The following is a 444,040-nucleotide window of genomic DNA, read 5'->3' on the forward strand; positions in this document are numbered from 1 at the left end:
CGTCGGCGGGCTCGCCGACCGCCGTGTGTGTGTTTTCGGTCGGACGAGCGGAGTGGGATGAGAGGTCTCGAGGATCCGGCCCCGCGATGGCGTCGTACACGCGAAACACCGTCGACACCGACGACGCCAGCGGGCCGACGTGGTCCAGCGAGGGCGCGAGGTCGCCGAACCCGAACCGGGGGACGGTCCGGTGGGTCGGCTTGAGCCCGACGACGCCGCAGTAGGACGCGGGGATCCGGACGCTGCCGCCCGTGTCGCTCCCCAGCGCCGCGTCGACAAGGTCGGCGGCGACGGCCGCCCCGCTCCCGCTCGAGGACCCGCCGGGGACCCCGTCCTCGGTCGCCGGGTTGCGGGTCGGTCCGTGCGCACAGGTCTCCCCGGTCGTCGTTAGCGCGAACTCGTCCATGTTGGTGGTGCCGAGGAGCCGCGCGCCCGCCGTCTCGAGTCGCTCGACGACGGTCGCGTCGTACTGCGGGACGAAGTCGACGCCGGCCGACCCGCACGTCATCGGCACCCCCGCAACGGCCATGTTGTCTTTCACGGCCACACGAAGCCCCGACAGCGGTCCGTCCGCGCCGCGCTCGTGCCCGCCGTGGTCCTCCACCCGGTAGCGGAAGGCGTTGTATTCGTCGTCGCCCGGTACGTACTCGCGGGGATCGCGTTCGTCCGTCGACGGCTCGAACGCGGCCGCCATCGCGGCGGCGTCGGTCGCGTCGGCGGCGTACCGTTCGACATCGCTCGGATCGAGCGCGACGCCGAGTCGGTCGGCTGCGGTTTCGACGTGGTGTTCGTCAGCCATGCGGTGTGTGGACATGCGGGTCATCAGATATGACTGTTCCCTCGACGGCGGGCGATGTCCGCGAGGCGAACGCATACAACCCAGCCCCCATACCCACGGGTATGACCGACGACAACGCGCCGGCGGGCACGCGCGTCGGCGTCGACGTGGGCGGCACGTTCACGGACCTCGTGACGGTCCGCGACGGCCGGATCCGCGTCGACAAGACGCCGTCGACCCCCGACGCACCCGACGAGGGCGTCGTGACGGGCCTGCGCGGGCTCGACGCGCCCCTCGCCGAGGTCGACTTCCTCGGCCACGGAACGACCGTCGCGACCAACGCCGTGCTGGAGGGCGAGTGGGCCGACACTGCGCTCCTCACGACCGAGGGGTTCCGCGACGCCGTCGAGATCGGCCGTCAGACCCGTCCCGACATCTACGATTTCGAGGCGACCAAGCCCGATCCGGTGGTCCTCCGCGACCGCCGGTTCGAGGTCCCCGAACGGGTGGACGAGCGCGGCGAGGTGCTCCGTGAACTGGATGAGGACGCGGTTCGGGACCTCGCCGCCGACCTCCGCGAGTCCGGGATCGACAGCGTCGCCGTCTCGCTTTTGTTCTCCTTCGAGCATCCCGCCCACGAGCGTCGTGTCCGGGAGATCCTCCGCGAGGAGGGCGTCGACGCCACCGTCTCCCTCTCGTCGGACGTGCTCCCGGAGATCCGCGAGTACGAGCGCACCCTGACGACCGCGATGAACGCCGCGCTCAAGCCCGTGATGGACGCGTATCTCGGCGCGCTCGCCGACGCCGTCGGCGACCTCGGGATCGACGCCCCCCTGCGCGTGATGGGGTCGAACGGCGGGCTGATGGCCGCCGAGGCGTCCCGCGAGCGTCCCGTCAACACCCTGCTGTCGGGGCCGGCGGCGGGCGTCCGCGGCGCAACCCACGTCGCCGGCCGGCGCGGCGTCGACGACCTGATCACGATGGACATGGGCGGCACCTCCTGTGACGTGAGCCTCGTGCGCGACGGCGACCCGCTCGTGACGACCGACACCGAGGTGGGCGAGTACCCCGTCTCGGTCCCGACCGTCGACATCCACACCGTCGGCGCCGGCGGCGGCTCCGTCGGCTACATCGACACGGGCGGCGCCCTCCGCGTCGGCCCGCGGTCGGCGGGCGCCCAGCCCGGCCCGGTCTGCTACAACCGCGGGGGGACCGAGCCGACCGTCACCGACGCCCACCTCGTGCTCGGCCGGATCGACCCATCGGGCTTTCTCCCGGACGCGGTCTCTCGCGACGACGACCGCGTCCGCGACGCCTTCGCCCGGCTGGCGGAGACCGTCGCCGGCGACCCCGACGCGACCGAGGCCGCCGCCCGCGGCCTGCTCGACGTGGCGAACGCGAACATGCGCCGCGCGCTCCGCGTCGTCAGCGTCGAGCGCGGCTACGACCCCCGCGAGTTCGCCCTCGTCGCGTTCGGCGGGGCCGGCCCCCTCCACGCGACCGCGCTGGCCGACGCCCTCGACGTTCCCGAGGTGATCGTCCCGCGGGCCGCCGGCGTCCTCTCCGCGCTTGGGCTGCTCATCAGCGACGTGGTGTACGACTACTCCACCTCGATGGTGCGCCGCTGGGACGACGTCGACCCGGCAACCCTCCGCGACGCCTACGAGTCGTTCGAGGCCGAGGGACGGACGGAACTCCGGGAGGCCGGCCGCGCGGACGACGCGATGGCCTTCGAGCGCACGCTCGACCTGCGGTACGCCGGGCAGTCGTTCGACCTTTCGGTGCCGGTCGAGGGCGACCTCGACGGCGACGAACTCGCGGCCGTCGAGGAGCGATTCCACGCGGCCCACGAGCGCCGGTACGGGCACGCCTCCCCCGAGGAACCGGTGGAACTCGTGACCGTTAGACTCCGGGCGAGGGGTCTCGTCGAGCCGCCGGAGTTGGCCGTCGAGGAGCGAACCGGCGACCCCGCGGACGCCGTGCGGGAGACCCGGCGCGTGGGCTTTGCGGACGGCGACCGCGACACGCCGGTGTACGACCGGTCGCTGCTCCCGACGGACGCAGCGTTCGACGGACCCGCGGTGGTCGAGGGAACGGAGAGCACCGTCGTCGTTCACCCGGGCCAGCGCGCCCGCGTCGACGGCGATGCCAATTTGGTCGTCGAGACCGGGGGTGACGGGGAATGAGCGCCGGCGACTCCGCGTCCGCGGTCGATTCGGTCACCCTCGAAGTGATCCGCAACGGCTGCGAGGCGGTCGCCGAGGAGATGAACGCGACGCTCGTGCGGACGGGCTACTCCCCGAACATCAAGGAGCGGCGGGACTGCTCGACGGCGCTGTTCGACGCCGCCGGCGAGATGATCGCGCAGGCGGAGACGATGCCGGTCCACCTCGGCGCGATGCCGTACTCCGTCGCCGCGGCGGTCGAGGCGTTCCCCCCGGACTCGCTGGATCCCGGCGACTCGGTCCTCCTGAACGACCCGTTCCGGGGCGGCGCACACCTCCCGGACCTGACGCTCGTCACCCCGATACACGATGACGCCGGCGACGAGGTGATCGCCTTCGCCGCGAACCGCGCGCACCACGCCGACATCGGCGGTTCGACCGCCGGGTCGGTCGCGGCCGACTCGACCGAGATCTATCAGGAGGGACTGCGCATCCCGCCGGTGAAGTTCGAGCGGGGCACCGGCGCGGTCGCCGAGGACGGCACGCCCGAAGGGGAGGTGCGCGAGGACGTGTTGTCGATGATCCTCGCGAACGTCCGCACGCCCGAGGAGCGCCGCGGCGACCTCCGCGCGCAGGTCGCGGCGAACGCCACCGGCCGGCGACGCTTCCGCGACCTCGCGGCGGAGCACGGAGAAACCCTCGCGCCCGCCCTGGAGGCGATCAAAGACTACTCGGAGCGACGAATGCGCGCCGAACTCGCGGACCTGCCCGACGGCACCTACGAGTTCGCCGACGCGCTCGACGACGACGGCCGCGGCAACGAGGACCTCGCGGTCGAGGTGGCACTGACGGTCGACGGCGACGGGGTGACCGTCGACTTCACGGGCACCGCCGACCAGACCGAGGGGCCGATCAACGCCGTGCTCGCGGTGACCGCGTCGGCGACGTACTACGCCGTGCGGTGCGTGACTGACCCGGACATCCCGCCCAACCACGGCTGCTATCGCCCGATCGAGGTCGTCGCGCCCGAGGGAACCATCGTGAATCCCCGACCGCCGGCGGCGGTCGTCGGCGGGAACCTGGAGACGAGCCAGCGCGTCACGGACGCCGTGCTCGGCGCACTCGCGAAGGCGGCCCCCGAGGCCGTCGCCGCCGCGGGACAGGGGACGATGAACAACGTCACGCTCGGCGGCACCGACCCGCGGGGCGACGGCGACTCGCCGTACGCGTTCTACGAGACGCAGGGCGGCGGCTTCGGCGGCCGCGCGAGCGGCGACGGCATGGACGGCGTCCACGTCCACATGAGCAACACGCTGAACACGCCCGCGGAGGTCCTCGAGACCGCCTACCCGCTCCGGATCGAACGGTACGAACTCCGCCCGGACTCCGGGGGCGCGGGAGAGCACCGCGGCGGGCTGGGTCTCCGGCGGGACATCCGCGTGCGCGGGCACACGGCGCGGCTCAGCCTGCTGGCCGAGCGCCACGAGTCGCGGCCGTACGGGCTCGCGGGCGGCGGCGAGGGAGCCAACGGCGCGGCGTACCTCGTCGATGACGCCGGCGACGAACTGGAGAAACTGCCCGCCAAGCACACCCGCGACCTCCCGGACGGCTCGGTCGTCAGCGTCCGTACCCCCGGCGGCGGCGGCTACGGTGACCCGGCCGACCGCTCCGACGAGGCCGTCGAGCGGGACCTGCGACTCGGGAAGCTGACGCCCGGTGCGGCGCGCGAGGAGTACGGCTACGAGGCTGCCCCCGACGCGACTGACGGCGACGGCGACTGACCCCCTGCGACTCCGGCGAGAGGCAGGCCGGAGGGTCTGTCGGGGTCACTGCCGTCGAGTACCTCCCGTGACGGGAGGAACGGCCGCTCGTGTCATTCGTCCGTCTCGTCGGACAGATTGAGTTCCGCGAACAGCCGTGCGGTAACGATCTGTTCGACCATCTCGAGCAACTGTGCGTCGTCGGACGTGTAGTCGGCAAAGATACCGAGCGGAACCTCGCCGCCCGCGACGTCGTGGTGACCGCCGCCGCTCCCGACGTCGTCGAACGCCCCGTTCAGTATCTCGCCGACGTTCACTCGCGCGTCCGGAGACCGAGCGCTGAAGTGGATCGCGTCGTCGACGAGTCCGAACACGATGGCGGTCTGAACGCCCTCCAATCGCACGAGATAGTCGACCGCCTGGGGGAGCGCATCCCGTTCGGTCGTCCGCCCGACATGAGAGATGAGCACCGCCGCGTTCGTCCGTCGATTGTCGATGGCGGTCGAGATCGCGTCGAGGGTCCCTCCGGAAACAGACGGCGTCGATAGCGTCCGGAGCAGTTCCTGATCCGCGTACTCGTGCAGGTACCCTGCCGCATCGTACTCGTCGTGGGTCGCTCCGCGGAGGAAGTCGAGGGTATCCGAACGGATGGCGAACAGCAGTGCTGTCGCGAGATCCGTATCCATCTCTATCTCGAGGGCGCGCACGTACTCCGTCAGGATCGTCGCAGCCGCCCCCAGTTCCTCACGGTGATCGACGAACCGAGCGTCGACGTCCTCGGCAGGATGATGGTCGATCACGATATCAACGGCCGTGTCCGGGGGAACCGTGTTGTTCTCGCCCGGGAGCGAATGATCGACGAACGCGAGCAGCGAGTCCGGTTGGCGGTTCTGGACGGTCGCGGATTCGAACGGGTGGAGGTCGAGATCGAGGAGATTGACGAACGCCCGGTTCTGTTGGTGTGAGATGTCGCCGCTGTAGAGGATCCGCCGCTCGTCGATGCCAGCCGCGGCCGCGATCCGGCCCAACGCGAGCGCGCTCGCGAGACAGTCCGGATCGGGGTTGTTGTGACAGACGATGTTGATATCGCTGCTCTCCTCGAGAAGTTCATACAGTCGTTGTGGCTGGTTCATTCTCACATGTACGACCTCCAGACGGTTACAACACGGGTATCTCGGGCCAGGCGTTCGTCTGTCGGCTACACGAGAGGCTTTTCGGCGGTCTGCAGGACACGGGCTGTGGATGCGGCTCGCGGGTCCGAAGATCCAGCACGGAGTGACCGGGGTTCTGACAGTCGATTCGCTCACCGGCCGACCACACGGGCCGCACCGACACGGCCGAACCGGACTACCGCGGCACGAAGGGTTTAGCCGGCGCCCCCACACGACACGGACATGCTCGAGGCAGGCGACGACGCTCCCGAGGTAACCGCACCGATGGCGACGCCGGAGGCCGCACGGGAGACCGACCGCGGCTCGTACACCGGCGACGACGTGAGCGAGTTCTCGTTGACCGAGGCCCTGGAGGACGGCCCGGTCGTCCTCGCGTTCTACCCCGGCGTCTACTCGCGCACCTGCACGCGGGAGCTGTGTGAACTGCGGGACTGGAAGGCGGACCTCGCGGCGGTGGACGCGCCGCTGTACGGCGTCAGCGTCGACTCGCCGTGGTCGCTGCTGGCGTTCATCGACGAGTACGACCTCCAGTACCCGCTCGTGTCGGGGTTCAACAACGACGTGATCGCGGACTTCGGGGTTCGCCGCGGGGGGCGAAGCGCCCCGGACGACGCGAGCGGGGAGGGACCCGACCCGCGAGAACGCGAGGACTCGATCATGCGGGGTATCGCGAACCGCGCGGTGTTCGTCGTCGCGCCCGACGGCACCGTGGCGTACACCTGGACGGCGACGGAGCCGCTGACGTTCCCCGACACCGACGAGGTGGAGGCGGCGGTGGCTGAGGCCGCCGCGGTGGAGTAGGACCCCGCTTCCACGGACACGCGGGATTCGGCCGGAACGTTTGTACGACGGGCCGCCGTCGCGCGTGACGATGCCCTCCACCACGCACGCCTCCGGAAGCCTCGCCAGACAGACCGGGTTCGCGCTCGCGGCCGCCCTCGTCGCCGCGGTCGTCGCCACCGCGCCGGGACTGGTCCCGACGGTCGTCGGGATCACGGCGGACACCGTCTGGCTCGTTTCGGCGGCGGGAGCCGTCTCGACGCTCGTCGCGGTCGTGATCGCCGGCGTGGCCGGCGCGGCCGCGGGGATGCCCGAGGCGTCGGAGGCGGCGCTCGCGCGCACCACGGCGGTCTTCGCCGTCGTCTCCGTCGTGGCATTCTCGGCTGCGACCGTGCTGTTCGGCCTGTTCGTCCCGGGCGGAAGCGTCGGTCCGCCGCTGGTCGCGGTTGCGGGCGTCGCCGAGCGGACGGTCCCGTTCGTCGCCGGCGGCGTCGCGGGCGCCGCGCTCTCGCTCGCCCGTGGCGCAAGCTACTCGGCGACCGACCCGAACTGACGGACATGACCATCGAACCGGAGGAGGCCCTCCCGACCGAGGGGCTCGTCTGCGTCGTCGGCGCCGGCGGCAAGAAGACGACCCTGTACACGCTGGCGAACAGCCTCGACCGCGCGGTCGTCACCGCGACGGTCCGCATCCCGATATTCGACGACCACGTCGCGCGAGTCGGCGTCACGGGGGACCCGGTCGACGCGCCGGCGGAGGCGAAGGCGGGCGACTTCCCGCTCGGCCTCGTCCCCGAGCGCGAGCGCGACGACCGCTATCTCGGCTACGATACCGCCGTCGTCGACGACCTCGCGGCCGCCCACGACGGGCCGGTGCTCGTGAAGGCCGACGGCGCGCGCATGCGCGAACTCAAGGCCCCCAGCGACCGCGAACCGCAGATCCCCGCGAGCGCCGACGCCGTGGTCCCGATCGCCTCCGCGCACGTCGTCGGCGAGCCGCTGACCGACGAGCACGTTCACCGCCCCGAGCGAGTCGCGGCGGTCGCGGGGATCGACGAGGGCGAGGCGATCACCGCCGGTACGGTCGGTCGCGTCCTCGCGTCCCCCGCGGGTGGGCTGAAGGACGTACCTCCCGGAGCCGAGACGGTCGCGCTCGTCAACAAGGTGGACGACGCCGACGACGAGGCCGTCGCGCGCGAGGTCGCCCGCGCGGCGTTCGACGCGGACGACGCGGGGCGGCTCGACCGCGTGGTGCTCGCGGCGCTCGGCGAGGGGCGGGTGGTCGACGTGCTCGACGCGTAGCTATCGCGGGGCCAACGCCTCGGCGGCCGCCTCGAACTCCTCGCGGGTGTTGAGGTTCTCGAAGCTCCGCTCGTCGACGCCGAGGGCGTCGAGCTCGTCGGCGCCGACCTCCGCGTACTCGAGGTCGAAGAGGGGCGCGACGATCTTGCGGTCGCCCCGCGCCAGCGCGGCGTCGCAGGCGTCGGCCATCGCCCCGGCGCGGTAGGCCGCGTGGGTCGTCTGGAACCACTCGTCGTCGACCCGGGGGACGACGGCGTCGAGGCCGCCGCCGTCGATCCGGTCGAACAGCGCGTCGACGAGCGCGGGGTCGACGAACGGCATGTCGCAGGCGACGACGAACGCGGGGGCGTCCGCGCCGGCGGCGTGGTCCACGTCGTCGCCTCCGCCGCCCGCGCCGTCGTCGGCCGCCCACCCCTCGACCCCCCGGAGCACCGTCCGGATGCCCGCCATCGGCCCCTCGTCGGGGTCGGGGTCCTCGGCGTAGCGGACGGGGTTCGAGTACCCGACCATCGCGTTCTCGATGTCCGCCCGCTGGTCGGCGCGGCAGTTGACGACCAGGCGGTCGGTCGCGTCGGCGAGTCGGTCGGCGACGCGGCGGATCATGGGGACACCCGCGAGGTCGGCGACGGCCTTGTCGCGGTCGCCGAAGCGGGTCGAGCGCCCGCCGGCGACGACGGCAGCGTACCGTGGCATACCCGAAGACGGGTCACGGCGAGTGAAAACGCCTGCGGGCGTGACAGCCAAGCCAGCGCGGCTCGCCCCCTGGCAAACCCTTATCGGCGTCGACTGTTTCCACGGTGACGATGACACGGACCCGGGTGCTCCGCGTCGACCTCTCGGCCGGGACAGCCACGTTCGAGACGGTCCCGGAGGAGTGGCGGCGCCGCTATCTCGGCGGCAAGGGGCTCGGCGCCCGGTACCTGTACGACGAGCTGTCGCCCGGGGCCGACCCGCGCGGTCCCGAGAACCTCCTCGGGTTCATGCTCGGCCCGCTGTCGGGCGCGCTCCCCGGCGAGTCGCGCTACGCCGCGGTGACGAAGTCGCCGCTGACGGGGGCGTTCCTCGACTCCTACTCCGGAGGGACGTTCCCGGACCGGCTGGCGGGGTCGCTGCCGGACTGTCTCGGCGTGCTCGTGACGGGCGCGGCCGACGAGCGGACGGCGCTGGTCGTCGGCGACGGGGACCCCCGACTCGAAGCCGCTGGCGACCTCGCGGGCGCCGACACCGTCGAGACGGCGGAGGCGTACCCCGACGCGGCGGTCGCGTGCGTCGGACCGGCCGGCGAGCGGGAGGTCGCGTACGCGACGATCGCTTCCGACGCCGGCGACCACCACGCCGGCCGCGGCGGCGCGGGCGCGGTGCTGGGCGCGAAGAACCTCAAGGCGGTCGTCGCGCGCGGCGACCCGCCGGACGTGCCCGACGAGCTCGCGGCGCTGCGCGAGACGTACGCCGACGCGTTCGCCGCCGACGACGCCGGCAAGTGGCAGACGGCGGGGGAGACGCTGGAGTCGATCGACTTCGCCGCCGAGGTGGGAGTGTTGCCCGCGAACGGCTGGCGCGACACCGCCAACGAGGTCGACGGCATCGGGATCGAGGCGGCCGCGGCGGCCGCGGTCGGACGCGAGCATCCCGAGGACGACGTTCCCGGCGGCTTCCGCGTCGAGACAGACGACGGCGAGACGGTCCCCCGCGGGGCGGCGCCGATGACGCTCGGCGCCGGGTTGGGGATGGACGACTTCGACGCGGTCGCGGCGCTGGGTGAGGCGTGTGACCGCCTCGGCGTCGACGTGATCACCGCCGGCAACGCCGTCGCGTGGGCGGTGCGCGCCGGCGAGGTCGACTTCGAGTTCGGCGACGAGGACGGCGCGCGCGAACTGATCGAACGGATCGCCCGCCGCGCCGACGGCGACGACCTCGCGGACGCGCTCGCGGAGGGCGTCGACGCCGCCGCCGAGCGCTACGGCGGCGACGAGTACGTGCCGACGGTGAAGTCGATGGAACTGCCCGCCTACGACCCCCGCGGCGCGATCGGGATGGCGCTGGCGTACGCGACCGCCGACCGCGGCGGCTGTCACCGCCGCGCCCGACCCATCGAGGAGGAGGTGTTCCGCGAGGACTGGGACACCGCCCGCCGCGTCGAGGCGGTCGTCGGCGCACAGAACGCCCGCGCGGTGTTGTGGAGCCTCGTCGTCGACGACTTCGCCGGCGAGACGCTGTGGGACGACCTGGGCGCCGAGTGGCTCGACGCGCTCGGGGTTCCGCACGACGACCTCCGTCGCGTCGGCGACCGCGTGTGGACGCTCGTGCGGTTGTTCAACGCCCGCGAGGGGTTCGACCGCGACGCCGACGTCCTCCCGCCGCAGTTCGCCGAGCCGCTCCCGGCCGGCGAGGCGCCCGCGGCCGGCCGCGCCGTCGACGGCGAGGCGTTCGAGCGGCTGCTCGACGCCTACTACGCCGCCCGCGGGTGGGACGACCGGGGGCTCCCGACGGCCGAGCGCTGTCGCGCGCTGGAGCTCCCGACCGACGCGCCCGATCGACGCACCGACCGCCCGCGAGCCGAGGACTGACACCCAGCGATGCCAGACAAGATCGACCTCGACGAACTCGACGTACAGCCCGACGACGACGAGCGACCCAACCGTGGCGACTGGTTCTGGGGCGACGACGCCGGCAGCGAGCCGTCCGGGGGAGCCGACGCGGCCGCGATCGACGACGACGGGACCGCGACTCCCGGCGACGAAACCGCGGCCGCCGGTGACGGAGCCGCGACCGACGACACCGGCTCCGCCGACGACGCCGCCGGTTCCGGTCCCGACGACGGCGCCGACACGGCGGGCTCGACCGACGGCTGGCGCTCGGGGGCCGCCCGCGCGGACGAACTGGGCGCGAACGAGCCGGAGCCGCCGGCGTACGACGACGATCTGGGCGCGGATCTGGAGTCGGCGACGCCGCGGGTGCCGCACGCGGACGACGACAAGCCCGTCGGCATCCCTCGGGAGTCCGGCGGCGGCGGCGGCGTCTCGGCCGACGCGCGCGACGAGGAGACGCAGCAACAGCCCGAGGCGACGGGTCCCCACGGCGAGACGAAAAGCGACATGACGATGGCGCTGTCGTACCGGGCGGTCCGGTCGCTGTCGAGCCTCCACGCCGCGCTCGCGGACGCCGAGACGTGGACCGACTACGTCGGCATCGTCGGCGACGTGGACGCCCACGTGATCAACAAGTACCAGCGCGACAACCGGCTGGACTTGGACTTCTTCAACGGCACCGGCACCGGCCCGAGCGAGCGCCTCGAGGAGGTCGGCCCGACCTCGATGTTCTACGCCGACCGGATGGTGCTGGTCGGCGTCGAGTCGGCGGGCGAGCGCGTGTGGGCCGAGCGCGCCGGCTGGGAGTTCGTCCCGCTGGCGGAGGCCGCCGAGGCGTCGGGATGGGCGCTCGACGGAAGCGAGGACGAGCGCAGCGAGTCCGCGACGCGAGCGGGGGATGAAACGACCCGCGAGCAGGGCGACGTGGATCGTGACGAGGACGCCATCCCGGACGACGGCGACGCGACCTGAGCGGCGTGACCTGTCGCGTCTTCCGGCTCCACGATCGGAGGTACACTTTTTGCGATCCCCGTATCACGGTGTTGCCATGGGACTTCGAACCGCCGTCTCACAGAGCTGGCTGCTGACCGCGATGGCCACCGGGATCGGGCTGTGGTGCGCGTACATCGCCGTTCGGACGTTCGCCACGATCGAGAACCTCTGGGCGTTCTCCGGCTCGTACGTCGGGACGAACCCGGTCGGCGGGCTCGCCGGCGTCGCGGTGCTCGCGGGTATCGTGGCGCTGTTGTTGATCTACATGGGCGAGCTCGGCGAGTCCGACCCCGCGCCGCGGGCGTGGCCGCCCGAGGAGTAAGCCGCGACATGATCGCCGCCGGCCTCGATCGATCGAGGGACAAGGCTAACACGACGGATTCCGTTCGTTCGTTCATGCAGTACGAGTGCGTCGACTGCGGCACGATGACGCGCGTCGGCTCCCCCGAGGAGGACGTCCGCCGGGAGTGCCCGGTGTGTGAAACGGTGACGCTGTGGGAGCCGGCGTTCGAGGGGCAGGGGGTGTCGTTCTGATGGCCGTCTCCTTCGAGCCCAGCGACCGGCTCGTCGAGGCCGCCGACGAGTGGGCCGAGCAGCGCATGATGGAGGACGAGCGGGCGCTGGAGGTGAAGGTCGAACAGGCGCTGTTGGAGATCGAACACCTCGTCTCCGGCGGCACGGAGGTCACCTTCGAACTCGAGGAGGGCGGCGAGCGCGTCCGGTTCTCCCCGAGCGACGACCTCGAGACGTTCCTCGAGCGGCAGGCGGCCGAGTCCGGGCTGTCGGCCGAGCGTCTGCTGCGGCTACACGTCGACCTGTTCGCGAACGTGTTCCTCGAGGAGGACGCCGAGCGGCCGCCGAACGCGCCGCCGACGGAGTAGCGCACCCGCCGTCATCCGCTCTCGTATCGAGCACCGAACACGCCGAACGCGCGACCGCACGGACAGTTTCGCCGGTTCCCGATCGGTGAGAACGACCCCGCCCCGGTTTTTTACGTCGCTCCGTAGGCCGACGTAGGTGAAGATAGATGGCGGCTACCACAACCGAAACCGGAACGATCGATCAACGCGACCAGATCGGAATCGGGACGAAAGCGCTCGTCGCCGTGCTCCTCGCCGCGGGAGTCGTCGGGCACGCCGCGCTCGGTATCGCCGCGCTCACGTTCTTCACGGGAGTGCTCCCTGCGGTGCTGTGAGGCCGGTCGGCGCGTGACCGGTCGGGGGCTTCGCGTGTCGACGCGTCGGCGCGGCGATGCGCCGCGGCGGGACAACAGCTAAGTTCTCGGATCCTGATCTCGGGTGCATGGCCACGGAGGACACCGGCTGGCGACCGAAGGGCGCACTGGAGGAGTACAAGGGACACGAGGTGTGGGAGTACGAGAGCGGCCCGCACGAGGAGAACCGCCGGGAGAGCGAGGGCGAAGTCGAGATCGACGACGCCGCCGCGGCCGCCGACGAGTAACCGACGCCGTCGGCCGTCGTCGTCGCGCGGCTCTCGCGATGATCGCTGCGGGTTCGGCTATCGACTCCCCCTCTCAAGTGATCGTGAGCGGGAACGCTCGCTTCTCCCGCGGCGGAACGACGAAGTTGGCCCGTGACTGGGTGCTGATGAACTCGAGGATGCCGTTGTTCTCGCGGTCGGTGATGTCCGGGTGGTCGTCACGGAGGTACCAGCCGTTCATCGACTTCCGCGTCCGCCGGAAGTGTGCGAGTTCCCGCTGATAGCTGAGGAAGTGGACGCCGGTCCGACCGTGATCGACGGTGTTGAAGTCCCGACGGAGTACGACCGGTTCGCCGTCTCGACGGACGCGCGCGACCTTCTCGTGATGGCCGACGCTGCCGTGGTCGCGGGCGTGTTCGCGCACCGCGTCGGCGAACGGCACGTCCGTCCCGAGGTCCGCCACGTCCTCGGGGGTGAACTCGGGCGAGAACATCTTCCCGACCCGGCTCCCCTCGTCGACGGAGAACCACTCCGGGAGGTCGAACGTGATGTGCGAGAGGTGGGCGGTGGTGCCGCCCGCCAGCGGACCGTCCCCGATGGCGACGCGGTCCTCGCCGGCCTGCGATCCCTTCCGACCCGAGAAGAACCCCGAGAACATCGGCGCGTCGGCCTCCAGCCCCTCCACGTCGACGTGCTCCGCGGGCAGCCCCTCGCCGAGGAAGCCCGTCCGGCGGTCGCGGCGGCGAAACACGCCGCCGAGGGTGTGTTCGACCGGCTCGCCGTTCAGCTCGTCGCGCGAGCCGAACAGCGCGCTCTCGGCGGCCGGGAGATGCGACTGCACGTCCGACTCCAGCACGAGCATCGCGTCGAACCGCTGGAGCTCCTCGTCGTCGGTGCGGGTGAGCACCTCGGGGTGCTCGATGGGGACGCGTCCGAGCGCGTCGTTGTCGTCGAAGTACCGCGACCCCCACGCGAGGGTGTGAAACAGCCCGTCGGGCGCCCAGCCGTACGCCGTCTCCACGGTCCGGAGCGCGCGCTCGACGGTCTCTGCGGCCTCCTCGGAGGGGTCGCGCTTCAGGTCCAACAGGAGGATCCGTCGGTGACGGGCCTGGAGCTCGTTGCCGTCGGCGTCGCGCCGGAGCACGTCGTTCTGTGCGAACTGTCTGCTCGGAACCGGGTGCGGGTTGGCGTCGAGCGGGAGCCCGGGCGGCGCGCCGGTCGTGCAGCCGGCGACGCCGATCCCGGCCGCGACCGCGAGCTTCCCCAGCATGCTCCGTCGTGACGGCATTCTACGACGTGTCACGGCTCACACGGCCAAAAGCGTTCGGTCGCCGCGGATCCGACGGACCGGGGCGACGCGTCGGCGACCGTCGACCCCGACACAAACGCTATGCGTCCGCGGACCGAGCGATCCCGTGTTATGGGCGGAACACACGCGAACCTCCCGCTCGCGCTCGGTCCCGCGTTCGTCGTGCTCGGCGTCGGCGTGCTCGTCCTCGCGTTGGCGACGTACGACGCGTACCGATCGTACGACGCGGCGGACGCCGTCGACGGCGCGTCCGCGGAGGCCGGCGGCGCGCCGGGGGGCGTCAACGACGCCTCGGGGGGCGGCGTCGATGAGTAGTCCGACCGCGCCCGCCGAGGGCGGCGCGGGTCCGGGAGAGGTCGCCGACGGCGCCGGCGACGACGGGGGCCGACTCGCCGGCGCGCTGTACTGGGTACGGGCCGGCGCGTACACGCTCGCGTCGCTGCTCGCGCTCTCGTTGCTCATGGTGGGCACCGTGGCCGTCATCGCGGAGGTCAAGGGTACCTGGCACTGGGCGATCCACCTCGAGTCGACGATCAGCTACATGGGCATCCTGATGGGGGGGCTGCTCGCGCTGCTGGTTCCGCTCCTCCTCGTCTCGCTGACCGCGCGGGTGGTGTACGATGTCTGACCGGCTCTTCGGGCTGTCCGACCGGCTCTCCGGCGCGTGGCTCGCGCGGGCGTTCGCGGCGCTGTCGGTGCTCGGACTCGTCCTCTCGGTTGCGGGTGTCGCGGCGATGGCGATCGCCGCCGAATCGATCGGCCGGAAGACGTGGGGCGCGTACTTCGCGATGGAGCAGGCGATGGCGATCGGCACCCCCGTCGCCGTCGCCTTCGCGGGGCTGTCGGTGCTGGGCGGGTTCGCGGTCGTGTACACGACGGACGCGTCGACCGCGGGATCGACGACGCGCCCGTCGGACGACTGAGTCGGCGCTGGCGCACCACCGGAGAAACGGGAACCGCGTCGCGAGTCGGCCTCGCCCGCCCTCACGTCATCTGCGCGACGATCTCGTCCTCGAACTCGACGAGACCGGCCAGGATCTCCGCGGCCGCGAGGAACAGCGGTTCGTCCGTCTCCTCCCGGATGTCGGCGACGGCGTCGTCGACCCACGTCATGAGGTGGTTGTCGAGGAACACGCGCTCGTAGCCGAACGTCTCGTCTCGCCCCTCGCGCTGTTTGGTGACGAGCCACCGGAGGAACGCCAGCTCGACGGCGACGAAGTCGTTCTCCTCGGGGTACTCCTCGGGCGGCGTCCACCCGGCGGCGTCGTAGCTGGCCTCGACCTCCGCGAGCCCCTCGCCGATGAACTCCGTGTCCTCGCGGTAGTTCGTCTCGTGCAGCAGGACCGGCGGGCGCGGGCCGACGAACACCTCGGTGTACTTCCGGCGGAGCTCGGTGTGGAGCTCCTCGACGTCGTCGCTCTCGTGGGCGTCGACGAACGCCCGCACGTGCTCGAAGCCGGCGTCGAGGTGGTCGTTGACGTTGTCTTCCGGGGTGCGCATGTCGCCCGAGAGGAGATGCGAGAGGAACTCCTCGGTCGGCGCGTCGTGGAACACCTCGATACAGAAGTCGATCAGTTCGATCCGGGCGTCGTAGACGGCGAGTTCGTCGGTGCTCATGGTGTCTGTGTGGGTGGGAAGTGGGCGGTCGGATCTTAACCGTTGTCGAACAGTAACTGCGCGCGGCAGTCGCCGCAGTACTCGAAGACGCTGTGGTCGGCGTCGGGCGCGATCCCCTCGACGAGCCCCCCGACCTCCGACTGGATGTGCTCGGCGGAGGCCGCCGAGGTGAACGGGTCGCCGCAGCTGACGCATTCGAGCATCTCGCCGTCGTGGACGGTCTCCCAGCGCGGGTCGTCGTCGGCGACGGCGCCCTCGCCGGCGGTCCGGTTCTCGGGCAGCCGCGAGAGGTCCAGCCCTTGCTCCATCGTGATCGCGGTCTCGGGACAGCCCTCCTCGCAGAGCTCGCAGTTGACGCAGTCCTCGTGGTTGAACTGGAGGGTCCCGTCGTTCGTCCGACGGATGGCGTCGGTCGGGCACAGCGTCGAACACGTCGGCGTGAGGTTGCAGGCGTCGTTCACGGACATCACGCCGAAGTCCTTCAGTCCGCGGATCACCTCGCGCTCGGGCTCGGCGAACTCGAGGAGTCGCCGCACCGACTCGAGCGTCCAGTCGTGGCTGTTGAACGCGGGGTTGGGCTTGTCCTCGCGGACGACGCCCGTCGCGCGGTGCTCGCCCTCGGGGACGGGCGTCGGGTCCAGCGTCAGTTCGGTGAACCGGCCGATCTCCTCGGCGAACGCGGCGGGTTCGCGTGGGTCGGGCGCGAAGAACCCGACGCGCTCGCCCAGCCCGAGATCGCTCGTCGCGCGGTTGAGGCGGTCGACGAGGTCGGCCTTCGGGTCCGGGCCCGAGTGGAGGCAGTCGCCTCCGCAGCCGACGATGGCGACGCCGGCGGCGCCGGCCGCGAGCGCATGCATGACGTGCCCCTCGCCGACGGTGTCGGTGCAGTTCACCGCCACCGGAAGCACCGGCGGATAGGTGATGTCCTCGCCGGCGGCCGCGCGGCGGCCGTACTCGTCGAGCGCCGCGGCGGCGCGCTCGTCGCAGGTGAACGCGATCACGGGCGTCTCGATGCCGCCGTCGCCGCCGGTGAACGGCCAGATGCCGCCCTCGTCGGTCTCGCGGCTGAGCAGCGCCTCGACCTCGCGGGCGATCCGCTCGTTCGACGGCTCCCGCAGCGACGTCGCGCCCGTCGGGCACGACGAGGTGCACGCGCCGCAGTTCTCGCAGGCGGTCAGGTCGAACTCCACCTCGTCGACGGCGGGGCGATCGACGGCGTCGTGCGGGCAGGCGTCGACGCAGGCGGTACAGCCCTGCTGGCCGGACTCGCCCGCGGCACAGACGTCCATCTCCAGATCGAGGTACTTCGGCTTCTCGACCCCGCCCAACAGCGACTCCACGGCGGCGATCGTTCCGGCATCGACCGGGCCGGTGTAGTAGCCGATCCGACCGGCCCGCGCGGTCGACGTGCCCGCCGGGTCGACGACCTGATCGGCGCCGACGGTTCGCGTGACGCCCGAGAGATCGATCGCGTCAGTGGGACAGCAGTCGGTCCACTCGCCCTCCGGGGCGTCCGGGTGGATGTCGACGGGGCGTCGCGTCACCATGCCGTCGGGACCCTCCTTCACGCACTTCATACAGGAGATACAGTCGTCGGTGACGCGGGCCTCCACCCGCACCTCGAACTCGCCGAATCCTCCCTCGACGGCGACGAGCCGGCCGCGCTCGACGCTCACCTCCGAGAGATCCGCGTCGGAATCGGCGTACTCCGCGCCGTCCGCGAGCAGCGTCACGTCGGCGGTGTCGGCGAGCGCGGCCGCGGTCTCGGCGTCGCCGACGACGAGGACCTCCTCGCCGGCCTCCCGGGAGACGGTGCGCGTGGCGGCCTCGTACTCGATGCCGGTGCGTCGTGCGTTGATCAGTCGCGCGGTCTTGTCCGTGGCGTCGTCGCGCTCGTGGACCCAGCCGGCCCGCTCGCGGTGGTCGACGTAGGCGGCCGCGTCCGGGTGGAGCCCGTTGCGCTCGACGAGGTCGTCGAACTTCGCCTTGCAGCCGTCGTCGCAGGCGCCCACGATCAGCTGGTCGAGGTCGTACTCGTCGATCAGTCCGTCGACGGCGGGGAGCGCGTCCCGGCACAGCTGCTCGGAGGACGCGACCACGTCGACGTCGCGGACTCCGTCGCGGACCGACTCCAGATCCACGTCGCACGTTCCCCCGCACGAACAGACGAATGCCCCGACGTTCATCGTCGGAGTCAACGGAGTGGCGCGTATATAGCTTGCGCCGCGAAACCGCGGGATGGCGTCATCCCGGGTGATCTTTCCGGTAGTTTTAGGGCTGCCAAAATAATTCCGTAACGATCGTGGCGAACATTAATAGGGGATGATTACATGAACCGGTACGATAGCATCTCAATCAGTGGTGGATGTCAACAAAGAACAATGAGCACGGAACCGGTCTCACTGGACCTAGACAGACGGTCGTTCATGAAGGCGAGCGCGTTGGCCGGCGCGGTCGCCCTCGGTGGCGGCGGCGCCGGACAGGCGCTGGCGCAAAGCGACGAGGGAGAAGAGGACGGAACGGACACAGATCACAACGAGCTGACGAAGACGATCTGTAACTACTGCTCGGTCGGCTGCGGCTTCCACGGCGAGAAGAAGGGCGACGCGTTCGTCGGAATGGAGCCCTGGGAGGACCACCCGATCAACAACGGGTCGCTCTGCTCGAAGGGCGCCGGCATCTACGAGACGGAGCACTCCGAGAAGCGGCTGAAGTCGCCGATGCGGAAGGTCGACGGCGGCTGGGAGAAGCTCTCGTGGGACGAGGCGTACTCCACGGTCGCCGACGAGCTGACCCGGATCAAAGACGAGTACGGGGCCGACAGCACGATGTGGCTCGGGAGCGCGCACCACTCCAACGAGGAGTCGTACGCGTTCCGGAAGCTCGCGTCGCTGTGGGGCACGAACAACGTCGACCACCAGGCGCGCATCTGCCACTCGACGACGGTCGCCGGCCTCGCGAACACGTGGGGCTACGGGGCGATGACGAACTCGATCAACGATTATCGGAACTTCGATATGAACCTGATAATCGGGCAGAACCCCGCCGAGGCCCACCCGATCGCGATGCAGCACATCCTCGAAGGGCAAAAGCGCGGCGGGGACATCGTCGTCGTCGAGCCGCGGTTCACGAAGACCGCGGCCCACGCCGACTACTTCTACCGCCTGCGTCCCGGCACGGACGTGGCCCTCATGATGGGGGTCATCAAGCAGCTCCGCGACCGCGACGAGCTGGACGACGAGATGCTCGAGGGGCGCGTGCAGGCGTGGCCGGACGTCGAGAACGACCTCGACGACTACGACCTCGAGACGGTGTCGGACATCACGTGGCTGTCGACCGACGAGATCGAGGAGCTGACGGATCTCGTCGTCGAGAACAAGCCGAAGATGCAGATCGAGTGGGCGATGGGTGGAACCCAGCACAACAACGGGACCCAGAACATCCGCTCGTACGCGATGCTCTCGCTGGGCGCCGGCGCGGCGGCCCAGTCCGGCGGCGGCCTGCAGGTCATGCGCGGGCACGCGAACGTCCAAGGGGCGACCGACCTCGCGGTCGCGAGCCACATCCTGCCGGGCTACTACTCCGTCGGCTCGCCCGGCTCGTGGCAGTACTGGTGTGACGTCTGGTCGCGCACGCCACAGACCTCGGGCACCATCGAGTTCGAGGACCTGTACGAGGAGTACGGGACGATGCCGGCCGACAAGTACGTCCGGCAGTCCACGAACACCGAGAACGCCGACGACATCGACGAGTCGTTCCCGGCGGAGCACTCGATGATGTTCCAGAAGGGCCTGACGGTGGCCCGCTGGTTCGACGCCGCGCTCCCGAAGGAGGAGCGGCTCAACGAGACGCCGATCTACCAGCCGAACCAGCTGAAGGCGGCGATCGTGTGGGGCCACTCGCTGAACTCCATCTCGGAGATGGAGAAACAGCGGAAGGCGATCGAGAACCTCGACCTGCTGGTCGTGGTGGACGTGTTCCCGTCGGTGGCGTCGGTGCTGGCCGACGTGGACCAGTCGGACACGGAGGTCGTCCTGCTCGCGGCCTCCAGCCAGTACGAGCACTACCGCTCGCTGACGAACTCCCACCGCGCGACCCAGTGGTCCGAGCCGGTTCGCTCGCCGGGTCACAACTCGCGCCCCGACCTGCGGATCATGCAGGAACTCGCCGGTCACCTCGGCATGGGCGAGCACTTCGACTGGGGCTCGGGTGTGGACCTGTACAACGGGAAGTCGACGTACGAGTCCGTCATCCGGGAGTTCAACCTCGGCATGCGGACCATCGGGTACTGCCAGGACCCCGAGCGCCTCCAGCAGCACCTGGAGTACGACTACGCCTTCTCCACTGAGGACGCGAAGGCGCACGCGCCCGGCACGCCCGTCGACGGCGAGTACTGGATGCTCCCGTGGCCGTGCTGGGGCGAGGGGCACCCGGGGACGCCGATCCTCTGGAACGACGACATGGACCCCAACGACGGGGGTCAGGACTTCCGCGCCCGCTGGGGCACGCAGGCGCCCACGCCCGGCGAGTGGGACGAGATGGCGACCGACGAGCCGTACCCGATGCAGGAGACGGTCGACCAGATGGGCGAGGAGGCGGGGCTGAACCTGCTGCGTGACTCCTACGAGCCCGACTGGCACGACAGCGAGGTCGAGGGCGTCCCGCAGTACCCCGGCTTCGCGACGACGATGCCGGACGACCCCTCGAACGCGGACGCGCTGACGATCCCGTACGAGTACGCGCTCGACCCGGACAGTTCGGTAGCGGACGCGGCCGAGGCGATGAACGAGACGTACGACTGGGCCGACTACGACACGGACTTCTACGGCCAGTTCGACAACCCGCAGCCGGACGCGCCGACCGGGCGCGGCCGCGCCCGCGGCGTCGTCTGGAGCTTCCTCGACACGACGCCGGTCCACCGCGAGCCGATCGAGAGCCCGCGGCCGGACCTGGTGGAGCAGTGGCCGTCGAACGGGCAACAGCGGAACTTCTACCGGCTCGATCAGAACAACTCGACGGTCCAGGAGGACTCCATGCAGCGGCTCACCGACGCCGGCGCCTTCGAGGAGCAGTCGGGCGACGCCGAGTGGACGATCCTCACGAGCGGCCGCCAGGTCGAACACCAGGGCGGCGGCTCGGAGACGCGCTCGAACAAACACACCGCCGACCTCCAGCCGCACATGTACGTGGAGATCAACCCGGACATGGCCGAACGGCTGGGTGTCGACGGCGGCGATCTCGTGGTCGCGTCGACGACCGACCGCGGGTCGATCCTCGTGAAGGCGCGCGTCACCCACCGCCCGAACGACAGCGAGACGTTCTTCCCGTTCCACTGGGGCGGGATGTTCAAAGGCGAGTCGCTGGAGGACCGCTACCCCGAGGGGACGGTGCCGTACGCCATCGGGGAGCCGGTGAACGCGATCACCTCCCGCGGCTACGACGTGGAGACGCAGATGCAGGAGACGAAGGCGTCGATGGTCCGGCTCCAGCCGGCGACGCCATCGGTGGTCGAGGAGCTGTCGATGCGGCCCGTCGAGGAGGACGGGCTCTCGGAGAACGTCGTCGACATCGAGTCGTACGAGTTCCCGCAGGACCGCGACGGCTTCGGCCGGCAGAAGGACTTCGACGTCCGCGACAGCAGCACGGTTCAGTGATTCCCAATGGCAACTAACGAAACCAGCAAGCAGGTGATGAGTCAGGGGGTGATGAGCACCGGCGACGGGGCTCGGATCTTCCCGGACGTCGAAGCCTGCATCGACTGCGGCGGGTGCGTCGTCGCGTGCAAACGCACGTGGGACGTGCCCAGAGACGAACAGCGAATCAGCATCTCGACGATGCTGGAGGGCCAGCCCGCCGAGCCGATGGAGCGGTACAACACCAACAGCGGCGGCGCGCTCGGGCAGGAGGGTGCTTCGCCGGGCGAGACGGCGATCCCGATGCAGTGTTACCACTGCGAGGAGGCGCCGTGCGTCTCGGTGTGCCCGACGGACTCGTTGATCAAGAAGGACGACGGGTTCGTCGACGTGCGCGACAACCTCTGTGTGGGCTGTCAGTACTGCCTGTCCGCGTGCCCGTTCGGGGCGCCGCAGTTCCCCGGCTCCGACGATGGCACCGCGCGGCTGTTCGGCAACGGCGGCACGATGGACAAGTGTACGATGTGCGAGGAGCGCCAGGACGTGGGCAAGGGGCCCGCCTGCGCCGAGGAGTGCGCGACCGACGCGCTGCTCGTGGGCGACGCCGAGGAGATCTCGAACGAGCTCGACCGGCGCGGCTCCGACTCGTTCTTCAACGGCGTCGCCATGGAGATCATCTTCGGCGAGGACGCCGACGAGTTCGAGGGGAGCAACGCATGAGCTACCGAGAGCACCTTCCGGAGACCAAGGGGTACCCGCGGACGGCGATCGCGATCAACGCGGTCGTCGCGCTCGCGGTGACGGCGCTGATCCTGTGGTGGGCCGCGGACTTCGCGGTGTTCTACGAGGAACTGTTCCGTATCCAGCCCGTCGCCGAGGGCGCCAACGCCGGCGTCGGCTCCGACTGGACCTCGGGTAACCAGGTCGCGTGGCTCGATTTCCTGATCGCGATCACGCACGCGGCTGACGTGATCATGGGCGTGTTCATCCTGTTCATGGTGTTCCTTCACTGGGGCGCGTTCCGTCGGCTCGCCGGCCGGATGCGCCAGCCCGGCGACTCGGGCTCCAGCGCCGTCGCCGCCGACGGCGGGCGCGTGGCCGACGAGGTCGCGACCGACGACGAGGCCGCGACGGGCGACGACACCGTCGCGACCGACGGAGGTGAGAGCCGATGACGCAGCTCGATCACGGGAAGTTCAGCAGGATGACGACCACGTTCCACACGCTGTTGGCGCTGGACGTGTTCGTGCTGTTCTTCTCGGGGTACAGCCTCATGTTCAACGACGAACTGTGGTGGATGGTCGGGCTCATGGGCGGCGCCTCCGGCGTCTCAGCCGTCCACCGCATCGCCGGCGGCGGGCTGCTCGCGCTCATCGTCTTCTGGATGCTGATGATGGTGACGACCGACACCGGCCGCGGCAACTTCCGGGAGATCCTGCCGTCGAAGGGCGACTTCGACGCGTTCATCCAGGACGTGCAGTTCCTCCTGGGGAACGCCGACGAGCGCCACCAGAACGCCCGCCAGTTCGCGGGCGGCACGGCCGACGAGATCCCGCTGCTCACCTACATCGGCAAGGGCGTCGTGTTCATCTTCGCGATCGAGCTGGCGCTGCTGACGGTCTCGGGGATCCTCATCTGGTCGAAGACGGGCGTGATGGACATCATGGCGACGAAGACCGCCGCCGCTGCGTTCGTCACGTTCCACGGCCTGCTGGGCGTCATCATGCTGATGGGCGTCATGTTCCACATCTTCGAGCACGGCTTCCACCCGGCGCTGTACCCGGTGGAGGTGAAGGCGTTCATTCCGAAGTCGATGATCCCCGAGGATCACGACGACGACACCGAGGGAACGGGTATCGAGCGGCTCGAACTCTCCCCGTCCTGGAACATGGCGTCGACGATCGTCGGCGCGATGACGGTGATCGGCATCGTGTCGGTCCTGCTCGGCAGCCTGTTCGACGAGGGGTACCCCGTCCCCCGCGAGCTCGCGATCGGGGGGGGGCCGGCCGACATCCTGCTGACCGTCGGTATCAACATGGGCGTGTTCGTGCTGCTGCTCGGGCTCGTCCTCCAGATGTACGGCAACCTGCTGCGCGTCCGCTGGCAGAAGCAGCTGGAGCAGGAGGCCTCGGAGCCGGCGACCGCCACCGACGGCGGGCACGTCGAATCCGACGACTGAGGCGGGCATCGGCCCGCACCGCACGGACTCTCCCTCTCTTCTCCTCCGACGGCGAGAACCGACCGAGTGCTCACGCCCCGGTCGTCGCGTCCGCTCCCGAAGGCGACGGGCGCGACGCTCGCGGACGAGGAGTACCGGCTCAGAAAGCGGGACGTGTCGATGGACCGAACGACCGATCGAGAACGCTCAACGCGGACGACGGGCGATCCGGTCAGGCCTCGACGCCGAGGCGCAGCGCCTCCTCGCTCAGATCGACCGTCACGTCGTTGCTCGTGTGGGTGTTGATCTGCTCGACGTTTCGTGTGAGCACCTCCAGGATGTCCTTCGGCTCGGGGTACACGAGCATGTTCCCGTCGTCGTCCTCCATCACGAGCTGGGTGTCCGACAGCTGGATCTGGTTCCCCTCGATGCTGGCGACGACCGCCGGCAGCGCCTGGGCGGCGCCGCTGTCGCCCTCTGTGACCTTCGTGATGTAGATGCTGTCCAGTCCGATGAGGTCCTTGTACTCGCGAACGGTCTCGGCGCACTCGACCATGTCCTTCGAGACCTCGGTTTTCGACGGGTTCCCGTGCTCGCCGGCGAGACAGTGCTTGCAGACGCGCAGCTCCATTCGCATACCCCGGCGTCGGCGGCCCGTCCGGATATATATTCGCCCCGCGGCACCGGCGTGGACGCCCTGAAGACGGGTCGTTGACCCCGGAACGGCCCGTCTCGGCACGGGCTTTTATTAGGTGCCGGGGCGAGCCGCGAATTATGGTTTCGACACTCCTGAATACGGTGTACAGCGTCGTGGTGCTCGTCGTGGCGCTCGCCGGACTGGCGATCGTTTTGCGCATCGGCGGCACCGGCGGCGAAGGGTCGACGCGCATGGAATTGACCGCGGTGGCGGTAGCGCTGTTCGTCATCGGGCTCGTCGCCAGCACCTTGGGGTACATCTGATCTCGCCGGCGGTAGCGACGCGACCGGGAGGATAGCGATGCTCCGAAACCCTCACGAGTGCGACCGCTGCGGGACGACGGTACGGCCAGGCGACGAGTACGCCGCCGTCGACGGGATCGCTCCCGACGGGGAGATCCGTGTGCTGTTGTGCGTGTCGTGTACGGCTGCCCTGTCGCGGTTCCTCGACGGGGAGTGATCGGATCTGCGGCCGGAATCGCCGGACGGACCGGGTCCGCCCGACGGAAGTCTTTACTCGCGCCCGCCGAATCCGGAGGCATGGACGTGGACCTCGACCTCGGTATCCCGCGCGGCGTGCTCGAATCGCTCCCCGACGACGACGGCGCCGCCGAGCAGGACATCCGACGCGCCGTCGCGGGCTACCGACAGGCGCTGGAGGACGGCTTCGCGGACGCCGCAGACGAGTCCGAGGCGGCTCAGGTCGCGGTCGACTTCCTGGAGTACGCCGAGGAGCGCGCGGAGATCTACGACGAGTTCGTGCCGGAGCTGCGCGCGTGGGGGCAGTCGCCCATCTACGCCATCGCGTGGCGCGACCTCTACATCGAGCTGGCGGCGCAGGTGTACGAGGTCGACTGGCTCGCCGAGCGTATCGACCGGGAACGGAACTATCGGCTCGTGGACGACGGGATCCGGTTCGGGAAGGACTAGGCCTCGGTTTCGTCGGTGGAGACATCCGCGGTGCGGTTACTGCGGCATCGACCGCGACGAGGACCGCGAAAGTCCCCGGCCCCTTTCAGTCCCGCCCGTGGCTCGGACGGGCGATCGTCGCGGCCGGACTGACCCGTGTGCGACTTACGGCTCACTGGGTTCGCCGTTCGTATCGAGGCCTCGTTACGCTCGGCCTCGCGCGCCGCGGTCAGTCGGGAAAACGTGAGGCGAGTCAGTCGTCGGCCGTCGCCGTCTCTCCCGCCCGCTCCGCGCGCTCGCGTTCGCTCAGGAGCGGCGTCCCGTCGGCCTTCGGGCCGAGCCTCGGGCCGAAGGGGGGGCCGTCGTCGGGATCGATCCGGCGGCGCTCGCGGTAGTCGGTCGAGCGCTCGACGGGAACTCGACCTACCGAGGTGATCAACTCGACGTAGTCGTCGAAGCTGCGGAACTCGCCGTAGGAGCCGCCCGCGCGTTTGGTGATCTCCTCGGAGAGGATGGTGCCCATGAAGTCGTTCGCGCCACACGAGAGCGTCTTCAGCGCCTTCCCGTCGCCGTACTTCACCCACGAGGTCTGGATGTTCTCGACGTTGTCGAGGAACAGTCTGGAGACCGCGATCAGGAGTTCGTCCTCGGCGTCGGTGGCGCCCCCGTCGACGACCCCGTGCTCGTACAGCGGCGTGCGCTCGTGGACGAACGAGAGCGGGACGAACTCCGTGATGCCGCCGGTGCGGTCCTGCAGGTCGCGCACCCGCTTCAGGTGCATCGCGCGGTGCATCTCGTTGTCGACGTGGCCGTACATGATGGTCGCGGTGGTGTCGAGGCCGGCGGCCATCGCGCCCTCCATCGCGTCGATCCACCCCCGGGTGTCGATCTTCCCGGGGCAGATCACGTCCCTGACCTCGTCGACGAGGATCTCCGCGGCCGTCCCGGGCGCCGAGTCGAGCCCCGCCTCGGCGAGTTCACGGTACACCCGCTCGTAGTCCCAGTCGGTGCCGCGGCGGGCGTGGTACGCCTCCTCGGGCGTCATCGAGTGGAGGTGGACGCCGTCGACGCTCATCGCCTCCAGCTGCTCGACGTAGGTGCCCGGATCGGTCGCGTACGTCTCCGGCGGCTTGTAGTTCGCCGCGCTCGCGGCGTCGTCGATCCCGCGGAGGATCTCGTGGTGTTCGTCGTTCAGCGCGAACGCCGGGTGCAGTCCGGAGACGGACGTGACCTCGTAGACGCCGCGCTCGACGGCCGCCCGGACCGCCGCTCGCGACTCCGCCGGCGTCTTCGTGAACCCCGCGTGCTCGCCGTCGTGGTCGGCCTCGAACTGGTGGGCGGTGTCCTTGAAGTTGCAGAACAGACAGCCCGTGTTGCAGGCGGTTGTGACGTTGTTGTTGAGGTTCGCGACGAACGTCACCTCGTCGCCGACGACCTCGGCGCGCCGGCGGTCGGCCGCCTCCAGCACCGCCTCCTTGCGTTCCCGGTCGATACCCGTCGTGTCGCTGCCGGTCGTGAGCAGTTCGACCGCGTCGTCGACCGTCAGCCGGGTCCCGTCGCGCGCCGTCGCCAGCGCGTTCTCGAACGACTGGTCGGTCTCGGGGACGTGCTCGAACCCGAGGTCGTCGGGGTCGAGGTCGGCCGCTGACGGTCGCGTCATCGTGGTACCGGTGTCGGTACGGCGTGAAAAACGGGGCGGTCGCGGCCACCGTCGCCTCACTTCCGGACGTGCTCCAGTATCTGGAGGAACCGGAACGCCAGTTCGTTCCGCTGTGCGTACGTTGAGGCCGCCGCCGCCCGCAGCTCGTCGACGCGGTCGGCGTACCCCTCGTTGACGACCAATTCGAGTTCGGCGTCCGTCCGCGCGTCGAAGTCGGTCGCGACCTCCCGGAGGGTCGCCTCGGACGCCGGCGGAACGTTCGGGCTCCAGAACTGGAACCGGTGCGTCTCGGCGGGTCCGAACACGCGGTCGACGTACCGCTGCGCGCGCTCGAACTTCCTCGCCACCCGCTCGCCGTTCTCCGCGGCGGTGCCGTAGCCGAGGCCGCGGAGGTGGGTCGCGACCTCGCAGGTGATGACCTCCCGGTCGCCGCTCGGTTGGATGCCGATCACGTCGACCTCCGTCTGTTCGCCCTCCAGCGGGGAGTGTTGTCCGTACGCGACGACCTCGCACTCCTCGATGAGTTTGAGGTAGGCGCCGACCAGCATCTCGCCCGCCCTCGGTTGCGTCGCCATGTGCGGGCTCTCTCGGCGCCCCGAGTAAACGTAGCGGGGAGCCACACGGCAGTCGATCCGGTGTGGGACCCGTCGCACCGACGCGTTGATGACCGCGCGGGTACGCGAGTGAGACAATGACACGGGAGAGAGCGACGGACGGGCCGCCGGATCACCTCCGCCACGGCGTCGGCTTCCTCGCGGACCTCGAACTCGCGGGCGAGGTCAGCCTCGGCGACGCCGACCGCGACGAGCACGCGACCGACTACGCCACCGACGATGCCGACGCGGTTCGCCCCGACGCGGTCGTGTACCCGGAGTCGACCGCGGACGTGTCGGCCGTCGTCGCCGCCGCGGACGAGCGCGGCGTCCCCGTGACGGCGTACGCGGCCGGAACCGGACTGGAGGACGGTGCGGCGCCGCTCCATGCGGGCATCAGCCTGGACGTGACCCGAATGGACGCGGTCCACGAGATCCGTCCGGACGACCTCCAGGTCGACGTGGGTCCGGGCGCCATCGGCGCCGACGTGGACGAGGCGGTCGCGGCGCACGGCCTGTTCTTCCCGCCGCTTCCCTCCTCGGGCGACATCTCCACGGTCGGCGGCATGATCGCCACCGACGCCTCCGGCATGCGGACGGTCAAGTACGGCGAGGTGGCGGACTGGGTGCTCGAACTGGAGGTCGTCCTCGCGGACGGGTCCGTCACGACCGTGGGCTCGACGGCCGCGAAGTCGTCCTCCGGGTACAACCTGAAGGAACTGATCGTCGGCAGCGAGGGGACCCTCGGGATCGTCACGCGCGCGACGCTCGAACTCGCGGGCAGACCCGAGCAGATCAGGGGCGGCCGGGCCACCTTCCCGACGCTCGACGACGCGACCGCCGCCATCTCCGACGCCGTCACCGCCGGCGTCGACGTGGCGAAGATCGAGCTGTTCGACGCCGAGACGGCGATGCTCGCGAACGACTACAGCGACGCGAACCTCCCCGAGCGCCCGATGGTCTTCGTGGAGTTCCACGCGAACCACGGGATCGACGAGGAGATCGACTTCTGTCGGGCCGTCTTCGAGGCCCACGGCGTCGAGGAGTTCGAGATGGCCGGCGGCGAGCGAATGGAGGCGTTGTGGCAGGCGCGCAAGGACATCACCTACGCGGCGGAGGCGTACGACCCCGACCGCGAGATGGGCCAACCGGGCGACGTGACCGTCCCGATCGGCTCGTATCCGGAGATGATCCGGGCGGTGAAAGACGTCGCCGACGAGTACGACCTGTTCGTTCCGTGCTTCGGCCACGCCGGCGACGGCAATCTCCACTACTTCGTCCTGCAGAACCCGGACGACCCGGACGAGGTCGCGCGCGCGGAGGCCGCCTACGGCGAGTTGGTCGAGCGCGCGCTGGAGCTGGGCGGTACCGCCACCGGCGAACACGGCATCGGCGCGGGCAAACGGAAGTACCTGGAACGGGAACACGACGCCGCCGCGGTCGGGGCAATGCGGGCGGTCAAGGGGGCGCTCGACCCGAACGGGACGCTCAACCCCGGCAAGGTCGTGCCGGACGAGTAGCGGCCGCAGCCGACCCACGAACGTGGATACCTGAGGACTTGATCCCGTCGAGATACGCACGAGAGTGGAAGGATTCTTGCCCCCCGCGTGCGCGCCACCGACCATGACGAGCGTCAAGGAGTTCGTCGTCGAGCGCGAGCCGACCGCCGACGACCTCGGCGCCGGCCGGTTCGCCTTCACCGACGACTACTCTGTCTTCGATTGGGGGAAGATGCCCGACCCGATCCCGGGGAAGGGGGCGTCCCTGTGCACGATGGGCGCGGACAACTTCGAGCTGCTGGAGGAGGCGGGCGTTCCGACCCACTACCGCGGGGTCGGCCCGGACGCCGAGCCGCTGTCGGCCCTCGAGGAACCGCCCCGCGAACTCGCCATCGAGCTGGCGACGGTGCCGGATCTCCCCTTCGTCGACGGCGCGTACGACTACGACGCGTTTCACGGGGAAGCCCGCGAGGCCGCCGGCTCCGTCGTTCCCCTCGAGATCGTCTTCCGCAACACCGTTCCCGTCGGTTCCAGCCTCCGATCGCGTGCGGCCCCGAGCGACGTGGGCCTCGATCTCGAGGACTGGCCGGCCGAGGTCGTCGAGCTTCCGGAGCCGGTCGTGGAGTTCTCCACGAAGTACGAGGAGCAGGACCGCTATCTCGACGCCGACGAGGCCGACCGGATCGCCGGCGCGGCGTCGCTGTCGGAGCTGAAGTCGGTCGCCCGCGAGGTGAACGACTTGGTCACCGAGCGCGCCGCCGAAGCCGGGTTCGTCCACGAGGACGGCAAGATCGAGTGCGTGTACGCCGACGGCGAGGTGCGCGTCGCCGACGTGGTCGGCACGTTCGACGAGAACCGTTTCGCGTACGACGGTCAGGAGGTGTCCAAGGAGGTCGTCCGCCAGCACTACAAACGGATCGCGCCGGAGTGGGTCGATGCCGTGAGCGACGCGAAAGCGCGCGCGGGCGAGGAGGGCGTCGCCGACTGGCGGCCGCTGTGTGCGGTCGAACCCCCGGCGCTCGATCCGGACGTGATCGAGCGCGTCGCGGACATGTACGCCGCGGGGACGAACGCGTACACCGGCACGGACTGGTTCGACGCGCCGGCCGTCGGCGACGCTGTCGACGCCGTCCGCGACCTCTGAGCGGTCGACCGGGTTGGCGGTGTCGGCGGTCGACCCGGGCTCTCTCACGAGGCGGGCAGCGGATCGGGCAACGAGGCGAGCAGGTCGGTCGTGTAGTACAGCAGCAGCGCCAGCGCGACGAGCGCCACGAGCAACAGAAACAGCGTCAGAGCGGCGTCGACGGTCCCCGACGCACCGGTACGCTCCGACATGAGTGTCCGGGTGAACGGGTCGGGGCCGCTAAACAGTGCCGGCGGCCGCTCTCAGTCCGGTCCCGCCGCGACGCCGCCCAGATCGTAGGCGTCCGGGTCGACGCCCTCGCGGAAGTGGGTGCGGCCGCGCCGGACGACGACGGCGTCGTCGAGGTGTGCCCGGAGGCCGGCGACGAGCGCCTCGGCCTCCAGCGGCTGGCCACGCTTTTTCAGATCCGCCGGGCCGTCGTCGGGGGCGACGGAGAACGCCCGTTGGGCGATGATCGGTCCCTGGTCGAGATCGGTCGTCACGTAGTGGGCGGTGGCGCCGTGGACGCGCGCGCCGCCCTCGACGGCCTGCCGGTACGCCTCCGCGCCGGGGTACGACGGCAGTAGCGACGGGTGGACGTTGAGGATCCGCCCCTCGTAGCGGAAGACGATCTCCGGCGAGAGGATGCGCATGAACCGCGCGAGCACCAGACAGTCGACGTCGTACTCGTCGAGCACGCGCAGGAGTTCGCGCTCGTCGTGGGAGCCGCCGTCGTCGCCCACGTCGACGAACGGCACGTCGTACTCGTCGGCGAGCGACCGGAGCGTGTCGTGGTTGCCGATCATCACCGGCACCTCCGCGTCGAGGGTGCCGTCCTCGCACGCCTCGAGCACGGCGCGCGGGGCGTGGTCCTCCTTCGTCACGAGCAGCGCAGCCTTGCGCGCCGCGCCGGCGTCCGCGAGACGCACCCGGATGTCGACCCCGAGTTCGGCTCCGAGGTCCCGCAGGTCCTCCTCCAGCGTCGCGGGCTTACACACCATTCCGTCGGTGTCGGCGTGCAGGCGCATCCGAAAGACGTCGTCGCGGACGTCCTGGTCCAGATCCTCGATGTTGCATCCCCGCTCGAACAAAAGCGAGGTGACGCGGGCGACCAATCCCGTCGCGTCGTCCCCGACAACGACGATCTCGGTGTCCCAGCGTCTCGGATTCGGGCGGTCGGCCGCGGTCATACCGACCGGTTGCCCTCCGGCGAGTAAACACGTGTCGCTCCGCGCGACGACCGCCGTACACGAACGTGGATATCGAATCCGTCCCGAAACGGATTTTGCGCATGAACTCGCAGAGTCGAACGATGACCGGCTACACCGCCACGGTGACGGTCCGCCTGAAGCACGGCGTGCTCGACCCGGAGGCTGAGACGACACAGCGGGCGCTCGAACGGCTCGACTTCGAGCTGGCGGACCTGCGCTCGGCCGACCGCTTCGAGATCGACCTGGACGCCGCCGACGCCGACGAGGCGGGCGAGCGCGCCGGCGAGATGGCCGACCGGCTGCTCGCGAACCCGACCATCCACGACTACGAGGTGGCGGTCGAGGAACGCGAATGACGGTCTCGGTGATCCAGTTCGGCGGCTCGAACTGCGATCGCGACGCCGTCCGCGCGCTCGCGCACCTCGGCGTCGACGCCGAGCGCGTCTGGCACGCGGACGGCCTTCCGGACGACGCCGACGGGATCGTCGTCCCCGGCGGCTTCTCGTACGGCGACTACCTCCGCGCCGGCGCGATGGCCGCCCGGCAGCCGATCATGGCGGACGTCCGCGACGCGGCCGAGTCTGGAACGCCCGTGCTCGGCGTCTGCAACGGCGCCCAGATCGGCTGTGAGGCCGGGCTCACCGACGGCGCGTTCACGACGAACCGCTCGGCGCGCTTCCAGTGTGAGCACGTCCACCTGCGCGTCGAGCGCGCGGACACCCCCTGGACCGCGGCCTACGACGAGGGCGACGTGATCGAGGTGCCGATCGCCCACGGCGAGGGCCGCTTCGAGATCCGGCAGGACCGTCTCGAGACGCTGGAGGCGGAGGACCGGGTCCTCTTCCGCTACTGCGACGCCGACGGGACCGTCACCGACGAGGCGAACCCGAACGGGTCGACCGCCAACGTCGCGGGCCTGCTCGGCGCCCGCGAGACCGTCGCGGTGATGATGCCCCACCCCGAGCGCGCGACCCTCCCCGACGTGGGCGGGACGGACGGGCAGGGTGTCCTCCGCGCGTTCGCTGAGTAGCCGACTGCGGCGCCGTGGCCGACCGCGGTAAGCCGGTCGTACTTCCGGAAGAACCGCCCGGAGACGACGGGTTAGTTACCCGTGGACTGCGGGCTGAGATGACCGGTGTCAGTAACTGCTTACCCACGCTGATAGCCGTATAACAATCCGGATGCGGGCCGGATGTTCGGCCGTGAATGACGACCGACGATCCCTCCTCCGTCGGCTCGCCGTCCTTTCGGCGGGCGTCGGTCTCGCGGGCTGCGGGTCGGTGACCGACCCCGGGCCGCGCGAGGACGGTACACCGACCCCGACTCCGACCGGAGAGTCGACCCGAACGACCGAGCGATCGACGCCCGGACAGCTCGCCAACGAATGGGGGTTCGACGACGTGGTCGACCTCGTCGATGCGGGCGCGGACCCGACGGGAGAGACGCCGATCGACGACGTGTTCGAGGGCGCCATCGGGGATGAGACGCTCCTGTATCTCCCGCCGGGCACGTACCGCCTCGAGGGATCGGTCGCGGCCGACGACGCCTCGCGGATCGGCCTCGTGGGCGACGGCGCGACGGTCGTTCCGCCGGACGGCAACGACGACGTGCTGTTCGGGTTCGGCTGGTCCGAGCCGATAGACGCGGCGTTCTGCCGGGGCCTCACCTTCGATTTCACCGCCGAGAACACCGGCGGGCGCCCGCTGCTCGCGCGTGCGAACGACGCCGTCCTCGTCGAGGACGTCACGGTCCGGGGAGAGGCAGACGTCGAACAGGACCTCGTTCGCGTCGACGTGACCGGGTCGGGCGGTTCGGGGATGGTCAGGCGGCTCTCCCTCCCCGACGGTGCGCCGGGTGACACCAAGGTGACGGGCTGTGAGGTCGGCGACAGCAACCGCGGCGACGTGTCGTTCGTCGACTGCCGGATCGACGGCTTCCCCGACAACGGCCTGTACGCGAACCCGCCGGAGGGAAGCGTCCACGTGATCGGCGGCCGCTACCGGAACAACGGCATCGCGGGCGTTCGCGTCGAGGTCGCCGACGATGCGATCGTCCGCGGCGTCCACGTCCGCTGTGACGACGCCACCGGGGCCGGCGAGAACATGCGGGGGATCCGCCTGCGCGCGGGCCACTCGGTGCTCGTCGAGGACTGCGTCGTCGAGATGTTGGATGTCACCTCCAGCGACGGCGGGATCACGTTCGCCTCCGAGCTGGGCGGGGGGACGGTGCGGAACTGCCTGATCCGCGTCGACGCCGACGACGTGAACGGGATCCGCATCAAGCGCGCCGCCGGCGCCGAGAGTCAGCGCGGGCCGTTCGTCTGCGACTCCATCACCATCACCGGCGACGCCAGCGGCGGCGGCGCCATTCAGGCGTCGGACCGGACGGGGCTGTCCTTCCGCGAGATGTGTATCCACCAGCCCGGTGCCGACCGGGACGGACTGCACGCAGACTACGTCGACGGGGAGTTCGTCGACTCGCGAGTGTCCGTGACGGGCGACGCGTTCGTCCTCACCGAGTCGCGGATCGAGCGGCGGAACGTGACGGTGGCGGACGGCACGGTGGACGACGACGGCGACGGCAGCTCGTGTGGGGCCGTCGACGTCGGCAGCGACGAGTCGATCGACGCCTGAGCTGCGGACGTCCGATACGGCGACCCGTCCGCTTACTGCGGCCGCCCGGCCGCGACGGACTCGCCGCCGGCGCGGTGCCGATCGAGCGGTCCGACGACCGTCCCGCATCCCGGGCACACCGGATAGCCGAGGCCGTCGTACTCGATCCCGAACGACGGCGCCGATGCCCCGCAGTCGTCGCAGGTGAATATCGCTCGGTCGACTATCTCCATGTTCGTGTCATACGGTGTCAATATACATAACTGTATGCCAGACGTCTGACGGCGACGGAAACGGTCCCCGACTCGCTTAGGACGCCGACATTCGGGGATCTTCGACTCGCGAGCCGATCGGTGCCGTGGCTCGACAGTCCGTGCGGTCGAGGTCCTCGACCCGACGGGGTCGGATCCGGACTCAGCGCGCCAGCGGCTGATCGAACCCGGTTTCCTCCTCCAACACCAGCTCCCAGGTGCGCTCACAGTCGCAGGCCACCTGATCGAACACCGACGGGTCCTGCCGGAGGTCGAAGTCCTTGATCGCCGTCTGGACGCGGTCGTCACACTCGCCGCAGTTGTGGGGACCGCGGTCGGAGCCGGCACCGACCGGGTCCGAGACGACGATCGCGTCGGCGTCGGCGGTGCGCTCCAGCACGGCGGCGACCGACCACAGCCACGGCGGCCGGTAGCCGCCGCGGAAGTGGAGCTCGTCGACCATCGTGTACCGCTGGACGTTGCAGGGGTTCATCGAGACGGTGTGGCAGTTGTCGACCGCGGCACAGCGCTCGACCGAGGAGACCATATCGTCGAGGGCCTCCGACTCCGCGAGGAACGGCGGCTTCATCAGGAGGTACGCCTTCACGCCGGCGCCGGCGTCCGCGGCCTCCGCGCAGGCGTCCTCGAAGTCCGAGAAGGCGAAGTACTTGTTCACGCAGTCGTGGCGGACGCGGTCGGTTGCGGTCTCGAGCCCGACCGCCACGTCGGTTTCGAGGCCGTGGTCGGTGAACTCCGAGAGCTTCTCCGCGGAGACGAAGTCGGGGAGCGACTCGACGACAATGCGCTCGCGGTCGGCGAACGTCTCGGCGACGGCCCGGCGGCTCTCGGCCGGCACCTCGCGCTCGTCGAGGAACGAGCCGGAGGTGTAGATCTTGATCAGCTCCGCGGGCTCGTCCGCGTTCTCCGCCTCGTGCTCCAGACACACGTCGATCTGGTCCATCAGCGCCTCGTGGGAGACGCTACCGCCCTCGACGGACTCGGCGACGTAGCCGCACATCGTACAGCCGCCGGCGCGGGCCCACCGACAGCCGCCGGTGTTGAGGATGATCGTGAGGCTGCTCTTGACGCCGTCGGGGGTGTTGTCCTCGTCGAGCCACACGCGGGTGGGCTCGTGGGCGTCGTACGTCTCGTCGCGCTCGGCGCGGATGTCGCGCATGACCGCGTTGTGGGCGTCCATCCCGCGGTCTCGCTCGTAGACCTCGGGGCTCGGCTGGCTCATTGTCCGATGTGGGCGGCAGCCGCGGAAAACCGCTTCGCTCACGTGTCGTCGTCGTATCCCCGGGCGCCAGCTCCGTCACGTCCCGCGGCGCGATCGGTACGTCTCGCGCCACCACCACACTACAACGCCGACTGCGGCGCCGACCGCGTTCGCGACGGCGTCCAATGTCGACGGGTCGCGCCCGGGGACGGCACCCTGCACGACCTCGACGCCCGCGCCGATCGCTGTCGCCGTCGCGGCGACGCCGACGAGCGCGACGATGGACGGGTCGGTTCCGTCGGGTCGGAGATCGTTCCCGTCGCGCCGAAACCGCGCCGGGAGCGTTCGCCTCAGGGTGTACGCGACGGCGGCGTAGCCGACTCCGTGGAGCAGTTTATCGGTCCCCGACGGCAGCGGCACCATGTCGACCGTGGACGCCCGATCGGCGGTCGTCGACATCGGCACGAGCGACGAGGTAACGACGAGAGCCGTCACCGCGGCAAATATGGCGAACCGCCGAACGCGGGGGTCCATCGATCGGATCCGGCGACTGCACGGCAAAAAACCTCACATCTCGACGTGGACGGCGATCGGTTGACGTAATCAACTATGGTTACTCCGGTGTGGCAACGGCTAACAGAATCCAGTCCCATATAACTAACGTAGATTAACCATGACAGACCTCGGTGGCTTTCAGGACCACGTCGCACACGTGGACCTCTCGGCGGGCGACGTATCGTACGCGGGTATCGACGATGAGGACGCGAAGAAGTATATCGGCGCGCGCGGCCTCGGTGTGAAGTACGTCTTCGAGGCGGGACCGGACGTGGATCCGCTGGGGCCGGACAACCGGCTGGCGTTCATGAACGGTCCGCTCACGGGGACCCAGACCGTCATGAGCGGCCGGATCGCGGTCGTCACGAAATCCCCGCTGACGGGCACCGTCACCGACAGCCACCACGGCGGCTGGTCGGGCGCGCGACTGAAGTGGTCCGGCTTCGACGGCCTCGTCTTCGACGGCGCCAGCGACGACCCGGTGTACGCCGTCGTCGAGGACGGCGAGGTCGAACTGCGCGACGCCTCCCACGTGGCGGGTGAGGGCGTCCACGACACCATCGACACCCTCGGCGAGGAGGTCGACGGCACCGTCGGCCGCAACGTCTCGGTGATGGCGATCGGTCCCGGCGGCGAGAACGGCGTCAAGTACGCCTGCATCATCAACGAGGACGACCGCGCGTCCGGTCGCGGCGGCACCGGCGCGGTGATGGGTTCGAAGAACCTCAAGGCGGTCGTCGTCAAATCGGGCACCAAGATGCCCAAGCCGGAGAAGCCCGACGTGTTCCAGGAGGGGTATCAGCAGGCGATGCAGGTCATCCAGGAGTCCGACGTGACCGCGCCCAACGAGGGCGGCCTCTCGTTGTACGGCACGAACGTCCTGATGAACGCGGGCGAGGAGATGGACGGCCTCCCGACGAAAAACGGGAAGTACACGTCCACGGCCGCGATGCGCGACGCCGAGGGCGCCGACATCGACGCCGAGCGCGTCTCCGGAGAGAACGTCCGCGAGAACATCCTCGTCGACGAGCCGACGTGTCACTCCTGCCCGGTCGCCTGCAAGAAGGAAGTCGAGGTCTCGGTGATGCACAAAGGCGAGGAGCTGAACGTCCGCACCGAGTCCTACGAGTACGAGTCGGCGTACGCGCTGGGCCCCAACTCCGCACACACCGAGCGCGACGAGATCGCGGTCATGATCGAGCGGTGCAACGACATGGGCGTCGACACCATCGAGATGGGCAACATGATGGCCATGGCGATGGAGATGTCCGAGGAGGGCAAGCTCGACGACCTCGACGAGCAGCTCGACTGGGGCGACACCGAGCGGATGATCGACCTCATCGACGAGGTCGCCCACCGCGACGGCGAACTCCCCGACGCGCTCGCCGAGGGCGCCAACGGCCTCGCAGAGCGCTTCGACGCCCACGACAACTCGCTGGCGGTCAAGGGGCAGACGATCCCGGCGTACGACCCGCGCTGTATGAAGGGTATGGGCATCGCGTACGCGACCTCCAACCGGGGGGCGTGCCACCTGCGCGCGTACACGCCCTCGGCGGAGATCCTCGGCATCCCGCAGAAGGTCGACCCCTACGAGCACGAGGGGAAAGGCGAGCTGACGGTCACCTTCCAGGACCTGCACGCCATCTCGGACTCGTTCGACATCTGCAAGTTCAACGCCTTCGCCGAGGGGATCGAGGAGTACGTCATGCAGTACAACGGCATGACTGGCCGCGACGTGACCGAGGACGACCTGTTCGAGGCGGGCGAGCGGATCTACACGCTCGAGCGCTACTACAACAATCTCAACGGCTTCGACGGCGCGGACGACTCGCTGCCCGCGCGGTTCCTCGAGGGCGGTATCGCCGGCCAGGGTGCCTCCGAGGGCGAGTACTGCGAGCTGCCGGAGATGAAAGCGGAGTACTACGAGGTCCGCGGCTGGGTCGACGGCGTCGTCCCCGACGAGAAGCTCGACGAGCTCGGTATCGACATCGGGCCGGGCACGGGCGTTTCCGCGGGCGACTCGGGCGTCGCGCCCGCTGACGACTAGGAACCGCTTTTCGGATGAGGGTTTCCTCGGCCGCCTTCGGCGGCCTGCGGGAACCCTCATTGAAAACCCGTTCATGACAAAACTTCCGCTCGCTCGGGCCTGACGGCCCTCGCTCGCGGTCCAAGGTCCTGATGACCAGTGGACCCACGGCTTCGTCGCTCGGCGGTCTCGTGATTCCACCGCCCCGATTTATCACCTCCCCGTGAGGATCGCGGTCCGTGTCCAGCGAGTCCCCGCCCACCCTCCGAGAGTCGCTGAGTTCTCGACCCGGGATCGCAGTCGTCGTCCTGTTCGTCCTCGTCAGCCTCTACGCCGTCCTGATACAGGCGCAGATCCTCGCGATCGTGTACCTGCTCTCGGTCGCGTTTCTGCTGTGGCTGCTGTACCGCTTCGTCCGCGCACACGAGCGTATCGCGGTCGCGCAGGAGCGCCGCGCCGCGGTCGCAGCGGGCGACCGCGCGGGAGACGAGGATCGGTCGGCTGCCGACGGCGTCGACCGCCCAGGCTCAGGCGTCGCCGAAGCGGGCGATCAGCCAGACGGTGAGCACGACCGCGAGGAGTGAGACGCCGGCGACCGCGAGGAACGCCGCCCGGCGGCCGGCCGTCTCGATGAGGTAGCCGAACGCCGGCGGCGCGACGGCGTTGCCGAGCATGACGCCGATCGTGGTGATCGCGAAGCTCGTCCCCGTCGCGCCCGACGGCGAGAGCGCGTCGGTCAGCTTCGAGCGCGCCGGCCCGGCGATCGAGCGCGCGCCGCCGACGAGGAGGACGAGCCCGACGGCCGCCAGCGGGCCGACCGTCCCGAGCGCGAACACGCCCACGAGAACGCCGACGGTCGCGAAGCTGGCGATCATCACCGGCCCGGCGTTGACGCGGTCCGAGAGGTCGCCGCCGACGAAGACGGCGACCGCGCCGACGAGATACGAGCCCGTGAGCGCGAGGTTTGCCCGCGACAGCGACAGCTCGTAGCCGTCCTGCAGGAAGACGACGACGTAGCTGGTGAACCCCCAGCTCGAGGTGGAGCTGACCAGCGCCAGCAGCGCCAGCGCGAGCACGCCCGGCGCGGCCGCGAGCTCCCGGAGGTACGCTCGCGTGCGCGCGACCCACGAGCCGCGCGAGCGGGAGCGAGAGCCGCCCGGATCCGCGCCGTCCCCGTCGCCGTCGTCGGTCACGTTCGGCGCGGTGACCGTGTCGCCGACGCGGGTCTCGAACAGCCACGTGACGGCGAGGGCGTACGCGAGGCCGACGGCGCCGATGAGGCCGACGCCGATCCGCCAGGAGTAGCCCGCCGAGACGACGCCCGCGATGAGCACGGGCGGGGTCGCGAAGCCGAGCGACCCGCCGAAGCCGTAGAGGCTGTACGCCCGGCCCATCAGGTCCTCGGGCGTCGAATCGGAGATGAGCGGGTAGTGGGCCGGGTGGTGGCCGGCGACGCCGATGCCGATGACCGCCTGCGCGACGAGCAGCCACTCGTAGGTGGGCGCGACGGCGGCGCCGAGCACCCCGAGCGCGCCGAGCACCGACGAGAGTCCGAGCGCGATCGTTCGGTCGTAGCGGTCCGCGAGCCGGCCGAACGGGAGCTGAAACGCGGTGTTGGTCGCGCCCTGCACGCCGAGGGCGACGCCCAGCGCCGCCAGCCCGACGGTGAACTCTCCCGACAGCACCGCGAGGATCGGCGGGAACAACACGAGGTACGCGTGGTTGAGGTACTGCGAGGCGGAGACGGCGCCGACGACCACCCACGTCTCGCGGGGCGTCCGTCGCGCGGCCGCCAGCAGCGACTCGGTCATCGGCGGGCGTTCCGCCGGGAGGGAGGTGTACGCGCGGCCTCCGGCAATCGCCGCCGTCTCCGACCCGGCCCGGTCGCGGGACGGGAGGTCACAGCAGGAAGCGCGCGACGTGAAGGCCGACCATTCCGGCGGCGACCGTCCAGAGCACGTCCTCCGTCCGCCAGGCGGCGGCGACCGCCGCGGCGCCGCCGAGCAGTTCCGGCGTCAGCGCCGCCTCGACGGTCGCGCTCGCGGGCGCGAAGTCCGGCGCGACGAGCGCCGCCAACACCGCGGCGGGGACGTACACGAGCGCGCGCTCCAGCCACGGGGGGACCTCGTCGACGCGCCCGAACAGGTGGATGAACGACAGCCGGATCGCGAACGTCGCCAGCCCGCCGGCGACGATCACCGCCCAGATCGACAGCGGCCCGTAGCTGGTCGCCATCAGTGTCCCTCCGCGGGATCGGAATCGGTCACGTCTCCGCCCCCGCTCCCGCCGCCGGCGCTCCCGAGCCGCGATTCATCGAGCGCGATCCCGGTGGCGACGCCGACGACGGCGCCGACGATCAGCCCGGCGTTGAACGGGAGCCCGGCGCCCAGCACCGCGACCACGCCGGCGACGACGGCGGCCCCGAGGCTCGGCACGTCCGAGACCGCGGGGACCAGCAGCGCGAGAAACACGAGCGGGACCGCGAAGCCGAGGCGCCAGCTGTCGGGGACGGCGGCGCCGAAGACGACCCCGACGACGGTCCCCGCCTGCCAGACGATCCACAGGGTGAGCGCGACGCCGAGGTAGTAGTACGGGCGCCGGGTCGTCGTCTCGCGGTCGCGATCGCCCGCGTAGCGGGCCAGCGACAGTGCGTACGCCTGGTCGGTGAGGACGTACGCGCAGCCGGCGCGCACGCGTGCCGACAGCTCGCGGAAGTACGGCGCGATCGACGCGGAGTACATCAACATTCGGAGGTTCACGACGACGACGGTGAGCACGACGACGCCGAGGGCGGCGTCGCGCCCGAGCAGATCGATGGCGGCGAGCTGGGAGGCGCCGGCGAAGACGACGACCGAGAGGCCGACCGTCTGCAGCGGGGTGAGTCCCGCCTCGATGCCGGCGACGCCGGCGACGAGCGCGAACGGCACGATCCCGAGCAACAGCGGGAGCGTGTCGCGGATCCCGTCGCGCAGGTCGGGGGGAACGCGGCTGTCCATGTGTGTGCGGCGGCGCGCGCACTCAAGGGGTCACCGGTCTCGGCAGCGGAAGCGGGAGACGGCTCGCGGTTGCGGATGGCTGACCTCCCGGGGACGGGGACAGGGGACCGCCGCTGGCGGACGGCTACCCCCCGATGACGACCGCTTCTCGAAGCTCCACCGCCGACTCGAACTCCTGCCGTCGTCGCCGTTTCGTCCCGAGTCGCAGGAGGTGCTGCTCGTGGGCCCGTCGGAGCGCGTCGGCCTCGCGGCGGTTCACGCCGAGTTCGTCGGCGACCTCGCTCCAGTGACCGTCGGGAACGAGATACGTTGCGGCGCCGGTGTCGTCGGCCTCGTCGACGCACTCGTAGCTCCGATCGTACTCCTCGCGTCGCGTCCGGAGGTGCTCGTCGGCGACCCGGAGCAGTTCCGGGAGGCGCCCGGCGCCGACGCTGGCCGTCGCCGCCGCGATCAGGAGCGCGTTGGGATCGATCGGATGTCCAACCGCTCGTGTGTCCGGGTCGTACGACGGATCGGCCGGGTCGTCGGTTCCGTCTCCGTGTTCGTCGCCTTGGGGGTCGGTGTCGCCGAGGCGGTCCCGGTCTCCACCGCCGCCGTCGCGACCGGCCATCACCCGCCGGCGCGCATCGCCTTCTGTCCGAAGCGATCGACCAGGTCGTCGAGCACTGCGGGGTCGCCCTCGAAGGTGACAGTCACCTCCGTGATCGTGATCGCGGCGACCGGCGTGATCTTCTCGGCCCGGACGGACGCCCGCCAGCCGTCGCCTTCGACCTCGCGAACCTCCTCGTCGGGGCCGTCGGCCTCGCCGCCGAGGTGCCGGAGATACCGAACGGCGAGGCGCCGCGAGATGCCGCGGTACGCCTCGACTCTGGTCTCGGTCCCGTCACCGTCCGTTGCGGCGGCACCGGCGTCGCTGCCGGTGCTGTCGTCGCCGCCGTCGGCCCGCGCGCCGGAACCGACTGGATCGTCGCCGGCGCGGTCGCAGTCGACGGCGCCGCCCGCGACCGGCGGGAACACGGCGACGGTGTCCCCGTCGGAGACCGCGGTTTCGACGCCGTCCATGTGGAGGACCTCGCGGCCGTTCAGCAGGACGTTGATCTGAGGCTTGAGGTCCCCGTCCTCCAGTAGGTTGCCCGCGAGCCCGTCGTACTCGGATTCGAGCGCGGTGAGCACGTCCCCGACGGTGCTCGCGTCCGGAAACGACCGGTCGACGATCTTCGAGCCGACCGCCTCCCGAAAGGTAGCGAAGAACTTCAGCGTGAGCTCCATGCGGACACGTGGGTGGAGACGAACAAAAAGCTACGCGGGTGTGCGCGGTCGAACGCAGTGAGACCGCGACAGCGAGCGGGGAGGAACGACCCGCGAGCACGTGCGAGGCCGAGCGGATCGAGGCCTCGAAGCGAACGGGGAGGAACGACCCGCGAGCACGTGCGCGGTCGACGGAAGGGAAACGGCGAGCACGGCGCGGCCGACACGAAAACCGGTATCGGTATCCCTCCGGTGAACCGATACCGCCGTATGACCGACACCATCGACCGGGACCTCTACGAGCGGACGAAGGCGCTGTTGGAGCCGGGTGACATCGACCTCCTCGGACTGGTCGTCCACACGTCGCTGGGCGGCCAGGAGGACCTGGAGATGCAGGAGCTCACCGTCGATCTCAACGAGGTCATCGCCGAGCACGCCGGCAAGGGCGAGTCGTACATCCACGCCGGAAACGAGGACACGGACTTCTCCTCGAACCAGTTCCAGGGGCTCACCCTCGAGGACGAGGAGTTCGTCTGGGAGTGTCAGCAGCTGCTTCGCGAGGGGACGTTCGACCTCGTCTTCTACTACGAGGCGGGCGTCGACCAGGAAGCGCTCGGCGAGGACGTGCGCGCGCTCGACGGCGTCACCGACGTGACGCTCGTTCCCTGAGTGGACCTGCGGTCCGGTACCGGGTCACACGAACGCGACGCTTATCCTCGCGGCGTCCCGAGCGCAGGTATGGACCAAGTCGGGACGGACGCCGACCTCTCGACGCTCGAACGCGCCGTCGTCAACGCCTTCCAGGGCGGCTTCCCGGTGACCGAGCGTCCGTGGGAGCCGGCCGCGGCGGCGCTCTCGGAGCGCGGCGTCGACGTCGACGCCGACGAACTGCTCGCGACCGTCCACGAACTGGACGAGCGCGGCGTGCTCTCGCGGTTCGGCGCGCTCGTGAACGCCGAGGCGATCGGGGGAACCGCGACGCTCGTGGCGATGCACGCGCCCGAGGAGCGCTACGACGAGGTGGCCGAGACGGTCAACGGCTTCCGCGAGGTGGCGCACAACTACGAGCGCGAGCACCCGCATCTCAACATGTGGTTCGTCGTCAGCGTAGCCAGCGAGGACGAGGTCGAGCGCGTGCTCGCGGACATCGAGGACGCCACCGGCCAGGAGACGTACAACCTCCCGAAACGGGAGGAGTTCCACGTCGGCGCGAAGTTCCTGCTCGACGGGCCCGTGAACGACGGGGACCTCGACCTGTCACACCTCGGCCCCGCGGTCGAGCCCTCCGAGGAGCGCGGGATCACCGCCCGCGAACGCGACCTCGTCGTCGAGGTGCAGGGCGGCCTGCCGATCACCGAGACGCCCTATGCGGCCGTGGCCGAGGCGATCGACCAGCCCGTCGAGTGGGTGATCGAGACGATCAAGCGCTTCAACGAGGAGGGAAAGGTGCGCCGCGTCGGCGTCATCCCGAACCACTACGCGCTCGGCTACTCCGAGAACGGGATGACCGTCTGGGACGTGCCCGACGAACTGCTCTCGGAGGTCGGCCCCGCCGTCGCGTCGCTGGGGTTCGTCACCCACTGCTATCACCGCCCGCGCCACGAGGGCGTGTGGCCGTACAACTTCTTCGCGATGACCCACGGCCGCGACGAGGCCGAGTCCGAGCGCCGCATCGAGCAGGTGCGCGAGACGATGGCGGAGTTCTGGGACGTCGACGACGACGAGTGGGACTCGCTGTTCTCGACGCAAATCTTGAAGAAGACGGGCATCCGGCTGGACGAGCGCGCCGACGCCCAGGTGCGAAGCGAGGACGGCGAGCCCACGGACGCGTGATCGCGATCGAAACGCGGTCGCAGTCCACCGGCACGTGCTCACGGTCTCTCGGAACGCTCCCTCGCCCCACGTCGGGGGAACGACGAGCGCGGCCGACGGCTCGCCCCGAACGGGTTCGCCCGCGGTCCACGGATCGCGATTCGGGGGGCGAAGTTTATATAGATCGGAGCAAACCGCCGGACGATGCGGAGGCAGACCCGTGATCCCGCTGCTACACGACTTCGGGGGGGAGACCGTGCTCGTCGTCGGCGGCGGGCCGGTGGGCGCTCGCAAGGCCCGCTCGTTCGCCCGAGAGGCGAGGACGGTCGTCGTCAGCCCCGCGTTTGCCGACCGCGACTTCGGCGACGCGGAGATGGTTCGCGCGTCGCCGGCGGCCGAGGAGGTGGCCGACTGGGTCGACCGCGTCTCCCCGGCGCTGGTCGTCGCGGCGACGAACGACGACGCGGTGAACGAGGCGGCCGAGCGCGCCGCCCGCGAGGCGGGCGCGCTCGTGAACCGGGCGGACCGCTCGGGCGGGCGCGACGCCGGCAGCGTCGTCGTTCCGGCGACGGTCCGCGACGGCTCGGTCGTCGCCGCCGTCGCGACCGGCGGCGCCGCGCCCGCGCTCTCGAAGGAGCTACGTCGCCGGCTCGAGTCGGAGATCGAGGGGGCGGGACCGATGGCCGACCTGCTGGCGGAGATCAGGGCCGACCTCAAGGCGGCCGACGTCCCGCCGACCGACCGACGGGAGGCGGTTCGCGCGGTGGTCGGGTCGTCGGCAGTTTGGAAGGCTTTACAAGAGGGACTCTCCAACGCCCGGCAGGAAGCGGACCGAGTCATGGAGGCGACCAATGATTGACACCGGCGTCATCGCGGGCGTGAGCGTCAGCCACACGAACGCGTCCGTCGAGGAGATCGAGTCCGCCCAGACGGCGGACGCCGCGACGCTCGTGTCGGACCTGCTCGCGCGCGAGGGAATCGAGGAGGCGTTCGTCATCCAGACGTGCAACCGGGCGGAGGCGTACGTCGCCGCCGACGACGCCGCGGTCGCGCGGGCGGCGGTGGAGGCGCTCGCTCCCGACGTTCGCGAGGGCGCCATCGTTTACCTCGACCACGAGGCCAGCCTGCGACACCTCATGCGTGTCGCGGCGGGGCTGGAGTCGCTCGTGCTCGGCGAGGACCAGATCCTCGGCCAACTGCACGACGCCGCCGAGGCCGCCCGCCGAGTCGGCGGACTGTCGGGCGGCGTGCTCGACGACGCGCTCTCGAAGGCACAGCAGGTCGGCAAACGCGCACGCGCCGAGACGGCGATCAACGAGGGGTCGCTGTCGCTCGGGTCGGCAGCCGTCGAACTCGCCGCCCGGGAGATCGATCTCGCCGACGCCTCGGGCCTGGTCGTCGGCGCCGGCGAGATGGGCCTGCTCTCGGCGCGGGCGCTGGACGCCTCGCCGGTCTCGCGGATCGTCGTCGCCAATCGGACGCTCCGGACCGCCGAGCACGTCGCGTCCGACCTCGACACCGACTCGACGGCGATCGAACTCGACGATCTGCCGGCGGCAGCCGCGTGCGCGGACGTCGTCATCGCGGCGACCGGCGCGGACGAGCCTACTGTCCGCGACGGCACGGTCGCCGACGCGGGCGAGACGCTGTGTATCGACCTCGGGCAGCCCCGCGACGTCGTCCCGGACGCCGGCGACGACCGCGTCGCCGTCCGCGACATCGACGACCTCGAGACCGTCACCGACGAGGCGCGCGAGCGGCGCGCCGCCGCCGCGACGGCCGTCGAGGAGCTGATCGACGCGGAGTTCGATCGGCTCCTCGAGGAGTTCAAGCGAAAGCGCGCCGACGACGCCGTCTCCGCGATGTACGAGTCGGCCGAGCGGACGAAACAGCGCGAGCTGCGCGAGGCGATGGCGAAGCTGGAGGCCCACGGCGAACTCACCGACGACCAGCGCGAGGCCGTCGCCGGCCTCGCGGACGCCCTCGTCGGACAGCTCCTCGCGGCGCCGACGAAGAGCCTCCGCGAGGCGGCCGCCGAGGACGACTGGGCCACGATCCACACGGCGATGCAGCTGTTCGACCCCGAGTTCGACGGACCGCCGTCGACGCCCGAGAGCGCACGATCGCCCGACGGCAGCGCGGACATCCCCGACGGAGTGCTCGAACAGCGCTCAGAGGACTGAGCCGCGGTCGTTCGGTTTCCCACGAACGCCGAGAGAAAATTTCGCTCCCGTGTTCCCTAGGGGAAACTGTGATGTGCGATGCCGTCACACGTAGGTGTATGCAAGGAGCGAGTCACGGTGTCGGTCGGCTGTCGACCGAACCGGTCGAACTGGGCGTCGAGTCGGTGTGCCGGGCCACGGCGTGCGGACAACCGGACGTCGCCGCCGCGATCGCCGTCCTGGGGCTGACGGCGATGCTCGCCGTCGTCGCGGGGACGGTGCTTACGCGGCTCGACGGCGCACGCGAGGCGCTCGCGCGGGAGGCGACTCGCACGCGCGCCGAGCGGGACGCGTTCGAGCGGTTCCGGCGCCGCGTCGCGAACCTTGAGTCGAGCGAACGCGCCGCCCCGACGCCGACCGGCGGGGGAACGAACGTCCTGACGGTGCCGTCCGGAGGGACCGCCGTCGACGGCGGCGGGCTGGCTGACGCCCGTCGGGCCTACCGCGAGACCGTCATGGCGACGACCCACTACGAGGAGGAGTACGACGAGACGCTCGCGACGAACGTCGCCGAGGAGTTCTCCGCGCCGGTCGCGAGCGCGCTCGCCGAGGAGGGCGGGACGCTGACCCCGTCGCTGCGGACGACCCTCGCGAGCGGCGCCCGGCGGGCGAGCGAGGAACGCACGGACCTGCTCTCGAAGCTGGAGGCCGAGCGGTCGTCGATCGAGGCGGCCGAGTCGACGCTCGCGCCCGCGGTCGATGCGAGCGAGAGCGTCGCCGACCGCGAGCTGTCGCGCGCGGCCTACACTGACTTGATCGCGGAGTACGAGCGCCTCGAGTGGTACGAGGGACGTGTCGAGTCGCTGCTGTCCGACCGGCAGACTCGAATCCACGACGAGGAGGGCGACCGAAGCAACTGGTTCGACTACCTCTACAGCTCGTTATCCTCACCGTATCCGGTGCTGTCGGCGGGCGCGAGCACGCTCTCGTCGATCGACGACGCGAAGTCCGCGCTGGCGTCGGCCGCGTGCAACCGCTGACGCGTCCCGGACGCATCCCGGACGCGTCTCGACCCGCTCCGTCTGACCGCTTCTGTCCGAGCGCCCGTCCCGTTCTCACGGGTCGACCCGCCGAGATACGCTTTTGCCCCGGGGGTCCGTTCGTGTTCGCGTGAGCGACGTACTCGAGACCGACGAGATCGCGGCGGAACTGCCCGACGGCTGGCATCACGACGCCGACACCGACGAGATCGCCCGTACCTTCGAGTTCGACTCGTATCTCGAGGGCGTCGGCTTCGCGGCCGGCGCGGGCGGCCTCGCGGAGGAGGCGTTCCATCACCCGTCGATGACGGTCGAGTGGCGCGAGGTCGAGGTCCGGCTCACTACCCACGACGCCGGCGGCGTCACCGGGAAGGACATCGACCTGGCACAGCGACTGAACGAACTCGCGGAGTGACCGGGGGAGGCGATGGACGCATCGTATGTGTTCCGCGTTCGGTTCACCCTCTCGCCGCGGCGCGCGCGGATCGACCCGGACGTCTTCGAGACGGTGCTTCGGATCCCCGCGCCGCGGCCGGGCGAGGAGGGGTGGCTGCTGTTTCGCGACGCGCTGTGGCGCGGCGAGGCGAACGACGAGGAGCACGTCCGCACGCTGTGTGCCGACCGGCTCCCCGCGGGAGTCGAGGTGGTGTCCGCCACGTTCGCGGAGTTCGAGACCGACGAGGCGTATCTCGACGCGCTCCGGGACGCCGTCGGCGACGACCTCGCGGCGTTTCGCGCCGACTCGGTCCGCGAGGCGTTGCACAAGTACCTCGGCTCGTCGATCCGAGTGGACTCGCCTGGGGGTGCGGAGACCGGACGGCCGACCGACGAGTCGGCGGGTTCAACCGCGGACGGTTGGTAAGCGATGACAAACCCGACTGTTACTGACCGTTAGGGTACGAAGATATAACAGCGGGAACGACCTACTCCAGACTCCTTCGATGGTCCCCAACACGTACGACTTCTGGCTGTTCGACCTCGACGGCACGCTCGTCGACGCGGAGTGGTCGTACACCCGCGAGGTGTTCGACCGGGTCGGATCCCGCATCGGCTACGACTTTTCCGACCGGCAGTCGGAAGTGCTGTGGCACGGGCTCTCGGGTGCGCGCGACCCGCTGCTTCGGGAGTGGGGGCTCGACCCGACCGAGTTCTGGCCGGCGTTCCACGCCGTCGAGGACCCCGAGGCGCGGGCCGAGGCCTCGTACCTCCACGACGACGCCGCGCGGCTGCTCGACGACATCCACGGGCAGGACGTTCCGGTGGGGCTCGTCACCCACTGCGCGGAGTTCCTCGCGCGACCGGTCACCGATCGCCTCGACCTGACCGCCCGCTTCGACACGTTCCTCTCGTGTTCCGACGAGACGGGGTGGAAGCCCGCCCCCGACCCGCTCCACATCGCGATGGACGACATCGGCGTCGACCCGACGAGCCAGCGGGGCGTCTACCTCGGAGACGGCGACAGCGACGTGGGCGCCGCGTGGAACGCGGGCCTCGACGCCGTCCACGTCGAGCGCCACGGGCACGACCGGCGCGGCCGCTGCGTCCGGGCGGATCACCGCGTGTGGAGCTTCGACGACCTCCCGCGGACCGGCACGGCCGGCAGCGCGTGGGGGTCGGGGGCCGCTCGCGCGGACGGCTCCGGCTTCGACGGCGACGCGCTCGACTGACCGGCTGCGTCGCCGGAGTCCCGGTCAGTCGCCCGCGCTCGTCTCGGGACTCGCGTTCTCCGCGGCGTCGATCCGCTCTCCGCGCAGTAGCCGCGCGGCGATGGAGAACGTCTGCTCGCGAGAGCGGCGCGTCGGGTAGTGGGCGGCCATGTAGCGCGCGGCGGCGACGAGACAGTCGCGGCGGTCGTCCGGATCGTCCCGGGCATCGAACTGTCGACACGCCGCCTCGTACGCCTGAAACGTGTGGAAGTTCGTGTCCTCGACCAGCAGCGCGTTCCCCAGTTCCGCCTTCAGCCGGTCGGGGTCGCCGCCGGCGGCGAGGAAGTCCGCGACCGCGTCGCCCGCCTGTTGCACCTTCCCCTGCTGCTCGAACGCCGCACGGAGCGACTCCAGCGCCGCGTCCGGATCCGCGTCGGGATCGCCCGTCGCCGCCGGCGCCGGCGGCGTGTTGAGGAACCGGTCGAGATAGACGTTCGCGGCGGCGTCGAACACGCCGCGGTACAGCGCCGTCGCGTCGGTTCGTTCGGCCGCGCGGTGGACCGCGTTCGCGAAGGTGAACGTGTGATGGACCGTGTTCCAGTCGTCGAACTCGTTGCTCGTGGCGAACAGCGCGACGCGCTCGGCGGCCGCGAACGACACCGCGCTCGCGAGCTGTTCGACGGTCGCGCCGTCCCGGATCGCCCCCTCCAGCGCGTCGAACACCGTCTCGGGGTCGGCGGCGTGCAGGCGCTCGGTGAAGTCGTCCGGCTCGGTCCACGTCTCCCCCTCGCCGGCGGCGACGAGGTCGTCGAGGCGAGCGAACGTGTCCTCGCACATCGCCGCGAGGTCGTCCGGCTGCCGCCACGACGAGGTCTCCTCGGCGCGGTCGGCGGTCGCGAGCCCGCGCACGAGCGAGGCGAGCACCTCGGCGGTCCGTTCCTCGTCGTCCCAGCCGACGAGATCGAGGGCCTCGGTCGCCTTGTTCACGTAGTCGAAGGTGTGACCCGTGTCCAGGTAGCGGTGGTCCGTCGCCGCGGTGACGAGCAGCTCGGTCAGCGCCTCGCGGCCGTAGCCGGCGGCGACGGCGGTACGCAGCACGCGCTCGGCGCCGTCGGCGTCGCGCACCTCGACGTTCTCTCGGAACCACGACAGCAGGCGCTCGAACGGTACGTCCGTGGCGGCGAACGCCTCCTGATCGAACTTCGGCGCCTCGCCGTCGCAGTCGCCGGCGACCTCCGTGAGCCCCTGATACAGCGCCCGTTTCCGGTCCTGCTCATCGAGATCGGGGAGACGGTTCGCCAGCGCCGTGAGGATCGTGAGCCCGGTACTCCAGCCCTCGGCGCGGTTGCGGACGCCGAACGTGACGCCGCGTTCCACGACCTCCGCGGGGCTGACCCCGCTGTCGAGCAGCGCGACCGCCGACTTCGCGAGCACGAGCCGGAGGTTCTGCTCGAGGCCGTCGTCGAGGCGGCCGCGCCAGTGGCGCTCCGGTGGTTCCGTACGTCGAGGCTCCGGGGAGACGTACACCGTCCCCTCCCGGATCTCGGTCGGGTACGTGTCCACGTCGTCGGCCCACGGATCGAACGTGTCGCCGCAGGAGAGCTCGAACCGGGCGTGGTGCCAGTGGCACGTGAGCACGCCCTCGTCGACGCTCCCCTCCGTCAGCGGAAAGCCCATATGCGGACAGCGGTTGTTTACCGCCCGAACCTCGCCCTCGTGGTGGAACACCGCGATCGGCGTCCCGTCGACGGCGGTCAGCGCGCGACCCTCCTCGCGCAGGTCCGCGAGGTCGACCGCCTCGTGGAACTCGCCGTGGCTCGTGTCATCGACTGCCATACTCGGCGGGACGACACGAGCGGGGAAGTAGCTTCTCGGAAGCCGAGTTCTGTAAGAACGTGGAGATTTCGGTGCGCTCGATCTCGCGTTTTTCGTGGGCGGCTCGCCCACAAGCTCGCCGTTCACGAGACCGCCGGTCTCGTGAGCGCACAAATCGCCGCGCGATTTGTGAACGCCGTCCCTCCGAGGCCTCCCTTCGCGGAACTCGCTTCGCTCGTTCTGCGTGCTCTCGTTCGCTCCCCCCGGTCGCTCACGAGAACTTCGGTCGGCCTCGCGTTAGTCGGCGGTGGCCGGGGTCCGCGACCCGTTGCCCGCCATCTCGAGCACGTCGTCGAAGAAGCTCAGCGAGTCGTGCGGGCCGGGGTTCGCCTCGGGGTGGTACTGCCGGGTGACGACGGCGCACTCGGTGCTTTTGAGCCCCTCGGCGGTATCGTCGTTGACGTTCACCTGCGTCACCTCCAGGTCGCCGGGGTCGGCGACCGAGTACCCGTGGTTCTGGGTCGTCATGACGACCCGTCCCGTCTCCAGATCGCGCACGGGCTGGTTGACGCCGTGGTGACCGAACGCCATCTTCTCGGTGTCGCCGCCGAACGCGCGGGCGACGATCTGCTGGCCGAGACAGATGCCCGCCAGCGGGATCTCGCCGGCGAACTCCTCGACGAGCGCCTGCGCCGACTCGAAGTTCGCGGGGTCGCCCGGGCCGTTCGAGACGAACAGCACGTCCGGGTCCACCTCGGCGACCGTCTCGGCGTCCACGTCGTACGGCAACACGTGTACGTCGGCGCCGCGCTCGGCCAGCGAGGAGGAGATGGAGCCCTTCATGCCGCAGTCGACGAGCGCCACGTCGTACTCGCCGCCGCCCTCGACGGTGTACGCCTCGTCCGTCGACACCTGCTTGCCGATGTCGAGGTGGTCGGACATCTCGACGCACTGCGCCAGTTCCTCCTTCGCGGCCTCCGGAGACGCGTCCGGCCCGGCGGCGATGCCGCAGGCCATCGCGCCCTCCTCGCGCACGCTCGTGACGATGTCGCGGGTGTCGAGGTGGTCGACCGCGGGGACGCCCTCCGACTCGAGCCACTCGGCCACGTCGTCGGTGAACTCGCGGGCGATCGCGGCGTTCGGGTGGACGCGGTCGGACTCGAACCGCTCGTCTCGGACGCCGTAATTGCCGATCAACGGGTAGGAGAACGTCAGAACCTGCTCCTCGTAGGAGGGATCCGTGAGCGACTCCTCGTACCCGGTGTACGCGGTCGTAAAGACCAACTCACCACGTGTCCGGCCCGGCGCGCGGGCGCGTGCCTCGAAGACACGGCCGTCGGCCAGGGCGACGTAGGCGTCCGCCATTACGAGATACACAGCGTCGGGCGGAATATAAGTGCGTCGTTCGAAGATACGTTACGAAGTTCGTAATATCTTTGGCGGGCCTCGGCCAAGGGCGTGCATGGACGACCTGGACCGGCGCATCCTCAACCTCCTTCGACGGGACGCCCGAACGCCGTACACCGAGATCGCCGATGAGGTCGGCACCAGCGAGGGGACGGTGCGCAACCGCGTCGACCGGATGACCAGCGACGGCGTGATCGAGCGGTTCACCGTCACCACGCGCACGGGGAACGTGAAGGCGATGGTGGAGATCTCCGTCGACATGAACGTCAACACGAGCGCCGTCTCCGAGCGCCTCGCCGACTGGGAGGAGGTCGACTTCGTGTGGCAGGTGTCGGGACAGGAGGACATCGTGCTCATCGTCGACTGCGTCGACACCCGCGCGGTCAACGAACTCATCACGCGCGCCCGCGAACTGGACGAGATCGAGGGGACGAAGACGCGGCTCATTCTCGACGAACGGCTCGGCTAGGTCGTCGCCGGAAGCGAACCGGTCGCGGTCGACCGAAGCGGTCATGGTCCACCCTGACGCACAACGCGCTATGAGCACGGAGGACGCCGGCGCGAGCGACACCGCGGCGACCGCGAGCGAGGACTCGGAACACGAGAACGCCCTCCAGGACGTGATCGCCGTCGACAGCGACGACAACCCGCAGGGCGCGGTGAACCGACTGGACGCCCACACCGGCGACGGTATCCGCCACCGCGCGTTCACCTGTCTCGTCTTCGACTCCCAAGGCCGCCTTCTGCTGGGCCAACGCGCGCCCGGCAAGCGCCTGTGGGGCACCTACTGGGACGGCACGGTCGCTTCCCACCCCGTCGAGGGACAGACACAGAGGGAAGCCACCCGCCAGCGGCTGGAGGAGGAGCTCGGCATCACCCCGGACCAGTACGGCGACGTGACGCTCACCGACCGCTTCGAGTACAAGCGCTACTTCGAGAACGCGGGGCTGGAGTGGGAGGTCTGTGCCGTGCTGAAGGTCACGCTGGAGGAGGACGCGCTGAACCCCGACGAAGAGGAGATCGCGGGCCTGCTGTGGGTCGACTACGAGCACTTCCACGAGCACCCCGAGTGGTACCGCCAACTGCGCCTGTGCCCGTGGTTCGAGATCGCCATGCGGCGCGATTTCGAGTAGCGCCACGAACCGACCCCATGCCCGTCGATCGCCTCCTGTTGCCGGCCGCCGTTCGCGACGCGCTCCACGAGCGCCGGGCGGCGGGCGCCCCCGCGGAAGTGTGCGGCGTGCTCGTCGGCGACCGCGCGGGCAGCGCGGACAGCGGGGGCGACACGGACGGCACGGGCGACGGAATCGAAGTAACGGACGCGGCCGATCGCGTCGCCGAGGCGGTCCCCGTCGCCAACGTCGCCGCCGACGTCGAGCGTCGTTACGAACTCGACCCCGCGGAGACCGTCGCCGCCGTCGAGGACGCCGAGGACCGCGGCCGCGACGTGATCGGCTTCTATCACAGTCACCCGCGCGGTCCGGCCGAACCCTCCGAAACCGACCGCGACCGCGCGACGTGGACCGGCTACGTCTACGCGATCGTCGCGCCCGAAGGGATCGTCGCGTCCCGCTGGACCGGCGAGTCGTTCCGGCCGCTCCGGGTCGAAACGCCGTAATGCCCCCGCCGTCAACGTCGGGTATGACCGACAGCGACGCCGACGCGGGCGGCGCGGGCACGCCCGCTCCCGGCGAGGAGTCCTCGGTGGAGCCGGATCTCTACGACGACCTCTCGGGACAGGCCGCGCTCGTCACGGGCGCCAACCGCGGCATCGGCGCCGCGATCGCGAGCGACCTCGCCGCGTTGGGGGCGACCGTCTACGCGGGCGTGCGCAGCGTCACCCACGACCTCCCCGACGAGTACGAGCGCGTGACTCTCGACGTGAGCCAGGAGGGCGACATCCAGGACGCGCTCAACCGGATCGGCGAGGACGAGGACGGGCTCGACGTCCTCGTCAACAACGCCGGCGTCGGCCATTTCGGCGCGGCGCTGCACGAGGAGCGGAGCCACCACGTCGACCACTCCATCTCGGTGAACCTCCGCGGGCCGATGCTGCTGTGCAAGTACGCGATCCCGCCGATGCTGAACACGGCGACGCCGCGGATCGTCAACGTCTCCTCGGGGATGGGCGCGCTCGGCGAGGAGCAGTCGGGCGGGTCGCCCGCCTACCGCGTGACGAAGACGGGCCTCAACGGGCTCACGAAGTACCTCCACGGCGAGTACGCAGACGAGGGCCTGATCGCCAACTCGGTGTGCCCCGGCTGGGTCCACACCGAGATGGGCGGCGAGGAGGCGCCGCGGACGCCCGCCGAGGGGGCGGAAACGCCGACGTGGCTCGCGCGGTTCCGCGACGGTCCGGGCGGGCGGTTCTGGCGCGACCGCGAGATCATCGACTGGTGACGGCAGGGAACCGACCGGTGTTCACGCGTTCCTCGCCGGCGTCGTGGCGGCTCACAGCGGGAGGAGGTCGCGGAACTCCCTGATATCCTCGTCCATGACGCCGTAGGCGGTGACGCGGCGGCCGTTGTGCGAGAAGACGGCGTACCGCGGGCTGCGAACGCCGACGATCCGCTCGGTCGGGATCGAGACGTAGTCGTAGCCGTCGGTGCCGGCCTGGTCGAATCCGACGACCCACGGCCAGTCTTCGATGACGAACGCCGCCGAGAGCACCACCGGCTCGCCGTCCTCGTAGTACACCTTCGCGACCGAGGCATCGTCGGCGATCGGCGCGTCGGCGTCCCCCGCGCCGTCCTCGCCGAGCGTCGCCGGCGCGGCCTCGTCGTTGTTCCCGTCGCCCTCGGGTCGGCTGTCACCGTCGTGAGTCGGCGTCTCGTCCCGGCGTCGTGTCTCGTCGTGGGTCGGTGCCTCCGCGTCGTCAGTCATGATCTCCCGTTCGTCGTGACGGCACATAATCACGTAGTGAGCCGTGTTCGCTCGTCACAGCGGCGGACCCGATCTCGGCCGGCTCCGGCACTATCAAACCGTTTATACCGGTCCGACGGGAATCGCGAGGTATGCCGAGAGAGCAGAAGCAGGTCCGCGAACTGCAAGAGGGGAGCTACGTGATGATGGACGACTCCCCCTGCAAGATCAACGCCTACAGCACCGCCAAGCCCGGGAAGCACGGCAGCGCGAAGGCCCGTATCGAGGGCAAGGGCGTGTTCGATGACAGGAAACGCTCGCTCTCCCAGCCCGTCGACGCGAAGGTCTGGGTCCCGATCATCCAGCGCAAGCAGGGACAGGTCGTCTCCATCTCCGGCGACGACGCGCAGGTCATGGATCTGGACACCTACGAGACGTTCACGATGCGCGTCCCCGAGGACGAGGACTTCACGCCCGACCAGAACATCGAGTACCTCGAGTACGAGGGACAGCGGAAAGTCGTCGGATAGTTCCATGCGGTTCCCCGGCGCGGTCGTCGATCGCGACGAGGCGGCGTACGTCCTCACGGGCTCCCCCCTCGACGCGACGACGACGTTCCAGCCGGGGACTCGCTTCGGGCCCGATCGGGTCCGAAAGTTCGCTTCGACCTACGACGACTACGACCGACGGACGGACTCGTTCTTCTCCGATCTCCGCGTCCACGACGCGGGCGACGTGCCCGCGTGGGACGCGCTCGACGAATACCTCGATCACCTGAGCGCCGAGCTGCGCGCGGCGGTCATCGACGACGCCGTTCCCCTCCTCGTGGGGGGCGAGCACACCGTCACGTGGGCGGGCGTTCGCGCGAGCGACCCCGACGTGCTCGTCACCGTCGACGCGCACCTCGACCTCCGCGACGCATACGACGGCAACCCGCTGAATCACGCGTGCGTGGTCCGTCGATGCATCGACGGGTACTCGGGTGACGGCGCGGACGGCGCGGACGAGGCGGATGGCGCGGACGCCGCCGCCGACACCGGCGTCGACGACCTCCCGACGGTCGACGAGGTCGTGGTCCTCGGCGCCCGCACCGGCTCTCCCGAGGAGTGGGAGCGTGCCGAGGCGTCCGACGTGACCGTCGTCGCGCCCGAGGACGTGGCCGACTGGACGCGCGAGTTCGACGGGTTCGGCGGCCGCGACGCGTACCTCTCGGTCGACATCGACGGCGCTGACCCCGGCTTCGCGCCCGGTACCGGGACGATGGAGCCGTTCGGGCTCTCCCCGCGGGAGATGCGCGACGCGGTTCGTGCGGTCGCGCCCCACTCCGTCGGCGTCGACGCGGTGGAGGTGAACGACCGCGACGACGGACAGGCGGCGGCACTGGCCGGGAAACTGCTGCGGGAGGCGGTGTACTCCCACGCCGACGCGAACTGAACTCTCCCGCGCTCGGGACCGGTTCGCGTCGCCGGCGCGGTGACCGGTCCGCGTCGCCGACGCGGTGGCTACAAACGTCCGCCGGTCGAACGCCACTCCATGCAGCGATCGGAGTTCGTCGACCGACTCGACGCGAAGCTGGACACCGACGCGTACGCCGACCTCGACGCCTCCCCCAACGGCCTGCAGGTCGGGGGCGACGCGGGCGAGGTCGAGACCGTCGCGTTCGCGGTCGACGCCGTCGAGGCGACCGCCGAGGCCGCCGTGGATCTCGGCGCCGACGCGCTCGTGACCCACCACGGGATGATCTGGGGCGGCCTCGATCGCGTGACGGGTCGGGAGTACGACCGCATCGAACCGCTCGTCGCGAACGACGTGGCGCTGTACGTCTCGCATCTCCCGCTCGACGGCCAGCAGGAACTCGGCAACGCCGCCGGCGTCGCGGACGTGCTCGGCCTCGTCGGCCGCGAGCCGTTCGGCGAGATCGGACCGGAGCACGTCGGCCAGCGCGGCGTCGCGCCCGACGGCTACACGGCCGATGAACTCGCGGCGACGCTGGAGGCGGAGTTGGACCACGGCGGCGAGGGCGTACAGGCGCTCGCGTTCGGCCCCGACGAGATCGAGTCAGTCGGGATCGTCACCGGCAGCGGGAGCGACTGGCTGCGCGAGGCCGAGGAGCTGGGGCTGGACGCGCTCGTCACCGGCGAGGGGAAGGGGAAGGCGTACCACGAGGCGCGCGAGGCGGGCGTCTCCGTGTTCCTCGCGGGCCACTACGCGACCGAGACGTTCGGCGTTCGCGCGCTGCAGTCGCTCGCGGACGACTGGGGGCTGGAGACACGCTACATCGACCACCCGACCGGGCTGTGACGGACCCACGTCCGCGGATCGGCGTTCGTTTCGATCCTGATACTTAGGCCCCTGGGTTTATCAGTAGATCGCCGCGCTCGGTACGGTATGGATTTCACGAGTGCCTGGCGCGCGCTCGTTCCGGACTGGCTTCGACAGCGGTACGCGGCCAAGCTGACGTTCGCCCTGCTGGCGGTCGTCGTGCTCACGGTCGCGTTCGGCGTCGTCGTCCACGTCCAGACGGACACGCAACTGCGACAGGACGTCAACGCGGAACTGTCCTCGACCGCGGAGGTGCGCGCCGACACCCTCGACACCTGGCTCGCCGGTGTACAGAAGCAGACCGTCATGACCTCGCGGCACCCCGCCGTCGCTTCGGGCGACGTCGACCGCGTCGACGACCACCTCGCGGAGCTACAGGCGGCCGACGCCCTCCCGGAGGACGTCGCCGCCGTCCACTACTACGACACCGGCGAGAAGCAGATCGTCACCTCGACCGCCGACCCGATGATCGGGGTGAGCCCGGCCGAGCAGGGGGCCCCGTTCGCCGAGAACCCGCCGGAGTTCTCCGGCTCCGACGACACGCACGTGACCGACCCCTTCGAGGTACCGGTCGTCGATCACCCGGTCGTGGCGGTCGTCTCGCCCGTCCCCGGGGTCGAGGACCGCGCGCTCATCTACATGATCGACATCGAGTCGCGGGCCGCGGCGCTCTCGGACGGCTCCGACACCGAGACGCTCGTGGTCGACGGTGACGGCGAGTTCGTCGCCCACCCCGACACGGCACGGATCACCGACGCGTTCGACGCCGCCGGCTCGGTCGACGGCGGCGACGGCGTCACACAGCGCGAGGGCCGGGTGATGGCGTCGGCGTCGCTGTCGAGGACCGAATGGACCGTCGTGACGCGGACGCCGGCGGCGAGCGCGTACGCGCTCGGCGACAGCGTCACCTCCAGCATCCTCGGACTGATCCTGCTCACGGTCGTCGGCCTCGCGGTCGTCGGCGTCACCGTCGGCTCGAACACGGTCATCTCGTTGCGCCGGCTCGCCGACCGCGCCGACGCGATGGCCGCCGGCGACCTCGACGTGGAGATGCGGAGCCGTCGCGACGACGAACTCGGGACGGTTGTTCGGTCGTTCGATACGATGCGTGGGTCCCTCGGTGACACGATCGACGAGGCCGAGGCGGCCCGCGCCGACGCCGAGGCCGCACGGTCGCGGGCGCAGTCGAGCGCCGAGCGCCTGGAGTCGACCGCCGACGAGTACGGCGACGTGATGCGAGCGGTCGCGGACGGCGACCTCTCCCGCCGGATCGACACCGACGTCGACAGCGACGCGATGCGGGCGGTCGGGAACGCGTTCAACGGGATGGTCGCGGAGATCGAGGCGACGCTCGTCGACGTGAAGCGGTTCTCGGGACACGTCGTCGCCGCCGCCGACGCGGCAGAGGAGAACACGGAGGAGGCGCGAACCGCGAGCGCGGCCGTCGCCGAGTCGGTGGCCGAGATCTCGGCGGGCGCCGACGACCAGACCGACCACCTCCACGACGTCGAAGACGAGATGTCACAGCTGGCGGGCTCCGCCGAGGAGGTCGCCGCCACCGTCGAGCGGGTCGCGGACACCGCAAGCAGCGCGGCGGAGGCGGGCGCGGACGGGCAGGCCGTCGCCGAGGAGGCGCTCGACGAGATGGACGCCGTGCGCGAGCGCACCGCCGATACGATGGCGGAACTGGAGACGCTCGACGACGAGGTGGGCGAGATCGGCGAGATCGCCGAGGTGATCGCCGATATCGCCGAACAGACGAACATGCTCGCGCTCAACGCCTCCATCGAGGCGGCCCGGACCGGCGCCGCCGGCGACGGCTTTGGGGTCGTCGCCGACGAGGTGAAGGCGCTCGCCGAGGAGACGAAGGAGTCGGCAGAGGCGGTCGAGTCGCGCATCGACCGGGTACAGTCTCGAACCGACGCGACGGTCGAGGGGATGCGGGAGACGGGCGAGCGCGTCCGCGCCGGCGTCGAGACGGTCGAGGGGGCGATCGAGTCGCTCTCGACGGTCGCGAGCCACGTCGAGGGGATCGACGACGAGCTCTCGGGGATCGAGCGAGCCACCGACGAGCAGGCCGACGCGGTCGACTCGGCCGTCGGCATGGTCGAGGAGGTGGCGACCATCGGCGATCAGACCACCGCGGAGGCCGAGCGTGCGGCCGCGGCGACCGACGAACAGACCGACGCGCTGGCCGACGTCGACGGAGCGGCGACGGACCTGGCGACCCGGGCCAGACGGCTCCGGAGCCTGCTCGACGAGTTCGAGGTGGACGCCGACGAGCGGATCGAACCCGAGCGACCTGCCGCGGCTCCAACGGGGGCGGACGACTGATGCTCGCGTTCACCGTCGGACTCTGGCTGTCGCTCGGCTTCGCCGGGATGGCGCTGAGCACGCTTCCGCCCCTGTGGCAGCTCGTCGCCGACCCCGACAATAGGGTGCACTACCTCACCCTCGTGGGGATCACCGGCATCGCGGCGGTCGCGTACCTCGGAATGGCCCTCGGCGTCGGGACCGTCACGGTCGACGGACGGCCGCTGTACGTGCTCCGGTACGCCGACTGGCTCGTGACGACGCTGCTGCTCGTCGGCTACCTCTGGCTGCTGACGAACGCGGGCCGACGAGCGCTGGGTCGACTGCTCGCGCTCGATGCGGCGGTCATCGTCCTGGGGGTCGCGTCGGTCGTCCTCCCCACGCCGGTGCGGTTCCTCGCGTTCGCGGCCGGCGCCGCGGCGTTCCTGGCGCTCGCGCGAGAACTGGTCGTCCGACTGCCCCGACTGGCGGCCTTCGACGACGACCGCCACGGGGCGACCTTCGAGAAGCTCCGCAACGTCACGGTCGTCCTCTGGACGATGTACCCCGTCGTCTGGCTGCTCGGGCCGGCCGGGATCGGGCTGCTCCAGCCGTCGACGGAGGTGCTCGTGTTCGTCTACCTCGACGTGGTCGCGAAGGGCGGCTTCGTCGTGATGGCGGTCAACGGGCTCGCGGCCGTCGGGGACGGCGAGACCGCGGCGGGGTCCGACCCGGTCGCCGCGGACTGACAGAGCCGGCTGCGGTCCCGGCGACCACGGCCACGAACCACGCGGTTCAAACGCCCCGCGGCCGCACGCCCGACAATGAGCGACGAGGACCACGACGGACGCGACGCCGGAGACGATACGGAGGGAATCGACGCCGGCGACGGCGGCCACCACCCGCCCGAGCGCGAGGCGTTCGACCACGACCCGCTGGGACACGCGCGGGTCCGCGGCGGCATGACCGTCGGCGAGTTGGTCGAGCAGTACGGTCACGCCGGCATCGGTGCCGAGTCGGTCCATGAGTCCGCAGACGTGCTCTCGGAGATGTGGGCCGACGACGACTGCACCGTCTTCGTCTCGCTGGCGGGCGCGATGGTCCCCACCGGGATGCGCCGCATCGTCGCCGATCTCATCCGCGACGGCTACGTCGACGCGCTCGTGACGACGGGGGCGAACCTCACCCACGACGCGATCGAGGCCATCGGCGGAAAGCACCACCACGGAGACGCCGGCCCGCCGAGGCGGACCGGCGGCTCCTACTCACACTCGCCGTCCGGCTCGCGTGACCACGGCGAGGAGCGGCAGGAGGGCAAGAGTCTCCGCGAGCACGACGAGCAGCTTCGCGACGAGGAGGTCGACCGGATCTACAACGTCTATCTCCCGCAGGAGCACTTCGCGGAGTTCGAGGCGCACCTCCGCGAGGAGGTGTTCCCGCCGCTGGCCGAGCGCGACGGCGCCGTCTCGATCGCCGAGTTGACCGCCGAGTTGGGCCGCGCGAACGCCGCCGTGAACGAACGCGAGGGCGTCGACGAGGGCCCCGGGGTCGCCGCCGCCGCGCACGAGCACGACGTGCCGATCTACTGCCCCGCCGTGCAGGACTCGGTGCTCGGGCTGCAGGCGTGGATGTACAGCCAGACCTCCGGCCTGACGCTCGACGCGCTGGCTGACATGACGCCGCTGACGGACCAGGCGTTCGAGGCCGACAACGCCGGCTGCCTGCTGATCGGCGGCGGCGTGCCGAAGAACTTCACGCTCCAGACGATGCTCGTCACCCCGCGTGCGTACGACTACGCGGTGCAGATCACGATGGACCCGGAGGCGACCGGCGGGCTCTCCGGGGCGACGCTGGAGGAGGCGCGCTCGTGGGGGAAACTGGAGACGGACGCGGAGAACGCGTCCGTCTACGGCGACGCGACGGTGTTTCTCCCGCTGCTCGTCGCGGCGGCGCGCGAGCGGGTCGAGGTCGAGTAGGACTGGTAGCCGCTACCCGTCGATCCGTTCCTCTCGTACGTGTCGTTCGAGTTCCGCTGCGGAGTCGAACCCCCTGCCACAGTCGTGGCAGAAGACGCGGTCGGAGCCGGTGAGACTCATGTGTATAGCTCGCATACCTCGGGGACGTTCTTGAAAGCGACGGCTCGTGACAACCGTTGCCACGTCAGGTTCGAACGTTGACATCGACAGCGGTCCCGTTCGGGTCCCCGATCGGTCAGGAGTGTCGCGGCGCGCGGTCGTCGGCGTAGCGGGGCCACGGCAGCCGCGACAGGCCGTCGACGACGCCCTCCGGAAGCGCCCTGCGGAGCCCGGCGACGAACGGCCCGGGGTCGTCGAGCGTGAGGTAGTCGAAGTGTGGCTCGCGGACGATCGAGGCGCCGATCTCCCGGAGAGTTCCGGGGACGGAGGGTCGCTCGACGTGTGGCGAGTCCTCCGTCAGGACGCTCATGAGGTAGCCGAACTCGCCGTAGAGCATGTGGGTTCCGACGCCGACGTCGTAGCCGTCGTCGATCGCGTCCGCCCGTCCGGTCGCCGCCAGCCAGCAGTGCCAGGGGAAGTCGGCGCCCGCATGGACCGTCGACGGGAGCGACTGCCACATCCGCGGGTTGATCTCGGTCAGGACGTACTCGCCGGTCGTGGCGTCGCGCATATACTCGATACACGCGAGTCCGTGCCAGTCGAGTTCCTCCAGTAGCGCCCTCCCGACACGTTCCAGCTCCGGGTCGGAGATCGACCGACGGTAGACGCCGCCGCCGCCGGTGTAGGAGTTCCCGCGGATCTGGCGGTGTTGGAACGTCGCGAGGGGGTCGCCGTGGTCGTACAGCCCGGCGAACATGAACTCCCCGTCGGTGTGGACGAACTCCTGCACGATGGGGTCGTGCCCCATCGAGGCACGGATCTCCGACACGTCGGGGGTCTCGCCGCGGCCGACGTGGTGGATGTCCTTCACGACGTCCACGTCAGCCGGCCCCAGTTTGTCGAGGGACATACCCGTGAGGACGTTGTACCGCGATTTGATCAGCAGATCGGGGCTCCAGTCGTCGACATCGGAGAGGCGCCGGGTCTCGGGCACCGGGACGCCGGCCGCCTCCGCGGCCGCCGCGAGCTGGAGGCGGTCGAAGACGCGCTCCAACTGCGGCATCGACGGAACGACCAGTGAGACGTGCTCGGCGAACGACGCCTCGTACCGCGACAGCAGGTACGTGTCCTCCGGCCGGACCGGGATGATCGTCCGCACGTCCTCGCGTTCGGCCAGCGCCATGAGCGCGTCCCGATACGTCAGCAGGTCCGCTCGCGGTGGCGGGAGCGTGACCGACTCGTCGCAGTAGCGCGACGCGGCCGCCGGGACGTCCGGCTTCTCCGATGCGACGATCGTGCCCACTCCCTGCCGTGCGAGCGACCGGACGCACGCACACGTCGCTCCGTCGTACCCTGTCGGGATCAGCGCGCGCTCGCGCCTCTCGTTCGCGGAGTCCATTCGTTCCGCTACGTTGGGCGGTATCCGCGATTAGTATGTGGCGCTGATCCCCGAGTACGGTGCTGATAACCGGCCGATCGCCCGCATCATCGGTTGACACGCCGGCGTCGGACCCGGTGTCGACTACGGCAGCGTCGACGATACGGTCCGGTCGGACTCGATCGTGTGAGCGTCGGGGCCGCGGGGCGTCGCAGCAGGTTCCGTCTCCGGTGCGGGACGGACGCTCACGTCGTGGACGAGCGCCGGGCCGGTCCGCCGCTCACGCTCCTGTTCGCGGTCGCCCGTCGACTCGCTTGTGTCCGACCCGGTGGCATTCGAGTTGTTCACGTCCGACTCCTGAACCACGTAGCGCTGGCCGACCATCGGATCCAGGAGGCTGTCGACGGGAGCCCGGTCGTCGCGCAGGACGGGCACGTCGTCCGTCGGCGGCGCGGCGGCGTACGTCCGGATCTCCGCGTCGAGGTCGATGCCGATGTCGCGCCGCTCGTTGCGTGCGAGCAGCCGTTCCTCCGAGATCCGACTGTCGTTCTTCGTGGCGACCAGTTCGATGTTCTGGACGACGCCGCCGCCGGTGGTCGGGAAGCTGTACACCTGCGGGAACACCCGCGACATGGTCCGGTACTCCGCGCGGTAGAACTTCGAGGCCGGGCCGCTGGCCGCCGAAATGAGGTTCGCGAAGAGGATCCCGTCCTCGTCGAGTCGACTGCTCGCCAGCGACATGAACTCCCGCGTCGTCAGCTCGAACGGTACCTTGTCCTTCTGATAGGCGTCGAGGACGATCAGGTCGTACGTGTGGTTCGTCTCCCGGAGGAACTGGCGGCCACCCTCGTTGTGGATGTTCAGCCGCTCGGATTCCTCGACGCGGAAGTACTCCTTCGACGCCGCGATCACCGCGGGGTCGATCTCGGCGACGTCGACGGTCACGTCGTCGTACTCGTGGACGAACCGCTTCGGGCCGGTGAACCCGCCGCCGCCGATGAACAGCACGCGGTCGATCTCGTCGGGGTCGTTGGCGAAGAGATACGGGAGATGGAAGTAGCGCGTGTACTCGAACACGTGTCGGTTCGGTTCGTTCAGATCCATCGCGCTGTGCCGCTGGCCACCGAGATAGAGGGTTCGGGTGTCGCCGAGGTCGACGACCCGGAGGCTCTGGTACGGCGTCTGCGTCTCGTGGACGACCTGCCCCTCGACTGTGTAGCCCGCCGCCCCGGTCGCGGCCGACGCGACGAGCAGCAGCGCGACGAAGCCGGTGACGGTCGCGCGCTCGCGGTCGATCGGCCGACTGATCGCGACTGCCGCCGCGATCGAGAGCGCCCCGAACGTCAACGCGATCTGGTCGATCCCGAGCGACGGGATCAGGAGGTAGGTGGTCGCGAACGCCCCGACGATGCTGCCGACGGTGCCGAGCATGTACACGTGTCCCGACGCCTCGCCCAGCCCCTCTTTCGCGGACAGCTCGGCGGCGTACGGGCTGACGTAGCCGAGAAGGTACGTCGGCGGTCCGAACAGCAGCGTCACCGCCGGTAGCGACGCGACCCGGCTCGGGAGGGGAAACCCCGACGTGGCGCGTAGGAGCACGTCGCCGACGAGGATCAGCCCCGCGACGTAGGCGGCCGTCAGCAGGAACACGCGGGCCATCCGGCCGTTCGTCGCGCGTTCTGCGGCCTGCTTGCCGCCGCGGTGGTAGCCGTAGCTGAGCGCCGCGAGGAACACGCCGATGATGGTTCCCCAGGTGTAGATGCTGCTACCGAACTGCGGGGCGATCATCCGCCCGGCGAGGATCTCCAGGCCCATACTCGCGACCCCGGAGACGAACACGGCGATCTCCGGCCTGCTCAGTCGGAGGGCGTCGAGGCGGCGGGTCGTACCCATTATCGGTGCCACGGGTCCGAGCGTCATAACTGTTCGACGGGCTGGTGTCCCACCGGGTCCGGCCTCCCGGTCGGCAGGAGAAACGCACTTGCGTCGCGGCGAGGAAGGGGCGAGTGGCCGATGACGAGGCGACCGCTCCGAGCCCGGGTGGCTCCGGCGCGACGACGAGCCCTATGAGTGCCGAGGCCAGCGTTCTATCCATACATTCGCGAGGAGAAGTGCACGAACGTCAGAGAATCGCGTCGAGTGCCGAACCGCTGGTCGACTCGGGCGGTGACGGAGCGCTACACCCGGCTATTCCCGCTCCCGCGCCGACCGTTAGCAGTCCGAACGAAGTGACGACTGAACCACTGATCCATCGATCTGATAAAACACCTCTTGGTACAAAAATGATAGACTGGCGCTGTTGAAAACTGCGCAGTCGATACGAACGGCCTGCGGAGTGCAAAGGATGTAGTCAACACGGCATCGACGAAGTCACGAGTCCCGGTCGTGGAGACGTGGCTGGGGACAGCGGATCTGTTGCGCGTGCAAGGGTACAATACGAAGATGGCAGGGGTTGGTGTCGCGAGTAGAGACTCGTCTGTAGACGACTCAGTCGGCGTTGCGACGTTGCTTACTGACTTCGTAGAGCCAGCCGCGGTCAAGAAGTCGATCAACGACGTGTACTGCATCCCCGTGTCTCTCGACTTGCTCAGCTCTTGATAGAAGGGCCGCATGTGTCTCAGCGCGAGTCGTGATCTAGCGGGCGTGCATACCTCATGCTACGGCTGAAGACTTCGTGGTAGCCCTCACTACGTTCACGGCAGTGACCTCGAACCTTGCACCACCGCTCGGGCCGTTCGTCGCTGAAGTTTCCCAGCCGTGTGCCACGGCAATGCGTCTGACGATGGCCAGTCCGAGTCCAGTCCCATCCTCGCTGGTGGTATATCCCGACTCGAAGATCGAGTCCCGATCGTCGTCCGGGAGGCCCTGTCCAGTGTCTTCGACGAAGAACCCGTCGTCGAGATCTCCGACAGTCACACGCAGTTCGGGGTCGTCGCCCGCATCGCCGGTCGCGGACTGCCCGTCCGCAGTGCCGTGTTCGACTGCGTTCCGAAAGAGGTTCTCTATGAGCTGTTGGACGCGATGAGGGTCGCCCTCGATGGACAGCTCTGTCTCCACTGAGAGTTCCGCTCCGGCCGTCTCGACCTGTTTCCATGCGGCCTCGCTGACAGACCCGAGCGACACCGTCTGGGTTTCTCCAACTGCTTCGCCCTGACGCGCCAGCGCGAGCATGTCGTCGATGAGTCGCTCCATCCGTTCCAAGGCGTTGATTGCCGTATCCAGGTGGTCGCTATCACGCTCGGCACGCTCAAGTTCAACTCGGCCGGACGCCACAGTCAGCGGATTCCGCAGGTCGTGAGAGACAACGCTCGCGAACTCGTCAAGTCGCTCGTTCTGGCGCTCGAGTTCCGCCTCGTATTCTTTTCGAGCGGTGATGTCCTTGTTTATGCCGATGAAGTGCTCTATCTCACCACCGTCGTCGAAAACCGGGGCGATTGTCTGGTCGATGTGGTACGTCGTCCCGTCGCGATGCTCGTTGACGAGTTCGCCGTGCCAGACATCGCCGGCACGAATCGTTGACCACATCTCCTCGTAGAACGCCTCGTCCTGAACGCCCGAACGGAGGATTCCGGGATTGGCTCCCAGTGCTTGCTCCCTGTCGTACCCTGTCTGGGTCGCGAATTCGCCGTTGACGTACTCAATGGTCCCGTCGGGGTCGGTCAGACAGATGCTGTGCCCGGCGTGTTCAACCACCTCTCGGAACACGCGCAATTCGTTCCGTCGGCGCTGATTCTTTGCGTCGTACCACCCGATAACGAAACCGCCGAGTCCGCCCGCAGTCGCGAAGTTCAAGATGACAAAGTGGAGGTGCAAGAGGTTCGCGCCCTTGAGAAGTTGATACGCGACCATCGCACCGGCGACGACGGTCATGCCCACCGTCCCAAGAACGAACCAGATCGCGGCACGCCGTACCTCGGGCGCGGAGAGCCCACATCTCAAGCACCAGTAGCCCGCCACAGCGATAGCTACTGCGAGAGTGAGTGGGAAGGCCGCACCGGTGAGGAGGGTCAGCAGTCCCATCCCTCCGGCGACGTCCGCAACAAAGTGCGGGACGTGAAACACGGCAAACAGCACGCCAACGCTGCTGATAACGGCAGCATACAGTAGTCGCTGTCCGTCGTTCGTCCCCTGTTGCCCCTGTATCGGTATCTTGGTGCAAGAAGAGCGTACGGACATGTGTTCGGTCACTTCGTCTGTAACCGTAGCGACGCCATTACTAAAGGACGACAAGCAAAGTAGCCGGAGTAGCAGAACAGCCGAATAATTATATACTCGCTCTGGGGCGCCCACTACTATTGGTACGTCTACGACTGTTACAACTCCCGAGACAGACGAACTGTGTGCGTACTGTGACTCCCGTATTTTCGACCACGACCCGATCTGTTCCGTGGTTGTGACGACGACTGTGGCTCACCCGAATACTCCTGTAATTATACGTTTCTCGGGTACATCGAAGAAAACAGCCTGACACCGGGTACTGCGTGTCCTTGGCACCCGATGAACCTGATCACTGAAGCAGCGCCCGTATCCTTCATGATGGGTGTTTTCGCCAGAGCTGTGTCTTGCGACGTACCCATATTCTCTTTCCAACCAATCATCTAACGACACCTCTTCGCATCTCCACATCAACACAATAATTATCAATTTTTTATAATTAGCACTGACCGCAGCTTCCGCGAGTGCCGGGGCCAGCGTTCTATCGATAACCCTTTTTCGACGGCGCCGTCCAAGTTCCGGACCCGCCTGACGTCGAGGGTGTCGAGACAGACACGCCGAGGGACATGGCCGATAGGGGTGATGTCCGCTACAGTCGGCAGTACATTAGAAAGCGTTGTCGAGTGGTTCCAGATCACGCCAGCATCTCGGAACCCGTCTCTACCGACCGTCACGACCATCCACAGAACTATATCAATGTGATAAGTTAAATAACATGATGTCTACAACGAACACAGTGGCGTCCGAAGTCGACCAGCGGAGGTCTGCCCGGGACACGCAACTCCGACTATGGAATGCCGTCATGGCTGTCCTGCACTTTCTACAGGGAGTGGCGATGGTCGTCCTGGCCGACCAGGTTCTGTGGCCGATCACACGTACCAGATACGGCTTCAACCCCGAAACCGAGACAATCTTCCCGGAAGCAGTTTCCTTCATCGACGCGAATCTCCCGCTGCTCGTAGCGGGCTTCCTCTTCGTTTCCGCCCTCGCCCACACCGCTATCGCGACCGTGTTGTACGAACGGTACGTCGAGTATCTCGACAGGGGAATGAACCCCTACCGCTGGTACGAGTACGCCGTGAGTGCCTCGCTGATGATCGTCGTCATCGCCATGCTGGCCGGCATCTGGGACCTGGGGACGCTCGTAGGGCTGTTCGGACTCGTCGCCGTGATGAACCTCACTGGATTGCTGATGGAGCGACGCAACGAGTCGATCGACGAAACCGACTGGACGCCGTACTGGGTCGGTGTCGTCGCCGGTCTCGTGCCCTGGATCGTCATCGCGATCACGTTCGTCGGCACGGTGACCGCTAGCGGCGGGGAGTTTCCCGAGTTCGTCATCTACATCTACATCTCGATTTTCGTCTTCTTCAACCTCTTCGCGCTAAACATGGCCCTACAGTACCGGGAGGTATCACGGTGGAAAGACTACCTTTTCGGCGAGAAAACGTACGTCCTGCTGAGTCTGGTTGCCAAATCCCTGTTGGCCTGGCAGGTGTACTTCGGGACGCTGAACTCCCCGATCTGAACGAATTCGAGAGGCCCACCAGACTCAGTCACGATGGATCGATCGTGAGTCGTGCGTGCCGAGGCCAGCGTTCTACCCCTACCGTCGCGGGGGAAAACGGAACGAACGTCACAGAACCGCGTCTACTTATTTGAGACAGTGGCAGTGGACTCCGATCTATTACTCTCTCGTTAGGGGTCCTCGTTGGATTCGTGATCGCCCGCTTCAGTATCTCACGTAAGGCTCACCTGCGGAGTGCCCACCGCGCGAACTACACGATGAGCGGAAAACTGGAACAAAATAGCGGTTTCAACCCCGATACGGCCAATTCGATCGACTAAACAGCACTTATATATCCCCTATTCCGCTATTCTAACAAGTTGATGGGTAGAAGACGGATCCTTCTGGCAGGCTGTGTACTCCCACAGGAAACGAACAGTATATTCGGAAACCACTCTCTGGACGTAATCACACGACGGGAGTATGATGAGGAGGAGGCGGCACTTGAATCTGCCCGAATCGACTGTGCACTCGTTCGTGATACCTCCACCGATGACGGCCGTTCTACACTTGCGACAGTCGTAGAGGCTGAGCCAGAAGTCCCCGTTATTCTCTGTGTCGAAGACGGCTCTCCACGGAATACTGAATCGCTCCCGGACAACGTCGTTGATTATGTTCGCAAAGAGGAACTCGAAACGAGTCCCGAACTCGTTGCTCGGCGGATCAAGACTGCCGCCGGCACAGGCGAACGAAGCGTGGAAACTGCGCTGTCAGAGCAAATCGAGACGCAGGTCACGCTCGCCGAGGCCACGTTCACGGATGTCTCTGATGTCATGGCCGATGTCCGCCGTGACGTCGAGGCGAAAATCGAACAAGTCCTCGAGATCGGCTGTCAGCAGTTCGGCTACCCCCTTGGATTTGTCACTCGAGTCGACTCGGACAGTCAGGAAGTCATCGCGGCGGTGGGCGACCACGAGATCATCCAGTCAGGGACGACGGATACACTGAGCAACACGTATTGCCGACGGACGATCGAGGCCGACGAGCCGGTCGTTATCGACGATCCGTCCGAGGAAGGACCTGAAGAGGATCCGGCATTCGATCGGTTCGGGCTGCAGTGCTGCATCGGTGCGGAAATCGCCTTTGATGACGAGGTGTATGGCACGCTCTGTTTCGCCGACAATCGTCCGCAAGACCGTCTCATTGGAGAACTCCAGCAATCCATTGTCAAGACTATTGCACGTTGGATCGGCTACGAACTCGAACGCCGCCAACACGAAGCAGAACTGGAACGCCAACAACAGAACCTCAGACGGTTCAAGCAAGCTGCCGAGAACGCTGGCCATGCCGTCTATATCACCGACACAGACGGCACTATCGAGTACGTGAACCCAGCCTTTGAGGAAATCACCGGTTACGATCGCGAGGACGCGCTCGGGGAGAACCCTCGGATTCTCAAGTCCGGTGTGCACGACGAGAGCTATTACGATGCACTCTGGACGACGATACTCGCCGGGGACGTCTGGGAAGAAGAGATAATCAACAACCGGGCGGATGGCGAGCAGTATACGGGATTCCAGACGATCGCCCCCGTGTTCGACGACAGCGGAGAGATCGAGCGGTTCGTTGCAATCCAGAGCGACCTCTCAGTACAAAAACAGCGGGAACGCGAGTTCAGGAGCTTCAAACAAGCCATCGAGTCTTCGGGCCACTCGATCGTTATCACCGATACGAACGGGGTGATCGAATACGTCAATCCCGCATTCGAGGAGATCACGGGGTACTCGAGAGACGAGGCTATCGGAGCGACTCCACGAGTTCTCAAATCGGGTGAGCACGACGAAGCGTTCTACGCCGACCTCTGGTCGACGATTCTCAACGGGGACGTTTGGGAGGCCGAACTCGTCAACGAACGGGCCGACGGCGAACGGTTCGTCGTCGATCAAACGATCGCACCGGTGTTCGATGACGACGGTGATATCGAACGGTTCGTGGCGGTCAACCGCGACATCACCGAGCGAAAAGCGTACGAACAAACGCTGGAACAACAACGGGACAACCTCGAAGTGCTCAATCAAGCCGTTCGCCACGATATTCGCAACGATCTACAGCTCGTGTTGGCCTATGCGGAGGCGGTCCAGTCTCACGTCGAGGAAGACGGCGAGGAGTACATCGAACAGGTACTTGAAGCAGCCCGTGACGCAGTCGATATCACAACGACGGCGCGAGACGTAACTGAGATGATGATCCAGTCTGATGCGGAGTGTCGTCCGATCGGGCTCCGCCCCGTTCTGGAACGAGAACTCGAGGATATCGCTGCGAACCACGATCACGCACTTGTTCAAATCGACGGCTCCGTTCCGGCAGTCGAGGTACTCGCCGATGAGATGTTGGAGTCCGTGTTCCGGAACGTACTCACGAACGCGGTTCAGCACAACGACAAAGAAGTCCCTGAAGTGACCGTCTCAGCGACCAGAGACGACGAAACTGTGGTGATCCGTGTCGCCGACAACGGTCCCGGAATCTCCGACGCTCGCAAGAGTGCGATCTTTGACCAGGGTGAAATGGGTCTCGATAGCGAGGGGACGGGACTTGGACTCTATCTCGTCGAAACACTCGTCGCACGCTACGGCGGTGATGTCCAGGTCGAGGACAACGATCCTGAAGGCACTGTGTTCGTCGTTCGGCTCCAGATCTCTCAGTGAACTACCTCGTCCTACTCGTCGATTCGGGTCGACGAGCATCGGTGTTCGCTGTGCGCTGCTTCGATCGACGAGAAGCACCCAAAGTGCAGGGCCTTGGACTTCGATGAGGCTGCTGTCTCCGGGGGCATCCTGCCGACGGCTGGGGAGGCAGCGCCCCCGTCAGTTCCGGACTCACTCCCCGGGCCACTCGTCGGCCGAGAGCGGTTCGCCCGAGAGGAACGCCTCGATCCCTTCGTTGGCGTCCGCAGTCGTACAGAGTCCGGCGAACTGCTCGTTGGAGTACTCCAGCGCCTCGTGGTAGGGCATGTCCTCCATCTCGTAGTACGCCTGCTTCCCCATCTGCACGGCCGCGGGACTCTTCGAGGCCATGGTTTCCGCGAGTTCGACGGCGCCGTCGACGTGGTCGCCCTCGGGGGTGACTCGGTTGATGACCCCCCACTCCAGGGCGGTCTCCGCGTCGATCAGTTCACCGGTGAGCACCATCTCCAGACATCGCTTGCGCGTGAGCGTCTTCATCAGCGGGACCGACGGTCCCATGCAGAACAGTCCGACCTTCGGCGCGGTCGCCCCGAACATCGTCCCCTCGGCGGCAACGGCGAGGTCACACGCCGCCACCAGCCCCAGCCCGTTCGCGGCCGCGTGGCCGTGTGCCGCGGCGACGACGGGCGTGTGCATCTCCGTGAGCGTGTGAAACGGGTCCTCCATCCGTGCGACCCACTCCTCGTACTCGGCTTTCGTGTCGTAGTCGCCGTGCTCGGAGACGTCGATGCCCGCGGAGAACGCGTCGCCCGCACCGTCGATGACGACCGCCCGCACGTCGTCGCGCTCGTCGAGTTCGTGCAGCGCGTCGTCGAGGTCGACAGCCAACCCGGTGCTGAACGTGTTCATCGCCTCCGGGCGATCAAGAGTGATACGACCGACATAGCCGTCGTGGCCGACGTCGACAGTGTCGTACGCTCCGCCCTCGAGTGGATCGGTCTCTGATCCCATGGGTGGCGATCCGTGAGCGACACCATAGTAGTTCGCTCCCGCCGTCCCGCGTCGCCGTGAGCCCCCGAACCGCGGGCTTACGGGCCACGTTCCCGAGGCCGAAGCGGTGTGCTGTGAATGCACGTGACGGGAACAAGCGGTACATACGGGGCGGTGCCTCCGAACTCCGAGGATCGCCGCCTCGTTGTGATGATCGGGCGCCGGATTCCCACGTGACCGACGATACGTGGCCAAATGGCCACTGCACCGAACCATCGCTGAATGCTTGTCGGGAACGAGTTCGGTTCGGAACACGGATACGGAACCCTTATACGATCGACGGGTATTCGTTCAGTTGCAATGGCAAACGGTACGGTCGATTTCTTCAACGACACTGGCGGCTACGGTTTCATCGCGACTGAGGACTCCGACGACGACGTGTTCTTCCACATGGAGGATGTCGGCGGCGAGGATCTGACGGAAGGAACCGAGATCGAGTTCGACATCGAACAGGCCCCCAAGGGCCCGCGCGCGACGAACGTCGTCCGCGCATAACTCCGGATCACACCGTCGCCCGACGGCGACAGCACCGTGATTCCGTTTCTTCACCGACGCAACTGATCGACAGCGACGCTCCCGTTCCGGCGAGATATCGGAAAACGGGGCGTCCGAGAGCGACCGATCCGCGGCGTTCGACCCGCGCCGCGGTCACGCTCGGTCGTCCCGACGTGAGGCGCCGAGCGCCGCGAACGGCTCGTGACTTACGCCGGCGATTCGGTCTCGGTCGCCGACGCCCCCGTCTCGGTTTCGTTCGCCGACTCCGTGTCCTCCGGCAGCTCGGTGCTCATCGGCGTCTCGGTTTCGTTCGCGGGCATCTCGGTTTCGTTGCCGCCGTCAGCGTCGCTCGGGAGCGTCACCGACGTGGTCGCGTCCTCCGCGAGCGAGAGCTGGAAGCCCGGTCCGCTGGCGTTCTCCGCGTCGAGATACCCGACCGCGTACGCGGTGTACGCCGAGCCGTTCTCTAGCGACACGTCGACGGTGGTGACCACGCTTCCGTTGTTGTCCGCGGTCGCCTCGCGGATCTCGAGCGTGTACTCGCCCGCGGGAACCGTCATGTAGTCGGACACGCCGGCGTAGGAGACGTTGTCGGCGATGACCGTGTCAGTTCCTTCGACGGTGACGTCGACGGTCGGCGCGTCCGGCGAGAAGTGCGCGACGGCGACGGCCGCTTCACCCTCCGCGGGCTGGAGCGCGTCGTCGCGGATGAACAGCGGCGCGAACGACTGGCTCGCGTTCTCGCTCACCTCGCCGCTGGCGGCGATCGTCGTCACCGACCGCGGCTCGACGCTGACGTTCGCGTCGTACACGACGTCGCCGGAGTCGGCGGCGGTGATCGTCAGCCTGTGCTCCCCGGCGGCGACCTCGAGGTAGTCGGACGCCTCGCCGAGCTCGACGCCGCTCAGGATCGTCTCGTTATCGAGCGCGACGTCGACGGCGGGCGCGTCGGCCGACGCGTGGACGACGCGGAGGTACGAGGTCTCCTGCGTCGACGGCCCGTCGGTCGCTTGTTGCATGGCTGCCGGTGCCGCCCCGGCCAGCCCGCCGAGGGCCGCCCCGCTGACGACCACGCTCCCGGCGAGGATCATCACGAACGCTACCGCGAGTGTCTTGATTGGTGGATCGCGCATCGCGTTCGGATGCCACGTCTGCATGGTGGTTTGTTATGGACCGACCGCACGAGGAGGCTGTCTCGACAGGATTCGCGGTCGGCGCGTAGCGTCGTCGTACGCTCGCTGGTGGAACAGCCGGACCGCGGTCGACGGAACCGCCGACGGCCGCGGGTACGTTCGTCGTTCGTGTCGGTACGGTCGCCGTTCGCACGGAGATGAATCGGTTCGGCGCTCGGCGCCGGCGTCGACCCCGTCGGGCCGCCGGGCCGGTGCTCCCGGGATCAGGCGGATCCTTCGGTGCCCGTTCCGGTGTCGGTTCCGCTCTCCGTTCCGTTCTCCGCCTCGTCTGGCGTCCCGGTCCCCGTCGCGGCGGCGCCGGCGTCGACCGTGAGCAGTAGCTCGAACGGGATGTCGGCCGCCTCACCGTCCGGAGTGAGATACCCGGTCGCGAACGCCGACGACACCGTCCCGCCGGCCAGCGAGACGTCGACGGTCGCGACGGGTCCGGAGTCGCCCGGCGTGACGGTGGCTGTGGATCCTGTCCCGGTGCTCGCGGCCGTGCCGGTCGCGGTACCGTTCTCGGTGCCCGTCGCAGTGCCGTTCTCGGTCCCCGCCTCGGTACCGGTCTCGGTCCCCGCCTCGGCTTCCTCGGCGGCGGCGATCTCGAGGGAGTACGATCCCGCGGGTACCTCCGCGTAGTCGCTGGCTTCGCCGAACGCGACGCCCTCGAAGAGCGTGTCCCCGTCCGCAACGCCGACGGTGACCGGCGGCGCGTCCGGCGAGGCGTGCACCACGCGCACCGCGGCGGTGTCGTCGGCGGGCGGCTCGACCCGGTCCTCCAGCGAGGTCACCGAGAACTCCCGGTTCTGGCCGGACACCTCCCCGAAGGCGCCCACGGTGACCGCGCCGTTGTCGAACTGGATCTCCTCCTCGAACACCGCCTCGTCCTCGCCGGCGGCGGTCACGGTCACCGCGTACGTGCTCGGCTCCAGGACGTAGTAGTCGCTCACCGTCCCGAAGGTGACGTCCGTGAGTATCTCCGTGCCGCCGACGGACACGTCGACGTTCGGCGCGTCCGGCGCGAGGTGCGCGATGCGGGTGACCGCCATGCCGTCGGCGACTGCGGCCGCCGGTTCGTCGGTCGTTTCCGGCGGTTCCGGTGTTCCGGTCATCCCTTCGGTCTCGGCCTCCGTTTCCCCCGGCGTCCCCTCGTCGGTCACCGCCTCGACCGTGCCGACCGGTTCGTCGGTCGCGTTGGTGCTGTTGTTCGTCGCCCCGCCACAGCCGGCGAGGCCGACGCCGACCGCCGCGCCGAGCGCCGCTGTGAGTTGTCGTCGTGATAGCGTTCGTCGGGTCATGCAAGTCTCCCCGTCCGAGAGCTGTCGCTTTGTTATGCGTCGGCGGGACGATCACACGGACAGGTTACGTCGGAGCGGAGACGGCCGACTGTACCGATCGAACGGTCCCGACCTCGGCAACTCGGCCGCGCCGTGCGTAGGGTCGGCCAATCGAGGCCGTGGTGTGTAAGTCGCCCGTACGTCCGATCGAGGGCGAGCCTACCCGGTCGTGATGACCTCGACCACGTCGCGATGGTCGAGGACGGTGTCGGCGCCCACCTGCCTGCCGCTCCGACAGTCGATCCCGTGGAGGAAGCCGTCGCCGATGTCCGAGTGCAGCGTGTACGCGAAGTCCTCGGCGGTGGCGTAGCCGGGGAGCACGAAACAGTCCCGGAACGGGCCCTTGCTCCAGGTGCCGCTCGCGCTCCCGGGGAAGACGGCCTTCGCGTCGAGCTCGTCGAACAGCGCCGCCTCGATCACCGACTGGACACCCGTGCCGCCGTACTCGGTCACGAACTCGCGGATGGTCTCCAGCCCCTGCGCCTGCTCGTCGCTCACGTCGCCGACGATCTCGAAGTCCGCGTCGCCCTGGGTGTAGTCGACGACGCCGGCCCTGTCCGCCTTTTTCAGCGATCCCTCGGCGTGAGCGCTGGCGGGAACGACGGTGAGGTGCTCGTACTCGGGATCGGTCGTGATCTCGTCGTAGTTCTCGCGGGCCGCCGGCGTGTCCATCTTGTTCGCCGCGATCACCATCGGCTTCGTGCGCTTGCGGATCTCCCGGGCGAGGTCGAAGCGGTCCCCGTCGTCCCACGTCTCGGGGTCCAGTTCCAGATCCAGCGAGAGGACGACCTGCTTGATCTCGTCTTTGTTCGTGCGGAACGCGCTCAGCTGCTCGGCGAGGACTTCCTCGAGACCGACCTCGTCGCCGGGGTTCGGTCCCTGATACATCGACTCGAACTTCTCGATGCCCTTCTCCAGGATGTCGAGGTACCACTGGTCGAGTTCGTTCTCGAGGAAGTCGATGTCCTCGCGTGGATCGTGGCCCTCGGTGGGCTCGCCCTCGATGTCCGTCTCGCCGGAGAAGTCGACGACGTGGACGAGCACGTCCGCCTCGTTCAGATCCGAGAGGAACTGGTTGCCGAGGCCGTTCCCCTCGTGTGCGCCCGGGATGAGTCCGGCCACGTCGACCAGCTTGACGGGGACGAACCGGGTGTCGTCGCGACAGAAGCCGTGGTTGGGCTCGCACGTCTCCTTGAACTCGGGAGCCGGACAGTCGACGCCGACGTACGCCTCGCCGACGCTGGGGTCGATCGTCGTGAAGGGATATGCGCCCTCGGGTACGTCGTTCATCGTCGCGGCGTTGAAGAAGCTCGATTTCCCGACGGACGGCTTCCCGACGAGACCGATCGTGTAGCTCATTACCTCCGCTGGGCCGTCGCGACTGAAACGCGTTTCTACCGCACGGTTCCTGTGTCGTCCGTTCACACGGGTCCCGGACGGGACCGCTTCGACTGGAACCGACGATCCGGACGGCCGGTCGCTCCGCCGCCGCCCCGTTGCTGTCGCCCGATCACGCGGGACCCACGGTAGGAACTCTCTCGGAAGCCCTATACGTGAAACTGCCCTCCTTTACCTATGAACTACGCCGACGCGCTCGACAGAGCCTACGACGAGTTGCCGGACACGCCCGCCGACGCGGGCGAGCGCCTCCAGGTTCCCGACCCCGAGGGACAGACCGACGGGGCGTTCACCCGCCTGACGAACCTCTCGGACATCGCCGACGCGCTCTCGCGCGACGCCGAGCACCTCCACAGCGCCATCCAGCGCCAGCTCGGGACCAACGGGCAGTTCGAGGACGGCGTCGCCCGGTACAACGGCTCGTTCTCCATCGCCGACTTCGACGCCGCCATCGACGAGTACGTCGCCGAGTTCGTCACCTGCTCGGAGTGCGGGCTCCCCGACACCGTCCTCAAGACCGAGGACGGCGTCCGGATGCTGCGCTGTCAGGCGTGCGGGGCGTTCCGCCCGGTTCAGAAGCGCTCGTCGGCCGCCAGCCAGCGCTCGCAGGCCCCCGACATCGAGGAGGGCAAGACGTACGAGCTGGAGATCACCGGCACCGGCCGCAAGGGCGACGGCGTCGCGGAAAAAGGGGAGTTCACCATCTTCGTCTCCGGCGCGCAGGAGGGCCAGACGGTTCAGGCGTACGTCCACAACATCTCGGGCAACCTCGCGTTCGCCCGCCCGACGTAAGCGACGCCCCACGGACGCCACCGATGGCGCCGTCCCCGGCGCGTCGTCGGCTCGGTTCTCGCGTTCTTCGCGGTTCGGTCCGTCGCGGCGGTTTCAGCGCTGACAGCCGGGGCGCAACCTACTTTCCTCGCGGCGACGCCCCCGCGATATGGCGCGCCTCGACGTCTCCGACGGCTTCGACGTACACGACTATCGGAGCAAGCTGAAGCTCATTCGACAGGACGCCGGATCCATGTCGCTGACGAACCGCGAGGGACTCGGCTGTCCCGCCTGCGGCGACCCGTTCGAGCGGCTGTTCGTCAGCGACGACGAGACGGTGACGTTCGCCTCGGCGCCGGACGGCCCCATCTGTCTCGCTCGCACCGACGACCGGCTGCTCGTCATGACGCACTGAGGGCTCTCCCTCATGACGACCTGAGCCGCCGTGGCCGCCCGCGGCGACGCCCCCGCACCCTCGCTCCCTCACACCACCCGGTTTCGCATCCCCTCCGGGTCGCCCTCGGCGAGGCGTCGGTGATTCTCCACGATGATCTCGGTCCACCGCTCGGCCTTGTGCGGGGTGCTCCCGGCCATGTGCGGCGTCACGACGACGTTCGAGAGGTCCCACAGCCGTGAGTCGGCCGGCAGCGGCTCCTCCTCGAACACGTCGAGGGCGGCGCCGCGGATCAGGTGCGAGCGTAGCGCCCCGACGAGCGCCTCCTGATTGCAGACCTCGCCGCGGGCGACGTTGACGAGCACGCCCTCGTCGCCGAGGAGGCGCAGCTCGTCGCCGCCGATCAGCCCCTCGGTCTCGTCGGTGAGCGGACACGCGAGCACGAGGTAGTCGGCGGCCAGACACATCTCGTGGAGGGCGTCGGGCGACCGCGGTTCGTCGACCACGTCGGGCATCGAGTCGAGGTCGCGCTTCACGCCCCACACGTCCATCCCGAACGCGCTCGCGAGTTCGGCCACACGGGTACCGATGGCGCCGACGCCGACGATCCCGATGGTCCTGCCGCGCAACTCGCCGCCCTCGCGGCGCTCCCAGCGCGAGTCGGCCTGCTGGCGCGCGAGCGCGTGGAGGCCGCGCTCGAAGCTCAGCAGGTAGCCGAGCACCTGTTCGCCGATCGGTTCGGCGTGGACGCCCGCGGAGTTCGTGAGCGCGATCCCGCTGTCGGCGAGTTCGTCGACCGGGAGGTAGTCGACGCCCGAAGAGAGCGCCTGCACCCACCGCAGGGAGTCGGCGCGGTCGAGCAGGTTCTCGGGGAGTCGACCGACGACGACCCCGTCGGCGTCGGCGGCGTGCTCGTCGGTCTCGGCGGGCGTCGCCGCGGCGACGACGCGGTCGGCCGGGATCCCGGCGTCGACGAGGCGGTCGCGGAGGTCGGCGCCGCGGTCGGGGCCGACGGTGTGGGCAAGCAGGAGCGTCGGCGAGTCGATGGACTCGTCGGTCATATCGACCGCCTCTCCCGGTCGCGAGAAAAGGTCCGCGGTGACGTCCGCCTACTCCTCGGGCTCGAAGTCGAGCGCGACGGAGTTGATACAGAAGCGCTCGCCCGTCGGCTCCGGTCCGTCCTGGAAGACGTGGCCCAAGTGGCCGTCGCAGGTGGCGCACTTCACCTCGACGCGGGACATCCCGTGGCGGGTGTCGTCCTCCAGCGTCACCCGCTCCTCGTCGGCGGCGTAGAAGCTGGGCCACCCGCAGCCGGAGTCGTACTTCGTCTCGGACTCGAAGATCACGGTGCCACAGCCCGCGCACTTGTAGACGCCGTCGTCGTTCCGGTCGACGTGCTCGCCGGAGAAGCGCGCCTCCGTGCCGCGCTCGCGGAGGATCTCGTACTCCTCCTCGGTGAGTCGCTCGCGCCACTCCTCGTCGCTGTCGGGGACTTCCTCGGGCTCGGGGGTCGCGTCGGCTGAGTCGCTCATACCGGAGGAAGGGCGTCGAGACCCATGAACCCACGGTCGACTACTCCGGGAACAGCTCCTCCTCGCGCTCGATCCCGTCGATCCGCTCGTGGTCCTCGGCATCGAGGTCGAGATCCGTCGCCGCGAGGTTCGCGCGCAGGTGACGCTCGCTCGATGCCTTCGGGATCGTGACGACGCCCTCCTTGTGAGTGAGCCAGGCGATGCTCACCGCTTCCGGCGTCGCGTCGTGTTTCTCGGCGACCGCGCGCACCGCCTCGATCTCCCGGACGCGACCGCCGGCGAGCGGCGAGTACGCGACCAGCGGGTAGCCGTGATCGACCGCGTGCTCGCGGAGCGCGGGACGCCAAAACAGGGGGTGATACTCGGTCTGGTGGGCCGCGAGCGGGGCGTCGAGCAGGTCGATCGCCGCGTCGAGATCGTCGCGTTCGAAGTTCGAGACGCCGACGTGGCCGACGCGACCGTCGTCGACCAGTTCGTCGAACGCCGCCAGCGTGCCGGCGGCTTCGTACCCACCTCTCGGTCGGTGAACGTACAGGAGGTCCACCGCGTCGAGGCCGAGCCGGTCCAGACTGACCTCCGTCGAGGGACGAACGTTCTCGGGCGCGAGGCGGTCGATCCACGTCTTCGTCGCGACGGTCACGTCCTCGCGGGCGACGACGCCCGCCTCGACGGCCGCGGCGAGCCCTGCGCCGACGGTCGATTCGTTCTCGTACACCTGTGCGGTGTCGAGATGCCGGTACCCCACGTCGAGCGCCGTCCGGACCGCGGCGGCGCCCTCGTCGCCGTCGAGGCCCATCGTCCCGAGGCCGACGGGCGGGAGATCGAGATCCGTGTTCACACGCGACGATCGAGGGGCGGCGGGAAAGCGCCGACGGTTAGGGGAAGGCGTCGACGATCAGGTACAGATCGCCTGGAGGTCCGCGAGCCCGTCGATGTCGTACGTCGGTGTCACCGAGAGGGTCCAATCCTTGCGGTGTGGGCGACGGATGAACGCCGAGTCGATGCCGGCGTTGTCGGCCGCCTCGATGTCGGACTCGTTGTCGCCGACGAACAGCGCCGTCTCGGCGTCCAGATCCGCGAGCGCGCGGTCGATGTAGTGGCTGTTGGGCTTCTTGCGCCGGAGGCTCTCGACGGTCGGCTCGCGACCGTAGGCGGTGTCGAAGAGGTCGGCGACCCCGAAGTGATCGAGCAGGAACTCCACCGTCTCGTGTTGGTTCGAGGAGACGATGCCCATCGGCGTCGAGAGGTCACGTAACACGTCGATGTCGTCGTACAGGCGCTTGTTGCCCTCGCGGACCTCGCGCCGCTGGGCCTCGAACGCCGTCCGGTCGCGCATCGCCCAGAACTCCCGCGGCGTGAGGTCGTAGGTGTCGCACACCTCCTCGACCTGCCCGGGCGAGACGCCGACGACCATCGACTCGACGTGTTCGGGGTCGGGATCGGCCACCGAGAGCGCCTCGAATGCGTCCCAGGCGGCCTCGTGGAGCACGTCGTAGTGGGTGCGCCCCACGAGCACCCCGTCGTTGTCGAAGACGATCGCGTCGTACATGGCGGTACTGGCGCGCCATCCCGCATAAGGGTTTCACCCGGTGGCCGGACGCGGATCCGACGAGTTCATCGCTCGTCGAACCGGGTACCGACGCTCGCCGACCCGGTCGTTCCCCGACCGCCCGCAAGCGATACGGAGCCGGCGTCCCTGAACACAGTGATGGCACATCTCGGCATCGTCGGCGCCGGCCTCGCGGGCGCCGGCGCGGCGTACGCGCTTCGGTCGACCGATCACGACGTGACGATCCTGGAGAAGTCCCGCGGCGTCGGCGGACGGGCGGCGACGCGGCGGCGCGACGGCTGTCGGTACGACCACGGCGCCAACTACGTGAAACTCCCCGACGAACGAACTGGCGACCTGATCCGCGATCTCGGGGAGGACGGCCTCGTCGACATCGAGGAGCCGGTGTGGACGTTCGGCGCCGACGGCGAGATCACCCCCGGCGACGGCGACGACGAGCACAAGTACATCTGGGAGACGGGGATCACCCAGTTCGCCAAGCGGCTGCTCGCCGAGACCGACACCGAGGTGCGCAAGACGACGCGCGCGGAGTCGATCGTCCGGGACGGGGGCGCCGCCGGGCGCGACGGGGGCGGCGGCTCGGACGGGACTGTCGAGACGGACGGCGATGCCGGGAGCACCTGGACGGTCACGGACACCGACGGCGACGATCACGGCCCGTTCGACGCGCTGTTGCTCACCCCGCCGGCCCCCCAGACCGCCGACCTGCTCGCGGCGACGGAGTGGTCGGACGACGGCGGCACGCTGGCGGACCTGCACGCGGCCGTCGCGGCGACCGAGTTCCGCACGGTGCGGACGCTCGTGTTGCACTACCCGTTCGAACTCGACGTGCCGTGGTACGGGCTCGTCGACGTGGACAAGGCCCACGATGTCGGCTGGCTCTCGCGCGAGGAGTGTAAGCGCGGGCACGTCCCCGACGGCGAGGGCCTGCTGATCGTACAGATGAGCCCGGAGTGGTCGAGCGAGCACTACGACGACCCGCTCGAGGAGGCGGCCGACGCGGCAGCGGCGCTCGCGGCCGATCTCGTCGGCGACGACCGGCTCACGGAGCCGGATTGGGTCGACGATCAGGGCTGGCGCTACGCGCTCCCGAACGAGGAACTCGACGGCGACGGCGCCGCCGAGGCGGTCGCCGCCGCCGAGGACGCGGGGTTGTTCCTCGCCGGCGACTGGGTCGCCGGCCGCGGCCGCGTCGCCGAGGCGCTGTGGAACGGGGTCGGCGCCGGCGAGTCGATCGCCGAGCGACTGTAAGGAGCTCCGGCCTGTGTCGATCGCGGGCCACCCGCTATCGAGGACAGCGTCCGTATTGTCCGCTGTCGAAACCGACACGTCGTCGTCGGCCGAATCGCGATCAGAGACCCGATGTCGGACGACGCCACTCCCGAGCGTTCGGATCGTGACCCCTCCGTCACGGTCGAGTCCGGTGCACGCCTGCACTTCGGCTTCGCTAACCTCTCGCTGGCGCACGAGCGGCTCTACGGCGCTGTCGGCGTCGCCCTCGACGCGCCCCGTGTGCGGCTGCGCGTCGCGCCCGCCGACGCCGTCGAGACGGACCACGATGCCGTCCGCGGCTACGCCGAACGGGCGTGCGACCTCCTCTGCGTCGACGGCGCCCGTGTCGCCGTCGAGGCGGAGCTCCCGCGTCACATGGGGCTGGGAAGCGGAACCCAGCTCGCGCTCGCGACGCTCGCAGGCGTCGCCGGAGCGCACGGGCGCGACCCGGCGGTGCGCGAACGCGCGCCCGCGCTTGGACGGGGCGGTCGCTCGGGGGTGGGCGTCGCGACGTTCGAGGACGGCGGCTTCGTCCTCGACGCCGGTCACCCGACCGGTCGGTTCACCACCGACCGTCCCGCCGACGGCGACTGGCACGTTCCCGCGGTCGCGGCGCGTCACCGGGTGCCCGACGACTGGCGCTTCCTCCTCGTCGTCCCCGACGCCGACCCCGGCCGCGCCGGCGACGCCGAGGACTCCGCCATCCGACGCGCGGTCGAGGACGCCGACCCCGCCGTCGCCGACCGCGTCGCCGGCGCGATCCAGCGCCGCCTGCTCCCCGCGATCGCGGAGGGATCGGCCGAGCGCTTCGGCGCCGCCGTCGAGGAGATCGGCCGACTCAACGGCGCGTGGTTCGCCGACGAGCAGGGCGGCGTCTACCGCCCGCCGGTGGGCGACATCGTGGCCGAGGTGGGCGACGACCCGGCCGTCTACGGCGCCGGCCAGTCTTCCTGGGGCCCGGCTGTCTACGGCGTCACCGACGCCGACCGCGCCGACGCCGCACACGAGGCCGGGGTCGACGCGCTCGCAGCTGCCGGCGTCGACGGGGACGTTCGGGTCGTGGGGCCGCGGAATCGCGGCGCCGGGCTCGGCGCCGAGCGGCACAACGCCTAAGCGCGCGCCCGAGCGAGAGGAGGCATGGACCGGATCCCGTTCGGCGTCGCCCAGCTCGACTCGGTGCTGGGCGGCGGCGCCCCCGAGGGCAGCGTCGTGCTCATCGCCGGGGAGTCCGGCGCCGGCGCCCGGGAGTTCATCTACACGAGCGCCGCGATGAACGCGCTCTCCCGTGTCGACGAGGAGACGTTCGACCTCTACTACGGCGACCTCGACGACGCGGCGACGGTTCCGCCGGAGGTCCACTACCTCTCGTTCACCACCGACGCCGACTACCTCGAGCGCGAACTGCGCTACACGATGGCCGACGAGATCGTCGACGCCGCCGTCGACGGGATCGACTTCGTCGACCTCTCGCCGGAGTACTTCCAGCTGTCGTCCATCCCCCGCGAGTGGTACATGGGCGCCACCAGCACCATCCACGATCTGGGGAGGGGGGCCGGCAACCGCGACGGCGTCCTCTCGGCGTTCGGCGAGTACCTGACGGACAACGCCGCCGACAGCCTCGTCGTGATCGACTCGATCACCGACCTCATCGGCGCCTCCGGCGGCGAGGTCGAGTGGGAGGACGTGTCGATGCTCGTTCGCGGGCTCGCGAAGGCGGTCCACTCGTGGGGCGGGCTGCTGCTCGCGCTCGTCAACACCGACACGATCACCGACCGACAGCTCGGCCAGCTCGTCGACGGCAGCAGCGGGACGCTTCAGTTCAGCTGGGAGTCCGGCGGCTCGAAGCGCGCGCGGACGATGGTCGTCCGGGAGTTCCGGGGCGTGCTCTCCCAACTCGAATCGGAGAACATCGTCCGGTTCGAGACGGAGATCCACGACGGCGGGCTCGACATCAGCGACGTGCGGAAGATCCGCTGATCGGAACCGGACTCTGCACGGCGGCCATCCCCGAAACTCGAGAGTCCTGACCCGGTACCACCCGCGATAGCCGGGCCGGTACTATTTAGCTACACACTGACTACATGGTGGTAGATGGATGGAGAGCAGATCGAGGAGCTGCCGGAGGTCCTCCGCGACTGGGTGGCGGCCCGCGCCGAGGAGACGGGCCGATCGCGCGAGGATGTGCTGGCTCGGGCGGTCACGCTCGCGCGGCTGCTCGACGAGCACGGCGACGACCTGCCGGACCCGGCCTCTGTCGGTTCGGAGGCGACCGATCGCGAGGATATCGCCGCCCGGGTCGCCGACCTGAACGCCCGCGTCGACGAACTGGACGGGGAGCTCGACGAGAAGATCGAGGACGTCCGCCAGCGGGTGGTTCAGGTCAAACGCGAGACCGACGCGAAGGCCGACGCCGACCACGATCACCCGACGATCCGCGAGGCGGCCGAGTCGGTCGAGGACCTGACCGCGGACGTCGACGCGCTTCGCGCGGACCTCTCCGAGCTGGAGGAGACGTTCGAAACCGGGTTCGCGAACTACGAGGAGGTGCTGGAGTACCTCACGGACACCGCCGACGAACACGACGAGAAGCTCTCCCGGGTCGCGGCCGTACTCTCCGACGTCCGATCCCGCGTCTCGACGCTCGAATCCCGCGAGGCGCGCCGGCTCGCGGCCGCCGACCTCAAGCGGGAGGCCAACCGACTCGGGATCGCGACGGCCGACTGCGACGGCTGCGGCGGGACGGTTCGGCTCGGGCTGTTGCCGAGCCCGGAGTGCCCCCACTGCGGGAGCACGTTCGAGACGGTCGAGCCCAGCTCGGGCTTCTTCGGGTCGCCGTCGCTCACGGTCGGCTCGCGTCCCGCGCTGGAAGGCGAAACGATCGACGAACGGGAGTCGCAGGCGATCTTCGAGGAGGAGTAGATGGCCGACGATCCCGACGCCGACGGCGACGCTTCCGACGGGACGGACGCCGACACGGCTGAGTCGCCGCGCGTGCGGAATCCGTTCTCCCGGACCGACACGACGGACGACGATCGGGACTTGGCCGACGGCCGCGAGGCGGGCGACGCAAGCGAGATGGCCGACGTGGGCGACGCGGACGACGAGGCCGCCGACCGTCCCGGCGACGCCCCGCTGGGCGATCTCGCCGGGCGTGTCGGCGAGCGCGTCCGGGATCGCGACATGCGCGACGACCACGACCCGTTCGAGGAGGTCGACGTCGGCGACATCGACACCGATAAACTGTGGGAATCGCTCGGCGCCGGGGAGGCCGACCCGTCGGAGGCGGACGGCATCGGACAGTACGACCCGCCCGAGGCCGCGGCCCGGCGCGTCGAGGAGCCCGAATCACGCGATACCCGTTCCGAACACGTGATCGACAAGCGGGAGTACTGCCAGCGCTGTCCGTACCTCTCGGCGCCGCCGGACGTGGCGTGCGGCCACGAGGACACCGACATCCTCGAGGTGGTCGACGCCCAGCGCTTCCGCGTCCGCGGGTGCCCGATCGTAACCGCCGACGGCAAGCCGAACTTCGCCGCCGGCGACGACCCGAACTCGGACACTGCGGCGGCCGGGACGGCAGTGTCGACTGAAACGGCCGAGGCTCCCGAGCCGACCGGGTCCCCCGCGGATTCGTCGACCGACGACGCGTAAGCCATACCGGTGCGGACCGGGTACGATCGGCCATGCAGTTTTGCGACGAGTGCGGTTCGATGATGCGCACCGATGACGGCGTGATGGTGTGTTCCGGCTGCGGCGCCACCGCCGACCGCGACGAGGAGCGCGCCGCCGAGTTCGTCTCCACCGAGGCCCAGACTCACGACGACGTGATCGAAACCGAGGAGGGCGCGAACTTCGAGGGGAAGCCCACCTCCGACGACGTGATCTGCGACGAGTGCGGCCACACCGTCGCGTGGTACACGATCAAACAGACCGGCGCCGCCGACGAGCCGCCGACGCGCTTCTTCAAGTGCACGGAGTGCGGCTACCGCTGGCGGGAGTACAACTGACGACGGGCTTTTGTCGCCGTCGTGAGAGAGCCGGATACATCGGATATGGCTCTCCGCGGTCGTCGTCAACGTCGCCGTCGGCTACCCTGAGGGCGATGTCGCCCCCGACACGGACGGGTCACAGCGTGTCGAGTAGCCACTCTCCCACGGCGTCGCCCACCTTCCCCGCCTGTCCGACGAAGAAGTGGTCGGCGGAGAACTCCCGGAGGTCGATGTCGAGTTCCCGCGCGCGCTCGACCACCGGTTCCCAGTCGGCGGTGTCGTCGCGGGTCGCGTACACCACCTGCGCGGGACAGTCGATGTCGTCCATCGCCGCCACGGCGTCGAGGTCGGACGCGAGCCGTGCGGTCGGCGCCAGCGCCGAGACGGCGTCGGCGTCGCCCTCCGCTCCGACCAGAAGCGCCAGACACCCGCCGAAGCTGAATCCGAACAGGCCGACGCGGCCGTAGCGCTCGCGCGCCCACGCGACAGCGTTGCGCGCGTCGGCGCGCTCGCCGTACCCCTCGTCCCAGTCGCCGTAGTCGAAGCGGAGGCAGTCGACGCCGCCGGCGGTCAGGACCGCCGAGACCGCCCGGAGGCGCTCGTCGCCGCGGTGGCCGCGGTGCTGCGGGTGGGGCGGGCACGCGACGACGCAGGCGTCGGCCCGGGCGTGGCTGGGATCCCCCGTATCGCCCGCGCGGTCGAGCGAGCCCCGAACGTCGCGGCCGCCGGGAACGAGTACGTCGGTCACGCGGTCGACTCCGGTCGCTCGGCTGAAAACGGTAGCGGGTGGACTGCTCGCGCGGGTGAGATTTATACGGCCAGTTCACTTACTTCGGGCCATGGGAATCCTCTCTCGCGCCTCCTACGTCGTCCGCTCGAAGCTCAACTCGATCCTCAACCGGGCGGAGGACCCCTCGGAGTCGCTCGACTACAGCTACGAGCAGATGCGCGACGAGCTTCAGGACGTGAAACAGGGCATCGCGGACCTCACCACCCAGAAGAAGCGCCTGGAGATCCAGAAGCGCCGGCTGGAGGAGAACGTCGAAAAGCACAACGAACAGGCGCGGGAGGCGGTCCAGCAGGACCGCGACGACCTCGCGCGCAAGGCGCTGGAGAAGAAGAAGTCGAAGATGACCCAGATCGAGGACCTGGAGACGCAGATCGCCGAGCTCCAGAACACCCAGGACCAACTCGTCGACAAGAAGGACGAGCTCCAGGGGCGCATCGAGGAGTTCCGTACGAAGAAGGAGACGATGAAGGCGCGCTACGAGGCCGCGGAGGCCTCGACCCGCGTCTCGGAGGCGATGTCGGGCGTCGGCGACGAGATGGGCGACGTGGCTCGCTCGATCGAGCGGGCCGAGGAGCGTACCGAGGAGATGGAGGCGCGCTCGCAGGCGATGGACGAACTGCAGGACACCGGCGCGTTCGACGACGCGCTCTCCGACGAGGACGAGATCGATCGGGAGCTCAGCTCCGGCCGCACGGACCGCGAGGTCGACGCCGAACTGGAGACGCTGCGGGCGGAAATGGGGAAGGGCTCGGCCGACGACGGCGGCGACGTCGACGCCGACGCGGCCGACGCCGCGACGGAGTCCGACGACCTCGTCGACGAGGAGGTCGAAGCCGAGCTGGAGGAGCTCCAACAGGAGGACGACGCCGACGCCTCGAATTGACATCCTCCCCGCGCTGACGGGCGAGGCGTTCTCGTTGAACTTCCGTCCCGACGGTCGTTCCCCCGCCGCACCTTCGTTCTAGCCCCGTTCTCGCCGTTCACTCCAGCCGGCGTCGACACGCTGTCCATGGCTCCGTTCATCCTCCGGGAAGGGACGAGTGTCGGAGGTCGAGCGGGACGACTGAGCCGCCGACGCGGGCGGCCCGGCACCGACAGACGAAAGTCACCCCGGGCGGAAGGGCCGGTATGAGCGATCTCGACGCGGAGGTACAGACAGCCAGCGACGTCGGCGGCGACGGGCCGCCGGTGGAGGAGAAGCCGTACAAGATAATTTTCGAGGCTAACGCCTGTTTCGGCGCGGGCAAGTGCGCGGAGGTCGCGGACAACTGGGAGATGGACATCACCAGCGGCATGGCGAAGCCGAAGTCGTACTACGTCGGCGACGACGAACTCGAGGAGAACCTTCGCGCGGCGGCGGTGTGTCCCGCGAAGAAGGACGTCGGCTGTATCCACGTCGTCGACCGCCGCACCGACGAGGAACTGGCGCCGGATCCGCACGGCGACGGAACGCTGAGCGTCGACTGGTGAGGACGCTCAGTCGTTCAGGCTGACGGTTTCCTGCCCGGCCAGTCGCGGGTTGATCCCGGAGACTGTGTGGGGACGGAAGCCCTCGACGGTGTCCCGAACGCCGAAGCTGTTCTTGAGGTTGTACGCGGGCAGGTGAGCCCGGTCCTCCAGTATCGTCGTCGTCGCCTCGGTGTACAGCCGCTTGCGTTCCTCACGGTCGGCCGACTGCCGGGCTTGCGTCAGCTTGTCGGCGACCTCCTCGTTGCGGTAGTAACAGCCGTTGGTCTCGCTTTCCACCTCGGGGTGGAACATGTAGTAGAGGTAGCCGTCGGGGTCGAACTCGTCGACCCAGCCGAGCGTGTACATGTTGTAGTCGTCCTCGTTACCGGTGGCGTACTTGTCGAGGAACGCCCCCCAGTCCAGCCGCTGGACCTCGACGTTGCTCCAGCCGGCCTCCTGAAGGCCGTTACCGACCGAGATGCCGATCTGTTCGCGCTTGTCGTCCGGCGGGACGATGATCTTCCAGGAGTAATCTTTGGAGACGCCGGCCTCCTCCAACAGCTGTGCGGCCATGTCGACGTCCTTGTCGTGGGAGATATCCGCCCAGTCGTCGGTCGGGAACTCCCAGGCGTCGGTGACCGTCTCGGGCATCGGCGCGGTCAGGCGCGTGCCAGCCGGCTCGATGTAGTTCTGGACGGCCTGGTCCATCGAGACCGCGTAGTCGATCGCCTCTCGGACCTTCGGGTCCGAGGTGGGGCCCTCGTTGCAGTTGAACGCGAGGTAGTAGTAGCCCAGTCCCTGCCGTTCTGCCACGGAGGAGCCCTCCTGGCTCTTCACGGTCGAGTACAGCTTCGGCGGCACCGTCTGGACGATGTCGAACTCGCCGTTCTTCAGCGTCGTGACCCGCGTCGTCGGCTCCTCGACGGGGCTGAAGACCGCGCCCTCGAGGCTCGGCGCGTCCCCGTGGTACTCCTCCCAGCGCTCCATGACGACCTCGTCGCCCTCGGTGGCCGACTCCAGCGTGAACGGTCCGGAGCCGACGGGGTCCCGGTTGAACGACTCCTTATTCTCCTCGCGGTACGCCTTCGGCACCGGCGCCCACGCGAGCTTGTGGCGGAACGGCCCGAAGGGGAACTTCAGGTCGAACTGGACCGTCCGGTCGTCGACGACGGTGATGGAGTCGATCATCGTGAACTCCGACCCGTTGTTGGTCTCCTCGCGTCCCGGCGCGAGGAAGGAGTACTTCACGTCCTCGGCGGTGATCGGCTCGCCGTTGTGGAACGCGATATCCTCGCGGAGTTCGACGACGTACCGCGTCGCGTCGTCGTTGACTTCCGGCTCGCCGGCGGCGAGCTGCGGAACGAGCTCGGTCCCCTCGCCGTACGTGTAGAGGTTGTCGAAGACCTGTCCGACGACCTGCAGCGAGGGAACGTCGTTGGCCTTCAGCGGGTCGAAGTCCAGCGGCGACTTCGTCTGCGCGAAGTTGAGCGTCCCGCCGGCGGTCGTCGCGGTGGTCGATTCACCGTCGCTCGTCTCGCCCGTGTCCGTTTCGGACTCGTCGCCTCCCGACCCGCCAGTGCAGCCGGCGAGGCCGACCGCGCTCGCGGTGCCGGCGCCGGCGAGGACTCGGCGTCGTGTGATCGCGTCCAGCGTTTCGTCTGTGTTGTCGCTCACGACGACAAGAGCGTCTCTGAACACGTATTTATCCATCGTTTGACGAAAATGTGACTTCTACTTTGGAAGTGGCTGTAACGTCTCTCGGGCGACCGAAATCCACTTCCACCGCCCGGCGAAACGACGACTCGCGCGAGGGTGGCTGAGCTTGGCCAAAGGCGGCGGACTTAAGATCCGCTCCCTCAGGGGTTCGAGGGTTCAAATCCCTTCCCTCGCATGAGTGGGGCCGAAGGCCCCCGAACCGTTCCGGAAGGGTTTGAAGTAGACCGGTCGCGCGCAGCGCAGCGAGCACGTCCGGACGTGGTTCAAATCCCTTCCCTCGCAGTCGCGAGAAGCACAGCGACGAGTGACGAGAATGGGTCCGTGACGGCCGTCGCAAGCCCGTCCGTCTCGCCGGCCGTCGGTTCGGCGTCCGTGTCGAACTGGCGGTGTAGCACGTCCGGATCCCCCTCGGCTCTCCTCTCTTCTTCCAGCGACCGCGGAACGACCCCAAGCGGTTTCCGTTTCTAATGAGATATAATTACCATGATCCCGGCGGACAGGCTGTCGCGTCCGGACGCGATCCTCGCGGTCATCGGCGTGAGTCTGTTCACGGCCGTACTCGCGACGACCGCGTTCGGCGTGCCGTTTCGGGTGACAGCGCTCGCGGCTTCGGTGGTCGGCGGCCTCGCCATCGCCGACGGCGTGTTCCGCGATCCGCCGACCGACGGGTGACTACCTGCACTGACGGTCGCGGTGGTGAGCCGACAGCCCTCGAGCGCGACACCGGTTCGCAGTCACACAGCGGCCGCTCGAAGGTGTGAAACGTGGGAGGAACGCGCGCCGGTGAAAAGAGCGGCGCGCGTTCCGCCCTGAATTGGTCCCCGCTGACGCTTCGGCCCTCCAGACGAAGCGTCACCTGGGTCAAGCAGGTGCGAGTACTTAACCATGTTGGCGACGGCTGTACCGTCCCTAACCGAAAGCGGTGAGCGTGCGGCGCGTACGCCCCAGCGCCGACGGCCTCGATCGTTTCTCCCAGCGTACGATCCAATTCAGCTCACTGCCGTGCGGGATGTGACGGGGCGAGCCGTGACCCGCCGCCGAGGAGTCGTTCGCGGAGGGTCTCTCCCGCCGTCGGCTCCGCGAGGAGATCTCGCGCGCGCAGCTCCGGCACGAGGAGATCGACCACGTCGTCGAGGCTCCCGGTGCGAAGCACCTCCTTCACGTTGAACCCGTCGACGCCCACCTCCTCGTGCCAGTACTGCAGTTCGTCGGTCACCTGTTCGGGCGTGCCGACCACGACCGGGGAAGTGGTTCCGAGGCCGGAGAACTGCGCGACCTCGCGGACGGTCCACTCCCGATCCGGGTCGGACTTGGTAAAGGCGTTCATCGTCCCCTGGATCGCGTCGGTCTCGATGTGCTCGATCCGCTGATCCGGATCGAGCTCGGAGAGGTCCATGTCGAGGAAGCCCGACAACAGCGCGAGCGTCGCCTCCACGTCGACGGTCTCCAGCAGGCGCTCGTACTTCGCTTCGGCGGCCTCCTCCGTCTCGGCGACGACCGGCACGACCCCCGGGAAGAACGCGAGGTCGTCGGGATCCCTGCCGAGGTCGGCGGCCCGCTCGCGCAGGTCGTCCATGTACTCACGGACGCCGTGCTCGGTGGGCTGCGAGCAGAACACCGCCTCGGCGTTGGCGGCGGCGAAGTCGCGTCCGCGGTCGGAGGAGCCCGCTTGGAAGATCACCGGCGAACGCTGCGGCGACGGCTCGCAGCCGTGCGGGCCGGGCACGTCGAAGAACTCTCCCTCGTGGTCGATCTCGTGGACCTTCGCCGGGTCGCTGAAGACGCCCGACTCCCGGTCGCGGACGACGGCGTCGTCCTCCCACGAGTCCTCCCATAGCGCGTAGCAGACGTTCATGAACTCGTCGGCGCGGTCGTACCGTGTCCCCTTGTCCATGCGCTCGTCGAGGCCGAGGTTCGCCGCCGCCGACTCCAGATACGAGGTGACGACGTTGAACGCGACGCGGCCGTCGGTGAGGTGATCGAGCGTGGAGAACTCCCGCGCGAGCTGGTACGGGTGGGTGTAGGTGGTCGACTTCGTGACCGCGAACCCGAGCGAGTCGGTCACCTCGGCCATCGCGGGCACGAGGTAGCCGGGGTCGTTCGAGGGGGTCTGGACGGCGTGCTCGATGGCCGTCTCGCGGTCGCCGCCGTACACGTCGTAGATGCCGCGCACGTCGGCGAAGAAGACTGCCGCGAAGCCGCCCCGTTCGGCGGTTCTCGCTACGTCGGTCCAGTACTCCCTGTCTTTGTACTCGCCGGAGCGGTCCGCCGGGTGGGTCCACGACCCGGGGGAGACGTGCTCCACGGAGTTCATCGTGAAGAGGTTGAGATGGATGCCGTCGCTCATTGATCTGCGTGTGTGGTCGTGGGGTGGTAAACGGGGTGGAGTCGGCCGAGTGTGCCTGTATTCGGATCGTTCAGTGGTGGTGGGGGTCTGGTCGTTGTTGTTGTGGGTGTGGTATAGCGGATGGTCCAGCAGTGGATACGACCGCGAAAGCACCCTTTCAGTCCCGCCCACCGCAACCGCGACCTCACCCTCCCCAGCCGACTCACTCAGGCTTCGGAAGACTCGCTTCGCTCGTCTTCCGTGTTCTCGTTCGCTCCGCTCACGAGAACTTCGCCCTCGTTCGTCCCTCGCACGCGTCCGGCGGACACGGAGGTCCGCCGGCGCGCGCCACCACGTTTCGCGCGCACCGGGCAAACGATCCCGATGCTCAGTCTGTCCGACCGCAGGTGGGACTGAAAGGGGCCGGGCGGCTGCGGGAAGGCGCGGCGGGCGCACCGACCGCAGCCGCTCGAGGGATTTCGCGGCCGCCACCACGCCTGTGGCCGCCGCTGTCCCGTTCTCTGCGAGGGATACGACGCATCCACAGAATCCGGCCGATCCGACCGCGTGGGTCCGATTTATCACCCGCGGTCGCACATCTGCGTTCATGTACGACCGCGTCGCTGTCCTCGCTCACGAGAAGTTTCCGGACCGCTCGAAGACCGCCAACGGGATCATCCGCTACGCCGACTACGAGGTCGCCGGGGTCCTCGACCGCGACCGCGCCGGCGAGCACGTCGCCGATCACCTGCCGGACGTGCCCGATGCACCGATCGTCGAGTCGTTCGCCGACGTGCCCGGCGACGTGGACGCGCTGATCGTCGGAATCGCGCCCATCGGCGGCGGCTTCGACGAGTCGTGGCGTCCGGACGTGCGCGCGGCCATCGAGGCCGGCTGCGACGTGATATCGGGCCTTCACTACTTCCTCAACGACGACGACGAGTTCGCCGAACTCGCGGCCGAACACGGCGTCGACCTCCGGGACGTCCGGAGGCCCCACGACGACCTCACCGTCGCAGGGGGACGCTCTGACGAGGTGAGCGCGGACGTGGTCCTGACCGTCGGGACCGACTGCTCGGTCGGCAAGATGACCGCGACGATGGAGATCGTCGAGGCCGCCCGCGAGGCCGGGATCGACGCCTGTGCGATCCCGACCGGCCAGACCGGGATCATGATCGAGGGGTGGGGCAACCCCGTCGATCGCGTCGTCTCGGACTTCACCGCCGGCGCCGTCGAGGAGATGATCCTCGAGAAGGGCGACGAGCACGACTTGCTCGTCGTCGAGGGCCAGGGAAGCATCGTCCACCCCGCCTACTCGGCGGTCACCTGCGGCATCCTCCACGGCGCGATGGCCGACGAACTGGTTCTGTGTCACGCCGCCGGGCGCGAGGCGATCCACGGCTACGAGGACACTGCACTCCCGCCGATCGAGGAGTACGTCGACCTCTACGAGTCGCTTTCGGCGCCCGTCCACGAAAGCGAGGTCGTCGCCGGCGCGCTCAACACCGCCGACCTCGCGGACGATACCGCCGCCCGGGACGCGGTCGACGAGTTCGCCGACGCGATCGACGCGCCCGCGACGGACCTCATCCGGTTCGGCGCCGAGGCGGTCGTGGAGGCGATCCGATGACGTCGTCCCCCTCGCTCTCTGCCTCCTTCGAGCGCGTCTCGCTCCCGCTGGAACACGACTTCACCATCTCCCGGGGGACCACCACCGCAGCCGAGAACGTGCTCGTCCGCATCGAGGACGAGGATGGCATGATCGGCGTCGGCGCGGCCGCCCCCTCGGCCCACTACGGCGAGACCGCGGACACGGTCGTCGCGGTGCTGCCGGACCTGCTCGCCGAGGTCGAGACCGTCGGCGACCCCCACGCCATCGCGGAGATCGAGGAGCGCATGGAGGCGGTCGTCGCCGACAACCCCGCCGCCAGGTGTGCGGTGAGCATCGCGCTCCACGATCTGGCGGCGAAACGGCTCGGCGCTCCACTGTACCGTCTGTGGGGGCTGAACTCGGCGGACACGCCGGACACGTCCTACACCATCGGGATCGACGACACCGACGTGATGCGCGAGAAGACGGCGACCGCCGTCGAGACGGGCCACTCGACGCTCAAGCTAAAACTCGGCACCGACCGCGACCGCGAAGTCGTGGAGGCGGTCCGTGAGGAGGCGCCCGACGCGACCCTCCGCGTCGACGCCAACGAGGCGTGGACGCCCCGCGAGACCGCCCGCAAGAGCGAGTGGCTCGCGGATCTGGGCGTCGAGTTCATCGAGCAGCCGATCCCCGCGAGCGACCCGGCGGGGCTGAAGGACGCCTTCGAGCGCTCGGTCCTCCCGATCGCCGCGGATGAGTCGTGCGTCACGCTCGCGGACATCCCGCAGATCGCGGACCGGTGCGACATCGCGAACCTGAAGCTGATGAAATGTGGCGGCCTGCTGGAGGCCAAACGGATGATCCACGCGGCCCGTGCGCACGGGCTCGAAGTCATGCTCGGCTGCATGGTCGAGTCGAACGCCGCCATCGCCGCCGGCTGTCACCTCGGGCCGTTGCTCGACTACGCCGACCTCGACGGGAGTCTGTTGCTCGCGGACGGCGCGGACCCGTTCGATGGCGTGCCGATGCCGGAGGGGCGGATCGATCTGGCGGCGGTCGACCGGCCCGGGACGGGTGCGGTCGAATGAGTGAGCGCCCGACGGGAGCGAAGCGAGAGCGAGCGATCGAACTGACTGGCTCCGTGTAGCGCAGTCGCGTGCCGGCCGAAGGCTGATACTATTTGCTGGGAGACTTCCCGTATGACCGACCCGCGGCGGGAGAACCGCCGGTTGTGGGACGAGTGGAGCGACACCTTCCAGTCGTACTGGAACGCGAACGCCGCCGAGGGGGAGTTGCCGCCCGCGCCGTCGCCGTTCGACACCGACCGGCCGGGCGGGATGCGTCCCGACCCGCTCGATTCGGTCGAGGAAACGGACTACGTCGAACTCGGTTGTGGCGGCGGCCAAGGGAGCGTCGGCACCGCCCGACTCGGCGCCGACACGGTCGTTGGTGTCGACTTCTCCCGCGAGCAACTCCGGCACGCCCGGCGCCTGCGCGACTTCTACGGCGTCGACGCCCGGTTCGTGCAGGGCGACGTGACCGACCTCCCGCTGCCGGACGACGCCTTCGATCTGGCCTCCTCGGAGGCGGCGTTCCAGATGGTGCCGGACCTCGACCGGGCGCTCGCCGAGGTCCGTCGCGTCCTCCGCGACGGCGGCGTGTTCGTGCTCGGCCTCCCGCATCCGCTGTACGAGGCGCTCGACGCGGAGTCGCGGACGCTGGAGGGGAACTACCTCGACCCCGGGCCGCGCGAGGTCACGGTCGACGAGGGGTACGAGTCGACGCTGGTCGTGTTCGACCGCACGGTCGCCGACGTGTACAACGCGCTCCGCGACGCCGGGTTCGAGGTCACACGGATGCTGGAACACGTGAACGACCCGGTCGCGGACACCGATCCCGCGGAGAGCGACCGCCCCGACGTGCTGTGGGAAGTGCCGCGCAGCGTGCGGTTCCGGGCGGTCGCACGCTGACCCGCACGGCCACCGTCGCCGTGGCCGTGAGAGATAGCGGCTATGAGGGCCCTCGAAACCTACGCCCCGTCGCCGACCAGTTCCTCGTACTGCGCGCCGGTCTGCTTCAGCGTCGCCGTCGAGTAGAGCCGCTCGTGGTCGAACGGGAGGTGGTCGGCGGCGAGTTCGTCGATCTTGGCGTCGACGGCGTCGGCCTCGCGGCCGTGGACCATGGTGAAGAGGTTGTACTCCCAGTCCCGCTCGGGCCGGCGCGGCCGATGGTAACACAGCGTCACGTACGGGAGTTCGCCCACGGACTCCCCCAGTTCGTCCAGCCGGTCGTCCGGCACGTTCCACACGACCATGCAGTTGTTCCGGAAGCCGGTGACGATATGGTTGACGACGCAGCCGACGCGCTTGATGCAGCCGTCCGCCAGCAGGCGCTCGATCGCCGCGAGCACGTCCGACACGTCGGCGTCGACCGCCTCCGCCACGGCGCGGTACGGCGTCGCCGACAGCGGGAACCCGTCCTGGATCTCGACGAGCAGTGCCCGGTCCAACTCCGAGAGGTCGCCGGTCGCGTTCTCGGAGATCCGGGTCGCCCCGGCGTCCGTCGACTCCAGCGATTCTCTCGCGAACGCGTCGTCGTTCCAGACGGGAAACTCCAGGTCGATGTAGTAGTCCGTCAGCATCGGGAGGTTCAGCACCTCGCGGCCGGTTCGATCCTCGATCTCCGCGAGGATCCGGTCGCGCGTCTCCCGGCTGGCGGCGGTGACGACGAACCACTGGTTCCACTCGTGGTCGCGGCGGTAGTTGTGGTTCACCTGGCGGTAGCCGTTGATCGTCTCCGCGACCTCCTCGAAGCGGTCCTCGGGCGCCGAGACGGCCGCCAGCGTCGACGAGCCGATCACCGGCGGGTTGAGCACCGCGCCGAACCGCCGGAACACGCCGCGCTCGCGGAGCCGTTTCACCCGATCGAGCGCCTCCTCTTCGTCGATCCCGAGTTCCTCGCCGACGATCCGGAACGGCCGCTCGGCGACGGGGAAGCCGCTCTGGTAGTCGTCGATCAGTCGCGCGTCGACGTCGTCGAGACCGGCGCGCCAGTCGTCGGCCGGGTCCGCCTCCGCGCCATCGCCCTCGGCGCCACTCATTGGCCGTCGTAGGGACCGGCGGCACCTACCGGTTTCGCTCGCGGCCGTCCCGTGCGGCCTTCGAGCAACCGGGTGGTTTTTGCGCCGAACGCCCGTGTGTTCGGACATGGCGAAGGCGACCACCGAGGAGGACGAGACGTTCGGCGAGTGGCCGCTCAAGCGGCTCATGACCGAGGTCTGTGGCTCCGGCCCGAAGTCGGCCGACGACATGACCCGCGCGCAGGCGACCGAGGCCATGCGCCGGATCTTCGCGGGCGAACCCGACCACACGACGCTGGGGGCTTTCTGGCTGGCGAACCGCTGGAAGCGCAACAACCCCGAGGAACTGGCCGCGTACGTCGACGAGATGTGCTCGCGCGTCGAGTACGTCGAACCCGACGCCGACCCCGTCGACTGCGGCGCAAACTACGACGGGAAAGGCGAGACGGCGATCCTCGGCGCCGCCGCGGGCATCGTGGCCGCCGGCGCCGGCACGCCCGTGGTGGTCCACTCGGGCGACCGTGTGCCCACCCAGAAGCAGGACGCCTACAAGCACGTCCTCGACGAACTCGGCGTTCGGACGGCGATCGACCTCGCGGAGTCCGCCGAGATGGTCGACGAGACCGGGTTCGGGTTCTACTATCAGCCGGCGTTCAACCCCGCGATCGACGACCTGTGGGAGCGCCGCGACATGATGGGCGTCCGGTCGTTCGTCAACACGATCGAGACGCTCGCCAACCCCGCGGGCGCCTCGACGCACCTCGGCTCCTTTTACCACCTCGCGTTCGCGAAGAAGGTGGTCGACACCTTCGCCGAGAGCGAGTTCCACGACCTCGACCGCGTCATCATGTTCCAGGGGATGGAGGGGTACGACGACATCCGCCCCGGCTACACCAAAGTGGCTGAATGGAACGCAGGGAGCGATGCCACCGGCGAAGACGGGAGCGAGAGCGACTCGTTCACCGACTACGAGATCGAGACGCCCGAGTACGGCATGGACTTCGAGGAGGCGGACCTGGAGGTCGACGACGTCGCCGTCGACTCGGCAGCGCTCACCGAGGAGGTCGTCACGGGCGAGCGCGACGATCACTGGCGCGACGCGGTCGCGCTCAACGCGGCGTTCCGGATCTACGCGCGCGACGACGTCGACAGCATCGAGGAGGGGCTGGAGGCGGCCCGGGCCGCCATCGACGACGGTTCCGCGGCGGCGGTGCTCGACGATATCCGCGCGTTCTGAGGCGCGCGGTTGCGCGAGCGAAGCGAGCGCAACCGCGGAAGAACGGCGGAGCGGTCTTCGTGCCGCTCCGCCCACGAACAGTGTGCGGTCGAGCGAGCGAAGCGAGCGCAACCGCGGAAGAACGGCGGAGCGGTCTTCGTGCCGCTCCGCCCACGAACAGTGCGGTCGAGCGAGCGAAACCGCCCGCCGCCGAGCGTCGCTCATCGGTTCTCACGGCTGAGACGCGGCGGGACACGCTTTTGTACCGCGCCCGCACCCGTCCACGCAGTATGGCGGTGGGACCGGCGAGCCTGTACCAGCTGTTTTTCCTCGCGGCCAGCGCCGTGGTCGTCCTGCTCGCGCTCTCGACGTACGTCCTCGGACGGCTGATCGGCCACGACCGTGCGCTCGGTGCGATGCTCGCGCTCGTCGCCGTCTTCACCGGCGTCGGCGCGGGCTTCGGCCTGCCGCCGGAGGCAGCCACGCTCCCGCTCGCGCTCGGGTTCGCGTTCCTGTACGTCCCGGTGGGCGTCGGCGGTCTGCTCGCGAAGGGAGCCTCCGTGGCGTCGTGGCGGGAGGTGTGTCGCCTCCTCATCGGCGGCTGGATGGCCGCGCTCGTCGTCGCGCTCGTCACCCAGGCCGCCGGCGCGTCGCTGCCGGCGCTCATCGGCTGGACGCCCGGGGTGCTGGGCGTGGAGTGGTACGTCGGCTTCCTCGGCTACATGACGCTGCTCGGCGTCGCCGCCGGCGGCTTCACGCTCGTTCTGTTGAAGCGGGGGGACGGCGAGGCGTCGGGCGTCGCCGTCGGCGGGTGAGAACTCCGACCGCCGGCCACGCCTCACTCGATCTCCCGCTCCTCGTCGTCGAGCCTGATGGCGATGCCGACGAGCGTCTGGCCCGCGGTGACGGTCGCCTCGCGGGCGACCGAGTAGACGACGCCCGAGCGGTCGGCGGTCGCCTCCTGCAACACCTCGTAGGTCGTCGGGTCGTACACCTCGCCGACGTACTTCCCCTCGACGACCTCGTCGCCGACGGCGAGGTCGGCGGCCGCGCGGAACAGCCCGGACGCGTCCGCGGTCACCCGCCCGAGGTGGTTGCGTGCGCGGGTACCGTCCCACGCCGGACCGTCCTCCCCTCCGTCGGATCGGTCCGACGAGCCTCGACTCGCTTCGCTCGCCTCCGCGTCGTCGAGGACGCCGGCGTGGCGGAGCGCGCGCTTCGTGCCGTCGACGCCGGTCTCGATCGCGTCGTCGACGAGCTCCTTGTTGTGCGCGAGTTCGGGGGTAATGCTCGGGATCCCCTCCCGCGTCGCGGCGACGCGGAGCTTCCCCCCGAAGTTTCGGCTCGCCCACTCCTCGTCGGCGTCCTCGCCTGCGGTCTCCGCGAGCAGGAGATCCGTGCCGAACGCCTCCGCGAGGGCACGACACTCCGCATCGCCCCGGAGGTACACCGTGTGGGTGAGCATGTCTCGGCTCCCAGTGTGCAGGTCGACGATGAAGTCGGCGTCGCCGGCATACGCCCACAGCGTCGCGGCCATGCGTTCGTGGAGGCTGCCGTCGGGATCGCCGGGCCAACAGCGGTTCATGTTCGGGTTCACCGAGTCGTACGCCTCCGGCGTGGTGTAGGAGACGGTGTCGAACGTGAGCGGGTCCGCGACCGGAACGACGTGGACGGCCCCCGAGAGGTCGGCGTCGACGAGTTCGTCGTGGAGCCGGCGACACACCGCGGCGCCGTTGATCTCGCGGCCGTGCTGGGCCGCCTGCACGTAGACGGTCGGGGCGTCGTCGCCGGGCTCGTCCTCGGGTGCGTACGTGTGGACGGTCGTTTCGATGGCGACGCCCGAGGGGAGGCGCGCGAGCGTGACGCGCTCGGCTTCGTGGTCGGCCATGGCGGGACTTCCGCGGCCGGCGGCTTGTAGCTGTGGCTCGCCGGCCCGTGAACGCCGATCGAACGGCGATCCGTCGAACGGACGCCGATCCGACCGCCGACGCCGAAGTCGAACGACTTTCCCCCCTCGGCGGTTTGAGAGGTAGTATGAGCGACGACCTGCCGCACGTCACGCTGCACACGAACCACGGCGACATCGAGATCGAACTGTACGCCGACCGCGCGCCCCGGACGGTCGAGAACTTCCTCAACCTCGCGGAGCACGACCCCGCCGCCGGCGAGGAGCCGGCCGTCGGGACGACGACGTGGGAGGACCCCGAGTCGGGCGAGATCCGCGGCGACTCGCTGTTCGAGGGCGTCGTCTTCCACCGGATCATCTCCGACTTCATGATCCAGGGCGGCGACCCGACCGGCACGGGCCGCGGCGGCCCCGGCTACGAGTTCGACGACGAGTTCCACGACGACCTCACCCACGACGGCCCCGGCGTTCTCTCGATGGCCAATTCGGGCCCGAACACGAACGGCTCGCAGTTCTTCATCACGCTGGCGGCCCAGCCCCACCTCGACGGCAAGCACGCCGTCTTCGGCGAGGTCGTCGACGGGATGGACGTGGTCGAGGAGATCGGCTCGCTGCCGACCGGGCGCAACGACGAGCCCCGCGAGGACGTGACGATCGAGGGCGTCACGATCGACCGGTAGGACGGCCCCGACCACGCGACTCACTTCGCGGCGACGAACCGCTCGTACACCTGCGGATACTCCTTGAGTTTCATCCGACCGATCAGCGCGTAGCAGTAGGCGTCGACGCGGTCGCGCCAGATCGGCCGCTCGTAGCTTCCCGAAAAACCGACCTCTGCCACGTCGATGTCCTCGCCGGCCCGTTCGGTCAGGATCGACAGCAACGGTGAGGGAGACTCCCCGACGACGCGTCGGAACCGCTTCATCGCCGCGCGCTTCTCGCGGACGACGTGGCCCGAGTCGAACGACCGGGGGCCGCCGGGGTCCATTACGAGCGCGTCGACCGCGCGGTCGTGGGCGCGCCGCTGTGCGAGCGCCTGTCCGGCCGCGACGGCGTTCACAAGACCGAGGTCCTCGTCCCAGTCGGCGACGAGGTAGTCGGCGTCGTAACACCACATCGCGAGCTTCCAGCGGGCGGTGTAGTACGGACCGGGCCCGTGTTCGTCCTCGATCGCTTCGATCTCCGCGCGCAGATCACCCCGGCTCGGGAACTCGTCGATCGCCGCGCGGAACCGCCCGTCGAGCCGCTCGATCCGGTCCGCCCAGGAGGTACCGTCGCCGCCGTCGTCGCCGACGAGCGCCTCCAGCCGATCGCGGTAGTGTTTGGCGTCGCGGACGCGCTGGGCGGCCTGCCGGTTGCCGGCGTGGATCGACCCGATATCGCGGGCGTCGTACGCCCGGTCGCGGTCCGGATCGCGCTCGTGGGCGTCCAGCCGAACGAGCCGGATCCGCCGCTCGATCTCGTGGTACCAGCCGAGGTCGCGGCCGGGGTCGACGACGCGATACCCGTCGATCCCGTCGAGGAGCCGCTCCGCGCGCTCGCGGATCGACTCGCCGCGCTCGGCGAGGTGTTCGGGGTCGCCGCCGGGCCGGTCGAGTCGGTGGAGCGCGATACCGACCTCCTCGGCCGCGAACTGCATCCCGCCGGTGGCGTAGAACGTCGCCTCGCGGTACTCGTCCGCTCGGAGCGACTCGCGGGCGCTCTCCAGCCAGCCGCCGGCGCCGCCGAACCGCTCGTCGGTGTCCAGTTCGTCCCACAGGTCGCGGCCGCGCTCGACCTCGGCGGCCAGTCGCTCGACGGCGTCGCGGGCGTGCGCCTCGCTCACCGGCGGGTGCCAGCGGTGGTCGGTCGGGTCCGGCAGCCACTTCGACGCCTGGTCGGTCACGGGATCGGGCAGGGCGGTCGGCTCGATCGCACCGACGCCGACGGTGGCGCCGGCGAGCGCGACGCCGGTGCCCGCGAGGAGGGCGCGTCTGCTCGGAGAGGGGAGGTCGGGGACCATACCGCGTAGTGCCCACCGTCAGCTGAAAGGTTTTGTCGTGTCGGACGCGCTCGGCCTACACGCCGCGCAGGAAGTTCTCGATCACGTCGTGGCCGACCGCAGTCAGCACCGACTCCGGGTGGAACTGCACCGCCTCGATCGGATGCTCGCGGTGGCGCACACCCATCACCAGCTCCTCGCCCTCGTGGTCGGTCGTCGCCGTCACGACGAAGCAATCGGGCACCTCGGTGGCGATCAGCGAGTGGTAGCGACCCGCCCGGAAGCCCTGCTCCAGGCCGGCGAACACGCCCTCGCCGTCGTGATCGATGGGGAACGCCTTCCCGTGGATCGGCTCGGGCGCGTGGCCGACGGCGCCGCCGTACTCGTAAACGGCCGCTTCCAGGCCGAGGCAGACGCCGAGGGTGGGAACCTCGGGAGACAGTTCCCGGAGCACGGCCATCGTCACACCCACGTCGCGGTCGTTCTTCGGGTGGCCCGGTCCCGGCGAGATGAGGAGCGCGTCGGGGTCGGTGTCGCGCACTTCCGCAAGCGTCGCGGCGTTCTTCAGCACCGTGATGTCCGGCGACTCGCCGTCGATCCGGAGGTCCGAGACGTACTCCACGAGGTTGTACGTGAACGAGTCGTAGTTGTCGACGACGGTGACGTTCACCTCTCCACCTCCGGCGTATCGGGGGTGTCCGAGTCGTCCGGGCCACCCGGGTCGTCCGGGCCGGCCGAGTCGTCCGTGGTGGCCTCCGTGTCGATCCGTATCCGGTCGACGGCGTCGAGCACGCCCGCCATCTTCTGTTCGGTCTCCTCGTACTCGCTGGCGGGGTCGGAGTCGGCGACGACGCCGGCGCCGGCGCGGACGGTGAGCGAATCCGTGTCGCCGTGTTCCACCGTCGCCGTCCGGATCACGATGGCGAAGTCGGCGTCGTCGGTCCACGAGTAGTAGCCGACGCCGCCGCCGTACACGCCCCGCGGCTCCAGTTCCAGATCGTCGATGAGCTCCATCGCGCGCACCTTCGGCGCGCCCGTCAGCGTGCCCGCGGGGAACGTCGCCCGCGTCGCGTCGAAGGCGTCCGCGTCGCTCGCGAGCGTGCCGGTCACGGTCGACTCGATGTGCTGGACGTGGCTGTACTTCAGGACGTTCATGAACTCCTCGACGCGGACGCTCCCGGCCTCGCTCACCCGGCGCACGTCGTTGCGCGCCAGGTCGACGAGCATGGTGTGCTCGGCGCGTTCCTTCCCGTCCGCGAGCAGTTCGCCCGCGAGCCGTCGGTCCTCGACGGGCGAGCCGCCCCGGCGGATCGTGCCCGCGATCGGGTTGGAGACGACGCGGTCGCCGTCGACGGAGACGAGCGTCTCCGGGGAGGCGCCGATCACCGAGCGGTCGCCGTGGCGCAGCAGGTACATGTACGGCGAGGGGTTCACCGCCCGAAGCGACGCGTACAGGCCGAGGTCGTCGACCTCGCCCTCCAGCGTCCGCGTCCGGGAGACGACGCCCTGGTACACCTCGCCGTCGAGGACGGCCTCCTTCGTCCCGCTGACGGCGTCCTCGTACTCCTCGCGCGGACCGGCGGTCTCGCGGTCGACGCGGACGCCGTCCGCCTCGGGCGGGTCGGCGTCGCGCAGCGTCGCCGCCACGTCGGCGGCCTCGGCGGCGAGACGGTCGTACACCGCGCCGGCGTCGTCGTCGGGACCGACGATCGGAGTGAACACCAGCGAGACGCTCCCCTCGCGGTCGTCGAACGCGAGCGTCCGCGTCGTGAGCACGAACTCCGCGTCCGGTACCACGGGGTCGGGGCGGTCGACGCCGACCTCCGCCAGCCACAGGTCGTACACCGCGTCGTACGCGAGAAAGCCCACGAGTCCTCCGTCGAGCGTCTGCCGGTCGTTGTCGGGGAACCCCACGCGTTCCACGTCCGGGAGGGCCGCGCGCACGCGGTCGACGGCGTCGCCGGCGTCGGGACCGCAAACGTCGACGTAGTCGGCGGCCGGCCCCAACCGCTCCAGGTCGGTTCCGTCCGGGCCGACCGCGATCACCGCCTCGGGGTCGTAGCCGACGAACGAGTAGCGCGCGTGGCGATCGGCGGTGCCGTCGGCGCCGCGGTCGCTTCTCGTGTCCGAGCCGTGACTTCGGGTGGCGCCGCGGCCGCGCGAGCTCGGCGCGAACGCGCCGTCGGGGTCGCTGGAGGCGACCTTCTCGGCGCTCTCCAGCAGGAACGAGTGGTCCGACCGGTCCGCGAGCGCGGCGTACGCGGTCAGCGGCTCCACGTCGGTATCCAGTTCGGCGGTCGCGTGGACCACGCACGGCCCGTCGACGCCGTCGACGAGGTCGACGAACGCATCGCGCGAGCGCGAGAGCGGGGAGCCGCCGCGCTCGCGGGTCGCTCCACCGTCTCGCGGGTCGCCCTGCTCACGCGTCGCGTCGCGCCCCGTTCGCGTCGAGGGCTCACTCCGTTCGCCCTCGCGAGTCACTCGTACACCTCCTCGGCCTCGCCGAGCGCGCGCCCGGCGTTGCGGACGAACCGGGAGACCGCGGCGTGGTCCTTCGCTCCGGGGGAACGCTCGACGCCGCTGGCAACGTCGACGGCGAACGGCTCGACCGTCGCGGCCGCGTCGGCGACGTTCTCGGGGGTGAGCCCTCCCGCGAGCACGACCGGGGAGACGAGTTCGCGGCGCAGTTCCGCGGCCGCCTCCCAGTCGCCCGTCTCCCCGGTGCCGCCGCCGCCGTCGTCGCCGGTGGAGTCGACAAGCAGCGCGTCGGCGGCCTCGTCCAGTTCCCGCGCCCGTTCGGGCTCGTCGTAGTCGACGACTGGGGTCACCTTCGCCTCGGTTTCGGCGCGGATGTAGCCGATCTCGTCGGGCGAGAACTCCCCGTGGAGCTGGACCACGTCCGGCGTCACCGTGCGAACCGCGTCGACGGCGTCCTCGGGCGTCTCGGGCATCGTCACGAGCACCGTCGTGAGGAACGGCGGCGCCGTCGAGGTCAGCTCCGCCGCCTGCGCGAGGTCGACCTCGCGGGGCGTGTCGACGGACACCTCCGAGATGACGCCGACCGCGTCGGCGCCGGCGTCGGCGACCGCGCGGAGGTCGGCGCCGTTGGTCACGCCGCAGATCTTCACGCGGACCATCAGCTCCGCAGCGCCTCGAAGGTCTCGGCGGCGTCGCCCTCGTCGATCGCGTTCGCGGCGACGGCGACGCCCTCCTCGATCGACTCGGCGAGGCCGGCGACGTAGATCGCGGCGCCCGCGTTCGCGAGGATCACGTCGCGCTTCGGGCCGGTCACGTCGCCGCGGACGATCCCCGTCAGGTCCTCGGCGTTCTTCTCGGGCGTGCCGCCGGCGATGTCGGCCACGGGAGCGCGGTCGAGGCCGAGGTCGTCGGGGGTGAGGGTGAACTCGGTGACCTCGTCGCCGTCGACCTCGGCGACCGTCGTCGGCCCGTGGAGGGCGATCTCGTCCATGCCGTCGCCGTGGACGACGAGCGCGCGCTCGACGTCCATGTGGGTGAGCGACTCGGCGATCACGGGCACGAGGTCGTCACTGTAGACGCCGAGCACCTGCGCGTCCGCGCCCGCCGGGTTCGTCAGCGGTCCGAGGACGTTGAATATCGTGCGCATTCCCAGTTCCTTGCGGGGACCGATGACCGCCTTCATCGCGGGGTGGAACACCGTCGCGAGCATGAAGCCGATCCCGTCGCGCTCGATGGCCGCCTCGACGGCCGGCGGCTCGGCGTCGACCTCGACGCCCGCCACCTCCAGCACGTCCGCGGAGCCCGACGACGACGACACCGAGTAGTTGCCGTGTTTGGCGACGGTGACGCCCGCGCCGGCGGCGACGATCGCCGACGTGGTCGAGACGTTGATCGTGTCGTGGTCGTCGCCGCCGGTGCCGCAGGTGTCGACGAGCGGCTCCCGGTCGGGGTCGATCGTCCGGGCGGCCTCGCGCATCCCCTGCGCGAACCCGGCGATCTCCGCCTCCGTCTCGCCTTTCGCGCGAAGCGCCGCCAGCAACGCGCCGATCTGCGCCTCGGTCGCTCCCTCGAACACCGCCGTCGACGCCGCACGCGCCTCCTCGACGGTCAGGTCTCCCCCCTCGGTCACGCGTTCGATGTGGTCCTGTATACTCATTGTATATCACCGGTGTCGGTGTTGGTCGTACGATGTACGAAAGTGTGCATCGCAATAAGGCTGTCGCGGGCGACGCTGCCGGGGGACCGACGTGGCGGTCGCTCTCTGCCGTGGTGCTCCGGGGAGCGTCGGGGCGTCGGCGCCGCGGCCGCGCTACTCGTCGGCGTCCGGTCGGTCCGTCGGAAGGGTCTCGACCTCGCCGGCCAGTCTGGCGGCGTCGGCGGCGACGACCTCGTAGTCGACGCCCGCCTCGTCGGCGACGGTGCGGAGGTGTGACGCCAGCAGCGTCAGCGTCTCCAGGCCCGCCCGGTCGCCCTCGCTACGGCGGGCGGCCGTCGAGTTCACCTGATCGCCGCGGACCACGCCGACGTGGATCGCGGTGATATCGTCGCCGTCGGCGTCGTCGAGCAGCGCCCGCGCCCCGGTCAGCTCCCGCTCGAACGCGGAGTCACCGTTCGTCACGTCTCCCGTGTGCGGACCGTCCGTCGTCGCGTCGCTCCCGTCGTCGCGGTCGGTCGGCTCGTCGCTGTCCTCGCTCACGACTGTCGAGTCGGGGAGCGGACCGAAAAACCGTCGGGTGTACCCGGCGGCATGAGCTGCGGTCACGAACGCGGATCGAGGACCGTCGATTCGAGGAGGAGCCGCCGGCAGCTATCCGTCCGGCCGCGGGCGCGCGGTGAACAGCGTCGGGACGATGCTGAACGGCTCGTAGACGGACTGGTGACACGGACAGTACACCTCGTTGGCCGCGTTGAACTTCGCGCCGCCCTCCGCCTTGAAGCCGGGGACGCAACAGAAGTGCGTACACTTGTTGAGCCAGGCCATCACGCCCTGGGAGGTCGACGCCTGAAGCCACGTCTGCACGTCGTCCGTGACCGTGTACGGCTCGTCCTGGTCGGGGGCCTGCGCCTCGCCGTTGGCGGCGAGCTCCTCGATGACCGGCGAACGGAGGACGTTCACCGGGATCGTGTCCTCGGTGTCCTGCGAGCGCCAGTTCCCGGTCCCGGGCTTGCCGAGGCCGTCGACGCCGACACCGTTGCCCCACGTCTCGTAGTCCTCGAACATGTCGACGTTCATGGCCGTGCCCGCATCGAACTCGTTCTGCCACTCGAAGCCGGGCGAACCGCCGATGTAGAACACGTTGTCCGACTCGTAGTTCGGCTGGATGCCCTCGTAGGTCTCGACCCCGCAGAACTGGTACCACTCCGAGGAGTACGTCTTGCCGCCGAGTTCCATCTCGGCGACGTCGATGGTTCGCCCCTGCACCGTCTGCTGGGACACCTCCGGCCAGACCCCCTTGATCGTCCCGTCGTTTTGGATCTCGACGGGGACCTGCGGCATGCCGCGCGGCGCCGGCCCCGCGGTGTTCTCGATCGCCATCGCCTGGGTAGTACCCCCACCAGCCCCCGGGGAGGTAGTGAGGCTGTTGACGGCAGCCGACCCGGTGGCCCCGACGCCCGCGAGGGCCGCTCCGCCAACGACGCCCTTGACGAACCGGCGACGGCCGGACTCGCCGGGGTACTTGTCGTCGTCTGCGCTCATGACGTTCCCTCGGTAGCCACCACGCAAAAGCCTGACGAAAGGGTAAATCCGGCCGTCTTCCGTCGATTCTCGTCGCACGTCGCTGGAAGCGGTCACCCCCGTCGACTCGCCGCAACCCCGCAACCGCGGCCACGCTCCGACACTGACGGGTACGGACCACTCGGGAGCGCTCCATACCGATCATAGCGAGGTTCTTGCCCCGGCGGATGCACCGACTCGACGGCGACCGCGTCGCGCCGACTCGGGTCGCCGGTTCCGTGTCCACACTCCTCCGGGCGAGACAGCCACCCGGGGGGCCTTCGAATCGCTCGCCGTCAAGCGAAGCGTCGGCCGAGTCGACTCCAGTGATTTACTCGATCGTGAAGGAAACTCTCGCAATATTACCCCTATCGGGAGGGTTGTTCCGTCTCCCCGTCCATGTGAGTGTATGTCATTCGATGCGCGGGATGTCGGTCGCGACATCCGCGAGCTGGCCGCGCTGCTCGGCGAGGTGCTCGAGCGGCAGACGTCGAGGGACGCGTTCGACGCCGTCGAGGAGGTTCGCCGCGCCTCGATCGACTACCGCCGCGGCGCCGCGCCGTCGCGTGGTCCGGTCCGCGAGCGGCTCTCCGGGTTGGACCCGGAGACGACACGCACCGTCGCACGGGCGTACGCGGCGTACTTCGAACTGGTCAACGTCGCCGAGGAGCGCGAGCGGGTCCGCGCGATCCGCCGGGGCCGCGCGGAGGGCGACCTGGGCGACGGGCTCGACCGCACCGCCGAGGCACTCGCCGACGTCGACGCCGACACCGCCCAACAGGTACTGGAGGACGTCCGCGTCGTGCCGACGTTCACCGCCCACCCGACGGAGGCGCGCCGCAAGACGGTCAAGGCGAAGCTCCGCCGGGTCGCGGAGATCCTTCGCGACCTGGACGAGCGGCGCCTCACGGACGCCGAGCTCGACCAACACGATCGCGATCTGGAGTCGGAGGTCGAGACCTTGTGGTCGACGCGACAGGTCCGCCCGCGGCGACCCACGCCGACCGACGAGGCGCGCGACGTGCGCTGGTACCTGGAGAACACCCTGTTCGACGTGGCCGCCGAGGCCGAGGCCGCGCTGACCGACCGCGTGGTCGAGGCGCACCCGGATCTGGACGCGAGCGACACGGCCGACGCGGCGGGTACCCTCGACTTCCGGTCGTGGGCGGGCTCCGACCGCGACGGCAACCCCTTCGTCACGCCGGAGGTGACGAGCGAGACGCTGGAGGCGCAGCGCGAGGCCGTACTCGACCGCTACGTCGACGCCTTGACCGACGTGCGGGGCGCGCTCAGCCACGAGGGCGAGCGGCTCGATCACATCGACGAGTTCGAGGCGCGCGTCGCCGCCGACCGCGAGGCGGTGCCGGTGGTCGCCGGCGACGCCGACGAGCGGTACCCCGAGGAGCCGTACCGCCGCGCGGTGACGGCGATCCGTGCCCGCGTCGAGCGGGTCGACGATCTTCGCCCCGGCGGCTACGACGACCCCGACGAGCTCGTCGCCTCGCTGCGGGCGCTCGCGGCCGACCTCCGCGCGAACGGCCACGGGACGACCGCCGCAGAGCGGGTGGACCCGCTGGTACGACGCGTCGAGACGTTCGGTTTCTCGCTTGCGGCGCTGGACCTGCGCGATCACCGCGAGAACCACACCGAGGCGGTCGCGGACGTGCTCGCGCGCGAGGGCCTCGAGTACGAGGCGATGGACGAGGACGAGCGCGTCGCCGTCCTCACGGAGTCGGTCGTCGACGACTCCATCGGCAGTCTCGACGCCACCGACGAGCTCTCGGAGACGAGCGAGCGAGTCTGCCGCCGGTTCCGCGCGCTGGCCGACTGGCACCGCGAGTACGGCGAGGAGGCGATCGACGCCTACTGCATCTCGATGACCGAGGAGCCGTCGCACGTCCTCGAAGTGCTGTACCTCGCCGACCTGTCGGGGGTCGTCGATCTCCCGGACCACTGCGGGCTCGACGTGGTGCCGCTGCTGGAGACGGCGTCGGCGCTGGCGAACGCCCGGGACATCTTCGACACGCTCGTGCACAACGACGCATACGGCGCGGCGCTCGACGTTCGCGGCAACCTCCAGGAGGTGATGCTCGGCTACTCCGACTCCAACAAGGAGAACGGCCCGCTGGCGGCCGCGTGGGACCTCCACCGGAACGCCCGCCGCCTCGCGGAGGTCGCCGACGATCTGGGCGTCGAGCTTCGCCTGTTCCACGGCCGCGGCGGCTCCATCTCTCGCGGCGGCGGCCCGATGAACGAGGCGATGCTCGCGCTGCCGCCCGAGACGGCGACCGGCGAGATCAAGTTCACCGAGCAGGGCGAGGCGATCGCCGAGAAGTTCGCCAACCCCCGCGTCGCCGAGCGCGAACTGGAACAGATGCTCGACGCGCAGGTCCGTGCCCGCCTCCGGGCGCTTCAGGGGAACGCACAGGCGGTCCACGAGGAATGGGAGGCGGCGATGGACGCCGCCGGCGAGGGCGCCCGCGAGGCGTATCAGGACCTGCTTGAGACCGACGGCTTCGTCGAGTTCTTCGAGACGGCGACGCCGATCACCGTCATCGAGGACCTCAACATGGGCTCGCGGCCGGCCTCCCGGTCGGGCGAGCGCACCGTCGAGGACCTGCGCGCGATCCCGTGGGTGTTCTCGTGGACCCAGAGCCGCGCCATCCTCCCCGGCTGGTTCTCGTCGGCCTCGGGGCTGGACGCGTATCTGGACGCCGGCGGCGACATCGACACGCTCCGGGAGATGTACGAGGAGTGGCCGTTCTTCCGGACGACGATCGACCACATCGCGCTGTCGCTGGCGCGCACGGAGCTGGAGATCGCCGCCGAGTACGCCGACCTCGCGCCCGAGCACCTCCGCGAGGAGTTCTTCCCGCGGATCGAAGACGAGTACGAGCGCGCGGTCGAACTGGTCCGGGAGATAACCGGCCACGACGAGTTGGTCCGTCGCGAGTGGCTCTCCGAGAGTCTCCAGCGTCGCAACCCCTACGTCGACCCGCTGAATCTCCTGCAGGTGGACCTGCTCTCGCGGACCCACCTGACCGAGGCCGAGGAACGCACGCTGCGACTCACGGTGAAAGGCATCGCGGCCGGGATGAAGAACACGGGGTAGGGGAAGCACCGACTGCGGATGTCGGCAGGGGTGGATCGACGGAGGACGGTCGTATCAACCGCTCAGGCGTCGACCTGGTTCCAGGGCGCCTCCTCGAAGTCGACGATGCGGTGCTCCTCGTCGAGGTCGTCGATGGTCGCGACCTCCTCCTCGGTCAGCTCCAGTTCCGTCGCCGCGAGGTTGTCGCGGATGTGGTCCTCGCCGGTCGCCTTCGGGATGGCCGCGAGCTCGTCGTGGGCGAGCAGCCACGCGATCGACACCTGCGCGGGCGTGGCGTCGTGGGCCTCGGCGATCTCGACGATCCCGTCGATCTCGGCGACCTGATTGCGCGCGATAGGACAGTAGGCGACGAGCCAGTGGCCGTCCTCGCGGGCGTACTCGCGGAGTTCGTCCTGCTGGAGCATCGGGTGGCACTCGACCTGGTGAGCGAAGATGTCCACGTCGAGGTGCTCGCGCGCCTCGTCCAGTTGGTCGGGGCGGAAGTTCGAGAGACCGACGCGGTCGACGGTGCCCTCGGCGACGAGGTCGTTCAGCGCGCGGGCCGTCTCGGGGGCGTCGTAGCTGTTGATCGGCCAGTGGACGTACAGCAGGTCGATGGAGTCGACGCCGAGGCGCGCGGCGGACTCGTGGGCGGTGTCGTAGGCGTCGTCGTAGCTCAGGTTGTCCGTCGTGAGCTTCGTGGCGACGAACAGCTCCTCGGGGTCGCGGCCGGCGGCCTCGATCCCCGCTCGGACGAGCGCCTCGTTCTGGTAGCCCTGCGCGGTGTCGATCGCGTCGTAGCCCGCCTCGACGGCGGTCGCGACGCTCTCGACGCACTGCGGGCCGGTGAGCTGGTACGTTCCGAGACCGAACCGCTGGAAGTCGGACATATCCGACAGTTCGGACCGGCGTCCCTCAAGGCGTCGGTGGCGGCACGCGCCGCCGGCTCGCGGGCGGCGGACCGCGCCTCCATCCTGACCCGCCGATGTTCGACCGCCGAGGATCGGGGCCGCTCGGAATGTGGTCCGACTTAATGGTTCGTGCTAACGCTTAACATGATAGGCGGACGCGTAGCTGATGTACCGCATGTTCGAACGGTTCTCACACGGCTACTACCTGGGCGAACTGTACGTGCAGCCCAGCGGAAGCGACGGCGCGGCGGCGATCAAACGGGCGGATCACGAGCACGTGAACGAACAGCTGTACGGCGACGAGGAGGGGATCACCCGACTCGATAACCCGCTCGTGATGAAGGTCGGGACCACGCACTTCCCGGTCGTCGGGGACGAGGACGTCCCCTCCGGAACGCTCGCGCTGCCCGAGGACGCGGTGCCGGAGGACCTCGAGTTCCGGCTGCCGGGCCGCAGCGAGGTGTTCCTCGCCAACGCCGAGCGCGCCCGCGACCTGATCCGGTTCACCGGCTGGGAGGGCGACACCGGCGACCCCGCGGAGTACGCCTGAGCGCTAACGCCTGAGCGGCGAGTCGCGCGCAGCGGCGGCGTCCGGCGAGGATGCAGCAACGCTCCTCGTCACCAGCGTCGCCGGCCGATCCCCGCACCGTTTTTGCCCCGGAGTGCGCCGTCTCGCGTATGATCGATCGACTCCTCGGCAGGAGGCGCCTGAAGGAGCGCATCGCCGAGTTGGAGGGGGAGCGCGACGACGCGGTCGCGCGCATGGAGGCCGAGGAGCGGCGCCGCGGCGAGGCCGCACGCAAGCGGCAGGCGGCCGAGAAGCGCGTCAACGAGCTGGAGACGCGGGTGACGGAGCTGGAGGACCGGCTGGAGCGCGCGGCCGCGGAGGACGCCGAGCGGTCCGTCGACTTCCGCCGCGTCGAGACGCTTCGCCCCGGCCGCCGCGACGAGGTGCTCTCGCGGCTTCGAAGCCTCGAAACCGAGCCGGAGGGCGCGCTCTCGGCGTTCGTCGCCGACGACGGCGACGTGCCCGACCCGGTCGCGGCGGCGCTCGGCGACCGCGCGTCGCTCGTGCGCCGGGCCGCGCCGACGCTCGTGTACGCGGACGACGCGGGGGTGGTATCGTGCGCGCTCGCGCCGGCGCTCGACCCCGAGCCGTTCTGCGAGTGGACGGACGGCTTCCGTGTCGATGACGCGTGGTTCCGCCCGACGGGACGGTTCGCGTTCGGGCTCGTCCGCTCGGACACGTTCGGGCTCGGGGTGTACGAGGGCGACGAGCGCGTCGACCTGCGGACGGTCCGGACGGACGTGATGGACGAGCACGACAAGGGTGGCTTCTCGCAGGCGCGCTACGAGCGGCTCCGCGAGGAGCAGATCGACGAGCACCTCGACGAGTGTCGGGAGGCGCTTGCGGAACTGCCCGCGGATCTGGATCGGGTGGTGTTGGTGGGCGATCGCGGCGTGGTGAACCGGCTGGAGGGGAACGCCGACCGGACGGCGTCGAGCGACGCGACCGGGAAGCCGGAGGCGGCGCTGGAGGAGGCGTTCGCGGAGTTCTGGACGGTTCGGCTGCGGCTGATCTGAGTCGGGCAGATCGGTCGGGTTCGTGGTCGGTGCCGTCGTAGTCGGATCGGAGACGGGGTTCCTGACTGACGTGGAGACCGCCGCGGAAGCCCCTGCGGACGTTCTGATCTCGCCGACTCAACAGGAACAGTAGTACTCTCGATCGGTGAACTCCCCGGTGAGGTACTTCACCGCGGGCGCCGGGTCGCTCGGGCGGTACAGCCCGGTCGTCAGCTCCCCCTCGCGCTCGAACTCGCCGGAGAACAGGCTCGCCCAGTCGTCGTCGGAGAGCACGTCCCAGAACGCCTCGTCGGTGAGGCACCGCTGTATGTAGTCCGGGAGGTACGTCCAGCGCGCGTCCTGCGGGCCGTCGACCGCCGTCTCGGCCTCGTACTCCGCGTCGTCGACGGCGTCGGCGTAGGCGGCCATCGGGAGGTTCGCCCCGGCGGCGACGGGCATGGAGATCCACTTCCACGGCCGCGTGTTCACGTCGAGCAGCACGTACTCCTCGCGGTCGGCGTCGTACACGAACTCCGACTCGCTGATGCCGTGGTACCCCGTCTCCTCCAGCACCGCGAGGGCGTGCTCGCGGACGGCGGGCTCCTCGATACGCTCGACCAGACAGGAGGTCCCGAACGCGGGGAACCGGACGGCGGCGTTGCCGACGACCGCGACCGGGTCGCGGTCGGCGGACTCCGGCGGCATGTAGCTCGCGAGCGAGGTGTCCCGCCCCACCTCGACGTTCACCTTCTCCTGCGCGAGCACCGTCGCGTCGTACTCTTCGGCCTCGGCGACCACGTCCGCGAACTCCCCGCGGTCGGCCACCTCGATGACGTTGGTTCCGAACGCCTCCTCGAACTTCCGCTTGTGCGCGGGCTTGACGACGAACGGGAACGAGAGCGCCTCGATGACCGCCTCAACTCCGTGCTCGCCCACCTCGTACGTCTCGGGGTACGGCACCCCGAGGTCCTCACACAGCGCGTAGAGGTTCGCCTTGTCGAGCACACGCTCGACGCCCGCGAGATCCGAGAACGGCAGGCGGACGCCCGCGGGCTCCGTCTCGGCGAACCCGCGAACCCACTCGTCCATGCAGGCGAACGCGACCGGGTCGTGATCGAGGGCGTCGGCGACCCGCTCGACGTCCGCGCGGAAGCCGTCGGCGTCGTCCAGCGGGTAGGTGACCTGCCCGGCGTGGTCCACCGCCTCGGAGGGCGGCGCGAGTCCGGTGTCGGTGCGATCCAGCGCGATCACGGGCACGTCGTGTGCCGAGAGCGCGCGGGCGACGCTCACCCCGGTGATGTGCGCGTTGGCAACCAGCGCCGGCGGGCGGTCGAAGTCGGCGTCCGCCAGCGCCGCGACGAGCGCGTCGGTGTCGTGAACGGTGTCGGCCATGCGCGGCCGTTCGAGCGAGCAGGCTAAAGGCCCCCGTTCGGCGGCGTCGACTGCCGGCGCCGGCGACGGTCCGTCGGTTCCACCGTCGTTCGGACGCGGCGACGCCGGTCCGGTGTCGCGAGCGCGCCGCTTATCCGAGCGCCGACCCTCCGAACGGGCATGAGCGACACCGACGACGGGTCCCCGGCCGACGGCGACTCCGGAGGCGACGCCGATATCGACGACGACGGCACTGACGACCCCGCCCTCTCCCGACGCGTCCGACGCGCCGCCCGCGATCACGACGCCGTCGACGACGACGGCCCGGACGGCACGCTCGCGGTCACCTCCACGCCGTTCGACGCCGTGCTCGCCGTCGCCGAGGCCGACGACGGCCGCGTCGAGTTCGACGTGACCGTCTCCGTGCCGACTCTCTCGGCCGTCGCCGAGGACGAGGTCGCCGACGTGGTCGAGGACGGCTGGCTCGACACCTTCGAGCGCCGGATCGTGTCCGTCGGCGACGTGACCGCCGCCGGCCACGATCTCGATCCGGCCGTCGAGCGCGACGGCGACGAGGTGACGGTTACGGAGTCGATCCGGGACGTGAACGAGCGCCGCGGCCTGAACGACGCGGTCGCGATCGTCGACTTCGTCGAGGGGACGTACGTCCAAGGCGTGATACCGGGGTACGAGTACGGCGAGCCCGTGACGGGGCTCATCAGCAGCGCGCGTGCGGCCGGCGGCGACGAGGGCGACGGCGTGTTCTGAGGCGGTTCGGAAACGTTCTGCCGGTCCGGTTCCCGACCGTCACCCCATCGCGATGTACGTCTGTGTGGTCTCTACACCGGAGATCCCTTGGATCCCATCGGCGGCGACGAGCTTCACGTCGGCCGGCTCGTCCACGTCGACCTTGACGACGAAGTCCATGTCGCCGGCGACGATGTGCGCCTCGGCGACGCCGTCGAGATCGAGGATGGACTCGCGGATGCGGTCGGCGTCGCCGGAGGCGGCCTTCACCATCACGTACGCGACGACCATTCAGGCACCACCCCCCGCGCTCGCGGCCGAGGCGAGCGTCTCGCCGGCGTCGTCGCCGACCAACAGCCTCCGCACGTCGTCGAGCACGTCGAAGTCCGCGAGGACGGCGACGCGGTCACCCGTCTCCAGCGAGTTGTCAGGCAGCGGGATCCCCATCGGCTCGTCGCGTTTGCCGAACGCCAGCAGCCGCGCGTTCGCGGGCAACTCGACCTCCGAGAGCGTGTATCCGCGCATCGGCGACTCCTCGGGGATCGTGAACAGCAGCACTTGGAGGTGTTCGGCGATGTCGGCGATCGCCTGGATGTTGCCGCCCAGCAACGCGTTCTTCGCGCCGATGGCGCCCAGCCGCTCGGGGTAGATGATCTCGTCGACCTCGTCGGCGTACTTCCGGTAGATCTCCTCGCGGTAGTCCTCGTCGATACGCATCACGGTGCGGCAGCCGTGGTGCTTCGCGATCATGCACGCCGCGAAGTTCGCGTTCAGGTCGCTCGTCAGCGCTCCGACGGCGTCCGCACGCTCGACGGCCGCCTTCGCCAGCACGTCCTCGCGCGAGCCGTCGCCCTCGACGACGCTGAAGCCGCCGGCGCGGGCTCGGTCCGCCCGATCGGCGTCGCGCTCGACGACCGTCACGTCGTGGCCCTCCTCGTGGAGCACCCGCGCCGTGCGCAGACCGACGCGGCCCCCTCCGATGACAATGAAACGCATGTGCTATCAATTACCACGGGGCAATATAACGCTACCTCCGGATCGCAGGAACGCTTTTTACTGTGGTACATGTTCACACACTATGGTTCACGCGTTCGTGATGGTGAAGGTGAGCGGGGACGCGGACACGTCGGCCGTCGCCGACGCGATCTCCGGGGTCGAGACCGTGACGGAGGCGCACGTCGTCGCGGGCGACTTCGACGTGGTCGCGGAGGTCGACGCGCCCGACATGTACACCGTGCTCGACACCGTCGCCGACGCGGTCCGCGGCGTCGACGGTGTCATCGACACGCGGACGTACGTGTCGATGACGGAGTGAGCGGCCGAACCTGGAGGAACCGAGCGGGCGTGGGCTATCGATCCAGCTCGTACGTCTCGGGGTGCTCGTCGGCGACCGCGCGGGCAGCCTCGCGCTGTCGACGCACGTCCGCGGGGAGATCCTCGGACAGCGAGTCGAACATGTCCTCCGGCTCCGGTCGCGGCACCGACTCGGCGGTCTCGACGGCCTCGCCGAGTTCGTCGTTCGCCGCGTCGGTGACTTCCTCGAGGAAGCCGTCGTCGACGATCCCCTGCTCGCGGCACCACTCGGCGAACCGGTCGAGCGGGTCGCGCACGCGCCACGCCGGCAGGTCCGGGTCGCCGTCGCGGTACTGGCTCGGGTCGTCGGCGGTGGTGTGGGCGCCCCGTCGGTAGGTGAGCGCCTCCACGAGCACCGGGTCGCCGTCGCGGGCGCGCTCCAGCGCGTTCTCGACGACCGCCCGCGTGGCGAGCGGGTCGTTGCCGTCGACCCGGACGCCCTCGATGCCGTAGGCGTCGGCCTTGACCGCGATCGACTCGCTGGCGGTCTGCCGCTCGCGGGGCAGCGAGATGGCCCAACCGTTGTTCTCACAGAAGAAGACGGTCGGGGCGTCGAACACGCCCGCGAAGTTCAGCCCCTCGTGGAAGTCGCCCTCCGAGGTCGCGCCGTCGCCGAAGCAGACCAGACTCGCCCAGTCCTCGTCCGCGTAGGTCGCCGCCATCCCCGCGCCGGCGGCGTGCGGGATCTGGCTGGCGATGGGTACCGCCTGCGGGAAGACGGGGACGTCGTGGTCGGAGTGGTACTCGGGGAAGCCGCGCCGAAACAGCAGGATGTCGCTCATCGGGACGCCGCGGGCTATCTGGAGGGCGTTCGACCGGTAGGTGGGGAACAGGTGATCCTCGGGCGCCATCGCGTGGGCGGCGCCGACCTGCGCGGCCTCCTGGCCCTCGAACGGCGGGTAGCCGCTCATCCACCCGCGCCGCTGGAGGGCGAGCGCGCGCTCGTCGAACCGGCGGGTGCGGACGATGTCGCGCAGTGCCGCGCGGGCGTCCTCGGCGTCGAAGCGGGTTTCGTCGAGGTCGCGCGTCCCGACGATCCGCGTCACGTCGTCGCTCATGGCTCCACTTGTCGCGGCATCCGGCATAAATTGCGGCGGGACGGCGGCGTCTCGACCGCCAGGCGGCGACTCGCCGCCCCCGACAGGCCAAAGAGCGCCCGACCCCTAAGCGGGGTATGGTCTCTGCGCTCGCGCTCGTGCTCACCGTCGTCGCGCTCGCGGTGAACACGCTCGTCGTCGCGGTGCTCTCGCGCTTCTTCCGGATCCGGCTGAAGACGCAGTGGGGGTGGGTGACGTACACGATGCTCGTCTCGCCGGTCGTCCTGGTCGTGCTCGGACTCGTACAGGGGTCGGTGATCCCGCCCCTGTTCGAGGGCGCTGCGGGGCTGTTCCTCGCGGTCTTCGTGGGGGTTCCGCTCGCGCTCGGCTTCACGATCGATCTGCTGTACGTTCCGCCGCCCGAGGAGTACGACCTCCCGGCGGCGGAGTAGCCGCCCGCTCTCCCCGCTCTCTCGCCGTTCCGGACTCGGCTCAGGGGGCGCTCTCGGTTTCCGCTTCCGTCTCCCCGTCCGCGCCCGCGTCGAGGGCTTCGTCGACCCACGCCGGCGGCCTCGCGTCGGTGTCGCCGGTCGTCACGCGGAAGCGCTCGACGACGGTCGCGGTGACCGAGTCGGTCCCGGTTCCGTACGTCGCGGTGTAGCGGAGCTCGTACCCGCGGACGATCCCGGCCTCGGTGACGTACGCCGTGGCGCTGAAGTTCTCAACCCGGACCCCGCTCCGGTTGAGCCGTTCGTGTTCGGCGGCGAGCACGAACAGTCGCTCGCCGGCGACGGCGACCGTGCCGGTGGGTCGAACGTCCGTTCCGTCGAACGCGGCGAGCACCTGTTCCTCCCCGCTGTCGTCGGTGTTGGCGATCGTCGGCGGCTCGCCCGGAACTCCCCGATAGCTGACCGCGCCGTCGTCGTCGACCGTTCGCAGCGCCGTGACGCTCCCGTTCGTCCAGAACGCGAACGCCCGGATCGGCGGCCCGTTCGCTCCCGGCAGGCTTCCGTTTCGGACGTAGTCGCCTCCGAGTCGGCCGCCCGCCTGCTCGATGACGCTGTGGCGCGTCGACAGCGTCGTCCCGTTGGCCGCGACGACGGTCCGCCGGAACCGGACGGTCGAGTTCACGTCACGGAGCGCCCGGTCGTGACTCGCTGCGAGCGTCGGTACGTCGACGGCGTCGGTCGCGACGCCGGGCGGGTAGCCCGGCTCGGGCGTCGGCGTCGGCGACGCGGTCGGCGTGGTCGCGAGCGCGGGATTCACCGTCCGGCCGCCGTCGCCGCCGCCCCCGGCGCCGCAGCCGGCGAGGAGGACGGCGAACGCGAGCGCGAGCGTGAGGACGGGGCGTCGCATACCTCCTACACGGGGCCGCGGCGAATAAGTGCCGACGGTGCCGGCGATCGGACCGGACCCGGGATCGAGGACGGTCCCCGATCAGCGCTCGGGTTGGTCGCCGTGTGCTTCGACGAGTCGCTCGACGGTGTCCTCGACGGCGTCGAGCACTTCCTCGGGCGAGCGGTCGGCGTCGACGCGGACGAACCGCTCGGGCTCGGCGTCGATCAGCCGCTCGTAGTTCGACTGCACCTCCGCGAGAAACGAGGCGCGCTCGTACTTGTCTGTCGCGCCGGCGCGCGCGGCCGCCGTCTCCGGGTCGACGTCTAGGTAGATCGTCGCGTCCGGCTCGCGCGTGAACGCGCCGTGGATGCCGCGGATGTATTCGAGCGGACGCTGGAGGTCGGAGTCGGCCAGAGTGGCGGCCTGGTAGGCGTACCGCGAGTCGGTGTAGCGGTCGGAGACCACCAGATCGCCGTCGGAAAGCGCCGGGCGAACCACCCGCGAGAGGTGGTCCGCGTGGTCGGCGATGTAGAGGAACAGCTCGGCCAGCGGGTCGGCGTCGTCTCCGTCGATCGACCGGTAGACGGCGTCGCCGTACCACGAGTCGGTCGGCTCGCGAGTGAACGTGGCGTCGGGGTGGACGTGGCGGAGGGCCTCCCAGGCGGTGGTCTTCCCGCTCCCGTCGAGCCCTTCGAGCGTGAGGAGCATCTGTTGATCCGTGGTGCTCGCGCCGGGGGCTTACCGCTTGCGTGTCGCGTGTCCCAGTCGGAGAGCCATCCGACGGCTCACACGAGGAACGTCGTCACGAAGAGGAACACTCCGACGGCGAGTGCCGCGATCAGGGCCAGCCGCCAAGCGAAGCTGAGGACGATCCGCCCGACGAACAGGACGACCAGGAAGCCGACCAGCGCGAGGAAGACCGTTCCGAGCGTCGAATCGAGCGGTCCGGGCAGCTGGAGCAGTGCGGCAGCGGCGGCGAACGCGAGGGTGTTCACGACGGTCACGGTTCCGCCTACTCATCCGACCGTGGTATCCCTTTCCCCACGTGTCAGACGATCCTCCCACCTCCGAGCGACGAACCGAACGGTCGACGCCGGACTGCCGTCGCGCCGACTCTCGCTCACGAAGACACGACCGTGCACGGACACGATCGTGCCCGTTTGCGCCGTCCCCCGGTTCCCGCTCCGCTCCGATCGTTGATCACTTTCACTCCGCTCTGAACATCCTTATACCGCCGCTCGCACAACGTTCATACGGACCCGATCGACCGGGCTCAGGCTCATATCGATAAGCCACGCCTACATCAAGCTCGTTTGAATTAGTACAAGCCTATCGGAATCCGCGCCGTTTATGAGCGTGGGTCCGGTACCGAACGTCCGTCCGAACCCACAATGCAACGCCACGCTATCCACACCGAACTCTGTCGATCTGTCGGCGAAAAGCGGGGGGTGCGCGACGAATGAGTCGCGCCGACCTCGACGCCGACGAGCTCGAACTGCCGATCAAACGAACCGAGGGGGACACGCTGCAAGCGCGGCTCACGTCCAACGCCTACGACAACATCCTTCCCGCCCGCTACCTTCGCAAGGACGCGGACGGGAACCCCGACGAGACGCAGGAGGAGCTGTTCGAGCGCGTCGGTCACAACGTCGCGCTCGCGGAGGCCGTCTTCGGGGCCGACGAGCCCGTCACGGTCACGCCCGACCAGATCAAGCCCGATCACCCGCGCCGCGACGAGCTCGCCGAGGAAGTATTCGGTGCCGGGGTCACGGCCGACGACGAGGACGCCGAGACCGAGCTGACCGTCTACAACGTCAACAAGTTCGCCTACGAGACGGTCGTCCCCGAGCTTCCCGAGGACGTCCGCCAGCACGTCGAGGAGACGGCCGACGAGTTCCAGGAGCTGATGGAGCGGCTCTCGTTCATGCCGAACTCGCCGACGCTGATGAACGCCGGCGACGAGCTCCAGCAGCTGTCGGCCTGCTTCGTCGACTCCCCCGCCGACGACATCGACGACATCCATCAGACGGCCAAGGAGGCCGCGCAGGTGTTCCAGTCCGGCGGCGGGATGGGGTACGCGTTCTGGAAGCTCCGGCCGTACGGCGACTCGGTCGGCTCGACCGGCGGCATCGCCTCCGGGCCGATCACGTTCATGCGGACGTTCGACCAGATGTGTGAGACGATCGCGCAGGGCGGCGCGCGCCGCGGCGCCCAGATGGGCGTCATGCGCGTCTCGCACCCCGACGTGATCCAGTTCCTCCACGCGAAGAACAAGGACGTGAGCCTCGCGAACACGCTCCGGCTCAACGACCCCGACGACTTCACGCACACGTCGTTCGCGGACGCGCTGGAGGAGGCCCGCGAGCTCATCGACGACGACGGGAAGGTGCCCAAGCACCTCCGCAACGCCGTCGAGGGGCACCTCTCGAACTTCAACATCTCCGTCGGCGTCACCGACGACTTCATGGACGCGCTCGACGCCGGCGAGGAGTTCACGTTCACCAACCCCCGCACGGAGGAGCCCCACGTCGCCACCCCCGAGACGAAGGAGCTGTACGACATGTTCGGCCTCGGGGAGTACGTCGAGGTCGGCGAGGTGCTGTCGGTGCCCGCCGCCGAGATCTGGGACCAGATCGTCGAGGGCGCCCACGAGAACGGCGAGCCGGGCGTCGTCTACCTCGAACGGATCAACAAGCTCCACAGCTTCGACGTGGAAGAAAATCCCGAGCATAGAATACTTGCAACAAACCCCTGCGGCGAGCAGCCGCTCGAGGAGTACGAGGCCTGTAACCTCGGCCATATCAACCTCTCCACGCTCGCGGATCTCGACGCGCCCGACTGGCGGGTCTGGCGCGAGGAGCACGCCGACGAGTACGACAGCGAGGAGGCCGCCGTCGAGGCGTTCCTCGAGGACGCCATCGACTGGGCGGAGTTCGACTACCGCATCGAGATGGGGACGCGCTTCCTCGAGAACGTCGTCACCATGTCGGACTTCCCGGTCCCGAAGATCGAGGAGAAGGTCCGCGACATGCGCAAGATCGGCCTCGGCGTCATGGGGCTCGCGCAGCTGTACATCCAGCTGGGCGTCCGCTACGGCTCCGAAACGGGCAACCTGATCGCCGAGGAGCTGATGACCCACATCAACCACGGGTCGAAGGCCGCCAGCCACGACCTCGCCGAGGAGCGCGGCAGCTTCAACGACTGGGACGAGTCGAAGTACGCCGACCCCGTCCGCTACGCCGACTGGTTCGAGCAGTACGTCGGCGAGGACCCCGAGGACTGGGCAGACGGCTACCCGATCCGGAACCACAACACGACGACGATCGCGCCGACCGGCACCACCTCGATGGTGGGCAACACGACCGGCGGCTGCGAGCCCATCTACAACGTCGCCTACTACAAGAACGTCTCCGACGACGTGCAGGGCGACGAGATGCTCGTCGAGTTCGACGACTACTTCCTGCGCACGCTGGAGGCGAACGACATCGACGTCGACGCCGTGAAGGCGGAGGCACAAGAGCAGATGGCGACCAACGAGTTCGACGGCGTCGACGGGCTGGAGACGGTGCCGGACGCCATCGGCGAGCTGTTCGTCGTCACGGGCGACCTCACCGCGAAGGACCACGCGGGCGTGCAGGTCGCCTGCCAGACGGGCGTCGACTCGGCCATCTCGAAGACGGTCAACGCGCCCAACGACTCCACGCTCGAGGACGCCCAGGAGGTCTTCGAGTACATCTACGAGCACGGCGGCAAGGGTGTCACCTACTACCGCGACGGCACCCGCTCGAAGCAGGTGCTCACCACGCGCGCCGACAACGCCGAGTTCGCCGACGAGAGCGAGGCCGCGGAGGCGCTCGTCGCCCAGATCTCCGAGGTGTTCGGCGGCATCGAGGGGTTCCTCGAGAACGAGGACGTACAGGCCGCGCTCGACGAGGAGGTCGCGGACCTGCTTGAGTCGGCCGACGAGCGGACGGTCAACATCGACTACACCGAGAAACGCGCCCGACCGGACTCGCTGCGCGGGGTCACTCAGCTCGTCGAGACCGGCTACGGGAAGATGTACATCACCATCAACGAGGACCCCGAGTCGGGCGAGCCGTTCGAGGTGTTCGCCAACATCGGCCACTCCGGCGGCTTCACCAACTCCTTCACGGAGTCGCTGGCGAAGGTCATCTCGACGGCGTTGCGCTCGGGGGTCGACCCGCGCGAGATCGTCGACGAGCTGCAGGGGACCCGCTCGCCGAAGATCGCCTGGGACAAGGGCGAGCAGATCCAATCGATCCCGGACGCGATCGGCACGGCGATGCGCCGCTACCTCGACGACGAGATCGAGAAGCGCTACCCCGAGCAGACGAGCCTCGACGAGGTCGGCGCGGGCGCCGACGTGACCGCCCCCGAGTCGGACGGCGGGACGGCCGTCGAGAGCGGGGTCTCCGACCCCGGGGAGCCCGTCGACGCGGGCGCGCCCGGACCGGAGGACGCCGGCGACGTCGGGGAGGCCACGGACGCCGTGGACGAACTCATCGCCAACGGCGAGTCGCCGGAGTGTCCCGACTGCGGGAGCATGACGCTGTACTACTCCGAGGGCTGCAAAACCTGCGAGAGTTGCGGCTGGTCCGAGTGCTGAGCGAATACTGAGCGAATGCGAAGCCGGGACTGAGCCCCGACCGCTTCGATTCTCTTTCGCGCGCTACTGGAGACCGAGCAACTGCTACCCTCGCCCGGCGCGTACCGATCGGGCATGGCCACCGTGGAATCGAACGGCGTCGAGACGCACTACGAGCGCCGCGGCGACGGTCCGCCCGTCGTGTTCGTCCACGGCGCGATCGTCGACCACACCCAGTGGGTGCCGCAACTCGACGCGTTCGCGGACGAGTACACCGTCGTCGCCTACGACGTACGGGGCCACGGCCCGACGGGCGGCTCCGATCGGGAAACATACACCGTCGACCCGTTCGCGGAAGATCCGGCGGCGCTGGTCGACGCGCTCGATCTCGATCGTCCCGTCGTCTGCGGGCTGTCGATGGGCGGGTGCATCGCGATGAGGTACGCGGCGCGGTACCCCGACGGGCTCTCGGGGCTCGTGCTCGCGGACACGTTCGGTCCCGCGCCGCTCACGCTCGGGGAGCGCCTCCAGCGGGAGGCGTTGCGGCTGACGGTCCCGTCCGTCCGCGTTTTCGGCTCCCCTCGCGTCGAGCGGGCGACGGTGTGGATCCTGGGGCGGCTCTCGGACGAGAACGTCGCCGGCGACTACGATCGAACCGAGGCGATCCGCGAGACGGGACCGCCGATGTCGACCGCGGAGTTCGCGAAGGTGATCCGCGCGCTGGCGTCGTTCGACCGGGTGCACGTCGACCTCGCGACGATCGCGGCGCCGACGCTCGTGTTGCGCGGCGAGCACGACGCGGCGTTTGTCCGCCGGCAGTCGTCGGCGCTCGGGGCGCTGATTCCCGACGCCGACGTTCCGGAGGGCCCGGCGCGGGAGACGCGTCGACCCTCGACGAGGCCACGTTCGTCACCGCCGCGATCCGCCGCCTTCTGGAGCGTGTCGGCACGACGAACTCCGAGACTCGGTCCGAAACTCCGGGCCCGGCGAGCGGCGTCGGCGACGCGTGAGCACGACCGGCCCGTGGGCGGCCGGCACGCATCCGCACACGTTCGTGACCGGCGGGACGTCCGGACGGGGGCCGACCCGCTCAGGCGGTCGGCTCCGCCGCCGCTGGAGCCGACTCCGTTTCCGCAAGCGGGAGGGTTACGGTGACGATCGTTCCGCCCCCGTCTCGGTCGGTCGCGTCGACGGAGCCGCCCGAGATCGTCGTTATCCGATTGATCAGCCACAGACCGAGTCCGTTCGCGTTCTCCAGCGACGGTTCGGTGCCGACGAGCACCGCCCGATCGTCCGCCGGGATCCCGGGGCCTTCGTCTTCGATCCGGAGCTCGACCGTCGAGGTCGCCGGGTCGGCGTCGAGCCGCACGGCGAGCCGGGGCCGATCGTCGTCCGCGTGCTCGATCGCGTTCTCGATCAGGTTGTCGACCACCGAGGGGAACACCGCGACCGCGGAGACGGCGATCGCGTCGTCCGGAAGCGACGTCTCGAGTCGCACCTCGGGCTGTTCGGCGCGGACCTGCTCACAGCGCTCGCGGACCACGGTCGTCAGATCGAACCGCTTGAACTCGGGGCTGCCGTCGGCGAGCGTCTCGGCGAGCGCGGCCTGTTCGACCACCGAGAGCATCCCGTCGGTTCGCTTCGCCAGCACGTCCAGCGCCTCGCGCGCCGCGTCCGACCTCGAATCGGACAGCTCCTCCTCGAGGAGCGTCAGATAGCCGTCGATCACCGAGATATCGTTCCGGAGATCGTGTCGCAGTACGCGGTTGAGCACTTCCGCGCGGCGTTCGGCTGCCAGCCGCTCGGTGACGTCTCTGAACACGAGGACCGTCGCGTCCGTCCGGTCGAGCGACCCGACGGACACCTCGAAGGTCCGCGGGCGAGCCGTCGGTTCCCGGTCGTTCCGGCGCCGGCCGTCCGTCGCTCGGTCGGCGGCCGATCCCTGCCGACCGTTCTCTTCCCGTTGCTCCCCGTCGCCTTGTGCCGATTCGACCGTCGCGGTGACGGTGGTTGTCCCCGAGGACTGCCGCGTCCGGATCGATTCGACCAGCGCCGGCTGATCGTGAAACGTCTCGTCGATCGGTCGACCGATCGGGTCGTCCTCCTCGAACAGTCGGGTCGCCGCCTCGTTGGTCGCCCGGATCGCTTCGTCCCCGTCGACGACCACGACGGGGTCCGAGAGATGGGTGACGATGTGATCCTGTGCGACCGCGATCGAGTCGAGAAGCCGATACCGGGTGATCGCGACGCCGGTAATGACCGTCGTCACCGCGAACATCGCCGGCGTGAAGTCGATCCGCGGACCCCCGCCGGTGAGAACGACGACGCTCACGACACCGGCGATCATCGGCAGCAGCCCGGCCCCGAACACCGCGAGCCGACGCGACCGTACGATCCCGGTCGAGCGCCGGACGCTGCGAGCGAGCCGCCAGAGGACGTATATGTCCACCGCGAACGACCACAGGAGGAACGCCCTGAACCCGACCCCCGGCGTCACCGTCGACCGGACGACCTCGCCCGTCGTCAGGGCAACGTCGGTGTAGATCAGCTCGTGGGCCGGGTTCGAGATCGCGAGTACGGCGAACGCCAGCGGGACGCCCGAGATGAACGGGATACGCCGGCGCGTGAGCCAGTGATCGTCGCCGGCGACCGCGAACGCGAAGATCGGCCACGACGCCCCGACGACACCCGTTCCCAGCCAGAGGAGGTCGTTGTACGCGAGGATCGCGGGAAGCGTCGACGCTCGCAGCTGGAGCGCGTACGCCCAGGCCCATGTCGTGGCTCCCACCGCCACTCCGAGAAAGCCGACGACCTCGGGGCCACCGAGCGTCACCGACCGTCGCCACAGCACGAACAGGAGCACCCCGACGGACGCGGCACCCCCGAGTATCAACAGCGGGACGATGTAGGTGATGACTGTCATGTGGGCTGGATCCGCCGTACTGCTCGCCCGCGGTTGTCCGCCGAAACGGATCCACCGCGGGCGCGGTCGCGAAGGCTATTCGTCCCTTCGACGAATCGGATTTAAAAATTGCGTCCTCGCTCGCGCCCGCCGCACGATCGAGGGCGTTCCACCGTGCTGTCCGGCACCACGGCGACGACGCGGTTCGATCACGTTCGGGGCCGACAGCAACATCTGTTCGTGTGCGGCAGTTTATCAGCGCGCGCGCCGACCACGACGTATGAGCAAGCAGGAGCCGCCACGGTCGGACCGCGACAGCGACGGGGCCGACGACGACGCGACGGCGGACGCGGACGGGTTCGCCGGCGAAAAGGACGAGTCCCTTCGGAGCCGCGAGGTGACGGCCGGCGCAGAGCGCGCCCCGCACCGCGCGATGTTCCGCGCGATGGGGTACGACGACCAGGACCTCTCTTCCCCGATGGTCGGCATCCCGAACCCCGCCGCCGACATCACGCCGTGCAACGTCCACCTCGACGACGTGGCCGACGCCGCCCGCGAGGGGATCGAGGGCGCCGAGGGGATGCCTATCGAGTTCGGGACGGTCACCATCTCCGACGCCATCTCGATGGGGACCGAGGGGATGAAAGCCAGCCTCGTCTCCCGGGAGGTCATCGCCGACTCCGTCGAGTTGGTCTCCTTCGGCGAGCGGATGGACGCGCTCGTCACCGTCGCGGGCTGTGACAAGAACCTTCCCGGCATGCTGATGGCGTCGATCCGGACGGATCTCCCCTCTGTGTTCCTGTACGGCGGGTCGATCAAGCCGGGCGAGCACCAGGGCCGCGACGTGACCGTCCAGAACGTCTTCGAGGGCGTCGGCACGTACGCCGAGGGCGACATGAGCGCCGACGAACTGGACGAGATGGAGCGTCACGCCTGCCCCGGCGCGGGCTCGTGTGGCGGGATGTTCACCGCGAACACGATGGCGAGCATCTCGGAGGCGCTGGGGATGGCGCCGCTGGGCTCGGCGTCGCCGATGGCCGAGTCCGAGGAGCGGTACGACACCGCCCGACGCGCGGGCGAACTCGCCCTGGAGTGTGTCGAGCAGGACCGCCGTCCCTCGGACATCATCTCGAAGGAGTCGTTCGAGAACGCCATCGCGGTGCAGGTGGCGATGGGCGGGTCGACGAACGCCGTGCTCCACCTGCTCGCGCTCGCGGCCGAGGCCGACGTCGAGTTGGACATCACGGAGTTCGACGAGATCTCCCGGCGCACCCCGAAGATCGCGAACCTCCAGCCCGGCGGCACTCGCGTCATGCAGGACCTCGACGAGATCGGCGGCGTTCCGGTCGTGATCCGCCGTCTGATCGAGGGGGGCTACATGCACGGGGACGCGATGACCGTGACGGGTCGGACGATGGCCGAGGAGATCGCGCACCTCGAATCCGAGGGACACCTCCCCGCGGACGACGACATCGAGGCCGACTTCCTCTACACCGTCGACGAGCCGTACAGCGAGGAGGGCGCGATCAAGGTCCTGACGGGGAACCTCGCGCCCGACGGCGCGGTCCTGAAGGTCACCGGCGACGACGCGTTCCACCACGAGGGCCCCGCCCGCGTGTTCGAGGCCGAGGAGGACGCCATGGCGTACGTCCAGTCCGGCGAGATCGAGTCCGGCGACGTGATCGTCATCCGCAACGAGGGGCCCCGCGGCGGCCCCGGGATGCGCGAGATGCTCGGCGTCACCGCCGCCGTCGTCGGCGCGGGCCACGAGGACGACGTGGCGCTCCTGACGGACGGCCGCTTCTCGGGCGCGACGCGCGGGCCGATGGTCGGCCACGTCGCCCCCGAGGCCGTCGAGGGCGGCCCGATCGGCCTCGTCGAGGACGGCGACACGGTGACGGTGGACATCCCGAATCGGGACCTCTCGGTCGACGTGAGCGACGAGGAACTGGCCGCCCGCGCCGACGCATACGAGGCGCCGGAGCCGCAGTACGCCGGCGGCGTGTTCGCGAAGTTCGCCCGCGACTTCGGCAGCGCCGCCAACGGCGCCGTCACGAATCCGAAGGCGAAGCGGGACTGATCCGGCGGCTCCGCTCGACGATTCGGCAGGTCCGGTCGGCGTCAGAGGACACCGATATCAGCACCGTTCGCGCAACGCCCAAGTACCGCGCCAGCGACACACCCGCGGCATGAGGGACGGCGGCGACCGAACGAGCGACGACGGGTCAGGCAGCGACCGCGTCTCGAATCGGGACCTGTCGGCACGGTTCGAGGCGAACCGAGAGCACTGGGAGCGGATGGTCGAGCCGGTGTCGGTCGCCGACGGCACGGCCGAGATCGAGGCGTTCCTCGACGGCGAGTCGGCGCTGCTTCCGGTCCAGCGCCGGGAGGTGGGCGACGTGACCGGCGACAGCCTGCTGGATCTGCAGTGCTCGATCGGCACCCGGACGCTTTCGTGGGCACGGGCGGGAGCGACGGTGACCGGCGTAGACATCTCCGGCGAGAGCGTCCGGGTGGCCCGCGAACTCGCGGCGGCGGCCGGCCTCACGGACGACGCGACGTTCGTCCGCGCGAACGTGTACGACCTCCCCGGGGCAATTCCCGAGGCGCCCGACGGCGGGTACGACACCGTCGTCAGCAACTTCGGCGTGCTCTGTTGGCTCCCCGACCTCGACCGGTGGGCCGAGGTCGTCGCCGAGTCGCTGACGCCGGGCGGGACGTTCCATCTCGCGGAACATCACCCGATCGCGACCGCCCTCTCGGACGATCTGGGAGACGGCGCCGCTGCCGGCGATATCTCCGTGGAACACCCGTACTTCTCGACGGACGAACCGGTGGCCGACGGCGACACCCACAAGTGGACCCACGGACTGGGGGAGATCCTGACAGCGCTCGTCGGCGCCGGGATCGACCTCCAGCACGTGCATGAACACTCGTTCTCGCCGATCCGACGGTCCGAGGCGATGGTCGAGGACGACGAGGGCAGCTGGCGCTTCGAGGGTCACGACCTCCCGCTGCTCGTGACGGTGACGGGGACCCGCCGGGAGCCGGCCGTCGGCGAGTGAGCCGCCCGTGACCGCTCCGGCGAACGGTCCGGTCGGGAGTGACGCCGCTACAGCCGTTCGGTCCCAGTCCCCAACTCCGCCGCCTCGTCGCCGTCCTCCCGGGGGTGCAACGTCTCGTGGATGCCGAGCACCAGCGCCGGCACGACGATCATGAATACGTGCTCCTCGATCGGGATCCCGACGAGTTCGACCCCGGTCCGCATCGGGATCGAGAACACGCCCACCTCCAGCGTGTACCAGTCCCAGACGTACGCGACGGGGTACAGCGCCGCGACCGTCCGGCCGGCGCGCCACAGCGCGTCCCGCCCCCGACGGACCAGCAGCGCGAGCGCGGCGGCGCCGAAGACGGCCTCCGTCGCGAGGTAGGTGTACGAACCGAGCACGGTGATGTCCGGGAGCGGGGCGCCCGCCAGCGGGCGGAAGAAGACGGCGACCAGCAGGCCCGCGAGGAAGAGATACGCGCCGCGAACGAGCAACATCGTCGCCGTCTCCGGATCACGGCGGACGGCGACGGCGGCGACGGCGCCGAACGCGAGGCTCGCGACGGGCGCGCTCGGCGGCAGTACCCCCGTGATCGTCAGCGGGACGACCGCGAACAGGCCGACCGCGAGCGCCGCGATCGCGAGGCCCTGGGCGCGCGACGGCCCCAGTGCCACGGCGACGGTCTGCTTGCCGATCGAGCGGTCGTAGCCGTAGTCCTGGGCGTCGTCGATCACCTTCACGCCCGCGAGCGTGACGACGAGCACCCCCGCCACCGCGAGCGGTGGACCCGTGAGCGTCCCGGTCTGGGCCGCGTAGCCGCCCAGCAGGCACAGCCCGACGCCGACGGGATAGCCCAGCGTCGTCGTGACGGGGTTGGTGTCGAACTGGGGGGCGTGGAGGTAGCCGATCGCCCACGTCGGCGCGGCGACCGCGACCGCGAGGGGCGCGGCCGTCGGCTCCGCGAGGACGGCCACGCCGGCGAGACACGCGAGGAAGCCGAGGGTCGACCCCGCGAGGCCGAGGCGGCAGCCGCGTTCCGTCATCGGGTGATCGTCGTCCTCGCCGCGGCGATGGAAGTCCACGTAGCCGTCCTTCACGTGGGCGGTGTAAACAGCGAAGAAGGCTGTGCCGGCGTGGACGAGCGCTAACCGCGGGTCGAACGCGCCCGCCAGCGCCGCGCCGAACAGCGCCGTCGCCACCGGCGGGAGCATGAACACGGGGTGGACCTGCGAGGCGTACGCTCGCGCGACGGCCGCCGGACCGCGCCCGTGGCGGGCGATGGCCATATGTCGTGATCGTGTGTGAATCGCATAAACTGACCGGATGGACCGTCCCGTCCGACGGGGTCGGGGAGTCAGTCGTTCCGGTACCCGTCGTGCTCGGTGTTCTTCCGGACCGAGCGTTGGACCAGTCCCATCCTCTGATGACTCCGTCTCCGGCGTCCTCCTCGAACTTCAAGAGGTGCGTGCCGAAGGACACGTCGGAGCTAGGTCGGGGCTGCTACCACTCGATGACCGGGCATCCGCCGACGACTGATCACGACCCTTCCGCGTCTCCGCCGGATCGGTTTACGGCTGGATCCCGGGTTACACGTTCCAGGACGGCGCTTGAGATCGGTACTACGCCCCCAGAGAGAAGCAACGCCGACCCCGATGGAGGGGATGATCGCGGCCGGGTTCGACAGTCCAGTCGTGTGGCGTCGGACGCCCGGCGGGTTCAGATCGATTCCGAAACTTGCGCCACCCCGTACTCCGCGGTGGTCGACTGTTCGGCCCTCACCGCTCCGTCGACGAGGATCTGAACGGTCAGTTCGCCCGACCCGCCGCCGTCTCTCTTCTGCGCGTTCCCGGACACGATCGATGCCGAGTTATCTACGGGTAGGTGGCTATCGCCGACGCCGGAGATGCTACGTTGTCCGCCTTCGGTTCCGAGGGAGCCCGACCACTCGCCACCGTAGAGAACCCTGAACGAAACGTACTGACGGGGCTTTTCGCCGAACTCCTGAAAGGAAGTTTCCGTCCCGTCGACGAAGTACGTGAGCGAGAAATAGCCGTTCTGGATCTCGTTTACGGCCAGTCGACTCAGGTCGTCACCGTCGTAGAGCTCGAGCGTCACCTCCGTACGGTCCCCACCGGGGATCGACACGTCGGCCGAGTCCTCGAGATCTCCGTAGATACCATCGACTCCGATGAGGAGGTTGACGCTGACGGTGAACTCCACCGCCTCTTCGGCCGTGTTCTCGATCGTCAGCGTCGACTGAGTGACGCTGTCGACGGTCTCCACATCGTTGTTTACGAACTCGACCGCATCCGCGGCGTTCGATCCGTTGTCGGCCCCGTTCGAGGCAGATGAGCCGTTACCCGTGCACCCGGCGAGCGCGACCGCCGCGGAGGTACCGATCCCGGCCAAAAACGACCGTCGAGTCCCGAATTCGTCGTCTTTCTTCATTTTAACTATCGGATGTATTCTCCGCCGGTATGTATACCTCTCGTCCGGACCGTCCCCCGTCGATCGGGGGTTCGACGCGAACCCGCGGGGTCGCACGAGCACGATCGCCGACCCCACGAACGTCGGTGACGGTCGCCGGCGACAGGTAGTATATATAACAAACCCTATGAAGCTCCATTCGCTTGATTCGCCAGTTACACGCCTTCTATGCCGAACCTCAACCGATATTCCGAAGAGTTGGCGGCTTCGTACCGTGCCGCTCACGAACAGGGCGATCTCGGGGACGAGGCCTTTTACCTCGATCTCGCGATGAACGCGAACGGCCGAGTGTTGGAGGCCGCATGTGGAACCGGCCGGCTCTATCTCCGCATGCTACGCAATGGAGTCGATGCGGACGGCTTCGATGCGTCCCGTCCGATGCTCGAACTCCTCCGGTCAAAAGCGACCGATAGCGGTGTAACTCCGACAGTCTGGCAGGCAGACCTTCGAACGGTTGGTGCGTCGGCCGAATACGACCTCCTCATTGTTCCGTACAATTCGTTTTGCAATCTGACGGGAGTTGACGACCAACTTTCAGCACTCGATGCGTTGTACGCGGCGTTGAATCCCGGTGGGCGGCTTGTCTTCGACATCTACGTTCCTCGTTACGATGTCATCGCTGAGTCGTTCGATGAGTGGCACTCGCACCGAACGTTCGAGCATAACGGTAGAGAACTAAGTAGTCGAACTCGGACTACTATCGACAGCCAGATAGACCAAACGTATCGATCTGAACACGAAATCCGGGAGTCGGACGGCAACGAAGTAGCCCGGGAGGAATTCGTCATGGCGCACCTCCCACGACAGCAAGTGGAGCTGTTGATTCGTCAGTCGCTGTTCGAACGGTGGTCCGTACATGGTGGGTTCAGCGAAAGGCCACTCGAAGACGGGGATAGCGTCCAATGCTGGAGTCTTTGGAAACAAGCCTAACCGCTCGAGAGTGGCTGGGACGGAGTTTGACAGCCACGCGCCCGTTATTACGCGGGGTCGGGTGAGGAGAACCGGTGTCCGACAGAACCTCCGGAGATACAGTGGCAATCCCACCTAGCAGAGAGTCCTCCCAACCCTACAGTGAAACTACTACCTCGTCAATTCCCTATTACACCCTCAACTAGTGACTCGTCATCGATATCGAAGACATCGAACAAAGAATTTTTGACATTAGTAGAGCAAGCAGGTGTGATGCCCTCCAGACGACACGTTCTGACAGGGTTCGGAGTGCCCGGTGCTACCGGGTTGGCCGGTTGTTCTTCGGCACACGTTGAGACACCAGGACCCTCAGTACCCGGGAAACCGACGGTTAGAAACCACCCGCAGCGCCCCCAGGTCGTTCCCGTCCGGCTGTTACAGAACAGCGATCCGGTGTACCAGCAGACGAAACAGGCTACACTCGCAGTAGACGGGCAGCTCGACGGTGCCGTTTTTGAAGCCTATCCATCCGAACCGGGCAGAAATGTCTTGATGGCGGGCTTGAACGGGCAGACACGATCGGTGTGGGACCAGTTCGACTTCGCCGAGTACGATACTCCCTGTCTGGGGACCAGTAACGCCATCGAGGACATCACCCCTGGTGACCGGACAGATGTCACGATATGGAAGACGAGCAACCCTCGGCTCTGTCGCGACACGTCGGAACGCGCTACTAAAGAGGGCCAAAACAGGTAACCGATAGCATGGCGACGAAAGCACTCTGGACGAACGCTGCAGGCCTTCTGATTAGTCTCATCGGTACGGTATTACTGTTCGTACATGTAACCAGCAGATACAATTCGGGGATTCAGGACCTCGGATCGATAGCGGTCGGCTACCTCGGGTTGATTCTTCTGGGGATATCGGTATCGATCACGGGGGTCGCACTGCTGCTAAATGGCTGATACCGGACCGATCGTTGTCCGGTTGGACTCGACCGTGGTAGCGGAGACCGCCGGACGTTCTGTCGGGGCCTGAATCGCCCGAACGGCTTCTCGTTCCTCAGGAAGGCGTTCGAAGTATCAGTGCAGATCTGCTTGGATAAGCGAGTACGCACTCATCGCGTCGATTTCGGTGTTCAGTGAACTGGTGAGATCGTCCATCACGTTCCTTCACCTTCCGATAGTAAATTGAACCTATACAGTCGGGTATACTGGCTCGCTACTGGCGTCAACTACCGATACTCGGAAGGCGACAGCGTGAGAAGTGGGACCGCCGAGATTCGAACTCAGGTCCTACGGACCCCATCCGCAGAGGATACCACTACCCTACGGTCCCGCACTCGGGTAAAAACGAGCACCGGGGTTAAGCGCTTCGTTTCATTGGGGCCACGTCGTCGTGCGATCACACGGCATGGACTCGGCGGTGCTCACTGGTCCGCGCCCTCTTGACCTCTCGGCACAACCAGCTCCCCGTCGTCGCGGACGGCCATGCTCGCCACCGGGGTCCCCTCGTAGACGGCCAAGCCCTCGGCCCGACCGATCAGGTAGCCGTCGTGCTCGCTTTCGACAGTGGTCACCGTTTCGCCGTGCGGGGTCACCACGTCGGCGACGGCGTCCCCCGCCTCCACGGTTTCGCCGACTGCGACGCGGTGACGCAGCAGGCCCGCCTCCTCGACACGCGGGCCGACGAACCGCCGCACGGGGTACTCGACGGGCGGGTCCGGGGCGCCGACTCCCGCCTCCGTGATCCCCGCCGGCGGCGAGTCGAGCAGTCCGAACTCGACCGCGGCGGCGGCGATACCGGCGACGCCAGCCGCGCGGGCGTCCTCCTCCACGACGCTGTGGCCGCCCAACTCGGCGGTGACCGCGGGGATCCCGGCGGTGTTGAGCGCGGCGCCGGCGGTCGAGCGTTGGAGGGACTGTCCGACGTACTCCTCGGCGGGGTACTCGGTAAGGACCGGAAGCCCGAGGGCCGTCGCGAGGCGGTCGAGATCCTCCGCCAGCCCTTCCGCTTCCGCCTCGGTCCGCTTTTCGCCGTACAGCACCCGGTCGCGGATGGTGAACGGCATCGACCCGATCTGCGCGGTGTGGCAGTCGACGAGTAGGTCCGCGGAGTCGGTCAACGCCTCGAACAGCCGGGTGTCGATGCGCTCTTGCGTCTCGGGCGGGCGCGACCCCTCGCGCTCGGTGTCCGGGAAGTAGCGGTTCGGATCGTCGCCGCCGTAGTAGGAGGTGCGCTCGGTGCGCCGCACGCCGGCCGGGTTGACGACGGGGACGACGACGACCGCACCCGCGATGCCCTCCGCTCCGACCGCATCGGCGAACGTCGCGGCCGCGTCCTGCGCGACTGCGACGCCGGTGGCCTCGTCGCCGTGGACGCCGCCCGTCACCCAGAGCACGGGGCCGTCGTCGGCGCCGTTGATCACGGTGACGGGGAGTCGTTCGCTTCCGCCGGTCGGGAGGTCGGTCGCGTGGAGCCAGCCGTCCGCGCGCTCGCCGGGAGCGGCGCTCGCGGAGCCGACATCGAGGATGTCGCTCATGTTCGTGTCTGGCTCCCCCGGGCGAAAAATCCCCGAGCACCGGCAGTCGATGCGCCCGTCCGCGTCCCGTCTGCTGACGGGGGCAGCAGATGACCGTCCCGCTCAGACCAGCACGCGTTCCAACTCGACGACCTCCCCGGACTCCGCGTCCGGGTCGCCGACGAGCGTCCCGAGACACACCGCCGAGCAGTTCGGCGTGTAGCACGCGAGCAAGTCGCCCTCTTCGGGTTCGCCCGCGGCGACCTCGCCGGTCGCGATCACGCCGGGTGCGTACACCGGCGCGCCGTTGGCGATCTCGTGGGCCGCCGACTCGGCGACCGTGAGCGACGGAAGCCCGGTCAGCGCCTCCTCGGCCGGACGAAGAGCCTCGCGCAACAGCGACTCGTCCGGCTCCCCGTCGATGGTGTCGTCTCCCTCTGCGAAGGCGAGGCCGTCGACGAGGTCGTGCAGGGTGTGGAGGTCGCGGTCGTCGAACGGGTCGGTCGCGGTGCGTCGGAGGTGGCCCATGTGGCCGCCGGTGCCGAGCGCGAGCCCGATGTCGTGACACAGCTTTCGGATGTACGTCCCCGACTCACAGCGAATCCTGAGCAGGACCTGCCGGTCCGTGCGGTCGAGCACGTCGAGGTCGTACACCTCGCGAGTGCGGAGTTTCCGCTTGACGGCGGACTTACGCGGCGGTTTCTGGTACACCTCGCCCTCGAACTCGCCGACGACGCGGTCGAGATCGGTCGGGGGCCTGCCGTGGAGTTCCAGCACGGCGACGTACTCCTTGGCGCCCTCGAGAAACACCTGCGCCATCCGGGTCGCGTCGCCGGTCAGGGTCGGCAGACAGCCGGTCACCTTCGGGTCGAGCGTCCCCGAGTGGGCCGCGCGGTCGACGCCCAGGATATCGCGGACCCATCCGGCGACCTGGTGGGCCGACGGCCCCGCGGGCTTGTCGAGGTTGACGACGCCGAAGCCGGCGAGGTCGTCGACTGATCGCTCCTCGGGGGCCGGGCGCATGGTCAGAAGTCGTAGTCGACGCCCTCGACGGGGATCTTCCCCTCGTCGGTGTCGGGGTCGTACGAATCGATGGCGGTCGTGAGCATTCCGAGCATCCCTTCCGGCGACCAGCGGGCGGTGTTGTACACCAGGTCGTAGATGCTCAGGTCGTCGATGTGGATGTTGTAGTACTCGCGGTAGCGCTTCGCCTCGCTGCTCTCGCGGCGACGCGTCTCCTCGATCACCCGATCCAGCGGTTTCTCCTCCCGGTCGACGATCCGCTCACAGCGGACGTCGAGCGGCGCGTCGAGCCAGATCCGGAGATCCGCATGATCGCCCGCGAGCCACCCCGCGAGGCGCGATTCCAGCAGCACGTCGTCCCGTTCGACGGCGACATCGCGCAGGCGACGGTCGAGGTCGCGGTCGATCTGGTCGTCCTCCTCGGCGAGCTCGTTGAACTCGACGGGCGTCATGTCACGCTCTGCGGCGAGGTCGCGGAAGATGTCGCCGCCGGAGACGTGTTCGAGGTCGAACGCCTCCGCGAGCGCGGCGGCGGTGGTGCTCTTCCCGCTGCCCGGCGGGCCGGAGACCGTTAGCAACATAACGACACTCGGCCCGTCGCGGTCAAAAAGGCGTCCATGTCTCCTGCGGTGTGTGGCGCGCTCGCGTGGCTCTCCCGTACCCGTGGATCGCCCGCGATCGTGGCGCCCCCGCGACCGGAGCTCCTGCGCTTGCTCGGCGTCCCGGGGGACGTTCGGCCGGCCTCCTCAGCCGTCGAGCACCCTCCCGGGCGTCACCGGTTCGGCGTCCGAACGGGCCCGATCGAAGCGCTCGCGAGCCCAGTCCACGGCTCCCGGGTCGTCGTTGACCGCCACGCCGCCGACGCCGGTGTCGGTGTAGACGACGACCCCGGCCTCGTCGTCGCGGTCGTCGTGGGCGGCGACCCACACGCCGAACGCGATCTCCACGGGCGCACAGAAGAACTCGACCGTCCCTGCGCGGAGCTCGGCGGCGAACTGCTCCCGCCGCTGTTCGATCAGATGCTCCAACACCGCGGGGGTGACGACCATCTCCGGCACCGCGCCGCCGGCGGTCGCCTCCGCGTCGAACGTGTCGAGGTGGCCCGACAGCGCGGCCGGCGCGACGCCGTACACCGCGTCGGCAGCGCGGACCGACTCGAACAGCCGCTCGACGACGCCGTCGGGGAGGGCGGGATCCGGCCGACTCACGGACGCTTCGGCGAGAAACCGCGCATCGAGTTCGGTGTCGTCGGGGAGCGCCTCGAACAGCGGCCCGCCCCGCTTGAGGCCGTCGAGGCGCGTGCGATAGCGGTCGCGCTCGGACAGCGCCCGCGCGCCGACGGCGGTCGCGCGCACCCCGCCGTCGGCGCGTTCCGCGAGCCCCGCGTCGACCAGTTCGCGCACGCCGCGATCGAGCGTCGTCCGCGGCACGCCGAGCTCGTCGACGAGCCGCCGTTTCTGGACGGGGCCGTCGCACAGCGCCGCGAGGACGTCGCGGCGCTTCGCGAGCACGCTCGCGACCTCCGTCGCGTCAGCGGTCGTCATTCGTCGGGGCAACGGACGGGCGGCTGTTGTGTGTTCCGCTTATCGGACCGTTCACCGGACAGTGGGAAGACCACCGGGCGGTGAAGCAATATTGGGTGCTCCAGTACCGTGTACTGCCCCGAATCTCGGGCTCCGACTGCTCGGCCCTCCACGCCGCGACGGCAGAGCGGCTCCCCTTCCCGCCGTCACCGATGTCTTCTGCTCTGTCGTCACCGGGCCCTCCCGCTCCGCCGTGTTCCGAGACGCTCGTTCGGTCGCGAGGCTCCGCTCACGGCTCACTACGTTCGCCGTTCGCGTCGAGGCCTCTCGTCACTCACGGGTCGCTGTGCTCCCCGTTCGCCTCGCGGTCTCCCTCCGGTCGACCGCGCAGCGCTCGGCCTCGCTACTCGCGTCTCGCTGTTATGTGGGCGGAGCGGCACGGAGACCGCTCCGCCGTGTTCCGAGACGCTCGTTCGGTCGCGAGCCCCGCTCACGGCTCACTACGTTCGCCGTTCGCGTCGAGGCCTCTCGTCACTCACGGGTCGCTGTGCTCCCCGTTCGCCTCGCGGTCTCCCTCCGGTCGACCGCGCAGCGCTCGGCCTCGCTACTCGCGGCTCGCTGTTATGTGGGCGGAGCGGCACGGCGACCGCTCCGCCGTGTTCCGAGACGCTCGTTCGGTCGCGAGGCTCCCTCACTCGCGTCTCGCGAGCCCCGCGAGATGGCCCGCCTCCTCCACGATGATCTCCTCGCTCCCGAGCCGCGCGGCGTTCTCGCTCCCGGGGAGACAGAACACCGGGACGCCGCCGGCGACCCCGGCGGTCGCGCGCGTCCCGACGACCATCGTTCCGATCTCGTCGTGGCTCATCGACCGGAACAGCTCCCCGAACCCCGGGAGCTCCTTGTCGAGCAACGGCGCGACCGCCTCGACGGTCACGTCGTCCGGGGTGACGCCCGTGCCGCCGGTCGTCACGACGCAGTCCACGTCGCCGCGGTCGACGAAGCGGTCGACGGTCCCCTGCACGCTGTCGAAGTCGTCGCCGACGATCTCGCGGACGACCACCTCGTCGCCCGCCGACTCGACGGCCGATTCGATGGCGTCGCCGGCGACGTCGTCCTCGTACTCCCGCGACGAGGACACCGTGAGGACCGCGTACCCGAGCTGGTCGACGTCGTGGGCGTGGTGCTCGTGGTCGTCGTGCGCGTGGGCCCCTCCGCTCTCGTGGCCGTCGCCGTGGCCGCCGTGTTCGTCGTGCTGGCCGTCGCCGTGGCCGCCGTGTTCGTCGTGCTGGCCGTCGCCGTGGTTATGGCCGTGATCGTGAGCCCGCTCGTGATCGTGGCTGTCACTCATGGCGACGCCTACCGGCCGCGAGCGCTTCAACCCCGGGCCCGCGGGTTACTCGCCGGTGACGGCGTCGGCGACGAGTCGAACCCCGACGGCAAGGCCCCCGAGTGCGAGGGCGACGAGCCCGCCCACGAGAAGCCCGACGCCGACGACCCACACTGCGACGGAGACCGTCCCCGAGGTGAGAAACGCGATGCCGAACATGAGAGCGACACCGAACACCCCGGCGGCGGCCCCCCCGGCGACGAGCCGGTACGTGCTCGACCGGTCGGCGAGAGGGCCCACGCGGAGCCGGCCGCCGCCAGCCGGGAGTCCGTAGCCGACGACGGTGACGACGCCGGCGACGGCGGTCCCGAGCAGCGCGAACGCGAACGCGAAGCCCGACGGGACGCCGTCTCCCGTCTCGGGCGGCGGCGGGAGGTCGAAGACGAACGCCGCGACGGCGACGAATCCGGCGAGACCGACGGCGACGACTCCGGCGCGGAGGGCGGCGAAGAGGCGGGACCGATCCATTGGCGACGCTCGATGGGGCTCAAGGATGGGCTTTGTGGTGGCAGCCCTACGTCGCGTCGTCCCCGTCCGGGTCGAACAAGTCCTCGATCCGGCACTCGAAGAACGCCGCGAGCGTGAACGCCAACTCCAGCGACGGGTCATAGCGCCCGCGCTCGATGCTGTTGATCGTCTGGCGGGTGACGCCGACCTCCTCGGCTAACCCCGCCTGACTCAGTCCCCGGTCCTCGCGACGGGCGCGCACGTCGTTGTTCATCGTGTCCTGCTGATCCACCCGTATGCGACCGCGAACACGACGAACAGCCCGACGTAGCCGTACAACACGCCGCCGACGAACGGCGGCGCATCGTAGATCCCGAGGGCGTCCAACGTTCGCGCGCCGGAGGCGCCGAGCACGAGGACGACCGCGGCCACGACCAGCGTGACGGTGCTCGCACGGCGCTCCAGTTCGGCGTCGCGTTCGTCGAACAGCGTCACGGGGCTGAACTGCCACACCGTGAGGAAGCCGACGATCCCGACCCAGTAGGCTGCCTCGGCCGCGACGGGGTACGAGAGGAGCCTGAGCGCGACGTTCGCGACCACGCCGACGCCGACCGAACTGAACAGCAGCCGTCGGTAGCGCCGACGGGTGGAGACGGTCGGCGTCTCGCCGGATCCGCCTCCGGATCTGAGATCCGTCTCGGTCATCGGTGCGTACCCGCCGGTGTCGCGTCGAACCGTTCTCCCGTCGATCCCATCCGCCGAGTGGATATCGTGTCGGACATCGTGTGACTCCGCGAGCTGTAAAGCTCGCTTTACAGTAAAGGAACCTTTACACATCGAGTTATACTTATCGGCCAACCGACCCGTTCCGGCTCGCCGATGGGGAAGGGTTTACTCCCCCCGCGTGGCAGGTGGGAACACGCATGAAGGCAGTCCAGTTCTCGGAGCACGGCGACCGCGACGTGATCGAGTACGGCGACTTCCCGGATCCCGAACCCGCTCGGGAGGAAGTGATAATCGATGTGAAAGCGGGCGCGCTCAACCACCTCGACATCTGGACCCGAAAGGGACTCCCTGGGATCGACCTGGAGATGCCGCATATCCCCGGATCCGACGCGGCGGGCGTCGTCACCGAGATCGGCGAGGGCGTCACCCGCTTCGAGGAGGGCGACCACGTCGCCGTCTCTGCGGGCGTCTCCTGCGGGGAGTGTGAGTTCTGCCGTCACGGCGAGGAGTCGCAGTGTGTCCGCTTTTCGATCATCGGCGAGCATCAACGCGGCGTCCACTCGGAACTGGCGGCCGTCCCACAGGACAACCTCGTCCCCGTCCCCGAGCACGTCGACTGGGAGGTCGCCGGCTCCTCCTCGCTCGTGTTTCAGACGGCCTGGCGGATGCTGCTGTCGCAGGGAGAACTCGCGCCCGGCGAGAAGATCCTCGTCCACGGCGCCTCCGGCGGTGTCGGCCACGCGGCGGTCCAGATCGCCGACTACGTCGGCGCGGAGGTGTACGCGACCGCCTCCACCGAGGAGAAGCTGGGGTACGCCGAGGAGTTGGGCGCCGAGCACGTCATCAACTACGAGGAGGACGACTTCGCGAGCGAGATCCGCGACCTGACGGGGCGCCGCGGCGTCGACATGGTCGTCGACCACATCGGCGCGGCGACGTGGCACGACTCGCTGAAGAGCCTCGCGAAGGGCGGCCGGATCGTCACCTGCGGCGCGACCACCGGCGGCCGACCCGAGACGGACATCAACCGCATCTTCTGGAACCAGCTGAAGGTGATCGGCTCGACGATGGCGACGCCGGGCGAGGTCGACGACGTGCTCGAACTCGTCTGGGACGGCACCTTCGAGCCGCGGATCCGTGAGACGCTCCCCATGAGCGAGGCCGCGCGCGCACACGAGATGATCGAAAACCGAGAGGGCTTTGGCAAGGTGGTGGTTAGACCCGACAGTGAGCTCTGAGGGTTCGAACGCGGGCGACCGCCGCGTCGTCACCACCGGCGACGGGTACGAACGCGTCGACGACGAGTCGGACGCCCCAACCGGCGCCGACGCTCCCGCCGATGCCGACACGGACGCGGATGGCCTCGGACGCGCCGGCTGGGTGCTCGTTGCCGTCGTCGTTATCGCGTTCCTCGTCGTCCCCGGGATCATCTACCTTCGCCCGACAGCGCCGGGGGAGCTCGGCTTCCGCTTCCTCGCGGCGATGCTCGTGCTCCCGTTCTTCCCGGCGGTGCTGCTGGGCGTGACCGCGGTGTGGAGCCTCGCCGCCGGCGGGGAGTGAGCGGCGGCTCACGGCCGCCTCCGGCCGGTACGTTTTGGCTCGCCGAGCGCATACGGATACCCGACATGACAACCTCGCTCAGCGCGGCCACCGACCCGGAGACGCTGCCGTCGAATGTCCCGGGCGAGTCGACGTTCGTCGATGCGAACGACCGGACGTTCCACGTCGTCGAGGCCGGTCCCGAGGACGGCGAACTGGTTCTGCTGCTCCACGGCTTCCCCGAGTTCTGGTACGGCTGGCGCGATCAGATCCGGCCGCTCGTCAACGAGGGGTACCGGGTCGTCGTCCCCGACCAGCGTGGCTACAACCGCAGCGAGCGTCCCGGTCGCGTCCGCGACTACCGGATCGAGGCGCTCTCGGCCGACGTGACCGGGCTGATCGACGCGTACGACCGCGAGACGGCCGCGGTCGTCGGCCACGACTGGGGCGGCATCGTCGGCTGGTGGACGGCGCTGCACTCCCCCGAGCGGCTGTCGTCGTTCGTCGCCGTCAACGCGCCCCACCCGACCGTGATCCGGCGGACGCTGTCCGGGGACCCGGTCCAGCTGTTCCGGTCGAGCTACGCGCTGTTCTTTCAGCTCCCGACGGTGCCGGAAGCGCTGACGCGGGCGGCGAACTGGCGCCTCCCGGTGCGGATGCTGCGCGAGTCGTCGATGCCGGGCACGTTCTCGACGCGGGACTTCGACCGCTACCGTGCGGCCTGGCGACGCGAGGGCGCGTTCACCGCGATGCTGAACTGGTATCGGGCGGCCGCCCGGCGACGATCCACCCCCGAGACCGACGAGGTCACGGTTCCCACCCGCCTGGTCTGGGGGGTTCACGATCAGTTCCTCAAACACCGCATGGCGTACGACTCCGTCGAGTACTGCGCCGACGGTCGGATCACGAACGTCCACGAGGCGACTCACTGGGTCCAACACGAACAGCCGGTGAAAGTCGCCGACGCGATCGTCGCGGAACTCTCCTGAACGGGACGCGGCCGACCGGACGGCGGGCGGGGCGACTACTCCGTCCGTTCGTCGTCGACGCCGATCGCGACGCCGCCGTCGTCGTCCCAGTCGCGGCGGTCGCGGGCCGTGTCGCCGCGATGGCTCCTCTCCGCCGTATCGCCGCCGACGTCCCCGCCGCCGGCCTGACTCACCGCGCCGGGCATCATCGCGCCGGCGGCGCCCGATCCGTCGTCACCGCCCTCCGCGGACTGGCGTTCCCGCATGCTCTGCCGGGTGAACTGTGGCTGGGCCTTGATCCCGCCCTTCTCCTTCGTGAACGAGCGGTACAGGAAGAACACCATCGGCAGCGTGGCCACGACGATCCCGATCGAGAGGTACACGTCGAGCGTGCTCGACCCGAACGAGTAGATGATCGCCGCCGAGAGCCCGCCGACCGCGGTGAGCACGGAGTAAGCGATCCGCTTGGCGAGCCGATCGAGGACGTGGTTGCCGTCCTCCAGGGTGACGTTGACCGCGAGGTCCTCGCGCTGGACGGTGTCGAGTACGTCGTCGAGCTTCGGCGGGACCGTGAACAGCGCGCGCGCGGTGTCGCGCGTCTGTGTCGCTGCATCGCCCGCGAGCCGGCGGGCCGTGTCCTCCAGGTACCCCTCCTCCGAGAGGTACTCGGTCGCGACCTCGATGAAGTCGAAGTTCGGGTCGAGGGTGACGCAGACCCCCTCGACGACCGTCGCCACCCGGAGGACGAGCGCCATGTTCTGGGGGAGCCGCAGCGGGAAGTCGTAGATCGTCGACTCCACCTGCTCGATCACCTGCTGGACGCGGTACTGCTCGATGTCCTCGCCGCGAACGTCGGCGATGGCCAGTTCCATCACGTCGGCCATCACCTGTCGGTCCGCCTCCGGCGACAGCGTTCCCATCTCGACGAGCGAGTCGAGGATGCCGTCGATGTCCTGGTTCGCGACGGCGATGTAGAAGTCGATGATCTTCTCCTGGATGAACGGGTCGACGCGACCCGACATCCCGAAGTCGTAGAAGATGATCTGTCCCTCCGGAGTGACCGAGAGGTTGCCCGGGTGGGGGTCCGCATGGAAGACGCCGTCCTCGGCGATCATCTGGAGGTAGGCGCGCTGGAGGGTCGTCGCCAGCTCGGTGCGGTCGACTCCCATCGCGTCGAGCTCGGCGGTGTCGGAGATCTTCGTGCCGGGCAGGTACTCCATCGTGAGCACGCGCGGTCCCGACGCGGCGGCGACGGGCTCGGGGATCACGAGCCGATCGCTGTCCTCGAAGTTCGCCCGGATCTCCCGGAGCACGCGCTGCTCGCGCGTGTAGTTCATCTCTTGGTGGATCGTCTTGTCGAACTCCTCGGCGAGGTTGTCCAGCGAGAACGCCTGCCCCTGGCCGACGAACCGCGAGAGGAGCGGCACCGACCACTTGATGATGCGGAGGTCGGCCTCCACCAGCTCCTCGATCCCGGGCCGGCGGACCTTCACCGCGACCTCCTGTCCGTCGTAGGTGGCGACGTACACCTGCCCGAGGCTGGCGCCCGAGATGGGCTCGGTGTCGAACTCGTCGAACACCTCCTCGACGGGACCGAGTTCGTCCTCGATGACGAGCCGCGATTCCGACCACGGCGCCGGCGGCACGTCGTCCTGCAGCGAGGACAGCACCTCGATGTACGACGCCGGGAGCACGTCCGGCCGGGTCGAGAGGATCTGTCCGAGCTTGATGAACGTCGGCCCGAGCGTGAGGAGCGTGTCCAGCAGCACCTCCGCCCGCCGAAGCCGCATCTCGCGGGTCACCGTCCGGGACCCGCCGACGACGATGAACCGCTTCCGGTCGCGAAGGATCGCCCAGATCAGCGGCAGGAACCGATAGACGACGAGGGGGAACCGTCGGTACGCGCGCAGTGAAACCAGCGTCACCACCCAGGTTACGCGTCCGCGTCCGTGACGGTGATCTCGTGTTCGGGGGCGGCGGCCCGCTTGGGGAGCCGAACCGAGAGCACGCCCCGCTCCATCTCCGCCTCGCTCCCCTCGTGGGTCGCATCCGGGGGCAGCGGGATCTCGGCGTCGAGGAACAGCGGGCGGTCCTCCTCGACGTAGCTGAACTCGCGATCGGGCGCCTTCTCGCGCCGGGCCTCGAGGGCGAGCCGACCCCGCTCGACGCTCACGTCCGTGGTCTCCGCGCCGGCACCGGGCAGGTCGATCACGAGGAGATACGCGTCGTCACTCTCCAACAGGTCGGCGAACACCGGCTCGGGGAGGTCCCGAAGCGCCTCGCGTAGTTTCGACATGGTCGAGCCAAGGGGCGGCGAGTCGAAAAATGCCGCGGTGACGGCGGGGGCTGTGCATGTGTGTCTCTCCCGTGGTGTTTTTATGTGTGCGCCCGGTTCGCTCGGACATGACCGAGGGAACCGATGACGCCGAGCGCGAGTCGCCGGCGGCCGCCGCCGCGGCGGCGGGGGTCGGGGCTCGCGTCGAGCCGAACGCGGCGGTCGTGTCGCTCGACGCCCGGGTCCCGCCGGACGCCCGCGAGGAGACGCCCGTGACGTTCCGTCCGGTGGCGACCGCCCGGGCGGTGGGGAGCCGGATCGTGCGTGCGCTCGCTCGTCGCGGCGGTCGGTCGCGGCACGGTCGCGGGAACTGATCACGACGCACCCATGGACTGATCCCGACGCGCCGAGAGTGGGTTCGTCGACCGTGGGGCGGGTCCCCGACTGGCGGCCTTTTTACTCCGGACGCGTAAGGGGTGGGTATGAGTCACGACCGCACACGCGCCGGGTTCAAGGATCGGACCCGGGTCGTCGACGCTCGCGAGCGTCTCCTCGCGGCGGCCACCCCACACGGCCGGACGGAGACGGTGTCGCTGACGGCCGCCGACGGGCGAGCCGTCGCCGACGAGACGACGGCGCCGACGCCGGTACCGGGGTACGACCGCGCCGCGATGGACGGGTGGGCCGTCCGCGCTGCGGACACGTTCGGCGCCGCCGCGCGCTCGCCGTCGGTGCTGTTCGCCGAGGAGGGAGCCGTCGGCCCGGAGGAAGCGGTCCGGGTCCACACGGGAAGCGAACTCCCGCCGGGCGCGGACGCGGTGGTCAAGATCGAGCAGGTCACCGAGGTGGGCGACGAGGTCGAGGTGTTCGACGCCGTCGCCGAGGGCGAGAACGTCGGCCCGACGGGGGAGGACGTCGCCGAGGGACAGACGCTGTACGAGCCGCCGCATCGCCTCCGGCCGTCGGATCTCGGCCTCCTGAAGTCCGTCGGCATCGACGAGGTCGAGGTCGCCGAGCGCCCCTGCGTCTCGGTGATCCCGACCGGGGAGGAGCTGGTGCAGGCCGACCCCGACCCCGGCGAGGTGATCGAGACGAACGGGCTCACCGTCTCCCGGCTCGTCGAGCGCTGGGGCGGCGACGCCACCTATCGCGACATCGTCACCGACGACGAGGACGCGCTCCGCGAGGCGGTCGAGCGCGACCTCGACCACGATGTGGTCGTCACGACCGGCGGCTCCTCCGTCGGCGAGCGGGACCTGATCCCCGAGGTGATCGACGAGATCGGCGAGGTGCTGGTCCACGGCGTCGCCCTCAAGCCGGGGCACCCCGTCGCGCTCGGGGCCGTCGAGGAGACGCCGGTGATCATGCTGCCGGGCTATCCGGTCGCGTGCATCGTCAACGCCGTGCAGTTCCTCCGTCCCGTGATCCGCGAGATCGGCTCGCTCCCGCACGACCCGCACCCGACGCGTCGGGCGACGCTGACCCGGAAGGTCTCCTCCGAGCCCGGCGTGCGGACGTTCGCGCGGGTGAAACTGGACCCGGCGACGGACGAGGACGGGGCCGCCGGCGACGCGGACGGCGGGGACAGCCCCACCGTCGAGGCGACGCCGACGCGCGCGTCCGGGTCGGGGATGCTCTCGTCGGTCGCGCTCGCCGACGGCTGGGTCGTCGTCCCCGAGTCCCGCGAGGGGCTCGACGCCGGCGAGACTGTCGACGTGGAGCTGTGGGAGGTGACCGAATGAGCGACCGACGGGAGTTCCGCGACCTCGCGGAGCCCGCGGAGGCCCACGAGGCCATCGCCTCGCTGGATCTGGCGCCCGAGCCCGAGACCGTCCCGCTTCGCGAGGCACGCGGCCGCGTGCTCGCCGAGCGGATCGACGCCGAGTTGGACGTGCCGGGGTTCGACCGCGCGTCGATGGACGGCTACGCGGTCCGCGCGCGCGACACGTTCGGCGCCGACGAGGTCGACCCCGCGACGCTGGAGCTGGTGGGCGCGGTTCACGCCGGCGCCGAGCCCGACGTAACCGTCGAGCCGGGCACCTGCGCGGAGATCTCCACGGGCGCCGTGATGCCCGACGGCGCCGACGCGGTCGTGATGGTCGAACGGACCAGCGAGGTGGTCGACGAGGACGGCGACGTGGACGCCGTCGAGATCCGTACCTCCGTCGCCCCGGGCGACCACGTCATGTTCGCGGGCGCCGACATCGCGGCCGGCGGCCGGGCGCTCGGTCCGGGGACGGAGATCACGCCCCGCGAGATCGGCCTGCTGTCGGCGCTGGGGGTCGACGAGGTGCCCGTCCGCGGGACGCCGACGGTCGGGATCGTCTCTACCGGCGACGAACTCGTTCGCCCCGGCGGCGACTTACACAGCGAGCGCGGGCAGATCTACGACGTGAACAGCTACACGATCGCCGCCGGGGTCGAGGAGGCCGGCGGCGAGGCCGTGCTGTACCCCCATGCGGGCGACGACTACGACGAGATGGAGCGCCTGCTCGTCGAGGCCAGCGAGGAGTGCGACCTGGTGCTGTCGTCGGGCTCGACCTCGGCCTCCGCGGTCGACGTGATCTACCGGGTGATCGAGGAGCGCGGCGACCTCCTGCTCCACGGCGTCTCGGTCAAGCCCGGCAAGCCGATGCTCGTCGGGCGACTGACGGACTCCGCGTACGTCGGCCTCCCGGGCTATCCAGTCTCCGCGCTGACCATCTTCCGAACGTTCGTCGCCCCCGCGGTGCGCGAGGCCGCCGGGAAGCCGGAGCCGCGGACCGCAACCGTGACCGGCCGGATGGCCGTCGAGGAGCGCTACTCCGAGGGACGGATGCGGCTCATGCCGGCCGGACTCGTGGAGAGCGGGCCGACAGGCCCGGCCGGAGCCGGTGGAACCGGCGGACCCGGCGACGCCGAGACCCTCGTCTACCCCGTCGACAAGGGCTCGGGCGCGACGACGAGCCTCGTCGAGGCCGACGGCGTCGTCGTCGTCGACCCCGACACCGAGTACCTCGCGGCGGGCGAGTCCGTCGAGGTGCAGCTGTTCTCGCCCGACGTGCGCGCGCCGACGCTGTTCGCCGTCGGCGAGGACGACCCCGCGCTCTCCCGACTGCTCGACCGCGTCGACCGCCCGCGACACCTCGCGCTCGGCTCGCGGGAGGGGCTGCGTCGCCTCCGCGACGGCGTCCCCGACGCCGCGGTCGTCGCGGGCGAGCCCGGCCGCGAGCCGGTCGCCGCGCCGGACCCGACCGCCGACGACGAGCCGGTCCCGGCCGAGATGATCGGCGAGTGGACGCGCGAGTGGGGGCTGATCGTGCCCGCCGGCAACCCGGACGACGTGACGGGGCTGGCCGACCTGGTGGACCGGGACCTCCGATTCGTGAACCGGGACTCGAACGCGGGCTTGCGGACGACCCTCGCGAACGCGCTGGCGGAGCTGGCCGACGAGCGCGGAACGACCCGCCGGGAGGTGACCGAGGCGATCGAAGGCTTCGACAGGGCCGTTCGATCCCACGAGTCGCCCGCGCGGCGCGTGCTCGCGGGCGACGCGGACGCGGGGCTGGGGCTGCGAGCGACGGCCGAACGGCTCGAAACGGGCTTCGTCCAGCTCGGAACCGAGCCGGTCCGGGTCCACGCGAACCCCGCACGCGTCGACAAGCCCGGCGTGGCGCGGCTGCGCGAGGCGATCGCCGACGGCGACGACGTGTTCGACGCGCTCGCCGGCTACGAGCGGTAAGTGAGGTAGGGGAACGACTGGAGTCGACGACTGAAGACGACGACTGAAGACGACGACCGGAGCCGACCGCCGCGCTACGGCGTCGGCGCGGCCTTCTGGAGGGCGGTCTCGGCGATGTTGCCGCCGTAGTCGGCCGAGCGGGACACAGAGTCGACGATGAGCCCGAGCAGCTGTGCCCGGGCGGGGTCCAGCTCGCGCAGGAGTTCGTCGATCTCGCGTGCCCGCTGGTCGACACCGAGCACGGCGCCGCGAGCCTCGTTCGCCAGCTCGGTCGCCTCGGCGCTGTCGCCGGCGAACAGCGCCTCCATCGCGCGGTCGACGACCTCGCGCGCGTCCTCATCGAGCGCCAGGAGCGCCTCGTTGAACTCCGCCGGGAGCACCTCGTCGACGCCGTTCTCCGGCGCGGGAACCTCGCCGCCCACGGCGTCGGCCGCCTCGCTCCCCAGCAGCTCCAGGGTGAGGTGGGCGATCTTCGTCGCGTGGTCGGCGACGCGCTCGAGCTGGCGCGCGCTGGAGTGGTAGTCGAAGCACACCTCCCGCGAGAGGCCGATGTCCTCGGCGGCCTTCGGGGTCCGAAGCGTCGACCGGAAGATACGTGAGACCACCATGTACAGGCGGTCGACGTCGTCGTCGCGCTGGATCACGTCCATCGCCATGTCCTCGTCGCCGGTTGTGAGCGCGTCCACCGCGTCCTCCAGCATGGAGACGGCGATGAGCCGCATCCGCGTCACCGCGTTGTGGATCGACAGCTCCGAGGAGTCGAGTAGATCCCGGATGACGACGCGGTCGCGGGTCTCCTCCAGTACCTCCAGCCCGACGAGGCTCTGGACGGAGTCGCGGATGGTGCGTCGCTGGTCGTTGGTGATCCGGGGCGCCTCCAGCGCGATGATGTCGAACCCGGAGACGTACATCGTCATCACCGCACGCGTGAGCTGGTCCCCCTCCAGTTCGCCGATGTCGAGCGTCCCCTCGGTACGCCCCTCCTCGCTCACCGGGGTGAGAAACAGGGAGTCGCCCTCCGGGTGGAACTCGACCTCGGTGCCCGCGCTCACGCCGTTGTCCGTCGCCCATTCTTTCGGAATGGACACGGTGTACGTCGACCCGCCGGTCACCTGCACCTTCCGTGTCTCGACCATCGTGGGAGCGTGCGTCCGTCCGCGAATTAAATCCACCGGTGTTCTATATATTGGTCGGGGTTCCGCATCCACTGGCGTCCGAACCCTCCGGCTATGGAACGTCGATCCGAAAACTCGGTAGAGTACTGAATAGCTATTAAACCGCCTTAGACGGCAAATACCCGTTATATGGAGTTTCTGCAAGCGGAATCCGAACACCGGCCGATACACACACGTTCTCACAGTATATCTATATATTTCTCATAGTAGGGTACTTACGTATCTCGCGGCTCCGATCGAGTGATGACGGATCACTCCGAATCCGCGACGCGGCGTGCCTTCATGACTGCTGCGGGAACGGCGGGCGTCCTCGGGCTGGCCGGTTGCACGAGCAACCCCGACTCGGGGGGATCCAGCGGCGATTCCGACGGCTCGGACCAGCTCTCGGGCGACATCGACATCGCGGGGTCCTCGACGGTGTTCCCGCTGGCGACGGCGATCGCCGAGACGTTCCAGCAGGACCACTCCGAGGTCGACATCAACGTCCAGTCGACGGGCTCGGGCGGCGGGTTCGCGAACTTCTTCTGTCCCGGCGAGACGGACTTCAACAACGCCTCCCGGCCGATCCAGCCCGAGGAGGAGGAGGCGTGTGCCGACAACGACATCGTTCCGGTCGAGCTGACGGTCGCGACGGACGCGCTGACGGTCATCGTGAACAACGAGGCCGACTTCATCGACTCGATGACCGTCGAGGAGCTCCGGACGCTGTGGTCCGCCGAGACGCAGCCCGAGACGTGGAGCGACGTCAACTCCGACTGGCCCGACGAGGAGATCGAACTGTTCGGTCCCTCCGACGCCTCGGGGACGTACGACTACTTCATCGAGGCGGTCATCGGGGAGGAGGGTCCGGGCCACCGTCAGGACTACTCCGCCACCGAGCAGGACCGGACGATCATTCAGGGTGTGCAGGGCTCGCAGTACGCCGTCGGCTACCTCGGATTCGCCTACTACAGCGCGAACACCGACGCGGTGAAGGCGGTCGCCATCGACGACGGCGACGGGCCCGTCGAGCCGTCGCTCGAAACCGCGCGGACCGGCGAGTACACCCCGCTGTCGCGCCCGCTGTTCACCTACCCGAAGCGGTCGGCGCTGGCGGAGGACCACATCGCCGAGTTCGCCCGGTACTTCGTCGAGAACACGACCAACGAGGAACTCGTCGCAGAGGACGTCGGCTACGTTCCGCTGACAGACGAGCAGCAGGCCGAGCAGTTGGAGACGCTGGAGGCCGCGATCGAGGAAGCGAACGCCTAGACCTGTCACCGAGGCCACGGACGGCCGAACGGAGAAATTTTTCACTACCCCACACAACCACCAACTGAATGAGCACCGACGACATCACGGAGGACCTTACCCGGGACACACAGAACGCCCCTGCGGAGCTGTTGACGCGGTCGTTCTTCTTCGTGTGTGCGGTGCTCTCGATCGTTACCACGGTGAGCATCGTCGTCCTCCTCGTCACCGAGGCGGCCAAGTTCTTCACGCTCACCGCGCCGTTGCTGGGCGTCCAGGGACCGACGGCCTCCGTCGTCGACTTCCTCACCGGGACGACCTGGGAGATCGGGAACCGGCAGTTCGGCGTGCTCGCGCTCGTCTCGGCGACGCTGATGATCACCATCGGCTCGGCGATCATCGCGCTCCCGCTGGGCGTCGCGACGGCCATCTACCTCAGCGAGTACGCCGCCGAGCGCCACCGCGCGTTCCTGAAGCCGGCGCTGGAGGTGCTCGCCGGCATCCCGACGGTCGTCTACGGCTTCTTCGCGCTCATCTACATCACCCCCGCGATCCAGACGGTGCTCCCGGGGACGGGGACGTTCAATCTCCTCTCGGCCAGCATCGTCGTCGGCATCATGATCATCCCGATGGTCGCGTCGATCAGCGAGGACGCGATGTCGGCGGTCCCCGACGAACTCCGGCAAGCGGGGTACGGGATGGGCGCGACGAAGTTCGACGTGTCGACCGGCATCGTCGTTCCGGCGGCGTTGTCGGGTATCTTCTCGTCGTTCATCCTCGCGCTCTCGCGGGCCATCGGCGAGACGATGGCCGTCACCATCGCCGCCGGGTCGCAGGCGCAGTTCCTGAATCCGATCGATCCGACGGCGTATCAGGAGGGAGCGCTCCCGATGACCGCGGCGATGGTCCAACTGTTGTTGGGCGACATCACCGGCGGCGGACTCGCGTACCGGAGCCTCTTCGCCATCGGGCTGACGCTGTTCGTCATCACGCTCGTCATGAACGTCATCAGCGACCTGATCGCACAGCGGTACCGCGAGGAGTACTGAGATGGCCACCGACACACGCGGCGGCGACATCGAGAGTTTCGGAACCGTAAACAAGACCGTCGGGGCCGTTTTCAACTACGTCCTGCTGGCGGCGACGCTGTTCGGGATCGTCGTGCTCGGCGCCCTGCTGGTGTACGTCGCCAACGACGCCATCCGGCCGCTCACCGCCGACCCAGGCTGGCACCTCACGTTCCTCCTCACGCTCGTGCTCCCGACGCTCGGCGTCGGCGCGTACCTCTACCGACGCGACACGGACGCGCTCCGCTTCGGGGCCATGACGGTCGGAATGACCGTCGTGACGCTCATGTTCGCCGGCGGCGTCGGGATGATCTTCGTCGACATCCTCTCGCCGTTCGCCTTCCTCGCGTACGCGGTCGCGCTGGCGCTGCCGTTCGCCCTCGTGCTCGCGCTGCAACGGCGGGCACGGCGGATCCCGTTCCTCTCCCGGGTGGGCGCGACGACGCTCGCGTTCTACGTCTCGCTGTTCGGCCTCCCGGGCCCCGTCGGCGCGGTCGCGGGGCTCCCCACGATCGTGCCCGGAGTGCCCGCGTTGGTTCAGTCGCTCCCGACGATCCCGCTGGGCTGGATGTCCCTCACCGCGACACTCGGACTCGGCGTCGCCGCCCTCGTCGGCGTGTACGCCGCCCGGGTTCGCGACCCGCGTGCCGGACTGTTCGCGGGGGCCGGCGCGCTGGCTGCCATCGGTGCAAGCGGCGCGATCGGTCCCGCGGTGGGCGTCACACCCGTTCCCGCCGTGGTGCTCGCGTCGATCGCGGGCGTCCCGATGGTCGCGTACGCGGCCGGAACCGTGGCCGCTCAGCCCCGCCACCGGATCGGCCTGCTCGTCCCCGCGGTCGTCATCGGCGGCGCCCTCGTCGGCGAGGTCGCCGTCGGCGCCCTCGGGTTCGCCGGACCGCAGTCGTGGGTCGACTGGCAGTTCCTCACGAGCGCGCACAGTCGAAACGCCATCGACGCCGGACTGTATCCCGCGATCGGTGGGTCCATCCTGCTGATGGTCACGGTCGCGCTCCTGTCGTTCCCGCTCGGCGTCGGCGCGGCGGTGTATCTCGAGGAGTACGCCCCCGACAACCGACTCACGCGGATCATCGACGTGAACATCTCGAACCTCGCCGGCGTGCCATCGGTCGTGTACGGACTGCTCGGACTGGGTGTGTTCGTCACGTACCTCGGGCGATCGACGGGAACCGTTCTCATCGGCGGCGCGACGCTCGCGCTGCTCATCCTCCCGATCGTCATCATCTCCTCGCGGGAGGCGATCCGGAGCGTCCCCAACGAGATGCGGCAGGCGTCCTACGGGATGGGAGCGACGAAGTGGCAGACCGTCCGGCGCGTCGTGCTCCCGCGGGCGTTCCCGGGGATCCTCACCGGGACGATCCTCGCGCTCGGCCGGGCGATCGGCGAGACGGCCCCGCTCATCATGATCGGGGCGCCGAGCGTCCTGTTCTCGCTGCCCACCGGCTTCACCTCGAAGGTGAGCGCCATGCCGCTACAGGTGTTCGCGTGGTCGAGCCTGTTCGCGAGCGAGGACTTCTACACGAAGGCCGTCCCCGCGGGCGTCGTGGTGCTCGTGAGCGTCCTGCTGGCGATGAACTCCATCGCGATCGTCCTGCGAAACAAGTATCAGAGTGAGCAGTAATCCACAATCATGACTGACGGACACGGACCGGCGGACGACGGAATCGAGCCCGACGGCGGCGAAACGACCGCAAGTGACCCGTCGACGGAGATGTCGATCACGACGGACGTCAGCGAGAGCGTGAGTGACAACAACCACGCGCGGGCGGCGGAAACGCTCGTTGAGGCGCGGAACGTGAGCGTCTACTACAACGACGATCGCGCGCTCAACGATATCACGATGGAGATCCCCGAAAAGCGAGTCACCGCGATGATCGGGCCCTCCGGCTGTGGCAAGTCGACGTTCCTCCGGTGCATCAACCGGATGAACGACATGATCGACGCCGCCAGAGTCGAGGGCGACCTCTTCCTGCGGGGGAAAAACGTCTACGACGACGATGTGGACCCGGTCGCCCTCCGGCGTCGCGTCGGGATGGTGTTCCAGAAGCCCAACCCGTTCCCCAAGTCGATCTACGACAACGTCGCCTACGGCCTGGAGATCCAGAACAAGGAGGGCGACTACGACCAGATCGTCGAGGAGTCGCTCAAGCGCGCGGCGCTGTGGGACGAGGTGAACGACCAACTCGACGAATCCGGACTGGATCTCTCGGGCGGCCAACAGCAGCGACTCTGTATCGCACGGGCCATCGCGCCCGACCCGGAGGTCATCCTGATGGACGAGCCGGCCTCGGCGCTGGACCCGGTGGCGACCTCGAAGATCGAGGACCTCATCGACGACCTCGCCGAGGAGTACACGGTCGTCATCGTCACCCACAACATGCAGCAGGCGGCCCGTATCTCCGACAAGACGGCGGTGTTCCTCACCGGCGGCGAGCTGGTCGAGTTCGACGACACCGACAAGATCTTCGAGAACCCCGACTCCCAGCGTGTCGAGGACTACATCACCGGCAAGTTCGGGTAACGCCGTCCGGGTCGGTTCCCCGGCCGGCTGCGGTCCGGTGTCTGTTCTCCGTCGTCCGTTCCCCACTTCTATCACACTGTTCTCCGACCGTCACGCCGTTCAGCGATCGCTATCGACGGCTCGCGCTCCGATCTCGACGTCGCCGTCGTCTTCGAGGCGGACGACGAGCGGCCCGCGGGCGGGGCAGCGCGCGAGCGACCGCCGGACCGGCTCTCTCCCGTTGCCGCGGGTCGCCGTGACGGTGAACGCCCCCGCGGGCGGGACTGTCGTCTGTACCCGAACAGTCGCGTTCGCGGCCGGGTAGACGGTCCGGTCGAGCACTCGCTCCCCGTCGGCGTCGACGGCCACGCCGACGGTGGCGTCGGAGTCAGTCGGGTTCTCGACGAGCACGTCGCGGACCAGGAGGTCACACACCAGTCGGGGGCCTCCGCCGAGCAGACAGTACAGCGGACCGTCCTCGACCGGACGCCACCCGCGGCGGTCGTCGCCCGCGTCCGTCTCGACGGAGACGGAGATCCGGTCCTGTGGCACCGACAACGGAACCGGGATGCGCGACCCGGACGGCACGCGGAGGTCAACGCCCGCGGCGCCGTCGCCGTCCGAGGCGGTGATCCGAAGGCGCCCGCCGTCGGTTGGCGCGTCGACGACGAGCACGGCGGCGGCGGTTCCGCTCGCGGACGCCACGAGCCCGCCGGTCGCCCCCTCGACGAACGACGGCGCCGCCGACTGCGGGTAGACGTCGCGGACGCTCACGCCGCCGTCGAGGTCGATCCCCAGGTCGTCGCCGCCGGGCCCGGGCGCCCAGTCGATCGTCCGCCGGCGGTTGTCGGCCGTCCGAACCGACACGGTGTACGGGCGCGCGGCACCCAGCACGTCCGGGAGGACGGTTCGACCGGCCGGGGGAACACGGACCGTCCGTGCGAGCACGTCCGTTTCGCCCTCCGTGACCTGAAGCGTGATCCACTCGGACCTGACGAGCCGGTTCGAGACGACCACCGAGCGGGGGCGGTCGAGCGCATCGGCGTCGCCGGCGCCGTAGGCGGTCGGCTCGGGCGTCGGGGTCGGCGAGGTCGTCGGCGTCGCCCGCAACGCGGGGTTGACCGTCCGGCCGCCGGTATCGCTCCCCGCGGACGAACAGCCGGCCAGCGCCGCGGCACCCGCGATCAGGAGATATCGGCGGTACACGGCGATCGTAAGTGCGACGCCGGCATAACGTCGGCGGCGACGGGGCGGAACGGATTCCGGATGGCGGGGTCGTGCTCGGGACCGCTCGGAACCGCTCTGGAGCGCTGCGGTGAGCTCTATACACGAACCAGCCCACGAACACAAACCCTTACGACCTGCGCCGAGGGACTCGTGAGTATGGCACGGAAACAGTATCAGGAACGCCTCGAGGAGCTCCGCGAGGACGTGCTCTACATGAGCGAGATCGTCGCCGAGCGTCTTCGCATGGGGATGGACGCTCTCGATACGAAAGACGAGGAGCTCGCTCAGCGGGTCATCGATGAGGACGCGGAAGTGAACCAGCTGTACCTCGAACTTGAGCAGGACTGCGTCGATCTCCTCGCGCTCCAGCAGCCGGTCGCGGGCGACCTGCGGTTCATCGCGGCGACGTTCAAGATCATTACGGACCTCGAGCGCATCGGCGACCTCGCGACCAACCTCGGCGAGTACAGCCTCCAGGCCGAGCGCGACGTGTTCCCCGACGTGGACGCCCAGCGCATCGGCGAGGCGACCCTGGAGATGCTCGACGACGCCATGACCGCCTACGCCGAGGAAGACGTCGACGCCTGCTACGAGGTCGCCGAGGCCGACGACGACGTGGACCGACTGTGCGAGGACGCGAGCGCCGCGGTCATGCGGGAACTCCTCGAACGGGAGGGCGTCACCGAGCAGGACATCGACGACATGATGGCGGACGTCTCCCGGCTCCTGCTCACGATCCGCGACCTCGAACGCGTCGGCGACCACGCGGTCAACATCGCCGCCCGGACGCTGTACATGGTCGAGAACGACGACGAGCTCATCTACTGACCGACCTCTTTTGCGGGGGGCATGTCCTCGCGGGCGGCTTCGCCGCCCGCTGCGGGAACCCGAGACGAAAAGAAGTTTTTTATTGGAAGCCGACCCGCCCGCCGCGGTCGGTGCGGAGGCTGTCGGTGCCGCCGCCCTTGAACTGCTCTTCGATGTCGGCGTAGTAGCTCATGATCTCGTCGGAGATCGTCGGTCGGACAGTCTCCATCGCCTGCTCGAAGTGGCGCATGTTCACCTCCTCGGCGTCGTCGTCCTCGCGGAGCGCCTGGATGGCCGCCTCGCGGCCGACCGACTCCAGATCGGATCCGACGTAGCCCTCGGTGCGCTCGGCGAGTTCGCGCAGGCTCACGTCGGCGCTCAGGGGCGTGTCGTCGGTGTGGATCTTGAGGATCTGCTCGCGGCCCTCCTCGTCGGGCTGGCCGATCATCACGAGGCGGTCGAACCGCCCCGAGCGGATGAGCGCCGGGTCGATCATATCGGGCCGGTTCGTCGCGCCGATCACCATCACGTTCTCCATCTCCTCGAGGCCGTCGAGTTCGGTCAGGAGCTGGTTGACGACGCGCTCGGAGACGTTGTTCCCCATGTCCTGGCCCCTGCTGGGTGCCAGCGAGTCGAGCTCGTCGAAGAAGACGATCGTCGGGGCCACCTGCCGGGCCTTACGGAACGTCTGGCGGATCGCCTTCTCGGATTCGCCGACCCACTTCGAGAGCAGCTGCGGCCCCCGCACCGAGATGAAGTTCGCGTTCGTCTCGTTGGCGACGGCCTTCGCCATCAGCGTCTTCCCGGTGCCGGGCGGGCCGTACAGGAGCACCCCCTTCGGGGCCTCGACACCCATCCGCTCGAACTTCTCGGGCGTCCGCAGCGGCCACTCGACCGCCTCCTTCACCTGCTGTTGGGCCTCGTCCAGGCCGCCGACGTCCTCCCACGTGACCTTCGGGAGTTCGACGAGCACCTCCCGCATCGCCGAGGGCTCAACCTCGGAAAGCGCGCCCTGGAAGTCGTCGCGCTTGACGATCATCCGGTCGATGAGGCTCGGCGGGATGTCCTCCTCGTCGAGGTCGATCTCCGGGAGGTAGCGCCGCAGGGCCTTCATCGCCGCCTCCTTCGTGAGGTTCTCGATGTCGGCGCCGACGAAGCCGTGGGTCTCGTCGGCCAGGCGGTCGAGGCCGACGTCGTCCGACAGCGGCATGCCGCGGGTGTGGATCTGGAGGATCTCCTTGCGGCCGACCTCGTCGGGGACGCCGATCTCGATCTCGCGGTCGAAGCGACCGGGGCGGCGAAGGGCGGGGTCGACGCTGTCGACGCGGTTCGTCGCGGCGATGACGATCACCTGTCCGCGCGTCTCCAGTCCGTCCATCATCGTGAGGAGCTGGGCGACGACGCGGCGCTCGACCTCGCCGGTCACGTCCTCGCGTTTGGGCGCGATGGAGTCCAGCTCGTCGATGAAGATGATGCTGGGACTCTCGTCTTTCGCGTCCTCGAAGATCTCCCGGAGCTGTTGTTCGGACTCTCCGTAGTACTTGGAGATGATCTCGGGGCCGGCGATGGAGAAGAAGCTCGCGGAGGTCTCGTTGGCGACGGCCTTCGCCAGCAGCGTCTTCCCGGTGCCGGGCGGGCCGTGCAGGAGGACACCCTGCGGCGGCTCGATCCCCAGCTTCTTGAATATCTGGGGGTGTTTCATCGGCAGTTCGACCATTTCGCGGACGCGCTGGATCTCCGACTGGAGGCCGCCGATGTCCTCGTAGGTGATGCCGCCGCCGGTCTTCTCGAACCCCGAGATCGGCTCCTCGCGGAGTTCGACCTCGGTGTCCTCGGTGATGAGACAGACGCCCTCGGGCTCGGTGTCGACGGCGATGAGCGGGATCGCCTGTCCCGGCGAGCGCATGAACGGGTGGTTCGTGGAGGACATCACGGGGACGATGTCGCGCTCGACGACCGGGCGCTTGAGGATCTGGCGTTTCACCATGCCGGCGGCGTCGGAGCCGAACTGCACCGACGCCTCCTCGGGCGGCGCGAGCGTCAGTTTCTCGGCCTTCTTCGCCTCGGCCTTCCGGATCGTGACGCGTTCGCCGATGCCGACGTCGGCGTTCTGGCGCGTGAACCCGTCGATGCGGACGGTGTCGGTGTTCCAGTCCTGCCGGTCGGCGCGCCACACCTTCGCGGCGGTGGTTTCCGCCCCCTCGATCTCGATGATGTCGCCCGGAGAGAGCTTCAGGTGCAGCAGGGTGTCCGGGTCGAGGCGGGCGATCCCCCGGCCGGAGTCGTTCGGGTACGCCTTCGCGACTTCGAGTTGGACTTCATTCATGATGGGGTTGACCGATGTTCGTTCGAGACACGTCCGTTCGGACGGCTGTTAAGCGCTCCGTTGCTCGCCGTGGCGCCGGAACGTGGGAATTCCGAGCTGGCGTCGGGGACGCAAGACGTGCTAATCTATCGCACGATACGGGGCCCGGCCTGAAAACACCACCGCCGATGGCGACCGAATCGGGGGCGCGATCGGCGGGACGACCGCGGTGCCCACGGCGCCGTGGCGGTAGCGACTTCACGCCGCGGGGCGATCGGTCGACCATGCAAACCATCGCCTTCGACGGGCGGATGGGCGCCGCCGGCGACATGATCCTCGGCGCGCTCGTCGCCGCCGGGGCCGACCCGGACGTGTTGGCGCCCGTGGAAGACGCACTGCCGGTCCGCTACGAGTTCGGAGCGACCGAACGAAACGGTATCGCGAGCACCCGCGCTCGGGTCCGCCACCTCGGCAACGACGACGATCACGACGGCGGAGCTGACAACGGCCACGATAACGATCATCGCGACCATAGCCACGACGGCGACGACCACGACCACGGCCACGACCACGATCACAACGCGGAGGGGCACGGTCCCCAGCGCACGTACGCCGGGGTCGTCGAGGTCGTCGAGGGGATGGACCTCCCGGGGCAGGTCCGGACGGACGCGCTCGCGACGTTCGAGATCCTCGGGGAGGCCGAGTCGTCGGTCCACGGCACGGATCTGGAGGGGACACACTTCCACGAGGTCGGCGCAGACGACGCCATCGCGGACGTGGTCGGCGCGTGCCTGCTGTTCGACGACCTCGACGCCGACCGCGTCGTGACGACCCCGCTTTCGACGGGCGGCGGCGAGGTCGACTTCAGCCACGGCGTCTACCCGGTTCCGGTGCCCGCAGTCGTCGAGATCGCCGAGCGCGCCGACTGGTCGCTGCGCGGCGGCCCCGTCGATGCCGAGTTGCTCACGCCGACGGGCGCGGCGATCCTCGCACGCTTCGCGGAGGGCGTCGAGCGACTCCCCTCGCTTCGAGTCGAGGCGTCGGGGTACGGCGCCGGCGGGTGGACGTTCCCCGACCGGCCGAACGTCCTCCGAGCGGTCGTCGGCGAGGCCGAGCGCGGCGGACTCGTCCGCGACGACGTGGCAGTGCTGGAGACGAACCTCGACGACGCGTCGCCGGAGGTGCTCGGGGGCCTGCAGGAGACGCTCGCCGACGCCGGCGCCCGCGACGTGTCGATCCTTCCGGCGACGATGAAGAAGTCGCGCCCCGGCCACCTCGTGAAGGTGATCTGCCGGCCCGGGGACGCCGACCGCGTCGCCCGCCGCCTCGCCGAGGAGACCGGCACGCTCGGCGTTCGCGAGGGCGGGGCGAACCACCGGTGGGTCGCCGACCGGCGCTTCGAGACGGCCGCCGTCGCGCTCGGCGATGACGGCGTCGCCTACGAGATCCCGGTGAAGGTCGCCAGCGACGCCGACGGAGAGGTGTACGACGTGAGCGCCGAGTACGACGACGCCGCGGCGGCGGCGCGCGAGGCCGGCGTCCCGGTGCGCGAGGCGCTCCGGCGTGCGGAGGCGAACGTGGGCGAGCGACTGGGCAACGACGCGACGGAGGCGACGGACGCGACGGAGGCCCGCTCGACCGACGACACCACGGAGCGATGAGCGACGGGAGCCGCTACACGTGCGACGACTGCGGGACGGGGTTCCGGACGTCCGAGGCGACGCGAACCCGGACGATGGGCGGTCTCGACCCCGACGCGTGGCAGACGCTATGCTGCCCTGCGTGTGGCGTGCGGGTGAAGACTGTCTTCGTCGGTCTGGACTGAGTCGCTACCCCTTCAGCTCCGCCCGTCGGCGGTCGGGCGTCGCCCGGTACGGTGACGGGCGGGCGTCTCGCTGTTCGCTGCCAGTCAGCCGTCGCGCTGTTCGGCGATGGCCTCCGCGATCGTCAACTCGCCGCGGGCGACCTCGCGAGCCAACTCCTCGCCCACGGTGAGATCGCCCGCCGATCGGTCGCGCGACTCGTTTTTGATCCGCTGGATCTCCCCGGCTGTCGGCTCGACCGCGCGCGTGTCGACCGGCTCCCCTTCCATGCGGGCGATGTTGACCGCGGCGAGCACGTCGGCCATCCCCTTCCCGCCGGCGCCACGGCCGAGCGTCGGCGTCGTTCCGGACTCGTCGACGAGTTCGACGGGGATTTCGGCCAGTTCGTTCACGATCCGTGCGCTCCGAAGGCGGTCACCATCGCCCACGCGGACCAGCGGATCCGGCTCGTCGTCGACTTCCGCGAGGACGGTGTCGACGGCGTCGCTCAGCGGGACGTGGTACGCGGCGACCACGGTCCCGCCCGACAGCACCGCGATCCCCGGCCGCTCGCCCGGGTCGACGCCGACGACGGTCCGGCCGTCGCCCCCGCGGAGCCCGCCGAGGGCCTCCTCGACGCCCTCGCGGACGCTGTCGGCGGTCGTAGTGACGTGTTCGACCGGCTCGTCGCCGACGCTCAGGCCGTCGTGTGGCGCCGAGATGACGACCGTCGCGCGTTCGGGCAGGTCGGCGTCGGGCTCGCGGGTGGTGAACGTCGCGCCGCGCTCGCGGAGCTCGGCGACTGCGGCGTGATACAGGGCGAAATCCTCGGTGACGACTACGATCACTCGCTCCCCCGTACGGCGTTCGAGGGCTTGACACTGACGTTGATGGGTTGACGACGGCGCCGCCGGTTCGGTGTCTCCGCTGTCGACCACCGCGACTGATTCTCCCCTGTGATACCTGCGGGGCCACTGTTAACCATGGGATCAGAAAGGTCGAACCAGTATGACTAGCGGTTCCGAGCGTTCGATAGGTGCACGCCTGGTTCCGGACGTGATACGTCGCGGGATCGTTCGCAAGTTCGCGACGGTGTTGTTCGTGTTGATCCTCGCGACCGGAGGCGTCGGCGCGTACGCCGTCTCTTCGACGACTGCGGACCTTCAGGAGAACGTCAGGAACGACCTGACGACGGTGACTGCGTCGCAGGCTGACGGGCTCTCCGAGTGGTTGAGCGAGCGGAGCACGGCCGTGCGGATGATCTCCGAGTACCAGGACGTGCGCGAGGGGAACACCGCGGCGCTCCGACCGGTGTTCACCACGGAGCTTCGGGCCCTCCCGAACGACGTCCACTCGATCCACTACGTCGACACGGAGGAGGAGACCGTGCTCGCGTCCAGCGACTCGGAGATCGAGGGCGCGTCGCTCGCGGAGGCGTCGCTGGCGTGGGCGCCGGCCGTGATCCCAGCCTCCGCGGACCGGACGGCCACGTCCTCCGTGTACCGAACGAACGACGGGCCGATGATCGGGTTCGTCAGCGCGGTCCCCTCCGCGCCCGATCGCGCGGTGGTGCTCGTCGCCGACACTCGGACGATCGGCGAGGGATTGTCCACGCCCGTCGAGGGCGGGTTCGTCCGCGTCGTCGACCGCAACGGCATCGTGGTGATGGCGGACGACTCCGACGCGATCAGCCAGTCGTACCTCGGCGCCACCGGCGACTCGTTCCAGTACGCGCTCGACGGCAACGACGTCGTCACCGAGGACGCCGCGGTCGAGGACGCGCTGAACCGCGACCTCGTCGTCTCGTACGCCCGCGTCCCGGGTACGTCGTGGGTGATGGCCGTGCACGTCCCGGCCGACGGGGCGTACGCGGTCGCCGACGGGGTCCGACAGAACATTCTCCTGCTTGTCGCCACCGCCCTCGCCGGGTTCGTGGTCGCGGGCGTGCTCATCGCCAAGCCGACCGGCGACGCGCTCGACGACCTCAGCGACCGCGCCAGAGCGCTGGGGGCTGGCGATCTCGACGTGTCCGTTTCGACGAGCCGGGTCGACGAGATCGGCACGCTGTACGGCTCCTTCGGCGACATGCGCGACGACCTGTCCGATCGGATCGAGCAGGCGCGAACGGAACGCGAACGGGCGGCCGACGCGAAGGCGGAGGCGGAGGCGCTGGCCGAGTCCCTGGAGCGCCGCGCGAGCGAGTACGGCGACGCGATGGCGCGGTGTGCCGACGGCGACCTCACGGTCAGGCTCGACGAGGACGCGGACAACGATGCGCTCGAGGAGATCGCCCGCGCGTTCAACCGGATGGTCGACGATCTCGAGGACACCGTCGGCACGGTTCGCGCGTTCGCCGACGAGACCGACGACCGCGCCGTGGCCGTCGCGGCCGGCGCCGACCAGATCGAGGACGCGAGCGCCTCGGTCAGCCGCGCGATGACCGACGTCGCCGACGCCAGCGACGAGCAGGCCGAGCGGCTGGACGAGGTCCGCGGCGAGATGAGCGGCCTCTCGGCGACCGTCGAGGAGATCGCCGCGACCGCCGCCGACGTGTCCTCGCTGTCGGCGGAGGCCGCCGACAGCGCCGACGAGGCGGGCGACGCTGCGGAGGACGCGCTCGAGGCGTTCACCGCGGTCGCGGATCGAACCGATCGGACCGCCGACGAGGTGGACCGCGTCGCCGACGAGATGGACGAGATCACCGAGGTGGTCGACCTGATCGACGGGATCGCCGAGCAGACCAACCTCCTCGCGCTCAACGCGTCGATCGAGGCCGCCAGGGCCGGCGAGGAGGGCGACGGCTTCGCGGTCGTCGCCGACGAGGTGAAGGCGCTCGCCGAGGAGACGAGCGACGCGACCGACGAGATCGCCGCCCGGATCGAGACGCTGCGGGAGGCGTCGACGGCGGCCGCCGACGACATGGCGGCGACCGAGGAGGTCGTCGACGACGGCGTCGAGGTCGTCGAGGAGGCGCTCGACGCCGTGGAGACGGTCGGCGAACGGATCGACGACGCGAACGACGGCGTCGAGTCGATCGACGCGGCCACCGACGACCAGGCGGCGACCACCGAGGAGGTCGTGACGATGGCCGAGGAGGTGGCGGAGATCGGCGAGCGCACCAGCACCGACGTCGACAGCGCCGCCGCGTCGGCCGAGGAACAGACGGCCGCCGTCGCCGAGGTGAGCGAGTCCGCCGAGACGCTCTCCGACCGTGTCGAGGAGCTCCGCGAGGTCGTCGCCCGCTTCGACGTCTCCGACGACGCGAACGCCGGAGCCGTCTCCCAGGCCGCCGACGACGTTGGGGTCGCCGTCGAGATCGGCGACGACGACGCGGGCGACTCCGACGTCGCGATGGCGGACGGCGACGGCTTCGAGTACGTCGCCGACCGGCGCGGCTCCCCCGGCGACGACTGACCGCGGTCCGCCCCGCACTCGGGAGGTTTTTGCGTGGTGACGACCCACGACTGTCCGTGTCCGAGTTCCTCACGACCGGCAGTGACGCCGTCGACGACCTCCTGGGCGGCGGCATCGAGCGCGGCGTCGTCACCCAGCTGTACGGCCCGCCGGCGTCGGGGAAGACGAACCTCACGCTGACGGCGGCCGTCGAGGTCGCCGCCGCCGGCGGCTCGGTTCTCTACATCGACACCGAGGACCTCTCGATGACCCGCTTTCGCGACATCGCACAGGCACGCTCCGACGAGCCGGTCGAGCAGGTCGCCGGCAGGCTGGTCGTGAGCGAGGCGATGAGCTTCGCGGAGCAGGGGGAAGCGGTGAAGGACGCCTCGGAACTGGCCGACGGCGTCGACCTGATCGTCCTCGACTCCGCGACCGGGTTCTACCGGCTGGAGCGCACGGAGGACTCCCGCGGCGGCGAGTCCGTGCGGGAGGTCGCGCGCCACGTCACCCACCTGCTGTCGCTGGCGCGCAAGCACGACCTCGCGGTAGTGATCACGAACCAGGTGTTCACCGACCCCGACGCCGATCGTGACCGTCCACTGGGCGGTAACACCCTCGAACACTGGACGGGCGTCGTTCTCCGGCTGGAGCGCTTCCGCGGCGGCAACCGTCGGGCGACGCTGGAGAAACACCGCTCGCAGCCGGCGGGCGAGTCGGCACGCTTCCGGATAACCGACACCGGCGTCGAGGACGCCGACGAACGGTAGCGGGCGGGGACCGGGACGGACGACGGCGAGCCGAACGACGCTTCGTCGCCGCGGACGGCCGCGAGGAGCCGTGAGGTTCGATTCGAGCGATTCAAGTAGCCGCACGGGGTTTCATCTGCCATGAAAGACCAGAGCGGACGCAGGAAGCGGAAGCGGACCGGCGGCCGGCGACGCCCCTCCAGTAACAAGAAGCGACACGAACTCGGCCGCGAACCCGCCGAGACGACGGTCGGCGAGCCCCGGTTCCGCGTCATCGACTCGCGCGGAACGAACGAGAAGATCCGCGCGCTCTCGACGGACGTCGCGCAGGTCGCCACCGGCGACGAGACCGTCGAGGCCGAGATCGAGAACGTCGAGGAGAACCCCTCGAACGTGAACTACGTCCGCCGGAACATCATCACGAAGGGCGCCGTCATCGCCACCAGCGAGGGCGAGGCGCGCGTCACCTCCCGACCGGGCCAGACGGGCCAGGTCAACGCCGTTCTCGTCGAGTAACGTCGCCGACGCCGTTTTTCGGCAGTCCCTGTTTCGGGAGCGACCGCGCCCCTCAGCGGTATCGAGACCGACGTACATGCTGTCAACTAGGGCGACTTGCTGCACCTGACGCTGCCGAGGACACCGGCTACGGTCGCGAACAGCGGACGCGTTTTTCGACCGTTCAGCCGCTGCCGGGGAGCGGACAGAGGCTCGCGGTGAACGCGACTACCTCGTCGGTCTCGTTTCGCGCGCCGTGTACGCCGCCGCGCTCGTGGAGCACGACTCCCGGCGCGGCGACCGCCTCCGCCTCGTCGTCGCGGACGACCGTTACCTCGCCGTCGAGGACGTGGAAGACGTTCGTGCTGTCGGCGTGCTCGTGGGGGTCCAGTTCGGCGCCGGGGCCGAGCGCGAACAGTTTCACGAGCACGTCGTCGGCGACGACGAGCTCGGCGGTCTCGACGGCTCCGTCGCCGGGGTCGAGGTCGTCGAGCGCGTCCGCGAGGAGATCGAGTGCCATGTGGTGTCGTTTCGTTCGGACAGTAAAAGCGATCTGGAGCGCATAGTGGCGAAGCGCTCCGGGCGACGCCGCGCTCGCGAGGAGCCGTCTCGTTCGACGGCGTCGCGGCGTCGCCGCGGATCGGCGATCCGACCGCGGTCGACCCGGCGGGGTCGACCGTGGTCGTCGACCGTCCCGTCGTGCCTCTCTCACCCCTGGTCCGGGGGTACGGGGACCCCCAGTCGCGTGTGTCAGTCGTGCCGGCGCGTGGCCGGCGAGTTCCCAATCGCGCCTTGGCCGGTCCCCGAAGGAACCCCCCGTCAGCGCGGTCGTCGTTCGGAACGCGCTCGCCGCAGAGCGCGTCGGTCGAGCGCCGATTACTGCAGCGTGCTCTGAAACTCCCGCTTATCGGTCGTTGCCGTTCCCGTTGCCGTTGTTGCCGCGGGCATCGTCGTCATCGTCCTCGTCGTCTTCCTCCTCGTCGTCCTCATCGTCCTCGTCTTCCTCTTCGTCGTCATCGTCGTCGTTCGGCCCGACGTCCTCGGGCGGACCGCGGCGGTCGTCGTCGTCGGTCTCGTTCTCGTCATCGTCGTCGTTCGGCCCGACGTCCTCGGGCGGACCGCGGCGGTCGTCGTCGGTCTCGTTCTCGTCGTCACCGTCGGGACCGACGTCCGCGGGCGGACCGCGCTCGCCGTCGGGGCCGTTTCCGGCGGCAGCGCTGACTGCCTCGCCGAGCGTGCTGGCGTTCGTCTCGCCGCTCAGGAACGCGTTGACGGCCGAGAGCACGTCCTTCGCGTTGTCGGAGGCGTCGGCGGGCAGGCCGATCGCGGGGCCGCGCCGATCGGTTTCGTTCTCGTCGGTTTCGTTCTCGTCAGTCTCGTTTTCCTCCTCCTCGTCGGTCTCGGCCTCGAACTCGGCCTCCGCGACGGTCACGGAGCCGTTCTCGAACGCGAGCACGATCTCGCCGGAGACGTTCTCCCCGGTCACGTCGAGCTCGACCTCCTCGGTGTCGGAGGCGTTCACGTCGAACGCGACCGCGCCGTCCGCGTCGGTGGTGCCGACGAGCGTGTCGTTGCGAAGCATCGACAGCCCCTCGACGCCGCTCCCGTTCGCGGTCACGGCGAGCGTCACCGTCCCGTTGTCGTACGCGGCGTCAGTCTCGTACTCGTCGACGGACGCGTCGGTCGCGGCGACCGTCGCCCCCGTTCCGGTACTCGTCGCGGCCGCGCCCACACCGGCGCCCACGAGGAGCGTCGCCAGGGCGACCGCGAGCAGCTTCTTTGCGTTCATCACGACTGTCGCCTGTCGCCCCACGGTAAAGAAGGGAGTAAACGGCGAACTCGGATTCTCGGGTTTGAAGCGCTGTAAAGTCGAATTAAGCCCGATTAACCGACGGTGGCGGTGTGGCCTCGACGCCGCCGACGGGATCGACCGATGGAGGGGGATCTGTCAGTTGCGGCGGTTCGCGCGCGTCGATCAACCAGTGACTGGCGGGCGACCGGTATCCGGGCTCACGCGCCGGCGACGAGTTCGTCGGCGACGACCGCCGCCGAGAGCAGCTCCGGGTCGACCGCCAGATCGGCCTGTCCCTTGGCGAACTCCGGCAGCGACTCGGCCGCGTAGACGACCGCCCGTACGTCGGGGTTGCGGTCCTTCGCGACGGCGATCCCCGTCGCCTCCGCGGTGTCGGTGAGGACGAACAGCGCCGCGTCGTCGATGCCGGCGTCGTCGAGGGTGCCGCCGGTGACGGGGCCGTCGATACGCGAAACCGTCACGTCGAGCGACTCGAGTTCGGCGCCGAGGGCCTCCGGATCGGGACCAGCGACGACGGCGGAGAGATCGGTCATTGTCGGTTCGAGTCGGCTGGACGGGATAAGCTTCGTGTCTCGTCGATCGGCGGCGGTGTGTTCGGCGGCGGTGTGTTCGACGGCGGTGTTTCGAGCGACGCCCCAGCGGAGGCGGTCGAGAACGCGGCGTACTGAATCAGCGAGCGGGGCTGGAACGGGGGTCGGCTACTCGTACTCGATCGTCGCCGGCGGCTTGTGCGTCACGTCGTACACGACGCGCGCCACGTCGTCGTTCTCGCCGGTGATCCGCGACTGGATCCGCTGGAGCGTCTCCCACGGGAGGTTCTGCGCCCGCGCGGTCATGCCGTCGCGCGACTCCACCGAGCGCACGGAGACGACCCAGCCGTGGACGCGGTTGTCGCCCTTCACGCCCGTCGCCTTGCCGATGACGGCGGCGAACGCCTGCCAGGGATCGTGTTCCGCGACCTCCTCCTCGACGACGTGGTTCGCGTCGCGGGCCACAGCCAGCTTCTCCTCGGTGATCTCGCCGATGATGCGGACGGCGAGGCCGGGGCCGGGGAACGGCATCCGCTCGGAGATGACGGCCTCCAGGTCGAGCGCGCGGGCGACCTCGCGGACCTCGTCCTTGTACAGGTCGCGCACCGGCTCGACGATGCCCTCGAAGTCGACCACGTCGGGCAGGCCGCCGACGTTGTGGTGGGACTTGATGTTCCCCTCGCTCTCGATACGGTCGGGGTAGATCGTCCCCTGCACGAGGTACTCGGCGTCCGTCTCGATCGCCTCGCGCTCGAACTCCCGGATGAACTGCTCGCCGATGACGTGGCGCTTCTCCTCGGGGTCGGTGACGCCCGCGAGCGCGTCGAGGAAGCGGCCCTGCGCCTCCACGACCTCCAGCGAGTCCATGAACGCGAACGTCTCGCGGATCTGGTCGGTCTCCCCCTTGCGCATCAGCCCGGTGTCGACGTACACCGGCGTGAGCTGATCGCCGATCGCGCGGTACGCCAGCGCCGCCGCGACCGACGAGTCGACGCCGCCCGAGAGGGCGATGATCGCGTTCGCGTCGCCCACGGCCTCGGTGATCTCGGTCGTCGCCTCGTCGATGAACTCCTCGACGTTCACCATCAGGCGGTCACCTCCTCGTCGACGACGGCGTCGCGGTCGTCCGTCGATCCCTCCCCCTGCGGGTTCGTCTCGTCGAGCACCGCATCGAGCAGGCCGACGAACGGCGGCGACGCGCGGTCCGGGCGCGAGCGGAACTCGGGGTGGAACTGTGTCCCGACGAAGTACGGGTGGTCGTCGCGTTCGAGGATCTCCATACGCGGTCCGGCGTGCCCCGAGAACACGAGTCCGTCGGTCTCCAGTTCGTCGATGTAGTTCGGGTTCACCTCGTAGCGGTGGCGGTGACGCTCCGTACAGGAGTCGTCGCCGTAGATCCGCTCGGCGAGCGTGTCCGGCTCGATCTCGGTCTCGTGGGCGCCCAGCCGCATCGTGCCGCCCATGTCCTCCTCGTCGTGCTGGTCGGGAAGCAGGTCGATGACGGGGTACGGCGTCTCGGGCTCGAACTCCGCGGAGTCGGCGTCGTCCCAGTCGAGGACGTTGCGCGCGTGCTCGACGACGGCCATCTGGAAGCCGAGACACAGGCCCAGGAAGGGAACGTCGTGCTCGCGGGCGTAGCGGACGGCCTCCACCTTCCCGTCGGTGCCGCGGGAGCCGAAGCCGCCGGGGACGACGACGCCGTCGGCCGACTCCAACCGGTCGCGGTGGGCGCCGTCTGCCTCGTCGGCGGCGACCCAGACGACGTTCACGTCGACGCCGTGCTCCAAGCCGGCGTGTTTGAGCGCCTCGTGGACGCTCATGTACGCGTCCTCCAGGTCGTACTTGCCGACGAGGGCGATGTCGACCTCGCCTGTGCGCTCGCGCGTGACGAGGTCGCGCCAGGTGTTCTCGCGTTCGGCCTCGGGGAGCGCCTCCTCGACGAGTTCCAGCCGCTCCATCACGTGCTCGTCGAGACCCTCCTCCTCGACGGTGAGCGGGACGTGGTACACGTCGTCCACGTCGGGGTTCGAGAAGACGGCCTCGGTGGGCACGTCACAGAAGAGCGCGATCTTCTCTTTCGTCTCGGGGGCGAGTTCGTCGTCACAGCGGCCCACCAGGATGTCCGGCTGGAGGCCGATCGAGCGCAGTTCCTTCACGGAGTGTTGCGTCGGCTTCGTCTTCTGCTCGCCGTTCTTCGAGTACGGGACGAGCGTGACGTGGGTGAAGAGGATGTCCTCGTCGTCCTCCTCGTGGGCGAACTGCCGAAGCGCTTCGAGGTAGGGCATCCCCTCGATGTCGCCGACGGTGCCGCCGATCTCGACGAGACACACGTCGCTCCCCTCGGCTGCCTCGCGGATGCGGCGCTTGATGTCGTCGGTGACGTGCGGGATGACCTGTACCGTCTTCCCCAGGTAGTCGCCGGCGCGCTCCTTCTCGATGACGTGCTGGTACGTCTTCCCCGTCGTGACGTTGTGGTCGGAGGTCATGTCGACGCCGAGGAACCGCTCGTAGTTCCCCAAGTCGAGATCGACCTCGCCGCCGTCCTTGAGGACGTACACCTCGCCGTGCTGGTACGGGTTCATCGTCCCCGCGTCGACGTTGAGGTACGGGTCGATCTTGACGGCGGTCACGTCGAAGCCGGCGTTGGCCAGCAGCCGCCCCGTCGAGGCGGCGGTGATCCCCTTCCCCAGGCCGGACATCACCCCGCCCGTGACGAAAATGAACTTGCGACCCAGCGAGGGGTCGTACCCCGTCTGTTCAGTCGGCATACTGTGGGTGCGGCAGGCCCGTGGAAAACCGTTTCGGAGCCGCCGTTCTCCGTCCACGTTGTGACTCGTCCGTCCCCGAGAGGACGGCGTTCGCGACCGCACCTTTAGGTTGGTTCCGCCCCTGTGTCGGTGTATGCGTGTAGTCGTCGCCGGCGCAACCGGCTTCATCGGGACGCACCTCTGTACGGAACTCGACCAGCGCGGGCACGACGTCGTGGGGATCGCTCGCGACCCGACCGGCGCGGGACTCCCGGACGGGGTCGTCATCAAAGCCGGCGACGTTACCGACCGCGACTCCCTCGCGGGCGCCGTCGAGGGCGCCGACGCGGTCGTAAACCTCGTCGCGCTGTCGCCGCTGTTCAAGCCCGACGGCGGCGACGAGCTGCACGAACGGATTCACCTCCGGGGGACGGAGAACCTCCTCGCCGTCGCCGAGGACGCCGGCGTCGATCGGTTCGTCCAGATGTCCGCGCTCGGTGCGGACCCGGAGGGAACGACTCACTACATCCGCGCGAAGGGACACGCGGAGGAGGCCGTCCGTGAAAGCGAGATCGAACACGTGATCGCTCGCCCGTCGGTCGTCTTCGGCGATGGCGGCGAGTTCGTCTACTTCACGAAGCGACTGAAGGAGATCTTCGCGCCCGGCGTTCCGGTGTACCCGCTCCCCGGCGGCGGCCGGAACCGCTTCCAGCCGATCTGGGTGGGCGATCTCGTTCCGATGCTCGCCGACGCCGTCGCCGACGCCGACCACGCCGACCGGACGTACGAGTTCGGCGGCCCGGACGTACTCACGCTCCGAGCGATCTCCGAGATGGTGTTCGAAGCGGAGGGGCGGTCGATCACCGTCGTCCCGCTCCCGATGGGGCTGGCGAAGGTCGGACTCTCCGTGCTGGGGTCGGTTGGCTTCCCCATGGGACGCGATCAGTACCGGTCGCTGCAGTTGGACAACGTCGTCTCCGAGAACGACGTCGGCGCGTTCGGCGTCGCCGAGGCCGACCTGAAGTCGTTTGACGAGTACCTGCGAGGCGCGACACCCACGGACGAGACCGACGCGACCGCCACCGCCTGATCGGTTCGACCCCCGTCGGCGCTCCGCGCGCGAGACACTTCGACGGTCGTTATCGACTGCGCTCAGCGGTCGTTTTCGACTGGGTTCGGCCGAAACTGTTGCCAGTGGCGGCCGTCCGGCCGACCCGTCTCCGCTCGGCTCCGTCCGACCGGAATAAATAACTGTGTCATACGACAGTCCCGTTTGCAGATTTATCACTATTTTTATAACTCTGCGATCGTACTCCAGTACTGCGATATTCGGTCGAACGAGCCTCGCTCGGACTCTCGACAGTGATAGGCCCATCAGAAGGCTTATAACCGTACTCTCTCTGAATCAGGCTTAATGAGGAGGGGAGACGTATGAAACTGGCACTCATCGGATTCGGTCAGGCGGGGGGTAAGATCGTGGACAAGTTCGTCCAATACGACCAGCGCACGGGCAGCGACATCGTGCGGGCGGCGGTCGCGGTCAACACGGCCAAGGCGGACCTCATGGGGCTCGAGGAGATCCCGAAAGACCAGCGGGTACTTATCGGGCAGTCTCGCGTCAAGGGCCACGGCGTCGGCGCGGACAACGAGCTCGGCGCGGAGATCGCCGAGGAGGACATCGACGAGGTGCAGGGGGCCATCGACTCGATTCCGGTCCACGAGGTCGACGCGTTCCTCGTCATCGCCGGGCTCGGCGGCGGCACCGGGTCCGGGGGCGCGCCCGTGCTCTCGAAGCACCTGAAGCGGATCTACACCGAACCCGTCTACGGGCTGGGCGTGCTGCCCGGCTCCGACGAGGGAGGAATCTACACGCTCAACGCCGCGCGTTCGTTCCAGACGTTCGTCCGCGAGGTTGACAACCTCATGGTGTTCGACAACGACGCGTGGCGCAAGACCGGGGAGTCAGTCTCCGGCGGCTACGACGAGATCAACGAAGAGATCGTCAAACGGTTCGGCATCCTCTTCGGCGCCGGTGAGATCGACCAGGGGCAGGAGGTCGCCGAGTCCGTCGTCGACTCCTCGGAGATCATCAATACGCTCTCGGGCGGCGGCGTCTCGACGGTCGGCTACGCCAGCGAGGAGGTCGACGAGACGGCCGGCGGCGGCGGGCTGTTGTCGCGGCTCACCGGCGACGCGGGCGAGGAGGACCTCGACACCGCCCACACGACCAACCGGATCACCTCGCTCGTACGCAAGGCGGCGCTGGGACGCCTCACGCTCCCGTGTGAGATCGAGGGCACCGAGCGCGCGCTGCTCGTCATGGCCGGTCCGCCCCAGCATCTCAACCGCAAGGGGATAGAGCGCGGTCGCAAGTGGCTCGAAGAGCAGACCGGCTCGATGGAGGTCCGCGGCGGCGACTACCCCGTCAGCGGCTCCGGGTTCGTCGCGAGCGTGATCCTGCTGTCGGGCGTCACGAACGTCCCGCGGATCAAGGAGCTCCAGCAGGTCGCCATCGAGGCCCAGGACAACATCGACGACATCCAGCAGGAGAGCCAGGACAACCTCGACACCCTCATCAGCGATGACGAGGACGAACTTGAGTCGCTGTTCTGAGCTCACTGCGGTCCTCGCGGTTCTCGCCCTCGTGTTCGCGGCGGCGGCGCCCGCGGCGGCGGTGTCCGTCCAGGAGACCGACGTGCCCGAGGGCGGCGAGGTGGACTCGCAGGTGACGGCGACGGTGACGCTGACGCAGCTGTACGACACCTACGAGACGTGGCAGCTCGCCGGCCGGACGGGGCTACAGGACGTCACCTGGACGGTGACGCTCCTGAACCAGGCCGGCAACCAGGTGCGCCAGGAGTCGTACGACGGGCAGAACTTCTCCGGCGCGACCGTCGACATCGGGGAGGGGACCGCCGAGGTCCGCGTCCGGGTGACCGGAACCGTCCCCGCGGTCGAGGCGTACAGCTACGACCCCCAGCAGTCGTTCACGCTGCTCGCGCTCGATCAGACCCGGGAGGGCGGCACCTCGAACGAGCTGGCGAACCAGTCGGCGACCCACTACACGAGCGACAGTCGTGAGGCGCGCGAGGCGATGGAGTCGGCCCGGACGGCGATCGACGCCGCCGGCAACCCCGACGCCGCCGAGGAGTCGTTCGCCAGCGCGGTCGACGCCTACGAGGCCGGCAACTTCGACAACGCGATCACGCTGGCCGAGCGCGCCGAAACCGAGGCGAACCAGTCCGAGAGCAGCCAGCAGCGCACCCAGCTGATCCTGTACGGCGTCGCCGGACTGGTCGTGCTCGGCGTCCTCGCCGGCGGCGTCGTGCTGTTCCTGCGGAGCCGCGGGGACGGCTACGACAAGCTCGGCTGACGCCGCTCGACCGCTTTTCCCCGTGCCCGACATCGTCGACGCGCTCGTTCCGTTCTCTCCCGATCGCCCGAAGACCCGGCTCTCGGACACGCTCGATCCCGAGGAGCGACGCGCGTTCGCCGAGGCCATGCTGTCGGACGTGCTCGCGGCGCTCGACGGGGCGGGCTTTGTGCCGCGGCTGCTCACAACCGAGGCCACCGGCCGCGACGTGCCCGAGACGGTCGACGACCGGCCGCTCACCGAGGCGGTGAACGCCGCGCTCGACGCGCACGTCCCCGGCCCCGATTCGCCGCTGGCGGTCGTGATGGCGGATCTGGCGCTGGCGACGCCGCGGGCGATCGCGCGCCTGGGCGTCGACGGCGAGCGTGGTGGCGGCGGCACTGCTGACAGCGCCGGCGACGGTACCGGTGTCAGCAACGCCGACGCCGACGCCGGCGCCGCCGACGTGGCGATCGCGCCGGGTCGCGGCGGCGGAACGAACGCGCTGCTCGTTCGCCACCCCGAGTTCCGCGTCGACTACCACGGCGCCTCCTACCTCGATCACCTGCGTGTGGCTCGCGATATCGACGCGAGCGTCCGCGAGGTAGACTCCCGACGGCTGGCGACCGATATCGACGAGCGCGCGGATCTGACGGAGGTGCTGCTCGCGGGCGACGGCGCCGCCCGCGACTGGCTCGTGGATGCCGGGTTCAGACTGGACGCCGGCGGCGGGCGGGTGTCGGTCGAACGAATGCCGAAATAGGGTTGCCGCCCGGGACGAGATCGTTTCCGGTCCGTCGCTACTCGCCCGCGTGTTCGAGGCTCGCCACCAGCTCCGTCGCGGCGGCGAGTTCGTCCTCGTTGACGCCGTGGCCCATCCCCTCGTAGATGCGCTCGTCCACGTCCGCACCCAACCCGGAGAGCACCTCGGTCGTCTCCGTCACGCGCTCCAACGGGATGTGGGGGTCCACGTCCGAGCAGCCGAGGAAAACCGGCGTGCCGTCGAGGTCGCCGTCGTACTCGCGGGGCGTCCCCTCGGGGCCGATCAGCCCGCCGGAGAAGCCGACGAGGCCGCCGTACCGGCGGGCGTTGCGCGCGACCCACTCCGAGGAGAGGCACGCGCCCTGCGAGAAGCCGAGCAGGAGCACGCGCTCGTGGCCGACGGCGTCGGCGGCGGCGTCGACGACGCTGCCGACGAACCCGAGCGCGGAGTCGAGGTGTGGCTGGTTCGTGGGCATCTCCTCCATGAACGAGTTGGGGTACCAGGTGTTGCGGCTGGCGGACGGGGCGAGGTAGGCGACCGAGTCGGTGTCGAACTCGCCGGCCATCCCGAGGATGCTGCGGGCGGTCGCGCCGCGGCCGTGGACCATCACGACCGCCGCCGTCGCCTCGCCCAAGTCGGCGCCGGCGTGGCGAACGGGCTGGCCGCCGTGGGGGCCGTCGACCCCGCTGGTGTCGATGTCGGTCATCGCTCGTTCACTCGCCCGCGTGCGGGGTATCGGTTGTGGTGGCGGATCCGGGTCGTCGCCGCGGCGGTCCTCCTTTCCCGTCCGGTCCCCGCCACCCTCGCCACGACCGACTCGTTTTTGCCCCTCGGTCGGCGACCTCACGGTGTGTTCCCCGGGGCCGAGGAGTACGGCATCGAGATCGCGGTCGCCGACCGCGAGGTCGAGCGGCTGTTGTCGGTCACGCCCGACGACGTCGACGCGGCGCCGGAACTCACGTTCGCCCGGAACGTGTTCGTCCCGCTGACGACCGCCTGCCGGTACACCTGCACGTACTGCACCTACTACGACGTGCCCGGCGAGGCGAGCCTGCTGTCGCCCGAGGAGGTGCGCGAGCGGTGCCGCGTCGGCGCCGACGCCGGCTGTACGGAGGCGCTGTTCACCTTCGGCGACAAGCCGGACGACCGCTACACCGGGATCCACGACCAGTTGGCGGAGTGGGGATACGACTCGATCGTCGCGTACCACGAGCGCGCCTGCGAGATCGCCCTCGAGGAGGGGCTGCTCCCGCACTCGAACCCCGGCGATCTCACGGAGGCCGAGTTCCGCCGCCTCCGCGACGTGAACGCCTCGATGGGCGTGATGCTGGAGACGACCGCCGACGTGGACGCCCACGCCGGGGGCAGGCGGAAGACGCCCGGCCAGCGGCTGAACACGATCCGCGCCGCGGGGGAGGCGCGCGTCCCCTTCACGACGGGCATCCTCGTCGGCATCGGCGAGGAGTGGCGCGATCGGGCCGAGTCGCTGCTGGCGATCCGCGCGCTTCACGAGCGATACGACCACGTGCAGGAGGTGATCGTCCAGCCCGTGACGCCCAACGAGCGCTCCGACTTCGAGGGCCCCTCGAGAGCGACGATGCGGCGGGTGACGGCGATGGCGCGCGCCGCGTTGCCGCCGGAGGTGTCGGTGCAGTCGCCGCCGAACCTCGCGCCCGTCGGTGACCTGCTCGACTGCGGCGTCGACGATCTGGGCGGCGTCTCGCCCGTGACGGACGACTACATCAACCCGGAGTACGCGTGGCCCGCCCTCGACGAACTCCGCCAGATCGCCGACTCGGGCGGCGTCCCGCTGCACGAACGCCTCCCGACCCACGAGCGCTTCCTGCCCGAGGAGCACCGGCGCGCCGGCTTCGACGGCGACCCCGCGCCGGGACGCTGGCTCCACGGCCGGATCCCCGCGGCGCTCGGCGACGAGAGCCTCCACGGGGAGCGCTTCCGCGGCGTCGCCCGACGCGATGCGCCGCTGTCGGTGTGAGCCGCACGCGGGAGCGACGTCGCGTCGGTCCGGGTCGTCGACGGGACCCGTGTGAAGTCGGCCACGCGATCCGTGCGAGCGCCGCCGACGCCAGCAGATTCTTCACCCGTCCGACCCTGCCGGAATTCGTACATGTACGGCGTGACATCGACGGTCACCGGACTCGCGCTGCAGATCGACACCGGGGCGGTCGTCGCCCGACTGGGCGGTTACGCGACGAACGTGATCGGCTTCGTCCTCGGGTTCGTGCTCACCTATCTCCTCGGCAAGCTGATCCTGATGCCGCTCGCCCACCGGGTGTTGAACCGTCGCGGCTTCGACCGCACCGTGCTCAGCCTCGCGGACAGCGTGCTGGCCGCGCTGGTGGTGGTGCTCGCGATCTCGATCGGGTTCATGGCCGCCGGCTTCCCGCGGTTCCTCACCGCGGTGGCGACGCTGGGCGGCGCGCTCGCGCTGGCGATCGGCTTCGCAGCACAGGACCTCATCGGCAACTTCGTCGCGGGCGTGTTCATCATCAAGGACAAGCCCTTCGAGGTGGGCGACTGGATCGAGTGGAGCGACAACGCGGGCCGCGTCGAGGACATCGACCTGCGCGTCTCCAGGGTGCGCACCTTCGACAACGAACGCGTCACCGTCCCGAACGGCGAACTCGCGAACAACGCGATCACCAACCCCGTCGCCTACGACACGCTGCGTCAGAAGTTCGTCTTCGGCATCGGCTACGACGACGACATCGACCACGCGACCGACTGCATCCTCGAGGAGGCCGAGGGCGTCGACGGCATCCTCGACGACCCCGCCCCCTCGGTGCGCGTCACCGAGCTCGGCGACTCGGCGGTCGGCCTCCAGAGCCGCTTCTGGATCGACGAGCCCGACCGCGGCGACTTCGTGCGCGTCCGCTCGGCGTACGTGCAGGCGGTGAAGGAGCGCTTCGACGCGGAGGGGATCGACATGCCGTACGTCCACCGCCAGCTCACCGGCGAGGTGGAGGTGCTGGAGTCCGTCGCCGGCGACGCGGTCGAAGCCGTCGACACGCCGGCGGCGACGGACGGCGAGGGCGACGGGGACTGACGCCGCGCGTCGGTCGAGCGTCGTCCGTGCGTCGTCCCGGTCCTCGTAAGACACATATCCTTTGGCCGACACACTTCGGCTAGTGACCCTGCGCTCGCGCCTCGAAACGCTGTTCGACAACACCTACGAGCGCGTGCTGCGCCGAGAGATCGGCGACGGGCCGGACCACGTCGCGATCATCCAGGACGGGAACCGCCGGTATGCCCGCAGTCGCGGCGACGACGCGCCCGACGGCCACCGCGCGGGCGCCGACACCACAGAGCGGGTGCTCGACTGGTGTGCGGATCTCGGCGTCGAGGAGCTCACGCTGTACGCCTTCTCGACGGAGAACTTCGACCGGCCCGAGGAGGAGCTGGACCCGCTGTTCGACCTGCTGGAGGACAAGCTCCGGGAGTTCGCCGACGCCGACCGCGTCCACGAACAGGGCGTGTGTATCCGCGCGCTCGGCGACGTGGAGCGGCTTCCCGAACGCGTCCGCGACGCCGTCGAGTACGCCGAGGCGCGCACCGCCGGCTACGACGACTTCACGCTGAACATCGCGCTGGCGTACGGCGGCCGCAACGAACTGCTCGGGGCGGTCCGGGCGGTCGCCCGCGACGTGGCCGACGGCGACCTCGCCGCCGCCGACGTGGGCGTCGCCGAGGTGGAGTCGCGGCTGTACCGCCGGCCCGTCCGCGACGTGGACCTCATCATCAGGACCGGCGGCGACGAGCGCACCTCGAACTTCCTGCCGTGGCACGCCAACGGCAACGAGGCGGCGGCGTACTTCTGCTCGCCGTACTGGCCGGAGTTCTCGAAGGTCGACTTCCTGCGCTCCATCCGCACCTACGAGGCGCGCGAGGAGTCGTGGCGCCGCACCCGAGCGAAACGGGCCGCCGCGCTCGTGCGGTCGCTCGCGGAGGTCGAACTCGGCGAGGCGAGGGCTGTCGCCGCCCGCCTGCGCGACCGACTCCCGGGCGACGCGACCGACGAGGAACTGAACGAGGCGCTGGAGAGCGGCGCCGCGGGCGAGACGGCCGACTGACCGGGGCCCGGCAAAGCGTCGACGGTCCCTCCCCGGCTCCCTCCGATCGCGACGAGGTCGGGCCGACGATCTGTTACGTTCCGAACCGTCGCTGGCGGTTCTGGTAGTCCAGCACCGCCCGGAGGTAGTCCCGTTTCCGGAAGTCCCGCCAGTTCACGTCGGTGAAGTACAGTTCCGAGTACACCGACTGCCAGATGAGGAAGTCCGAGAGCCGCTCTGCGCCCGTCTTGATCACCAGATCCGGCTCCTCGGGGAAGATCAGGCGGTCCTCGATGTCGGCCTCCGCGACCTCGTCGGGGTCGATATCGCCGGCCTCGACGGCCGCGGCGATATCGCGGACGGCGTCGACGAACTCGCGTTTCCCGCCGAGGCCGATGTTCACCCGGATCGGCGCGTCCGCGCGGGCGGTGTCCTCGGGCGTCCGAACCGCGATCGAACGGGGAGCGTCGACGTCCGCCAGTTCGCGAGCGAGGGTGTCGACGACCGCCTCGTCGAGCACCGAGACGGAGACTGTGACGCGCTCGGCGCCGTACTCGAACGTCCAGCCGAGAAACGACTCCAGCGTGTCGTAGGCCCCCTGTTCGAGCAGGTCGCGTTCGGTGATGACGAGGGCGACGTGGGCGGGCGGGTCGCCGGGGTTGCGGCGGTGGCGCACGCCGAGGTACGCGTCGTAGAGTCCCACTGCTTGTTCGGGAATCCGACGGGCGCCCGAAAGCGTTACCGCTCTCGTCGCCGCCGCGCCGCCGTCCCGGGACCGCGAGCCGCCGTCCCGGGACCGTTAAGTGTGCGTCGGGGGTACCCTCGGCCGTGAGACACCGACTCCGGCGCGCGGGGGCGTTCGCCGTCGTCGCCTCGGCGGTGTTGGCCGCGCCGGCGCTGGGGCCGGCCGCCGCCGCGCCGTTCGCCGCCGTCGCCGTCCTCGCGGCGTTCGTCGTCGACGAGGGTCGGTTCTTCGAGCTGTTCGCCCGCCCGGGCGACTACGAGGACCGCCGACTCAACGGGCTCGCGGGGTTCGCGCTCGCGGCGACCGCCCTCGGCGTGTTGACCGCGCTCCCGCAGTCGCCGATGCCGGTCACCGTGTACGCCGCGAGCGTGCTCTCGCTGACGTACGGCGTCCTCGGGCGCGAGTTCGTCCGCGAGTCCACCGGCGACGAGTTCGCCACGACGACCGCGTTCACGGTCGCGGCGTTCGCGGCCGCGACGCTCGGCCAGGCAGCCGTCGCCGTCGCCGCCGACTCGTTCGCGGTCGCGGCGCTCCCGACGTACGTGTTCCTCGCGGCGACCGCCGCGCTCGTGGCCGCACTCCTCCGCTCGGTGCTGTTCCCCCGCGACGATCCGATCGTTGTCGTGTCGGTCGGGTTCCTCCTGTGGCTGCTGTCGGCGCTCGTTGCCGCCGGCGGGGTCGTCGTCACGCCGACGCTCGTTGCCGCCGGCCTCACGCTCACCGTCGGGCTCGGCGTCGTCTCGTACGTGCTCGAGACCGCGTCGGTCTCGGGAATGTTGACGGGCGTACTGTTGGGCTTCGCGACCGTCGTGCTCGGCGGGATCGGCTGGTTCGTCGTGCTCATCTCGTTTTTCGCCATCGGCGGACTCGCCGCGAAGTTCCGGTTCGAGGAGAAGAACGCTCGCGGCGTCGCCGAGGGCAACGACGGCGCTCGCGGCGCCGGCAACGTCCTCGGCAACGCCGGGGTCGCGCTGTGCTCGGTGGTCGCGTTCGCGGCCGCGAGGGCGGTCGTGCCGGACACCACCCTCCCGACGCTGATCGCGTTCGCGTTCGCCGGCTCGGTCGCGGCTGCGATGGCCGACACGCTCTCCTCGGAGTTCGGCGGGCTGTTCGACGCGCCGCGGCTGGTGACGACGCTGCGGCCGGTCGACCCCGGCACCGACGGGGCGATCACCTGGCAGGGGGAGGTCGCGGGCGTCGCCGGCGCCGGGGCGGTCGGCGGGCTGGCGGCGCTGGCGATGCCGCTGGGCGGCTCTGCGACGACGGACGGCCTCGCGGGCTTGGCGGCCGCCGGCGTACCGCTCGCGGTTCCCGTGGCCGCCGCCGTCACCGGCGCGGGGTTCGTCGGCATGACGGTCGACAGCCTGCTGGGCGCGACCGTCGAGGGCGACCGGATCGGCAATCAGGGGGTGAACACGCTCGCGACGCTGTCGGGCGCGCTCGCGGCCGTCGTGCTCGCGGTCGTCGCCGGCGCTGCGCCGGTTCCGTCGCCGGCGACGCTCGGGGCGCTCGCGGACGCGCTCGCGTCGGTCGCGGCGATCGTCGTTCACGTACCGCCGGTCCTGCCGACGTGACGATCCGACGGGGGCGACCGGCCGACGAGCCGGCCGTTCGAAGGCTCCAGCGGCTGCTTCACGAGCCGAGCACGACGCTGTGCTCGCACGGCCTGCGGACCGGGGAGGCCCTCGTCGATGAGACGGCCGAGGGCGTCGTCGTCGGCTACCTGCTCCCGGTCGCCGGCGACGGCGTCCACGTCGCCGAGCTCGTCGTCCACCCCGACTACAGGCGGGAGGGGCGGGCGACCCGGCTCCTCCAGCGGCTTCTCGCCCGCGTCGACGGCCGCGTCACCCTCCTCGTCGCCGCCGACAACGACGGCGCGAGGCGCCTGTACGAGTCGCTCGAGTTTCGCCCGACTGCGCGGCGTCCCGGCTTCTACGACGACGGGACGGACGCGATACTGCTGGCTCGCGAGCCTCGGAGCACCGGAGCCACGGATCAGACCGACGACGAGCGGTAGTGTCGGTACGCCGGTCCCGCGAGGAGGAGGAGGCCGCCGAGCGCCGCCGCGCCGATCAACCACGGGTCGAGCACGCCGTCGAGGCCCACCTCGGCGACGCGCCCGGCGGAGGCGCCCGCGACGGTGCCGGCGACGGCCCACGGGAGTTCCCCGATCGCGCTCCCGAGGACGAACGGACCGGCGCGGACGCCCGCGAGGCCGGCGGCGACGGAGACGGCGTCGGAGGGGAACGGGAGCAGCCGGGAGGCGGCGACCGAGCGGGTCCCCCCCGCGACGGAGACGGCGCGCTCGCCGGCGCCGACGGCGCGGTCGAGGAGGTCGTTGACGGCCGTCGAGATCCGGTCGGCGCCGGCGAGCGCGCCGCCCGCGCCGCGCCCGCGACGGGCGAACAGGTACGGCGGGATCGAGGTCAGTACCATCGCGCCCAGCGACAGGGGGATCGCCGACAGCCCGAAGCCGTAGCCGGCGACGACCGCCAACAGCGTCACCGGCCACGCGACCAGCGGACGAACGACCGCCAGTGCGACGAGCACCGCGAGAAGCCTCCACGGATCGGCGGTGACCCACGCGAGGCGGTCGAGCACGGCGTTCGGGGAGCCGACCGCGACCGCGACCACCACCGCGCCGGCGACGAGGCCGCCGACGAGCGCGCGACGGTTCACGGCCGCATTGGGGTCGTCACGCGAATAAGGACCGCGGTCGCGGGTCGGTCGACTGACGGACGCCGTAGTTGTGTCCCCGGGTTCCCCGTTTCGGGATACCGTGTCGAGTTCCGGACAGTCGGGACGCTTAACAGCGCCCGCGACGAATCGGGGTCGACGTGACACCGGGCGACGACGCGCCGGCGCGAACCCGCGAGGGGACTGTCGCGCTCGGGGTGGAGCTGCTGGAACATCTCGAGGACGACGAGCTTCCGCTCCCCGAGCTGATCGACCGGCTTGAGACCGTGACGACGAGCCCGGCGGTCACTCGCGACGTGCTCGAGGAGGCCGAGCGCCGCGGGGTCATCGACCGCGAGGACGCGATCGTTCGCGTCCACGGGTCGGGGTTCGTCCGGTTCGACTCGCAGGTCGTCCGTCGGGAGGGGGACTTCTCGTGTCGCCGCTGCGGTGCGACGATCACGACCGGTCACTTCGTCCGGCTCGACGCCGGCGAACTCGGGCCGTTCGGCTCCTCGTGTGTTCGGAAGGTGACCGGCCGGGACTCGTGACGGTCCGGGGAGGAGAGCGGGGGAGACGCCGACGTCAGCGACCGCGCCGCAGCTCTTCGATCAGCTGCTCGATCAGCTCGGTCTGGCGTTCGAGCTGTTCGCCCTGCCGCTCGACGAGCGCTCGGAGGGCAGCCACCTCCTCGGCAACGTCGTCGGTGGGCTCGGCGGGCTCGAAGCCGGTGTCGCCGAAGCCCTCGCCGTCGTCGGCGCCGACCGCTCGCTCGTCCGCTTCGCCCGGGTCGGCCGCTCCGTGCAGTTCCGTCGCGGCCGTTGTCCCTGCGGCGCCGGCTGTCCCCGAGGGCGCGCTCATTCCGGTGTCCGTGGCCGTGTCTCCGCGTACTGCGTCGGCCGCGCCCGGCTCCTCGTCGTCGACGAGGGGCTCGTTGCGGGTGCCGGCGTCGGTGTCGACGGCCGCGGGATCGGTCGACAGCGGGTCGGGGCCGCCGCCGAAGTCCGTCCGGTCGACCGGATCGTCGGCGTCGTCCTCGCCGGCGGCGGCCGCCGAGAGCGCGCGGAACTCCTCGAAGGAGCCGACGTCGTAGTGGGCCAACAGCGCGTTCGTCAGCACCTCCTTGATCGCCCGGGCGCTGTCGCTGGGCGCCTTGAACCGCTCTTGGCGCCCGTCGGCGGTGAGCACGAGCGTGGTGGCGACGCTCCCCTCCTCGAACGTGAGATCGGCCACGTCGTCGTAGTGGAACTCCTCGTAGTCGTCGTCCCAGACGGCCGCGCCGATGTGCTTGACTATCCGGGCTGACGTGACCACGAGGGTGAGCTCGGAGAAGCGGAAGGTGCGCTCGACGGTCTCGCCGGCCTCGGTGATCCCGGCCGCCGAGAGGACGCCCGCGAGCACGGGGTGGAGGACCTCGTCGAGGGAGCCGCGCGGCACCGAGAAGCTGCGGTCGCCGTCGAGGCCGTACTTGAGGGTGAACTTCGCCTTCCGACGCGACTCGGAGACGGCGACGCGCTCGGCGTCGTGAGGTAGCTCCTCGATGGACTCGTCGGAGAGCAGCCCGTCCGCGCGGTAGATCAGCGTGCGGGTCGGGGTGACGAACAGCTCGTCGTCCCCGCCGAGGTGGACGCGGGCGACGGGGTCCTCCTCGCCCAGTTCCCCCCGAACCAGTTCCGGCAAACTCATACCAGCGTTTCGCCCGCCCCACGGCTTAAACCCGGCGGGTACGCCGGTCCCGATTCGCGGGCGGTACACGGCGGGAGGACGCCGCGCCGGTCGAAACACCCCGACGGAACGACGGCTCGCGGTGTGTTCCGGTGTGTCGCACCGGTTCGCGATGGGAAGCTTCAAGAGTGCGACCGCCCGACGACAACGTGAGCCGGGGTGGCTTAGCTGGACATAGCGCCGCACTCATAGGGTTTCGAGATTCGGTGCGGAACGCCTTGGAAGCCTCCGCCCCAACGGGGCCCGCCGAGCCTCGTACCTGGGCCATGCGGAGATCGTGGGTTCGGAGCCCACCCCCGGCATACGTTTCGCCTTTTGAGGACATACTGTTCTTCGTCCACGAACGCGGTCGTCCGATGAACTCGGCCCGTCGGAACCGCGTTCTCTCGCTGCCGTTCGGCGTGCCGCTGGCGGTCGGGGGCGTCGTCGCTGTCGGGGCGGCGCTTCCGGCGCTCGCCCCCGTGCTCGCCGTCCCGTCGGCCTTCGCGGGTGGGGTCCGAAGCGTGCTCCATCGAGAACTGCCGTGACCGATCCGGCCTGGCCGGACTAGTCGGCCGACTGCTCCTCGTCCGCCGAGAGGTGCTCCCACACCTCCGCACAGCCGCAGCCGGCATCGAGGTCGTCGAGATGGGAAGTGTCGACTTCGTCGTCGTCGTATCGACCGTCGGTCGTCTGTTCTGCCATCACTACCGTACACACCCCGTACTCGCATAAGCCGCGCCGCAGAGTCAAGCGTGACCGACGCTCCCCGGTCGAGGACGGCGTTGCCGCTATCCCGAACGCCGGGATCGAAGCGATCCAGCCAGCGGCCGGCGATCCGCGACTACGTCGGCGTCACCGGAACCGTCGGCCGTTGCGCGCGGCGACGGGGGTATGTCCGCGGGTCGCCTCGCTCGGATATGAGCGTCGCCATCAGGGTGCTCGACGACGGCGCGTGGGTCTCGGTGGACGACGAGCGTCGCGTCGGCGTCAGCGAACCGTGGCGCGTCGGCGGCGACGCGTGCGCCTGCGAGTGCGCCGACTACGTCGTCGAGGGGTTCACCGATGTCGGCGCGGACGGCCGGACGGTAACGGCCGACGTGTACGGGCAGTGTATCCGGTGTGGACAGGCCGCAAGCGTCCTGGGGGTCCCGGTCGGGCGGATCGTCGACGGCGAGTTCCGTCCCGTCGCAGGGGAGGCGATCCGCCTCCCGCGAGGCGGGCTCGGAGCGCCGCAATCGTTGCCGGTTCCCGGCAGCGTCGGGGAGGATTGACGCGGAGGCGCGGGTTAGGTACGTGGGGGCACTGTGTTCGCCCACGAATGCCCACGGACGTCGAGAACTGGAAATCGGAGGTGTACGGCAACGAGATCAGGGAGCACCTGCTGGCGTTCGCCGAGGAGGGGTGGGAGTCGATCCCGGCGGACGAACACGACGCCTGGTTCGAGCGCTTCAAATGGTGGGGGCTGTACCACCAGCGGAACGGCCAGGAGAGCTACTTCATGATGCGGATCGGGACACCCAACGGCGTGCTGAAGCCGGGGCAAGTCGAGGTCGTCGCCGACATCGCCGACGAGTACGCCCGCGGCCCCGCCGAGAACCCCGAGTTCGGCGACGCGTACGTCGACTGGACGACCCGCCAGTCGATCCAGCTCCACTGGATCCGGCTGGAGGACATCCCCGAGATCTTCGAGAAGCTGGAGGCCAACGGCCTGTCGACCCAGCAGGCGTGCGGCGACTCCTGGCGTAACATCGTGGGCTGCCCCGTCGCCGGCAAGGACTCCAACGAGTTCGTCGACGCGCTGCCCGTCGCGCTGGACCTCAACGAGACGTTCAAGGGTGACGACGACCACGCGAACCTCCCGCGTAAGTGGAAGGTGAGCGTCACCGGCTGCGAGGAGGGCTGCGGGCAGGGCGACATCAACGACCTCGCGTTCGAGCCGGCCGAGAAGCAGGGACAGAAGGGGTTCAACGTCCGCGTCGGCGGCGGCCTCTCGCGCAACGAGCCGCGGCTCGCTCGCGACATCGACGTGTTCGTCCCGCCGGAGGACGTCGACGCCGTCGCCGGCGGCCTCTCGGCGCTGTTCGACGACCACGGCGACCGCGAGGACCGCTACAACGCTCGGATGAAGTTCCTCACCGACGAGTGGGGGACCGAGAAGATCCGGCGCGTCCTCCAAGAGGACTACGTCGACTTCGGGCTCCAGCACGCCGGCCAGGACCTCCGCGACGAGTACACGTACAACTCCGGGCGCAACGACGCCGGCCACCACGACCACGTCGGCGTCCACGAGCAGAACGACGGCGACTACTACGTCGGCCTGAACGTCCTCGTCGGGCGGATGGGCGCCGACGACACCCGCGAACTCGCCCGGATCGCCGACGAGTACGGCTCCGGCGAGGTGCGCGTCACCCAGCGCCAGAACGTCATCGTCACCGACGTGCCCGAGGCGGACCTCGACGACCTGCTCGCGGAGGACCTGCTCGACACCTACGAGCCGGACCCGCACACGTTCATGCGCGGCTCCATCGCCTGCACGGGCACGGAGTTCTGCTCGCTGTCGATCGTCGAGACGAAGAACCGGCAGGTGCGGTACGCCCGCTGGCTCACGGACAACGTCGAGGTGCCCGACGGCGTCGACGACTTCCACATCCACCTGTCGGGCTGTACGGCCTCCTGTGCGCAGCCGCAGATCGCCGACATCAGCCTGCGCGGGATGAAGACGCGCAAGGACGGCGAGGCGGTCGAGGCGCTCGACATCGGCCTCGGCGGCGGCCTCGGCGCCGAGCCGCGCTTCGCGGAGTGGGTCGAGCAGCGCGTGCCCGCCGACGAGGTACCCGGCGCTATCGGGAACCTGCTCGCGAACTTCGAGGAGCGTCGCGAGGAGCGCGTTGTCCCGGAGGGACAACGAAAAGGAGACGGCGAAGCCGTCGAGTACGAGTCCTTCCGCGACTTCGTCGAGCGCACCGACGAGGAGACGCTCGCCGAGCTGGTCGAGCCGGAGGAGACCTCCTACGAGGACCCGTACATGCACAACACGAAGCTGACGTGGTACCCGTACGCCGACGAGGACGACATGGACGCCTCGCCCGCGCCGGCGCGGGCGGACGGAACGCCCATCACCTCCGACGACTGAAGGCGGGTATGCCCGACCGGCTCATCCGCGTCAACGCCTACACGACCTTCGAACTGCTCGACGGCTTCGCCCGCGGGCACGACTTCGAGGAGGACGCAGTCGCCGTGTTGAACGTCACGGCGCCCCGCGAGAACCCCGAGGAGGTGACGCTCGAACTCGAACTCGACAACACCGGACTGGAGGCGCTCCCGCCCCACGCCGAGGGCGTCACCCTCTCCGCGGCGGACGCACGCGAACTCGCCGGCGAACTGGAGAAATACGCCGCCCGCGTCGAGGCCGCGAACGGAGAGAACTGATCGAGGACTGTCCGGGGCCACCGGCGACTCTCCCGCGGGCGACCGCCCCGTTCTCACCGCCGAGAGTCGGGGAGGAATCCTTTTGTAGCGTCCAGATGGAGCCGGACTCATGTGGGTACGGGAGCGGGACGCCGTCGACTATCTGGGGATCGCCGCCGTGACGGTCCTCGCGTGGATCCACTTCCCGTACCGATTCTTCGTGTACACGCAGCTCCACTACGCGGCGTGGTGGCTCCAGCGGTGGATCGACCAGTCGCCCACCGAAGTCGTCGGGATCGCCGTGATCGTCTCCGCGGTGGCCGGCGGCGCCCTGCTCGCCGGCATCGTTCGATCCGCCTCGGCGTAGCGACCGACGGCGTAGCGGCAGTCGAACGGGGGTTGTGCGGGCTTGATGTCCCGTCGGCGAGGAGCGGTTCGTATGACCGACGACCCCGGCGTCGCGGGACTGCGTTCGACCCTCCGCGAGAACCCCGCCGGCCACTGGCTGTCGACCCCCTCGCCAGGGATCGCCGAACAGCTCGCGCTCACCGACGCCGACTTCGTCGTGATCGACACCGAGCACGCGCCGACGGACACCGAGTCCGTGGAGGCGGCCGTCCGCGCGGTCGACGCCGCGAACGCCCACGGCGAGGGGAGCCGGGGCGAGCGCGAGACGGGGGCCGTGGTCCGAGTCGCGTGGAACGATCACGTCCGGATCAAGCGCGTGCTCGACACCGGCGCCGCCGGCGTGATGGCGCCACAGGTGAACACAGTCCAGCAGGCGGAGGCGTTCGTCGAGGCTGCGCGCTATCCGCCCGAGGGTCGCCGCGGCGTCGCGGGGACGCGCGCCTCGGGGTACGGCCGCGACCTCGACGACTACTACGACCGCGCGAACGACCGCATCGCCACGATCGCCCAGATCGAAACCGAAACCGCGGTCGAGAACGCCGCCGACATCGCCGCCGTCGACGGCCTCGACGCGCTGCTCGTCGGTCCGGCCGACCTCTCCGCGGATCTGGGCGTCTTCGGGGAGTACGAGTCCGACCGGTTCCTCGGGGCCGTCGAGGCGGTACTCGCGGACAGCGAGGTGCCGGTCGGCACGCTCGCGACTTCGTCCGCGGAGATCGATCACTGGGCGTCCGTGGGGTACGACTACCAGATCGTCGGCGTCGACGCCGGGTACGTCGCCGCCGGCGCCGAGGCGGCGCTGGAGCGGTACGCCGCCGCCGAGGAGGAGTGAGTCCGGCGGGAGCTCAGACCGCGCGGCCGGGCTCGCTCGTGCCGACCAGGTACGTCCCGTACGTGAGCAGTGCCGCCGCCGGGACCAGCGCCCAACTCGCGAGCGACCCGGACTGCGGGGCCAGGCTCGGGAAGAACAGCACGGTGCCGACGAGCATGAGGACCGCGCCGAGGATGACCGGTTTCTGCATGAGCGTCCATGGCATCTCGCCCGTACTAAGGGTTACTTTTCTCGCGGTCGCGACCAGGGAGACGACGATCGGACCGGCACCGACGGTCGAGCGAGCGGTCACTCGAGCGCCGGATCGCGCTCGCCCGCCGGGACCGCGACCTCGAGCCAGTTGTCGGTCGGCGGCAGCGGGCAGGCGAACGCGTCCGCGAACGCGCAGAAGGGCGTGTACGCGAGGTTGAAATCCAGCGTCACCTCGTCGATCTCGCCGAGGTCGCCGTCGGGGTGGAGGTCCATGTACCGGCCGCCGTCGTACGTCTGCTGGCCGGTCGTCTTGTCGCGGAACGGGAGAAACAGCGCCGCCGAGCCTTCAGCCCGCAGCGCCGCCAGCGACGCCTCGACCTCGCCGCCGCCGGCGGCCGGGAGCGTGAACGACAGCGTCGCGACGCGGTGGAACCGCTCTGCGGTGCCGTTGCGGACCGTCAGCTCAATGGTCTCGGGATCGTCGTGCACCTCGACGGCCGCCCGCACGCGGAAGGCGGGGTCGGGATCGAAGTAGTCGAGGCCGTCGAAGTCGTCGCGCAGCGCAGGGTCGAGCGGCGACTGCGGGTCGCTCGCGAGGAACTCGTCTTTCTCGTCGCGCATCTCGCGGAGGCGCGCGAGCCACTCGTCGTCGCCGGCTCCGGCGTCGGTGTCGTCAGCGTGGCCGTCGGCGTCGTCGGTCATACCCGGGATTCGGTGCCGCGAGGGTTCAATCCCGCGTTCCGTCCCCTCGGACACGGTCCGGCGCTCCCGCTGGGGCGGGCAACGGGCACACGCCGGCCGAAAGATCGGTGGCGTTCGACGGGCGAGGCGGCTTACCGGCGGGCCAACAGCGCCGCGCCGACGAGCGCGACGAGGGCGGCGAGGGCCGTGAAGCCGGGGCCGCTCGTCTCGGTGGCCGAGTCGGTCGCGGTCGCGCCGCCGTCGTCGCTCGTGGTGGCGGCGTCAGCCTCGGTGGTCGACGCCGTCGCGGTGGCCGTCTCGGTCGCAGTCTCGGTCGTACGCGTGAACTCCTCGCTCGCGACGTACGCTGTGTCGGCGATGGCCTGGCCGTTCTCGTTCGTGTACGCGAGGTCGGCGGAGGCGTTGAACGACTCCGGGCCCTCGTTGCGGTGGGCCTGAGCCACGACGACCTGGCTTCGCGAGAGCGCCGGGGAGATCGAGACGGTGACGTTCTCGTGCGTGCCGGCCTCCAGGTACGCGGAGTTGCCGACGAGACCGCCCGAGGAGTTGTAGACGGCGACGAAGCCGCCCTCGGGGAGCGTCACCTCGGAGACGGTGACCTCCTCGACGCCGACCTGGTCGTCGAAGGTGACGTCGGCGGAGGCGTTCGCGGTCTGTGCGGTCGCGGTGCCGGCGGCGAGGCCGCCCGCGAGGGCGACGGCGCCGACCAGCACGGAGAGCAGTACGAGTGCGGGGAGTGTAGATCGTGCGTTCATCTGTAGCAGGAACTCGCGGCGTTCGTGACGCCGGAGCTACCTCGCGATTCACGGTTCGCAGGAAAGAGTCCGTCGCTCCCGGACGTGAAAAGTTGGCATACGGCGTGGGGATCGGTGGCGATACCCGGGACGGACCCGGGCCGGATACGGGAGGCGATCGCGGATCGATCGGGGGACGGTCGAATCCTCGCGGAGGAACTGTCGCCGCTTCAACGACCTGCCGAGCCGTGCGGTGCGCCGGGCTTTTGCCGACCGGCGACCGCGGGTGGACCGTGCTCATCTGCTACGCCTGCGGGCGCGCCGCGGCGTCGGGCCAGCGGTGCCCCGACTGCGGCGAGCCGCTATGGTTCGACACCGACCCGGCGGGATTCGACTGGCCCGACCGCGACGGCGTCCGGGCGTTCGCCGACCTCCTCCCGGTCGAAGCGCCCGACTCTGGGCTCGCGGCCGCTGCGGGGTCGACGCCGTTGATTCGAGCGTCCGGCCTCGACGTCGAGGGCGTCCGCGTCCACGTGAAACTGGAGGGGACCAACCCGACCGGCTCGTTCAAGGACCGCGGGAGCGCGGTCGGCGTCGCGGCGGCGGTCTCCGGGGACGCCGGAACGGCGGGCGTCGCCGGAGGCGAACGTGGAGGCGAGGCCGAGGCGCCGACCGCAGTCGGCACCGTCTCGCACGGCAACATGGCCGCCTCGATGGCCGCCCACGCCGCGAGCGCCGGCGTCGACTGCGTCGTGCTCGTCCCCGCCGACATCTCCGACTCCCGGCTCGACCGGATCGCGGCGTACGGCCCGCGGATCGTCCGCGTCGACGGCGACTACGGCCGGCTCTACTACGACGCGCTCGACCTCGGACCCGAGGCGGGGATCGCGTTCGTCAACTCCGACTCGCCGCTTCGCGTCGCCGGCCAGAAGACGACGACGCTGGAGGTCCTGCGGGCGTTCGCCGCCGCCGAGGCCGAGGAGGGCGGGGAGGTCGGGACGGTCGGGGAAGAGGGGACCTCCGAGGCGGCGTCCTCGCCGGCGACGCCCGACGCGGTCGTCATGCCGGTCAGCAGCGGCGGCCACGCCAGCGCCGCGTGGAAAGCCGTCTGCGAGGCGACCGCGGCCGGACTCATCGACGACCCGCCGCGGCTCTACTTCGTACAGGCGGCGGCCTGTGCCCCCGTCGCAGACGCGTTCGCGCGCGGCGACGACGCGGTGACGCGCCTGGAGGCGGACGAGGTGGGTGAGACGGTCGCGTACTCGATCGCCAACCCGGATCCGCCGAGCGGCACCCGAGCTCTGAGGGCCGCCCGGGACACCGACGGCGCGGTCCTCGCCGTCGACGACGACGCGATCCGGACGGCGCGGCGCGACCTCGCGGCCGCCGGAATGCGGATCGAGGCCGCGTCGGCGACGACGCTGGCGGGACTCCGTCGGCTCCGCGAGCGCGGCGCGGTGGACGCGGGCGAACACGTCGTCCTCGTCGCCACCGGCGTCGGCTACGGGGAAACTGATCACGGGGACGGCGACACCGGAGCGGCGGACACCGAGACCGTGACCCGGGGGGGACTGGCGGCCGCGCTCGGCGTCGAATCGACCGACGGCTGAAAAACGGAGAACCGAGGCGTCTACAGGAAGTCCTCGATGTGGTCTGCGACCTCGTTGGGCGTGTCGCCGACCGGGACGCCCGCGTCGTTGAGCGCGCCGATCTTCGACTCGGCGGTGCCGGTGCCGGAGCCGGAGACGATGGCGCCGGCGTGGCCCATGCGCTTGCCCGGCGGGGCGGTGCGCCCGGCGATGAAGCCGGCGACGGGCGTGTCCATGTTCTGAGCGATGTACCTGGCGGCCTGCTCCTCGTCCTCGCCGCCGATCTCGCCGCACATGACGACGGCCTTCGTGTCCTTGTCGGCCTCGAACGCCTCCAGCGCGTCGACGAAGGAGGTCCCGATGATCGGGTCGCCGCCGATGCCGATGGCGGTCGTTTGCCCGATGCCGCGCTCGGTCAGGTTCGAGACGACCTGATACGTCAGGGTCCCCGATCGGGAGACGAGCCCCACGTCGCCCGACTCGAAGATGTTGCCCGGGAGGATGCCCAGCTTCGCCTCGCCGGGGGTGATGATCCCCGGACAGTTCGGCCCGATGAGACGGGTGTCGACCTCCGAGAGGCGCTTGTTCACCTTCGCCATGTCCTGGGTCGGGATCCCCTCGGTGATGGCGACCACGAGGTCCAGATCGGTGTCGAGCGCCTCGAAGACGGCGTCGCCGGCGAACGCCGGCGGGACGAACACGACGGAGGCGTCGGCGTCCTCGGCGTCGACGGCCTCGTCGACGGTGTCGTAGACGGGGACGCCGGCGACCTCCTGACCGCCCTTCCCGGGCACCGCGCCCGCGACGACGTTCGTGCCGTACTCCAGCATCTGTTCGGTGTGGAACTTGCCTTCCCCGCCCGTGATGCCCTGCACCACGACACGGGTGTCGTCGTCGACGAAAATGCTCACGCGGACCACCTCGTGGACCGCGTGCGTTCACGAGTAGTGAGCGAGCGAACCGTGTGAGCGAGCGAACTTCTCGGGTAAGTCATTGGGTCACCTCCTCCGCGTTCTCGACCGCACGTTGCACAGCGTCCTCGAGGGTGCCCTCGACCTGTACGAGGTCCTCGTTGAGGATCTCCATTCCCTCCTCGGCGTTCGTGCCGGCGAGCCGGACGACCACCTTCTTGGGGATCTCGTCGAACTGCTCCAGGGCCTCGTTGATCCCCTTGGCGACCTCGTCGCCGCGGGTGATCCCGCCGAAGATGTTGAACACGACGCTGTCGACGTTCTCGTCGGAGAACACCATGTCCAGCGCCTGCGTGACGCGCTCGGCCTTGGCGCCGCCGCCGATGTCGAGGAAGTTGGCGGGCTCGCCGCCGTAGTAGTCCACGAGGTCCAGCGTCGTCATCACGAGGCCCGCACCGTTGCCGATGATGCCGACGTTGCCCGACAGGCGGACGTAGTCGAAGCCGTACTCGTTGGCTTTCGCCTCCAGCTCGTCGCCGGCGGCCTCGTCCTCCATCTCCGCCAGCTCGGGCTGACGGAACAGCGCGTCCTCGTCGATGTTCATGACCGCGTCCGCGGCGACGACCTCGCGGTCGGCCGTGATCATCACGGGGTTGATCTCGATCTCGGAGGCGTCACTCGACTCGTACAGGTCGTAGAGGGTCCCCAGGATCGACGCCACGTCCATCGCGACGTCGCTCGGGATGCCGGCCCCGAAGACGACCTTGCGGGCCTGGTACGGGTGCAGACCGAACGCGGGGTCGATATGCTCGCGGGCGATCTTCTCGGGCGTCTCCTCGGCGACCGACTCGATGTCGACGCCGCCCTCGGTCGACACCATCGCGACGGGCTCGCCCTTCCCGCGGTCCATCGTGATGCCGACGTACAGCTCGTTCTCGAAGTCGACGCCGGCCTCGACGAGGACAGTGTCGACGGTGTAGCCCTTGAGGTCCATTCCCAGGATGGACTCGGCGGCCTCGCGCGCCTCCTCGGCGCTCGTGGCGATCTCTATGCCGCCAGCCTTGCCACGTCCGCCGACGTGGACCTGCGCTTTGATCGCCGCCGGGTAGCCGATCTCGTCGACCGCGTCCATCACTTCCTCGACGGTGGACGCGAGCCGCGAGTCCGGGGTCGGGATCCCGGCGTCGGCGAAGACCTGCTTCGCCTGGTATTCGTGAAGTTTCATGCGTGTTGATAGCAGCCACTCGGGGGGTTAAATCCCGCCGATTCCGGTCGCGCTCGCGCCGCCGGTGGGGAGCGCGCCCGACGGTTCACGCCCGCTGCACGAGTCCTTGCCCGACCCCGGCCAGGAGAAGGCCGACGACGGCGACGACGCCCGACCACAGCACCGACGGGCGGAGGAGGATGTCGTTGCAGCCGTCGGTGTACGTCAGCGTCGGCGGCCACGCCCGCACCCCGGTGACGGCGAACTCGACGAGCCGTCGCGGGCCGGGACAGAACACCTCGGTCGCCGCGGCGACGGGGCCGACCGTCACGAGCAACACCGTACAGACGAGCAGCCCGGCGCCGAACAGCGTCGCGCCGGCGTGCCGGATGAACATATCCGATGGCTACCGCGGCGGACACTTTCACTCCACCGGTCGCCGGCGGCGGTGATCGTGTCGGGACGATCGGTGCGGTTCCGCCGCCGCCCGGAGTTAAGTCACCTCGGGGGGAGAGATCGACCATGCGAGCGGTCCGCTTCCACGAACACGGTGGCGAATCGGTGCTCCAGGTGGACGACGTCGACCGGCCCGAGCCGGCGCCCGACGAGGTGCTCGTCGAGGTCGCCGCCGCGGGCGTCAACCCCGTGGACACGTACTTCCGCGAGGGGTCGTACGAGCCGTACGGCTTGCCCGCGATCCCCGGCGTCGACGCCGCCGGAACGGCCGCCGCGGTCGGCGAGGCCGTCGAGGGGATCGCCGAGGGGGACAAGGTGTTCGCGACCGGCCTGTCGGGGGCGATGCCGGGCGGCTACGCCGAGTTCGTCGCCGTCCCCGACGACCGCGTCGCGGCGCTCCCCGACGACGCCGATCTCGTCGCCGCCGGCGCGGCCGGGGTCGCCGCCGTCACGGCCTGGCGAGCGCTCGTCCAGCACGCCACCCTCCGACCGGCCGAGACGGTGTTGATCCACGGCGGCTCCGGCGGCGTCGGCCACGCCGCCGTGCAGGTCGCCGCCGCAACCGGCGCCCACGTGATCGCCACCGCGGCCGAGGGGTACCACGACAGGGTGGCGGCGCTCGGCGCCGACGCGGTGCTCGACTACAACCGCGACGACCTCGCGGAGGCGGTCGTCGACGCCGCCGAGGGCGACGGCGTCGACGTGATTCTCGACCATCGGCTCGACGAGTACCTCGGCCTCGACGCCGAGGTCGCAACACAGGGGTGTCGCGTCGTCGGGATCGGCGAGAACGACCCCGCGATCGGGTTCCCGGAGTCGGCGGCGGCCCGGGGCAAGGACCTGAACCTCCAGCTCATGTCGATGTTCAACACGCCGAGCCTCGCGGACGCGCTCGACGACCTCGCCTCCCTGTGGGGCGAGGACATCACGATCGAGGTGGCCCACAGCTACGACCTGGAGGGTGCCGCGGAGGCTCAGCGGGCGGTGATGGAGGACAGCTTCCTCGGGAAGCTGGTCATCGAGCCCTGACGGGGTCGGTTCGATCGGCGCGGACGACGACGGGGAACCGCGGAGGGGACGGATCGGCGGGGACCGGCCGGAAGCGGGGAACGGTCCGGGCGAGTGGGGGTCGGTGCCGCCTCAGTTCTTCTTCGCGCGGACGTCCTTGCCGCGCCGGACCATGTCCTCGCAGTGGGGACACGCGCGGGGCCGGGTGATCTCCTCCGGTTCGAACACCTTCACGTATCGCTCGGTCACGAACGATTCGCAGTTCTGGCAGGTGGGCATACAACTCCGGCGGGGCACCTCGAATAAACGAATTACGGTCGACGGCTTCCGGGTCACGCGGTATCACGTTCCGGATCCGGCGCTAGTCGGCCGCTTGCTCGTCGCTTCGCCCCGTGTTCACGGCCAGCGGGTCGGCGGTCGACGACGCGGTGACCAACCGCAGGAACTGTCCCGCGTTGGTGAGGAGTTTGTTCTCGGCCTTCCGGAGGTGCTCCTCGTACGTCGAACGGGCGACGGCGGTCATGTCGGCGAGGTCCCGCAGGGAGGTCTTCCGGGGCTGCTCGTAGTAGCCGCTCTCCAGCGCCAGCCGCAGCGCCGCCAACTGGCGCTCGGTCACGTCCTCGAACAGTCGATCGACCGGCGCGAGCATGCTGTGGGGGATCTCCTGCTCGGCGATCGACGTCTTCGAGAGGACCTCGATGTCGCGGTCGGCCTCGAGATCGCGCAGCAGCGCGCGAACGTCGCCCTCGTCGAACGCGATCACGGTGTAGTGCTCCCAGCCCTGTCGGTGGACTGTCGGCGGCTGGTACAGACAGTTGTGCGACTCGAAGCGTTCGACGATCGAGTCCTCCAGCGAGCAGAGACACGACTGCGTGACGACGTGGAGTCCGGTCTCGTCGACCGACTCGTGGAGGACCGTCCCGATCGCGTCGATCTCCGCGAGCAACTCGTCGCTGGGGTCCCCCGGCGCGGTGATCTCGATCACCTGGCAGTCGCTCAGGTACCACTCGCGGATCGTCAGATCCGGATGACGCTCGGAGATCTCCCGGTACGGACACTCGTGTCTGACCCGGAAGGAGGCCTCGTACAGGCTCATACCCCGATATCCGAACCGGGCCGAAATAACACTGCCGGCCATGTCCGGCAGTCCCTATATGCCAATACGCCCTGTACGAACGAGCACCCATGCAGGAGATCTCGCCAGACCGACTCGGCGAACGACTTCAGAACGACGACGACGACGTGTTCGTCCTCGACATCCGCCACGAGACCGAGTTCGACGACTGGCACGTTCCGGACAGCACTACCGTCGACGTGTACGACGAACTCACCACCGACCCCGAGACGGCGATGAAGGCGCTCGAAGCCGTCCCGGAGGACCGGGATATCGTGACTGTCTGTGCGGCGGGCATCGTCGCGGACACCGCGACCGACGTCCTCCGGGGGATGGGCCGCGACGCGAAGACGCTCGCCGACGGAATGAGCGGCTGGAGCCGGGTTCACCGACGTTCACCCGTCGACGTCGACCTCGATGCCACGCTGGTGCAGGTTGCGCGGCCGGGCAAGGGCTGTCTCTCGCACGTCCTCGTCTCCGACGGCGACGCCGCCGTCTTCGATCCCTCGCACTACCTCGACGAGTACGAGGCGGTGCTCGACGAGCACGACGCCGATCTCGTCGGCGTGTTCGACACCCACGCCCACGCCGACCACGTCTCCGGGGGCGCCGACCTGGCGGCCGAGCACGACGTTCCCTACTACCTCCACGGGAAGGACGCGCTCGCGATCGACGCGACGCCGCTCGCGGACGGACGGGTCGTCGAGGTCGGCGACGTCGACGTCGAGGCGATCCACACCCCCGGTCACAGCGAGGGGAGCGTCTCCTTCGACGTCGGCGGCGCGGCGCTGTTGACGGGCGACACGCTGTTCCACGAGAGTGTCGGACGCGTGGAACTCGGCGTCGAGGCCGGTATCGAGGACTCCGACGTGGAATCCAACGCCGCGACCCTGTACGAGAGCCTTCGGCGACTGCTCGACCGGCCCGCCGAGGCGCTGGTGTTGCCGTCGCACGATCCGGGCTCGCCGGAGCCTCCGGTGACCGCGACGCTCGCCGAGGTGCGCGAGCGGAACGAGGACCTCTCGCGCGACCGCGACGAGTTCGTCCGGGAACTCGCTTCGGATATCCCGGACCACCCGCCGAACTTCGAGCGCGTCAAGCGGACGAACGTCGGGCAGGAGTCCGTCCCCGACGCCGAGCTGTCCGAACTCGAACTGGGTCCCAACAACTGCGCGGCCGAGTGACCCATGAGTACGGCAACCGAACTCAAACAGGGGATCCGCGAACACCTCGGGCAGTTCTCGCTGCACGTTCTGCTCGTGTTCGCGACCGGACTGACCATCGGGTCCGAGCGCACCGTCGTCCCCGCGCTGGGGGAGGACGTCCTCGGCGTCGAGTCGTTCCTCGTTATCGGCTCGTTCGTCGTCTCGTTCGGGATCGTGAAGTCGATCCTCAACCTCTATGCGGGCAAATGGGGCGAGGAGTACGGCCGCAAACCCGTGCTCGTCGCCGGATGGGTGACGGCGCTTCCCCTGCCGATCATCCTCATCTTCGCCCCGAGCTGGGGGTGGATCACCGTCGGAAACGTCTTGCTGGGTATCAACCAAGCGTTGACCTGGAGCATGGCGATCAACGCGAAGATCGACCTCGCCGGTCCCGACCAGCGCGGCCTCGCGGTCGGTATCGACGAGTCGTTCGGATACACCGGCGTGGCCGTCGGTGCCTGGATCACGGGCGTCATCGCCAGCCGGTGGAGCCTCCGGCCGGAGCCGTTCTACTTCCTCGCCGTCGTCGTGGTGTTGGCGTTCCTCGTCTCGATCTTCCTGATCAAGGAGACCGTCCAGTACGCGCAGGCCGAGGGGGACGACGACGACCACGACGCGAACCTCCCGTTCGATGAGGTGCTGAAGCGGGCAACCTACGGCGATCGGACGCTGTTCGCGGCGGCGCAGGCCGGCCACGTCGAGAACTTCGTCGACACGCTGTTCTGGATCGCGGTCCCGCTGTACCTGCTGAGCCAGGGGCTCGATATCGCAGCGGTCGGGGCCGTGGTCGGCATCCACAGCGCGATGTACTTCCTCCAGATCGGAACCGGCGGGCTCGCGGACCGGATCGGCCGACGGCCGCCGGTTATCGCCGGGATGTTCTTGGCAGGCGCGGGCGTGCTCGGGATGGTACTGGTCGACGGCTACCTCCCGTGGGCCGCCTTCGCTGGCGTGTCCGGGATCGGGATGGCGCTGCTGTACCCGAACCTGATGACGGTCCCCAGCGACGCGGCACACCCGACGTGGCGCTCGGCGGGGATGGGCGTCTACCGGATGTGGCGCGACTCCGGATACGCCGTGGGCGCGATCCTGATCGGGCTCTCGATGGAGTTCGTGAACGCCGAGGCCGCGTTCTACATGACCGCCGGCCTGATGTTCGTCTCCGGCGCGATGGTGTTCCTCTGGATGGAGGAGACCCACCCCGAGTTCGGCACGCACGAGCCGCCCGCGCCGGCGACGGAGGCGGAGTCTCCGGGACGGGCCGCCTCCGACGACTGACCGGCGGCCCATGTCCGTGCCGACGGCCGTACTCCTTTCTGCGGTACCGTCGTGCTACCGACGAAGCCGAACAGCGGTTCCGTCCTCGCCGTCCGTCACCTCGACGAGGCCGTCGTCCGCGAGGTCGCCCACCAATCCGCGGAGCCAGTCCTCGCTGCCCTCGCCGTCACCGTCGGGGCTGTAATCCACGCGGATCCGCGGGCCGAGTTCGCCGAGCATCAACTCGTCGTGGTTCCCGAGCGCGCGCACGACCTTGCCACGGAACTGCCGCCTGCTCCCCTCGAAGCTCGGCTGTTCGGGTACGTCCGGCGCGGTGAAATTCCCCGTCTCGTAGGCCCGACACCAGCGACGCCACGGGCAGCCCGCCTCGTCGCAGCGGGGGGACTGCCCGCAGGCGACCCCGCCCAGTTCCATGATCGCGTTGTTCCAGACGCGCGATTCGCCGTCGGGCATGAGGTCGACGGCGGACTCGGCGAATTCGGCGTCGTCGTCGGGAACGCCGAACGCGCGGTGGAGCACCCGCTTCACGTTCGTGTCGACGACCGCGTCGCCGTTGTTGAACGCGAAGGAGGCGACCGCGTTGGCGGTGTACGGGCCGACGCCCATCAGCTCCTGTAGCTCGTCGGGGTCGGTCGGGAACTCGCCGTCGGCTTCGGCGGTATCACTGCCTCCCGGAGGTCGGTCCGCGGGACCGACCTCCCCCTCGGTCACCTGTGTGGCGGCCTCGTGGAGGTACTTCGCGCGGTTGTTGTAGCCGAGCGAGTGGTCCGACCAGAAGGAGACGACCTCCCCGCGCTCGGCGGCCGCGAGGTCGGCCACCTCGGGCCAGCGGTCGAGGAAGTCGGCGTACGCCTCCTCGACCCGGGAGAGCTGCGTCTGCTGGCTCATCACCTCCGAGACGAGGATCCGGTAGGGGTCGTCGGTGCGCCGCCACGGGAACTGGCGGTGGTCGTCCTCGTACCACGCGATCAGGGCCTCCCGCACCGCGTCGCGGTCGTCGGGGAGGTGTGCGCTCATTACCGGATCGGGGGACCGCGAGCGAAAAGCGCTGACGGTCCCGGGTCGGCGACCGAAACGAGGGAACCGAGCCAGAGCGCAACGGGTTTCCGCCCGCCGCGAGACCGATCGAGCATGGGACTCGACGATCTCGACGACGCGATCACCGCGGAGTACGGCGACCTCGACGACGAGATCGCCGTCGAACTGGACCGCGAGACGAAACACGAGCTGTCGCTGTTGGCGGCGGCGCTGGGGACCGACCGCAACGAACTGGTCCGACGAGGGATCCACGCGCTGTTCCGGCGGACGCTCGACACCGGCGACCTGGACTTCCACCTCCGGCAGGCGTTCGACGTGACGTACGACGAGTACCTCTCGGGGATGACGTACGACGAGATGACCGGGGGCGCCAGCGGCGGGGGCGGCGGCTACCCCGAGCGAAGCGACGAGCGCCGGTACCAGCAGTAGGATCGAACGACGAGGGAGAGCGAACGGGGCCGGAGTGGCGATATCCGTCAGTTCACGTCGACTGCGGCCTCGATCAGCAGTTTCGCTCCCAGCTCGATCTCTCGCTCGGTCACGTCCAGCGGCGGGAGGAACCGGATCACGTTCGACCCGCACGCGAGCGTGAGCAGGCCGCGGCGTAGCGCCGCCTCCTGCACGGCGTCGCGGAGGTCCGGGGATTCGAACTCGACGGCGAGCATCAGCCCCTTCCCGCGCACGTCGGTCACGCCGTCGAGGGCGGCGTCGCGGACGGTCTCCTTGAACTGCTCGCCGCGGACGGTCGCGTTGTCGAGCAGGTCGTACTCGTCGATGGCACGCAGCGTGAACACGCCCTGCGCCGCGGCGACGATATCGCCAGCGCCCCACGTCGAGGAGAGCCGAGATCGCTCGTCGGGAAAGCTGTCCTCGTTGGCGATGGTGGCGCCGACGCGCATTCCCTTCGCGCCGGTGATCACGTCCGGCTCGATCGGGTAGTGGTCCGAGCCCCACAGCTCGCCGGTGCGGCCCATCCCCGACTGGATCTCGTCGGCGATCAGCGGGATGTCGTGCTCGGCGGCGAGATCGGCGACCTCCTCCATGAACGGCTCCGAGGGGAAGCGGTAGCCGCCCTCGCCCTGGATCGGCTCCATGACGATGTAGGAGGTCTCCTCGGGGTTGACGTGGCCCGTTTTCGGGTCGAGTTTCTCCCGTAGCAGCGAGGTGTCGCCGTCGTCGACGAAGAAGCCACACGAGCACGTCTCGGGCGAACACGCGCGGTCATCGCAGTACGGTACGTCGTGGACGCCGGGCACCTCGGGGAACCGCTTGCGATACACGGACTTCGAGCGATTGAGCGAGAGGGCCCCGAGCGTCCGCCCGTGGAACGCGCCGTCGAAGGTGACGCCGTACTTCCCGCCGCCGGAGTCGTCGTAGCAGATCTTGATCGCGTTCTCGACGGCCTCGGCGCCGGAGTTCGAGAGGAAGACGGTGTCGAGGTCGTAGTGACCCGTGCGGTCGACGAGCTCGTGCATCAGGTCCGCGGGGCCTGGAAGCGCCGACTCGCCCGGGTCCGAGCCGTCGGAGACGTAGAAGTCCTGCCCGGCGATCTTCGTCGGGTCGACCATGTCGAACTCGGCCATCCGGTCCATGATCTTCGGGTTGTTGTAGCCGAGCGGCGCGGCGGCGACGTGGGAGGTGAAATCCAGCAGGACGTTGCCGTCGACGTCGGTGCAGAACGGTCCCTCCGCGTCCTCGGTGATGTCCCACACGAAGTCGTACACGTACGTCGTCGTCGCGGCGACATCGCGGTGATACTCGGCCCATTCGCGGGCGCGAGCGCCCGGCATCTCGGTGACGCTCACCTCGGCCGTGTCTCGGTCCATGCGTGTGGATGCGAACGGTCGATTATAAAATAGTGGTCCACTCGATGCTGGTTCGAATATTCGCCTCGGATCTTGACTCCGACTTCAATCGGATACCGTGGTGGGCCGGCGGATTCGCCGGCTATCGATCACGCGGGCGCGGCGAGTTTGCGGTATGGTGAGTCGGCGGCGACACGGTGCGTCGGCTGTGTCGGTCGTCGTTCACACAATGGTGGTCGCTCACGCGATCGTCGTCGCGAGCGCGACGACCCCACCCCCGGCGACGATCGCGAGGCTGTAGGCGGCCACGCGGCGCACGAACGCCCGGGGACCGGCGAACGCCAGCCCCGCCTTCACCGCGACGCTGGAGACGGTCGCGAGCAGGACGGCGACGGTCGCTGCGTCGGCGCCGACGGTGCCGCCGCGGTACAACAGGACGGCCGAGGTGGTCGCGCCGGCGGAGGACACCAGCCCCGAGAGGGCCGCCGACGCGTACAGTCCGGCGGTACCGAAGCGAGCCTGTGCCAGGCTGCTGACCGCGAGGATGACGAGGAACGCCGCGCCGAACGCCAGCGCGTTGCGCAGCGAGAACGGCGACTCGAGTCTGAGGTCGACCCGCGTGCGCCAGTCGGCCGTCGCCGCCGCCACGGCGACGGCGCCGAGCGCGAGCGCGCCCAGCGGCGCGGCGACGCCGACGAGGACCGGCAGATCGCCGCCGACGGTGAACGCGATGGCGATCGCGAGGTTACGCAGGGCCATCGCCGCGTCCGCCAACAGGACCCCGGCGACGGCGTACGAGACCGACTCCGCCCGGTCGGTCGCGTGATCGAGCATCGTCCCGACGACGGCCGTCGAGGACGCGAGCCCGCCGAGAAAGCCGGTGACTGCGATGCCGCGGCCGCCGTACGTCCGTACCAGCGCGTAGTTCACGATGCCGATCCCGGCGACGGTGACGACCATGAGCCACGCGACGCGCGGCTCCAGCGGAATACCGAACACCACCCGCTCGCCCGCCGGCAACACCGGGTAGACGACGAACGCGAGGACGGCGAACTCGGTCATCGAGCGAAGCTCCGGGCGCGAGAGGTCGCCCGCGAACGAGTGTAACTCCCGTTTCAACACCAACAGCGCGGCCGACACGACCGCGACTGTCACTCCCTCCACGACGGCGCCGACGGCGACGAGCGCCCCGACTCCGTACGCCGCCAGCAACGAGACGGAGGTCGTCAGCGACAGCGAGCCGTCGGCGTCGGCCCGAAGCCCGCGGACCGCCAGCAACACCCCCTGCACGATGACGAGCACGCCGCCGACCGCGAGGAGCGCGCCACCCACCTCTGTCTCGATCGCCAGGTACGTGAACACCGCGGCGACGAGGCTGGTCAGCGAGAACGTCCGGATCCCCGCGGACCGCTCGGACCACTCGCGCTCCAACCCGAGGAACAGCCCCAGCGCCGCCGCCAATGCCAGCCGTGCGACCGGCAGCGACAGCGGATCGCCGACGATCTCGGCGCCCGTCGCGGTCATGGGCTCAATATTACTCTATAGTGGTATATACTTTTTCGGGCGGCGTCCGCGAACGCGGGGTCGTCCCGCGACACGTTTTTGTCGGCGGACTGAGGGGGCTGGATATGGCGCTCTCCGATGTCGACTGGTCGCGGACGGCGTGGTGGGGCGTCGGTGCGGTGTTGGCCGCGGCGCTCACGTTCGTCGTCCACTCGTTCGTCGGCACGTTCGTCTTCGGGGTGTTCATCTACTACGCGACGCGCCCGGTTTACAACCGGATCCGCAGGCGGATCCCACAGCCGAGCGTCGCCGCCGCGGTCGCCATCTTCGCGATGGTGCTCCCGGCGCTGCTGCTTGCGGGGTACGCCCTGCTCATCGTCGCCAATCAGATCCGGGAGCTCGACATCGCCGGGAACGGGTATCTCGATCAGCTCCCGTTCACGCAGGAGACCCTCGACGTGCTGACCGACCCGTCGCAGGTCGCGGCGCTCGACTGGCAGCAGTACGTCACGCTCGACACCGTCGGCGGCGCCCTGAACTCGGTGGCGCAGGCGGCCGACACCGTCGCGTTCGTCGGCATCGGCGCGATCCACTTGTTCGTCATGCTCGCGGTCGCGTTCTACCTCCTCCGCGACGGCGGACGGCTCGGCCGCTATCTCGTTCGATTCACGGACCAGGCGGGGATCGTCGACGCCTACGGCCTCGCGGTCGACCGCGACCTGAAGTCGATCTTCTTCGGGAACATCCTCAACGCGATCGTCACCGGCACGATCGGGGTGATCGTCTACTCGGTCCTCAACGTGTTCGCCCCCGACGGGGGGGCGGTCCCGGCGGCCGCGCTGGTCGGACTGATCGCGGGCGTCGCGAGCCTGATCCCGATCGTCGGGATGAAGCTGGTGTACGTCCCGGTCGCGGCGTTCATGACGGTTCGGGCGGTGGCGAACGACGTCACCGGTGGACTGGCGTTCGTGCTCGTGTTCGCGCTCGCCTCGCTGATCGTCGTTGACACCATCCCCGATCTCGTGTTGCGACCGTACGTCTCCGGGCGCTCGTTGCACGTCGGGGCGGTGATGATCGCGTACACGCTCGGTCCGCTGCTGTTCGGCTGGTACGGGATCTTCCTCATGCCGGTCCTCCTCGTGTTGGTCGTGCACTTCTTCCGGATCGTCCTGCCGGAACTGCTCTCCGGGGAGCCGTTGCGCCCGTACGCGGTCGACCCGACGTATCTCACGGCCGAAGGGCCGTCGATCCCCTCCCCGGATCCGGATGCAGCCCCCGCCGAGGGTGGCGGTGGAGACGCGGTCGCCTCTCCGGGCGAACAGCCGACGGAAGACAAAGCTGGGGAGGGGTGACCGACCTCCGATCGGGTCACTCCAGGTCGACGTAGCGTTGCTCCCATTCGCTGCGGGCCTCGATCTCCCGACGTCCGCGGCGCGTGAGCGTGTAGTAGTTGGTTCGCTGGTCGCGTTGGCCCTTCTCGACGAGCCCCTTCTCCACGAGTGTGTCGAGGTTCGGGTACAGGCGCCCGTGATGGATCTCCTTTTCGTAGTAGTCCTCGAGCTCCGCTTTGATCGCCAGCCCGTGCGGCTCGTCTTGCCCGGCTATCACGTACAGCAGGTCGCGCTGAAACCCCGTCAGATCGTACATGGGTTATGTCTAAAAAACTGTTATTCTCCGACCAAATAAACGTATCGCCGATCGAAAACGCCGTTGTAAGCTATGACGCGGCAGCTTCCGTGGTCGACGGACTCGTCCGGTACTGTAGATGAAACGGTACTTCGCTGCTCCTATCACGAACGGTGACTGTTCGATAGCGGGGGGCGGTCGTCGTGAGCCGATCGCGATCGCGGCAGGTCGCCGCCGCCTCGACCGGGATCGTGTTCGATCCCGCCGTCGTTTCGGCCGACTGCTTTTTGTCCGCGCTCGACGAACAGTCCGGTATGCCGGAAAAAGTGCTGTTCGAATCCGAGATCCGTCAGGACCGCGCCGAGATCGCCGCCCACCTTCGGGATGTCGCCACGAGGCTCGAGGCGGACGGCGAGCTCACGCTCGCGGACGGCGACGAACCGGTCACGATGTCCGTGCCCGCGAGCGCGACGTTCGAGGTGAAGGCCGAACGCGAGACCGGCTCCGGGCCGGACGAGCTGAGCGTCGAGTTCGAGATCGAGTGGGCCGACGGCGACGACCAGGACGCCGTCGGCTCGGGGTTATCTATCGAATGACGGACCCGGTCGAGCAGCCGACACGGCGGTCGCTCGCGGCGTCGGTTCCGAGAACGAACGGGGGCACGCGGCGGAAACACCCGCGCGTGCCGCCCGGATCGGTCCCCGCTGACGCTTCGGCCCTCCAGTCGAAGCGTCACCGATCGATATTCGGGGGATAGCGATAAAACTACCGGGGAGATCGAGCGCTCACATGTGCTCCTCCTCGAGCGCCCAGCCCAGAGCACGCTTGTAGTGCGTGAACAACTGCCTGACGCCCTCGTGGCGCATCTCCTCGGAGTCCAACTGCTCGGCGAGATACTCGTACTGCTCTCTGATCTCCGCCTCGTCGCGCATGGTCGACCGTACGGCCACCGGTGACTTGAACGCCGGGGCGGCGCGGTCGGCGGCTGTGACGATCTATCGCAGGTGAGGAATGGCGTACCGCGCGGTCAACCGCGCTGAACCGGTAGCTGTTTCGGAGAAACCGGCAGAACGTTCGATCGCGGTGGGGAAATCCGTTGATTACGCGCCGAGGCCGGTCGGCGCGGTCAGCGAGGCGCTCCCGCCGTCCGAACCGGTCTGGCTGTCGACGAACTCGTCGTAGGTTCCCTGCTCGACGACGACGACGGTGAAGTACATGTTGGAGTGAGCGACGCCGCAGTACTCCGTGCAGTAGCCCTGGTAGACGCCCGTCTCCTGTGCCACCGTCTTGAGCGTGTTCGTCTGTCCGGGGATGGCGTCCTGCTTCAGCCCGAGTTCGGGCACGCTAAAGCCGTGGATCACGTCGTCGGAGGTCGAACTGAAGTACAGATCCTGTCCCGCTGGGACGACTATCACCGGCCCCTCTATCCCCTCGGCTTGCGGGACCACCGACGTGTCGATGTCGCTCGCCGTCAGCTCGCTGATGTTCGATGTCTGGTAGTTCATCCGCCAGTTCCACTGGTAGGCGACGGTTTCGACGTGCACGTCGCCCTCGGCGGGCTCGATCTCCTCGGCACCGGTGTAGGTCACGTCGGGGTTCGCCAGCACGCCGTAGGAGGCGACGCCGACGAACAGGAGGATGATCGCGGTCGCGACCGTCCATGTGACCTCGAGACGTCGGTTCTCCCGGGTCGGCTCCGGCTCGTCGTTGTCCTTGAACTTCAGGACGGTGTACACGAGAATGACCTCGACGAGCAACGTGATCGGGACCGCGACGTACAACAGATCGGTGTTCAGGCCGTTGATCAGCTCCGCCGTCGTCGACGGCTGTGCCGCGACCGGCGTCGCGAACAGCGCCGACCCGACGAGCCCGACCAACAGGCTCCCCAGTCGCGTACGCGTCATTACAACCGTGGTTGGCGCAGGCCACCTAAATACCTACTGTTGTCGCGCGAAACACCGGATGGCGGGAGTGTACGCTGTGACCGGTGCGAACATCTTTCCCCCCTGAAAGCACCATCGACGCCGCTGTTCGGGGCCGAATCGAACGTGAAAAGCGCGGGGTTGATATGCGGCGGGTCGCAAGGTCCGACAGTGATATCGAAGCGGTTCCCGCCGCTGCTCGCGGCCAGCGCGATGGGCGTGTACCTGCTGCTCGTAGTGGGTGCAACGACGGCCGTCACCGATGCCGCCACGGCGTGTACGGCGTGGCCGGCGTGCGGGGACGGGTTCGCCCTTCCGACAGCCGACGCCGGCTGGATCGCGCTCGGACACCGACTGGTGGCGTTCGCCGTCGGACTGCTCGTCCTCGCGACGGCCGTCGCGGCCTGGCGGGTTCGTCCGAGTCGCCGGGTCGCTGGGGCGCTCGCGTTGTCGTTCCTTCTGTATCCAGCCCAGTCGCTACTGGGTGCGTACGTCGCGACCGGCGGCCGCGAGACGCTCGCGGTTGTCGCGGGCGTTCCGGTGACGCTGTCGGCGATACATCTCGTGGGGGGACTGGCCGTGTTCTTCGGGCTGCTCGCCGCGCTCGCGTGGGAACTGGAGGCTCGAACGGGCGATCCCGACGACGAACCCGCGGTCGCGTCCGGCGGTCCGGAGCCGGCGGCCGAGCCGGTTAGCTCCGGGGGGCGCCCGCCGATCCCCTCCTGGCGTGCGGACCCTGTCCGCCGCGCCCGGCTCACGGCCGCGGCGTACTTCCGGCTGATGAAGCCGCGGCTGATGTGGCTGCTGTGTCTCGTCGCCAGCGCCGCGATGGCCCTGGCCGGCGGCCCCGGGCTCTCGGTGCCCGTCGTCGCCGCGACGCTCGCGGGCGGGGCCCTCTCCATCGGCGCCTCCGGCACGTTCAATCACGTGTTCGAGCGCGACATCGACCGACGGATGCAGCGCACGAGCGACCGGCCGCTGGCGGTCGATCTGGTGTCGGTGCGCAACGCGACCGCGTTCGGGCTGCTGCTCACCGTCCTCTCCGTCGGCCTGTTCGCGTGGGTGAACGTGCTCGCGGCCGTCCTCGGGTTCGTCGCGATCGTGTTCTACTCGGTCGTGTACACGCTCATGTTGAAGCCGAACACGGTCCAGAACACCGTCATCGGCGGCGCCGCCGGCGCGCTCCCCGCGCTCATCGGCTGGGCCGCCGTCACCGGGGAGATCGGCCTCGGCGGGCTCGCGCTCGCGGCGCTCATCTTCCTGTGGACGCCGGCACACTTCTACAACCTCGCGCTCGCGTACAAGGACGACTACGAGCGCGGCGGCTTCCCGATGATGCCCGTCGTGCGCGGCGAGACGGCGACGCGGCGCCACATCGTCTGGTACTTCGGCGCGACGTTGGCGGTCGCCGCCGGGATGGTCAGCCTCGGTCGGTTGGACTGGGTGTACGCGCTCGCCGGCGTCGTCGGCGGCGCCGTGTTCCTGTGGACGATCGTCCGCCTCCACTACGAGCGCGACGAGTCCGCGGCGTTTCGGGCGTTCCACGCGTCGAACGCCTACCTCGGAGTCGTCCTGCTGGCGGTCGTCGTCGACGCGCTCGCGCTGTAACTCCCGAGCACGCACATGAGCACCCGACGCCTTTCGATCGCCGGCATCGATCTGTCCGTCGGCCGTCGCGATCTACTGGTCGCGGCGCTGGTGGTCAACGTCGAGCTCGCGGCCGTCGTCGCGTACTTCGCGTTCACGTCCGCCAGCCTCGCGTCACCCGCGTTCACGCTGTACGGGCTGACCTGGGTCAACCTCGCGCTCGTCGTGTTCGCGCGCTACCGTCCGTCTGCGGGTACTACCCGGACACGCCGTCGCGCGCTCGTCGTCGCCGTCGGCTACATACTCCTCTTGGCCGTCTTCGGCGGCGTCGTCGGGGTCGCGCCGCCGCGGACGACGCCGGGCGTGGAGGTGGCGTTGCTTCCGCCCGGATGGGGGCCCGCGCTTATCGTCAACGTCGGCGTCGCCGCCGCGGTGCTCATGCCCGCGAAGGTGCTCGGCTACGGCGCGCTGGCGTACCTCCTGTATGGCACCGTCGTCGACGCCGCGAGCGCGGGGGTGGCGGGCGTGCTCGGGCTGTTCTCGTGCGTCTCCTGCTCGCTGCCGATCCTCGCCGGTGCGGCCACCGCGGTCGTCGGCGGCGGGGGGTTCGTCGTCGCGGCCGTCGGCGGGATCGGCTACGGTCCCTCGACGCTCGTGTTCGTCGTCACGGTCGCGCTGCTGTGGTGGCGACCCGGGTTCGACCTGCTTCGGTAGCTCGAACGCACGACACCGCACAAATAACTCTACACCATTACCTCCCGCTCGGATGCAACCGCTAGTGATTATGTCGCGCCGGTCCGTGTGCCGAACATGGCGCGTCTCTCCCGCTTGCGATCGCCGCTCCAGCACAGAAAACGCGCGATCGCCAAGACACTGTGTTATCGGGCGCTGATGGTCGTTATCACGGTGATCGTGGCGTGGGCCGTCGTCGGCGACGTGAGCGACGCGGTGAACATCGGGCTCGTCGCGAACGTGGTGAAGACGGCGACGTACTACACCTACGAGCGCGTGTGGGACCAGATCGCGTGGGGGATCGCCGACAGGACGTGACGGTCGGATGGATCGCCCTCTCGGTCGCCGAAGGGTGGCGCTCGTCGTCGGACTTACGGAAGTGCGAGGAGAAAGCCTCGCCCTTCAGGGCGGGGATGAATTCGACAACTCCTACGCAATCACCGTTCGATGGCAGGGCCGGATATTCCACGCTCGAATCCACACATTCAAGTAATTCTTCCTACATAGGTTACGTATGGCGAAACGGGTCGTCACACGCACCTACACTGCTTCCATACAGAACCAGAAACAGGTGTCCGACGACCTCGATTCGCTCGGGTTCTCAGCCTCGAAACTCTGGAACGTCGGACGATGGGTTTGTGACCGCGTGTGGTCAGAGATCGGTCACATTCCCGGTCACAACGAGCTCACCTCGTACCTGAAGTCGCACGAACGCTACGATGACCTGCATTCGCAGTCAAGTCAGCGAGTCCTTCAAGAACTCGCTGAGGCGTTCACCGGCTGGTACGGCAAACGACAAAACGGAGATACGAACGCGAACCCGCCGAAGTACCGCAAACACGGCGACGAACACCCGCGAAGCACTGTCACGTTCAAAGACGCAGGCTTCAAACTCGACACTACGTACAACCGAGTCCGACTCTCCAAGGGATCGAATCTCAAGGAGTATTGGTCTGACTTCATCCTCTGCGAGTATCAGACTCGTCCTGATGTTGACCTCTCCACTCTGGAGAACGTCCAACAAGTGCGGGCAGTCTGGACAGGTGACGAGTGGGAACTGCACTTCGTGTGCAAAGTCGAGATCGAGGTTGCTGAAGCGCCCGGTGAGAAGACAGTGGGTGTTGATCTCGGCATCAACAACTTCGCCGCACTCGCCTACGAAGACGGTCACAGCGAGTTGTACCCGCTCAACTGTCTGAAGCAGGATGACTACTACTTCAGCAAGCGACTCGCCCAGTGTGACGATTCGGACTCCGAGCAGGCCACCCGGTTGAACCAGAAGAAGTCGGCTCGTCGCACACACTACTTCCACACCCTTTCCAAGCACATCGTTCAGCGGTGTGTTGAGGAAGGTGTTGGAACGATCGTGGTTGGCGACCTCTCTGGGATCCGCGAGGGCGACGAGAACGGCGAGTCGAAAAACTGGGGGAAGCACGGCAACCTCGACCTGCACTCGTGGGCGTTTGACCGCTTCACCGACCTCCTCGAATACAAAGCCGAGATGGAAGGAATCACGGTTGAGTCGGTGTCAGAGCGCGATACATCGAAGTCGTGTTCGTGCTGTGGTCGGAAGCGTGACGCGAATCGTGTTGAACGTGGACTGTATGTCTGCGATGAGTGCGGGGCGCTGGCGAATGCAGACGTGAACGGCGCTGAGAACATTCGGCAGAAAGTATCTCCGAGTCCCGCCACGGATGGTGGTGATAGGAGTAACGGCTGGTTGGCACAGCCATCGACGTACCTGTTCGATCAAGAGAGCGGATGTTTCGCATCGCGAGAACAGGCCACGTCGTAAACCACAATATCCCAACGCGGTCGGGAATCCTCGCCCTTCAGGGCGGGGAGGAAGTCAAGAGTCAGACAGCCGCGCGACCACCTGGGTCCACGCCTCCTCGTGGTCGCCGTCCGACCAGGAAGTCCGGTGTTCGTCGACGATCAGGAAGCCCGCCTCGCGGAGCTGCTCGCGTGTCCGATCGATCCCCGGAAACGACCACGCCATCAGTACGCCGGTGTCTAACCAGTCCGGGTTCGCGCCGGACCAGCCGTCGGCGTCGGGCGCCGCCGTGAGGAGGAGGCGACCGCCGGGCCGGAGCACGCGAGCGAACTCTCGGTACACCGACGGGTGTTGCTCGATCGGGACGTGGATCACCGACCCCATCGCGGTCACGGCGTCGACGGCGTCCGCGGCGACCGGGAGCCGCGTCATGTCCCCGCGGACGAGGTCTGCGCCGGTCACCTCTCGGGCGAGCCGGAGCTGTGCCGCCGATAGGTCGACGCCGACGGCGTCGACGCCCGCCGGGAGTCGGTCCAGCACTGGCGTCCCCTGCCCGCAACCGGCGTCGACGAGCCGGCTTCCCGCATCGAGGTCCGCCAGGAACGACTCCACGACGGCGCCGTCGGTCGACGCGGACGACTCCCGCCACCGCCGGTAGTCCTCGGCCATTCCGTCGTAGCCGTCGCGCACCGCAGCCCGCTGTGTGTGTGGGTCGATATCTGGGCCGGCGTCGTCGTCCGCGTCGGAGGCGGGACAGCCGTCCGTCCCGTCGGAGGGTCCGTCGTCCATACGCGGCGGTCCGGTCGGGATGACAAAACTGTTCGGCCGCCTCGGGGGGCGCTCACACGGTACCGATATGATCGGTTCGATATTCGTCCCGGTGGAATTATACCCTGGAGCCGCGGAACCGCACGGATATGGCGGGGGGACCGATCGAGCCGTGGGCCTCGGTGTCGGAGCCGAGCGACGCCGTCCGCGACGCGCTCGCGGGCGAGCCCGGCGGCTTCGTCGCGCTCGGCGCGACGCTCTCGCCGGTCTGGGCGCTGCACGCGTGTCACGGCTGGCTCGTCGGCGCGGGGGTCGACCCGGGCGCGGCCGCCGCGACCGTCGTCGCCGCGGCGGTCGTCCGGTGGGCCGTCGGCGTCTCGCTGTTCGCGACGCGGGCGGTCGAGTGGTGAACGGGGCGGCTGACTGGTACCTGCGCCGGGTGCGTCATCGCCGCCGTGGACACTGTCGACGTCATGGCGGTTCCGTCGCCGTCCCGGGCGTCGTCTTCGGCACCCTTACTTCCGCAAGGGCCGGACCGGACTCCATGAACGACGCGACGGTCGTCCGCGCGGTCGACGCCCGCAAGTCCTACGACGGGACGGTCGCGCTCGACGGCGTCTCGCTCGACGTGCGCGAGGGCGAGGTGTTCGGCCTGATCGGGCCGAACGGGGCGGGGAAGACGACGCTCGTGCGTGCGCTCACGGGCACCGTCGACGCCGACGGCACCCTCGAACTGTTCGGGGACGCCGCCGACGACTCGGACCGATCCCGTGTCGGGCTGCTCCCCCAGGAGTTCGAGCCGCCCCAGCGGCTGACCGCCCGCGAACTCGTCGCGTACTACGGCGGCCTGTACGGGGAGTCGCGACCCGTCGAGGACGTGCTCGCGGACGTGGGGCTGGCGGACGACGCCGACACGTGGTACGAGAACCTCTCGGGCGGCCAAAAACGCCGCGCGTGCGTCGCAACCGCGCTCGTGAACGACCCCGACGTGCTGTTCCTTGACGAGCCGACGACCGGCATCGACCCGGCCGGGCGGCGCGCGCTGTGGGGGCTGCTCGACTCGCTCGCCGACAGCGGGGTGACCGTGTTCCTGACGAGCCACTCGATGGAGGAGGTCGAGCGGCTCGCCGACCGCGTCGGGCTGTTGCGCGACGGGGAACTCGTCGCCGTCGGCACGCCCGCGGAGTTGGTCGCCGAGCACGGCGGTCCCGCCCGCTTCGTCGTCGCCGGTCCCGACGTTGGGGCGGGCGCCGACCCGCTCCGGGACGCCGGATTCGCCGTCGAGGTCGGCACCGACGAACTCGTGCTCGGCGACGTGACGCCCGCTGAACTCGGCGACGCCGTGACCGCGCTCGCCGACGCGGGCGTCGACTACGAGTCGCTCACGTGGACCGAGCCGACCTTGGAGGACGTGTACCTCCGGCTGACCGGCGAGACGTTCGAGGGAACGTTCACGCCCGGCGCCAGCGCGGTCGGGACCGATGCCGACACTGACACCGCCGGCGGCGTCGCCGGCGACGGCGACCCGGCCGCGACCGCGGAGGTGGAGCGGTGAGCCGAACCGGGCGGATCCGCGCGGAGACGGCCGCCGCGGCGCGGTCGTTCCTCCGACGCCGGACGGCGGTGATATTCACGTTCTTCTTCCCGCTGTTGCTCGTGCTCATCTTCGGCGTCCTCGTGCGGACCCAGCCGGGCGGCGGCGGCCTGTTCGCCCGCCCGGACGCGTACTACCTCCCCGGCTATCTCGCGACGGTCGTGCTGTTCACGCCGCTGTCGCGGATCGGCTCGGAGATCGCCCGGCACCGCGACGGCCACCGCTTCGAGAAGCTGGCGACGACGCCGCTGACGCGGGCGGAGTGGCTGCTGGCACACACGCTCGTCAACGTCGGCGTCATCGGGGTCGCCTCGCTGCTCGTGTTCGCGCTCGTGACGCTCGTCACCGGCGCGGACATCCCGGTGTCGGGTGACCTGCTGCTGTTGGTCCCGTTCGTCGCGCTCGCGGTCGTGCTGTTCTGCGGTATCGGGTCCGTGCTCGGCCGGGTGTCGGACTCGCAGGACGGGGTTATCGCCGCCTCGAATTCGGTTGCGCTGCCGCTGTTGTTCCTCTCGGACACGTTCGTCTCGCCGGATCTCTTGCCCGAGTGGTTCCTCCCCGCGGTGAACCTCTCGCCGCTGACGTACTTCTCGCGCGGCGTCCGCGCGGTGACGTTCGCGGCGCCCGACGGCGCCGGCCTGGCGGGCGTCGGTGCGGTCGGGAACCTCGCGATCCTCGCGGCGCTCTCGGTCGTGTGCTTCGCCGTCGGCGCGGCGGCGGTGCCGCGCGGGGACTGACACCGCGGAACGCGCTTTTCGGCGGTATTGAGACGGCTACGGGGAGATACTGCGTCCCGGCGACGGTCGGTCCATCCGTCGGTTTTATTCTCCGCGCCGGGAGTTACTCGGGTATGAGTACCACCGATGCGTTCGTGGCGATGCGCGAGTCCGGCGTCGTCGCGGTGTTGCGCGGCGCCGAGCCCGAGACCGTCGTCGACACCGCCGAGGCGCTCGTCGCCGGCGGCGTCACCGCGCTGGAGGTCACCGCCGATACCGCCGGCGCGACCGACATGATCGCCACGCTGTCGGAGGAGTTGGGCGACGATGCGCTCGTCGGCGCCGGCACCGTCCTCGACAGCGAGACCGCCCGCGCGGCGATCGCCGCCGGCGCGGAGTTCGTCGTCGCCCCCTCCTTCGATGCGGGCGTCGTGGAGACGTGTAACCGCTACGGCGTGCTCTGTGCGCCGGGCGTGATGACCCCGACCGAGGCCGTCGAGGCGTACGAGGCCGGCGCCGAGGTCGTGAAGGTGTTCCCGGCGAAGACCGTCGGCCCGGACCACGTCGCCGCGCTGAAGGGCCCGCTCGGGCAGCTGGAGATCATGCCTACAGGCGGTGTCTCCCCCGACAACGCCGGCGCCTACATCGAGGCGGGGGCCGTCTGCGTCGGCGCCGGCTCCGCGCTGGTCGACCGCGACCTCGTCGACGCCGGCGACTTCGACGCCATCACCGAGCGCGCCGAGGCGTTCCGCGAGGTCATCGAGGCGGCTCGGGAGTAGCGGGTCGAGGCGCGTGTGATAGAACGGTTCGCACACCCACATTGAGGGTTCCGTGGTTCGCTACGTACAGGGCGCTTATTCCTCAAGAGGTCAGCGTCGAACCGTTAAGAACAGCCATTTGTTCCGATCAGATTACGGAGTGAAACTGCCTAGTATCACCCAAGTGTCGTTGTTCTCTTTTGAGAACGTGACGTTCACTTGGTACTCGCTTTCGACGCCGACGGTCAATTCATCACCAGGACTTAATCGAGTCCGATCCGTCGCTTCGGCTAGTGTAGTGCCGCTCGTCACAATCTCCGGATCGACATCGTCGGGATTCACAATCGTCCCGTTGAACTCCGTCTCCGCCGCCGGCACGATACCACCACCGCCGTGGGTCAGTGTCAGCACACCGGTCTCGTCGCTACCGGTTGCGTCCGTGTTGTACGACGACTCGAGGAAAATCGGCGGTGGAGCGAGCACCGTGCCGTTGATGAAAAGGCCACTTCCGAAGAGGATACTGCTGATCGTCCACCCGTCATATTTGTCAAGTTGGAACGAGGTCTCCTCTTCCTGCATTTCCTCCTCGTGGGTGAGTGTAAGATCCGTCTTGATCGTCGCACTCTTGTCGTCGTCAGCGGTTCGGCGCAACTCACCGTATTCAAGCGTATATTGGTCAATATTCCCCTCAGTAAACCCGCCCGCTGCCCACGTTGTCACCGACTCTTGGACCGTTTCTATGTCGTTCTCGTTGACCGCGGTGACGAAGCGTTCGACAGCCGCTTTCTGATTCTGCAATTTTTCCTCTCCGAGTGTCTCGGAAACCGACGAACAGCCGGCCAGTCCAGCGATCGAAAGGCTCCCCGCCGCCGCCAAGAACCGCCGGCGTTGTGATGGCATCACCCGAGTTAACGAGGGGTGGGTCTTATTCGCTTCCCAAATGACACCTTCTCCGCCGATACCGCCACCGACGCAATATTCTACGACAATGATGACGGCTGGTAAGTGCTTAATCTTGAGTTATAGTTAGATCACGCCCTGTTGAAATCCTCCGACAATATTGGCGTGGAAATACAGAGGGTGTATTCGCAACTGCACCGCACTTTGTTTCACCGAAAAACAATTGAATCATCCGTCAGATACGCAGTCATACCCACCAAGCCTTCCGGGCGATTTCGCGGTGAAAACAACCCCTTCGAGAAGAGTTCCATGCCACCCTCGGCCGAAGGCTATTCGGCGCCGCCGGCTGTCGAGTCGCGTATGTCCCGCCCCGCCGGCCTCGTCTTCTTCCGCACCGCGAATCGCGACCGCGTCGTCGACTGGTACCGCGAGGTCGTCGACTGTACCGTGTGGCTCGAACAACCGGGCTGTACGATTCTCGAACGCGACGACTTCCGGTTCGGCTTCTGTGACGCCGACGGGGGAGCCACCGAGACCGAGGGCATCCTCACGTTCGTCTTCCCGGATCGCGCGGGCGTCGACCGCATGCACGAGCGCGTCGGCGACGCCGCCCGCGAGGGGCCGCACGTGAACGAGCAGTACGACATCTACCAGTTCTTCGCCGACGATCCGGACGGCCGGACCGCTGAGTTCCAGACGTTCCTCCACGACCTGCCGGAGTGACGGGGACGAAGCTCGCCGACGCCCGCGCGGCCGGGTCGGCGTCGGTCGTCCTCACGGTCGGTCATCCTTTGCCGTCGGTCATCCCTCCGTCCGTCCGCCCTCGGCGCGCTCGCGGTGGACCGACTCCCCGTCGATCCAGTAGACGTACGTCTGCGTGAACCAGTCGGCGTGGACGACCGTCGAGGTGGCGGTGCCGTCGGCGGTCGACTCGCCGCCGGTGTTCGAGTAGGCGGTGCAGGTGACGACCGCCCGCCAGGCGTCGCCGCGGCGCTCGACGGCGTCGAGTTCGCACTCGGCGGACACCTCGCTCGTCTCGTCGTACCAGAGGCTGTTGTACACGTAGCGGTACTCGTACGTTCGAGCGAACGAGCCGACCGAGGACTCGTTCAGCGCCGTCGGGCGCTCCGGGCGCTCCTTCGGTCCGTCGGGCCAGTCGATCGACGTCCCGGGAAGGGACGTCGACGCGGCTGTCGCGCTCGTGTCGCCGGCGGACGTCGCCGACGGCGACCCGTCACCCGTTGTAGGGGTGCCGGGCGTCGCAAGGCAGCCGCTCGTCACGAGGAGGGCGACGGCGACCGCCGCGATGAGGGTTCGACTGCGGGGACACATGCGTCCGGAACACTCCGGGCGGCCGTCAAGTGCCTTGTGTCGATATCGACCCGTCAATCATCGGCGGCCTCGACCGGGATCTCGACGCTCGAGTCGTCGCCGTCGGGCGTGTCAGTCGCGTTCGTATCGAGCCGCCGGATCCGGTCGGCGGTCACCTCTGTCCCGGGCGAGTAGTGGCAGATCGGCTCCCCGGCCGGCGCCTCGAAGCCGTTTGCCTCGAACAGCGTGTTCGTCCGGAGCTCCACGTCGGCGTCGGCCAGCGGCCACGGCTCGTGTGCGATGTCGCCGTAGTACACCCGGCCGCGACCCTCGGTGTAGAATCGGTAGTTCTCCACGAGGAACGCCTCGAGGCTTCCCGGTTCGGGCGTCCGGGTCTCGCCGGCGGGTCCGTACGTCGCGTCGAAGTCGGCCTCCGGGGCGCGGCGGTGGGTCCGGTGGCTGGTGACCGTCACGCGGTCGCCGTCGCGAGTCACGTCCATCGCGGCGCGGTAGTACGGCAGCCGGAACAGCGCCCGGGCGACGCCGACACCGATCGGGTCGGCCGCGTCGAGGTTGAAGAAGTACACCCCCTTCGTGTCGCCGTCGGTGACGTACGTCCGGAGGTTCAGCTCCGGGAACGACAGCCCGAACGGCGCCCCGCGCGGCCGGATGTCCGTCATCTCGAAGGGGACGACCCCGAGGTAGGCGTCGCCCTCGTGTGTCGCCACCGAGAGGGGATCCGGGAGGCGGGCCTCCACCGTCGCGGGGTCGACGCGCCAGTGGGCGAACAGGGCGTCGCGCCACCGCATCGACAGCAGGCGTCGCTGCATACGATCCGTAGGCGCCGCGCACGGAAGGGTCAAACGGCCCTTTGAGCGTACCGAACGGGTATACGCGCCGCCTCGGTACGGTGTCGTATGCGACGTGGCTCACTCGCGACGGTCTGTTGTGTCCTGCTCGTGGTGCTCGCCGGCTGCGCCGGAGCGGGCGGCGGTGGGGACGGCGCGGCGACGGGCTTGGAGGCTGACGCGCAGGCGACGGCCGCACCCGAGTCGGCCGACGAAGGGTCCGGAGGCGGCGGCTCCGGAGGCGACGGCGCCGGCGCGAACGTGAACGCACAGGTGGCCGACCGCCAGCTGATCTACGAGGCGACCGTGGAGCTTCGCGTCGACGACTACGAGGCCGCCAGCGCGGACCTGACCGCGATGGTCCGCGAGCGCGGCGGCTACGTCGGCAGTTCGCGGACGGAGGTCCGCGGTGAGGGCAACGAGACGTGGACGACCGGCCGGCTCGTCCTCCGCGTGCCGTCGGACAATTACTCCGGCGCGATGGAGGCGATCAACGGGACCGGCGAGGTCCGATCGGTCGAGCAGTCGACGCAGGACGTGACCTCGCAGATCGTCGACTTGGAGGCTCGCTTGGAGAGCCTCCGCGCCGAGCGGGACCGCCTTCGGGAGCTGTACGACCGAGCCAACGACACCGAGGACGTGCTCGCGGTCCAGCGCGAGCTCTCGGACGTGCAAACGGAGATCGAACGCACCGAGGCGCGGCTTCAGGGCCTCGAACGCCGCGTCGCCTACTCGACGATCACCGTCGAGCTTCGCGAACCCCGGCCGGACTACGAGCCGCCCGAGCGGAGCGCGTGGTACGAGACGCCGCTGACCGAGGCGTTCCTCGACTCCGTCCAGGGCGTGATCGTTCTCGGCCGCGGCGCGGTCGTCCTCACCGCGTACGCGCTCCCGTACCTGCTCGTGCTCGCGGTTCCGGCGGTCGGAGTCGCGTGGGGGTACCGGCGCGCACGCCGGTGACTCGGGGAGCGACGCCGGCCGTTCGGAGCTATCTCTCCGCACAGCCCCCTCCCGCGATCTCACCCGCGGACTGATTCTCGGACCTGGTCGGGAAGCGCCTCCACGAGCGCCGTGAGCGTCGCCTCGTCGACGGCGCCGACGTAGTAGCCGTCGCCCGAGACGGAGACGACGCCCGCCTCGCTCGCGAGCAGCTCGCCGGCCGCCTGTTCGAACGGGTCGGGGTACGCGCAGACGACGCCGGCGATGCTCCCGCGGGCGAGCAGCCCCCAGTCGACGCACGGCGACCACGTCTCAAGCACCCGCTTGCACCGCCCCGACAGCGCGTCGCGGACGGCGTCCGCCTCCGTGCGGAGTTCCTCGTCGCGGACGGCCGGCAGCCCGACGACGAGCGAGAGCGTCGAGCGATCGAGGGGCCTGCCACGCGGTGTCACCACCAGCGGTTCCCCGTTCACCGTCGCGCCCGCGCCGCGGACGGCGACGTAGCAGTCGTCGACAAGCGGCTCGTGGACCGCGGCGACGAGCGTCTCGCCGTCGACTTGCGCCGCGACGGCGCTGGCGATCGAGGGGTAGTCGATCGCGTAGTTGTTCGTTCCGTCGAGCGGGTCGACGATCCACTCCACGCGCCCGTCGCCCGAGCGCCCCGACTCCTCGCCGTGGAGCGTGTGGCCCGGAAACTCTCCGCGGATCTCCCCGAACACCAGCTCCTCGGCCGCCTCGTCCGCCTCGGCCTTCACGTCGTCCGTGTGGAACTCCCCGACGGTGCCGCCGTCTCGAAAGCGCTCGGCGAGGTAGTCGCCGGCCGCGCGAACCGCCGCCTCCGCGGTCTCCGCGAGCGCCTCGGGGGTCGGAACACCGGCGGCGTCCCAGGCGTCCGCGGCGTCGCCGTCGTCCACGGTATCGTGGCCGTCCGTGGCGTCCTCGCGGTCCCCGCGTTCGGGACCGCCGTCATCGTCGGTCATTGTCGGGGATGGGCCGCTCCGGCGCTTCAACGCCCCGGTTCCCGCGGGCGGCTCCGGCCGTGGCGGCGATGTGACCACGGCTGCGACGCGACCACGACAGCACGCCGGAACCGCGGATGCGGCCGCGACGACCGGATGACGAAGCTATTTCCGGCGGCCACCGGCACCACGTTTCATGACGGAACTACCGTTGGACGCCTTCTACGACCTGACGCAGGTCGGCGAGGTCGCGGTCTCGCCGACGGGCGACCGGGTCGCGTTCACCACCACCGAGTACGACGACGACGCCGACGAGCCGGTCGGGTCGCTGTTCGTCGCGCCCGCGGACGGGAGCCGCGATCCACACCGCCTCACCCGCGTCTCGGGGGCTTCCGCGCCCGCGTGGTCGCCCGACGGCGACAGACTCGCCTTCCTCGCCGCGCGCGACGAGGACGCCGAACGTCGCGTCGGGCGCGACGACGGTGACGAGTCGGACGACGACGAGGATGCGGAGGACGCCCCCGCCAACGGCGACAACGGCGACGAGGAGCCGACCCGGCAGGTGTGGGCGTTCGACCTCGCGCTCGGCGGCGACGCGACACAGATCACCGACTTCGAGGAGGGTGCGAAGGAGTTCGACTGGAGCCCCGACGGGGAGCGCCTCGCCGTCGCCGCGCGCGACCCCACCGAGGCCGAACGGGCGTACCTCGACGGCCGGACGGAAGGCGAGCCGGTCGAGACGGAGCGCCTCCAGCACAAGCTCGACGGCGTCGGCTACACCGACACCGTCCGCACGTACCTCCACGTCGTCGACGCGGACACCGGCGAGGCCGAGCGCCTCGACGACGCGCACGGCGGCGGCGCCTATCAGGACCTCTCGGGGCTCCAGCCCGACTGGGGCGCGAACGACCGCATCGCGTTCACCTCCTGTCGCGAGGACGAGCCCGACGACACGCTCGTTCGCGACGTGTTCACGATCGCGCCCGACGGCACCGGACTTCGAAAGCTCACCGACGGCGACCTCTCGGCGAACGCGCCCGTCTGGTCGCCCGACGGCGACAGACTCGCCTTCCTCGGCGGCGACCCCGTGAACTGGTGCATCCCGACGCAGGTGTACCTGTACGAGGACGGCGAGTACGCGTCGCTGACTGCGGATCTCGACCGCACGGTCGCCCGCGGCGGCGCGCCAGTCTGGGCCGACGAGGGGACGCTGTACTGCCTGTTCGCCGACGAGGCGCGCACCCGGCTGATGCGCGTCGACGCCGGTGGCGACGCGGTCGAGGCCGGAGCCGCCGGCGACGACGCCGACGATCACGCCGCCGAGCGCGTCTTCGAGGCGCAGGGGACCGACCGCGCGATGGCCGGCTTCGACCTCTCGGCCGACGGCGAGCGCGCGGGCGTCGTCCTCTCGCATCCGAGCGACGGACAGGACGTGTACGGCGTCGATTCGGCGGACCTCGACGCCGAATCCGAGAGCGAGGCGGCGTCGCTGACGCGGCTCTCCGCGGTCAACGCCGACCTCACCGAGGCGTATCCGATGCCCGAATCGAGGCGTATCGAGTGGGAGAGCGACGGCGAGACGATCTCGGGGATCGTGTATCACGACCCCGACGTGGACCTCTCGGACGGCGACCACCCGCTCGTCGTCGCGATCCACGGCGGCCCGATCAGCTACGACGAGCCGGTGTTCAGCTTCGACCACGCCGCGCTGACGAGTCGCGGCTACGTCGTCCTCCGGCCGAACTACCGCGGCGGCTCCTCGTACGGCCGGGAGTTCGCCGAGGCACTGCGCGGCCAGTGGGGCACCCACGAGGTGACCGACATCGCCAACGGCGTCGCCGACGTGGTCGAGCGCGGCTGGGTCGACGACGAGCGCGTGTTCGGCTACGGCTTCTCCTACGGCGGCATCGCGCAGGGGTTCCTCGTCACGCAGGAGCCGGATCTCTTCACGGCGGCCGCGCCCGAGCACGGCATCTACGACCTCCGCTCGGCGTACGGGACCGACGACTCCCACATCTGGATGGAGAACGAGTACGGGCTCCCGTGGGAGAACCCGGAGGGCATCGACGCCTCGTCGTCGATCACCGACGCGGGGAACATCGAGACGCCGCTGCTCGTCACCGCCGGGCAGGAGGACTGGCGGTGTCCCCCGAGCCAGAGCGAGCAGCTGTACGTCGCCGCGAGGAAGCAGGGCGTCGAGGCGCGCCTCGTCCTGTACGAGGACGAGCACCACAACATCGGCACGCCCGACCGCGCGATCCACCGGCTGGAGGAGCTGACCGCGTGGTACGCGCGTCACGACCCCGCAGTCGACGACCCCGACGCCGACGACCCGCACGGTCGCGAGGACGAGGAGTAAGGCCGATATACGCGGGAAGCACCGTCACCGCAGCCGGACAAACGATTTGCGGATCGACACGGATCCCCCGAACATGGAGTTCGAGGTGATCCGGGGCGACATCGCCGGCCAGTCGGCAGACGCGTTGGTGAACGCCGCCGGTACCAGCCTGAAGATGGGCAGCGGCGTCGCCGGCGCGCTCCGCCGGGCTGCGGGGGTCGGCCTGAACGAGGAAGCGATGTCGAAGGGACCGATCGATCTGGGCGAGGTCGCCGTCACCGACGCGTACGACCTCGACGCCGAGTACGTGATCCACGCGGCCGCGATGCCACACTACGGGGACGGGAAGGCCACCGAGGCGAGCGTCCGCGACGCGACCCGGAACGCCCTCGCGGCCGCCGACGAGCGCGACTGTGTGTCGCTCGTGATCCCCGCGCTCGGCTGTGGCGTCGCGGGCTTCGCCCTCCGCGAGGGAGCCGGGATCATCGTCGAGGAGATCCGTGCGTTCGATCCCGAGTCGCTGAGTGACGTTCGGTTCATCGCGTACTCACAGGAGGAGTTCGAGACGGTTCGAGAGGCGGCGAAGTCGGCGTGATCCGCCGGCGACGCCCGCTGTCAGGGTGCGGTTTCGGCTTGGCCGTCCGACTGCCGGGCTACGCCGGCTGCCCGACCGCGAACCGGATTGCGGCGTGCGTGCAGAGCCGTCGACCGGCTGCGCGGAGGAGCCGGGGACCGAGAACGCCGGCGAGGAGGCCGAGCGCGAGGTTCGGGCGGCGGAGGGCCGCGAGCGTCATCAGCGGGAGCAGGGCGAGCGCGACCGCGACCGCGAGCGACGGGTCGCGCCGTCGTCGTTCGTGCGGTGACTGCGTGCGTGGGTGTGTCGTGTACATGGTGGCGTGGGTGGGAGGCGGTCGACGAACGGTTCGAACGGGCGCGGGACCGCCCGCCAGCACGCCGGAATCGCGGAAAACGACGCCGGAGGGACGGACGGACTATCGCGCGTGACGTGGGTCGAACACTTGGATCATCACGACAACACGTCTGTTCCCGGACAGAAAAAGCGTGGTCCGAGAACGTCACACATTCACACGGTCGTCGACGCCGGCGTCACCGCTTTGGCCGTCGCGGCCGACGGACGAACGTGGACGTTCCCGCCGACCCGCCGGCGACGTGTCCGGTCTGCGACGCCGCCTACGACTCCGTCTCGGTTCACGACGCCGGACTGCTGGTGAACCTCCTCGACAACGAGCGTTACTGTCGGGTGTGCTTCGACCCCGTCGCCGGCGACGACGGGACGCCGCTGGTGGAGTTCTACCACCACACGCACGAGCAGGTCGGTATCGGTGGGGAGTGACCGGGCGCCACGGTCGGCTCGAACCGGCTATCGTTTCCGCTTTCCGGGATCACCGGTCGCTCTCGCGGATGACACAACGACCCCGTCGGTGCGGCCCGTGTGATCCGACGATGTCCGACACCGACGCCGACGACCACGAGCACAGCCACGTCCACGAGCACGTCGACGAGTCGGTCGACGCCCGGGACGACTGGGCGCGACGGCGACGCAAGGGGATCCCCACCGACGAGAACCTCCTCGTCGTCGCCTGCATGGACGAGCGCATCCCCGTCGAGGACGCGCTCGGCCTCGAACTGGGCGACGCACAGATCTACCGCAACGCCGGCGGGAAGGTGACCGACGACGTGATCCGCTCGGCGGCGCTGACGACCAACTTCTTCGAGACCGACGAGATCGTCGTCGTGAACCACACCGACTGCGGGATGATGTCCGCGAGCGACGACGACGTCGCCGCGGGCCTCGAAGCGCAGGCCGAGGCGGCGGGCGTCGATCTCGACGAGGTCGATCTGGACCCCGCGCTTCCCGAACTCGATATCGGCGACGCGAGCGTCGATGAGTGGGTCCGGATGACCGACGACATCGACGAAGCCTGCGCCGCGCAGGTCGAGTTCCTGGAGAACCACGAGCTGATCCCGGAGGACGTGACCGTCTCGGGCTACGTGTACGAGGTCGAGTCCGACGAACTCCGCCGCCCGGGCGAGCGCGTCGCCGAGGAGATCAGCGAACGCCGCGCCTGAGGCGCCGAACCGCCCGCACGACAGACGGAGACCGCGCCCGCCGTCCGCGCCGGCGACGGCCCCCCTGCCGGGATCTCCCGGCCGAGCGTTCATGCTCCCGGAGCGCGAGCGTTCGCCCGTGCCGGCGATCACCGACCCGCTGGAGATCGGAGGTGTCACGCTCTCGAACGGGCTCTACCGCGCGCCGCTGCTCGAACACGCGGGCAACGGTCCAGACGCGGTCGACACGCTGGTCGACGAGCTGGAGCCGGCGGCCGCCGCCGGCGCGGGCCTCGTCTGCCAGGGGGCCACGATCGTCCGCGGCGAGGGCGGCTGTGCCGCGCCGGGGATGACCCGCGTCCACGATCCTGACTTCGTCGCCGGCCTCGAACGCCTCACGGACGCGATCCACGAGCACGGCGGCCGGATCGCGATACAGCTCGAACACGGCGGCCTGCGCTCGATGGAGACGTGGCACCGCGGTCACCGCGAGCGCAACCCGGACCTCCGGCAACTCGCCGTCTCTCGCCCGCCCCGCCCCCTCCGCCTGCTGGACCGACTCGGCTTCCTCGAGTACGACGCCCACGTCCTCTCTACCGAGGAGTGCTACGAACTCGCCGCGGACTTCGGGCGCTCGGCGGCCGCCGCCGTCGATGCCGGCTACGATCTGGTCCATCTCGCGGGCGCCAACATGGGGATCCTCCACCAGTTCGCCTCGCCGTTCTACAACCGTCGCGACGACGAGTTCGACGACCCCGCCCGCTTTTTCGAGGTCGTCCTCGCGGAGATCCGCGAGCGCGCCGGCGACGTACCGGTGCTGACGAAGGTGCCCGCCGAAACGGAGGCGCCGCCGGGGATCGGGCCGACCCTGTCGGCGGGTGACTGCGTCCGCCTGTGTGAGCGCCTCACGGACGCCGGCTACGACGCGCTCGTCCCCGTGAACGGCTCGGTGTTCTGGGACATGAGCGTGATACGGGGGGCGTTTCCCGGGCGGTCGTGGCGCGACGAGCGCTTCCGCGAGGGGTACGTCGACGCGTTCGGGTCGCGCCCGCGGGCCGCGCTCGTCGCCGCCGCGAACTGGACCGAGTCGCTCGTCTACTCCCGCGAGCCGGCGTGGAACGCCGATCTCTGCGGCAGGGTCCGAGGCCGCGTCGACGTGCCCGTGCTGTGTGAAGGCGGGATCAGAGACCGAGAGACGATCGACGGCCTGCTCGGCGACGTCGCCGATGCGGTGGGGATGGCCCGCCCGTTCTACGCCGAACCCGAGTTGCCGGCACGCCTGCTCCGGGAGGGCGCGGCGGCCGACGGCGTCGCGGTCGTCTGCGAGGACTGCAACAACTGCGTCGTCCCGCAGGCGGCCGGCGAGCCGGGCGTGTGCCGGACTCCCGGGGTGCTCCGCGAGGCCGGGGAACTCCGGAACGCTGGCGCCTACGAGCGCGGGGATCGGGACTGACCCGACTCACAGCTTCGACCGCGCGGACGCGAAGGTCGGCATGTCGACGCCGACCACGTCCGCGAGCGCGTCGGCCGCCCCCAGCAGCCACTCGGCGCGCTCGATCCGCGACTCCAGGTCGCCGGGGCCGATCCGGTACGCCTCGACCAGCTCCTCGACGCTCGCGCCGTCGACCCACTCCGTCAGGATCCGGGCGGTCTTCACCGACTCCAGCCACGCCTCGAAGTCGGTGGCCTCGCTCATTCCCGTCGTGAGCTCCGCCGAGCGATCGCGGGCGAACTGGTAGATCTCCGCGCGCTCGGCGTTGCCGAGGTAGGTGTCGACCATGTCCGGGGTGTCACAGACGATCTCGAACGCCGTCAGCTCGGTCACGTCCTCGTCGTTCATCCCCGCGACCGCCTCCAGCCCCTCCACGATCCGGACGCCCGTCTCGGGGGTGACGTACTGCCGGGACACCTGCGCGCCGAGGTCGGTCGCCTCGATGCCGCTGCCGGCGTCTCCGGTGCCTCCGTCGCCGCCGGCGCTCCCCTTCGCCGTCCCGCCCCCCGCCTCCGCCGCCTCCGCCGCTGCCAGCATCCCGTCGTCGATGAGGCTCGCGATGGCGTCGCCGACGGCGCCGCCGAGGTCGGGGTTCGCGGTCCGGGAGGCGTAGAAGGTGCCGGAGAGCGCGTCGAGCACCGCGGCCTGCGACCCGGCGAGGCCGGTGGCGACGAGCGCGAGCGTGTGCGTGCGGAGCGCGGCGGGGTCGCGGAGCTTCGACTCCACCCGCTCGGGGTCGGCGGTGACGTAGCGGCTCCACAGTTCCTCCCGCCCGTCGGCGTCGTCGGCGACGAGCACCGCCTCGCCGTACGGGTCGAGGTGCGGGCGACCCGCCCGTCCGCACATCTGGTGCACCTCCAGCACGGGGAGCCACTCGGTCCCCTCGCCGGTGTAGCGCCGCTGGTCGCGCACGACCACCCGCCGCGCGGGGACGTTGACGCCGGCGGCGAGGGTCGGAGTCGCACAGATGACCGCCAGCCGGCGCTCGCGGAACGCCCGCTCGACGAGCGCGCGGTGGTCCGAGGAGAGGCCGGCATGGTGGAACGCGACGCCCCACGCGGCCGCCTCGGCGAGGCGCTCGCCGGTTCCAGTGCCGCCCGCCTCCCGGAGTTCCTCGGCGACCTCGGCGGCGGCGCGTTCGGGGTCGGCGACCGAAGCGTCGTGGTCGTCGCCGTCGCGGTCCACCTCGGCCGCGACCGCCGCGAGGCGCTCCTCGCTCAATCGGTCGGCCAGCGCCTCCGCCTCCCGCCGGGAGCTGACGAACGCCAGCGCCTGGCCGCCGTCCTCGACGGCGCCGCGGACGAGGTCGACCGTCGCCTCGGTGTCCGCGTCGCTCGTGGGGTCGTCGGCGTCGACGGGTGAGGGGAAGCCGGTGCCGTCGTCGAACCGCACCTCGTCGTCGGCGTGGACGCCCACCCGGAGGTCGACCGGGCGCCACGTCGACTCCACCAGCTCGGCGTCCAGCCACGCCGCGATGTCCTCGGGGTTGTCGACCGTGGCCGACAGCGCGACGACCTGCACCTCTGGCGTCCGCCGGCGGAGGGTCGCGAGCGTCACCTCCAGCGTGGGGCCGCGGCCGGGCGACCCGAGCAGGTGAACCTCGTCGACGACGACACACGCGAGGTCGTCGACCCACTCGGCGCCGTTGCGAATGGCCGAGTCCACCTTCTCGCTGGTCGCGACGATAATGTCGTTATCCGCCAGATCGCTCGCGGCCGAGTCGTAGTCACCGGTGGAGATGCCGGCGTCGACGCCCGGGAGCGCGTCGAACTCCTCGTACTTCTCGCGGGCGAGCGCGCGCAGCGGGCAGACGTACAGCCCCGGGCCGTCGGCCGTCAGGAGCGCGAGCTCGGCGACGAACGTCTTGCCGGAGGCCGTCGGCACCGCGGCGACGACGTCGTCGCCGTCGCAGACGCCCGCCTCCACCGCCGCGACCTGCGGCGGGTACAGCTCCGCGATCCCCGCCTGCTCGAAGTGGTCGACGTACTCGGGGGCCAGCGGGAGGTCGGCGACGCGCATTCGATACCGGTGCTGGGTCCCTCTCGGGGATAAATCTCCGTGCGCCGAGCGGTTCGCCCCGCGGCCGCGACGATCAGTGGTGGTGGCTGTGGTCGTGATCGTCGCCGTGGCCGTGGTGGTCCGAGCCGTCCGCGTGGCCCTCGGGCAACTGGTCGGCGTGGGCGTGGGGGTCGCCCTCGACGAACTCGTGGGCGTTGCGCTCGCCGTCGGCGAACGCGGTCGCGCGGGCGGAGAAGTCCGCCTCGTCGACGAGGTCGCGCTCGGTCAGGAAGCGCTCCAGCGCCGCGAGCCACGCCCCGTAGTAGTCGGCGTCGCTCCCGTCCTCGGCGCCCGGGTCGGCGTCGAGTTCGGCGACGAGCTCGCGCTGGAAGTCGTCCCACGCGCGGCCCGGCTCGTCCTCGTCGGTGAGCGCAACCGCGAGCGCGAACGACCGCGCCATCCACGGCTCCGCGAACGTCGGGCCGTCGTCGTCGACGCGGGGGATCGGCTTGCCCGCGGTGTCGAACTCGGCGGTCGCGCTCGCGTCCGCACCGGCGCCCGCGTCCGCGCCGGAGTCGCCCTGCGCCGCCCGCGCGCCGCCGTCGGAGGCGATGGCGCCGCCGTCGCCGAGGCGCTCGACGCCGATCATCGCGTTCCGGGAGACGAGTTCTGCCAGCTCCGCCTCGCTCAGGTCCTCGGTTCCCTCGGGACGCTGCGGGAGGACCATGTAGCGCACCTCGGAGTTGGAGTCCCACACCTCGACGTCGACCGAGTCGTCCAGGTCGGTGTCGAACTCCTCGCGCAACAGCGCGCGCGGCTCGTCCACGACGCGCGATCGATACGCGGGCGACTTGTACCACGTCGGCGGCAGCCCCAACACGGCCCACGGGTAACACGAGCACAGCGTGCAGACGACGACGTTGTGCGTGTCGGGGGCGTTCTCGATCACCCGCAGCTCCATCACCTCGTCGTTCACGGAGATGTCGAGGTCGGCGACGGCCTCGATACCGTCCTCCAGCAGCCACTCGCGGTACTCGGGGTCGGTCCACGCCCGCGCGACGACCCGGGCGCCGTTCATCGGCCCCACGTCGCCCTCGTAGGTCGCGATCACCTCGTCGACGGCGTCGGTGCTCAAGATTCCCTTCTCGGTCAACAGCGACTGGAGCGCACGCGCCCTCGCCTGCGGGTCGATCTCGTCGCGGAGTTCCGGGTCCGGGTGGGACGGCGGGTCGGCGTCGTCGTCGCGAGTGCCGTGGTCGTCGGTCATGAGGTATGGTGACGCGTGTGGGGGCTTAGGCGTTCGCCTCGACCCGCGGCGATTCGGGGTCGGTCGGCTACTCGGCCTCGCGGTCGATCAGGTACGGCTCCCACAGTTCGATGTGCAGGCCGTCGGCGTCGGTGCAGCCCTCTCCCCACAGATCCTCGGCGTCGAAGCGGACGTTGTACAGCTGTTCGGCGCGCTCGTCGTCGCCTCCCTTCCGGGCGTTCTCATCGGGGTACACGTGCGCGCCGCGGTCGGCGACGATCTCGCCCACGGCGCCGCGGACGTAGCGCGGACACCGCGTGTGTTCCGCGGGGTGACGCTTCGCCACCCGGATTCGGTCGCCGACGGCGAACGCCGGGTCGCCGTCGCCGCGGCGGCTCAGGTACTTCTCGCGGACGCCCTCAAGCAGCGCGGGGAGGCGTTCCGGATCATCCACGTCCGGCACCTCGGCCTCGCCCGCGGCTATCGCCTCGGCACGGTCGCGAAGCTCCGCGGCGTCGACGACGCCCGCCTCGACGAACAGCGTCTCGAGGGCGCCCAGCCAGCGCTCGTAGTAGGGGACCGTCAGATAGCGCTCGGGGTCGTCGCCCTCCAGCGTGTACCGGAAGCGGTCGAGTTCGAACGTGTCGGAGCCGAGGCCCGTGATGTACAGCGACTGGACGACGCCCTCCCACTCGTGGTGGAACGGGCTGGCGTCGTCGGGTTGGTCCGGCGGGAGCTCGTGAAAGGAGTCCATCCCGCCGATGTCGTGGATCCCGTCCATACACGGTTGATTCCGGCGCGACTGATAAAATCTCGCCACGCGGTAGCATGGGCCCCGCGATCGGTGGGGCGATCGACGCCGTGAACACGACCGCGAAAGCCCCCGCCGGTCTCGACTCGGTGCGGGCGGCGCGCTCCTCGGCTCGGTCGCTATGCTCCCTCGCCTGCGGTGCTGACCGCTCCGCGCCTTCGCCGAGACCGGCGGCCCCTTTCAGTCCCACCCGAGGCCCGGACGGGCGCCGTCGTTCGCCGGTTGGACGGGCGTCGCTGTCGGTGGTTCGTCGGGGATCGTCGAACCCGGACTCCCGCGAGAACCCGCGGCGGGGAGTCGGTGTCGTCGCTTTCTCGCTTCCTCAGTCGTCGCCGAGGAGACCGGCGTCGAAGAGGCGCTGCATTCCCTCCCGAAGGCGCTCCTCGCTCGCGGCGTAGCTGATGCGGGCGTAGCCGGGCGCACCGAAGGCGGAGCCGGGGACCGTGGCGACGTGCGCGTCCTGGATCGCTTCCTCGGCCCACGCGGAGTCGTCGTCGGCCACCGGGAGCATCATGTAGAACGCGCCGTCGGGGACGGTCACGTCGACGCCGTGGTCGTCGAACAGGTCGACGAGCATGTCGCGGCGCGACTCGAAGGCCGCGCGCATCTCCTCGACGGACTCGTCGGTGTTGCGAAGGGCCTCGATGCCCGCGCGCTGGACGAAGTTCGTCGCACACGAGACGGAGTGGCTGTGGAGCTTGCCCGCCTGCGACACCAGGTCGCCCGTCGCGTGCAGGTAGCCGAGCCGCCAGCCCGTCATCGAGTACGCCTTCGAGAAACCGTTGATCGTGACCGTGCGGTCGGCCATCCCGTCTAGGCTCGCGAGGCTCGTCTGCTCGACGCCGTAGACGATCTCGTCGTAGATCTCGTCGGAGATAACCGCGAAATCGTGCTCGACGGCGAGGTCGCGAACGCCCTCCAGCCCCTCGTCGGAGTAGACGGCGCCCGTCGGGTTCGACGGCGAGTTAACGATCAGGAGCTCGGTGTCGTCGGAGACCGTCGCCGCGAGGTCGTCGAGGCCGTCGGCCAGCGAGAACCCGTGGGGAGCCAGATCGACGCGGGCGAGATCGCCGCCCGCGAGCTTCACCATCGCCTCGTAGGACACCCACGCCGGGTCGAGGAGGACGACCTCGTCGCCGTCGTCCACGAGCGTCTGGACCGTCTCGTACAGCGCCTGCTTGGCGCCGGGCGTGACGATCACGTCGTCGGCGTCGGCGTCGATGTCGTCGGCGCGGAGCTTCTCGGCGATGGCCTCCTTCAGCTCCGGGACGCCGTTCGAGGAGGTGTAGCCCGTGTGGCCCGCGTCCATCGCGTCCTTGCCGGCCTCGACGACGTTCTCGGGCGTGGGGAAGTCGGGCGCGCCGACCGATAGGTCGACCACGTCGTGGCCGGCCTCCTCCAGTTCGTTCGCGGCGTTGGAGATGGCCAGCGTCGCCGACGGCTCGACGCGGCCGACGCGGTCGGCGAAGTCGTAGGCGAACCCGTCGCCGGCTTCCTGTCCACTCATGCGGCCACCTCCGGGGCGGGAAGCTCCTCCGCGAGATCCACGGCGGCGTCGGCGGCCTCGGCACCCTTCTCGGCGCGCTCGCGCGCTTCGGCCCCCGATTGGCCCGGTCCGGATACGCCGAAGGTAACGGGCGTGTCGCGGTCGAGGCTCACCTCCGCAAGCTTCGTCGCGATCGCCTGCCCGATCACTTGGTCGTGGTCGGTGTCGCCGGACACGATGGTGCCGACGACGGCGACGGCATCGATGTCGTTGCGGCGGGCCAGCCGGTCGGCCGCCAGCGGCGTGTCGTAGGCGCCGGGGACGTCGACGGTCTCTGCGACGGCGGCGCCGCGCTCGGCGAGCGCCTCGCGGGCGGACTCCTCCATGGCCTCGGCGATGGACGCGTAGTAGCGCGCGACCACCAGGCCGAGTGTCGTCTCGGTCATTGTGCGAGCCGACGGCCGGCCCGCAGAAATGCGTACCGTTCCGGGCGGATGTGTCCGGGCGGGTGCGTCCGATGCGGAACGGATCCGACGATCCATTCCACAAGAGTTGTTACCGGCGGCGTGCGACCGCTGCGCAATGAGTGACCCCGCCGGCGGGGACGAGTCCGCCCCCGACGGGACCGAGGGCGACGGCGACGCTCCCGCCGACGCGGTCGGTTCGGACGCCGCCGTCGACGCCGAGGGGCCGAGCGACGGCGACGACGCCGCGTCCGTCGATGCCGGCATCGGGCCCAGCAGCGGCGACGACTCGCCGCTGGCCGCCCTCCGCGATCGCGTCGACGACCCCGCGAGGGCCGCCGTCCTCCTGATCGTCGTCGGGTCGCTGCTGCTCCGGACGGTCCAGCTCGGGCAGCGGATCTTCCACTGGGACGAGGGACGCGTCGGCTACTGGATCCTTCGGTTCGACGCCACCGGCGAGTTCTTCTACCGGCCGATCATCCACGGGCCGTTCCTCCCCGTCGTCAACAACGCCCTCTTCGATCTGATCGGTGCCTCGGACTTCGCCGCGCGGCTCCCGGTCGCCCTCGTCGGCGGGCTACTCCCGCTGGTCGCGCTGCTGCTTCGGCACCGGCTCCGCGATCGCGAGGTGGTCGCGCTCGCGCTGGTGCTTTCGGTCGACCCGCTGCTCGTCTACTACGGTCGGTTCATGCGCGGCGATGTACTCGTCGGCTCGTTCGCCGTCGCCGCGTTCGCGCTCGTCGTGTACGCGATCGACACGCGCCGGACGCTCCCGCTGTTCGGGTCGGCCGCCCTGCTCGCGCTCGGATTCACGGCGAAGGAGAACGCGCTCGTGTATCTCGCGTGCTTCCTCGGCGCCGGAGTCCTCCTGCTCGATCACCGCCTCGTCCGGACGGCCCGCCGGACCGGGTCGCCGCTGGACGCCCTCGTCGCCGAGGCGGTCGCGCTCGGCCGCTTCCTCGAGGAGTGGACCGCGGGGTCGCGAACCAGACGGTGGATCGAGCGTCGCGTCCGCGAGCGCGACCCGGACGCACACTGGGGCTGGGAAGCCGGCTTCCTCGGCCACCTCGCGGTCTGGGGACCGCTCGGCGCCGTCGGCGTCGTCGCGACGTTCCTCGGGGTCGTCGCGTTCTTCTACGCGCCGCGCCCCGACCTGTGGCAGGCGCTGGGCGTCGCGTCGGCGTCCGCCGGGACCGCGGGCGTCGACGCCGCGGCGCCGACGCTGGGGTCGGTGCTGCACGACGCGACGTGGGGGGCCGGCGAGAAGTTCTGGGGTACGTGGGCCTCCGGCGACCACTCGGGACATCCGTACGTCCCGTACCTCTGGGATATCCTGGAGACCTTGGCGTACGGCTCGGGCGTCCTCGTCGTGCTCGCGGTCGTGGGTTTCCTCGCGGACGGCTACGGCGAGGCGCGGGGGACCCGCTCGCTCGTCGCGTACGCGACGTACTGGGGCGCCGCGTCGCTGGTCGGCTACCCCGTCGCGACGGACATCCAGGCGCCGTGGGCGGCGATCCACATCGTCCTCCCGCTGGCGATCCCCGCGGCGGTGGGCCTCGCCTCGGTCGCCGACTCGGTGCGGGGTGCGGTCGCGAGCGGGGACGCCGTCACCGCGGCGCTCGCCGGGTTGGTCGTGCTCGCGGCCGTCGGTGGCGTCGCCGCCCCGAACGCCGACTACTGGAACTCCGCGTCCGAGGAGGACAAACAGGTGCTGCAGTGGGCGCAGCCCGAGAACGCCTACAAGGAGGCGCTGCAGGACGCCGGCGCCGTCGCCCGAAACAACGACGAGGGCGCCGACGTGCTGTGGGTGGGAACGAGCACCGGGCGCGGGACGCGGCTGTACGTCTCCGACGAGTCGAGCGTCGACCGGATGCCGCCCGGCGGACCGAGCTGGCACTCCCGGCTTCCGACGCCGTGGTATCTCGAACTCCACGACGCGAACGTCACCTCGACGCCGCCGGAGGCCCGCTACGAGGGGCTCCCGCCGGCCGAGGAGATGCCGCCGGTCGTCATCGCCAAGCCCAACGACGCCGAGGAGCTGGAGTCCCGCCTCGACGGCTACGAGTCCCGGGAGTACGCCTTCCGGCTGTGGTCCGAACGGATCGTCGTGTTCATCGACGAGGAGGCGCTCGCGGACGCCCGCGAGTGAACCGAAGGGCTCGAACCCGGGTCGAATCGTCGATGAGGTAGCCACGATCGTGTACAGTTATCGGGCCGTGAAGCAAGATTTATTCGCGGACCTGCCGAACCGCCGCCCGTGACACCGACCTGTCCCGGACCGACGCTGGGCGTCGTCGGCGGGGGCCAACTCGGCCGTATGCTCGCGGAGGCCGCCTCGCCGCTGGGCGTCGACGTGGTGGTGCTCGATCCGACCCCCGACTGTCCGGCCGCCCGCGTCGCCGAGCAGATCGAGGGGTCGTTCGACGACCGCGACGCCGTCCGTGAGCTGGCCGAGCGGGCCGACGCGCTGACGCTGGAGATCGAGCTCGCGGACCCCGACGTGCTCGCGTCGGTCGGCGAGGAGTACGACGTGCCGGTTCACCCCTCGCCGGACGCGCTGCGGACGATCCAGGACAAGCTCGTCCAGAAGCGGACGTTCGCGGACGCCGCGATCCCCGTTCCGGAGTTCGTCGCCGTCGATACCGCCGCGGATCTGGCGGACGCCGTCGAGCGCTTCGACGGCTGCATGCTGAAGGCCCGCACCGGCGGCTACGACGGCCGCGGCAACCTCCCCGTCGAGCCGGGCGACGACTACGAGGCCAAGCTGGCCGCGGTCGGCGCCGGCGACGACGGCGCGATGGCCGAGGAGCTGATCGACTTCGAGCGCGAGCTCTCGGTCGTGGCCGTCCGCGGCGACGACGAACGTCGAGCGTTCCCCGTCGTCGAGAACGTCCACCGCGAGGAGATCCTGCGCGAGACAGTCGCGCCCGCCCGGTGTTCCGAGGCGGTCGCCGAGCGCGCCCGCGAGGTCGCGCTCGACACGCTGGAGACGCTCGACGGGCGGGGCGTGTTCGCGATGGAGCTGTTTGAAGAGCCCGACGGCACTGTCTCCGTCAACGAGGTCGCCCCTCGCCCGCACAACTCCGGTCACTGGAGCATCGAGGGGGCGGCGACCTCCCAGTTCGAACAGCACGCTCGCGCCGTCCTCGGCTGGCCCCTCGGGGCGGCCGAGGCGCGAGCGCCGACCGTGATGGCGAACGTTCTCGGCGACGTGCCCGAGCCGCGCCCGGCGTCGCTGTCGGGCGTCGGCGACGTGCTCGCGGCGCCGAACGCGAACCTCCACTGGTACGGAAAGCGGGAGGCCCGCCCGCTGCGGAAGCTGGGCCATCTGACGCTCGTCGGCGCCGACGGCGACCGCGATTGCGACGCCGCAGCGGACGACACCGTCGCCCGCAACGACCTGCTCGCCCGCGCCCGCGACCTGCGGGACGGACTGACCTTCGAGTGACGACCGACGAAACCGACCGACCATGACAACCGTTCAGGACCTCATCGACCGACTCGAATCGGAGGCGACCAGCGACGTCGACCCGGACTCGACCCCCGACGTGGGCGTGATAATGGGATCGGACTCGGATCTGGACACCATGCAGGGCGCGTTCGACGCGCTCGACGAGCTGGGGTTCGCCGAACAGACCGACTTCGACGACCCGCCGGCGGTGCGGTTCACCTACGAGGCGTACGTCGTCTCCGCCCACCGCACTCCCGAACTCATGTACGCGTACGGGGAGACCGCCGCCGACCGCGGCCTCGACGTTATCATCGCGGGGGCCGGCGGGAAGTCGGCGGACCTGCCGAACATGACCGCGAGCCTCGCGTATCCGATCCCGGTGATCGGCGTGCCGGTCCAGGAGAAGTCCGTCGACTCGGTGATCGGGATGCCGACGGGTGCGCCCATCGTCGCCGTCGACGCGGGCAAGTCGTTCAACGCGGCGCTGTCGGCCGCACAGATCCTCGCCCGGGAGCACGACGAGGTCGAGGAGCGACTGATCGAGTACCACGAGAACCTGAAGGGTGGGGTCGCCGAGGTGTCCGCGGACCTCCACGACCTCGGGGTCGAGAGGTTCCGCACGTCCCGCTCGGACGAGACGTAGGCAGGGCGCCCACCTCGCCGACCGGGCCGGCGGTTCGACTCCGATCGGGGCGTTCGGGGCGGTTCCGCGCGTGCACGCGTAAGTGAAGCACTTATCTGTGGGGCCGCCAAACCGGCGTATGATACGGAGAACCCGGTATGAATGCATGGATAGCGATCGGCGCGTTGGCGGTGATGGGCGTGGGCATCCCCCTTGCGATGATGACGGTGTCCGCACTCCTCCGCCCCAGCGTGCCGGAACAGGGCAAGAGCGCCACCTACGAGTCCGGTGAGATCCCGACGGGGTCGGCGACGGGCATCCAGTTCAACATCCAGTACTACATGGTTGCGCTGCTGTTCGTCGTGTTCGACATCGAGACCGTTCTGATCTTCCCGTGGGCCGTCATCTACGGGCCCGCGCTGGAGGCGGGCGTCGGGTTGACGACGGTGCTGCTTCCGATGCTGATCTTCATCGGGATACTGGTCGTCGGACTCGTGTGGGCGTGGCGACAGGGCGCCGTGAAGTGGGTTTCCAGCCCGCGTGCGGCGAGACAGAAGACGGAGCGTTCCTGATATGAGCAGCGACAACAGACCGTTCGTCACGGACGACAGCCAGGTACTGACCGACACCCGGGACGCCCGGATGACGGGCGAGGACAACCGCTTCAACTCGAAGCTGCGCGAGGCGTTCGGCTCCTCGCCGTTCATCCTCACCAAGTTCGACAAGTTCATGAACTGGGTGCGGGGCTCCTCGATGTTCATGCTGCAGTTCGGGATCGCCTGCTGCAGCATCGAGATGATGCACACCTACGCGGTCAAACACGACCTCGACCGCTTCGGCGCCGGTGTGCCGCGCGCGTCGCCGCGACAGGCCGACGTGATCATCGTCCCCGGGACGATCGTCTCGAAGTTCGCGCCGCGGATGAAGCGCGTGTACGACCAGATGCCCGAGCCCAAGTTCGTCATCGGTATGGGCTCGTGCACGATCTCCGGCGGCCCGTTCCAGGAGGGCTACAACGTGATCAAGGGCGCCGAGGAGGTCATCCCGGTCGACATCCACGTCCCCGGCTGTCCGCCGCGCCCCGAGGCGCTGGTGTACGGCGTGGCGAAGCTCCAGGAGCGCATCGCCAACGGCGAGTCGTCGCCGGTGACGGTGAAACCCTACGAGCTCGAGCAGTTCGGCGACCTCGACCGCGACGAGATCGTCGACCAGCTCGCACGGGAGATCGACGAGGAGGACCTCGTCATGCGGTACAACTGGGCGGACTCCCCGTAACCATGAGTTTAGAAGAACCCGAGCCGGACGCGCCGGCACCGGTCGAGGAACAGTCCCCCGACGAGCTCGCCGAGCTGCTGGGCGATCGCGTGATCGGTCGCGAGGAGCACCTGAACGCGCCCGGCTACGTGATCCGCCCGGACGCGGTGCAGGACGTGCTCTCGACGCTGAAAACCGAGGCCGGCTACGACCACCTCTCGTGTGTCACCGCTCAGGAGTACGAGGACCGCTACGAGTCCATCTACCACCTGAAGAAGTTCGACGACCCGACCCAGGAGGTCAGCGTCGTCGTCCCCACCGACCGGGAGAACCCGGTCAGCGAATCGGCCGAACCGGTGTTCCGGACGGCCGACTGGCACGAGCGTGAGGCGTACGATCTGGTCGGCATCGACTACGACGACCACCCCGACCTGCGCCGCATCCTCCTCCCCGAGACGTGGCAGGGTCACCCCCTTGCGGCCGACTACGATCAGGACCGCCCGCAGGTCGTCCCGCTTCGCGAGAACGCGAACCCGCTGCAGGAGGATACCCGCTCGGAGCAGGACGCGGACACGATGTTCCTCAACATCGGTCCCCACCATCCCGCGACCCACGGCGTCCTCCACCTGAAGACGACGCTCGACGGCGAGCAGGTGGCCGACGTCGAATCCGACATCGGCTACCTCCACCGCTGTGAGGAGCAGATCTGCCAGAACGGCACCTATCGCCACCAGATCATGCCGTACCCCGACCGCTGGGACTACATCTCGGCGGGCCTGCTCAACGAGTGGGCGTACGCGCGCGCGGCCGAGGACATGGCCGACATCGAGGTGCCGGAGTACGCGCAGGTCATCCGGACGATGGGCGCGGAGCTGTGCCGGATCGCCGCGCACATGCTCGCGGTCGGGACGTTCGCGCTGGACGTGTACGGCGACTTCACCGCCATCTTCATGTACGCGATCCGGGACCGCGAGAAGGTCCAGAACATCCTGGAGGACCTGACCGGGCAGCGGCTCATGTTCAACTACTTCCGCCTCGGCGGGGTCGTCTGGGACCTGCCCGAACCCCGCGAGGAGTTCTTCGAAAAGACCCGCGACTTCCTCGAGGACCTCCCGGAGGCGCTGGAGGAGTACCACGACCTCATCTCCGGAAACGAGATCCTCCAGATGCGCACCATCGATACGGGCGTGTTGCCGCCGGAGGTCGCCAAGAACTACGGCGCGACCGGGCCGGTCGCCCGCGGCTCGGGGGTCGACTACGACCTCCGCCGCGACGACCCGTACGGCTACTACGACGAGCTCGACTGGGACGTCGTCACCGAGGACGGCTGCGACAACTACAGCCGCCTCCTCGTGCGACTGCGTGAGGTCGAGGAGTCCGCGAAGATCATCGAGCAGTGCATCGACCTGCTCGAGGACTGGCCCGAGGAGGACCGCACCATCCAGGCCAACGTCCCGCGGACGCTGAAGCCGGACGACGACACCGAGATCTACCGCGCGGTCGAGGGCGCCAAAGGCGAGCTCGGCATCTACATGCGCTCGGACGGCACGGACAAGCCGGCCCGCTTCAAGATCCGGTCGCCGTGCTTCTCGAACCTGCAGACGTTGCCCGAGATGGCCGAGGGCGAGTACGTGCCCGACCTCGTCGCCGCGCTCGGTAGCCTGGACATCGTCCTCGGCGAGGTGGACAGATGACCGGGGCGGTCCCGCTCCAACAGGGGATGCTCCCCGACACCATCGCGAACCTCCTGGGACTCAACGCCTACGGGATCGCAGGCGAGGTCGTCGCCGCGCTGCTGGGCGCGTTCCTCATCGCCAACTTCCTGCTCATCAACACGGCCTTCGCCGGCCCGTGGGCGAAACGGAAGATCACGGCGGCGTTCACCGACCGCATCGCGGTCAACCGGATCGGGCCGTTCGGCCTGTTCGTCATCGTCGCCGACGCGGTCCGGCTTCTCTCGAAGGAGCTGATCGTCCCCGAGGGCGCCGACCGCCCCGCGTGGGACCTCGGGCCGCTCCTCATCCCGTTCTCGGCGCTGCTCGGCTTCGCAGTCATTCCGATGGGCAGCGGCCTGCAGTTGGCCGACCCCGAGACGGGACTGGCGTTCGCGTTCGCCGCCTCCTCGATCGCCTCGCTCGGGCTGATCATGATGGGCTACGCGTCGAACAACAAGTACAGCCTGCTCGGCGGCCTCCGCGCCGTCGCCTCGAACATCGCCTACGAGATCCCGCTCATCGTCACCGGCGTCTCCGTCGTGCTGTTCACGGGGACGCTCCAGATGAGCGCGATCGTCGAGGCCCAGCAGGTCGCGTTCATCTCGGTCGCCGGCGTCACGATCCCGCAGTGGTTCGCGTTCGTGAACCCGTTCGCGTTCGTGCTGTTCGTGGTGGCGAACGTCGCCGAGGTCGGCCGGAACCCGTTCGACATCCCCGAGGCGCCCACCGAGATCGTCGCCGGGTACCAGACGGAGTACTCCTCCGTCTACTTCGTGCTCATCTACCTGGGCGAGTTCATCCACATCTTCCTGGGCGGCGCCATCGCGGCGACGCTGTTCCTCGGCGGCCCGGCCGGGCCCGGCCCGGCGGCGCTCGGGATCGTCTGGTTCACCGCGAAGATCTGGGCGTTCTTCCTGTTCACCCAGTGGCTGCGCTCTGCGGTCCCGCGGCTTCGCGTCGACCAGTTCATCGAGATCGGCTGGAAGGGCATGCTGGTGCTCGCGTTTGCGAACCTCGTCCTCACCGCGGTCATCGTGGGGGTGCTCGCGTAACAATGATCGGAATCCTGAAAGGAATGGCGACGACGATGAAGCACGCGCTGGACGGCACGACGTTCACGGTTGAGTACCCGGACGTCGCGCCCGAGGTGAGCCCGCGTTTTCGCGGGGTCCACAAGTTCTCCCAGGAGCGGTGCATCTGGTGCCGCCAGTGTGAGAACGTCTGTCCGAACGACACGATCCAGATCGTGCAGGACGACCAGCGCAACGGCGAACAGTACAACCTCCACATCGGGCAGTGCATCTACTGCCGGCTGTGTGAGGAGGTGTGTCCGGTGGACGCGATCCTGCTGACGCAGAACTTCGAGTTCACCGCCGACACGAAAGACGAGTTCGTCTACAACAAAGAGCAGCTGAAGAACGTCCCCTGGTACAAGGGGATCGACCCGCTCAACTCGCGCAACCCCGACCGCGGCGCGTGGGTCGGCGAGGGCGACGGCGAGATCGACTACCAGTAGCCGGTCGCAGTTGCCGATGCGGCCGCGGTTCCGGCGCTCGTGCCGGGTTCTCCTTCGACGCGCTCGCTCGAGAGCGATGTGCTTCTCCCCGGGACGGCCCACACCTCGTCGAGAGTCCGGGTGGCCGATCCGCTCGGAATCTGATCGACGGCCTGATCGCCCCACGTGCCGGTGACGACCCGGACCGTTGGGCGGATCCGGCGGCGTCCCGAGCGACCCCGCCCGAGTCGGAGTCGATCCCTCGACGGGGCGACGCCGCGCTCGTGGACTCGCCGCAATCTCATATAAAAACGATCCGGCCGAGTGCTCCGAAACTCGCACACGCGCATCCACACACGCGCAAACGTTCTCGAAACCTTCAAACGGACTCCGACGGGAGTGTCGCGTAATGGTTGTAGAGACTATCGCGTTCGCACTGTTCGCCCTCGTCACCGTGGGGAGCAGTTTGGGCGTGGTCCTCGTCGAGGACGTGTGGCACTCCGCACTCCTCCTCGGGGCCGCGCTCCTCAGCGTCGCGGTGCATTACGTGATGCTGCAGGCGGAGTTGCTGGCCGCCATGCAGATCCTCGTCTACGTGGGCGGGGTCCTGATCCTCATCACGTTCGCCGTGATGCTGGTGCGCAGAGATGCTGAACCGGAGCAACGTGGGGTGTCCGACGCGTGAGCGACGCCGGCTCGCGACCGCGGCTGAAACTCGGGGGGCATCTGCTGCCCGGGCTGGCGGCGGTCGCGCTGTTCGCCGTCCTCGCGATCGTGTTCCTGCAGGCGTCGTTCGGCGAGCCCGCCGGGTTCCCCGAGGGCGCGTCGATCACCGCGAGCATCGGCTACGCGATGTTCAACGTCGACACGGACGTCATCTCCGAGACGGTCGTCTCGGCCGAGGGCTTCGTCGTGGCGTTCGTCCTCATCGCAATCGTGCTCGACGTCGCGATCGACGGGGCGGTGTTCCTGGCGAAGCGCGAGGAGGACGGCCGGATCGGCGGCGTGCTCGCCGACGGCGGTCGGGAGATCCGCGACACGCTCCGGGGGGGTGACGACTGATGGTGCCGCCGCAGTACTACCTGCTTCTGGCGGCCGCCGTGTTCTGCATCGGCGTGTTCGGGCTGCTCACGCGCCGGAACGCGTTGCTGTTTTTGATGTCGGTCGAGCTGATGCTCAACGCGGCCAACATCAACCTCGTCGCGTTCTCCTACTACTGGGGCAACGTGACGGGTCAGACGTTCGGCCTGTTCACGATGGCGCTGGCGGCCGCCGAGGTCGCCATCGGCATCGGGATCATCCTCGTGCTGTACCGCAACTTCAACGAGATCGACGTGACCGAAGCGACGACGATGAGGTGGTAACATATGGCAGGAATCTTCGACTTCGCGCCGGCCATCGTACTGCTCCCGTTCCTCTCGTTCCTGATCGCGCTCGGGACCGCCCTCTCGGGGCGCGACTTGCTCCCGAAGGGCGGCGCCATCCCCGGCATCGCGGCGACCGCCGGGTCGCTGGTGTTGTCGATCGCGATGGCCGCCGCCGTGGCGGGTGGCGAGGTGTACGACGAAACGATCTACGCGTGGGCGGCGGGGGCGGTTCCCGGCAGCGATGGCCTCGAACTGACGTTCGGCGTCCTCATCGACCCGTTGTCGACGATGATGCTCGTCATCGTGACGCTGGTCGCGCTGTTGGTCCACGTGTTCTCGCTCGGCTACATGAACGACGACGGGGAGACCGGGCTCCCGCGGTACTACGCCGGCCTCGGCCTGTTCACGGCGTCGATGCTCGGGTTCGTCGTCGCCGACAACCTGCTCATGGCGTTCATGTTCTTCGAGCTGGTGGGGCTGTGCTCGTACCTCCTCATCGGCTTCCACTTCCGCGAGCCCGGCCCGCCGTCGGCCGCGAAGAAGGCGTTCCTGGTCACCCGCTTCGGCGACTACTTCTTCCTCGTCGGCGTCGTCGCGGTGTTCGCGACGTTCGGCACCGCACAGTTCGTCGGCACCGAGGCCGCGCCCGGCTTCCCGGTGCTGGCCGAACAGGCGCTGGCGGGTGAGTTCACGGCCAACACGTTCCTCGGCCTCGGGCCGCAGGCGTGGTTCACCGTCGTCGGCCTGCTCGTGCTCGGCGGCGTGATCGGCAAGTCCGCGCAGTTCCCGCTGCACACGTGGCTCCCCGACGCGATGGAGGGCCCCACGCCGGTCTCGGCGCTCATCCACGCGGCGACGATGGTCGCGGCGGGCGTGTACCTCGTCGCACGGATGTACGGCTTCTATGCGGTCTCGCCGACGGCGCTGGGCGTCATCGCCCTCGTCGGCGGCTTCACCGCGCTGTTTGCCGGCACGATGGGCATCGTGAAGCGGGAACTCAAGCAGGTGCTCGCGTACTCCACTATCTCGCAGTACGGCTACATGATGCTCGCGCTCGGCGCGGGCGGCTACGTGGCCGCGACGTTCCACCTGCTCACCCACGCGTTCTTCAAGGCGCTGCTGTTCCTGGGCGCCGGCTCGGTCATCCTCGCGATGCACCACAACGAGAACATGTGGGACATGGGCGGATTGAAGGACAAGATGCCCGTCACCTACTACTCGTTCCTCGCCGGGTCGCTGGCGCTGGCGGGGATCTTCCCCTTTGCCGGCTTCTGGTCGAAAGACGAGATCCTCTACTACTCGCTCACTCACGGGTTGGCCGGACAGCCGCTCCTGCTGGTCGGGTACGTCTTCGGCCTGCTGGCGGTGCCGGTCACCGCGTTCTACACCTTCCGGATGGTGTTCCTCACGTTCCACGGCGACGCCCGCACCGAGCAGGCGGAGTCGCCGGCGTCGGTGCGCTGGAACGTGAAGGGGCCACTGGCGGTGTTGGGCATCCTCGCGACGGTCGCGGGCGCGGTCAACCTCGCGCCGGTCCGCGTCCTCACGGGCGCGCACGTGGACTTCCTGCACTCGTGGCTGGACGGCGGCTTCTCGGATCTGACGGTCCACCACTACGCCGAGATCGACCCGTACTCCTCGGCGTACATCGGCACCGAGCTGACGACGGTCCTCCTGGGCGCGGCGGTGTCGCTCGGGCTGGCGCTCGCGGGCCTGGTGGTGGCGTACAAGCTGTACGCCGTGCCGACGCCCGAGGAGCACACGGACAAGCTCGGCTCGGTCAAGGACCTGCTGTACGACAACTACTACCAGGACGAGTATCAGGTGTACCTCGCGAACCGGGTCGTCCTCCCCGTCGCCCGCGCCGCGGACACCTTCGATCAGGGCGTCGTCGACGGCGCCGTCAACGCCGTCTCCAGCGTGAGCCTGTTCTCCGGCTCGCGGATCCGGCGCATCCAGACCGGCGTCGTGAGTAACTACGCCGCGCTGGTGACGCTGGGACTGACGGCGCTGCTTGTCGTCTTCGGTGTTCTCGGGGGGTGGTTACTGTGATTATCGAAGCACTCATCGGAGTCACGTTCCTCGCCGCGCTGGTCGTCATGCTGGCGCCCGACGAGTACGCAGGGAAGCTCGCGTTCGCGCTGAGCCTCCTGCCGGTCGTCGGGAGCCTGTACATGTGGGCCGGCTTCGACGCCGGCGGGAACGCGCTCATGGCCGGGAGCATCGCCTACGAAACCCAACTCGACTGGCTGACGGTCGCCGGCTACGAGCTCCAGTGGTTCGTCGGCGTCGACGGCATCAGCCTCCCGCTGGTCGTTCTCTCGACGGTGCTGTCCTCGCTAGCGATCGTGTCGGCGTGGACGCCCATCGACACGCGCCAGTCGCAGTTCTACGGCCTCATGCTGTTCATGGAGGCGAACCTGCTGGGCGTGTTCACCGCGCTCGACTTCTTCCTGTGGTTCGTCTTCTGGGAGGCCGTGCTGGTCCCGATGTACTTCCTCATCGGCGTGTGGGGCGGCCCGCGCCGGAAGTACGCCGCGATCAAGTTCTTCGTGTACACGAACATCGCCAGCCTCGTCATGTTCATCGGCTTCATGGCGCTGGTATTCAACCTCCCCATCAGCTCGTTCGGGCTGCCGGAGATCACGCAGTCGCTGCAAGCCGGGGAGTTGAGCGGCTCCGTCGGGCTCGACCCGGCGGCGCTGAAGCTCGCGGCGTTCGCGGCCATGTTCGCGGGCTTCGCGGTGAAGGTGCCCGTCGTTCCGTTCCACACGTGGCTGCCCGACGCCCACGTCGAGGCGCCGACTCCGGTGTCGGTGATGCTGGCGGGCGTCCTCCTGAAGATGGGGACGTACGCCCTGCTGCGGTTCAACTTCACGATGCTGCCCGACGTGGCGACGCGCCCGCTGGTGGCGACGGTCATCGCGGCGGTCGCGGTGGTCTCGGTCATCTACGGCGCGATGCTCGCGCTCGCCCAGCAGGACCTCAAGCGCATCGTCGCGTACTCCTCCGTCTCGTCGATGGGGTACGTCATCCTCGGGCTCATCGCGTACACGGGCCTGGGGATCGGCGGCGCGACGTTCCAGATGGTCGCCCACGGCCTCATCTCGGGGCTGATGTTCATGGCGGTCGGCGTCATCTACAACGTCACCCACACGCGCATGGTGGGCGACATGTCCGGGATGGCAGACAGGATGCCCATCACGGTGGGCATCCTCGTCGCCGGCGCATTCGGCTACATGGGCCTCCCGCTCATGGCCGGCTTCGCCGCGGAGTACTTCATCTTCCAGGGGGCGTTCGCCTCCACGGTGATCCCGTCGGCGCCGCTGTTCACGGCGGCGGCGATGTTCGGCATCGTCATCGTGGCCGGCTACCTCCTGTTCGCGATGCAGCGCACGCTGTTCGGGGAGTTCTCCCTCGAGACGGACTACGAGGTGCGCCGCGCGCGCTTCCACGACGTGGCGCCGCTCGCGGTGCTGCTGCTTTGCACCATCGCGCTCGGCGTCGCGCCCGACATCTTCTTCGAGATGATCACTGACGCGATCGAGCCGGTGGTCGCGGTCGTCGGGGGTGGTGCCTGATGGAGCCCGTGCTCATGCAGGCCGACCAGCTCCCCACCTGGACCGCGCTCGCGCCGGCGCTGGCGCTCGCAGTGACCGGACTGCTGGTGATCCTGCTCGACAGCGTCGAGCCCGACGGCTCCCGGCCGGCGCTTCTGGCCGGCATCGCGACCGTCGGGTCGCTGGCGTCGCTCGGGCTGGCGGGGTGGTTCCTCTCCGCGGGGACCGGGCAGATGGGGACCGGCGGCGCCATCGCGCTGTTCGGCGACGCGCTCGTCGTCGACGGCATGGCGCTGTTCTTCCAGGCGCTGTTCGCCGCCGTGACCGCGCTGGTCGTGGTCGCGAGCTACGACTACCTCCACGACCACCCGCACCGGGCGGAGTTCTACTCGCTGATGCTGTTCGCGGCGACCGGGATGGCGGTGATGGCGGCGGCCAACTCTCTGGCCGTGGCGTTCATCGCGCTCGAGCTCGCCTCGCTGCCGTCGTACGCGCTGGTGGCGTTCCTCAAGCGCGACGCCGGCAGCGTCGAGGCGGGCCTGAAGTACTTCCTCATCGGCGCGCTGTCGTCGTCGGTGTTCGCGTTCGGCATCTCGCTGGTGTACGCCGCGACCGGAAGCCTCCTGTTGCCCGACGTGTACGACGCGCTCTCGGGCGGCGTCGAGGGACTCACCGGCGTCGCGGCCGTCGGCATCCTGATGGTCGCCGGCGGCTTCGCGTTCAAGACCGCCTCCGTTCCGTTCCACTTCTGGGCGCCGGAGGCGTACGAGGGCGCGCCCGCGCCCGTCTCGGCGTTCCTCTCGTCGGCCTCGAAGGCGGCCGGCTTCGCGCTCGCGTTCCGCGTGTTCGTCGTCGGCTTCCCGCTGGACGCCGGCATCGACTGGGTGCTCCTGTTTCAGGTGCTCGCGGTCGTCACGATGACGCTCGGCAACTTCGCCGCCGCGACCCAAGAGGAGGTCAAGCGCATGCTCGCGTACTCCTCGATCGGGCACGCGGGGTACGCGCTCATCGGCCTGGCCGCCTTCAGTGGCGGCGCCGGCGGCGACGTTCTCGGCGCGTCGATGGCGCACCTGCTCGTGTACGGCTTCATGAACACCGGCGCGTTCCTGTTCGTCGCGCTCGCGGAACACTGGGACGTCGGCCGCACCTTCGACGACTACGCCGGGCTGGCGAGCCGGGCGCCGATGGCGTCGGTCGCCATGTCAGTGTTCATGTTCTCGCTGGCGGGCCTGCCCCCGTTCGGCGGGTTCTTCTCGAAGTACTTCCTGTTCATGGGCGCGATCGACGCCGGCTTCTGGTGGCTCGCCGCCGTCGGGGCCATCAACAGCGCGCTATCGCTGTTCTACTACAGCCGCGTCGTGAAGACACTGTGGCTCGACGACGCCGTGGGCGAGTTCGAGCTCGGCTCGACGCCGACGGCGCTGTACGCCGCGATCGTGTTCGCCGCCGTCGCGACGGTGCTGTTGTTGCCCGGCTTCGGGCCGGTCATCGAGACGGCACAGTCGGTCGCGACGACGATCGTCCCGTAGCCGGCGGAACGGACCGATTCGAGTCGGGCCGCTTCGGAGGTTCCTTCGGCGCGTTCGTTCAGTCCCCTTCCGCGTGTTCCGTGCGACGTAGCCGTCCACTGCCGCCGGCGACGAATGCGATCGGCAGCGGTGGATTCGGCCGCAGGCGACGGGTGCGACCGCACGCGTCGGAGTCGGATGACGGCAGGGTTTTGCCGGTTCGGACCGACCATCCACTGTAATGCGTCGGCTGGTACTCGGCTGCGGAACAGTCGGCAACGACATCGTCGCGTCGCTGACCGACAGGTCCGGCGACCTCCACGTGATCACCGACGACAGCGGGCGGGTCTCGGCGCTGCGCGACGAACACGTCGCCGCGCTGGAGGCCGACCCTCGCGACCCCGACAACTATCCGGATCACGCCGACCTCGTCGTCGTCGCGGGCGCGTCGGCGACGGCGAACCTCACGGCCGCCGACCGCGCCGGAGAGCGGTTCCCCGACGCGGTCGTCGTCGCGTACGCCGGCGACGACGCGACGGAGGCGGACCTCAAGGCGCTGCGGGAGCTTGCCGACCGCGTCATCGACCCGATCGGGGTCGTCGCCGACCGCGTGCTCGAGGTGTCGACGGGCGCGACGGCCGACCGGCTCCGCGGGCTGGTTCGCACGCTCCGTTCGGTCGACGGCTCGCTCGCCGTCGTCGCCCACGACAACCCCGACCCCGACGCCATCGCCTCGGCGCTCGCGCTGGTTCGGATCGCGCAGTTCGCCGGCGTCGACGCCGTGGCATGCTACTACGGCGACATCTCTCACCAGGAGAACCGCGCGCTCGTCAACCTCCTCGATATCGGCATGCGCCAGCTCGACCCCGAGGTCGACCCCCGCGAGGAGTTCGGGGCGTTCGCGCTCGTCGACCACTCGCGGCCGGGCGTCAACGACTCGCTCCCGATGGAGATCGAGCCCGTCGTCGTCGTCGACCACCACCCGCCGCGGGAGCCGATCGACGCCGGGTTCGTCGACCTTCGGGACGACGTCGGCGCCACGTCCACGCTCATGGTCGAGTACCTCGACCAGTTCGGGTTGACGCCGGATACGCAGGTGGCGACCGCGCTGCTGTACGGGATCCGGATCGACACGAGGGACTTCACCCGCGAGGTGAGCGAGGCGGACTTCGACGCCGCGGCGTCGCTGCTGTCGCACGTTGACTCGGAGATCCTCGACCGGGTGGAGTCGCCGAGCCTCACCTCCGAGGTGTTGGACGTGCTCGCGCGTGCCATCGAAGCGCGCGACCGTCGCGGGTCGGTCGTCGCGTCCTGTGTCGGGGAGATATCCGACCGCGACGCGCTCGCGCAGGCGTCCGAACGCCTGCTCGACATCGAGGGGGTACACACGACCCTGGTGTACGGCTACCGCGACGGCGTCGTCTACGCCTCGGGACGGACCCGCGGCACGGACCTGGACCTGGGCGAGACGCTGCGCGACGCCCTCGATCAGATGGGATCGGCGGGCGGCCACGCCGACATGGCGGGCGCGCAGGTCTCCCTCGGCATCCTCGCGGACGTGGACGACGACTCGACGGAATCGCTCACCGAGATCGTCCACGACACGATCGCCGGCCGGTTCTTCGAGGCGCTCGAGGACGCGCCGGAGACGCCCCACCGTGTCACCGACCGCCTCCTCACCCTTCCCGACGAGGACTGATCGGCCGGGAGCCGGACGACGGTGACGGGTCGGCGGGACGCGTGTCCACCGAGAGGAACGCTTACGCCGGGGCCGGTCGAACCGCACTACGATCACATGAGTGACGGCCAGAGCGAGCTGTCGGCCCCGGCGGTCAAAGAGTACATGACCCGGGACGTGGCAACGGTGTCGCCCGACGACACGGTCGGGGGAACCGTCGATCGGATCCTCGACAGCGACCACAACGGCTTCCCCGTCACGGACGGACGGACCGTGGTCGGGTTCATCTCCGCGCGCGACCTGTTGTCGGCCGACGGCGACGCGCCGCTGTTCACCGTGATGACCGACGACATCATCGTCGCTCACCCGGAGATGGACGTCAACGACGCCGCCCGGGTCATCCTCCGCTCCGGCATTCAGAAGCTCCCGGTCGTCGACGACGCGGGCAACCTCGTCGGCATCATCTCTAACACCGACGTGATCCGCTCGCAGATCGAGCGTGCGACTCCCGAGAAGGTGGGAAAGCTGATGCGCACGCTCGAGGAGATCCACGGCGTCTCCACCAGCGAGGAGCGACGGGAGATCCCGCTTTCGAACCTCCTCCCGACGCAAGCGCGGGTGTACGCCGACGAACTCGAGGGGCGGCGCTACGAACTGGAGCGCGGCCTCGCCGAGCCGCTGGTCGTCATCGACAACCCGAGCGCCAGCGGCGAGCTCGAGGACGACGGCACGCTCGTGCTCGCGGACGGGCATCACCGCGTGATGGCGGCCCACCGGCTCGGGATCGAGGAGATGGACGCGTACGTCATCGCGATCGCAGACCACGTCGAACTCGGCATGGAGAAGACGGCCCGCAAGGAGGGGCTCCAGTCGATCACGGACATCGACGTGGTCGACTACGCGCGCCACCCGTTGGTCGAGACGACGAAGCGCTTCCAGGACGACGAGACCTGATCGCCGCCGGGTCCGTCACGGCCGCGTTCACTCACCGGGCAGATCGAACGTCCGCTTCCACTCCGACAGCAACTCGCCCGCGCGCTCGCGGTCGCCGACGCGTTCGCGGCGGTACTCGCGGCCGTCCGGCGCCTGTTCGAGGCGATCCAGCCGAACGACGTAGCTGCCGTCCGGCTGTCCACGCACCCGAAGCGTCGCGTAGCCGTCCGTACGCTCCCATTCGTCGTACCGCTCGGTCGTCTCGACCTCCGTCCAGGCCATGATCACCCCTTCAACGGCATCCGTCGTCAACGCGGCGGTCGCCGCCGGCCCACCGGGAGGTTGGTCCACACGCTCGCCCGCCTCGCCGATGCAGGCTCCCTCATCGGTTCGCTTCGTCGCCGGCGTGTGGTCGACTCAGTGTGCGATCTCTCGTCGCCGACGTCGTTCGATCCGACTGTGCCGGGCGAGCGGACCGGTCGGCCGATCGCACTCCGGGCAGATCGGGTAGCCGAGTCGATCGTAGTCGATCCACGTCGACGGTGCGCAGGTGCCACAGCCGCCGCACTCGAACGTCGCCGTCTCTACGTGCACCATGTTATGGCATCACAGTGGTTACCTGTTAGTTGTAGAGTGGCTAACCGGCGGTTTCCGGGGTGTACGTCGGTTCCGTCGGTCAGCCAGCCCACAGTAGATCGCTCGCGCGACACCGGCCGCTATCGGGTACGCGATCGGTGACGGGAGGATCGGCGCCGGTTCGGGGTTCGGTTACGGCTTCCCCGCGACGCTCACAGCGCGTCGACGACGCTCAGGAAGCCGGATCCGTAGTACGTCTTGTCGTAGTCGTCGGGGACCTCGGCGGCGCGCTCCAGCGCGCTCTCGATCTGGTTCGCGTTGTAGTCTGGGTTGGCGCTCTTGACGAGTGCGGCCGCGCCCGCGACGTTCGGCGCGGCCATGGACGTGCCGGCCTTCCAGCCGTAGCCGGGAACGGAACCGGCGTAGTTGCCGTCGTCGTCGGTCAGTACGGTCGTGACCGTGTTGAACACGAAGTCGTAGGCGTACGCGGGGACGCCATCGACCGGGTCGGTCAGCGACGTGTCAACGTCGCCGCCGGGGGCACCCAGATCGACCGCGTTGGTCCCGTAGTTCGTGTAGAACGCGGGGCTCTTGGGGGGAGATTCGAGATCCTCCCCGGCGACCAGCGCGTCGGCGAAACCGATCGGTCCGGTCGCGGCGACCGACAACGCCTGCGCGCCCTCGTTCGGGAGGCTGATGAGGTTCTTGTCGTGCTGGAGGTCGGCGGAATCGTTCCCGGCGGCGATGACCAGCAGCGTCCCCTCCTTGTTGGCGTACGTCATCGCCTTGTTGAGGAACCCGCCATAGAAGCTCCCGAGTCCCTCACGGGGGATCGGGTACGCGCCCAACGAGAGGTTCGCCACGTCGCAGTCGGCGTTCGCGGCCGCCAGCACGGCCGCCACGACGATCGAGAACGCCCCGTTCGTCCCGCCGAAATCGGAGAAGACTCGGAAGTCAACGAGATCAGTCGCCGGTGCAGTGCCCGCGACTCCGGTTGTCCCGTCGGTCTGTGCGGCCGCGATCCCAGCGACGTGTGTCCCGTGGTCGCCGCCGCCGGGGACGCCGGCGCCGAGACCGTCCCTCGTGAAGTCCTGCGAGATGTCGGTGTTCACCTCGAGGTCGGGGTGACTCGCATCGACGCCGGAATCGATGATCGCGACGCGCGTCCCCTCTCCCCTCGTCGTCTCGTGGGCGGTCGGAACGTCGAGCGCCTGCTTGTCCCACTGGAACGAGTAGAACTCGTCGTTCTCGGGGTCGCCCTCGTACGCCCGACTCTCCACTGACGGGTCCGCGCCCTCCAATTCGATGTCCGGTGCGAACGACTTGACCGACTTCGACCGCTCCAACTCCGACTCGCCTGCGCGAACGACCGCGTAACCGATCTCCGAGAGGTCGAAGACGACTTCTAGGTCGGTCGGTGTCTCCTCTCCCTTCGTCTCCACGATGAACCGGTCCGTCCGCTCGGCTGCCGTGACCGTCGTTCCGGCGAAGATGCCGCCCAGTACGCCGCCGCTCAACTTCAGGAACGTCCGTCGTCCATGTCGGGACATACCACACAAAATGAAGCAATTTGACATAAATGTTGGTAAATGCTGCCTCAAAAGTTCTTGATTAAACTCGAATCGTGATCGATTCGAACTGCGCCGTCACTCGTGACCGGACACCCGAACCGGCTCGTACGGCTCCTCCAGGTACTCCATGTCCGAGGAGGACAGCGAGATGTCGAGCGCCTCGACGGCGTCCTCGAGGTGTTCGACGCTCGTCGTCCCGACGATCGGGGCGTCGACGGCGTCCTGCTCGAACAGCCACGCGAGGGCGATCTGGGCCATCTTCACGCCGCGTTCCTCGGCCAGCTCGGCGACGCGGGCGTTGATCTCCTCGCCACCGCCCTCAAGGTACGGGTGCCGGCGGGCGTGTTCCTCGCTTTCGCCGCGCGTCGTCGCGTCGAGTTCGTCGACCGGGCGGGCGAGCCACCCGCGTGCCAGCGGCGACCACGGGATCACGCCGACGCCCTCGCGCTCACACAGCGGGAGCATCTCGCGTTCCTCCTCGCGGTACAGCAGGTTGTAGTGGTTCTGCATGGTGACGTACCGCTCGAGCCCGAGATCGTCGGCCGTGTGGAGCGCGTCGGCGAACTGGTGGGCCCACATCGAGGAGGCGCCGACGTAGCGCGCCTTCCGGTCGCGGACGGCCTCGTCGAGCGCCCGGACCGTCCGCTCGATCGGCGTGTCGTGATCGTACCGGTGCGTCTGGTACAGGTCGACGGTGTCCATCCCGAGCCTCTCGAGGGAGTTGTCGAGTTCCTGTTGGATGGCCTTCCGGGAGAGGCCCCCGGAGTTGGGGTCGTCCTCGCGCATTTGGAAGTACCCCTTCGTCGCGACGACGAACTCGTCGCGGTCGTACTCCGCGAGCGCGTCGCCGAGGACGCGCTCGGAGGCGCCGTCGGAGTACATGTTGGCGGTGTCGAAGAAGTTCACCCCCAACTCGACCGCGCGGTCGACGAGTTCGGTTCCCGCCTCCTCGTCGAGCACCCAGTCGCGCCAGTCGGGGTCGCCGAAGCTCATACAGCCCAGACAGATCCGCGAGACGGTCAGTCCCGTGTCGCCGAGGGTAGTGTACTCCATGCGAGCGCGTCGTCGGGCGGCGACAAAAATCCGGGTGGCGTCGTCGGTCGCGTCCCGTCGATCCGACGACCGCGCGCCGATCCCAAACGTATGGAACGGTACCCAAACGATTATTCCCTATACTGTCCACCCTCCGCGTATGCCGGTCGACTACGACACCGCCGTCGACGACTTCGAGTGGGACATCCCCGACGACTACTCCCTCCCGTCGGTGATCGAGGGGCACGCGGAAGCGTTCGGCGACCGCGTCGCCGTGACGTTCCTCGACGACGAGGGAACGCGCGCGGAGCGCACGTACTCGGACATCCACGGGGACATGAACCGATTCGCCAACGCCCTCGAGGAGTTGGGCGTCGACGAGGGCGACCGCGTGATGCACCTGCTCCCGCGGCACCCGGACGTGTTCGCCGTCCAGTTGGGCGTGCTCAAGCGGGGCGCGCTGGTCGTCCCCTGCTCGGAGATGCTCAAGCCGAAGGACCTGCAGTTCCGTGCGAACGACTCCGCGGCGACCACCGTCGTCGCCCACGAGTCGCTCGTGGACATGGTCGAGCCGATCGTCGAGGAGACGCCGGTCGACACCCTGATCGCGGTCGGGGGGTCGGGTCCCGACGGCTGGCACGCCTTCGACGACCTCCTCGAGGGTCGGGAGACCGAACACGACGGTCCCGACGTGGGCGCGCAGGACCCGATGAGCATCAACTACACCTCCGGCACCACCGGACAGCCCAAGCCCGTCCTCCACAAGCACCGGTGGATGCGCGCGTTCGAGCTGGTGAACGCGCCGTACTGGTGGGGCGTCACCGCCGAGGGAACCGACGCACCCGGCGTCGACGACGACGACATCGACCTCGACGAGGAGCTGCTGTGGGCGACGACCGGCACCGGCTGGGCGAAGTGGTTCTGGTCGCCCGTCGGCGTCGGCATCACCACCGGCGCGAGCCAACTGCTGTACGAGGGCGAGTTCGATGCCGACGAGTTCCTCTCGGTGATGGAGGAGGAGGGCGTCACCCGGCTGTGTGCCGTCCCGACGCAGTACCGGATGTTCACCCAGACGGACCTGGAGCAGTACGACCTCCCGCTGAAGGAGGCGCTGTCGGCGGGCGAGCCGCTCAACCGCGAGCCGATCGAGGCGCTGCAGGACGCCTACGGCATCACCCCCCGCGACGGCTACGGGCAGACGGAGACCGTGTGTCTCGTCTCGAACTACCCCGGTATCGACGTGAAGGAGGGGTCGATGGGCAAGCCGACCCCCGGCCTCGGCACCACGATCATCGACACCCAAGAGGAGGAGGAAGTCGAGCCGGGCGAGACCGGCGAGATCGCGGTCCCGGTCGGCTGTCCGGGCATCTTCGAGCAGTACTACGAGAAGCCGAACCTCGACGAGAAGACGTTCTCGGGCGAGTACTACCGCACGGGCGACCTGGCCCGCGAGGACGAGGACGGATACTTCTTCTTCGAGGGGCGCGCAGACGACATCATCCTCTCTGCGGGCTACCGCATCGGCCCGTTCGAGGTCGAGGACGCGCTCGTCTCCCACGAGGCGGTCGCGGAGGCGGCCGCGGTCGGCTCCCCCCACGAGGAGCGCGGCGACGTGGTGAAGGCGTACGTCGTCCTCGCGGAGGGCTACGAGGGGAGCGACGACCTCACCGACGAACTGCAAAGCTACATGAAATCGGAGACGGCGCCGTACAAGTACCCGCGTCGGATCGAGTACGTCGACGAGCTGCCGAAAACCTCCTCCGGCAAGACGCGGCGGATCGAACTGCGCGAGCGCGAGAAGGAGCTGTTCGGGGAGTAGCCGCACAGTAGCTGCGCGCCCCGTCGCGGACGCGACTACCATCGCCACGCCCCCGTCGGAGAGTCGTCCGATCGCCGCCCAAGACTTATTCTGTATCCCGGAGAACGCCGTCGTATGGCAGCAGCGCCCTCCACCGATAGCGACGACGGCTGTCCCAAGTGCGGTCACACCGACGCCGAGGTCGGGACGATCTCCACCACGGGCGGCGGACTGAGCAAGATGTTCGACATTCAGACCAACTCCTTCCGGGTGGTCTCGTGTACGAACTGCGGCTACTCGGAGCTGTACCGCGACACCGGTTCCGCCGGGAGCGACATCGTGGACGTGTTCCTCGGGTAGATGGCCGTCGAGGGAGCGTTCGTCCTCGCGTTCGTCGTGCTCGCGATCGCGGCGCCGCTCGTGTTGTACGGCCTCGCCAGGCGCGAACGCGAGCGCGACGCGGCGAACGTCGCGGACCGCGAGGCGGCCGAGCGGGCCGCCCGACGCGACACCCGCGACCGCTGAGCCGAGCGGGAGGCGAGCGCACCGAGTCGGCGAGCGCGTCCAGCCGGCGGACGCGTCGACCGTGAATACGCGAACACTCCCGTCGCAACACCCTTGCGTCGGGCGGTCGTGTATCGGCCGTCGCGCTCACTCACCCATGACCGTCTGGCTCCTCGGCGACCAACTGAACCCGAACGCCGCACCGCTCCGACACGACGACCACGTCCTCATGATCGAGGCGCACGGCTTCGCCGAGCGCATGCCGTACCACCCGCAGAAGCTCACGCTGGTGTTCTCGGCGATGCGCCACGCTCGCGACGCCCTTCGCGACGCCGGCTACGAGGTGACCTACGTCGAGGCCGAGTCGTTCGGCGAGGGGCTCGACCGGTACTTCGAGGCGAACCCCGGCGACGCGCTCGTGCTCCAGCGTCCCGCGAGCCACGGCGCCGGCGAGCGCCTGCGAGACATGGTCGAGGCGCGCGGCGGCGACTGCACGCTCGTCGCCAACGACGGCTTTCTCACCACCCCCGACGACTGGGACGAGTGGACCGCCGGCCGAGGGTCGGACGGGGCGTCGGGGAACGACGCCGGGACCTACCGGCAGGAGCACTGGTACCGCCACGTCCGCCGCGAGACGGGGATCCTGCTGACCGACGACGGGGACCCTGTGGGCGGCGAGTGGAACTACGACGACGACAACCGCGAGACGCCGCCGGACGACTGGTCACCCCCCGAGATCCCCGAGTTCGAACCTGACGCGATCACGCGGGACGTTCACGCCTTCGTCGCCGACAGGTACGACGACCACTGGGGCAGCGCCGACCTTGCGGACTTCGTGTGGCCCGTCACGCGCGAGCAGGCGCTGCAGGCCCTCGATCACTTTCTCGAGGTCCGCCTCCCGGCGTTCGGGCCGTATCAGGACGCGATGGTCGAGGGCGAGTGGGCGCTGGACCACTCGCTGTTGTCGCCGGCGATCAACCTCGGCCTGTTGCACCCGCGGGAGGTTGTCGAGGCGGTGGTGGACGCCTACCGCGCCGGCGACGATGGAGACGACAGTGACGGCCCCGAGGTCCCGCTCAACTCCGTCGAGGGGTTCGTTCGGCAGGTGATCGGCTGGCGGGAGTTCATGCGCCACGTCTACCGCGAGTCGATGCCCGGGATGGACGAGGCGAACCAGCTCGACCAGACGCGGGACCTCCCCGAGGCGTACTGGACCGGCGACACCGACATGACCTGCCTCTCGGAGGCCGTGGGCCACGTCCGGGAACACGGTTACGCCCACCACATCGAGCGGCTGATGGTGCTCTCGAACTTCGCGCTGATCTACGGCGCGGACCCGGGCGAACTGAACCGCTGGTTCCACCTCGGGTTCGTCGACGCGTTCCACTGGGTGACGACGCCGAACGTCGTCGGGATGGGGTCGTTCGCGACGGACGCGCTCTCCTCGAAGCCGTACGCCTCCTCGGCGAACTACGTGAACCGCATGAGCGACTACTGCTCGTCGTGTCCCTACTACCACACCAGGACGACCGGCGATGGGTCGTGTCCGTTCAACGCGCTGTACTGGGACTTCCTGAAGCGCAACGAGAAGGTGCTCCGTGGCACGGGGCGAATGGGGCTGATGTACTCCCACGTCGACGACAAAGGCGACGAGGAGTGGGCCGCCATCGAGGAACGCGCCGCCGAGATCCGGGAGATGGGCGCGAACGGGACGCTATAGGGGGAGATGGGCGCGTACGGGACGCTGTAGGTGGGAGCTCAGCGCTCCCCGCCGACCAGCGAGAGCACCCGGACGCGACGGACCGCGTCGAAGTCGCGGAGGCGGTAGACCAACTCGCGCACGCGGGCTGCGTCGCCGCGGCAGAACACTGTCTCCAGACACCACTCGCCCTGGTGGACGTGCGAGGTGGTCGTGATCACGTCTTGGTAGTCGTGCTGGACCCCGTGGAGGTCGCGGATCACCTCGTCGTGGACGTAGTCGAACGCGACGACGGCGGCGACCTCGCCGGCGGCCTCCTCCAGTCGCGTGTGGCGTTCGACGTACTCGGCCATCGCCTCCCGGAGCGCCCGCGAGCGGGAGTCGAACCCCTCGGCCTCGGCGACGGCGTCGAACTCGGCGAGGGCGTCGTCTGGGACGTTCAGGCTCGTTCGCATACGCCGGAGTCGTCGCCCCCGCCGGTTCGACGTTTCGGTATCGTGGCCGCTCCGACCGGGTGATTCCGGGCGGGTTCGGCCGCCGGCGCCGACCGTCGGCCGTGTTTCGGGCCGTCGCTTCCGGCCTGCTCGTTGGCTCGCTCGCGCTCGGCGTCCTCTCGGGGCGAACCGAGTCAGGGCCGGTCCATCGCCGCCGCGCGTTCGACCGAGCGAACGCCCGGCCTGGCTGTCGGTTCTCACGTCGGTCACGGTCGCGTGGCGCGGCGCCGAAGAAGGCGTCGCCCGGGGAGCGACCGCTCCGTCCGATCTCAGCGGAACCGGCCGAACAGCCGGTAGCGCTCGTCGGGGTCGTACGACCGGAACGCCATGCTGTTCGCGAGCACCGAGACGCTGGAGAACGCCATCGCGGCGGCCGCCAGCGCCGGCTGGAGCAGCCCCACCGAGGCCAGCGGGATCATCGCGGTGTTGTAGCCGAGCGCCCAGAAGAGGTTCTGCTTGATCTTCGCGAGGGTCCCCTCCGAGACGTTGATGGCCTTCACCACGTCGAACGGGTCCGAGCGCATCAGCGTCACGTCGGCGGCCTCGATGGCCACGTCGGTGCCCGAGCCGATGGCGACGCCGACGAACGCGGTTGCCAGCGCGGGTGCGTCGTTCACCCCGTCGCCGACCATCATCGCCCGCGAGCCGTCCGACTGGATCGCCTCGACGGCGTCGGCCTTGTCGTCCGGCAGGACGCCCGCGCGGACGTTCTCCGGGTCGATGCCGACGCGCTCGGCGACCGCGCGGGCCGTGCGCTCGTTGTCGCCGGTGATCATGTGGACGGCGATCCCGCGCTCGCGGAGCGCCTCGACCGCGGCGACGGCCGACTCACGGACCTCGTCCGCGACCGCCAGCACGCCCAGCAGCTCGCCGTCCGCGGCGACGAGCATCGCCGTCTTCCCCTCCGACTCCAGCTCGCGCATCGTCTCCAGCGCGGGCTCGGGCTCGACGTCCGCCTCGCGCAGGAGTTCGGGCTTGCCGACGACGACGGTGCCGTGATCGGTTCGCGCGCGGATCCCCTTCCCGGAGACGTTCTGGAGCACGTCGAGGTCGCCCGGCTCGACGCCGCGGTCGCGGGCGCCCGCCACGACGGCCTCGGCGATCGGGTGCTCGCTGCCGCTCTCGGCGGTCGCGGCCGCAGCGAGCAGGCGATCCGTCGGACCCTCGGCGTCGCCCGTCTGCTCGCCCGTCTGGTCGGCCGGTACCGCGCCGTCGGCCGCCGGCGAGACGGGAACCGCGTCGGTGAGGGTCATTTCGCCGCGCGTGAGCGTCCCGGTCTTGTCGAACACGACCGTGTCGGTGTCGCGGACGCGCTCCAACACGTCGCCGCCCTCGAAGAGGACGCCGTGCTGGGCGCCGATGCTCGTGCCGACCATCGTCGCCGCCGGCGTCGCCAGCCCGAGCGCGCACGGACACGCGATGAGGACCGCGGAGGCGAACACCAGCACCGCGAACTCGGTGACGCCGACTGCGGCCGGGCCGCCCGCGGCGAGTCCCCACAGCGGGAGTCCCGAGATGACGCCGGCGAGCGCCTCGGGCGCGAGGTACCACACCGCCCCCCACAGGAGGGCGTTGGCGATCACCGCGGGGACGAAGTACGCCGAGATGCGGTCGGCGACGCGCTGAATGTCGGGCTGGCGCGACTGCGCCTCCTTCACTCGCGTGACGATCTGCTGGATCGCCGTCTCCTCGCCGACCTTCGTCGCCTCGACCACGAGGACGCCGTTCTCGTTGACCGTCGAGCCGATCACCTCGTCGCCGGGCGCTTTCCCGACGGGGACGGACTCGCCGGTCACCATCGACTCGTCGACGGCGGACTCGCCCTCGCGGACGACGCCGTCGGTCGGGACGCGCTCGCCGGGGCGCACCTTCAGGCGATCGCCGACGCGGACGTCCTCGAGGGGAACCTCCTCCTCGGTGCCGTCCTCGCGGACGACGGTCGCGGTGTCGGCCTTCAACTCCAGCAGCGACCGGATCGCCTCGCCGGCCTGCGACTTCGAGCGCGCCTCGAGGTAGTTGCCCAGCGTGATGAACACGAGGATGAGCGCGGCCGTGTCGAAGTACAGCCCCGCCCGCGGGAGCACGCCCAGCAGGGCGATCACGGAGTAGCCGTACGCCGTGGACGAGCCCAGCGCGATGAGCACGTCCATGTTCGCGCGGCCGTTGACGACGAGCGCCTTGTAGGAGTTCACGTAGAACTCCCGGCCCAGGATACCCTGCACGGGCGTCGCGAGCGCGAACGCGGCCCAGCCGATGTGGAGGCCCGTCCCGGGGATCTCCTCGGGGAGCACGCCCGGCGCGAACAGTTCCAGCACGAGCATCGCGAGCAGCGGCGTCGACAGCGCAGCGCCGAACAGCGTCAGGCGGCGCTGGTGCCGGAGCTCCGCCGCCCGCGCGGCGTCCTTCGCGGACTGCCCGTCGCCGCCGTCTCCGTCCGTGCCGTCCTCGCGGATCGGCTCGTAGCCCGCGGCCTCGACGGCGTCGTAGACGTCCTCGCGCGTCGTCACCGACGGCGCGTATCGCACGGTCGCCTCGTCGGTGGCGTAGTTCGCGTCGACCGAGACGACGCCGGGGAGGTCGCCGACGGCGTCCTCGATGGTCGCCGAGCAGTTCGCGCACGTCATGCCGGTGACGCCGACGGTGACGGTCTCGGCGATCGGGTCGTAGCCGGCCGACTCGACCGCGTCGAACACCTCCGCCAGCGAGACGCGCTCGGCGTCGTACTCCACGGTCGCCTCGTCGGTGGCGTAGTTCGCCGTCGCCTCCGCGCCGTCGAGACTCGCCACGGCGTCTTCGATGGTGGCGGCGCAGTTGGCACAGGTCATCCCGCCGACGTCTACCCGGACGGTTCGTCGTTCACTCATTGGGTGTACGTACGGGGCCCATACTCATGCGATTTGCGCCTTGGGAATCGGTGCTATTCTACGTCGCAAGCTTTCTATTCCAAAGAAATGTCGGGCGTTTCCCTCGGAACCCGCGCCGCGTCGTTCCGCGATCGAAACAGGAATCACGGTCCAGCCGTTACAGCCGGCTATGACGACGACGATGCGGATCACCGGCATGACCTGTGGCGGCTGTGAGACGAAGGTTGTCGAGGCGCTCGAGGGCGTCGAGGGCGTCGACGAGGCGACCGCGGACCACGAGGGCGACGAGGCGGTCGTCGAGGGCGACGCCGACCCGCTGGATCTCGTCGCCGCGGTGCCCGAGCAGTACGAGGTCGAGTCGACGGCGTAGGCGGTCGGCGCGCTCAGTTCGCGGCGACCGTCGCTACCGACCCATCGTGTAGAACTCCTCGTTGGGGCGCCAGTCGGCGAACGTCGCCATCCGGTTGGAGAGGTTGAAGAACGCGGCGACCATCCCGATGTCCCACACCTCCTCCTCGGAGTAGCCCGCTTCGTACAGCAGATCGAGGTCCTCGGTCGTCACGCCGTCCGGCTCGTCGGTCAGCTTCACCGCGACCTCCAGCATCGCCATGCGCTTGTCGCTCACGTCGGCGGTGCGGTGATTGCTCGTCAACTGGTCCGCGAGATGCGGGTCCTTCGCGTAGATGCGCACGAGCGCGCCGTGGGCGACGTTGCAGTACAGGCAGTTGTTCTGCCCGGAGACGGCGACGACGATCATCTCCACCTCCTCGCGGTCGAGCGTGGTGTCGTCGACGAGGGCGTCGTGGAACGCCATGAACGCCCGGAAGTGGCTGGGCTTGTACGCCAGGGCCGACATGACGTTCGGGGCGAAGCCCGCGCGCTCGGCCTCCTCGTCGAGGCGCTCGCGGATGTCCTCGGGCACCTCGTCGTAGTCGGGGACCGGGAAGCGTCGCTGGGCGTCGTCGAGCAGGTCCGGTCGAGTGGATTCCTCACTCATGTGACCGGCTACGGACACCCGGGATAAATCGGTGTCCCCGACCGTGACGCCCGGCCCGGGAGCGAAACGCCGTCGCGCTCAGATCGGCGCACCCCGCACCGCCAGCGCGACCGCGGCCGCCAGCGCGAACACGCCGAGGACGAACAGCCCCCAGTTCCAGATCGTCGAGTCGGCGGTCGTGAGCGACAGCGACCAGGTCCGCGGGTGTGGCCACAGGAAGTTCACGCCCATCGGCGTGATCGCGTCGCCGAGCAGGTGCGCGACGACGGTTCCGAAGCCGAGGAGGAAGCCGAACGCGACCATCGAGACGCCGCCGGGCACCGCGATCGAGAGGACGGGCTCGACGAGCGATGCGGCGCCGGCGAAGACGGCGCCGACGACGGCCGCGAACAGAAGCGAATGGGTCGGCCCGCGGTGGGGGACGCCGGGAACGCGGTGGTCAACGTCCGGCAACATCGCGAGATAGAGGACCGTTCCGGCGACCAGCGCGCCGAACACGGGGAAGCCGGTCGAGAGCAGCCAGAACGTGATCGGCGCGAGCGCGAGCATGGCGACGCCGAAGTGGCCGCGTTTGTACACGGGCGACGGTGGGGCGGCATCGGTCAAGAACGCTCGGGATCGCGGACGCGAGCGGCCCGGCCGGGAGCTACCGGTGGGCAGGGAGACCGCCGGGGGCACCGAGTGTATTATCTCGCCGCGCGCGTCGGGGATGCATGAACGTACTCGCATCCCTGGACGCGCTGGTGCCGTGGCAGGCGGCCGCGCTCGTCCTCGCGGTCTCGCTGGGCGCCGCCCTCCTCGCCGAACTCGTCGTGATCCGCGCGGCGAGGCGGTTCGTCACTCGGACGAAGACCGGCCTCGACGAGATCGCGCTCGCGGAGGTCCGCGTGCCGCTGGTCGCCTCGCTCGCACTCGCGGGCGTGTTCGTGCTCACCCGGGTCGAGGGGGTCGTCGCCGCAGTCCCCGTCTCGGGGGCGGCCCTGGAGTCGTTCTTCGGCGACCCGGCGTTGACGGCCGTCGTCTTACTGTGGGCGTGGGCGCTCAACGAGATCGTCAACCGCGGCGTCGAGTATCTCCAGGATCAGGGCGCGCGGTACGACTTCGCACCGGTGTTCTCGAACGTGTGGACGCTCGTCGTCCTCGTCGGCACCGCCGGCACCGTCCTCTACATCTGGGAGGTCGACGTGACGCCGCTGCTTGCGGGCGCCGGCATCGTGGGGATCACGGTCGGGTTCGCCGCGAAGGACACCGTCGCGAACTTCTTCGGCGGGGTGGCGCTGTACTTTGACGACACCTACCGCGTCGGCGACTTCGTCGAACTCGACTCCGGCGAGACCGGCACGGTCGTCGAAGTCGGCATCCGCTCGACCACCCTCCTGACGCGCGACGAGGTGCTCGTCACCGTCCCCAACTCCGTGCTCAACGCGACGAAGGTGATCAACCAGTCGGCGCCCTCGCGACGCCGCCGCGTCCGGGCGCCCGTGGGCGTCGCCTACGGAACCGACCTCGACGCGCTTGAGGCGCTGCTGGTCGACATCGCCGCCGACGAGACGTTGGTGCTCGACTCGCCGAAGCCGCGGTGTCGCCTCCGGCGGTTCGGCGACTCGGCGCTGGAGTACGAACTGCTGTGTTGGGTGTCGTCGCCGACGCGGCGCGCGAAGGCGGTCCACCGGCTCAACCGGGCGATCCACGACCGCTTCGCGGCCGAGGGGATCGAGATCCCGTACCCGAAACGCGACGTGTCCGTCGCCGCCGACAGGCCGACGGACGACGCGGTCCGGCCGTCCCCCGCGGCAGTCAACGGGGACGGCGCCGTCGACCCGGCCGACGACGGCGGGTCCGGTCGATAACGTCCGTTCGCAGCGACGGCCCTACCGGTTCCAGGCGGCGTCCTCGGGGTCGATAACGCGCTCGCGGACGTCGTACTCGGCGATGCGTTCGAGGTCGTCCTCGTCGAGTTCCAGTTCCTGCGCCTCGAAGTTCGCGCGGACGTGCTCGCCCGTCGCCTTCGGGATGGGGACGAGCGCCTCCTGCGCGAACGCCCACGCGAGACAGACCGCGGCGGTGCTCGTGCCGTGCTGCTCGGCGATCTCGGTGAGCAGCGGGTCGTCCAGCGCCTCGCCGCGCCCCAACGGCGAGTAGCCGACGAGGGTGTGGCCGTGCTCGACGGCGTACTCCCGCAGTTCCGTCTGCGGGAACAACGGGTGACACTCCACCTGGTGGGCCGCGACCGGGGCGTCGAGGATCGCCCGCGCCTCGTCGAGTAGGTCGGGCGTGAAGTTCGACAGGCCGACGTGGTCACACAGTCCCGCCTCGTGCAGTTCGTCCATCGCGCGCAGGGTCTCCTCAGGGTCGTACGCCGAGATCGGCCAGTGGACGTACAGGAGATCGACCGCGTCCAGTCCGAGGCGCTCCAGCGACTCGCGGGTGGTACGTTTCGCGTCCTCGGACGCGAGGTTGTCGGGGTGGACTTTCGTCGCCACGACCACCTCCTCGCGGGGCACGTCGGCGCGGCGGATCCCTTCTCCCACCGCCGCCTCGTTGTCGTACATCTGTGCGGTGTCGACGTGACGGTAGCCCGTCTCCAGTGCCGTCCTCACCGTCTCGGCGCACTCCTCGAAGTCGTCGTTCGCGGAGGTGCCGAGGCCGAGCGCCGGGAGGTCGAGTTCGGTCATCGTCCGTGCTGCGCGCGTGGCCACCGAAAGCGTTCGGGAGGCGGAACCCCGCGCGCGATATGCCCCGAACCGGCGACGCCCACCGTCGGCGACGCCCGGACCGGAACCACCCACACCACGGGTCGATGCACCCCTGGCGCGTTGCTCCCGGTTGGGCAACACCCATCACCCTCGCGGCGGATCGGGCGTCCGTGACGAACACGCGACGACGGGTGGCGGCGGCGTCGGGAGCGGGCGCGATGATCGCCGCGCTGGGCGGTATCGCGGTCGCGGTCGCGCTGGCGCCGTGGTTCTCGGTCACCACGAACGCGCTGTCCGACTTGGGCGTCGCTGACCGTGCCGCGGTCGCGACGGCGTTCAACGGCGGGCTCCTGCTCGGCGGCGCCGTCGCGCTCGCGTACGCGTGGGCGCTGTGGGCGGCCGCCGGGACGCGCGGCGCCCGGCTCGTCGCCGTCGAGTTCGGCGTCGCCGCGCTGCTCATGGCCGGCGTCGGCGCGTTCCCGTCCGGCACCTCGCTCCACTTCCCCGTCGCGCTCGGCTTCTATCTCGTCGTCACGCTGGTGCTGGCGACCGACGGGGCGGTCCGGCGAACGACGACGGCGGGACGGCTCGCGCTCGCGGCCGCCGGCGTCCACGTCGCGCAGTGGTGGTTCTGGATCGCGGGCGTCAGATTCGGTTCGGGGCTCGCGATCCCCGAACTCGTCGGCGCGCTCGTACTCGCGGCGTGGGTGCTGGCGCTGTCGCCGGTCGCGCCGCTCACGAACCGCGTGCCTCGCTGATGCGTGACGGTGCAGTCGGACTCGCGAACGGCGAGACGGTCGTGGTCGTCGCCGGGGCGGAGCCGTACACCGAGAACAGCTGATAGAACCGCTGATAGAACCGCTAGCAGAACTGTTCGTTGAATCGGTTCACGGTGTCGTCGGTGCCGGCGACGACGAGCCTGTCGCCGGCGACCACCCTCGTGTCCGGACCGACGTTCGTGAAGAGGTCGCCGTCGCGCTCGACGGCGACGACCGTGACGCCGGTCTCGGCACGCACGTCCGCCTCCGCGAGCGTCCGGCCCTCCAGTCGCGGGGCCACCGTCCGGACCAGATCGACCTGTGTTTCGGGTCGCAACACCTCCTCGTCGAGCAGGTGTGAGGCGATCAGGCGCCCGGAAACCGTCGACAGCGCGAGCACGTAGTCGGCGCCGGCGCGGTACAGCTTCGGGACCGAGTCGGCGTCGTTCGCGCGGACGATCACCTCGGCGTGGGGTGCGACCTGCTTCACCGCCAACGTGGCGAAGATCGTCGTCGTGTCCGAATCGAGCGCGATCACGACCGCCCGTGCGTCCTCGACGTCGGCCGCCTCCAGGGTTTCGCGGTCGGTCGCGTCGCCGACGACGTCGACGCCCGGCGCGTCGCGCTCGTCGACGACCACGACCTCGTCGCTGGGGCGCACCTCCGCGGCCGCGCTGTGGCCGACCATCCCGTAGCCGGCGACGACGACGGAGCCGCGGCGTCGGCGTCGCGTCTCCGAGAGCGTGAGGTCCTTCAGTACCTCGAGCTCGGACTCCGTCCCGACGACGAGCAGGACGGTGTGCTCGTCGATGACACGACCGGGGCGGGGCGGCGATTCGAACTCGCCGTCCTTCCACGCGCCGAGGACGTTCGCGCCGGTCCGGTCGCCGATCGCCGACCCGGCGATGGACTCGCCGATCAGCGGGCTGCCGTGGTGGACCAGCAGCTCGGCGATCTGGAAGTCCTCGCCGATCTCGACCCCGTCGCCCAGTTCGTCGGCGACGCTCGCGGTCGCTTTCGATCCGAGCGTCTCCCCGAGCAGTCGTCGCGGCGACAACACGCGGTCGGCGCCGGCGTACCGGTGGTAGTCGGCGACGTCCTCGTCCTCGACGAGGCTGACGACGCGAACGTCCTCCGAGCGCTCACGCGCCGAGAGCGCGATGCTGGCGTTCGCTTCGTCGTCGGCGTCGGCGACGAGCGCTCGTGCCGATTCGATGTTCGCCCGGTCCAGCGTTTGGACTTCCTCGGGGTCGCCGTGAACGACGGGGTGTTCGTCCGCGAGTTCGACCGCGCGATCGGCGTCGGGGACGACGATAACGAACGGCTGATCGCGGGAGCGAAGCTCTCCCACCAGCATCTCTCCGCGCGGGGTGAACTCACAGATGACGACGTGGTCCGTCCGGTCGGTCGTCATCGGCGGTGAGCTCGTCAGTGCCTCGTTCACTAACGGCACGACGACTGCGGGCAGCGCGAGAAATATCAACCCGACTCCCGCCAGCTGCATGACGGCCATCAACGCGAGCATTCCGTCGGAACTCCACTGGTCGGCGTCGAGCCCGAACCCGGTCGTGGTGAACGTCTCGACGACGACGTACAGCGCGTGAATGTAGTCGACCTGCCGACCCTCGAACGTCGCGAACCCCCACTGGTAGACGAACGCGAGGAGGAGCATCACGCCGAACGCGCCCAGCAGATACTCGGCCGCGCGTCCGGTCCCGGAGGTCATAGCGGGCTTTCCGGGGCGGATGGATTAAACACCACGCACATCCGACCGGGTGACGTGACCGACCGCCGCCGGGACGCTCTGCTCGCGCTCGCCGCGACGGTGACCCTCCTCCTCACCGCGCCGCTGCTCGGCCTCGAACTTGCGCGCCTGACGGGCGCCGCGTCGCTGGCCGCTGCGGTCGTCGGTGCCGCCGGCGCACTCGGGATCGAACTCACGATGGCACGCCGCCCGTCAGCCGCACGTCGACTGTGGGCCGACCGACGCGTTCGCTGGGGCGGGACGCTCCTCGTCGCCCTCGGCGGTCCTGCCGCGGTCGCCGTCGACGGCGGGGGCGTCGGGCCGCTCGTCGTTGCGGCGTTGTTGGGCGGACTGATCGCGTACTTCCTGCTGCTCGCGGGCGTGTGCTCCGGCGTGCTCGCGCCGCCCGAGACGTGGTTCACCGATCGCCCGTGAACTGATTGGCCTCGGAGGTGAAGCCCGCCCGTGCGCGAGGTCACGCTCGAGGCCACCGGGCCGCTCCGACTGGACGAGGAGGACATCGACGACGAGAAGGGCGACATCGCGGTGTGTCGCTGCGGGCTCAGCGGGGAGTTCCCGTTTTGCGACGGCTCCCACCGGCGGACCGAGGACGAGGAGACGGACGTCCGCTACAAGTACGTCGACGGCGAGCGGCGGGTCGTCGAGGAGATCCGGTTCTCTGAGGGGGACGACGAACGCGACGAGAAGTGAGCGTCGGTCCGGGGACGCCTACGCGCCGACCTCGGCGCCGACGTACAGGGCGACGACGAGGAAGATCCAGACGGCGTCGACGAAGTGCCAGTACATCGAGGCGGTCGTCACGGAGACGTGGCGGTCCGCGGAGTACTGCCCCATGAGGCCGCGAACGAACACGATCGTAAGCAGGACCGCACCCATCGTGACGTGCAGCCCGTGCAGTCCCGTGAGCCCGTAGAAGGCCGAGCCGAACAGGCCGGTGGTGAGGGTGAACTCCTCGTGGATGATGAACTCGTAGTACTCGTACACCTGCCCGCCGATGAACACGACGCCCAGAAGCAGCGTGACGCCGAGCCAGCCGAGGAACTTCCCGCGATCGTTGCGTCGGATGGCGCCGTGGGCGAAGTGCAGCGTCACCGACGAGACGATCAGGATGGAGGTGTTGATGATGACCAGCGATCCGAGCAGCGTCGGGAGGTCGCTCGCGATCTCCGCCCACGCGTCCTGCGACCGGATGAAGAAGAAGTACGTGAAGCCGGCGCTGAAGGTGGCGATCTCCGACCCGAGGAACGCGATCATCCCCCACTGGAGCTTGTTCGCGCCGTGTTCGTCGGCGCCGCGCTCCCAGAAATGAACGACGAACGCGTGATACATCCACCCGTAGATGCCGACCAGGAACAGCCCGATGCTCCCGACGATCACCCCGGGACCCACCATCGGCCCCACGAGGGTCCGGTCGCCGACGGCCATGAGGTACAGCGCCGCGCCGATGTAGATGCCGCCGGCCCCGAGCGCCGTGACGAACGGCCACCACGAGGCCTCCCCGAACCCGCGGGGCCAGTCCTCGACCGCGGGCAAGTGGTGCCCGTCGTCGTGGGCGTCCTCCGTTTCTGTAGCCATGCGCGCCGGTAGCCGACGGGGAGACAAAAATCCTCCCACCTGCGCCGGCCGCCGCCGGCCCGACGGCGATCCGATGCCGTGACCAGCCGATCCGATGGCGCGCCGACACCCCTCGATCGTGGTTCCCATCCCGGTAGTTTGTGTGATCGGCCGATACACATACTACGGTAGACGGTAATCATCGGATGTATGCCGGAGTGTAGGAACTGTAGTTCGTTCGTCACCGAACGGTACGTCCGAGTGTTCGCTCCGGAAGGGATGGACAACGTCCGCGTGTGCCCCTCCTGCGAGGACATGATCCGCGAGGGCGCCGGGGTGCGGGAGGCCCGGTCGAAGCGCGCCTGAGTCGACCCCTCCGACCCCATCGAATCGTGCGTCCGCGTCCCGGCGGTGTGTTTTTGCCCGCCGAGAAGCCCCTTCTCCCTAATGGCGGTGTTCGACACCTACGTCGCCGAACTCGACCGCGGGGACGGCGACGTTCCGCCCGAGGCCCGACTTGTCGGCGTCGCGGCGTCGTCCTCGCGGCGCCTGCATGCGCTCGTCGACGAGGCTCGTCCGGCGCTGGGGCCGCCGCGGGCGCTCCGTGATGATCACGCCGACGCCGCCGCGGCGTTCCGGATCGACGGGCTCTGTGCGTCCGGCGCGCACAACGCGGCGTGGGACCGCGTCGACTTCGCCGACCGCTACCGCGAGCACCTCGCGTCCGATCCCGACGCCCGCTCGGCGCTCGATTCGCTGTGTGCGACGCTGAACGCGGGCGCGGACGTCGTGATCGTCGGCCCCGAGCGCTCCGGCGAACTGCGGAGCCACCGAACGGTCCTCCGCGAGGTGCTCGCCGAGCGGACGGACGACATGCGTCCCGACGCGGGCGACGACCGCGTCGACGATGTTAGTGACAGCAGCGATGCTGTCGACGACCGCGGCGACGCTGTCGGCGCCCACGACGACGATTCCGGTTGATCGGTCGGCGCCGGCGTGCCCCGGGATCCGTCGCGGGCGCGCCGAGGTTTCGCAAGCTACTCGTCCGCACCCTCCCAACCGCCGGTGATGGATCGCCACTCCCGATGTGCCGGCCTCGCGAGACGCGCGACCCCGCTCGCGCTCGCGACGCTGGGGTTGGTCGCGAGCGCGGCCCGCGTCGCCGCCCACGCCGGCGGCGTCCGGGGCGCGACCCGCGAGACGGTGACGGTGCCGACGTGGCTGTTCCTCGCCACCGGCGGCGCCGTCGTCGGCGCGTCGTTTCTCCTCGCGTCGGCGGTCACCGACCGAGCGTACATCCGTCGGATCGACGGGTGGGGACGCGCGCTCCCCGACGCCGGTCGCGTCCCCCGGCTCCTCGCGAGGGGGGTCGGGATCGCGGCGCTCGCGGTCACGATCGTCGCCGGCCTGTTCGGGCCGACATCCGCTACCGACAGCGCGGCCGTCCTGATCGTGTGGGTCGGCTGGTGGGCCGTGTTCGTGCTCTCGGCGTACCTCCTCGGCAACACGTGGCCGGCGGTCGATCCGTTCCGCACGATCGCCGGCGCGCTCCCGTCGCTGAACCGCCCGTACCCCGAGCGGCTCGGATCGTGGCCTGCGGTCGCCGGCCTGCTCGCGCTCGTGTACTTGGAGGTGGTGACGCCGATGGCGGACGACCCGCGACTGCTCACCGCGCTCGTGGTCGGCTACCTCGGCGTCTCCGTCGCCGGGAGCGTCGCCTTCGGCGTCGGCGACTGGTTCGAAACCGCCGACCCGGTCTCGCAACTGTTGGCGGCGTACGGCCGGGTTGCCCCCGTCACGCGCACCGACGACGGCCTCCGCCTGCGGCTTCCGGGAATGGGACTCACCGACGCCGCGTGGGTCGACGGCCGCGACGACGTCGGCTTCGTCGTCGCGATCGTCTTCGTCACCACCTACGACGGGTTCGTCGGTACCGCCGCGTGGACCGCCATCGCGCGCCCGGCGGTCGAGGCGGGAGTCCCCGCGCTCGCCGTCTATCTGGCGGCGATGCTGGTCGGGTACGGCCTGTTTCTGGCGCTGTATCTCGCGTCCGCCCGCGCGGCCCGGCGGACCGCCGACACGTACGTCGCGCCCGACGTGCTCGCCCGCCGGTTCGCGCCGTCGCTGTTGGCGATCGCCGCCGGCTACCACCTCGCGCACAACCTCGCGACGGCGCTGTCGCTGTCGCCGACGCTCGCGGTCGTGCTCACGTCGCCGCTGTCGCCCCCGGCGACGGTCCCGGCGCTGCTCGTGCCCGGCTGGGTCGGCGGCGTCGGCGTCGCCGCGGTGCTGGCCGGGCACCTGCTGGCAGTCTGGGTCGCGCACTCGGCCGCCTACGATCTGTTCCCCGACCGACTCCAGGCGATCCGGAGCCAGTACGGCGTCACCGTCGCGATGGTGGCGTACACGATGGCGAGCCTGTGGATCGTCTCGCGCCCCGGAGGTGCGCCCCCGTTCGTATGAGCGACGCCCAGTCAGCCGGCGGCGACGCGCGGGGCTCGGTGACCGACCCGTACGAGGTGCCCGCCGACGCGACCGCGTTCGCGTGCCCGCGGTGCGGTCGGCCGTTCGCCCGCGAGCGCCACCGCGACCTGCACCTCGGACAGGACCATCGGGATCTCGACGACGACGAGCGCGCGGCCTACGAGCACGCACGCGAGGCGGAGTCCGACGCGCTCCGACGGTTCCGTATCGTGTCGCTGGGAACGCTCGTCCTCCTGTACTTCGGCTTCCTGTTCCTGTACGCGATCGCGGGCTGATCGGCACACGCGACTCCCGATGCCGAAGCTGTCAACCGCAGAGAACCACCGTCCGACGGCCGTCCGACCAGGCGGAAGGTATTTGCGTCGGACGCGGCGATGTACCGGCGATGGACGGTGAAACAGTCGAAACGGTGACCGGATGGGAGTCCGAGCCGCTCTCGGGGGGGATCGACGGGCTCCGTACCTTGCAGTCCCGCGAGTTCACCGGGGCGGTCACCGAGGGACACGCGTGGCTGTTCCTGTTGAACGGTCGCGTTGTCGGCGTGTTCGACGGGTCGTTGGACTCGTTTTCGGACGCCGACGGCACCGCATACGCCGCGCCCGACCCGTCGCTGCCGCTGCTGTACGCGATGCGGGAACGCGGCGGCGAGACGAAGGCGCGCTACTACACGAACGACACGGCCCTGTCGGCCGCGGACGCGAAGCTCTCCTCCGGGAAGTTCACCGGCTACGTCGAGCTGTCGGAGAACGTCCTCTCGGGCGACTACTACGTGGTTTACTACGGCGGTCGCCGGCTCGCGTGCGCGTTCGTCGGCACGGGCGAACAGAAGCAGGTCCTCACCGGGGACGAGGCGTTCGAGGCCGCCGACGACGAGGTCGGGATCTACGAGGTCGTCGACGTCGACGTCGACGTCGTCGACATCCCGGAACCTGAACCGGAGTCGGAGCCGGAGCCGGACCCGATGCCGGACGCCGAAACCGGGGACCCGAGCACGGGTCCGGACGGTGCCGTCGGCGACGACGCGCCCGGAGACGACTCCCCGACGAGCATCACGTTCGGCGGCGCCGACGGGCCGAGCGACACGGACGACTCGACGGCGGACACCGCCGGCTCCGCCGGTTCGTCCGACCCGAGCGCCGGCGGGGCGACCGATCCCGACGGACCGGACACGCCGACCGACCCCGGCGACGTCGGGGCCGCGCCGGGCGAGAGCGACGACCGGGCGGCCGCCGCCGCGACGAGGCAGGAGTCGGACACGACGGCGGAGCCGGACGACCCCGACGAGACGGGCGGGGCCGACGACGCAGTCGAGTCGACTGTCGGTGCGCCGACGCGGGAGAACGACGGGACGGCGGGCGCGACGCGATCGGTCGAGGACCTGCCCGCGGAGGACGGCGCCGCGACCGGACCGGAACCGGCCGACCCCGGGCGGCCCGCGGCGTCGCGATCGGCGGATCCGTCCGGGGATACGGCGGGCCGCGGGGAGTCGAGCGGTGACGGCGACCCGTTCTCCGCGGAAGAACAGTGGCGGGAAACCCGATCGATCCCGTCGCTCGACCCGTCGCGAACGGGGACCACGGAGATGACGGAGGCGCAGACGAACGCGTCGAACGCGGTCGCGGACCGCCGGCGCCAGCGGGACCGATCGACGACCGGAACGGCCTCCGCGACGGGCGACGCCGGTCGGGGCGAGCGCTCCCGCGGCGTCGACTCGGACGATCGGCGGTCGAGTGATCGCGGCGACGGCGCGCCGGTCTCGACCGCGGGCCCGGCAGAGGCCGGCGAGGAACTCGGGGCCGCGCGGGAGGCGTTGGCGACGGCGCGTGCCGAGCGCGACCGCGCCATCGAGGGCGCCCGCGAGGCCCGCGAGCAGTTGGAGTCGAACGAGGACGAACTCGATCGGCTCCGCGAGGAGAACGACCGCCTCTCCGAGCGCGTCGAGGAACTGGAGACGGAGCTGTCCGAGGCGCGCGAGGAGGCGGAGGCGGCGCGCGAGCGGGCGTCGTCCGGCGGCGAGGACGGGGGCGACGACGGAACGCCCGCACGCGCGATCCCGGCGGACCGGGCGCTGGCGGGGACGAACCTGTTCGTCCGGTACGAGTCGAAGGGCGGCGCGACGCTGGGGAACGCGCACGCGGGCGGCGAGAGCCGGTCGGACGTGAACGACAACCTCCGGTTGGAGCTCCACACCGACTTCGAGGCCGCCGACGCGACCGTCGAGGGGCGGCCGTTCCGCGAGTACCTCACCGATACGATCGAGTACGGCTTCGTCGAGTGGGCCGTTCGCGAGTTGCTGTACGAGATCCAAAGCACCGGCAACGAGTCGGCGCTGCGGGACCTGTTCGACGCCATCCCGGAGATCGACCGCGCCGAACTCGACGGGACCGTCGCGGTCGACGACGCCGACGGCGGCGCGACCGAGCACACGTTCGACGTCGTGCTCCGCGACCGGATGGGCAACCCGCTGGTGGTGGCCGACGTGACGGAGGGCCGCGACGCGACGACCGAGTCGATGCTCGACGGGCTCGTCGGCGACGCGGGTGCCGTCGCCGACGCCGACGACCACCTCGCGGCGGGCTTCTACGTCACGGCCTCCTTTTTCGATCCCGGGGCGCTGGAGGCGGCCGCCGACGCCACCGGCGGGGGGCTGCTCTCGCGCGGCAAGCGCAAGAGCTTCGTGAAACTCTCGCGCAAGCGGGGCTTTCACCTCTGTCTGGTGGAGTCGCGCGAGGGCGAGTTCCACGTGAACGTCCCCGAACTGTAGGCAAGCCGTTCCGAGGCCGCTGCTGGTTTCCGGGGTATCCGGATCCGTTCGACAGCCGCGACGAACGCAAGCGAGGAGACAGCCGCGGCGCTACCGCGGTCGCAGCGAGGTGACCGCAGGAAGCGTCAGCCGAATTTCGGTCGGGTCAGCCCTCGAGTTCCGGCGCGTCCTCGATCCGCATGCCGCCGATCTTCTCGACGATCTCGTCGATCTTGCCGTCGAGCTCGTCGACGAACTCGGCGGTCCGCTCGGTCGTGATCGCGCCCTGGCTGGACGGCTCGATGAGGTTCTCCTCCTCGAGTACGCGCAGCGAGTAGCGGACTTTGTGGTGGGGGTATCCCGTCTCGTTGGACATCTTCACGATCCCGATCGGCTCGTTCTCGATGACCATCCGGAGGACTTGGAGGTGTCGCTCCAGCATATCGACCTCCTTCTCCAGTCTGTCTATCATGACACGTGTTAACTCGTCCGTCCTCCTTTTAAAAGTTCTCCTCCCGGTCTGGATCCGGTCGCCGGACCGTCACGATGTCGGGCGGTCTCGACTCGATCTCGGGTATGGGTGTGGTTAACGGTTACGCCCGGGGACTGAACGGGAAATGCGCAGATCCGAACAGTCCCGTCAGTTCGGGGGCTCGATAATGCACACATGTGGATCCTCGTTGCGCACGGACCGTAATCGGTTTATCACGCGGCGCGGAATCGGCGGTCGGTATGACTGTCACCATCGTCGGTTCCCAGCTCGGGGACGAGGGCAAGGGTGCCCTCGTCGACCTCTGGGGCGGGGACGCCGACGCCGTCGTGCGGTATCAGGGGGGCGACAACGCCGGCCACACCGTCGTCGAAGGCGGCGAGGAGTACGCGCTCTCGCTGGTCCCCTCCGGCGCCGTCCGCGACAAGGTCGGCGTGCTCGGCAACGGCTGTGTCGTGAACCCGCGGACGCTCTTCGAGGAGCTCGGGGCGCTCCGCGAGCGCGGGCTGGACCCGGACGTGCGCGTCGCCGAGCGCGCGCACGTCATCATGCCGTATCACCGGCGGCTCGACGGCATCGAGGAGGAGGCGAAGGCCGACTCCGACTCCGGCGTCGAGGTCGGCACCACCGGGCGCGGGATCGGCCCGACCTACGAGGACAAGGCCGGTCGCCGCGGCGTCCGTATCGGAGACCTGCTCGATCCGGACGTGCTGCGCGAGCGGTTGGAGTACGTCGTCCCGCGGAAGCGCGCGCTCGTCGAGGACGTGTACGGCCTCGACGCCGACGAGGCGTTCGACGTCGACGCGCTCCACGAGGAGTACGCCGAGTTCGGTCGTCGCCTCCGCGAGGAGGGGATGACGGTCAACTGTTCGAAATTCCTGTACGAGCGCCGCCAGAACGGGGACAACGTGCTGTTCGAGGGCGCGCAGGGCACCCTCATCGACGTCGACCACGGCAGCTACCCGTACGTCACCTCCTCGAACCCGACCGCCGGCGGCGCCGCCACCGGCACCGGGGTCGGTCCGACCGTTACCGGGCGCGGCGAGGTCGTCGGCGTCGTGAAGGCGTATCTCTCGCGCGTCGGCGAGGGGCCGATGCCGACCGAGCTCGACGGCGACGAGCGCGAGGAGGCGCTCGCCTCGGACATCCGCGAGAAGGGCGGCGAGTTCGGCACCGTCACCGGCCGCCCGCGTCGCATCGGCTGGCTCGACGTGCCGATGCTGCGCCACGCCACCCGGGTGAACGGCTACACCGGGATCGCGGTCAACCACCTCGACGTGCTCGCCGGGCTGGACGAACTGAAGGTCGGCCACGCCTACGAGCTGGCCGACGAGGAGCGACTGTCGCTGCCCGCGACGACCGAGCGCTGGGGGGAGTGCGAGCCCGTGCATCGCGAGTTCGACACCTGGGAGGCGTTCGACGCCGACGCCGTCGCCGAGGAGGGGTACGAGGCGCTGCCCGCCGCCGCCCGCGACTACCTGGAGTACCTCGAGGACCAGCTCGACACGTCCGTCTACGCCGTCGGCGTCGGGCCCGACCGCGAGCAGACGGTCGTGCGGGCGAACCCCTGGACGTAGGCGGACCGGCCGGACCCTCCGTAGGCCACTCCGTCGGAGCCGACGACACGAACGCGCGGACGGCGTGGTCGACACACGGAACCCGCACGCTTTTGCCCGACCCGCGCCACGAACCGACCGATGAAGGAGTCCCTGTTGGACATCGTCTGCTGCCCGCTCGACAAGCACGACCTCGAGCTCGAGGTGACAGAGCGCGAGGAGGGCGAGGACGGCGAGATCATCGCGGGCACGCTCACCTGCACCGACTGCGGCGAGACGTATCCCATCGAGGACGGGATCCCCAACCTGCTGCCGCCGGACATGCGCGAGTAGGCACGGTTCCCGACCCCGCGGTCTACCGGAAACGCCGGCCGACGATCGCCGCCGCGGCGACGAACTTTTTTCTCGTCTCCGCGGGAGGAGAACCTGTGTCGTCAGAGGCAGCTATCCTGGGGGTGACGCTGAACCGCGATCGACTCAACGGGGTGACCGCGCCGGAGTCGTTCGCGACCGACGGCGAGTTCGCCGTCGAGCTCGAAAACGAGGGGGAGCCGGTCCACGTGCACCTGCGGTTCGACGGACCGGTCGCCGAGGTCGCGTCGGTCACGCCGCCCAACCACTACGTCGACGGCGGGGCGACCCGCACGGTTCGCGTGTCGGTCGCGCCCGTGAACGCCGCGGTGGAGGGAGTCCTGGAGATCGTCGTGGGCCACGGCGCGGAGCGGACGACGGTACCGCTGCGGATCGCCCCGTCGTCGAACGCCGCCGGCGACGACTCGGCGGAAGGTGGCGACCCTGCGGACGGCGATCCCGCCGGTGACCTCGCGGAGCGGGATCAGTCGGGAGACCCATCGACGGCGGCCGCCGACCCGTCGGCGTCGACGCCGACGGATGACGGACGCTCGGTGTCGGCGTCGACCGCCCGACAGCGACTCGTGGAGGGTATCGAACGTTCCCGTGTGGCCGCGGGCGCAGTGATCGAGAGCGAGGTGGAGGCCCCTTCGCCGACGTCTGGGACGCTCGCGGTCGGCGCCCTCGCGGCCGCGGCGCTCGTCGGGGCGGGGATCGTCGCCGTCGCGCTCGACGGGTTCGCGGTCACGCTCGGGGTGGTCGCGGTGTGCGTCGCCGTGCTGGTCGCCGGGTTCCTGCTGTTCGGCTAGTCGAGTCCGGCGGAGCGGGTCGATCCGTCGCCGTGCGGGCTATTCCTCGTGGTCGTCGTCGCCGTGCCCTTCCTCGGGATCGGTCGGGACGCCACACAGGTTGCCGTGGTCGTCGAACAGCTTCGCGCGGAGGTAGCGCGTCCGGTAGCGGTTGGCGTCCTCGTACACGTCGGCCTCGCGGATCCCGCCGACGCGGCCGTCGGCGACGGCGTCGATGACGCCCTCGATCTGCTCTTTCTCGCTGGGCGTCAGGTGGAACGTGTACTCGCGGGGCTCCTCCTCCTCCAGCTTCGTCCACCTGCGCGCGGCCGCGACCACGAGCGAGCACGGCTCTCGGCACGGGAACGCGCCGGCCCCGCCGTCGGCGGCGAGGTCGTCGCCCTCGTCGTACTGCCACTCCCGGCGCTTCACGCACTGGGAGTCGACGCAGGCCGCCTCGGCGACCCACTCGACGGCCTCGCGCGGGAGCTCCGAGACGACCCCGTAGATACCGGTCTGCCGGTCGGTCGTGTCCGTCCAGTGGTCGATGTCGAGGCGTCCCTGCTGCTCGCGGTACCAGTTCGCGACCGTCGCGGGGTACAGCGTCTCGACCGTCTCCACCGCGTCGCGCCAGTCCAGGTCGTGGAACGCCCACCCGGTCGGCAGGTTCGTCCCGGTCTTCAGCGGGCGGTACATCCCGTCGTCGTCGTGTTTCGACAGATCGCGGGCCTCCAGCGGGTCGTCGTACGGCTCCAGTTCCTCGACCGCGTGGTCGGCGTCGTCGACGTGACGCACGTCGTAGCGGCGGGAGCCGTCCGCGGGGGTCGCGTCGCCCGCGGCGTCCGCGAGCGTCGCCTCGATCCGGAGCTGGCCCCACTCGGTGACCATCCCGTCCGCGAGCGCGTCGTACCGCTCGTGGGCGCCGTGTTCGTCGGCCGCCTCCGCGCGTCGGAGGAACGCCCGGCGGGGGGACTCGTGACGTTGCACCTCCCGCTCCCAGAAGTACCAGTTCGTGACGTACGGGCTCCCGTCGGCGTGCGCGTGAAGCTCGGACTCCGAGAGACCGGTCGCCTCGTGCTCGGGCGTGGCGAAGGTGTAGCCGCCGCCGTCGCCCGAGGCGGCTCCGTCCCCGTCGCTTCCGTGTCCGTCACCCTCGCGGGCGACGCGCAGACCGTCGAAGTCGATCCCGCCGTCGGACTCGGCGGCCGCGAGCAGCGCGTCGAACTGTCGCGCGAGCATTCAGTCGTCCGCCCCCGGGGCGACGCGGGTCGTCTCGCGGACGGATTCGATGGCGGCGCTCACGTCGGCGCCGGCGTCGGCAGCGCGCTCCAGCACCACGTCGGCCATCAGCGACTCGGTGCCGACGGCGCCCGCGTACCAGATGCGGTGGCCGTCGACCGCGGCGGGCACGTCGTAGCCGGTGCGGTAGTCGTCGGTGAGGCCCATGTCCTCGGGGATGTCCTCCTGCGTGTGGAAGCCGTCGGAGATGAACAGCGGGACGACGACCACGTCCTCGGCGGTGAAGTAGTCGGTCACGTCGTCGACCTCGGGCTCCTCGTCCATGTACAGCGCCTGCACCTCCTCGAAGCGGTCCATGTCGCGGACGCGGTCGGCGTGGTACTCGATCGCCTTCGCGGAGTTCTCGTTGCGTTCGGTGCCGTGGCCGACGACGGCGAAGCCGAAGCCCTCCCCCACGTCGGGGTCGTTCGTCACGCTCTCGGCCCGGCGCACCAGCACGTCCGTCATCGACTCGTGGGTGCCGACCGGCCCGCAGTAGTGGACCGTCTGGCCGGTGTCCTCGGCGGTGTAGGTGGCCACGTCCGCCGAGAGGCCGTCGGAGTCCCAGTCGGCGACGTCCCAGTCGCCGAGGCGGAGCTCGCGTGGGATCACCTGCTCGGTAAAGTAGCCCTCCGAGATGAACATCGGGACGACGTACGCCTCGTCGGCCTCGCAGGTGCGCAACACCTCCCGCAGGCTCGGTTCCTCCTTCCAGAATCCGGTTCGGACCTCGTCGAACGCCCCCGCCGCGCGGATCGTGTCCGCGTGGTCGTAGGTGGGCGCGCTCGACCCGGGGTTCAGGTGCGACCCGTGGGCGACGATGACCAACGCCTGACTCATGGGCGAATCGAAGGCCGGAGCGACCTTATCGCCTTCGGCAGGGGAGGGCGATCGCGTCGGGGGAACGCGATGATGGCGAAGACGACGAGCGTGGGGAGGGGCGTCAGCGGGGACCGAAACTCGACCGGCTCACAACTCGACGCAGGCGCGGGCGCCGGGGAGGCACAGCCGTCGGCGCCGGCGACCGACGAACTGATTTCGTGCGGCGGGCAGGAGTCGTCTCGCAGCGAGTGCGACCGCCGCACCGCCGACAGCCGCGGCGACGAACGGGAACAGCGACGCGAGAAGCGCCGCCAGCACGACCGCGACGACCGCGACTGCCGGACCGATCGATGCGTCGGGCTCGGGGACGCCGTGTCCCAGTTGGGCCGGTTGTCTCATTGCATATGGACAGTGGGCTCCCGTCGACTAAAGGGTAATCTGAATGATGTTTCTGTCCGCGGTCTTACTGAAACTCGCTTCCGTGGGCGGCGTGTCACCGGTTGCACGGCGGCGCTGTCGGAGTCGTCGCAGCCGCCGGAGTCGCGTCCGTGTCGCCACCGGAACCGTCGCCCGTGAATCAGCATCCCCACCGGAACCGTCGCGGTTATGTCCGCCGCCGCCGCGTGCCTGCCCATGACCGTCGCCGAGAAGACCCGCGCCGCCGTCCGCGAGCGACCGTTCCTGTACGACGCTCTTCGGGCCGGCGTCGTGAACTACGCGGCCGCCGCGGCGACGCTCGACATCGACGCCGACCCCGACGCCGTGGCGACGGCACTACGGCGGTTCGCGAACGAGCTGGGCGACGACGCGAGCACGGTCGCCGGAACCGACGCCGACGCGCGCGTCCGAATGGAGCGCGGCGTCGGGACGGTCGACGGCGTCGACGACAATATCGACGATGCCGACGCCGTGCTCGCGGTCGCCGGGACCGAGTACGCCGCCGGCGCGGGCGACGCGACTGCGGTCGTCGCCGCCGGCGACGTGGGGCCGCGCGCGCTCGAACGCGTGCTCGGACGGCTCCGCATCGCGGGCGTCGCCGTCGACGCCGCCGGCGTGACGCCGACCGGGCTGACCGTGGTCGTCGGTCGCCGGGCCGGCGCCGACGCGCTCCGGGCCGTCGAGGTCGCTTTGGACGGCTGACCGCGCCGTTCCGGACCCGAGGAGCCCCTTTCCCGTCGCGTCCGTCCCTACCCCCCGCCGAGTCGATCTTCGACCGTTTAACACGGAGGACCGCGTAGCGGCGCCCGACATGGGTCTGTCCGTGACCAACACCTTGACGGGCGAACGTGAGGCGTTCGAGCCGGCGAGCGACGACGAGGTCCTGCTGTACGTCTGTGGGCTGACGGTCTCGGACGACGCGCACCTCGGCCACGCCCGGCTGTGGTTCCACGCCGACATCCTCCACCGGTGGCTCGACCACCTCGGCTACGACGTGCGTCACGTCGAGAACGTCACCGACGTGAACGAGAAGATCGCCGCCCGCGTGGGCGAGCGCGAGGGCTGGGACTCCGAGGCCGACGTTGCCCGCCACTTCACCGGGGAAGTCCTCGAGGACATGCGCGGGCTCAACCTCAAGCGCGCGGCGGTGTACCCCCGCGTCTCCGAGCACGTTCCGGAGATCGTCGCGCTGGTCGAACGGCTGATCGAGTCGGGCCACGCCTACGAGGAGAACGGCTCCGTCTACTTCGACGTGACCTCCTTCGAGGAGTACGGTCACCTCTCGAACCAGCAGCCGGAGGAGCTGGAGGCCGACGAGGACGAGGACGTGCTCGCGGAGAAGCGCCATCCCGGAGACTTCGCGCTGTGGAAGGCCGACGGCGTGAGCGAGGACGCCGTCCGGGAGCACCGCAAACACGACCACGATGGCGACCTCCCGACGGGTCGGACGTGGGAGTCGCCGTGGGGCGAGGGTCGCCCCGGGTGGCACATCGAGTGTTCGGCGATGTCCACTAGCCACCTCGGCGACACCCTCGACGTGCACATGGGCGGGCGCGATCTGGTGTTCCCGCACCACGAAAACGAGATCGCTCAAAGCGAGGCCGCGACGGGCCACACGTTCGCGCGCTACTGGCTCCACAACGGCCTGCTGGAGACCACCGAGGACAAGATGTCCTCCAGTCTCGGCAACTTCTTCACCGTCGCGGACGCGCTCGAGGAGTTCGGCGTGAACGTCCTACGCACGTTCTATCTGGGCGCACAGTACCGCGGCGACCAGACGTTCTCCGGGGACGCGATGGCCGAGGCCGAGGAGCGCTGGGACCGCCTCGAACGCGCCTACGAGACGGCCATCGACGCCTGCGACTCGGTCGACGCCCGCGCGAAGGCGACCGACGACGACCTCCGCGCGGCGGTCGACGACGCCGGCGAGAGGGTCGTCGAGGCGATGAACGACGACCTGAACGTCCGCGAGGCGTTCGGCGCCCTGCTCGATCTCGGGACGGCGGTGAACCGCCACGTCGAACGCGTCGACGCCGCCGCCGACGGCGTCGACGACGGGGACGCCGACGCGTACGACTACCGGGGCCTGCGCCGCGCGGTCGAGACCTTCGAGACGTTCGGCGGCGACGTGTTCGGGCTCGAACTCGGTCGCGAGGCCGGCGGCGACGTGGAGCTGGTCGGCGATCTCGCGGACCTCGTGCTCGACGTGCGCGAGGCGGAGCGCGAGGCCGGCAACTACGAGCGTGCCGACCGTCTCCGCGACGACCTGGAGGCGCTGGGGCTCACCGTCGAGGACGGCGACGACGGGCCGGAGGTCCGGTTCGACTGACGCGAACGGCGGCGCCTACCCCTCCGATTCCGCATCCGCATTCGCCCCGCCTACCCCTCCGATTCCGCATCCGCATTCGCCCCGCCTACCCCTCCGATTCCGTATCCGCATTCGCCCTTGCCTCGTCGAGGGATCCGGCAGTCGCCGGCACCACCAGGACGGGCCGGTCCGCGGCCCTGAGGATCCGCTCGGCGACCGAGCCGAGCACGACCCGTCGGACGCCGGTTCTGCCGTGTGTCCCGACGACGAGGAGGTCCGCGTTGCTATCGCGGGCGTACCTGCAGACGGCCCTGCTCGGCTCCCCCTCGATCACCTCGCCGTCGGCGTCGACGCCGACCGCCTCGGCGCGGTCGAGCGCCCGGTCGACGGCGTCGGTGGCCCGGGTCGTCAGCGCACGCTTGACCGACTCGACCGTCTCGTTCGTGAGCACGCCGCCGCCGGCGCTGGTGAGCGCCCGCGCCTGGTCGACGGCGCTGACGGCAGTGAGTCGCGCCCCCAGCGTCGCCGCGAGGTCGACGCCGATCCGCTCGGCCGGGGCCACCGCGTCGCTGCCGTCGGTCGCCAGCAGGACCCGGCTCTCGCTCCCCCACTCGCCCTCGACGCCGTCGCCGTGGACCACGAGCACCGGCACGTCCGCGGTGCGGACGACGGTCTCGGCGACCGAGCCGAGGAGCACACGCCGCGCGCCGCCCCTCCCGTGGGTGCCAATGACCACCATCCCCGCGCCGACCTCATCGACGTACGCGAGCAGCTCGTCGGCCGGCACCCCCTCGCGGACGGTCGCGACGGCGTCGACCCCGGTCGCATCGGCGCGCGCGGCGATCGACTCGACGCGCTCGTCGGCCTCCTCGCGGCGCTTCCTGATGTCGGCGAGCGACTGTCCGGTCGGGAAGGGATTCACGACCGTGCAGGCGTGCAGCGTCGCGCCGGTGCCGGCCGCGAGCCCGATCGCCGCATCGACGGCGGCGGCGGCGGGGTCGCTGCCGTCGGTGGCGACGACGATGTCCGTGAATGAGGTGTCGTCCATACCTGAGGGTTGTCACGATCCCACGATAAAACCGCCGCCACGGTCCGGGGCCCTGGATCCGCTCACCCCGTCGTGAACAGGTCGGTGTCCTCGGGGATCGCGAACAGACCCATGCGGACGCCACAGTCGAGCCACCCGTAGCCGTAGGAGTACGACGCCAGCGCGTTCACCGGGTCGCCGCGCTCGCGGAAGTGGCGCCCGTCCTCGAGATACGAGACGGCCATCTCCTCACACTCCAGCGCCATCCCGTGGAGCGGCGTCCCCTCCGGGACGCACACCTCCGCCGCCGCGAGGGCGTCCGCGAGCATCTCCCCGTATCTGGTCGTCTTCTCGCCGAGGTCGGCGGGCATGTCAGGACCGATCCGGTCGGCGGTCCCTGAGCGTGTCGCCGTCGCGGCGACGGCGCGCCCGACCGTGATACCACGTCCGACCGCGATGACACGACCGGCCTCGGCGGGGCACCGCGATCACGAGCCGTCCCCCCCGGCTTCGTCCTCCGGACTCTCCTCGGGGTCCAGGAAGCCGTGATACGGGCAGACGTGCTCGTCGCGGATGAGTTGCTCGTCGATGATCTCCAGTCCCAGTTCGTCCAGCTCCCGGTTGATCCGGTCGAGGTCGTCGTGATCGCGACCGATCGCGTTCACGTACACGTTCCGCTCGCCGGTCATGATCTCGCGGACCGCCGTCACGCCGCGGATCTCTCTGGCCTTCCTCCCCAGCTCGTCGCGCTCCGGGATCTGCGCGGTGCAGACGATCTTCGTGTACAGCGGGTAGCCCGCGAGGTCGTAGTCGATGTCGATGTGGTAGCCGCGGACGATCCCCGACTGTTCGAGCTTGTTGAGGCGGGTCCGCACCGTGCTCGCCGAGAGATCGAGCTTCTCCGCGATGTCGCTCGACGACGTCCCTCGGGCGTCCTGCTGGAGGTAATAGAGGATGTGCCGGTCGACGGAATCCAACTCGCCGTCCTTCATTTCTACCGTGGACTGCTCCGGCCGACGCATTAGTCTTGTTCCGTCGACCGCGTCCCCGGAGCCCCGCCGTCGACCCGGGCTCAGGTGCGGATCGGGAACGGATAGAGCGATATATGTATCTATCATTGACGATCCGTCAATAGAAACGCTTTATTTATCAGGTCCCGTCACACACATACGATCGAGTACCCGGTCCGTCGGACCCATACCCATCATGAAGGAACTCGAACGAGACCTCGGTCTCCCGTCCGTCCTCGCGATCAGTATCGGCGCGATGATCGGCAGCGGCATCTTCATCCTGCCGGCGCTGGCGCTGGAGATCGCCGGCCCGGCGGTGATCCTCGCGTACGCGCTCGCCGGCCTGCTGGTGGTCCCGGCGGCCCTCTCGAAGTCGGAGATGGCGACCGCGATGCCGGAGGCCGGCGGGACGTACATCTACATCGAACGCGGGATGGGACCGCTGCTGGGAACGATCGCCGGCGTCGGCACGTGGTTCTCGCTGTCGTTCAAGGGGGCGCTCGCGCTCGTGGGCGGCGTTCCGTACCTCCTCCTGCTGTTCGATCTCCCGCTCAAGCCCGTCGCGCTCGGGCTGGCGGCCGTGTTGATCCTCGTGAACATCGTCGGCGCCAAGCAGACCGGCCGGCTCCAGGTCGCCATCGTCGTCGTGATGTTGGCGGCGCTGGGATGGTTCGCCGCCGGGAGCGCACCCAGCGCCCAGTCGGCCAATTACGTCGACTTCTTCGGTTATGGCGTCGACGGCATCCTCGCGGCGACCGGGCTGGTGTTCGTCTCGTACGCGGGCGTCACCAAGGTCGCCAGCGTCGCCGAGGAGGTCGAGGACCCGGGACGGAACATCCCGCTCGGGATCCTCGGCTCGCTGGCGTTCACGACGGTGTTGTACGTCGTCGTCGTCGCCGTGCTGGTCGGCATCACCGACCCCGGCAGCGTCGCCGGCTCGCTGACGCCCGTCGCCGTCGGCGCGGAACAGACGCTCGGGCAAGCGGGGGTCGTCGCGGTCATCGTCGCGGCCGTGCTCGCGTTGATCTCGACGGCGAACGCGGGAATCCTCTCGTCGTCGCGGTACCCGTTCGCGATGAGTCGGGACCAACTCGCGCCGCCGTCGCTGTCGTCGGTCAGCGAGCGGTTCGGCACGCCGGTCACGTCGATCACGCTGACCGGCGCGGTGCTGCTCGCGCTGATCGCCTTCGTCCCGATCCTCGACATCGCCAAGCTCGCAAGCGCGTTCCAGATCATGGTGTTCGCGATGATCAACGTCGCGGTGATCGCCTTCCGGGAGGGGAGCACCGAGTACGAGCCGGTGTTCACTTCGCCGCTGTACCCGTGGATCCAGGTGTTCGGCGCCGTCTCCGGCCTCCTGCTGTTGACACAGATGGGAACGATCGCGCTCGCGGGCGCAGGAGTCATCACCGTCGGCAGCGTCGTCTGGTACTTCCTGTACGTCCGCCCGCGGGTCGACCGCGAGGGGGCGGCGACCGACGCGATCCGGCGGCAGGTCAGCCGGGAGGCGCTCTCGGAGATCGAGTCCGCGCTCGCCGAGCGTCCCGACACCAGGGAGGTGCTGGTCGCGCTCACGAAGGACCTCGATCCGGAGCGCGAGCGCTCGTTGGTCGCGCTGGCGGCGGATCTCGTCCATGAGGACGACGGCCGCGTCGTCGCCGTTCGGTTCGAGGAGGTGCCCGATCAGGCGCCGCTCACCGAGGGAGTAACCGCCCAGTCCGACGCCGACCGATCCTTCGAGACCCGGGTGAACGCGCTCGCCGACGAGTTCGGCGTCGACATCGAGGCCGACGAGATCGTCAGCCACGACACGAAACACGCGGTCGTCAACTTCGCGACCCACCGCGGGGTGGACACGATCGTCGCCGAGCACGAGCCGCTCCGGCTCCGGTCGCGGCTGTTCGGCGACCCGATCGACTGGGTCGTCAGGCACGCTCCCTGCGACGTGCTGCTCGTCGACAACCTCGGCTACGACGACCCGAAACGGATCGTGCTCTCGGGCGACGTGGGACCGTACCCGCCGCTTGCGGTGAACGTCGCCGAAGCCGCCGCGGCTGCGAACGGCGGGAACCTCTCGCTGTGGTACCCCACGAACGAGGGTGACCCCGACAAGCATCGCCGGCTGGTCGAGGACTACCGTTCGGAGCTGTCCGAGTTGCTCTCGGTGCCCGTCGCCACCGAGTCCGTCCGGACGGACGGCGGGCGGTTGGAGGCGCCCGATCTCCTGATCCGCAGGGGGGCCGACCACCGGCTCCGAAACGCACTGCTCGACGAGCGGCCGGAATTCCCGAACCCGGGCTGTACGACCGTCACCGTCTATCCGCACGAGTCCAGCCGCGTCGGGCTGGCGCGGCGGTTGATCGAACGAGTCGCGTTCTGACCGGCCGCGCCGCGACCGTTCCGTTGTCTTGTTTTATCTAGACAATACTGTTGTCCGCGCACCGAGCACGACAGCACAACGTACAAACCCCGTTCGACCGTATCGATCGGTAATGACAGACACCGCAGATATCGTCGAGCACCGCCCGTTGATCATCGCCGGGAGCGGCTCCGCCGGCCTGACGGCGGCCATCTACGCGGCCCGGTCCAACAACGAGCCGCTCGTGTTCGAGGGCGACGAGCCCGGCGGGCAGCTCACGCTCACCTCAGAGGTCGAGAACTTCCCGGGGTTCCCCGAGGGGATCAACGGCGCGGAGTTCATCAACAACGCCAAGGAGCAGGCGAAGCGCTTCGGCGCCGACGTGAAGAACGGCATCGTCGAGTCGGTCGACGGTTCGCAGCGACCCTTCCGCGTCGAACTCACGAACGGCGACGTGTACACCGCCGACGCCGTCATCGCCGCCTCCGGCGCGTCGGCCCGCACGCTCGGCATCCCGGGCGAGGACGAGCTGATGGGCTTCGGCCTGTCGACGTGTGCGACGTGTGACGGCGCGTTCTTCCGCGACGAGGACATGCTCGTCGTCGGCGGCGGCGACGCCGCGATGGAGGAGGCGAGCTTCCTGACGAAGTTCGCCGACACCGTGTATATCGCGCACCGCCGCGAGGAGTTCCGCGCCGAGGACTACTGGATCGACCGCGTGATGGACCACGTCGACGAGGGCAACATCGAGATCATGCGCAACACCGAGGTGACCGAGCTCCACGGGACGCCCGAGGACGGCATCGAGTCGGTCACGCTCGTGCACAATCCGGAGGGACACCCCACCGACAAGCTCGACGACCCCGGCACCGAGGAGCGGGCGTTCGAGGTCGGCGCGGTGTTCTACGCTATCGGCCACACGCCCAACACCGACTACCTCGCCGACACCGGCGTCGAACTCGACGACGACGGCTACCTGCAGACGGTCGGCGGCTCCGGCGGCGGCCAGACCGAGACGGCGGTGTCCGGGCTGTTCGGCGCCGGCGACGTGGTCGACTACCACTACCAGCAGGCCGTGACGGCCGCCGGGATGGGGAGTAAGGCGGCCATCGACGCCGACGACTACCTCGAGGACCTGAAGCGGGCCGAGGCGACGCAGGCGGAAGAGGAGCCCGCTGCCGCCGACGACTAAGAACCTCTTTTCTGACGGGGGTTTCCTCGGTCGCTCGCTTCGCTCGCTCCCTACGGGAACCCCCGTTGAAAACCCGTTCATGCCAAAACTGCCGCTCGCTCGCCAGCCTGACGACTGGCTCGCTCGCGGTACAATACGTAGGACCTGTGGCTTGGCACGCGTCGGCCGCGACGGATCGCGGTCGGGAGCGCGGCGAGCCGCAGGCGTCGAGAACCGCGGGGGGTTCCGCGGTCATCGTCGTCGTCACCGAAGCGACGACCGTCCGTGTGACTGTTCGACCAGTCGGAACTTCCTCAACGCTCCAAACGACGCCACGAATACACGATACCCACGGACCTTTACGTCCGGTGACCCTCCGAGAAGTCATGGTTGGAACTGAAACCTACACGATCTCCGGTCCGGACGGCGACAGCGACGAGGTCGACCTCCCCGAGGGGCTCGTCGACATGCTCGCCGAGCAGGGCGAGAACCCCAGCGAGGTCATCAGCGACGTGGTCCTGCAGGCGTTCGCCCAGCAGGCCCACGCCATCGCCCATCACAGCGAGGGCGAGCCGCCCCAGGACGTGCTCGAGATCAACGAGACGGCCGAGGAGCTGTTCGAGGAGCGCTTCGGACAGAGCCTCTCGGACGCGATGGGCCACTCGCACTAACGCGACCGCCTCGCCGAGACGCCCGTTCTCTCACCCTACACCGACGTGACCGACAGCAGCGGCAGCATCGCGCCGACGCCGACGAGGACGCCGGCGACGAGCTCGCGCTTGCCGTCGCCGGCGAGGCCCTCGCCCAACTCCAGCGCCTCCGGGATGAACTCCGTGAGCACGAGATACACCATCGCGCCCGCGGCGAAGCCGAACCCGATCGGGAGGAACCGCTCGGCGAGCGTGACGAAGTAGAACGCGATCACCGCCCCGACCGGCTGCGGGAGGCTGGAGAACACCGCCCACCAGACCATCCTCGGCGGGGACACGTCCATCGAGCGCAGCGGGATCGACACCGCGACGCCCTCGGGGACGTTGTGGATCGAGATGGCGACGGTCATGAACACCGCCAGCAGCGGCACCGCGGTGCCGAACAGCACGAGCCCGCCGGGCGTGTCGAACCCCAACTCGGCGAAGGAGACGCCGACGGCGACGCCTTCGGGGAAGCTGTGAACCGTGAGGACGCCGAGGATGAGCAGGAGCTTCTTGAAGTCGGCCTCCTCGTAGGCGCCGGGGTCGACCTCGGCCCCTTCGATAACCTCGTGGGCGCCGACGACCAGCAGGACCCCTGCCAGCACGCCGACGCCCAACTCCAGCGGGCCGCCGTACGCGAGCCCCTCGCTCACCAGCCCGAACAGCGACGCGCCGAGCATGATCCCCGACGCGAGCCCCCACAGGACGACGTTCCACCGGTCGCCGATCTCGTCCACGAGGAAAAACGGGATCGCGCCCAGCCCGGTCGCGAGCGCGGTGATCAGGCCCGCGACGAAGACGAACACGTACGCCCCGGCGTCGATCATACCGGTCGTAGTCGACAGACGTAAATAACTCTCACGATACTGATGGTTTTGGCATGCCGAAAGCGAGCACACTCGCGGATCGGTCTTTTTGGCCGTCCAAAACGGAACAATTCGATCGGAGCTATCGTATCAGTGTTCGGGGAGTTGCTGTCGCTATTGCGTCTTCCAGTCGCGGTCGGTTCGGTTCAGACGGACACAGCCGTCGTCGGTGACGACGACGAGGTCCTCGATCCGGACGCCGAACTCGCCCGACAGGTAGACGCCCGGTTCGACGCTGAACACCGTTCCGGGCTCGAGCTCGCGCTCGCCGCCGGCGACGACGTACGGCTCCTCGTGCACGTCGAGGCCGACGCCGTGGCCCGTCCGGTGAACGAACTCCTCGCCGTGGCCCGCCTCCTCGATGACCTCGCGGGCGGCGGCGTCGATCTCGCCGGTCGTGACGCCCGGCTCGACCGCCTCGACGGCGGCGTCCTGGGCCTCGCGGACCACGCGGTGGACCTCACGGAAGCCCGGAGGCGGCGACGCGTCGCCGAACACGAGCGTGCGGGTCTGGTCGGAGGGGTAGCCGTCGACGCGGGTACCGAAGTCGAGGACGACGGGGTCGCCCGCGCGGATCACGCGGTCGCCGTGGGTGTGGTGGGGCATCGCCCCGTTCGGCCCCGAGCCGACGATCGTGTCGAAGGAGACGCCGACCCCGCCGTTGGCGACGAGGCGGTCCTCGATGTGGCGCGCCAACTCCGCCTCGGTCATCCCGACCACCTCGTCGCCGTCGGTCCGAAGCTCCCGGATCACCGCGTCGGCGGCCTCGCCCGCGCGGCGAAGCGCCGCGATCTCGGCGTCGTCTTTGATCACGCGCAGGTCCGCGAGCACCTCGCTCGCGAGCCCGAACGTCGCCCTCGGGAGCACCTCGCGGAGGTCCTGCATGAACCGGGCGTGCATGGTGTCGTCAACGAGGACGTGGGGCGCGTCCTCGCCGTTATCGCCATCGCCGCCGCCGTCGCTGTCGGCCCCACGCCGCAGTCCGAGGTCGTCGACGACCGACGCCAGCGCCGCCACCGGGTCGTCGTCGTCGGCCCACGTACGCACGTCGCTGACGGGGGTCCCGGCGCGCACCTGTTCCCCGGAGAGTTCGGGCACGAGGAACACCGGCTCGTGGTCGGCGGTCACGAACAGCAGGAAGTGGCGCTCGCTGGGGTGTTCGCTGTGGCCCGTGAGGTACCGGAGGTTCGTGCTCGGGAAGAGGACGACGGCGTCGGCGGCGCCGCCGTGGAGTCTGTCGCGGGCGGCCTCGAGACGGCGCGCGTGTGTTGCGTCGGCATCGGTCGCGTCCGTGTCGCTCATGCGCGACGGTTCCGCCGCCGCCGGGTTGAACGCGTCGGAGGCGGTCGCGCTCAGTCGGCGCGGACACATCGATCGTACGCGGACAGGAAGTCCTCGTCGGACTCGGCGGTGCGCGCCCAGTCGGCGAGCCCGCGTCAGTATCGGCCTCGCGACCGTCGCCGTCGTCTTCGCCTTGCATCCCGTCCCCTCGTTCGGGTTCTCCGACTTCACCGTACTGTGCTTCGAAGCATCCTGTCGGTCGGCCGATCTCGATCCTCCGGCGTCGTCGGACGGCTGCGGAAGGAATTTGTCGCCCCCGGAACAGTCCCGTCCGTGGATCGCACCCGTCGCTGGCTGATCGCCTGGGGACTGGGGTACGCCGCCGTCGGCGGCGCCTCCGTGCTGGTGCCGCTGTACGCGATCGCGCTGGACGCAAGCCTCGCGTTCGTCGGGCTCATCGCCGCGACCGCTGCGCTCGTGGGCGTCCCCGGCGCGCTCGCGTGGGCCGCGCTGGCCGCCCGGACGAACCGTCGGCGCCCGTTCGTCCTCCTCGCGCTCGGGGCGACCGCGGGCGTGCTCGCGCTCGTACCGCTGGCGACGACGCCGGCGGCGGTGTTGGCGCTCAACGCCGCGCTGTGGTTCGTCGTCGCCGCCGCGGTGCCCGTCCTGAACCTGATCGTCGTCGAGGGCGCGCCCGTCGAGGAGTGGGACGGCAGAATCGCCTCGCTGAACGCCTGGCAGGGGTACGGCTGGGTGGCCGGCCTCGTCGTCGGCACCGCGTGGACGCTCGCCGTTCCCCGGTTCGGCGTCGACCCGATCACGGGCCAGCGTATGCTGTTCCTCCTGCTCGCGGTCGCCGCGACGGCGGCGCTGCTGCTCGCGCGGGTGTGGTATCCGGAGCCGTCGACCGTCTCCGCGGAGCGCTTCCGGCGGGTGTACGACCGGCTCTCGCGCTCGAACTGGGGCGCCGGTCGCTATCTCCGCGCGAGCCTCTACGGCCCGACCCGGGTGTTCTGGGGGCTGCGGACGCTTCGAAACGGGACTCGATCGCGTCGAGATGGCGCCGGAAGCCGGAACCCCCTCGCCGGCTTCTCCCCGTCGCTGCGGCGGTACGTTCTCGCGGTAGTCGTCTTCTCGCTGGGCTTTGCCGTCTTCTGGGGGCCGGTGCCGGCGTTCCTCGCCGGACGGGTCGACGACGGGGCGGTGTTCGGCGTCTACCTTGCGGGCAACCTCGGCTCCGCAGTGTGTTACGGCCCCGCGGGACGGCTCGCCGGGCGGTACGCCCCGCGGACCGTGCAGGCGGCCGCGCTCGCCGGCCGGGCGGCGCTGTTCCCCGGCGTCGCGTTCGTCGCGCTCGTGCTCCCCGCGCTGGCGGGCTTCTCGCTGATGTTCGGGCTCATCGGCGTGACGTGGGCGGTCATCGCCATCACCTCCGCGAGCATCGTCACCCGGCTCGCCGACGACGGGAACCGAGGGGCGGCGCTGGGCGTCCAGGCCGCGGCCGCCGGCCTCGCCACGGCGGTCGGCTCGGCGCTCGGCGGCGTCGTCGCGGGCGCCGCGGGCTACCTCCCGACGTTCGGCCTCGGCGCGGCGCTGGTGTTTGCGGGGCTGGCGCTCGTGATGCTGGCGCGGTGAGCGAACCGGCGCCGGCCGTGTCGGGTCCGGGCCCCGACGCCTACCCGTCGTCGAGGAACGCCTCCACCTGCTCCCGCGTCGGCAGCGCGGCCATCGCCCCCTGCGCGGTCGTCGCCCGGGCGCCGACGGCGTTGCCGAAGCGGAGCGCCTCCGCGAGGGAGGCTCCCCCGTCCAGCGCGTCGATGGCACCCGCGGTGAACGCGTCGCCCGCGCCGGTCGTGTCGACCACGTCGGTGTCGAACCCGGGGTGCTCGGCGGTTCCGGCGCCCCACGGCGCGTCCGGGGTCGAGCGGGCGTACGCTCCCGCCGCCCCGCGGGTGATCAGCGCGGTGTGGGGACCGTCCGCGACGACCGCGGACGCGACGGTCTCCGCCGTCCCCTCGTAGCCCGCGGGGTCGAGATCCTCCGCGGAGGCGACGAGCACGTCTACGTCCGGGAGCGCCCGCGCGAGCGTGTCGGCGTAGTCGAACTCCCGCCACAGCGAGGGGCGCGCGTTCGGGTCGAACGAGACGGTGGCGCCGTCGGGTGTCCGCTCCAGCAGGTCGAACACGGCCGAGCGCGAGGGGTCGTGGGCGAGTTCGACGCCGCCGACGTGGAGCCAGTCGACCGTCGCGAGCGCGTCGTCGCCGACCCGGCCGGGCTCCAGCCGGGTGCTCGCGGTGCCGTCGAGGTACAGCGAGAACGAGCGGTCGCCGTCGGCGTCGAGGGCGACTACCGCGAGGCCGGTCGGTGCGTCCGGGTCGCGCTCGACGTGCGTGTCGGGAACCCCCTCCTCGCGCAGCGTCGACGCGAGGAAGTCCCCGAAGCCGTCCCGGCCCAGTCTGGTCCACAGCGCCGGCGCCTCGCCGAGGCGTGCGAGGCCGACGGCGACGTTCGCGGGCGCGCCGCCGGGCCGTCTGGCGTACGTCCCGGCGTCGCCGTGGCCGCCAGACTCGGCCCCCTCGGGGTGAAGGTCGACGATGCACTCGCCGACGACCAGCCGGCTCATTCTCTGCCCTCCGCGCCGCCGGTCCCGGTCGCCGCCAGCGACTCCTCGATCCGGTCGAGGCTGTGGCCCAGATAGCCGGCGTCGTGGGTGAACACCTCCGCCGAGAGCGTCCCCGCCCAGTCGTCGGGGAGCGCCCGAAACAGCCGCTCGAAGTCGACGAACCCCGACCCGATCGGGAGGTGCTCGTCGCTGGGACCGCGGACGTCGTTCAGGTGGAAATGCGAGATCCGGTCGGCGTGGGCGTCGATCAGCGCCGCGATGCCGCCGTCGTCGCGGCCGTCGACCCGGGCGTGTCCCGTGTCGAGACACATCGACACGTCGGTACGGTCGAGCAGCTCGTCGATCCGGTTCGTGTCGAACCGCCCCTTCGGGATGTTCTCCGCGACCAGTTCCACGTCGCGGTCGGCGGCGTAGCCGTCGAGATGTCGGACCGACTCGACGATCGCGTCGCCGACCGTCGCGTCGTCGTGGGCGGGACCCCACGCGTCCGTCGTCGGGTGCAGCGTCGCCTTCGTCGCCCCGAGGGCCGACGCGAGGTCGACGTGCGCCTCCAGCTCGGCGACGGCGCCCGAGCGTACGGCGTCGAACGGGGAGCCGGGGTCGATCGATCCGAACGGGAGATGGACCGTACAGTCGACGCCGTGGTCGGCCAGCGTCGTTCGGAGCTCGTCGCGACGCGGCGCGAGCCGGTCGCGTGCGCCGGCGCCGTCGAGCATCACCTCGACGTAGTCGTAGCCGTGGTCGGCCGCGATCGTCACCGCCTCGCGGTGGCCCATACCGAGCTGCGTGACGAACCCGATGTCGACGTTCATACCGCCCGTTCCACCGGTCGACACTTCGACCCACCGCATCGCTCATGGCGTCGCGGGTCCCAGCCTGACGTATGGAGGATCTCGGCCCGCTCGCGCCCCACGTCGCGGACGCGGCGGCGGCCGCCGACGTCGACGAGTCGGCCGTGCGGGGGACACTGATCACGATGCAGGCCGACGTTCGCGCGTATCCGGGCGTCGCCGACCTCGTCTTCGAGTACCGACGGGCGTTCGAGTACGACCCGTTGGTCCGCCGCGACGACCGGGCGTACTTTCTGCTCGTTCCGCCGCGCGTGTGGAGCGAGTTCGCCGCGACGCTCGACGCGTCGGCGGCAGTTCTCGCGGCCGTGCGGGCGGTCCACGACCGAGCGTTCACCGCCGGGACGGAGCTGGCTCCGGAGGAGCGAGGCGACTGGGAGCCGCTGGTGGTCGTCGCGTCGTCGTAGGTCGGGCCATCGCTCGCGTCGTCGTCCGAGGAGTGTTCACCGTTCGTCGTCCGGTGGCTGTGGCGCGACCCGCGGATCGAAGGGGTCCACGTCGTCGTCGTCCCCACCATCGGTGCGCTGGGGACGCGCTCTGGTGACGTCCCACGGGTCCATCTGGTCGATCGATCCCGTCGGCACCGACTCCGCGTCGGCCGCACGCAGGCGAAGCACGACGACCGTCCCGACGTCGTCGATCGGTTCGGCCGTCGCCTCCTCGCCGTCCACGAAGGAGAGCTCGCCGTCGACCCCGTCGACGATCCACCTGACGAGCCAGAGGCCGAGCCCGCTCGCGTGGCGGAGCTGGGTCTCGTGGCCCGACTCCACCGCCTCGCGATCCTCCGCCGGGATCCCGGGGCCGTCGTCCGCGATCCTGAGCTCGGTCGTTTCGGGGGTGCTCGACAGCGTGACCGACACCTCGGGCCGGTCTCCGTCGTGGTGACGACCGGCGTTCTCCATGACGTTCCACACCGCGGTGGCGAGCAGCTCGTCGGCGTACGCGACCGCCTCGTCGGCCTCGACGGTCACCGTCATCTCCGGGAACCGGTCGCGGGTGCGGTCGGCAACCTCGCCGACGACGCGCGTCACGTCGACCGGGCGACCGCCGTGATCCGTTCGCCGGAGCGTCTGATCGACGCCGCGGACCCGGGTTCCCAGCGAGGCGAGTCGTTCGGCCGATCGCTGGATACGTTCGGCGTAGTCGGCGGCGTCCCCGTCCTCGTCCGCTATCACGTCCGCGTAGCCGTGCACGACGTTGAGTTCGTTGCGGAGGTCGTGTCGGAGGACGCGGGTCAACACGCGCAGTCGCTGCTCGTAGCGGTCCCGCCGGGTCTCGTCGCGAAGGGTCAGCAGATAGCCGCCGATGTGTGGGTCGTCGAAGCGGTTCACGCCGACGCCGTCGAGCACGCGCCAGCCGCCGTCGCGGTGCTCCGCGCGGAAGGAGACGTGGACGCGCTCGCCGGGTCGATGAAGGCTCTCGGCGAACTGCTCCACGACCGACCGCCGGTCGTCGGGGTGGATGTAGTCGGTGAACTCCTCGCCCTCGAGCGTCTCCGTGTCGTATCCGAGGACGATCTCGGCGGCGGGGCTGATGTACTCGAGGACGCCGTCGGCGTCGGCGACCGCGACGATGTCCTCGGAGTGCTCGACGTAGGCCCGATACCGTCGCCGGATCCGCTGTTGCTCGGTCACGTTACGGAACACGAGCAGCCGAACCCCCTCCCGTCCGAGCGACTCGCAGGTCGCCTCGAAGTACGTCGGGTCCGGGACCTGCTCGCCGAACCCCCCGTCGCCCGCGATATCGGGGTCCGGCTCGTCGAGGACGATCTCGGCGTTGTCGCCGCCGTCGTCGTCGAGCAGCCCGGACTCGACGACGGCGTCCGGCAGCACCCGTTCGGCGTCGGCGCCGATCTCGTCGCCGTCGAGGCCGAACGCGTCACGAGCGGCGGGGTTCGTCTCGAGCACGCGATCGTCGTCGTCGACGACGACGATCGCGTCGTCGAGCCCGGCGAACACCGTCTCGTGGGCGACGGAGGCGACGTCGAACAGGTCGTACCGGGTCATCGCGACCAGCAGCACCAGGCTCACCGTCCCGAAGCCCAGCGGCGTGAGGTCGACCGGCGGCAGCCACGATAGCTCCAGGGCGAACACCGAGAGGGTGACTATCGGGGCCGCGGTTCCGGCACACAGCACCGCAGCCTGGGTCCGGTACGGTCCGGACGACCGTACCGCCGTCCGAGCCAGGAGCGCGATGAACGCCGCCCCCGCGACCACGCTGTACATGAGGTGTGCGACGAGCGCCGGGCCGGGGGTACCGACGAGCACGAGCACCCCGAAGACGGTCCGCGGCTCGATCCCGGCGAGGAAGACAGCGTTCGGATTCACGACGACCAGTGCGCCGACGGCCGCGGGCTCCGCGGCGAGCGCGACGACCCGGGGCGGAGTCAGCCACTCGCCGTAGCCCGCGTACGTGATCGCGAACAACAGGGACGTGGTTACGATCGGGAGCGAGATGATCCACTTCAGCCGGAGCAGCCCCTCGGCTGTGGCCGTCGTTCCGGCCGCCAACTGGAGACCCAGCGTGGCCGACCAGGCCGCGACCAACAGCAGCGTCGCCGCGATCGCGGCGCCGGCGGAGTCCGTCCGCTCGCGAGTCCGGACGTACGCGAGCGCCCCCGCTGCCGCCGACAGCAGCGTTGAGCCGACGGCGGCGGCGAGGAGGATACTTGATGCGTGGACCATTGCCGATTGGTGTCTCGAAGTGACAGTGATCGACTCATAAAGCCGCGCCCGGAATTATCAGAACGGATTGTCGAAGCCGCTCGACACGGCGCCCTCGCCGACCGCGATCGGGACGCCCGGCTACAGCCCGAGCTGGCGACCGATGATGAGGTGCTGGATCTCGCTGGTCCCCTCGCCGATCTCCATCAGCTTCGCGTCGCGGTAGAACCGCTGGGGCGGGAAGTCTGTCGTGTACCCGTAGCCGCCGTGGACCTGCACCGCGTCCTCGGCGACCTCCCGGGCAGCCTCGCTGGCGTCCAGCTTCGCGAGCGCGGACGCCCGCGTCACGTCCTCGCCGTCGTCGTATCTCGTCGCAGCCTTGTGTGTGAGCAGCCGCGCGCGCTCGGTCTTGCGGTGCATGTCGACGACCATGTCGCGGACGGCGTCGAACGACGAGATCGGCTCGCCGAACTGCTCGCGCTCGCCGGAGTACTCCTTGGCGGCCTCGTAGGCGCCCTGCGCGAGGCCGGTCGACAGCGCGGCGATGGAGATCCGGCCGCCCTCCAGCGTCTTCATCGTCTGCGTCCACCCCTCGCCCGCCTCGCCGAGCAGTCGCTCCGCGGGGAGTCGCACGTCGTTCAGCTGGATCTCGCAGGTCGGCGAGGAGTTCAGCCCCATCTTGTCCCAGACGGTCGTCACCTCGAAGCCGTCGTCGCTCTCGGGATCGACGATGAACGTCGAGATACCGTCGTAGCCCGCCTCGGGATCGGTGACAGCCTTCACGAGCACGCTGTTGGCCACGTTGGCGTTCGTGATGAACTGCTTCGTGCCGTCGAGCACCCACTCGTCGCCGTCCTTCTCCGCGGTGGTGTCCATGTCCGAGGCGTCCGAGCCCGAGCCGGGCTCGGTGAGCGCCCACGCGCCCATCCCCTCGCCCTCCGCGAGCGGTCGCAGCCACTCCGCTTTCTGGTCGTCGGTGCCGAACAGCTCGATCGGCTTCGAGCCCAGCGAGACGTGCGCGGCGTACGAGAGACCGATGCCGCCGGAGACGCGCCCGAGTTCCTCCGTGACGATCGCGTACATGAGCTGGTCGCCGCCCAGTCCGCCGTACTCCTCGGAGACGGGGATGCCCATCATATCGAGGTCCCCGAGCTGTTCGAAGATCTCCTCGGGGAAGCGGTGCTCGTCTTCGATCTCCTGGGCGATCGGGGCGATCTCCTCCTCACAGAACTCCCGGACCTGATCCCGGATCATCCGGTGTTCCGCGGGTAGATCAAAGTTCATGAACGAACCACGGGCGCCCCCCGAAATACCTGTTTCGATGGCTTTCGGTCGGCGCAATATCCGCGGGCGGCCCGCCGCAACGATTTATTCCCTCTCGCGGACTACGGTCGACCCCATGGACTTCCAGCGCCTCCTCCGCGGGACTGTCGAGTGGGGACGCCTGGAGGCGGTGGCGCGCGACCTCGCCGGCCGCTACGGTGACGGGACGGCACGCGTCGAGTTCCTCGACGCGGACAACTGGCTGTCGACGCCGTTCATCCTCCACACCGGCGGCGAGACGTACTTCGTGAAGGTTGTGAGCCGCCAGAACTCCGTCGTGCACGCGCTGTTCACCGCCGGGCGCAACCTCGGGGCGTTCTCCTCGGGCACGGAAGGCTTCTTCGAGCACTTCGGCACGCCCGCGGAGATGGCCCGCCACGAACTGCAGGCGACCGAGGAGATGCGTGCTATCGGCATCAACGCGCCCGAGCCGGTCGAGGCGCTGGAGATCGACGGCCTCGGCGTGCTCGTCGTGGAGTACCTTCCGGCGTTCCGCCCGCTCGACGAACTCGACGCCGACGCCGAGCGTGAGCTCGCGCCGGCGCTGTTCCGCGCGCTCGAGCGGCTCCACGACAACGGCCTCGCACACGGCGATCTGCGTGCGGAGAACGTGCTCATCCTCGCGGGCAACCTCTACTTCATCGACGCGACGAGCGTCCGGGAGCCGGGGGCGTTGGACGCCCGGGAGTACGACCTCGCGTGCGGGCTGGCGGCGCTGGAGCCGCTGATCGGCGCGAGCGACGCCGTCGAGGCCGCGCTGTCGGCGTACCCCCCAGCGGACGTGCTCGCCGCCCGCGAGTATCTCGATTTCGTCGCGATCCGCCCGGACCACGACTTCGACGGACCGAGGCTCAAAGGCGAGATCGAGAAACGTGCGACGGCGAACGGTGCGTGAAGCGAGCCGTGAGCGAAGGGTCCCGTGAGACGAGCATGAGCGCGGCCCCCGTCGAGACCGGGTCGGATCACTCCTCCGTGATCTCGATGGTGACCGGACCGTCCTCCCCGTCGGCGGCGCCCCCCTCGGCGTCGCCGGCGGCGTCGGCGACGAACTCCTCGAGGTAGGAGACGTTCCACGTGTTCGCCTTGAGGAACGTGTCGAACACCGGGCCGACGACGGGGATCGATCCGAGCGCCGCGTCGGCGGTCACGTTCGCCAGCATGCGAACGACCGTCGTCAGCGGCACGCCGAGGTAGGCGGCCTCGGCGACGATGTACAGCGAGACGCCGGCGGCGACCGCGTCGCCGACGCCCGGTGCCACGCCGAGCACCGGATCGAGGCCGACCCACGTGTTCGTCCCCGGAACCCGGACCGCCTCGTCCATGATCCGGGCGACGGTCTTCACGCGCCGCAGCGCCGGGTCGTCGACCGATTCGGGCAGGTCCATCGTGAGCGACTGGGCGTCGGTCATGGTCGTGAGGACGTGACGACGAGGAATGGCTCTTGTGGCGGTGGCGGGTCGACCGAGAGCTGCCGCGACGGGAGCGTCGAGGGGAGCCGTTCCGTCGACCGATCGCTCAACGGCGACGAACCGGGTGAGGTCCGTCGCGGCATCGAGGCCGACACGAAGCCCGAAGACGACCGACGACGGCTCCTTCGGCCGACCGAGCGTCACCCCACCGCACGGTCGGTTCGCTCGTTCCGTGGCGCCGCGGCGTCGCCACTCCGTCATCTGAAAGCCGTTCCCGGGGTGCGACGACCCCGGTGTGACCGAGGCGCCGGGCGCGACGTGGGTCGTGTACTCTGTGTCGCGCGTCGCCGCGTCGGACCGCGTTTTCGACGCGGTGTCGGGGCCGTGTGGCCGGAGCGGGAGTGGGAGCGGGAGTTGCTCCGGCCGGCCCGCGCGGATGGGCGAAATCGCCGCCGCACGGGCGGCCCCGGTTTCGCCGGGGACGTACTGCCCCCTGGCCCGCGGAGCCGAACCGGACCGACCGAAACGGCCGGCGTGTCCGGACGCGCTGGGGGGTGCGTCCGGACGGGGTTCGGCCCCGCGGTGTCACTATCGGTGCGCGTTCGGTACTTCAACACTCCGCCCGAATTATCGGAAGCGATTCTCGATCGGCCGGTGCGGTTTAGCCCCTCGGCGCGGACGATCGGGGTATGTTCGAGTCGACGTTCGCGGACGCGAGGCGACGCGACTGGGCGGGCGAGGACGACACGATCGGGGACCGCGGCGGCGACGCCGACGCGACGATCCGGATCGCGACGGTCGGCTGCGGCAACTACGCGCGCTCGGTCTCGATCCCGGCGGTGGAGCGCGGCGACTACGCGGCGCCGACGGTCGTCGTCAGCGGCGACCCGGGGAAGCGATCCCGCCTCGCCGACGAGTTCGGCGTCACCGCGATCGACTACGACGAGTACGAGTCGGGCGTCGCGAGCGACGAGTACGACGCCGTCTACGTCGCCACCCCGAACCGGCTCCACCTGCCCCACGTCGGGACGGCCGCCGCACACGGCAAACACGTCATCTGCGAGAAGCCGCTCGAGGCGACCGTCGAGCGCGCCGAGCGACTCGTCGCCGCCTGCGACGATGCGGGCGTCCGGCTGATGACCGCCTACCGAATGCAGACCGATCCCGTACTGCGGCGCTTGCGGGAGTTCGTCGCCGGCGGCGGGATCGGCGACCTCCAGCGCGCGTCCGGCGACTTCACGTTCCCGGTGCTCCGGGGAGACGCCGGCCCGGACCAGTGGCGCCTCGACGGCCGCCTCGCGGGCGGCGGCGCGTTGTACGACGTTGGCGTGTACCCGCTCAACACCGCGCGGTTCCTCGCCGGCGGCGACCCGGTCGCGGTCTCGGCGACGACCCGGTCGCCCGACCCCGCGTTCGACGAGGTCGATCAGCACGTCGACTTCCGGGTGGAGTTCGGCGCCGCGAGCGGTGTCGCTGACGGCGACACGGGTGCCGTCGACGGCGGTGACGGGTGGGTCGGGAACTTCTCGGCGTCGTTCTCGGGGCATCCGAACACGTCGCTGGAACTGCTCGGGAGCGAGGGCCGGATCGCGATCCGGTCGGCGTTCCAGCCCGGCGCGGACCGCGAGGTGACCGTGGAGACGGCCGAGGGGACGATGGAGCTCGCGGGCGTCGGCACGGACGAGACGGTCGAGGAGTTCGACTACTTCGCGCACGCGGTGGCGGCCGGCGGCGACATCGAACCCGACGGGGGAGACGGGCTCGTCGACATGCGGACGCTTGCGGCGATACAGACCGCCGCACGGACGGGAGCGCGGGTCGAACTGTAGCACGGCGGTCCCTGCGTGGACGCACAGGTCGCGGCGAGCGAAAGCGTCAGTGAACGAAGGTGGGGGTGGGGAGGCGGTGTGCGCGCGTCCGGTGCGGTGGACCCCTGACCGCGGAGCGGGCGCGCGCGATCGCGTCGGGTGCGGCGGCGCGGATCTCGTGTGTGCCAGCTTACGACGAGAAAAGCGTCGGTTCGCCGGCACTGGGGTGTATTCCGCTTATCGGGATAAATGCTCCGGCACCGGTCGGCGAGGATCGGGTCGACGGCAACGATTATACTCGCGCACGGAATGCGTTCAGTATGGCTCGCCTCAGGGCCGAGGCGCTGGTCGGCGGCGCCGAGGACCTGCTGTCACAGCCGCGTTGCATCGTCGACCACCGGCGACTCGGAACCCCGGGCGACTCGGTCGACGCCGACGGCGGAGGGACGCTCCTCCGCGTCGAGGAGATGCCCCTCTCACACGTCGACGTGGATCCGGACGTCCGCGAGCGTCTCTCCCACCTGCTCGACGACGAGCACACCGTGTTCGTTCACTACGTCGACTAGCTCGCTCGCCCGTCTTCGATCGCCGTCGTTTCTCGCTTCAGTAGTCGCGTCTGTCGCGCAGCGCCGGGAACTCCTCGCGCACGTTCGCGACGCGGTCGGGCTCGATTTCGGCGGTGACGAGCGCGGGCTCCTCGCCGGTCGACGCCAGCGTCGTTCCCCACGGGTCGTACACGGTCGACCGCCCGACCAGGTCCGCCTCCTCGAAGCTCCCCGACCCGTTCGCCGTCGCGACGTACGCGAGGTTCTCGATGGCCCGCGCACGCGGGAGCGTCCGCCAGTGTTCGACGCGCGGGTACGGCCACGCGCTGGGGACGAGCACGAGGTCGACTTCCCCATCCCCGTCGCCGCCGTCCACGAGCGCGCGGAACTGTTCGGGGAACCGCAGGTCGTAACACGTCGTCACTCCGATACGAACGCCGAGCAGGTCGACGACCGGCAGCGCCTCGCCGGGCGTGAGCAGTCGCGTCTCCGCCGACTCGTACCCGAACAGGTGGTGCTTCCGGTACACCGCACGGCGGTCGCCGTCCGAGTCGAACAGGACGGCCGTGTTCGCGAGGCCGTCGTCGGCGGGCACGTCCGCACCCGCGGCGGCGCTCTCGGCGAGGTCCTCGACGACTGAGCCGGCCAGCACCGCGATATCGTGGTCACGGGCGGCCTCGGCGAGCCGGCTCAGGGTCGGTCCCGACAGGGCCTCGGCACCGCGTTCGTACGCCTCGAACGCGAAGTAGCCGACGTTCCACAGTTCCGGAAGCGCGACCAGATCCGCGCCGCGGTCGGCGGCGGCGGCGATCGCCGTCAGCGCTCGGTCGAGGTTGCCGTCGCGGTCGGCCGCGCGGACCTCGATCTGCGCGAGCGCGAGCCTCATGCGAGCCCCAGATCGCGCTCCAGAGCGCGTTCGAGGTTGTCCAGTTCGTCGCTGAACTTCCGTTCGAAGAACGACTCGACGCCCGGGAGGCGGCCGTCGACGACGAACTCGTTGACGAGGCGGGCGCGGCCGTCCTCGGTCTCGGAGACCGTGTGCTCGCCCGTCACGCGGAACGCCCGGGATTTCCCGACGAACTTGACGTACTCGGGCGGGTCCTTGCGCACCTCCTCGGTTTCGACGGCGATGCTCGATCGGATCACCGGGATCGGCAGGCGGACGTGCCACGTCGCGGTCCCGTTGTCGCCGACCTCGTACTCGTCGACGACGCTGATCGCTCCGGCACGTTTGACCGGGTCGGAGATGAACGCCCAGACGTCCTCCGGGTCGGCGTCGAAGACGAGCACTCGGCGTACACGCACAGTCATCGAACCGACGTACGTGCGGGGGGCGAAAAAACGGGCGGGTTCACGGGTCGACCGGGGCACCGATCGTCGACCCGACGGTCGGTGCTGCGACCACGACGAGCGTCGCGCCGGGTCGGTTCGTGCTCGTTCGGGACGCGGCGGTACGCCGGTGTATCGACCGCCGTCTGCTGGCTGGGGAGTTCGGGAAGCATCGAGCGCGGGCGACTACGGAAGCTCGACGCGCCAGGTGGTCGAGCGGGCGCGGCCCCACTTCTCGATGTCGACCTCCTCGGACTTCTCCGCGAGCGTCGGAAGTCGGGTGCCGACCTGCTTGGCGGAGAGGCCGATGGCCTCCGCGATGTTCTTCGCCCGGAAGTACTCCTCTCCCCGGGAGACGCTGTCGCGCAGGTACGCGAGGATGCGCTTCTCCTCGTCGGTGTACTCCGTCATTTGTGCTGGTTCAGTGTTGGGTACGAGCGTTCTTAACGCTTCCCTCACCTCCGGCTGTGGGATCGACCGGCGACGTGACGACGCCCGTTAGACGTCGAACGCCTGCAGCGCGACGACCGCCAGGATCGCCGCGGTCACCGCCAGTGCGAACCCCCACGCCATCACGATCTGGGAGGCGCCCGCGAGCATGAACCCCGCGCCGACCACGGCGAACGCGGCGAACACGAGCGAGACGCCGATCGCCTTGTCGCTTTCGAGAGTCTCGGTTTCCATACGCGTCGCTCCGACGCGGCGTACCTAACGCTTGCGGATGCGGGGCACGTCGCGCGGTCGGCGCTCGGCCGATCGCATCCGTTTCGGGGGAGCGATACGGCGTCGCTGATGCGACCACCGTCGGAACGCGGGCCGACACCCCGGGAACGGATCGCGGGCTCCCGACCGCCGACCGCCGACCGACTATCCCATCCGACCGGGCGCGGAACTCGCCAGCGCCGACAAGGCTTTGTCCTCGGGCGGACACGTCCGGGTATGTTCCGGAGTCCATCAGCTCCTGATCGAGTTCTCGGACGGTAACGCAACCGCCTCTCCGGACGGCGATGGCATCGTCGTGGAGGTGGACGGACAGACGCACGAGTTGACCCGCGAGGCCGCCGCCGACCTCCAGGAGTCGCTGGCGGACGCGCTGACCGAACGGCGGGAGTTCTTCCGCACCGCCGGGGAGTTCCGCGCCGACGGGAGCTACGTCGTCTCGCGGAAGGCCGCAGACTCGGCGGGCAACGCGAAGGTGTTCGACTCCTTCGACGCGCTCGTTCGGCTGTACGACCGGCTGCCGGACCGGTTCGACGCCGACGACGTCGGCCGAACGGGCATCACCGGCTCACGGCGACATATGCTGATCAGACACTTCGCCGAACACCCGGCGTTCGACTGCCGCATCCGGCGTCGAAACCCCCTCAGCGCCGAGAAAACCGAGCGCGACGAGGGCGCACAGGCGGTCACAGAAGCGGAGGAGTAGCCCGTCGCGAGAGGACCGCAGTCGCGCGTTTCTGCGGTCGCAACGAGGTGCTCGCTTCGCTCACGGCTCACTCGTCTTGTGGGCGGCTCGGGCCGGGCAGCCTCACTCCGCTCACGGGTCGCTTCGCTCTCCGTTCGCTGTCGCGGTCTCACTGCGTTCGACCGCGAACTATTCGGCTGCCGACACCTCGCCGCCGTTCTACCGAGGTCTCCCTGCGGTCGACCTCGCCCTACTCGATCGTCACGAACTCGTTCTCCTCGTTGAGCGCGAGGTTCGCGGCCACCTCCGCGATCCGCATCGCGTACTGGGCGGTCTCCTGGAGGCTGACGAGCACCTCGCGCACCTGCAGCAGCTGCGCGTTCGACATCTCCGGAAGGTCGGTGAGGATGTCCTGCTCGCGGTCCTTCAGCTCCTGAAAGAGGTACTTCACCTCGATGGTGAGCGCGTAGTCCCGCTTGACCGCCGACTCGACGGCCATCTCCGTGATCTCGTCGACCTGATCGGTGAAATCGCGGATGCGCCGCATCGTCGACTCGTCGACGTCAAGGGTGTTGCCCTCGGCCTCCATCGCGATCTCGGCGATGTCCTCGGCGTTGTCCGCGATGAGCTCGAGGTTCTTCGCGATCGACCGGTAGCCGATGAGCGGGAACCCGGAGTCCAGTCCGACGGCGCGCGCGAGGTTCGGGTTCTGGTAGGCCGTGAAGATGAGCCGCAGGAGGAGGACGAATATCTTGTTCGCCTGCCGCTCGCGGTTGAGCGCGCGCTGGGCGAGGTCCGCGTTGCCGTGCGCGAGCGCCTTCACCGCCTCACCGCGCATCGTCGACCCGGTGTTCTCCAGACGCTCCAGCAGGTTGTCGAGCGTGAAGTCCTCGGGGTCCACCGAACACCTGATTGCGATGTTCTCCGGGGTCTCCTCGATCACGCCCAGCCCCATGAGCTGGGTCTCGGCTTTGTACACCGCGTTGATGTGGTCCGAGCCGAGCGCGCCGTCCTTGGTGGTGATGTTGATGACGCGCCGCCCGAGCACGTACTGCGCGAGGATCGCCCGCTCCAGGGCGTCCGCGTCGAGGTTGTCGGCGTGCAGCGTCGCCTCCGCGTCCTCCGTGCTCGCGGACTCGGGCAGCACCGTCAGCGTCCCCTTGCCGCCCATCCGCAGCGACACCTCGTCGCCCTTCTCGACGTTCTGTTCTTTCGCCCACTCGGCCGGCAGCGTCATCGCCAGTGTCGAGGGGCCCAGCCGCTGGACCTTCCGCGTCTCCATACGCGATGGCAGTCTCTATACGACCTTAACCTTGACCCTGTGTCCATTATACCCTTGGAAAGACGTGTAAGGATCGAACCCTCGATACGAGTGCCAGCCCCGGCTCCGATTCACACGATCTTCATCATCCGGCGCTCGAAGCGCCCGACGCGAACTTTCACCCAGCCGCGGAGTTCCTCGTCGAGTTCCGGGTCGTCCGTGTCGACACGCAGCACCCGCAGGTCGTCGAGCTTGTCGCGCGAGGCGACGATCTCCAGGTCGCACTCGCGGATCACTGCCGGCGACAGCTGGGGGTTGCCGCGACCGAAGACGAACCCCTGTCCGCCGATGGGTGTGACGACGATGACGTTGTCCTCGCCCAGCGAGTCGAGGATCTCCGACTCCGCGGCGTCGAGGGCGAGCACGTCGCCGTCCCGGTACACGTCGACGCCGATAGGGGACCCCTCGAACTCCAGTCGCTCCTTCACCTCGCCGACGGTCGAGCCGGGGCCGAGCACCCACGTCGTCCCCGGTCGCGCGCGCACGTCGTCAGCGACGCCGGTCGCCAGCGACTCGACGGTGCCGCCGCCGGTCTGCTTGCCCGACTGGAGCTGTTCGGCGACGGGGACGTGCGCGACGGCGCGCAGTTCCGGGTGGACCTCGCCCTCGCGGTACTCGTCCTCGTCGATGTCCATCACCTCGCGGCGCTCGGCGCGCTCGAACGTCGCGGCGACGTACGCCGCGTCCTCCGGGGAGACGGCGAACACCGACGAGTACACCTTCACGCCCGCGGGGACGCCGAGCATCGGCACGTCGCTCCCCTCCAGCGCCTCCGCCACGTCCGCGGCGGTGCCGTCGCCGCCGACGAACAACACCAGATCGACGCCCGCCTCGCGGAACGCCTCGACGGCCGCGGCCGTGTCGTCGGCGTCCGTCTCGTCGCCCGCGGGCGCGCCGAGCACGGTCGGGTCGAAGCCGGCGTCGCGGACCTCGCTCGCCCCCATCGGGTCGTCCCACGTGAACACCGCCGTCCCGGGGGCGCGCTCGGCGAGGGCATCGAGCCCTCGACGGGCGCGATCGGGCGCCCGCGGCTCGGCGCCACGGGCGCGCGCCTCGGCGACCTTTCCGTCGGTGCCCTTCAGCCCGACCCGGCCGCCCATCCCCGCGACGGGGTTGATCAGGAACCCGATTCGCATGTCGGAAGGGGGGCGCGCCGGCGACAAAAGCCCGCCGGCTCGACGGGGTCGCGTCGCCGTCGACGACGCGGCGCGCGGAGGAAGGAGTTCGGAACCGGTGCGGGCTCGGGAGAACGAGCGAACGTCTATCGACCGCTTACAGCAGCGAGATGTCCAGCGCGTAGGGCCACGGCGCCGACGCGAGCGCGAGGAACGCCAGCGACGCGCCCGCCATGACGACGTTCTTCAGGAACTGCGTCATCTCGTCCTGTTGCTGGTCCTCGGGGACCGCCCAGAAGTCGTGGATCGTGACCGCCGACCCCAGCAGGAACACCGCGAGCCCGCCGGCCGCGAGTGCGACGAACGCGCCCGTGGCGACGCCTATCCCGCCGAATATCAGTAGCCCGCCGGAGAACAACGTCGCGAGCCGGGGCGCGGGGATCCCCTTCGCCTCCGAGTAGCCCGCGAGGCCGTCGGTCATCATGAAGTGGTTCAGTCCCATGAACGCGAGGACGAAGCCGAACAGCAGCCGCGCGAGCAGGAAGACCTCCCCGGAGCCGGTACTGGTGAACAGATCGGATGCGCCCTGCAGTAGGATCGTATCGAACATCACTCCTCCGTACACGCCGCCCTGATTTATTACTTCCCTGACATTGAGGTAACCGGGTTACATGCGCGTCATCGTTCCCCGATTTCCCGCAAACAGACTTCTGAGGCGATATTTCGAACTGATATTTCGCTCGTCGACTAAACCGGGTTCTCATACTCAGCATCCTGTCAATAAATTCGAACTCCGGAACGGGCGAGTCGTGACCGCCGGCGCCGACGGAGGTTTCCCCGTTCGGTCCCACAGATCACCCATGTACACGGGGCGAACCGAACAGCCGTGTTGCCTGTGTGACTCCCCCGAGACGACCGCTCGGATCGACATCCCGCCGCGGGCGGTGCAGTTGATGAAACACTCGGCCCCGATCGCCTGGCGCGACATCGTCGGCGAGGTGTCGATTCACTTCTGTGAGTCGGACTGGGAGACGGTCGCCGACCTCGTCGTGGACCTCGGGATGAACCCGCTCTCGAGATGCAACGTCGCCCGGGCGTCGTTCGACCTGCGCGAGGACTTCGAGGCGCTGCTGAACGACACCCGCGGGGAGCCCGACCAGACCGAACTGGAGGCGCGGATGCTCGCGGACGCCGAGGAGACGCTGGCGGCCCTTGACGACCCCATGACCGAGGAACGCGCCGTCGTCGAGGCGCACGTCGTGGTCGACTCGCTGGCGGAGTTCGACGTCGTGTCGGCGTGAGGAACGCCCCGTTCGTGTCGGCTGTGTGGTGTGTCACTGGTCGTGCACGGCGGTGACAGGCTTTTATCGGTGCCCGGTGTAGCGAGTTCCAACCCTGATGTCACTTCGGGCAGTCATCGACGCCGTCGAGGGCCGAGAGAAACGCCTGACGGTGTTCGATCCGCCGACCGACGACGCGGTCGCGGAGCTGCGCGAGTACTTCGCCTCCCAGGCCGTCCGGATCGAGGAGGGCACGACCGACAGCGGCCTCTCGGGGTACGTCGTGCTCTCCGACGAGCACGACGACGAGGTGCTCGCGGCGGTCGACCTCCGGCATCTCCGGGGCGAGGTCGCGGTCGGGCCGGGCGAGCGGAGCGCGTTCGCGCCCATCCTCGAACACCTCGACGAGGCGACGTTCACATCGTACGACCTCGGCCAGATGATGGCGGCGACCCGGGAGATGGAGGACCGGGCGTGGCGTTCGGGGGCGGGCGAGCTCCACGCCGGCTTCCAGCGCGTCGACGCGATCCGCGCGCAGAAGGGCGTCTACGAGGACCTCGCGACCAAGGAGATCGACATCCACGCCTACTGTGGCCCGAGCGACGACGCACCCGAGATCGAGGGCGTGTCGATCCACCGGGAGGACGCCGACGAGATCAGACGCTCCTGGTTCGTCGCGTTCGACGGCGGCGGCGACCCCGGCGACGCCTGTCTGCTCCTCGCCGAGGAGCGGGGCGACCCCGCCGACCGACAGTTCTACGGGTTCTGGACCTACGACTCGACCACCGTCGCGACGGTGATCGACCACCTCCAGGAGACGTACGCGATCACCGCGTAACGATCAACGCGTCGACCGCGTGTCCCGGTTTCAAACAGGTTATATACGTCCCTGACTGAACGTTCAGACAAGACCGATGTCACGCCGCCCACAGACGCTGTTGATCGCAGCCCTACTGATCTTCTCCGCGGTCGGCGCGGGATTCGTCGGCGTCGCGGCCGCGGACGAGGACCCCCGATTCGAGACCGATGTGGCCGAGCCGGTGCTCCAGCCCGGGACGACCCAGGAGCTCACCGTCGAACTCACGAACGACGCCGCCGACCGCGACGACGACGTCGAGCCGGCGCTCGACGTGAACGCCACGGTCGGCGATATCGACGGGATCGACGTCCTCTCGTCCACGAGGGACCTCGGCCGAATGGGCGACGGCGCCACCCGGTCGGTGACGGTACAGATCGACGTCGCGGCCAACATCCCCGGCGGGGAGCACCGCGTCCCGATCACCGTCAAGTACCGCGACGAGGACGACGAGGACGAGGTGCTCACGACGACGGTGTACGCGACAGTCCGCGTGCAGGAGCGTGCCCGATTCGAGCTCGAAGACGTCGAGTCGGCCGCTCCGGTCGGCGGATCGGGGACCGTTTCGGTGACGATCCGCAACGTCGGCAAGGAGTCGGCCCGGAATGCGGTCCTCTCGCTCCAGTCCGGTAACGGCGACCTCACGTTCGGCCGGTCGGCGAGTGCCCGCCGGTTCGTCGGCATGCTCGGTCCGAACGAGACCCGGACCGTCGAGGTCGACGCGACGCTCGTCGAGTCGGCCGAGACGCGCGAGTACGCGGTCGACGCGACCGTCGAGTACGAGGCGGAGGGCGGCGCGTCGGCCACCTCCCGACCGCTCTCGTTCGGCGTACTCCCGCTGCCCGAACAGACGTTCGGTGTCGACGACCTCGCGAGCACCCTCCGGGTCGGCGAGGAGGGGCAGGTAACCGGCACCGTGACCAACACGGGTGAGCGGACCGTGACGAACGCCGTCGTCCTGTTCGAGACGACGAACCCGAACGTCTCGCCGCTGGAGTCCGAGGTCGCCGTCGGGACGCTCGACCCCGGCGAGTCGACCGAGTTCGCGTTCGACATCGAGGTGTCCGACGCCGCGGAGGCGGGACCGCGCCAGTTCACGCTGCGCGTCCAGTATCGTGACGACGAGGGCACCCGCAGGACCGGCGATTCGATCGACGCGCCGGTCTCGATCGCCCAGTCCCGCGACGAGTTCGCCGTGAGCGCGGTCAACGGAACGGTCGAGGTCGGGAGCGGCGGGACGTTCACCCTCGAGGTGACGAACAACCGCGACGAGCCGGTACGCGACGTGTCCGCGAAGCTGTTCCTCGATGGCCCGCTGTCGTCGGGGGACGACGAGGGGTTCATCGACGCGATCGCCCCCGGCGAGACGAGAGAGGTGACGTTCGACCTCTCGATGGCCGGGAGCGCGATCGCCGACAAGACGTACCCCGCGAGCGTCGACTTCCGGTACGAGACCGGCGACGGTGATACCCTGATCTCCGACACCTACGAGGTGCCGGTCGAGGCGGTCGCGCCCAGCGGGAACGGCCTGCCGCTCGGTGCCATCGGCGTCGCGGCGGTCGTCGTCGTTCTCGGGATCGCCGGCGCCGTCTACCTCCGGCGCAACAGATGAGCGGCGAGGGGGTCACCGCCGCGGTCGCCACGGAGATCACGGAGCGTCCCGGCCGGATCGTCGCGGCGTTCCTGCTGCTCACGCTGGTGTTCGCCGGCGGGCTGGCGAACGTCTCGACGGCCGCCGGCACGGAGCAGTTCACTTCGGGGATCCCTGCAGAGGAGGCACTGTCGGACATCCAGCGGGACTTCGGTCCGTCGTTCGCCGACGACACCGGCTCGACACAGCTCGTCCAGCGGGACCGGAACGTCCTCTCGAAGCCGGCGATGCTGCGAATGCTCGAGGCGCAGTATCGGCTGCAGGAGACGGACGGCTTACGCGTGGTCGGCGTGTCGTCCCCGGCGGCGACGGTCGCACGGACGATCGATCCGAACGCGACCACGACAGAGGCGCAGATCCGCGCGCTCGAACGGTCGACCCCCACGGAGATAGATCAGGCGGTCCGTGAGAACGCGGATAACCCGGCGTTCACCGGCGGCGTGTCCGACGACTTCAACGCCGAGTCGGCCTCTGCGTCGGCCACGATCGGCGTCGTGACCCACGAGATACCGGGCGCCGGCGGCGGCGGTGCGGCGGCCGGGCAGAGCGGTTCCAGCCCGCTGACCGATATCCAGCTCCGGAGCCAGCGCGTCGTCGACACCGTCGGCGGCGACATCACCGTCTTCGGGTCGGGGATCATCTCCGCGGAGTTCTCGTCGGTGATCACCGACTCGCTGCTCATCGTCACGCCCGCGGCGGTCCTGTTGATCATCGGCTTCCTGATCGTCGCCTACCGCGACCTCATCGACCTCCTGTTGGGGTCGTTCACGCTGCTGTTGGCGGTCGTGTGGACGTTCGGGTTCCTCGGGCTCGCCGGGATCCCGTTCAGCCAGATGATGATCTCGGTGCCGCCGCTGCTGCTGGCGGTCGGGATCGACTTCGGTATCCACGCGGTGAACCGCTACCGGGAGGACCGGGCGGAGGGCTACGGCGTCGAGGACGCGATGAACCTGGCAGTTCGGCAGCTTCTCGTGGCGTTCTTCATCGTGACGGGGACGACCGTGATCGGGTTCCTCGCGAACCTCACGTCGGACCTCGCGCCGATCCGGGAGTTCGGGCTGGTCGCGGCCGCGGGCATCCTGTTCACGTTCCTCCTGTTCGGCGTGTTCCTCCCGGCCGCGAAGGTGCTGATCGACCAACGTCGCGACGTCATTCCCATCCCGACGTTCTCCCAGGCGCCGCTCGGCGCCGAGGGGACCGGACTCGCGAGCGTGCTTCGGGTCGGCGTCTCGGTCGGCGACCGCGCGCCGCGGGTGTTCCTCGCGCTCGTGCTCGTTCTCACGGCGGTCTCGGGCGGCTACGCGGCGGGGATCTCCACGTCGTTCTCACAGGAGGACTTCCTCCCGCCCGAGGAGACGCCCGACTACCTGGAGGAACTCCCCGAGCCGTTCGCGCCCAGCGACTACACCGCCGTCGCGACGCTCAACTTCCTCGAGGAGAAGTTCACCGCGAGCCAGGGGGGATCGGTCACGGTCTACGTCGAGGGCGATATGGAGGACCCGACGAGACTCGAGGAGATCCATCGGATGGGGAAGGATCCGCCGAGCACGTTCGTCTCCGAGGACGGGCGCGCGGAGTCACGAAGTATCGTGACGGTCATCCGACAGCGCGCGGCGTCCGACCCCGAGTTCCGCCGGCTCGTGAACCGGAACGACCGGAACGCGAACGGCGTCCCCGACGACAACCTCGGGGAGATCTACGATTACCTGCTGTCGTCGTCCTCGCGCGAGCAGGCGCTGCAGTACCTCGCCGAGGACCGACGGAGCACACGGGTGGTCTACTCGACGGAAGCCGACGCCGACCAGTCGGCGGTGACGGCCGACGGACGCGCGGTCGCCGACCGCTACCGCGACACCAGCGGCGTCGCGGTCGCGACCGGCGGAACCGTGGTGTTCGCCGCCGTGTCTGACCTGATCTTCGTCTCGGCCGTCCAGAGCCTCGCCGTGGCGCTGTCGCTCACGGTTGTGTTCCTGGTCGTCATCTACGGCGTGATCGAGGGCTTGCCGTCGCTCGGCCTCGTCAACACCCTCCCGATCATCGCGTCGGTGGCGCTCGTGGCGGCGACGATGCGGCTCGCGGGCATCGCGTTTAACGCATTCACGGCGACGATCCTCTCGTTGACGATCGGCTTGGGGATCGATTACTCGGTTCACGTCGTCCACCGCTTCATCGACGAGCGCGGCGACCACGACCTCTTCACCGCGCTGGAGCGGACCGTGCGCGGGACGGGGGGCGCGCTCCTCGGGAGCATGCTCACGACGACGACGGGGATCGGCGTCCTCGTGTTCTCGGTGCTGAGCATCCTCGGGCAGTTCGGCACGCTCACCGCGCTGTCGATCCTCTACTCGTTTCTCACGTCGATGTTGGTGCTCCCGTCGGCGCTGGTGGTCTGGGACAGCCTCAAAGGTCACGACCCCGATCGGCCGGTCGAGGCGAAGCCGGGGCTGTCGATGCCGTTCTTCGGCGGCGGCGACCGACCGGAGCCGACGAGCGCGGACTGACGGCGAACGGCGAGCGGAGCGAGCCGTGAGCCAAAGTGACCCGCGAGACGGCGCGGCCGCTATCGCCGGATCGTGAAGCCGCGTTCCCCCTCCGGGTCGTCGTACTCGACCGCGACGTCCTCGACGAGCGCGCTCGGACTCCCGGTGTGACACCACTCGACCAGTTCCTCGACCGCCTCGCGCGGTCCCTCGAACACCGCCTCGACGCGCCCGTCGTCGAGGTTGCGAACCCAGCCGTCGAGGTCCAGTTCGCGCGCAGTATCGCGGGTGTTCGCCCGATAGAAGACACCCTGTACTCGCCCGGACACGAACACGTGTGCCCGGACGCGGTCCGTCGCGTCGCCGCTCGTTCCTGCGTCGTCGCTCATACCCGTCGCTGAGCGACCGAGGCTGGAAAAGCCGGCGAACGTCCGCAAGCCGGGACGCGAGCGGGACGGTGCCGGGCGGGTGGAGGTGCGTTCGCGACCCGCCGCCACGACGCGTCGGGATCGCGAACGATTCAAGCCCTCAGCGACACGCTCTCGACGAGATGCCCGTACGGATCCGACTTTCGACCGACCTCGTCTCCCCGGTCGGACCGTGACTGCCTCGGTCGGGAGCCGTCGGTACGTGGCCGCGCTCGCGCCGCTTGCCGCGGCGGCGATCTGGGGCGGGATGTACGTCGTGAGCAAGTGGGGGTTCGACCTGATCCCGCCGCTCACGCTCGGGTTCCTCCGCGTCGTCGTCGGCGCCGTCGCGCTGTACGCGGTCGTCCGCGCACGCGGCGTCGCGGTCGACCGGGCTGACTACCGTGGCTTCGCCGTCCTCGGCGGGTGGGTGGCCGTCACCATCGCCAGCCAGTTCCTCGGCACGGAGCTGACGAACGCCAGTCAGGGGTCGCTGTTGACAGTGTTGACACCCGTTTTCACGGTCGCCCTCGGCGCGGCGGTGCTCGACGAGGAGGTGACCCGCCGCTCGGCCGGCGGGATGGCGCTCGCGGCCGTCGGCACGCTGCTCGTGCTCGCTGGCCAGTACGACCTGACCCGTCTCGGCGGCGGAAGCGCCGCCGGTGTGGGCGCGCTCGTCCTCGCGAGCCTCGCGTGGGCCGGCTACACCGTCTGGGGCGTGCCGCTCGTTCGGAAGTACTCGGCGCTCACGGCGGCGACGTACTCCTGTCTCGCCGCTTTGCCCGTGCTTGCGGTGCTGTCGGCCGCGGAGCTGGCGGTCCGGGCGCCGCCGCTCGCGGCGATGCTGTCGCCGGGCGCGCTGCTCGCCGTCGCGTACCTCGGCCTCGGATCGACGGCGGCGGCGTGGTACCTCTGGTACAAGGGGCTGGAGACGGTGTCGGCGGGCACCGTCGCGGCGTTCTTCTTCGCCCAGCCGCTCGTCGGCGCGGCGCTCGGTGCCGCGCTGCTCGGGGAGGCGATCGGTCCCTGGTTCGTCGTCGGGGGGGCGACGATGGCCGCGGGGATCTGGCTGGTGAGCACTGCCGCCGACGGGATCTGACCGGCGCCGACGGTCGACCCATCCCGACGCCGGCGGCTTGCCATGGGGCTGACAGGCGACGGCGTCGCCACGTGTCGGCTCCCCGGCGCGTGCCGTCGCACACCCGCTCCCGCGCCGGGGCCGCGGTCAGGGCATCGGGGAGTGTGGTCCCGGCATCGAACTTGAATCCTCGCCGGCGACTGCCGTTGCCTCCGTTCAGGGTCGGATCGGGACCGGGGAAGTCTTGGGCACCGCCACGGACGATGCGGTATGGATCTGTTCGGAACCGCCGGCATCCGCGGCGACGTCACCGAGCGCGTCACGCCGGAGCTCGTCCTCGACGTGACCCGGGCGCTCGGCGACCACGCGCGAGAGGCCGGCGACCGGGAGTTCGTCGTCGGGCGGGACGGCCGTGTCACCGGCTCAGCGCTGGCTGCCGCCGCCGAGGCGGGCCTCGCGTCCGCCGGGGCGGAGGTCCGCCGGATCGGTCAGGTGCCGACGCCGGCGTTGGCGTTCGCCTCGCGGGGGCGCCGCGGCGTCATGCTCACCGCGTCGCACAACCCGCCGACCGACAACGGCGTCAAGGCGTTTGTCGACGGCGTCGAGTACGGCGAGGCCGCCGAGACGGCCGTCGAGAACCGCGTCGACGACGGGGCTGACCCGGCGGACTGGGACGAGTGGGGCGACGGCGTCGACGAGGACGTGCTCGACGCGTACCGCTCGGCGGTCGTCGAGTACGCCCGCGAGTTCGGCGCCGACTCCGAGGGCGTCCGCGTCGCCGTCGACTGCGGCAACGGGATGTCCGCGCTCGCGACCCCCCAAGTGCTCCGGGAGCTGGGAGCCGACGTCGTGACGCTGAACGCGACCGTCGACGGGCACTTCCCCGGTCGGGAGTCGAAGCCGACGCCGGAGTCGCTGTCCGACCTCCGGGAGTTCGTCGCCGACGGGGCCGCGGACTTCGGAATCGGCCACGACGGCGACGGCGACCGGATCGTCGTCGTCGACGCCGACGGCGAGGTCGTCCACGAGGACACGGTGCTGGCGATCCTCGCCGAGCGGTACGTCCGCGCGAGCGACGCCGCGGATCCGGTCGTCGTGACGACGCCGAACGCCTCGGGTCGTATCGACGAGCGCGTCGATGCCGCGGGCGGGCGCGTCGAGCGCGTCGCGCTGGGCTACCTCCACGACGGCATCGCCTCCGTCCGGGAATCCGGCGGCGACGTGGCCTTCGCGGCCGAGCCGTGGAAGCACGTCCACACCGCCTTCGGCGACTGGATCGACGCCGTCGCCAGCGCGGCGCTGATAACCCGTCTCGTCGCCGACGACGGGGTGGCGGGGCTCCGTGAACCGGTCACCGAACGACCGTACCGCAAGGTCAGCGTCGAGTGCCCCGACGACGACAAGGCCGCCGCGATGGACCGGCTCGCGGAGACGCTGCCCGCGGCGTTCCCCGACGCCGAGGTGGACCCGGAGTACGGCGTCCGACTCACGTTCCCCGACGCCTCGTGGACGCTCGTTCGGCCGTCCGGCACCGAGCCGTACGTCCGCGTGTACGCGGAACACGACGACGTGGACCCGTTCGTCGAGGAGGTCGCCGGCGCCGTCGAGTCGGCGGTCGAAGCTGTCAGCTGAGACGATACTCGGCGGGCGGATGCGACGATTTTAACCCCTCAACCGCCGCGATTGCGGGTATGGACATGGACACTGACCGGTTCGACAGGCGGAAGTTCGTGAAGGGCGTCGGCGCGGCGAGCCTCGTGGGGCTCGCGGGCTGTTCGGGCGGCCCGGAGTCGGGCGGCTCGGACGACGGGGACACCGAGGCGTCGACGCCGGCGGCCGACGGCGAGGACACCGAGGCGTCCGAGACCGATGCGTCCGGCTCGGACACGACGAACATCGGGATGGTGTACGCGACCGGCGGGCTCGGCGACGGCTCGTTCAACGACCAGGCCCAGACGGGGATCCAGCAGGCCGCCGAGGAGTTCGACCTCTCGTACGACGAGTCCGAACCCGATTCGGTGTCGCAGTTCAGCACCTACCAGACGCAGTACGCGCAGTCGACCGACCCCGACTACGACCTCGTGTCGTGCATCGGCTTCTTGCAGGCGGACGCGCTCTCGGAGACGGCGCCCGACTACCCCGAGCAGGACTTCATGATCGTCGACAGCGTCGTCGACGCCGACAACGTCCGCTCGTACACGTTCAAAGAGCACGAGGGCTCGTACCTCGTCGGCCAGCTGGCCGGGCTGCTCACGAGCCAGTCGTTCTCCGCGGGCGACTCCTCGACGCAGGGCGACTCCACGAACGTCGGCTTCGTCGGCGGCGTCGAGTCGTCGCTCATCGCGAAGTTCGAGGCCGGCTTCACCGCCGGCGCCAAGGCCGCCAACGAGGACATCGACGTGCAGACGACGTACACCGGCAGCTTCTCGGACCCCTCGGCCGGCCAGGAGGCCGCGCTGTCGATGTACAGTTCCGGCGCCGACATCGTCTACCACGCGGCGGGTAACACCGGGACCGGCGTCTTCCAGGCCGCCCGCGACGAGGGCAAGTTCGCAATCGGTGTCGACCGCGACCAGTCGGTGACCACCGACTACCAGGACGTCATCCTCGCGTCGATGGTCAAGCGCGTCGACACCGCGGTGTACAACGCCGCGGAGGCGACCGTGAACGGCAACTTCGAGGGCGGCACCGCGACCAGCCTCGGCCTGGCCGAGGACGGCGTCGACATCGTCTACGGCACCGGACTCGGCGACCAGATCCCCGACGAGGTGACCTCGGAGGTCCAGTCGTCGCGTGAGGCCATCGTCGACGGCGACATCTCGGTCCCGCAGAACCCCGACGACGTCTGAGCCGCGGAAGCGACTCCGCGGTAGGCGTCGGCGCCCCGTATCGATACTCGCTCGATCTCTCGCATCCGCCGATACCGTGTGGTATCCCGGCTGACAGTCCGGTTTCCTGAACGGTCGTTCCGGCGAAACGCGCCGTTTATCCCGTCCCCGCCGAAACGCCCGGTGACATGACGGAGGCCGTCCGCCTCGACTCGATTACGAAGCGCTTCCCCGGCGTCGTCGCCAACGACGACGTCACGCTCTCGGTCGAGCGGGGGACGGTCCACGCCCTCCTCGGCGAGAACGGCGCGGGCAAGACCACCCTGATGAACGTCCTCTACGGGCTGTACGAGCCCACCGAGGGCGACGTGTACGTCGACGGGGACGGCCTGACGTACGAGGAGGGCGACGAGGACCGCGGGGGCGACGACGGGCTCGCCGCGATCGCCGACGCGCCGCGGCGGTTCGACTCCCCCGGCGACGCGATCGACGCCGGGGTCGGGATGATCCACCAGCACTTCATGCTGGTCGACCCGATGACCGTCGCCGAGAACATCACGCTGGGCAACGAGCCGCGCAAGTGGGGCGGCCTCTCCGTGGATCGCGGGGCCGCCAGAGACGCCGTGCTGGAGCTGTCGGAACGGTACGGCTTCGACGTGGAACCGGGCGCGCGCATCGAGGACGTCGGTGTCGGCGTCCAACAGCGCGTCGAGATCCTGAAGGCGTTGTACCGCGGCGCGGAGGTACTCATCCTCGACGAGCCGACGGCCGTGCTCACCCCGCAGGAAGTCGATGACCTGTTCGAGGTGCTCGAGGAGCTGACCGACGCGGGGAAGACGGTCATCTTCATCACCCACAAGCTGGGCGAGGCGCTGGAGGCGGCCGACGAGGTGACGGTCCTGCGCGACGGCCGGAACGTGGGGAGCGTCGAGACGGCGGGGACGACCCGCGAGGAACTCGCGGAGCTGATGGTCGGCCGCGAGGTGGTGCTGGAGACGGAGATGTCCCCCGGAACCCCCGGCGAGACGGCGCTCTCGGTCGAGGACGTCACCGCCCTCGACGACCGCGACGTGGTCGCCGTCGACGACGTCTCCTTCGCCGTCCGCGAGGGGGAGGTGTTCGGTATCGCCGGCGTCGATGGCAACGGACAGTCGGAGCTCGTGGAGGTCGTCACCGGCCTCCACACCCCCGCCGAGGGACGCGTCGAGCTCGCGGGTCGCGACGTGACGGACGCCTCTCGCCGGGAGCGAACCCGCGCGGGCATGGCGTACATTCCCGAGGACCGGCAGGACCGCGGGCTCGTGATGGACTTCGACCTCACCGAGAACGGCGTGCTCGGCTCCCAGCACGACGCCCCGTTCGCCGAACGCGGCCGGCTCGACTGGGACCGTGCGGAGGGCCACGCGGACGCGATCATCGACGAGTTCGATGTCCGTCCCCCGGACGCCGGCGCCGAGGCGAAGTCGCTGTCGGGCGGCAACCAACAGAAGTTCATCGTCGGCCGCGAGTTCGCGCGCGACCCGTCGTGTCTCGTCGCGTCGCACCCGACTCGCGGGGTCGACATCGGGTCGACGGAGTTCATCCACGACCGGCTCGTCGATCTGCGCGACGAGGGCCGGGCGGTCCTTCTGGTCTCCTCGAAGCTCGACGAGGTTCGCGGCCTCTCGGACCGCCTCGCGGTGATGTACCGCGGGCGGATCGTCGACGTGGTCGATCCCGACGAGGTGACCGAGGAGCAACTCGGACTCATGATGGCCGGCGAGCGTCCCGACGACGTCCCGCGCGCCGAGCGCGTCGCCGTCGGGGCCGGCGGGTCGACGGCTTCGACCGACAGCGGGGCCGCATCCGGCGACGACGCGGAGGTGACCGATGACTGACGCCGACGGGGGTGGATCGGACGGCCCGGACCACTCCCGACTCTCCCGTGCGGGGCTGTTCGACGCGCTCGATCGGCTCGTCGCCGCGAGCGCGACCGAGCGGCTGCTCATCTCGGGGTCGGCGCTGCTGTTGTCGGTAGCGATCGGCTTCCTCCTCATCCTCGCTGCGGGACGGATGACTACCTGTTCGTCGGCGGCGTACTCGCTGTTGGGCGTCGGCTTCTGTTACGACCCGTTCGTCGTGTACGACAGCCTCTTTCTCGGCGCGTTCGGCGACTTCCTCGCGAACCCGCTCAACGGACAGTTCGCCACGACGGTTTCGGAGACGACCGTGCTCGTGTTCACCGGGATCGCCGTCGCCGTGGCGTTCAAAGCCGGCGTGTTCAACATCGGCGGGCAGGGGCAGCTCGTGTTCGGTGCGCTCGCGAGCTCGCTCGTCGTGTACTCGCTCTCGGGCGCCGTGTCCGGCGTCGTGGGCACCCTCGTCCTCGTTCCGCTGGGGCTCGCGGTCGGCGCGTTCGTCGGCGGGATCTGGGGCGCCATCCCGGGCGCGCTGAAGGCGTACGCCGACGCCAACGAGGTGATCACGACGATCATGCTCAACTTCGTCGCCACCTCCTTCGCGCTGTATCTCGCCTCGGGGCCGTTCAAGGCCCCCGACAGCTTCGCCAACCAGACGCGGACGCTCCCCGAGTACGCGCTGTTCCCGCAGCCGCTGTTCCCCGGGCGCACCGACGCCTCGCTGCTCGCGCTCGCGCTGGCGATCGTCGTGGCCATCGGGATCGCGTACCTGCTGCGCGGCACGTCGTTCGGCTACGACGTGCGCACGAGCGGCATCCAGCCCGAGGCCGCAGAGTACGGCGGCGTCGACGCCGCGCGCACCGTCGTCACCTCGATGGCGCTGTCGGGCGCGCTCGCCGGCATCGGCGGCGCGGTGTACGTCCTGACGATCGCGGGCAACTTCCAGACCGGCGTGCCGGACTACGGCTTCGACGGCATCACCGTCTCCATCCTCGCCGGCAACAACCCGGTCGGCGCGATCGCGGCGGCGCTGCTGTTCGGCGTGCTGAAGTCCGGCTCCATCGTCGTCGACGTGGGGACGGACGTGCCGCCGCAGCTGGTCGGGGTCCTCCGGGGACTCATCGTCCTGTTCGTGGCGATGCCGGAGTTCTTCCGGATGATCGGCCAGCGCGTCGACGTGCGCGACCGGTTCGGCGGGAGTCGCGACGCCGTCGCGACCGACGGGGGTGAGGAGGCGTGAGCGTCGCCGCCGCCGTCGACAGGCTCGGGACCCGTGCACGGATCGCGGCGGCGACCGTGGTCGTCGGGGTGCTCGCGGCCGTCGGACTCGCGCTCGCCGGCCACGCCGACGTGTTGCTCGCCGTCCTCGGACTGCTGTTCCAGAAGTCGACGCTCGCGGCCGCCCTGCGGCTGTCGGTGCCCATCGCCTTCGCGGCGCTGGGGGGTATCTTCGCCGAGAAGTCCGGCGTCATCAACATCGGACTGGAGGGGCTGCTCATCGTCTCGGCGTTCGGCGGGGTGTACGTCACCTCGACCACCGGCTCGGTGTGGCTCGGCCTCCTCGGGGGCGTGCTCGCCTCGTCGCTGTTGGCGCTGCTGTTCGCGATCGTCTGTATCGAGTTCCGCGCCGACCAGATCATCGCGGGACTGGCGATCTGGCTCATCGCGCTGGGGATCGCCCCGTTCGCCTCCACGGTCGTGTTCGGGTCGACGAACGCGAGCGCGGGCGCGACGTTCCCCGGGATCGATCAACTCCTCGCGAACAGCGGGATCCCGGTCGTCTCGACGACGGTCGTCGCGGGGCTGGAGGCGCTCGCGGGGATCCCCGTCGTCGGCGCGCTGTTCGAGGCGTCGCCGATGGTGTATCTGATGTTCCTCGCCGTCGGCGCGTCGTGGTGGACCCTCAACCGCACTTCCTTCGGGCGCTGGGTTCGCGCCTCCGGCGAGAACCCGCGGGCGCTCGACACGGCCGGCGTCGATGTGTCCCGGGTGCGCTACGCGGCGGTGATCCTCTCGGGCGTGCTCGCGGGCGTCGGCGGCGCGGCGCTGTCGCTGTCGCTCGGGCAGTTCGTCGGCAACGGCCCGACGATGGTCAACGGGAAGGGGTTCATCGCCATCGTGACGTACCTGCTGGGCAACTACAACCCGATCGGCGCGATGCTGTCGACGCTGCTGTTCGCGGGACTCGACGCGCTCCAGCTGTCACTGCAGGGACAGAACGTGCTCGCGATCCCGCGGCCGCTCGTGCGGACCATCCCGTACGTGTCGGTCATCGTCGTGCTCGCGCTGTTCGGCCGGACGCGGCTGCCGGAGGCGGCCGGGGAGCACTACGAGTCCGGCGAGGAGTAGCGTCGTCGGAGCGAGGCCGCGAACGAAGCAAGCGGCCGAGCGAGACGACGGCCACCGGCGGCGAGGTCCGTGGGCCGAGCCGCACAGAACAGTAGCGAGCGAACGAGGTCTCGCGGGTCGTTCCTCCCCGCTCGCATCGAGGCCTCACTCCTCACGGCTCGCTTCGCTCGCCGTTCACCGTCGCGGTCTCACGTTCGTTCGACCGCGCACCGTTCGGCCTCGCACTCCTCACGGCTCGCTCCGCTCGCCGTTCACCGTCGCGGTCTCACGTTCGTTCGACCGCGCACCGCTCGGCCTCGCACTCCTCACGGCTCGCTCCGCTCGCCGTTCACCGTCGCGGTCTCACGTTCGTTCGACCGCGCACCGCTCGGCCTCGCACTCCTCACGGCTCGCTCCGCTCGCCGTTCACCGTCGCGGTCTCACGTTCGTTCGACCGCGCACCGCTCGGCCTCGCACTCCTCACGGCTCGCTCCGCTCGCCGTTCACCGTCGCGGTCTCACGTTCGTTCGACCGCGCACCGCTCGGCCTCGCACTCCTCACGGCTCGCTCCGCTCGCCGTTCACCGTCGCGGTCTCACGTTCGTTCGACCGCGCACCGTTCGGCCTCGCACTCCTCACGGCTCGCTCCGCTCGCCGTTCGCTCCGGGACGCTCGGTCGCGTTGCTCCCTCCCGTCCCGCACGGACCGATCGGCTTTTTCACGGCCCGCCCGTGACTCCGTGTAATGACCACCCACGAGCCCGACATCGTCGTGGTCGGCGCGGGGACGGCGGGCTGTTACGCCGCCGCCACGGCCGCCGATGCGGGCCTCGACGTCGTCATCGTCGAGCGAAAAGACGAGGAGGAGGCGGGCCACATCGCCTGCGGCGACGCGCTCAAGGGCGCCGACGAGTTCCCCGAGTCCATCCCGAAGTCCGAGCTCGACTCGGCGTTCACCAACACCGGCGTGGACCACGGGCGCTTCGAGATCCCGAGTCACGACACGGTGTTGGAGATCCCGATCCCCGGCGAACTCGCGGTCATCGACCGCTGGGAGTACGGCCGGAACGTCATCGCGGGCGCCGAGCGGCGCGGGGTCGAGTTCCACTACGACACCGTCGTTCAGGACGTAACCCAGACGGACGACGGCCGGGTGACGGGCGTCCGTGCGAAACGGAAGGGCGACGTCGTCGAGTACGACGCCGAGGTGACCATCGACGCCGCGGGCGCGCTGTCGATCCTCCAGGACAAGGCCGACCTCGCGGACGCGACGTTCGACACGAACGTCTCGTTCTCGCAGTTCTGCTCGGCGTACCGCGAGGTCGTCGAGGTGCCCGAGCCGGTCGACTACGACGACGCGCTCGTGTTCAAGCCGACGAAGCGCGCGGCGGGGTACCTCTGGTACTTCCCGCGGACGGACACCGAGATCAACGCCGGCCTCGGCTTCCAGATGAACGAGGAGCCGATGAAGCTCGTCGACGACCTGAAGCAGGACCTCCGGAACCGTCCGGAGTTCGAGGGCGCGGAGGTAACCGACAAACTCGGCGCGGCCCTGCCCACCCGCCGGCCGTACGACTCGGCGGTCGCGCCGGGCTTCATCGCCGCCGGCGACGCCGCGGGCCACGTCAACCCCACCACCGGCGGCGGCATCGCCGGCGCCGCGTACGCCGGGAAGTACGCCGCCGAGCAGGCGGTCGAGGCCATCGACGCCGGCGACGTGAGCGAGGAGGCGCTGTGGCACTACAACGAGCGCGTGATGGGCCACTTCGGCTCCCGCTACGCCGCCCTCGACGTGTACAACATCCTCTCGACGGCCGTCGACGTGGACGAGCTGATGGGCCTGCTCGCGTCGCTGCCGGGCGAGAGCCTCGCGGAGGCGCTGTACTCCGGCAGCGCGTCGGTGAAGCCGCGGCTCGTCGCCGAGGTGATCAAGGACAGCTACGGCCACTGGGGCCAGATCTGGGAGTTCTACAAGACGAAGCGCGTCGCCGACGACCTGATGGACCACTACGGCCGCTACCCGACGCGACCCTCGGCGTTCGAGCCGTGGCGCGACGAGCGCGACCGGCTGATGGAGCAGGTGTACGACGTGACCGGCGCGGACCCGAAGTACTAACCGACCACTTTTCGCGGGGGCCTCGCGCGCCTTCGACGCGCTCGATCCCCGCCAAACCCCGTCGATGCTGCAGGAACGCGAAGCGTTCCTGCTGCTAACCAGACGCCTGCGGCGTCTGGTGATGCGGTCGGATTCAAAGAATCCGACTGCTAATCAGAATCGCAAAGCGATTCTGATGATGATCAAAAGGCCGCTCGCTCGGGTCGCCGAAGGCGACCCTCGCTCGCGGTGGACCGCGTAGTGACGACCGCCCGAACCGCGACTGGAGGCCGTTACTCGCTCAGGACGAACGTCGGGACCGCGACGGAATCCGTATCCGAGATCCCCGGCGTGAGGGACCGCCTCAGGGCCGTCTATCGGCGATCTCCAATACCGCGGCCGTGAGGAAGTCGACGCCGATGTCGAGCGACTCTTCCTCCACGTCGAACGTGCTCGTGTGGTGACCGCCGGGGTGACTGGTGCCGATCCCGACGTACGTCGCGTAGCCGCCGTTGTCCTGTACGGTCTGCATCATGTACGTCGCGTCCTCGCTGCCCCCCAGTTCGTCGCGCTCGATCACGTTCGTCACGCCGTCGATATCGCCGGCGATCTCGGCGATCGGCGCCGCCAACTCCTCGTCGCTGGTCGCGGAGGGAGCGCGTCCGAGCGTCTCGACGTCCACGTCGACCTCGTGCATGTCGGCGGCCGACTCGATGACGCGGTGGGCCTTCCCGTCCATGTACTCCATCAGCTCGGTCGTGCCGCCGCGCACTTCGCCCTCGACGAAGCACTCCTCGGGGATGATGTTCGTCGCGGTGCCGCCGCCGACGATGCCGGCGTTCACCCGGGTCGGGCCGTCGGCGTGGCGGGGGATCCCGTAGAGGTTCTGGATGGCCGCGGCCGCGGCCTGCACCGTGTTTCGCCCCTGTTCGGGGTGGCCGCCGGCGTGGGACGGTTCGCCCTCGAACTCCGCGAGGAAGTGCGAGACGGCGAGGAAGCCGTCGATGCCGCAGATCACCTCGCCGGTCGGGTGGTCGAGGCCCACGTGGGCCGCCAGGAAGTACTCCACGTCGTCGATCAGATCGGACTCGGCCATCGGCTGTCCCCCGACGATCTGCTCTTCGCCGGGCTGGAAGAACACCTTCAGCGTGCCCGCGAAGTCCGAGGCGAGGATCTCGTCGATCAGCCCGAGCCCGAAGGTCGCGTGGGCGTCGTGGCCGCACGCGTGCATGTGCCCCTCGTTCTCCGAGCGGAATCCCTCCTCGGCGGGCACGTGACCGCCGTCCTCGGACTCGAGGATCGGGAGCGCGTCGATGTCGACGCGGACGCCGACGACCGGTCCCTCACCGCGTTCGAGCACGGCGACGGCGCCGGTGTAGCCCCCCTCGATCTCGGCGAGCACGTCCTCGCGCGCGCCGGCCTCGCGAGCGCGCTCGAACCACTCGGCGAGCTCGTCGTCGTCGGGGACGTTCATCCGCTCGCCCCCGAGGATCTCGGGTCCGTAGTGGACCGCGGTGAGATCCCGGGACTCGAGTTCGTCGACGATCCGAGCGGTGGTGTAGAACTCGCACCACGCCGGCTCCGGGTGACGGTGGAGGTCGCGGCGGAACGCCGACAGGTCGTCGTGAGCGACTGTCTGGCTCATACCCGGGTGTCTGGGGCGTTCGGCTTAAACCCGTGTCTCGCGGAACGGTCGTCCGGCTCGGCTTCCTGTCCCAGGGTCGAGGTCGACCCGTCCCGCCGTCGTCGAGCGGTCACTCCTCGTCGGCGTCGTCCGACTGCTGCCGGACCGTGAGTACGGGCTGGTTCGCCGAGCGAACGACGCGCTCGGTCACCGACCCGAGGAGGTAGCGGTCGAGCCCGCGGCGTCCGTGGGTACCCATCACGATCATGTCGATGTCGTTGTCGTCGGCGTACTCGAGGATCGAGCGGTAGGCCGTCCCCGAGGTCACCGACTCGATCACGGGGAGCTCGGCGTCGTCGGCCGCCTCCGAGATCCGGGAGACCGCGTCCTCGCCCTCGGTTTCGAGCGCCTCGGCGACGATGTCGGTCCCGGCCTCGATTGCCGAGTACGCGGTCGCGTCGACGACGTACAGCGCGTGCAGCGTCGCGTCGAAGCGGTCGGCGAGCGTCACCGCGTGCTCGACGGCCGCGTCGGCCGCCGGGCTCCCGTCGGTCGGAACTAGGATGTCGTCGTACATGCAGTCGGACCTACGGCCGCCAGTCGAAAAAGTCGGCGGCTGATTCCGGCGACTGAATCGGGCCGCCGAGGGCGCGCGGCGGCGTCACCACGGACCCACAGTTACTCGGTGTCGACCGATCCGTCCGAGCGGTTCGCGCGGACGGCATCCTCACACGCTCGGAGGGCGTCGTAGCGGTCCTCGTCGTCCTCGATGTCGATCGATTCGACGATCTCCCAGACGCCCTCGAGGAAGTCGATTCCCTTCACCCACGAGTCGGTCGCGACGAGCAGTCCCTCGGCGCCGGCGTCGGCCGCGTTGGCCTCGGCCGCCTCGGAGTCGGTGTCGCTCTCGACGGCGACGGCGAGTTCGATCGAGTCGGCGCGATTCAGCGAGGCGATCTCGCCGTCGGTCAGCGGGCGGCCCGGCAGGGATGCAACCAGCGACATACCCGTCGGTCGGCGACCGCGCGGAATGAGCGTGTCGTATCACAGTGCCGGCCGTTGCTCCCCGTCCACAGTTCGCTCGGATCCGACGCCCGCGTGTCGACTCGCGGTCTCGACCGGGAGAAACCCGAAGACCTACTACCGCGGCGGGGGCACCGCCGGGTATGTCCGACGGCGACGGCATCGACGCGACGCGGTCGAGCGGGCTCGATCGGACCGTTCTCGCGGTCGCGGCCGTCGTCGCGCTGGCGCTCGTCGCCCGCTTCGCGTTCCTCGGCGCCCGCCCGTTCCACTGGAGCGAGGGGCGCGTCGGCTACTGGACGCTCAGATACCTCGACACCGGGGTGTACTCGTACCGGCCGGCCGCCGGCGGTCCGGTCGTGTACCTCGGGACTCGCTGGGCGATCGAGCTCCTCGGCACCTCCGACGCCGCCGCTCGCTCGGCGGTCGCGCTCGTCGGAGGACTGCTTCCCGCGGCCGCGCTCCTGTTCCGTGGCTCGCTGCGGGACGACGAAACGATCGCGTTGTCGGCGCTGCTGGCCGGATCGCCGCTTTTGGTCTACTACTCGCGGTTCCTCCGCGGCGACGTGCTCGCGGCGGCGTTCGGCCTCGTCGTCGTCGGCGGGGTCGTCCGCCACCGAACGACCGGCGCTCGGTGGCCGGTTTATCTGTCCGCGGCGGCGCTCGCGCTCGCGCTCGGCTCCTCCGGGTTCGCGGCCGCGTACCTCCCGCTGTGGCTCGTCGCCGGCGCGCTCGTGCTCGACGAGGCGCGCGTCAAGGGCGTGCCGGCGGCGGCGCACGCGCGCCTCTCGGCCGGCGTCGCGTGGCTTCGTGCGGAATCGACGACGCTCGCGCGCGCGGCATTCGTGTTCTTCGGGGCCGCGCTGTTGGTGTTCGCCCCGCGCGGCGGCGCCGACCTCGGGCTTTGGAACCCCGCGACGCTACCTGCGGCGGTATCGTTCGCGTTCGTCGAGGCACCCGAACGGTTCGTCTCGCTGCGACTTACCGCGCGGCTGACGCCCCCTGCCGACGGCAACGCCTTTCTCCCGGCGGTCGTCGGCTACGCCCGGACGCTCGTCGCGACCGCGTGGCCGGCGCTGGCGTTCGGACTCGTCGGGTTCCTCCGCGACCGCTACAGCGACGACGCGCGCGGCGTCGTCGCCTTCGGCGCGTACGCCGCCGGGTTCGGGCTGCTCGTGTTCCCGATCGCCTCGATGGGCGTGGAGCCGTGGACGGCAGTCCACGTGGTCCCGCTGCTGGCGCTTCCCGGTGCAGTCGGCCTCGCGTGGCTCGCGCGCGTGCTCCGGTCGCGTGCCCGTGTGAGCGATCCCGCGTGGATCGTCGCAGTGCTACTCGTCGCCTCCGCGGGCTTCCTCGGCTACGGCGCGACGGCCGCGGGGGTGTACGCGACTCCCGAACCGGGCTCCGGATTCGGACAGTTCGCCCAGCCGTCCGACGACATCGAGCCGATGATCGCGGCCGCCGCCGCAGCGATCGCGGACGGCGACGGCTCGAACCGTGCGGACGTGGCGTACGTCGGTGACCGGCTGTACACCGACAGTGAGTACGCGCTCCCCCCGGTCGACGCCGCCGACCGCGACGCGTGGGGGGCGCGGCTCCCGCTCCAGTGGTACTTCGAGCGGATCGACGCCGAGACGACGAGCGTTCGCACGGTCGGGGAGTTCGGCGCCGACGTGCCACCCGTCGTGGTCACTACGCCCGACCGTCGCGTCACGGTGAACGCGAACCTCGGCGACGGCTACCGGCAGTACGACGTCCGGCTGGGACTGTGGGACCGACAGATCGTCGTGTTCATCGAGGAGTGAGCGGCGGCTCGTCGGGGAACGAGGCGACGGAATCGACGATCCGGACGCTGGCGGCTCCGTCCGTCTCCGTGGACTACGTCTCAGGTAGTGGCTAACAGGCGGTCATGCGTCGCCGATAAGGCCGTGAATGCTGGCGCTCAACGGGGCGGCGCGCGACGGACGACCGCACACCCGCAAACCGTCGCGCGGCGATAGTCAAGTCACGGCGGAGCTGGTCCCGGTATCGTACAAGAAGGTTCGCGCTCGGCGTCGTCGGATCGATATCCGCCGCCGACGTGTCGGTTCTCGCCGTCGGTCAGCGGAAGCCCATCGCTTCGATCTGTTCCTGATAGCGGTTGCGGATGGTGACCTCGGTGACCTGCGCCACGTCGGCGACTTCGCGCTGGGTCTTCTTCTCGTTACACAGCAGCGACGCGGCGTAGATCGCGGCGGCCGCGAAGCCGGTGGGCGACTTCCCCGACAACAGTCCCTGCTCGGCGGACACGTCGATGATCTCGGTCGCCTTCGCCTGCGTCTCCTCGCTGAGGCCGAGCGCGGAGGCGAAGCGCGGAACGAACTGCTTGGGGTCGACCGGCTTGAGCTCGAGGCCCAGTTCCTGGGAGATGTAACGGTACGTCCGGCCGATCTCCTTCTGTTCCACTCGCGAAACCTCCGCGACCTCGTCGAGCGAGCGGGGGATGCCCTCCTGTCGGCAGGCGGCGTACAGGGCCGCCGTGGCGACGCCCTCGATGGAGCGGCCGCGGATGAGGTCCTCCTTGAGCGCGCGGCGGTAGATGACGGAGGCGACCTCCCGGACCGACCGGGGGACGCCCAGCGCGGAGGCCATGCGGTCGATCTCCGAGAGCGCGAACTGGAGGTTGCGCTCGCCGGCGTCCTTGGTGCGAATGCGCTCCTGCCACTTCCGCAGCCGGTGCATCTGGGAGCGTTTTTCCGAGGAGAGGCTCCGACCGTAGGCGTCCTTGTCCTTCCAGTCGATGGTGGTCGTGAGACCCTTGTCGTGCATGGTCTCGGTCACGGGCGCGCCCACCCGCGACTTCGACTGCCGCTCGGAGTGGTTGAACGCCCGCCACTCCGGCCCCCGGTCGATCTGGCGCTCGTCCAACACCAGACCGCAGTCGTCACAGACCAACTCCCCCTGGTCCGCGTCCATCACGACGTCGTCGCTGGAGCACTCGGGACAGGTGAGCTCCTCGTCCGACTGCGTTTCCGACTCGCCCGCCTCTCGCTGTCGCTGTCGGCTCGGACCTTCCATTAATAAGTCTTCTGTCGCGGCTCGTATTTAACTCTTTTGACGATATCGATCGGCTGATTCCTCCCGAAGAAGTACCGTATACGGGTGTATTGGCGGTTTCAGCGGTGTATGACGAATCGATAGGTATGTGACCCCCGGATCGGCGACAGTGGCTGTCGGGTCCATCGAACGTCGCGTCGTCGGCAAACCGTCCCGTCCGTGCCCGGAAAATAACCATTGAGCATTTACAAACGCTTTTGTATTACCGGACGTAGGTGAGTGTATGAGCACACAGTCGTCAACGCACCTCAGGCAGGCGGTCGCGACCGCCGAGCCGGTCGACGCCGAGCCGGTCACCATCGACGCCGACGGCTTGCAGTCGACAGCCCCCGGCGATCTCCGCGACCTCCGCGCGGCACTGGCCGACGAGGGGTACGTCCCCGCGGGCCTCCGGGTCGAGGCGGAGTTCGGCGCCGACTGCTCCATCGAGACGCAGCGCGAGGTCGACCGCCTTCGCTCGCTCCTGCGGGCCGCGAACCAACTCGGCGCCGGCGAACTCGTCGTCGAGCCCGGGGCGGTCGTCGACCCCGCGAAGGTTCGTCCGGCGCTGGACGCGCTGGCCGAGCGCGCCGACCGCGAGGGCGTCTCGCTGACCGTCGAGGGCGACGTGTCCGCCGGTCGAACCGACGGCGACGGCGGCGCCTGAGGCGTGGCAAGTCGCCGCGGGCTGGAGGGCGAACTGGCCGTCGTCGCCGGCTTCGCCGACCCGACCGCCAGCCTCGAACAGTACCCCACGCCAGCGGACGTGGCCGCCCACGTCGTCCACCTCGCGGACCTCCGCGGCGATGTCGCCGACAGAACAGTCATCGACCTCGGCGCCGGCACCGGGATGTTCGCGCTCGGGGCCGCCCTCCGCGGCGCCGCGAGCGTCGTCGGCGTCGAGCTCGACGGCGGCGCGCTCGCGGTTGCCCGCGAGAACGAGCGCAGGGTCGGCGCCCGAAGCGAGGTCCACTGGGTGTGCGCGGACGCGACGCGGCCGCCGCTCGCGCGCGATCGGCTCTCCGCCGAGCGGCCGATCACCGTGATCATGAACCCGCCGTTCGGCGCGCAGACCGGGAACGACCACGCCGACCGCGCGTTTCTGGAGACGGTGGCCGACCTCGCGGACGTCTCGTACTCGGTTCACAACGCCGGCAGTCGCGAGTTCGTCGAGTCGTTCGCCGCCGACGCGGGCGGCGAGGTCACCGACGCCTTCGCCGCGACGCTCACGCTCGACCGGACGTTCGAGCATCAAACCAGCGAGTCCGCCGACGTGGACGCCGAGGTCTTCCGGATCGAGTGGGACCGCGCAGGCGACACCTGACGGGTGAGGTCGCCACCCGTCGCGAGCGGATCAGCCGTTCCGTCCGCCGTACCGTTCTCTCGTCGCCACCCGTACCCGCGTCGGCGCCGTCGCGTTGCCCCCGGAAGCGTTGCTCGTCACGTCGCCCGCGAGCGCGAACACCGTCCGGCCGTCGCGCACGAACGTCAGCCCGTTCGCCGTCGTGGTCTCGTTTTCGCCCGGAAGCGTGGTCCGCGTGCTCTCGTTCCCGCCCCGCACGAGCAGTTCGAAGCCGGACGCCGTCGGGACCACGGAGACGTTGCGTCCCGCGATTCGTGGCTCCGCGGTCGACGCGTTCGACAGGAACGCGAGCGTCGTCTCGTCGTCGTGGCTCAGCGTCACCCGGTAGGCCGGGCCGTCGCCGCCGACGGTCGTCCAGCCCCGTCGGGTGACGGTGACCGCCTCGCGCCAGCCGACGCCGCCGAGGACGACCCGCTGGCGCCCCGCGAACGCGAGCCGTCCCTTCGAGACGGCGGTCGTCCACACGCCGCGATCGGGGTTGCGGACGACGACGCCGGAGGTGGTGACGCCGGTCGTCTCGCCGAACGCATCCACGTCGATGGCCGACACCATCCCGTTTTCCACGTTTTCCGCGTAGGTGACGCTGTAGCCGCGCACCTCGACCGGGTCGCCGGGGAGCGGGTCGTCGCCGACGGCGACGAGGTTCACCGCCACGGCCGGCCCCGACAGGGCCGCGAGGACGACGAGCAGGACCGCGACCGAGCCGCGCCGCGGGGTGAGGTTCCGCAGCGCCCCGCGGACGGTGTCGGCCGCGGGGGCGTCCCGGTCCACCGCCAGCGCCGCCACGAGCACCGCGGCCAGCGCCACCGCGGCGAGGCCGATTCCACGGAACAGGACGAACGTCTCACCCCCGCGGTACCAGTACACCGCCCACAGCGACTGCTCGACGCCCACGAGCAACGCCCCCAGCGCGAGCCGTCGCGGCCGCGGGAGGTCGTCGCCGCGGGCGGCCGCGAGCCACGTCGCCGCGAGCACGCCGACGAGCAGTCCCAGCGCGTGCCCCTGAATCGCGATGTCGGCCCACCACGGCGTGATGTACGCCGAGCGCCCGCTGGCCTCGACGACCGGCGAGGACAGCGCGCGGTACGTCGTCGAGAGCAGCCCGGACGCCGACAGCGCGACGACCGTCCCCAGCGGGCGGTACACCAACGCGGCGCCGACGAACGCGAAGACGACGCCCGAAAAGCCGATCACCGGGCCGAGCGCGAACGCGCCCGAGACGAGGCCGACGGCGACCGTCGCGGCGGGGAACAGGAGGAACGCCCGAACGTAGGGGGTGTCGCGGAGCGACCCGAACGAGGAGCTGCCGCGCCGGCGCGGGAAATGCCCGACGGCGTACTCGACGAGCGGCGCGACCGCGAGCGTTCCGAGGAGGTTGCCGAGGAGGTGACCGGGGCCGGCGTGGGCGAACCCGGCGACGGCGACGCCCAGCGGCGCGAGATACGACCACGCGCGAAACGGGATCACGACCGGGTTGTACCAGTGATCCCAGCCGCCCTGAACGAACAAGTACACCGCGAGCACCAGCGCCGCCACCGTGAGCGTCCCCCACGGCACGCCGAGGATCAGTCGGTGCCGGACGGGAGAACCGCGGTCGGCGTCCGCGAGGCGGTCCAGCGCGACCGTCGCGACGACCGCGAGGACCGCCGCGAGGACGACCGCCGCGCGGGAGCCGAGCGCGAGGTCGGGATTCACACCGGCAGTCCGGACCCACAACACTTCACCGTGCCGCTCCGAGCGATCGGTCGGCGCCGACCGGGTCCCCCACCGCGCTCACAGCGTCCGCAGTTCGGTCTGCGGCGGCACAACCCACTCGGTGCCCGTCTCGGTGACCCGAACCATCTCCTCTTGCCCGACGTACCCCCATTCGGTCGCGACGCCCAACTCCATCGTGTACACCTCGCCCGGGCGCACCTCGTGGCGCGGCGCCTCGCCGTATCGCTCCCACTCGGGGCCGAGCAGGGTGCCGCCGTCGTGGGCCGCGCGCCCGACCTGGTGGCCGAAGGCGTGCTCGAACGCCGGCCACCCCCGTGAGGTGAGTTCCTCGCGCGCGGCCGTGTCGACCTCGTGGCCGACGGTGCCCGGTTCGAGCGCGTCGTGGCCGGCGTCGATTGCCGCGCGCACGTCACGGAACGCCTCGCGAAGGCCCTCGCTCGCCTCGCCGCGAACCCACAGGCGCTGGATGTCCGAGGCGTAGCCGTCGCGTCTGATCCCGAAGTCGATGTGCAGCAGTTCGCCCTCGCCGACGGTGTGGTCGGCGGGGAGCGTGTGGCCGACCTCGCGATCGCCCATGTGGACCGTCGGGCAGTAGTCCCATGCCCACGCGGAGTCCAGTCCGCGCTCGGTCATCCGCTCGTGAAGGAACTCGGCGAACTCCGCCTCGGTCGTCTCCGGGGTCCACGTCGCCGTCGCGGTCTGAAGCAACTCCTCGGTTTCCAGGGCGGCCGTGCGGACACGCTCGTACTCGGTCTCGGATTTCACCCCGCGCAGTCGCCGGATCAGGTCGCTCGCGCTCGTGAACTCGCGCTCGGGGAGGTACTCCCGAAGCTGGAGAAAGAGGCCGTGCGAGAGCCCGTCGGCGACCACGTCGTCGCGGTCGAAGTTGAGCGCGACGCGCTCGGCGCCCACGTCGTCCAGCACCTCCCGCAGCGGATCGGCGATCGACTCGTCGTACGCCCGGACCTCGTGTACTCCCAGATCGCGGGCGGTCGGCGCGTCGTGGCGGCCGAGCACGACCGCCGACGAGTCGGGGCCGACGACGACCGCCGTCGGCCACACCACGTCGAAGCCGAGCAGATACGGGAAGCACGGCTCCGGGCTCACGTCCGTCTCGCGGCCGACCGAGAGCCACGCGTCCGCCTCGTCACTTGCGGCGACCGCCTCCCGCGCGGCGGCCACCTTCTCCGCGACGACCGCCGCGTCGACTCCCTCGACCTCGCCTGCGTCGCTCATGCCGGCGGCTCGCGGCGACGGCTGTTAGTCGTTTGGTAGGCGGCGGCCGGCGCCGGAGGCGCTCACTTGCTCGGACCGCTCACCCGTCCCGTTCGATCACGGGTCGCTTTGCTCACCGTTCGCGTCCGAGGTCTCCCCGCGATCGACGTCCCGCTCCAGTTCGTCCATGATCGGCCGCACCTTCGGCTGGAGCTCGTCCCACTCGTCGTCGGGGTCGGAATCGCCGACGATGCCGTTCCCCGCGAACAGCGTCGCTTCCCGGCCGCCGGCGACGCCCGATCGGATGCCGACCGCGAACTCGCCGTCGCCGGCGGCGTCGAACCAGCCGACGGGCGAGGCGTACCAGCCCCGATCCCACGTCTCCGTCTCGCGGATAGTCTCCAGCGCCGCATCGAGCGGCAGGCCGCCCACCGCGGGCGTCGGGTGCAGCGCCTCGACGAGTTCGAGCACGTGCGTGTCGCCGTCGAGGACGGCGGTGATCGGCGTCTGGAGGTGCTGGATGTTCGTGAGCTTGCGGACGCCCTGCTCGCCTTCCCCGACCGTGCCGAACGCGTCCAGCTGCTCGCAGATCGTGTCGACGACGAGGCGCTGCTCGTGTTGGAGCTTGTCCGACTCCAGCAGCGCCCGGGCGTGCTCGGCGTCCGCCTCGGGCGTGTCGCCGCGGGGCATCGACCCCGCCAGCGCCTCCGTCTCGACGACCTCGCCCTCGCGGCGGACGAGTCGCTCGGGCGGCGGCCCGAAGAAGCCCTTCCCGCCGGTCGGCTGGACGAGGAACCGGTAACACTCGGGGTAGGTACGCCGCAGGCGACCGAGCGTGTCGGGGATGTCGACCTCCTCGCCCAGATCGACGCGCAGCGCCGTCGCAAGCACCGCCTTCCGGAGGTCGCCGGCGCGGATGCGGTCGATCACGTTCGCCACCTGTGCGGTCCACTCGTCGCGGTCGACGAGCCACTCGGTGCCGACGACGCCCGGCTTCTCGCTGCGGGCGCGCATCATCGGCAGGTCGGCGAGGCGGTCGCGGACGGCCGCAAGCGCGTCAGACACTCCCTCGGCGTGCACGTCGGGCCCGTACCGCGTCACGGTGAGGTACGTCCCGTCGTCGACGCGGGTGAGCTGGACGGCCGGGAGGGTGAACGCGGCCGCGGGGAAGCCCTCCCAGACGCCTTCCGGGTCGTGGTCCGGGCCGAACGAGAGGCCGCCGAACACGCGCGGCCGCGTCGCGGCGGGGCCCTCGTGGTCGACCGCCGAGAACAGCGTTTCGGCGTCGCGTCGCAGCGACTCGAAGCGGCCGGGGCCGTCGGCCGTGAGGCGGGCGGCCGCGCCGCCGCCGACCACTTCGAGGCCGTCGGGCGCGGCCCAGTGGACCCGGTGGCGGTCCCCGGCCGCGAGGAACGACCCGAAGGAGACGTCCGACACCTCGCAGCTCCGGCTCACCAGCGCCGCGTCCGCGTCGGGCACGAGCGCGGCGCCGGCCTCGCCGTCCGGCGGGTTCATTATCCGCGATAGGGGCGGGGCGCTCTTTACGCCGTTGGTTTGTGAGGTCGTCGCCGGCGGCATCGACGGCGTCTTCTCGAGACGCTCGCTTCGCTCACGGCCCACTCCGTTCGCAACGAGGCACTCTCTTCGTTCGTGCCTCGCTCTCTGTGGGCGGTTCGCCCCTTCGGACGTCACCGCCGTTCGTCGAGGCCTCGTTCGTGGTTCGAGACGGCTTCGCCGTCTCGTCATTACCAGACGCCGGAGGCGTCTGGTCAGCAGTCAGGTCCGTCGGACCTGACGGCATCACGAAAGGCGCTTCGCGCCTTTCGAACGACTTCGCTCACTCGGCCTCGCTCTAGCTGTATCGCTCTTCGTCCCACGGGTTCGCGGTGTCGGAGTACCCCCGCTTCTCCCAGTACCCGCGCTCGGGCTCGGTGAGGAACTCCACGCCGGTCACCCACTTGGCCCCCTTGTACGCGTACTTGTGGGGCGTGACGACTCGAAGCGGCCCGCCGTGGTCGTCGGGCAGCCGCTCGCCGTCGTAGTCGTAGGCGAACAGCACCTCCTCGCGGTCGCACTCCGCCAGCGGGAGGTCCGTCGTGTAGCCGTCGAGCGCGTGGAACATGACCCACTCCGCGTCGTCGCGGACGCCCGCGAGCTCGGCCAACTGCGGGAAGGTGACGCCGACGAACTCGCAGTCGAACTTCGACCAGCCGGTGACGCAGTGGAAGTCCTGCCGCTGGGTCTCGGCGGGGAGATCGCGGAACTCGTCGTACGTGTACGTCAGCTGCTCGTCGACGGCGCCCCACACCTCGAAGCGCCAGTCGTCGCGGTGCCAGTCGGGCGTCCCCGACTTCGAGAGGACCGGGAACCGGTCGGTCTTCCGCTGGCCGGGCGGGAGCCGCTCGTCGGAGAACTCCTCGTAGAGGTCCGTGTAGTCGGTGGCCTCGCTGCTCATACGCCGAAGAGCGGCCGCGCTCACGTGAGGCTGTCGCCTCCGGCCGATGCGGTGTGCTCGTGCCCGCGATCGGAACCCCGCGCCGTGATACCGCCTTCGGCCAAGGGATATTTCGCAATCGAAAACTAAAATATGATATTTTCTAAATTTCGCTTTCTACAGACGCAAGTATCCCCCGCTGGTTTTAAATACTACGTCCGTCAAGCCCCGCGTAGATGCCGAAAGTCGAGATCACGGTCCCGGAGCACATCGAGATGCAGATCGCCCAGATGGTCGAGCAGGGTGAGTTCGTCAATCGGGAGGAGGCGATCGAGGAGCTGATCTCAACCGGGATGAAGGCGTACAAGACGAGCGGTCCGCAGGACAACGAGACGGAACCGGGGTTCGAGGACGACGGGATGATGGGGCACGAAGACGAGTACGTGTTCTGAGCCGTTCCGCCGCCGTCACCGTGGCCGCGCGGAGGGAGGCGTTCCGTCTGCGTGTGCGCCGTCTGCCGCGTGCAGCGCCCATCGCGTGCGACTACCCCACGAACAACGCTTAACTCACACAGTAGCCAATCACTGCGCATGCACAAGGACGAACTCCTCGAACTCCACGAACAGATGGTCGCCATCATGGAGCACTTCTCCGAGCGGGAGGAGGTCGACGAGACGCTGTTCGACCCGTACCACGAGCTGAGCGTCGACCCCTCCCACGTCCACAAGTCCAAAAGCGAGCACAAACACGCCGTCTTCGTGCTCGGCAACGCGCTCGCGTCGGCGATGTCCGAGGACGAGTTCTCCAACGCCGGCCGCGTCGGCAAGCGCATGAAGGAGCTCGCGGACGACGCCGAGTCCAAGCTCTGATGGCGCCCCTCGGCGTCGTCGGATCGGACGCCGGATCCGACTCGCTTGCGGACCGTTCGGCCGAATCGCTGACGTCGACGCCCGGGGACGCCCGGCGACTCCGGCGGGCCAGACGCGTGGCACACCTCCTCGACGACGCGATCCGGCTCCCCGTCGTCCGCTACCGCGTCGGCGTCGACGCGCTCGCGGGCGTCGTTCCCGTCCTCGGCGACACCCTGGCGGCGCTGCTCGCGCTCGTCGTCGTCTGGGAGGCGTTCCGGCTCGATGCCCGCAAACGAACGCTCGCCCGGATGCTGCTGTACGTCGGGCTCGACCTGCTCGTGGGCTCCGTTCCGATCGTCGGCGACGTCCTCGACGCGGTGGTGAAGCTCAACCGTCGCAACGTCCGACTCCTCGAACGGGACCTGGCACGGCGTGACTGAGTTGCCTCCTCAGCCCGTCCACTCCTCGAAACGCCGGTAGACGCCCTTCGAGAGGTAGCGCTCGCTGGAGTCACAGAACACCGTGACCACCGTGTCGTGAGGCGTGTCCACGTCGCCGTCACGGATCGCCTCGGCGACCTCGATCGCCGCCAGCGAGTTCGCGGCCGCGCTGGAGGCGACCAACTGCCCCTCCTCGCGGGCCAGCCGGGCCATCTCCTCGTGGACCGCGCGGTCGGAGATCGTCTTCAGGTCGTCGATCTTCTCGGGATCGACCAGGTCGTTGGTGCGCACGTCGTGGGTGCCGATCCCCTCGGTCTTGTACTCGCCCTCCTCGGCGTCCTCCCCGAACAGGTCGCCGTAGGTCGAGCCCTCCGGCTGGACGCCGACGATCCGCGCCGCAGAGCCCCGTTCGCGGGCGTACTCGGCCATCCCCATCAGCGTCCCGCCGGTGCCCATCCCGGCGACGATCGCGCCGACCTCGCCGTCGAGCGCGTCGAACACCTCCGGGCCGGTCGTCGCGTAGTGAGCCTCGGCGTTGAGGGGGTTCGAGAACTGCTGGGGGACGACGGCGTCGTCGAGTTCCTCGGCAAGCTCGTGGGCGCGATCGATGGCGCCGCCCATGCCGTCCTCCGATGGCGTGTTGACGACCTCCGCGCCGAGCGCGCGCATGAGCTGCTGCTTCTCGACGCTGAAGCGCTCGGGCACGACGAACACCGCGTTCACGTCCAGTTGGCCGGCGGCGACCGCGAATCCGATCCCCGTGTTGCCCGCCGTCGGCTCGATGACGGTACCGCCGGGCGAGATCGTCCCCTTCTCCAGCATCCGTTCGAGCATATGCACGCCGATCCGGTCTTTGATCGACGCACCGGGGTTGAACGACTCCAGCTTGGCGTACACCGGCACCTCGTCGGGCGCGGCGTGCACCCGCACGAGCGGCGTCTCCCCGACCGTCTCCAACACGGAGTCGAGGGGTTCGCGGTGGGTGGTCATACGCTGGCAACGATTGCCGAGGAACACGTATCTTTCCATCGCGATCGCACGCCGGCTCGCCGGCTCCGATCAGGCGCCTGCGCCGGGGGTGTCGTCGGTTCCGGAACTCTCGTCGGTCCCGGCGCTGGCGGTATTGTCCGTCCCCGACGTGTCCTCGGCGGTCCCCGCCTCGTCCGCTTCCTCGGCGTTCCTCTCGTCGGTGACCTCCGCGACCACCGCGTCGACGTCGATGTCCTGTGCCTCCGCGATCGCCTCGACGATGGCGCGCTGCTGTGCGAGGTCACGCTCGAGCGTTTCGACTCGTTGTTCGGTGCTTTGTACCGCTCCCTGCATCGCCTCGACGCGCTCGCGGATCTCGTTGACCTTCGTGTACAACTTCTCGGCGAGGTCGGCGACCGTCTGGAGCTTCTTGGCCGTGCTTCCGAATCCCATACCGGCGTGTGTCGCGCGGCGCCCCTGTGCGTTGCGGTCCGCGGGTCGGATCCACAGGCTATTCACGCAACTGGGTCCGTACCACGGGCGTGTACCGACGAACGGTTCTCGCGGCCGCGACGGCGACGCTCGCCGGCTGCGGCCTCGCGCCCTCGCCGCCCTCCGCCGACGGCTATCCGGAAACGCCGCCGAACGCGTTCTTCGAGTTCGACTGGGACTCAGACGCGTCGGCGTACGTCGTCGCATTCGTCCGGGGAAACCACCTCACCGCCGACAACACCGGCGCGCTTCGGGTCCGCGTCGCCGACGCGACTCCCGACGGCGACGCCGTGACGACGCCGTGGGTCGGCGCGGTCGACGGCGTCGGAGCCGACGGCTCCGGCGGCGACGGCCTCGGGGATCCCCGCGCGGAGTTCCCGCTCTCTCCGGGGGCGACGCTCCGCGTACGGGTCGAGTCGCCCGGGCCGGTCCGCGTGGTCTGGGTCGCCCCCGACGGGGACCGTTCCCGGTCGGTCGGCCGCTGGCGTCGAGAGAGCCAGCCGACGGCGACGCCCGAGGGCGAGGGATCGTGAACCGACGACGGTTCCTCGCGGGCGTCGGCGCGGCGGCCGCGACGGCGACGGGGTACGGCGCCGTCCGCGTCGGCGACGTCCGGCCGTACGATCCGGGCGTCCCGACCGACGATCTTCGCTCCGCTCCGACGCCGCGCGAGCGCGTCCTCGCGGCGGTCCGTCACCTGTTCGAGGCGGACCACCGGTCGGTCACTCGCGTGACCGTCGAGTCCGACTGGACGGGAGCGGCGCCGTACCGACTCACGCGCCACCGCGAACTGCACGAACACTCGCGTCGGCGACACACCCACGTGCTCACCACCTTCGGCAACGGGGTGGTTCGCCTCGACCGCGACCGGAACGGCGTCGACGCGCGGACGCTCTCACCCTACACGACGATCAACGCGTACATCCACTTCGTCGACGCGACCCTCGCGGACCCGGCGTCGCTGCCCGAGCGGTTCGTCTTCCACGTCGACGACGGTCGGATCGCGTACGACCGCGACGCGCCCGCACAGGCCGTCGGCGACCCCGTGACGGTCGACGGCGGCTACGCCGGGACGGCGCCGGTCGACGATTTCGAGCGCCCGCTGTTCGGCGAGCCCGTCCGCCCGCACCGGTCGCCGTGGACCGAACACGAGCGCGCGGACGCGACCGTCACGTACCGCCTGTCCGGCGCCGACGCGTACGCGCGAGCGGTGCCGCTCCCGTTCGTCGCCGTCGACGCGATCCACGACGACGCCGCGGTCCGGGCGACGCTCGACCGCGACACCGGCCGGCTCACACGGCTCGTCGACGATCGTCACCTCGACGTGGACGTCGGCGTCGACCGTCGCGACGTGCGCACCGTCCGGATGCGCCTCGTCACCCAGATCGACCGCTACGGGGAGGCCGCCGCGTCCCGTCCGGACGGGGAGTACGGCGGCAGTCCGCGGGGCTCGTTCCTCGGCGGTCCCGCCCTCCGCGACCGACTCGCCGCGCTCGCGTTCGACCTGGGGACGTACTGACGGCCGACGTGAGGCGATCGCCGTCCGGCCGGCCTGAGAAGAGGTTAAGTGACAGGCCGCGAAGGTCGGACCGTCATGCCATCCGACACCACGCCGGTGACGGACCTCGCGAGCAAGGAGGTGTTCACCGCGGACGGCGCGCGCGTCGGCCGGGTGACCGACGTACTCGTCGATCTGGAGGCGGACGCGCCGGTCGCGCTCGCGCTGTCGGACGTCGTCGAGGGGACCGTCGGCGGGCTGCCCGCCGGCGCCGCCGGCGTGCGCGTTCCGTTCCGGCTCGTTCGGGGCGTCGGCGACGTGATCGTCCTCCGCAGCGCCGCGCACGAGGCCGCGCTCCCGCTTCCCGGCGGCCACGACGACGGACCGCAGGGTGGCGACGCCGCCGACCCACGGGACGGCGGGCGCGCGGGCAACCGGGCCGACACCGCCGACACCGCCGACGACGGGGACGCGCCGGCCGGCGACGACCCGATCGTCTGAGCCGGCGTACTTTTGCCGGCGCCGGCCGACCCGTCGACAATGAGCGCCAGCGACGCCCCGCAGATCCTCTTAACGAACGACGACGGCATCGAGAGCCCCGGCTTTCGCGTCCTCTACGACGTCCTCTCGGAGATCGGCGAGGTCGTCGCGGTCGCCCCCGCGGACGACCAGTCGGCGGTCGGCCGGACGCTCTCGCGTCGCGTCGAGGTACACGAACACGAACTCGGCTACGCTGTCGCGGGCACGCCGGCCGACTGCACGGTCGCGGGGCTCGAGTCGCTGTGTCCGGATGCCGACATGGTCGTCTCCGGCTGCAACAAGGGCGCCAACATCGGCGCGTACGTCCTCGGCCGCTCGGGCACCGTCTCGGCGGCCGTCGAGGCGGCGTTCTTCGGCGTACCCGCGGTGGCCGTCTCGCTGTACGTCCCCGGCGGCAGCGGCGACGACTGGCGGCGGAAGGCCTCCGACCCCGAGGACTACCGGGAGGCGGCCGCGGCCACGCGCTACCTCGTCGAGCGCGCCCCCGACGCGGGCGTGTTCGACGAGGCGGACTACCTGAACGTGAACGCGCCGTGGGGCGCCGAGGGTCGCGCGACGCGGATGGAGGTCACGCGGCCGTCGACGCTGTACGACATGACCGCCGAGCGCGACGGCGACCACGTGGACCTGATCGACCGAACGTGGGACCGGATGCAGACGGGCGACATCCCCGACCCGGTCGGCACCGACCGTCGCGCGGTCGTCGAGGGGCGGATCTCGGTGTCGCCGCTGACGGCGCCGCATACGACGCGCCACCACGAGGCGCTCGACGACCTCGCGGACGGCTACGACCCGGAGACGCTCGCGCACGCGAGCGACGACTGAGTTCCCCTCGTCGCCGCGCGTCCGTCGCTGCCCGGGATATACACGTTTATACCGCGCTCGGTCCCACTCCCGCGCATGAATCCGCTGCCGCTCGCCGCCGAGTCCGGCTCCGAGGTCGCGCTCCCGACGACGCTCACCGCGTCGGTCGTCCTGGTCGTCAGTATCCTCGTCGTCGTCGTCTGGCTCGCGTACCTCTATCGCTGAGCGGGGCGCGGGCGACGCCGCGTTCCGCCGATCGGTCGGGCCGCCGTGCCGATCCGCGCCGCGCTCAGTCCTCGGCCGTCGGCGTCGACGCCGCCGACTCGACGTGCTCGCGGAACCAGTCGGCGGCGTCCGCGACGGCCGCCTCGTCGGTGCTCGTGAACTTCACGCGGACATCGTCGCCCGGGTACGAGCCGACGGCCACGTCGTAGCGCTCGCGGACCTCGGCGAGTCGGTCGAGCAGCCGCGACTCCGGCTCGGGCGTCTCGACGACCGCGGTGTGGGGCTCGTCGCCGGCGAACTCCTCGGCGACGGACTCGAACATCGCCCGCATCTCCGTCGGCACGCCCGGGAACACGTACACCGCGTCGATCTCACACCCGGGAGCGACGCCCACTTCGTTGTGGATCGGACGGGCGCCGACCGGGAGGTGCGTGGTCCCCTCGGTGAGGTCGTCGGCCGCGTAGTCGCCGTGTTCGGTGAGGAACGTCAACACGTCGTCGTCCGCCGCGAGGTCGACGCCGACCGCGGCGGCGACACCGTCCATCGTCACGTCGTCGTGGGTGGGGCCGACGCCGCCGGTGACGAGCACGGCGTCGTAGGCGTCGCGGTACTCGCGGACCACGCCCGCGATATCGTCGACGCGGTCGGGAACCGTGGTCACGCGCTCGACGGCGACGCCGCGGCCCGTCAACTGCTCGGCGAGCCACGAGGCGTTGGTGTTCACCGTGTCGCCCGCGAGCAGTTCGTCGCCGACGGTTACGAGTGCGACCTTCATCGACCAGTGGGAGGCGTCTCGCGGTAAAAAGTGCGGCGGCGGGACGGGCTACTCGACCCCGGTCACGTCGGCGTCGGCGGGCGAGCGCGCGTCGAACTCCGCCACCAGCCGATCGAGTCGCTCCGGGTCGCCGGCGGCGGCGAGCCGCTCCTCCGCAGTCCGGCAGTCCGCGTCGACGCCGAGCCGGTCACAGACCCGGTCGGCGACGGCCGCCGCCATCGCCCGATGGGTCGTCAGCTTCCCCCCGACGATCGAGTAGAACCCGGCGACGCCGTCGACCTCGTGATCCAGCAGGGTGAAGTCCCGAGAGATACCTCGGGCCTCACCCGTTCCCGTTCCTGTTCCGGTCTCCGTCGGCGTCCCCGTCTCTTCGGCCGCGACCGCGTCTCGGCGCGACTCAGCCGGGGCGTAGAGCGGTCGAACCCCCCAGTAGGTGTCGAGCACGGCGGCGTCGAGGAACCCCGGAACCATCTCCGCGCACTCGGCGACGACCCGTTCGACCGCCGCCTCGGACCGTTCGTACCCGTCGGGGTCGTCGACGGCGACGCTCGTCGTCCCGAGGACCGTCCGGCCCGCGTGCGGCACCGCGATGTCGCCGTCGGCCGGCGAGCGGGCGCGGTTGAGCACCGGCCCGACTCCGTCGTGGTCGACTCCGACCATGACGCCGGCCGTGGGACGCATGTCCACCTCGACGCCGGCGAGGGCCGCACACTCGCCGGCCCACGCGCCCGCGGCGTTCACGACCGCATCGACCGCGAGCTCCTCGCCCCCGACCGTCGCGCGCGTCACCGCGCCGTCCTCGACGGTCAGATCCGTGAGCGGCGCGTCGGTCTCGATCCGGGCGTCGCGCTCGCGCGCGTCCGCCGCGGTCGCGGCGACGAGTCTGGACGGGTAGACCACGCCGTCCGGAACCCGCATGACGCGTTCGACGTCCTCGGCGAGGCCGGGCACGGCGTCGCGGGCGACTGCGGGGTCGATCTCCTCGGCGTCGATGCCGACCGCCCGACAGGCGTCGCGCTTCTCCGCGAAGTAGTCGGCGTCGTCGTCTGCCAGCGAGACGAACAGGCCGCCCGTGTCGGCGACGCAGGCGCCGGCGATCTCCCGAACGATCGCGTTCTCCTCGATGCACTCGCGCGCCCCGCCCCGGTCGGCCTCCGCGTAGCGCGCGCCCGAGTGGAGCACGCCGTGCGAGCGGCCGGTCGCGCCCGCCGAGAGCCCGCCGCGCTCGGCCAGCACGACCGAGACGCCCCGCATGGTCAGATCCCGCGCGACGCCGGTGCCGGTCGCGCCACCGCCGACGACCAGCACCGTCGGATCCTCGTCGTGGCTCGTGTCCGTTGCTGTCACACTTCCCCTTCGACCGAGCAGGGGTATCGTTGTCGCCGTTCCGTCCGCACCGGTGGGGTGACTCGGCCGTCCGTCGAACGGGTGACGGTACCGGACACCCGTTCTCGGACCTCGATCGGAAGAACGCGTCCGCGGGACGCCGCGTCCAGTCGTGTGCGTCCGCGCGGGCCTCGTTGCCGAACCGTGCGGTCGGCCGGGGACCTCAGAGGTACCCGGCGTTGGGGAGCACTCCGAGGAACGCCAGCACCGCGACCACCAGCATCGCGATGGCGATCGCCATCGCGGGCGGGTCGACGTGCGTGCCCGAGTGGGCGTACATGACCCGTTGGGCAGCCTCGCCCAGCAGGCCGCTGACGACGCCGAACGCGCCCGCGGCCAGCAGCGAGACGACACTTCCCACAACCGGGTCGACGACGACCGCGCCGACGGCGCCGATGAGCGTGATGTGGTGGGTGACGGGGATCTTCTCGACGCCGAGTTGGAGGAACAGCAGGCTGATCGCCGAGATGGCGTACCCGAGGAAGATGCTCCCGGTCTGCAGCCAGATGTAGCCGCCGAGGATCCCGCCGACGAGCCCGATCGTCGCGACGCCCGTCCACCTGTACTGGTGGGGAAGCCACGGCTCCGTGGCGAGGCGACCGGCGTGTTCCCGGGGAACCTCGCCGCCGTCCGCGACCGCGCGGGGTTCCTCGCGCTCGAACGGCGTCATGTCGAGGATGCCCTTGCCGGCCGGGCGCCCGACGAGCGGGTAGCCGAAGGCGACGCGCGCGATCACCGCCGTGAGAACGACTGACAACGCGATCGTGTCGGTCGGCGTGCCGATCGCGGCCCCGACCTGATTGATGAACATTCCGAGGACGCCGAAGACGGCGCCGACCGCCAGGATATCCGGCTTCGTGCCGAACGCATACAGGATGTTCTTCCCGAAGTGGTAGTCCCACCCCTCGGGCTCCATCTCGGGGTACTTCTTGCCCGCGTACGCCGAGGCGGCGACCCCGCCGGCGAAGGCGATGTGCGGGCCGGTGACCGCGCCGAACCCGATCACGCCGGTGACGCTGGCGGCGAGTTCACCGGCGTTGATCCCCGGGAGCGCCCCGATCTCGCGCTGAAGGATCGCCAGTCCTTCTCCGAGAAAGACGACGAACCCGGTGAAGACGAACGCCGGCAGCGCGCCGATGGCGGCGCCGAACGCGCCGCCCGCCAGCGCCGTGATCAGCAACAGCAGGAACGGCTCCCACTCCATCCCGAGCAGCGGAACCTGCAGCAGTAGGTCGTGCATGGCTCACTCCTCGGTGGCCCAGTTCAGCGACCGTTCGACCGCGTCGCCCCACCGGTCGTACATCGCGTCGGCGTCATCCTCGTCCATCTCGGGGGTGAACTCCCGGTCGACCTGCCAGTTCCGGCGCAGGTCGTCGACGGAGTCCCAGTAGCCGACGGCGAGGCCGGCGGCGTACGCCGAACCGAGGGCGGTGGTCTCGTCGACCTCCGGGCGAACGATCTCCGTCCGGATGATGTCCGACTGGAGCTGACACAGGAAGTTGTTCTTGACCGCGCCCCCGTCGACCCGCAGCGAGGTGGTCTCGACGCCGGAGTCGGCCTCCATCGCCTCCGCCACGTCGCGCGTCTGGTAGGCGATCGCCTCCAGCGTCGCCCGGACGATGTGTTCCTTCCGCGTCCCGCGGGTCATCCCGACGATGGTTCCGCGTGCGCGACCGTCCCAGTGCGGGGCGCCCAGCCCCGTGAACGCGGGAACCATGTACACGCCGTCGGTCGAGTCGACCGACCGTGCCAGCTCCGCGGTCTGGGCGGCGTTGTTGATGAGGTCGACGTCCTCCAGCCACTCGATGGCGGCGCCGGTGACGAAGATCGACCCCTCCAGCGCGTACTGCACGGGCTCGCCCGACAGCTGGAAGCCGATCGTCGTGAGCAGGCCGTGGTCGGACTCGACGGCGTCGGTGCCGGTGTTCATCAGGTAGAACGACCCCGTGCCGTAGGTGTTCTTCGCGTCGCCCTCGTCGAAGCAGGTCTGGCCGAACATCGCCGCCTGTTGGTCGCCCAGCGCGCCCGCGACGGGCACCTCGGCGCCGAGGAACCCGTCGGGGTCGGTGTGCCCGTAGTACGACTCGTCGGACGACGGTCGTACCTCCGGCACCATCGACTCGGGAACGTCGAACTCCGCGAGCAGCTCGTCGTCCCACTCCAGCTCGCGGATGTCGTACAGCATCGTCCGCGAGGCGTTCGAGACGTCGGTGATGTGGTTCCCCGTCAGGTTGTAGATGAGCCAGCTGTCGATCGTCCCCATCAGCAGCTCCCCCGCCTCCGCGCGGTCGCGGAGCTCGTTCTCGCGGGTCGACTGCAGCTTCAGCGGCTCGGCGTTGTCGAGGATCCACTCGGTCTTCGTCGCCGAGAAGTACGCGTCCGCCTCGAGACCGGTCTTGCCGCGGATCCATTCGACCTTGTCCTCGGCCTGCAGCTCCTCGACGCGGTCGGTGGTGCGTCGGTCCTGCCAGACGAGCGCGTTGTGGACGGGGCGGCCGCTGTCGGCGTCCCACACGACGGTCGTCTCGCGTTGGTTCGTGATCCCGATCGCGGCCAGCTGGCTCGCCGCCAGCCCCGCGTCGGCGAGCGCCTCCGTGACGACCGACTTCGTGTTCTCCCAGATCTCCGTCGGATCGTGCTCCACCCAGCCCGGCTCCGGATAGATCTGCTCGTGTTTCTCGTACGCGTTGGCGACCACCTGCCCGGCGTGGTCGAACACCATGAACCGCGTTCCCGTCGTTCCCTGGTCGATCGCGCCGACGTATGTGTCTGCCATCTGTGGTTGTCCTCCGTCCCGGGCTCCCGCTCCGAGGAGACCCCGATACCGATCGATATATAGTGAACGATTATAAACGTTACTAGCATAGGGGCACCACCAGTAAACATATTGCATCGACACGGTCGTCCCGGAACCGGGTCGATTAGAACCCCGCCGGACGAACGCCCGGCACGAGCGCTCACGGGGCGCGCACCAGCCCCGACATCACGAGATATGGACATCGAGGACCGAATCGCACGCCGCCAGCGAACCGGCGACCGCAACCGCCTCGTGCTCGACGAGGACCAGCTGAGTCCCGTTTGGCACCCCGAGGAACCGATCGGGCGGGGCCCGTTCATCGAACGGCTACTCGATCACTTCGACCCCGTCTTCGACGGGCGGGCACCCCCGAACGCCTACCTCCACGGCCCGGGCGGAGCGGGGAAATCAGCGGTCACGATCGCGCTCGTGGACCAACTGGCGGCGTCGCTCTCGCCGCCGAACGACGCCGTGTTCACCACGACGCGGGGAGGAAGCGCGCCCGGCGTCTCGTTCGTCTACGTCGATCTCCGGGCGGCCGACTCCGCGTTCGAATTCTCCCATGGGGTGTTGAACGCGCTCGTCGCCGAGTCCGTCCCGCGTCGCGGCGTCGGCACCGAGGAGCTCCGTGACCGACTGGAGCGGTGCGTCCGCGGGGCGGGTCCGGTCGTGGTCGTGGCCGACCACGTCGGGGAGGCGGAGACGGTCGACGTTCCGACCGTCGCCGACCGCCTCGACGGCATCGACGGCGCGTTCGCGTGGCTCGCGGTCGGTCGGTCGGACCCGGACGCGGTCGACGTACCGGAGTCGGCGGTCGATCTCGACGTGGAGCCGTACTCGCGGGCGGCGCTCACCGACATCCTCGCGGCGCGCGCGGACGCCGGGCTCGGGCAGGGGGCGCTCTCGCACTCGGTGATCCGCCGGGTGGCCGAGTGGGCCGAGGGGGACGCCGGTGTCGCGCTCTCGGCGCTGTTGGGTGCCGTCGAGACCGCCGGCGAAGACGACGGGAGCATTCGCCCGAACGACGTGGACGCGGGAATGAGCGCGGTCCCGTGGCCGTGCGTCCCGCTCGGGCGCGTGCTCGCGCTCCCGCGCAATCGAGTTCGAACGCTGGTCCGGCTGGTCGGGCTGGCGCCCGAGGACCGGGCACCCGTCGGCGAGTGCGCCGAGCGGATCGCCGAGCGGCTCGATCTCACGACCTCCACGGTCGAGCGGTTCCTCTACGAACTCGCCGAGGCGGGGATCGTCGAGCGCGTCCGCGTGAGCGACTCCGACGGCCCGGGACGCCCGCCGAGCCGCGTGGACCCGCGCTTCCCGACGCTCGCGTTCCGCCGGCTCGCGAGGCGTCGGATCGACGAGACGCCGGCCTGATCACGTCACGCATCTGATTTCTACTGTCGCTTCTGGGTGATCGATAACGTAATGTCCGACGGCGCCGTGGCATGTGGTATACGGAGTCATCCTATGAGCGAACGGACGGAGGTGCTCGTGATCGGCGGCGGGTCGACCGGCTGCGGCGTGGCGCGCGATCTCGCCATCCGGGGGGTCGACGTGACGCTCGTCGAGCAGGGGAACCTCACGCACGGCACGACGGGGCGGATGCACGGCTTGCTCCACAGCGGCGGTCGATACGCCGTTTCAGACCGAGCCAGCGCCCGCGAGTGCATCGAGGAGAACCGGGTGTTGCGCGACATCGCGAGTCACTGCGTGGAGATGACGGGGGGCCTGTTCGTCAAACGGCCCGAGGACACCGAGGAGTACTTTCGGGAGAAGCTGGCGGGCTGTCGCGAGTGCGGCATCCCCGCGGAGGTGCTCACCGCCGAGGAGGCTCGCGAGGTCGAGCCGTTCCTCGCCGGCGACATCGACAAGGCGATCCGGGTGCCCGACGGCGCGATCGACCCCTTCCGCCTGTGTGTCGCGAACGCCGCCGACGCGGAGGCCCACGGCGCGCGCATCGAGACGCACTCGCCGGTCACCGACGTGCTGGTCGAGGACGGCGAGGTCGTCGGCTGCGAGGTGACACACGAGTCGGGGGCCGGCAAGCGCGTCCACGGCGTCGAGGGCGGCACCGAGGAGATCTACGCCGACCACGTCGTCAACGCGACGGGCGCGTGGGCGGGTCGTATCGGCGACATGGCCGGCGTCGACGTGGAGGTCCGCCCGAGCAAGGGCGTGATGACCGTGATGAACGTCCGCGAGGTCGACACGGTGATCAACCGCTGCAAGCCGAAGGGCGACGCCGACATCGTCGTCCCCCACGAGACGACCTGCATCCTCGGCACCACCGACGAGGAGGTCGAGGACCCCGAGGACTACCCGGAGGAGGCGTGGGAGGTCGACCTCATGATCGAGGAGCTGTCGAAGCTCGTGCCGATGCTCGACGACGCCCGAACCATCCGCTCGTACTGGGGCGTGCGCCCGCTGTACGAGCCGCCGGGCACCGGCACCGAGGACCCCACCGACATCACGCGGGACTTCTTTCTGCTCGACCACGACGAGCGCGACGACCTGCCGGGGATGACCTCCATCGTCGGCGGGAAGTTCACCACCTACCGGCTGATGGCCGAGCAGATATCCGATCACGTCTGCGATCTCCTCGGCGTCGACGCGGCGTGTACGACCGCCGAGGAACCACTCCCCGGAAGCGAAGACTTCTCGCTCCTGCGCGACTACATGGACGAGTTCGGTCTTCGCTCGCCGATCGGTCGCCGGAGCGTCCAGCGGCTCGGCTCCCGCGCGGACGAGGTGCTGAAGACCGGCGAACCGAACCCCGTGGTCTGCCAGTGTGAGGCGGTCACCCGGGCGGAACTCCGCGATGCCATCGATCAGTCCGGATCGGATCTCAACGCCGTCCGCCTGCGCACCCGCGCCTCGATGGGGAACTGCCAGGGGGGCTTTTGCGCCCACCGAATGGCGAACGAACTCCACGCAGGCGGCGACTTCGACCGACCGACGGTCGACCTCGCCCTCGACGAACTGTGGCAGGAACGCTGGAAGGGACAGCGTCACGCGCTGTGGGGCGAACAGCTCTCGCAGGCGATGCTCAATCATCTCCTGCACGCGACGACGTTCAACCGCGACGGCGCCGCCCCCGAGGACTTCGCGGCGTTCGACGCCGGGGAGCGTGGCGAGGGGACGGAGGGAGCCGACGGCGACGGGGCGGGCGGCGCGGCCGACGGAACCGCCGCCGACGGCGGCATCCCCACGGACGACGGCGTCGCACCCGACCGAACTCCCGACGGGGGTGACGCGGGTGGCGATTGAGTCGGACGTGGTCGTGATCGGCGGCGGTCTCGCCGGCGCGACCGCCGCGCTGTCGGCCGCACGCGAGGGGGCGCACGTTCACCTGATCTCCGCCAACGAGAGCACCCTCCGGCAAGCGAGCGGCCTGATCGACGCGCGGGGGTACCCGGACCCGGACGCGGACCTCGACGGCGACCGTAGAGTCTCCGCGCCGGGGCCGCTGGTTGACCCGTTCGCGGGGATCGAGGACCTGCCCGAGAACCACCCGTACCGCGTCGCCGGCGCGGACGCGCTCCGGGAGGGGTTGGCGCTGTTCGACGACGCCGTCGGCGACCTGTATCGTGGGGGTCACACCGACCGCAACGCGCTCGTCGCGACCACTTCCGGGCGCGCGAAACCGACCGCTCGGTACCCGCGGAGCATGGCGCCCGGCGTCGTCAGCGACGAGCGCCCCATGCTCCTCGTGGGGTTCGAGGCGGCGACCGATTTCGACGCGTCGCTCGCGGCCGAGCGGCTCTCGGCGGCGGGCGTCCCGTTCGACGTCGTGGGAACGACGATCGCGTTCCCCGGCGAATACCGCGCGGACGCGGCGGTGACGCGGCTGGCGCACGCACTCGAGCGAGACGAGTGCGTGGGCTCTGCCCACGGGGAAAACGAAGGACAGGGACGGACGACCCGACAGCGACTCGCCGACCGGATCCGTCCGCACCTCGGCGACGCCGAGCGCGTGGGGCTTCCGGCGATGCTGGGCGACGCACGCGTCGAGGAGGTGCGCGCGGACCTCTCCGAGCGCCTCGACGCGCCGGTGTTCGAGGTGCCGACGGGACCGCCGAGCCTCCCGGGGATCAGACTGGCGGACCGGCTGTTCGCGGCGCTCGACGAGGCGGGCGTCTCGATGACGACGGGGATGCCGGTCGTCGATTTCGAGTCGACCGGCGGCGCGGACGGCGATCGGATCGACCGCGTGATCATCGACCGCAACGGCGCGCAGATCCCGTACGCGGCCGAGCAGTTCGTGCTCGCCACGGGCGGGCTCGTCGGGAAGGGGCTCGACTCCGATCGCGAGCGCGCACGGGAGGCGGTGTTCGACTGTTACGTCCCGCAGCCCGACGACCGGATGCAGTGGTCAAAGGCGGGCGCGTTCGCGGACCACGCGTTCGCGCGCTTCGGAGTCGAACCGGACGGGGCGATGCGACCGCTCGATGCGGAGGGCGTCCCGGAGTTCGAGAATCTGCGCGCGGCCGGCGGCGTCGTCGGCGGCGCGGACGTGGCACGAGAGCAGTCGGCGAGCGGCGTCTCGCTCGCCACGGGGCTTGTCGCGGGCCGAACCGCGGCGGAGGAGGCATGAGCGACACACACGACACGCACTCAGACTGTAGCTGCGATGGAAGCGACACGGCGGAACCACCCACAGGGGCAGACGGAGGAACGCCGGCGACTGACGGCGGTGCGGGGATCGCCGGAGACGCCGCCACCGACGGCGGGACCGCGGCCGAGTCGCCGGCGGGAGCCGAGGACGACTTCGAGCCGGTCGACGTGTTCGAGGGCACCGAGATGGACCTCCGGCCGGGCGCGGACTCCTGCTACAAGTGCACCTCCTGTGACACTTCCTGCCCCGTCGCGGAGGTGGACGACTCCTTCCCGGGACCGAAGTTCCAGGGCCCCGAGCAGTGGCGCCTCAAGCGCAAGGAGGACACCGAGATCGACGACTCGATCACCGGCTGTTCCAACTGCATGCGCTGCGACGGCGCCTGTCCCTCGGACGTGCCGCTGTCGCAGATGCACAACACCGCCCGCGGGGAGTACGTCGAGAACCAGCAACCCAAGCTGTCTCGTGAGTACATCCGAAACCGGATCCTCGCGAACTACGGCACGCTCGCCGGACTCGGCTCGAAGGTCCCCCGGCTCACGAACGCGATCATGGGGAACTCGCTCGTGCAGAACGTCAACGAGAAGCTGCTGGGCATCACCGCCGAGCGCGACTTCCCGGAGTTCGCCGACCGGACGTTCCGCTCGTGGTGGAAGCAGCGCGGCGGCCCAATGGTCGAAAGCGAGGACAAGCGGATCGCGTACTTCCACGGCGACTACGCCAACTACAACACCGTCGAGGTCGCGAAGGCGCTCGTTCGGGTGTACGAAGCGTTCGGCTACGAGATCCTCGTCCCCGACCAGCGCTGTTCGGGCACGCCGATGTTCGCCAACGGGATGCTCGACGACGCCCGCCGCTCGGCCGCCGTCAACGTCGAGAGCCTCGGCGACGCCATCGAACGGGGGTACGACGTGGTCGCCTCCTGCACGTCCTGCTCGATGGCGCTTCGGCAGGAGTATCCCGAGCTGTTCGACTTCGAGGGCACCGAGACGGTCGCGGCCAACACCTACGACGCGCTGGAGTACCTCCTGATCAACGAGAACGTGATCGACCCGCTGAGCGAGGTCGACGCCGACGACCACGACATCCCCGACTTCGCGTACCATGCGCCGTGTCACTCCCGCAACCAGGGGCTCGACCGACAGGCGGTGGAGCTGTTCCGCCACCTCGACGGCGTCGACGTGGCGGACGTGGGCGACTCCTGCTCGGGGATCTCGGGGACGTACGGCTGGAAGGAGGAGAAGTACGAGTACTCCATGGAGATCGGCGAGGAGATGTTCGAGCACATGGAGCACGCGGAGGGCCAGACGGGGATGACCGAGTGCCCGACCTGCTCGATGCAGATGGAGCACGGCACCGGCTACGAGATCGACCACCCGCTCCAGGTGCTCGAGGCGGCGTTGGTCGACACCGACGTGGAGGTGTGAGGTCCCGGCGACGGGGAACAGGCATACCCGTCTCGCTCGTGAGCCTCACGCATGGCAACGGTCAGCGACACGTACATCGAGAACCGCGAGCGCGTTCAGCCCGACGACGTGAACAACTACGGCACCGCCCACGGGGGGAACGTCGCCAAGTGGATGGACGAGGTCGGCGCGATGTCGGCGATGCGCCACGCCGGCGAGACGTGCGTCACCGCGCGGATCAACCGGCTGGACTTCGATCGGCCCGTCCCCCGCGGGGACATCTGCGTCATCGAGTCGTACGCGTACGCGACCGGCCGCACCTCCGTTCGGGTACGCCTGCGCGCCTACCGCGAGGCGCCCCGGACGGGCGAGCGCGAACAGACGACGGAGTCGTACTTCGTGTTCGTCGCCGTCGACGACGACATGCGCCCGACCGAGGTTCCGGAGCTCACCCTCGGGTCCGACCGCTGCCGCGAGCTACGCGACGAGGCGCTCGACGGCGAAAACGAGTGACCGACTGCCGCGGGACCTGAGGAGCCGACGAACGGACCGCCGGCGTGGGACCGTCGACCGAACTACCGTCGTCCGCGTGACGGGCTCAGTCGTCGGTCGGCGACTCGGTCGGGGTGGTTCCACGTCCGTCGTCGCGCCCGGCCCAGTCGAAGCGGCGCTGGAAGTACAGCGCGACGTTGACTAACGCGAGCAGCACGGGAACCTCGATGAGCGGGCCGACGACGGTCGCGAACGCGACGCCCGAGCCGACGCCGAAGACCGCGACCGCGACGGCGATCGCGAGCTCGAAGTTGTTGGAGGCGGCGGTGAACCCGATGGCCGTCGTCGTCGAGTAGTCCGCGCCGATGCCGCGGCCCATCCCGAAGCTCACGAGGAACATCACGACGAAGTAGATCGTCAGCGGCACCGCGATCAGCAGTACGTCGACGGGGGAGGCGACGATCGCCCCGCCCTGGGTGGCGAACATCACGATCACCGTGAACAGCAGCGCGACGAGCGTCAGCGGGTCGATCCGCGGGACGAACTCGTTTTCGTACCACGGCTCGCTCTTGAGGCGGGTGCCGACGTAGCGGCTCAGGAACCCCGCGGCGAAGGGGATCCCCAGGAACACGACGATCGCCTCGAACACCTGCATCGGCGTGATGTCGAACGTCGTGATACCGGCGACGAGCGACTCCATCCCCAGCAGCGGCGGGAGGAACAGCGCGAAGAACCAGACGTACACCCCGTAGGTGACGATCTGGAACAGGCTGTTGAACGCGACCAGTCCGGTGACGTACTCGGTCGACCCCTCCGCGAGCTCGTTCCAGACGAGCACCATCGCGATACACCGGGCCATTCCGATGAACACGAGCCCCAGGAAGTACTCTGGACGCGCCGGCAGCCCGGGAACGAGCCCACTGAAGAAGACCACAGCGAGCCCGAACATCAGCGTCGGGCCGACGAGCCAATTTTGCACGAGACTCAGGCTGAGCACGCGCCAGTTGCTGAAGACGGTTCGCAGCCGCGAGTAGTCCGCCTTCGCCAGCGGCGGGTACATCATCGCGATCAATCCGATCTCGACGAGATGGAGGTCCTGTATCGGTTCCGTCACCGACGGCGCGACGAACCCGAGTCCGACGCCGATCGCCATGGCCCCGAAGATCCAGACGGTGAGATACTTGTCGAGGAAGTCCATCGAGCGCGGGTCGCCGCAGGCCTCACAGCCGCAGCTCGGGCCGTGCTCGTGGGCTCCGACCGGGTCGCCGCTCATTGCCGATCCCCTCCGTCGGCGCCCGCCGAGTCGCCGGCGGCGTCACCGTCGCTCCCGTGCTCCCCGAACGCCTCGTCGAACAGCGCGACGACCTCGCTCTCGATCTCGTCGCGGACCGCCGCCACCGCCTCGGGCGACTTCCCGTCGGGGTCCGCGAGCGGCCAGTCGCGCGCCTCGACCGAGTCCGAAAGCGAGAGCGTCGAACAGCCCATTGTCGCGACGTAGTCGCACTCGTTCAGCTCCGCGTCCGTGACTTCCCGCGGCGTCCGCCCGGACACGTCGATCCCGACCGCGGCCATCGCGTCGACCACCTCCTCGTGGACGTGGTCCGCGGGGTGGGTGCCGCCGGTGAGGAGTTCGACGTGGCCGTCCAGCCCGCGGCGTTCGACCTCGCGCTCGGCGAACGCGTACGACATCTGCGAGCGACCGGCGTTTTGCACGCAGACGAATCCGAGTTTGACGGGGTCGTCGTCGATCATTCCTCTACCGCCCGAGTCGAGTCCAGCGCGGCCAACAGCGCCTCCGCGCGCTCGGTGGTGTCGTAGTACCGCCACTTGCCCTCCTTCCGGCGCGCGAGCAGACCCGCGTCCGTCAGCGTCGAGAGCGCGTGACTCACGGCCGACTCGCTCACGTCGACCAACGGCTCCAGTTCGCAGACGCACAACTCCCCGTCGGCGGCCGCGAGCAGGCGCGCAAGCCGGTAACGCGTGCCGCTCCCGAGCGCGGAGAGTGCGTCGAGGTCCGATCCCTCGTCCGCCTCGTCGACGCGGGCGCTCGCCGCCAACTCGCGGAGGCCCGCCAGCCTGTCGTTCACGTCGGCCGCACAGCACTCGCCCACCTCGTCGGCGATGAGTCGTTCGAGCCGCTCCGTCGTTGCCATACCAACGATTGCAAAACTATTCAGATGAACGTGTCGGTCCCCGCGGCGCGGCGGGTTGGCCGACGGTGTTCCAGATCGCCGAGAACTGTCGGCGGCGTTCAGGTACGTGGACCGAGAAGTACGGACGCCGCCGCGGCGGGTGGTACCGCCAAGCGGCACGGGAGACAGTTCCGTTCCAGTTCGCTCTCGACGTGCGGCCCGGCGGTCACCGGGCCAGTGGGCCGGTGACCGCCTCCGCCCGTGCATGTCGCGTTCGTCATACAGTGTGGTCGCTCCGCTCGCGTGTCGAGTTCGTCGTCCGAATCGTCGTGGACGAGTCCGAAACTCTGTGAGCGACACAGGACCGCTCCGTTCACGAGACCTGCGGTCTCGTGAGCGCACAAATCGCGCAGCGGTTTGTGAACGCCGTGGTCCGTCGTCTCGCTCCGCTCGACGACGCGCTCTTCTTGGGCGGAGCGGCGCGGGACCGCTCCGCCGACCGCCCGAGCCGACTCCGTCGGCTCGCGTCAGTCGTCGGCGGGCGTCTCCGCCTCGACACGTGCGACCCCGATGGTGACGGCGACCCCCTCGACGCTCCACTCCTCGACGAGGTCGAAGTCGGCGTCCTCGTCGGCTCCGGCGGCTTCGCCGCCTTCGGGACGCGAAGCGCCCTCCACGAACGCGTCGGCGCGCGTCTCCTCGGCGACGTACTCGCGGTGGTCGTCGACGAAGCCGGCGACGCGGTCGTCGGCCACGTCCAGCGAGACGCGGATGCGCTCGTCGACGTCGAGGTCGAGTTCCTTGCGCATCTCCTGGATCCGACGGACCACGTCGCGGGCGTACCCCTCGGACTCGACGTCCTCGGTGAGTTCCGTGTCGACGTAGACGGTTCCGGCGTCGAACTCGGCGCTGACGACGCCCTCGGGCGCCTGCGAGTGGAAGGTGACCATGTCGTCGTCCAACTCGTACGTCTCGCCGTCGACCTCGACAGCGAGGCGACCGGTGGCCTCCAGGTCGGCGCGGGTCGCGCCTCGGATGGCGGCCATGACCTCCTGGGCGTCGCCGCCGAAGGCGGGACCCAGCTTCGACATCTCGGGCTCGGCCACCTCGACGAGTTCGCCGTAGGAGTCGACCACCTCGACCGACCGGCTGTTGACACGGTCGGCGAGCAGGTCCCGGAGGTTCGACACCGACTCGCGGGCCGACTCGTCGTCGAGAGCGACGACGACGCGCGTGACGGGCCAGCGGAGCTTTCGCTCGGCGCGCTGGCGGGCGTTCGCGGCCGCCTCCTCCACACCGCGGAGGACGGACATGTCCGTCTCCAGCTGTTCGTCGCGGAGGTCGTCGTCGATTTCGGGGGACGCGAGCTGGTGGACCGTCGTCGCCTCGCCGTCGAGATGCTGGTACATCCGCTCGGTGAGGTACGGCGCGTACGGCGCCAGGAGTCGGGTGACCTCGCCGAGCACGGTCGCCATCGTGTCGTAGGCGGCGCGCTTGGAGGCGCTGTCCTCGTCCTCCCACATGCGCTCGCGGATCGCCTTCACGTAGAAGCGCGACACGTCCCGCGTCACGAACTCCAGCAGGGCGTTCAGCGCATCGTCGACTTCGTAGTCGTCCCACGCTGCGTCCATCTCGGCTTTGACCGTCTGCAGGCGCGAGAGCACCCACTCGTCGACGACCGTCAGATCCGCGCCGTGTACGTCGGGGTCGGCCGGGTCGTACCCGTCCAGCTCCATGTACGGGAGCGGGAAGCGGAACACGTTCCACAGGATGTTGAGCGTCGACTGCATCTCGTGGAGGCCGTCCCACTCGAACGCGAGGTTCTTCTCCTGTTGCTCGTGGCTCAGGAGGTAACAGCGGAGCGGGTCGCGGCCGGCGGCGTCGATCGCCTCCTCGGGCTCGACGATGTTGCCCTTGGACTTGGACATCTTCGAGCCGTCGCCCATCGTGGTGAAACCGTGCATCAGCACCTCGTCGTACGGCGACTCGCCGAGGGCCGCCGTGCCCATGCCCAGCTGCGACCAGAACCACCCCCGGGTCTGGTCGTGCGCCTCGATGATGAGGTCCGCGGGCCACAGCTCCTCGAAGTCCGCCTCGTCGCTCGGGTAGCCGATGGTGCCGAGGCTGGCGACCGAGGAGTCGAACCACACGTCGAACACGTCCGGCACGCGCTCGTAGGTGGTCCCGCCCTCGGTGATCGTCAGGTCGTCGACCGAGGGCCGGTGGAGGTCGATGGATTCGGGATCGATCTCCTGATCGACGCGCTCGGCGAGCTCCTCGCGCGTGGCGACGACGATCAAGTCCTCGGCGTCGTACGTCTCGGCGTCCTCGGGCACCCAGATCGGGAGGGGGATCCCCCAGTAGCGCTGCCGGGAGACGTTCCAGTCGGGCGCCTCCTCGACGAAGTTGCGGAAGCGGCCCTCGCGGGCGGAGTGTGGGTGCCACTCGGCGTCGTCGATGTTGTCGAGGAGCTCGTCTTTGATCTCGGTGATCCGGATGAACCACTGGTCGGTCGCGAGGAAGACGATGGGCGTGTCACACCGCCAGCAGTGACCGTAGCTGTGTTCGTGAGTTTCCGACGCAAGCAGCAGGCCATTCGCGTCGAGGTCCGCGATGATGTCGTCGTTGGCGTCGCGGACGAACTCCCCGGCGTACTTGCCGCCCGCCTCGGTGTAGACGCCGTCGCCGCCGACGGGGCAGAACGACTCTAGGCCGAGTTCCTCGCCGCGCTCGAAGTCCTCCTGCCCGTGGCCGGGCGCGGAGTGGACCAGTCCGGTGCGGTCGGCCTCGACGTAGTCGGCGGTGTACACCTCGCCGGAGCCCTCGAAGCTCGGATGCTCGGGCACCTCCTCGGCGAGCGGGTGGTCGTACGCCCAGCCGACCAGCTCCTCGCCCGAGTGCTCGGCGACGACCTCGTAGTCGTCGTAGCGACCGCGCGAGAGGGCGTCCTCGACGGTCGACTCCGCGAGGAACAGGGTCTCGGTCTCGCCGTCTCTGGTCGCCTCGACCTCCTGATAGGTCAGGTCGGCGCCGACGGCGATGAACGTGTTCGCGGGGATGGTCCACGGCGTCGTCGTCCAGATGACGAGGTGACCGTCGCGGTCGCGGAGGGGGAACTTCACGTAGATCGAGGGCGACTCGACCTCCTCGTACTCGACCTCGTTATTGGCGATGGCGGTCTCACACCGCGGACACTGCGAGATGGAGCGCTTGCCCTGCTCGACGAGGCCGCGGTCGTGGACCCGCGAGAGCGCCCACCAGGCGGACTCCATGTACTCCGGCTGGATGGTCTGGTACGGATCGTCCCAGTCCATCCAGGCGCCGATGGACTGGAAGTCCTCGTCCATGTTCTCGCGGTTGCGGACGGCGAACTCCCGACACTCCTCGATGAAGTTCTCCATGCCGAACTCCTCGATGTCCCGCTTGGTGTCGAAGCCGAGTTCCTGCTCGACTTTCGTCTCGATGGGGAGCCCGTGCATGTCGTAGCCGGGGCGGTCGGTCACGTCGTGGCCGGTCATCCGCTTGTGGCGGATGACGGCGTCCTTGAGGGTCTTGTTCCAGGCCGTCCCCAGGTGCATCTGGCCGGTCGTGTACGGCGGGCCGTCGACGAAGAAGAACGAGGGGTCGTCGGCGTGTGCCTCCTTCGTCACCTCGTAGGCGTCCGTCTCGTCCCAGCGCTCGGAGACGGCGGCCTCCACCGCCTCCGGCGTGTACTGGTCCGAGATGTCGCTGTCGTCCATGCTCGGTGTGAACCGGCGGGAGGTTATCAACTCGGTGGTCCACCGTCGCGAGTTCACAGGGAGTCGCGCGGATCTGCTCGCGCCGGTCCGTTCGACGCGTCGCTCTCATCGCTGAGAACCGCGGCGGTGCGTTCATACGGTCGCCACGCAAACCGCCGTCCTATGAGCGACGCCGACGACGCGGAGGAACCCGACGAGGAGCGACCGGTTCGGGACGTCGTCCGCGTCGACGGGCCGGACTCGAGCGAGGAGGCCGAGGGCGACGGGGAGCCGCCCGTCGGTCGCGACGGCGTGATGGACCCCGACGAGCTCGATATCCGCGGTCACGACGGCGTCGACGAGACCGACGACGGGCGATACGTCATCTCCACCGGCGGGGAGACCCACGGGAACCACGACGAGGCGGCCGACAGCGTCGCCGAGGACGCGACCGGTTCCTCGGGGACCGCCGATTTCGTCGGCGACGGGGCCAGCACGGACGGGTGGGCCGACGCGGGTGACACCGCGCGTGACACGTCGGCCACGTCAGCCGCGTCCGCGAACCGCGACGCCGACGGCGACCCGCTGGACGCCGTCGCCGCGGAGTTGGACGCGATCTCGGCGTCGCACGGCTTCGCGCTCGCGGTCGCCGCGGGCGGGGAGACGGACTCCCTGCGCGTCGCCTCGGGCGAGCCGACGGACTCGCTGGCGACGGCGCTGCGGTGGTACGCCCGCCGCGTCAACCCCGACGTGCCGGCCGAGGAGACGATCCGCGAGCTGCTGGCTGCGTCGGACTTGGACCTCGGGTAGCTCGGTCCGTTGGGAGTCATCGTTGCCGAGTCGACGGGCTCGCGGTCGGCGAACGGCCGTGGGGTCTCCGCCGTCTCGTCACGCTCGTGGTCCGGTTCCGGTTCGACCCCCCCGACGTTTATGCGGACCCCGACCGTACTGAACGTATGATCGAACGCGTCCTCGTTCCGATGGACGAATCCGAGACGGCCGAACGAGCGCTCCGACACGCGCTCGAGGCCCATCCGAGGGCGGAGATCATCGTCCTCCACGTCGTGGGCGAACCGTCCGGGATGATGGGCGCGGCGGCGGGCCTGGCCCTGGAGGAGGACGCCGAGCAGGCGGGAGAGGAGGCCGCGGACGACCTCTTCTCGCGGGCCGAAGAGATCGCCGCGGAGTACGACGCGACGGTCGGGACCGAGGTGGGGTGGGGGAGCCCGGCCAAGGAGATCGTCAGGCTCGCCGAGGGGGTCGACCTGCTCGTGATCGGCGCTCACACGGGCGGCGTGGCCCAGCGGCTGTTCGTCGGCAACATCGCGAGGAGCATCGTCCAGAACTCGCCGGTCCCGGTAACGGTCGTACACTAACGGGCCGTCCGGGGAGCCGACGGACACGCCGACGACCCGACTGCTCGGAGTGCGACCCGGCGGAGCGAACGCCCCAGAGGGCGGACGTGGAAAGCCGTAAGCCCCCGCCCTCCGAAGCCGGTGGCATGAGCGACGACGAGGAGGTCGCGCTGACGGTCCGCGGCGCGGCCAAGCGCGACGCCGGGCGCGGCATTGCGCGCCTGTCCGACGCGACGATGAGCGAACTCGGGGTGCTCTCGGGCGAGACGGTCGTCATCGCCGGCGACCGCGAGACCGCCGCGAAGGTGTGGCCCGCCGGTACCGGCGCCGAGGACGGGGAGATCCTCGTCGACGGCGAGACGCGCGCCAACGCCGGCGCGAAGATCGGCGAGCGCGTCCGCGTGCACAAGGAGCGCGTCGGCGAGGCCGACGCCGTCACACTCATCGCGCCCGCCGCGCTCGACGGCGTCGACATCGACGGCGACACCCTCGCGCGCGCGGTGAAGCGTGACCTCGACGGCCGTCCCGTCAGTGCCGGCGAGCAGGTTCGGATCCCGCACCTCGGCGGCAACGTGTTCGTCGTCGAGGCCACGACCCCCGACGGGCCCGTCCGGATCCACGACGGAACCCGCGTCGCCGTCGAGCGAGGCGAGACCGGCGGAGACGCAGCGGGTGCCGAGGACGGGAGCGACAGCGGAGGCGTGACCGCCTCCTCGTCCGGGACGGGCGCGTCCGTCGACCTGCCCACTCGCGATCGACGGGCGGGCGAGGGAAGCGGACGACCCGCCGAGCACGGATCCGACGGTGCTTCGCCGTCCGGTACCGCCGATACCGACGGTCCCGCGGCGTCGATGCCGCCCGCCGGCGGCGTCACCTACGAGGACATCGGCGGGCTCGACGAGGAACTCGACCTCGTGCGCGAGACGATCGAGCTCCCGCTGTCGGAGCCGGAGGTGTTCGCCCGCCTCGGCATCGACCCGCCGAAGGGCGTGCTCCTCCACGGCCCGCCGGGCACCGGCAAGACGCTGATCGCGAAGGCCGTCGCCAACGAGGTCGACGCTTGGTTCAAGACGGTCTCCGGCCCGGAGATCACGTCGAAGTACAAAGGCGAGAGCGAGGAGAAGCTCCGGGAGATCTTCGCGGAGGCGAACGAGTCGGCGCCCAGCATCGTCTTCTTCGACGAGATCGACTCCATCGCCGGGCAGCGCGACGACGGCGGCGACATGGAGAATCGGATCGTCGGCCAACTGCTCTCGCTGATGGACGGCCTCGACGCCCGCGAGGACGTGATCGTCATCGGCGCCACGAACCGTGTCGACTCGCTCGATCCCGCGCTGCGCCGCGGCGGGCGCTTCGACCGCGAGATCGAGATCGGCGTCCCGGGCGAGGCCGGCCGCCGCGAGATCCTGGAGGTGCACACCCGCCGGATGCCCCTCGCCGACGACGTAGATATCGACCGTCTCGCCGCCCGGACGTACGGCTTCGTCGGCGCAGACGTCGACTCGCTGACGACCGAGGCCGCGCTGACGGCGCTGCGTCGCGCGCGCCACGAGGACAGCGAGGTCGACCTCGCGACGGTGGAGGTGACCCGCGCGGACTTCGAGTCGGCGCTCGCGGCGGTCGAGCCGTCCGCGATGCGCGAGTACGTCGCCGAACAGCCCGACACCACCTTCGACGACGTGGGCGGGCTGACGGAGGCGAAGAAGACGCTCGAACGCGCGGTCACGTGGCCGCTCACCTACGCGCCGCTGTTCGACGCCGCCGGCGCCGACCCGCCGACCGGCGTGCTGCTGTACGGTCCGCCCGGAACCGGGAAGACGCTGCTCGCCCGTGCCATCGCCGGCGAGTCGGAGGTGAACTTCATCGAGGTCGCCGGCCCGGAGCTGCTCGACCGCTACGTCGGCGAGTCCGAGAAGGCCGTTCGCGAGGTGTTCGAGCGCGCCCGCCAGGCGGCGCCCAGTATCGTCTTCTTCGACGAGATCGACGCCATCGCGACGGACCGCGACGGGATGGGCGACTCCTCGGGCGTCGGCGAACGCGTCGTGTCGCAACTGCTCACCGAGTTGGACCGCGCCAGCGGCAACCCGAACCTCGCGGTGATCGCGGCGACGAACCGCCGGGAGGCGCTCGACGACGCGCTCGTGCGCCCCGGCCGGCTGGAGAGCCACGTCGAGGTGCCCCTGCCGGACGTGGCGGGGCGCCGGAAGATCCTCGCGGTTCACACCGAGCGCACGCCGCTGGCGGACGACGTGAATCTGGAGGACGTGGCCGACCACACCGAGGGGTACTCGGGGGCGGAACTCACCGCGGTCGTCCGGGAGGCGACGATGCGGGCGGTCGAGCGCGTCGCCGACGAGTTCGGCGAGGAGGCGAACGACCACGCCGACGCGCTGTCGGTGACGATGAGCGACTTCGAGGCGGCGATGGAGCGGGTCGCGCCGCCCGAGTCACAGGAGTGAAAGCGGGAGATCCGTCGGGAGAGTTATTCGATGAGGACACCGAGAAGCAGTTCGCACGGCTCTGCGAGCGCGACGGTCACGATGTCGAGCGCGTCGTCGACGTGCCGGAGCTGGGCGACGGCGCGAAGGACCCCGATGTTCGTGCCTACGCCCGTCGCGAGAACCGGATCATCGTCTACCACGACGACGACCATACCCAAGTTCCGATCGACGAGCACGTCGGCGTGTTCCTCATCCCCGAGCAACTGCTCTCGTCGTTCGACCACTTTCGCATCCTCTCGGCAGTCTGTGAGTCGTATCCGAACCGTGGTAGTCTCCAGCCAGTCGCCTATCTGACTGAGAATTGGCTGTAGTAGGCCCTGTTCCCTACTGACCCGTCGCGATAAACTCCTCCCGCGACAGCCCCGGCGGCAGGGACACTATCGCGCCGGTCGGTACGTGGACGACCACCGTCCCCCGATCGACTGAAAACGCGGTGAGGGGGCGGGGTGTTCTTTATACCGAACGTACCCCAGTCTCCGGGTTAGGGTGAAGTCGCACAGGAAGTGGGGTCGGAGGGCTAGGTCTATTCGACCGATTCGCGGTCCCGTGGACGGATCTGATGCTTTTGTACTCGTCAGGGAACATCACTCGTTCACCTCCGCGTCGTCGTCGCTGTCGATGTCGAGATCTCGCGTGAACTCCTCGCGCCGACGCATCTGGCGCTCGCCGCTGGCCTTGTCGTAGAACCTCTCGATCACCTTCGAGGTCGCGTTCACCCGCTCGGCGACGTGTTCAAGCGGGACCCCGCGGTTCAACTGCCACGTGATCGACCCTGACCGGATCTGGTGAGGCGACCGCGACGAGGGACACTTACTCGCGTGGTTTCGTTTGCGGTACTTGCACGTCTCGCGGTCTTCCCCGTGCGGACAGGACGTGTGTAAACACGGCTGAGTCGCGAAGTAACTCCAGACCCGCAATGTCGAGTCACTCGGCCGGCCCTGCCGGCAGGACAACAACGGTTCCCGACCGTGGTCGTCACGTTTGTCGACGCGCTCGCGAGTCAAGTAGAAATCGAGCACATCGGCGACCGTCTCGGAGATCCGCACGACGCGCTCACCCTCGGTCTTGTTTTTCAGCGGCGTGTCCGACTGGGGCCGGTGGACGAACGACAGCGTCGCACCGTCGTCGAGCCGCTCGTAGTCGCGGAGATCGAGCCCACGGATACCACCCATCCGAGCACCCGTGTTCCAAGCGATCTCGAGGAACGTGTGCCAATCCGTCCCGCGATATGCCGGCGAGTCGCGGAAAAACGATAGCGACGCCGTCGCGTCGGCCGGTGCGAGCAGCGTATCACTCGTTTCGTCGGCCCTGTCAAGGGATGGGATGTTGACCGATTCCGCCAGCTGTTCGTCGACAGCCTCGATTCCGACGAGGTACTCGACCAGTTGGTTGATCGCAACCATCAGTCCCTTCAGCGTCGTCGGGGCCACATCCTGTGCGCGCTGAGCGCGGGCGCGGTCGATCGCCAGCCCCGACAGGTCGTCGACGGTCTCGATCCCCTGTTCGTCACACCAAGCGATGAACCACCGCAACCGGTCACGGTAGTCGTACACCGTCTTCTCGCTCACATCGATAGCCTTCGCCTCGAGGAACAGCTCTGTCGCGTGAGCGACGCTGAGATCGGACGGGTCGTCCGGCATATCCCCGAATCCGCCGTCAGAAGGCGCTCGCATTACAACTCACCTCGCTCGTGCTGGCTGTCCGAGCCGGCAGTTCCGGGCGTCACACCCTCGTAGTTCGGGTCGACCGACTCGGGTCGGTGTGGACACCGGTCGTCGATCGGGGCACGCTGGCGACCGATGCGGAGGTGCCCGTACTCCGTGCCGTCGTCCCCGACCGAGATCGGCTTGCGACAGATACGACAGCGGAGATTTCCCTTCCGAGCAGGAGGCATCGGTTCGGTCACCAAGTGATCCGGGATCGCGACGGGGTCCGTGAGGCGGCGTTGTGTCGTACTCACCGCTGATCACCGTCCTCGTGGCGCGGCAGCACGTACGCGGAGTGTCCCGTCGTCTCGCGGTGGCTCTTCACCTTCGTCTCGGCGGCGGGTTCGCCGCGGAACCCACCGAGGCGACCGCACGCGTCGTCGCACCAGGCAACGTACTCGACTTCGTCCAGGTCGGGCTCGCCGCCGTCAGCGACGAGGCGCTCGCTTCTCGCACGACATCCCTTCACCGCCGCGATCTCGGCACTCACGTCGCGGAACCACTCCTCCGCGAACGCGACGTCGCCCGACGAGTCGATCTCGAGGGACAGCTCGAACGCACGCCGGGCGGCAGCGCGCTCCTCGCGGAGCTCCTCGAGGTCGCGTTCAAGCACGCTCCGTCACCTCCTTCACGTCGAACTCGGCACCGCGAGCGGCGGCGAGGGTCGAGACAGCGTCGAGTGCTTCGTCGGCTCGGTTCTCGTGGATCAGCCCGAAAACGTTGTCGTCGGTCTTGACGATCGCGAGCTCACGGTTCGCGAGCGCCTCGATCTGCTCGTCGGTCAGCGTGACGACCGTCGCCCCCTTCCCGCCGTCAGTCGCGACACCCTCGCCGCGATCGGTATCGGCCTCGTCCGGCCCCTGGCAGTCGGGACACAGGTGCCGGATCTCCGGGTAGTACTCGTCCTCGCGAGACACATCGATCCGCTCGGTCTCACGCGTCAGGACGTACCGCCCGCAGCCGAGACAGACGACCTCCTCGGGCTCGTGGGGAAGCCGCTCGCCGAGCGTCACGCCGACTCACCTCCGTCTTCGTCGACGAACAGATCATCCAGCGTGCCGTCCTCGCCCTCGTCGGTCGGTTCGACACCGAGATCCGCGGTGTACGCCTCGATCTCCTCGACGAGCAGGTCAAGCACCTCGCGGACGGAGTCCTGCGAGCGGATCTGTCCGTGCTGGGAAGTGATCGACGAGACGAGATTCTGGAAGATCGCGTCGTCCTCTTTCAGGACCTCGATGCCCTGTGCGAGCCGGCGGTACTTCGCGGCCTTCTGGAACGCCGCGGAGTTCAGCACCGCCTCGATCTCCTTGTCGGACAGCTCGTCGACCGAAAAATCGCTCACGCCTCCTCACCTCCGTCGGCCGCGACCCGACGCGCGCCGGCGTCGAGAGCGAACGCGACCCCGCGCAGCTTCACGCCGGCAACGTCGAACCCGCACGGCGCGAGTCGCGTCCGGCACGGTCCGACCGTCGATAGGCCGTGATCCGCGAGCGCGCGGCCGCACTCGGGACAGTCGTTTCTCAGGAAAAGCGGTACGTCCTCTCGTTCGGGGGATTCAAGCCCCGATGTGCTGTCGTCATACACGGCTTTCGTGCTCCACTCACGAAGGCCCGCGCGGACCGGCGTCCCAAGCGCCGGGTCCGCAAACTTCTGCGAGCAGGGACCCATCGGGGAGCGACGGGTCCGCGAAGTGCCTTCGTACCAATCGGCTGAGAACGGACACGACTTGAATATACCGATGGTATATGCTACTAGGTTATCTGATTCAGACATACCATCAGGATTGAGCACGCTATTTACCGATGGTATATAGACATCTTGGGAGAGGGAATCAGATTGAAACTCGTCCGTCCTACTGATTTCGATATTCTTGAGGCGTTTATGGAGCACGGACGGAACGTTGCGCCCAACATTGCGGAACATCTGGACCGCGACAAAGGGTACATCAACACGCGACTGCCGCAACTCGCAGATTACGGGCTTCTCGCTCGTATCGGACCGAGTGAGAACGCCGGCCTCTACGAGATCACAAAGCGCGGCCGCGTCGCACTGGAGCAGCGGGACGAGTACGAGGACGCGGACGACTTCGACGCCGTGATAGACGACTACCTCGACGACGAGGACTGACCGAACGCTTTTCTCGGACGTTCTCGTATCGATTCGTATGAGTACGGGACGCAAGATCAGCCTGATCGAGGAGGACGACGGCGGCTGGTCGGCGATCGACGAGGAGGTCGGCGTCGCCAGCCAAGGCGAGACGCGCGAGGAGGCACTCGCGAACCTCGACGAGGCGGTCGAACTCACGATCGAAGCCCGCGAGGACGACACGGAGGCTCCTGAAGCGGACGCGCCGTGGTTCGACGCGTGACAGGGCCGCCGCGCGATTTTTCCGGACACGATATCGTCAACGTCCTTCGGAAGTTCGACTACCGGAAGGACCGCCAGCGGGGGAGTCACGCGATCTTGAAGTACACGAATCCGGACACGGGCGAGGTCCGAACGGTGACGGTCCCGCTTCACGACCGGGTGAAGATCGGGACGCTCCAGAGTATCGCCGAACAGTGTGGTGCCGACGACTTCGGAGAGTGGTGCTACTGGATCGACGAACACCGCTGACTCGGCGGCGGCGGGAACTGTTTTGGACACGTGGATCACTCCCCGAAGACGCGCGCCTCGGCACGATCGACGATCGTCTCGACCCACGCGGGGAGCTCGTCGAGATCGACGCCAACACCGCCACGGAACGCGCGCCGCGGTTCGATGTTCCTCAGCTTGACCCGCGCGTCGATCCGGTAGTCGTCGAACTGCTCGCCGGTCCGCGCCTCGACCTGTAGCGTTCCGTTCGCGTCGGTCGAGACGAGCACGTCGACGCGTCGGGGAACGCCGTCCCGGTCGTGACCGTGGGCGACGAGGTCGACGCTGATCTCGATCGTCTGTGCTCCGCTGCCATGGGCCGGCCGCTCGGACTGTGCCATACCCGACGCTGTGACCGTCCCCTGCATAAGGCCGAGTCGGAGGTTCCACTCGCTTCCACTCGGTCACAAACCGCCAGACAACGCCCGATCTCAGACTTCCAGTTACCCTTCCACTCGCTTCGAGTCGGTCAGCCGATACAGCTTCCCATCCGCTCCCCGGGATACCGCGACGAGGTTGTAGTGTTCGAGCTTCGGGAGGTGCGTCCCGCGCATCGAGCGATAGCTGAGGGTGTCGTCGCCGTGCTCCTCCTGGTATCGTTCGTACAGATCCTTCTGGATGAGCGGCCCGTCGCGTTTGAGGATCTGATAGACGGTATGCTGGTGATCGTTCAACTTCGAGATCGACTTCTGGCGGATCTCTGCCTCGGCGTCGACGACGGACTCCTCGACGAGCCGCTCCGGGATCGACGAAAGGCCCTCACCGGCAGCCTTCTTCGCGGCGACCCGCAGCGCCGTGATAGCTTTCCGGGCATCGCCGTCGGTCGACTCGGCGATCCGACGGAGGACGTGGCGCTCGGCAGCACCGTCAACGAGCCCGGACTGAGCGCGTCGGCCGAGGATCTCCGTCACGATATCGGCGTTGTAGTGGTCGAACCGGACACGGTAGCCGACGCCGATGCGCGAGCGGACACGGTCTTCGAGCTTGGCGAATAGGTCCACCTCACGGTTCGCGATAGCGATCCACGAGAGCCCGCGGACGGTGTGAAGGTCGTACAGCAGTTTCGTGTCCCGGAGCTGGTCGACCTCGTCGAGGATGATCACGCTGGGTGAGTCGAGCTTCGACTGCAGCTCATCGAGGAGATCTCGAACGGGAGCGCCGCGACGGACCGAGGTGTTCGCGAGATCCTTGACGGCGCGTTCGAGGACGGCGCTGCGAGTGTAGTCCTTCCAGCAGTTCACGTAGCCGGTCGGCACGTCGAGCACCTCGCGCCGGAGCTCTCGAACGGAGGCGCGCGCAACTGTCGTCTTCCCCGAGCCGGAGGGACCGAACAGAAAACAGTTCTCGGCAGAAAAGCCGTCCTCGACGGGTGCAAGGGCGTCTGTGACCTCGTTCATGTGCTGATGCCGACCAACGATCTCTCGCGGAAGGTGATCGTCCTCGAACACTGTGCCGTCACGTAACATCTACTCGAATCGGTGTGCCCGGCGGGGTGATAAGTGGACACGCATACCTTCCAGTTGCTTCCAGTCGGCTGCACAATCATGGGTTGTTGACGCCCGCGGGCGCCCGCGCTGTTCGCGAGCGGTATGGTTCGATGAGAGAGTGTGGGTCACTACTGCGTGAAGAAGTCAGGGGCAGGCGAATTCCCTACCCAAGGAACATGGCGCCTGCCCGCTGCGGGCCCGTATAGAATGAGAGCGTCTCACGTACTTATGGATTCGGGTCGACCGTCGACGATACCGTTCGACGGATGATCGAACCCGGGATTTTGAATTCTGGCGTTTGAAGGCTTCTCCCTACTATGTGATGGGTTCTCACACCCATGTCGTTCACACAAAGTATTTACCGTGACTGCCATTTATTCCTCACACCCCTACCCGAATGCGCTGGTAGCCACGCAGCCCCAGACCGAGTCCGGCTGTCCACCGACAACCGGTGTCGGGTGTGGCAGGCGGGCGTCTGCAGCAGGCTCGGGAGGACGCTGCCGGTGCGATGCAGTGCGGTGCGATTCAACACAAACCATGACAGACAACAATAACAAGATCCGCGCGCTGTTCCTGACAGCGCTGATGGTGTTCAGCGTCTTCGCTGGGACTGTCGCGTTCGCAGGTACAGCTGCTGCGGCAACTTCCGGTCTCTCCGTGAGTCCGTCAGATGCAGCTCCTGGCGACACAATAACGGTGAGTGCGACAGCCGCAACGGGCGGAAATGACGTAACGTATGCAATTGACGCAGACCAAGATGGAAGCATCCAATCGGATGAGCACATCGCTACCAATACCTCGGACACCAATGGGAATTCTGAGGTAACATTCACGCCTTCAGATATCGCTGGCATTACAGCGGATTCTGACGGTACGTATACGGTGTACGCTGTCGAGGAAGGTAATGGCGATGGTACCGACGACACCACATACACCGTAAGTAGCCCGGGTAGCACCTACGACCAATCCACGACGCTCAACCTGAACTCCGACACAGACGCACCGTCTGTTTCTGGAGCAGTTGAGTTCTCGGACACTGATGGTGCCAACATCGCTGGCGGCACGACCGACAGTGAGAGCATCATTGAGGTCGGATTCTCCGAGGACGTTCTCCAGAACGACTCCTCGAGCGCACTCACGACGACCGACAACATCACCGTCTACGTCAACGATGAGGACGTCACGAGCGACTACACGCTCGACTCGGCCGGTGACACGAACGGCCAGATCGTCCTCTCATCGTCGACAGCGCTCGACCCCGGCGACGAGGTCATTGTCAACATCAACGCCCTCTCCGACACGACTGGCGTTGACTCCGCCGAACCCGGTAACGTTTCGGTGACCGTGACCGGCACGACGCTCGCAGAGAGTGGCTCGGATCTCAGCACCTTCGAAGGAGCTACCGTTGCCTTCGTCACGGAGGACGGTTCCGAGGACCTGAATCAGGACCTCGAAATTGTCACGGACGGTGGCGAGTTCATCTTCAGTGGTAGCACTGGTCCCGGTAGTCAGGTCTACGTCTTCGATACGGCCGACCGAAACACCAGTGCGACCTACCAGTTCAGTACGGTCCTTGACAACGGTAACGCGGACGTTACTGACAGGTCGCTGGACATCCGCCAGCTCGGTCTGTCGGCTTCGGTCGACAACGAGAACATCACGACCGCGGAGGCCCTGACCGGCGAGGTCAGCGCCAACGCCGGTAACCGCGACATCACCGTCGAGGTTACCGACTCCGACGACGACGTTGTCCCCGGCGCCACCGCAACCGTCACGCTTGACGGCTCCGGTGAGGGCACGTTCGACGTCGGCACGCTCTCGGATACGGGCACCTACTCGGTCGAGCTCACTGACGTCAGCACTGGCGTCAGTACCACGACCAACGACGTGACCGTGAGCGAGACTGAAGAGGGCGAGTCCGCACTCGGCGCGGGCACGGTCTCGGTCACGCAGGGTGACAACGCCGAGTTCACGATCGAACTGAACAACGACGCCACCGAGGCGACCGTCCTCATCGGCGACATCGCTGAGGACGGCTACCAAGCCAACGTCACTGTCACGGACGGCAATGACGACGGCGAGGTTACGTTCGACTTCAACACCTACACTGCCGGCACGACCGGCAGCACTATCGTCACGCTCGCTGGCGACAGCGAGGGCACTGACGACACAGTCGCGCTGGACAACCAGGGCGACGATGAGCAGACGCTCTCGGACATCCTCGACACTGGCGACTACATCGTCAGTACGAGCACGGGCGACGCGGCCGCGACGGCCGACAGCCCCGACGAGGTCGGTACGCTCATCATCGAGGAGCGCTCGGTGCCGAGCCAGCAGCTCTGGCGGACGAGCGACGACACGCTCGAAGCGGTCGGTGACGCAATCGACGATGAGGACGTCGACGAGGTGTCGGCAATCACCTCGGCTGTCGAGAACGGCCAGGTCACGCAGACTGACACGGTCGCTATCGACCCCGATGGTGGCATGGACGACGTCCTTGTCCACCAGGTTTCCGCTGATGGTCTCGAGGGCGTCCTCGCGAACGTGAGTGCCAGCGACGACTCCACGACCACCGCCTTCTACAAGGCGACGCAGACCAACAACACGTACGGCCAGCCCGTGCTGGAGGTTCTCTTCGAGGAGACCAACCCCGGCTCGAACGCTGACCCTGCGACGCTCAACCTGAGCGCGCTCGGCAGCGCGCCGGACGCACTGACGGTTGTGTACGACGACACGTCGTCGACGTACTACGTTTTCCTCGACACGGACACTCTGGAGAGCCAGGGCTTCGAGGACGGCGATAACGTCGAGACGGAGGTCAACGTGCAGGACGAGCACCTGCTCGACATCGACAGCGATGTCACCGCAGAGAACGCCGAGGACGAGTACCAGACCGCCGCAGCGAACTTCAGTGTCGAGGAGGCAACGGGCAGCTTCGACACGAACGCTGACGACGAGGTTGAAGCAGCCGCCGGTGACGCGTCCATCACGGGTACGACGAACGTCGCGCCCGGGACGGAGTTCACGGTTCGCGTCCAGTCCACCGACGAGACGCAGCCGCGCTTCATCGAGACGCAGACCGTGACTGTCGCTTCGGACGGCTCGTTCGAGGCAACGTTCAACCTGAGCAACAACGCTGCTGGCGACACGTTCACCGCGAGCGCCCGCCAGGCAGCCTTCTCCGCATCGGCTGACGGCGTGCTCGTCGAGAGCACGGCCACGCCGACCGCGACCGCGACGCCTGACGAGGGCACGGCAACCGCGACCGCGACGGCAACGGCAACCGCAACCGCGACGGCGACCGCGACGGCCACCGAGGCTGACGACGGTACGCCGACCGCGACCGCGACGCCCGACGAGGAGACGACGACCTCGACGTCGACGCCCGGCTTCGGCGCGGTGCTGGCAGTCATCGCCCTGATGGGCGCCGCGCTGCTGGCCGCTCGTCGCAACAACTAACTAATCACGACTGACCGGCCGTACCCGGTCACGTCCGCTTCACGCGGACCCATTCTTTCGACGCGCTCACACCGACCAGCGACGGCGGTCGCATTGGGATGCACCCCGACGGCCGGGAGATTCACGTCCCCCTGAGCAGTACTGTAGGATATGTCCGACGCAGAGCGCCTGCGTGACGGCCCCGCGACTGGGATCGACCTCGGCGCCCTCCCGCTCGAACTGCGAGCGATGGCTCGCAAGATCGCGGTGAACGGAACGCCGGGACACTCGACGGAGAACTCTTCGGCACAGTTCACGAACGTCGTCTACCTCGATGGCGACCAGCAGGCGGCAGCTGAGCTGTTCGCCGAGGTGAATGCAGACAAGCTTGAGCAGATGGAGTTCTCAAAGCGGAACGTCCTGCAGACATCGATGGAGCGTCCACTGTATGACCTCATTCTCGATGCGCACGGCGAGCGGAAACTCGAGTGGTGTGAGGACCTCATCGTCGAACGCCGGCGTGATGGGAGTACCTGGGTCTTCGAGAAAGAGGCGTACATCTCGCAACAGGGGCAACGCTACCGCGTCAACGACCGAAGTCACGGTGCCGCGCGGGTCGACCGCTCGCTGCAGGCGTTGTACGATGAGTTGAAGCCGACGATCACACCGTCGACGCTCCGGGAGGCCGGCGTCGAGGGCGACGTGGCGCCGGTGATCGCGTACTACCGTCAGAACTCTGAGTTTGACAACACCACCCTTGCAGAATAACACAACTCGGAGGCATCAATCGAAATCGTAAAATACGGAAATTCGTTGGTGGCACGACGGTGCAACCTGAGACGAGAGTGCTTGACGAGTTGCCCCGCGCAACTAACAAGCATGTTAAGATCTACGCCGTTGCACTCGTCGAAATTCTTGGACAAGCCATCGGTAACTACAATTACTGCCACGAACCGAGAGGAGGTCCGAGGATCGGAGTTCCGGCGTGACCACTGACCGATCTGGTCGGAGACGACCCAATCCTGAGAACTGAACACTGAATCGGCCCGTCGCTGACGCACCGGTGTTCAGATCGGGGTGATCTACTCCTCAAAGAGGACGTACGCGCCCTCGATCTCGGGGTGCTCCTCGACGGTACCCTCGACGAGCAGATCGCCGAGAGCGTGCTTCACGTCCACCTCATCGAACTCGTCGGCGAGCGCGTCGACGAGTCGTTCCTTCGTTCGAGAACCCGGCTGTTCGAGGTTTTCGACGATCGCGGCATGGACAGATCGGTCCTTCATGTTCAGTTTTCACCAGAGTTCCTCGGCCTCGGCGTCGAGCTGCGTGCCGGCGTACTGCAGGTAGTCGTTTGCGCTCGACAAATCGGCGTGTCCCATCGTCTGGCGGATGTACTGTGGCGTCGCGCCTCGCGCCGCGATCAGTGTCCCGTAGGTGTGCCGGAGGACGTGGGGCGTGATCTTCTTCCGGAGGTCGGTCTCGGCCGCCACCCGCTTCACACGGTTCGTGACTGTCTGTCGGGTCGCGTCGTACGCCTCGTGATAGCTGAAGTAGTCACGGAGCCGCCGTACCGTCCCCGGATGCTTCAGCGGGATCGTCCGTGCGGAGTGCTCGGTTTTCGGCGACCACTCGCCTTCGGCGGGCGGCACCCGCAACCGCTCGGCCTGCCAGTCGATCCAGTCGTCACGGAGGTGCGCGAGCTCGTCGGCTCGCAGGCCCGTGTGGGCGAGCGCGTAGATCGTCACCTGGTGGTCGAGATCTCGTTCGTCGGCGGCCGCGAGCAACTCGTCAAGCTCGGATTCGGTAAGGGGTTCTCTTGTCCACGCCATGGCAGACAGTAAAACGAGTTTCCAGCGAGACGTAAATACGGCCCGTGCGGACCCCCGAACGCCGGCCGACTTTGACAGACGTATAGCTCTGTAAAACTCAGTCCGCCGTCGGCGGCTGTCCGAACGCGTCTTGGTTCATGAGTCGCTGCGCGGCGAGCCGCTCGACGACCTCGGTGTCCTCAGCATCCGGAACGCGCGCGTCGTCGACGAGCCGAACCAAGTAGACGCGACGCCCGAGCCGGTCGACGACGACGGGCTGGTCGCCAGGGATCGAGCCGTCGTCACCGAGAACGCCGTCGCGACCGAGCCCGTCCTTCGGGAGTGCCACGAGCCCGCTACCGCCGTTTGCTTGCAGTTTGCGCATACAGTGGCTGTCCTGACTATCCGGGATAAATGGCCCGTGCGGTGGTAGTCTCTGTACAGAGTCTCGTGTTTTCGCGGAGGTACTAGTACGGGGGTCAGGACAGCCGGAGTATCGGCCGCCCTACCGGCCGAACGGAGCATGGAACCGGACACCCCGCCGCCCCGTGCGGGCGGCACCGACGGCGGTTTCGAGGAGCATCGTATCAAGCGCCCCCGCGAGCCCGGGCTCGATCTCACGGTCGGCGACGTAGCACGCGTCGACGAGTACGTCGACGATCTCGTCGGGAGGCGAGCGTGAGCCTGGGAGACCTGATCGAGGCGGTCGAGCAGGCGTTGTCGACGCTCGACGAGCTGATCGGCGGGCTGCTGTCGATGCCGACGAGCGACGACGACTCCGGCCCGGACAACCGGCCGCCGATCACGCCGACCTCGAAGGCGATCGAGGCGTGGCCGACAGAGTCGCATCGCACAGACCCGCATCCCGGGCCGGCGTTCGAGGGACACCGCGTCCCGCTCGGAGGTGACTCGTGAGCGAGTGCCCGTGGCCCGGCTGCCACGAGCTGCCGACGGTGACCGTCGTCGAGCCTCCCGACGGTGCCGATGCGGTCACGGCGGGCACGACCGGCGCGCCGGCCGGCCGCTACTGTCCCGAACACGCCAAACGCGTCCGCGACGGCGACTCGTGGGAGCTCGAGGAGAGCGAGTCCGAGCGCGTCGAGTCGGACGTGCGCTGGCGCGACTTCTCACAGACGGAGGTCGCCGATGACTGACGGGGAGGTCCGCGTCAGCGAACGCGGTGAGGAGGCCGTCGTCGAGGCGCCGAGCCTGAACGGCGAGATCTTCGTCGACCTCGACAGCGGCGTGTCGGGACAGGCGACGGTGCACGCGCCGACCGGCACGAAAACCGTCCACGACGACGGCTTCAACCCGGACAGCGAGGCCGAAGACGAACCGGCCACTGACGGCGGCTACGCGAGGCCGACGGAGCGGCTGACGCTCCGCGGCACCGGGATCACCGAGGAGGGCGGCGCGATGCTCGCCGTCTTCGGCGTGCTCTGCCTGCTCTCGGCGTTCGAACCGGACCTCGCGCCGCTCGGTGCGGCGGTCGCCGGCATCGGGCTGGCGTACATCGGCGCCCGAGCGAAGTTCTCGCTGGCGGCGACGGGAGGTGACGACGCGTGAGCACGACGCCAGAGGCCCGCGTGCGGTTCCTCGGCGGGGTGCTCGCCACGTCGATCGTCTCGCTGTCGTTCACGCTGGCGCTGCTGTTCGACGGCGGGCTGCTCGCGGCGGCGTCGGCGCTGCTACCGCTCCCGCTGTGGGCGTACATTGCCTGGGAGGAACTCGGCACCGCGGCGCCGACGCGAGCTCGAGAGCCGGAGGTCGCAACAGACGGCGGACCACGGACTCGTCGCCCGGAAAGCGACGGAGACGACAGATGAACTACGACACACTATTCAGCAAGCGAGCAGCGGCGCTCGCGATGGTGGTATTGCTCGTCGTCAGTGCGGGCGGGGCGGTCGCACAGGCGTCGATGACGATCAACGATCCGGGCGAAGTCAACTACGAGAGCGACGCGGTGCACAACCCCGGAATCGGGGTGACCCTCGAGAAGGACACGCACCAGGTCGGCTGGGGACTCACGCAGTACGAAGGGAACTCTGGTGAGCTGGTGACGCCAGACGCGCGAGTGAACGACTCGGAGGCGAACCCGGTCGGCGTGACCGCGACGGACATCAACTTCTCCGACGCGGGTGCGTTCCCGCGGTACAACGAGACTCACTCGGCGCTCGACGCGAGCGAGTGGTCGACGACGACCGGCGTCTCGGTCGCCGACACGACCACGGCGCCGAACGTCGACGCGCTGAACGTCGCGACGAACGGCTCGTTCGCTGACGGCGACTCGGCGACGGCGACGTACGCGCTCTCGCAGTCGATCGACTCGGACGAGGCGAAGCGCTCGCTGCAGCTGTTCGCTGACGTGAACACGCTGGACGCTGGCGCACACGTCGAGATCCGCGTGGTCGACGAGGACAGCGACTACAAGACCGCCGTGATCGACCCGGACAACTCGACGGACGCCGATCACGTCCTCGCGAACGCGACTGGTGAGGGCTACGTGCTGCAGCACCAGCTCGGGGAGATGTCGACGACGACCGTCAGCGGTTCCGACGGCACGTTCGACAACATCCAGAGCGTCGAGATCGTCGTCGAGGACGGCGACGCGGACGTGTCGCTGTCGGTGATCAACTCCGAGAAGCTCGGCGAGTACACGCTCGGCGAGCAGCGCTACGACAGCGACGACGACGGTGAGGAGGACGAGACTCGGACGATCACCGAGCCGACGGGTCAGTTCTGGATCACGGGCGTCGACACGATGGGCGACACGTTCTCGAACGCGGACATCGCCGGCATGGAGATCGCGATGATCTTCGACGCGTCGTCGCTGGATCAGGAGATGGACGCGCACATCGAGTTCACCGACGACCGCGGTGACTCGGGCGTGTACCCCGGCTTCCAGTTCATCGTCGACTCGTACTACCGGCTGTCGCTGCCGAGTGCGTACGACGTGAGCTACTCGAACGCGGAGCTGACCGACGAGGTCGAGCTGCCGTCCTCGCGGTACCAGACGGTCGAGTACGCGGAGGGTGTCTCCGACACGGAGTTCGACGAGATCTCGAGCTGGTCGAGCGTGAAGTCGAGCTACGACTCGCAGGGCGACGAGGTGACGCTCGACTCGACGATCCAGCCGGGGACGGAGATCGCGCTGCACTACGAGTACGTCGTCACTGGGAGCGAGAAGGACAGCTTCACGGGCGGCGGTGCCGGGCCGGGCCAGTTCGGCCAGGAGTCGGGCGGCTGGCTCTCGAACATCCCGATCGTCGGACAGTGGCTCGCCGGTCTGATGGCCGTCGTCGGGTCCGTGATCGGCGGGAAGTGGGCCATGGGGAAGTAACATGGCGACTGAACCGCTGACGCTGCTGGAGAAGGCACGCGGCCGGAGCCTCACCGGGATCGCCAAGCAGGGCATCGGCGGGTGGCTCCTGGCGCTGTCGACGAGTGCGATCCTCGGCGTGCAGGCGATCGTGAAGGTGCTGCTCGTGCCGGTCGACCTGTTCGTGAACATCACTGGCGCGGTGGGAGAGGCGCTGATCCTCTCGCCACTCGGCGTCGTGATCGCCGGGAGCGAGGCGTCCGCGCAGTCGGTTGCCGAGTTCGAGTTCCTCGGACTGCCGCTGGGGACCGTCCTCGTACTAAGTTCGTTCGCGGTCGTGTCGCTGTACCTGCGACAGCCGTGGTCGTCGGACTTCATCCCGGGGACGTTCACCGACATCCCGTTTCTCGGCACCGAGGAGGAGGGCGAGACGTAACATGACCGCCAGCCGACCGCGGACGGAGGTGGACTCGTGGTGACGCGCGAGTCGCTGGCCGACCGGTTCCTCACGGAGAAGGGACGCATCGCGGTCGGCACGCTTGGCGGCGGCCTCGTGGGCGGCGGTCTGTACGCGCTGCTGCAGGGCATCGTCGGCATCGTGTTGGGCGGCGGGCGAGCGCTCGACATCTTGCTGGGCGGCTACGCGAGAGCGCTCCGGTCGAACGTGACCGCGCTGATCGCCGGCCTCGAGGCGGAGGTCGCCGACGCGTGGGACCCATTTCAGGCGGGCGTGTTCTCGCTGCCGCTGAACGTACTGGTCGTGATCGTCGGCTTCGCAGTCGCCGCTCTCGCCGTGAGGTGGTACGTTGGCTGACGACACGCCGACGTGGAGCGTGATCGCGCCCGATTGGGTGCAGAACCTCTCCGAGCTCGGCAAGGCGCTATCGAACGGGAACTTCGCGTCGCTCGTCAGGAGCGTCGTGTTCCGGCCGATCGTCAAGACGATCATCGGCATTGCGGCGACAGTGTACGGCGCGATCCTGACGCTGTTTCAGGGGTCGGCGCCGGGGTTCTCACGCGACGAATCCGTGTGGGGACTCGCCGACCTGTTCCCTGCGATCGCGAGCTACGCGCTCGACCTCGTCGAGTACGTGTACGGGGCCTACGTCGATGTGGGCCTGTTCGTTGCGAGCGCGATCACACCGTCAGTACCGGGGCCGATCGACGGCCTGATCCTGCTGGTGGTGTTCGCGGTCGAGGCGGTCGTGACGATGTTCCTGATCGTGCGAGGCACGCGAGCGGTCGCCGATGCGATCCCGGGCCTGTCCGGGATCGAGACGTTCATCTTCGGGTGATAGAGCATGGGAAAGAGACTCAAGAAGACGAAAGAGGCACTCACACACCCGATTTCAGCGGCGTCGAGCGCGGTCGCCGCCTTCGGTGCACTACTGAATCCGGATGTCGTGTTCGCGATCGGCTCGGCGCTGTACGCGTCGGCGCCGAGCCTGTTCACCGGTGGGTCTATCGCGGCGTTCACGCTGCCGCAGGTGTTCCCGACGCTGGCAGCGTTCAAACCGGTATTCCTCGCGATCGTCGCGATCGCGGGACCGCTGTACCTGATCCGGCTGGTGAACAACTCGACGGAGATCTTCGAGGAGAAACTATGAGCAACACACCAACATCGGAGACGCATCGCCGGCGAGCGCGAGGTGATCTCGGTGCCGACTGAGGTCGTCTCGCTGCTCGCGGAGAACTGGCTGTGGCTGATCGGCGGGGGCCTGCTCGCGCTGATCATCTACTGGATCGCCGACGAGGCTGGAGACGCGGCCGATCGCGTCGAGACGGTCGAGCGCGTCACTGATCGCGCTGAGCGCGCGACGGGCGGCGTCCTCTCGGGAACGCGAGCGCTGCTCGTGGGCTTCGTCGGCATCGGGCTGACCGCGGCGGGCGAGGTGCTCGGACTGGCGGCAGTCCTGAACGAACTGCTCGGCGGGGTACCGTACCTCGTCGGGATGCTCCTGTACGGTGGCCTGAGCCTCGCAGGTATCTACGTCGACGTGCGACCGTCCACACTCGGGATCGCGTTCGTGATCGTGTTCCTGGTGGTGTCGATGATCTGGATCGGCAACCGCGACGGGAGGGCGGCGTAGCATGGTCGTCGCCGAGATCGTCAACGGCTCGAAGATGCTGATCGCCGGCGGGGGCGGCTTCGTCGGCGGGTGGTACGTCTGGGGCGCCGTCTCTGGTGTCCTCGCGGGGCTGCTCGACGCGGTCGGTATCTCGACGCCTGCGGCGGCGTGGTTGGTCGCGGGGCCGCTCGTGGGCCTCCTCGTCGCGGCGTTCTCGGCGAACTACGTCGCGGGAGGTGGCTCGTGAAGCGAGCACTCCTCGCGGCACTGCTGGTCGTGTCGCTCGTTGTACCGCTCGTCGCCGTCGGCGGGGCCGTCGCCGACGGCCACGGCGCTGCGGCCAACGAGTCCGACACGGACAGCGAGGCGAACACCTACGAGGAGCTGAAGCGCGGCGGCACGACCTACGAGAGCGCGCCGTCGTCGATGCGGTTCCTCGGCGACTACAGCAGCGCGACCGTCCGCGTGTTCCCGGTCGGACCGGGCGAGAGCGGCTGGCACTACCTCGAACGCGACGAGGTCGTGAACGGCAACCAGGTGCAGCTGCGGACGGTCCGTCTCGCGCCCGAGGACGAGCTCGACCGGACGCTGAACGTCACCGTCGTCGCGTGGCAGAAGAGCACTCGGACGGTCGAGCGCGGGAACACGACCGTCGAGGAGACGGTCGCGACGAACGTGAGCACGTACCGCCACCAGATCGAGGCCGGACGCGGGTACGACACGGCGAACGTGTCGCTGCCGGCCCACTACGACGAAACCTACCAGATCACGATGTGGGTTGAGGGGAGCGACGCCCGCTGGCGATTTGCCCACAAGAGCGTCGAGACGACGCGAGCGCTCCCGTTCGCGCCGACGTGGGGCGGATACTGGGAGTTCACCGCGACGAACGTCCTGATCTGGATCGTCGGGCTCACCGGCGTCACCGTGGTCAGCGCGGTCGGCTCGATCGAGCGGACCGGGAAAGGCCCGGGCCTCGGGCTCGTGACGTGGGCGATCATCATCGCGATCGGGTCGGCGGTGATCGGCCTCGGCGCGTTCGTATGGACAGCGAGCTTGCTGTCGGCGGCGCCGCCGGTGATCGGCTTCGCGATCGCGGCGGTGATCGGCATCGTCGTGCTCGAAACCACGGAGAAAGGCGTGTACAGTGTCGCGCTGATGCGCCTGTTCACCGGCGAGAAGTCGAACCCGCGCGGCGACCTCGCGCTTGAGGCTCGGGATGCCGACTTCGAGACGGTGACACTGGCGAACACGGACAGCGGGACGAAGGTGATCGAGACGGGGATCCGCCCGTGGCTCGCCCGGCTGCGGACTGGCGGCACGGAGTTCGTCGGCATCGACCGGCTGAACTTCGAGTTCGACCTCGGGACGCCGGAGGTCTCGTTCACCGACACGGTCGCCGATAAGCTGATCTTCGTCGACGAGGACGGCGTCAACGGCGACGGCGATCTCGCGACGGTCTCGCCGTCGACGGTCGAATGGGACCTGCCGATCCGCATCGAGACCGAGGACGGCGTGCGAACGAACTGGACGGCGCTGTTCTCGCTGGCGTTTCACATGGTCGTCCCGTTCGCGCTGGCGTCGTTCACGATGGACTACCTGGGCGTCGGCGGCGGTCGCATCGTCGGGGCGCTGTTCGCCGCGGTCGTCGTCTACGCCGCTCACACCCGCGTCACCGAGGGCCGCGCGGAGTTCATGCCGGCGGTCGGCATGACCGAGGACGCGGTCGCGACGGCGATGCACATGGAATCGGAGGTCGACGACTACGAAACGCTCGAACAGGCACTCGACGCGCTCGTCGACGAGCGGAACTCGACGGACGAACTGATCGAGACACTGCGGAACCTCGACAGCGAGGCGGCCGTCCGCGATGCCTCGCGGCGTGACACCAACCCGGGTTCGTTCGTCGAGGGGACGGACCCGACCGCGGAGGCTGACGACTGATGTCGTCTGAACTCCCATCGCTCGGCGGTGACACTGACGAGACGGCCGCGGGGGCCGTCGACGGTCTCGCCGACGCGCTCGACCAACTGGACGAACCCAGATCGGGCGCTGTCGACGAGTCGGTGCTCCCCGAGTTCGAGATCGAGGAGACTGGCGACGAGATCGAGTCGACGCGGCCGGCGCTGCAGGCGCTGAACGAGCAGCAGCTCGAGGCGCTGCGCGAGTTCCGCGACGAGGGCGTCGAACACAGGCCGGCGCTACTCCGGTGGCTGCTGCGGCTGCAGTACCGGACGCTGGGGCGCTTGCCGGACTACTGGTACTCCCACATCGCGACAGACCCGACGGCGCTGGCGTGCGTCCTGACGGGCGAGACGCGGGGTGTGTACAACCGCCGCGGCGAGACGAAGATCACACCAGCGGACGCGTGGTGCACGCGGCGCCGGCTCGTCGCTCGGTACCTCCGGCCGGCCTGTCGCGAGGCGTTCCGGTTCCTTCGACCGAAGGCAGCCGAGTACCTCGAGGGCAACCGCGACCCGGAGAAAATGGCTGCACTGGCGATGCGACCGGCGCTCGACGAGCACTACTCGCGCCAGGAGCGCGCGATCGCGGAGTTTCACGAGGGGTTTGACTCCGTCGCGGTGCTCGATGAGTGGCTGCAGCGACTCGACGCGGCGACGTTCGGGACGATGAAAGCGGTCGAGCCGGACTTCGACTACCAGCTGACGACGAGCCGGCTGCAGCCGGAGCTGACGACGTGTTCTGAGCCGATGTACGTCGAAGAACGTGAGCGGATTATCGCGTGGAATCTGCTCCCGGCGTGCAACGTTGCCGTCCGAGAACTGGCGGATCAGGCAGGGGAATCGCAAGACGAAGAAAAGACCGCGAGCAGCGGGGTCGAGCTATGAGTAAGACACAACAGACCCATGAGACGACGGAAGAGGAGATCGTCGAGGCGTTCGAGGCGGAGACGCGGACCTCGACGTACCGAGGAACGAACTACGGCGTGACCGACGCGGGGTCGATGCGCCGTGAGCACGGCCTTCGTCCGTTCTGGAAACAACTGTACGAGACGAGCGAGGCGGAGTCGATCGACACGAGCGCCGACGCGGTCGGGTACCCGGGGAACATCCCGGACTGCCTGATCCACCTGCGGCGTGACGAGCGCGAGCTGCTCAAACAGGACGACCCGGACCTGTCGAGAGTACCGAAGGCGCGCCGGCACGTCCTCCGATGGCTGGCGGTCGACGACCGCGCGCTCTCGTCGATGTCGATCGGCGGCACGGACCTGCTCGGCACCGGTCAGCCGGGCTCGGGGAAGTCGACGCTGGCGAACGACCTGGCGCGGCAGGTCTTGGAGATCAACCCGGAGGAGGCGTTCATCTGGCGCGGGACGCCCTCGCGAGCGGAGTGGACGCCACTCGCGCCGTGGACGAAGCTGCTGCTCCCGTCGAGCACGAACTCGCGCGTCCGGGTTCAGCCGCCCGCACACGCGTCGGGCTCGTTCACGCTCGACGCGGAGCAGGTCGCTCGCGAGGTCGTGTACTACGACGACGTGTACGAGCTGCTCGAGGAGTTCGAGGCGGGCAAGTTCCACGTCGTGTACCCTGACCCGGAGGGGCACGGCATCGAGGACGTGTTCCGGCGGTCGCCCCGAACCGACCAGTTCGACTGGATCAACGACGCGAGCATGGCCGACGACAGCGAGTACGACACGCCGACGCCGCTGTCGCACTGGTGGTTCGGCTTCGTGGTCGCGCTCGTCGACGAGGCGGGGCCGGAGTTTGCCTCGCTGCTCCTCGACGAGGTGGGCGACCTGCTGCCGCAGGCGGCCCGCAGTGGTCCGAAGAACCACCACTGGTACGAAAAGATCGAGGCGTACCGCGACGCGCTCGTCGACGCGCGGAAGAACAACAAGACGATCTACAAGTTCGGTCACAACGAGGCGGACGTCCACGATCTCGTCCGCCGGAAGCTCCGCTGGCGCGTGACGATGCCGGGGTGGCCGAACCCGACGGCGGGCGACAGCGTGGTCGGCTTCAAATCGGCTCCCATGGAGGAGCAGCACACCCAACACATGACGGTGGGGCGGGGGTTGTGGTGGACGGCGCTGCACTACACGAAGTTCAGCTGGGGCGACTTGGCGAAGCCGACAGTCGCGAAGGTCGCTGTCGAGCTCGACGGTCGGGGTGGAAGCCGATGATCGACGGGGTCGATCGGCGCCGAGACCGGCGAGCAGTCAGTTTCCCGACACCAGACGCACGCGCGTGTTACGAGTCGAGTAGGCGCACCCCCCGGGGGCGGGCGCACGCCGTTGCTGCGACCGCTCGCGACGGGCCAACGCGTGGGCGGGCGGCCGCCTCGGTGGTGGTCGCTCGTGCGTGACCGCACGCGTCGGATCGCGAGCGTCGCGCTCGTCGCGCTGCTGCTCGTGAGCACGGTCGCGGTCGGGATCCCGCTGGCGAGCATGACCGCGACGGCGGCGAGCCCGCCGAGCGGCATGGTCGGCGTGAGCGCGTCGAACGTTGAGGACATCCGCGCGTCGCCGGGATCGGGCGGTCTGTCGGAGAGCGCGCTCGACGGCGCGGTGTACGTCTCCGAGCACGCGAGTACGACCGAGGTGTCGATCGTGACTCGCGAGCAGGCGGAAGAAGTGGCGAGCGGCGCGTCGCCGTCGGATGTGGCCCACGAGGCGGTGTGCTCGTCGCCGGCGGCGGACAAGAACCCGAACTTCGACTGTGAGACGACGCCGGCGCTGGTAATCTCCGACGACGTGCACGACGACGGCCGCCGCGTGGCGATCGATGTCAACGTGATCGAAGACGCGCTCGGCTACGTTCCGAGCCGGCTCACCGTGCAGAACAACGAGACGGGCGAGCGGTGGGTGTCGCCGACGACGGTCGAGGACGGCTACCTGGTCGCGTCGGTCGAGCACTTCTCCTCGAACGCGGTCTCGTTCGAGTCGGAGATCTCGATCGAGGCGGCGAGCTCGTCGAACGGCACGACGTTCACGTACGACGTGAGCGACCTCGACGCCGCGAGCGACCCGTCGATAAACTTGACGGGCGAGACTAACACCGGATGGGATAACGAGACCGCATTCCTCTCCGACGGAGGGAGTATGTCGATCTCTCCCGCGGGGACGAGTGTCGGCGGACCGTCGGCGAACGGCGAACCCGTGTTAGTCGCGACCGACAAATCCGGATCGAGGAGTAACCCACTTACCGACGTTCAAGGCGACACGGCGCTCGTTTTCGACGGAAACGGTGGTGAGTTGCTATTAACCGATGCGCCCGGATATATCGACACACTCGAAATCAACGGTAGGAAGGGTGCAGGGGATGTGTATGTCGATATATACATTTCCGACGAGGAGGCTGTCGACTCGACTCAAGCCGAGGGGACGCTCGTCGCTGAATATGTCTCGTTGGAAAGTGGGACGAACACGATCGATCTTGACACCCCGGTTACCGTCGATGCGGGGACAAATATCACCGTCCAGTTAGTCGACCGTGGCTCTGATGCCCCCTTCTATATTGATTATCAAGACCAGCCCGACGGCGAGGATTGGTATTTCGGATATGACGACAGTAAAGAGGCCAAAATGGGCGACATATCGGTATCCTCGTCGCCCGCCTCCGACGTGTCGGTTTCGTCGGACGACGGCGCGTCGGCGTCGTTCGGGAATTTCACCGCAGGAGAGACGAAAGAACGAGAGTTAGGCGTAACGACCGACGCGACAACCGTCGATCTATCCGCGACGAGCGGGGCCGTCGACGTTACACTAAAAATGGAGGAGCGGACCGCGACGGTGGATCCCGGCGTGAAAGTTAACGGCGAGACGGTAAGCCACACGGGGACGCTGTCGGACGGCGAGACGGTGTCGCTGTCGGGGAACTCGTCGTGGCTCCAAGAGGGGACGAACGAGGTCGTCGTCGAGGTCGGCGACGGCTCGCTCTCGTCGGATGCGCCAGCTCCGAAGGTGGCGCTGAACTATTCCCACGATGCGGTCGACCGAAAGACGGTCAACTACGACGAACAGCAGTGGACGGTCCGCTACGACACGAGCAAGACCTTTGCGAGCGAGCGCTCGAACGCGTGGCTGAACACGACGTTCGAGCACGAGGTCGTCGCGATGCGGGATGTCGAGGTGCGGTGGAACGAGTCGGGCGACTTCGTCGGACTCGGGTCGTCGTACTACCAGCTCGACGGCAACGACGTGGCGGTCGATCTCGACGCGGCCTACCCCGACGGCTCGACGATCCCGACGAACACGACCGTCGAGGTCCGGCTGAACGGGAGCCGAGTCGACCCGTACAACATGACGATCTCCGTCGAGGAGGCGAGTAAGGCGGGCGACCCGCTGGCATCGCGCATCAAGGTCGACACGCGAAGCGAGGGCGCACACATCGACGTGGGACCGACGGCCGACGGCTCGCGGATCCACTACACGGAGAACGAGTCATGGTCGTCGCCGTCGACGTACTCGGTGATCACTGCCGACGACGAGCAGTCGATGTACGTGCCCGGTGCGAGTGCTGGTGACGCGTTCACGGTCCGGAACCTACCGACGGCAGCGGAGACGGACGGCGACGTGAAGCTCACCGTCGAGAAGGCGGGCGAGACGCCGGAGATCGCGGTCGAGCCGGGACCGGCCGGCGACCGCGATGAGGTGACGTTCACCCACTACGCAACGGTCGACGACACCGAGTACGTGCTGTACTCGAAGACTGACGGGATCGTCCGCGACTCGGCGACGGCGAACTCGCCGGTGACGCTCGTCGACGACGACTCCGACGAGGTGCTGGTGATCCAGGTCGACGACACGAACACGTCGAGTTCGGAGCAAACGTCGGGGCCGTTCGTACCGCCGCAGTTCGGTGAGGAGACGGGCGGCGGCGTGCCGCTCGGGACGCTGGCGGCGATCGGCCTCCCACTCGTGGGCCTCGCTGGCGCGGTGGTCGTGTACCGCCGCCGTGGCGACTCGTCAAGTGACGAGGCATCGAGCGACAACGCGTCGACGCCGGTGCGCGTGGTCGCTACGGTGGGCCGCGCCGTCTCGACGGGCGTGCGGACGCTCTCGAGGGAACCGCGTGTGGTTGTCGCGCTCGGGGTCGTTGGCGGGCTTGGGCTCGTGCTGACGGGCGCGATCCAACTCCCGCCGGGCTCGGGCCTGGTGCTGGTGATCGCCGGCCTCCCGTTGGTGACGTATCTCGTGCTCCGGCGGCTCGACTCCTGGTCGCCGATCGTCTTTGGGACGGTCTCGGTGGTCGCGGTCGTGCTCGGCCTGCAGCTGCTCGGCGCCGACCCGATCGGACAGGTGCTCGAGGCGCTGGGGCCGGGGGTGCTCATCCTCGGCATCGGCGTGCTCGTACTGGCGTACCAGGCGGTGCAGGCGGCGCGCGCACCGGAGGAGGTGAACAACATCAACATCGGGGACGGTGACGCATGAGCATCGTCGAACCGCTGCTCCGGTTCCTCGGTGTACCGGGAACGCTGATCACCGCGGCGGTGGTCCTGTTCTCGGCGTATCACATCAAGAGTCTGCTCGACGTGTTCACGCGCGTCGGCATTTGGGTGCGTATCGGGGGCGCGGCGATCCTGTTGGTGGTGATCTTCGCGGTGCTCGTGCCGGGGTTCGAGATCTCCGTCGAGGTGGGCCGGCTGTTCGGGTTCGGCCGCGGGCTGTTCGAGGGCACGCTAGATCTCGTCCGGCTGGTGGCGTGGGGTGAGCTGACGTGAACGAGGAGATCGTCGACCGCGTCCTCGAGGACGAAGACGCCCGCGCCGAGGAGCACGCCGACGGAGTGGCGAAGCGCGTGCTCCGGCTCGGCCTCGGAGTGGCGCTGTACGTGGCGTTCGCGGTCCCAGCGTTCGTCGTCGTTGGGGGCGCGGTCCAGGTCGCACTGGATGGAACGTTCGGATCGGGCATGATCGCCGGAGCGGCGGCGTTCCTGGTCGTGACTCACACTGCAGAGGTGTACGGAGAGGCGGCTGCCGAGGCGGTCGACCGCGTCGCTGACCGCATCGTCGGGGTGTTCAACCAGTGAGCGAAGTCGAATTGTGGCACTTCCTGTCGTTTCTCGCGCCGGCGGCGTACGTGTTCGATTGCTACCGTCACCGACTCCCGCTGCGGGTTCGCATCCTGCTCGGCGACGTCGACCTTGAGGACCCGTGGACGGTGGAGGCGATCAAGGCGAGCTACGTTCGCGGCCGGATCTCGGACGCGGAGCTCGAACGGCGACTCGATCTCGCCGTCGACGAGCGCGTGCCGCGACTCCGTCGCTCGCTCGAGTCAATCGGGCACATCGGGCCGGAGCGCTCGCGACAGGTTGCGCTGGCGGGCTACCGGAGCGAGCGACATCTGCGGCAGGCGTCCCGCGACGACCTTGAGGCGATCCCGGATATCGGCGAGCAACTGGCGCCGGCGATCGAGCGAGAGGTCGCGCGATAACTGACCGCGCGCCGGAGATCTGGCTGAAACCTTAGTAACATAGCCCCAGTACGTCGGATATGACGAGCAAAATCCCGGAGGAAGACCTGATCGACGAGCTACAACGAATTGCATCGGTTTTCGAGGGGGTACCGACGAAGACCAAAATTGACACGGATGGAGAATATTCCTCTGAGACCTACATACGACGCTTTGGCTCATGGAGGGAGACGCTGGCCGCGGCTGGAATTGAGGTGGGGGACCGAGTTGGTACCGGTTCGACACTTTCTGATGAGGATCGAAGGGTGGCGTTACTTGAACTCGCGGACGACCTAGGGCATCCGCCTTCGGCCAGAGAGATGGACGATCACGGGAAGTACGGATCAACCACGTACCAGTATCAGTACGGCTCATGGAACAAAGCACTGCGGAAGTTCGGGCTTGAGCCGGGGAGCAAGCCGGTTCCAGAGAGACAGGGTGGCGAGAACGAAAATCCAGAGGAGTGGACATTCTACTGGATGACCCACGAATGGCAGGAGACGAGAGAAGATGTTCTGGACAGGGACCGCCACGAATGCAGTGTTTGCCAGCGCTCAGATGAAGAGAATAGAGAGAAATTCGGCGTCGGGCTGAACGTTACCCACAACAGCCCAATAGATGAGTTTGAGTCGCTTGAAAAAGCGAATGCGACAGAGAACCTGAGAGCGTTATGCTCGGTCTGCCACGGGAAGGCAGTGAATGGGATGGAGCCAACTGCGAGGCGGTAAGGGGGCCGGGTCAGGCCCCCGCATGCTGGGCGGTCCGACCGCGCCGAAGGCGCGGGAGGTACTTTCGCGATGTGGATTCTTATCCACACCCCTAACGGAGAGCGGTAGCCCCCGGGCGCGGTTTCGGGGCGCGGCCGGCGCCGGCGCTGCCGCTCGTCGAGGTGATCGACTGGCTGAACACAAAACAAATTTAGAAGTACGTAGCAGAGGACAAGCGAATTTGTGTAAGAAGGGTGTCAGCCGAGTGTTGCCACTCAAAAGACCGCGGCGTCAGCCGGGGTTGAAGTAGTTCCACCCGGTCGGGAGCAGGTCGAGCAGCGTTTCGTCGGCGTACGTCACCTCCTCACCGTTCCGGAGCCGGCCGCGAACGCGGAACGTCCGCGAGAACAACCCGAGCGTGTCGCCGCCCTGGTCGTTCCGGAAGGCGATCGCGCCCTCGCGGATCAGCTGCCGCAGCTCGGAGCGGTCGGCACACTCCCACCCGAGCACGATCTCGTCCTTCTCGCCGTCCGCACGGACCTCCTCGACCCAGTTGTCGCGCCAGCGCAGCCACGCCGAGCCCTCGCCGGGTGTCGCGGCGACGTTCTCAGCGCGCGTGAGGTTGTCCGCGGCGCCCTCGAGGTCGTGCTCGACGACGGCGTCGACGGCCTCCAGGCGCTTCACGACCTGCTGAGCGAGATACTGCGAGCGGAGCTGCACGTCGGCGTAGCGCGTCTGCACCATGTCACCGAGCTGGCGGAGCGCGCGCCGGACGGTCGAGACGGCCTTCCCGATCTCGTCGGCGATGTCCGCGGGCGAGAGCTGACCGCCGTCCGTCACCAGCGTCCGAAGCGTGTCGACGTGGGTGTCGTTCAGGTTCCCCATGAAGGCCCAACGCTCGACGGCGTTGTTCTGTTCGCTCTCGATGCGCGGTGTCGGATCGTCGACGAGCTTTCGGAACCGCGAGGAGCTGACGGGCTCGAAGTAGTCGTCAGCGACGTACGGCCCCTCCGACGGTCGAAGCGGCACGTCGCCCCACCGCAGGACGTTCAGCAGCGTCTCGTCGAGTTCGCGCTGCAGCGAGTCGAGATCCTCCCAGTACACGGTGTCGGACATGACCGAGTGCTGCAGGGAGACACCGACTTTCGGATGCTCCAGGGGACCGGTGGCCGCGTCGGGATTCTTTCCGTAGTAGTGCTTGATCTCTTTCGCGAGATCGTGCCCGCCGACGAGGTGACCGGCGCGCATCGAGCCGATCGTCGCCGTGTGGTACGATCCGGCTCGCTCGCGATCGTCGCGGACGGACTTCGCGTAGCCCTCGCGGTCGCCCGCCAGCAACATACTCACGCGGTGCAGCGGGCCGTCGATCGCGATCAACTTCCCGGTCTCGCCGTCCTCGACGCGGACATACAGCTCGGCGTCGATGACGTTCGAGGAGCCGTGGATGTTCGAACGGTCGAACGACTCAGCCTCGACGTACGTCGGGCCGTTCCACTTCACGCCCTGTTGCTCGCGGACCGCTTCGATCGCCCGCTGCAGCAGGTCCGGATACCGGGAGAACTCGATGTTCGTCCCCTTCACGGCAACGTCGGTCCCGAGCAGGTCGGTCGGATTGATCGACACCGAGTCGCCGGCGCGGTTCTCGGCCTCCTGGTCGGGCCACCGCGGCCGGAGCCGGAAGTACGCTCGCGCCCGACCCTCGCCTTTCGCGTCTTTGAACGAGTCGTAGGCGGAGGGGAACACGTAGACACGGGGCTCTTTCACCGTGTCGAGGCGCCAGTCGATGTCGGCGGCGACGTGCTCGTCGGGCGGGTGGATGTTCGAGTCGGAGTACCGCAGCGCGACGGACCACTCCTCGACGGTCTCGTCGGCATCGAGATCGTCGTCGGCCTGTCGCTCGGCGACGCGCCGAGTCGCGCCCGGCAGCTCGTCGGCGGCGACCTCGAACCCGGTGAGCAGTTCGCCGTCGTGCTCTTTCCGCGCCGAGTCGAGCGCGTAGTACCAGTTGAACGGCTTGCGCCGCTCGCTCGTGTCGTACTTGACGTAGGCGGAGAACTCGTGGAACCACGGCTGCACGACGCGCCGCTGGGCGAACGGGTCGAGGTCGCCCTCGACGCCCTGCTCGCCCTCCGGCGTGGCGCGCTGGCGCTGGCGTCGCTTGTACCAGGCGCGGAACGGCTGACAGTCGTAGTAGTGATCGTCAGGGTTTGCTCCGGACGAGGCGGTGTGTGGCTCGTGGCAGAACCGACACGTCGCGACGGGTCGCTGGGCGCACGACTCGGCGTGCGAGCGGGCCTGATCGCCCGTCTTGTGGTGGCCGCGGCAGTGACGACACACCGCGACGAAGCCCTCACTCTGTGGGCCGCTCTCGCGGTCCTCACGGGTGTTGGACTCGTCGGTGTCCCGGGCGTCGCGGGACGGCGAGCGCGACGCCTCGGCGCCGAGGAGGCGGTCGAGTTGCTCGTCGGCGTCGTCGCGGATCTCGTCGTCACCCGCGTCGGGACCGATCACGCGCCGTCACCTCCGAGCAGGCCGTCGCAGTCCGAGCAGGTGAACACGCCCGAGTCGAGTTCTCGGACCTTCCGCCGCTTCCCGCACCCGCGACAGATGTCGTCGCGCGAGTAGGCGGCGCTCATTCGAGGACCTCCGTGGACTCGCGCTCGTGGATCGTTCCCAACGGCTCGCCGCAGGTGCTGCAGTTCGGGAACTTCTCCTTGATCGTCTCGATGAGTTCGTCGACCTGTTCGTCCCGTCCCTCTCCGTCGAGTACGATCTCGGTATGCTGTTCGGGGCAGCTGGCGTAGAGGGTGACTTCAGAGCGGTCGGTCGCGTGACGGTGGTCGCTCACCGGCCGTCACCTCCGTCCTGATCCCGAACCTGACTCGCCCAGCGGTCGAACCAGTCGCGTTCCGCGTCTCGTTCGTAGCAGTCGCGACATCGGAGCGCCGAGTGATCCGTCTCGCCGTGGGTCGGGAAGACGCGGACGTGAGCGGGCTGTTCGCAGTCTTTGTCGTCGCAGGTGAGCGTCTCGCCGCCGTCGGTGGTCAGCGTGGACTGCTCGGTAGTGGCGGCGGTGTCACGTTTACCGAGCCACGACATCTGCTCGCCGATCCCGCCGAGGTCGAGGCGCTGGAAGGGGAACGAGACGGGCGGGTGGATCCCGGCGTGGAACGTCTCGCGATCGCGGAGCGGGTCGATGTACGAGCGCCCGGCGAGCACGACGATCTCGTCGCCAGGGTCGGTGACGCCGAGCCACTCGATCAGCTCCATGCCGACCTGGTGGGCGAGCTCGTCGAGCGCGTCGCCGTCGAGGTCGTCGATGTGCGTCTCGTAGGGGTCGACCTCGATGTCGGGCTCGAGGAGCCCGTGCTCGGCAGAGAGGATCGCCCACTCGTCGCCGACAGTTTCGGCGTACTCGCGCTTCTTCGCGAAGTACGTCGAGGTGTACAGGTCGCAGGCTTCGGAGCGCTCGTCGCGCTTCGCGGCGCCGCAGCCGACGAGGACGTACTTCACCGGCCGTCACCTCCGTCGGTCCGCGCGCGAGCTCTCGCGCCGTGGTTGAACGACGACTCGTCGTCGGGGTCGACGTACTCGGAAACCTCTTTCCCGGCTGCGGTGCCGCGGCTGATACGCGGCATCGAGTCACAGCCGGAACACCGGTGCACGCGGTCGTCGTCGTCACCGAAGACGGCGGCGAAGCGTTCGGTGACGTGAGTGCCGCAGTGCAGGCAGTTCGTCGAACCGCCGGTATCCAGGCGGTTCATGGCCGACACCTCCCGTCGTCGAGAGCCGGACAGCGCTGCTCTGGGGTGTCGATGCGCGTGCCGCAGAATTCGCAGATCGAAGGGCGCTTACCTCCGGTTAGTGGAGGCAAGGCTCTCCGATATACTTTTATTGCAGATGGGGTCGGAGGGATTTGAACCCCCGATCGACTGATATCTCCGGTCGGCACCTCGGTACTCCAGAGGGTCGTCGTCGCGTCCGATGATCAGTCGGACGCTCGGTATATCAGTCTGGAGTTCGTCACCGGGCGCGTTGCCTCTGGAGTCAGTCGCCATACCGGGCTTGGCCACGACCCCGTGCACCCGTCCATATCCCGGAGCGCCGTAAAGGGATTTCGATCGGATCTCGCTACTTGTGAGTCCCCACTGCCGTCCGGTCGTTCGCCGCTCACTCGCGGTCGGTTTCGCCCCACGAGCACTCCTGGCATTTGTACGCCGTCACGAACTCGGTGACGCTCGGCATGTATCCCACCGAGATGACGTCGCCGCCGCAGTCGGGACACTCGCGGTCGGCGTCCTCGATCGGCTCGGCGTCCATCACGGAGTCGCCCTCGACCAGTTCGGCGAGCTTCTCCGGCGTGACCATTCGTCCTTCGACGACGCGATTGCTCATGCTCCGCCGTCGGCGGCCGATCGGGTAAAAGACCCCGGTCCGAGGGCCGACCTCGGCCGGTCAGCCGCCGTGACGCCGACTCACAGCCAGGGTTCGCGCGAGGGGTCCCCACCCGACTCGTCGTCGGAATCGTCCGACGTCTCCTCGCGGTCGTCGGAGTCGACTGGGTCGATCCCCGCCGTCGGCGCCGTCGGCGAACTGCCGAAGGCGACGCCGGAGGCGGGGTCGCGGCGGCCGTCGGCGTCGGCGTCCGTCGCCGCTGCCGAATCCGCCGCGGCGACCCCGTCGTCGAGTTCGTCGCCGCCGTCGGTGGTCACCGCGCTGGTCGGGTCGGCGGTGCCCGAGTCGGATGCGCCGTGTCCGGCGTCGTCCCGCCCGACATCCTCGTCGGAATCCGGGTCGACTGCGTCGTCGGAACTCGGGTCGTACGAGAACAGGCCCGTGACCACGAGCACGCCCAGGGCGACCGGCTGCTCGGTCGGGAGCAGTCCCAGCACCGACAGCGAGAGGATGCCGAGCGCGACCGACGAGCCGAAGCGGAACCGGTCGATGTCGACGCGACCCCGCAGACGGTCGCCCGCCAGCGCGATCGAGAGCGCGAACGCGACGCCGACACCCGCGGCCGCCCCGGCACGAGCGAGCAGGTCGGGGTTGAGCGTGACCGCCAGCTCCGCGCCGGCCGGCTGGAACGACGCGAGCAGACCGAGCCCGATGATCGCTCCGGGACTGGGGAGGTACTCGCCGATCTCGGCGCTGGCGGTCTTGGCCGCCACCGCGAGGATCACGAGCCCGGCGAAGCGGTGGAACACGTCGGGGTTCAGCAGACTCTGGATCGTCTCCGCCAGCGCGGCCTCCGCTACTGCAACCGGGACGAGCACGGCGCCGAGCAGGAGAATGGAGGCGGCCTTTTGGCGGGGCGTTCCCTCCATCTCGGCGAGCACGACCGCCATCGTGGCGGAGCCGCCGAAGATGAGCAGGCCGGTCTCGATGATGCCGAACGGAACCGTGAGCGCGCCCGCGATGACGAGCGCGGGGAAGATTCCGTCGACCAGCGGCAGCCCCATGACGGTCGCGAGCAGTCGGGTTGCGCCGCCGACGCGCCGCTCCAGGCGGATCGCGATCGGATGTGCTGAGGTACTCACGGCTCAGCGAGACGACCCGGCATAACCCACGACCGGACGGGAGTCTGGTGACGAACCGGAGCCGGCGGACGCCCGGGCGGAGCAACGCGGAAGGCGTTCCCCCGTGCACCAGTCGAGTCCGCGCTTGAACGGAATAAATGTCGGGAGTGCAGCGTTGTCGCTCACCCGGCCGACGATACCCGTTACAGTGCGGGACTCGAAGTCCATACCGTCACTGTGTCGTAGGTGAGACTTAATGGTTGCGTGGGATGTGCCCACACGGTACGGGAGATCCCTCACCGATATTTAAATACCTGCTCTACGGTTCCTCGCCTACTCGACGATATCGTCGTTACACTCTCGGGCTCAAGGCGCTCGCCGTGCAAGTTTTGCGGACGACATCGAGATCGGTGTGAGCCGACCCGGCGTCGTTGTCGGCCGGGTCGCCGATCCCGCGAACTCCACCGTTCCGTTCGAATCGCCTCTGGAATTGTGTTCCAAAGCTATGCATCCCGATGTACGAGCGCTCGCAGTTCCGGGTGATATCTCGTAGGATCTGTACACGGATGTGTGGTACTCACTGTCCAGGCGCCTCGCTTCTCGCAACGTTTTTGCGGTGTCCCCGAACACCGTTGATATGGCGAACGACGGGTCCGACGGAAGTCCGTTCTCACAGAAACTGGAGGTACCGGAAGCGCTGACGTTCGACGACGTTCTGCTGCGCCCCAAAGAGAGCCGAGTCGAACCCGACGAGGCGGACGTTTCGACGCGCGTCTCCGCCAACGTCGAGCTGACGATCCCGGTGCTCTCGGCGGCGATGGACACCGTCACCGAGTCCGAGTTGGCGATCGCGATGGCCCGCGAGGGGGGCCTCGGCGTGCTCCACCGCAATATGGACGTCGAGGAGACGGCCGCGGAAGTCGAGCGCGTCAAGCGCGCCGACGAACTGGTGATCCGACGCGAGAACGTCGTCACCGCCTCGCCCGACCAGCCCGTCCGCGAGGTCGACGCGATGATGGAACACGAGGGCGTCTCCGGCGCGCCCGTCGTCGACGAGGACGACGCAGTCCTCGGGATCATCTCGGGCACCGACATCCGGCCGTACCTGGAGGTCGGCGAGTCCGACGCGGTGTCGGAGGCGATGACCGACGAAGTCGTCACCGCGCCCGAGGACGTCGACGCGCGCGAGGCGCTCGAACTCATGTACGACCACAAGATCGAGCGCGTCCCCGTCGTCGACGACGACGACCGCCTCGTCGGCCTCGTGACGATGCAGGGCGTGCTCGCGCGCCGCGAACACACTGACGCCGCTCGCGACGAGTCGGGGTCGCTGCTGATCGGCGTCGCCGTCGGCCCGTTCGAGGAGGAACGCGCCGTCGCCGCCGACGAGGCCGGCGCGGACATCCTCTTCATCGACTGTGCGCACGCGCACAACCTGAACGTCCTCGACTCCGCCCGCGCGATCAAGACGGAGGTCGACGCCGACGTGGTCGTCGGCAACGTCGGCACCCGGGAGGCCGCCGAGGCCGCCGTCGACTTCGCCGACGGCCTGAAGGTCGGGATCGGCCCGGGCTCGATCTGTACCACGCGCGTCGTGAGCGGCGCGGGCATGCCCCAGATCACCGCCGTCGCGCAGGTGGCCGACGTGGCTGCGCGCGAGGACGTTCCCGTCATCGCGGACGGCGGGATCCGCTACTCCGGCGACGCGATCAAGGCGATCGCCGCCGGCGCCGACGCCGTCATGCTCGGCTCGTACTTCGCGGGCACCGACGAGGCGCCCGGCCGCGTCATCACGATGAACGGCAAGCGCTACAAGCAGTACCGCGGCATGGGCTCGGTCGGGGCGATGTCCGAGGGCGGCGGCGACCGCTACCTCAAGGACGTCGAGGAGGACGAGGAGTTCGTTCCCGAGGGCGTCGAGGCCGCGACGCCGTACAAGGGACCGCTCTCCTCCGAGCTCCACCAGCTCGTCGGCGGCATGCGCTCGGGGATGGGGTACGTCGGCGCGGAGACGCTCACCGGCTTCAAGCAGCGCGCTGAGTTCGTCCGCGTCTCCCAGGCTGGTCAGACCGAGGGCCACCCCCACGACGTGACGATCACCGACGAGGCGCCGAACTACAGCCCCGAGTAACGCTCTCGCGAACGTGACCGAGTCGGCGCGAAGCGCCGCCTCGGACTCGGTCGGAGATCGACGCTACCGCAGGAGTTCGATTCCACCCGACGACGCCGGACGCCTCCGTCTCCAACCGAGATCGTCGAGCCCTCGACCCGAACCGGGGTGATTCGAACGTGGATCCGCTCGGTGCGATATGGGTGTAAACCGACAGCTTCGGTCGATCTCGGCTTCCTCGGCCGGTAGCCTTTCGACGGCGCTCACCGTACGACCCGTCGGTGGTTGGTGGCCACCGCGGATCGTGGGGCACCACGGCGGGCGTGACGCGACCCCGCCACTCGACCCACCCGTTTTCGGCGCAGGGCTCCCGCATCGCATACGGTTAAGTACCCGGCGGTGACAACACCAATCGATGGCCGGACGGCGTCGGTACGCTCGAACGCTCGCTCGAGGGAGAGTGGCCGGACCGGCATGCGCCGACCGGAAGCGTGGTATCGGTCCGTCGACCAGCGGCGGGCACAGGGGGGGAACGCACCAGCATGAGTGAGGACACGGACACCGCGGCGTCGGAGTCGTCGGCCGAGCAGCCGGTCGTTCTCGTGGTCGAGGACGAGCCCGACCTCGCCGACCTGTACGCGGCATGGCTCGGCGGCGACTACGACGTCCGAACGGCGTACGGCGGGGAGGAGGCGCTCGGCGAACTCGGCGACGATGTCGACGTGGTCCTTCTCGACCGTCGGATGCCCGGACTGTCGGGCGACGAGGTGCTCGACGAGGTCCGGGCCCGCGGCATCGACGCCCGCGTCGCGATGGTCACCGCCGTCGAGCCGGACTTCGACATCATCGAGATGGGGTTCGACGACTACCTCGTCAAGCCGGTCACCCGGGAGTCGCTGCTGGAGACCGTCGAAGGGTTGTACACCCGATCGTCGTACGACTCGCGGATGCAGGAGTTCTTCGCGGTCTCGTCGAAGATGGCCGTCCTCGAGGCGGAGAAGGGACGCGCCGCGCTGGAGGAGTCCGACGAGTACGAGTCGCTCGAACGGCGCGCGCGCGAGCTCCGCGAGGGCCTCGACGAGGACGTCTCCGGCTTCGGCGACAGCGACTTCGAGCGGGCGTTCCGCGACCTCGACGCCGAGGGCGACGACGCGGACGACGACCTGTTCGACGAGGGGTTCGACGACGAGTTCGACGACCTCTGAACGACGCCGGGTCGCACGGCTGCGCGCGGTCGCGCCGGCGAGAGGGAGTGACTGCAGTTCTATCGGCACCCCGTGATCGGGACCGACTACGAGAGGAACCGTTCGAGCCGCGCCATCGCCTCCTTGAGATCGTCCAGTCCGGTCGCGTACGAGATCCGGATGTGCCCTTCGCCGCCCGTCCCGAAGGCGGTGCCGGGGACGGCCGCGACGCCTTCGGCCTCCAGTAGTTCGGTCGCGAACGCGCGGGCGTCCCCGTCGGGAGCCACCTCGGCGACCCGCGGGAACGCGTAGAACGCGCCGCCCGGCTCCGACACCTCGATGCCGAGCTCGCGCAGTCGCGAGACCACGTAGCGTCGCCGCCGGTCGTACTCCCGACGCATCCGCTCGACCTCGTCGTCGCACCGCTCGATGGCCGCCACGGCGGCGTGTTGCGCGGTCGTCGGCGCCGACAGCATCGCGTACTGGTGGACCTTCGTCATCGCGTCGATCGCCGGCTTCGGCCCCATCGCGTACCCCAGTCGGAGCCCGGTCATCGCGTACGCCTTCGAGAAACCGTTGATGACGACCGTCCGCTCGCGCATGCCCGTCCGTGTCGCGACCGACTGGTGGTCGCCATCGTAGGTGAGCGCGGCGTAGATCTCGTCGGCGACGACGAGCAGGTCGTGCTCTCGACAGAACGCGGCGACGGCGTCCATCTCGTCGGCGTCCATCGTCGCCCCGGTCGGGTTGTTCGGGTAACAGAGCACGAGCACGTCGGCCTCGTCGGCGCCCGCCTCGCGCAGCGCCTCCGGCGTGAGCGCCCAGTCGTCCTCGTGGCGGGTGTGGACCGGGAGCGGTTCGCCGCCGGCGAAGCGCACGCCCGGTTCGTAGGAGACGTACGTCGGCGTGGGGAGCGCGACGGTGTCGCCGGGGTTCACGAACGCCCGGAACGCCAGATCGACCGCCTCCGAGGCGCCGGTCGTGACGAGGACCTCCGAGTCCGGGTCGTACGACTGGCCGTACCGGGTGACGCGCTCGGCGATCGCACGTCGAAGGTCGAGCATCCCCCGGTTGGCGGTGTAGCTGGTGCGGCCGCGCTCCAGGGAGTCGATCGCCGCCGAGCGCGCGGGCCACGGCGCGGTGAAGTCGGGCTCGCCGACGCCCAGCGAGATCACGTCGTCGCGGTTCTCCGCGACTTCGAAGAACTCGCGGATCCCCGACGGCGGAACCGACTCGACGCGGTCGGCGGGCGCGAACCGCGCGGAGTCCTCCTCCCCCTCCTCCGTCCGCGGGGACCCCTCGGCGGTGCCGCCGTCGGTCGCGGGGTGGTCGCCGGTGCCGGCGCGGTCGCCGTCGCCGACGCCCTCGCCGTTCCCGGCTCGTTCGCCGTTCCCGTTCCCGTTGCCGCTCATGGCGTCACGGAGAGCCGGTCGTCGTCGTCGTGGTCGGTGAAGCGGATCCCGCGCTCCTTGAACGTCTCCATCACGTAGTGGGTGACCGTCTTCGTCACCGCCGGCAGCGGCGCCACCTCCTCGGAGACGAACCGCGACACGTCGCCCATCGACGAGCCGGAGACGTTGACCGCGAAGTCGTAGTCGCCCGACATCAGGCGCAGCGAATCGACCGCCGGCGACTCCGCGATCCGGCGGGCGATGTCGTCGTAGTCGGTCTCGCGGTCCAACTCGACGTTCACCTCGACGACGGCGCTGACGCGTTCCTCGTCGACGGCGTCCCAATCGACGATCGCGGTGTACCCGCGCAGGGCCCCCGACTCCTCCAACTCGGCGAGTCGCTCCTCGACCGCCGCCTCGTCCAGGCCGGTCTGGCGGGCCAGGTCGGCGGTGGACTCGCGAGCGTCGGCGACGAGCGCGTCTAGCAACGACCGGGTAGCCTCGTCCATACGTGTCGACTCGTTCGCCCGGGCAAAGCGGTTTCGCCCGGCGCGATATCAGCGAACACGGTTCACGGGCGCGGGGGCGGCGCCGTGGCCGCGACGGGGAGGCGGCGCGATTCGGATCCCTGAAGCCCCGGAGAGCCACACGGGCGAGTATGAACTACATCGCCTGGTCGGTGCTGGCGCTGGCGGCGTACTCGTTCGTCGCGCCGCTGATGCGGCTGGCGACCGCCGGCGAGGGGGCGATCCCGAGCACGGTCGCCGCGTTCGTCGCCAACTCGGTGCTCGTCGTCGCGACGCTCGCCGTCATCGGCTTCACCGGAGACGGCGTCGTCGAGCATCTCGCGGACCCGCGCATGCGCTACGTGCTCGCGGCGGGCGCGTGCCTCGCGGTCGGGATCCTCGCGTACTACCGCGCGCTGGCGGTCGGCCGCGTGTCGATCGTCGCCCCGATCTTCGCCATGTTCTTCGTCGTCTCCTCGGCGGTCGGCGTCGTGCTCCTCGACGAACCTGTCACCGCTCGGAAACTCCTCGGCGTCGGCTTCGCGGTCGTCGCCGTCGTCCTCGTCGCCGGCGAGTAACTCTCGGCGCGGGTCGGGGGGACCCATTCACGCCGACTCCGCTTTCGCGGCCGCTGTGGCCTCCGCAGCCGTCGCGGCCGCGAACGTTTATCGGCGATAGCGACGCAGACACCCCGAATGTCCAGCTCGAAACCGAACACGGGACGGACGGCCGGGCGGGGGACGCGAACGCGATCGACTCGGCGTCGAGGCGTTCCTCGATCCGCTCGCGCCTCCGACCGACCCCCCGACACGCGCCGAGGAGCGCGGGGCGCCGGCGGCGACGCCCGGTCTGTCGCCGCTGCGGTCGCTGCTGCCGCGGTCGTCGCCGCCGCGGCCGCCGTCGCACTCGCCGCGGTGGTGGTCGCCGTCGGCGCCGACGCGACCGTCGCCGCGTTCGCCCCGACGACGCTGGGATCGCTCGGCATCCGGGACGGACTCGAACAGGTCGCCGCGGCGGGGACGGCGACGGCCGCCGCGAGCGCGGTCGTCGCGGTCACGGTCGCCACGTACGGCGTCGCCCTCGCGCTCGTGCGGGTCGCCGCCGCGTAGCCTTTCAGCGGTCTTTTGTACGGCCGTGCCGAACCTCGTTCCATGACCGAGTTCGAGAAGGACGACAGCGTCGTGCTGCACGACGAGCACAGCGAGTTCGACGGCGAGACCGGCACCGTGACCCAGGTGATGGAGACGATGTTCGGCGACGCCACCTACACGATCAGCTTCGAGGATGGCCAAGAGCAGGGCGTCCCCGCCGACGCGCTGGAGTCCGCCGACGGCGACGCGGACGACGACGAGGAGTAATCGACGCCGTCCGCGGTCGCGTTCTCGCCGACCGTGCGGGGACCCGTGCCCGTCGCCGGAGTCCAACGCTTTTCACTCCCACCCACGTACCGGAAGTATGAGCTCCGTTCCCTTCCACTACGTCGATCTGCGGGCCTTCTGCTACGCCACGGAGGACGAGCGGCGCGTCGAGGACGCGCTGCGGACGTTCCTCCCCGCGGAGTTCGAGATCGAGCGCGTCGTCAACACCGGCCACCACGGCGACCGCATCGTCGTGCTCTCGGCGCGCGTCGAGCGCGCCGACGACGTGCGCCACGTGCTCTCGCGGATATCCGATCTGGCGGAATGGGACCGCGTCCTCGCCGAACTCGACGAGCGCGTCGACGACAACAACTCGCTGTTCCTCCGGCTCGACAAACAGGCCGCGTTCAAGGGCCGCGCGGAACTCGGGGCGGGAATCACCTTCCGCGCGAAGGTGGAGGCGTACCCCGCCAAACACGAGACGGCCGTGGAGAACGCCCGCGAGACGTTCGAGGAACTGGCCGAGGCGGCCGAGGAGGCGGACGACGCGGGCGGCTCCGGCGGCGAGGCGGCCTGAGTAGTTACGATCCGGAACGCCGATCGCACGTTGCTCGTCCGCTCAGGGCCACTTGATCGAGCAGCCGCGGCTCGGCCCCGGATCGAGGGTCACGTCCTCGCCGGCGAGCACGGCGTCGATCGCGTCCTCGATGTAGTACTCGGTCGCCTCGTCGTCGGGGTTGAGCGCGTCGTCGAGGCGGCCGTGGTACGCGAGGGTGAACTCGCCGTCGCCCTCGGTTCGCAGCAGGAAGGGATCCGGCGTGCACACCGCGCCGTACGCCTTGGCCACCTCCGCGGTCTCGTCGCGGAGGTACGCGTCGTAGGCGACCTCGCCCGACTCGACGTACTCCCGCATCTTCTCGAGAGAGTCCTCTGGGTACTCCGTGTCGTCGTTGGGGTTGATCCCGACGACCGCGCAGTCGTCGTACTCGGCGGCGATGCGGTTCAACAGTGGGAACTTCGCCTGCGCGTACGGGCAGTGGTTGCAGGTGAACACGACCAGCACCGCGGCGTCGTCGGCGAAGTCGGCGAGCGCGTGGGTGTCGCCGCCGACGTCGGGGAGTTCGAAGTCCGGTGCGGCGTCGCCGCGCGCGAGGTCGGAGTCGGAGTCCGTCTGGACCATACGTAATTGTTCATGTGGACCGGAGAAAGTCGTTGGGTCGGCGGGTGGGTGGTGGTCGTGGGAGGCGTGGCCGGCGAAGCTATTTGTCTCTGAATTCACTATAAATTCACAGAGATGAGCAGGACGTCCATCCCGATCGACTCGGCGACGAAGGACCGTCTCTCCGATCTGAAGCGGGACGACGAGACGTGGGACGAGTTCTTGATCCGGATCACCAGCGACGAGCAGCCGATCGAGTTCGGCGCGTGGTCCGACGACGAGGCCGACGAGGCCATGCAGCGGCTCCGCGAGGGACGGGAGCGCCCTGAGTAATGGTGTTTCTCGACTCCTCAACGATCATCCAGTATCTCCGCGGGGACGAGACCGTCCGCGACTACATCGACAGCCGCGAGCCGTGGTGGACCTCCACGATCTGCGTGTACGAGGTGATCAACGGTCGACTCGGACGAGGGAACACCGACGTGATGGGGGTGCGCGAGGAGTTCGGTGGCGTGCAGGCGGTCGAGCTCAACGAGTCGATCGCTCTCGAAGCAGGCAGACTTCAGGACGAACTGGTCTCCGACGGATCCAGACTCGCGACCGCCGACGTCCTCGTCGCCGCGACCGCTCGAACGACCGGCGACGAACTCGTCGTCGCCGATTCCGACTTCCAGACCGACCCGCTTCAGGACGTGATGACTGTCACGAACCTCCGAGACTGACCCACTCGAACACCGCACTCTGCGGTCGGATCCGTCGGATCGCACTTAGAATAGAGTCCGTAGTTTAGTCCGGATTTTCCCAAGGAATCCACTCTGATTCTCCACAGCTTCACCCGCCGAATCTGGTTCCTCGTCGGTCTTGATCGAGCCGTCCAAAGCGACATCGGGAGAACTGGAATCCGAGAAGTCAGTATCGCCTGAGCCACCCGTCGAACCGATCGAGTCGGGATCCATCGCCTCGGGTGAATCGATGCCTTCGGATCGTTCTCCGAGTTCTTCAGAGGAGAGTGGGGACAAAACGCTGTGCCCACAACTCCGGCATCGACCGACGTTGTTGTTGTGGGCTGTCCGGCACCTCGTGCATTCCCACGGCATTTTTATTGTCTATCTGAAACGCATCTGTTGGTTCCGGTGGTGGTCTTCGATTTTACAGAGAGAAGGCCTGTAAAACTGAAACGTCGCTACGAACTCGATCCTCCTCAATCCGCCGCCGACGGCGCCGTGTGGAACGGCTGCGCGGCGATCGACTCCCGCAGGCGCGGCAGCGCGTCGCGTCCGTGCTCGTGGGCCGCCGTCACCACGGCGAACACCTCCTCGCGGCTCACCTTCACGCCCTCGCCGGTGACGGCGCGCTCGGGATGCTCGGACAGTTCCCGAAGCGTCCCGACCGCAAGCAGGTACGGGATCGTCCACGCGGCGAGGGTGTTGCCCTCGACCAGCGGGACGTGTTCGAGGTACGTCTGCGCGCCGTCGAGGAAGCCGCGGGCGTACTCCGTCGTGCGCGAGACGACGCTGGCGGTGCCCTCGCGGTGCTCGGGCGCGACGACCTCCTCTTGGGGAACGCCCTCGTCCTCGAGCCACTCGGCCGGGAGATAGACGTTGTTCTCCTCGGTGTAGTCGTCGTGGACGTCCTTCGCGACGTTCACGAGCTGCAGCAGGAGACCGAACTCCTCGGCGACCTCGTACAGCCGGTCGGCACGCTCGTCGTCGACGGTGCCCAGCGCCGTGACGAGGTTCGTGATGAGGGTGCCGACCGTGCCGGCGACGTAGTAGCAGTACTCCTCCAGTTCCCTCCGGGTCTCGATGCGGAGGCCGCCCTCGTCGGCGTAGCGCTCGACGAAGTCGGCCATTCCGGTGGCCATCTCCCGGGCGGGCGGGACGACGGCGCGGCGGACCTCCGGCGGGAGTCCCTCGAAGGTGGCGAACACGCGTTCGACCGCCGCGACGACCTCCCAGTCGGCCGAGCGCTCGTCCGCCGGCGGGAGGTGAGGGCCGACCGAGGCGCGGAAGTCGCCGGCGTCGGTGTCGTCGTCGGGGTCGAGGGCCGCGTCGAACTCCCGCAGGAGCGCGGCCTGTTCGTCGGGGGCGATGTGGTCGGCGTCCTCGACGGTGTCGGCGATCCGGCAGACGAGATAGCCGAGACAGATGTACGACGACATCGGCTCGTCGAGGGTGTCGACAGTCAGCGCGAAGGTGCGCGACACTCCCTGCACGGCCTCGTGGCACCACGCGAGGTCGGCGTCGGGGTGGGTCGCGGCGGGGCGATCGGCGTCGGGCATTCAGTTGGAGTGGCCTAGGGTAGGAGGGTTAAAAAGTACTGTGTGGTACGTGTCGCGGTCGCGCCGCGCCTGTGGCCCCGAGTTGTGTCGCCGAGCGCGATCGATCCCGTCGCCGCCGGCGACACTGCAAAGATTGAAGCCGCACAACTCACAGGAACGACCATGGACTTCGGGCTGACAACCGAGCAACGACAGATCCGCGACATGGTCGCGGAGTTCGTCGACGAGGAGATCGAACCGCGGGCCGCAGAGATCGACGAGGAGGACGAGTTCCCCCGCGACATCGTCGACCAGATGGCCGAACTCGGCCTGATGGGGATGCCGTTCCCCGAGGAGTACGGCGGCGCCGACCTCGATTACCACAGCTACGCGCTCGGGCTCTCCGAGATCGCGCGCGGCTCGGGCGGCCTCGGCACGGTCGTCGCCGCGCACATCTCGCTGGCGGGCAACATGCTGTACGCCTTCGGCGACGAGGAACAGAAACAGGAGTTCCTCACGCCGCTCGCGGAGGGCGAGGACATCGGTGCGTTCGCGCTCTCGGAGGCGGGCGCCGGCTCCGACGTGCCCGCGATGGAGACCACGGCTCAAAAGGACGGCGACGGCTACGTCGTCAACGGCGGGAAGCTGTGGATCTCGAACGGCTCCGTCGCCGACACCGTCACGCTGTTCGCGAAGACCGACCCCGACGCCGGCAACAAGGGGATCTCCTCGTTCGTCGTGCGGCCCGAGGAGGACGACGGCTTCATCGTCGAGGGCACCGAGCACAAGCTCGGCGACAAGGGCTGTCCCACGGCCGAGCTCCGCTTCGACGACATGTACGTCCCCGAGGACCGCCTGCTTGGCGAGGAGGGCGACGGCTTCGTGCAGGCGCTGAAGACGCTCAACGGCGGCCGGATCACTATCGCCGCCCGCGGCGTCGGCATCGCCCGCGCCGCTCTCGAGGAGGCCGCGGAGTACGCCACCCAGCGCGACCAGTTCGGCGGCCCCATCTCGCAGTTCCAGGCGATCCAGCACAAGATCGCCGACATGGACACGAAGCTGCAGGCCGCGGAGCTGCTGATGCACAAGGCCGCCGACCTGAAGATCAAGGGCGAGCCGTTCATCAAGGAGGCCGCACAGGCGAAGCTGTACTCCAGCGAGATCAGCCGCGAGGTGGCCAACGAGGCGATCCAGATCCACGGGGGCTACGGCTACACCAAGGACTTCCCCGTCGAGCGGTTCTACCGCGACGCGAAGCTCAACGAGATCTACGAGGGGACCAGCGAGGTCCTGCGCAACACGATCGCACAACAGGTCCTCGACGAGTAGCGCGCGGTTCGAACGGCCGAACCCGGGCCCTCGGTTCGATCGGTTCGCGTTCTCCCGATTCGCTTCGATTCGCTTCGATTCGCCGTGTTCGTGGGCGGCTCGACCCGGGAACCTCGCTGCCGTCCCTTCGAGGCGCTCACCTCGCTTCGCGCCTCGCCTCAGTCGTCGCCAAGCGCCGCTGGACCCTCGGCGGGCGTGTTCAGTTCCACGCCGCCCGAGAGGTCCCGCTGCGGGAACGGGATCTCGATGCCCTCCTCGTCGAAGCGCCGTTTCACGTTCGTCACGTACTCGCTGCGGATCTTGACGAAGTCGGCGCGCGAGGGGTTGGCGATCCAGATGCGGCTCTTGAGGCCGACGTAGCTGTCGGCGAGCTCCGTCAGGCGGACCGACGGCGCCGGGTCCGAGAGGACATCCGGGTGGCGCTCGGCCTCCTCGACGATGATCTCGGTCGCGTGCTCGATGTCGTCGCCGTAGCCGATCCCGAAGAGGAACTGCAGCCGGAGGGTCTCCTTCGCGACGGGGTTTTTGATCACGCCGTCGGTGAGCTGGGAGTTCGGCACCGTCAACAGTTCGTTGTCGAAGGTCCGAATCCGCGAGACGCGAAAGGAGATGTCCTCGACGATGCCGGCGTTGCCGTCCCACTCGATCCAGTCGTCGATGCGGAACGGCCTGTCGGTGAAGATGAAGATCCCGGCGACGAAGTTCTTGATCACGTCCTGCATCGCGAAGCCGATGGCGAGCGTCGCCGCGGCGGCGATCGTCGCCAACGACTGGAGGAAGTCGCCGAAGCCGGCGAGGCCGAACGCGACGGCGAGACCGACGAAGACAACGATCACGGTGGTCAGCTTCTTCAGCGGCCGCTTCGCGTGCGTTTCGAGGCCCTGCGCGTCGAGGAGGCGACTCACCAGCGGAACGACGAGCATGCGCCCCGCCACCACGAACGCCGCCAGCACGACGAAAAACGTGATCACCGCACCCGCGGAGGCCGCGAACGTTGCGGGTACGCCGAACCCCTCCAGGAGGTCCGCGACGAACGTCGCGGGGCTTCCCGTCTCGCCCCCGGTTTGGAGGATCGACGCCGAGACTCCGGGTTCGTTCCCGTGTGTCATCGATGCAGCACGGCGGTGTGGCCGCGCGTCTCGATCAGGTCGGCCGACACTCGCTCGGCCAGGTCGGCGGCGAGTTCGTCCACGTCGGTCCCCGCCTGCGCCGAGCGGTGGAACTTCGCCTTCACGAGATCGCGTTCCGTCAGCTGGTCGTCGAGCTCGTCGACGACCGCCGAGACGCCCTTCTTGCCGACCCAGACGGTTACGTCGAGGTCGTGGGCCTGCTTACGAAGATCGTGGTCAGTCATACGGCTCGCTAGCCGTGGGCGCGGTTTGAAGCTTCCCGTTGCGCCTTCGGCGCCGGCGTTCCCGCGGAGTCGACGCCGCGTTCGGCCTCCTCGCCCACGATCTCCGTTACTCGGGGTACGGATAGCGCTCGGTCGCGCCGCAGTCACAGCGGATCACGACGTGGCTCCCCTCCTGCAGTCTGACCCGGGCGTTGCGGCCGGGAAGGAGGTACGCGTCGCACGCGTCGCAGGTGAATCGATCGAACCGCCGGGGGAGCCCGCAGCGGTGTCGCTCCGCGATCCGCCGCGCGAGCCTGACGGCCTCGCGCGCCCGCTCGTCGTCGCCCGCGCGGGTCAGCCGGCGAGCGAACTCCGCGAGGCGATCGATCCGCTCCTCGGCGATCGATGCGTCGTTCATCGGGAACCGTACCGGATCGTCGACGACGCCCGCTGATAGCGGTTTCGGGAGAGCGGGTTCGAGTGTGTTCCCGCGGGCGTGGCGTCCCCAGCGGGTACCGGCGGACCGATCGTCAGTCGTCGCTCGCGGGGTCGCCCCCGACCTCCGTCGCGTCCCCGCGAGCGCCGTTCTCGGCCGGATCCAGCGACCGTTCGAGCCACAGCAGCGCCGCGACGACGAGCCCGCACACCGCGACGAGCGTCGGCCACAGCAGGCCGGACAGTCCGAGATCGAAGAACAGCCCGCCCGCGAACGAGCCGAGCCCGATGCCGAGGCGCTTGGCGACCTCGAGCATCGACAGTTGCGTCCCGCGCTCGGCCGCGCTCCCGAGGTCCGACATCAGCGCGGACGCCAGCGGGGAGTGGAGCACCTCCCCGACCGTCCGGAGGAAGAGGTGGCCGCCGACGAGCGCGACGCCCAGCAGCACCGCCGGCGCGGCGAGCCCGCCGCCGTCGGGGGCGGGGAGGAGATCCGCCCCCCACGCCGCGAGCATCGCGACGGCCCAGAAACACGCCGAGACAGCGAGCCCTCGGGTGCGGCGCCAGCCGCCGACCGCGTCGACCAGCGGGATCTGCAGGAGAACGATGGTGGCAGGGTTCACGACGTACAGCGTGCCGAGTTGGGCGGCCGTGAGTCCCAGCCCTTCCTTGGCGACGATGGGGACGGTCGTCTGCATCTGCGCGTACATGACCGCGAAGCCGACGTTGACGCCGGCCAACGCGAGTACTCGCGGGCGAGTCGCCGCGCGCCACCAGGCCGCGAGCGCGCCGGCGTTCGAGGCGGCTTCGCCGTCCGTGGTGACCGCTTGCTCCCCGTCCTCGCTGTCGGCCGCGCCGCGCGGCACGAACAGGAGGATCACCAACGCGACGACCGCGGAGGTGGCGCCGTCGGCGACGAAGACGGCGACCGAGGCGACCGAGTAGAGGGCGCCGCCGACGACGAAGCCGGCGCCGAAGCCGACGTTGTTCGCCACCTTCAGGAGGGCGTACCCGCGGTCGCGCTCGGACGCGTCGGTGAGGTCCGCCGTCATCGCGTGACTCGCGGGCGTGTACAGCCCGCGGACGAACCCCGAGGCGACGCAGACGCCGACGAACGCGACGCCGAGCGCGGACACCCCGGTCGCGGCCGGGACCGTCGGGGGAACGACGCCGGCGATCTCGGGGACGAACGCGAACGCCGCGAGCGCGACCGCCGACAGCGCCATCGACGCGACCATCACGGGCTTGCGGCCGACCACGTCCGCGAGGAGTCCGCCCGCGGCCGTCCCTGCGGCCGTTGTCACGCTCTTGGCGCCGAGCCCGAGCCCGACGACCGACAGCGCGATCCCGACCTGCAGGTGGAAGTGAACCGTCGCGAACGGGTAGACGAGCCCGCCGCCGAAGACGTTGATCAGTTGCCCCAACGCGACGACGTAGACGGCGCGGTCGAAGCCGCGGACGGCGTCGAGCGACGGACGGTACACGCGGCGGTGTTCGACGAACGGACAGGTGAACCGTACGGTTCGGTCCGCGGTGTTGAATGTCGTCTCTGCGTATCAAACCCAGTATTCGTTTGATATGGGGCTTCTACGGCCCGTTCTCCCGATCTGGTCTGTCAAGTAACCAAAAGACTCTATACGGTTCGGTATAAGACTCCCACGAAGGAGGAACTCGGAATGGCCAAAGACACCGTCCGGTATCCCGACGAAGTCGTCGACGAGATCGACGCGCTCGTCGACGACGGCGTCTTCGAGAGCAAGTCCGAGTTCTACCGCTTCTCCGCGGAGTACGTGCTCGCGCTCGTCAGCGACGACTGGGAGCCGGAGACGTTCAACTACGGCGAGATCCGCGACGAACTCGATCTGCAGGAAGAGCCCGTACTGATCGGCGCCGACGGCGGCCGCGATTTCCTCAACGCGGTCATCACCGTCCGACAACTCGGCCTGCGCAACGACTTCGCGGAGGCCGAGCAGTTCATCGACGAGAACTACGAGACGACCGACCGCTCGGGGATGATCCTCGAGGAACTGCTCCGCGTCTACCGCGACCGCGCGGAGAACGGCTCGACGCCCGGCGTCTGACGCCCGGATCGGTCGCATCGGCGCCTCCGTTCGCTCGATCCTATCGCTTCGGTCTCCGTCCTGTCACCCGCCGGTCGACCGGTACCGTCTACACCCCTCCGTCCACACGGGTCCGTATGCGACTGGAACAGTACTGGGGCGTCGGGCCGAAGACCGCCGAGACGCTCCGCGGGTCGCTCGGCGAGGAGGCCGCGATCGCCGCCATCGAGTCGGCGGACGTGCGCGCGCTCGCCGACGCCGGCGTCTCCCGTGGGCGCGCGACCCGCGTGCTCCGCCGGGCCGGCGGGACGGAGGCGATGGATCTCTTCGGGACGCGCGACGCCCGCGAGGTGTACGACGACCTCCTCGACATCGCCGCGGGCTACGCCGTCACCGATCACGCCGCCGACCGTGTCCGCGTGCTCACGCCGCTCACGAGCGACGAGCGGCGCGAGGACCGCCTCGACGACGTGCTCGAAGCCCGCGACGCGTGGGCCGGACTGAGCGAGACCGACCGCGAGGCGGTCCTCGACGCGTTCGCCGAGTACGACGACGCAGGCGGCACCGACCGCGCGGCCGTCGAGTGCGCGCTCGCGCTGCGTGAGGCGGGACTGGCCGGAGGCACTTTCGCCGCGCTCGACGGCGTCGACGAGGCGAGCCTCCGGGAAGCCGCCGCCGCGCTCGCCGCGCTCACCGACGACGGCGTCGCCGCGGGCGCCGACGACCGACTCGACCGCCTGCGCGAGCGCGCGGCCGCCGCGCGCGACCTCGCGGACTCGGCGTTCGACGTGGTCGAGACGGTGCGCGAGCGCGGCGCACGCGACGCCGACGCGTTTCAGTCGGCGGTCGTGGGATACGTCGCCGAGGAGACGGGTCTCACGCGCGGGCGCGTCGAGTCGGCCAGCCCCGACGGCGCCGTCGACTCCGCGGACTTCGTCGGTTCCACGCTCCGCACGCTCGCGGACGAACTGGCGGCGGCGGCCGACGAGCGCGCCACCGAGGTCCGCGCCGAGTTGGAGGCGGACGTGGCCGACGGCGGCGCCGACGTGCGGGCGGTCGTCGACGCGGTCTCGGAGATCGCCTTCCTCCTCTCGCTGGCGCGGTTCGCCGTCGCACACGACCTCTCCCGGCCGTCGCTCGACGGCGACGGCGTCGCGGTCGCGAACGCACGGAACCTGTTCCTCTCCGGGGACGTGCAGCCGGTCACCTACGGCGTCGGCGAGCACGGGATCTCGGGCGATGCGCCCGCCGGCGACCGCGTCGCCGTCCTCACGGGGGCGAACTCCGGCGGGAAGACGACGCTGTTGGAGACCGTCTGTCAGGTCGTGATCCTCGCGTCGATGGGGCTGCCCGTCCCGGCAGAGGCCGCCGAGGTCGGCCGGTTCGACACCGTCGTGTTCCATCGTCGGCACGCCTCGTTCAACGCCGGCGTGCTGGAGTCGACGCTGAAATCCGTCGTCCCCCCGCTGGTCGGCGAGGGACGGACGCTGATGCTCGTCGACGAGTTCGAGGCGATCACCGAGCCCGGCCGCGCGGCGGACCTGCTGAACGGGCTCGTGGAACTCACGGTCGACCGCGGCGCGGTCGGGGTGTACGTCACCCATCTCGCGGCGGACCTCTCGCCGCTGCCCGACGCCGCCCGCGTCGACGGCATCTTCGCCGAGGGCCTGACGAACGATCTGGAACTGCTCGTCGACTACCAGCCCCGCTTCGGCGTCGTCGGCAAGTCCACGCCGGAGTTCATCGTCTCGCGGCTCGTCGCCAACGCCGGCGACCGCGCGGTTCGCCAGGGGTTCGAGGAACTCGCGTCCGCCGTCGGCGAGGAGGCCGTCCAGCGGACGCTCTCGGACGCGGAGTGGACTGCCGGAGAGAAATAACCCGGGCTCGGTCACTCCGCAGTCGCGACCGGGGCGGACCGAGTCCGATCAGTCCGCGGTAGCCACGGGCGAGTCGCCGCCGGCGGTGCCGTCCGCCTCGTGGTCGACGGCGACCGCATCCCGGTCGTGCCGGAAGATCCCGCGATGCTCGTGGACGACCCACGTGTACGGTACCTTCGCGGCCACGTCCATGAACGTCACGAGCATGGCTGTGCCGAGGGTGGAGACGATCCCGAACCCGACAGGACTGGCCAGCCAGATGACGGGGTACAGCAGCCAGAGGACGCCGACCTGATTGCGGAGGCGGAGGAACAGCCGCTTCCGCTCGGGTGTCGTCGTGTTCGCGCGCCGCGGGTACTGGACGAACAGGACGTACAGCATGATCAGGAACGCCAGCGTGGAGACGGTGAACGCGCCCCACCGGAGCGTCCCCGAGGTAGTCGTCGCGACGAACCCCGTCAGGATCATCGTCGCGTCGAGGCCGACGGCGCCGAGGACGACCGAGCGGTCGACGTCGACGACGTGTCCGGCGTAGCCGACGAGCACGGGCGTCGTGACGAGCCAGTCGAGATATCGCACCCCCTCGACCTCGTAGCCGTTGACCGTGAACGCGCCGACACCGAGGGTCATGCCGGCGTACGACAGCCCCGCGAACGCCGGGATCACCATCAGATACCGGAACTTCCCGGCCTCGGCGTCGAGGTCGCCGTCGCGCAACAGCCACATCACGACGCCGACGCCGACCAGCATCCCGAGCGTGCCGACGCCGTAGACGACCGAGTCGATACCCCCGAGCGACGGCGAGAGGAGATCGCCGATCATCGGCGGTCACCCCCGTTGACGGCGTCGCCGCCGTCGCTCATCGCCGTCCTGTTCGCCCCTCCCCGACCGCCCGACGCGGAGGCCGTCGGCGTCCCGTCGCCGGTCGACTCCCGAAGCTCGAACTCCCCGAGCACCTCGAGCAGGTCGTCCGAGCGCGCGCGGAACGTCTCCGACTCCTCGACGACGGCGTCGACGGCGGTCGACTGCTCGCTGGCGGCTGCGTCCGCCTCGGCCGCGCGGTCGGCCGTCCGGTCGCTGTTCTCCGCGAGGTCGTCGATCGTCTCGGAGACGCCCGCGGCGGCCGACGCCTGCTCGGCGGTCGCGTCGCTGATCTCGCGAACGCCCTGGTCGAGGTCGTCCACGGCCTCCGCGATGTCGTCGAGGCGGTCGACGGCCTCGGCGACGGTCGTCGACCCGTCGCTCACCTGCTCGCTGGTCCGCCGGATCGCCTCGACCGCGCGCTCGGTCTCGGTGCGCACCTCGTCGATCATCTCCGCGATCGCGTCCGCGCGGTCGCCGGTGTCCTCCGCGAGCCCTTTGACCTCCTCGGCGACGACGGCGAAGCCGTCACCCGCGTTGCCGGCGTCGCTGCCGGCGCGGGCGGCCTCGATCGACGCGTTGAGCGCGAGCATGTTCGTCTGTTCGGCGATGTCGCGGATGAGTTCGGCGGCCTCGGTTATCTCGGCGGTCGCCTCGTCGAGCGTCTCGATGCGGTCGACCGCCTCGCTCATCGTCTCGTCCACGTCGCCCATCGTCTCGATGGCGTCGCCGGCGGCCGTGCGGGCCTCCTCGGAGGCGTCGGCCGCCTCGTCGGTCCGCTCGACGAGCGACTCGGTCGTCGCGGCGACCTCCTCGGCGGTCGCCGAGAGGTCCGCCGTCTCCTCGGCGCCGGTGCGGGCGGTCGCGCGCTGCTCGTCGGTCGCGGCGTCGATGTCGTCGGTCGCCGCGAGCACGTCGTCGGTCCGCTCGTCGATCTGTTCGGCCGCGGTGCGAACGTCGGCGGCGCCGGCGGCCACGTCGCCGGCGAACGTGTCTACTCGCGCGAGCGCGACCTCCAACTCGTCGAGGGCGTCGTTGAACGCCGTGCCGACCGTCTCCATCGCATCGTGCTCGCGGTCGACGTCGACCCGCCGGCGCAGGTCGCCGTCGGCGACCGCGCGCATCGTCTCGGCGTAGTCGGTCGCGGTCCGCTGATAATCGTCCGCGAGCGACTGCGCGCGGGCCTCCGCGGCCTCCGCCTCCGCACGCGCGTCGTCGGCGTCCTCGATCCGGGAGGCGAGCGAGCGACGCATCCGGTCCACGGAGCTGTACACCCGACCGAGCTCGTCGGCGCGAGAGGTGCGTACCGCCACGTCGAGATCGCCGTCGGCGATGGCTTCGGTCTGTTCTTCCAGCGTTCGCATGGAGACGACGGTGTTGGTTCCCAGATACGCTCCCAACACCACCTGCCCCGCTGTCGCCATCAGTATCGTTCCCACGACGTTGCGCGTCACGAGCCCGTAGCCGACGGTCGCGCCCGTCGTGAGCGCGAAGCCGACCAGGAGCTTCGCCGCGAAACTCCGCCGAAGTAGTTGTACCATTCTACACGCGTCCTCGAGTTGCCGACATATCAAGCCAGTCCGCAAAATATCGAATCTGAATCCAGGCGGCACCGTGTTCGCGGTCGACGCCGTGGCCCGAGGTGCCGACCGTCGTCGCTACCCGAACGAACCCAAACTCGACTGGAGATCGCGCTCGCTGTCGCCCTCGCCGACCTCGTACCCGACGAGGTCGCGCACGTCGACGGCGTACGTCGTTCCGCCGTTCTCCAGCACGAGGATCCGGCCTTTGGTGCCGACGACGGTGCCCGTGGCGAGCGTCTCCGTCACGGGCCGCTCGGCGAGGTCGAGGCCGTAGTCGAACGCGAACCGGGACTCGTAGTCGACGCCGTCGAGCAGCGCCGCCCACGCGTCGTCGTCGACGGCCGCTCCGAGGCCGGCGATCTTCGTCGGCACGCGGACGCGGTCGGGGAGGCCGTCGGCGTCGACGGCGGAGTCGACCCGCCTGTCGTCGGCAGCGTCGCCGACGGTGTCGCCTCCGAGCGCCCGTTCGAGCCCGTGAGCGGCGATCCCGGCCTCGATCTCGCGGGCGATCCGGCCGTTATCGACGGTTCGCAGGTGGACCGCCCGGTCGGCGCCCTGCTCGCGCAGGCGGGTGTCGAGTCGCCACTCCCTCGTCACGCCCACCTTGAACGTGTCGGGGGCGAACGCGGCGACGTAGATCGCGTGGTCGTCGAAACAGTCCAGCTCGTCTTTGAGACACGTCCCGGTACACCGCGCGCACACCCACGTCGACCGGTGGTCATCGCAGTACGGCGCCGCCTCGTTCCCGCAGGCGACGTGTCCGCCGTCGTGGATCGTCCCCGCACAGTGTCGCTCGCCGAGGCGCCACGACAGCTCCGTTCCGGGGTCGAGCGCGATCCGGTCGACCTCGCCGGTCGCGGTTCCGGGCGGGGCCTCCGGGTCCGGGGCGCCGTCGCTGACGAACAGCGCGCCCGGCGGCGTCTCGTAGCCCACGACCTGCACGGGAGCGACTAGTTCCTGAGCGGCTAAAGCGGTGTCCTCTTCGACCACGGCCGGGTCGGTGTGTGGACACCGAGCGAGGGGTGGCCCGCTCGACCCGGCACGACGGTTCGTCGGTCCGTCCGTCCATCGAACCGTCGACAGCTCGCCGATCAGGTCAGTTCCGCCAGTAGATCCCGCGTCGCGGCGCGGACGGCGTCGTCGCTGGAGGCGGGCGGCTCCCAGCCGAGCGCTGCGAGCTTCTCGACGGAGAGGCGCATCTTGGGCACGTCGCCGGTCCACCCGCGGTCGCCGCCGGTGTAGCTGTATTCGGGATCGAGCCCCATCTCCCCGGCGACGATGTCGGCGATGCGGTTCACCGAGGTGGTCGTCCGCGAGCCGAGGTTGTACGTGTTGAGGTCGCGCTCGCCGTGTTCGACGACGTGGCACATCGCGTCGACGCAGTCGGTGACGTGGAGGTACGATTTCTCCTGGCGGCCGTCGCCGAGGATCTCCAGTTCGTCGGGGTCGGCCTGCAGCTTCTGGATGAAGTCGGGGACGACGTTGCCGCGCTGGTACGGGCCGACGATGTTGGCGAAGCGGTACACCCACGCGGTGAACCCGTAGCTCTTCGCGTACGTCGAGATGAGCGCCTCGTCGGCCAGCTTCGACGAGCCGTAGATGCTGATCGGCTCCAGCGGGGCGTAGTCCTCCGGGGTGGGGCGGGGCGCCTCGCCGTAGACGGTCGAGGAGGAGGTGAACGCGAGGTTCGGGACCCCGGCGTCCTCCATCGCCTCCAGAACGTTGTACGTCATCTCGGTGTTCTCCTCGAACAGCCGACGGTCGTCGTCGAAGTTCGTGTCCGTGTACGCCGCCAGGTGGAACACGACGTCGAGGTCGGCCGTCACCGCCTCGCGCGTCTCGGCCTCGTCGGTCAGGTCGGCCTCGATCACGTCGACGCCGTCGGGAATCCGATCGCGATCGCCCTTCGAGAAGTCGTCGGCGACGCGGACGTCCGCGTCGTACTCGGACTGGAGGTGTCCCGCGAGGTGCGAGCCGATCAGGCCGCCGCCGCCGGTGACGAGCGCGGCGGTTCCGGTCAGGTCCATGACGGTTCGCGGGCGAGCGCGCAGAAAAGCTCTTGCGGTCCGGAGTCCCCCGCGATCAGGCGGACGGTTCGACCTCGTCGGCTGCGAGGTCCGCCAGCGGCTCGTCGATCCCGAGCACCCCGGCGCTGCGTTCCCACAGCCGGCGCTGTGCACGCGGGTCCTGCGCCTCCGTGGAGGGCTTCTTCTCGCGACAGTCGGCGAAGTAGCGCCCCGTCGCGTCCGCGACGTCGTCGGCGACCGCGAGGTACACCGCCGTCGCGGCGCCCTCCGCGGGCGTCGTCGCGAAGGGGAGCCGACCGAGCGCGCCGGCGACCCGCGAGAGCGGCCCGGGGAGGTCACGGAGGAAGCCCGACCCGGGGATCGCGCCCGGGTGGAAGCTGTTCGAGGTGACCCCACGGTCGTCGGCGCGGAGGCGACGGGCGAGCTCGGCGGCGAACTGCGCGTTCGCCAGCTTCGAGCGCTGGTAGGCACGCCACGAGGAGAAGTCGTCGACCGATTCCACCGCGTCGAGATCGATCCGGTCGCCGCGGTGTGCCTCCGAGGAGGTGGTGATCACCCGGGCGTCGTCGGCCAGGTCGTCGAGCAGCTCGGCGGTGAGCTGGTACGGCGCGAGGTGGTTCACGTGGAAGGTGTACTCGACGCCGAGGTCGGTGAGCCGCGCCTCGCGGAAGTAGCCGCCCGCGTTGTTGCACAGGAGGTCGAGCCCGTCGTCGCGGGCGGCACGCCGCGTCGCGTCCGCGAGCGCGCGCACCTCCTTCGGCTCCGCGAAGTCGGCGGCGACGAACTCGGCGGTGCCCTCGTTGACGCCGGCCTCGATCTCGTCGACCACCGCCGACCCGGCCTCCTCGTCGCGGCCGTGGACGATCACGTGCGCCCCGAGCCGTCCCAACGAGAGCGCTGCCTCCCTGCCGATCCCGCTCGTCGAGCCGGTCACCAGCGCCGTCTTCCCGACCAGCCGTTCGTCGCCGACGCCGGCGATGTCCTCGGGGTAGGTACGCATGTGCGTCCGAAGGGGCTCGGGTCGGAAAGCGCCGTCGGCGGTGTCAGTGTCCGAGGTCCCGGTACGATCGCCCTCACGGATCCCTCTGCGGCTCGCCCACGAGCTCGCCGCACCTGTTCGAGGGCTCGCTGCGCTCGCCCTCACGGACCCCTCTGCGGCTCGCCTACAAGCTCGCCGCACCTGTTCGAGGGCTCGCTGCGCTCGCCCTCGCATGGGAAGCGAACCGCCCTTACGCGGGCGTGTCGTCCACCGCGTATGAACGACGACGTTGTCGTCCTCCGCTACGGGCATCGCCCCGGACGGGACGACCGGATGACGACCCACGTGGGACTCACGGCGCGTGCCCTCGGCGCCGATCGCGTGATCCTTCCGGACAACGCCGGACAGTCCGCCGAGACGATCCGCGACATCACCGACCGCTTCGGCGGCCCCTTCGCCGTCGAGTTGCGCGACGACCAGCGCGCGTTCACGCGCAACTGGGGGGGAACGGTCGCCCACCTCACGATGTACGGGGAACGCGTACAGGACGTCGAAGCCGATATCCGCGCCGACTCCGTCGGCGACGGGACACGCCTTCTCGTCGTCGTCGGCGGCGAGAAGGTCCCGTTCGACTTCTACGAGGAAGCCGACTACAACGTCGGCGTGACGAACCAGCCCCACTCGGAAGTCGCCGGCCTCGCGGTCTTCCTCGATCGCTTGTTCGATGGCGAGGAACTGGAGCGTGACTGGGAGGGCGCCGACCGCGTCGTGGTCCCACAGGAGACTGGCAAGCGCGTGGTCGACCCCGAGGACGCCGGCGCAGGGGACGCGGAGTAGCTGCCGAGCGGAGCGGACGCCGGCCGAGGTCGGTTCGATCGCCACTCCACAGAATCGACACTGTCGCCGGGACGTCCGGGGCTCAGTGGTCGTCCTCGCGCCACTTCTGGCCGCACTCCGTGCAGGTGAAAAAGCGCGTCTCGGACTCGTCGGCCGCACGGATCTGCTTCAGCTCGTAGCGCACCGTCCGCACCTCGTCGCACTCGGGACACTTCTGTTCGACCGTCGGCCCGACCTCCGCTTGGTCCATCTCGGAGACGTCGACCACGGTGGACCCCTCCTGCCCCTGGGTCGTCGTCATCCCCGCCTCGGCCGCTTCGTCGCGAAGCTCCTCGTGGCCGCACGACCCGCACACCCACGTGTCGCCGTCGGCTTTCATCATCGATCCGCACTCGTCGCAGAATTGCATGTTTCGTCGGTGTGCCGTCTTCGTACTTAAGATCCGGGTTCTCAGCGGGACTGCGTCGGACGCGACGACGGTCGCCGGCGACGCCTCAGCCGTCCCCTTCGGACTGTCCGGGCTCGCCGACGGCCTCCACCGGGAGGACGTTGTTGAGGTCGGCGTACAGGTCGTCGGGCGAATCGAACGTCTCGCCGGGGCACTCGGCGACGTACTCGCCGAGGTTCCCGTCGCCGTCGGAGAACCGGAGCGTCACGTCCGAGAACCGCGCCGCCGCGTGATCGCGGGCGACGGGGTAGGTCAACTCCTCGAACAACGACTCCACCCGCGACAGCCTGACGGTGGTCATGTGCGCCGATGCTACGTCGCCGAAGGATATCACTGTAGTGTCGGATTCCGGTCGTTCGGTGTTCGATCGGACACTCGCCCGCGGTGCGATCGACGAGCCGCCCCCCAGGACGCGGTTACGCTGGGCAGTTTAGCGGACGGGACCCGTCGCTACGTACGGACCGGCTACTCCGTACTGAACTCGACACCGGTGATCTCGAATCGTGCGCCGCCGTCCGGCTGTTCCGTGACCTGTATGCTCCAATGATGGCCGGTGACGATCTGTTGGACGATACTCAGCCCGAATCCGGTCCCTCTGTCGGTAGTGGTATATCCCGTCTCGAAGACACGTTCGCGCTTGTCTTGCGGGATCCCTGGACCGTCGTCCGCAACATAGAACCCGTCGGAAACAGTATCGATAGTCACGTGCGCATCCGATCCCGCGTGTTCGACCGCGTTTCGAAAGAGGTTCTCGAACAGTTGCTGTAGACGCGTCTCATCGGCCACGACCCGTGGATCTCCGTCGGGCGCGTGTAAAACCGCTTCCGGGGTATCCACGTTACGCCACGCCTCTTCGGCGACGGCCGGTATCGAAACCGGCGCCGTCTCGCCCACCTCGCTGTCGCTCTGGGCGAGTTCCAACAGTTCGGTGATCAGTACATCCATCCGATCGAGCGCGTTGTCGACAAGCCGCAGCTCGTCCCGACTGATGTCCTCCCGGAGAACGTCGAGATAGCCCTGAGCGACGTTCAACGGGTTCCGAAGGTCGTGGGAGACCACGCTGGCGAAACTTTCGAGCCGTTCGTTCTGACGCATGATCTCCCGTTCCCTGGCTCTCCGTTCGGAGATCTCTTTGATCGTTCCGAAGTGATAGGGTGTACCATCGATCGAGCGCTGCGTTGTGACCGTCGCGACGGGTATCTCCCGATCGTTATACTTGTGTACTGTTTCGGCCGTCCGTGTCTCGTCGTCATCGAACGAGTCCCAGTACGAATCGAACCTGCTGGCTTCGATCTCCGGAGTGATCTCCCACAGGGTTTTTCCAACCAACTCCTCCGGAGGGACATCGAACAGATCAGCGTACGACTGATTAACGTAGATGTATCGTCCATCCCGTCCGTAGATCCCGACGCCGACGCCGACCGATTCGACCATTTCGGCGAGAAACTCGGGCGAGAGATCCACCGGAGAACCGGAGTCCATGTGCTGTGGACTACGTGATCCAATAGTTAAAAACACCACCAGTGATCGTCCACGACTGTCGGGCGACTCCAGTATTCAACGCCACGGGTGAACTCGACGCCGTGTTTTCCGATCCCCTCTTGGGAAGACGTACTGAACCGGCGACGGCCCGGAACGACCTGCGACGTTCTGGTCCCGTCGAGGGCTCCGTTGACACCCCTGCTACTGAGCGGAGAAGAGACGCATGCGTTCCACTACAGTCGGGCGAGGACCAAATGACACGCATAACTGATCCGCTACCGACACGGCGGAGAGACGATCAGGTCGTGATGACGATCCGAACGCCGCGTTGATACTCGGGATCGACTGTGATGTCCCATCCCTGGGCATCGACGAGCGTCCGAGCGACCGGAAGCAACATTCCCGTTTTCGCGTCCGGCACCGCTTGCCCATAGGTGAACGCGGCTTCGACCTGCTCACTCGAGATGGGGGTTCCGTCGTCGGTTATACTGAGCACGCTGTCCCGCTGACTCACTTCGATCCGCGTCGCTCCGTTCGCTATCGCGAAATCGAACAGCTTCTCGAACAGGCGCTGCAATCGGTTCGTGTCGGCTTCGATCGTGTCCGCGTCGATACATAGCTCGCACGTGTCCCCCGCTACAGAGGCGAACGCGTGGGTCGCGATCCGCTCGATGTCGGCGCTGTCTTGCGGGTCGACTGACCGGCCGAGCTGTGCCAACATCGCTAGATCGGACACGAGGGTTCCCATCCGTTCCGTCATTCGGCCGGCCGTCTCGAGGCTCTCTACCGCGGATCCGGTCTCGCTCGTGGAGAGTCCGGACTGCGCAAGATCGATGTGCCCCTGCATGACATTGAGCGTGTTTCTGAGCTCGTGGGTGATCGCTTCCGCCAGGTCGTCCAACTGTGACTCGTGGCGTTCGATCTCGTCACGCTGCTGGATGAACTTCGAGATATCGGTGAACACTAACGCCTGTCCGAGAACCGTCTGGCCAGCGGTGAGTTGCGGTGCTGAAAGCAAGTAGTGCCGTGTGCCACCGGCGACTGTTGTCGTTATCCGCTTCGGAGTCTCGACCGGGAGATAGTCGGCGACCTGCGGTGAAACCGTGGGTAGTCCCTTCCCAGTGGAACCGGCGAGTTCGGGAAACAGGCGGGTCGCAGGAGCGTTCACATCGCGGATGATATCGTCCCTGTCAAGCAGAAGGACGGCTTGATCGAGCTCGTCGATCAGCTGCTCGCGCCCGAACGCGCGAACGCGGATGAACGTGCCGTCGGCGACGTATAACACGCCGAGTGCGAACAGCCCCACGCCGACCGGCTCGTAGTTGAGTGTGAGGATCACGTCTCGGCCGAGAAAGCCGATCAGATCGAGGACGACTGGAAGCCCTGCGATCCCGACCAGAAATGCCAACCGGCTGGTCGCGTACTCGGAGTTCCTGAACAGGTCGAACAGCAGATAGAACCCGACCGCGGCGAGAGCGTACGCCAGCACAGTCACGACCCAGTGCATCGCCCCGAACTGGATACGGAGATGCGGAAACGGGCTCGTCGCGTAGGCCGTTGTGAAATAGAGGCCATGAATCGGGCTCGTGATCTTGATACTGACGATCGCTCCGAACACCGCGAGACCTGCTATCCGGAAGAGCCGCCGACGGTGGTACGATCTGCCGGCGTACGCCGAACAGAAGTACAGCCACGCTCCGACGGTAGCCAATCCGACGATGAGCCCGAGAATATAGAACACGATCTTGTTTTCAGGTGCGGGAGCAACGAGGCGACCGGCTTGGAAGGTCGCCCACAAGCCACTGAACGCGAGTAAGGCGGTGAGCCCCCATCGGGTTTGACCTCCTCCACGCCGTGAACGACGTGGAATCCCACCACAGGATTCAGGCGGTCGTCGCCCTTCGGTTCCAACCCGCACTCGGAGGGAACCAGCGACACACTGGGGGAACTCTCGTTTGTTTCCCTCGGAGGGCTGTGGCGCGGTCAAGCACGCCCCATCGGAATCCGTGTCATTGCCGTGTGAACCACCGCTGGTTCACCTCTCCTTGTGGTTCGGGGACGGCATCTCACCGATTCCGTAGCAGTCTCAGTATGATGCGCCACCAACATAACTTTCCCGACGAACGAGTCGAGTGTCCGCTCGACCCCCGCCTGAAGACGGGAGTATGCGCTCGTCACTCTATCACGGCGGCCTGATCCCGGATCGTTTTGATCGACGCCTGCCGTGCTTCCGCGTCCAGTTCCTCCGTTTCCAACAGTTCCGCGTGCCCGTCGATCACGTTCAGGGCGTTCCGCAGATTGTGTCGCAACACCCGATTGAGCACGTCGAGCGTTTGTGTCGTGAGCGTCTGTTCGGTGATGTCCTGTTCGATCGCCACGAACTGCGTTATCGTCCCGTGCTCGTCCGTGACGGGGACGATCTTCTGTCTGACTTCGAATAGCTCCCCGTGTTTGGTCTGGTTCGTCAGTTCGGCCTCCCAGATCTCGCCGGCCGTGATCCGATCCCAGAGTTCCGCATAGAACGCCGCGTCTTGGTGTCCGGATCTGAGGATACGCGGGGTGAGTCCGATCGCCTCGTCGGCCGAATACCCGGTGATCCGTTCGAACGCGGGGTTGACGTACTCGATCGTTCCGTCGGGGTCGGTGACGAAAATGGCTTTCTCCGACTCCTTCGCCTGTTCCCGAAAGAGCGTGAGATCCTGTTCGAACCGTTTTTCGGCGGTCACGTCCTGCTGATAGCCGAGGTAGTTGGTGACGGTCCCCGCATCGGATCGGATCGGGACGATCGTGACACGGTTCCAGAACATCGTGCCGTCCTTCCGGTAGTTCCGGAGTTCGACGGTGACGGGCTCTTCGGCCTCGATCGCGGCTCGCATCCGTGCGACCGGATCCTCGTGCGTGGCGTCACCCTGCAGAAACCGGCAGTTCCGACCGAGAATCTCATCGCGGGCGTAGCCGGTCTGTTCACAGAACCCGTCGTTGACGTATATGAGCGGGTTGTCCCGTTGGGACGGGTCGGAGATCGTGATCCCGATCGGGGCCTCGTCCATCGCTCTGTCATGGAGCAGGTGGCTCGCCGGCGAGTCGGCCACACCCGTCGGAAGCACCGTACTCCGGACGTGCCGGGAGCCATCCCACTCGATCAGCGAACTCACTACGATGCCACGTTGCGGCTGATCGGTGGCCGTCCGGAACTCGACGGCAAGCCCGAGCACGGGCGCGTCCTCGTTTTCCACCCGTGCAACCTGCTCACGGAACGAGGAACAGTACTCCGGCACAACGATATCCGCCAGCGAAGCCCCCCGAAGCTGCTCTCGTGATTCTGCCCCAACGAGTGTACAGAACGTGGGGTCCGCATAGACGATCTCCATGTCGGAGTGAACGAAAAATGAGTCCGGCAGGGCGGTCGGGTGCACACTGGGAATCGCTGCTCGACAAAAGAGAAACTTGTGGACAATTGTCGTTCATCGGACAAATCGACATCGTTCGGACCGCTCCCGGCCGGTCTGTGGCAGTTGTCTTCGGATACGATACCTCCCGAGGAGGCGGTCGTTCCCGTACAGACCACTCAGTGGTCCGTATCCTACGGTGCGACTCCCGGTAGAGACAGCCTGCCACCTGGATTGGAACCGGACCGCGGAGGAGACTCGCCTCCGCTGCCGCGGCTTACTCGAACTCGGGGTCGCGCTTGTTCACGAACGCGTCCATCCCCTCGCGCTGGTCCGGCGTCCCGAACAGCCCCGAGAAGACGCGCTGTTCGTACTCGAGCCCCGCATCGAGGCCCGTCTCGTACGACTGGTTGATCGCCTCCTTCGCCGCCGCGACGGCGAACTTCGGCTGGCCAGCGAGGTCGGCGGTCAGCTCGTCGATCCTGGAGTCGAGCCGGTCGTGGGCGACCACCTCGCCGACCATGCCGTACTCGTGGGCCTCGGTCGCGTCGATGCGGTCGCCGAAGAGGATCAGCCGCCGGGCGACCTCGTCGTTGACGAGCCGGGGGAGCCGCTGGGTGCCGCCCCAGCCGGGGACGATCCCCAGATCGATCTCGGTCTGTCCGAAGACGGCGTTCTCGGCGGCGACGCGGAGGTCACACGCCAGCGCGAGCTCACAGCCGCCGCCGAAGGCGTAGCCGTTGACCGCGGCGATGCTGGGCGCGGGGAACGTCTCCAGCGAGCGCGCGATGTCGTGACCCAACTCGGCGTACGCCTGCGCCTCGGGGGTGCCGAGGTCCTTCATGTAGGAGATGTCGGCGCCGGCGATGAACGCCTCCTCGCCCGCGCCGGTGAGCACGAGCGCCCGCACGTCGGCGTCCTCCGCCTCCGCGACGGCCGTCCGGAGCGCCTCCAACGTCTCGACGTTCAGGGCGTTGAGTGTGTCCGGGCGGTCGATCGTGATCGTGGCGATAGCGTCGTCGATGTCGAGGATGACGGTGTCGGATTCGGGCACGCTAGGTGCCTCACGGCGTCGCGACCTAATCGTTTTCCTGCCGGCACCCCACGACCGCGGACGTCGCAACCGGGAGGCCCAAATACCCCGGCGGGGAAGCCCCCCGCGATGAGCGACCTCACCGACGAGGAACTGGAGCGGCTCGCCGACGTGGTGCGGCTCCAGCCGACGAAGAACAGCGAACTCGGCGACCGGTGGGGGATGGACAGCGGCAGCGACGTGCACGGCTATCTGGAGACCCACCTATCGGACCACTACTACCGCGACGACAACAGCCTCATCCGGGCGACCGCCGAGGCCGCCGAACTCACCGGCGTCGAGCCCGGCGTCGTCGACGACGAGGACGACCCGAACGCGGTGCCCGAGCGGATCACGGTCCCCGAACTCCACGAACAGGTGTTCCGCGTCGTCGCCGACCACGACGAACGTTCGGAGTCGGTCGTCTCCGTCCTGAACAAGGTCCGCGAGGAGTACGGCGTCGACCCCGAGGCCGGCGACGTGCGCCGCGCGCTCCAGAGCCTCCGGCGAAAGAACGTCGTCGAGGTCGTCTACCGAACGGTGCCGACGTTCAAGCTGGCGGTGCCGCGCGAGGCAATCGACGTGGTCGTCGCCGCCGACCCCTGACACGGCTCACGGTTCGTCGGTCGGTTCTGCTCGGCGCACCGGTTGACCCTTCTTCCCGCCCTCGCTTTCACGTTCCCTTGTGCTCGACCGCTCGCCCGCGCTCCCGCTCGCGCCGCCGTTCCAACAGCGCCCGGATCCCCTTCCCCGGACCGCCGTCGATCGGCCATCCCCGCGTTCGCCACTGCGGCGGCTCGGGCGAGAACTCCGGACAGCTGCCCTTGCACTCGGCGGCCGTCGGGACACGTTCCTTCGCTGCACAGTACGGAACGAGCGCGCGCCCCTCCCTGCGAAGCTCGAAGTGCCGACAGTCGGGCCGCATCGTCTCCCGGAACGAGCGCCACCCCTTGCCGTAGGCGCGCTCGGCCAACAGCAGCCGGGTTCGTGGGTCGCCGTCGGCGTCGAGCGCGGTCGGGTGCCAGACGACCTCCCCCGCGTCGGCGTCGACGCCCTCGGAGAAGTCGAACTCCATCACGCCGACCTCCACGGGAATGTCCTCCAATAGCGCCGGCGACACCCGATCCCCGGTCGCGGCGGTGGCGACCCACACCTCGTCGGCGAGGCCGGCGTCCACGTCGTGGCGAAGCTGGTCGGATAGCGCCGCGGCCGCGCTGGCGTCCAGATCCGGCTTGTTCTCGATCGCGACCACGCGCTCGACCCACTCGGGATACTCGCGCAGGCGACGAAACTCGATACGTCCGTTCGCCCCGCGGCGTTTCTCGATCAGGTCGCGGCCGGCCGCGCGATGGACGGCCTCGCGGACGTAGCGCCACGGGAACCCCGGGTCGTCGAGGGCGTCCCGATACCACCGGTAGTCCGCGGGTGCCCCGCGGACGACGCGCAGGAGGTCCGAATCGAGCTCGCGGTCACCGAACGCGCGTCGCGCCGCCAGCGCGTCGGGGTCGACCTCCAGTACGACGGTGTCCCAGCGACGCTCGCGGGTGCCGAGCTGCCGCGCGACGACGACCGGACGCTCGCCGTCGGCGGGGTGCCAGGCGAGTTCGGCCCACCGGCTGACGAGCAGCTCGAAGGCGAACTCGCTGTCGCCGGCGCCCCGAAACACACCCGGAGGTGGCGCGGACGCGAACTAACCGGTTTCGGTGTCACCGCTGTGTCGACCGCCGGGTTCCGGCGGTTCCGATCCGGCTGTGCCGCGGGGCGCTCCCGGTTAGCTCTCGGAGCCGAGGAGGTAGCCGTCCGCCTCGGTGGCCTTGAGATCGTCCAGGTAGTCGTGGGCCTCCTCGAGAATATCTCGGGGGCCGTCCTGGGTGATGGTGTTGAGCGCTTGCTCGTAGTCGCGCCACTGTAGGTCGCGATGTTCGGTCGACAGCTCCGCGGAGGCTTCGAACGAGTGGGCGATGAACAGATGCACCGTCTTGTGGATGGTGTTGCCGCCCGCCTCGAACACGTAGTCGTACTCCCTGCGGAAGCCGTCGATGAGACGGAAGTCCTCGACCCCCGCCTCCTCGGTCACTTCTCTGATCGCCGTCTGCTGGAGTTCCTCTTCCCCTTCGACCCCGCCCTTGGGGAACTCCCAGTCCCCCGGTCGGCTCTTCAGGAGCAGGTACTCCCTGTGGCCGCGGGTGTCGCGGAAGAGGATGGCTCCGGCGCTAGTCGCTTCGACCGACATTAGCGACAGGTAAGCCACCCCGGTTGAAGAGTATGTCGGAGCGGAGACCGCTCCACCGGCCGAAACGACGGCTGTTCGGCCCCCAGCAACCGCGAGCCCGTCTCCGGTCTCCCAGATCGGCCCGTTCGTCGAGGCCAAAACGACGCCCGTGTGAGCCCCCCGCGTGCCGGTGTGTGGGTAGATGCGCTTTTAGCGCTCCGGCGAAACAGAACGGGTAGACCCCAGCTCATGACCTTCGTAACCAAGCTCCGGTTCCAAAGCGGGGACCGAGCCGCGCTCGACGACACGGTGAACAGTCTCCGCGAGATGCTGGAACGGAAGGGCGCCGAGTGCAAGGGCCCACATACGGAACCGTCGGAACGTATCCGCGTGCCGCTGTACGAGGGCCTCTCCTCCGGGACCGAGCTCGGTGAGTGGACGTTCGAGGTGTTCGCACGCCGCCTCGAGATCCACGGGAACGACCACATCGCCCGCGAGGTCGGCCACATGGACTTCCCCGACTCCGTCCACGTCGAGATCGAGCTCGAGCGGAAGAAGCCGCTCGGTCACCGACAGAACTGAGCCGATCGACGACGGATCCCCGCTCCCGTGTACGTCCACGTCAACGCCGCCGTCTCCGTCGACGGGAAGCTCTCCTCGCGCCGCCGCGAGCAGGTCCGGATCAGCGGCGCCGCCGACTTCGACCGCGTCGACCGGATCCGCGCGGCCGCCGATGCCGTGCTCGTCGGCGTCGGCACCGTGCTCGCGGACGACCCGCATCTCACGCTGGACGAGGAGGACCGCCGCGTCCAGCGCCTCCGCGACGGCCGTTCCGGGAATCCCGCCCGACTCGTCGCCGACTCCCGCGCTCGCACCCCACCGGACGCCCGGATCCTCGACGACGAGGCGACGACGTACCTGCTCGTGAGCGACGAGGCCGACCCGGATCGGCTGGCCGACCTCCGCGACGCCGGCGCGGCGGTCATCGTCGCCGGCGGTGACGATGGCCGCGTCGACCTCCGAGCGGCCTTCGACGCGCTCGAACGCGAGGGGATCGAGCGCGTCATGGTGGAGGGCGGCGGCGAAGTGATATTCTCGCTGTTCGACGGGGGGCTGGTCGACGAACTCTCCCTCTACGTCGGATCGCTCGTTATCGGCGGCCGCGACGCGCCGACGCTCGCGGACGGCAAAGGATTCCTCGACGACTTCCCGCGCCTGGAGCTGGTCGACGTCGCGCGCGTCGACGACGGCGTCCTGCTCTCGTACGAGACTTGAAATACGGTGACGGGGCCATCCCGTCGCATGCGCTGACTCCTCACCGTCCGTCGTGCAGCGGGTGCGCGACTCACCGACGGACGCGACCGTGCCGCGAGTCGCCTGTTCGCTTCTCCAGACAGCGACGGCGCTCGGGAGTGCTGTCGTGTCCGTCCCAGCGTGCGATCCGCGGTTCCGCGGTCGTGCGTGCGGCCGACATTCGAGTGGAACGGTTAACACGCTCACTCGCCAACTAACGGGTATGAGCAGCAACACTGCCGCCGGGGAACCCGTTCACGTCGAGAGCGAGGAACAGTTCGCGGAGCTGACGGGCGAGGGGCTCGTGCTCGTCGACTACCACGCCGACTGGTGTGGTCCGTGCAAAATGTTGGAGCCGACGGTGAAGGAACTCGCGGCCGAGGTCGACGGGCTGACGGTGCTCAAAGTCGACGTCGACGCGTTCCAGGGGCTCGCCGCCGACGCCGGGGTACGCGGCATTCCGGCGCTACAGTTCTACGCCGACGGCGAGGAGGCCGAGCGGCTCGTCGGCGTTCAGGAGAAGGAGTCGCTCCTACAGGTCATCGACCGGCTACAGTAAGCGACTTCGGGGACCCGCGACGGTGCCGCCGTCCCGCATCCGACCGCATCCCTTGCGCCCCGTTCACTCGGTCGCCTCGAACGCGTCGACGAGCGTCCCGTGTGCCTCGTCGTTCGAGGCGATCAGCCCCCGTGCGCCGGGGTCCCAGCGATCGCCGTTCACGTCGGTCACGCGGCCGCCGGCTCGTCGAACCAAGTGAACGCCCGCGGCGGTGTCCCAGGCGTTGAGCTCGACCGTCGAGACGACGGCGTCGAGCTCGCCGGTCGCGACGCCCGACAGCGCCGCCTGCGCGCAGCCGAACCGCCGCACGTCGCCGAACTCCGCGAGGACGGTATCGACGGCGTCAGTCAGACTCCGCCGGTGGGATCGAGACACGCCGAACACCGGGTTGACGAGGAACGCCTTCGGGTCGGCAGTATCGCTGACCGTCGCGGGCTCGCCGTTCCGGCGTGAGGCGTCGTCGCCGGCGACGTACAGATCGCCGGTCGCCGGGGCGTAGTTCGCCGCGGCGACGGGCGCCCCGTCGCGACAGACGGCGACGCTCGTCATCCAGACGCGGTTCCCCTTCGCGTAGTTGACCGTCCCGTCGATCGGGTCGACGACCCAGGCGATACCGGTCTCCGGAACCGACTTCAGCGCGTCGTCCTCCTCGCCGACGACCGCGTCGTCGGGGTACGTCTCGCCGACGTGCTCGATGACGTGCTCCTGGACTGAGCGGTCGACGGCGGTGACGGCGTCCATCGGCCCGTCCGCCTTCGTCTCTACCTCGAGCGCCGAGCGAAAGGCATCGAGTGCGACGGTTCCACCGCGTTCGGCCGCGTCGACGGCGGTCTCCAGCCGGTCATCGATCCCTGCCGGCGCCGACGGCTGATCGGTCATACCTGTCGGTCGGGCTCCGGGTACAAGCTTCGGTCGATCCGATCGGAACGGAGCGGAAACCGTCCACTCACCGGCCGGGCGGTGATCCTCTGCGACGCTCGCGAGCGACCCGGCCGATGTCGCGGAAGCCGATCAGTCCACGCGGCCGATCGCCACGTCGTGACCCGCGACGTTCTCGTGGTTCGCGGCGAGCCGAGCCGCGGCACGCTCGGAGTCGCTCAGGTGTTCCGTGGGACAGTCGTGGCAGACGACGTGGAACGTGTGATGGCGCATCATGGACGCGGGGTCGAACCCGACCCTGTTTGGTATCTACAGGCTAACGGCACCCACGGGACCGGAAACGAGACTTCACGCGTGTGTTCGCCGCCGGCGACGGCTACGGCGACTCGACCGACTCCGGAGGTGCGTCCCGGTCGAGGTCGGCTGCGCGCGACCGCACCTGGTCGACGACCGCCGGCGGCGCCTGGAACTCCAACTCGACCTGCGCGGCGTCGTACTCCTCGCGCTCGACGTGGCCGTTGTCGTGCACCCACGAGACGAGGCTCATCGCCTCGTCCGACAGCGGGAGCAGCAGCAGCTCGCGTTTCCAGTCGGGGAGCTCCGCCTCGACGCGCTCGCGCAGGTCCTCGACGCGGTCCCCCGTCAGTCCGGAGACGCACACCGGATTCGGCGCCAGCGCGGACAGTGACTCGCGCTTGCGACGGAGTTCATCGTCGTCGAGGCGGTCCACCTTGTTGAACACGGTGACGATGGGCGCCTCGTTGCGCTCGTACAGGGTGTCGTGGGAGGTGACGAGTTTCTCGCGCATTTCCTCGACCGGCTCGCTGGCGTCGACGACGAGCAAGACGAGATCGGCGTGATACACCGACTGCAGCGTCGACTCGAACGACTCCACCAGCCAGTGGGGCAGATCGGAGATGAACCCGACCGTGTCGGTGAGCAGCACGTCGCGTTTGCCCGTGTTCGCACGGCGGGTCGTCGTCCCGAGCGTGGTGAACAGTTGGTTTCGCGACTCGGCCGTCGAGTCGAGGTCCGGATGTCTCTCCGCGTTCTCGTCGACGTCGAGATCGTCCGCGAGGCGTCGAAGCAGCGTCGACTTGCCCGCGTTCGTGTACCCCGCCAGCGCGACCAGATCGAAGCCGGACTCGCGGCGCTGCTCGCGGCGCTTCTCCTCGGTTTCCGCGATGGCGTCCAACTCGTCTTTGATCCGGCTGATCTGGGACTTGATGTCGCGCTCGCGCGACTCGTCGTACTCGCCCAGTCCCATGAACCCGGGTCGCTCGTCGCGCTTGGCGAGGCTCGCCTTCACTTCGGCACGCGGGAGCTCGTAGCGCAGCTCCGCGAGCTCGACCTGGAGCTGCGCCTTGCGCGTCTGCGCGCGCTGGCCGAAGATGTCGAGGATGAGCGTGAAGCGGTCGACCACCTCGGCGCCCTCGGGGAGCTTCGCCCCGATGTTGAACGTCTGGTACGGGCCGACTTCGTTATCGATGATCACGACGTCGGCGTCCTCCCGCGCGACGAGCCGCGCGAGCTCGTCCGCTTTCCCCTCCCCGAAGTGGTAGGCGGGGTCCTGATCCCGAGTCTGCGTCAGCGACGCGGTCACCTCGTACCCCGCCGCGGTCGCGAGGTCCGTGATCTCCGTCAGGTCGGCGCGTCCGCGGTCGACGCGTTTCGCGACGACCGCCGTCGGCGCTTCCCCGGTGTGGCGGTCAGGGATGGCTGTCACCCACCTCGCGGTTCGAGCTGTGTGGCTGTGCGTGCATACGCGCGAGTACGCGGCCGGAGGACTTCAATTCCGCGGCGGTGCCGTCCGGCGGCTCCCGACCGTACCGCGCGATCATCGAGGCATACCGTATGCGATCGCGACCGTGTAGCCGTTCGGCCCACAAACGACTTAACCGGTGACGGCCCACACGGCGGTATGCCAGGACCAGAACTGCTCGCACAGTTGGATATCGACCCCCGACAGCTCGGGTTCGAACTCGGGACGGGGGCCGTTATCGGGGGGATCATCGGGTTCGCGGCGAAGAAGATCGCGAAGCTGATCGCGGTGATCGTCGGGCTGGAGCTCGCGCTGTTCAAGTTCCTCGAGTCACGGGGCGTCCTGACCGTGAACTGGGACAAGCTCGGCAGTACGTTCGAATCGCTCGGCTCGGCCGCGACCGCCGAGACGCCGCCGACGTGGGTCGAGACCATCCTCTCGACGCTGTCGGTGTCGGCGGGGTTCACCGGCGGCTTCTTCGTCGGCTTCAAGCGGGGATGATCGGCCCACGGTGGGTCCGTCCCCGGTCGAAACGGGCCGCTATCGGCGGCTGATCTCGTCTTCCTCCTTCACGACGCGCGTCTCCGCTTCCCCGCTTGACACCTCGTTCGCGAGGTCGTAGAAGTCGTTCTGCAGCCCCGCGGGGAACGTGACCACGCCGACCCACGAGCCGTCGCTTTGCCACTCCTCGCGTTCCAGATCGCCGAACTCGCGCACCTTCGCCTGTCCGGAGCCGGCGTAGTCGGCGGGCAACTGCACCGCGACCGTCACCTCGTCGAACCGGATCGGGATGACGGGGCGCAGGGCCTCGAGCGCGTCGTCGATCTGGTTCTCGACGGGCTCCATCGGGTCGATCGTGAACCCCGCCTCCTCCAGCGCGCGCTCGATGCGCTCGGGCGGGTGGGGCGCGTCGTCCATCTGCGGGTTCACCGCGTTGCGCGTGATGCGGTTGACGAGCTGCTTGTGCTTCTGTTCGAGCATCTCCTTGCGCTGCTCGGCGGTGATCTGTATCTCCCCGCGCTCGACGATCTCCGGGATGATATCCAACGCGTCGGTCGTGCCGAACACTTCCTCGACGTCCTCCTCGGGCGGTCGGTCGCCGCGGGAGGCGTTCTCGAACACGTCCTCGGCGGCGATCACGTCCTCGAGATCGCCGTCGAACTCGCCGCGTTTGATCGCCAGCGCCGCGTCCGGGTCGATCAGGACTTCGAAGCGCGTGCCGTGGGATTCCAGCCGGGCGGTGACGGCCTCGTCGAGTGATATCATGGATGGTGGTTCCGCGGCCGTGATTAAAAGGTATCCGGCGGACGCAACGGCCGGCGCGGTTCCCGTCGTCAGATCACTCCAGTACGGTCTTCTCTTTCGTTACGACCTCCACGTCCGTGATCCGCGTGTCTGGATAGCCGCCGGTCGCGTCCTTCTCGGCGGCCTTCACCATGTCCCAGACCGTGTTCAGTCCGGTCGTGACACCCTCAAGCGCCTCCATCTCACAGCCCGTCTTCCCGGTCGTCTCGACGGCGACCGCAAGCTCGATGCGATCGTCGCTCACCTCGAACTCGGTGTCGACGTTCGTGATCGGGATCTGGTGGCACATCGGGATCGTCTCCCAGGTGTGTTTCACCGCCTGCACGGCGCCGATCCGGGCGGTCGCGAGCACGTCGCCCTTCTTCACCTCGTTGCCGCGGACGGCGTCGACGGTCGACTCGGTGAGGTGGATCGTCCCGCGCGCGACCGCCCGCCGGGCGGAGTCGGGCTTGTCCCCGACGTTCACCATCTGCACGTCGCCCGCGTCGTCGGTGTGGGTGAGGTCGTCGTCCGCGTCGCGGTCGCCGTGTGCGTCGTCGTCGCTCATGTCACTCCCCTTCGTCGCGGAGGGCTTGTGGGATCCGGTCCGGGAGGTCCGAGGCGGCGAGGCCGTCGCCGAACTCGTCGGCGGCCGCGTCGCCCGCGCGACCGTTCGCCCACGCCGCGAGCGCGGCCGCCTGCAGCGGCGACTCGACCTGCGCGGCGAGCGCGCCCGTCACGCCCGCGAGCACGTCGCCGGTGCCGCCGACGGTCATCCCCGGATTTCCGGTCCGCCCGATCCGGGTGTCCGTCCCGTCGCTGATCACGTCGTAGCGGCCCTTCACGAGGACTGTGTGGCCCAGATCGCCCGCGAACGCCGTCACGAGGTCGGCGCGCTCTCGCCAGTCGTCGGCGGTCTCGCCGCCCATCCTCAGCAACTCGCCTTGATGGGGCGTACAGATCAGCTCGGCGTCGGTCTCGACCTCGGGAACGACCTGGAGCGCGTCGGCGTCCACGACCGCGCGGCCGTCGTAGCCGGCGAGGAACTCGGCGACGGCGTCGAGCGTCGCGTCGTCGCTACCGAGTCCGGGCCCGAAGACCACGGTGTCCTGGTCGGCCGCGCGGTCGAGCAGGTCGTCAACGTGGCGGGGCGCGAGGTGGTCGCCGTCGAACGAGCGGACGATGAGATCGGGGCCGTACCCTTGGATCTCGCGGGCGACGGGCTCGGGGCAGGCGACTCGGACGAGGTCGGCGCCGGCGCGGAGCGCGGCGCGGGCGGCCAGCGCGGGCGCGCCGGTGTAGGGGCCGCCGCCCACGACCAGCACCTCGCCGTTGTCGCCCTTGTGGGAGTCGGCGTCGCGGCCCAGCGCCAGCAGATCGCCCGGTCCGACCAACGTCTCGGCGGCGTCGGGGATGCCGATGTCCGCGACCGTCACGTCGGCGTCGAGATCCGCGAGCCCCGGCTTGTCGTCGTGGAAGGTGACGACCGCGTCGGCGTCGACGGCGATGCCGGCGGCCGTCCCCGTATCGGCGTCGACGCCGGACGGTACGTCCACGGCCACGACGGACACGTCGGCGGCGTTGAGTCGGCGGGCGACGGCCGCCTCCGGCTCTCTGAGCGCGCCGGTCACGCCGGTACCGAGCATCGCGTCGACCACGAGGTCCGGGCCGTACTCGTCGAGGTCGAACTCGCGGGAGTCGGTGACGGTTCGGCTCGGGAGGTCGCTTTCGACGAGCGTATCCCAGTTCTCGCGGGCGATGTCGGTGCGGATCGTCCCCGGTCGGCCCAGCAGGAAGGTCTCGACCTCGAACTCGTCGAGGAAGCGCGCGGCGACCATCGCGTCGCCGCCGTTGTTCCCGCGGCCGCAGATCAGGAGGACTCGGTCGCCGGGGGCCGCCCGCTCGCGGACCGCGCGGGCGACGGCGTTGCCCGACGACTCCATCAGCTGTTTCGTCGAGACGCCGAGCGCCGCGGCGTTGCGGTCGACCATCGCCATCCGCTCGGAGGAGATCATGTGTCGACTCCGAGTTCGGCGGGGAGGGGGTAAAGCGCGGGGGTGGGGCCGGCGTTGGCGACTCCGGCACGGAGGCTGCGGTGTCGGTAGTGTCGGCCGACTACTGCGACTGGCGGTACACGAGGTTGCGCTGTACCTCGCTGGCGCCCTCGTAGATCACCGGGATGCGCACGTCGCGGTAGACGCGGGCGATCCGGCGCTCCGTCAGGACCGAGCGCCCGCCGTGGAGCTGCATCCCGCGCTCGGCGCAGTCGACGGCCGTCTCGGTCGACTTGAGCTTCGCCATCGCGGCCCACAGCCCCGCGTTCTCGCCCTCGTGGAGCTTCTCGGCGGCGCGCCAGTTGAGCGACCGCGCGGCCTCGAACTCGGTGCGCATGTCCGCGAGGTCGTGCTGGACGGACTGGAACTCCGAGATCTTCCGGCTGAACGCCTCGCGGTCGTGAACGAACTCCCACGCCTCCTCGATGGCCGCCGCGGCGAGGCCGATACCGTGCCCGCCGACGACGACGCGGCCGTGGTTGAAGAAGTCCGCGAGCATGTAGAATCCGCCCCCCTCGGCGCCGACGAGGTTCTCTTCGGGGACGAAGCAGTCCTCCATGACGATGTGGCCCTGCTTGGACGCGCGCATCCCCATCTTCTCGGGGATGTGTTCGGCCTCGTACCCGTCCGAGTCGGTCTCGACGATGAACAGCGAGTAGTTGCCGTAGCGGTCCTCGGAGTCGCCGGTCTTCGCGTAGACGGTGAGCCAGTCGCCCTCGACGGCGTTGCCGACCCAGTACTTCTCGCCGGTGATCTCGTAGCCGCCGTCGACCGTCTCGGCCTTCGTCGTCATGCCCGCGAGGTCCGAGCCCGTCTGCGGCTCCGACACCGCGAGCCCGGAGATCTGATCGCCCTCGGCGACGGGACGGACGTACTCCTCGCACTGCTCGTCGGTGCCGTAGTCGTAGACGAGCTCGTTGCCAAAGGAAGGGAGCATCATCGTCAGCCCGATGCCGGCGTCCGCGCGGTAGAACTCCTCGGCGATGGCGAGCATCTGGTAGATATCGAGGCCGCGGCCGCCGTACTCCTCGGGGATGTCCTGTCCGACGAGCCCCGCCTCCTGGCCGGCCTCCAGCACCTCCCACGGGTAGTCGTCGGCCTCGAAGTGTTCCTGTGCCACCGGCGCGATGTGCTCTTCGGCGAACTCGCGAGCTTCCTGCTTCACATCGCGCGCGTGCTCCGGAACCAGTGACTCGTCCAGCAGACCGAGGTCCGTGTTCATAGCTATCATTCGGGAACGCCCGACCATAACGTCGGTGGAACTTCCGACCCGGGAATTCGCGTTTACCGAGGGAGCCTTACTCCTCCTCGTCGTCGAGGTCCTCGTCTCCGTCCCTCCCCTCCGCGTCGTCGACGCCGTCGGCATCGGTAGCACCGTTGGCACCGTCGGCATCGTCGGCGCCGTCTCCACTGTCCGCGTCGTCCGCGCTGTCCGCACCGTCCCGGTCGGCTTCGGATCGGGCCGTCGTCTCCCCGGCGTCGGTACCCCTACTGGCGTCGTCCGTCTCGCCAGATTCGCGCTCGGCGTCGCGGGCGCGTTCGAGCCGGTCCCGCACGGCCGGTCGCTCGACGGTGCCGGAGACGGTCCGGGGCAGCTCCTCGGCGAACGCGATCGTGTGCGGGATCTTGAACCCCGCCAGGCGCTCTCGGCAGAACGATTCGACGGCCGCGGCCGTCAGCGGGTCGTCGGCCGTCTCGGCCGGCTCGGCGGGGACGACGAGCGCGGCGACGCGCTCGCCCCACTCGTTGTCCGGCAGGCCCGCGACCGCGACGTCGTCGACGCCGGGATGCTCGCGGATCGCCGCCGCGACCTCGCCGGGGTCGACGTTCTCGCCGCCGGAGATGATCCGGTCGTCGAGGCGGTTGAGCACGTACACGTAGCCGTCCTCGTCGCGGTAGCCGACGTCGCCCGTCCGGAGCGCGCCGTCGTCCGTCAACGCGTCGTCGGTCGTCGCCTCGTCGCGGTAGTACCCCGCGGCGATCGACGGTCCGGAAACCACGAGTTCCCCCGTCTCGCCCGGCGGGAGCCGCGTCCCGTCCTCGTCGCGGACCGTCACGTCCGTCCACAGCAGCGGCCGACCCACGGTGCCGAGCCGGTCGAACGCCTCCCGGGGGCGCGCGGTCGCGATCTGGGAGGCCGCCTCGGTCATCCCCCACGAGGGGTGGACCGGAACCGAGAAGTCGCGACAGCGTTCGAGCAGCGAGTCCGGCGCGGGCGCGCCGCCGAGCAGCACCGCTCGCAGCGAGTCGGGGAGGGTCCCGCGCGCGTCGAGCATCCGCGAGAGCATCGTCGGGACGAGCGAGACGCCCGTCACGTCGTAGCGCCGGATGTCGTCGACGGCGCCGCCGGCGTCGAACGACTCCCGGAGGACGACGCTCGTCCCGTACAGCGTCGCCCGGTACAGCGGCATGATCCCGCCGGTGTGGTGCAGCGACAGCGTCGCGAGATAGCGATCGTCGGGGAGCACGCCCAGCCGGAACGCCGAGGCGGTCGCCGACGACAGGACGTTCCCCATCGACAGCGGCACGAGCTTCGGACTCCCGGTCGACCCCGACGTGAACAGCATGACGAGGGTGTCCCCGCGTCCCCACCGAACCGCCGGCACCTCCCCCTCGGGCGCGGCGTCGATGTCGACCACGCGGTCGTCCTCGGGGTCGTCAAGCGAGACGACGGGGACCGGCGAGTCGGTCGACTTCCCGTCGGCTCCCTCGTCGCCGCCGCGGTCGTCCACACGCGCGGGCTCGAAACCGTCGACAGACCGCCAGCCAGTCGCGTCGTCGTCGTCACCGTCGTTGGCGCTCCCGTCGTCGCCCCCGCTGGGGTCGTCCTCGTCGGCGTCGGTCCCGAGGACCGCGTCGTCGAGGGCCGCCGCGACGGCGACGGATTCGGTGTCGTCCCCGCACACGAGCGCCGTCGCGTCGGCGGCGGCGAGCCTGGGTTCGAGTTCCGCGGCCGTGAGCCGGTCCGAGCAGGGGACGAGCCGCACGCCCAGCCGCATCGCGGCATGGACGAGCGCCACGTACCCCGTCCGGTTGCCGAGGACGACAGCGAGGTGATCGCCCGGTTCGATGCCCAGTCCGGCCAGTCGGGCCGCCAACGCCTCCGCGCGGGCGTCGAGACCCGCGTACGTCAGCGACTCCCCCGAGGCCGCCAGCACGAGCGCTTCCGCGTCCGGCGTGGCGGCGACCCGGTGGGAGAGCCAATCGCGCATGGAACCGGGATGAACCCCGTCCCACTACGCTCTTTCCATCGCCGTGGGGGTTACGATGGGTACGGAGTCGCCCATGGGCTCCCCGGGGCGACCCGACTCGGAGCCGGTTCAGCCGAACAGGAGCCCCGCCAGCGAGTCCGTCCCGTCGTCCTCGCCGCGACCACGGCCTTTGCCGTTCCCTCCGCCCGTACCGTTACCGTTCCCGCGGCCGCGCTCGCTGCCGAGGAGCGGCGGGTTCACGTCCACGTCGGTCGTGACGGGGAGTTCCTTGCTGCCGGCGTTGTTCGAGGGGTCGTCGACGGAGGTCGCGCCGAGGCGCAGGTCGGTCCCGAGCCCGGCCAGCAGGCCGTTCACGCGCTCGCGGTCGGCGGCGCGGCCGGCGAGCACGACCACTGCGCCGCCGCCGCGGACGAACCGCCGGAGCACGTCGAGTTCCTCCGCGGTGTACTCCTCGCTCGGCGCGGAGACGACGAGGGCACGCCGGCGTGCGATGGTCCCCATCGACGAGAGGTCGTTGTACTGCGTGAACCCGGTGTCGAGCCCCTCGAGATAGCGCTTGAAGTACGCGGCGTCCTCGGCGCTCGCGGACTCCTCGGCGGCAAACTGGCCGTGCCCGCCGTCGATCAGCACCTCGCCCGCGCGGGCGGTCAGCCGGTCGACCACGCCGGCGGTGAACTGGTAAGTGTCGTACGCCCCGGGGTCGTCGACGGGCGCGTCTGGGCCGTCGTAGTCCTCCTGGATCGTCTGTGCGCCGACGAGCGCGACGCCGGCGTCGGCGTCGGCAGCTGCGAGCGGTGCGCCGGGCGCGGTGGCGGTGTCGCCCGCCCGCGCCAGCACCTCGGCGTCGCCGGCCGCGACGGTCGCGGCTCGCGGGAACAGTACGCGCTCGACCCGCGAAGGCCGCGTCGGCTCGACGACGTCGATGTCGCTTTCGGTCCATACGCCGAGGCCGCGCTTGCGGGCCGTGCGCTCGATCTCGATGAACTCGTCGTGGCGCGTGAGCCCCGAGTCGTACACCCGAGCGTACCCGCGCTCGAGGATGCGCCGGTTGAACAGGTCGTCGCGCGTTCCGTCGCCGTCCGCGTCGTACCGGACGTAACACAGCAGGCGCCCGAAGCCGCCGCGGACGCCTTCCTCCGGGTCGAACGAGAGGTCGACCGTCGCCTCCGACAGTTCGCCGACGGCCCACTCGGCGGACTCGCGACCCTTCTCGAGGAGGTACTCGTAGGAGTCGATCCCCTCCCACTCCTCGGCGAGTTCGGGGCTCTCTTCGGGAGTGGTCTCGGTCGGGTCGTACGTCTCGGGCGTGTCGAAGCCGAGCAGGCGGACCGTGTCGAAGTAGTCGGGCGCGTTCTCTCGGGGGATCCGAACGTCGACGGTGTCGCCGTCGGTCACGCTCACGACCTCGGCCGTGTACGTCCGTGAGGGGTCGACCTCGAAGCCGAGCCCCTGCCGGTTGGCGAACAGATCCGCGTAGTCGTCGTCGAATCGGGTCGTCGTCGGGACGAACTCGATGCCGTCGTTGCTCTCCTCGTCGAGGACCTGGTCGTCGTTGAACCGGAACGCCAGATCGAGCGCGTCCGCGATCTTGTTGAGGTTGTCCGTCGCGTCGAAGTTCTGGAAGTCCGACTGGTCGAACAGGAGCAACCCGCCGCCATCGGCGACGAACGCCGCGAGCGCGTCGCGCTCGGCCGCGGTGAACCCCTCGCTGGGCGAGGTGACGACCGCCGCGTCGGCGGCTGAGAGCGCGGCGACGAGGTCACCGTCGGTGCCCGTCGCCTCGAACGCGTAGCCGTTGGTCTCGGCGTACTCGATGAACGCGGCGTGGGCGTCTGCGTCGTAGAACTGCCCGTGTGTCTCGTCGAACGCGACCGTGCCCGACCCGGCGACGCGGTCGAGCGCGTTCAGGACGACCTCCTCGTTCCCGTACAGGAAGTCCGTGCCGTTCTGGACGACCGGCGCGCCGAAGGCGACGACGCCGTCGTCGACGCCCACCAGCGGGATCTGTCGGTCCTCCGGGTACTCGACGGCGTCGCCGTTGCCGTCCTCGTCGACGTTCGTCGCCGTCGGCTCCGCGCGCACCGCGACGAAGTCGGCGTCGGCGGCCGCGGGCTCGCCGTCGGCGCCGAGGAGGCTCGCCGTCGAGTCGAAGAGGAGCTCGTCCACCCGATCGCTGTCCGTCGTCTCCGCTCGTGCGCCGGTCGTGCCGACTGCGAGCGCTCCCGCGCTCGCGCCGACGCCGGCCAGGAAGTCACGTCGTTCCACGGGGGAGATCCATGGCAGTCGAAATATAATTCTACCGAGAAGCTTGGAACAAATAACTCCGGAACGATATTGTGACAACCATCCACGTGGCGACCGCTCAGTGCTCGACGAACTCCACGAGCACGCCGCCGGTGTCTCGCGGATGGAGGAACGCGACCTCGTGTCCCCACGCGCCCGGCCGCGACTCCTCGTCGATCAGCCCGACCCCGAGATCTCGGGCGCGATCGAGCGCGCCCGTGATGTCGTCGGTCGCGAACGCGAGGTGGTGGATCCCCGGCCCGTTGCGGTCGAGGTAGCCGGCGATCGTCCCTTCGTCGTCGAGCGGTTCGAGCAGTTCGAGATACGAGTCGCCCAGCTCGAGGAAGACGACCGCCATCCCGTCGAACTCCTCCTGGTGGGCGATCTCGCAGTCGAGCAGGTCCGTGTACAGCGCGGCGAGTGCGGCCGCGTCCTCGGTCGCGATCCCGGCGTGGTCGATATGCATACTCGACGAGTACGACGGCGGGAGGATAAAATCGCCCGACGGACGGGTACACGACAGGTCGCGCCGGGCGCTATTGCCCCGGCTTGTACTCGCCGAACTCCTCGCGCATCACGTCGGATATCTCGCCGACCGTCGCGTACGCCTTCACCGCGTCGACGATGTACGGCATCACGTTCGCGTCGCCCCGACAGGCGTCGCGCAGCGCCGCCAGCGCGTCCTCGACGGCCTCGGAGTCGCGGTCCTCGCGGAGCGCCTGCACCCGGTCGATCTGTGCTTGCTCCTCCTCCTCGGAGACGTCCTCCAGGTCGACGTGGGCGTCCTCCTCGACCTCGTACTCGTTGACGCCGACGATGATCCGCTCGCCCTCCTCGATCTCGCGCTGGCGCTCGAAGGCGGTGTCCTGGATCTGGCGCTGGACCCACTGGCTCTTCACGGCGTCGAGCATCCCGCCGCGGCGGTCGACCTCCTCCAGGATCTCGAACGCCTCCTCCTCGATCCCGTCGGTGAGGCTCTCGACGTAGTAACTTCCCGCGAGCGGGTCGATCGTGTCCGCGGCACCCGACTCGTGGGCGAGGATCTGCTGGGTCCGGAGGGCGGTGCGAACGGACTGCTCGGTCGGCAGCGACAGCGCCTCGTCTTTCCCGTTGGTGTGGAGGCTCTGGGTACCGCCGAGCACCGCCGCAAGCGCCTGGTAGCCGACCCGGACGACGTTGTTCTCGATCTGCTGGGCGGTGAGCGTCGAGCCCGCGGTCTGGGTGTGGAACTTCAGCTGCTTCGACTTGGGGTTCTCCGCGCCGAAGCGCTCCTCCATGATCTCCGCCCACATCCGGCGGGCCGCGCGGAACTTCGCGACCTCCTCGAAGATGTTGTTGTGGGCGTTGAAGAAGAAGGAAAGCTGGGGCGCGAACTCGTCCACGTCGAGGCCGGCGTCGACGGCCGCCTGCACGTACTCGATGCCGTCGCCGAGGGTGAACGCGATCTCCTGGGCGGCCGTGGATCCTGCCTCGCGAATGTGGTACCCCGAGATGGAGATGGTGTTGAAGCTGGGGACCTCCTCGGCGCAGAACGCGAAGATGTCCGTTATCAGTCGCATCGACGGCTCCGGCGGGTAGATGTAGAGGTTCCGCGCGATGTACTCCTTCATGATGTCATTCTGGATGGTGCCCCGAAGCTCCTCGCGGTCGACGCCCTGGCGGTCGCCGACGGCGATGTACATCGCCAACAGGACGGCGGCGGGCGCGTTGATCGTCATCGAGGTGGACACCTCGTCCAGCGGGATGTCGTCGAAGACGCGCTCGAAGTCCTCCAGCGAGTCGATGGCGACGCCGGACTTCCCCACCTCGCCGGCGGCCATGTCGGCGTCGGAGTCGTAGCCCATCTGGGTGGGAAGGTCGAACGCCATCGACAGTCCCGAGGAACCCTGGTCGATCAGGTACTGGAAGCGCTCGTTCGTCTCGGCGGCGGTTCCCATCCCGGCGTACTGGCGCATGGTCCACAGGCGCCCGCGGTGCATCGTCGGGTAGACGCCGCGGGTGTACGGCTCCTCCCCTGGGAACCCCACGTCGTCCTCGTAGTCGAGGTCGCCCACGTCGTCCGGGGTGTACAGCCGCTTCACGTCCTGGCCGCCGGTGTCGGTGGTGAACTCCTCCTCGCGCTCCCCGAAGCGGTCGAGTGTCGGGGAGAGGGTCTCCTCCTCCCACTCTCGCTTGCCCTCGCGGATGGCTTCGAGATCGTCGGGGTCGAACATGACCGATCCATCACGGGCCCGTGGCTTAAGCGGACTGGAGCCGACACCGGCAAGGCGGGCGCACCGTGGACCGCGTCGGCCCGCTGGCTGCGACGACCACGCCGGCGCCCGGGGCGGAGGCGTCGCCGCGTCGTGTCGGGATTTATGTGGCTCCCGTCGCTGTGACTGTCCATGCAAGTCGCTCCGATGCAGGCCGCGCTCACCGCGGCGTACGTGTTTCACACCCTGTTCGCCGGCCTCTGGGTCGGCGCGGTCGTCCTCACCGCCTGGAAGGTCATCCCGCTCGCGAAAGACGGCGACGTGACCCCCGAACTGCTCGGCGGCGTCGTCTCGGGGGTGTCGACGATCACGCGGGTCGGCGCGCTCGTGTTCCTCGCGACGGGGGGCCACATGGCCGCGACGGTGTACGGCGCCGAGGGGCTGTTCGCGCCGCCGCGCGGCCACGTCGTGCTCACGATGCTGGCGCTGTGGGTCGTCATGACCGGGCTCGTCGAAGTCGGCGGGAGCAAGGTTCGCTCGGCGCTGGAGGACGGAAAGGTCCGCACCGCCGCCCGCGACGCCGGCACCTTCTACACCGCCGCCGCCGCGATCGGCTTCGTGCTGCTCGTGCTCGGCGGCTACCTCTCGGTCTGACGGCGACCAGTTCGGCTCACCCGCTGGATTGCTTCTCGAACACCAGACAGTACGAGTGGTCGAACCCGTAGCCGTAGCGCCCCGGCATATCCTCGTAGCCGTCGCCCTCCCACTCGATCACGACCTCCCCGTCGAACCGCAACACCTCGCTCACGCGGTCGGCCACGTCGAACGCCAGCGGCGTGACGTGGTCGCTCTCGCGGAGGTTCACCACGTCGACGACGACGATTCCGTCGGGTGCCATCGCCGACGCGACGCCGCGAAACGCGGCCTCGATGTCGTCGAGGTAGTCGGCGTACGTGCTCTCGCCCTCGTAGTTCTCGAAGGGGTCCAGGTCGATGCTGTGGGTCATGAACGGCGGCGACGTGAAACAGCAGTCACAGGGCGGGACCCACGACCCGTCGAGGTTGAGGGCGCTTCCGTGGCGTATCTCCCCGCCGTGATCGTCGCCGAGGCGGTTGCGGATCGCGGCGACGCGGTCCGCCTCGTACTCGATGCCGAACGGTACCCTCCCGAGGCGTTCGGCGGCGAGCAGGGTCGTCCCGAACCCCGCGAACGGGTCGAGCACGCGGTCGCCGGGGTCGGTGTACTCCCGGAGGAACCGCTCGACGAGCACGTCGGGCGTTCGAACCTCGTCGGCGTGGCCGGCGGGGAGCGGGTCGCGGTGGCCGAACTCCAGCGTGAGGTGGGTGTCCATCCCGTGCCCAACCGGCGCGAGGGAGCCGCATAAATCCCCGGCGACCCGAGGATGACTCGTCTCCGTGACCGCTCCGGGCCACTCCGGCGTCGGGATACAAGTCGCCGGCCCCCGATCCGGACCCATGGTACTCACAGACGAGGTCTCCAGGTTTCTGCGTGCGACCGGCCCCGAACACACCGAGGTGCAGGCGGAGATGGCCGCGTTCGCCGACGAACACGACTTCCCGAACATCGGTCCCGAGTCGGGTGCCGTTCTCCGCCTGCTCGCACGTCTCGCGGACGCGGACACCGTCTTCGAGTTCGGCTCCGGGTTCGGCTACTCCGCCTCGTGGTTCCTCCGCGGCGGCGCCGAGCGGGTGATCCTCACGGAGTTCGACGCCGAGGAACTCGATCAGGGGCGCGAGTTCATGCGTGAGGCCGGCCTCGCGGACCGCTGCGTCTTCGAGGAGGGGAACGCCATGGAGACGGTCGGACGCTACGACGGGCCCTTCGACGTGGTGCTCGTCGACCACCAGAAGGAGCGGTACGTGGACGCGTTCGACGCCGTCCGCGACAAGGTCGCGCCGGGAGGCGTCGTCGCCGCGGACAACGTGATGCGCGGCCCGATCGACTTCGATGCGCTCCTCGCGCACGCCGAGGGGGACGAGGACACCGGGGGCGCGATCGCGTCCGCGAACGACCAGACCCGCGGGATAGCCGACTACCTCGAGGCCGTCCGCGACGACCCCGACTTCGAGACGGCGGTGCTCCCCGTCGGCTCCGGGCTCGCCGTGAGCACGAAGGCCGACTAGCGGGGGTCCTGCCGACGGCGAGAGTTCAAGTACGAATCCGGAACCAGCCCCGGTATGCGCTGAGTACGGACCCGTCGCGGACAGCGGGTGTGCGACACACCGCGACGGGAACAGGCCTCGGACCGTCGATCGGACGTTCGGTGGTCCGGGGGGACGGCTCGGACGACGGACCGGGCCGCGGGTGTCGCCTGTTCGCCTACGAACCCCGGAGCTCGACGCTCCCGAGCGACGCGAACGTCGCGGTCGCGGTCTCCCCGGCCGCGACGGGTACCGGCTCCGTCAGCGATCCGGTCGTGACGAGCGTGCCGGCCGGGAGTCCGTCGACGGCCTCCGCCAGCCACGCCATCGCCGCGAGCGGGTGCCCCAGCACGTCCGCGCCGACGCCCGAGTCGACACGCTCGCCGTCGACTCGAAGCGTCACGGCCTCCTCATCCAACGAGCGATCGTCGATGGCGGTTCCGGACCCGAGCA

459 protein-coding genes, 4 tRNA genes and 3 pseudogenes (2 of these 466 running past the window's edge) are annotated in these 444,040 nt (G+C 69.3%); 256 read left to right on the forward strand and 210 right to left on the reverse strand.

Annotated elements, in window-relative coordinates; translation table 11 throughout:
* Positions 1 to 799 carry the 5' portion of an amidase gene (locus K6T25_RS08675; RefSeq protein WP_222913252.1) on the reverse strand. The gene continues 638 nt to the left of window position 1, outside the view, so the window shows 799 of its 1,437 coding nt (coding positions 1-799); the start codon lies at positions 797 to 799; the stop codon falls past the left edge of the window.
* A 101-nt stretch (positions 800 to 900) separates the two neighbouring features.
* On the opposite strand from K6T25_RS08675, the gene K6T25_RS08680 reads away from it, so the two are divergent.
* Both K6T25_RS08680 and K6T25_RS08685 read left to right on the forward strand, forming a co-directional pair.
* The gene (locus K6T25_RS08680) at positions 901 to 2,964 is read left to right on the forward strand and encodes a hydantoinase/oxoprolinase family protein (RefSeq protein ID WP_222913254.1); all 2,064 of its coding nucleotides are present in this window, start codon (positions 901 to 903) and stop codon (positions 2,962 to 2,964) included.
* On the forward strand, positions 2,961 to 4,724 hold the full coding sequence (locus tag K6T25_RS08685) for a hydantoinase B/oxoprolinase family protein (protein ID WP_222913255.1): 1,764 nt from the start codon (positions 2,961 to 2,963) through the stop codon (positions 4,722 to 4,724). The genes K6T25_RS08680 and K6T25_RS08685 overlap by 4 nt, the downstream gene beginning before the upstream one ends.
* Before the next feature lie 92 nt (positions 4,725 to 4,816).
* Here K6T25_RS08685 and K6T25_RS08690 read toward each other — a convergent pair whose 3' ends face one another.
* Entirely contained in the window at positions 4,817 to 5,836 is a 1,020-nt protein-coding gene (locus tag K6T25_RS08690) for a DHH family phosphoesterase (protein WP_222913257.1), read from the reverse strand.
* 261 nt (positions 5,837 to 6,097) lie between these two features.
* Between K6T25_RS08690 and K6T25_RS08695 the strand changes: the two genes are divergently transcribed.
* The 3 genes from K6T25_RS08695 (at position 6,098) to yqeC (ending at position 7,957) form a co-directional block, all read left to right on the forward strand.
* Positions 6,098 to 6,676: a redoxin domain-containing protein gene (locus K6T25_RS08695; RefSeq protein ID WP_222913259.1), complete on the forward strand. Its 579-nt coding sequence runs from the start codon at positions 6,098 to 6,100 to the stop codon at positions 6,674 to 6,676.
* A 70-nt stretch (positions 6,677 to 6,746) separates the two neighbouring features.
* Positions 6,747 to 7,208, forward strand: a complete 462-nt coding sequence (locus K6T25_RS08700; protein WP_222913261.1) for a hypothetical protein — start codon at positions 6,747 to 6,749, stop codon at positions 7,206 to 7,208.
* A 5-nt stretch (positions 7,209 to 7,213) separates the two neighbouring features.
* The gene (yqeC, locus tag K6T25_RS08705; protein WP_222913263.1) at positions 7,214 to 7,957 is read left to right on the forward strand and encodes a selenium cofactor biosynthesis protein YqeC; all 744 of its coding nucleotides are present in this window, start codon (positions 7,214 to 7,216) and stop codon (positions 7,955 to 7,957) included.
* On the opposite strand, the gene K6T25_RS08710 is transcribed toward yqeC, so the two are convergent.
* Positions 7,958 to 8,650 carry a molybdenum cofactor guanylyltransferase gene (locus tag K6T25_RS08710; protein ID WP_222913265.1) on the reverse strand — a complete coding sequence of 231 codons (693 nt, stop codon included), beginning with the start codon at positions 8,648 to 8,650 and terminating at the stop codon, positions 7,958 to 7,960.
* A gap of 110 nt (positions 8,651 to 8,760) precedes the next feature.
* Between K6T25_RS08710 and K6T25_RS08715 the strand changes: the two genes are divergently transcribed.
* From K6T25_RS08715 to K6T25_RS08745, 7 genes are all read left to right on the forward strand, one after another.
* A complete protein-coding gene (locus K6T25_RS08715; protein ID WP_222913267.1) occupies positions 8,761 to 10,524 on the forward strand; it encodes an aldehyde ferredoxin oxidoreductase family protein in 1,764 nt (587 codons plus the stop codon).
* A 9-nt stretch (positions 10,525 to 10,533) separates the two neighbouring features.
* Entirely contained in the window at positions 10,534 to 11,517 is a 984-nt protein-coding gene (locus tag K6T25_RS08720; protein ID WP_222913269.1) for a DUF7124 domain-containing protein, read from the forward strand.
* 76 nt (positions 11,518 to 11,593) lie between these two features.
* Entirely contained in the window at positions 11,594 to 11,860 is a 267-nt protein-coding gene (locus K6T25_RS08725; RefSeq protein WP_222913270.1) for a hypothetical protein, read from the forward strand.
* A 74-nt stretch (positions 11,861 to 11,934) separates the two neighbouring features.
* Positions 11,935 to 12,072, forward strand: a complete 138-nt coding sequence (locus tag K6T25_RS08730; protein WP_222913272.1) for a hypothetical protein — start codon at positions 11,935 to 11,937, stop codon at positions 12,070 to 12,072.
* Entirely contained in the window at positions 12,072 to 12,419 is a 348-nt protein-coding gene (locus K6T25_RS08735) for a hypothetical protein (RefSeq protein WP_222913273.1), read from the forward strand. Before K6T25_RS08730 ends, K6T25_RS08735 begins: the two co-directional genes overlap by 1 nt.
* 146 nt (positions 12,420 to 12,565) lie before the next feature.
* The gene (locus K6T25_RS08740; protein WP_222913275.1) at positions 12,566 to 12,733 is read left to right on the forward strand and encodes a hypothetical protein; all 168 of its coding nucleotides are present in this window, start codon (positions 12,566 to 12,568) and stop codon (positions 12,731 to 12,733) included.
* A 107-nt stretch (positions 12,734 to 12,840) separates the two neighbouring features.
* Entirely contained in the window at positions 12,841 to 12,999 is a 159-nt protein-coding gene (locus K6T25_RS08745) for a hypothetical protein (RefSeq protein ID WP_222913276.1), read from the forward strand.
* A 73-nt stretch (positions 13,000 to 13,072) separates the two neighbouring features.
* On the opposite strand, the gene K6T25_RS08750 is transcribed toward K6T25_RS08745, so the two are convergent.
* Positions 13,073 to 14,266: a Dyp-type peroxidase gene (locus tag K6T25_RS08750; protein WP_222913278.1), complete on the reverse strand. Its 1,194-nt coding sequence runs from the start codon at positions 14,264 to 14,266 to the stop codon at positions 13,073 to 13,075.
* Between the two features lie 132 nt (positions 14,267 to 14,398).
* On the opposite strand from K6T25_RS08750, the gene K6T25_RS08755 reads away from it, so the two are divergent.
* Genes K6T25_RS08755 through K6T25_RS08765 form a run of 3 tightly spaced genes read left to right on the forward strand, consistent with a single transcriptional unit; the run spans position 14,399 to position 15,210 of the window.
* Positions 14,399 to 14,602, forward strand: a complete 204-nt coding sequence (locus tag K6T25_RS08755) for a hypothetical protein (RefSeq protein ID WP_222913280.1) — start codon at positions 14,399 to 14,401, stop codon at positions 14,600 to 14,602.
* On the forward strand, positions 14,595 to 14,915 hold the full coding sequence (locus K6T25_RS08760) for a hypothetical protein (protein WP_222913281.1): 321 nt from the start codon (positions 14,595 to 14,597) through the stop codon (positions 14,913 to 14,915). Before K6T25_RS08755 ends, K6T25_RS08760 begins: the two co-directional genes overlap by 8 nt.
* On the forward strand, positions 14,908 to 15,210 hold the full coding sequence (locus tag K6T25_RS08765; protein WP_222913283.1) for a hypothetical protein: 303 nt from the start codon (positions 14,908 to 14,910) through the stop codon (positions 15,208 to 15,210). The genes K6T25_RS08760 and K6T25_RS08765 overlap by 8 nt, the downstream gene beginning before the upstream one ends.
* 61 nt (positions 15,211 to 15,271) lie before the next feature.
* Here K6T25_RS08765 and K6T25_RS08770 read toward each other — a convergent pair whose 3' ends face one another.
* Both K6T25_RS08770 and K6T25_RS08775 read right to left on the reverse strand, forming a co-directional pair.
* Positions 15,272 to 15,904 carry a TorD/DmsD family molecular chaperone gene (locus tag K6T25_RS08770; RefSeq protein WP_222913284.1) on the reverse strand — a complete coding sequence of 211 codons (633 nt, stop codon included), beginning with the start codon at positions 15,902 to 15,904 and terminating at the stop codon, positions 15,272 to 15,274.
* 35 nt (positions 15,905 to 15,939) lie between these two features.
* Complete coding sequence (locus K6T25_RS08775; protein ID WP_222913286.1) at positions 15,940 to 18,090, reverse strand: hydrogenase iron-sulfur subunit; 2,151 nt, start codon at positions 18,088 to 18,090, stop codon at positions 15,940 to 15,942.
* Positions 18,091 to 18,285: 195 nt separating this feature from the next.
* Between K6T25_RS08775 and K6T25_RS08780 the strand changes: the two genes are divergently transcribed.
* Genes K6T25_RS08780 through K6T25_RS08795 form a run of 4 tightly spaced genes read left to right on the forward strand, consistent with a single transcriptional unit; the run spans position 18,286 to position 23,716 of the window.
* Positions 18,286 to 21,558 (forward strand): molybdopterin-dependent oxidoreductase, encoded by a 3,273-nt coding sequence (locus K6T25_RS08780; RefSeq protein ID WP_222913288.1) that lies wholly within the window; start codon positions 18,286 to 18,288, stop codon positions 21,556 to 21,558.
* Between the two features lie 6 nt (positions 21,559 to 21,564).
* Positions 21,565 to 22,257 (forward strand): 4Fe-4S dicluster domain-containing protein, encoded by a 693-nt coding sequence (locus K6T25_RS08785; protein WP_222913290.1) that lies wholly within the window; start codon positions 21,565 to 21,567, stop codon positions 22,255 to 22,257.
* Positions 22,254 to 22,712 carry a hypothetical protein gene (locus tag K6T25_RS08790; protein WP_222913292.1) on the forward strand — a complete coding sequence of 153 codons (459 nt, stop codon included), beginning with the start codon at positions 22,254 to 22,256 and terminating at the stop codon, positions 22,710 to 22,712. The genes K6T25_RS08785 and K6T25_RS08790 overlap by 4 nt, the downstream gene beginning before the upstream one ends.
* Positions 22,709 to 23,716 (forward strand): cytochrome b/b6 domain-containing protein, encoded by a 1,008-nt coding sequence (locus tag K6T25_RS08795; RefSeq protein WP_222913294.1) that lies wholly within the window; start codon positions 22,709 to 22,711, stop codon positions 23,714 to 23,716. Before K6T25_RS08790 ends, K6T25_RS08795 begins: the two co-directional genes overlap by 4 nt.
* Before the next feature lie 211 nt (positions 23,717 to 23,927).
* Here the strand turns inward: K6T25_RS08795 and K6T25_RS08800 are convergent, their stop codons facing one another.
* Positions 23,928 to 24,332, reverse strand: coding sequence for a hypothetical protein (locus K6T25_RS08800; RefSeq protein WP_222913295.1), 405 nt, complete (start codon positions 24,330 to 24,332; stop codon positions 23,928 to 23,930).
* Positions 24,333 to 24,469: 137 nt separating this feature from the next.
* On the opposite strand from K6T25_RS08800, the gene K6T25_RS08805 reads away from it, so the two are divergent.
* From K6T25_RS08805 to K6T25_RS08815, 3 genes are all read left to right on the forward strand, one after another.
* Complete coding sequence (locus tag K6T25_RS08805; RefSeq protein ID WP_222913297.1) at positions 24,470 to 24,655, forward strand: hypothetical protein; 186 nt, start codon at positions 24,470 to 24,472, stop codon at positions 24,653 to 24,655.
* Between the two features lie 37 nt (positions 24,656 to 24,692).
* The gene (locus K6T25_RS08810; RefSeq protein WP_222913299.1) at positions 24,693 to 24,851 is read left to right on the forward strand and encodes a hypothetical protein; all 159 of its coding nucleotides are present in this window, start codon (positions 24,693 to 24,695) and stop codon (positions 24,849 to 24,851) included.
* A gap of 80 nt (positions 24,852 to 24,931) precedes the next feature.
* Complete coding sequence (locus K6T25_RS08815; RefSeq protein WP_222913300.1) at positions 24,932 to 25,321, forward strand: DUF7971 family protein; 390 nt, start codon at positions 24,932 to 24,934, stop codon at positions 25,319 to 25,321.
* Positions 25,322 to 25,553: 232 nt separating this feature from the next.
* Here the strand turns inward: K6T25_RS08815 and cofH are convergent, their stop codons facing one another.
* Positions 25,554 to 26,960 (reverse strand): 7,8-didemethyl-8-hydroxy-5-deazariboflavin synthase subunit CofH, encoded by a 1,407-nt coding sequence (gene cofH, locus K6T25_RS08820; protein ID WP_222913302.1) that lies wholly within the window; start codon positions 26,958 to 26,960, stop codon positions 25,554 to 25,556.
* Between the two features lie 56 nt (positions 26,961 to 27,016).
* Positions 27,017 to 27,535, reverse strand: coding sequence for a hypothetical protein (locus K6T25_RS08825; protein WP_222913304.1), 519 nt, complete (start codon positions 27,533 to 27,535; stop codon positions 27,017 to 27,019).
* A gap of 116 nt (positions 27,536 to 27,651) precedes the next feature.
* Between K6T25_RS08825 and K6T25_RS08830 the strand changes: the two genes are divergently transcribed.
* Together K6T25_RS08830 and K6T25_RS08835 are read left to right on the forward strand one after the other, a co-directional pair.
* Positions 27,652 to 29,073, forward strand: coding sequence for an FAD-binding oxidoreductase (locus tag K6T25_RS08830; RefSeq protein WP_222913306.1), 1,422 nt, complete (start codon positions 27,652 to 27,654; stop codon positions 29,071 to 29,073).
* A gap of 103 nt (positions 29,074 to 29,176) precedes the next feature.
* On the forward strand, positions 29,177 to 30,196 hold the full coding sequence (locus K6T25_RS08835; protein WP_222913307.1) for a phosphoribosylaminoimidazolesuccinocarboxamide synthase: 1,020 nt from the start codon (positions 29,177 to 29,179) through the stop codon (positions 30,194 to 30,196).
* A gap of 44 nt (positions 30,197 to 30,240) precedes the next feature.
* Here the strand turns inward: K6T25_RS08835 and K6T25_RS08840 are convergent, their stop codons facing one another.
* Both K6T25_RS08840 and K6T25_RS08845 read right to left on the reverse strand, forming a co-directional pair.
* Entirely contained in the window at positions 30,241 to 30,387 is a 147-nt protein-coding gene (locus tag K6T25_RS08840; protein WP_222913308.1) for a hypothetical protein, read from the reverse strand.
* 51 nt (positions 30,388 to 30,438) lie between these two features.
* On the reverse strand, positions 30,439 to 31,365 hold the full coding sequence (locus tag K6T25_RS08845; RefSeq protein ID WP_222913310.1) for a formyltetrahydrofolate deformylase: 927 nt from the start codon (positions 31,363 to 31,365) through the stop codon (positions 30,439 to 30,441).
* A 122-nt stretch (positions 31,366 to 31,487) separates the two neighbouring features.
* Between K6T25_RS08845 and purS the strand changes: the two genes are divergently transcribed.
* The 3 genes from purS to K6T25_RS08860 all read left to right on the forward strand — a co-directional run bounded on the left by purS (position 31,488) and on the right by K6T25_RS08860 (position 34,019).
* Positions 31,488 to 31,742: a phosphoribosylformylglycinamidine synthase subunit PurS gene (purS, locus tag K6T25_RS08850; protein WP_222913311.1), complete on the forward strand. Its 255-nt coding sequence runs from the start codon at positions 31,488 to 31,490 to the stop codon at positions 31,740 to 31,742.
* Positions 31,739 to 32,416 (forward strand): phosphoribosylformylglycinamidine synthase I, encoded by a 678-nt coding sequence (gene purQ / locus K6T25_RS08855; RefSeq protein ID WP_222913313.1) that lies wholly within the window; start codon positions 31,739 to 31,741, stop codon positions 32,414 to 32,416. Before purS ends, purQ begins: the two co-directional genes overlap by 4 nt.
* Positions 32,417 to 32,588: 172 nt before the next feature.
* Complete coding sequence (locus tag K6T25_RS08860; RefSeq protein WP_222913315.1) at positions 32,589 to 34,019, forward strand: right-handed parallel beta-helix repeat-containing protein; 1,431 nt, start codon at positions 32,589 to 32,591, stop codon at positions 34,017 to 34,019.
* A 32-nt stretch (positions 34,020 to 34,051) separates the two neighbouring features.
* On the opposite strand, the gene K6T25_RS08865 is transcribed toward K6T25_RS08860, so the two are convergent.
* The 3 genes from K6T25_RS08865 to K6T25_RS08875 form a co-directional block, all read right to left on the reverse strand.
* Positions 34,052 to 34,231, reverse strand: a complete 180-nt coding sequence (locus K6T25_RS08865; RefSeq protein WP_222918094.1) for a phage terminase large subunit family protein — start codon at positions 34,229 to 34,231, stop codon at positions 34,052 to 34,054.
* A gap of 181 nt (positions 34,232 to 34,412) precedes the next feature.
* Entirely contained in the window at positions 34,413 to 35,489 is a 1,077-nt protein-coding gene (locus K6T25_RS08870; RefSeq protein WP_222913316.1) for an archaeosine biosynthesis radical SAM protein RaSEA, read from the reverse strand.
* 75 nt (positions 35,490 to 35,564) lie between these two features.
* On the reverse strand, positions 35,565 to 36,002 hold the full coding sequence (locus K6T25_RS08875) for a hypothetical protein (protein ID WP_222913318.1): 438 nt from the start codon (positions 36,000 to 36,002) through the stop codon (positions 35,565 to 35,567).
* A gap of 139 nt (positions 36,003 to 36,141) precedes the next feature.
* Here K6T25_RS08875 and K6T25_RS08880 point away from each other — a divergent pair, with 139 nt between their 5' ends.
* On the forward strand, positions 36,142 to 38,070 hold the full coding sequence (locus K6T25_RS08880; RefSeq protein ID WP_222913319.1) for an aldehyde ferredoxin oxidoreductase family protein: 1,929 nt from the start codon (positions 36,142 to 36,144) through the stop codon (positions 38,068 to 38,070).
* A gap of 218 nt (positions 38,071 to 38,288) precedes the next feature.
* Complete coding sequence (locus tag K6T25_RS08885) at positions 38,289 to 38,633, forward strand: DUF8066 domain-containing protein (RefSeq protein ID WP_222913321.1); 345 nt, start codon at positions 38,289 to 38,291, stop codon at positions 38,631 to 38,633.
* Here K6T25_RS08885 and K6T25_RS08890 read toward each other — a convergent pair.
* From K6T25_RS08890 to K6T25_RS08915, 6 genes and pseudogenes are all read right to left on the reverse strand, one after another.
* A complete protein-coding gene (locus tag K6T25_RS08890; RefSeq protein WP_222913322.1) occupies positions 38,577 to 39,860 on the reverse strand; it encodes an MFS transporter in 1,284 nt (427 codons plus the stop codon). The genes K6T25_RS08885 and K6T25_RS08890 overlap by 57 nt on opposite strands.
* An 88-nt stretch (positions 39,861 to 39,948) precedes the next feature.
* The gene (locus tag K6T25_RS08895; protein ID WP_222913323.1) at positions 39,949 to 40,284 is read right to left on the reverse strand and encodes an AzlD domain-containing protein; all 336 of its coding nucleotides are present in this window, start codon (positions 40,282 to 40,284) and stop codon (positions 39,949 to 39,951) included.
* Complete coding sequence (locus K6T25_RS08900) at positions 40,284 to 41,045, reverse strand: AzlC family ABC transporter permease (RefSeq protein ID WP_222913325.1); 762 nt, start codon at positions 41,043 to 41,045, stop codon at positions 40,284 to 40,286. The genes K6T25_RS08895 and K6T25_RS08900 overlap by 1 nt, the downstream gene beginning before the upstream one ends.
* A 124-nt stretch (positions 41,046 to 41,169) precedes the next feature.
* Complete coding sequence (locus K6T25_RS08905; protein ID WP_225917720.1) at positions 41,170 to 41,655, reverse strand: DUF8048 family protein; 486 nt, start codon at positions 41,653 to 41,655, stop codon at positions 41,170 to 41,172.
* The gene (locus K6T25_RS15880) at positions 41,655 to 42,062 is read right to left on the reverse strand and encodes a MoaD-like domain-containing protein (protein ID WP_486606334.1); all 408 of its coding nucleotides are present in this window, start codon (positions 42,060 to 42,062) and stop codon (positions 41,655 to 41,657) included. The genes K6T25_RS08905 and K6T25_RS15880 overlap by 1 nt, the downstream gene beginning before the upstream one ends.
* Positions 42,039 to 42,314: pseudogene (locus K6T25_RS08915) on the reverse strand (ubiquitin-like small modifier protein 1); the annotation flags it as partial. The gene K6T25_RS15880 and the pseudogene K6T25_RS08915, both read right to left, overlap by 24 nt.
* Before the next feature lie 249 nt (positions 42,315 to 42,563).
* Here K6T25_RS08915 and K6T25_RS08920 point away from each other — a divergent pair.
* From K6T25_RS08920 to K6T25_RS08955, 8 genes are all read left to right on the forward strand, one after another.
* Complete coding sequence (locus K6T25_RS08920) at positions 42,564 to 42,962, forward strand: DUF5778 family protein (RefSeq protein ID WP_222913326.1); 399 nt, start codon at positions 42,564 to 42,566, stop codon at positions 42,960 to 42,962.
* A gap of 69 nt (positions 42,963 to 43,031) precedes the next feature.
* Positions 43,032 to 44,126, forward strand: coding sequence for a siroheme decarboxylase subunit beta (ahbB, locus tag K6T25_RS08925; protein WP_222913328.1), 1,095 nt, complete (start codon positions 43,032 to 43,034; stop codon positions 44,124 to 44,126).
* A 199-nt stretch (positions 44,127 to 44,325) separates the two neighbouring features.
* Complete coding sequence (locus K6T25_RS08930; protein ID WP_222913329.1) at positions 44,326 to 44,964, forward strand: precorrin-2 dehydrogenase/sirohydrochlorin ferrochelatase family protein; 639 nt, start codon at positions 44,326 to 44,328, stop codon at positions 44,962 to 44,964.
* Positions 44,957 to 46,288 (forward strand): glutamyl-tRNA reductase, encoded by a 1,332-nt coding sequence (gene hemA, locus K6T25_RS08935; protein ID WP_222913331.1) that lies wholly within the window; start codon positions 44,957 to 44,959, stop codon positions 46,286 to 46,288. The genes K6T25_RS08930 and hemA overlap by 8 nt, the downstream gene beginning before the upstream one ends.
* Positions 46,289 to 46,386: 98 nt before the next feature.
* Positions 46,387 to 47,307 (forward strand): DUF7260 family protein, encoded by a 921-nt coding sequence (locus tag K6T25_RS08940; protein WP_222913332.1) that lies wholly within the window; start codon positions 46,387 to 46,389, stop codon positions 47,305 to 47,307.
* Positions 47,308 to 47,437: 130 nt separating this feature from the next.
* The gene (locus K6T25_RS08945) at positions 47,438 to 47,722 is read left to right on the forward strand and encodes a 4a-hydroxytetrahydrobiopterin dehydratase (RefSeq protein WP_222913334.1); all 285 of its coding nucleotides are present in this window, start codon (positions 47,438 to 47,440) and stop codon (positions 47,720 to 47,722) included.
* Between the two features lie 12 nt (positions 47,723 to 47,734).
* Entirely contained in the window at positions 47,735 to 48,169 is a 435-nt protein-coding gene (gene lwrS, locus K6T25_RS08950; RefSeq protein WP_222913336.1) for an LWR-salt protein, read from the forward strand.
* Between the two features lie 79 nt (positions 48,170 to 48,248).
* Positions 48,249 to 48,974, forward strand: coding sequence for an HAD family hydrolase (locus tag K6T25_RS08955; RefSeq protein ID WP_222913337.1), 726 nt, complete (start codon positions 48,249 to 48,251; stop codon positions 48,972 to 48,974).
* 24 nt (positions 48,975 to 48,998) lie between these two features.
* On the opposite strand, the gene K6T25_RS08960 is transcribed toward K6T25_RS08955, so the two are convergent.
* Positions 48,999 to 50,789 carry a Rieske (2Fe-2S) protein gene (locus K6T25_RS08960; protein WP_222913339.1) on the reverse strand — a complete coding sequence of 597 codons (1,791 nt, stop codon included), beginning with the start codon at positions 50,787 to 50,789 and terminating at the stop codon, positions 48,999 to 49,001.
* Positions 50,790 to 51,065: 276 nt separating this feature from the next.
* Positions 51,066 to 52,133 carry a glutamine-hydrolyzing carbamoyl-phosphate synthase small subunit gene (gene carA / locus K6T25_RS08965; protein WP_222913341.1) on the reverse strand — a complete coding sequence of 356 codons (1,068 nt, stop codon included), beginning with the start codon at positions 52,131 to 52,133 and terminating at the stop codon, positions 51,066 to 51,068.
* Positions 52,134 to 52,230: 97 nt separating this feature from the next.
* On the opposite strand from carA, the gene K6T25_RS08970 reads away from it, so the two are divergent.
* From K6T25_RS08970 to K6T25_RS08985, 4 genes are all read left to right on the forward strand, one after another.
* A complete protein-coding gene (locus tag K6T25_RS08970; RefSeq protein ID WP_222913343.1) occupies positions 52,231 to 52,644 on the forward strand; it encodes an Lrp/AsnC family transcriptional regulator in 414 nt (137 codons plus the stop codon).
* 70 nt (positions 52,645 to 52,714) lie between these two features.
* Positions 52,715 to 53,308: an NUDIX hydrolase gene (locus K6T25_RS08975; RefSeq protein ID WP_222913345.1), complete on the forward strand. Its 594-nt coding sequence runs from the start codon at positions 52,715 to 52,717 to the stop codon at positions 53,306 to 53,308.
* 17 nt (positions 53,309 to 53,325) lie between these two features.
* The gene (locus tag K6T25_RS08980) at positions 53,326 to 53,793 is read left to right on the forward strand and encodes a desampylase (RefSeq protein WP_222913347.1); all 468 of its coding nucleotides are present in this window, start codon (positions 53,326 to 53,328) and stop codon (positions 53,791 to 53,793) included.
* An 86-nt stretch (positions 53,794 to 53,879) separates the two neighbouring features.
* Positions 53,880 to 54,575, forward strand: coding sequence for an SDR family NAD(P)-dependent oxidoreductase (locus K6T25_RS08985; protein ID WP_222917966.1), 696 nt, complete (start codon positions 53,880 to 53,882; stop codon positions 54,573 to 54,575).
* 51 nt (positions 54,576 to 54,626) lie between these two features.
* Here K6T25_RS08985 and K6T25_RS08990 read toward each other — a convergent pair whose 3' ends face one another.
* On the reverse strand, positions 54,627 to 55,058 hold the full coding sequence (locus K6T25_RS08990; protein ID WP_222913349.1) for a hypothetical protein: 432 nt from the start codon (positions 55,056 to 55,058) through the stop codon (positions 54,627 to 54,629).
* Between the two features lie 131 nt (positions 55,059 to 55,189).
* Between K6T25_RS08990 and K6T25_RS08995 the strand changes: the two genes are divergently transcribed.
* From K6T25_RS08995 to K6T25_RS09020, 6 genes are all read left to right on the forward strand, one after another.
* The gene (locus K6T25_RS08995; RefSeq protein WP_159662468.1) at positions 55,190 to 55,567 is read left to right on the forward strand and encodes a translation initiation factor IF-5A; all 378 of its coding nucleotides are present in this window, start codon (positions 55,190 to 55,192) and stop codon (positions 55,565 to 55,567) included.
* A 4-nt stretch (positions 55,568 to 55,571) separates the two neighbouring features.
* On the forward strand, positions 55,572 to 56,471 hold the full coding sequence (locus tag K6T25_RS09000) for an arginase family protein (RefSeq protein ID WP_222913351.1): 900 nt from the start codon (positions 55,572 to 55,574) through the stop codon (positions 56,469 to 56,471).
* A gap of 99 nt (positions 56,472 to 56,570) precedes the next feature.
* Positions 56,571 to 57,338, forward strand: a complete 768-nt coding sequence (locus tag K6T25_RS09005; protein ID WP_222913353.1) for a Nif3-like dinuclear metal center hexameric protein — start codon at positions 56,571 to 56,573, stop codon at positions 57,336 to 57,338.
* 87 nt (positions 57,339 to 57,425) lie between these two features.
* Positions 57,426 to 59,693 carry a methyl-accepting chemotaxis protein gene (locus K6T25_RS09010; protein ID WP_222913355.1) on the forward strand — a complete coding sequence of 756 codons (2,268 nt, stop codon included), beginning with the start codon at positions 57,426 to 57,428 and terminating at the stop codon, positions 59,691 to 59,693.
* The gene (locus tag K6T25_RS09015; RefSeq protein ID WP_222913357.1) at positions 59,693 to 60,400 is read left to right on the forward strand and encodes a bacteriorhodopsin; all 708 of its coding nucleotides are present in this window, start codon (positions 59,693 to 59,695) and stop codon (positions 60,398 to 60,400) included. The genes K6T25_RS09010 and K6T25_RS09015 overlap by 1 nt, the downstream gene beginning before the upstream one ends.
* 75 nt (positions 60,401 to 60,475) lie before the next feature.
* Complete coding sequence (locus K6T25_RS09020; RefSeq protein ID WP_222913359.1) at positions 60,476 to 61,627, forward strand: deoxyhypusine synthase; 1,152 nt, start codon at positions 60,476 to 60,478, stop codon at positions 61,625 to 61,627.
* Positions 61,628 to 61,862: 235 nt separating this feature from the next.
* On the opposite strand, the gene K6T25_RS09025 is transcribed toward K6T25_RS09020, so the two are convergent.
* Both K6T25_RS09025 and K6T25_RS09030 read right to left on the reverse strand, forming a co-directional pair.
* Positions 61,863 to 63,125: a carboxylate--amine ligase gene (locus tag K6T25_RS09025; RefSeq protein ID WP_222913361.1), complete on the reverse strand. Its 1,263-nt coding sequence runs from the start codon at positions 63,123 to 63,125 to the stop codon at positions 61,863 to 61,865.
* Positions 63,126 to 63,248: 123 nt separating this feature from the next.
* Positions 63,249 to 64,997: a spermidine synthase gene (locus K6T25_RS09030; RefSeq protein ID WP_222913363.1), complete on the reverse strand. Its 1,749-nt coding sequence runs from the start codon at positions 64,995 to 64,997 to the stop codon at positions 63,249 to 63,251.
* Positions 64,998 to 65,489: 492 nt separating this feature from the next.
* Here K6T25_RS09030 and K6T25_RS09035 point away from each other — a divergent pair, with 492 nt between their 5' ends.
* Complete coding sequence (locus K6T25_RS09035; RefSeq protein WP_222913365.1) at positions 65,490 to 65,702, forward strand: hypothetical protein; 213 nt, start codon at positions 65,490 to 65,492, stop codon at positions 65,700 to 65,702.
* Positions 65,703 to 65,756: 54 nt separating this feature from the next.
* Here K6T25_RS09035 and K6T25_RS09040 read toward each other — a convergent pair whose 3' ends face one another.
* A complete protein-coding gene (locus K6T25_RS09040; protein ID WP_222913367.1) occupies positions 65,757 to 67,166 on the reverse strand; it encodes a PAS domain S-box protein in 1,410 nt (469 codons plus the stop codon).
* A gap of 232 nt (positions 67,167 to 67,398) precedes the next feature.
* On the opposite strand from K6T25_RS09040, the pseudogene K6T25_RS15565 reads away from it, so the two are divergent.
* The 3 genes and pseudogenes from K6T25_RS15565 to K6T25_RS09050 all read left to right on the forward strand — a co-directional run.
* A pseudogene (locus K6T25_RS15565) lies at positions 67,399 to 67,601 on the forward strand (hypothetical protein); the annotation flags it as partial.
* 436 nt (positions 67,602 to 68,037) lie between these two features.
* Positions 68,038 to 68,847, forward strand: a complete 810-nt coding sequence (gene heR, locus K6T25_RS09045) for a heliorhodopsin HeR (protein ID WP_225917721.1) — start codon at positions 68,038 to 68,040, stop codon at positions 68,845 to 68,847.
* A 362-nt stretch (positions 68,848 to 69,209) separates the two neighbouring features.
* Entirely contained in the window at positions 69,210 to 71,531 is a 2,322-nt protein-coding gene (locus K6T25_RS09050; protein WP_222913371.1) for a PAS domain S-box protein, read from the forward strand.
* 171 nt (positions 71,532 to 71,702) lie between these two features.
* On the opposite strand, the gene K6T25_RS09055 is transcribed toward K6T25_RS09050, so the two are convergent.
* The gene (locus K6T25_RS09055; protein WP_222913373.1) at positions 71,703 to 72,521 is read right to left on the reverse strand and encodes an enoyl-CoA hydratase/isomerase family protein; all 819 of its coding nucleotides are present in this window, start codon (positions 72,519 to 72,521) and stop codon (positions 71,703 to 71,705) included.
* A gap of 339 nt (positions 72,522 to 72,860) precedes the next feature.
* On the opposite strand from K6T25_RS09055, the gene K6T25_RS09060 reads away from it, so the two are divergent.
* Positions 72,861 to 73,055, forward strand: coding sequence for a cold-shock protein (locus K6T25_RS09060; RefSeq protein ID WP_222913375.1), 195 nt, complete (start codon positions 72,861 to 72,863; stop codon positions 73,053 to 73,055).
* Positions 73,056 to 73,261: 206 nt separating this feature from the next.
* Here the strand turns inward: K6T25_RS09060 and K6T25_RS09065 are convergent, their stop codons facing one another.
* From K6T25_RS09065 to K6T25_RS09075, 3 genes are all read right to left on the reverse strand, one after another.
* Positions 73,262 to 74,188, reverse strand: a complete 927-nt coding sequence (locus tag K6T25_RS09065) for a DUF4397 domain-containing protein (protein WP_222913377.1) — start codon at positions 74,186 to 74,188, stop codon at positions 73,262 to 73,264.
* Positions 74,189 to 74,451: 263 nt separating this feature from the next.
* Complete coding sequence (locus K6T25_RS15570; protein WP_225917722.1) at positions 74,452 to 75,528, reverse strand: DUF4397 domain-containing protein; 1,077 nt, start codon at positions 75,526 to 75,528, stop codon at positions 74,452 to 74,454.
* A gap of 198 nt (positions 75,529 to 75,726) precedes the next feature.
* Positions 75,727 to 76,926, reverse strand: a complete 1,200-nt coding sequence (locus K6T25_RS09075; protein WP_222913379.1) for a redox-regulated ATPase YchF — start codon at positions 76,924 to 76,926, stop codon at positions 75,727 to 75,729.
* A gap of 216 nt (positions 76,927 to 77,142) precedes the next feature.
* Here K6T25_RS09075 and K6T25_RS09080 point away from each other — a divergent pair, with 216 nt between their 5' ends.
* The gene (locus K6T25_RS09080) at positions 77,143 to 77,757 is read left to right on the forward strand and encodes a translation initiation factor IF-2 subunit beta (RefSeq protein WP_222913381.1); all 615 of its coding nucleotides are present in this window, start codon (positions 77,143 to 77,145) and stop codon (positions 77,755 to 77,757) included.
* A gap of 148 nt (positions 77,758 to 77,905) precedes the next feature.
* Positions 77,906 to 78,151 carry a DUF7385 family protein gene (locus tag K6T25_RS09085; RefSeq protein WP_222913383.1) on the forward strand — a complete coding sequence of 82 codons (246 nt, stop codon included), beginning with the start codon at positions 77,906 to 77,908 and terminating at the stop codon, positions 78,149 to 78,151.
* Between the two features lie 68 nt (positions 78,152 to 78,219).
* Here K6T25_RS09085 and K6T25_RS09090 read toward each other — a convergent pair whose 3' ends face one another.
* The 4 genes from K6T25_RS09090 to K6T25_RS09105 all read right to left on the reverse strand — a co-directional run bounded on the left by K6T25_RS09090 (position 78,220) and on the right by K6T25_RS09105 (position 81,211).
* Positions 78,220 to 79,191: a D-2-hydroxyacid dehydrogenase gene (locus tag K6T25_RS09090; protein ID WP_222913385.1), complete on the reverse strand. Its 972-nt coding sequence runs from the start codon at positions 79,189 to 79,191 to the stop codon at positions 78,220 to 78,222.
* A 48-nt stretch (positions 79,192 to 79,239) separates the two neighbouring features.
* On the reverse strand, positions 79,240 to 79,662 hold the full coding sequence (msrB, locus tag K6T25_RS09095; protein ID WP_222913387.1) for a peptide-methionine (R)-S-oxide reductase MsrB: 423 nt from the start codon (positions 79,660 to 79,662) through the stop codon (positions 79,240 to 79,242).
* A 40-nt stretch (positions 79,663 to 79,702) separates the two neighbouring features.
* Positions 79,703 to 80,458: an aldo/keto reductase gene (locus tag K6T25_RS09100; RefSeq protein ID WP_222917967.1), complete on the reverse strand. Its 756-nt coding sequence runs from the start codon at positions 80,456 to 80,458 to the stop codon at positions 79,703 to 79,705.
* Positions 80,459 to 80,557: 99 nt separating this feature from the next.
* The gene (locus tag K6T25_RS09105; protein WP_222913389.1) at positions 80,558 to 81,211 is read right to left on the reverse strand and encodes an HAD family hydrolase; all 654 of its coding nucleotides are present in this window, start codon (positions 81,209 to 81,211) and stop codon (positions 80,558 to 80,560) included.
* Positions 81,212 to 81,370: 159 nt separating this feature from the next.
* Here K6T25_RS09105 and K6T25_RS09110 point away from each other — a divergent pair, with 159 nt between their 5' ends.
* From K6T25_RS09110 to K6T25_RS09135, 6 genes are all read left to right on the forward strand, one after another.
* Positions 81,371 to 82,483 carry an NAD(P)/FAD-dependent oxidoreductase gene (locus K6T25_RS09110; RefSeq protein WP_425600864.1) on the forward strand — a complete coding sequence of 371 codons (1,113 nt, stop codon included), beginning with the start codon at positions 81,371 to 81,373 and terminating at the stop codon, positions 82,481 to 82,483.
* Positions 82,484 to 82,594: 111 nt separating this feature from the next.
* Entirely contained in the window at positions 82,595 to 83,617 is a 1,023-nt protein-coding gene (locus tag K6T25_RS09115) for a beta-ribofuranosylaminobenzene 5'-phosphate synthase family protein (protein WP_222913394.1), read from the forward strand.
* 24 nt (positions 83,618 to 83,641) lie between these two features.
* Positions 83,642 to 84,481: an RAD55 family ATPase gene (locus K6T25_RS09120; RefSeq protein ID WP_222913396.1), complete on the forward strand. Its 840-nt coding sequence runs from the start codon at positions 83,642 to 83,644 to the stop codon at positions 84,479 to 84,481.
* Positions 84,482 to 84,595: 114 nt separating this feature from the next.
* Complete coding sequence (locus tag K6T25_RS09125) at positions 84,596 to 85,423, forward strand: CopG family transcriptional regulator (RefSeq protein ID WP_222913398.1); 828 nt, start codon at positions 84,596 to 84,598, stop codon at positions 85,421 to 85,423.
* Positions 85,424 to 86,155, forward strand: a complete 732-nt coding sequence (locus K6T25_RS09130) for a DUF8135 domain-containing protein (RefSeq protein ID WP_222913400.1) — start codon at positions 85,424 to 85,426, stop codon at positions 86,153 to 86,155.
* 32 nt (positions 86,156 to 86,187) lie between these two features.
* Entirely contained in the window at positions 86,188 to 86,511 is a 324-nt protein-coding gene (locus K6T25_RS09135; RefSeq protein ID WP_222913402.1) for a transcription factor S, read from the forward strand.
* Positions 86,512 to 86,629: 118 nt separating this feature from the next.
* On the opposite strand, the gene K6T25_RS09140 is transcribed toward K6T25_RS09135, so the two are convergent.
* Entirely contained in the window at positions 86,630 to 87,241 is a 612-nt protein-coding gene (locus K6T25_RS09140) for a dienelactone hydrolase family protein (protein WP_222913404.1), read from the reverse strand.
* Positions 87,242 to 87,332: 91 nt separating this feature from the next.
* On the opposite strand from K6T25_RS09140, the gene K6T25_RS09145 reads away from it, so the two are divergent.
* Both K6T25_RS09145 and K6T25_RS09150 read left to right on the forward strand, forming a co-directional pair.
* Positions 87,333 to 88,166: a PspA/IM30 family protein gene (locus K6T25_RS09145; protein ID WP_222913406.1), complete on the forward strand. Its 834-nt coding sequence runs from the start codon at positions 87,333 to 87,335 to the stop codon at positions 88,164 to 88,166.
* Positions 88,167 to 88,411: 245 nt separating this feature from the next.
* Positions 88,412 to 88,753, forward strand: a complete 342-nt coding sequence (locus K6T25_RS09150; protein WP_222913408.1) for a ferredoxin — start codon at positions 88,412 to 88,414, stop codon at positions 88,751 to 88,753.
* 6 nt (positions 88,754 to 88,759) lie between these two features.
* On the opposite strand, the gene K6T25_RS09155 is transcribed toward K6T25_RS09150, so the two are convergent.
* The gene (locus K6T25_RS09155; RefSeq protein WP_225917723.1) at positions 88,760 to 90,406 is read right to left on the reverse strand and encodes an ABC transporter substrate-binding protein; all 1,647 of its coding nucleotides are present in this window, start codon (positions 90,404 to 90,406) and stop codon (positions 88,760 to 88,762) included.
* 132 nt (positions 90,407 to 90,538) lie between these two features.
* On the opposite strand from K6T25_RS09155, the gene K6T25_RS09160 reads away from it, so the two are divergent.
* A tRNA-Leu gene (locus K6T25_RS09160) sits at positions 90,539 to 90,623 on the forward strand.
* A gap of 308 nt (positions 90,624 to 90,931) precedes the next feature.
* Entirely contained in the window at positions 90,932 to 91,120 is a 189-nt protein-coding gene (locus K6T25_RS09165) for a DUF8015 family protein (RefSeq protein ID WP_222913412.1), read from the forward strand.
* 322 nt (positions 91,121 to 91,442) lie between these two features.
* Here the strand turns inward: K6T25_RS09165 and K6T25_RS09170 are convergent, their stop codons facing one another.
* Complete coding sequence (locus tag K6T25_RS09170) at positions 91,443 to 92,795, reverse strand: LLM class flavin-dependent oxidoreductase (RefSeq protein WP_222913414.1); 1,353 nt, start codon at positions 92,793 to 92,795, stop codon at positions 91,443 to 91,445.
* 586 nt (positions 92,796 to 93,381) lie between these two features.
* On the opposite strand from K6T25_RS09170, the gene K6T25_RS09175 reads away from it, so the two are divergent.
* The 3 genes from K6T25_RS09175 to K6T25_RS09185 all read left to right on the forward strand — a co-directional run bounded on the left by K6T25_RS09175 (position 93,382) and on the right by K6T25_RS09185 (position 96,338).
* Positions 93,382 to 94,404 carry an N-acetyltransferase DgcN family protein gene (locus K6T25_RS09175; protein ID WP_222913416.1) on the forward strand — a complete coding sequence of 341 codons (1,023 nt, stop codon included), beginning with the start codon at positions 93,382 to 93,384 and terminating at the stop codon, positions 94,402 to 94,404.
* Positions 94,401 to 95,456, forward strand: a complete 1,056-nt coding sequence (locus K6T25_RS09180) for a dipeptide epimerase (protein WP_222913418.1) — start codon at positions 94,401 to 94,403, stop codon at positions 95,454 to 95,456. The genes K6T25_RS09175 and K6T25_RS09180 overlap by 4 nt, the downstream gene beginning before the upstream one ends.
* 111 nt (positions 95,457 to 95,567) lie before the next feature.
* The gene (locus K6T25_RS09185; RefSeq protein ID WP_222913420.1) at positions 95,568 to 96,338 is read left to right on the forward strand and encodes a class I SAM-dependent methyltransferase; all 771 of its coding nucleotides are present in this window, start codon (positions 95,568 to 95,570) and stop codon (positions 96,336 to 96,338) included.
* A gap of 59 nt (positions 96,339 to 96,397) precedes the next feature.
* Here the strand turns inward: K6T25_RS09185 and ahbB (K6T25_RS09190) are convergent, their stop codons facing one another.
* Entirely contained in the window at positions 96,398 to 97,468 is a 1,071-nt protein-coding gene (gene ahbB, locus K6T25_RS09190; RefSeq protein WP_222913422.1) for a siroheme decarboxylase subunit beta, read from the reverse strand.
* Between the two features lie 106 nt (positions 97,469 to 97,574).
* Between ahbB (K6T25_RS09190) and K6T25_RS09195 the strand changes: the two genes are divergently transcribed.
* A complete protein-coding gene (locus tag K6T25_RS09195) occupies positions 97,575 to 98,684 on the forward strand; it encodes an anthranilate phosphoribosyltransferase (protein ID WP_222913424.1) in 1,110 nt (369 codons plus the stop codon).
* A gap of 269 nt (positions 98,685 to 98,953) precedes the next feature.
* Positions 98,954 to 99,478 carry a hypothetical protein gene (locus K6T25_RS09200; protein WP_222913426.1) on the forward strand — a complete coding sequence of 175 codons (525 nt, stop codon included), beginning with the start codon at positions 98,954 to 98,956 and terminating at the stop codon, positions 99,476 to 99,478.
* Between the two features lie 23 nt (positions 99,479 to 99,501).
* Here K6T25_RS09200 and K6T25_RS09205 read toward each other — a convergent pair whose 3' ends face one another.
* Positions 99,502 to 100,551 (reverse strand): succinylglutamate desuccinylase/aspartoacylase family protein, encoded by a 1,050-nt coding sequence (locus tag K6T25_RS09205; protein ID WP_222913427.1) that lies wholly within the window; start codon positions 100,549 to 100,551, stop codon positions 99,502 to 99,504.
* 146 nt (positions 100,552 to 100,697) lie between these two features.
* Here K6T25_RS09205 and K6T25_RS09210 point away from each other — a divergent pair, with 146 nt between their 5' ends.
* Positions 100,698 to 101,249 carry a peptidylprolyl isomerase gene (locus K6T25_RS09210; RefSeq protein ID WP_222913429.1) on the forward strand — a complete coding sequence of 184 codons (552 nt, stop codon included), beginning with the start codon at positions 100,698 to 100,700 and terminating at the stop codon, positions 101,247 to 101,249.
* 20 nt (positions 101,250 to 101,269) lie between these two features.
* Here K6T25_RS09210 and K6T25_RS09215 read toward each other — a convergent pair whose 3' ends face one another.
* From K6T25_RS09215 to K6T25_RS09245, 7 genes are all read right to left on the reverse strand, one after another.
* Positions 101,270 to 102,571 (reverse strand): hypothetical protein, encoded by a 1,302-nt coding sequence (locus K6T25_RS09215; protein WP_222913430.1) that lies wholly within the window; start codon positions 102,569 to 102,571, stop codon positions 101,270 to 101,272.
* A 55-nt stretch (positions 102,572 to 102,626) separates the two neighbouring features.
* The gene (gene trpG / locus K6T25_RS09220; RefSeq protein ID WP_222913432.1) at positions 102,627 to 103,220 is read right to left on the reverse strand and encodes an anthranilate synthase component II; all 594 of its coding nucleotides are present in this window, start codon (positions 103,218 to 103,220) and stop codon (positions 102,627 to 102,629) included.
* Complete coding sequence (gene trpE / locus K6T25_RS09225; RefSeq protein ID WP_222913433.1) at positions 103,217 to 105,031, reverse strand: anthranilate synthase component I; 1,815 nt, start codon at positions 105,029 to 105,031, stop codon at positions 103,217 to 103,219. The genes trpG and trpE overlap by 4 nt, the downstream gene beginning before the upstream one ends.
* Positions 105,028 to 105,687 carry a phosphoribosylanthranilate isomerase gene (locus tag K6T25_RS09230; protein ID WP_222913435.1) on the reverse strand — a complete coding sequence of 220 codons (660 nt, stop codon included), beginning with the start codon at positions 105,685 to 105,687 and terminating at the stop codon, positions 105,028 to 105,030. The genes trpE and K6T25_RS09230 overlap by 4 nt, the downstream gene beginning before the upstream one ends.
* Positions 105,687 to 106,679, reverse strand: coding sequence for an anthranilate phosphoribosyltransferase (trpD, locus tag K6T25_RS09235; RefSeq protein WP_345778233.1), 993 nt, complete (start codon positions 106,677 to 106,679; stop codon positions 105,687 to 105,689). Before trpD ends, K6T25_RS09230 begins: the two co-directional genes overlap by 1 nt.
* A 159-nt stretch (positions 106,680 to 106,838) precedes the next feature.
* The gene (locus tag K6T25_RS09240) at positions 106,839 to 107,225 is read right to left on the reverse strand and encodes a DUF8113 family protein (RefSeq protein WP_425600865.1); all 387 of its coding nucleotides are present in this window, start codon (positions 107,223 to 107,225) and stop codon (positions 106,839 to 106,841) included.
* Between the two features lie 111 nt (positions 107,226 to 107,336).
* The gene (locus tag K6T25_RS09245) at positions 107,337 to 108,227 is read right to left on the reverse strand and encodes a Rieske (2Fe-2S) protein (protein ID WP_222913438.1); all 891 of its coding nucleotides are present in this window, start codon (positions 108,225 to 108,227) and stop codon (positions 107,337 to 107,339) included.
* A 427-nt stretch (positions 108,228 to 108,654) separates the two neighbouring features.
* Here K6T25_RS09245 and ppc point away from each other — a divergent pair, with 427 nt between their 5' ends.
* Positions 108,655 to 111,357 (forward strand): phosphoenolpyruvate carboxylase, encoded by a 2,703-nt coding sequence (gene ppc / locus K6T25_RS09250; RefSeq protein WP_222913440.1) that lies wholly within the window; start codon positions 108,655 to 108,657, stop codon positions 111,355 to 111,357.
* Between the two features lie 62 nt (positions 111,358 to 111,419).
* Here ppc and K6T25_RS09255 read toward each other — a convergent pair whose 3' ends face one another.
* On the reverse strand, positions 111,420 to 112,226 hold the full coding sequence (locus K6T25_RS09255; RefSeq protein ID WP_222913441.1) for an aldo/keto reductase: 807 nt from the start codon (positions 112,224 to 112,226) through the stop codon (positions 111,420 to 111,422).
* A gap of 196 nt (positions 112,227 to 112,422) precedes the next feature.
* Between K6T25_RS09255 and K6T25_RS09260 the strand changes: the two genes are divergently transcribed.
* Together K6T25_RS09260 and K6T25_RS09265 are read left to right on the forward strand one after the other, a co-directional pair.
* Positions 112,423 to 112,797 carry a DUF5802 family protein gene (locus K6T25_RS09260; protein ID WP_222917969.1) on the forward strand — a complete coding sequence of 125 codons (375 nt, stop codon included), beginning with the start codon at positions 112,423 to 112,425 and terminating at the stop codon, positions 112,795 to 112,797.
* A gap of 128 nt (positions 112,798 to 112,925) precedes the next feature.
* Positions 112,926 to 113,831 (forward strand): Vms1/Ankzf1 family peptidyl-tRNA hydrolase, encoded by a 906-nt coding sequence (locus tag K6T25_RS09265; protein WP_222913443.1) that lies wholly within the window; start codon positions 112,926 to 112,928, stop codon positions 113,829 to 113,831.
* A 117-nt stretch (positions 113,832 to 113,948) separates the two neighbouring features.
* On the opposite strand, the gene K6T25_RS09270 is transcribed toward K6T25_RS09265, so the two are convergent.
* Positions 113,949 to 115,202 carry a carboxylate--amine ligase gene (locus K6T25_RS09270; RefSeq protein ID WP_222913445.1) on the reverse strand — a complete coding sequence of 418 codons (1,254 nt, stop codon included), beginning with the start codon at positions 115,200 to 115,202 and terminating at the stop codon, positions 113,949 to 113,951.
* Positions 115,203 to 115,361: 159 nt separating this feature from the next.
* Here K6T25_RS09270 and K6T25_RS09275 point away from each other — a divergent pair, with 159 nt between their 5' ends.
* Positions 115,362 to 115,949, forward strand: a complete 588-nt coding sequence (locus K6T25_RS09275) for a DUF5813 family protein (RefSeq protein WP_222913446.1) — start codon at positions 115,362 to 115,364, stop codon at positions 115,947 to 115,949.
* Positions 115,950 to 115,988: 39 nt separating this feature from the next.
* On the opposite strand, the gene K6T25_RS09280 is transcribed toward K6T25_RS09275, so the two are convergent.
* Both K6T25_RS09280 and K6T25_RS09285 read right to left on the reverse strand, forming a co-directional pair.
* Positions 115,989 to 116,219 (reverse strand): Lrp/AsnC family transcriptional regulator, encoded by a 231-nt coding sequence (locus tag K6T25_RS09280; RefSeq protein ID WP_222913449.1) that lies wholly within the window; start codon positions 116,217 to 116,219, stop codon positions 115,989 to 115,991.
* Complete coding sequence (locus tag K6T25_RS09285) at positions 116,220 to 116,924, reverse strand: potassium channel family protein (RefSeq protein WP_222913450.1); 705 nt, start codon at positions 116,922 to 116,924, stop codon at positions 116,220 to 116,222. It lies immediately after the preceding gene.
* Between the two features lie 82 nt (positions 116,925 to 117,006).
* On the opposite strand from K6T25_RS09285, the gene K6T25_RS09290 reads away from it, so the two are divergent.
* Complete coding sequence (locus tag K6T25_RS09290) at positions 117,007 to 117,243, forward strand: Lrp/AsnC family transcriptional regulator (protein ID WP_222913452.1); 237 nt, start codon at positions 117,007 to 117,009, stop codon at positions 117,241 to 117,243.
* A gap of 34 nt (positions 117,244 to 117,277) precedes the next feature.
* Here the strand turns inward: K6T25_RS09290 and K6T25_RS09295 are convergent, their stop codons facing one another.
* The gene (locus K6T25_RS09295; RefSeq protein ID WP_222917970.1) at positions 117,278 to 118,327 is read right to left on the reverse strand and encodes a thiamine pyrophosphate-dependent enzyme; all 1,050 of its coding nucleotides are present in this window, start codon (positions 118,325 to 118,327) and stop codon (positions 117,278 to 117,280) included.
* Between the two features lie 128 nt (positions 118,328 to 118,455).
* On the opposite strand from K6T25_RS09295, the gene K6T25_RS09300 reads away from it, so the two are divergent.
* Positions 118,456 to 118,770, forward strand: coding sequence for a DUF7991 family protein (locus K6T25_RS09300; protein ID WP_222913454.1), 315 nt, complete (start codon positions 118,456 to 118,458; stop codon positions 118,768 to 118,770).
* Between the two features lie 40 nt (positions 118,771 to 118,810).
* On the opposite strand, the gene K6T25_RS09305 is transcribed toward K6T25_RS09300, so the two are convergent.
* From K6T25_RS09305 to K6T25_RS09315, 3 genes are all read right to left on the reverse strand, one after another.
* Positions 118,811 to 119,674 carry a DUF7537 family lipoprotein gene (locus tag K6T25_RS09305; RefSeq protein WP_222913455.1) on the reverse strand — a complete coding sequence of 288 codons (864 nt, stop codon included), beginning with the start codon at positions 119,672 to 119,674 and terminating at the stop codon, positions 118,811 to 118,813.
* Positions 119,675 to 119,755: 81 nt separating this feature from the next.
* Entirely contained in the window at positions 119,756 to 120,364 is a 609-nt protein-coding gene (tmk, locus tag K6T25_RS09310) for a dTMP kinase (protein ID WP_222913457.1), read from the reverse strand.
* Positions 120,365 to 120,441: 77 nt separating this feature from the next.
* A complete protein-coding gene (locus tag K6T25_RS09315) occupies positions 120,442 to 120,660 on the reverse strand; it encodes a DUF8029 family protein (RefSeq protein WP_225917724.1) in 219 nt (72 codons plus the stop codon).
* Between the two features lie 455 nt (positions 120,661 to 121,115).
* Here K6T25_RS09315 and K6T25_RS09320 point away from each other — a divergent pair, with 455 nt between their 5' ends.
* Both K6T25_RS09320 and K6T25_RS09325 read left to right on the forward strand, forming a co-directional pair.
* On the forward strand, positions 121,116 to 124,283 hold the full coding sequence (locus tag K6T25_RS09320; RefSeq protein ID WP_222913459.1) for an adenosylcobalamin-dependent ribonucleoside-diphosphate reductase: 3,168 nt from the start codon (positions 121,116 to 121,118) through the stop codon (positions 124,281 to 124,283).
* A 114-nt stretch (positions 124,284 to 124,397) separates the two neighbouring features.
* The gene (locus K6T25_RS09325) at positions 124,398 to 125,417 is read left to right on the forward strand and encodes an alpha/beta fold hydrolase (protein WP_225917725.1); all 1,020 of its coding nucleotides are present in this window, start codon (positions 124,398 to 124,400) and stop codon (positions 125,415 to 125,417) included.
* On the opposite strand, the gene K6T25_RS09330 is transcribed toward K6T25_RS09325, so the two are convergent.
* On the reverse strand, positions 125,353 to 127,185 hold the full coding sequence (locus tag K6T25_RS09330; protein WP_222913461.1) for a histidine kinase N-terminal 7TM domain-containing protein: 1,833 nt from the start codon (positions 127,183 to 127,185) through the stop codon (positions 125,353 to 125,355). The genes K6T25_RS09325 and K6T25_RS09330 overlap by 65 nt on opposite strands.
* Positions 127,186 to 127,444: 259 nt before the next feature.
* Between K6T25_RS09330 and ilvD the strand changes: the two genes are divergently transcribed.
* The gene (gene ilvD / locus K6T25_RS09335; protein ID WP_222913463.1) at positions 127,445 to 129,244 is read left to right on the forward strand and encodes a dihydroxy-acid dehydratase; all 1,800 of its coding nucleotides are present in this window, start codon (positions 127,445 to 127,447) and stop codon (positions 129,242 to 129,244) included.
* 109 nt (positions 129,245 to 129,353) lie between these two features.
* Positions 129,354 to 130,229 (forward strand): class I SAM-dependent methyltransferase, encoded by an 876-nt coding sequence (locus K6T25_RS09340; protein WP_222913465.1) that lies wholly within the window; start codon positions 129,354 to 129,356, stop codon positions 130,227 to 130,229.
* Positions 130,230 to 130,276: 47 nt separating this feature from the next.
* On the opposite strand, the gene K6T25_RS09345 is transcribed toward K6T25_RS09340, so the two are convergent.
* Together K6T25_RS09345 and K6T25_RS09350 are read right to left on the reverse strand one after the other, a co-directional pair.
* A complete protein-coding gene (locus K6T25_RS09345; protein WP_222913466.1) occupies positions 130,277 to 131,497 on the reverse strand; it encodes a lycopene cyclase domain-containing protein in 1,221 nt (406 codons plus the stop codon).
* A 430-nt stretch (positions 131,498 to 131,927) separates the two neighbouring features.
* The gene (locus K6T25_RS09350) at positions 131,928 to 132,659 is read right to left on the reverse strand and encodes a hypothetical protein (protein ID WP_222913468.1); all 732 of its coding nucleotides are present in this window, start codon (positions 132,657 to 132,659) and stop codon (positions 131,928 to 131,930) included.
* Between the two features lie 207 nt (positions 132,660 to 132,866).
* On the opposite strand from K6T25_RS09350, the gene K6T25_RS09355 reads away from it, so the two are divergent.
* Entirely contained in the window at positions 132,867 to 133,628 is a 762-nt protein-coding gene (locus tag K6T25_RS09355; protein ID WP_222913470.1) for a class I SAM-dependent methyltransferase, read from the forward strand.
* Positions 133,629 to 134,874: 1,246 nt separating this feature from the next.
* Here K6T25_RS09355 and K6T25_RS09360 read toward each other — a convergent pair.
* From K6T25_RS09360 to K6T25_RS09400, 9 genes are all read right to left on the reverse strand, one after another.
* Positions 134,875 to 134,945, reverse strand: a tRNA-Pro gene (locus tag K6T25_RS09360).
* Positions 134,946 to 135,036: 91 nt separating this feature from the next.
* Positions 135,037 to 136,149 (reverse strand): succinylglutamate desuccinylase/aspartoacylase family protein, encoded by a 1,113-nt coding sequence (locus K6T25_RS09365; RefSeq protein ID WP_222913472.1) that lies wholly within the window; start codon positions 136,147 to 136,149, stop codon positions 135,037 to 135,039.
* Between the two features lie 102 nt (positions 136,150 to 136,251).
* The gene (locus K6T25_RS09370) at positions 136,252 to 137,151 is read right to left on the reverse strand and encodes an RNA-guided pseudouridylation complex pseudouridine synthase subunit Cbf5 (protein ID WP_222913474.1); all 900 of its coding nucleotides are present in this window, start codon (positions 137,149 to 137,151) and stop codon (positions 136,252 to 136,254) included.
* Positions 137,152 to 137,153: 2 nt separating this feature from the next.
* Positions 137,154 to 137,732 carry a (d)CMP kinase gene (gene cmk / locus K6T25_RS09375; protein ID WP_222913476.1) on the reverse strand — a complete coding sequence of 193 codons (579 nt, stop codon included), beginning with the start codon at positions 137,730 to 137,732 and terminating at the stop codon, positions 137,154 to 137,156.
* Between the two features lie 165 nt (positions 137,733 to 137,897).
* Positions 137,898 to 138,695 (reverse strand): helix-turn-helix transcriptional regulator, encoded by a 798-nt coding sequence (locus K6T25_RS09380; protein WP_222913479.1) that lies wholly within the window; start codon positions 138,693 to 138,695, stop codon positions 137,898 to 137,900.
* A 670-nt stretch (positions 138,696 to 139,365) separates the two neighbouring features.
* Positions 139,366 to 140,022 carry a MogA/MoaB family molybdenum cofactor biosynthesis protein gene (locus K6T25_RS09385; protein WP_222913481.1) on the reverse strand — a complete coding sequence of 219 codons (657 nt, stop codon included), beginning with the start codon at positions 140,020 to 140,022 and terminating at the stop codon, positions 139,366 to 139,368.
* A 45-nt stretch (positions 140,023 to 140,067) separates the two neighbouring features.
* Positions 140,068 to 140,529 (reverse strand): hypothetical protein, encoded by a 462-nt coding sequence (locus tag K6T25_RS09390; RefSeq protein ID WP_222913483.1) that lies wholly within the window; start codon positions 140,527 to 140,529, stop codon positions 140,068 to 140,070.
* Between the two features lie 46 nt (positions 140,530 to 140,575).
* Positions 140,576 to 140,782 (reverse strand): helix-turn-helix transcriptional regulator, encoded by a 207-nt coding sequence (locus K6T25_RS09395; RefSeq protein WP_222917972.1) that lies wholly within the window; start codon positions 140,780 to 140,782, stop codon positions 140,576 to 140,578.
* Positions 140,779 to 141,213, reverse strand: a complete 435-nt coding sequence (locus tag K6T25_RS09400) for a DUF2178 domain-containing protein (protein ID WP_222913485.1) — start codon at positions 141,211 to 141,213, stop codon at positions 140,779 to 140,781. Before K6T25_RS09400 ends, K6T25_RS09395 begins: the two co-directional genes overlap by 4 nt.
* Positions 141,214 to 141,431: 218 nt before the next feature.
* Here K6T25_RS09400 and K6T25_RS09405 point away from each other — a divergent pair, with 218 nt between their 5' ends.
* The 3 genes from K6T25_RS09405 to K6T25_RS09415 all read left to right on the forward strand — a co-directional run bounded on the left by K6T25_RS09405 (position 141,432) and on the right by K6T25_RS09415 (position 143,762).
* A complete protein-coding gene (locus K6T25_RS09405) occupies positions 141,432 to 142,472 on the forward strand; it encodes a zinc-binding dehydrogenase (RefSeq protein WP_222913487.1) in 1,041 nt (346 codons plus the stop codon).
* Entirely contained in the window at positions 142,462 to 142,794 is a 333-nt protein-coding gene (locus K6T25_RS09410; protein WP_222913489.1) for a DUF7977 family protein, read from the forward strand. The genes K6T25_RS09405 and K6T25_RS09410 overlap by 11 nt, the downstream gene beginning before the upstream one ends.
* Positions 142,795 to 142,859: 65 nt before the next feature.
* The gene (locus K6T25_RS09415) at positions 142,860 to 143,762 is read left to right on the forward strand and encodes an alpha/beta fold hydrolase (protein WP_222913490.1); all 903 of its coding nucleotides are present in this window, start codon (positions 142,860 to 142,862) and stop codon (positions 143,760 to 143,762) included.
* A 230-nt stretch (positions 143,763 to 143,992) separates the two neighbouring features.
* On the opposite strand, the pseudogene K6T25_RS09420 reads toward K6T25_RS09415, so the two are convergent.
* Both K6T25_RS09420 and K6T25_RS09425 read right to left on the reverse strand, forming a co-directional pair.
* Positions 143,993 to 145,669 (reverse strand): annotated as a pseudogene (locus K6T25_RS09420) (ABC1 kinase family protein); the annotation flags it as partial.
* Positions 145,670 to 145,674: 5 nt separating this feature from the next.
* A complete protein-coding gene (locus K6T25_RS09425) occupies positions 145,675 to 146,037 on the reverse strand; it encodes an Hsp20/alpha crystallin family protein (protein ID WP_222913495.1) in 363 nt (120 codons plus the stop codon).
* Positions 146,038 to 146,144: 107 nt separating this feature from the next.
* On the opposite strand from K6T25_RS09425, the gene K6T25_RS09430 reads away from it, so the two are divergent.
* The 3 genes from K6T25_RS09430 (at position 146,145) to K6T25_RS09440 (ending at position 149,737) form a co-directional block, all read left to right on the forward strand.
* Positions 146,145 to 146,390, forward strand: a complete 246-nt coding sequence (locus tag K6T25_RS09430; protein WP_222913497.1) for a hypothetical protein — start codon at positions 146,145 to 146,147, stop codon at positions 146,388 to 146,390.
* Positions 146,391 to 146,498: 108 nt separating this feature from the next.
* A complete protein-coding gene (locus K6T25_RS09435) occupies positions 146,499 to 147,758 on the forward strand; it encodes a molybdopterin molybdotransferase MoeA (protein WP_222913499.1) in 1,260 nt (419 codons plus the stop codon).
* Positions 147,755 to 149,737 carry a molybdopterin biosynthesis protein gene (locus K6T25_RS09440; RefSeq protein ID WP_222913501.1) on the forward strand — a complete coding sequence of 661 codons (1,983 nt, stop codon included), beginning with the start codon at positions 147,755 to 147,757 and terminating at the stop codon, positions 149,735 to 149,737. Before K6T25_RS09435 ends, K6T25_RS09440 begins: the two co-directional genes overlap by 4 nt.
* 74 nt (positions 149,738 to 149,811) lie before the next feature.
* On the opposite strand, the gene K6T25_RS09445 is transcribed toward K6T25_RS09440, so the two are convergent.
* Positions 149,812 to 150,873, reverse strand: a complete 1,062-nt coding sequence (locus tag K6T25_RS09445) for a phosphate uptake regulator PhoU (RefSeq protein WP_222913504.1) — start codon at positions 150,871 to 150,873, stop codon at positions 149,812 to 149,814.
* A 282-nt stretch (positions 150,874 to 151,155) separates the two neighbouring features.
* Between K6T25_RS09445 and K6T25_RS09450 the strand changes: the two genes are divergently transcribed.
* The 4 genes from K6T25_RS09450 (at position 151,156) to pstB (ending at position 155,748) form a co-directional block, all read left to right on the forward strand.
* The gene (locus tag K6T25_RS09450; RefSeq protein WP_222913506.1) at positions 151,156 to 152,163 is read left to right on the forward strand and encodes a PstS family phosphate ABC transporter substrate-binding protein; all 1,008 of its coding nucleotides are present in this window, start codon (positions 151,156 to 151,158) and stop codon (positions 152,161 to 152,163) included.
* Between the two features lie 68 nt (positions 152,164 to 152,231).
* The gene (gene pstC / locus K6T25_RS09455; RefSeq protein ID WP_222913508.1) at positions 152,232 to 153,191 is read left to right on the forward strand and encodes a phosphate ABC transporter permease subunit PstC; all 960 of its coding nucleotides are present in this window, start codon (positions 152,232 to 152,234) and stop codon (positions 153,189 to 153,191) included.
* Between the two features lies 1 nt (position 153,192).
* Positions 153,193 to 154,848, forward strand: coding sequence for a phosphate ABC transporter permease PstA (gene pstA / locus K6T25_RS09460; protein WP_222913510.1), 1,656 nt, complete (start codon positions 153,193 to 153,195; stop codon positions 154,846 to 154,848).
* Between the two features lie 90 nt (positions 154,849 to 154,938).
* On the forward strand, positions 154,939 to 155,748 hold the full coding sequence (gene pstB / locus K6T25_RS09465) for a phosphate ABC transporter ATP-binding protein PstB (RefSeq protein ID WP_225917846.1): 810 nt from the start codon (positions 154,939 to 154,941) through the stop codon (positions 155,746 to 155,748).
* A 99-nt stretch (positions 155,749 to 155,847) separates the two neighbouring features.
* On the opposite strand, the gene K6T25_RS09470 is transcribed toward pstB, so the two are convergent.
* A complete protein-coding gene (locus tag K6T25_RS09470) occupies positions 155,848 to 156,933 on the reverse strand; it encodes an Ig-like domain-containing protein (protein ID WP_222913515.1) in 1,086 nt (361 codons plus the stop codon).
* Positions 156,934 to 157,110: 177 nt separating this feature from the next.
* Here K6T25_RS09470 and phoU point away from each other — a divergent pair, with 177 nt between their 5' ends.
* On the forward strand, positions 157,111 to 157,782 hold the full coding sequence (gene phoU / locus K6T25_RS09475; RefSeq protein ID WP_222913517.1) for a phosphate signaling complex protein PhoU: 672 nt from the start codon (positions 157,111 to 157,113) through the stop codon (positions 157,780 to 157,782).
* 79 nt (positions 157,783 to 157,861) lie between these two features.
* On the opposite strand, the gene K6T25_RS09480 is transcribed toward phoU, so the two are convergent.
* Positions 157,862 to 160,087, reverse strand: coding sequence for a CDC48 family AAA ATPase (locus tag K6T25_RS09480; protein WP_222913519.1), 2,226 nt, complete (start codon positions 160,085 to 160,087; stop codon positions 157,862 to 157,864).
* 263 nt (positions 160,088 to 160,350) lie between these two features.
* On the opposite strand from K6T25_RS09480, the gene larC reads away from it, so the two are divergent.
* Together larC and K6T25_RS09490 are read left to right on the forward strand one after the other, a co-directional pair.
* Positions 160,351 to 161,727 carry a nickel pincer cofactor biosynthesis protein LarC gene (gene larC / locus K6T25_RS09485; protein WP_222913521.1) on the forward strand — a complete coding sequence of 459 codons (1,377 nt, stop codon included), beginning with the start codon at positions 160,351 to 160,353 and terminating at the stop codon, positions 161,725 to 161,727.
* A complete protein-coding gene (locus K6T25_RS09490; RefSeq protein WP_222913523.1) occupies positions 161,724 to 161,891 on the forward strand; it encodes a hypothetical protein in 168 nt (55 codons plus the stop codon). Before larC ends, K6T25_RS09490 begins: the two co-directional genes overlap by 4 nt.
* A gap of 84 nt (positions 161,892 to 161,975) precedes the next feature.
* Here K6T25_RS09490 and K6T25_RS09495 read toward each other — a convergent pair whose 3' ends face one another.
* Entirely contained in the window at positions 161,976 to 162,716 is a 741-nt protein-coding gene (locus tag K6T25_RS09495) for a RuvC family protein (protein WP_222913526.1), read from the reverse strand.
* A 160-nt stretch (positions 162,717 to 162,876) separates the two neighbouring features.
* Between K6T25_RS09495 and K6T25_RS09500 the strand changes: the two genes are divergently transcribed.
* From K6T25_RS09500 to K6T25_RS09510, 3 genes are all read left to right on the forward strand, one after another.
* Positions 162,877 to 165,282, forward strand: coding sequence for a methyl-accepting chemotaxis protein (locus K6T25_RS09500; protein WP_222913528.1), 2,406 nt, complete (start codon positions 162,877 to 162,879; stop codon positions 165,280 to 165,282).
* 56 nt (positions 165,283 to 165,338) lie between these two features.
* On the forward strand, positions 165,339 to 166,031 hold the full coding sequence (radB, locus tag K6T25_RS09505) for a DNA repair and recombination protein RadB (protein WP_222913530.1): 693 nt from the start codon (positions 165,339 to 165,341) through the stop codon (positions 166,029 to 166,031).
* Positions 166,032 to 166,151: 120 nt separating this feature from the next.
* Positions 166,152 to 166,526, forward strand: a complete 375-nt coding sequence (locus tag K6T25_RS09510; protein WP_222913532.1) for a 30S ribosomal protein S8e — start codon at positions 166,152 to 166,154, stop codon at positions 166,524 to 166,526.
* A gap of 163 nt (positions 166,527 to 166,689) precedes the next feature.
* Here the strand turns inward: K6T25_RS09510 and K6T25_RS09515 are convergent, their stop codons facing one another.
* The 5 genes from K6T25_RS09515 to pyrG all read right to left on the reverse strand — a co-directional run bounded on the left by K6T25_RS09515 (position 166,690) and on the right by pyrG (position 171,616).
* The gene (locus K6T25_RS09515) at positions 166,690 to 167,025 is read right to left on the reverse strand and encodes a cupin domain-containing protein (protein WP_222913534.1); all 336 of its coding nucleotides are present in this window, start codon (positions 167,023 to 167,025) and stop codon (positions 166,690 to 166,692) included.
* Between the two features lie 384 nt (positions 167,026 to 167,409).
* Positions 167,410 to 168,294, reverse strand: coding sequence for a hypothetical protein (locus K6T25_RS09520; RefSeq protein ID WP_222913536.1), 885 nt, complete (start codon positions 168,292 to 168,294; stop codon positions 167,410 to 167,412).
* Positions 168,295 to 168,515: 221 nt separating this feature from the next.
* Positions 168,516 to 168,851: a DUF7126 family protein gene (locus K6T25_RS09525; protein WP_222913538.1), complete on the reverse strand. Its 336-nt coding sequence runs from the start codon at positions 168,849 to 168,851 to the stop codon at positions 168,516 to 168,518.
* Between the two features lie 165 nt (positions 168,852 to 169,016).
* On the reverse strand, positions 169,017 to 169,934 hold the full coding sequence (guaA, locus tag K6T25_RS09530; protein WP_222913540.1) for a glutamine-hydrolyzing GMP synthase: 918 nt from the start codon (positions 169,932 to 169,934) through the stop codon (positions 169,017 to 169,019).
* Positions 169,934 to 171,616: a glutamine hydrolyzing CTP synthase gene (gene pyrG / locus K6T25_RS09535; protein ID WP_222913542.1), complete on the reverse strand. Its 1,683-nt coding sequence runs from the start codon at positions 171,614 to 171,616 to the stop codon at positions 169,934 to 169,936. The genes guaA and pyrG overlap by 1 nt, the downstream gene beginning before the upstream one ends.
* 133 nt (positions 171,617 to 171,749) lie before the next feature.
* Here pyrG and K6T25_RS09540 point away from each other — a divergent pair, with 133 nt between their 5' ends.
* From K6T25_RS09540 to K6T25_RS09555, 4 genes are all read left to right on the forward strand, one after another.
* Positions 171,750 to 172,685: a complex I NDUFA9 subunit family protein gene (locus K6T25_RS09540; protein ID WP_222913544.1), complete on the forward strand. Its 936-nt coding sequence runs from the start codon at positions 171,750 to 171,752 to the stop codon at positions 172,683 to 172,685.
* 341 nt (positions 172,686 to 173,026) lie between these two features.
* Positions 173,027 to 174,208: a tubulin/FtsZ family protein gene (locus K6T25_RS09545; protein WP_222913545.1), complete on the forward strand. Its 1,182-nt coding sequence runs from the start codon at positions 173,027 to 173,029 to the stop codon at positions 174,206 to 174,208.
* A complete protein-coding gene (locus tag K6T25_RS09550) occupies positions 174,177 to 174,968 on the forward strand; it encodes a hypothetical protein (RefSeq protein ID WP_222913546.1) in 792 nt (263 codons plus the stop codon). The genes K6T25_RS09545 and K6T25_RS09550 overlap by 32 nt, the downstream gene beginning before the upstream one ends.
* A 22-nt stretch (positions 174,969 to 174,990) precedes the next feature.
* Positions 174,991 to 175,710: a CofC family guanylyltransferase gene (locus tag K6T25_RS09555; RefSeq protein WP_225917726.1), complete on the forward strand. Its 720-nt coding sequence runs from the start codon at positions 174,991 to 174,993 to the stop codon at positions 175,708 to 175,710.
* 37 nt (positions 175,711 to 175,747) lie between these two features.
* Here the strand turns inward: K6T25_RS09555 and K6T25_RS09560 are convergent, their stop codons facing one another.
* Positions 175,748 to 176,416 carry an alpha/beta hydrolase gene (locus K6T25_RS09560; RefSeq protein WP_222913548.1) on the reverse strand — a complete coding sequence of 223 codons (669 nt, stop codon included), beginning with the start codon at positions 176,414 to 176,416 and terminating at the stop codon, positions 175,748 to 175,750.
* Positions 176,417 to 176,560: 144 nt separating this feature from the next.
* On the opposite strand from K6T25_RS09560, the gene cofG reads away from it, so the two are divergent.
* From cofG to uppS, 3 genes are all read left to right on the forward strand, one after another.
* Positions 176,561 to 177,706: a 7,8-didemethyl-8-hydroxy-5-deazariboflavin synthase subunit CofG gene (gene cofG, locus K6T25_RS09565; protein ID WP_222913550.1), complete on the forward strand. Its 1,146-nt coding sequence runs from the start codon at positions 176,561 to 176,563 to the stop codon at positions 177,704 to 177,706.
* A gap of 132 nt (positions 177,707 to 177,838) precedes the next feature.
* A complete protein-coding gene (locus K6T25_RS09570; RefSeq protein WP_222913552.1) occupies positions 177,839 to 178,777 on the forward strand; it encodes a mechanosensitive ion channel family protein in 939 nt (312 codons plus the stop codon).
* Positions 178,778 to 178,865: 88 nt separating this feature from the next.
* Positions 178,866 to 179,801, forward strand: coding sequence for a polyprenyl diphosphate synthase (gene uppS / locus K6T25_RS09575; protein ID WP_222917975.1), 936 nt, complete (start codon positions 178,866 to 178,868; stop codon positions 179,799 to 179,801).
* Between the two features lie 73 nt (positions 179,802 to 179,874).
* Here the strand turns inward: uppS and K6T25_RS09580 are convergent, their stop codons facing one another.
* A complete protein-coding gene (locus K6T25_RS09580) occupies positions 179,875 to 180,483 on the reverse strand; it encodes an undecaprenyl diphosphate synthase family protein (protein ID WP_222913554.1) in 609 nt (202 codons plus the stop codon).
* Positions 180,484 to 180,608: 125 nt separating this feature from the next.
* Here K6T25_RS09580 and K6T25_RS09585 point away from each other — a divergent pair, with 125 nt between their 5' ends.
* Together K6T25_RS09585 and K6T25_RS09590 are read left to right on the forward strand one after the other, a co-directional pair.
* On the forward strand, positions 180,609 to 182,099 hold the full coding sequence (locus K6T25_RS09585) for a DUF92 domain-containing protein (RefSeq protein WP_222913556.1): 1,491 nt from the start codon (positions 180,609 to 180,611) through the stop codon (positions 182,097 to 182,099).
* Complete coding sequence (locus tag K6T25_RS09590; RefSeq protein WP_222913558.1) at positions 182,096 to 182,542, forward strand: GNAT family N-acetyltransferase; 447 nt, start codon at positions 182,096 to 182,098, stop codon at positions 182,540 to 182,542. The genes K6T25_RS09585 and K6T25_RS09590 overlap by 4 nt, the downstream gene beginning before the upstream one ends.
* Here K6T25_RS09590 and K6T25_RS09595 read toward each other — a convergent pair.
* Positions 182,521 to 183,204 carry a VTT domain-containing protein gene (locus tag K6T25_RS09595; protein WP_222913561.1) on the reverse strand — a complete coding sequence of 228 codons (684 nt, stop codon included), beginning with the start codon at positions 183,202 to 183,204 and terminating at the stop codon, positions 182,521 to 182,523. The two genes, K6T25_RS09590 and K6T25_RS09595, sit on opposite strands and share 22 nt — an antisense overlap.
* A 158-nt stretch (positions 183,205 to 183,362) precedes the next feature.
* On the opposite strand from K6T25_RS09595, the gene K6T25_RS09600 reads away from it, so the two are divergent.
* Positions 183,363 to 183,752, forward strand: a complete 390-nt coding sequence (locus K6T25_RS09600; RefSeq protein ID WP_222913563.1) for a DUF5830 family protein — start codon at positions 183,363 to 183,365, stop codon at positions 183,750 to 183,752.
* 34 nt (positions 183,753 to 183,786) lie between these two features.
* Here the strand turns inward: K6T25_RS09600 and K6T25_RS09605 are convergent, their stop codons facing one another.
* Positions 183,787 to 184,887 carry a DUF7115 domain-containing protein gene (locus K6T25_RS09605; RefSeq protein WP_222913565.1) on the reverse strand — a complete coding sequence of 367 codons (1,101 nt, stop codon included), beginning with the start codon at positions 184,885 to 184,887 and terminating at the stop codon, positions 183,787 to 183,789.
* 192 nt (positions 184,888 to 185,079) lie between these two features.
* Here K6T25_RS09605 and K6T25_RS09610 point away from each other — a divergent pair.
* A tRNA-Met gene (locus tag K6T25_RS09610) sits at positions 185,080 to 185,228 on the forward strand.
* A 54-nt stretch (positions 185,229 to 185,282) separates the two neighbouring features.
* A complete protein-coding gene (locus K6T25_RS09615; protein ID WP_222913567.1) occupies positions 185,283 to 185,453 on the forward strand; it encodes a hypothetical protein in 171 nt (56 codons plus the stop codon).
* Positions 185,454 to 185,472: 19 nt separating this feature from the next.
* Here the strand turns inward: K6T25_RS09615 and K6T25_RS09620 are convergent, their stop codons facing one another.
* Positions 185,473 to 185,610, reverse strand: coding sequence for a hypothetical protein (locus tag K6T25_RS09620; protein WP_222913569.1), 138 nt, complete (start codon positions 185,608 to 185,610; stop codon positions 185,473 to 185,475).
* Positions 185,611 to 185,825: 215 nt separating this feature from the next.
* On the opposite strand from K6T25_RS09620, the gene K6T25_RS09625 reads away from it, so the two are divergent.
* From K6T25_RS09625 to K6T25_RS09645, 5 genes are all read left to right on the forward strand, one after another.
* Positions 185,826 to 186,179 carry a DUF8134 family protein gene (locus K6T25_RS09625; RefSeq protein ID WP_222913571.1) on the forward strand — a complete coding sequence of 118 codons (354 nt, stop codon included), beginning with the start codon at positions 185,826 to 185,828 and terminating at the stop codon, positions 186,177 to 186,179.
* Between the two features lie 47 nt (positions 186,180 to 186,226).
* Positions 186,227 to 188,041: a nitrite/sulfite reductase gene (locus tag K6T25_RS09630; RefSeq protein ID WP_222913573.1), complete on the forward strand. Its 1,815-nt coding sequence runs from the start codon at positions 186,227 to 186,229 to the stop codon at positions 188,039 to 188,041.
* Between the two features lie 8 nt (positions 188,042 to 188,049).
* Positions 188,050 to 188,337 carry a DUF6360 family protein gene (locus tag K6T25_RS09635; protein ID WP_222913575.1) on the forward strand — a complete coding sequence of 96 codons (288 nt, stop codon included), beginning with the start codon at positions 188,050 to 188,052 and terminating at the stop codon, positions 188,335 to 188,337.
* A gap of 109 nt (positions 188,338 to 188,446) precedes the next feature.
* On the forward strand, positions 188,447 to 188,683 hold the full coding sequence (locus K6T25_RS09640) for a hypothetical protein (protein ID WP_222913578.1): 237 nt from the start codon (positions 188,447 to 188,449) through the stop codon (positions 188,681 to 188,683).
* Between the two features lie 72 nt (positions 188,684 to 188,755).
* On the forward strand, positions 188,756 to 189,556 hold the full coding sequence (locus K6T25_RS09645; protein WP_222913580.1) for an HpcH/HpaI aldolase family protein: 801 nt from the start codon (positions 188,756 to 188,758) through the stop codon (positions 189,554 to 189,556).
* Positions 189,557 to 189,569: 13 nt separating this feature from the next.
* Here the strand turns inward: K6T25_RS09645 and K6T25_RS09650 are convergent, their stop codons facing one another.
* From K6T25_RS09650 to K6T25_RS09660, 3 genes are all read right to left on the reverse strand, one after another.
* Entirely contained in the window at positions 189,570 to 189,746 is a 177-nt protein-coding gene (locus K6T25_RS09650) for a DUF8178 family membrane protein (RefSeq protein WP_222918095.1), read from the reverse strand.
* 98 nt (positions 189,747 to 189,844) lie between these two features.
* A complete protein-coding gene (locus K6T25_RS09655; protein ID WP_222913581.1) occupies positions 189,845 to 190,450 on the reverse strand; it encodes a DUF1684 domain-containing protein in 606 nt (201 codons plus the stop codon).
* Positions 190,451 to 190,581: 131 nt separating this feature from the next.
* The gene (locus tag K6T25_RS09660; RefSeq protein ID WP_222913583.1) at positions 190,582 to 191,205 is read right to left on the reverse strand and encodes a DUF7282 domain-containing protein; all 624 of its coding nucleotides are present in this window, start codon (positions 191,203 to 191,205) and stop codon (positions 190,582 to 190,584) included.
* Positions 191,206 to 191,477: 272 nt separating this feature from the next.
* Between K6T25_RS09660 and K6T25_RS09665 the strand changes: the two genes are divergently transcribed.
* Positions 191,478 to 192,794, forward strand: coding sequence for a threonine synthase (locus tag K6T25_RS09665; RefSeq protein ID WP_222913585.1), 1,317 nt, complete (start codon positions 191,478 to 191,480; stop codon positions 192,792 to 192,794).
* Between the two features lie 20 nt (positions 192,795 to 192,814).
* On the opposite strand, the gene sucD is transcribed toward K6T25_RS09665, so the two are convergent.
* The 3 genes from sucD to K6T25_RS09680 form a co-directional block, all read right to left on the reverse strand.
* Positions 192,815 to 193,684, reverse strand: coding sequence for a succinate--CoA ligase subunit alpha (gene sucD / locus K6T25_RS09670; protein WP_222913587.1), 870 nt, complete (start codon positions 193,682 to 193,684; stop codon positions 192,815 to 192,817).
* A gap of 79 nt (positions 193,685 to 193,763) precedes the next feature.
* Positions 193,764 to 194,909: an ADP-forming succinate--CoA ligase subunit beta gene (sucC, locus tag K6T25_RS09675; RefSeq protein ID WP_222913589.1), complete on the reverse strand. Its 1,146-nt coding sequence runs from the start codon at positions 194,907 to 194,909 to the stop codon at positions 193,764 to 193,766.
* A gap of 85 nt (positions 194,910 to 194,994) precedes the next feature.
* Positions 194,995 to 195,285: a hypothetical protein gene (locus K6T25_RS09680; protein WP_222913591.1), complete on the reverse strand. Its 291-nt coding sequence runs from the start codon at positions 195,283 to 195,285 to the stop codon at positions 194,995 to 194,997.
* A gap of 125 nt (positions 195,286 to 195,410) precedes the next feature.
* Here K6T25_RS09680 and K6T25_RS09685 point away from each other — a divergent pair, with 125 nt between their 5' ends.
* On the forward strand, positions 195,411 to 196,373 hold the full coding sequence (locus tag K6T25_RS09685; protein ID WP_222913593.1) for an NADPH:quinone reductase: 963 nt from the start codon (positions 195,411 to 195,413) through the stop codon (positions 196,371 to 196,373).
* Positions 196,374 to 196,484: 111 nt separating this feature from the next.
* On the opposite strand, the gene K6T25_RS09690 is transcribed toward K6T25_RS09685, so the two are convergent.
* Both K6T25_RS09690 and K6T25_RS09695 read right to left on the reverse strand, forming a co-directional pair.
* Positions 196,485 to 196,631: a DUF7563 family protein gene (locus tag K6T25_RS09690; protein ID WP_222913595.1), complete on the reverse strand. Its 147-nt coding sequence runs from the start codon at positions 196,629 to 196,631 to the stop codon at positions 196,485 to 196,487.
* A gap of 82 nt (positions 196,632 to 196,713) precedes the next feature.
* Positions 196,714 to 197,448, reverse strand: a complete 735-nt coding sequence (locus tag K6T25_RS09695; RefSeq protein ID WP_222913597.1) for a helix-turn-helix domain-containing protein — start codon at positions 197,446 to 197,448, stop codon at positions 196,714 to 196,716.
* An 89-nt stretch (positions 197,449 to 197,537) separates the two neighbouring features.
* Here K6T25_RS09695 and K6T25_RS09700 point away from each other — a divergent pair, with 89 nt between their 5' ends.
* Together K6T25_RS09700 and K6T25_RS09705 are read left to right on the forward strand one after the other, a co-directional pair.
* Positions 197,538 to 198,650, forward strand: a complete 1,113-nt coding sequence (locus K6T25_RS09700) for an MBL fold metallo-hydrolase (protein ID WP_222913599.1) — start codon at positions 197,538 to 197,540, stop codon at positions 198,648 to 198,650.
* Between the two features lie 3 nt (positions 198,651 to 198,653).
* Positions 198,654 to 199,949 carry an MFS transporter gene (locus K6T25_RS09705; protein ID WP_222913601.1) on the forward strand — a complete coding sequence of 432 codons (1,296 nt, stop codon included), beginning with the start codon at positions 198,654 to 198,656 and terminating at the stop codon, positions 199,947 to 199,949.
* 54 nt (positions 199,950 to 200,003) lie between these two features.
* On the opposite strand, the gene K6T25_RS09710 is transcribed toward K6T25_RS09705, so the two are convergent.
* On the reverse strand, positions 200,004 to 200,966 hold the full coding sequence (locus K6T25_RS09710; RefSeq protein WP_222913603.1) for an HhH-GPD family protein: 963 nt from the start codon (positions 200,964 to 200,966) through the stop codon (positions 200,004 to 200,006).
* Positions 200,967 to 201,080: 114 nt separating this feature from the next.
* Here K6T25_RS09710 and K6T25_RS09715 point away from each other — a divergent pair, with 114 nt between their 5' ends.
* Positions 201,081 to 201,416, forward strand: coding sequence for a ribbon-helix-helix protein (locus K6T25_RS09715; protein ID WP_222913605.1), 336 nt, complete (start codon positions 201,081 to 201,083; stop codon positions 201,414 to 201,416).
* 47 nt (positions 201,417 to 201,463) lie between these two features.
* On the opposite strand, the gene K6T25_RS09720 is transcribed toward K6T25_RS09715, so the two are convergent.
* Complete coding sequence (locus tag K6T25_RS09720) at positions 201,464 to 202,813, reverse strand: aminotransferase class III-fold pyridoxal phosphate-dependent enzyme (protein WP_222913607.1); 1,350 nt, start codon at positions 202,811 to 202,813, stop codon at positions 201,464 to 201,466.
* A 219-nt stretch (positions 202,814 to 203,032) separates the two neighbouring features.
* The gene (locus K6T25_RS09725) at positions 203,033 to 204,316 is read right to left on the reverse strand and encodes an MgtC/SapB family protein (RefSeq protein ID WP_222913609.1); all 1,284 of its coding nucleotides are present in this window, start codon (positions 204,314 to 204,316) and stop codon (positions 203,033 to 203,035) included.
* A gap of 104 nt (positions 204,317 to 204,420) precedes the next feature.
* Here K6T25_RS09725 and K6T25_RS09730 point away from each other — a divergent pair, with 104 nt between their 5' ends.
* Positions 204,421 to 205,647, forward strand: coding sequence for an AI-2E family transporter (locus K6T25_RS09730; RefSeq protein WP_222913611.1), 1,227 nt, complete (start codon positions 204,421 to 204,423; stop codon positions 205,645 to 205,647).
* A gap of 16 nt (positions 205,648 to 205,663) precedes the next feature.
* On the opposite strand, the gene K6T25_RS09735 is transcribed toward K6T25_RS09730, so the two are convergent.
* Positions 205,664 to 205,942: a PadR family transcriptional regulator gene (locus K6T25_RS09735; protein ID WP_222913612.1), complete on the reverse strand. Its 279-nt coding sequence runs from the start codon at positions 205,940 to 205,942 to the stop codon at positions 205,664 to 205,666.
* 293 nt (positions 205,943 to 206,235) lie between these two features.
* Between K6T25_RS09735 and K6T25_RS09740 the strand changes: the two genes are divergently transcribed.
* Complete coding sequence (locus tag K6T25_RS09740) at positions 206,236 to 206,517, forward strand: amphi-Trp domain-containing protein (RefSeq protein ID WP_222913614.1); 282 nt, start codon at positions 206,236 to 206,238, stop codon at positions 206,515 to 206,517.
* A 189-nt stretch (positions 206,518 to 206,706) separates the two neighbouring features.
* Here the strand turns inward: K6T25_RS09740 and K6T25_RS09745 are convergent, their stop codons facing one another.
* On the reverse strand, positions 206,707 to 206,853 hold the full coding sequence (locus tag K6T25_RS09745) for a hypothetical protein (RefSeq protein ID WP_201289586.1): 147 nt from the start codon (positions 206,851 to 206,853) through the stop codon (positions 206,707 to 206,709).
* Between the two features lie 168 nt (positions 206,854 to 207,021).
* Complete coding sequence (gene coxB, locus K6T25_RS09750; RefSeq protein WP_222913617.1) at positions 207,022 to 207,825, reverse strand: cytochrome c oxidase subunit II; 804 nt, start codon at positions 207,823 to 207,825, stop codon at positions 207,022 to 207,024.
* Positions 207,826 to 208,056: 231 nt separating this feature from the next.
* On the opposite strand from coxB, the gene cyoE reads away from it, so the two are divergent.
* The 4 genes from cyoE to K6T25_RS09770 all read left to right on the forward strand — a co-directional run bounded on the left by cyoE (position 208,057) and on the right by K6T25_RS09770 (position 211,957).
* Complete coding sequence (gene cyoE, locus K6T25_RS09755) at positions 208,057 to 209,451, forward strand: heme o synthase (protein WP_222917977.1); 1,395 nt, start codon at positions 208,057 to 208,059, stop codon at positions 209,449 to 209,451.
* Positions 209,452 to 209,466: 15 nt separating this feature from the next.
* Entirely contained in the window at positions 209,467 to 210,144 is a 678-nt protein-coding gene (locus K6T25_RS09760; RefSeq protein WP_222913618.1) for a DUF7546 family protein, read from the forward strand.
* 96 nt (positions 210,145 to 210,240) lie between these two features.
* Positions 210,241 to 210,480: a DUF2061 domain-containing protein gene (locus K6T25_RS09765; protein WP_222913620.1), complete on the forward strand. Its 240-nt coding sequence runs from the start codon at positions 210,241 to 210,243 to the stop codon at positions 210,478 to 210,480.
* A gap of 196 nt (positions 210,481 to 210,676) precedes the next feature.
* A complete protein-coding gene (locus K6T25_RS09770) occupies positions 210,677 to 211,957 on the forward strand; it encodes an RNA-guided endonuclease InsQ/TnpB family protein (RefSeq protein ID WP_222913622.1) in 1,281 nt (426 codons plus the stop codon).
* 54 nt (positions 211,958 to 212,011) lie between these two features.
* On the opposite strand, the gene K6T25_RS09775 is transcribed toward K6T25_RS09770, so the two are convergent.
* Positions 212,012 to 212,725, reverse strand: coding sequence for a class I SAM-dependent methyltransferase (locus K6T25_RS09775; RefSeq protein ID WP_222913624.1), 714 nt, complete (start codon positions 212,723 to 212,725; stop codon positions 212,012 to 212,014).
* A 128-nt stretch (positions 212,726 to 212,853) separates the two neighbouring features.
* On the opposite strand from K6T25_RS09775, the gene K6T25_RS09780 reads away from it, so the two are divergent.
* The 4 genes from K6T25_RS09780 to K6T25_RS09795 all read left to right on the forward strand — a co-directional run bounded on the left by K6T25_RS09780 (position 212,854) and on the right by K6T25_RS09795 (position 215,793).
* The gene (locus tag K6T25_RS09780; protein WP_222913626.1) at positions 212,854 to 213,114 is read left to right on the forward strand and encodes a hypothetical protein; all 261 of its coding nucleotides are present in this window, start codon (positions 212,854 to 212,856) and stop codon (positions 213,112 to 213,114) included.
* 134 nt (positions 213,115 to 213,248) lie between these two features.
* Positions 213,249 to 214,259, forward strand: a complete 1,011-nt coding sequence (locus tag K6T25_RS09785; protein WP_222913628.1) for an ABC transporter ATP-binding protein — start codon at positions 213,249 to 213,251, stop codon at positions 214,257 to 214,259.
* The gene (locus tag K6T25_RS09790; RefSeq protein WP_222913630.1) at positions 214,256 to 215,035 is read left to right on the forward strand and encodes an ABC transporter permease; all 780 of its coding nucleotides are present in this window, start codon (positions 214,256 to 214,258) and stop codon (positions 215,033 to 215,035) included. Before K6T25_RS09785 ends, K6T25_RS09790 begins: the two co-directional genes overlap by 4 nt.
* Positions 215,036 to 215,148: 113 nt before the next feature.
* Positions 215,149 to 215,793, forward strand: a complete 645-nt coding sequence (locus tag K6T25_RS09795; RefSeq protein WP_222913632.1) for a bifunctional 4-hydroxy-2-oxoglutarate aldolase/2-dehydro-3-deoxy-phosphogluconate aldolase — start codon at positions 215,149 to 215,151, stop codon at positions 215,791 to 215,793.
* Positions 215,794 to 215,925: 132 nt separating this feature from the next.
* On the opposite strand, the gene K6T25_RS09800 is transcribed toward K6T25_RS09795, so the two are convergent.
* The gene (locus tag K6T25_RS09800; RefSeq protein ID WP_222913634.1) at positions 215,926 to 216,672 is read right to left on the reverse strand and encodes a hypothetical protein; all 747 of its coding nucleotides are present in this window, start codon (positions 216,670 to 216,672) and stop codon (positions 215,926 to 215,928) included.
* A 360-nt stretch (positions 216,673 to 217,032) separates the two neighbouring features.
* On the opposite strand from K6T25_RS09800, the gene K6T25_RS09805 reads away from it, so the two are divergent.
* Entirely contained in the window at positions 217,033 to 217,395 is a 363-nt protein-coding gene (locus tag K6T25_RS09805; RefSeq protein WP_222913636.1) for a VOC family protein, read from the forward strand.
* 78 nt (positions 217,396 to 217,473) lie between these two features.
* Here K6T25_RS09805 and K6T25_RS09810 read toward each other — a convergent pair whose 3' ends face one another.
* Positions 217,474 to 218,004, reverse strand: a complete 531-nt coding sequence (locus tag K6T25_RS09810) for a hypothetical protein (protein WP_222913637.1) — start codon at positions 218,002 to 218,004, stop codon at positions 217,474 to 217,476.
* Positions 218,005 to 218,057: 53 nt separating this feature from the next.
* Positions 218,058 to 218,813, reverse strand: a complete 756-nt coding sequence (locus tag K6T25_RS09815; RefSeq protein WP_222913639.1) for a YqjF family protein — start codon at positions 218,811 to 218,813, stop codon at positions 218,058 to 218,060.
* Between the two features lie 87 nt (positions 218,814 to 218,900).
* Between K6T25_RS09815 and K6T25_RS09820 the strand changes: the two genes are divergently transcribed.
* On the forward strand, positions 218,901 to 219,791 hold the full coding sequence (locus tag K6T25_RS09820) for a DUF4349 domain-containing protein (RefSeq protein WP_222913640.1): 891 nt from the start codon (positions 218,901 to 218,903) through the stop codon (positions 219,789 to 219,791).
* Positions 219,792 to 219,850: 59 nt separating this feature from the next.
* Here the strand turns inward: K6T25_RS09820 and K6T25_RS09825 are convergent, their stop codons facing one another.
* The gene (locus tag K6T25_RS09825; RefSeq protein ID WP_222913642.1) at positions 219,851 to 220,750 is read right to left on the reverse strand and encodes an inositol monophosphatase family protein; all 900 of its coding nucleotides are present in this window, start codon (positions 220,748 to 220,750) and stop codon (positions 219,851 to 219,853) included.
* 175 nt (positions 220,751 to 220,925) lie between these two features.
* Between K6T25_RS09825 and K6T25_RS09830 the strand changes: the two genes are divergently transcribed.
* The 6 genes from K6T25_RS09830 (at position 220,926) to K6T25_RS09855 (ending at position 226,590) form a co-directional block, all read left to right on the forward strand.
* The gene (locus K6T25_RS09830; RefSeq protein WP_222913644.1) at positions 220,926 to 223,088 is read left to right on the forward strand and encodes a S9 family peptidase; all 2,163 of its coding nucleotides are present in this window, start codon (positions 220,926 to 220,928) and stop codon (positions 223,086 to 223,088) included.
* Between the two features lie 73 nt (positions 223,089 to 223,161).
* Complete coding sequence (locus K6T25_RS09835) at positions 223,162 to 223,662, forward strand: macro domain-containing protein (RefSeq protein WP_222913645.1); 501 nt, start codon at positions 223,162 to 223,164, stop codon at positions 223,660 to 223,662.
* Between the two features lie 94 nt (positions 223,663 to 223,756).
* The gene (locus tag K6T25_RS09840) at positions 223,757 to 223,930 is read left to right on the forward strand and encodes a hypothetical protein (RefSeq protein ID WP_222913647.1); all 174 of its coding nucleotides are present in this window, start codon (positions 223,757 to 223,759) and stop codon (positions 223,928 to 223,930) included.
* A gap of 278 nt (positions 223,931 to 224,208) precedes the next feature.
* On the forward strand, positions 224,209 to 224,421 hold the full coding sequence (locus tag K6T25_RS09845; protein ID WP_222913649.1) for a DUF8145 family protein: 213 nt from the start codon (positions 224,209 to 224,211) through the stop codon (positions 224,419 to 224,421).
* Positions 224,422 to 224,531: 110 nt separating this feature from the next.
* Positions 224,532 to 225,158, forward strand: a complete 627-nt coding sequence (locus K6T25_RS09850; RefSeq protein ID WP_222913651.1) for a beta-class carbonic anhydrase — start codon at positions 224,532 to 224,534, stop codon at positions 225,156 to 225,158.
* A 118-nt stretch (positions 225,159 to 225,276) separates the two neighbouring features.
* Positions 225,277 to 226,590 carry an oxidoreductase gene (locus K6T25_RS09855; RefSeq protein ID WP_225917727.1) on the forward strand — a complete coding sequence of 438 codons (1,314 nt, stop codon included), beginning with the start codon at positions 225,277 to 225,279 and terminating at the stop codon, positions 226,588 to 226,590.
* 6 nt (positions 226,591 to 226,596) lie between these two features.
* On the opposite strand, the gene K6T25_RS09860 is transcribed toward K6T25_RS09855, so the two are convergent.
* From K6T25_RS09860 to ribH, 5 genes are all read right to left on the reverse strand, one after another.
* Positions 226,597 to 228,648 (reverse strand): DEAD/DEAH box helicase, encoded by a 2,052-nt coding sequence (locus tag K6T25_RS09860; RefSeq protein WP_222913654.1) that lies wholly within the window; start codon positions 228,646 to 228,648, stop codon positions 226,597 to 226,599.
* A 73-nt stretch (positions 228,649 to 228,721) separates the two neighbouring features.
* Entirely contained in the window at positions 228,722 to 229,894 is a 1,173-nt protein-coding gene (gene nthA / locus K6T25_RS09865; RefSeq protein WP_222913655.1) for a nitrile hydratase subunit alpha, read from the reverse strand.
* Positions 229,895 to 229,961: 67 nt separating this feature from the next.
* On the reverse strand, positions 229,962 to 230,654 hold the full coding sequence (nthB, locus tag K6T25_RS09870; protein WP_222913657.1) for a nitrile hydratase subunit beta: 693 nt from the start codon (positions 230,652 to 230,654) through the stop codon (positions 229,962 to 229,964).
* Between the two features lie 352 nt (positions 230,655 to 231,006).
* Positions 231,007 to 232,191 carry a pyridoxal phosphate-dependent aminotransferase gene (locus K6T25_RS09875; RefSeq protein ID WP_222913659.1) on the reverse strand — a complete coding sequence of 395 codons (1,185 nt, stop codon included), beginning with the start codon at positions 232,189 to 232,191 and terminating at the stop codon, positions 231,007 to 231,009.
* Positions 232,188 to 232,616, reverse strand: coding sequence for a 6,7-dimethyl-8-ribityllumazine synthase (ribH, locus tag K6T25_RS09880; RefSeq protein WP_222913661.1), 429 nt, complete (start codon positions 232,614 to 232,616; stop codon positions 232,188 to 232,190). Before ribH ends, K6T25_RS09875 begins: the two co-directional genes overlap by 4 nt.
* Positions 232,617 to 232,752: 136 nt before the next feature.
* On the opposite strand from ribH, the gene K6T25_RS09885 reads away from it, so the two are divergent.
* The 16 genes from K6T25_RS09885 to K6T25_RS09960 all read left to right on the forward strand — a co-directional run bounded on the left by K6T25_RS09885 (position 232,753) and on the right by K6T25_RS09960 (position 250,238).
* Entirely contained in the window at positions 232,753 to 234,783 is a 2,031-nt protein-coding gene (locus K6T25_RS09885) for a flippase activity-associated protein Agl23 (protein WP_222913662.1), read from the forward strand.
* Between the two features lie 108 nt (positions 234,784 to 234,891).
* Positions 234,892 to 236,082 carry a 5-(carboxyamino)imidazole ribonucleotide synthase gene (locus K6T25_RS09890; protein WP_222913664.1) on the forward strand — a complete coding sequence of 397 codons (1,191 nt, stop codon included), beginning with the start codon at positions 234,892 to 234,894 and terminating at the stop codon, positions 236,080 to 236,082.
* Positions 236,083 to 236,104: 22 nt separating this feature from the next.
* Entirely contained in the window at positions 236,105 to 236,728 is a 624-nt protein-coding gene (gene purE, locus K6T25_RS09895; RefSeq protein WP_222913666.1) for a 5-(carboxyamino)imidazole ribonucleotide mutase, read from the forward strand.
* Positions 236,729 to 236,865: 137 nt separating this feature from the next.
* Positions 236,866 to 237,279 (forward strand): NADH-quinone oxidoreductase subunit A, encoded by a 414-nt coding sequence (locus K6T25_RS09900; RefSeq protein ID WP_222913668.1) that lies wholly within the window; start codon positions 236,866 to 236,868, stop codon positions 237,277 to 237,279.
* Between the two features lies 1 nt (position 237,280).
* A complete protein-coding gene (locus K6T25_RS09905; protein WP_159667488.1) occupies positions 237,281 to 237,982 on the forward strand; it encodes an NADH-quinone oxidoreductase subunit B in 702 nt (233 codons plus the stop codon).
* A 2-nt stretch (positions 237,983 to 237,984) separates the two neighbouring features.
* Complete coding sequence (locus tag K6T25_RS09910) at positions 237,985 to 239,655, forward strand: NADH-quinone oxidoreductase subunit D (protein ID WP_222913671.1); 1,671 nt, start codon at positions 237,985 to 237,987, stop codon at positions 239,653 to 239,655.
* Positions 239,652 to 240,728 carry a complex I subunit 1/NuoH family protein gene (locus K6T25_RS09915; protein WP_222913672.1) on the forward strand — a complete coding sequence of 359 codons (1,077 nt, stop codon included), beginning with the start codon at positions 239,652 to 239,654 and terminating at the stop codon, positions 240,726 to 240,728. Before K6T25_RS09910 ends, K6T25_RS09915 begins: the two co-directional genes overlap by 4 nt.
* 2 nt (positions 240,729 to 240,730) lie before the next feature.
* Positions 240,731 to 241,192 carry a NuoI/complex I 23 kDa subunit family protein gene (locus tag K6T25_RS09920; protein WP_222913673.1) on the forward strand — a complete coding sequence of 154 codons (462 nt, stop codon included), beginning with the start codon at positions 240,731 to 240,733 and terminating at the stop codon, positions 241,190 to 241,192.
* A 388-nt stretch (positions 241,193 to 241,580) separates the two neighbouring features.
* Complete coding sequence (locus tag K6T25_RS09925; protein ID WP_222913674.1) at positions 241,581 to 241,856, forward strand: NADH-quinone oxidoreductase subunit J; 276 nt, start codon at positions 241,581 to 241,583, stop codon at positions 241,854 to 241,856.
* Positions 241,853 to 242,233: a proton-conducting membrane transporter gene (locus tag K6T25_RS09930; RefSeq protein WP_222913675.1), complete on the forward strand. Its 381-nt coding sequence runs from the start codon at positions 241,853 to 241,855 to the stop codon at positions 242,231 to 242,233. The genes K6T25_RS09925 and K6T25_RS09930 overlap by 4 nt, the downstream gene beginning before the upstream one ends.
* On the forward strand, positions 242,233 to 242,535 hold the full coding sequence (nuoK, locus tag K6T25_RS09935; RefSeq protein WP_222913676.1) for an NADH-quinone oxidoreductase subunit NuoK: 303 nt from the start codon (positions 242,233 to 242,235) through the stop codon (positions 242,533 to 242,535). The genes K6T25_RS09930 and nuoK overlap by 1 nt, the downstream gene beginning before the upstream one ends.
* A gap of 3 nt (positions 242,536 to 242,538) precedes the next feature.
* A complete protein-coding gene (gene nuoL, locus K6T25_RS09940; protein ID WP_222913677.1) occupies positions 242,539 to 244,590 on the forward strand; it encodes an NADH-quinone oxidoreductase subunit L in 2,052 nt (683 codons plus the stop codon).
* Positions 244,587 to 246,119, forward strand: coding sequence for a complex I subunit 4 family protein (locus tag K6T25_RS09945; protein WP_222913680.1), 1,533 nt, complete (start codon positions 244,587 to 244,589; stop codon positions 246,117 to 246,119). Before nuoL ends, K6T25_RS09945 begins: the two co-directional genes overlap by 4 nt.
* Positions 246,119 to 247,627: an NADH-quinone oxidoreductase subunit N gene (locus K6T25_RS09950; protein WP_222913681.1), complete on the forward strand. Its 1,509-nt coding sequence runs from the start codon at positions 246,119 to 246,121 to the stop codon at positions 247,625 to 247,627. The genes K6T25_RS09945 and K6T25_RS09950 overlap by 1 nt, the downstream gene beginning before the upstream one ends.
* A gap of 220 nt (positions 247,628 to 247,847) precedes the next feature.
* Complete coding sequence (locus tag K6T25_RS09955) at positions 247,848 to 249,305, forward strand: DHH family phosphoesterase (RefSeq protein ID WP_222913683.1); 1,458 nt, start codon at positions 247,848 to 247,850, stop codon at positions 249,303 to 249,305.
* A gap of 96 nt (positions 249,306 to 249,401) precedes the next feature.
* Positions 249,402 to 250,238 carry a CBS pair associated ParBc domain-containing protein gene (locus tag K6T25_RS09960; RefSeq protein ID WP_225917728.1) on the forward strand — a complete coding sequence of 279 codons (837 nt, stop codon included), beginning with the start codon at positions 249,402 to 249,404 and terminating at the stop codon, positions 250,236 to 250,238.
* A 27-nt stretch (positions 250,239 to 250,265) separates the two neighbouring features.
* On the opposite strand, the gene K6T25_RS09965 is transcribed toward K6T25_RS09960, so the two are convergent.
* The 4 genes from K6T25_RS09965 to K6T25_RS09980 form a co-directional block, all read right to left on the reverse strand.
* Entirely contained in the window at positions 250,266 to 250,499 is a 234-nt protein-coding gene (locus K6T25_RS09965) for a DUF7543 family protein (protein WP_222913684.1), read from the reverse strand.
* 135 nt (positions 250,500 to 250,634) lie between these two features.
* Positions 250,635 to 250,814, reverse strand: a complete 180-nt coding sequence (locus tag K6T25_RS09970; protein WP_222913686.1) for a hypothetical protein — start codon at positions 250,812 to 250,814, stop codon at positions 250,635 to 250,637.
* Positions 250,815 to 251,005: 191 nt separating this feature from the next.
* A complete protein-coding gene (locus tag K6T25_RS09975; RefSeq protein ID WP_222913688.1) occupies positions 251,006 to 252,343 on the reverse strand; it encodes a S8 family serine peptidase in 1,338 nt (445 codons plus the stop codon).
* Between the two features lie 96 nt (positions 252,344 to 252,439).
* The gene (locus tag K6T25_RS09980) at positions 252,440 to 253,417 is read right to left on the reverse strand and encodes an aldo/keto reductase (RefSeq protein ID WP_222913691.1); all 978 of its coding nucleotides are present in this window, start codon (positions 253,415 to 253,417) and stop codon (positions 252,440 to 252,442) included.
* A 139-nt stretch (positions 253,418 to 253,556) separates the two neighbouring features.
* Between K6T25_RS09980 and K6T25_RS09985 the strand changes: the two genes are divergently transcribed.
* The 4 genes from K6T25_RS09985 (at position 253,557) to K6T25_RS10000 (ending at position 257,418) form a co-directional block, all read left to right on the forward strand.
* Positions 253,557 to 255,215, forward strand: a complete 1,659-nt coding sequence (locus K6T25_RS09985; protein ID WP_222913693.1) for an acetate--CoA ligase — start codon at positions 253,557 to 253,559, stop codon at positions 255,213 to 255,215.
* A gap of 114 nt (positions 255,216 to 255,329) precedes the next feature.
* Positions 255,330 to 255,554: a zinc ribbon domain-containing protein gene (locus K6T25_RS09990; RefSeq protein ID WP_222913695.1), complete on the forward strand. Its 225-nt coding sequence runs from the start codon at positions 255,330 to 255,332 to the stop codon at positions 255,552 to 255,554.
* Positions 255,555 to 255,719, forward strand: a complete 165-nt coding sequence (locus K6T25_RS09995) for a DUF8143 family protein (RefSeq protein WP_222913697.1) — start codon at positions 255,555 to 255,557, stop codon at positions 255,717 to 255,719. It begins immediately after the preceding gene.
* Positions 255,720 to 255,855: 136 nt separating this feature from the next.
* Positions 255,856 to 257,418, forward strand: a complete 1,563-nt coding sequence (locus K6T25_RS10000) for a cryptochrome/photolyase family protein (RefSeq protein ID WP_222913699.1) — start codon at positions 255,856 to 255,858, stop codon at positions 257,416 to 257,418.
* Between the two features lie 38 nt (positions 257,419 to 257,456).
* Here K6T25_RS10000 and K6T25_RS10005 read toward each other — a convergent pair whose 3' ends face one another.
* Positions 257,457 to 257,852, reverse strand: coding sequence for a CopG family ribbon-helix-helix protein (locus K6T25_RS10005; RefSeq protein ID WP_222913701.1), 396 nt, complete (start codon positions 257,850 to 257,852; stop codon positions 257,457 to 257,459).
* 308 nt (positions 257,853 to 258,160) lie between these two features.
* Positions 258,161 to 260,755: a heavy metal translocating P-type ATPase gene (locus K6T25_RS10010; protein WP_222913704.1), complete on the reverse strand. Its 2,595-nt coding sequence runs from the start codon at positions 260,753 to 260,755 to the stop codon at positions 258,161 to 258,163.
* A gap of 169 nt (positions 260,756 to 260,924) precedes the next feature.
* On the opposite strand from K6T25_RS10010, the gene K6T25_RS10015 reads away from it, so the two are divergent.
* Complete coding sequence (locus tag K6T25_RS10015; protein ID WP_222913706.1) at positions 260,925 to 261,125, forward strand: heavy-metal-associated domain-containing protein; 201 nt, start codon at positions 260,925 to 260,927, stop codon at positions 261,123 to 261,125.
* Between the two features lie 33 nt (positions 261,126 to 261,158).
* On the opposite strand, the gene K6T25_RS10020 is transcribed toward K6T25_RS10015, so the two are convergent.
* Both K6T25_RS10020 and K6T25_RS10025 read right to left on the reverse strand, forming a co-directional pair.
* Complete coding sequence (locus K6T25_RS10020; RefSeq protein ID WP_222917981.1) at positions 261,159 to 261,725, reverse strand: peroxidase-related enzyme; 567 nt, start codon at positions 261,723 to 261,725, stop codon at positions 261,159 to 261,161.
* Positions 261,726 to 261,830: 105 nt separating this feature from the next.
* Positions 261,831 to 262,331: a metal-dependent hydrolase gene (locus K6T25_RS10025; protein ID WP_222913708.1), complete on the reverse strand. Its 501-nt coding sequence runs from the start codon at positions 262,329 to 262,331 to the stop codon at positions 261,831 to 261,833.
* 134 nt (positions 262,332 to 262,465) lie between these two features.
* Between K6T25_RS10025 and K6T25_RS10030 the strand changes: the two genes are divergently transcribed.
* Positions 262,466 to 263,602 (forward strand): mechanosensitive ion channel family protein, encoded by a 1,137-nt coding sequence (locus K6T25_RS10030; protein WP_222913710.1) that lies wholly within the window; start codon positions 262,466 to 262,468, stop codon positions 263,600 to 263,602.
* A 21-nt stretch (positions 263,603 to 263,623) separates the two neighbouring features.
* Here K6T25_RS10030 and K6T25_RS10035 read toward each other — a convergent pair whose 3' ends face one another.
* Positions 263,624 to 264,427: an aldo/keto reductase gene (locus K6T25_RS10035; protein WP_222913712.1), complete on the reverse strand. Its 804-nt coding sequence runs from the start codon at positions 264,425 to 264,427 to the stop codon at positions 263,624 to 263,626.
* A 191-nt stretch (positions 264,428 to 264,618) separates the two neighbouring features.
* On the opposite strand from K6T25_RS10035, the gene K6T25_RS10040 reads away from it, so the two are divergent.
* Positions 264,619 to 265,206 carry a DUF998 domain-containing protein gene (locus K6T25_RS10040; RefSeq protein ID WP_225917729.1) on the forward strand — a complete coding sequence of 196 codons (588 nt, stop codon included), beginning with the start codon at positions 264,619 to 264,621 and terminating at the stop codon, positions 265,204 to 265,206.
* Between the two features lie 103 nt (positions 265,207 to 265,309).
* On the opposite strand, the gene K6T25_RS10045 is transcribed toward K6T25_RS10040, so the two are convergent.
* Positions 265,310 to 266,932 (reverse strand): potassium channel family protein, encoded by a 1,623-nt coding sequence (locus K6T25_RS10045; protein WP_222913714.1) that lies wholly within the window; start codon positions 266,930 to 266,932, stop codon positions 265,310 to 265,312.
* A 54-nt stretch (positions 266,933 to 266,986) separates the two neighbouring features.
* On the opposite strand from K6T25_RS10045, the gene K6T25_RS10050 reads away from it, so the two are divergent.
* Both K6T25_RS10050 and K6T25_RS10055 read left to right on the forward strand, forming a co-directional pair.
* On the forward strand, positions 266,987 to 267,385 hold the full coding sequence (locus tag K6T25_RS10050; protein WP_222913716.1) for a hypothetical protein: 399 nt from the start codon (positions 266,987 to 266,989) through the stop codon (positions 267,383 to 267,385).
* Positions 267,386 to 267,415: 30 nt separating this feature from the next.
* Positions 267,416 to 267,661, forward strand: a complete 246-nt coding sequence (locus K6T25_RS10055) for a CDGSH iron-sulfur domain-containing protein (protein WP_222913718.1) — start codon at positions 267,416 to 267,418, stop codon at positions 267,659 to 267,661.
* A gap of 18 nt (positions 267,662 to 267,679) precedes the next feature.
* Here the strand turns inward: K6T25_RS10055 and K6T25_RS10060 are convergent, their stop codons facing one another.
* Entirely contained in the window at positions 267,680 to 268,546 is an 867-nt protein-coding gene (locus K6T25_RS10060) for a cytochrome c oxidase subunit 3 (RefSeq protein ID WP_222913720.1), read from the reverse strand.
* Positions 268,547 to 268,735: 189 nt separating this feature from the next.
* On the opposite strand from K6T25_RS10060, the gene K6T25_RS10065 reads away from it, so the two are divergent.
* From K6T25_RS10065 to K6T25_RS10085, 5 genes are all read left to right on the forward strand, one after another.
* Positions 268,736 to 268,891: a DUF7563 family protein gene (locus tag K6T25_RS10065; RefSeq protein WP_201289589.1), complete on the forward strand. Its 156-nt coding sequence runs from the start codon at positions 268,736 to 268,738 to the stop codon at positions 268,889 to 268,891.
* 81 nt (positions 268,892 to 268,972) lie between these two features.
* Complete coding sequence (locus K6T25_RS10070; protein WP_222913722.1) at positions 268,973 to 269,506, forward strand: DUF488 family protein, N3 subclade; 534 nt, start codon at positions 268,973 to 268,975, stop codon at positions 269,504 to 269,506.
* Between the two features lie 87 nt (positions 269,507 to 269,593).
* Positions 269,594 to 270,988: a hypothetical protein gene (locus K6T25_RS10075; RefSeq protein WP_222913724.1), complete on the forward strand. Its 1,395-nt coding sequence runs from the start codon at positions 269,594 to 269,596 to the stop codon at positions 270,986 to 270,988.
* On the forward strand, positions 270,985 to 271,284 hold the full coding sequence (locus K6T25_RS10080; RefSeq protein ID WP_225917730.1) for a DUF7410 domain-containing protein: 300 nt from the start codon (positions 270,985 to 270,987) through the stop codon (positions 271,282 to 271,284). The genes K6T25_RS10075 and K6T25_RS10080 overlap by 4 nt, the downstream gene beginning before the upstream one ends.
* A 110-nt stretch (positions 271,285 to 271,394) precedes the next feature.
* Positions 271,395 to 273,773 (forward strand): DUF7527 domain-containing protein, encoded by a 2,379-nt coding sequence (locus K6T25_RS10085; protein ID WP_222913726.1) that lies wholly within the window; start codon positions 271,395 to 271,397, stop codon positions 273,771 to 273,773.
* A gap of 145 nt (positions 273,774 to 273,918) precedes the next feature.
* Here K6T25_RS10085 and K6T25_RS10090 read toward each other — a convergent pair whose 3' ends face one another.
* Entirely contained in the window at positions 273,919 to 274,224 is a 306-nt protein-coding gene (locus K6T25_RS10090) for a hypothetical protein (protein ID WP_159667556.1), read from the reverse strand.
* 260 nt (positions 274,225 to 274,484) lie between these two features.
* Here K6T25_RS10090 and K6T25_RS10095 point away from each other — a divergent pair, with 260 nt between their 5' ends.
* From K6T25_RS10095 to K6T25_RS10105, 3 genes are all read left to right on the forward strand, one after another.
* Entirely contained in the window at positions 274,485 to 275,819 is a 1,335-nt protein-coding gene (locus K6T25_RS10095) for an adenylosuccinate synthase (RefSeq protein WP_222913728.1), read from the forward strand.
* A gap of 120 nt (positions 275,820 to 275,939) precedes the next feature.
* Complete coding sequence (locus K6T25_RS10100) at positions 275,940 to 276,131, forward strand: methytransferase partner Trm112 (protein ID WP_222913730.1); 192 nt, start codon at positions 275,940 to 275,942, stop codon at positions 276,129 to 276,131.
* Positions 276,132 to 276,226: 95 nt separating this feature from the next.
* The gene (locus K6T25_RS10105; RefSeq protein ID WP_222913732.1) at positions 276,227 to 276,958 is read left to right on the forward strand and encodes a DUF7524 family protein; all 732 of its coding nucleotides are present in this window, start codon (positions 276,227 to 276,229) and stop codon (positions 276,956 to 276,958) included.
* Positions 276,959 to 276,997: 39 nt separating this feature from the next.
* Here the strand turns inward: K6T25_RS10105 and K6T25_RS10110 are convergent, their stop codons facing one another.
* From K6T25_RS10110 to K6T25_RS10120, 3 genes are all read right to left on the reverse strand, one after another.
* A complete protein-coding gene (locus tag K6T25_RS10110; RefSeq protein ID WP_222913734.1) occupies positions 276,998 to 278,176 on the reverse strand; it encodes a DR2241 family protein in 1,179 nt (392 codons plus the stop codon).
* Complete coding sequence (locus K6T25_RS10115; protein ID WP_222913736.1) at positions 278,177 to 279,055, reverse strand: CbiX/SirB N-terminal domain-containing protein; 879 nt, start codon at positions 279,053 to 279,055, stop codon at positions 278,177 to 278,179.
* A 129-nt stretch (positions 279,056 to 279,184) separates the two neighbouring features.
* On the reverse strand, positions 279,185 to 279,436 hold the full coding sequence (locus K6T25_RS10120; RefSeq protein WP_222913738.1) for a hypothetical protein: 252 nt from the start codon (positions 279,434 to 279,436) through the stop codon (positions 279,185 to 279,187).
* Positions 279,437 to 279,670: 234 nt separating this feature from the next.
* Between K6T25_RS10120 and K6T25_RS10125 the strand changes: the two genes are divergently transcribed.
* Both K6T25_RS10125 and cysS read left to right on the forward strand, forming a co-directional pair.
* A complete protein-coding gene (locus K6T25_RS10125; protein WP_222913740.1) occupies positions 279,671 to 280,177 on the forward strand; it encodes a DUF7523 family protein in 507 nt (168 codons plus the stop codon).
* A gap of 109 nt (positions 280,178 to 280,286) precedes the next feature.
* A complete protein-coding gene (gene cysS, locus K6T25_RS10130) occupies positions 280,287 to 281,804 on the forward strand; it encodes a cysteine--tRNA ligase (protein ID WP_222913742.1) in 1,518 nt (505 codons plus the stop codon).
* Between the two features lie 85 nt (positions 281,805 to 281,889).
* Here the strand turns inward: cysS and K6T25_RS10135 are convergent, their stop codons facing one another.
* The 3 genes from K6T25_RS10135 to K6T25_RS10145 all read right to left on the reverse strand — a co-directional run bounded on the left by K6T25_RS10135 (position 281,890) and on the right by K6T25_RS10145 (position 283,802).
* Positions 281,890 to 282,831 carry a universal stress protein gene (locus K6T25_RS10135; protein WP_222913744.1) on the reverse strand — a complete coding sequence of 314 codons (942 nt, stop codon included), beginning with the start codon at positions 282,829 to 282,831 and terminating at the stop codon, positions 281,890 to 281,892.
* 62 nt (positions 282,832 to 282,893) lie between these two features.
* Positions 282,894 to 283,181: a DUF357 domain-containing protein gene (locus tag K6T25_RS10140; RefSeq protein ID WP_222913746.1), complete on the reverse strand. Its 288-nt coding sequence runs from the start codon at positions 283,179 to 283,181 to the stop codon at positions 282,894 to 282,896.
* Positions 283,182 to 283,298: 117 nt separating this feature from the next.
* Positions 283,299 to 283,802 (reverse strand): Lrp/AsnC family transcriptional regulator, encoded by a 504-nt coding sequence (locus K6T25_RS10145; protein ID WP_222913748.1) that lies wholly within the window; start codon positions 283,800 to 283,802, stop codon positions 283,299 to 283,301.
* A gap of 214 nt (positions 283,803 to 284,016) precedes the next feature.
* Here K6T25_RS10145 and K6T25_RS10150 point away from each other — a divergent pair, with 214 nt between their 5' ends.
* The 3 genes from K6T25_RS10150 to K6T25_RS10160 all read left to right on the forward strand — a co-directional run bounded on the left by K6T25_RS10150 (position 284,017) and on the right by K6T25_RS10160 (position 288,021).
* A complete protein-coding gene (locus tag K6T25_RS10150; RefSeq protein ID WP_222913750.1) occupies positions 284,017 to 286,200 on the forward strand; it encodes a universal stress protein in 2,184 nt (727 codons plus the stop codon).
* A gap of 112 nt (positions 286,201 to 286,312) precedes the next feature.
* Complete coding sequence (locus K6T25_RS10155; protein WP_222913752.1) at positions 286,313 to 287,371, forward strand: NAD(P)/FAD-dependent oxidoreductase; 1,059 nt, start codon at positions 286,313 to 286,315, stop codon at positions 287,369 to 287,371.
* Positions 287,372 to 287,736: 365 nt separating this feature from the next.
* Positions 287,737 to 288,021: a DUF7545 family protein gene (locus K6T25_RS10160; protein WP_222913755.1), complete on the forward strand. Its 285-nt coding sequence runs from the start codon at positions 287,737 to 287,739 to the stop codon at positions 288,019 to 288,021.
* Between the two features lie 35 nt (positions 288,022 to 288,056).
* Here K6T25_RS10160 and K6T25_RS10165 read toward each other — a convergent pair whose 3' ends face one another.
* Together K6T25_RS10165 and K6T25_RS10170 are read right to left on the reverse strand one after the other, a co-directional pair.
* Positions 288,057 to 288,869: a ZIP family metal transporter gene (locus K6T25_RS10165; RefSeq protein WP_222913757.1), complete on the reverse strand. Its 813-nt coding sequence runs from the start codon at positions 288,867 to 288,869 to the stop codon at positions 288,057 to 288,059.
* 153 nt (positions 288,870 to 289,022) lie between these two features.
* Entirely contained in the window at positions 289,023 to 290,210 is a 1,188-nt protein-coding gene (locus K6T25_RS10170; protein ID WP_222913759.1) for a M24 family metallopeptidase, read from the reverse strand.
* 312 nt (positions 290,211 to 290,522) lie between these two features.
* Between K6T25_RS10170 and K6T25_RS10175 the strand changes: the two genes are divergently transcribed.
* Positions 290,523 to 291,824 carry an MFS transporter gene (locus tag K6T25_RS10175; protein ID WP_222913761.1) on the forward strand — a complete coding sequence of 434 codons (1,302 nt, stop codon included), beginning with the start codon at positions 290,523 to 290,525 and terminating at the stop codon, positions 291,822 to 291,824.
* A gap of 40 nt (positions 291,825 to 291,864) precedes the next feature.
* On the opposite strand, the gene K6T25_RS10180 is transcribed toward K6T25_RS10175, so the two are convergent.
* Complete coding sequence (locus K6T25_RS10180; RefSeq protein ID WP_222913762.1) at positions 291,865 to 292,812, reverse strand: carbohydrate kinase family protein; 948 nt, start codon at positions 292,810 to 292,812, stop codon at positions 291,865 to 291,867.
* Positions 292,809 to 293,624 carry a sugar phosphate isomerase/epimerase family protein gene (locus tag K6T25_RS10185; RefSeq protein ID WP_222913764.1) on the reverse strand — a complete coding sequence of 272 codons (816 nt, stop codon included), beginning with the start codon at positions 293,622 to 293,624 and terminating at the stop codon, positions 292,809 to 292,811. The genes K6T25_RS10180 and K6T25_RS10185 overlap by 4 nt, the downstream gene beginning before the upstream one ends.
* 71 nt (positions 293,625 to 293,695) lie before the next feature.
* Here K6T25_RS10185 and K6T25_RS10190 point away from each other — a divergent pair, with 71 nt between their 5' ends.
* The gene (locus K6T25_RS10190) at positions 293,696 to 294,067 is read left to right on the forward strand and encodes a DUF8048 family protein (protein WP_222913766.1); all 372 of its coding nucleotides are present in this window, start codon (positions 293,696 to 293,698) and stop codon (positions 294,065 to 294,067) included.
* Between the two features lie 36 nt (positions 294,068 to 294,103).
* On the opposite strand, the gene K6T25_RS10195 is transcribed toward K6T25_RS10190, so the two are convergent.
* Together K6T25_RS10195 and K6T25_RS10200 are read right to left on the reverse strand one after the other, a co-directional pair.
* The gene (locus K6T25_RS10195) at positions 294,104 to 296,344 is read right to left on the reverse strand and encodes a histidine kinase N-terminal 7TM domain-containing protein (protein WP_222913767.1); all 2,241 of its coding nucleotides are present in this window, start codon (positions 296,342 to 296,344) and stop codon (positions 294,104 to 294,106) included.
* A gap of 120 nt (positions 296,345 to 296,464) precedes the next feature.
* Positions 296,465 to 297,607: an acyl-CoA dehydrogenase family protein gene (locus K6T25_RS10200; protein WP_222913769.1), complete on the reverse strand. Its 1,143-nt coding sequence runs from the start codon at positions 297,605 to 297,607 to the stop codon at positions 296,465 to 296,467.
* Positions 297,608 to 297,722: 115 nt separating this feature from the next.
* On the opposite strand from K6T25_RS10200, the gene K6T25_RS10205 reads away from it, so the two are divergent.
* Positions 297,723 to 298,541 carry an RIO1 family regulatory kinase/ATPase domain-containing protein gene (locus tag K6T25_RS10205; RefSeq protein ID WP_222913771.1) on the forward strand — a complete coding sequence of 273 codons (819 nt, stop codon included), beginning with the start codon at positions 297,723 to 297,725 and terminating at the stop codon, positions 298,539 to 298,541.
* 67 nt (positions 298,542 to 298,608) lie between these two features.
* Here the strand turns inward: K6T25_RS10205 and K6T25_RS10210 are convergent, their stop codons facing one another.
* On the reverse strand, positions 298,609 to 299,055 hold the full coding sequence (locus K6T25_RS10210) for a DUF4112 domain-containing protein (protein ID WP_222913773.1): 447 nt from the start codon (positions 299,053 to 299,055) through the stop codon (positions 298,609 to 298,611).
* Between the two features lie 689 nt (positions 299,056 to 299,744).
* Between K6T25_RS10210 and K6T25_RS10215 the strand changes: the two genes are divergently transcribed.
* Both K6T25_RS10215 and K6T25_RS10220 read left to right on the forward strand, forming a co-directional pair.
* Positions 299,745 to 300,884, forward strand: coding sequence for a Gfo/Idh/MocA family protein (locus K6T25_RS10215; protein ID WP_222913775.1), 1,140 nt, complete (start codon positions 299,745 to 299,747; stop codon positions 300,882 to 300,884).
* A 299-nt stretch (positions 300,885 to 301,183) separates the two neighbouring features.
* Positions 301,184 to 301,429 (forward strand): hypothetical protein, encoded by a 246-nt coding sequence (locus tag K6T25_RS10220; RefSeq protein WP_222913776.1) that lies wholly within the window; start codon positions 301,184 to 301,186, stop codon positions 301,427 to 301,429.
* Positions 301,430 to 301,466: 37 nt separating this feature from the next.
* Here the strand turns inward: K6T25_RS10220 and K6T25_RS10225 are convergent, their stop codons facing one another.
* The 4 genes from K6T25_RS10225 to K6T25_RS10240 form a co-directional block, all read right to left on the reverse strand.
* Positions 301,467 to 302,294 carry a carbon-nitrogen family hydrolase gene (locus tag K6T25_RS10225; protein WP_222913778.1) on the reverse strand — a complete coding sequence of 276 codons (828 nt, stop codon included), beginning with the start codon at positions 302,292 to 302,294 and terminating at the stop codon, positions 301,467 to 301,469.
* Entirely contained in the window at positions 302,291 to 302,719 is a 429-nt protein-coding gene (locus tag K6T25_RS10230) for an SRPBCC family protein (protein ID WP_222913781.1), read from the reverse strand. Before K6T25_RS10230 ends, K6T25_RS10225 begins: the two co-directional genes overlap by 4 nt.
* Before the next feature lie 204 nt (positions 302,720 to 302,923).
* Positions 302,924 to 303,148: a DUF7123 family protein gene (locus tag K6T25_RS10235; protein WP_222913782.1), complete on the reverse strand. Its 225-nt coding sequence runs from the start codon at positions 303,146 to 303,148 to the stop codon at positions 302,924 to 302,926.
* Between the two features lie 87 nt (positions 303,149 to 303,235).
* Positions 303,236 to 303,421, reverse strand: coding sequence for a DUF7525 family protein (locus K6T25_RS10240; protein WP_222913785.1), 186 nt, complete (start codon positions 303,419 to 303,421; stop codon positions 303,236 to 303,238).
* Between the two features lie 334 nt (positions 303,422 to 303,755).
* Here K6T25_RS10240 and K6T25_RS10245 point away from each other — a divergent pair, with 334 nt between their 5' ends.
* Positions 303,756 to 304,163 (forward strand): DUF7528 family protein, encoded by a 408-nt coding sequence (locus K6T25_RS10245; protein ID WP_345778218.1) that lies wholly within the window; start codon positions 303,756 to 303,758, stop codon positions 304,161 to 304,163.
* A 229-nt stretch (positions 304,164 to 304,392) separates the two neighbouring features.
* On the opposite strand, the gene K6T25_RS10250 is transcribed toward K6T25_RS10245, so the two are convergent.
* From K6T25_RS10250 to K6T25_RS10260, 3 genes are all read right to left on the reverse strand, one after another.
* Positions 304,393 to 305,424 (reverse strand): phosphate uptake regulator PhoU, encoded by a 1,032-nt coding sequence (locus tag K6T25_RS10250; RefSeq protein ID WP_222913787.1) that lies wholly within the window; start codon positions 305,422 to 305,424, stop codon positions 304,393 to 304,395.
* Between the two features lie 110 nt (positions 305,425 to 305,534).
* Entirely contained in the window at positions 305,535 to 306,599 is a 1,065-nt protein-coding gene (locus K6T25_RS10255) for an ATP-NAD kinase family protein (protein ID WP_222913788.1), read from the reverse strand.
* A 136-nt stretch (positions 306,600 to 306,735) separates the two neighbouring features.
* The gene (locus K6T25_RS10260) at positions 306,736 to 307,188 is read right to left on the reverse strand and encodes a DoxX family protein (protein ID WP_222913790.1); all 453 of its coding nucleotides are present in this window, start codon (positions 307,186 to 307,188) and stop codon (positions 306,736 to 306,738) included.
* A 250-nt stretch (positions 307,189 to 307,438) separates the two neighbouring features.
* On the opposite strand from K6T25_RS10260, the gene K6T25_RS10265 reads away from it, so the two are divergent.
* The 4 genes from K6T25_RS10265 (at position 307,439) to K6T25_RS10280 (ending at position 312,866) form a co-directional block, all read left to right on the forward strand.
* Positions 307,439 to 307,879: a DUF7960 family protein gene (locus K6T25_RS10265; protein WP_222913792.1), complete on the forward strand. Its 441-nt coding sequence runs from the start codon at positions 307,439 to 307,441 to the stop codon at positions 307,877 to 307,879.
* A 97-nt stretch (positions 307,880 to 307,976) separates the two neighbouring features.
* On the forward strand, positions 307,977 to 308,696 hold the full coding sequence (locus K6T25_RS10270) for a DICT sensory domain-containing protein (protein ID WP_222913795.1): 720 nt from the start codon (positions 307,977 to 307,979) through the stop codon (positions 308,694 to 308,696).
* A gap of 76 nt (positions 308,697 to 308,772) precedes the next feature.
* Positions 308,773 to 310,326, forward strand: coding sequence for a COG1361 S-layer family protein (locus tag K6T25_RS10275; RefSeq protein WP_222913797.1), 1,554 nt, complete (start codon positions 308,773 to 308,775; stop codon positions 310,324 to 310,326).
* Positions 310,323 to 312,866, forward strand: coding sequence for an efflux RND transporter permease subunit (locus K6T25_RS10280; RefSeq protein ID WP_222913799.1), 2,544 nt, complete (start codon positions 310,323 to 310,325; stop codon positions 312,864 to 312,866). Before K6T25_RS10275 ends, K6T25_RS10280 begins: the two co-directional genes overlap by 4 nt.
* A gap of 59 nt (positions 312,867 to 312,925) precedes the next feature.
* Here the strand turns inward: K6T25_RS10280 and K6T25_RS10285 are convergent, their stop codons facing one another.
* Positions 312,926 to 313,234 carry an acylphosphatase gene (locus K6T25_RS10285; RefSeq protein WP_222913801.1) on the reverse strand — a complete coding sequence of 103 codons (309 nt, stop codon included), beginning with the start codon at positions 313,232 to 313,234 and terminating at the stop codon, positions 312,926 to 312,928.
* Positions 313,235 to 313,445: 211 nt separating this feature from the next.
* On the opposite strand from K6T25_RS10285, the gene K6T25_RS10290 reads away from it, so the two are divergent.
* From K6T25_RS10290 to K6T25_RS10320, 7 genes are all read left to right on the forward strand, one after another.
* Positions 313,446 to 314,351, forward strand: a complete 906-nt coding sequence (locus tag K6T25_RS10290; protein ID WP_222913802.1) for a DMT family transporter — start codon at positions 313,446 to 313,448, stop codon at positions 314,349 to 314,351.
* Between the two features lie 249 nt (positions 314,352 to 314,600).
* On the forward strand, positions 314,601 to 315,962 hold the full coding sequence (locus tag K6T25_RS10295) for a phosphohexomutase domain-containing protein (protein ID WP_222913804.1): 1,362 nt from the start codon (positions 314,601 to 314,603) through the stop codon (positions 315,960 to 315,962).
* Positions 315,963 to 316,027: 65 nt separating this feature from the next.
* On the forward strand, positions 316,028 to 317,179 hold the full coding sequence (locus K6T25_RS10300; RefSeq protein WP_222917989.1) for a BMP family lipoprotein: 1,152 nt from the start codon (positions 316,028 to 316,030) through the stop codon (positions 317,177 to 317,179).
* A 167-nt stretch (positions 317,180 to 317,346) separates the two neighbouring features.
* Positions 317,347 to 319,035 (forward strand): ABC transporter ATP-binding protein, encoded by a 1,689-nt coding sequence (locus K6T25_RS10305; protein ID WP_222913807.1) that lies wholly within the window; start codon positions 317,347 to 317,349, stop codon positions 319,033 to 319,035.
* Entirely contained in the window at positions 319,028 to 320,296 is a 1,269-nt protein-coding gene (locus tag K6T25_RS10310) for an ABC transporter permease (protein ID WP_222913809.1), read from the forward strand. Before K6T25_RS10305 ends, K6T25_RS10310 begins: the two co-directional genes overlap by 8 nt.
* Positions 320,293 to 321,405, forward strand: coding sequence for an ABC transporter permease (locus K6T25_RS10315; RefSeq protein ID WP_222913810.1), 1,113 nt, complete (start codon positions 320,293 to 320,295; stop codon positions 321,403 to 321,405). Before K6T25_RS10310 ends, K6T25_RS10315 begins: the two co-directional genes overlap by 4 nt.
* Before the next feature lie 722 nt (positions 321,406 to 322,127).
* A complete protein-coding gene (locus K6T25_RS10320) occupies positions 322,128 to 323,498 on the forward strand; it encodes a geranylgeranyl reductase family protein (protein WP_222913813.1) in 1,371 nt (456 codons plus the stop codon).
* 343 nt (positions 323,499 to 323,841) lie between these two features.
* On the opposite strand, the gene K6T25_RS10325 is transcribed toward K6T25_RS10320, so the two are convergent.
* The 3 genes from K6T25_RS10325 to K6T25_RS10335 form a co-directional block, all read right to left on the reverse strand.
* Positions 323,842 to 325,122 (reverse strand): amidohydrolase, encoded by a 1,281-nt coding sequence (locus tag K6T25_RS10325; protein ID WP_222913815.1) that lies wholly within the window; start codon positions 325,120 to 325,122, stop codon positions 323,842 to 323,844.
* A gap of 109 nt (positions 325,123 to 325,231) precedes the next feature.
* Positions 325,232 to 325,678: a universal stress protein gene (locus K6T25_RS10330; RefSeq protein WP_222913817.1), complete on the reverse strand. Its 447-nt coding sequence runs from the start codon at positions 325,676 to 325,678 to the stop codon at positions 325,232 to 325,234.
* A gap of 101 nt (positions 325,679 to 325,779) precedes the next feature.
* The gene (locus K6T25_RS10335; RefSeq protein WP_222913819.1) at positions 325,780 to 326,106 is read right to left on the reverse strand and encodes a DUF7964 domain-containing protein; all 327 of its coding nucleotides are present in this window, start codon (positions 326,104 to 326,106) and stop codon (positions 325,780 to 325,782) included.
* Between the two features lie 161 nt (positions 326,107 to 326,267).
* On the opposite strand from K6T25_RS10335, the gene K6T25_RS10340 reads away from it, so the two are divergent.
* Positions 326,268 to 327,929 carry a flippase activity-associated protein Agl23 gene (locus K6T25_RS10340; RefSeq protein ID WP_222913821.1) on the forward strand — a complete coding sequence of 554 codons (1,662 nt, stop codon included), beginning with the start codon at positions 326,268 to 326,270 and terminating at the stop codon, positions 327,927 to 327,929.
* A gap of 295 nt (positions 327,930 to 328,224) precedes the next feature.
* Here K6T25_RS10340 and K6T25_RS10345 read toward each other — a convergent pair whose 3' ends face one another.
* Positions 328,225 to 329,181 carry a transcription initiation factor IIB gene (locus tag K6T25_RS10345; protein WP_222913823.1) on the reverse strand — a complete coding sequence of 319 codons (957 nt, stop codon included), beginning with the start codon at positions 329,179 to 329,181 and terminating at the stop codon, positions 328,225 to 328,227.
* 262 nt (positions 329,182 to 329,443) lie between these two features.
* Here K6T25_RS10345 and K6T25_RS10350 point away from each other — a divergent pair, with 262 nt between their 5' ends.
* Together K6T25_RS10350 and K6T25_RS10355 are read left to right on the forward strand one after the other, a co-directional pair.
* Positions 329,444 to 329,866 (forward strand): DUF7961 family protein, encoded by a 423-nt coding sequence (locus K6T25_RS10350; protein ID WP_222913825.1) that lies wholly within the window; start codon positions 329,444 to 329,446, stop codon positions 329,864 to 329,866.
* Positions 329,867 to 329,869: 3 nt separating this feature from the next.
* Positions 329,870 to 330,523, forward strand: coding sequence for an METTL5 family protein (locus K6T25_RS10355; RefSeq protein WP_222913827.1), 654 nt, complete (start codon positions 329,870 to 329,872; stop codon positions 330,521 to 330,523).
* A 30-nt stretch (positions 330,524 to 330,553) separates the two neighbouring features.
* Here the strand turns inward: K6T25_RS10355 and K6T25_RS10360 are convergent, their stop codons facing one another.
* From K6T25_RS10360 to K6T25_RS10375, 4 genes are all read right to left on the reverse strand, one after another.
* Entirely contained in the window at positions 330,554 to 332,257 is a 1,704-nt protein-coding gene (locus tag K6T25_RS10360; protein WP_222913829.1) for a rhomboid family intramembrane serine protease, read from the reverse strand.
* Between the two features lie 78 nt (positions 332,258 to 332,335).
* Positions 332,336 to 333,514, reverse strand: a complete 1,179-nt coding sequence (locus K6T25_RS10365) for a M24 family metallopeptidase (RefSeq protein ID WP_222913831.1) — start codon at positions 333,512 to 333,514, stop codon at positions 332,336 to 332,338.
* Between the two features lie 96 nt (positions 333,515 to 333,610).
* On the reverse strand, positions 333,611 to 335,008 hold the full coding sequence (locus K6T25_RS10370; protein ID WP_222913833.1) for an isochorismate synthase: 1,398 nt from the start codon (positions 335,006 to 335,008) through the stop codon (positions 333,611 to 333,613).
* 337 nt (positions 335,009 to 335,345) lie between these two features.
* Positions 335,346 to 335,948: a sulfite oxidase-like oxidoreductase gene (locus K6T25_RS10375; RefSeq protein ID WP_222913835.1), complete on the reverse strand. Its 603-nt coding sequence runs from the start codon at positions 335,946 to 335,948 to the stop codon at positions 335,346 to 335,348.
* Between the two features lie 215 nt (positions 335,949 to 336,163).
* Between K6T25_RS10375 and K6T25_RS10380 the strand changes: the two genes are divergently transcribed.
* From K6T25_RS10380 to K6T25_RS10390, 3 genes are all read left to right on the forward strand, one after another.
* Entirely contained in the window at positions 336,164 to 336,379 is a 216-nt protein-coding gene (locus tag K6T25_RS10380; RefSeq protein WP_222913837.1) for a DUF7120 family protein, read from the forward strand.
* Positions 336,380 to 336,517: 138 nt separating this feature from the next.
* Positions 336,518 to 336,796 carry a UPF0058 family protein gene (locus K6T25_RS10385; RefSeq protein WP_222913839.1) on the forward strand — a complete coding sequence of 93 codons (279 nt, stop codon included), beginning with the start codon at positions 336,518 to 336,520 and terminating at the stop codon, positions 336,794 to 336,796.
* Positions 336,796 to 337,218, forward strand: coding sequence for a DUF4112 domain-containing protein (locus tag K6T25_RS10390; protein ID WP_222913841.1), 423 nt, complete (start codon positions 336,796 to 336,798; stop codon positions 337,216 to 337,218). The genes K6T25_RS10385 and K6T25_RS10390 overlap by 1 nt, the downstream gene beginning before the upstream one ends.
* A 9-nt stretch (positions 337,219 to 337,227) precedes the next feature.
* On the opposite strand, the gene K6T25_RS10395 is transcribed toward K6T25_RS10390, so the two are convergent.
* The gene (locus tag K6T25_RS10395; protein WP_222913843.1) at positions 337,228 to 338,208 is read right to left on the reverse strand and encodes a PLP-dependent cysteine synthase family protein; all 981 of its coding nucleotides are present in this window, start codon (positions 338,206 to 338,208) and stop codon (positions 337,228 to 337,230) included.
* Between the two features lie 69 nt (positions 338,209 to 338,277).
* On the reverse strand, positions 338,278 to 338,640 hold the full coding sequence (locus tag K6T25_RS10400) for a DUF5798 family protein (RefSeq protein WP_222913845.1): 363 nt from the start codon (positions 338,638 to 338,640) through the stop codon (positions 338,278 to 338,280).
* 89 nt (positions 338,641 to 338,729) lie between these two features.
* Between K6T25_RS10400 and K6T25_RS10405 the strand changes: the two genes are divergently transcribed.
* From K6T25_RS10405 to K6T25_RS15675, 5 genes are all read left to right on the forward strand, one after another.
* The gene (locus K6T25_RS10405; protein ID WP_222913847.1) at positions 338,730 to 339,212 is read left to right on the forward strand and encodes a hypothetical protein; all 483 of its coding nucleotides are present in this window, start codon (positions 338,730 to 338,732) and stop codon (positions 339,210 to 339,212) included.
* Positions 339,209 to 340,198, forward strand: a complete 990-nt coding sequence (locus tag K6T25_RS10410) for a hypothetical protein (RefSeq protein WP_222913849.1) — start codon at positions 339,209 to 339,211, stop codon at positions 340,196 to 340,198. The genes K6T25_RS10405 and K6T25_RS10410 overlap by 4 nt, the downstream gene beginning before the upstream one ends.
* Before the next feature lie 75 nt (positions 340,199 to 340,273).
* Positions 340,274 to 340,678, forward strand: coding sequence for a PRC-barrel domain-containing protein (locus tag K6T25_RS10415; protein ID WP_222913851.1), 405 nt, complete (start codon positions 340,274 to 340,276; stop codon positions 340,676 to 340,678).
* Positions 340,679 to 340,717: 39 nt separating this feature from the next.
* On the forward strand, positions 340,718 to 341,542 hold the full coding sequence (gene surE, locus K6T25_RS10420) for a 5'/3'-nucleotidase SurE (RefSeq protein WP_222913853.1): 825 nt from the start codon (positions 340,718 to 340,720) through the stop codon (positions 341,540 to 341,542).
* A gap of 75 nt (positions 341,543 to 341,617) precedes the next feature.
* The gene (locus K6T25_RS15675; protein WP_275671150.1) at positions 341,618 to 341,746 is read left to right on the forward strand and encodes a hypothetical protein; all 129 of its coding nucleotides are present in this window, start codon (positions 341,618 to 341,620) and stop codon (positions 341,744 to 341,746) included.
* A 64-nt stretch (positions 341,747 to 341,810) separates the two neighbouring features.
* On the opposite strand, the gene K6T25_RS10425 is transcribed toward K6T25_RS15675, so the two are convergent.
* The 4 genes from K6T25_RS10425 to glpK form a co-directional block, all read right to left on the reverse strand.
* Positions 341,811 to 342,521, reverse strand: coding sequence for a competence/damage-inducible protein A (locus tag K6T25_RS10425; protein ID WP_222913855.1), 711 nt, complete (start codon positions 342,519 to 342,521; stop codon positions 341,811 to 341,813).
* A 48-nt stretch (positions 342,522 to 342,569) separates the two neighbouring features.
* Positions 342,570 to 343,868: an FAD-dependent oxidoreductase gene (locus tag K6T25_RS10430; protein ID WP_222913857.1), complete on the reverse strand. Its 1,299-nt coding sequence runs from the start codon at positions 343,866 to 343,868 to the stop codon at positions 342,570 to 342,572.
* A gap of 202 nt (positions 343,869 to 344,070) precedes the next feature.
* Positions 344,071 to 345,147, reverse strand: a complete 1,077-nt coding sequence (locus K6T25_RS10435; protein WP_222913859.1) for a DUF7973 family transport facilitator — start codon at positions 345,145 to 345,147, stop codon at positions 344,071 to 344,073.
* Between the two features lie 3 nt (positions 345,148 to 345,150).
* Positions 345,151 to 346,683, reverse strand: a complete 1,533-nt coding sequence (gene glpK / locus K6T25_RS10440; protein WP_222913861.1) for a glycerol kinase GlpK — start codon at positions 346,681 to 346,683, stop codon at positions 345,151 to 345,153.
* Between the two features lie 216 nt (positions 346,684 to 346,899).
* Between glpK and K6T25_RS10445 the strand changes: the two genes are divergently transcribed.
* The 5 genes from K6T25_RS10445 (at position 346,900) to K6T25_RS10465 (ending at position 353,235) form a co-directional block, all read left to right on the forward strand.
* Positions 346,900 to 348,075, forward strand: coding sequence for a Cdc6/Cdc18 family protein (locus K6T25_RS10445; protein ID WP_222913863.1), 1,176 nt, complete (start codon positions 346,900 to 346,902; stop codon positions 348,073 to 348,075).
* Positions 348,076 to 348,168: 93 nt separating this feature from the next.
* The gene (gene glpA, locus K6T25_RS10450) at positions 348,169 to 349,968 is read left to right on the forward strand and encodes an anaerobic glycerol-3-phosphate dehydrogenase subunit GlpA (protein ID WP_222913865.1); all 1,800 of its coding nucleotides are present in this window, start codon (positions 348,169 to 348,171) and stop codon (positions 349,966 to 349,968) included.
* Positions 349,958 to 351,295, forward strand: a complete 1,338-nt coding sequence (glpB, locus tag K6T25_RS10455; protein ID WP_222913867.1) for a glycerol-3-phosphate dehydrogenase subunit GlpB — start codon at positions 349,958 to 349,960, stop codon at positions 351,293 to 351,295. The genes glpA and glpB overlap by 11 nt, the downstream gene beginning before the upstream one ends.
* A gap of 206 nt (positions 351,296 to 351,501) precedes the next feature.
* A complete protein-coding gene (locus tag K6T25_RS10460; protein WP_225917849.1) occupies positions 351,502 to 352,743 on the forward strand; it encodes an anaerobic glycerol-3-phosphate dehydrogenase subunit C in 1,242 nt (413 codons plus the stop codon).
* A 51-nt stretch (positions 352,744 to 352,794) separates the two neighbouring features.
* A complete protein-coding gene (locus K6T25_RS10465; RefSeq protein ID WP_222913870.1) occupies positions 352,795 to 353,235 on the forward strand; it encodes an acyl-CoA thioesterase in 441 nt (146 codons plus the stop codon).
* A gap of 85 nt (positions 353,236 to 353,320) precedes the next feature.
* On the opposite strand, the gene arsB is transcribed toward K6T25_RS10465, so the two are convergent.
* The 4 genes from arsB to ileS all read right to left on the reverse strand — a co-directional run bounded on the left by arsB (position 353,321) and on the right by ileS (position 359,086).
* Positions 353,321 to 354,487, reverse strand: a complete 1,167-nt coding sequence (arsB, locus tag K6T25_RS10470) for an ACR3 family arsenite efflux transporter (protein WP_275671151.1) — start codon at positions 354,485 to 354,487, stop codon at positions 353,321 to 353,323.
* Entirely contained in the window at positions 354,484 to 354,966 is a 483-nt protein-coding gene (locus K6T25_RS10475) for a low molecular weight phosphatase family protein (protein WP_222913873.1), read from the reverse strand. Before K6T25_RS10475 ends, arsB begins: the two co-directional genes overlap by 4 nt.
* A complete protein-coding gene (locus K6T25_RS10480) occupies positions 354,963 to 355,367 on the reverse strand; it encodes an ArsR/SmtB family transcription factor (RefSeq protein WP_222913875.1) in 405 nt (134 codons plus the stop codon). Before K6T25_RS10480 ends, K6T25_RS10475 begins: the two co-directional genes overlap by 4 nt.
* A 506-nt stretch (positions 355,368 to 355,873) precedes the next feature.
* Positions 355,874 to 359,086 carry an isoleucine--tRNA ligase gene (ileS, locus tag K6T25_RS10485; protein WP_222913877.1) on the reverse strand — a complete coding sequence of 1,071 codons (3,213 nt, stop codon included), beginning with the start codon at positions 359,084 to 359,086 and terminating at the stop codon, positions 355,874 to 355,876.
* A gap of 162 nt (positions 359,087 to 359,248) precedes the next feature.
* On the opposite strand from ileS, the gene K6T25_RS10490 reads away from it, so the two are divergent.
* From K6T25_RS10490 to K6T25_RS10505, 4 genes are all read left to right on the forward strand, one after another.
* Positions 359,249 to 359,875 carry a DUF7500 family protein gene (locus K6T25_RS10490; protein ID WP_222913879.1) on the forward strand — a complete coding sequence of 209 codons (627 nt, stop codon included), beginning with the start codon at positions 359,249 to 359,251 and terminating at the stop codon, positions 359,873 to 359,875.
* 146 nt (positions 359,876 to 360,021) lie between these two features.
* The gene (locus tag K6T25_RS10495; RefSeq protein ID WP_222913881.1) at positions 360,022 to 360,441 is read left to right on the forward strand and encodes a universal stress protein; all 420 of its coding nucleotides are present in this window, start codon (positions 360,022 to 360,024) and stop codon (positions 360,439 to 360,441) included.
* 125 nt (positions 360,442 to 360,566) lie between these two features.
* Entirely contained in the window at positions 360,567 to 362,879 is a 2,313-nt protein-coding gene (locus tag K6T25_RS10500; RefSeq protein ID WP_222913883.1) for an AAA family ATPase, read from the forward strand.
* The gene (locus K6T25_RS10505) at positions 362,876 to 363,232 is read left to right on the forward strand and encodes a DUF5615 family PIN-like protein (protein ID WP_222913884.1); all 357 of its coding nucleotides are present in this window, start codon (positions 362,876 to 362,878) and stop codon (positions 363,230 to 363,232) included. Before K6T25_RS10500 ends, K6T25_RS10505 begins: the two co-directional genes overlap by 4 nt.
* 273 nt (positions 363,233 to 363,505) lie before the next feature.
* Here the strand turns inward: K6T25_RS10505 and K6T25_RS10510 are convergent, their stop codons facing one another.
* The 6 genes from K6T25_RS10510 to K6T25_RS10535 are packed head-to-tail and all read right to left on the reverse strand — an operon-like array spanning position 363,506 to position 366,400.
* Positions 363,506 to 364,594: a tyrosine-type recombinase/integrase gene (locus K6T25_RS10510; RefSeq protein ID WP_225917731.1), complete on the reverse strand. Its 1,089-nt coding sequence runs from the start codon at positions 364,592 to 364,594 to the stop codon at positions 363,506 to 363,508.
* Positions 364,594 to 364,881 (reverse strand): hypothetical protein, encoded by a 288-nt coding sequence (locus tag K6T25_RS10515; RefSeq protein WP_222913886.1) that lies wholly within the window; start codon positions 364,879 to 364,881, stop codon positions 364,594 to 364,596. The genes K6T25_RS10510 and K6T25_RS10515 overlap by 1 nt, the downstream gene beginning before the upstream one ends.
* Entirely contained in the window at positions 364,878 to 365,240 is a 363-nt protein-coding gene (locus K6T25_RS10520) for a hypothetical protein (protein ID WP_222913888.1), read from the reverse strand. The genes K6T25_RS10515 and K6T25_RS10520 overlap by 4 nt, the downstream gene beginning before the upstream one ends.
* Positions 365,233 to 365,640 (reverse strand): hypothetical protein, encoded by a 408-nt coding sequence (locus K6T25_RS10525; protein WP_222913890.1) that lies wholly within the window; start codon positions 365,638 to 365,640, stop codon positions 365,233 to 365,235. Before K6T25_RS10525 ends, K6T25_RS10520 begins: the two co-directional genes overlap by 8 nt.
* Positions 365,637 to 365,969, reverse strand: a complete 333-nt coding sequence (locus K6T25_RS10530; RefSeq protein WP_222913893.1) for a hypothetical protein — start codon at positions 365,967 to 365,969, stop codon at positions 365,637 to 365,639. Before K6T25_RS10530 ends, K6T25_RS10525 begins: the two co-directional genes overlap by 4 nt.
* Positions 365,966 to 366,400 carry a hypothetical protein gene (locus K6T25_RS10535; protein WP_222913894.1) on the reverse strand — a complete coding sequence of 145 codons (435 nt, stop codon included), beginning with the start codon at positions 366,398 to 366,400 and terminating at the stop codon, positions 365,966 to 365,968. Before K6T25_RS10535 ends, K6T25_RS10530 begins: the two co-directional genes overlap by 4 nt.
* Positions 366,401 to 366,508: 108 nt before the next feature.
* On the opposite strand from K6T25_RS10535, the gene K6T25_RS10540 reads away from it, so the two are divergent.
* The 3 genes from K6T25_RS10540 to K6T25_RS10550 are packed head-to-tail and all read left to right on the forward strand — an operon-like array spanning position 366,509 to position 367,243.
* Complete coding sequence (locus K6T25_RS10540; RefSeq protein ID WP_345778219.1) at positions 366,509 to 366,754, forward strand: ArsR family transcriptional regulator; 246 nt, start codon at positions 366,509 to 366,511, stop codon at positions 366,752 to 366,754.
* Positions 366,755 to 366,791: 37 nt separating this feature from the next.
* Positions 366,792 to 366,995, forward strand: a complete 204-nt coding sequence (locus K6T25_RS10545; protein WP_222913897.1) for a type II toxin-antitoxin system HicB family antitoxin — start codon at positions 366,792 to 366,794, stop codon at positions 366,993 to 366,995.
* Positions 366,992 to 367,243, forward strand: a complete 252-nt coding sequence (locus tag K6T25_RS10550) for a type II toxin-antitoxin system HicA family toxin (RefSeq protein ID WP_222913899.1) — start codon at positions 366,992 to 366,994, stop codon at positions 367,241 to 367,243. Before K6T25_RS10545 ends, K6T25_RS10550 begins: the two co-directional genes overlap by 4 nt.
* A gap of 35 nt (positions 367,244 to 367,278) precedes the next feature.
* Here K6T25_RS10550 and K6T25_RS10555 read toward each other — a convergent pair whose 3' ends face one another.
* A complete protein-coding gene (locus K6T25_RS10555) occupies positions 367,279 to 367,602 on the reverse strand; it encodes a hypothetical protein (RefSeq protein WP_222913900.1) in 324 nt (107 codons plus the stop codon).
* A gap of 102 nt (positions 367,603 to 367,704) precedes the next feature.
* Positions 367,705 to 368,658, reverse strand: coding sequence for a Cdc6/Cdc18 family protein (locus K6T25_RS10560; RefSeq protein ID WP_240009216.1), 954 nt, complete (start codon positions 368,656 to 368,658; stop codon positions 367,705 to 367,707).
* 627 nt (positions 368,659 to 369,285) lie between these two features.
* On the opposite strand from K6T25_RS10560, the gene K6T25_RS10565 reads away from it, so the two are divergent.
* Positions 369,286 to 372,207: a DUF7827 domain-containing protein gene (locus K6T25_RS10565; RefSeq protein WP_222917997.1), complete on the forward strand. Its 2,922-nt coding sequence runs from the start codon at positions 369,286 to 369,288 to the stop codon at positions 372,205 to 372,207.
* Positions 372,208 to 372,357: 150 nt separating this feature from the next.
* Positions 372,358 to 372,954 (forward strand): hypothetical protein, encoded by a 597-nt coding sequence (locus K6T25_RS10570; protein ID WP_222913904.1) that lies wholly within the window; start codon positions 372,358 to 372,360, stop codon positions 372,952 to 372,954.
* Positions 372,955 to 373,268: 314 nt separating this feature from the next.
* On the opposite strand, the gene K6T25_RS10575 is transcribed toward K6T25_RS10570, so the two are convergent.
* From K6T25_RS10575 to K6T25_RS10585, 3 genes are all read right to left on the reverse strand, one after another.
* On the reverse strand, positions 373,269 to 373,469 hold the full coding sequence (locus K6T25_RS10575; RefSeq protein ID WP_222913906.1) for a hypothetical protein: 201 nt from the start codon (positions 373,467 to 373,469) through the stop codon (positions 373,269 to 373,271).
* 9 nt (positions 373,470 to 373,478) lie between these two features.
* Positions 373,479 to 374,015, reverse strand: coding sequence for a tyrosine-type recombinase/integrase (locus tag K6T25_RS10580; protein ID WP_222913908.1), 537 nt, complete (start codon positions 374,013 to 374,015; stop codon positions 373,479 to 373,481).
* Between the two features lie 97 nt (positions 374,016 to 374,112).
* The gene (locus K6T25_RS10585; protein ID WP_222913910.1) at positions 374,113 to 374,379 is read right to left on the reverse strand and encodes a DUF8053 family protein; all 267 of its coding nucleotides are present in this window, start codon (positions 374,377 to 374,379) and stop codon (positions 374,113 to 374,115) included.
* Positions 374,380 to 374,517: 138 nt separating this feature from the next.
* Here K6T25_RS10585 and K6T25_RS10590 point away from each other — a divergent pair, with 138 nt between their 5' ends.
* The 20 genes from K6T25_RS10590 (at position 374,518) to K6T25_RS10685 (ending at position 388,520) form a co-directional block, all read left to right on the forward strand.
* On the forward strand, positions 374,518 to 374,676 hold the full coding sequence (locus K6T25_RS10590; RefSeq protein ID WP_222913912.1) for a hypothetical protein: 159 nt from the start codon (positions 374,518 to 374,520) through the stop codon (positions 374,674 to 374,676).
* Positions 374,673 to 374,909, forward strand: a complete 237-nt coding sequence (locus K6T25_RS10595) for a hypothetical protein (protein WP_222913914.1) — start codon at positions 374,673 to 374,675, stop codon at positions 374,907 to 374,909. Before K6T25_RS10590 ends, K6T25_RS10595 begins: the two co-directional genes overlap by 4 nt.
* Positions 374,906 to 375,148 (forward strand): hypothetical protein, encoded by a 243-nt coding sequence (locus K6T25_RS10600; protein ID WP_222913916.1) that lies wholly within the window; start codon positions 374,906 to 374,908, stop codon positions 375,146 to 375,148. Before K6T25_RS10595 ends, K6T25_RS10600 begins: the two co-directional genes overlap by 4 nt.
* The gene (locus K6T25_RS10605) at positions 375,141 to 375,560 is read left to right on the forward strand and encodes a hypothetical protein (RefSeq protein WP_222913918.1); all 420 of its coding nucleotides are present in this window, start codon (positions 375,141 to 375,143) and stop codon (positions 375,558 to 375,560) included. Before K6T25_RS10600 ends, K6T25_RS10605 begins: the two co-directional genes overlap by 8 nt.
* Positions 375,557 to 375,820, forward strand: a complete 264-nt coding sequence (locus K6T25_RS10610) for a hypothetical protein (protein ID WP_222913920.1) — start codon at positions 375,557 to 375,559, stop codon at positions 375,818 to 375,820. Before K6T25_RS10605 ends, K6T25_RS10610 begins: the two co-directional genes overlap by 4 nt.
* Positions 375,817 to 377,334 carry a hypothetical protein gene (locus tag K6T25_RS10615; RefSeq protein WP_222913922.1) on the forward strand — a complete coding sequence of 506 codons (1,518 nt, stop codon included), beginning with the start codon at positions 375,817 to 375,819 and terminating at the stop codon, positions 377,332 to 377,334. Before K6T25_RS10610 ends, K6T25_RS10615 begins: the two co-directional genes overlap by 4 nt.
* A 1-nt stretch (position 377,335) precedes the next feature.
* Positions 377,336 to 377,749: a hypothetical protein gene (locus tag K6T25_RS10620; protein WP_222913924.1), complete on the forward strand. Its 414-nt coding sequence runs from the start codon at positions 377,336 to 377,338 to the stop codon at positions 377,747 to 377,749.
* 36 nt (positions 377,750 to 377,785) lie between these two features.
* Complete coding sequence (locus tag K6T25_RS10625) at positions 377,786 to 378,127, forward strand: hypothetical protein (protein WP_222913926.1); 342 nt, start codon at positions 377,786 to 377,788, stop codon at positions 378,125 to 378,127.
* Positions 378,120 to 378,608, forward strand: coding sequence for a hypothetical protein (locus K6T25_RS10630; RefSeq protein WP_222913928.1), 489 nt, complete (start codon positions 378,120 to 378,122; stop codon positions 378,606 to 378,608). The genes K6T25_RS10625 and K6T25_RS10630 overlap by 8 nt, the downstream gene beginning before the upstream one ends.
* Before the next feature lie 6 nt (positions 378,609 to 378,614).
* Positions 378,615 to 378,920 carry a hypothetical protein gene (locus K6T25_RS10635; RefSeq protein WP_222913930.1) on the forward strand — a complete coding sequence of 102 codons (306 nt, stop codon included), beginning with the start codon at positions 378,615 to 378,617 and terminating at the stop codon, positions 378,918 to 378,920.
* A gap of 51 nt (positions 378,921 to 378,971) precedes the next feature.
* Positions 378,972 to 379,403, forward strand: a complete 432-nt coding sequence (locus K6T25_RS10640; protein WP_222913932.1) for a hypothetical protein — start codon at positions 378,972 to 378,974, stop codon at positions 379,401 to 379,403.
* A 1-nt stretch (position 379,404) separates the two neighbouring features.
* Positions 379,405 to 379,629: a hypothetical protein gene (locus tag K6T25_RS10645; RefSeq protein WP_222913933.1), complete on the forward strand. Its 225-nt coding sequence runs from the start codon at positions 379,405 to 379,407 to the stop codon at positions 379,627 to 379,629.
* Positions 379,626 to 381,323, forward strand: a complete 1,698-nt coding sequence (locus K6T25_RS10650) for a hypothetical protein (RefSeq protein ID WP_222913934.1) — start codon at positions 379,626 to 379,628, stop codon at positions 381,321 to 381,323. The genes K6T25_RS10645 and K6T25_RS10650 overlap by 4 nt, the downstream gene beginning before the upstream one ends.
* Positions 381,323 to 382,228 (forward strand): hypothetical protein, encoded by a 906-nt coding sequence (locus tag K6T25_RS10655; RefSeq protein ID WP_222913935.1) that lies wholly within the window; start codon positions 381,323 to 381,325, stop codon positions 382,226 to 382,228. The genes K6T25_RS10650 and K6T25_RS10655 overlap by 1 nt, the downstream gene beginning before the upstream one ends.
* Positions 382,225 to 383,523: a hypothetical protein gene (locus tag K6T25_RS10660; RefSeq protein WP_222913937.1), complete on the forward strand. Its 1,299-nt coding sequence runs from the start codon at positions 382,225 to 382,227 to the stop codon at positions 383,521 to 383,523. The genes K6T25_RS10655 and K6T25_RS10660 overlap by 4 nt, the downstream gene beginning before the upstream one ends.
* A gap of 174 nt (positions 383,524 to 383,697) precedes the next feature.
* The gene (locus K6T25_RS10665; RefSeq protein ID WP_222913939.1) at positions 383,698 to 386,772 is read left to right on the forward strand and encodes an MSCRAMM family adhesin SdrC; all 3,075 of its coding nucleotides are present in this window, start codon (positions 383,698 to 383,700) and stop codon (positions 386,770 to 386,772) included.
* The gene (locus K6T25_RS10670) at positions 386,769 to 387,062 is read left to right on the forward strand and encodes a hypothetical protein (RefSeq protein ID WP_222913941.1); all 294 of its coding nucleotides are present in this window, start codon (positions 386,769 to 386,771) and stop codon (positions 387,060 to 387,062) included. Before K6T25_RS10665 ends, K6T25_RS10670 begins: the two co-directional genes overlap by 4 nt.
* Complete coding sequence (locus tag K6T25_RS10675; protein ID WP_222913943.1) at positions 387,059 to 387,370, forward strand: hypothetical protein; 312 nt, start codon at positions 387,059 to 387,061, stop codon at positions 387,368 to 387,370. Before K6T25_RS10670 ends, K6T25_RS10675 begins: the two co-directional genes overlap by 4 nt.
* Entirely contained in the window at positions 387,367 to 387,774 is a 408-nt protein-coding gene (locus K6T25_RS10680) for a helix-hairpin-helix domain-containing protein (protein WP_222913945.1), read from the forward strand. Before K6T25_RS10675 ends, K6T25_RS10680 begins: the two co-directional genes overlap by 4 nt.
* Positions 387,775 to 387,833: 59 nt before the next feature.
* Positions 387,834 to 388,520, forward strand: a complete 687-nt coding sequence (locus K6T25_RS10685; protein WP_222913947.1) for a homing endonuclease associated repeat-containing protein — start codon at positions 387,834 to 387,836, stop codon at positions 388,518 to 388,520.
* A gap of 270 nt (positions 388,521 to 388,790) precedes the next feature.
* Here K6T25_RS10685 and K6T25_RS10690 read toward each other — a convergent pair whose 3' ends face one another.
* From K6T25_RS10690 to K6T25_RS10720, 8 genes are all read right to left on the reverse strand, one after another.
* A complete protein-coding gene (locus K6T25_RS10690) occupies positions 388,791 to 391,010 on the reverse strand; it encodes a DUF7845 domain-containing protein (RefSeq protein ID WP_222913949.1) in 2,220 nt (739 codons plus the stop codon).
* Positions 391,007 to 391,135 (reverse strand): hypothetical protein, encoded by a 129-nt coding sequence (locus K6T25_RS15680; RefSeq protein ID WP_275671152.1) that lies wholly within the window; start codon positions 391,133 to 391,135, stop codon positions 391,007 to 391,009. Before K6T25_RS15680 ends, K6T25_RS10690 begins: the two co-directional genes overlap by 4 nt.
* Positions 391,132 to 391,347: a hypothetical protein gene (locus tag K6T25_RS10695; RefSeq protein ID WP_222913951.1), complete on the reverse strand. Its 216-nt coding sequence runs from the start codon at positions 391,345 to 391,347 to the stop codon at positions 391,132 to 391,134. Before K6T25_RS10695 ends, K6T25_RS15680 begins: the two co-directional genes overlap by 4 nt.
* The gene (locus K6T25_RS10700; protein WP_222913952.1) at positions 391,344 to 392,012 is read right to left on the reverse strand and encodes a DUF6884 domain-containing protein; all 669 of its coding nucleotides are present in this window, start codon (positions 392,010 to 392,012) and stop codon (positions 391,344 to 391,346) included. The genes K6T25_RS10695 and K6T25_RS10700 overlap by 4 nt, the downstream gene beginning before the upstream one ends.
* Entirely contained in the window at positions 392,009 to 392,263 is a 255-nt protein-coding gene (locus K6T25_RS10705) for a DUF7563 family protein (RefSeq protein WP_222913954.1), read from the reverse strand. Before K6T25_RS10705 ends, K6T25_RS10700 begins: the two co-directional genes overlap by 4 nt.
* Positions 392,264 to 392,400: 137 nt before the next feature.
* Positions 392,401 to 392,578, reverse strand: a tRNA-Trp gene (locus tag K6T25_RS10710).
* 91 nt (positions 392,579 to 392,669) lie between these two features.
* Complete coding sequence (locus tag K6T25_RS10715; protein WP_222913957.1) at positions 392,670 to 392,894, reverse strand: DUF5795 family protein; 225 nt, start codon at positions 392,892 to 392,894, stop codon at positions 392,670 to 392,672.
* 80 nt (positions 392,895 to 392,974) lie between these two features.
* Complete coding sequence (locus K6T25_RS10720; protein ID WP_222913959.1) at positions 392,975 to 394,036, reverse strand: DUF5794 domain-containing protein; 1,062 nt, start codon at positions 394,034 to 394,036, stop codon at positions 392,975 to 392,977.
* A gap of 616 nt (positions 394,037 to 394,652) precedes the next feature.
* Between K6T25_RS10720 and guaB the strand changes: the two genes are divergently transcribed.
* Complete coding sequence (gene guaB, locus K6T25_RS10725) at positions 394,653 to 396,146, forward strand: IMP dehydrogenase (protein ID WP_222913961.1); 1,494 nt, start codon at positions 394,653 to 394,655, stop codon at positions 396,144 to 396,146.
* Positions 396,147 to 396,667: 521 nt separating this feature from the next.
* A complete protein-coding gene (locus tag K6T25_RS10730; protein WP_222913962.1) occupies positions 396,668 to 397,330 on the forward strand; it encodes a response regulator transcription factor in 663 nt (220 codons plus the stop codon).
* An 86-nt stretch (positions 397,331 to 397,416) separates the two neighbouring features.
* Here K6T25_RS10730 and K6T25_RS10735 read toward each other — a convergent pair whose 3' ends face one another.
* Together K6T25_RS10735 and K6T25_RS10740 are read right to left on the reverse strand one after the other, a co-directional pair.
* Entirely contained in the window at positions 397,417 to 398,721 is a 1,305-nt protein-coding gene (locus tag K6T25_RS10735) for a pyridoxal phosphate-dependent aminotransferase (protein WP_222913964.1), read from the reverse strand.
* Entirely contained in the window at positions 398,718 to 399,209 is a 492-nt protein-coding gene (locus tag K6T25_RS10740) for an Lrp/AsnC family transcriptional regulator (RefSeq protein WP_222913966.1), read from the reverse strand. Before K6T25_RS10740 ends, K6T25_RS10735 begins: the two co-directional genes overlap by 4 nt.
* 149 nt (positions 399,210 to 399,358) lie before the next feature.
* Here K6T25_RS10740 and K6T25_RS10745 point away from each other — a divergent pair, with 149 nt between their 5' ends.
* From K6T25_RS10745 to K6T25_RS10760, 4 genes are all read left to right on the forward strand, one after another.
* Positions 399,359 to 399,784, forward strand: a complete 426-nt coding sequence (locus K6T25_RS10745) for an EamA family transporter (RefSeq protein WP_222913968.1) — start codon at positions 399,359 to 399,361, stop codon at positions 399,782 to 399,784.
* A 117-nt stretch (positions 399,785 to 399,901) separates the two neighbouring features.
* On the forward strand, positions 399,902 to 400,315 hold the full coding sequence (locus tag K6T25_RS10750; RefSeq protein WP_222913970.1) for a hypothetical protein: 414 nt from the start codon (positions 399,902 to 399,904) through the stop codon (positions 400,313 to 400,315).
* 42 nt (positions 400,316 to 400,357) lie between these two features.
* Positions 400,358 to 400,564, forward strand: coding sequence for a DUF1918 domain-containing protein (locus K6T25_RS10755; protein ID WP_222913972.1), 207 nt, complete (start codon positions 400,358 to 400,360; stop codon positions 400,562 to 400,564).
* Positions 400,565 to 400,661: 97 nt separating this feature from the next.
* Positions 400,662 to 401,141, forward strand: a complete 480-nt coding sequence (locus K6T25_RS10760; RefSeq protein WP_222913974.1) for an RNA-binding protein — start codon at positions 400,662 to 400,664, stop codon at positions 401,139 to 401,141.
* Positions 401,142 to 401,183: 42 nt separating this feature from the next.
* Here K6T25_RS10760 and K6T25_RS10765 read toward each other — a convergent pair whose 3' ends face one another.
* Positions 401,184 to 401,744 carry a thioredoxin family protein gene (locus tag K6T25_RS10765; protein ID WP_222913976.1) on the reverse strand — a complete coding sequence of 187 codons (561 nt, stop codon included), beginning with the start codon at positions 401,742 to 401,744 and terminating at the stop codon, positions 401,184 to 401,186.
* Between the two features lie 114 nt (positions 401,745 to 401,858).
* Here K6T25_RS10765 and K6T25_RS10770 point away from each other — a divergent pair, with 114 nt between their 5' ends.
* Both K6T25_RS10770 and K6T25_RS10775 read left to right on the forward strand, forming a co-directional pair.
* Positions 401,859 to 402,056 carry a DUF7557 family protein gene (locus tag K6T25_RS10770; protein ID WP_222913978.1) on the forward strand — a complete coding sequence of 66 codons (198 nt, stop codon included), beginning with the start codon at positions 401,859 to 401,861 and terminating at the stop codon, positions 402,054 to 402,056.
* Complete coding sequence (locus K6T25_RS10775) at positions 402,056 to 402,445, forward strand: PIN domain-containing protein (protein WP_222913980.1); 390 nt, start codon at positions 402,056 to 402,058, stop codon at positions 402,443 to 402,445. The genes K6T25_RS10770 and K6T25_RS10775 overlap by 1 nt, the downstream gene beginning before the upstream one ends.
* 479 nt (positions 402,446 to 402,924) lie before the next feature.
* Here the strand turns inward: K6T25_RS10775 and K6T25_RS10780 are convergent, their stop codons facing one another.
* Positions 402,925 to 404,004, reverse strand: coding sequence for a phytoene/squalene synthase family protein (locus K6T25_RS10780; protein ID WP_222913982.1), 1,080 nt, complete (start codon positions 404,002 to 404,004; stop codon positions 402,925 to 402,927).
* Positions 404,005 to 404,166: 162 nt separating this feature from the next.
* Here K6T25_RS10780 and K6T25_RS10785 point away from each other — a divergent pair, with 162 nt between their 5' ends.
* Positions 404,167 to 405,312 carry an acyl-CoA dehydrogenase gene (locus K6T25_RS10785; RefSeq protein ID WP_222913984.1) on the forward strand — a complete coding sequence of 382 codons (1,146 nt, stop codon included), beginning with the start codon at positions 404,167 to 404,169 and terminating at the stop codon, positions 405,310 to 405,312.
* Between the two features lie 158 nt (positions 405,313 to 405,470).
* Here the strand turns inward: K6T25_RS10785 and K6T25_RS10790 are convergent, their stop codons facing one another.
* The 4 genes from K6T25_RS10790 to K6T25_RS10805 all read right to left on the reverse strand — a co-directional run bounded on the left by K6T25_RS10790 (position 405,471) and on the right by K6T25_RS10805 (position 408,564).
* Positions 405,471 to 406,421, reverse strand: a complete 951-nt coding sequence (locus K6T25_RS10790; protein WP_222913986.1) for a mechanosensitive ion channel family protein — start codon at positions 406,419 to 406,421, stop codon at positions 405,471 to 405,473.
* On the reverse strand, positions 406,418 to 406,666 hold the full coding sequence (locus K6T25_RS10795) for a YhbY family RNA-binding protein (protein ID WP_222913987.1): 249 nt from the start codon (positions 406,664 to 406,666) through the stop codon (positions 406,418 to 406,420). The genes K6T25_RS10790 and K6T25_RS10795 overlap by 4 nt, the downstream gene beginning before the upstream one ends.
* A gap of 106 nt (positions 406,667 to 406,772) precedes the next feature.
* Positions 406,773 to 407,063 (reverse strand): ribonuclease P protein component 4, encoded by a 291-nt coding sequence (locus K6T25_RS10800; protein WP_222913989.1) that lies wholly within the window; start codon positions 407,061 to 407,063, stop codon positions 406,773 to 406,775.
* A 112-nt stretch (positions 407,064 to 407,175) separates the two neighbouring features.
* On the reverse strand, positions 407,176 to 408,564 hold the full coding sequence (locus tag K6T25_RS10805) for an MFS transporter (protein ID WP_222913991.1): 1,389 nt from the start codon (positions 408,562 to 408,564) through the stop codon (positions 407,176 to 407,178).
* Positions 408,565 to 408,756: 192 nt separating this feature from the next.
* On the opposite strand from K6T25_RS10805, the gene K6T25_RS10810 reads away from it, so the two are divergent.
* Complete coding sequence (locus K6T25_RS10810) at positions 408,757 to 409,161, forward strand: ribbon-helix-helix domain-containing protein (RefSeq protein ID WP_222913993.1); 405 nt, start codon at positions 408,757 to 408,759, stop codon at positions 409,159 to 409,161.
* Positions 409,162 to 409,277: 116 nt separating this feature from the next.
* Positions 409,278 to 411,017, forward strand: a complete 1,740-nt coding sequence (locus tag K6T25_RS10815) for a MutS-related protein (protein WP_222913995.1) — start codon at positions 409,278 to 409,280, stop codon at positions 411,015 to 411,017.
* Between the two features lie 48 nt (positions 411,018 to 411,065).
* Here the strand turns inward: K6T25_RS10815 and K6T25_RS10820 are convergent, their stop codons facing one another.
* The 5 genes from K6T25_RS10820 to K6T25_RS10840 all read right to left on the reverse strand — a co-directional run bounded on the left by K6T25_RS10820 (position 411,066) and on the right by K6T25_RS10840 (position 416,488).
* Positions 411,066 to 411,839, reverse strand: coding sequence for a bacteriorhodopsin (locus K6T25_RS10820; protein ID WP_222913997.1), 774 nt, complete (start codon positions 411,837 to 411,839; stop codon positions 411,066 to 411,068).
* Entirely contained in the window at positions 411,836 to 413,419 is a 1,584-nt protein-coding gene (locus tag K6T25_RS10825) for a methyl-accepting chemotaxis protein (RefSeq protein WP_222913999.1), read from the reverse strand. Before K6T25_RS10825 ends, K6T25_RS10820 begins: the two co-directional genes overlap by 4 nt.
* A gap of 117 nt (positions 413,420 to 413,536) precedes the next feature.
* Positions 413,537 to 414,403, reverse strand: a complete 867-nt coding sequence (locus K6T25_RS10830; RefSeq protein WP_222914001.1) for a DUF2797 domain-containing protein — start codon at positions 414,401 to 414,403, stop codon at positions 413,537 to 413,539.
* A gap of 149 nt (positions 414,404 to 414,552) precedes the next feature.
* Complete coding sequence (locus K6T25_RS10835; protein ID WP_222914003.1) at positions 414,553 to 415,488, reverse strand: NAD-dependent epimerase/dehydratase family protein; 936 nt, start codon at positions 415,486 to 415,488, stop codon at positions 414,553 to 414,555.
* Between the two features lie 55 nt (positions 415,489 to 415,543).
* Positions 415,544 to 416,488, reverse strand: a complete 945-nt coding sequence (locus tag K6T25_RS10840) for an SDR family NAD(P)-dependent oxidoreductase (protein WP_222914005.1) — start codon at positions 416,486 to 416,488, stop codon at positions 415,544 to 415,546.
* Between the two features lie 255 nt (positions 416,489 to 416,743).
* Here K6T25_RS10840 and K6T25_RS10845 point away from each other — a divergent pair, with 255 nt between their 5' ends.
* Positions 416,744 to 417,304 carry a tRNA (cytidine(56)-2'-O)-methyltransferase gene (locus K6T25_RS10845; protein ID WP_222914007.1) on the forward strand — a complete coding sequence of 187 codons (561 nt, stop codon included), beginning with the start codon at positions 416,744 to 416,746 and terminating at the stop codon, positions 417,302 to 417,304.
* A gap of 82 nt (positions 417,305 to 417,386) precedes the next feature.
* On the opposite strand, the gene K6T25_RS10850 is transcribed toward K6T25_RS10845, so the two are convergent.
* The 6 genes from K6T25_RS10850 to K6T25_RS10875 form a co-directional block, all read right to left on the reverse strand.
* The gene (locus K6T25_RS10850) at positions 417,387 to 417,713 is read right to left on the reverse strand and encodes an RPA12/RPB9/RPC11 RNA polymerase family protein (RefSeq protein WP_222914009.1); all 327 of its coding nucleotides are present in this window, start codon (positions 417,711 to 417,713) and stop codon (positions 417,387 to 417,389) included.
* Positions 417,714 to 417,798: 85 nt separating this feature from the next.
* The gene (locus K6T25_RS10855) at positions 417,799 to 418,053 is read right to left on the reverse strand and encodes a DUF5789 family protein (protein ID WP_222914011.1); all 255 of its coding nucleotides are present in this window, start codon (positions 418,051 to 418,053) and stop codon (positions 417,799 to 417,801) included.
* 164 nt (positions 418,054 to 418,217) lie between these two features.
* On the reverse strand, positions 418,218 to 419,234 hold the full coding sequence (locus tag K6T25_RS10860; RefSeq protein WP_222914013.1) for a two-component system sensor histidine kinase NtrB: 1,017 nt from the start codon (positions 419,232 to 419,234) through the stop codon (positions 418,218 to 418,220).
* 298 nt (positions 419,235 to 419,532) lie between these two features.
* Entirely contained in the window at positions 419,533 to 421,152 is a 1,620-nt protein-coding gene (locus tag K6T25_RS10865; protein ID WP_222914015.1) for a sensor histidine kinase, read from the reverse strand.
* Positions 421,153 to 421,408: 256 nt separating this feature from the next.
* Entirely contained in the window at positions 421,409 to 422,650 is a 1,242-nt protein-coding gene (locus K6T25_RS10870; RefSeq protein ID WP_225917732.1) for a PAS domain-containing protein, read from the reverse strand.
* Between the two features lie 250 nt (positions 422,651 to 422,900).
* Complete coding sequence (locus tag K6T25_RS10875; RefSeq protein ID WP_222914017.1) at positions 422,901 to 423,677, reverse strand: enoyl-CoA hydratase/isomerase family protein; 777 nt, start codon at positions 423,675 to 423,677, stop codon at positions 422,901 to 422,903.
* A gap of 108 nt (positions 423,678 to 423,785) precedes the next feature.
* On the opposite strand from K6T25_RS10875, the gene K6T25_RS10880 reads away from it, so the two are divergent.
* Entirely contained in the window at positions 423,786 to 424,301 is a 516-nt protein-coding gene (locus K6T25_RS10880; protein ID WP_222914018.1) for a DUF5797 family protein, read from the forward strand.
* Positions 424,302 to 424,368: 67 nt separating this feature from the next.
* Here K6T25_RS10880 and K6T25_RS10885 read toward each other — a convergent pair whose 3' ends face one another.
* Positions 424,369 to 425,361 carry a DUF5787 family protein gene (locus tag K6T25_RS10885; RefSeq protein ID WP_222914020.1) on the reverse strand — a complete coding sequence of 331 codons (993 nt, stop codon included), beginning with the start codon at positions 425,359 to 425,361 and terminating at the stop codon, positions 424,369 to 424,371.
* 105 nt (positions 425,362 to 425,466) lie between these two features.
* The gene (locus K6T25_RS10890; RefSeq protein ID WP_222914022.1) at positions 425,467 to 425,928 is read right to left on the reverse strand and encodes a bis(5'-nucleosyl)-tetraphosphatase; all 462 of its coding nucleotides are present in this window, start codon (positions 425,926 to 425,928) and stop codon (positions 425,467 to 425,469) included.
* A 228-nt stretch (positions 425,929 to 426,156) separates the two neighbouring features.
* On the opposite strand from K6T25_RS10890, the gene K6T25_RS10895 reads away from it, so the two are divergent.
* The 3 genes from K6T25_RS10895 to K6T25_RS10905 all read left to right on the forward strand — a co-directional run bounded on the left by K6T25_RS10895 (position 426,157) and on the right by K6T25_RS10905 (position 427,759).
* The gene (locus tag K6T25_RS10895; RefSeq protein ID WP_222914024.1) at positions 426,157 to 426,489 is read left to right on the forward strand and encodes an uS10/mL48 family ribosomal protein; all 333 of its coding nucleotides are present in this window, start codon (positions 426,157 to 426,159) and stop codon (positions 426,487 to 426,489) included.
* Between the two features lie 27 nt (positions 426,490 to 426,516).
* Entirely contained in the window at positions 426,517 to 427,182 is a 666-nt protein-coding gene (locus K6T25_RS10900; RefSeq protein ID WP_222914025.1) for a 2,5-diamino-6-(ribosylamino)-4(3H)-pyrimidinone 5'-phosphate reductase, read from the forward strand.
* Positions 427,183 to 427,423: 241 nt separating this feature from the next.
* Complete coding sequence (locus tag K6T25_RS10905) at positions 427,424 to 427,759, forward strand: thioredoxin family protein (RefSeq protein WP_222914027.1); 336 nt, start codon at positions 427,424 to 427,426, stop codon at positions 427,757 to 427,759.
* Positions 427,760 to 427,822: 63 nt separating this feature from the next.
* Here the strand turns inward: K6T25_RS10905 and K6T25_RS10910 are convergent, their stop codons facing one another.
* From K6T25_RS10910 to hflX, 3 genes are all read right to left on the reverse strand, one after another.
* On the reverse strand, positions 427,823 to 428,638 hold the full coding sequence (locus tag K6T25_RS10910; RefSeq protein ID WP_222914029.1) for an inositol monophosphatase family protein: 816 nt from the start codon (positions 428,636 to 428,638) through the stop codon (positions 427,823 to 427,825).
* 132 nt (positions 428,639 to 428,770) lie between these two features.
* Positions 428,771 to 428,914 carry a hypothetical protein gene (locus K6T25_RS10915; protein ID WP_222914031.1) on the reverse strand — a complete coding sequence of 48 codons (144 nt, stop codon included), beginning with the start codon at positions 428,912 to 428,914 and terminating at the stop codon, positions 428,771 to 428,773.
* Between the two features lie 100 nt (positions 428,915 to 429,014).
* Positions 429,015 to 430,355 carry a GTPase HflX gene (hflX, locus tag K6T25_RS10920; protein ID WP_222918001.1) on the reverse strand — a complete coding sequence of 447 codons (1,341 nt, stop codon included), beginning with the start codon at positions 430,353 to 430,355 and terminating at the stop codon, positions 429,015 to 429,017.
* 204 nt (positions 430,356 to 430,559) lie between these two features.
* On the opposite strand from hflX, the gene K6T25_RS10925 reads away from it, so the two are divergent.
* Positions 430,560 to 430,901, forward strand: a complete 342-nt coding sequence (locus K6T25_RS10925) for an FUN14 domain-containing protein (protein WP_222914033.1) — start codon at positions 430,560 to 430,562, stop codon at positions 430,899 to 430,901.
* Between the two features lie 39 nt (positions 430,902 to 430,940).
* On the opposite strand, the gene K6T25_RS10930 is transcribed toward K6T25_RS10925, so the two are convergent.
* The 8 genes from K6T25_RS10930 to K6T25_RS10965 form a co-directional block, all read right to left on the reverse strand.
* Positions 430,941 to 431,666: a ribosome assembly factor SBDS gene (locus K6T25_RS10930; protein ID WP_222914035.1), complete on the reverse strand. Its 726-nt coding sequence runs from the start codon at positions 431,664 to 431,666 to the stop codon at positions 430,941 to 430,943.
* A 73-nt stretch (positions 431,667 to 431,739) separates the two neighbouring features.
* Positions 431,740 to 432,252: a cyclic pyranopterin monophosphate synthase MoaC gene (gene moaC, locus K6T25_RS10935; protein WP_222914037.1), complete on the reverse strand. Its 513-nt coding sequence runs from the start codon at positions 432,250 to 432,252 to the stop codon at positions 431,740 to 431,742.
* Between the two features lies 1 nt (position 432,253).
* Positions 432,254 to 433,699, reverse strand: coding sequence for an NAD(P)H-hydrate dehydratase (locus K6T25_RS10940; RefSeq protein WP_222914038.1), 1,446 nt, complete (start codon positions 433,697 to 433,699; stop codon positions 432,254 to 432,256).
* 100 nt (positions 433,700 to 433,799) lie between these two features.
* Positions 433,800 to 434,960, reverse strand: coding sequence for an acyl-CoA dehydrogenase family protein (locus tag K6T25_RS10945; RefSeq protein WP_425600866.1), 1,161 nt, complete (start codon positions 434,958 to 434,960; stop codon positions 433,800 to 433,802).
* Between the two features lie 76 nt (positions 434,961 to 435,036).
* Positions 435,037 to 436,950: a class I adenylate-forming enzyme family protein gene (locus K6T25_RS10950; protein WP_222914040.1), complete on the reverse strand. Its 1,914-nt coding sequence runs from the start codon at positions 436,948 to 436,950 to the stop codon at positions 435,037 to 435,039.
* Between the two features lie 108 nt (positions 436,951 to 437,058).
* Positions 437,059 to 439,215 carry a thermonuclease family protein gene (locus tag K6T25_RS10955; RefSeq protein ID WP_222914041.1) on the reverse strand — a complete coding sequence of 719 codons (2,157 nt, stop codon included), beginning with the start codon at positions 439,213 to 439,215 and terminating at the stop codon, positions 437,059 to 437,061.
* Positions 439,216 to 439,312: 97 nt separating this feature from the next.
* Positions 439,313 to 439,699: a methylmalonyl-CoA epimerase gene (gene mce / locus K6T25_RS10960; protein ID WP_222914042.1), complete on the reverse strand. Its 387-nt coding sequence runs from the start codon at positions 439,697 to 439,699 to the stop codon at positions 439,313 to 439,315.
* A gap of 70 nt (positions 439,700 to 439,769) precedes the next feature.
* The gene (locus K6T25_RS10965) at positions 439,770 to 441,446 is read right to left on the reverse strand and encodes an acyl-CoA mutase large subunit family protein (protein WP_222914043.1); all 1,677 of its coding nucleotides are present in this window, start codon (positions 441,444 to 441,446) and stop codon (positions 439,770 to 439,772) included.
* A 171-nt stretch (positions 441,447 to 441,617) separates the two neighbouring features.
* Between K6T25_RS10965 and K6T25_RS10970 the strand changes: the two genes are divergently transcribed.
* Positions 441,618 to 442,079 carry a CopD family protein gene (locus tag K6T25_RS10970; RefSeq protein WP_225917733.1) on the forward strand — a complete coding sequence of 154 codons (462 nt, stop codon included), beginning with the start codon at positions 441,618 to 441,620 and terminating at the stop codon, positions 442,077 to 442,079.
* A 16-nt stretch (positions 442,080 to 442,095) separates the two neighbouring features.
* Here K6T25_RS10970 and K6T25_RS10975 read toward each other — a convergent pair whose 3' ends face one another.
* Positions 442,096 to 442,776 carry a DNA methyltransferase gene (locus tag K6T25_RS10975; protein WP_222914044.1) on the reverse strand — a complete coding sequence of 227 codons (681 nt, stop codon included), beginning with the start codon at positions 442,774 to 442,776 and terminating at the stop codon, positions 442,096 to 442,098.
* Between the two features lie 124 nt (positions 442,777 to 442,900).
* Between K6T25_RS10975 and K6T25_RS10980 the strand changes: the two genes are divergently transcribed.
* Complete coding sequence (locus K6T25_RS10980; RefSeq protein WP_222914045.1) at positions 442,901 to 443,569, forward strand: O-methyltransferase; 669 nt, start codon at positions 442,901 to 442,903, stop codon at positions 443,567 to 443,569.
* Positions 443,570 to 443,765: 196 nt separating this feature from the next.
* Here the strand turns inward: K6T25_RS10980 and K6T25_RS10985 are convergent, their stop codons facing one another.
* On the reverse strand, positions 443,766 to 444,040 hold the end of the coding sequence (locus K6T25_RS10985; RefSeq protein ID WP_222914046.1) for a 2-keto-4-pentenoate hydratase. Its footprint extends 493 nt past the window's final position; only the last 275 of its 768 coding nucleotides appear in the window; the start codon falls outside the window, past its right edge; it ends in the stop codon at positions 443,766 to 443,768.

This window comes from Halobaculum rubrum (assembly GCF_019880225.1).
Lineage (GTDB): Archaea > Halobacteriota > Halobacteria > Halobacteriales > Haloferacaceae > Halobaculum > Halobaculum rubrum.

Coding starts and splice junctions, on each gene's coding strand:
- K6T25_RS09875 (WP_222913659.1), bottom strand. CDS start 232,191: ATGAGTGGACAGGAAGCCGGCGACGGGTTCGCCTACGACTTCGCCGAC.
- K6T25_RS09705 (WP_222913601.1), top strand. CDS start 198,654: ATGAGTACGGCAACCGAACTCAAACAGGGGATCCGCGAACACCTCGGG.
- K6T25_RS09000 (WP_222913351.1), top strand. CDS start 55,572: ATGCGGTTCCCCGGCGCGGTCGTCGATCGCGACGAGGCGGCGTACGTC.
- phoU (WP_222913517.1), top strand. CDS start 157,111: ATGGCACGGAAACAGTATCAGGAACGCCTCGAGGAGCTCCGCGAGGAC.
- K6T25_RS10305 (WP_222913807.1), top strand. CDS start 317,347: ATGACGGAGGCCGTCCGCCTCGACTCGATTACGAAGCGCTTCCCCGGC.
- K6T25_RS09425 (WP_222913495.1), bottom strand. CDS start 146,037: ATGTCGAAACTACGCGAGGCGCTTCGGGACCTCCCCGAGCCGGTGTTC.
- K6T25_RS09630 (WP_222913573.1), top strand. CDS start 186,227: ATGCCCACGGACGTCGAGAACTGGAAATCGGAGGTGTACGGCAACGAG.
- K6T25_RS10135 (WP_222913744.1), bottom strand. CDS start 282,831: ATGGACGACACCTCATTCACGGACATCGTCGTCGCCACCGACGGCAGC.
- K6T25_RS10265 (WP_222913792.1), top strand. CDS start 307,439: ATGTACACGGGGCGAACCGAACAGCCGTGTTGCCTGTGTGACTCCCCC.
- K6T25_RS08975 (WP_222913345.1), top strand. CDS start 52,715: ATGAGCACGGAGGACGCCGGCGCGAGCGACACCGCGGCGACCGCGAGC.
- K6T25_RS08900 (WP_222913325.1), bottom strand. CDS start 41,045: ATGGACAGCCGCGTTCCCCCCGACCTGCGCGACGGGATCCGCGACACG.
- K6T25_RS09775 (WP_222913624.1), bottom strand. CDS start 212,725: ATGGACGACGGACCCTCCGACGGGACGGACGGCTGTCCCGCCTCCGAC.
- K6T25_RS10270 (WP_222913795.1), top strand. CDS start 307,977: ATGTCACTTCGGGCAGTCATCGACGCCGTCGAGGGCCGAGAGAAACGC.
- K6T25_RS08710 (WP_222913265.1), bottom strand. CDS start 8,650: ATGCCACGGTACGCTGCCGTCGTCGCCGGCGGGCGCTCGACCCGCTTC.
- K6T25_RS08825 (WP_222913304.1), bottom strand. CDS start 27,535: ATGGCGACGCAACCGAGGGCGGGCGAGATGCTGGTCGGCGCCTACCTC.
- K6T25_RS08725 (WP_222913270.1), top strand. CDS start 11,594: ATGGGACTTCGAACCGCCGTCTCACAGAGCTGGCTGCTGACCGCGATG.
- K6T25_RS09560 (WP_222913548.1), bottom strand. CDS start 176,416: ATGACCGACATCGACACCAGCGGGGTCGACGGCCCCCACGGCGGCCAG.
- K6T25_RS10715 (WP_222913957.1), bottom strand. CDS start 392,894: ATGAGCAATCGCGTCGTCGAAGGACGAATGGTCACGCCGGAGAAGCTC.
- ilvD (WP_222913463.1), top strand. CDS start 127,445: ATGAGCAAGCAGGAGCCGCCACGGTCGGACCGCGACAGCGACGGGGCC.
- K6T25_RS09330 (WP_222913461.1), bottom strand. CDS start 127,185: ATGACAGTCATCACCTACATCGTCCCGCTGTTGATACTCGGGGGTGCC.
- K6T25_RS10745 (WP_222913968.1), top strand. CDS start 399,359: ATGAACTACATCGCCTGGTCGGTGCTGGCGCTGGCGGCGTACTCGTTC.
- K6T25_RS09430 (WP_222913497.1), top strand. CDS start 146,145: ATGACCGAGGGAACCGATGACGCCGAGCGCGAGTCGCCGGCGGCCGCC.
- heR (WP_225917721.1), top strand. CDS start 68,038: ATGTCTACAACGAACACAGTGGCGTCCGAAGTCGACCAGCGGAGGTCT.
- K6T25_RS09740 (WP_222913614.1), top strand. CDS start 206,236: ATGCCGGAAAAAGTGCTGTTCGAATCCGAGATCCGTCAGGACCGCGCC.
- K6T25_RS09725 (WP_222913609.1), bottom strand. CDS start 204,316: ATGACCGCGACGGGCGCCGAGATCGTCGGCGATCCGCTGTCGCTGCCG.
- K6T25_RS10330 (WP_222913817.1), bottom strand. CDS start 325,678: ATGTACGACGACATCCTAGTTCCGACCGACGGGAGCCCGGCGGCCGAC.
- K6T25_RS09020 (WP_222913359.1), top strand. CDS start 60,476: ATGAGCGACGAGGACCACGACGGACGCGACGCCGGAGACGATACGGAG.
- K6T25_RS10480 (WP_222913875.1), bottom strand. CDS start 355,367: ATGGCAACGACGGAGCGGCTCGAACGACTCATCGCCGACGAGGTGGGC.
- guaA (WP_222913540.1), bottom strand. CDS start 169,934: ATGGTGAACGTCGAGGAGTTCATCGACGAGGCGACGACCGAGATCACC.
- K6T25_RS10800 (WP_222913989.1), bottom strand. CDS start 407,063: ATGAACGACGCATCGATCGCCGAGGAGCGGATCGATCGCCTCGCGGAG.
- K6T25_RS08890 (WP_222913322.1), bottom strand. CDS start 39,860: ATGACCGAGTCGCTGCTGGCGGCCGCGCGACGGACGCCCCGCGAGACG.
- K6T25_RS10760 (WP_222913974.1), top strand. CDS start 400,662: ATGAGCTCCGTTCCCTTCCACTACGTCGATCTGCGGGCCTTCTGCTAC.
- K6T25_RS08905 (WP_225917720.1), bottom strand. CDS start 41,655: ATGGCCGGTCGCGACGGCGGCGGTGGAGACCGGGACCGCCTCGGCGAC.
- K6T25_RS15570 (WP_225917722.1), bottom strand. CDS start 75,528: ATGACCCGACGAACGCTATCACGACGACAACTCACAGCGGCGCTCGGC.
- ahbB (WP_222913328.1), top strand. CDS start 43,032: ATGGACCAAGTCGGGACGGACGCCGACCTCTCGACGCTCGAACGCGCC.
- K6T25_RS09275 (WP_222913446.1), top strand. CDS start 115,362: ATGAGCGACACCGACGACGGGTCCCCGGCCGACGGCGACTCCGGAGGC.
- K6T25_RS10840 (WP_222914005.1), bottom strand. CDS start 416,488: ATGCGTACCTACCCCGAGGACATCGCCGGCGTCGGCGACGAACGGCTG.
- moaC (WP_222914037.1), bottom strand. CDS start 432,252: ATGAGCGACGACGACGCACACGGCGACCGCGACGCGGACGACGACCTC.
- K6T25_RS09950 (WP_222913681.1), top strand. CDS start 246,119: ATGGAGCCCGTGCTCATGCAGGCCGACCAGCTCCCCACCTGGACCGCG.
- K6T25_RS09115 (WP_222913394.1), top strand. CDS start 82,595: ATGTCGGACGACGCCACTCCCGAGCGTTCGGATCGTGACCCCTCCGTC.
- K6T25_RS10575 (WP_222913906.1), bottom strand. CDS start 373,469: ATGAAGGACCGATCTGTCCATGCCGCGATCGTCGAAAACCTCGAACAG.
- K6T25_RS10740 (WP_222913966.1), bottom strand. CDS start 399,209: ATGGACGAGGCTACCCGGTCGTTGCTAGACGCGCTCGTCGCCGACGCT.
- K6T25_RS09055 (WP_222913373.1), bottom strand. CDS start 72,521: ATGGGATCAGAGACCGATCCACTCGAGGGCGGAGCGTACGACACTGTC.
- K6T25_RS08690 (WP_222913257.1), bottom strand. CDS start 5,836: ATGAACCAGCCACAACGACTGTATGAACTTCTCGAGGAGAGCAGCGAT.
- K6T25_RS09540 (WP_222913544.1), top strand. CDS start 171,750: ATGCGTGTAGTCGTCGCCGGCGCAACCGGCTTCATCGGGACGCACCTC.
- K6T25_RS10940 (WP_222914038.1), bottom strand. CDS start 433,699: ATGATCTCCTCCGAGCGGATGGCGATGGTCGACCGCAACGCCGCGGCG.
- K6T25_RS10190 (WP_222913766.1), top strand. CDS start 293,696: ATGGAGGATCTCGGCCCGCTCGCGCCCCACGTCGCGGACGCGGCGGCG.
- K6T25_RS09125 (WP_222913398.1), top strand. CDS start 84,596: ATGGATGGAGAGCAGATCGAGGAGCTGCCGGAGGTCCTCCGCGACTGG.
- K6T25_RS10735 (WP_222913964.1), bottom strand. CDS start 398,721: ATGAGCGGCAACGGGAACGGGAACGGCGAACGAGCCGGGAACGGCGAG.
- K6T25_RS08775 (WP_222913286.1), bottom strand. CDS start 18,090: ATGAACGTCGGGGCATTCGTCTGTTCGTGCGGGGGAACGTGCGACGTG.
- K6T25_RS09980 (WP_222913691.1), bottom strand. CDS start 253,417: ATGGAGTACACTACCCTCGGCGACACGGGACTGACCGTCTCGCGGATC.
- K6T25_RS09720 (WP_222913607.1), bottom strand. CDS start 202,813: ATGGACCGAGACACGGCCGAGGTGAGCGTCACCGAGATGCCGGGCGCT.
- K6T25_RS09025 (WP_222913361.1), bottom strand. CDS start 63,125: ATGGACTCCGCGAACGAGAGGCGCGAGCGCGCGCTGATCCCGACAGGG.
- K6T25_RS09180 (WP_222913418.1), top strand. CDS start 94,401: ATGACGTCGTCCCCCTCGCTCTCTGCCTCCTTCGAGCGCGTCTCGCTC.
- K6T25_RS08875 (WP_222913318.1), bottom strand. CDS start 36,002: ATGGACCCCCGCGTTCGGCGGTTCGCCATATTTGCCGCGGTGACGGCT.
- msrB (WP_222913387.1), bottom strand. CDS start 79,662: ATGAGCGACTCAGCCGACGCGACCCCCGAGCCCGAGGAAGTCCCCGAC.
- sucC (WP_222913589.1), bottom strand. CDS start 194,909: ATGAAACTTCACGAATACCAGGCGAAGCAGGTCTTCGCCGACGCCGGG.
- K6T25_RS10435 (WP_222913859.1), bottom strand. CDS start 345,147: ATGCACGACCTACTGCTGCAGGTTCCGCTGCTCGGGATGGAGTGGGAG.
- K6T25_RS09320 (WP_222913459.1), top strand. CDS start 121,116: ATGAGTCGCGCCGACCTCGACGCCGACGAGCTCGAACTGCCGATCAAA.
- K6T25_RS10345 (WP_222913823.1), bottom strand. CDS start 329,181: ATGGAAGGTCCGAGCCGACAGCGACAGCGAGAGGCGGGCGAGTCGGAA.
- K6T25_RS10685 (WP_222913947.1), top strand. CDS start 387,834: ATGACGAGCAAAATCCCGGAGGAAGACCTGATCGACGAGCTACAACGA.
- K6T25_RS10340 (WP_222913821.1), top strand. CDS start 326,268: ATGTCCGACGGCGACGGCATCGACGCGACGCGGTCGAGCGGGCTCGAT.
- K6T25_RS10815 (WP_222913995.1), top strand. CDS start 409,278: ATGCGACTGGAACAGTACTGGGGCGTCGGGCCGAAGACCGCCGAGACG.
- K6T25_RS10855 (WP_222914011.1), bottom strand. CDS start 418,053: ATGACCACCGTCAGGCTGTCGCGGGTGGAGTCGTTGTTCGAGGAGTTG.
- K6T25_RS09290 (WP_222913452.1), top strand. CDS start 117,007: ATGGTTCACGCGTTCGTGATGGTGAAGGTGAGCGGGGACGCGGACACG.
- K6T25_RS08835 (WP_222913307.1), top strand. CDS start 29,177: ATGACGAGCGTCAAGGAGTTCGTCGTCGAGCGCGAGCCGACCGCCGAC.
- K6T25_RS10180 (WP_222913762.1), bottom strand. CDS start 292,812: ATGAGCCGGCTGGTCGTCGGCGAGTGCATCGTCGACCTTCACCCCGAG.
- K6T25_RS10155 (WP_222913752.1), top strand. CDS start 286,313: ATGACAGACACCGCAGATATCGTCGAGCACCGCCCGTTGATCATCGCC.
- K6T25_RS10970 (WP_225917733.1), top strand. CDS start 441,618: ATGCAAGTCGCTCCGATGCAGGCCGCGCTCACCGCGGCGTACGTGTTT.
- K6T25_RS10300 (WP_222917989.1), top strand. CDS start 316,028: ATGGACACTGACCGGTTCGACAGGCGGAAGTTCGTGAAGGGCGTCGGC.
- K6T25_RS10285 (WP_222913801.1), bottom strand. CDS start 313,234: ATGAGCGACGACGCAGGAACGAGCGGCGACGCGACGGACCGCGTCCGG.
- larC (WP_222913521.1), top strand. CDS start 160,351: ATGCAAACCATCGCCTTCGACGGGCGGATGGGCGCCGCCGGCGACATG.
- K6T25_RS15680 (WP_275671152.1), bottom strand. CDS start 391,135: ATGAGCGCCGCCTACTCGCGCGACGACATCTGTCGCGGGTGCGGGAAG.
- K6T25_RS09370 (WP_222913474.1), bottom strand. CDS start 137,151: ATGCGCCCGGCCCCCGAGGAGCGATCAGTCGACGACCTCGCCGGCTTC.
- K6T25_RS10565 (WP_222917997.1), top strand. CDS start 369,286: ATGACAGACAACAATAACAAGATCCGCGCGCTGTTCCTGACAGCGCTG.
- K6T25_RS10545 (WP_222913897.1), top strand. CDS start 366,792: ATGAGTACGGGACGCAAGATCAGCCTGATCGAGGAGGACGACGGCGGC.
- K6T25_RS09060 (WP_222913375.1), top strand. CDS start 72,861: ATGGCAAACGGTACGGTCGATTTCTTCAACGACACTGGCGGCTACGGT.
- K6T25_RS09255 (WP_222913441.1), bottom strand. CDS start 112,226: ATGTCCGACTTCCAGCGGTTCGGTCTCGGAACGTACCAGCTCACCGGC.
- K6T25_RS10635 (WP_222913930.1), top strand. CDS start 378,615: ATGGGAAAGAGACTCAAGAAGACGAAAGAGGCACTCACACACCCGATT.
- K6T25_RS10930 (WP_222914035.1), bottom strand. CDS start 431,666: ATGATATCACTCGACGAGGCCGTCACCGCCCGGCTGGAATCCCACGGC.
- K6T25_RS08955 (WP_222913337.1), top strand. CDS start 48,249: ATGGTCCCCAACACGTACGACTTCTGGCTGTTCGACCTCGACGGCACG.
- K6T25_RS09965 (WP_222913684.1), bottom strand. CDS start 250,499: ATGGCCTGGACGGAGGTCGAGACGACCGAGCGGTACGACGAATGGGAG.
- K6T25_RS08780 (WP_222913288.1), top strand. CDS start 18,286: ATGAGCACGGAACCGGTCTCACTGGACCTAGACAGACGGTCGTTCATG.
- K6T25_RS10120 (WP_222913738.1), bottom strand. CDS start 279,436: ATGAGACAACCGGCCCAACTGGGACACGGCGTCCCCGAGCCCGACGCA.
- K6T25_RS09005 (WP_222913353.1), top strand. CDS start 56,571: ATGCAGCGATCGGAGTTCGTCGACCGACTCGACGCGAAGCTGGACACC.
- K6T25_RS08810 (WP_222913299.1), top strand. CDS start 24,693: ATGCTCCGAAACCCTCACGAGTGCGACCGCTGCGGGACGACGGTACGG.
- K6T25_RS10200 (WP_222913769.1), bottom strand. CDS start 297,607: ATGAACTTTGATCTACCCGCGGAACACCGGATGATCCGGGATCAGGTC.
- K6T25_RS09340 (WP_222913465.1), top strand. CDS start 129,354: ATGAGGGACGGCGGCGACCGAACGAGCGACGACGGGTCAGGCAGCGAC.
- K6T25_RS09170 (WP_222913414.1), bottom strand. CDS start 92,795: ATGAGCGACGGCATCCATCTCAACCTCTTCACGATGAACTCCGTGGAG.
- purQ (WP_222913313.1), top strand. CDS start 31,739: ATGACGGTCTCGGTGATCCAGTTCGGCGGCTCGAACTGCGATCGCGAC.
- K6T25_RS09230 (WP_222913435.1), bottom strand. CDS start 105,687: ATGGTCCGCGTGAAGATCTGCGGCGTGACCAACGGCGCCGACCTCCGC.
- K6T25_RS10755 (WP_222913972.1), top strand. CDS start 400,358: ATGACCGAGTTCGAGAAGGACGACAGCGTCGTGCTGCACGACGAGCAC.
- K6T25_RS10915 (WP_222914031.1), bottom strand. CDS start 428,914: ATGATGCGCCATCACACGTTCCACGTCGTCTGCCACGACTGTCCCACG.
- K6T25_RS10225 (WP_222913778.1), bottom strand. CDS start 302,294: ATGAGGCTCGCGCTCGCGCAGATCGAGGTCCGCGCGGCCGACCGCGAC.
- K6T25_RS08735 (WP_222913273.1), top strand. CDS start 12,072: ATGGCCGTCTCCTTCGAGCCCAGCGACCGGCTCGTCGAGGCCGCCGAC.
- K6T25_RS09545 (WP_222913545.1), top strand. CDS start 173,027: ATGAAACTGGCACTCATCGGATTCGGTCAGGCGGGGGGTAAGATCGTG.
- K6T25_RS15675 (WP_275671150.1), top strand. CDS start 341,618: ATGAATCCGCTGCCGCTCGCCGCCGAGTCCGGCTCCGAGGTCGCGCTC.
- K6T25_RS09300 (WP_222913454.1), top strand. CDS start 118,456: ATGGTCTCTGCGCTCGCGCTCGTGCTCACCGTCGTCGCGCTCGCGGTG.
- K6T25_RS09200 (WP_222913426.1), top strand. CDS start 98,954: ATGGCGGTGGGACCGGCGAGCCTGTACCAGCTGTTTTTCCTCGCGGCC.
- K6T25_RS10320 (WP_222913813.1), top strand. CDS start 322,128: ATGACCACCCACGAGCCCGACATCGTCGTGGTCGGCGCGGGGACGGCG.
- K6T25_RS10585 (WP_222913910.1), bottom strand. CDS start 374,379: ATGCGCAAACTGCAAGCAAACGGCGGTAGCGGGCTCGTGGCACTCCCG.
- K6T25_RS09765 (WP_222913620.1), top strand. CDS start 210,241: ATGGCGCGTCTCTCCCGCTTGCGATCGCCGCTCCAGCACAGAAAACGC.
- ahbB (WP_222913422.1), bottom strand. CDS start 97,468: ATGAGTGGCGCCGAGGGCGATGGCGCGGAGGCGGACCCGGCCGACGAC.
- K6T25_RS10015 (WP_222913706.1), top strand. CDS start 260,925: ATGACGACGACGATGCGGATCACCGGCATGACCTGTGGCGGCTGTGAG.
- K6T25_RS09830 (WP_222913644.1), top strand. CDS start 220,926: ATGACGGAACTACCGTTGGACGCCTTCTACGACCTGACGCAGGTCGGC.
- K6T25_RS08940 (WP_222913332.1), top strand. CDS start 46,387: ATGCAAGGAGCGAGTCACGGTGTCGGTCGGCTGTCGACCGAACCGGTC.
- K6T25_RS09345 (WP_222913466.1), bottom strand. CDS start 131,497: ATGGCCATCGCCCGCCACGGGCGCGGTCCGGCGGCCGTCGCGCGAGCG.
- K6T25_RS09885 (WP_222913662.1), top strand. CDS start 232,753: ATGAGTGACCCCGCCGGCGGGGACGAGTCCGCCCCCGACGGGACCGAG.
- K6T25_RS10660 (WP_222913937.1), top strand. CDS start 382,225: ATGAGTAAGACACAACAGACCCATGAGACGACGGAAGAGGAGATCGTC.
- K6T25_RS09920 (WP_222913673.1), top strand. CDS start 240,731: ATGATCGGAATCCTGAAAGGAATGGCGACGACGATGAAGCACGCGCTG.
- K6T25_RS10150 (WP_222913750.1), top strand. CDS start 284,017: ATGAAGGAACTCGAACGAGACCTCGGTCTCCCGTCCGTCCTCGCGATC.
- K6T25_RS09640 (WP_222913578.1), top strand. CDS start 188,447: ATGTGGGTACGGGAGCGGGACGCCGTCGACTATCTGGGGATCGCCGCC.
- K6T25_RS10880 (WP_222914018.1), top strand. CDS start 423,786: ATGAGCGACCTCACCGACGAGGAACTGGAGCGGCTCGCCGACGTGGTG.
- K6T25_RS09145 (WP_222913406.1), top strand. CDS start 87,333: ATGGGAATCCTCTCTCGCGCCTCCTACGTCGTCCGCTCGAAGCTCAAC.
- K6T25_RS09910 (WP_222913671.1), top strand. CDS start 237,985: ATGAGTTTAGAAGAACCCGAGCCGGACGCGCCGGCACCGGTCGAGGAA.
- K6T25_RS10535 (WP_222913894.1), bottom strand. CDS start 366,400: ATGTCTGAATCAGATAACCTAGTAGCATATACCATCGGTATATTCAAG.
- glpK (WP_222913861.1), bottom strand. CDS start 346,683: ATGGCAGACACATACGTCGGCGCGATCGACCAGGGAACGACGGGAACG.
- K6T25_RS10110 (WP_222913734.1), bottom strand. CDS start 278,176: ATGCTCGCGCGACAGTTCGACGCGCTGCTCGCGGCCGCCGAGTCCGAC.
- K6T25_RS08865 (WP_222918094.1), bottom strand. CDS start 34,231: ATGGAGATAGTCGACCGAGCGATATTCACCTGCGACGACTGCGGGGCA.
- K6T25_RS09010 (WP_222913355.1), top strand. CDS start 57,426: ATGGATTTCACGAGTGCCTGGCGCGCGCTCGTTCCGGACTGGCTTCGA.
- K6T25_RS09510 (WP_222913532.1), top strand. CDS start 166,152: ATGAAAGACCAGAGCGGACGCAGGAAGCGGAAGCGGACCGGCGGCCGG.
- K6T25_RS09650 (WP_222918095.1), bottom strand. CDS start 189,746: ATGCAGAAACCGGTCATCCTCGGCGCGGTCCTCATGCTCGTCGGCACC.
- K6T25_RS08720 (WP_222913269.1), top strand. CDS start 10,534: ATGCCAGACAAGATCGACCTCGACGAACTCGACGTACAGCCCGACGAC.
- K6T25_RS10770 (WP_222913978.1), top strand. CDS start 401,859: ATGAGCAGGACGTCCATCCCGATCGACTCGGCGACGAAGGACCGTCTC.
- ileS (WP_222913877.1), bottom strand. CDS start 359,086: ATGGACGACAGCGACATCTCGGACCAGTACACGCCGGAGGCGGTGGAG.
- K6T25_RS10785 (WP_222913984.1), top strand. CDS start 404,167: ATGGACTTCGGGCTGACAACCGAGCAACGACAGATCCGCGACATGGTC.
- K6T25_RS09435 (WP_222913499.1), top strand. CDS start 146,499: ATGAGTCACGACCGCACACGCGCCGGGTTCAAGGATCGGACCCGGGTC.
- K6T25_RS08880 (WP_222913319.1), top strand. CDS start 36,142: ATGACAGACCTCGGTGGCTTTCAGGACCACGTCGCACACGTGGACCTC.
- K6T25_RS09280 (WP_222913449.1), bottom strand. CDS start 116,219: ATGGTCGTCGCGTACGTGATGGTGAAGGCCGCCTCCGGCGACGCCGAC.
- K6T25_RS08715 (WP_222913267.1), top strand. CDS start 8,761: ATGACACGGACCCGGGTGCTCCGCGTCGACCTCTCGGCCGGGACAGCC.
- nuoK (WP_222913676.1), top strand. CDS start 242,233: ATGGTGCCGCCGCAGTACTACCTGCTTCTGGCGGCCGCCGTGTTCTGC.
- K6T25_RS08680 (WP_222913254.1), top strand. CDS start 901: ATGACCGACGACAACGCGCCGGCGGGCACGCGCGTCGGCGTCGACGTG.
- K6T25_RS08970 (WP_222913343.1), top strand. CDS start 52,231: ATGGACGACCTGGACCGGCGCATCCTCAACCTCCTTCGACGGGACGCC.
- K6T25_RS10850 (WP_222914009.1), bottom strand. CDS start 417,713: ATGCAATTCTGCGACGAGTGCGGATCGATGATGAAAGCCGACGGCGAC.
- K6T25_RS09390 (WP_222913483.1), bottom strand. CDS start 140,529: ATGGATCGGTCCCGCCTCTTCGCCGCCCTCCGCGCCGGAGTCGTCGCC.
- K6T25_RS10230 (WP_222913781.1), bottom strand. CDS start 302,719: ATGACTGTGCGTGTACGCCGAGTGCTCGTCTTCGACGCCGACCCGGAG.
- K6T25_RS09605 (WP_222913565.1), bottom strand. CDS start 184,887: ATGAGTTTGCCGGAACTGGTTCGGGGGGAACTGGGCGAGGAGGACCCC.
- K6T25_RS09130 (WP_222913400.1), top strand. CDS start 85,424: ATGGCCGACGATCCCGACGCCGACGGCGACGCTTCCGACGGGACGGAC.
- K6T25_RS10905 (WP_222914027.1), top strand. CDS start 427,424: ATGAGCAGCAACACTGCCGCCGGGGAACCCGTTCACGTCGAGAGCGAG.
- K6T25_RS10510 (WP_225917731.1), bottom strand. CDS start 364,594: ATGCGAGCGCCTTCTGACGGCGGATTCGGGGATATGCCGGACGACCCG.
- K6T25_RS09075 (WP_222913379.1), bottom strand. CDS start 76,926: ATGAGCTACACGATCGGTCTCGTCGGGAAGCCGTCCGTCGGGAAATCG.
- K6T25_RS08895 (WP_222913323.1), bottom strand. CDS start 40,284: ATGGCGACCAGCTACGGGCCGCTGTCGATCTGGGCGGTGATCGTCGCC.
- K6T25_RS10775 (WP_222913980.1), top strand. CDS start 402,056: ATGGTGTTTCTCGACTCCTCAACGATCATCCAGTATCTCCGCGGGGAC.
- K6T25_RS09015 (WP_222913357.1), top strand. CDS start 59,693: ATGCTCGCGTTCACCGTCGGACTCTGGCTGTCGCTCGGCTTCGCCGGG.
- K6T25_RS10810 (WP_222913993.1), top strand. CDS start 408,757: ATGGCCAAAGACACCGTCCGGTATCCCGACGAAGTCGTCGACGAGATC.
- K6T25_RS08845 (WP_222913310.1), bottom strand. CDS start 31,365: ATGACCGCGGCCGACCGCCCGAATCCGAGACGCTGGGACACCGAGATC.
- K6T25_RS10590 (WP_222913912.1), top strand. CDS start 374,518: ATGGAACCGGACACCCCGCCGCCCCGTGCGGGCGGCACCGACGGCGGT.
- K6T25_RS09500 (WP_222913528.1), top strand. CDS start 162,877: ATGACTAGCGGTTCCGAGCGTTCGATAGGTGCACGCCTGGTTCCGGAC.
- K6T25_RS08785 (WP_222913290.1), top strand. CDS start 21,565: ATGGCAACTAACGAAACCAGCAAGCAGGTGATGAGTCAGGGGGTGATG.
- K6T25_RS10380 (WP_222913837.1), top strand. CDS start 336,164: ATGCCGAAAGTCGAGATCACGGTCCCGGAGCACATCGAGATGCAGATC.
- K6T25_RS08755 (WP_222913280.1), top strand. CDS start 14,399: ATGGGCGGAACACACGCGAACCTCCCGCTCGCGCTCGGTCCCGCGTTC.
- pyrG (WP_222913542.1), bottom strand. CDS start 171,616: ATGCCGACTGAACAGACGGGGTACGACCCCTCGCTGGGTCGCAAGTTC.
- K6T25_RS09795 (WP_222913632.1), top strand. CDS start 215,149: ATGAGTACCACCGATGCGTTCGTGGCGATGCGCGAGTCCGGCGTCGTC.
- K6T25_RS09080 (WP_222913381.1), top strand. CDS start 77,143: ATGAACTACGCCGACGCGCTCGACAGAGCCTACGACGAGTTGCCGGAC.
- K6T25_RS08980 (WP_222913347.1), top strand. CDS start 53,326: ATGCCCGTCGATCGCCTCCTGTTGCCGGCCGCCGTTCGCGACGCGCTC.
- cmk (WP_222913476.1), bottom strand. CDS start 137,732: ATGTTGCTAACGGTCTCCGGCCCGCCGGGCAGCGGGAAGAGCACCACC.
- K6T25_RS08815 (WP_222913300.1), top strand. CDS start 24,932: ATGGACGTGGACCTCGACCTCGGTATCCCGCGCGGCGTGCTCGAATCG.
- nthA (WP_222913655.1), bottom strand. CDS start 229,894: ATGACCGACGACCACGGCACTCGCGACGACGACGCCGACCCGCCGTCC.
- K6T25_RS08830 (WP_222913306.1), top strand. CDS start 27,652: ATGACACGGGAGAGAGCGACGGACGGGCCGCCGGATCACCTCCGCCAC.
- K6T25_RS10090 (WP_159667556.1), bottom strand. CDS start 274,224: ATGATAGACAGACTGGAGAAGGAGGTCGATATGCTGGAGCGACACCTC.
- K6T25_RS09570 (WP_222913552.1), top strand. CDS start 177,839: ATGTACGGCGTGACATCGACGGTCACCGGACTCGCGCTGCAGATCGAC.
- K6T25_RS10820 (WP_222913997.1), bottom strand. CDS start 411,839: ATGATCGGCGATCTCCTCTCGCCGTCGCTCGGGGGTATCGACTCGGTC.
- K6T25_RS10890 (WP_222914022.1), bottom strand. CDS start 425,928: ATGTCGGTCGAAGCGACTAGCGCCGGAGCCATCCTCTTCCGCGACACC.
- K6T25_RS10295 (WP_222913804.1), top strand. CDS start 314,601: ATGGATCTGTTCGGAACCGCCGGCATCCGCGGCGACGTCACCGAGCGC.
- K6T25_RS10910 (WP_222914029.1), bottom strand. CDS start 428,638: ATGACCGATCAGCCGTCGGCGCCGGCAGGGATCGATGACCGGCTGGAG.
- K6T25_RS10250 (WP_222913787.1), bottom strand. CDS start 305,424: ATGGAGACGCGGAAGGTCCAGCGGCTGGGCCCCTCGACACTGGCGATG.
- K6T25_RS09615 (WP_222913567.1), top strand. CDS start 185,283: ATGAACTCGGCCCGTCGGAACCGCGTTCTCTCGCTGCCGTTCGGCGTG.
- K6T25_RS10620 (WP_222913924.1), top strand. CDS start 377,336: ATGGCGACTGAACCGCTGACGCTGCTGGAGAAGGCACGCGGCCGGAGC.
- cyoE (WP_222917977.1), top strand. CDS start 208,057: ATGGGCGTGTACCTGCTGCTCGTAGTGGGTGCAACGACGGCCGTCACC.
- K6T25_RS10350 (WP_222913825.1), top strand. CDS start 329,444: ATGAGCACACAGTCGTCAACGCACCTCAGGCAGGCGGTCGCGACCGCC.
- K6T25_RS10445 (WP_222913863.1), top strand. CDS start 346,900: ATGGACATCGAGGACCGAATCGCACGCCGCCAGCGAACCGGCGACCGC.
- K6T25_RS10615 (WP_222913922.1), top strand. CDS start 375,817: ATGAACTACGACACACTATTCAGCAAGCGAGCAGCGGCGCTCGCGATG.
- K6T25_RS09175 (WP_222913416.1), top strand. CDS start 93,382: ATGTACGACCGCGTCGCTGTCCTCGCTCACGAGAAGTTTCCGGACCGC.
- surE (WP_222913853.1), top strand. CDS start 340,718: ATGAGCGCCAGCGACGCCCCGCAGATCCTCTTAACGAACGACGACGGC.
- K6T25_RS08700 (WP_222913261.1), top strand. CDS start 6,747: ATGCCCTCCACCACGCACGCCTCCGGAAGCCTCGCCAGACAGACCGGG.
- K6T25_RS10980 (WP_222914045.1), top strand. CDS start 442,901: ATGGTACTCACAGACGAGGTCTCCAGGTTTCTGCGTGCGACCGGCCCC.
- K6T25_RS09860 (WP_222913654.1), bottom strand. CDS start 228,648: ATGCGCGTCGCCGACCTCCCGCTGGCCCCCGAGTACGTCGACCACTTC.
- K6T25_RS10555 (WP_222913900.1), bottom strand. CDS start 367,602: ATGGCACAGTCCGAGCGGCCGGCCCATGGCAGCGGAGCACAGACGATC.
- mce (WP_222914042.1), bottom strand. CDS start 439,699: ATGCATATCGACCACGCCGGGATCGCGACCGAGGACGCGGCCGCACTC.
- pstC (WP_222913508.1), top strand. CDS start 152,232: ATGAGCACCGACGACATCACGGAGGACCTTACCCGGGACACACAGAAC.
- K6T25_RS09780 (WP_222913626.1), top strand. CDS start 212,854: ATGGCGGGGGGACCGATCGAGCCGTGGGCCTCGGTGTCGGAGCCGAGC.
- K6T25_RS10950 (WP_222914040.1), bottom strand. CDS start 436,950: ATGCGCGATTGGCTCTCCCACCGGGTCGCCGCCACGCCGGACGCGGAA.
- K6T25_RS10825 (WP_222913999.1), bottom strand. CDS start 413,419: ATGGTACAACTACTTCGGCGGAGTTTCGCGGCGAAGCTCCTGGTCGGC.
- K6T25_RS10895 (WP_222914024.1), top strand. CDS start 426,157: ATGACCTTCGTAACCAAGCTCCGGTTCCAAAGCGGGGACCGAGCCGCG.
- K6T25_RS10730 (WP_222913962.1), top strand. CDS start 396,668: ATGAGTGAGGACACGGACACCGCGGCGTCGGAGTCGTCGGCCGAGCAG.
- K6T25_RS09955 (WP_222913683.1), top strand. CDS start 247,848: ATGCGTCGGCTGGTACTCGGCTGCGGAACAGTCGGCAACGACATCGTC.
- K6T25_RS10655 (WP_222913935.1), top strand. CDS start 381,323: ATGTCGTCTGAACTCCCATCGCTCGGCGGTGACACTGACGAGACGGCC.
- K6T25_RS09730 (WP_222913611.1), top strand. CDS start 204,421: ATGGCGCTCTCCGATGTCGACTGGTCGCGGACGGCGTGGTGGGGCGTC.
- K6T25_RS10945 (WP_425600866.1), bottom strand. CDS start 434,960: ATGAACACGGACCTCGGTCTGCTGGACGAGTCACTGGTTCCGGAGCAC.
- K6T25_RS09195 (WP_222913424.1), top strand. CDS start 97,575: ATGGCGAAGGCGACCACCGAGGAGGACGAGACGTTCGGCGAGTGGCCG.
- K6T25_RS09100 (WP_222917967.1), bottom strand. CDS start 80,458: ATGGGCCTCGACGGCGACGAGGGCGCCGCCGCGGTCCGGACGGCGCTC.
- K6T25_RS09350 (WP_222913468.1), bottom strand. CDS start 132,659: ATGAAGAAAGACGACGAATTCGGGACTCGACGGTCGTTTTTGGCCGGG.
- K6T25_RS10465 (WP_222913870.1), top strand. CDS start 352,795: ATGGCAACGGTCAGCGACACGTACATCGAGAACCGCGAGCGCGTTCAG.
- K6T25_RS09760 (WP_222913618.1), top strand. CDS start 209,467: ATGAGCACCCGACGCCTTTCGATCGCCGGCATCGATCTGTCCGTCGGC.
- K6T25_RS10570 (WP_222913904.1), top strand. CDS start 372,358: ATGTCCGACGCAGAGCGCCTGCGTGACGGCCCCGCGACTGGGATCGAC.
- K6T25_RS09405 (WP_222913487.1), top strand. CDS start 141,432: ATGAAGGCAGTCCAGTTCTCGGAGCACGGCGACCGCGACGTGATCGAG.
- cofH (WP_222913302.1), bottom strand. CDS start 26,960: ATGACGCGACCGTCAGCGGCCGACCTCGACCCCGACGACCTCGGGTTC.
- K6T25_RS09110 (WP_425600864.1), top strand. CDS start 81,371: ATGGCACATCTCGGCATCGTCGGCGCCGGCCTCGCGGGCGCCGGCGCG.
- K6T25_RS09745 (WP_201289586.1), bottom strand. CDS start 206,853: ATGCGCGACGAGGCGGAGATCAGAGAGCAGTACGAGTATCTCGCCGAG.
- K6T25_RS09355 (WP_222913470.1), top strand. CDS start 132,867: ATGCCGAACCTCAACCGATATTCCGAAGAGTTGGCGGCTTCGTACCGT.
- K6T25_RS10235 (WP_222913782.1), bottom strand. CDS start 303,148: ATGACGGAGTACACCGACGAGGAGAAGCGCATCCTCGCGTACCTGCGC.
- K6T25_RS09645 (WP_222913580.1), top strand. CDS start 188,756: ATGACCGACGACCCCGGCGTCGCGGGACTGCGTTCGACCCTCCGCGAG.
- K6T25_RS09680 (WP_222913591.1), bottom strand. CDS start 195,285: ATGTTCATCCGGCACGCCGGCGCGACGCTGTTCGGCGCCGGGCTGCTC.
- K6T25_RS10080 (WP_225917730.1), top strand. CDS start 270,985: ATGAGCGACGCCCAGTCAGCCGGCGGCGACGCGCGGGGCTCGGTGACC.
- K6T25_RS10260 (WP_222913790.1), bottom strand. CDS start 307,188: ATGTTCGATACGATCCTACTGCAGGGCGCATCCGATCTGTTCACCAGT.
- K6T25_RS10390 (WP_222913841.1), top strand. CDS start 336,796: ATGGCGCCCCTCGGCGTCGTCGGATCGGACGCCGGATCCGACTCGCTT.
- K6T25_RS09695 (WP_222913597.1), bottom strand. CDS start 197,448: ATGAGCCTGTACGAGGCCTCCTTCCGGGTCAGACACGAGTGTCCGTAC.
- K6T25_RS08805 (WP_222913297.1), top strand. CDS start 24,470: ATGGTTTCGACACTCCTGAATACGGTGTACAGCGTCGTGGTGCTCGTC.
- K6T25_RS10845 (WP_222914007.1), top strand. CDS start 416,744: ATGAACGACGACGTTGTCGTCCTCCGCTACGGGCATCGCCCCGGACGG.
- K6T25_RS09490 (WP_222913523.1), top strand. CDS start 161,724: ATGAGCGACGGGAGCCGCTACACGTGCGACGACTGCGGGACGGGGTTC.
- purE (WP_222913666.1), top strand. CDS start 236,105: ATGACAACCGTTCAGGACCTCATCGACCGACTCGAATCGGAGGCGACC.
- K6T25_RS10560 (WP_240009216.1), bottom strand. CDS start 368,658: ATGAACGAGGTCACAGACGCCCTTGCACCCGTCGAGGACGGCTTTTCT.
- K6T25_RS09525 (WP_222913538.1), bottom strand. CDS start 168,851: ATGACCGATCTCTCCGCCGTCGTCGCTGGTCCCGATCCGGAGGCCCTC.
- K6T25_RS08800 (WP_222913295.1), bottom strand. CDS start 24,332: ATGCGAATGGAGCTGCGCGTCTGCAAGCACTGTCTCGCCGGCGAGCAC.
- K6T25_RS09825 (WP_222913642.1), bottom strand. CDS start 220,750: ATGACCGACGATGACGGCGGTCCCGAACGCGGGGACCGCGAGGACGCC.
- coxB (WP_222913617.1), bottom strand. CDS start 207,825: ATGACGCGTACGCGACTGGGGAGCCTGTTGGTCGGGCTCGTCGGGTCG.
- K6T25_RS09710 (WP_222913603.1), bottom strand. CDS start 200,966: ATGAGCGCACACCTCCCCGACGACCGCGACGCGGTGCGGGAGGCCCTG.
- purS (WP_222913311.1), top strand. CDS start 31,488: ATGACCGGCTACACCGCCACGGTGACGGTCCGCCTGAAGCACGGCGTG.
- K6T25_RS09270 (WP_222913445.1), bottom strand. CDS start 115,202: ATGGCCGACACCGTTCACGACACCGACGCGCTCGTCGCGGCGCTGGCG.
- K6T25_RS09810 (WP_222913637.1), bottom strand. CDS start 218,004: ATGTGTCCCCGCAGTCGAACCCTCATCGCGGCGGTCGCCGTCGCCCTC.
- K6T25_RS10750 (WP_222913970.1), top strand. CDS start 399,902: ATGTCCAGCTCGAAACCGAACACGGGACGGACGGCCGGGCGGGGGACG.
- K6T25_RS10460 (WP_225917849.1), top strand. CDS start 351,502: ATGGACCTCCGGCCGGGCGCGGACTCCTGCTACAAGTGCACCTCCTGT.
- K6T25_RS09850 (WP_222913651.1), top strand. CDS start 224,532: ATGTCCGACACCGACGCCGACGACCACGAGCACAGCCACGTCCACGAG.
- nuoL (WP_222913677.1), top strand. CDS start 242,539: ATGGCAGGAATCTTCGACTTCGCGCCGGCCATCGTACTGCTCCCGTTC.
- lwrS (WP_222913336.1), top strand. CDS start 47,735: ATGGACGCATCGTATGTGTTCCGCGTTCGGTTCACCCTCTCGCCGCGG.
- K6T25_RS09165 (WP_222913412.1), top strand. CDS start 90,932: ATGATCCCGGCGGACAGGCTGTCGCGTCCGGACGCGATCCTCGCGGTC.
- K6T25_RS10275 (WP_222913797.1), top strand. CDS start 308,773: ATGTCACGCCGCCCACAGACGCTGTTGATCGCAGCCCTACTGATCTTC.
- glpA (WP_222913865.1), top strand. CDS start 348,169: ATGAGCGAACGGACGGAGGTGCTCGTGATCGGCGGCGGGTCGACCGGC.
- K6T25_RS10170 (WP_222913759.1), bottom strand. CDS start 290,210: ATGAGCGACACGGACGCGACCGATGCCGACGCAACACACGCGCGCCGT.
- K6T25_RS10790 (WP_222913986.1), bottom strand. CDS start 406,421: ATGACACACGGGAACGAACCCGGAGTCTCGGCGTCGATCCTCCAAACC.
- K6T25_RS08745 (WP_222913276.1), top strand. CDS start 12,841: ATGGCCACGGAGGACACCGGCTGGCGACCGAAGGGCGCACTGGAGGAG.
- arsB (WP_275671151.1), bottom strand. CDS start 354,487: ATGAGCGGCGACCCGGTCGGAGCCCACGAGCACGGCCCGAGCTGCGGC.
- K6T25_RS10255 (WP_222913788.1), bottom strand. CDS start 306,599: ATGCGAATCGGGTTCCTGATCAACCCCGTCGCGGGGATGGGCGGCCGG.
- K6T25_RS10195 (WP_222913767.1), bottom strand. CDS start 296,344: ATGGTCCACGCATCAAGTATCCTCCTCGCCGCCGCCGTCGGCTCAACG.
- K6T25_RS10160 (WP_222913755.1), top strand. CDS start 287,737: ATGGTTGGAACTGAAACCTACACGATCTCCGGTCCGGACGGCGACAGC.
- K6T25_RS09905 (WP_159667488.1), top strand. CDS start 237,281: ATGAGCAGCGACAACAGACCGTTCGTCACGGACGACAGCCAGGTACTG.
- K6T25_RS09285 (WP_222913450.1), bottom strand. CDS start 116,924: ATGCGTTTCATTGTCATCGGAGGGGGCCGCGTCGGTCTGCGCACGGCG.
- ribH (WP_222913661.1), bottom strand. CDS start 232,616: ATGACCGAGACGACACTCGGCCTGGTGGTCGCGCGCTACTACGCGTCC.
- K6T25_RS09620 (WP_222913569.1), bottom strand. CDS start 185,610: ATGGCAGAACAGACGACCGACGGTCGATACGACGACGACGAAGTCGAC.
- ppc (WP_222913440.1), top strand. CDS start 108,655: ATGTCATTCGATGCGCGGGATGTCGGTCGCGACATCCGCGAGCTGGCC.
- K6T25_RS09365 (WP_222913472.1), bottom strand. CDS start 136,149: ATGAGCGACATCCTCGATGTCGGCTCCGCGAGCGCCGCTCCCGGCGAG.
- K6T25_RS10035 (WP_222913712.1), bottom strand. CDS start 264,427: ATGACCGAACTCGACCTCCCGGCGCTCGGCCTCGGCACCTCCGCGAAC.
- K6T25_RS09260 (WP_222917969.1), top strand. CDS start 112,423: ATGTTCGAACGGTTCTCACACGGCTACTACCTGGGCGAACTGTACGTG.
- K6T25_RS10705 (WP_222913954.1), bottom strand. CDS start 392,263: ATGAACCGCCTGGATACCGGCGGTTCGACGAACTGCCTGCACTGCGGC.
- K6T25_RS09785 (WP_222913628.1), top strand. CDS start 213,249: ATGAACGACGCGACGGTCGTCCGCGCGGTCGACGCCCGCAAGTCCTAC.
- K6T25_RS08770 (WP_222913284.1), bottom strand. CDS start 15,904: ATGAGCACCGACGAACTCGCCGTCTACGACGCCCGGATCGAACTGATC.
- K6T25_RS10030 (WP_222913710.1), top strand. CDS start 262,466: ATGAACGTACTCGCATCCCTGGACGCGCTGGTGCCGTGGCAGGCGGCC.
- K6T25_RS09135 (WP_222913402.1), top strand. CDS start 86,188: ATGCAGTTTTGCGACGAGTGCGGTTCGATGATGCGCACCGATGACGGC.
- K6T25_RS10975 (WP_222914044.1), bottom strand. CDS start 442,776: ATGGACACCCACCTCACGCTGGAGTTCGGCCACCGCGACCCGCTCCCC.
- K6T25_RS09800 (WP_222913634.1), bottom strand. CDS start 216,672: ATGCCATCACAACGCCGGCGGTTCTTGGCGGCGGCGGGGAGCCTTTCG.
- K6T25_RS10220 (WP_222913776.1), top strand. CDS start 301,184: ATGGCTCGCCTCAGGGCCGAGGCGCTGGTCGGCGGCGCCGAGGACCTG.
- K6T25_RS09265 (WP_222913443.1), top strand. CDS start 112,926: ATGATCGATCGACTCCTCGGCAGGAGGCGCCTGAAGGAGCGCATCGCC.
- K6T25_RS10580 (WP_222913908.1), bottom strand. CDS start 374,015: ATGGCGTGGACAAGAGAACCCCTTACCGAATCCGAGCTTGACGAGTTG.
- K6T25_RS09305 (WP_222913455.1), bottom strand. CDS start 119,674: ATGCGACGCCCCGTCCTCACGCTCGCGCTCGCGTTCGCCGTCCTCCTC.
- K6T25_RS10140 (WP_222913746.1), bottom strand. CDS start 283,181: ATGCCCGCCGACCTCGGCGAGAAGACGACCAGATACGGGGAGATGCTC.
- K6T25_RS09815 (WP_222913639.1), bottom strand. CDS start 218,813: ATGCAGCGACGCCTGCTGTCGATGCGGTGGCGCGACGCCCTGTTCGCC.
- K6T25_RS09990 (WP_222913695.1), top strand. CDS start 255,330: ATGGCAGCAGCGCCCTCCACCGATAGCGACGACGGCTGTCCCAAGTGC.
- K6T25_RS09700 (WP_222913599.1), top strand. CDS start 197,538: ATGCAGGAGATCTCGCCAGACCGACTCGGCGAACGACTTCAGAACGAC.
- K6T25_RS10325 (WP_222913815.1), bottom strand. CDS start 325,122: ATGAGCCAGACAGTCGCTCACGACGACCTGTCGGCGTTCCGCCGCGAC.
- K6T25_RS10540 (WP_345778219.1), top strand. CDS start 366,509: ATGGAGCACGGACGGAACGTTGCGCCCAACATTGCGGAACATCTGGAC.
- pstA (WP_222913510.1), top strand. CDS start 153,193: ATGGCCACCGACACACGCGGCGGCGACATCGAGAGTTTCGGAACCGTA.
- K6T25_RS09450 (WP_222913506.1), top strand. CDS start 151,156: ATGACGGATCACTCCGAATCCGCGACGCGGCGTGCCTTCATGACTGCT.
- K6T25_RS10415 (WP_222913851.1), top strand. CDS start 340,274: ATGCCATCCGACACCACGCCGGTGACGGACCTCGCGAGCAAGGAGGTG.
- K6T25_RS10065 (WP_201289589.1), top strand. CDS start 268,736: ATGCCGGAGTGTAGGAACTGTAGTTCGTTCGTCACCGAACGGTACGTC.
- K6T25_RS10395 (WP_222913843.1), bottom strand. CDS start 338,208: ATGACCACCCACCGCGAACCCCTCGACTCCGTGTTGGAGACGGTCGGG.
- K6T25_RS09515 (WP_222913534.1), bottom strand. CDS start 167,025: ATGGCACTCGATCTCCTCGCGGACGCGCTCGACGACCTCGACCCCGGC.
- K6T25_RS09325 (WP_225917725.1), top strand. CDS start 124,398: ATGGCCACCGTGGAATCGAACGGCGTCGAGACGCACTACGAGCGCCGC.
- K6T25_RS09820 (WP_222913640.1), top strand. CDS start 218,901: ATGCGACGTGGCTCACTCGCGACGGTCTGTTGTGTCCTGCTCGTGGTG.
- K6T25_RS10605 (WP_222913918.1), top strand. CDS start 375,141: ATGACTGACGGGGAGGTCCGCGTCAGCGAACGCGGTGAGGAGGCCGTC.
- K6T25_RS10400 (WP_222913845.1), bottom strand. CDS start 338,640: ATGGGATTCGGAAGCACGGCCAAGAAGCTCCAGACGGTCGCCGACCTC.
- K6T25_RS09400 (WP_222913485.1), bottom strand. CDS start 141,213: ATGACCGAGACGGATCTCAGATCCGGAGGCGGATCCGGCGAGACGCCG.
- K6T25_RS09245 (WP_222913438.1), bottom strand. CDS start 108,227: ATGAGCGCAGACGACGACAAGTACCCCGGCGAGTCCGGCCGTCGCCGG.
- K6T25_RS10425 (WP_222913855.1), bottom strand. CDS start 342,521: ATGAAGGTCGCACTCGTAACCGTCGGCGACGAACTGCTCGCGGGCGAC.
- K6T25_RS09395 (WP_222917972.1), bottom strand. CDS start 140,782: ATGAACAACGACGTGCGCGCCCGTCGCGAGGACCGGGGACTGAGTCAG.
- K6T25_RS10060 (WP_222913720.1), bottom strand. CDS start 268,546: ATGGCTACAGAAACGGAGGACGCCCACGACGACGGGCACCACTTGCCC.
- K6T25_RS08990 (WP_222913349.1), bottom strand. CDS start 55,058: ATGACTGACGACGCGGAGGCACCGACCCACGACGAGACACGACGCCGG.
- cysS (WP_222913742.1), top strand. CDS start 280,287: ATGGGTCTGTCCGTGACCAACACCTTGACGGGCGAACGTGAGGCGTTC.
- K6T25_RS09385 (WP_222913481.1), bottom strand. CDS start 140,022: ATGAGTGACAGCCACGATCACGAGCGGGCTCACGATCACGGCCATAAC.
- K6T25_RS09690 (WP_222913595.1), bottom strand. CDS start 196,631: ATGCCCACCTGCCAGAACTGCGAATCGTTCGTGACCGAGCGATACGTG.
- K6T25_RS09120 (WP_222913396.1), top strand. CDS start 83,642: ATGGACCGGATCCCGTTCGGCGTCGCCCAGCTCGACTCGGTGCTGGGC.
- K6T25_RS10280 (WP_222913799.1), top strand. CDS start 310,323: ATGAGCGGCGAGGGGGTCACCGCCGCGGTCGCCACGGAGATCACGGAG.
- K6T25_RS10075 (WP_222913724.1), top strand. CDS start 269,594: ATGGATCGCCACTCCCGATGTGCCGGCCTCGCGAGACGCGCGACCCCG.
- K6T25_RS10375 (WP_222913835.1), bottom strand. CDS start 335,948: ATGAGCAGCGAGGCCACCGACTACACGGACCTCTACGAGGAGTTCTCC.
- K6T25_RS09985 (WP_222913693.1), top strand. CDS start 253,557: ATGCCGGTCGACTACGACACCGCCGTCGACGACTTCGAGTGGGACATC.
- K6T25_RS09380 (WP_222913479.1), bottom strand. CDS start 138,695: ATGACGACCGCTGACGCGACGGAGGTCGCGAGCGTGCTCGCGAAGCGC.
- K6T25_RS10085 (WP_222913726.1), top strand. CDS start 271,395: ATGGACGGTGAAACAGTCGAAACGGTGACCGGATGGGAGTCCGAGCCG.
- K6T25_RS10475 (WP_222913873.1), bottom strand. CDS start 354,966: ATGATCGACGACGACCCCGTCAAACTCGGATTCGTCTGCGTGCAAAAC.
- K6T25_RS10795 (WP_222913987.1), bottom strand. CDS start 406,666: ATGACTGACCACGATCTTCGTAAGCAGGCCCACGACCTCGACGTAACC.
- K6T25_RS10860 (WP_222914013.1), bottom strand. CDS start 419,234: ATGGACTCCGGTTCTCCGGTGGATCTCTCGCCCGAGTTTCTCGCCGAA.
- K6T25_RS09415 (WP_222913490.1), top strand. CDS start 142,860: ATGACAACCTCGCTCAGCGCGGCCACCGACCCGGAGACGCTGCCGTCG.
- K6T25_RS10310 (WP_222913809.1), top strand. CDS start 319,028: ATGACTGACGCCGACGGGGGTGGATCGGACGGCCCGGACCACTCCCGA.
- yqeC (WP_222913263.1), top strand. CDS start 7,214: ATGACCATCGAACCGGAGGAGGCCCTCCCGACCGAGGGGCTCGTCTGC.
- K6T25_RS09205 (WP_222913427.1), bottom strand. CDS start 100,551: ATGGCCGACCACGAAGCCGAGCGCGTCACGCTCGCGCGCCTCCCCTCG.
- K6T25_RS09185 (WP_222913420.1), top strand. CDS start 95,568: ATGACCGACCCGCGGCGGGAGAACCGCCGGTTGTGGGACGAGTGGAGC.
- K6T25_RS10205 (WP_222913771.1), top strand. CDS start 297,723: ATGGACTTCCAGCGCCTCCTCCGCGGGACTGTCGAGTGGGGACGCCTG.
- K6T25_RS10780 (WP_222913982.1), bottom strand. CDS start 404,004: ATGCCCGACGCCGATCGCCCCGCCGCGACCCACCCCGACGCCGACCTC.
- K6T25_RS10100 (WP_222913730.1), top strand. CDS start 275,940: ATGAAGGAGTCCCTGTTGGACATCGTCTGCTGCCCGCTCGACAAGCAC.
- K6T25_RS10925 (WP_222914033.1), top strand. CDS start 430,560: ATGCCAGGACCAGAACTGCTCGCACAGTTGGATATCGACCCCCGACAG.
- K6T25_RS09915 (WP_222913672.1), top strand. CDS start 239,652: ATGACCGGGGCGGTCCCGCTCCAACAGGGGATGCTCCCCGACACCATC.
- guaB (WP_222913961.1), top strand. CDS start 394,653: ATGGCGAACGACGGGTCCGACGGAAGTCCGTTCTCACAGAAACTGGAG.
- K6T25_RS10835 (WP_222914003.1), bottom strand. CDS start 415,488: ATGGACCTGACCGGAACCGCCGCGCTCGTCACCGGCGGCGGCGGCCTG.
- K6T25_RS09835 (WP_222913645.1), top strand. CDS start 223,162: ATGGAGTTCGAGGTGATCCGGGGCGACATCGCCGGCCAGTCGGCAGAC.
- K6T25_RS09970 (WP_222913686.1), bottom strand. CDS start 250,814: ATGGTGCACGTAGAGACGGCGACGTTCGAGTGCGGCGGCTGTGGCACC.
- K6T25_RS10215 (WP_222913775.1), top strand. CDS start 299,745: ATGTTCGAGTCGACGTTCGCGGACGCGAGGCGACGCGACTGGGCGGGC.
- K6T25_RS10145 (WP_222913748.1), bottom strand. CDS start 283,802: ATGAAGGACGGCGAGTTGGATTCCGTCGACCGGCACATCCTCTATTAC.
- K6T25_RS10070 (WP_222913722.1), top strand. CDS start 268,973: ATGGCGGTGTTCGACACCTACGTCGCCGAACTCGACCGCGGGGACGGC.
- nthB (WP_222913657.1), bottom strand. CDS start 230,654: ATGGACGGGATCCACGACATCGGCGGGATGGACTCCTTTCACGAGCTC.
- K6T25_RS10670 (WP_222913941.1), top strand. CDS start 386,769: ATGAGCATCGTCGAACCGCTGCTCCGGTTCCTCGGTGTACCGGGAACG.
- K6T25_RS09440 (WP_222913501.1), top strand. CDS start 147,755: ATGAGCGACCGACGGGAGTTCCGCGACCTCGCGGAGCCCGCGGAGGCC.
- K6T25_RS10495 (WP_222913881.1), top strand. CDS start 360,022: ATGATCGAACGCGTCCTCGTTCCGATGGACGAATCCGAGACGGCCGAA.
- K6T25_RS09550 (WP_222913546.1), top strand. CDS start 174,177: ATGACGAGGACGAACTTGAGTCGCTGTTCTGAGCTCACTGCGGTCCTC.
- K6T25_RS08840 (WP_222913308.1), bottom strand. CDS start 30,387: ATGTCGGAGCGTACCGGTGCGTCGGGGACCGTCGACGCCGCTCTGACG.
- K6T25_RS08685 (WP_222913255.1), top strand. CDS start 2,961: ATGAGCGCCGGCGACTCCGCGTCCGCGGTCGATTCGGTCACCCTCGAA.
- K6T25_RS10005 (WP_222913701.1), bottom strand. CDS start 257,852: ATGCGAACGAGCCTGAACGTCCCAGACGACGCCCTCGCCGAGTTCGAC.
- K6T25_RS08995 (WP_159662468.1), top strand. CDS start 55,190: ATGCCGAGAGAGCAGAAGCAGGTCCGCGAACTGCAAGAGGGGAGCTAC.
- K6T25_RS10115 (WP_222913736.1), bottom strand. CDS start 279,055: ATGAGTCAGGCGTTGGTCATCGTCGCCCACGGGTCGCACCTGAACCCC.
- K6T25_RS09625 (WP_222913571.1), top strand. CDS start 185,826: ATGAGCGTCGCCATCAGGGTGCTCGACGACGGCGCGTGGGTCTCGGTG.
- K6T25_RS10370 (WP_222913833.1), bottom strand. CDS start 335,008: ATGAACCCGCCGGACGGCGAGGCCGGCGCCGCGCTCGTGCCCGACGCG.
- K6T25_RS09085 (WP_222913383.1), top strand. CDS start 77,906: ATGGCGCGCCTCGACGTCTCCGACGGCTTCGACGTACACGACTATCGG.
- K6T25_RS10010 (WP_222913704.1), bottom strand. CDS start 260,755: ATGAGTGAACGACGAACCGTCCGGGTAGACGTCGGCGGGATGACCTGT.
- K6T25_RS10000 (WP_222913699.1), top strand. CDS start 255,856: ATGACCGTCTGGCTCCTCGGCGACCAACTGAACCCGAACGCCGCACCG.
- K6T25_RS09445 (WP_222913504.1), bottom strand. CDS start 150,873: ATGGTCGAGACACGGAAGGTGCAGGTGACCGGCGGGTCGACGTACACC.
- K6T25_RS10500 (WP_222913883.1), top strand. CDS start 360,567: ATGAGCGACGACGAGGAGGTCGCGCTGACGGTCCGCGGCGCGGCCAAG.
- K6T25_RS09090 (WP_222913385.1), bottom strand. CDS start 79,191: ATGACCGACGAGTCCATCGACTCGCCGACGCTCCTGCTTGCCCACACC.
- K6T25_RS08760 (WP_222913281.1), top strand. CDS start 14,595: ATGAGTAGTCCGACCGCGCCCGCCGAGGGCGGCGCGGGTCCGGGAGAG.
- K6T25_RS08695 (WP_222913259.1), top strand. CDS start 6,098: ATGCTCGAGGCAGGCGACGACGCTCCCGAGGTAACCGCACCGATGGCG.
- K6T25_RS09150 (WP_222913408.1), top strand. CDS start 88,412: ATGAGCGATCTCGACGCGGAGGTACAGACAGCCAGCGACGTCGGCGGC.
- K6T25_RS08765 (WP_222913283.1), top strand. CDS start 14,908: ATGTCTGACCGGCTCTTCGGGCTGTCCGACCGGCTCTCCGGCGCGTGG.
- K6T25_RS10045 (WP_222913714.1), bottom strand. CDS start 266,932: ATGACCTCCGGGACCGGACGCGCGGCCGAGTATCTGCTGGGCGCGTTC.
- K6T25_RS10240 (WP_222913785.1), bottom strand. CDS start 303,421: ATGGAAACCGAGACTCTCGAAAGCGACAAGGCGATCGGCGTCTCGCTC.
- K6T25_RS10490 (WP_222913879.1), top strand. CDS start 359,249: ATGAGCGACGCCGACGACGCGGAGGAACCCGACGAGGAGCGACCGGTT.
- K6T25_RS10165 (WP_222913757.1), bottom strand. CDS start 288,869: ATGATCGACGCCGGGGCGTACGTGTTCGTCTTCGTCGCGGGCCTGATC.
- K6T25_RS09960 (WP_225917728.1), top strand. CDS start 249,402: ATGAGTGACGGCCAGAGCGAGCTGTCGGCCCCGGCGGTCAAAGAGTAC.
- K6T25_RS09995 (WP_222913697.1), top strand. CDS start 255,555: ATGGCCGTCGAGGGAGCGTTCGTCCTCGCGTTCGTCGTGCTCGCGATC.
- carA (WP_222913341.1), bottom strand. CDS start 52,133: ATGGCGGACGCCTACGTCGCCCTGGCCGACGGCCGTGTCTTCGAGGCA.
- K6T25_RS08870 (WP_222913316.1), bottom strand. CDS start 35,489: ATGAGCCAGCCGAGCCCCGAGGTCTACGAGCGAGACCGCGGGATGGAC.
- tmk (WP_222913457.1), bottom strand. CDS start 120,364: ATGCTCCTCACGCTCGAAGGGCTCGACGGGAGCGGGAAGACCACCGCC.
- K6T25_RS09050 (WP_222913371.1), top strand. CDS start 69,210: ATGGGTAGAAGACGGATCCTTCTGGCAGGCTGTGTACTCCCACAGGAA.
- K6T25_RS08920 (WP_222913326.1), top strand. CDS start 42,564: ATGACCGACACCATCGACCGGGACCTCTACGAGCGGACGAAGGCGCTG.
- pstB (WP_225917846.1), top strand. CDS start 154,939: ATGTCGATCACGACGGACGTCAGCGAGAGCGTGAGTGACAACAACCAC.
- K6T25_RS09655 (WP_222913581.1), bottom strand. CDS start 190,450: ATGACCGACGACGCCGACGGCCACGCTGACGACACCGACGCCGGAGCC.
- K6T25_RS10125 (WP_222913740.1), top strand. CDS start 279,671: ATGACCGTCGCCGAGAAGACCCGCGCCGCCGTCCGCGAGCGACCGTTC.
- K6T25_RS09805 (WP_222913636.1), top strand. CDS start 217,033: ATGTCCCGCCCCGCCGGCCTCGTCTTCTTCCGCACCGCGAATCGCGAC.
- K6T25_RS10765 (WP_222913976.1), bottom strand. CDS start 401,744: ATGGTCCAGACGGACTCCGACTCCGACCTCGCGCGCGGCGACGCCGCA.
- K6T25_RS08750 (WP_222913278.1), bottom strand. CDS start 14,266: ATGCCGTCACGACGGAGCATGCTGGGGAAGCTCGCGGTCGCGGCCGGG.
- K6T25_RS08960 (WP_222913339.1), bottom strand. CDS start 50,789: ATGGCAGTCGATGACACGAGCCACGGCGAGTTCCACGAGGCGGTCGAC.
- K6T25_RS09520 (WP_222913536.1), bottom strand. CDS start 168,294: ATGAACGCAAAGAAGCTGCTCGCGGTCGCCCTGGCGACGCTCCTCGTG.
- K6T25_RS08795 (WP_222913294.1), top strand. CDS start 22,709: ATGACGCAGCTCGATCACGGGAAGTTCAGCAGGATGACGACCACGTTC.
- K6T25_RS10645 (WP_222913933.1), top strand. CDS start 379,405: ATGGTCGTCGCCGAGATCGTCAACGGCTCGAAGATGCTGATCGCCGGC.
- K6T25_RS09635 (WP_222913575.1), top strand. CDS start 188,050: ATGCCCGACCGGCTCATCCGCGTCAACGCCTACACGACCTTCGAACTG.
- K6T25_RS08730 (WP_222913272.1), top strand. CDS start 11,935: ATGCAGTACGAGTGCGTCGACTGCGGCACGATGACGCGCGTCGGCTCC.
- K6T25_RS10185 (WP_222913764.1), bottom strand. CDS start 293,624: ATGAACGTCGACATCGGGTTCGTCACGCAGCTCGGTATGGGCCACCGC.
- K6T25_RS09770 (WP_222913622.1), top strand. CDS start 210,677: ATGGCGAAACGGGTCGTCACACGCACCTACACTGCTTCCATACAGAAC.
- K6T25_RS10365 (WP_222913831.1), bottom strand. CDS start 333,514: ATGAGCGACGCAGGCGAGGTCGAGGGAGTCGACGCGGCGGTCGTCGCG.
- K6T25_RS08740 (WP_222913275.1), top strand. CDS start 12,566: ATGGCGGCTACCACAACCGAAACCGGAACGATCGATCAACGCGACCAG.
- K6T25_RS09900 (WP_222913668.1), top strand. CDS start 236,866: ATGAATGCATGGATAGCGATCGGCGCGTTGGCGGTGATGGGCGTGGGC.
- K6T25_RS09480 (WP_222913519.1), bottom strand. CDS start 160,087: ATGAATGAAGTCCAACTCGAAGTCGCGAAGGCGTACCCGAACGACTCC.
- K6T25_RS09925 (WP_222913674.1), top strand. CDS start 241,581: ATGGTTGTAGAGACTATCGCGTTCGCACTGTTCGCCCTCGTCACCGTG.
- K6T25_RS10095 (WP_222913728.1), top strand. CDS start 274,485: ATGACTGTCACCATCGTCGGTTCCCAGCTCGGGGACGAGGGCAAGGGT.
- hemA (WP_222913331.1), top strand. CDS start 44,957: ATGATTGACACCGGCGTCATCGCGGGCGTGAGCGTCAGCCACACGAAC.
- K6T25_RS09105 (WP_222913389.1), bottom strand. CDS start 81,211: ATGTACGACGCGATCGTCTTCGACAACGACGGGGTGCTCGTGGGGCGC.
- K6T25_RS09735 (WP_222913612.1), bottom strand. CDS start 205,942: ATGTACGATCTGACGGGGTTTCAGCGCGACCTGCTGTACGTGATAGCC.
- K6T25_RS09210 (WP_222913429.1), top strand. CDS start 100,698: ATGAGCGACGACCTGCCGCACGTCACGCTGCACACGAACCACGGCGAC.
- K6T25_RS10965 (WP_222914043.1), bottom strand. CDS start 441,446: ATGTTCGACCCCGACGATCTCGAAGCCATCCGCGAGGGCAAGCGAGAG.
- K6T25_RS09975 (WP_222913688.1), bottom strand. CDS start 252,343: ATGTCCCGACATGGACGACGGACGTTCCTGAAGTTGAGCGGCGGCGTA.
- K6T25_RS09215 (WP_222913430.1), bottom strand. CDS start 102,571: ATGGTCCCCGACCTCCCCTCTCCGAGCAGACGCGCCCTCCTCGCGGGC.
- K6T25_RS09030 (WP_222913363.1), bottom strand. CDS start 64,997: ATGGGTACGACCCGCCGCCTCGACGCCCTCCGACTGAGCAGGCCGGAG.
- K6T25_RS10335 (WP_222913819.1), bottom strand. CDS start 326,106: ATGTCGCTGGTTGCATCCCTGCCGGGCCGCCCGCTGACCGACGGCGAG.
- K6T25_RS09685 (WP_222913593.1), top strand. CDS start 195,411: ATGCGAGCGGTCCGCTTCCACGAACACGGTGGCGAATCGGTGCTCCAG.
- K6T25_RS10210 (WP_222913773.1), bottom strand. CDS start 299,055: ATGACCGACGCCCAGTCGCTCACGATGGACCTGCCCGAATCGGTCGAC.
- K6T25_RS09715 (WP_222913605.1), top strand. CDS start 201,081: ATGGGACTCGACGATCTCGACGACGCGATCACCGCGGAGTACGGCGAC.
- K6T25_RS09660 (WP_222913583.1), bottom strand. CDS start 191,205: ATGAACGCACGATCTACACTCCCCGCACTCGTACTGCTCTCCGTGCTG.
- K6T25_RS08790 (WP_222913292.1), top strand. CDS start 22,254: ATGAGCTACCGAGAGCACCTTCCGGAGACCAAGGGGTACCCGCGGACG.
- K6T25_RS09065 (WP_222913377.1), bottom strand. CDS start 74,188: ATGCGCGATCCACCAATCAAGACACTCGCGGTAGCGTTCGTGATGATC.
- K6T25_RS10385 (WP_222913839.1), top strand. CDS start 336,518: ATGCACAAGGACGAACTCCTCGAACTCCACGAACAGATGGTCGCCATC.